The following is a 461,373-nucleotide window of genomic DNA, read 5'->3' as shown; positions in this document are numbered from 1 at the left end:
TGATTAACATTTACGGTTTTACATTTGTTCATACCGAACCCGGTAATCCGGCAGACCGATTCAGCCGCGATATCACTGTAAGGGAATACTTTTTCTATTACCAAAATCCAAAAATGGATTATGCCATCGACTATCTCAATACCACCGATATTTTGACATTTATTTCCCTGAGAAAAAAGGTAGCGCTGCCATTGACCGATCTTTTCAAGGACTGTCCTCAGATGACCGCTGAAATCGAAAAAGCAACAGCCGATGGTACCACTTCCAGACAGGAAAGAAAACAGGCGTGGAAAGAAAGCGAGGCAAAACAGGCCGAGCTTGACTCCGAATTCTCAAAATTGACCGAGGGACAGAAAATTTCAGACCTCGACACCTATCACAAGTACGACCGTGATTTTATGGAGCAGTTTATCGTCAAATACGGGGAATTCTGTCCTGAGACAAAGTAGTCCAAGATCAGAAACTTACCCTGAAAAACACGTTTGGCGTAATACCCAGCGAATAATAATCATTGCGCTTGTAACGTTCGTTCGCGAGATCGGCGGCGGTCACAAACTGTCGTTCATACTCCCGGCTGATCAGGCTTTTGCGGTTGTACAGATTGTACACTGAAAAGCCTGTCCTGAAATTAATTTTCCCGAATAAAAATGCATACTCGCACGACACATCCATTCGATGGTATACAGGCAGGTTATCGGCGTTAAACGATTCGGTGGTGCCGAGGTCACTGATGCTGCTGTATGGTTTTCCGGTATGCCAAAACCACCCCAACGCCGCAGAAAAGCGGTTCCACTTTTTATTTACGTTAAGGTTTAGCGCGTGTTTGATGTTGCTGTTTGACTGAAAATAACGGTTGTTGTTGAGCCCGTCAAATTTGTTCTGCGAATCCTGAAAGGAATAAGTGATGGCGCTGCGCCAATTGTCTGCCTTTTTCTGGATAAATACCTCAACACCTTTCGTAAATCCGTTCCCTTTCAACGTTTGCTGTTCATTCTGGCTGAAAAACCCGAAGTTCAGCCCCGTGATTCCCGAAACCGTCTTATAATACGCATCAAAGTCTACAAGCCAATTGTCCTCCCTGAAAATAAATCCGGCCGAAAATTGGTCCGCCTTCTGGATCGGGTATTTCTTATTATCGGACAGCACCCAGACATAATTCTCGAGACTCAGGTCGTTGATGCTGTTCTCGCGCGCCTGGCTCATGAACTGGTTCTTCCGTTCAAATGACAGCTGCAGCGCGAAAGCCCCGGTCAGTTTATTCTGCACAAAAATCCTTGGCTCGAGCGTGCTCGCAGCGATATTGCTGAAATAATTGTACCTAAGTCCGGATTGGAAGCGCCAGTTTGCCAAATCATAATTGTGGCTCAGGAAGAGCGCGTGCGCTACGGAGAAAAGCCGGCGCTGGTTCAGGTCAATCCCCACTTCCTGATTGTAGGTATTAAACAAATGCGAGACATCATTTCCCGAAAGCTGATAGCCGAAATCGAGCTGCATTTTCGGGTTTACCAGCGTATGGAAGCTCAGCTCCGCACCTGAATTTACAATCCTGTTGAGCTTTTTAAACACCTCGTAATTTTTTGTAATGTCATGCGCTTTGGTTTTCGAATAATCAAAATCGTACACTGAATAATACGCCGAAGCCTTATAGGAAAACCGATCAGACGGCTTGTGATGCCAATTGATGCTGTACCCGTCATCCAATATCTTCATTTGCTGACTCGAGGTGCTGTCGGCGGCAATCTTGTACCGGTAATCGAGGTTGTTACTGATTGAAAGTCCCGTGACGGTTAGCAGAATTTTCTGCGTAGGCCTGAAGATCATTTTTGCCGAATAATCATAAAACCGGAACGCGTTGCTATTGTCGAACGACTTGAAATCAGTATTTTGAAATACCTTATTGGCAAGCTGGTTGAAGGTCGTGCTGCGCCACACTTCCGTAAACGACTTGCGCCCGGAGAGCTGTATATCCAGTTTATTCCGCACCACGGGGAGCTGGACAAACACGTCTGCGTTCAGGGCGTTGACACCGGCATTGACCCGCACATCCTCCTCGACTTTTTCCGAGGTCGTGATATCGATCACACTCGAAGCGCGTTCGCCGTAATTCGCGGGCGTCGCCTTGTTATAAAAACCAACGCTTTTCACAATATTCGGATTGATCCCCGAAATCATACCAAACAAATGCCCCGGGTGGTACAGCCTTATGCCGTCAAGCAGGATCAGGTTCTGGTCCTGGGTACCGCCGCGCACGTACAGTCCCGTTACGGTCTCATTCGGACTTTTCACACCCGGCAGCTGCTGCAGCGACAGCAGCACATCCGAATCGGTGACGCCGGCAAGCACATCCGATTTTTGCGGCGACAGCACGAAACGCTGGTTGTATTTGCTGACCCCATTGATCAGGAACGCGCCCACTACGACTTCATTGAGTGCCACAAGTGAGGGCGGTTCCTCCACGGGTATTAAGGCATAATAGCGTTCGCTGATTTGTTGTGCGCGGAGTCTTACCTGGATTTCCAATTCCGCATTGATGTCATCAATGCGGTAGTCTTTCCTCAGGAGCGTTAATTCTTTGCCGGACACCAGGCTGTCAGCATAAGAGTATTTGATGTCAAATTCGTTTTCAATCTTGAGAATGGCTTTCGCCAGAGGCATTGCCGTGCATCCGAGTACCTTGGATTGGGAAAAAACCGCACCCGAAAAGAGGAAGAAACACGCAAATAAAATCCTATTCATCCGTCACTTCGATTTTATTTCGGCCGGACAGCGTGTACGTCAAGCCCAGCGGCAGGCAGACTGACTGCATCGCCTTATTCAGGTCGGTATGTGAAACCGCACCCGTAAATCCCTTGCTCCTTACTGCGTCAGGATAGGTTATGCTCACACCAAACTGGTTTTCAATTTTCTGAAACACCACCTCAGCGGGTGTGCTGTAAAAGGCGCTTTCGGTTTGCGATTGGTGGCTGTGCGGGCGTATTTCCTGCTGCCATTCCCTGATGCCGTTTTCATAAAAACTGACGCTTTTGCCCGGGGTCAGGATGACGGTACCCGCTTTTGAAGCCACTCGCACCCGGCCCTCATCGCAATGTACCTCAAAGTAACGACCGGAAGCGACAACATTAAACTTGGTACCTAAGACGGTCACAGTCCCTTGCGGTGTATTGACCGTGAATTTGCTGCCTTTGGCCACTTCAAAATACGCTTCGCCCTGTAAGCTCAGGTTACGGCTGAATTTAAAGATATTGGCATAAACCAGTGACGATTTCGCAGCGAGATGCACTTCAGAATGGTCAGCAAGGGTGATGCGCTGCTGTTGGCCAAAACCAGTCACCACCGTGTTGTTACGGAAAGCATATAAACCAATGCACACGAAAAGGAGTACCGAGGCTGCTGCAGCAAAATAATGCCGCAACTTCATGACGCGCGGCCTCGCAACAGGCTGCGCTGCAAGCCGATCTTTAATGCGCTCAAAATGCCCTTCGGTGCCAGGTGTCTGCAATTCCATTCCGGACAGGGTGTTTTTTATCTTCAGGTAATGTGCAAAAGCTTCCGCGGAAATCAACTCCTGCAATTCCCCATCAGTCATCTTCCCTTCAAACCATGCTGCTAAATAGGTGTCGTGGTTTTCCATCATTTTAAATATTAGTGGTTGTTTTCCGTAAGGTGAGCAACGCCTGATGCATCCGTTTTTCAACAGCTTTTACCGATAAATCCAAAGCGGCGGCAATCTCTGCATAGGATTGGTTTTCAAACCGGTTCATCATGAACACCTCGCGCTGCTTATCGGGCAGGCTGCTGATGGCGTTTTCAAGCCGCTGCCTGAATTCGGTTTCTTCCATCAGGAATTGCGGCGATTCGGTGTCGGTTGTTTTTGGCACAAAAGCCACCTGGAAATTACTGACGACTTTCCGGTGCTTGATGTGGTTCAGCGTCAGCCTGGTGGCGGTGGTAAACAAAAAGCTTTTCGCCTGTTCTTTTTTCAATATGCTGCAATTTTCCCATAGTTTTACGAAGGCATGCTGCGCCACGTCGTCAGCGAGGTCCGCATCCCTGTACCTGAATATCAGGAAATTCCTCAGGATTTTATAATGCGCGTCGAACGTCAGCCGGAAAGCTGCCGGTTCGCATAACCCGTAATGATCTGTGTTTTTCTCCATCGGTTTAAAAAGACATCACCACATGCTTGGGAAAAACATGTGGCAATGCCTACCGGAATCGGTTTAAAAATTAATTACAGTGCGTATTGATGAACTGTGAAAACTGCGCTGCACCGGCAATCGATATCGAACTTACCGGCGTATCAATGACCTGTACCGGATAGTGGAAATCAGGCAATTCCTGCACGCTCGCATCGTAGTACTGGAGCAATTCACCATCATTATTTACGGTAACGAGAGCACCCTGATAGGCGACTTGTAACGGATAACTCATCTGGAAGCAGGTTCCGAGCAGCGCGCCAAAATTCTCGGGCGAAACAATGCCGCAATCCATGAAGTCCGCTTCCGTGTAGCCGGCACATTCCGCCAGACATTGGTTCCCGAACGTAATTATGCCGCCCTCTCCGTCCGAAACACATACCGGATCAAAGTTCGCCGGACAGATACAGCTGGTATCGCCTTCACAGTCTTCGAACAAGTCGAACAGCTCGTAGAGATTATTGACCTGGTAGGTTTGCCCGTTTCCGGTGAGTGAAATCGGATAAACGAAGTCAACGATGTAGTCGTCACCGTTCGTGGACGGGTTTGCAAACAGGCTGTACAATTCGCTTTCGTTGTTGATTACGATCACTTGCTGGTCCTGGTTGATTACTGAGAAAGGGTAAACGATGTCATAACAGTCGAATACATAAATTTCCTCGTCGATCGTATCGAAACCGCAGGATTGTACCAATGCCATGAATTCGTCCTCGTTGTTGATTGTCGTAATCGTCATTTCCTCCTGGACCTGGAACGGAAACTGGATGCCTTCGAGGTAAAAATTTTCGGTCTCCGCTTCAAGCAGTGCAATCAGCCCGTCGTAAGAGTTGACTTCAATCACCGTACCATTGTTGTAGGACAATGTAATCGGATAAACGAAATTAAAGCATGTCGCCTGGTCGCCGCTGCCATCCCTTCCGGCAGTACCGATGGTTTTCTTGATTTGCCTGAGGGTCGTCCGCAACGATATACTCGCGTCGGTGTTGGCGGTGTTGTTCACCGGATTTTCGTCTGCACAGGAAGACAAGGTCAGTGCTGCCATGCTGAGGAACAGGAATAATAGCTTGATTTTTTTCATAATAATTATTTTTAAGTGTTTACGTCTTAGACAACCCAAAAATGCAACACCCTACTTTTTTTTACGTTTTTTTTTCAGCGGTGCCCCGAAGCACGGAAGCCATGCCGGTCTCAGCGTTTACGAACTCAGGGACTCCCCTACTCTCAAAGCACATTTTTCGCCGTCGATTGCCGCCGAGATGATCCCGCCTGCATAGCCGGCGCCTTCACCGCAGGGATACAATCCTTTGACCTGCAAATGTTCGAGTGTTTCCGGATCGCGCGGAATCCTGACGGGTGATGACGTACGCGATTCTGGTGCGTGCAATATGGCATCGTTTGTAAAGTAGCCTTTCATGGATTTACCGAATTCAGTGAAGCCTTCACGTAAAATCTGTGTCAGGAATCCCGGGAAAACGTCGCCGAGTTCCGTTGAAGTGGTTCCGGGAACATAAGAAGTTTTCGGGATATCCGAAGACATTTTGCGCTGTGAAAAATCGACCATGCGCTGTGCAGGCACTTTCTGTGTTTGCCCGGCCAGATGCCACGCCCGTTGCTCAATGCTTTTCTGAAATTCCATTCCGGCCAGTGCACCAAATTTGGCAAATGGCTTGAAATCCTCCAGTTTCAATTCGACGACGATGCCTGAATTCGCTGTAGCCTGATCCCTTTTAGATGGGGACCAGCCGTTCGTGACCACTTCTCCGGGGCTGGTGGCGCAGGGTGCAATGACACCACCCGGGCACATGCAGAAAGAATACATGCCACGTCCGCTCACCTGTTTTACAATTGAATAGGGCGCCGGCGGCAGGAATTCTCCGCGGTAATCGCAACTGTACTGGATTTTATCGATAAGCTCCTGCGGATGTTCTGCTCTTACACCCAGTGCAAATGGTTTTGCTTCAATGAGGATTTTTTTCCTGTCAAGCAATTCGAAAATATCACGGGCGGAGTGGCCGGTAGCCAGGATAATTTTGTCAGCAGTAATTTTGTCGCCCTTTTGCGTAATGATTCCCTGGACTTCGTTGTTTTTCACAATGATATCGGTCAGCCTGGTTTCAAAAAGGACTGTCCCTCCGCATTCTATGATTTTGTCACGGATGTCGCTGATAATTTGTGGTAATTTATTGGTCCCGATATGCGGGTGCGCTTCCACGAGGATGTCGGGAGTGGCGCCAAAAGCGACGAGCAGCTTCAGTATCCGGTCGATATCGCCGCGCTTTTTGGAGCGGGTGTATAATTTCCCATCAGAATACGTCCCCGCACCGCCTTCGCCAAAACAATAATTGCTGTCTTCATGGACGATGTGATCGCGGTTGATGGCCTTGAGGTCACGGCGGCGGCCGCGTACGTCTTTACCACGCTCAATGACTATAGGTTTCAAGCCAAGCTCAATCAGTTGCAAAGCCGCGAATAACCCGGCAGGGCCTGCGCCCACTACGATTACTTCCTTTGCATTGGATACATTAGGATAATCAGGCATCTGAGGCATTTCTTCCGCAAAATCCTCACCCTTGAAAAAAATATTGATTTTAAGATTGATCTTGATGGCTTTCTGGCGTGCATCAATTGAGCGTTTCGATATCGAAATATGCTGGATTTCCGAAACCGATGTACGGATGAGTTTCGCCACATGGTCAAGCAATAACAGTTGATTCGCAGCAGTGTCAGGGGAAACCTGTATGAGGAGTTCTTTTGGCATGGCGCAAATTTAGGGAAATTCCCGGGAGTTTGCATGGGCAGCCGCAGCGTGGAATGGGTTGACAAAATTCTCATCCCTAGACGCAACAAATCACGTGATTTTTAGTGTGCAAATTTAGATTTTACATTTGAAAGGAATTTGCTTTTGTTGGAGCCTCCTACTTCAAAAACATTTGAAACCAGCATTTACCCTTTCTCCTCAAACGCATGCAGCGCAAAAGTTGCCAGCCAATGTTCGCCTTCATAATTGCCGTCGACAACCGAAGGCAGTGAGAACTGAAAATGCTTGTCCGCCAACGCTTTGAGATGCGAAAACTGTTTCGGGTACTGGTGGAGCAAATGATAGAGGTTCCACGCGCGGCTGAAGTTGAGCCCGTCGAGGTGTACCAGATGTCCGTCGGTTCGATCCGAAACCTTAGCGAGTTCCCAATCGAATTTCCTGTTGAAAAGCTGCGGCGCAAATTTCTTCAGCCATACCAGAAAATCCTTTTCCGGCATCACGCGCTGCATAATGGCCATTTCTTCGAGGCAGGGCGAAAGGAAGTCTGTACCGCTCGGTTCCCAATTAAACGGGCAGCCGGAGTCATTTTGAAATAACCGGATCGCATTTTCGCGAATGCTTTTTTTAAACGCTTCATTGTTGGTATGATCGGCATAATCCCATGCGAATGTGAGTCCGAAGCCAGTATTAGGGTGCATGCCCATCCGGATAGGGTACAACAGTTTCGGCAGGAATTCGATGTATCTTTCGACAATCAGATTGGACAACGGCTTTAAGTTTGCCGCCATTTCTTTTGCAAAAGGCGCGTTGAATGTATCGAGTTCGAGTTGTAGTTTCAGCACCCAATTCCACCCATAAGTGCGTTCGAAGGATTTCTCATGGTTTTTGGAAAGGTATGCCACTTCCTGCTGGACATTTTCTTTGGAAAGGTTGCTTTGCAGTTTTCGGATGATTTCCTCCCTCTTGTCCAAAGTAGGGAATTTTTTCAGAAGGTATACCAGACTCCAGTGTCCATGCACCGAGGAATGCCAGTCAAAACAGCCGTAAAACGCAGGGTGCAGTTGTTTAGGCGATCGGATTTCTGTGGAATCGGCCAGCATTTGTCCGAGTTTGTTGGGGTACTCCTGCTGCAGGCATTTTATTGGCAAAGTCGCGAGGTGGTTTGCTTGCTCTAAAGTAAGTTCCTGAGAAATCAGGTATGGAGAAATCAGCAGCAATACCAATGGAAAGAGATTTTTCATCTTTGAAGTTTTATCAAAAATAACGATTTACGAACAAACTGCCTACCTTTGCATACCGCGCCAGGCCCCGGGCACTTCAGCACTAAGGTACTCACGCGCTCAAAAAATGTCACGACAAATCAAACTCATCTGGGATTTCCGCGGACCGGCATCGGCGAAAACTGCGGAGCATCACGAAATTCATTTAAAGGAGTACATCGCGGCTGAAAAACTGCCGCTTGAGATTACCGGCTTTGAAATTTTTGGCGAAATGCATGCCATTGCCTTTATGGTGGTCACCGATGACAATATGATTGCGGTAAGGGATGCGCTGAAGCCGCATCGCGGGGAAATATATGGCGGGCAGTAATCAATTGGCCACCTCGCTGATAAACTTGATCCGCATCAGGCGCAGTTCGTCAATGTCATAATCGCCGTCAAATTCCTTCAGGGCGTCTTCAATCCTGTCGGTCTCCGATTCCATAAAATAATCGTGTATCTCTTCCTGCTGCTCGTCATCGAGCATTTCATCCACCCAATACCGGATATTGAGCTTGGTGCCTGAATACACGATTTGTTCCATCTCCTTGAGCAATGCATCCATCGTGAGGCCTTTTGAGGCGGCGATATCATCAAGTGGCAGTTTGCGGTCAATATTCTGGATGATGTATAATTTATTGGCGGAATTCGCGCCAGTCGACTTCACCACGAGGTCATCGGGCCGAATGATGTCGTTATCCTCCACATACCGGCTGATCAGCGCGACGAAATCCTTCCCGTATTTTTTGGCTTTGCCCTCACCGACGCCGTGTACATTGCCAAGTTCTTCCAACGAAATAGGGTATTTTAACGCCATGTCCTCGAGTGAGGGATCCTGGAATACGACAAATGGGGGGACGCCGAGTTTTTTGGCCACATTCTTGCGGAGATCGCGGAGCATGCCCATCAATACTTCGTCAGCGGTGCCTGACGACTTGGCGGCCGTAACGATTGCGTCGTCTTCCGCTTCGCTATACTCGTGGTCTTCCGACATCATAAATGATACCGGGTGATCCAGGAAATCGAAACCTTTTTCCGTGATTTTTAGGATGCCGTAGGTCTCGATGTCTTTTGACAGCAGGCCTTCGACCAAAACCTGGCGGATCAGGGCCATCCAATACCGTTCATCAAAGGTCTGTCCCGAACCGAAAAAGCTCTGTGTATCGGTCTTGTGTGCCTTGATTACCGCGTTGATCTTCCCGATCAGCGTAAAAATGACTTCTTTTGATTTGTATAAATGTTTGGTATCCCGAACGACTTTGAGCAGTTGGATGACCTGTTCTTTGGCTTCCACTTTCGTTTTAGGGTTGCGGACATTGTCATCCATATCCGCACCTTCGCCGGTTTCACCGTCAAAATCCTCGCCGAAATAATGCAGCAGGAACTTGCGGCGCGACATCGATGTCTCTGCGTAAGCGACGACTTCCTGCAATAAGGCAAAGCCGATTTCCTGCTCGGCGACCGGTTTGCCGGACATGAATTTCTCGAGTTTCTCAACGTCTTTATACGAATAATAAGCAATGCAATGCCCTTCGCCACCATCACGGCCGGCGCGCCCGGTTTCCTGATAGTAGCTCTCCAGCGATTTGGGAATGTCATGATGGATCACGAAACGCACGTCAGGCTTGTCAATGCCCATCCCGAAAGCGATGGTGGCCACCACCACGTCCACGTCTTCCATCAGGAACATATCCTGGTGACGCGCCCGGGTTTTGGCATCAAGCCCGGCGTGGTAAGGCACTGCGCTGATCCCGTTCACCTTAAGCACATCGGCAATGGCTTCCACTTTTTTACGGCTTAAACAGTATATGATACCCGATTTGCCTTTGTTCTGTTTGATAAAACGGATGATGTCGGCCTCGACATTTTTGGTTTTCGGCCGCACTTCGTAGAACAGATTCGGCCGGTTAAACGATGCCTTAAACGTATTGGCATTGGTCATGTCAAGGTTTTTAAGGATGTCCTCCTGCACCTTGGGGGTAGCGGTCGCGGTCAGGCCGATGATCGGTACATCGCCCAACTGCCTGATAATATGGCGTAAATTACGGTATTCGGGTCGGAAATCATGACCCCATTCTGAGATGCAGTGCGCTTCGTCAATGGCTACAAATGAGATAGGAACGCTTTTAAGGAAAGCCACGTACTCCTCTTTTGTAAGCGATTCAGGCGCGACATAAAGCAATTTGGTCAGGCCCGAAGAGATGTCTTTCTTGACCTGGTTGATTTCGGTTTTTGTAAGCGACGAATTCAGGACATGCGCAATGCCGTTCTCGGATGAAAGGCTGCGGATGGCATCGACCTGGTTTTTCATCAGCGCAATAAGTGGGGAAACTACAATGGCCGTACCTTCCTTTATGAGGGCCGGAAGCTGGTAGCAAAGCGACTTGCCGCCACCGGTAGGCATGATGACAAAGGTGTTGGAACCTGCAATGATACTGCTGATGACTTTTTCCTGCAAGCCTTTAAACTGGCTGAAACCAAAATACTTTTTTAATTCTTTGTAGATATCGATTTCGTCTGAATTCATTCTTTACTTAAGGGAATTTACGTAAATTTGCAAATCTAAAGATAGCAACTTTCTTTAAATCTTACAAACTTTATACTATTTCTGTTTTGACAAAAAACCACGATATACTTACTGTTGCGCGCCGTACGATTCTTTCTGAAAGCCAGGCAATAGCACAACTCGCAGGTTTGCTTACAGACGACTTTCCAAAAGCTGTTGATTTGATTTTGCGCGCCGAAGGCCGGCTCATTGTGACCGGAATCGGCAAGAGCGCCATCATAGCCCAAAAAATCGTCGCCACGATGAACTCTACAGGCACACCGTCCATGTTCCTGCACGCCTCGGAAGCCATCCATGGCGACCTGGGTATGGTACAGCCCGGAGACGTCGTCATCTGCATCTCAAAAAGCGGCAACAGCCCTGAAATCAAGGTCCTGACACCCATACTGAAACGTTTTGGCAACACCCTGATTGCGATGACGGGAAATATCAATTCCTTTTTGGCAAAAGGCGCTGATTTTGTGCTCGATACCACCGTGGAAGCCGAAGCCTGCCCGCTGAATCTTGCCCCGACGAGCAGCACCACCGCACAGCTGGTCATGGGCGACGCGCTCGCTGTGAGCCTGATGGAGCTGCGGGGTTTCAAAAGCGAGGACTTTGCGAAATACCATCCTGGGGGCGCCTTAGGCAAAAAACTGTTGCTGCGGGTTAAAGACATGCTCGAAGACAGCCACAAACCGATGGTTTCGCCAGATGCGCCGGTTAAGAAAGTTATTTTCGAGATTTCCGAAAAGAGGCTGGGTGTGACTGCCGTAATCGACGACAATAAAGTCATCGGCATCATTACTGACGGGGACATCCGCCGCATGCTCAACAACACCGATACCATCGCAGGGCTTACCGCGAAAGATATTATGACCAAAAACCCGAAGATGATCAAGCCATCGGACATGGCAATGGATGCACTCAATATTATGGAAGATTTTTCAATCACACAGCTTGTGGTAAGCGATCAGGATGACTACAAAGGGATCATCCACCTGCACGACATCTTAAAAGAAGGCATCGTATAATGGCAAAGAAAAGTAAAGACCAGATGTCCTTCATGGACCACCTTGAAGATTTAAGATGGATGTTAATCCGCAGTACGGTGGCAATCCTGATCATGTCCACCGCCTCTTATTTTTTCATCGATTTTATATTCAACACGATTATTTTCGGGCCATCAAAACCCGATTTTATTGTGTACCAATGGTATTGCCATTTGATCCAGAACCTTGGCCTCGACTCGACCACGGCCTGCTCCACGACATTCGCCTTTTCGATCCAGAATACCGAGGTGGGCGGGCAATTCTCGATCTTCCTATGGACCTGCATCAGTGCGGGATTCGTTTTGGCCATTCCTTACATTTTGTGGGAATTGTGGAAATTCATCAGCCCCGCGCTGTACGAAAAAGAGCGTAAGAACGCCGCAATGTTTGTCATCATTACGTCATTATTGTTCTTCATCGGTGCACTGTTCGGGTACTTTATCATCATTCCGCTGTCGGTGAACTTCTTTGGTACTTTTATTGCCACCGACCTGATTAAGAATGATTTCAATGTCGACTCTTACATTTCAATGATCAAGATGTCAATTATTGCATCAGGCATTGTATTTGAAATCCCGATTATAATCTATTTCCTGGCTAAATTTGGCCTGGTGACAGGCGACTTCCTCAGGAAGTACCGTAAAATAGCCATCGTGATCATCCTGATTATTGCAGCGATCGTAACCCCTCCGGACATCCCAAGCCAGGTTATCGTTTCCATACCGATATTGCTGCTGTATGAGATCAGTATTTTCATCGCTGACCGCATAACCAAAAACAGACTGAAAAATGAGCAATCTGGTAAATGAATTCAATGATTACCGTTCGAAAATGAACGAAAAGCTGTTGGCCGATAATAATTTGGTCATCAAGCGGATTTTCAACCTCGACACCAATGCTTATGCCGCGGGTGCACTGGACGTGAAAACCAAGGAATTGCTTGGATTGGTTGCCTCTGCGGTACTTCGCTGCGATGATTGCGTCAAATACCACCTTGAGACAAGCCACAAAGAAGGGGTCACCAGGGAAGAGATGATGGAAGCCATGGGCATTGCCACGTTGGTAGGCGGCACGATTGTGATTCCGCACCTGAGGAGGGCTTACGAATTTTGGGAGGCTTTGGAGGAAGCCAAGTAGGATACAGCGCTCATTCGAAAATAAAAATTATCAAAGTGGTGTTAATTTGTCCTTCCATTTTTCCGATTATGCTTTAATTTGTCCACGTACATCTTAAACGAACACCGATTTTCTCATATCCAATTTATAAAATGAAGCTAAGAGCCGAGAATTTAGTCAAGACCTATAAGAAACGAAGTGTCGTAAAAGGCATTTCGGTCGAAGTAAACCAGGGAGAGATCGTCGGTTTGCTCGGTCCGAACGGTGCCGGAAAAACGACCTCGTTTTATATGATTGTAGGGCTCGTAAAACCAAACAGTGGTAACATTTACCTCGACGACACCAATATTACCAATTTCCCGATGTACAAACGGGCGCAGAACGGCATTGGCTATCTCGCACAGGAAGCGTCGGTTTTTCGCAAACTCAGCATAGAGGACAACATCCTGAGCGTGTTGCAGCTTACCAATCTTTCCAAAGCCGAACAGGAAGCCAAAATGGAATCGCTGATTGATGAATTCAGCCTGCAGCACATCCGCACGAACCGTGGCGACTTACTTTCGGGAGGCGAAAGGCGACGTACGGAAATCGCCAGGGCGCTCGCAACCGATCCGAAATTCATTCTGCTTGACGAACCTTTCGCAGGAGTTGACCCCGTAGCCGTTGAAGACATTCAGCGTATCGTAGCCAAATTGAAAAACAAAAATATAGGCATCCTGATTACTGACCACAACGTGCAGGAAACGCTTGCTATTACCGATAAAACCTATCTGATGTTCGAGGGCGGCATCTTGAAAGCCGGGGTCCCTGAGGAACTGGTACAGGATGAAATCGTACGCCGTGTGTACCTGGGCCAGAATTTCGAACTCCGAAAAAAGAAGCTCGAATTTTAGTCCCTTTTATTTGCTGTTCCCCCAACGCTTTTCAATAGGTTCCGGTGCATTTTCCGGTCATCGACAGGCGGAAAAATGCGGGACCGCAGATTGGGCACTTACTGCCCGACCCTGAGCCACTCCAGCTGCAATCTGTTTCCGTTGAATACATTCACATCCACAGGACCGTCTATACCCGTTGCCGAAGCTTTCTCCGTAAACTGCCAGAACAGCCAGTCCTTCCTGATTTTTTCCTCAAAAAAATTGTAGTTCGCAATCCAGAATTTGTAGCCACGGAAGGCTTCTTTGAGAAAGTCGTTGTAATATTTCTCACCGGAATAAATGATAGGCTTCACCCCATAGTGCGCTTCCACCTGAATCAGCCAACGTCTCAAACCCATTTTCAGGCTGTCTATGGGCTGGCCTTTCGGCAGCTTTTCGATGTCAAGGACCGGAGGCAGGTCGCCGCGCCGGAGCTGTACGGTTTTGATGAACAATTTGGCCTGTTCAAGTGAGTTTTCGTCGGGACGGTAATAATGGTAAGCCCCGCGGATGAAATGATGCGCTTTTGCGTTCTTCCAGTTGTCCGAAAACATATTGTCGGGACGGTCGTTGCCTGCCGTAGCACGGATCAATACGAACCCTATGGGAAAGTTATTTTCAATCTTGCCCACCTGCTCCCAGTCAATCCTGCCCTGGTATTCCGACACATCGACACCGAGCACATTTCCGCTGTGGCGGCTCATGATTTCCACGTTGCGGATCATTGAAACGCGACGGGCTTCTTTCTCTTCCTTGTCGTTTACATGCGATTTGAAACTGAAATAGTAAGCCAGTCCTTCGCGGTAGTGGTATGCCGCGGCAAAAACCAGCAACATCGAAAACAGCGCCCACAGCCACGGCTTCCAATTCGGGGATTTGCGCTTCCTGGAAGTCCTGCTTCGGGAATTGGTCTTTCTCATGAGGAAAAAACTATACTTTCCTGAGTTTATTATTGAGGATCGACAGGAAAATATAGCTCAGGATAATCAGCGGAACAGCCAGGTAAACGTAAAAAACCAGCAGCAATACCGACAGCAGCAGAAAAGAGATTTGCAGCAGGTTATCCCTGACGGTCATCTTTTTAAACTTCAGCGAAAACAGCGGGATTTCTGCATTCATGATGAAAGTGCTGAACACGGTAATGACCAGCAGCACCCATTGGTTTGTCAGCAATTCGAGCCCTTCCATCGAGCCGCCCATCTTAACCAGGGGAAGGCTCAGGATAAAAAGCGCGTTTCCCGGGGTGGGCATCCCGATGAACGAATCGGTCTGGCGCGTATCGATATTAAAATTTGCAAGGCGGTAACAGGATCCAAGCGTTATGAGGAACCCAAGGTACGGGATCCAGGAGCCTTCAGGCATCCCGGAGGCATTGCGCAGCAGGAAGAACATGGTGACGCCCGGGGTCACGCCGCTCGTAACCATATCGGCCAGCGAATCGAGCTGCAAACCCAGTGGACTGGACACCTTGAAAAGCCTGGCGAAAAAACCATCAAAAAAATCGAGGAAAATACCAAGCCCTACAAACAGGAAAGCCATTTCAAAATGATCCGGATGTGTAGCCGTATCCTCAAAAGCGTAAACGACGGCGATGCAGCCGCAGAAGAGATTGCCTAATGTGATCGTATTGGGGACATGGGATTTGATGTTCATCTTCAAAATTTTGGAAACAAATTTAGCACAATAACTTTTCCTGCCGCGCGTTTTTGAATAGACTTTTGCGGAATGGGTCGCGCAGCCCTGATATTTAGCCTGCTTCTTCCCGATGCTCCGCAAAAAATTTATATTTTTGGAAAAAAATTTCAGGCGCCGCCTGTTAAAAAAATCGCTTTGAAAAAATTCCTTGTTGCCCTTTTACTGCTCACATTTTATTTCACCAGCGCGCAGGCAGTCAGGAAATATTCCAATGAATTTATGAATATCGGTGTGGATGCCGCAGCCCTGGGGATGTCAAACGCCGTCGTGGCGCATTCAGGCGATGTGAATTCCGGCTACTGGAATCCCGCGGGGCTTATTTCGGTTGAAGGACAACAGGCGGCGCTGATGCATGCCAGTTATTTTGCCAACATCGCCCAATACGATTATGCCGCCTACGCCAAAAATATCGACGACCGCAGCGCGTGGGGCATTTCGCTGATCCGTTTCGGGGTGGACGACATCCTCAATACCACGCAACTTATAGACAGTGAAGGAAATATTGACTACAACCGCATCAGCCTCTTTTCGGCAGCGGATTATGGCCTGACCCTTTCCTATGCCAGAAAACTCAAGGTACCTGGATTCCAATACGGCGTGAATGCCAAAGTGATCCGCCGCGTGATCGGCAAATTTGCGAATTCATGGGGTTTTGGTTTTGACCTCGGACTACAGTTTGAGCGCAACGACTGGAAATTCGGTTTCATGGTACGCGACATCACGACCACGTATAACGTCTGGGCAATTGACGAAGACGAGTTTGCCAAAATTTCGGGCGCTATTCCCGGGCAGAACCAGGAATTGCCGGAGAATACGGAAATTACCCTTCCGAAAGCACAATTGGGTATGTCCAAAAAATTCGAATTCCATAACGATACCAGTCTGCTGGCGTCCGCAAACCTCAATATGCGTTTTGAACAGACCAACGATATTATCTCCACACAGGGCCTCAGCGTCGATCCCGCACTTGGATTTGAATACGGGTATACGGATTTGGTTTTCCTGCGCGCGGGTGTCGGGAATTTCCAGAATATTGAACAGATTGACGGTTCGAAAAAGGTGGGTTTCCAACCCAACATCGGACTTGGATTTAAATACCGTGGCATCCAGGTGGATTATGCGCTGACGGATCTGGGTGACCAAAGCGCCGCCCTGTATTCGAATGTGTTTTCGTTGAAAGTCGATTTATCCATCTTCAGCCGATAAACAAAACAGCGACTTATGTCCAGGAACCTTACCATCTACTTTTTTTTATTGCTGACGTTTCTGCCATCGGGCGTTTTCGCACAGGGCGGGGCACTTTCTGACCAGGCAAAAATCAGCGTGCTCACCTGTGACACCGGGAACGAACTGTACTCGCTCTTCGGGCATACCGCCATCCGGATTGACGACCCGGTCAATCAGGTCGATGTGGTGTTCAATTACGGCGCATTCGATTTCGGCACGCCCAACTTTTACCTGAAATTTACCAAAGGAGACCTGCAGTATTTCATCACCACAAGCACTTTTGAAGATTTCTGTCAGCAGTACATTTACGAAAACCGGGGCGTGTATGAACAGGTACTAAACCTGGCACCTCCACAGAAACAGCGCATATTCGATGAGCTCGTGGCCTCTTTGTCTTCAGCGGACAAATATTATACGTATAAATTTATCGACCGCAACTGTACGACAAAAGTGGCAGACCGCATCAACGCCAATATAGACGGGAAATTATCATTGGATGTAAAGGGTGCGAAAGACAGTAACCGCCGGATCATCTACGGTTATGTGGCCAACCATTTTTACGAGAATTTTGGCATAAACATCATGTTCGGCGCACGCACGGATGAGAATTTTTACAAAATTTTCCTTCCGTTGCAATTGCTCGAAAGTGTCAGTAAGACCAAAAACGGCGCCAAGCCATTAACCGATGGCGTACGTACGATCAACAAACCCGTGGCCACGACACCTTCGTTCTCATTTTTCAACAGCATCTGGAGCCTGGTATGCGTGCTGTTGGTGATCGTTTTGGCAAACCGCAGGATTATTTCACTGACTTTTCTCACTGTACAGGCGTTGTTGGGCCTCTTCCTCATTTCAGCGGGCATGTATTCGCTGCACCAGGAGGTAATGTGGAATTACAACATTTTACTTTTTAATCCGCTTTTCTTACTCGTGGTAGGTTTTGTGCTCAGGAGAAAGACGAAGTGGGCCATCCGATCCATTTTTGTATGTTATGTCATGCTGGGCGTATATTTCGGTTTCCTGCTGAATAAGGTCCAATTGTGGATGTTCCTGCCGATAATCCTTACTAACGCCATTTTGCTGCTTCGGCTGCTCACACAGCAGAAAAGTTACTGCCCGCGGTAAAATAGCACGGTGCTGAAGGTCTTGATCAGGATATTGAGATCGAGGAAAACGCTTCGGTGCTTGATGTAATAGAGGTCATACTGCAGTTTGATCAGGCTGTCTGCCATCGTTTCGCCATAAGTATAATTCACCTGTGCCCAACCCGTCAAGCCGGGCTTGATGACGTGGCGTGTGTCGTAAAAGGGCATGACTTCTGACAGTTCCTGCACAAAAACCGGTCGTTCCGGCCGCGGGCCGATGAATCCCATGTCGCCTTTGAGGATGTTGATGAATTGTGGAATCTCGTCGATCCTGGCCTTGCGCAGGAACTTCCCGAAGGGTGTCACCCGGTGGTCATTGTTGGTCGCAAAAACGGCGCCGTCTTTCTCAGCATTCTTGACCATCGTACGCAGTTTGTAAATAACGAATGGCAGGCCGTTTTTACCCACGCGTGTCTGCAGGTAAAACAGTTTGCCGCGATTTCCCGCAAAGTTCCCGATGACGATAAACGGTAGCAGCAACAGGCCAATGCCGATACCTGCCAACGACAGGATCACTTCCAAAACCCTGACCATCAAGAGATAAAGCTTATTTTGATTGCTTCGGCTGAACGGGAAATAGCGATAAAAATCCTTATCGAAGTGCTGTATTGGGATGCGTTGTGTAATGTTTTCGTACACCTGGGTGTATTCGCGTATGGTAAATCCCGTCTCAAGCAGGTGAAGCAGTTTGTTGTACAATGGAACCGTCATACCGTCTGTTTTTTGAGAGGCAATGACGATTTCGGATACTGAATTTTGCTTTATAAAATCGTCAATTTCCTCAATGGAAAGATTGGTAACATAGTCGTACCGGAAGGTTTCATGTTCATAAAAATCAGAATTCAGGTAGCCGATGATCCTGTAATGCGGATCAATATTTTCCAGTCCGGTGACCAGTTCCTGTACCTGCTCGCGATCACAGATCAGGATGACTTTTTTCTCAAAACGATAAGACGCCAGGAATGCCTGATAAAATATGCGCCAGCATAGCAATCCGCCAAAAACGGCCAGGAAGAAATAAAGGATCTGGAGCCTGTTTAAAGGAAGGAAGGGCGTAAAGACCGGTGTGAGCAGGTAAAACAGTGCCGTGACCGACGAAGTGAGGACGATGCTGCGGATGACCTGGAACTGATTGCTGGCAACCTGAAGATTGTACATCTCAAAAACCGTCCCGAAGATATTCACATAAATCCCCAGCACGACCACCCAGTAGAAATTCTGCGTCGAAAAATTGAAGTAATTGAAGTTGAACAGGTAATCGACCAGATACAGTGAAAGAATCACCGAAAGCACGTCAAAAAGGCGCAAAAGGATTTTCCTTTCTGAAATTTCAAAATGTATTTCTTTGCCGGGACGCATTGTTAAAATTTGAAAAGGCAATTTAAGATATTTCACCAAAAAACATGGGCGACGATATATAAAACTTCGGGAGTTTACTAACAGGTTATGAACGGTGCAGCGCAGGGCGCTTCTGCCATATTTTTTTGGATTTCGGTTGCAGTCCCATGTCCACCTTCAGAAGGCAGAGCGAATAGATGAATGCAGGGGCAGCGATACGCATGGCCGCGTGGTTAATTGTAAGCAGCCAGAAAAATAAGATGGGAAACATAAAGAAATTTTCCTTGTTCCCCAAATGAAGAAAAATTGGCGTGATAAATAATATGAGCAACATCAATATTCCCAATGAGCCGTGCTCGGCAAGCAATCTCGTGATCTCGTTATGGGAAGCAGCATTGATACCTGTTTCGGCCTCGCGGATCTCGATGGATTTTCCTACGCCTACACCCAGTATCGGATTCTCGTAAAATGCTTTTAATTCTGACTCCGCAAGTTGCTCCCGACCCGTAAATTTACTTTCTTTTACCCTCCCGGCCGCATCCTGATTGGCGTACCTGTTCCCAATCAGGCCGTTAGTCTGTGCAAGGCTGTAAGACCAAACCATTGCGGCGCAAATCAACGAGCCTATTATAAAGTAATGCATTTTGATTTTGGCTTTCCCATTTGATCGGAAGTAGATGCCTATCATCAACAGGCAAATCATCGTGATCGCTGTAAAAATGCCACCTCGTGAAAAGGTAACAATACCCCGGAAACTGATAATGATCGCAATGACAATATTCAGCGCCATTGTACGGTAACCTTTTGACCTTAATATGGCACGTGCGACGAAGACGAATATCCCTATCCCCAACGCGGTTGAAACCTGGTTTGGTCCAAATCCGCCCGAGGTCATCCCATTCGAATCTGTTCCTGTAACCACATCTTTTACACTTGGATTAAACAAAATAAGATAGGTTGTCAGGCTGACGATTGGCAGAGCCAGTGCAAGTAGTATCGTATGAATCTGTTCATAAGTAACCTTACGTTGATAGGTATATAATGAACAGATCCCAAGGCAAAGTGGTCCGGAAATCACGAACGAGATGATCTTCCTATCCTCTATCGAAGAATTCAATACGAACGTAGCGATGATGACACTCGGGATCAGTAAGATCAGGTAAATCCAATAAGGCACCGCATTCTTCGAAAAACCACTAAAAAACATTCCGACACATATCATCAATGTCACCCCATACTTCGCAAACTCATACACGGGGAGTCCATCGGTTGCCCGCAGCAACACTTCCATTCCGGTGATATAAGCGGCAACGTATAACACTTCGTTATTGCGGTTCCGTTTTTTGACAACATACACTATGCCATAAAACAAGATGCCGATACATACGATTTTTGCGAAGAACGGAACCAAAAATATGATCACGGCGGCCAGGATGTGCAGTAAAATCAATAATGAATATTTAGAACTTTTGACTTCCATATTTCAGTTTATGATATTTTGACAATAATAAGCCGATTACCTGTTCCTCACTGTAATTGCTTTTAACCTTTTCATGTAATGCATGGCCGCAATCTCTCTGAAGACCGCAGTCAACAACCATGCGTTTCAGCGCGTCCTCCAACGTTTTTTGATCGTTCGGATCGAATAATAGGCCCGAGACCCCATCATCGATAATTTCCGCGCAAAATCCTGCATTCGTAGATATGACCGGAAGCGCAGCCTGACCGTATTCTAAAATAACCAACGGAAAACCTTCCGCAGTCGACGTCAGCAGGCCAATAGTGCCCTGAGAAAGAATAAAAGGAATGTCGGGCCTTGACCCGTGGAGCCAAACGGAAGATGCTAATTGGTGTTCTTCAATAAATCTTGCGATCTCTCCGAAGTAAGCATCACCGTAATTTTCACCGATAAAATGCAGACTCCATCCCTCATCACATAATTTAAGGCTTTCGAAAGCCCTGAGTGCCGCGATGTGGTTTTTGGGCTGCTTGAGGTTTGCGACCAGCAGGATTCTTTTACCAGGCACTCCGTTTAGGATTGTGACTTGGCGTATTGCCGGAGTTGCGGAGATAAAATTCGGTACACAGGACACATTCCGGGATAACAAATTCCGATTCATCCAAGATTCCAACTGACGGTTTACCACAAAAACAGCGCTGAAAAACAAGGAACAAAAATATAATATCATATTCGCCGACCGGGTTTGTCCAGCCCTTGCACCATAATGTTCGTGCCATACTATTCTTATTCCCGGGTGCAGGCACTTCACCAGTATTGCCATAAAGAACGATGGCCCGTGAGCATGGATAATATCAATCTTGTTGCACAGAATCCATTTTTTCAGGGTCAAAACCGCCCTTATATCCAATGTTTTTTTTCGGTTCAGGAACAGGTACCCCACTTCAGGGTGCACTGCCGCTTTCAATTCACCTTCTTTACGGGTCGCAACAATGCCTGAGAATTCGACCTTGTGGGCCAGGCCGTTGGCATAGTTTACGGCTATGCGTTCTGCGCCGCCGGCATTCAGCGAATCGATGAGTTGCACTATCCTCATTGTCGGACAAGTTTACTGATTTCTTCTGCGAAAAGCTCCGTTGTAAAATGCTGCGACCAGTTTGCCGCTTCACTGCTTTTTACGAGCCACCCCCGATAGTCGTTGATAAGCGCCTCTATGTTTGCTGTATCGGTATGGGGCTGCATCTTAAGCAATAGGCCACGTTTTCCGGAATCAAGCATGTCAGGTACGCAGGATACAGGCGTCGCGATAGGCACACACCCCCAAAACATCCCTTCTGCGATCACTTTCGGCCACCCTTCGCTTGCTGACGGGAGTATGACAAAGTGGCTCCGCTGATAGGCGTCGATTAATACCCTGTCATTTTGATTCCCGAAAACATGCATAAATTCCTGTAATTCATGCTCCGCAATGTACTTTTCCACAGCAGCGCGTTCCACGCCTTCGCCGTACAATTCTAAGGAGATATTGTGTCCCCGCTGACGCAACGCATGCACAATTTTCAGTGCGTAAATCACTCCCTTTCCGGGCGTAAGCATTCCTGCAAATACAAATCGGACCGGCCCTTCGAAATCTTCCTTTGTAAACGATGTTATTTGCTTTTTGGAATAGCTGGCGGTAAAAAAAGGTTTGATGTTTTTACCGGCACCGGCCCAGTTACCGTACACCAGCACGGCCATGTTTCGGGTTAAAAACGTGTTTGCCAGGAGGTGCTGCTGTAATCTGTAACTCAGGGGCTTTGGAACCGATGTATCCCAATTGCCGGCATATTTGGCGGTCTTTTTTTTGCCGGGAAAAAAAATCTGGATGAGTGCACCAATCAGACCTGCATTGCCTGGACATCTCAGATGAATGTGGTTTGCCCAGCACATCGCCCGAAACAGTATGATGACGTTATATGGAACCTGAAACAGTGCATAGCATATTGCCTTGGGTGTCTTGAAATTGAAGTCTTTTAAGCGGAAATGCCGGAACGGAAAAGGCACTTCAGTAACCAACAGCCCGTTTGCGGCTGGCCATACCGGACAACAGAAAGCTGTTTCCGTTACATTTTCGTGCCAAATAGCCATTTCCTTAATATACGGGGCATAAGCCTTGGCAATCCCGTTTTCATATACGAGTGGCGCGTTTGAAACAATTAAAAACCTCATCAGATATATCCATTAGATCCGCGATTTGAAAGCACCGCCGCAGGCACACCCTGGACCACAGCGTTTTCAGCGACAGATTTGTTCACCAGTGAGCAGGCGCCCACCAGGACATCGTTTCCGACAGTAATGGGACCGGCAATCACGCTATTGGCCCCTAAAAACACACGATCGCCAATGACCGGCACGCCCCTCCTCCCTTCCACACCGGACACGCCGATGGTCACGCCCTGGGCGATATTGCAATTGTTGCCAATCACCACATCAGGATGGATAATAATGGTGCCGAAATGACCTATATAAAATCCGTGACCTATCCTGGCGGCTGCAGGAATTGATATCCCGGTAAGGATTTCAACTGACTTCTGCCAGAAAAGCATCCAAAGGCGGAGTACAATCCTGAAGGGCTGCAAAGTCACCCTGGTGTGAATGTAATGGGCAATCCTGTATTGTGTACTTGCCCAGAAGCCCTGAGTAAAAAATACGATTCCGACAACATGGCCTCCGTAACTACGGTATCTCATAAAATCTGATCGTATGAGTCTGAATAAGCTCATCGTGATTGCTTTTGCATCCACATCGTCAGGTGCATGCAACGAAACATGTCTTTATCTGAGATGGCTGATTTCTTCCAATCCTGCTGGTGCCAGTTTCTACCGGTCCTGTTTTTAAAAGGTTGGGAAAGTGGCAGCATATTGAGCAGGACAATCCATTTTGATTTTCCGAGAAGCCCGTGCCGTTCGATCACACGGAAGGAAGCGGCAAACTTCCTGTAGGTTCGCCTGGTAAATGGCCATTCCCAGGCGGCATCTGACTGGAATGGGCGGTACAAGGTCCGCAATATCCAGATCGGTGTACTGGTTTGCAACGGATCATAGCTGATAATAGCGCCGTTTGGCGACAATTTTTCATTAAGCCTCTCGATGAGGACATCGACATTCGGGAAGTGGTGCAATACGCCATAAGCGTAAATCAGGTCGAAGTCAGCTTCCGAAAATTCATCGGAGAGAAAATCAACCGCCCGGGCTTCAGCGTTGGGGTATTTTTTAATTTTTTCTTTTAGGTGGCTGATGGCTTTATCGCTCAAATCAATTCCGAGGTAGGATTTGGAGTGCTCGGCCAGATAAAAGGACAGGTTATTGCCTGAAAAACAGCCGAGATCGAGTACCTTTTTATCTGACAGGTCTCCAAACCAGACCTTGTGCAGGTCATAAACCTGATCGTGGATGCCAATATTTTTCCGAACCCGGTTTAGCACGCCGTTGCGGATTTTTGCCCAAATCCGTGTCATGCGGTTTTGCCGGATGTGGTTGTAAAATTCCTTCTGCTTTTTATTGATTTCTAAAATTTCGGATGTCGTTTTCATTTGTAACAAACCGTGCTTAATGCTGAGACAATTCAGCTGATTTATAGCCGTAAATATATCCTTAATTTTACATTTGGCAATGTCGGCAGCCGATAGATTTAAGGCCGCGCGTTGCACACAACGTCATACCCCCCTTAGTAAAGCGAGGAAGATGAACAATGTGCCTGTCAAAAAGCTTCCGTCCAGAATAAGCAACCGTGTTTTCTGCGGAACCATCCTGATCAGGTGCATTGCATAAAAAACAAAAACGGCCAGCAAAATGTGCATCCATCTGAATTCCATCATCTTCACGCTAAAAAACATAAACAGGAACAGGGTGATCACATAGAAGGCAGCGATGAAGCCTGCGATCCTGCGTTGGTCACCGGGCCTGCGTTTCAGGAACGGAAAAACGAGCAGGAATGGAAATAATAAATACAAGTACCTGAATGAGGTGTAAATCGATATGACGCCCATCCTGACCATCTGCCGGATATAAAGACCCGGCTCCCTCGCCAAAAGGTCAAATTGGTTTCTCGGAAATACAAAATCCGGATGCTCCTTCTTGAATGCCATCACATCGGTATCCGAAAGCCACTGGGTGCGTGGCAATGCTCCCGAATCCCATTTTTTTGCCATTAAGTAATTCATTTCAAACCAACTGGTACCGATGCTTTCCGGAATTTCTTTGGTGTCGATTGTAATCGTCCCTTTTTCCATCAAAGGGTATAGGTTGATCAAGGCGGTAAACAGCATAAAAAACAGCCCGGTAACAATTAACGGCTTACCCCACAAGGTCTTTCGGTAAAAGAACAGGAGCGCAATCAGAAAAGCAAGCATCACGACTAAAAATGTAGGCCGCGCAGTAAAAGAAAGGGCAAAAAGTAATCCGACAACCCACAGTTTCCTAGCAGCTGCCTGTTTGGTAATAACCTCCGTAAGCATAATGAATCCGGGCACAGCAAAGCAGGTAGAGGTCATGTCGGAAGTGCCCACCAGATGACTGCGGACAATAGTAATGACGGCAATCAATATGTTTAACAAGGCCACGTTATCCCAGAATGGATTGCCCTCTGTGAACACCGCAGATTTGCGTTTTTTGAAAAAAAAGAATAAGTAGGCGATTAGGCAAATGCCCATGATGAGGCTGACCAACCTGTTACACAGCATGGGATCAGCAATTGCCAAATGGAGCAGGCTACTCAGGAAAGTATAGGGTTGGCTGAACGATCCCGAAATAAATGACCATGAAAAATGACCCCCTGAAAGTTGGGACAGGTAGCCTCTCTCATCGCCGTTGAGCCCTTCATTAAGGAAAAATGTATTGAAAAAAACTGCCTGAAATACCAGATTGGCGAGTAAAAAGGCAATGTTTAGGACCGGATAGGCTTTTTGTAAAAATCTAGTCATTTCGTTGTGGTCGATTATAGGTTAGTTGTATCCATGCTGCAAATCGCCCGGCGGACTCCTTAAGCGCAGCTTCTCTTTCGGGACCTGACAGCACGTTACTAAGCCTGATGGCAGCGAGCAGCAGCGTAATCAGGTGCCACTTGATACGGGCTTTAAATGACGGCTTTGGGTTCCTGACACGCCAAACGTAGTAACCATTTCGCACCACCATCCTGCCATACCGATAGTGGTTTGGCCTGCCGGACGGATGATGAAAATGCCGGAGTTGTAATCTGGTATCGATTACATTACGCCCAAACCGTAAGGCCCTGATACTGAAATCGGCATCTTCATACAGTCCATAGCCTTCAAAGTAAGGCGAAAACCGTATTGCCCTGACGACTTCGCTTCGGAAAGCAAACGACATTCCAATAAGCAAGTCGGCATCATATACCCGCCCGGTTATTGGAAAACCGCAAGTGCGGCCGTGTGAAAACAATGGCATTTTTCCCGGTCCGAGATTGGAGGCGAGTCCGAGGTAATTCCGAACAACATTCCGTTGCGACTCCTTATACACATGTCCGTCAAAACAGTAAAATTTTTTGCTGTTGTAGATTTTTCCTTCGGGCGCTTCCTCCCAGGCATTTTCATTGAGCGCAATGCCTCCTACACCGCTAACATCCGGATGCATTTCGAAAGTGCGGTTCATCTGCTCAAAATAATCCGGCATCAGGACCGTATCGTCATCAAGAAATGCAACGATCTGAGCTTTTGCGCTGATGTTGTCAATTCCGAAATTGCGCTGCCTCGTAAGGCCACGCAGGTGCGGAGGAACCGAAAAATAAGTGAGGTTTTTAAAATCATTCGCCCGGATCATTTTTTCGGTTTCGTCATCGGGAGACCCGTCGACAACAAGGATCTCATCCGGATAAAGCGTCTGCTGCGCTATCGAATGCAAAAGGTTGGACAACGACCCGGCGCGCTTGAATGTACAGATGATCAGGGTGCAATACATCATTACTTTGTTCTGACTCCTAATTTAATGAGTTTTTTTGCATAATATACCGACTTATGAAACTGGATGTTTTTGTATGGGATTCTGAGCAGCCTGTACACAAACGAATATTTAGGTCCGCTGAAAAGGTAATAACTGAAATGTTTGTGCTTATATTCCACCAGCTGCTGCGGCGTAAATTGTTTGATGATACCATACATCACGGTAGGACTGGGGACAGGCCGCACCAAACCTACCGGCGTATCAAGCTCCCATGGCTGCGTTTTCCTCTTCTTCCCGAGAATTTTCGCCTGTGCACCCCACCAGCGATAACCTCCGCTCGGTGGTTTCAGGTGCAGGTTTGTTGAAAATGGGTTGAACATCACGACGAGTCCGAGTTTGGCGAGAGACAGTCCGAAATCACCATCTTCTCCATAACCGCCATCAAAATTAATATCATTTCCAACCAATGCGTGTACATATTTCGTCCTGACGCATGAATTGGCATTACTGAAATTTGTTGTCACCCCGGCCCGCCAGCGTAAAGGACCAAAAACAGACAGTTTACGCCTGAGATCTTCAAGGCCCTGCTGATGGTGGTCGGCCCGAATGTCGAGTCCGTTGCAGGCGTCAGCGCCATACGTTTGAAGAAAACGCAGGTGATTTTCAATAAAATCCGCAGGAACCCTGATGTCGTCGTCGCCAAACACGATATAGTCCCCGGAACAAAGCAAGATTGCCTCATTGCGGGCACGACAGCTTCCCTTGGACTGTTGCCATACCACTTCAAGCCGGAACGGATAGTGCTTCTGTGCATATAACGATTCGTCCCTTTCGGATTCGGGGGTCGCATCCACGACAATCACCTGAGCCGGCGGATGGCTTTGCGCAGCGAGATCATCGAGCAGTTGCAGCGTAAAGTCCTGCCTGAACATGGTGGGTATGATATAACTCACTGTCGGCGTCCCTGAAACTTCTTTCAGTAGTCTGGGAGGAATAATTGTGTCGTAATTTCTTTGGCTGTAATTCCTTTTCGCGGATAAAAAAGCATGCCACTCGCGCGGATTCAGGATTCCCATCCTGTAAATCATGAAAATCGCGTGGTCAGTCTTAAAGTTTTTCCTGAAGAACACGTGCCTGTCTGTTCTGGACAGGGTTGCGCTCTCCCGGACTTGCTCACTGAACAGCCCCTTTACATACAGCGGGACACCGCCGTAGAATCGAATGGCCCTGAAGCCGAAATCAAGCGCGCCGGCCTGAACGCTTTCAAAATCAGGATCGAACCCGCCAAGGATTTCCCAAACTGACTGCCGTACTGCGAATGCGTTCGGATTCACGCGCCAACTTACACATTCGTCCAAACCATCAAAATCATTGATATACCAGAAAAAAATTGCTGTTTGGTAAACCAATTCCGGGAAAGCATTTTTGTAGCCCTGCTCAAATGAACTGTGCCAGATGTCTCCGGGCCCATCAGCCAGAATTTCCAGTTGCGCAAGATCCGGGGTTCCGTTGTACAACAGCACCTCTCCTTTTTTTGTAATGTATTGCTTCAGATTACTCATTTTTTGTCTATGATGCTGCTGTAAAAATCCAGCGATTTTATGGCAGTTACTTTTGTCGAGAATTTTTCAATAACGGTCTCCCTTGCCTTAGTTCCCATGTTTTCCCGTGAATCCGGATTGTCGAGCAGCAGGGCGATTTTCTGGGCAAAAATATCATGATTCGCAGGATCAGATTTGAAGCCGTTCTCACCGTCCTCTATAATTTCATTGCTCCAACCGATATTTGATGCCACCACAGCTTTCTCCATAGACATGGCTTCGAGCCAGGAAACAGGCAACGCCTCCGCATATGAGGGAAAGATGCATACTGCCGAATCCTGTATATAGCTCCCGATTTCGTGATAGGGGATGCTGCCGGTAAAATGCACCCTGTTGGAAATGTGTTCATCAAACAACTTGAGCATCATTTCCTTGGTAGAACGGTTTCCCGTCAGTTTATCGGGCATATCAAAGCCCGCCACCACAAGCCTGGCATCAGGATGGGTGGCCGCTATTTTATTGAAATAATGTGGGATTTCGAGCACCCCTTTTTTCCTGATAATGCCCCCAAAATACAGCACGGTGCGCGACTCCTTTTTCTTTTCATGGGCAACAAACCGCGTGGCGTCTATCCCGTTAGGGATTACGGTGAAGTCGCGCCTACAGTTAAAAACAGCGTTGGTCACCTCACCGGTAAACCGGCTGACCGAAATAATGCCGTCGGCGCGTTTAAAAGCACGGCGCTCGTGAAATTTGTTAATCCATTTGACAGGTCGCTTCTCCAGATGGCAAAAATAGGTATCTGAGCCGTTCAGTCTCAAAATCATCGGACAGGGCGTCGTAATAAACGACGTGATGCCCTCCCAGTCGGGCGCCTCGATGACATCAAACGCCCGGGAGCGCGCCGTCATTTTGATCACACGTTGTATTTTCCTGCGCGTAAGCCACCACGACAATCCCTTAAATTTCACATTGCGGATTGTGACAAACCGTATCCCGTCGATCTCCATGCGATCGTCTCTTTCCTGTCCGTAGACCAAAACGGTTACCTCGTGGCCAAGGCGGGCCAGCTCTGCAGCCAGGTTCCTGATGCTTGTTCCAATACCGCCGACGCTTTTGACATCGGGAAATGGATAGTGTGAAGTGATAAATCCTATATGCATCTTACTTTTTACGGTAGCGTATCAGCCATTTGACAAACTGCTTGAGCACGAACAGCGCTTTCTTTTTTTGCTTCGCAAGATAATATATACATTCGGGGAAACCTTTGATTTTTCCCGCATATGTATAGAATATTTTGTAATGTTGACTCCCAGATTTTCCTATTGCCGCAAACGACCAATTACGAACATCTTCATCATATCCCGGAACACAGGAAAAAATAATCTGCGGTTCCGTCGATTCAACATCACGCAGCTGGGATGAAAAGATACCGAAATCATGTTGTTTCACCAAAACGCAGGCGTCGAGTGATCGGGATATGTTGAGCAGTGCCCCTTTCTGCAGGAAAATTGATCCCGCGTCCTGATCATCGACGGCGGTATAAACAGCCAATGGCGGCGGCACAGCATCGTTGATGAATATCCATTTCCCACCATGCACCAATGGTTTTGCCGGAAATTCATAAATGTGTTGTGTACCGATCTCGAAATTCGCGAGCAAATAGTCCCGCAAAAGCGGATCTCTTTTTTCAAGGCAGATTACAGCGTTCCGCAAAGACATTTTCCTTCCGGTATGATCGAACGGTACCCACCTTTGGGGGAAATAATCACGGTCGTCATCAATGGCACGTTTCGCCGGTGTGAAATAATGCAGGGGCCTGATGATTTTCGAATGCTCTTTTTCGCCGAGCCACGCACACCACCACGAAAACGTAGAATTGCTGATGATAAAATGATCGCATAGAGCCGCAACGCCCAGCTGCTCGACGGCAGAGAAACCTGCAGTAAAATATACATTGGAGAGGAAACCAAAATGAAATTTACAGTATTCCGGATCATCACTCATTATAATAAGGCTGTATTGGCGCCAATCCGGAAAATGTTCGTTCAACGCATTGAGGTAATACCCTGACGGCAATTGGAAATAATCAGGATGGTCTACAAAGTCACCCCGTCGTATGGAAATCAATATGGTTTGACTGCTGAGCGCAGACTGCATTTTTTGTTTCAGCCCTTCAACGAAATCCTCCTTGAACGAAAAATACCTGCGTGTGGCTGCGATGTCGAAATAGCGTTCAGACTGGAACCAGCCATCAAGGTCATAATTGCCACCGTCAAACTTTAACTCTCTGAATTCGAAGCATGGCTCTTTAAAGTAGTTGAAAGTATCTTCTTTGTTGACCGGGAGTTGCTTTTGGAAATATTTGCCATAACTCCATTTCGGAAAAGAAAATTCCTGTCCATTGTTTTTCGCAATGCCCATCACTGAGGCAATCTGGAAGAGTTGATTGCCCAGATTCCCTTTCTTTTCAAGCCTGGAAAACGTAATCATGGTTTGGGCTTAATGAGTTGAAAATGATTTTCGACCATCTGCCTGATGGAAAATGACAGTTCAATATCGTGGCGCATTTCCTGATTTTGAGGCCTCTGCCCCTTCAGAATCTGCGCTAAAAGCGTCCTTAAGCGGCCGACGTCCGCTGCGGGAAAAATAAAGCCGTTGACGCCATCCACGATTACCTCTTCATTTCCGCCTACATTGGTGGTGATGACCGGGACATTTGCCGCGAGACTTTCCAAAATGGCGAGGCTGAAACACTCCATATGCGTAGGCTGTATCATGAAGTCATAGTTGCAGAAAACCTTATTCAGGTCAGCACGGCTTCCCATAAACACAAATTGATTTTCGACACCGCGATTCCTGATATTTTCCAGAAGGGTTTCTTTGTACGGTCCGTCGCCGTAGACATCAACTTTCACAAGATCCCTGGCCGTTGCGGGCAGTCCGGCTACGGCTTCGATGAGATCCTGTATGCCTTTTGAGAACCGTAAATGCGACGCGGTCATGAATTTCGGAACGATATGTTGCGTTTGCCTAATGTCGATATCGTCAATAATCACGCCGTTGTAGATGACTGCTGTCTTTCTTTTAAGCGACCTCCCGAAATCTTTCAGTATCTGGTTTTCAGTATATTGTGACACCCCGATAAATTTATCGATGTACCTTGAAAAAAGGATCCCCTTGATCCGCTTTTCTATTCGTTTCCTAACCGGGTAACCGTGCAAAGGGCGGGGATTATGATCTACGGTGATTACTGTCGCATCGGTAAGCTTCCTGAGTTTACTGAAAAAAGGGGTGCATAATTCAACGAAATGGGTAATGATGTAAGCGTACCCGGTGTCAGCCCCGATGAGATGCTGCAGGAAAAAAGCCTCCACACTTACATTTCCAAACGGAATGATATGGAGTGATGTGTAGGTTCCGTGGGCAGCTGTATTTGGAAAAAACCAATCGATCTCAATAGCGTGATCACGGCAAATGCGATCGAACTCCCAAAAAAAATGGTCCATGCCCCCCACCCTTTCCGGAAGCAGCTGATAATTGCATAGCACTGCGATTCTTGTCGTTCTCATCCTACGCCGCCTTTCCTTACAGTTCCCTGATGCTGCGCGGCCCTGCACTGACCGAAGGGAAAATGGTTGCAATCGTACCGGGGCAATGCCTGGGGTCTTTGCAGAATATCATCACGGGTAATGTCCCTGTGCTCTACATTAAACGAATACTGAACCTTCTGATCGGTCAAGATGCGCTCTGTCTCGTCGGTGAACGAATGAAATCCGCCGTAAGGATAACAGAATGTGCGGTGATCGGACTTCCCTATAATCCGCTCAAGGCAGCCAAAAGACTTTTCAATCTCTTCGCGTTGCTGCAGTGCGTTGAGCTTTGACATCAGCGGATGGCTGTGTGTATGGCTCCCGATGATCATGCCTTCACGGGCCAGTTCAGCTGTCTCGTCCGACGTGAGATAGAATCCATGTACATCGTTAATGTCGTCTGGGACGAAGTAAGCCATCAATTGGTCTATGACACTCTCGCGAAACTCATAACTGATGTAATAGTTGAGTATTTGCTTAACGCGTTTCGTATGGTCGTCATCCTCCTGTAGGTGGTATGGCCATTCCCGAAAATCAGATACCAGGGTTCCGGGCAGCATATCGTCAGAAACCATCGCAATCAGTTTACGGTACACCGCTGTTGCCGGCGCGATACCGAGAATCAGGTGAATGCGGTGCACATCGAGAATCTTAGTGTGGGTATAGGGCGCGGTCGGGATATAAAATATGCCCCACAGTTTTCGCTTGATAAGTTCCGGTAACACGTATTGATAATGCGATTTAAGTCCGTCATCAAAGGTCAGTATAATGCCTTCCGGCAGTTTTCCCGTATGAAATGCATCCAGGAAGTCCTGCTTTCTTACAAATCCGAATTCCCTTTCAAAATAATCAAGCTGGGTGCAGAAATCTTCGATATGCAAATTCTTGAAAAATGGCAGTCTTTCATTGAAAGGCTGCACATAATGGTACATGGAAGCCTTAAGCATGAGTCGCATTTTTAGATTTACGGAACGAGGCGTTGGAAAGGCCGGCCAGGTTTTCAGCAATCCTTTTGCTGGTTCCTTCCAATGGCTTACCAATTTGCAGCCCGACAAACGCAGCCCGCTGTGTGCGCCTCGCGTCGTTACCCTGGAGCAATGCGTTCAGGCTGTCAAGATATTCTGTTTCGTTTTTTACGATTTCGGTGGACTGTGATTTAACCAGTGCCTCAAGGTGCCAATAACTGAAAAATTTCTGGTCGTCGAACAGGCCGTTTTCCGGATTGCCAAATACCGGATTGATTACAGGCTTGTCAAATAAAAAGGCGTCAATCGTAATCGTCGACAGTACATTAATATTGATGTCTGAAAACCGCAGCAGCGATTTCAGGTCGTTCACATCATTCTGAGAAGGCACGCGCTGTGACCATGCTTCCTGATGCGCCGCCCTCTTGATTTCCCAATCCGGGTGATTCCAAATAATAAACGGATATTTTTCCGCAATGTCCTTAAACCGGACCGGATCTTCGGCCGGAGACGTACGAACGATAAGATTCACCTGACGTGAAAGCTGTCCTTTTGAGATAAAGTGTGCAAGCAGATCGAGATAAATCGGATCGTTTTTGCTGCTCGAATCGTTGCAGGTGAACAAGATGATGGGATTGGCATTGTCGATATGGAAACGACGGCGGAACGCCGCTTCGGTATGACCGTAGCGCTCCATTATATATGGCTCAAACTGCGGCGTCCCGACCACTGTCGCCTGTGATTCGGTTATACGTCGGTAAAAGGCAAGCAAATCGCGTTTCATGAGATCGCTCCATACCAGGTAGAAATCGAAATTCCCTGCCATCCTGCCTTTGGAAGCCAAATTATCCCAGCTGAAGATAAACGCAGCGGTCCTGATCCCACCCTTTTCAGCCGCATAAATCATAGGCGCAATAAATGAAGGACGCTGGTGTGTAAAAAAAAGCAAATCCACCGCATGGGATTCGAGTAACCTCTCATAATCTTTCGTCACGCGGTGGTTTCGCAACGAGCGTTGCTGTAGTTTTTGATACATTGAAATCCACCTTTCGGAATGGCATACGCGGGTCAGCCCGAAAATAAACCGTGTGGCCAACCCGCGCAAGGTCATGGCAGCGTTCCTGTTGGTATTGAAATTATCCTGGATTCCGAAATTGCCTTTTCGATTCAACTGGAGGTGCGCAATTTCCTTCGCCTTCCTGAAAAACCAGGTTGCGGTGGATTCCTGAAATACTTCGAGCTCTACAATACTGCAGGGCAATGCGTATTGATCATAAACCTGATGCGGAAGGCATGAAAACAGCACGACCTCATCAAACACTTTCGAGGCTTCAGGGATAAAATCGGTAAGCACGAAATTCCTGAATCCGACACCGTCAGTAATGACCACTCCTAATGTTTTCATTTTTCTCATTTTAAGCTGCCGACCCTCCCATGGTCGGAATAAGAGCGATGCACGACAAACTTTTTATCAAGTGGTTCTTCGGAAAGAAAAGTAATGTCACAAAAATAATTAAATTCGACCGGGTTCAGCCGCCATGGGATAACAGACAGACGGTCAGGCATCCAATGCTGCGCCTCGAGATATTTTAGCTTCATATCGTTCCACGACGTAATATAGTCGACCCAATGGTATCCTTTTTCCCAAGCGAGGGATTCCATGGTGCTGGCGTCGTCAAAATCACAAATCCGCAATCCGCCTACAGCGTCCTGGCTTACAGCCCGCGTTCCGTCATCGAACAAAACACCCTTAATTCCGGGTTGGCGGAAATAATGGGTATCGGTTGCAACCAGATCATCGACGGCCACAGCGGCCGGGCTACAAATCAACTCCGCCGACGCGTTTTGCATGTTGGGATTGATTTTCACCAGACGTATTAAATCATGATAGCGGATCCAGCCCATGTTGCGGTACAAACCCAAACCGGCAGCATTCGCCGCCGTCGCAGCAAGGGGATGGTATTGCCTTGCAAGACCGTACAGTTCACGCAAAACACCTTTCCCGCGGCATGATTCCAGTAGGTATACATTAATGATCCATGCGACCCCGCCGGCAAAACTGGCGCCGACGTGCCCGGTGATATCGCCATTTTCATCAAGACTGATGAACGACCGTCCATATGCTTTATCTCCGTACTGCCAGTTCCAGAACATACGTTGCTGCAGCGGATGGTTCGCCGGGTAAACCGAGCGGAAAAAGGCGATCAACCGATCCCAATCCTCTAAAGTAGCTTCCCTTGTAATCATTGTTCGTCAGTTAGCGGTTAATGCCGGGAATTTCATCGGTTGTCTTGAACGGCGACGGCATTTATCCATTGCCAAATATAAAAACTATTATCCTGATTTCCCTCACAATATGCGGCCCAAATCCTTTTCACGGCGTTTGGATCAACACCCTCCGTTTTTGAAAATGCGTCGATCCGCTCATCAAAATAGGATTTCAGTTCGTTCGAAATCCACTCTCTCTGTGGCGTTTGCACGGCCCTTTTTGGTGCCAGCGCAATGGAATCACCAAGATGTTTTCTGGCGATGTCACGGAGCAGCCATTTGGTTTGCCCATTTTGCAGTTTCATCGCATCGGTTTGCGCGAACGCCGTTTCAACAAGCCTGTAATCCAGGAAAGGCTCCCTTAGTTCGATGCCATACTTCATGCTAATCCGATCGTTGAACCGGAGCGCCCGAGGCATTTTCGTGAAAAATAAATCCCGGAACTGCAGGTTTTGCAGACGGCTGTCAAACGGCTCCGGGTAGAATTCCTTTTCCGCAAAGGCAGCGAAATCAGGGGTCATGATTTCCGGCCTTACCGGACTCGAAGTCACACCCTGTATGACACTGTCTGAGCGGTTGTGATAATAATCGTAGCCTGCCCACGCCTCGTCCATGCCCTGACCGTCGAGGATTACCGGTATTTTTCTGGCCCGTGCTTCCTTGAAAAGCAGGCTGTAAGCCAAAGTGGGGAACCCGCCGAAAGGTTCGTCTTCACAGTAGCTTATTTCGGAAATCATCTTGGGGATGTCCTGCCATTGCAGCAGTACTTTGTTGAGCGGATAAGGCGTTTGTTCCATCAATGTGCTTACCCATGGCAATTCGTCGTAGCGCGCATCACCGGAATAAAAAGTGAAAGCTTCAATGTTTTTATCCGAGGACAGGTTCTGGTGTACCATTGAAATAAGCAATGACGAGTCAAGGCCGCCGCTCACATTCATGCCTAGCGGGACATCTGCGCGAAACCTCAGCGAAATCGCATCGTGCAGCATCGCTTCATATCGTTCCTTGAAATCGTTGCCGGGACTGTCGCTGACAGCGCTGATCCTCGTGGCAAAATCATACCATTTTACAGGTTTTGCCTGCTCCAAAGTAAGCATATCCGTGGCAATAAAATGTCCTGCGGGCAGTTGCCGGATTCCTTCCCAAAAAGTTTCGTCAGGCAGACCGTAAGTCCCGAAGGCAAAATAGTTGGCCCAGACCTTATAGCTCTTGCGCTTGGCAATGCCGCCTGCAAACAGCGTCTTGACTTCACTGGAAAAGTAAAACCGGCCATCTTTAAACGCGTAATAAAAAGGTTTTACACCGAAACGGTCGCGTGCAGCAAAAAGTTTTTTATCCGTTTTGTCCCAAATGACAAAGCTGAACATACCATTGAGTTTGTCCAATACGCTGCTTCCCCACCTTTTATATGCTTCGAGCAACACCTCCGTATCGGAATCTGTCCTGAAACCGCTTTCCGGGAGTTGGCGGCGAAGTTCTATATAATTGTAAATTTCCCCGTTAAATACGATGACGTATCGGCCGCAGGCACTGTGCATGGGTTGGTTGGCAGCCTCCGAAAGATCAATAATACTCAATCGATTGTGTCCCAAAACCAAAGAGTCCCCGATCCAAGACGCCGTGGCATCGGGACCGCGATGCTTTTGGATTTCGAGCATCGACCGCAGGTTTTGTAAGTTGTCCGGGTGGTGGCCTACGATGCCCGCTATCCCGCACATTATATCAGTGACATTATGGTTGGTAATTTCATTTCTGCTGCTTTCCAGTCGTCCGGACTGTCTATATTTACATACAATTCCGGGTTACTTTGCGTAAAAGCAAGTTTTTCGCCGTAAAATGTCCCTTCCTTGATACACTCGGTTTTTGTCAGATAGATTGAGCCATCCCTGAAAAAAGCAGGCGGTAGTTCCTGTCTTCTCCCGATAATTTTTGCCTCACCGGTCGCAATACTCAGGAATCCATTTCGATCAGGCTCAAAAACCCAATGGGGATTGAATTCATGTGGTACGGGAAGCACGCTGACCAGTGCATCAGCCTCTGACTCGATAAATCTGGCAATTGCCTTATCGATAGATCCCTTTTCTCTAAACGGGGAGGTCGCCTGCAATAGGCAGACCGCATCAAAATATTCGTTTTCCGATTCGAGAAATGCCACCGCATGCTGAACCACAGCGATGCTTGCAGCTTTGTCGTCAGCGAGGAAGTCAGGCCTTACAAACGGAACCTCAGCGCCGTAAGCCAGAGCGCAGTTGATGATATCGGAGTCATCGCTTGACACGATTACCCTGGTTAACAACCGGCTTTGCAGGCTTTGCAGGATGGTGTATGCCAGCAAGGGCTGACCGCCCAATTCCTTTATGTTTTTTCCGGGAACCCCTTTCGAGCCGCCGCGCGCCGGTATGATTCCAAGAATCCTCATTAGTAGGTGATGGTTTTATGAAATCTTAAATCGGTTTGCGACAATATGGCCGCGATAGCTTTTCCTGCGGTGCCGCCACCGTAAACCCCTGACCGCTGTGGCCTTGGATTGCTGATGATGGTTTGCACTGCCTCGAGAATGGCTTCCTTATCATAACCGACGTCGGTGACATTGTATCCCCGGTCCCGCTTATGCTGTCGTGAACCGATGTTTACTACAGGCACACCTAAAAAGGCACATTCCCGGATGCCGACACTGGAATTTCCTATGAGTCCGATTGCATTATTGAGCAATATCAGGAAATCCCCGCCTTCCATATTTTTAAAGAAATGGACGTGGCCGAGCCGGTTGGATTCCCGGAAACTCCTGATACCTGTTGACGTCCCGTCGGCGCCGGCATCAACATTCGGCCAAAACCAAAGGACCGGTATATTGAGGGCTGCAACCGCGGTCAGGGTCTCTTCGATATGCTTTCTTGAATCTTTGTATTCCGTCGTCACCGGATGCTGCATGACCACGAGATAGCCGTTGGAAAGATCGGGTTTTGCCCCTACACCGCCATATTTTTCATACGGATCGAAAGGCAGCGGCGATATATCGGCAATGTCAGACGCGATGTCTATCGACGGACAACCGGTATTGAAGACAAAGTCAGGATTTTCACCCAGCCTGATGACACGCTGCTTCGCATTTTCGGAGGCAGTGAAGTGGTAATCGGCCAATTTGGTAATGGCGTGACGCACTTTTTCGTCTATGTTCCCTGTGACTTCGCCGCCCTGTATGTGGGCCAGTGGGATATTCATGTACGAAGCTGAAACCGCCGTAGCCATTGTCTCAAAACGGTCTGCAACCGTGACGACGATATCGGGCACAAGGTTGTCGAAAACCGTTGACAACTCAAGAATTCCGATTCCGGTGGTCTTTGCGGCCGCAGTAAGGTTCTCCCCTTCGAGCACGTTGAATACTTTGGCGGCAATTTGAAAACCGTCCTGTTCTATATAATTGACCGCTGAGCCATACCGTTCCAAAAGCGCCGACGCTGCAACAATCAGTTGAAGCTCGAGCTGCGGATGGTCCTGAATGGCTTTCAGCACCGTCTTGACCCTGCTGTAAGACGGGCGCGCGGTGATGACGACAGCGATTTTTCGTTTATTCATACAAATCTTCGTAGTTTAAAAAATCCCATTGCTGCCTGTCGGCAGTTAATTTTTTTCCGACAATCCCCATAAAATCCGATGCATCGATACCATGGCCTTTCGGCTTTTTGGCCTCGAGATCGTCAAATGTAATGATGTCTCCTTTTTTCATAGGTTTGTTGACCGCCAGCGACTTTTCGAAAATCTGCTTGAGCGCCGAAAACTTGCTGTTATCTTCTTTGTCTGCAGGAAACCGCATCGCTGATGCAATGTTCCGAACTGCTCGGACCAGTTGTGTAATTTCCGCAATTGTCAATGATGATTGTGCATCAGGCCCAAACTGCGCGCGGTCAAACACGGCATGGAATTCAAGGATTTCAGCGCCCATTGCCACTGCGGCGATCCCGGTTTCTATTTTTGCCGAATGATCCGAATAACCCACCTTCACCTGATACCTTTGCTTCAATTCAGATATGACGTTGAGTCCGTATTGCTCGGGCATCGTCGGATAGGATGTTGTGCACTGTAGAATTGAAAAATCGACGTTGCGTTCTCTCAGGAAACGCACAGCCGCATCCAGTTCGGAATAATTGCTCATTCCTGACGAAAGGATAACCGGCCGTCCCGTTTTAGCGATCTTTTCAAGAAGCAGGAAATTCGCCACTTCGCCGGAACCGACCTTATATCTTTTGATTCCAATCTCTTCCAGCCACTCCACTGCCAGGTTACTGAACGGAGAACAAAGGAACTCCAGGCCTACCTCATCACAATGCTTTTTGAGGCCCTTCCATTGTTCCTGCGTGAACGACGTGCGCTTCCAATAATCAAATCTTGTTTCGTCTTCGAATGAAAATTTTACCCTGAAAGGCTCAAACGCGCTGCTTTCGGCCTCTGCAATGTGCAGTTGGAATTTTACGGCATCAATCCCCGTCTGTGCCAAGGCATCAATGTAGGCGTGGGCGGCACCAAGACTGCCGTCATGGGCCTGTGCGATTTCGGCTATAAGATAGGGGAACGGGCTTTCCAAATTTTTGCTTTTAATAGTTTCAAAAATACTGATTTTAGCGCTTCGGCTGCATTTATTTTTCGGGCTGCCAATATATTTTCGTGGCAGGTAATTGCTGGTATTGTTGAAATTCCTGCTTTGTAAACCGACGGCTCTCCCTGGCAATTTTCGGCAAGGAGATAAGCAAATCGATTCCCGCCAGGCACAGCGCCTTTAACGCTTTTACATCGCCTTTAAAGACTTTCAGCTTCAACTGCATCCAGACTGAATAAGCCATAATCCGCGGAATTTGGGATAAGGGGTAAAATAACAAAAACAGGTACCACCCCGCCCTTAAAGAGCGACGCAGGCGTATGCCGTAGTCTTTGTCCTTTCTGCGATCTGCGACGTTTACCCGGTGCTGGACCAATACCTCCGGGAGGTAATGTACCTCGATGTTTTTTTTGAACATCTGGTATGAGGCAAAATCTTCTTCTCCGTAAAACCCGAACCATTCCGGGTAATCCGGGATTTTCCGCCAGCTTTCCATACACCAGGCATGGGCACAACCAACGAAACCCCTTACACGCCCCGAATCTTCCCGGCTGTCGAGTGAGGCGGGCGCATTAGTCCCCCAGAAGATACGCATCGCTATGAGTCCGCACTGCGGATGTTTCGCGAAATAAGCAGCAATCGCATCAAATGGCTTTGTTGTCAGGAAATGGGCATCGTCATCAAGCGATATAGCGAACCTGGCTTTGGTTTCATTGAGCATTTTATTCCGGCAGTACATGTAGCCCCTCGATGTTTCATTGCGCTGAAGCGTTACCCACGGGAAATGAAATCTGACGTGGTCGAAAGTGCCGTCAGTCGAACCGTCATCAAACACCAGCACCTCTACGTTGCCGTCCTGACAATCCAAAAGCCGGCGCAGCGTAAAGTCCAATGCTTCACGGCGGTTTCTCGTGGAAATCAGGATTGAAAATTGCGTCGCCGGTACCATTGATTATAACTTTTCTATTGCCGATTTGAGATAGGAGGCAGAAAGGTAGTCCCTGATGTCCTCTCGGTGCATCGCCAGATTTTCAGGATTTTCCTTCCAGACTTCGTAGAGCCTTTCGAAAAGGCCGGCAATGCGTGGCACATCGTCAGTCTCTGACCAAAACTGGTAATCCTGTCCCAGCAGCCTCCTGGCCTCGCTGTAGTATGGTGCCAAAAGCAGTATGGGTTTGTTGGCCGAAATACAGTGTGGGAATTTAGCCGGAAGAAACGGACTGATCTCGGATTTCGACTCGAGGATGACGTTCACGCAGGACTGCATCTGCAAGTGATATATGCGGTCAAATGATATACTTGACGGCACGATATGAACCTGAGGACTGAACTGGCTGTACCCCGCGAGCCATTCCCGGTGGTAGTCCGCCGGACCGATCAGCAGCAACCTGGCATCGGCTGCGGCATCCGGGTTTCGTCTCAGAAACTCCAAAAACCCGTCAAGGAGTCCTTTGGGAGACCGCTGCTTCATGAGGTTGCCCGCGTGCAACACGTTGAATTTTGACGGATCAAAATAGTCGGGAAAGGACGGATCATGAATCTTGTAATCGGCTAATTGATGCGGTATGATAATACCGGTTTGCAGAAAGTCTTCGAAATAACTGCCCATCCACTCCATAAGCAGTTGTGAGGGAAAACCACTGTACCTCGCCTTCTGCGACACTTTCCTGAAAAAGCGTTCCTTCTGTAGGTGGCTCACTTCAACCCAATTATAAGGCCTTGGATAGTAGTGAAACGGAAACGGGTCATGCACATAGGCCAGCCATTTTTGATGCAGCTGCGGCAATTGCAGCACAGCATAATGTGGGCGGAAACTACCACCTTTACTTAATGTAAGCACCAGATCGTATTCCTTCTTAATACCGATGATTGCTTTCCTGATGCTCCTGGTATCATTAAAGAATGTAAATGAAAACCCGAAAATGCGTTCGAGGTTACGAGCCAGTTCAATACCGAATTTTCGGCTCAATACCCGTTGGGAGCGGCTCAGGAAGTACTGGAGACTGAATTTAATTTCCGGTATGGCAAAAGTTTTCACGCCTTCGAGTGTGATATCCCGCAAGGTATAATGATACACGTCCACGTTAAATCCGGCGGCTGCAAGATTGCTGATCAATGCCACATTGGCTTTTGACCCGCTGCTGTCGTCAACATTGATGGAATCTGTTATGACCAATATATTACTTACTGTACTCAATGGCAATGCGCTTTAATGAAGTCGGAAATCCGCTGCGAGGCCTGTCCGTCTCCGTATGGATTCGCATTTCTATTTTCAAAAGGTGTATCAAGGAATTGCGCGGCCATGCTGACGATGCGTTCTGCGTTGGTTCCAACAAGCGTTGCGTAACCGCTGTCTACGCCTTCCGGCCGCTCTGACACATCCCGGGTGACCAGAATAGGCTTCATGAAGGCGGGGGCTTCTTCCTGTATGCCCCCTGAATCAGAGATAATCAGGCTGCAGTTTTCGAGCAGCCATATCATCACCGGATACTCCACAGGTTCCATTAGATGAATATTCCCAACGCCCGCAAGCAGGTCATCTACCGGCTTCCTGACCATGGGATTGAGGTGCACCGGAAATACGATCAGCACGTCCTTCCGTTGGGCAATGTTTTTAAGCGCAGCGCACACCGCGGCGAAGCCGTCACCGAAATTCTCACGCCGGTGTCCGGTAACCAAAACTATTTTCTTGCCTGCAAAGGCCTGTAATGCACGGATGACCGGGTGATTATAGCCTGCCTGTATTTTTTGCTTTGCCCAATGCAGTGCATCGACCACCGTATTCCCGGTGACGACGATTCGGTCTGCGGGCACGTGCTCGCCCAAAAGATTATGCTTTGCCAGTAAGGTGGGGGCAAAATGAAAGTCTGCTATCCGGCCGGTAAGCTGTCTGTTTATTTCTTCAGGGAATGGTGCCGTTTTATCATAGGTGCGTAAACCGGCCTCTACATGTCCGACCCTGACACCAACATGGAATGCCGACAATGCGGCCATGGATGACGTGGTGGTATCGCCATGAACAAGCACCAAATCGGGATTTTCCTTTTTGAGTACGGCATCAAATCTTGTGATGATAAGTGCGCTCAAGTCGTTCAGTGTTTGACCATCCTGCATTAGATTAAGATCATGATGCGGCGTGATTTCGAAAAATTCCAGCACCTGGTCCAGCATGTGGCGATGCTGACCTGTGACACATACTATTACCTCGAAATGATTTTTAAGCGTATGGTACAATGGTGCCATTTTTATGGCTTCAGGTCGGGTCCCGAAGCAAAAAAGGATCTTTATTTTTCGATGGCTCATGCGGCAAATATATTATAATTTTGGCCAATGCATGGCGCTGCTATTTTAATAACTCGCGATACAGGCGCCCCAGTACCTTTGCTTCGGAAAAGCATTCTTCAACCGCCAGGGCACATTGATGGGCATACAGGCTGTAATTTGACTTTAACTCCATAAAAGCCTCGTACAACTCCCCAACATCATTCGACGAGACGATCACACCAGCCTTAAACTCTTTGAGCAGGTCGCCTACGGTGGAATCTGCCGGACCATGATATACAAAGGGTATTCCCGCTCCAATGTAAGTGATAACTTTTGTAGGAAGGCTCAATTGTGCGAACGCTATTTTATCCGGTGACAGGTCGTCGCAGGCATACCCCAGATGAACGGTCTGCAGCAGCGCATTAAATTGCATTTCATCCATGAGGTCAAACACTTTAACACGGTCACTTTCCCATGGCCTGAGCTTGGGATCGAACAGCATCAGGGTTGTCCCGCATACGGTATTGAGTTGTGCCACGGCATCGATTAATGGCTGTGGCCAAGGAGCCGAAGCATTGCCGTAGCCACCCATGAGAATATTGAGGCAGTGATCGGGCGCCTGCACATTTCCGGGAAAATTATCGGGCACCGTCCTGGTAATCACCGTACTGTCAACGCCATACTGTTGCTTATAGCGGCGTTGCATACGCGCGGAGATAACATCAATCGAATGGGATTTATCGAGGATTCCCCTAAACAAACGGTCCACAAGTTTATGTCTTTTTTCATTCTCAAGCACCGGGTCATCGTGTACCGAAACATGAATCCTGATATTGGCACCACGGCATAGTACTGACAGCCTGTAGATATCCTGAAAAGCAGTGGGCATTACAATCCAAAGCGTGTCAACGGCATTTTGTTTCAGGAATTTCCTGAACCGCAGTGAGAAAAGTATAGATTCCAGATGCAATATCGCTGTCGAAAAACCGCGACCGCGAAAAAAACCGGCACGGAAACCAAGTAACCGCATACTGCCAAACCATGGCGATGGTAACGCGGCCGATGTAGGGACCGTCCAAAGGAAACTCACATTTTCGGGAGGGTTTTGCGTCAGGCTGCGCATAATCACACCACCGCCCCATCCACCGGAAGGTAAGTAATTGGCCAAAATCAGGATTTTCTTCATGGTACGGATATTAGGTATTCTGATTTAAAAAGTGCTGATCTGATCGGATTGCAGCCCTTTATATTTCAGAAAATGCCTGTAGAAAATCGGCTTAAATATAATTTTCTGGACAAAATATTTTTTGAAGGTACCGAAAAAACGGACGAATAGCCCTTGTTTCAATTTTGGATGATTTCGGGGAGCGGATACAGTACGCGCTATAGCCTGTCCTGAAACACCGGACATCCAGCTTTCATAGGCATTTCCCATGTGATACGCGTAATTATCATAGGTTGTAAAGCGGTAGTACCCCGAATGCAACGGCGGCAGATCGAGAAAGAGCTTGTCGCTTTCTGGACTAAGCAAATCCCTGGTGTAACTCTTTTGAAAAGTGTCGAAGATATCACGCCGGTAGGTTGCTACAACATGGCCTGACCCCACTACGGCAATCTCTCCATTTGGTGAAGACAACGTGAGGATCTCTTTGAGCCTGTGCTGGTTGTAATTTCTGTCGGTCCAGATGCTGTCGTAAAACCGCTGTAAGGCTTCGGGATTTTTGACAGGCCTGAACTTTAACCTGTCAGACAGCAGGAAATCAAACAGTAAATGATCGGAATAGGTCTTGAAAGTGTTGAACATCGGAATGATGCCCACCACGCCTGCTTTTGGAAAATCGTCGAACACCGCAAAGCTGGCTTGCTGCCAATGCTCCAGAAAAAGGATATCCTGATCGCAAACCGTAAAAAAAACGGAATTTATTCCCGCCAATCCTTTCATGACCGCATTGATTTTGCCAATGTTGATCGTGTGGATTATCTCATTGATGTGTCCCTCATGAAAAAGTTGGTCCAGGTAGCCTGAAACCTCTGCGGCACTTCCGTTATCAACAACTGTGATATAAGTTCCCGGAGCCACCGTGCGGATCAACGACTCCAATGACAGCCTGAGTATTTTAAAAGAGTCCCGGAAATACCCTTCCGCGTGCGGTATATAGACCGGCATAATGACGTGATGCCATACGGTCGCGACTTTGGCCTCGGTACTTTTATTTGGATTGTCTCCGGATCTCATTGCATTGGTTTATGATTCTTCAATCTTACTTGGCATTCGGCTCCATTCGTTTATACCAGTTTTCCGTGATCTCCTCGAAGACCGTGTGCAGGTTCCTGGTAATATTCCATTCGGGAAAATGCTGTTTGATTTTTGACAGATCTGAGTAATAGCATATGTGGTCTCCGGAACGATGCTGGTCGATATATTCGTACTTCATTTCCTTTCCTGATATGGATGAAATCAGGTCGAAAGCTTCGAGTATTGAAATGGAGTTTTCCTTTCCGCCACCGATGTTGTACACTTCCCCCGACCTCGGATTTTTTATAAAATGGTCAATGAACGTCGCCACGTCATAAGAATGGATGTTATCGCGCACCTGCTTTCCCTTGTAACCGAAAACTTTGTAGGTCTTTCCCTCAAGATTGGTCCGGATCAGGTAACTCAGGAAACCGTGAAGCTCAACCCCTGAATGGTTTGGCCCGGTGAGGCAGCCGCCGCGAAGGCAGGCGGTATACATGCCAAAGTACCGGCCGTATTCCTGTACCATAATGTCGCCGGAAACTTTGGAAGCACCGAACAGCGAATGCTTGCTTTGATCAATCGTGAAATTCTCGCTGATACCGTCCTTGTACATCGGGTCATCATAATCCCAACGCGATTCTAGCTCGCGAAGCTTTATGTTATTGGGTGCATCGCCATAAACCTTGTTGGTAGAAAGGTGTATAAAAGGTGATTCCGGGGTAAACCTGCGGCAGGCCTCGAGCAGGTTCAGGGTGCCGAGGGCGTTGACATCAAAATCGTCGAACGGCCTGGAAGCAGCCAGGTCATGGCTTGGCTGTGCGGCGGTATGCACGATTACTTCGGGCTTGTGCTTTTCAATGAACTGCAGGACGCTGTCGCGGTTCCTGATGTCAATCTCAAAATGGGAAAAATTTCCGAATTGTTTCAGTAATCTTTGCTGGTTCCAGCGGGTATCGCCACCCGGTCCGAAAAAATCAGCGCGCATGTTGTTGTCAATACCCATCAGGGTATGATCCAACGCTGCGAAATAGCTGACAACTTCGCTTCCTATCAATCCGCTTGAGCCGGTGACCAGTATCTTCATTTTTTCTTTATTTAATTGATAACCCCAATTTAATATTCCGTTACTTCAGATCAGCTTGACTTGTACTGTGATGACAATAAGCTACGGTAAACATTTTTATACTTTTCAGATGGACCGTGGCTGCTAAAACAATCATACGCTGCCTGCCTGATATGATCCCGGTTGTAAAGGTGTTTGCTCGTGATTGCTGTTTGCAACGCCTTCCCGAGGGATGGGCCGGTAATTTCCTCAGCCATTTCCCCGTTAAAGCCATTTGTAATATACTGCTCCATACCACCGACTTTAAATGAGACTACCGGTGTTCCGCAACTCAGTGATTCTAAAAGTACGTTCGGAAGATTTTCGTCCCGGCTTGGCAAGATGACAATATCTGCTAAATTATAAATATTCGCCATTTCTGCATCATTCTCTACATAACCAAAATCAATGCAGTTATAATTGGCGAAAAGAGATCGGTCGCCATTTCCTACAATAAGCAGCCGCAGGTGTTCATTTTTCACAAACCGGACAGCCTCAATCAGCAAATCGATGCCTTTATTTTTGTCCCGGAAATCTGAAATAGCGAAAAGCAGCTTGCTTTCTGAATTCTTAATACCGTACTGTCTCATCAGGGTATTTACAGCAAACTTGGTGAAATACATTTCTGGAACGGCATTTGGGATTTCATAGTAAGCTACATTGCAGAACACGTCACGCGTTATGGCTTCCCGGTAAAGCCAATTGGACGGCGCAACGACTGCACCGTGTTTTATAAGTTTGTAAGCTAATGATTTAAATTTTAATACCTGCTCATTTAAGACGCCCGCCTTTTCGCGATTCAAAACTTCGTCATTGCGGAGATGAAAAATACCGGAAACGGGATTGATATCGTGTAATGTCCAAACTAAGGGTTTGTTCAATTTGCTGAAAAACCGTTTGTAATCTAATATTCCGTGGACGGCGTGGAGATGGACAATATCAGATTGTGCAATTTCAGGAATCCCGAAAAGATCATATTCACTTAACGGCAATGATACCATATTATACTCCAATTCGCTTTGTATGGCTTTAAGCTTCTTTTCGAAGTATGGAAACAATTGCAGCTTCTTCCGAACCTTTGAAATGACCTTGGTCAGAAACGTTGCATTTGGCGATATTAACGTGGTCGGCTTGTTGCAAACATCCAGTAACGGAACGTCGCCAAAAGACACAAAATACGATTCAACTCCTGACTCCAAAAGTGCATTATGAAGCCTGAACGCTGCTTTTCCGGCTCCTCCCCTGTAATTTGTACAGATGTGCACAACTTTCATGTTGTCACTTTTGAGATTAAGAATTTACCATGCATTTTCAGGATCCGTATCACGTCGTTGAGCGGTAAATACATGAGGAGAGGGATTGTCGACAATTGAAACAGATGATTCGTGAAAAAGCCCAGTGCGGCGTTAGTCATCCAATGATTGATCTGGTCATCGAATGCCACTTCCGGAAAAAGCCCTGAATTTTTGTTGACTTTTTTTAAGTCTGAAAACCATTTTGACGCTTTTATAAAATCCTGACTGTTACTGATTTCAGGAATCAGGGATTTTCTTGTCAACAGGTCATCATACTTTTCCTTACTGTAAGGAAGCCTGCGGAGGAGTTCGTGCCTTGAGTCAAAAAAACTTTTATACTGCACTTCCTTCTTCGTACTTGAGATTTGAGAGTCGTGTAACCTGTACTGTATAAGCGCTTTTTGAATATTATAAAACTGGCCTTCTGATATTAATGTTGTCCACAAGTGATAATCTTCTGCGGGCTCTTTTTCAGGGACGTAATTGAATTTTTTAAGGCTGGAGCTTCTGATCATCACTGATGGATGGGCCACTGGATTTGACGACAATAGCGCTATTGAAATCTCCGTATGGGTTTCGGGAAACATTATCGGCCCGTTTGTTCCTATTACAGTCATACATGATCCACAGACAATTACTTCAGGACGTGAGGTGAATAGATTTAGCTGTTCTGCAAACCGCTCCGGCAGGCTGACATCGTCGCCATCCATTCTTGCAATAAACTGCCCCCGAGCCATGCTGACACCCATATTTAAGCTTTTCGTATATCCCGTATTGGCTTCCTTAACAACCAAGGTGATCCTTGGATCGGAATATTGTCTTATGATCTCAACTGTAGAATCTGTGGATGCATCGTCGATGATTATGAACTCAAAGTCAATAACCGTTTGGTTTAAGATACTATCAACAGCTTCTGCGACGTATTGCCCGCAGTTGTACACCGGCATCAATACTGATATAAGTGGCGGTTTCAAATCACTGTGGTTCTTGATTGGCAAAGTACCTGAGGTCGGCGCTCACCATTTCTGATATGATATCTTTCAATTCGTATCTGGGAGACCATCCTAAAAGCGATTTAGCCTTCGATGCGTCACCCAGCAGTAAATCCACTTCAGTAGGTCGGAAATAATTGCTGTCAACTTTGATTACGACTTTCCCAATGGGCAATTGATAATCCGGATGCGCACATTCTGCAATTGTCCCTATTTCATTCTCATGTGATCCTGTAAAATCCAGCGTTATGCCACATTCGGCAAACGACATTTTCACGAAATCCCTTACTTTGGTTGTCTTTCCGGTAGCGATGACAAAATCTTCGGGCTTCTCCTGTTGCAGCATAAGCCACATCGCTTCAACGTAGTCTTTCGCGTGTCCCCAATCTCTTTGGGAGTCCAGGTTTCCGATATACAGCACATCCTGCATCCCTAGCGCGATCTTGGCGGTAGCCATTGTAATTTTCCGGGTTACGAAGGTTTCGCCTCGCAATGGGGATTCGTGATTGAACAATATACCGTTACAGGCGAACATATTGTACGCTTCCCTGTAGTTAATTGTGATCCAATAGGCATACAATTTGGCTGCACCGTAAGGTGACCTGGGATAGAATGGCGTTTTTTCGTTTTGTGGTACCTCCTGCGCCAAGCCGTACAACTCTGATGTTGAGGCCTGATAGATTTTGGTTTTCTCGGTTAATCCCAAAATCCGTACCGCCTCAAGCAGGCGAAGCGCCCCCATCCCATCTACATTCGCCACATACTCGGGCGTTTCAAAACTGACCTTTACATGCGACATCGCGCCCAGATTGTATATCTCGTCGGGCTGCACTTCCTGAACAATACGGATTAGATTTGTGGCGTCTGACAAATCTCCGTAATGTAAGATAAATCTTAAGTTAGTTTCGTGAAGATCCTGGAACAAGTGGTCAATTCTCTGGGTATTGAAAGAAGACGCACGTCTTTTTATCCCATGAACCTCATAGCCCTTTTCCAAAAGCAATTCAGCTAGATAAGCGCCATCCTGTCCTGTAACTCCTGTAATTAGTGCTTTTTTCATATTTAAAATCTGATCCAGTTTTCCGGAATTAAGTCACTGGTATTGATACTTTTGTCATTAAACCACTGTTGAGGTGCAACGACAAGTTTCCCGGGATTATCGTTTAACCATGCTCCCCACCAGCTAAAACTGCTGTTTGCAATAATATTGTGCTTGCAGCACGACATCAGTTTAATATCCTCAAAATTACTCAATGCATCGTTAAAATCAATAAAAATGACTTCGTGTTTTGATTTGAAATTTTGCTTCGCCCACAGCGTGTCATCTGAAAACACAAATAATTTCGGATTCTCAATCTTTGTTTCGATAAAACCCAAAGCCTTCCTGTAGAACAATTCATTATCGGTACCGTGCAATGGATTGCCAACATAATCACCTCTCCGGATGTGTAGTGAAACCGAGTTTGTATTGCGTATTTCCTCCAATACTTTTAACGTTTGCGGTTTCAAACTGGAAATAATTTCAAATTCCCTCCTGATCGTGCTGCTGTGTTTTAGAAAATACTTTTCTGATTGGAAATATCCATCCAAATAAAGATCATCCGCTTTTAAATCAAAAATCCGTGCATTGAAACCGAAATCACGTTCTTTATAATGCAATATTTTGATAAACAAGGACCTTACCTTATCCCAAAGTATGTGTCGCGGGCGAAATACCTTCGCAGAGAAATTAAAATGATGCAATGCGAACTGGTGCAGTTTGTAATGATCAAACGCACTGACGTCAAGTTCAAGTGGCTGATTGCGTTCTATCGCAATTGCTTTCGCCGCCGCGTACTGAAACATCTGATTCCCCAATCCTCCTATCAGCTTTACGACAATCATGTTATCTTAAGCAGGTTTTCTATCAACTGTAAATCGTCTTCGGTAAGTTCAGGATAATTTCCACAGTAGAAGCCGTTTTCATGCATTATATCGGCGCCTGGTAACGGAAATAACTGATTGACATATTTTTTATAGAATGGTTGTTTTTGCATGTTTCCGGCAATCATCGGTCTGATTTCAACTCCGGCTCGGGTAAACCGTTCCAGGTAACTATTTCTTAGTGCTGCTGTTTTACACACAAAAGGAAATGCGAAAGTGGAAAGCCTGCTGATATGATCATGATTGAGCATCAGAAAATCGGGATTTCTTTGTACCGATTGCTCAATACGAAGATAATTCGTTTCCCGCTTTTGAATGTTCTCATCAAGGAACTGCATTTGATATTGTCCAAGAAAACCGGTAATTTCTGTGGGCCGGAGGTTGTACCCGAGGTCATAAAAGGTGTACTTGGCCTGAAATTCAGAGCCGATGTCAAATTTTTCACGCCATCTCTGCTGCTGTTCTGCCGATAAATTTCTATCCCATCCGTTAGCCCTCACAATCCGTAACATTTCAGACAGCGCATCATCTGAGGTACAAACCATGCCTCCTTCAATAGTTGACATGTGATGGGCAACGAAAAAGGAAAACGTGCTGGCTATCCCAAAATTACCCGCCTTGATTCCGTTCATTTCACTTCCTAAAGATTCACAATTGTCTTCAATCAGGATAATATCCTTTTCCATGCAAATGGCCTGTATTACATCCATATCGCCGGTGAAACCAAGTATATTGGTCGCGAAGAAGGCGGCAATGTCGTCTGTTTCGAGCCGTTCTAAAAGATGCTCAGACATCGTGTTCAGCGTCGCAGGGTTGCAATCTAATGCGACAGGTACTAGTCCGAGCTGGATGATCGGCATGGTGTTGGTAGACCATGTCAGCGCCGAAAAAGCCACGCGATCGCCATCTTTAAGCCTGCCAAGATTTTTCAATGCCTGCAATAAGGCAAGGTTCGCACTTCCTCCGCTATTAAAAAGAACAGCGTTTTTTGCCTGCTGGTAGGCTGCGAATTTCGTTTCGAAACCAAGGCACTCTACGTCCATGCTGAGTCGTTCCGCATTGAGAATAAAATGTGCCAGCGCCTTCTTGGTTTCGGCTTCATTGATGAATGCATTTCGCATTAGTGGAATCTTCATCCCTGTGACTTTTTATAGTTCATAATTACTTGTTCAATTCCATCTGTGAGGTCAATTTTCGGCGAAAAACCTTGGCCTTCCATTTTTGAAATGTCCATGCATTTCCGCAACATTCCATCAGGCTTGGAAGAATCCCACTTGATGCTTCCTGTAAAATCAGTTTTCTGTGCAATAACAGCAGCAAGTTCCTTTACACTGATATCTGTTCCAGTTCCAACGTTCATATAATCGTACGGGATATCCCTTTCAAAAAAATACAAAATCGCAGCTGCGAAATCATCAACATGCAGGAATTCTCTTTTGGCAACACCAGTACCCCACAAGGTTACCGAATTCAATCCTTGTTTTTTGGCATCACAAAATCTTTTTACCAACGAAGACAACACATGTGAATGGGCAAGGTCGAAACTGTCATTGGGTCCGTAAAGATTGCTCGGAATAAGGCTGACTCCGTTAAATCCATATTGCTTCCTGTACGTTTCCAACATTTTTACCCCGGTGATTTTCGCAATCGCGTACCCCTCATTAGTGGGCTCCGGCTTGCCGTCAAGAAGATATTCCTCTTTCATTGGCTGTGGCGAATCCCTTGGATAAATGCAGGAACTTGCAATAAATATAAATTTTTTCACATCATTTCGGCGTGAAGCGTCGATAACGTTCGCCTGCATCATCAGGTTGTCATAAAGAAACGAAGCCGGAGCATTGATGTTTGCGTTTATCCCGCCCACCTTCGCTGCAATGTGAATAACGTAAAGCGGCTTGTTTTTTGCAAAAAATCGGTTTACCGACTGCTGGTCCGTAAGGTCTAGTTCGGTATGTGTGGCAGTAATGAGTGATGTGTATCCATCATTTTTGAGAACACTCAGCAGCCTTGACCCTAACATCCCCGTATGTCCTGTAATAAATATTTTAGCTGACTTATCAATCATCTGTTTCAAATAACCCTGTTTTTTCTAAGGCACTGATGGCGGTTTTTGCTCCATCCGGATTTTGCTCCCACCATTTCGATCGTGAGACTATGGCTATCTGTTCCTCAGAAAAACGCATACGTATCGTCTTTGCAGGAACGCCGCCAACAATTTCATAAGGCCTTACGTTTTTATTTACGAATGAATTTGCGCCAACAATAGCCCCATCGCCGATTATTACACCACGCCTGACCACGACATTCGAACCCAGCCAGACATCGTTGCCGATAACACAATTTCCTTCTGTGAGCGTTTCGAACGGATTGGAATAAAACAAAGAAGAGGTTGAGACCCGATTGATCCTGTGCTCTCCCACACCAACGCTCACGTTATTGGCAATAGAACAATAACGCCCGATTTTTGCATTTGTCACGATGCAGTTAAAACCAATATAGGTGTACTCACCAATGTCATTGACGCCGCTTACAATCGTGTTCTTCATCAGATTTACATTGGGAAACAGCTGACCGACAGCCGTTGCTTCCTGACGGATATGGCGCTTGCCCCATATTTTTTTGAGGATGTATCTGAATTTCATAACGCAATTTTCTTCCATTCGGGATTGAGAAAAAACAATCCAAAGGATTTAGGGAGATTCCTTACTGTATAGTTTCCGCCATCCACGACCTCAAAAGAGACAACATTTTCAATAAAGTCATGAATCTCGTGCCCGGTAGTATTGGCGCTTGTAATACTAATTGTGTAAACACCCGGAAATAAGCGTAAATCATTGATTACAATGGCGTATTCTTCGTTGACTTGGGTGTGATTCAATTCGTAGTTAGAATCACGGGCCATGATATGAAATATTGGCACATCATCAGCAGTTTTTACCTGAATTCCTACTTCCGATTTCACTTCGGCGGAAAAATTCCTGATCCCGAAAGTCAGGACCAGATCATCACCTATTGAAAATTCCCTTGTGCCCAAGCCCTCAATATTGGTTATCTTAAAAAAAGTAAATCGTATTTTTCCACTTCCCTGCCGTACGAGGTTGTTATCAAAAACCAATTCACTCTCTCTTCCATATGAATTTTCAGCATAGAGTTGAAGTGCTGATTCGATGTTTCCATCATACTTAATTTTACCGTGCTCCATCACGATTGCACGGGTGCAGAGTGTTTTGACCGCTGCCATGTTATGACTTACAAACAACACAGTCCTTCCGGCTCCTTGCGAAATATCCTGCATTTTCCCTAATGCTTTCTTTTGAAATTCCGCATCGCCTACCGCAAGTACTTCGTCTACAATCAGTATTTCCGGTTCGAGAAAAGCCGCCACAGCAAATGCAAGCCTTACGGTCATTCCGCTGCTGTATCGCTTGACCGGAGTGTCCACATACCGCTGACATCCTGAAAATTCGATGATTTCGCTTAGCTTCGACGCAATTTCTTTTTTTGTCATACCCAGGATGGCTCCATTCAGGAAAATATTCTCCCGTCCTGTCAGTTCAGGATGAAAACCGGTTCCTACTTCGAGTAGTGACGCTATCCTTCCGTTCGATTTCACGCTACCGGTGGTGGGGGCGGTAACTTTGGATAAGATTTTTAACAAGGTTGACTTGCCAGCGCCGTTTTTTCCGATTATCCCAACAACTTCCCCTGTCTTAACTTCGAAACCAATATCTTTCAGTGCCCAGACATACTCTGTCAAACCTCTTTTGCTTCGGTCATTGCTTTCTCCAATTCTTAAAAAGGGATCTTCTTTACCTCTGATTTTATGCCACCATCTATTCAAGTCGTGGCTGATTGTGCCAGTACCTACTTCTCCGAGCCTGTATTGCTTGGACAAATTCTTCACTTCTAAGATTGTTTTACTTTCAGATTGCATTTAAAAGATGGATTATACAGTATCAATGAAACTTTTCTCCGCTTTATTGAAAATTAGTAAACCAACGAAAAAGGTACTAATGCTGAAGATTGTAGTATAGATAATTCCATTTACCGAAAAACTTCCTGTACTTAATAACATCCATCTGGTCGTTTCAATAATATACGCCATAGGATTCCACTCGACAATCCAGGAAAAAGCGGGCATTTTAGCTTTTATCAGTGCAATGGGGTAATTTACAGCAGAGACATACATCATTAATTGGATGCCGAAGGTGACTAAAAAAGTAAGGTCACGATATTTTGTGACCATAGATGAGATTATCATACCGAAACCCAGGCCAAGAAGGCCCATTAGTAAGATGATTATCGGAAAAAAAACGACAGTCGGGTTTGGTTGGATGTGATAGCCATCGATAACGTAGTATACATAAAAAGCAATTAAGATAATTAACTGTAGGGAAAACTTCAAAAGATTTGACATCACGATTGATAGCGGCATGATAATACGGGGAAAATATACTTTGCCAAAAAGTGAGGCGTTCGTTTTAAAGGTATCTGATGTTGCCTGCAAACAAGACGAAAAATAATTCCACGCTGTAATACTGGCAAGATTAAATAAAAACGGGGGGACGGTACCGGTTTTAATCCCAGCCACATTATTAAATACTATTGTGAATATTACGGAAGTAAAAAGTGGCTGAATTAAATACCATAGCGGTCCCAAAATGGTTTGTTTGTAAAGTGTGACAATATCACGCTTGACAAAAAGCATTAGCAGGTCCCGGTATTGCCAGACTTCTTTTAAATGCAGCTTGAAAAAATTATTTTTAGGTGTAATTTCAAAAAGCCAGTCATCACTTTTCTTTTGCTCCATTCCGATTATTTTTTCGAAAATTCAAATATAGTCATTTACTGACAACCGAAGTAACAAGCAATTCATTATAAAAACAAAAAACCTCCTGATTGCTCAGGAGGTTTCTTTTATTTAATATTCAGTGAAACTTAGTAAGCCACCTTTTTGGTAACTACCTCATTGTCTACGGAAGTGATCTGAACAAGCAGTACCTGCTCTTCTGCCCTAAGGTCGTTCAATACGGTCTCAGAGGCATTGATGGCACCGCGCTCATAGATCAGCCTGCCGCGGACGTCGAAGATTTTCACCCCTGACATCACGATCTTACCTGAATTGATGTGAAGCATGCCCTGGTTTTTGTAAACCACCACGCTGTTCGCATCGAATGTTGGCGTGTCAACCCCAAGCGGTGAAGACTGGTACACCACCTCAAACCTGTTGGCAAATGTGCCTTCGGCAGAAGCGAAGCTGTAAGCCCCCTGCTTGATGTTGTGTGTCACCCCAAGAAGGTTGTCCTTCAGGTAGATGTTCTGGTCGCCCGAGAACAATCCGTCTACGTGATCCAGCTCAATGATGTAGGTTCCGGCCGTAGCGGCTGTGAAGCCCATCGGTACCACGTCAGTATCCACGAATGGAAGCGAACGTGCCTGGATAACATAATTGTCACTGCCGATCAAGGTAGAGATCGATGAACCGCCTTCGATAGACTTACCGTCCATTGCGATATCCTCACCCATGGTAGCGCCTTCAGCGTAACCTACAAGGATTTGGTTCATCGCATGTCCAGGTGTGTTCAAGTTGAACCACATACGGTGTTTCTCAGCCGTCTGTGCATTTCGGTAGAAGGCACCGCCTTCAGCCGTCCTCATCGCGTTGGTGAACCTGGCCGTACTTGCTGATGATTTCAGCAGGATGAAGCCCTGGCCTCCGCGGATGGCACCTGTTGGTGCAGAACCTCCTGATTGCGCAGCGGTTCCCCCGAAGGTGTTGTAGCTCGCATAGTTCGCCCCTGAGGCAGCAGCCTGGCTGATGTGCGTCCAGAAGTAAAGCGTACCTGCGTTTCCTGGCTCAGCAAGGAACAGGTCGGCATCAACGGTAGATGGGTAAGGGTTACCGATCATGTTGTAGCCCTGTCCGTTCACTGTTACAGGGATGGTGTACTCTCCGTTGCGTGGGGTTCCTGTAAAGGTTCCTGTCCATGGGGTAAGCACCGCAGGGTGGTTGTTGGCAGCACGGATCATATAACCTTTAGCCGCATCGAACGAAGTCGTTGACGGTGAGGCGATCTGTGAGAAGCCGTTTGAAGACTCATCAAGAGTATAGAAACGCGTGTTTAGCGTGTTCGGTGAGAACGGCTGTAACAGTTGTCCCGATACCGGTGAAGACCAGTAAACGTAATCCTGACGGATCAGGTTCGCTGTCCTCTTATACTTGATGTTACCTGTGTTGGCATCATTGCGTGTCTGAACAAGGTCAGATCCATCCTCGAAGGTAATGGTACCTCCGTTGACGCTGACTTTTCCGCTTACGTAAGCATCGAATCCACCAGGGAACGAAACTGTTCCGCTCTGGATCGTCAACGAACAGGCGTTAAGGTCAGCCACTGCAGTGAAGTTACCGTTGATGGTAGCAGCACTTGTAGAGGTTGGCGCACCGTTGCTCCATCCGCCGGCTACAGTCCATGTGGTCTGGTTACCCGGAGTGATCGTAGCCACGGCAGAGTTGGTCGTGCCACAGCTTCCGCTTTGGACAACCGCCCTCACGTAAGTGGTAGCGGTGATGTTGCCCACCTGAGCTCCCGTCAATGTAGTGGTTGTGTTGGCGATATCCTGGGGGCTTGTGAAAGCCAGGTCAGATGATTTCTGCCATTTCACTACACTTCCAACACTTCCTGCAAGCAGGATGTCGTCAGGAGTGGAGTTGTAACAAGCCGTTTGGTTCGATAGTGTTCCTCCGGCTGGAGCAGGAGTAACTGTTACATTCTGTGTAACAACTTTTTGACAACCTGTAGCTACATTGGTTACTGTTAAAGTGTATGTTCCTGCATTTGCAGCAGATGCTGTCGCAGTAACAGTTGGATTCTGTTGGTTAGAGCTGAATCCGTTAGGACCAGTCCAGCTGTAAGAAGCACTGTTCGGAGTAAACGTAATACTTTGGCCATTTGTAAGGCTTGCGGTATTATTAGAGAACTGAACCGCGCTTGAGCTGCTCATCTGGATACCTATTGTTGCAGATGCACCAGCATTCTGACCTGTAGCACCTGTTCCAAAACTAACATCTTGATAGACATAAGTAATAGCACCTGAGGTCAGGTTCAATTGTACCTGGAAAGTAATACCGTCTCCCAAACCTACATCATTGTGATCTGCTGATGTATATTGGATAATAAAGATGTTACCAACAGTCTGTGTCTTAATCGTAGGAGCACTTTGTATGTCAAGGTCATCCCAGAAAGGAGCCAAGAATACGTTACCGGCTGTATGAGCAGTACTTGGAAGCGCCGCATTAGAGAAAGAAACTTCTCCTGTAGTTGCACCCAGTACAATCGCACCATTCATACCTACCCTTGCAGTAGTAAATGCTGTCCCGTTGAAAGTGAAAGCAGGCATAGTAATGTTATGCTCACTATCATCGCCTAATGCTCCAGTCACTGACGTACCAGTAGCGCTGATATCAATAAAACTTACACCGCTGTTTCCATTCATGGTATACCCAGGAATTGTCACTGTTGAAGAAGTAAGCGTTAAAGGGCTACCCTCACAAACAGGAGCCGTTGGCCCTGTTGTAGGTGATCCAGGTAATCCATTCACATTGATTGTAAACGTAGTGTTTGGACCGGTACAGCCGCTCGCAATCGGAGTGATTGTAATAGTTGCAGTACCCGCAATCGGTGTAAATGATGGGATTGAAGTCACACCAGTCTGATTAGCCAAACCAATAGCCGCGCCACCACTAATATTAAAAGTAGTACCGGTGCCTGTTAAAGGAATAGCTGAAGTGGCAACACCTGCACAGAAATTCTGAGTTCCAGGAGAAGTAGCACTTGGCGTGAAGATGATCATTTGCGCAGCAGTAGAATTTGCATCAGCACAAAGTGGAGCATCGTAGAACAATCTGTAGTAGTGACCTGTTGTAGGTGTAGCAGCAGTTGTTGTAACATTTAATGTTCCCGTAGTGTTACCAGTATAAGTAGCACCGGCAGGAGTACCGTTTACAACGCTTGCCCATCCACTCACTCCATTGGTAGAATACTGCCATTGACGTGAAGATATCAAACCTGTCGCCGTAGAACTGAAACTTGCAGAACCTCCTGTGAAACAAACGTTTGCATTCGAAGGATTAGTTTGTACAGTAATCGATTGGTTGATCGTAAGCGTTGCGGGATTAGAATTGGCAGAAGTAACCGCTCCTGTAACAACAGCCCTGTACTTGTTAGTACTTTGAGCCACTGTCAAACCGGAAAGCGATAGCGTAGGCGTAGTAGCCCCTGAGTAAATACCACCATTAGTAATATTCGTCCATGGCCCTGTACCACCTACCTGCTCTTGCCATTGGTAACCACCTGAATCATCACCTGAAGCAACAACCGAGAATGAAGCTACCGTGGTAGTCTCACAAATTGTCACATCGGTTGGATGTGTAGTAATACCCGTATCACCCACTGTTAACGGAGAGTCCGGGTTAGAAGTCTTAGGAGCACAAACTCCGAGACCTGAAACAACCACATGGTATAAATTACCATTAAATGAAGCCGGAACGGCCGTAAGGTTAAGTGTAGCTGTTTGAGCGCCGCTGTAAATAGCGTCATCGACAACATTCACAAAACCTGTGAAGCCTGGAGCCTCATTAACTTGCCACTGATAAGTCAATCCAGTACCGGTAGCATTCACGTTAAACGAAGTGTTTCCTAACGTAACAACAGTCTGAGAAGCAGTGAAAGATACAATTTGTACCTGATCATTGATTACAACAGTCTGAGGGTTCGGGGCTACAGTTGTACATCCTGCGTTGGTGATTGTAGCGCCAATGATAGTAGTACCTGCAGTTAAAGCAGTTACAACTCCACTAGCATCAACAGTTGCTACTGCAGGGTTGGACGAAGTCCATGTAACACCCGGAGTCGCAGTATCAAAGTCAAGCGCTGGAGAACCGATACAATAATCATTAGCACCACCAGTGATGGCTGCAATATTGATAGAGTTATTGGTAACCGTAACATTCTGAGTTGTCGTACAGTTCGCAGGCGCAGGTCCTGTTGCAGTTGCCGTGTAAGTTGTCGTTACAGCAGGCTTAGAATAAACTACTGCCAAATTCTGACCGGCGTAAGGAATTGTCGCTCCTGCATCAGTATACAGGTCTGTCGATGGAGACCACGTAACTGTAGAAGCCTCCTGAAGATAAGTATACATTCTTCCGCTTGCAGGGACACCTGTATTGTTATTATTGGCCGTAGTCTTGCTTTCAGTGTTACTTGTAAAAGTAATGTTACTAAAAGTTGTACCATTTACAGTATATCCTGCAGTAGCAGAACCTGTAGTGGTAGACATTGTTCCATAACGATATTCAATTTTGTTGCTGGTTTCATACAACCAAGCCTGGAACTTTGCATTAGCAGCGCCCCCTAGGCTACGTGGTACGGTCGTATTCCACTCCACGATGAAAATCCTGTTTGGTGCCGAACCGGTTACTAGGGTTTTGACGTTACCGTCAGTACCTGTTGCCATATCATCCCAGTATGGATAAAGTTTCGGAATATTTGCCGTGCTTGTAGCAGAGTTTGAAAACTCATCAACAGCTGAACCAGCGCCCAACAAGATCCATCCATCCGGAGAAACGGAGTAATCACTGTAGTCAACACCGTTGAAGTTAAATGTAAATCCAATTGCGGCCGGAGCAGCTGTTGGAGTATCATCGTTATCAGTAGTCAAAACATCTGTCGCACCTACCATAGGATCTAAAGCAGCACCCGTTGAAGTAGAGAACGTAATACGGCTAGGGTGAGCAGCAGTCAGTGTACTGATACCATTGTTACATACCGCAGCAGGTACAGCGCCTGCTGTGAGTACAGGGTTTGCTGTTGCGGTGATGGTAAACGTGGTAAATGTAGAACATGGTCCGTCAACTGCATTTACAGTATAAGTATATGTACCAGATAAAGTAGGAGTTATACTGTTGCTTGCACCCGAAAGCGAACCTGTAATACCACTACCTGTTGAAGGCAAAGCCGTCCACGTATAAGTATAGTTAGAATTCGTACTGGTTACATTCACAGAAACACTGCCCCCCGGACATACAGTCGAAGAAGAAGGTGACGCCATAATAGCGTCAGCATTGCTTACGGTAATGGTTACAGGAGTCCTGCTACTTTCACAACCAGTGCCTGGATTTACTACAGATACATAGAATGTTGTTGTAGCATTGATTGCGGTGGTGTAAGTTGTAGAAGTACTGCTTTGCAAAGCTGTAGTCGTTACGTTATCAGCATACCATTTGAATGTTGGTGTGGTGAACGCATTGTTATCCGATACCGAAGCTGTTGGCACTTGATTTCCACACTGTGAAGAATCTACGCCTGTAGGAGCAATCGGGATAGGATTAACATTGATTAATATACTGTCAGTGTTAGAACAGCCCGTAAGTGGGTTAGTTGCTGTTACAGTATATGTAGTAGTCGAAGTTGGATTAACGATAATATTCTGAGTTGTAGCACCACCAGGTGACCAGCTATAATCCAGGCCTGTTTTTTCAACCGCTCCGATCACATTAATGGTGTAGTCTTGTGATGTACCGCTAAAGAAGGCACTACAATCGTCTGAAGCGCCATTCGGATTACCTGATCCACGGCTACGAAGCCTCATTTTCGTGTAACCACCAACTGCATTGGAAGGAACTAAAATAGGCAAAGTACCTGAAGAAGCACTCGTCCAGACTTGTTGCCATTCAGAATCCTCCAAATCGCCGTTCCTGTTCCAGTCAATCCATACAGATAAAATACTGGTAGCAGCACTTACTGTAAGGTTGTACGTTTGACCCGCAGTTACTGTGGTTGTCGTAGTTCCTGTAGCAGGATAAGTGTCGAAAAACGGTGTTGTTTGCACAATACCAGTATTTGATAAAGTATTGAATACCACAGAAGTGATCGGGTTCGAACCGCCACCACCGCTGCTGTCAGGAGAACAATATCCGGTCGGCAGTACAGCCGGGCCAGATGAAAGGACAATTGTAGAGGCGGACAATGCAACAGGAAATCCAGCACAAACTGTAGTCAAATCCGCTGTAGCATCAACAGGAAGCGCATCAACGTTAGCCGTAAAAGTGGCTTGGTTAGTACAACCTCCTGGTTCAGTAGCCGTAAGCGTATATACAGTTGTAACAGAAGGACTGAATGTCCATCCTGTTATTTCACTGCCGGAAACTCCTGTAGAAGGATTCCATACGTAGCTATTATAATCGGCTACATTAGAAGTGATTGTAACAGTGCTGCTTGTCTGGCCTACGCAAAGATCAGCAGATGAACTGCTCAAAGTCAAAGCAGGCGCCGGGTTAACAACAGCTGATACAGCAACCCTAGGGCTTGTACAGCCTGGAGTTTCAGCAGCTACGTAATAAGTAACTGTGCTTGATAGTGACGGTGTATACGGAGAGCCTGTAAATAAAGGTGTTCCACCAGATGAAGCAGCATACCAATTGATACTGGCTCCCGGCGTACCTGAAGCAGTAAGGCTTACGGTGCCCACACCGCAGCGTGTAGCGCCGCTTGTTGAAGAAATACTGTTCGTTAGATTAACCGTAACCGGATTGGTATACCCTACTGTTCCGCCACAAGATGAGATGCCAAGCCTGAAATCAGTTGGCGCATTGATTGGGCTGGAAATCATGGTATCAGCTACAGCACCAGGAACATCTGTCCAGGTACCCGCGCCAGCAGGTGAAGATTGCCATTGATAGGTAAGACCCGCTGTAGAACCAGCATAATCTGTACTTAACGTCGCTGTAAATCCAGCACAAACTGTCGGCGAACTTGACAATGTATTGACACCTGTCGGTGGCGTATTACCCAGTACTGACATTACTACCTGTGCAGAACCTGGAGAATTAGTACATAATGTAGTCTGGTTCGTATAAGTAATAGAATAAGTAGTGGTCACTGAAGGTGACACAACCTGGCTGAAAAGGTTTGTACCAGTTACAAATTGAACGCCATTGGCAAACCATGTTGTAGTATAGTTTGATGGTGGCGAAAATCTCCATGCCTGTGGTGAAGCTGCACTAATTGTAGCAGTCGTACCAGACCAGAAATTTACGGCGTTGGTTGTACAATTTGGTGCAGCCGCACCGATCGTACCGGTAGGACTGTTAACACCAATTGATTTGCTGTTGGTCGACAGAACCTCTTTTGCGATGATGTCAACCGTACCCAACGTTTCATAAACAATTACCTGAACATTGTGCCTATTGGTTGATGTTAACCCGGAAGTCCATTGAAAAACATTGTATTCAATAACGAACCTTCTGTTTGGGGCATACCCCTCTGTCCAATAGCGTACATAGGTAGCTGGACCGGCTCCGCCTGTCTGATCTACACGTAAGTCATTTGACCCTGCAAATATTGCTCCAAGAGGATCTACAGTATTAGGTAAGGCACCGATTGTAAAATCGCCAAGTGCCGTAGCATTGTAAGTTCCAAATTGAAGTACCGCATTAGTACCTACGTTTACATTCGTGTAATTTGTTCCAAAGAAGTTAAATGAGAATCCTAAAGGAATGTTACCCCATCCACCGTCATCGGCTGTACCTGAAGTAAGTGCAGTTGTTAAAACGCCGTTATTAGCAAGGTAATTAACAGTTCCGGGGGCAGTTTTTGGAGCAGGAGTGATACATGCGGCGGTAAAGTTACCGGCGCTCAATCCTGAATTGATGGTAGCACTTGTTCCAGGACAAACGCCCGTTGCTGAAGTAGTTACTGTAGCAGTAGGCAAAGGATATACTCCTACGGAATAGAATGCATCAACACTACAGCCACCTAATGTAGTTGTAGCTGTAACTTTAAATTCCGAAGTTTCTGAAACTGTAGCATCAACACTGTTTCCTGTAGTTGCGCTTAGTGACGCGGAAGTCGTCAGTGCAGTCCAGGTGTAGGTTATTGAAGGATCTGTCGGAGTGACGCTCAATGTAGTCGTGGCGCCCGTTCCGCAGAAAGTGGAAGTTGTAGCGCTCACTACGATAGGCTGAACAGTTACAGTTACTGACGCTCTGGCTCCTTCACAGGAACCATTGTCTTCAGCAACATATAATGTTCTGGTTGTACAGATATTTGTGTTATAGGTATCACCTGTAAACAGCAATGTACCTCCGGTAGCCGCATCGTACCACTTCATAGTACCTCCAGTTCCGGTAGCTGTAAATGAAACAGCACCTCCGGTGATAATACTGGCTGAAGTCGGAGACACGCCAGGAGCGGTCGGAGAACCGGTAACTGTAACCGTTTGTACTCCGGAAATCGTGGCACCGTTTTTAGTTACGGATGCAACACCGGTTGTACCGGTCCCTGCAGTACCGGTAATTGTGGTAGCATTCACGATTGTAAATGACGAAACAGGAGTGCCGCCGATAGAAACTGCAGTTACACCTGTAAAGTTAGTTCCTGTAATGGTAAATGTTCCCGAACTGGCACAAACGGTCAAAGGAGAAAAATCTGTGATCGTTGCTGCCGGTGTCGCCCAGGCATAATAGTTATCACCAGTATGTACGATCGGACCCGGCGCTGAAGTAGCCGTCGTCTTGGTGCTTGCAGTCGGCAACGCGCCTGAAGCTCCAAAAGCTGTACTTCTGATAGTCCATGGACCATTCAATGAAGTCGCATCAGCAAGGAAAGTCTGATCCTGAGTCGTTGTCAGTGCATCGGTTCCATTAAAGCTGACCAAAATCGTTGGGTTTGTACCTGTAGTAGCCGCAGCCCCTAACGTAGTTGCTGTCTGAACCCTGTATGCACGTGTACCCATTGCAAGTCCTGTGCCGCCTGTAACGGCGTTCGTCGGAGCAGCCGTATCAGATACTTTTGCGGTCAATACATTGGATCCTGTTGCAAGCGTACCGCTGCCGGCAGACCACGTAACAGTTCCTCCGAACGGAAAGTTAAATACACTTGCACCACCACGACCGGTAAGTACAAAAGAACCGTTCTTCACGAACGAGTTTGTAGCACCTACAGTGCCTGAAAGACCGGCAAAACCGTTGGTCGTACAAGTCACTGTATTGCCACCCATATTAAGGATGTTACCAGGAGTATTTCCACTAGCCACAAGCGCTAAAGGTGTCGTACCATACAAAACCAGATTGCTCGTGATATTCAAACCGTTACCATTACCATTTAAAGACAAGGTATTAATTTTACGGTTTGTCGGTATTGCAGCATCGTCACCGTTAACAACGGCAGATGTCGCCGGAGCGAAAAAGTTAAGTGTCAGGTTATACAAAGCAACTCTTGCAACCGGCGCTGTAGCAACTGTAGTGAAAGTACCACCGTTGGCTGTACCAGACGCAGTACCCACACCTACGGTAGGAGCCGCAGCATAACCGTACCCTGAATTGGTCACTGTAAAACTGGTCAACTGTCCGTTGGCTCCTATATTAGCCGTCGCAGCAGGCCATGAGCCTGAAGGAAATGCTAACGTAGCACCTGAACCTCCGCCACCTGTAAAGGAAAGTGTCGGCGGGGTTGAATAGGTAGCGGTAGTACCTGTATTAAGGTATACAGAGGCCACGTTACCGTTATTCACAGTAATTGTAAAGTTTGCACTTGTCAACGCAGTACCTGTTACCAAATTCCCACCTGTAACCGTAATTGTTGGTGCGGCGGTGTATCCTGTACCCGCGTTGGTTACAAGGTTAACCTGGGTTGGTCCTGCAAAACCTACAACCGGAGCAACAGTATAATTGTTTCCACCATTTGTAGTAGACAACGTTGCTACCCCTGAAGAGGCCTGAACATCTGAAGTAAGCAAACCTGCACCGGCATCACTGTTGATAGTCAAACCACCAGAGACAGTAGCTCCGCCACCACTCTTTTGAAATGAACTGGCAGTCGGTCCGTTTTGCGTATACAATACAACCGCAGTAGCGGCTGCACCGGTTCCTGCAGCATTTGCAACAATAGAAATCGCAGGTCCTGTAGAAGAAGAATATCCACTACCCGCATTTACAAGATTCAAACTCCTAAGCGTAGAAGTAGTTGCATCCCAGTTTGCGGAAACCATTGCAGGCGTACCTACATAACGAAGGCTGCCTACAGTTCCAGTGGTATGAACAGGGGCTCCGGCAACTCCCATCGCGGTAGTCGCAACGGCAGTATACAGGTTCCCTCCGTAAAAATATTGTGTACCTACAACCAAAGCTGCAGGAGTGTAAGGCGTTCCGATTGTTCCCGCCGGACCTACCCAAAGGAATTCAGCAGTACCGCCAGTAGCGGCCGCAGCCCCTGAAGTATGTACAGGAGCAGATGTTCCTGAAGTACCCGCAACACTGACTACATAGATATCGGTAGTAGTAACCCTAACGTTACCAACCGACAATGTAGCAGCGGCTGTCCACAGAGCTGCACCTGAACACGACGGTATCGGAGCTGACGTATAACCTGAACCCATATTGGTTACAGCAACGTTAGCGACCTGAATATTAGCAGCCTGCCCATAGTACTGAGCAGTATTGTCGACCGCAAGTTTACCATTGGTGTTCAGGCTACTTGTACCTGTATGACCTAAATTATAAACGGTAAGGTTTTGCGTAGTATTAATCGTATTCGATCCATTGTTCTGGAAGAACAGCTGACGGATGATACCGCGTGTCCCGTCCCCCGCAAAAGTACCGGTCCCTCCAAGCGTTGAACCGCTGCCGTTGAACGTAAGCGTAGCCAGGGTCCCGGTTCCCACCGCGTGATTGGCATAACCATTATTGGTGTAATTCCCCCCAATAGTCATCGTAATACCGACAGGCGTTGTCGCAGCCGTATAAGCCAGCAACTTACCTCCGGAATTGATAAGAACGTTTCCTCCTATAGTAACCGAGTTACTCGAACTTCCCCATTGTAAAGTACCATTTATGGTAAGGTCACTATAGTTTAAAGCTTGGTCAACAGTAATGGTTGCCCCCGCAGGAATCGTTATACTGTTACCTGGAGCAGGTACTGTTCCGCCCCATGTTGCAGGAGAAGAAAAAAGTCCGCTTTGTACCGCAGTAAAGTTTGCAGGAGCTGCCGTAACGAAATTCACCCTGTCAAAAGACATAGGCGTAGTCAGGTTACCGACAGATCCGTCACATCTCCAACCGATCCAGATCCTTTTTGTTGATGAGGACAATGAGTTGCCCATAGCAACACCGCTTAAAGTGAAAGTACGAGTGGTTGCCACGGCATAGTTACCGTCTTCTATAAAAGTGTTCGATGTTGCTACTGTGGCGATTGTCATACCCGGTATAGCGGTTCCCGACATGCTACCAGTAGCCCCAACTGTGTTTGAGGCCGTAAAGGTCTGATCGGAAATACCAACCACGATACCGTCAAAACCAGTATCTCCGGGGTTCCCAAACATATCCATCGTAAATGTCGGTATTGTCTCACCGGCAGCGAGCGTAACGTCCTTGTAAATCCAAGCCCATGAAGACGCATGCGCGTACCCCCTTGAAGTTCCATTGTTGGTTACAAAAACACCCTTGGTTCCGTGAGTTGGCGTGAAGCCGATTGTCGCCGCATTACCGAGAGCAAGGTTATTTCCTCCCGGAGTTGCCAACTGGACAGTTGTCCATCCATCCGCAGCAAAATTCGCACCCTCGAAGCTTCCACTTCCTGAAGGACTAATAACCGTTGTCTGAGCCTGCACAGCTGATCCTCCTAAAAACAGGAAGGACAGCATGAAAAATGCAGTCATCAAAAAACGAAATACCAACCTTTTTGACGTCGTGGGCGGCGAACCGAGCGGGTCGCCAACGTCATTTTTGAGCCAGGTATCCCTACCAGATCTCAAAGAATCGTAATTTTTATACATAGTTTATAATTAATTAATAACGTCTAAAGTTATAAAATAAAGTTAACTATATCATAATAATTACCATAAATTGATTCTAAATATAAAAAAAACAGTTAAAAAGCCTGTTTTAACCGACCAATTGCCTGTGTTTTTACTTTATAAGGTTATAAATAAATTACAATTTTTTAATAACCATAACGTATTTTCGGCAACGTATTTCGTAAAAACTGCGAGCGGGAAAGGCGATACATTTTGACTGTTGCGATGCTTTAACTTGACCAGAAGGCAGCTGAAAGTTTAAAATTTTATACCTTAATATATATCCAAATACAAACTTGGGCCAACAGCGACATACAACAATTGAAAATCAAGGGTTTGAACCAATTGCAGAGCGCATCGTCATGGGCCCGATAATCAGAACTCTTTTCAACACGGCAAGTAAATTTAACCTTAGACATATTTATAGGATAAACAATCCTAATGGTGCGTCAACTTTCACAGTGTAATTAACGTGTACAATAGAGATGCGTATCGATTCTATTTCAATAAGATTGCATCAGTTAAGGTTACCGCACCGCTTCCGCAAAAAAAACCTCCCGGATAACCGGGAGGCTCTTATAATATGTTCAAACAAGACTTAGTTAGCCACTTTCCTGGTTACCGTCACGTTGTCGGTAGAAGTGATCCGAACGAGCAACACTTGTTCTTCAGCACGAAGGTTTTCCAACAACGTATCATTGGCATTTATACCATCCTTCCTGTAGATCAGCCTGCCCCGGATGTCGAAGACCTTCACTCCTGACATCTCAACTTGGCCTGAATTGATGTGGATTATGCCCTGGTCTTTGTAAACTACAATGCTTTTTGAATCAAAAACAGGGTCTTCTACTGCAAGCGGCGAAGCTTGGTAAACCACTTCAAACCTGTCGGCAAATGCGCCTGGGGCTGAAGTGAAAGTGTAACCGCCCTGCTTGATATCGTGCACTGTAGCGGTAAAGTTGTCCTTCAGGTAAATGTTCTGATTGCCTTCAAACAGGCCGTCAACGTGATCAAGTGATATAGTGTAAACACCAGCCGTATCGGCATTGAAGTTAAGCGGCACGACGTCGGTATCAACAAATGGAAGTGACCGTCCCTGAATCAGATAGTTCGTATCGCCAATGATGCTCGAGATTGATGCGCCTCCCTCAATAAGCTTACCATCGTACTGGCTATCCACTCCCATAGTAGCGCCGTCGATATAACCTATAAGGATTTGGTTCATTGCATGTGACGGTGTACTCAGGTTGAACCACATACGGTGCTTTTCAACGGTATTACTGCTCCTATAAAATGATCCGCCGTCAGCAGTCCTCATCGCGTTGGTGAAAGTAGCGTTACCTGCCGAAGTTTTCAACTGCACAAACCCCTGGCCTCCACGTATAACGCCCGTAGGGACATCGCCCCCTGCCTGTGCAGCTGTTCCTCCGGAAAGATTATAGCTTGCATAGTTCGCTCCTGAGGCGGCCGCCTGGCTGATGTGCGTCCAGAAGTACAGTGTGCCCGCGTTACCTGGCTCGGCAAGGTACAGGTCCGCATCTATCGTAGACGGATAAGGGTTTCCGATCATGTTGTATCCCTGCCCGGTAACAGTCACAGGGATGGTCTGCAGACCATTGTTGGGCACACCTGTGAATGTTCCCGTCCACGGCGTAAGTACCGCCGGATGGTTGTTCGCAGCACGGATCATATAACCTCGGGCAGCCTCAAATGCCGTTGTAGACGGCGACGCGATCTGCGCGAAGCTGTTTGAAGGCTCGTTGAGGTTATAGAAACGTGTATTCAACGTGTTCGGAGAAAATGCCTGAAGCAACTGTCCTGATACCGGTGATGACCAGTAAACATAATCCTGACGGATCAGGTTGGCAGTACGCTTGTACTTAATATTACCTGTGTTGGCTATCTCATTCGTCTGCACAAGGTCAGAACCATCCTCAAAAGTTAATGTTCCGCTGGTTACAGTAACCTTACCGTTTACGTAAGCATCGAATCCTCCGGCAAACGAAACCGTTCCACTTTGGATTGTCAAGGTACAGGCATAAAGGTCTGCAGCAGCAGTAAAATTACCATTAATGACAGCCGCACTGGTTGAATTAGGCACTCCATTACTCCATGATCCGGATGACCAGGTCGTACTACTTCCGCCAACCGTAACGATTGTCTCAGACGAAGTAGCCTCTGAACATGAACCACTCTGGACAACGGCACGGAAATGCGTTTCTACAGTAATTGCACCGGAAACATAAGTAGTGTTGGTGTTGGCTATAGGAGTCCATGTTGTAAAAGGACTAACTGAACTTTCCCATCTTACCACAGATCCCGTATGACCCGATAATGTAAGTATGCCGCTGTTCGACCCTGAACATACAGATGAACCACCATTTACAGCGCCTCCAACTGATATCGGACTGACAGTAACTGTAGTAGCAGAAGAATTTGCTTCTCCACAAACACCATTTTGAACCATTGCCCTAAACGCAGTATCCTGCGTAAGAACTCCTGAGGTATATGTATTTGCAGTATTAACTATTGGAGACCAGGTTGTGAAAGGACTAACTGAACTTTCCCATCTAACTACCGCACCTGTTTCTCCTGCCAAAGTTAAAAGTCCACTTGTAGCACCGGAACATACTGATGTTCCTCCTGTAACACTGCCTCCTACTGAAGGCGCATCAACAGTTACTGTGGTATAGTTTGAATTAACCGGAGTACAGGCACCATTTTGTAAAACGGCCCTGAATCTCATTGTTTGCGTGAGCGCTCCTGAAGTATAAGTATGTGTAGTATTGGCTATTGGTGACCATGTTATAAATGGGCTAACTGAACTTTCCCATCTTACTATAGTACCGGTATCACCACTTAACGTCAAAATCCCACTTGTAGAACCTGAACAGATTGTAGTTCCTCCAGTAACACTTCCTCCCACGGCAGCAGGCGTAACTGCCACAACCGTGCTAGCTGTTGAGAAACAACCTGTATTAGGGTTGGTTGCCGTTACGACATAAGTACCTGACGCAGCAGTAGTCACATTTGATATAGACGGATTCTGCAATGACGAAGAGAATGAATTTGGACCTGTCCATGAATAATTCACAGTATTCGGTGTAAAAGTTACACTCTGTCCGTCTACAATACTGGCTGTATTAAACGAATACTGTAATGCTGATGAAGCACTGTAATTTAATCCGATAGTAGCACTGGCCGCAGCATCAAACGCAGGCACGCCATAAGTAAGATCCGGATAAACAAGATGTATCTGTCCTGTGGTAGTATCCAATTGTATCTGGAAAGTAATCGTTCCGGAACCCGCAGCGTTAAAATTATCTTCATTAGACCATTGAATAATATACAAATTTCCAACAGTCTGCGTTTTGATCGTACTGCTTGCATCCAATGGCTGCATATCGTCCCAGTTTGCTACAATTGCAGCCAGTGAATTACCTGTACCGGTAATAAGTCCGCTTGTAGCAGTTGTACTGGCAGCAATACCCTGGGGCAACGCAGAATTATTAAAGATAATATCTCCCGTTGTTGTACCGAATACCAAAACTCCGTTATTACCTACCCTGGCTGTCGTATAAGCCACACCATTGAAAGTAAATGACGGGATGGTGAGATTATGCTCAGAATCATCTGCAATAGTTCCTGCTGAAGTTCCTGTACCACTGATATCTATGAAACTTACGCCACTATTTCCGTTCATTGTATAACCCGGCAACGTTACTATCGAAGAGGTTAAATTTAAAGTACCTCCTTCACAAACCGGGGTGTTTGACCCTGCAACAGGGGTTAGAGGAACAGGATTTACCGTGACAGTTACATTTACAGGTGCAGAAGCGCATCCATTGGTCGTACCAATAACCGTATAGGTGGTAGTAACTGTTGGATTTGCATTGACTGACGCCCCTGTTGTGGCATCAAGTCCTGTACCCGGAGACCAGCTGTATGTTGTTGCTCCGTTGGCCACAAGGTTTACCGTTCCGCCTGAACAAATTGTTGCTGATGGCGGGGTTACGTTCACCACAGGCACCGTGTTGACCGTTACCGTAACAACATTTGAAATGTTGGTTACAGGCACTGCTGTACATTCAACAACCAAACGATAATATGTCGTTGAAGTGATGGTACCCGTATTCAAACTGCTGTAATTGGCAGAGGCAACTCCTATATCGACAGGAGTCGTAAATGCAGCATCTACGGATGATTGCCACAAGTATGTTGTATTCAATCCTGTTGAATATCCGGCTGATGAAATGGTCGTTGAACCGGAACCACAAATAATGGACAGGGCTGCGGACGCGGTACCTGCATTGGCACCGGAGCAGACATCTACAGAAAATTCCTTAAATCCTAAGCTTGGGGTGGTACTCCTGGCAGCGCAATCGATATCTGAGGGCACAACCGCACTTAGATCCGCACCGGCATTGGTTAGCGGTACATTGGTCAGATTTGCAGCAGGCCTCAGATCATTCGAGGAAGTAAACACCGCATTAATATTTAATGACGCCGCGTCTTTTCCGGTGGCTGCCTGCAAATTGGCCAAACTTGTCCGGTCCGTACCTGTGTTTAATGCAGAAGTTACAGCGAAATTAGCATTTGCTCCCGATGTAAAGAAATTGTTATTGTTCGAGGTAAGATTAGCAAACGTCGAATATCCAAAACCGATAGCATAGGATTTTCCAGCGGCTACAGTTGTCTGCTTATTCACAAAAATATTGTTTCTGATATCAATCGCCGTATCTGCACCTCCAACGGCTAAGGCCAGACTTGAACCGGTAGTTCCGGTACCTCTGTCTCCCGTCATGGAAACGGTATTGTGATATACCTGAAGGGAAGAACCAGTGGCCGGGATCACAAAAATACCCGTAGTGATGTCGCCAACAGTGGCATTTCCGATAACGCCGTAGACCTCATTATTTATAATCCGGTTTGTTCCCGATGCCGCAGGGCCTACAAGAATACCGGCAGAACTATTGGTTCCCGTATTTTGAACGGTCCCGATAATATTATTACTGATAGTCGTGTTTACCACTTCGCTTCCCGTAGTGGTAGTAGCAAGCCACGAATTCAACCCGAGGGAAATTCCAAACGCGTCTGTAGCGGAATTAATTCCTGAAACCGTATTGCCTGAAATCGTGTCACCGGTTTCAAATCCTACAAAGATACCGCCAATCTGAACATTGTTTGGTGATGCAGTCGCAATAACATTCTGGTTTATTGTAGTCCCTGAATTTTTGGCTACAGCACTCAAACCCTGTACAGAAATACCAAATAGTGATTTGGATAGATTATTATTGATAAAGGAGTTGTTATTATTCCCTCCGGTAGCCCCAGTATTAACCGATCCGATACCGGTACGGGTAGTCGTGTTGGAATTCCCAACAATATTACAGTTCTTAATCGTGTTATTTGAGGCGCCATTGGTTCCGTTGTTTGTTATTCCGATAACCCCTGATGTAGTGCTTGAGTTCGTATTCGTAATGGTAAGATCTCTCGTAGCCGAACTTGCAGGGCATATGGTGTTGGCTGTGCTTCCAAGCGAGCCGTCAATGATCACATTGTCGGCGCCAAATAACATAATCAATGTCGTCGAAGAGGTTCCGGAAATAGCACGGGCGCTTCCGACGGGTTTGATTGTGACGCTATAAGGGGCAGCAAATTCATTTAAGGTAACCGCGCCCGTTTCCGCAGTAAGGTCACCTGCAATCTGTAACGTGACATTTCCGGTAACGATACTGCTATTGACAGCCGAAAAGGCACCGCCTGCTACAGTCAGCGTTGGATAATCACACCCGGAAGGACAAACCGTCTTTATCCCACTGAGCGCAGTCAATACGCTATAAGAATTGATTGTACCGGTAATCGGGAACTGTCCCGAAGCAAGCGCAACACTCGTGGCCGGGGTATTGAATGTGCCTGAGTTGATACCGACATTCGGTCCCGCCGTGTCCTGGGCCACCACGAAATACTGAATTACATCATTGACGGAAACCGAACCTGCATTCAGTAATGAATAATCGATTGTAAAATCAAATGGAGAGGTCGTCCCATTGGCTTCCACAAATTTCCACCCTGTAAGGTCATTCGCATCGGCTGACTTTTTGTAATACAAACGCGGCTTAGTGCCCGGGGTTACATTAACACCGGTTACATCGGTAATGGTAACATTTGTGAATGCCCTGGTAGTATTTACTACATCGTTGCTAAGAGTTGTATAGCTTATGACCGGAGCGGCAAGATCCAATCCTGTAAAGTTGCCGGCGTCGGCACCAATATCGGTTGGTGTCAGGCCGGAGCGTGTTTGTCCGTCAAAATCATCCGTAACAGACGCAATAAGGAACCCGTTTGCTTCAGCAGCGGATGCAACCGCCGGGTTGATATGCAGATTAGGTATTGCGTTCGCAGGCGCTACAAACTTCGGATCGGTGTCGAAGCTGTCGGCATCCTGCCCTACTGCTGTTCTCCACGCGGGCAGCGAAATCACGTCCAGCGCATTGAACAATCCAAACACCGCACCGGTGCCCGTAGCATTATAAATGTTATTATTGATTGTTAATCCTGCTGGGTTTGCAGCGGTGCCTCCTACCCTTACGATGTAGTTCTTCCCGGTCGCTCCGTTGTTTGACCGGTTGTTTACAAAAATGTTATCCCTGAACGACCTGGTATTTGTGGTAACCGAACTGTTGAACGCAAATGAGTTTGCAGTTCCGGCAGTTGGGGCGCCCCCGATATAAACACTGTTATTAAAGAAACTATCGGTTCCTGCAGGCTCATTAATCCCGTTAACCTGGATCGCATTGGCAATCCCATCCCCGATGGCAATCATGTTATTCTTATAAACGCTGGTACCGCTTCCTACCCGGATTCCGTTGATTTCCGCAGTAGCCGCATTTGTGGCGGCAGTAAGACCATAAATCAAATTCCTCTCAATTATTCCGGTTGTGGTCCCTCCATATTGTATACCTGTCACCGTGGACGCTGCGCTGGCATTGGTGTTTGTGAGGTTGAAAATGCTATTCTGTGAAAGTGTGCCGCTGGCACTGCTCGCTGTAGTAAGAATTCCAATCACCGAAGCAGCCGTCCCTGTACCCGTACCAATATTACTGGTAAGGTTCCTGATAGTATTGCCAGTGAGCAATGAAGGCGCGTTACTCGTAAACATCCCTACTACCTGAGATGAAGCTCCTGTAGCATTCAGCTGTATTGAATTGGCTACCGTTCCACCAATGTTATTGCCCGCGGCAGTCCACAATACCGTAGTTCCAGTAAAGGCCCTGATACCGTAAACTATAAAAGTTCCCGAAGCACCAAGGTTGGTTACAGAAATACCCCCGATATTATTATTGCTTGAAGTCCATGTATTTGACGTAAAGTTAAAAATACCGTATGCATCGGTCGCACCGGTTGTAGTAGTAGAGAACACCAGTGATCCTGTGGCCGACTGACTTCCTATAGTATTACCATTCGTTAACCCGTTACCTTCCTGGAAAAAAATTCCCATGAACGGGCTGCTGGTACCTGAGCCTGAAGATGTAACCCCGGTCATGCTTACAGCAGCAACAGTGTTGTTTGAAATCGTAGTTGCAGCACCTGTTGAAATTCCGTTGAAATGGATACCCCAAAAACGCGCACTGCTACCGGCACCTGTTAAAGTGTAAGTACCTGTTTGCGTATTTGACGCATATCCAATGATGTTTCCTGTAATGGTAAAGGTCTGGGCACCGCTTGTGGCCGTCGTTGCCGATATCCAGATCGGGGAATGCTGCGCGCCGGCGGTCCAGGTGCGGGTGCCGGTCTGGTAAAACCTGTTATTGGTAATACTCCAGGTATTACACCCTCCCGAAACGTTAATACCTGCACTCGTAACAGCGGGAGCAAAGAAGTCAAAAATATTGTTGTTGGTGATTACGATACCACTGTTCCCAATTGCCGTGGTGGTCGTTGAACCGTTTCCGTATATTGCTTTAGAAGGCAGGTTACCTCCCGCAGGCCCGATATTACAATTTGAAATGGTGTTGTTGTCGTTTCCGTTTGCCGTGATACCATCGGTACTGAAAAAGATCGTCCCACCGTTTGTAACAACCGACATCGTGGCTGAACCCAATACATTACAATTTGTAATGGTATTCGAAGTGGCACCACCAATAAATTTCAGGGTACTGGTCCCCGAAGTAGCCGCGATACTGGTGTTTGAAATCGTAAGTGAGTTACCCCCGGTATTCAAACCATCAACCGTTACATTATCGGCACCATTGAACAAAATCAGTTCAGTAGCCATAGAGCCCGTAATGGTACGTGCGCCGCCTCCCACAGGAACAATACTCATTGACGTATAAGAGGCGGAACCTGAACCGCTGGCATTTAATGACGCAATCGCTGCCTCGGTTGTATTCCCTCCTATATATATGGAAATAACTCCTGTGTGTGTTCCTGCATTCACCGCATCAAAAGCGGCCTTTAATGTAGCATAACCTGTCAAAGTAGTGAGTCCGGTAGTTGAAGAGACCAATACCGGTAAAGCGGGATCAGCCTGTACTGTAAAGGTGGCCTTATAATTATTACCGCCGTTACTTGAAAAAACGGTTCCCGGTACGCCATCTGCATCAGAATAAACTTCCAAAGTATAATTACCGGGAACTCTTCCTGCAATGATGTTTGTTGTACCGCCGGTACCTTCCCATGTCTGGTTTCCCCCACAACCACCGCCATCATTGGATACGAATCCGTAATTCTCTGTATTGAATGTACCCGAAGCGCCTGCACTGGTCAACCAGACGCGCCACCTCAGGTGACCGTTGGTAATGTCGCCCCCACTGCATTTGAAAGTCTTATTCTGACCTCCTTTCACCACCAGGGAATTCGTGCCAAGTGTAAATGTTCCGAGGTTTGCCCCTTGAAAATCAGGATTAGCGGTTGCCGCATTCATATCATAGTAGGCATTGGCACCACCGTTGATACTTAGGATCGCATAACTTTCATAAATACCGTTTGACTGCGCAGTCACGAAATTCGCGACACACAGCAGCAACACGGCCAGCAATAATTTTATCCTTTTAGGATAAGTACTGCCATTTTCGAATAGTAGTAAAATTCGTTGCATAACTTTTGATTTAGATTTTAGATTTTTCAAGACTACAAATATAAAAAAATAACATCCCTTAATATTTTTAACCAGTAATATTGGTAAATAGTAATAGTTTTCGTTTATATATTAGAAGACATTCATATAATCTGCTAAATCTACTGAATTTTGAAACAATTTGACAGACTAACTACAGTAATTTGTTAAACTACAACGTTTTCGTGTTGAAAAAAGTTACAAAAACTTGGTTTAGCGTTAAATTTTTTCAAAATAACACAAACTAATGCGGCAGGGGCGCTTCGCGTTCGCATCAGGAATGCGGCGCAGGCTGGTCGATAAGCATTGCAAAAAGTGAGGGCTATGGAAAAATCCAAAAGCCTCTTTCCGCCAGGTCATCATTGACTGGTGTGACGATAAATTGAATTTACTGGAAGAAATTCCATACCAATCCGAACCGCACCACGAAGTCGCGGTAAGGATAATTTGGGGCCGAGTAAAAATTATTACCCGTCATTGCCGAGTTGAAGTGTTCGGCTTTAAGATAAATACGGGTTTGGCGCACGCGCGCGTTCACAAAGAAGTCCACTACAGGAAAGTTCCCAATCTCTTTTTGTTGCTGTACATAAAATTCGCCCAACACCGGATTGTAGTCGTTAGCAAAATATTTGGTGAAGTAACTGAATGTAACACCCGTTTGCACGAACATCGCCTTTTTAAAAAAGTAGTCGCTATAATATAAGGTGTTGCGCGTCACGAATTGCGGGACATTCAGGACATCGTCATCCTGGGCTGTTTTCTGGTACAGCAGGGTGTTATCCAAAGCCAGTTTCCCGTATTTGACTTCTTTCGATACCTTCAGCGACAGGTAGTTGATCGTACCGCTGTATTGTTTCGGCGTCACAAGCAGCACTTCCGGATCGGCACTGTCATTGCTGTAAAACAGTTGATCCTTGAAGACTGACAGCTGCAATTCGGCAGCCGCCCACTGCGTATCAGCCTTTACAATGAGATTGTTGATTTTTTCGGTCTTGAAATCGTTACTCCAGTTGTAGGCAATATAGCTGCTCTGGTACAGATTATAATTGAGATCCGGCAGCTTGTTCATTTTCTGGACCTGGAATGAAATCACATTATAATCATCGGGCTTCCAGCTTAGCGAAATATCGATGTTCGAAAGACCCTGGCTCGTAATCGAATTGGAATACAGCGCCTTTCCATTCCAGCTTTTCGTGCGGTAAGCATACTGTGCCCCAAACGTGTTAATGCCATCTTTCAACCGCGACGGCACCACGCCTGAACTGTTTACGATAATTGTATTGTAATGATAATTGTAATTGAAATCATCTACATAAAAACCGATCTGGCCCAACGTCTTGTTTTCGTAAATTGCGCCTACCTTATTATACATACGGTCATAACTGGTCTTATCGTTGATATTGCCGGCAACATACGATTGACCGAAACGACCACTCAGCGTCAACTCCCTGAATTCAAAAATCTTATTCTCAAAATTGAACTGATGGGTCAGGTACAGGTTGTTTTGATTGTCATTGGCATTGACCCTGAACGCATGGTCCACGAAATAACGGTTGCCTTTAAGGAACGATTCAGCATCCTGAAGGTATACCTCGAGCCTGGCGCGGTCCTTGAAGTCGTCATTGCCGCTTTCAAAGTCCCCGGTGTCGGTAATGCCGCCATTTTCCTGGTTCAGCAAGTCCTGTCCCGTGAAATGGGCATTCAGGCGGTACCGTCCGCTTTTGGTGATATAATTGGTCGTAAACCTGAAATTCCCTGTACTAGCCAGTTGATTTACGTATTTGCCCAAAGACCGCAATCCCTTATATGCGATAGAGAAATTAAGCCGCTCATGGGTATTGAGCGTAATGAAGGCGTCGAGCGACTGCCCCTGCTCCTGGACTGTTTTGAAGTACAGTTCGGTCAGCGGTGTCGGCACCGAAAAATAACGCATATCCCCTACTTCCAGATAATTGAAGTGCTTTGCCCGGAAGCCAAATTCCGGATAAGGAGAAAAAGTCCTCAGGCTGTACTGCAGTGTGTTGTAGGTCTGCCCGTCGTTCGCAAACGGCAGCAACCCGAAATTGTCCTTCCTGAGATAATTGAAAATATAATCTTTGTAGATGGTCAGCGACGTATCGATATAAGTGGTATCGCGATCCGCCGTAATAACCTTATACATATCAATGGTGGCTTTCGGCGCATTGTCGGCGGTGCTTTGGGTGTTCCCCGGAGTCCGGGTGACTGTATTTCCGGCAGGAAGCTGCTGCAAATCCTTTGTCCTGAGCGGTGTTTTCTGCGCAAATACAGACCCACACATCATAAAAATAAAAAACACAAAAAGTTTCTTTGTCATTGCAGTTGCCGGATATGGCGCAAAGGTAGTATTTTTAAAGAGAAAAAAAACTTAAAATAGCCGGGCTTCGATATGGCTGCAGGCGTTATATAACACAAATTCATTATCTTCATGAAAATTTAATAGGGTTGGAAATCCCTGCTTCCGGACCCCAGATGCTTTACTTTTCAAAACCCAAAAACATGAAAAAACTACTTTTCGTACTGCTTTTCATATGTCCGTCGGCGGTTTTTCCGCAGCATTTCGACAGGGCTTGGGAAAAGATCGTCAGGCTCGAGGAACAGGACAGGATCAGGTCGGCTTCAGAGGCGGTCGACCGAATTTCCGTCAAAGCGACTTCTCAGAAAAATGAGGCTCAAATCATCAAATGCTTCTTTTACCAGTCAAAATACATGCTCAGGCTGGACGAAAACGCGCAATCAAAAATCATCACTTCACTCCACACGCACATCGCCCGGCTCTCCCCTCCCTCAAAAGCGCTGCTCCAGATGGTGTACGCAAAATGCCTCGACAAGTACCTGAGGAGAAACAACTACAGGATTTACGGGCGCGACGCTGTCAGCGGGGAACCGGATTTCCTGACCTGGAGCACTGCAGATTTCACAAGGGAAATCAAACAGGCTTTTGAAAAATCAATTGCAGACAAAACGGTTTTAAATGCGACGCCGTTGCTGGCATATGAGGCTGTTTTCGACTTCATTTCGGTTGAACAGTCCAGGCGCGAAACACTGTATGACTACCTGCTGAAAGAATACATTGAATTCCTCTCGGCTGGCGTATTTATCGCTTCCACAGATACGCAGACAGGCCGCCTGCTTTTTACGGATACCGCCGGATTTCTGGCCGCTGATTTTTCAAAGGTGACCACGACAGACGCGCTAACCCTATTAGATCAAATGAAGGCGCTTGAAGATCATGGCGCTTCCGCAGAAAAACAACTGTACCGCATTACGCTCCTGGGCATGCACAGTCCGCGCGACAATGACTACCTCAGGGCTTTGGAACGTCTTGAAAAAATAAGCACTGACACGTCACTGACCCAACAGATCCAACTTTTAAAGGCCTATTATTTCCAAGAGAAAGCATCGAAACAGACCGCAGCGGATTACCTCATCAAATCTGCCAAAACCTGCGACAGCATCCTGGCAGTCAAAAACAGGTCGAACGCCTGGCGGTCTGCGCTGGCGTTACAATCCTCAATCCGGTCGCGGATGCTGACCGTAACACTTGAAAAATTCATTTACCCTGACCAGAACGCGCGCGCATTTGTCAATTTCAAAAACGTCAGCCACATCTCGGTGTCCTACCACAAAATCGACCACACCACCGCAAAAAAATTATCATCTGCAAAAAACCGGGACAGCCTTATTGCGAGAATCAGGAAGACCGCGCCCATTGCCGCGCGCGATTATGCCCTGCCCGACAAACACGATCATTTCGACTACACCACGGAACTGCTGCTGCCAAAAATCAGCAAAGGCATCTATCTCGCCTACTTTGAAAGTGACGGCAATAGCGATAACAATAAAGCTTTCGATGCGGATGTTGTCGTGGCTACCGACCTCAGCGCGGGCTATTCCACACATCAAAAAACGACCTTGTACCAGATAAAAAACCGACGAACCGGACAGCCGGTAGAAGGCGCCGTCGTAAATCATGATGGCGTTTCGGTAAAAACCGACAGGAACGGTTATGCTGCTGTAGGAACATCGGATACCTACCAGCCCAGCGTTCAATTTTCAATACAGGGCGATACCCTCCCGATTTACCGCTATCCTTATACGGGTTATGACACCTACGAGGCCTACACCGGCGTTGCTGCCGAAGATGAGGAATATGAATTTGAGACACAGCTAAACATTTACACTGACAGGGCCATATACCGCCCCGGACAGACCGTTTTCTATAAAGCGATTGCCATTACCCAACTGGACCAACGGACCAGCGCCGTCGGCTTTACCAGTTTTAGTGTTACCATAACTGACCCGCAAGGCGATGTCCTAAAGCAATTCGATGTGCGTACCAATGGATTCGGATCTCTTTCAGGTGAATTTACTATCCCTGAAAACACGCTTACCGGCGCATTTGCGATTGTCATCGGTCCGCCTCGAAACGCTGCTGATGATCCCGGTTACAACAAAAATAAAGGCGGACACCCCTTTTGGGATCACACTGATTTTGATGGCGAGCGTGTCAGTTTCCAGGTTGAGGAATACAGGAGGCCTCATTTTGAAGTGTCTTTCGAGCGCATCTCTGAAAACATCGGACTGGAACAGGAGGTGATTGTTCGAGGCGTATGCCATGCCTTTGACGGAAGTGCCATGACCAATTCACAGGTGAAATACACCATAGATTGCGCAAATTGTGGCATTGAAAATTCCCTTAATCATGCCGAAGGCCGGACAACCACTGATCAGGACGGTAAATTCAAAATTGATTTTACTACGCTGCCCGAGGCTAAAGCAAATGGTCAGGAAATCTTGTCTTATCAGATTCATGCCGAAATCACCGACCTGAACGGGGAGACGCAGGCGGCCAGCATGATCGTCCGGGCAGGGAAAAAATCGCTGAGAATCAACATGAAGGTCCCTGCGATGGTGGTCATGGGTGAAAAAAGCGCAATTGCCATAAACGCGACCAACCTGAATAACTATACGATCCCGGTCGATGGTACAATACAGGTGTTTTTTATAAAACCGGACAGCGACAAGTTCAAAAACAGGCTATTTCCCGTTCCGGAAATACAAGGGTTCAGCGAATCGGAATTCGGGAGGCTTTTCCCGTATGAACCATATGTCTCCGACGACAAACCGATAGGTGACGAGGCGGGAACGTTGGTGTTCTCAAAAAAAATGAATACCGCGGCGCAGCCTTTGATTGCGACCGACTTCCTGTCGGGATTCACGCCGGGCCATTACCGGCTCGTATTTTCGGCAGAAGACGCAAACCACAACACCGCCGGCAACAGCGCTTCTTTCGTTTTGAAGCAAAATGATTTGCCCATCGATCCGTCCCGGCTTCTTTCAATAGCCCAAATCAATAAGGATCCGAAAAAGGATGGATTTGTCCTGTTTCGCCTTTCCTCTCCGGTGTCCGAACTGTTTGTCAACATCGGGGGATTTTATGACAGTCAAAAATATTTTGACAATGATGTCGCGTTGCAGCAGCATCAAACCCAGGTCAAAATCCCCGTCAATACAGCGTTCAGGGACAATGTGATCATACTGTTTGAATGTGTTTTTGACAATCTGCCATACCATTTTGAGAAGAAGGTGGATCTGCCCGCAACAAGTCCTAAGATGGTCTTTACGGTAGACAGCTTTAGATCCAAAATACAACCCGGAATGACGGAGAACTGGACTTTCACGATCAAAGCCGGTGATGATCCCGGTCAGTCGGAAATCCTGGCGACCATGTTTGACCGTTCGCTTGATGCCTTCCGCCGCAGCGACTGGAATTCTTTTGACTTTGGTGAAGACCAGAATGAAGCCTCGGAAATGTTCCAGCTTGGATTTGCAACCGAGTTTTTCAGTTTGAGGAATCTCAACGATTACATGCCACGGTTCGGCAACAAGCCGGAAAAAACTGACCTGATTTGGTTTGGGTTCGATATCAACAATGACAAACCCGACCCGTCGCTATACCGTGCTCAAATCACAAAAAAAGCCAAAAAGCCTAAAGGAGTTACGTGGATACGCGGCACAGTAACAGACCAGAATTATCCTTTGCCGGGGGTAAAAGTTACTGTAAAAGGCACTATCCGCAGCACGCAAACTGATCTGGAGGGCTACTATGAAATAGAAGCTGCGCCCGGGGAATCACTCGAATTTGATCTTGCCGGCTTTACACCGCAGGCCGTCGTGGCCGAAGCTCCCGAAATCAATATAACACTGCATACTACGGAACTTGATACCGTTGAAATCAACACCGGTTACCGCGCCATTACCAAACGAGGCAATGCGTCAGCGATTGCAGTATTGGAGGAACGAGCCAATGCATCGGTGCTGCAGCATCTGCAGGGGCGTGTATCGGGTCTCAACGTGACCTCCGGAAGCGGACAGCCTGGGTCTGACACAGAGATTATCCTGCGTGGCACAGGCTCGATTGACGGATCGGAACCTTTGTTTATAGTTGATGGTGTTGCCATTGATGAAAAGGGTTTCCGGAGTCTGAACCAGAACGACATTGATTCCATCACGGTACTTAAGGATGCCGCCGCGACTGCCCTCTACGGAAACCGGGGAAGCCGCGGCGTGATCGTCATTACGACTAAAAATAATATTGCCGTCGTAAAACAGGTTACTGCGCGCAAAAACCTGAAAGAAACGGCTTTCTTCTTCCCCCACCTGACTACTGGCCCTGATGGAAAACTAACCCTCCGTTTCACGGCCCCCGAAGCGCTTACGGAATGGCGGTTCAGGATGCTGGCGCACAACAGGGACGGCGTCACAGGGCAGTTTGAGGAGAACATCACCACCCAGAAAGAGCTGATGATTACACCCAACTTTCCGAGATTTTTCAGGGAGAAAGACACCGTGGAAGTCGTTGCGAGGATTACCAATCTCAGCAACACACCCAAATCCGGACTTGCGATACTAATGCTGTATGATGCGTCAACGATGAAATCCATTGATGCGATAGCCGAGAATACGGAAAGCGGCCGGAATTTCACCGTGACCCCGATGGCCGACACAGCCGTGAGGTGGAAGATAACGGTGCCTTCAGGGATCCAGTCCTTGCAATATAAGGTGGTCGCAAAAGCCGGCGATTTTTCTGACGGCGAAGAGAATGCGATTGCGGTGCTGCCCAACGCGATTCTCGTAACCGAATCGTTGCCGCTGTGGGTCAGGGAAAACTCGGCCAGAACCTATACGCTCGGAAATCTCAAAAACTACTTTTCCGGTGCGGCGCGTCAGCACAGCCTTACGGTGGAATACACTTCCAATCCGGCGTGGCTGGCCATACAATCGCTGCCGTACCTGATGGAATACGAACACGATTGTGCAGAGCAGGCCTTTTCGAGATATTATGCCAATGCCATCGCAGCGAAAATCATTTCGGATAATCCGAAGATTGCGGCCGTATTTGAAAGCTGGAAAGCCACGGCAAAAACCACTCCGATGCCCGGGAAAAATGACGCACTGAAGTCCATCGCATTGTCCGAAACTCCGTGGGGAGCCGACGGGATATCAGAAACCGACCGCAATAGACGACCCTCCGCCCTTTTTGACTTACGGAGGCTCCAGAGCGCGCTGTCCGAAACCGTACGTACACTTTCGGAAAAGCAGAAACCGTCGGGTGGATTCGGGTGGTTTGACGGCAGTCCGGAAGACGATTACATCACACGCCACATCCTGAGCGGATTGGGCCATTTGCGAAAGCTGGGCGTTCAAAATCCCGAAACAGAAGCGATTATTGATAAGGCCATTAAGTATTCGGACGCCGCTTTCCTGAAAAATCCTGCTTATGCCGAATCCGGAATCGGTTTCAGGCAGCACGCCTGTCATGACGGGCTGCATTACCTGTACATGCGCAGTTTTTTCCTCAAAGACCATCCGTTGCCGGGCGAATACAGGAAGCGAATCGCTTTACATCTTAAAAGCGTCGCCGGCAGCTGGCAGGAATACTCCATATACGAAAAAGGGCTCGCCGCCCTGGTGTTGTTTCGTTTTGAGGAAAAAGCCGATGCCCTGCGGATTCTCGCTTCGTTAAAAGAAACGGCTTCCAACAATACGGATTGGGGCATGTACTGGATTGAAAACAAACCCGGATGGAACTGGTACCAGTCTCCGGTTGAAACACAGGCGCTGCTGATCGAAGCCTTCACTGAAATCAGCGACGACACCAAATCTGCGGATGCGATGAAAGTATGGCTGCTCAAAAACAAACAGCGCAGCAATTGGCCATCAACCAAATCAACTACCGAAGCCATTTACGCGCTTTTAATGCATGGCAGTGACTGGACGGACATTAAAGATAATACCGTGTTTACCATCGGGGATGAAAAAATCGCCAGTGAAGAACTTTCGGAAAATGAAAAAGAAGCCGAAACCGGTTACATAAAAAGGACCTGGAAACCCGAGGAAATCAGTAAGAATATGGCCACATTGGCTGTAGAAAATAACTCGAAAGTTCCGGGTTTCGGCGGTTTTTACCGGCAGTATCTGGAAGATATTGACCAAATCAAGGCCAGTGATTCGCCACTTTCCGTGATCAAAACCATGTACCTGAACCAAAGCGGGAAAGACCTGCAAAAAATAACCTCGCAAAATCCGCTTAAGGTGGGCGAATTAGTGACCATACGCCTGGTAGTAACCGCAAATGAAGATGTCGAATACATTCATCTGAAGGACCTGCGTGCGTCCTGTTTCGAACCCGTAGATGTGCTTTCGGGATACGAATGGAAAGACGGCGTCGGTTTTTACAAAAGCACCAAAGATACCGCTACGCATTTCTTCTTTGCCAAAATGCTGAAAGGTACTTATGTATTCCAATATGATGTCAGGGTAAATAATGCCGGTGACTTTGCTACCGGCATCGCTACCGTTGAGAGTTTGTACGCCCCTGAATTTTCGTCTCATTCCACCGGGATCCGGATTGGCATCCTGCGTGAAAATTAAGATGCGAAAATTCTTCCTGTCAACACCATATCCATATATTTGCCAAAAAAAATAAGACATGGCAAAAAAATACTTACGCGGCATTGCGCTGTTTGCAGGCAGCATGGCGTTTGCGCAAAACGCCCCCCAGGTCCATTTAAACCTCGATGCGCCTGCCAGCGTATGCACTCCGGAAACCTGCGTCACGCTTTCTGCGTCGCTGCTGAATCTGAAACAAACGACTGGTTATGATGTGGCGCAGATTGCTGCGCAGAGCCCATACCCATTTACCGGCGGCACGGTAATTGACGCATTGAACGATGACGTCTACAGTCCCGCTTTCCCTTTGGGATTCAACTTTTGCTTTTACAACGACAGTTACAGTACCGTTTATGTCGGTACAAATGGCGTTATTAGCTTTAACCCTCCAGTTCAGGGGAATTTTTGTGAATGGAATTTCAACAGCCCGATTCCCAGCACCTCTTTCCCAATAAAAAACGCGATTTACGGTGTGTATCAGGATACTGACATACGTACAACAGGAAATGATGCCGGTACGGTAGTCGATCCTGACGTCCAGAATGTCAATTATTATACCGGCGGTGAAGCCCCGAACCGGTACCTCGTAGTCAACTTTAATGAGTTGCCACAATTCCAATGTGGTGCGGCGGACTTGCAGACAAGCCAGGTAATACTGTATGAATCATCAAACATCATCGACGTATACGTCAAGAAAAGAACTGCCTGCGACTCATGGAACGGCGGCCGCGGCCTGATCGGGTTACAGAATATGGACGGCACGCTCGCGGCTTTCCCTCCGAACAGGAATACCGGGCCATGGGAGACAGCAAATGAGGCGTGGCGTTTCAGCCCCAACGGAATTGAGGTCGACACACCGGTTTATGAGTGGAAAAAGAATGGTGTGCTCATTGCCGATGCAAACCAGAACACACTCACCGTCTGTGAAGACAGTCCCGGGATTTATGAGGTCTCAACGGTGATCAGTGCATGCGGAAGCCTGCCTGCGACCATCTCCGCGACTGCGACCATTGCCAGTGGCATGATGCCGGTAGGCGTTCCGTCCGACTTGTTTGCTTGTTCAGACAATGGTTTTGCCTTGTTTAACCTGACGTCAAACACAGCACAGGTGCTCAATGGGATGGATCCTTTGAATTACGAAGTGCTTTTCTATCATTCTTATTCCGATGCGATGAACTATACCGGAGGCTTTATTCCCGAGGCCATGCTGAGCGCTTACATGGGGTTCGACCACGAAGTGATCTTCATGCGTGTCACGGATCTGGCATCCGGCAATGACTGTCCGGGGATTGAATCTTTTACATTGGAAATCGAACCATTTACCGTAACGCCTCAAGGCGACACAGCACAGGATTTCGAACCAGGAGATACACTGGCAGAGCTTGAAGTCGAAGGAGAAAACATTAGCTGGTGGGATGCGCCAACTGAAGGAAATGAATTGCCTGATACTACCCCGCTTGTTAATGGACTCACCTACTACGCGCAGTCAGAAAACGTAAATGGCTGCCCGAATACGGAAAACAGGATGGCCGCACAACGACTTGCTGTAACTGTAACACAGGTGGCACTGGGTACGGCGGAATTTGACAACAGCACATTCACCGTAGCACCAAACCCCGTTAAAGACATTTTACGCGTCAATTTCAGCCAAAACATAAATTCCCTTGAAGTTTACAACTTAATCGGACAGCGGGTCTTGCATGCCGCTCCGGGGACACCTCACGCACAAATCAATCTGTCCGGACTGCCGGCAGGCGGTTACCTGATGCAGATTAACGCCGGTGACAACGTAAAAACGGTTAAGCTGGTGAAGCAATAATAGGCAGTAAAGCTTAATACAATCAAGCCGTCCCATTTGGGGCGGCTTTTGTTTTTTTAATGATTTCCCGCCCTTACCATTCCCTACGCGGTCCGTTTCGGTATGCCGGATTTGGAAGTGATATTGCGACAGGGTTTGAAGGCATCGTATTGCTGCATTATTCAGACGGCAAACGATTGTTTCGCCTCTTCGCTGCGCGGGTTTCAGCGGATGGCCCCGCTTTTGGCACCATAAAAAAAACCGCTCCATTGCTGAAGCGGTTTATATCTGGCTGTGCCATTAGTTATTTCACGATCGTCATCTCATCCACAATGTGCTTGGCACCGGCGTATTTGTCGATAATCCAAAGTACATAGCGAATATCTACGTTGATAGTCCTTTGCAATTTTGGGTCGAAGATGACATCGCCGGCCATCGCTTCGATGTTTCCGTCGAATGCAATCCCGATCAATTCGCCTTTGCCGTTTAACACTGGTGAACCTGAGTTACCTCCTGTAATATCATTGTCCGTAAGGAAGTTTACCGGCATATAACCGGCCTTGTCAGCATACTGACCGAAATCTTTCTTCTTGTTTAACTCCATGAGTCGTGCCGGAAGGTCAAATTCCTCATCCCCTGCCTTGTACTTTTTGATCATACCTTCCATGGTGGTATAATTGTTGATTTTCGCGTCGTTGCGCTTGTCAGCAGGAAGGGCACGCACTTTACCGTAAGTCAGCCTCAGCGTTGAGTTGGCATCCGGATACTTGATTGGCGCCATTTTAGACACCCGCAATCCATCCACGAGGTTGCGGAACGCCGCACCGTAATCATTCTGTGCTTTGGCGATATCATCCGATTTTGCGGCAAGGTGCGTAAGCAAATCATTTGACAGCACATACAGCGGATCACCGGTTACCATCGCAGCGTTGGGCACCTCAAGAAATGCCTTCATGCGTTCTTTGGAAGAAAACATGCTAAGTTCAAAAGCGCTTGTAACGTACGTTTTAAAATCATTGTTGTTTGCCGCGCCGAGTGTATCGACCATCGGAGCGATTTTGTACCCCGCTGATTTGGTCGCATACAAATGCAATTGGGCAGCAAGTATGTCTTTTTCAGCAGGAATATACACTTCTTTGAAGAATTCGTCGATCATCAGGACCATATCGGGCTTCATCTCCGCGCGGTCCTTGGCATCGGCTTTGGCGTAAGCCTCAAACTGTTTTCCGATCCCTCTGGCAATCGTGCCGTAAGAGCTCGTACGAAGTAATTGCTGCAGGTAGTTGTCATGGCGTGCCTTTTCATTGGTCATGCCGTAATATTTATTGATGTTTGCGATGACATTGCCGTATTTTGCCTTGTTTTCAGCTTTGTTCGCCCACTTGTCGAATTTGGCTTCCTGTGCTGCCTTGGTTTTTGCCGTACCAAATTTCGAGAGCGCATCAATCATACCCTGGCGGTTCTTCCAGTAGTTTGCCGTCGAGGCGTATTTGGAAGCATACATCAACCGGATTGAGGCATCCTGATCCATGTATTTCTTCATTTGGTCCATACCGGTTTTCGCACCTTCTACCCAGGCAGGGTAAGCAAATTTTACGTTTTGCTCGATACCGCCCGCCGGCATCCAGCGGTTCGTACGTCCCGGATAACCGAGGATCATCGCGAAATCATTTTCCTGAACGCCTTTTAAGCTCACAGGCAGGTAGTGCTTTGGCTGCAGTGGTACATTTTTATCGGAGTAGTCAGCTGGATTCCCATCTTTATCAGCATATACGCGGAACATAGAGAAATCCCCTGTGTGGCGCGGCCATTCCCAGTTGTCCGTATCGCCTCCGAATTTACCCACGCTTTCCGGCGGGGTGCCTACCAGACGAACGTCTTTATAATCCTGGTATACGAAGTAATAAAACTCATTTCCCTGGAAGAAAGAACGTACCGAAACCGTGTATTTTCCGCCTTCGTTATTTTCTTTTTCGATCAGGGCGATTTCAGCGGCGATGGCTTTGTCGCGTTCTGCCTCAGTCATTTTGTCGTTCAGTTTGGACAGAATCCTTTTGGATACATCGTCCATACGCACGAAGAAACGCACAAACAGTGAGCTCGGTTTCATTTCGTCCTTGCGGGTCTTTGCCCAGAACCCATTCTTAAGGTAATTCTGCTCTGCCGTAGAAAGCTCTGCAATCGCATCGTATCCACAGTGGTGGTTTGTCAGGACCAGCCCGTCTTTTGACACAATCTCCGCGGTGCAGCCGCCATTAAATTGCACGATGGCATCTTTAAGGCTGTGGTGGTTGATGCTGTAAATCTCATCAGCGGTGAGTTGGAGTCCCATTTTCTCCATGTCGCGGTGGTTCAGTCGCTCAATGAACATCAGGAACCACATTCCTTCGTCGGCGCGCATCGGGAACGCCGACAGCGCAAGCAGAAAGAACAAAATAATTTTTTTCATTTTGGTAAATTTTGAAAAGTTAGTGACTAATAGTCTTTGTCCGGCTGTATTTGTTACAACGACCGCGAAGATACGATAAAGTTTGGGTTGGCAAATGACAATCTGATTTGTGCCCGGAGTGATTCGGGCAAACGGCCGGGCTGTGCGCTGAAGCAGTTGACGCTTCGATCCCTGTCACCGTTCGGTACACCCTGTTTTTGCGCTGTCAGAACAAGAGGATTTTGAATATGCGGTTACTTATTCAACGATTTTCCGAGCAGATACGATCCGCTTGAAATGCCCATCAGGATGTACGCATTAGCCTGGAAATCCGGATAGGCCTTCATCGCCCCGCCAAAAAAAGTCGTGAGATACACAGTCGCGTAAATCATCGTAAAAACCAGTTGCTGCAGGCGTGCCAGCGACAGTTGCCCGTTGTCATCCATGATGATGTCTACCCAGAAACGCCTGCTCGGCAATTTGGCTTTGAACGCGCTTACCGGCGTTGTCACGGTTGTCGTAGTAGCAGCGACGGATGTGGGTGCGGAAGTCACCGTACCATCATCAGCCGCAATGCTGGTTGCAGGTGACTGCTGTACAACAGTAGTGGTGGTTGCAGGTGCCGGAGCCTGCGTGCTTTGCTGCGCGCCGCTGATGGCCGAAGCAGTCACCATAACCGTGGCGGATATCCCGAGCAGGATCAGTCCCGTGTCGTTGAGCGTGACTTCGCCGGTCACTCCCCAATGCAAAGCGAAAACCGGCGCGATGATCAGGGTCCAAAGGAACAACTGCAGCCGCGAAAGACTGTATGGCGGTGCCCCCGGGTTATCCGGATGCGGGGTCTCTTTGAGAATATCAGTCATCATCCCGATCAGTGCAATGAGTACGAATGCTGCAATAGCGAGGATTACAGCGATGGTTTCGGTAGTTTGGTCAGCTTGCATAGGAAATGGTTTTGTATTGGTATCGGGATAAAACTAAAAACAAAACTTTGGCTATGTACACGTATAATTACCTGTTTTTTAACCCGATAACCATTCGAAATTTAGTACCCGGAAGTAAAATCAGGTAAATGTACGCATTGCGGAAGTGGATGGGAATCGTAAGTTTGGAATGCGATTTAATGCTGACAAAACCTTAAAACAACGTACTATGGTTAACCTTGACGTCACTGTAAAAAACGGCTTGCCACCGCTGCGACTCAGCGTCGATATCACCTGCCTGGACAATCCGGAAAACAACAGGAATTATCAAAGCGACCTGGGATTTAACACCGATTTTGATCTTGCCCCCGGGCGTTACACCTTACTGTTGCATGGCAGCAACCCTCCGGGAGGCACTACCGACGTGTCCCTGACAGGCGTCTTCATCACGGGCCCACTGCCGGGCAGCAGTTACACATCGGGCATTGCCACTTACGATGCGATATTTTATTTCGTTATTTAAAAGCCATCACCATGAAACAATATTATTTTTCCCTTTTGGTGCTCATGGGATGGTGCAGTTGCTGCGCGCAGGCACCCCTTCCTGCCGTAAATGCCAAAATCGAACACATTGCGAACACATCGGGCACGCTGCTCAAAGACCTGGACCATCTCAAAACCGGCAACTACCTCGATGCGCTGAGCAGTTTCTTCCAGATGACCACCAAGAACCTGACAGGCGCGCAAAAAAGCATCGCTTTCAACGGGACGCTTTTCGCAATCAAGGCCGAGGCCGATCCCAGCCTGCTGATCGACAGGAACTTTGCCTCGGAAACCTTTTCCCGCAATTTCCAGTTCAATTTTAACCTGAACCTCGACGAAAATTACAAATACACGGGCTTCACAGGAGGCTTTACGTATGCGGTGATCAACAAGCGCGATACGAAGATTGCGCAATTCTACAAAAGCGGCAAATACAAACAGTTGACCGACGCATACACCGCCCTCAACAACGACATCACCGCCGCGACAAACCGTTACATCGATTCTATTACGAAAATTCCGGGTATTCCTCCGACACAGATCGCTGCGCAGATTATGCAGGTCCAGCAGGGACTAGACACTTTACATCAGTATAAAAAAGCCAACAAATTCCCGCCGGGTTTCCTGCCAAAACTGAACAACACCCTTGATTCGGCCATGGTGAAAACCAGCAGGCTGCTGGCTGACGCTTATGATGACATCAGTAAAGCGGCATTGCTCACGCTTTCGGCAAAAGGGGTCGCGGATGACAAGGGGAAAATCAACAGCGGTCGGTTGGGATTGGTATTCTTACAAGGGAATCTCTTCGGCAAGCGCGCTCCGGCCGAACTCGACATCAGGACGACATTTTCTTACGGCGACACGCTGGCGGTGACCCCAATGCAACGCACCACGCTTAGAAGCACATTGGGCTTCAATTTCGTTTTACTGAAGTCAAAAACCGTCAATAAGAGCCTGTTTGAATGGAAGGTGTATGCCGAACTGGATAACGTTTTTAAAAACCTGCTTCCTGACGAGCAGAAAAATACGATATTGGCCAACAGCGACCTGCGCCTGCGCATTACTGACAACCTCTGGCTGCCGCTGACAATCAAATACGATGTGGAGAAATCGAATTTCCTGGGGTTCCTGAATATTTCCTATAATTTCGATTCGGTGTCGGGAAACAGTTCCGGGCCATAGTAGTCCCGAAAAGCTAGCGAACCGGCTGTTCATCGGTGTCAGGCGTTTCTTTATTTTCCTTACCGGCGAATTTATTTTTCCGGAGATTCATACCATAGGTATAATTGGTCGAAAGGATGACGTCGTTGCAGTCAAAATGCTTGATTACCCCATCTTTTTGCAAGGCCACAACCCAGCAGGTATTCTGGTGCATGCCGTAATCGATCAAAAAAATCGCTTGTCCGGTTCCCAGTGGGGTTTCGACGAGAATGCTTGGTTTGAGTTGATGTATCATGGTTTTTTTTTGTAAAAATACCGATGACCTCACCCTCGCTCTTTATACTATAACACGATTAGGTTACAAATTATATCCCTCATGCCCGATAGTCTGGCAATCAGGCATTCAGCATTTGCCATAGCTTGTCCTTCAATTCTGTCAGTCCCTGCTGTGCCACAGACGAAATCAGCATATACGGAATGTCGCCGAAATCCTGATCCAATTGCGTTTTCAGTTCTGACTTGAGTTCGTCATCCAGCATATCGCATTTGGAAATTACGACAATGCGTTCCTTGTCAAGCATTTCGGGGTTGTATTTGGTCAATTCGTTAACGAGGATGTCATACTCCGCCTTGATGTCGGGCGTATCCACAGGCACCAGGAAAAGCAGTGTCGAATTGCGTTCGATGTGCCTCAGGAAATAATGTCCCAGTCCTTTACCTTCGGCAGCCCCTTCAATAATCCCCGGAATATCGGCAATCACAAACGATTGGTAATCACGGTATGCCACAATCCCAAGGTTGGGTTTGAGTGTCGTAAACGGATAATCTGCAATTTTTGGCTTTGCTGAGGTCAGCACGGATAACAGTGTCGACTTTCCCGCATTCGGGAATCCAACCAAACCTACGTCGGCGAGCACCTTAAGCTCAAGCACGATGTCGGCTTCTACGGACGGCAATCCCGGTTGGGCATACCTTGGCGTCTGGTTCGTCGAGCTGCGGAAATGCCAGTTGCCCAAACCGCCTTTTCCACCCTGTACGACAATTCTTTTCTCGCCGTCCTCAGTGATTTCAAACAGGATTTCGTTTGTATCCTTATCCCGCACGACGGTACCCAGCGGCACCTCGATATATTTGTCTTCCCCATCGGCGCCCGTACTGCGGTCACTGCCGCCATCACCACCATGCCCCGCCTTGATGTGCCTCGCAAATTTTAGGTGAAACAGCGTCCAAAGCCCTTTATTACCAATGATGTAGACGTGTCCGCCACGCCCGCCATCACCGCCGTCAGGTCCGCCTTTCTCGATGAATTTCTCCCGATGCAGGTGTGTTGAGCCGCGTCCGCCCTTTCCTGAGGAGACATATATTTTTACGTAATCTACGAAATTTCCTTCTGTCATTTTTTAGTTTGGGTTTTCAGTATCCGATGGGCAGCAATTAGTCACTTTACGCTGCATGCCGTTCATCGCACACTATTTTTCTTTCCGCTCCTTCACCAGCACCTTGTCAATCTTAACGCCGTCCATATCGACCACCTCAAGCTCATAGTGGTGCCAAAACAGTCTTTCCCCTTCTTTCGGGATGTACGACAGCTCGGTCATGATTAATCCGCTGACGGTGTTCACTTCATAGTCGGTGATGAGTTCGTCCAACTCAAAGTACGTCAGGAAATCATGCAGCGGATACAAACCGTCGACCATCCATGAGCCGTCTTCCCTGGCCACCAGCTTGAAATCGTCTTTGTAAAAGTCCGAAGCATCGCCTACAAGCGCTTCAAGGATGTCGTTCAATGTGATAATGCCCTGAAACACGCCATATTCATCAGAAACGAATGCATAATGCACACCGCTTTTCTTGAAATTTTCCAACGCCTTGTAAGCCGTCGTCTGCTCCATGATGTAGGGCGGATCGGTCATGATGCGCTCGAGGTTGAAATTGTCCTCCTCAAAATGCGCGAAAATATTCTTCAGATCAGCCACCCCGACAATGTCGTCATGATTGTCACCATATACGGGATAAATTGAATGCAGCTCTTTCAGCATCAACTCCTTGACTTTCTGCTTGTCCGAATTTAACGGGAGGAACACAACCGACTTGCGGTGGGTCATCAGCGAATTCACCTTTCGGTCACCGATGTGAAACACCCGCTCCATAATATCGTGCTCGATCTCCTGCACTTCGCCGCCTTCGGTTCCCTCCTTGATGATGGCCTTGATTTCCTCCTCAGTGACTTTACCGTCAGTGGATGGCTTGATCATCAAAACCTTCAGCAGGGCCTCCGTAGAGATCGTCAGCAGCCAGATGAACGGCGCGGTAACCACCGAAATGTATTTCATGGGTATCGCAACCGATTTCGCAATTTTCTCGGGATAATTCAATCCGATGCGCTTCGGAAGCAATTCCCCGAGCACCAACGAAAAAAATGTCAGTATCACGACCACCACGCCCACGGCAATGGATTGCGCGTAAGGCTTCAGTGCAGGAAAACCGGCTACAAACGACTGCATATCGGTCGTGATCTTGTCCCCGGAAAAAATACCCGTTAAGATCCCGATCAATGTGATCCCGATTTGTACCGTCGAAAGGAATTTGTTGGGGGAATTGGCCAGGTCTAACGCGGCTTTTGCACTGTTGTTCCCTTTCTTCGCTGCGCTTTCCAGACGGCTTTTTCGTGCCGAAATCAATGCGATTTCAGACATGGAGAACACGCCGTTGAGGATAATCAGGAAGAGGATAATCAGTATTTCCATAGTGTGTTACGGCGCTGCCGTGTGTTTTTATAAACTGTCAATCACCGCGCTTAACCTTGCGGTAATCTCTGCAATTGATCCAATCCCGTCCACCGGATGGAATTTTCCTTTTGCTTTGTAGTAGTCGATCAAAGGTGCGGTTTCGTTGCCATACACCTCATACCGGTTCCGGATTGCCTTTTCATCCATATCATCGGCCCGGCCCGATGTTTTCCCACGCTCCAAAATACGCTGTACCAGCACCTCATCATCGGCTTCGAGCGCAACCGTAGCGGTAGTGGACCATCCTTTTGACTCAAGGAATTTTTCCAAAGCGTCTGCCTGCGGGATGTTCCTTGGAAATCCGTCAAACAAAAATCCGCTGGTATCGGGATGTTTTCCCACTTCATCCTCGAGCATCTTAATTGTCACCTGATCAGGCACGAGGGCGCCGCGATCGATGTAAGACTTGGCTTCAATGCCAAGCGCCGTATGGTTTTTGATGTTGTAGCGGAACAAATCGCCTGTGGAAATATGTGTTAAACGGTATTTTTCTTTAAGGAATTCAGCCTGTGTGCCCTTTCCGGCACCCGGTTTTCCGAATAAGATGATGTTGATCATTGCAGATGTAATATTGGGTTGTAAGATTTCAGTAATTAAGATTAATCCTTGAGCTGGTAGACTTCCGGAAGATTCCGTCCGAGGCCGTCATAATCGAGGCCGTAGCCGACGATAAATTTATTGGGTATACGCATGCCCACATAATCGATCTTGACGTCCTGTTTGTAAGCATCGGGCTTGAAGAACAGCGTGGCAATCTTGAAATGCGCCACGTTTTGCTTTTTAAAAAGGGCTTTCAGCTCGACCAATGTATTTCCGGTATCGACGATGTCCTCAATCACGATCACGGTTTTCCCCGTAAGGTCGCGGTTGATACCGATAAGCTGCTTTACTTCATTAGTCGATTCCATACCTTCATAGGAAGCCATCTTGATAAAATTCACTTCGCATGGCGATTTATAATGTTTCATAAAATCGGAAACGACCATAAACGCACCGTTGAGCACGCCGAAAAATATCGGCGTTTCCTCTGCAAAATCAGCTTCTACCTGCGCGGCCATCGAAGCTATTGCAAAATCGATCTCTTCTGCTGAAATGAATGGCTCGAATGTTTTATCGTGGAGTTGTAACACTTTTTTTGGTTTTGAATAAGTTGCAAATATACTCAATTCCGCTGGAAGCCAAAAAATTGGTTTGATAATACTTTTTGGGTTCGGCCTCCGGTTCGGGATCTTTGGCGCGCCTTTCTCCGGACGTCAAATCTCACCGCAATCAGCACCTGTTAAATTACCCTTAATATTTGCCACGCCGTTCCGGCAAACGAGACGATTCTTTTTAACTTGTATGCTGTAAACTAAAAATTCGTGCTATGAAAATGCGATACTTGTGCGCTGTATTTGCGTTAATGGTCCTGTCTTGCAACGGCCAGGTCAGAAAATCGGAAAAAGAGGCGCTTGCAAAAACACCGGACCACGTTGTCAAAACTGCAATAGGCGACCTTGTGCTGCCACCGCCCTATGCCACCGAATCGAAAGCCGTACGCAGTAAAATGGTCGACTGGCCCCAGGGACAAACGCCCGTTGCGCCGGAAGGATTTACGGTGACGCGTTTTGCAGACCAACTTAAAAATCCAAGAAATACTTATATAGGGCCCAATAACGACGTATTTGTAGCCGAAAGCGGTACCATGAGCAGTGCTGACCGCATCACCGTATTTCGCGACAAGGATCAAGATGGTAAATTTGAAACCCGCGAAGTGTTCATTGAAGGCCTCAACCGGCCTTACGGCATGCTGATCCTGGGCAGCTATTTCTACATCGCCAACACGGACGGGCTGTATAGGTATCCGTATACAGCAGGTGAGCTGAAACTAGCGTCCAAAGCCGAAAAAATTGTCAGCCTGCCCGCAGGTGGTTACAACAACCACTGGACAAGGAACCTCATCGCAAAGGCTGACGGGAGCAAGATTTACATCTCCGTAGGGTCGGGCAGCAATGTGGCCGAGCATGGCATCGAACACGAAACGCGACGCGCCAACATCCTCGAAGTCAATCCGGACGGCAGTGGCGAAAAAGTCTACGCGTCAGGGTTGCGTAACCCTGTCGGCATGGACTGGAATCCTGTAAACGGGCAACTCTGGACTGCAGTGAATGAGCGCGATGAGTTGGGTGACGACCTTGTTCCGGACTACGTCACCAGCGTGACCGAGAACGGTTTTTACGGCTGGCCCTACACCTATTTCGGTGACATCCCCGACCCCCGTATGAAGGGCGCTACGGCAGGACGCAACGAACGTACGCTGGTTCCTGATGTGGCCGTAGGCGCACACACCGCCACGCTGGGCATGGCATTTTATAACAAGGCCGCGTATCCCCCAAAATACCGTAACGGCATTTTTGCAGGGCAGCACGGCTCCTGGAATCGTTCGAAAATTACGGGCTACAAAGTGATATTCATCCCGTTTGAGAATGGCAGGCCCTCCGGACCGCCAAAGGATTTCCTGACCGGCTTCGTCGCCAATGCTTCTGAAGCTGAAGTATACGGTCGCCCGGTCGATGTTACGGTGATGAAAGATGGCTCCCTACTGGTCAACGACGATTCCGGGAATGTAATTTGGCGTGTCAGCGCAAACCATTAACTCCGGATAAATCAAGGCAGTTTATAAGTTCGGATTTTTCTTTCAAAAGTGTTTTTTAGCATAGTTTTAGAGAAATATATGCGTTTTGTACGCCATAAAATCCATAACTTTGAGATCGCCTTTTAAATTAAGAACAATTATGAGCAGCGCATTGACGATATTTTATACTGATGATGACCAGGACGATTTGGAGCTGTTCAGGGATGTCGTGAAGACACTTGGCCGCCCGATTGACGTGGTCATGCAGAGTAAACCGGAAGAGTTGCTCAGGGACCTTGAAAACCCGCCGCCATCACCACAGATTATTTTCCTGGATTTGAATATGCCCGGGAAAAATGGGTTTGAGGTGCTTAAAGAGCTTAAAAATCACAACCATTATAAAAATATCCCGATTGTGATTTTTTCCACTTCAAATGATGACAAGAACGTAGCCCGCAGCCACGAACTCGGGGCTAATTTCTACCTGCCCAAACTAAGTTCTTACGATGACTTCCGGAAGTCAATCGATTTTACACTGCAAATAAACTGGAATACCTTCAATCCCACACTTTCCGGTTTTAAATATCAAAATTAATCCGTACAGATGGCCAATGATCATGCGAGTGTGCAGGAAATGACCCGCGCCGACATTTTTATACAGCAGTTGCGAACACACACTGCCGATTCCCATAACCGCCTTGAGGCACTTCCCGTATCGAAGTCGGTGACCTCTCCCAACATCACCAAAGCATCCTACACACGTTACCTGCAACTGATGGGTGCCGTGATCCAACAAACCGAGTCGACGCTTTTCCCAATGTTGGCAGAGGTTATTCCTGATATTGCTGAACGACAAAAGATCCCCTGGATTGCCGCTGATCTGGACTTTCTGGGCGCTGCCCAGCAAGCGTATCCATCGCCTTTCTCCCTAGAGATTGATTCTGTCGCTTTCGCTTTTGGGATGATGTATGTTGTCGAAGGTTCTGTACTCGGCGGTCGTTACATCCTCAAAAATATCCAGCAGAACCTGGGCTATCAGGAAGAAGGCGTACGGTATTTCTCGGGTTACGGAAATAAAACCGGTGGTTTATGGAAGCAATTCCTCAACGCCCTCACCGCCTTTGAAGCGCAGCATGGTCACGGGGATGAAATTATCAGCGGTGCCGATTATGCATTCACTGCGATTTATGATCACCTGAAAAAACATTCCGGCGATGAAGATTAAGGATATTGTTAACCACGACATCGTCAACCTGACCAATTGCGAGCACGAGCCGATACACATTCCGGGCAGCATCCAGCCGCACGGCTTCATGATTGCCTTCGGAACCGACGATTTAAAAATCAATTTTTGCAGTGCCAACGTCAACGAATTCATTGGGATTTCGCATGAGCAATTGCTCGGCAAGGTGTTCCTTGATGTTTTCGGAGCGCAGGCCGATACACAGTTGAAGCGGTACCTTGGGAATTTTGCAGCTACAAAGACCTCCATTTTAAAAATTACGCTTTGCCAACGGGACTTTCAATGCACCTTGCACATCAGCGGCGAGAATTACGTGCTGGAAGCCGAACCGGATACCCACACCCTCAACGATGTTTCTGACGTGTACAACCAGACCGCGTTGTTCTTGTCGTACATGAACAATACGTCCACACTTCGGGAGCTCTGTCAGCTGATTGCACAGGGCACACGCGACATCACAGGTTATGACCGCGTCATGGTGTACCGATTTGATAAGGAATACAACGGCGAAGTTTTCGCAGAGGCCTGCGCTGACAATATCGAACCTTTCCTCGGACTGCATTATCCACACACAGACATCCCGGTGCAGGCGCGCGAACTTTACCTCAAAAACCTGCTGCGGCTCATCGTCGATATCAATTATACGCCGGTACCCATTTTTACCATTGATGAAGGAACAGACAAAAATCTAGACCTGAGCCTGTCGATTTTGCGAAGCACCTCACCGATACATGTGGAATACCTTCAGAATATGGGTGTGGGCGCTACGATGACCATTTCGCTGATTCACCGTGGAAGGCTCTGGGGATTGATCGCTTGCCACCACTATTCACCAAAAAACCTCACGCCTGAAATACGCCTTGCGGCTCAGTTGCAGGGACAATTCATTACGTCACAGATCGATGTACGCCAATCGAACGAAGAATACGACCTGGCACGCCGCACCAATATCGCGCTTGAAAAGCTCAATGCCAGCGAACTGCCGCCATTGATGGAATCTTTTAAGATCATCAGCGTAAATCCGGAATTGCTCCGGCTTTGCAACGCGGCCGGCGTGTCGCTGCTGATCAGCGGGCAGGTTTTCAAGAACGGACTGGCACCTTCGGACGAAAATGTCGTTGTGCTTTCTGAAAAGCTGCGAGCATATAGTAATGATACGACTTTTTACACCGATAAGCTGATAAACTTCGTAGGCGATTCAAAGGAGCTTTGCGAGGACATTTCAGGGGTTATCTACCATTCCTTGGGAAACAACAACAGCATTATCTGGTACCGCCCGGAAACGCTATCTGAAGTGCATTGGGCCGGAAACCCGGACAAGGCCATCATCAAGGACAGCCGTGGGCTGCATCCGCGGAATTCCTTCAACCTCTGGAAGCAAATCATCAAGTGCCGCAGTAATGAATGGCTGCAGCCGGAGTTGAATGCGGCAGCCAACTACGCACACGCACTGCAAAAGCAGATCAGTATGCTGTTGCTGAGCCGCGAGGAAGAAAAATACAGGACGCTTAATGAAACGCTAAAGGAGGCCAATGCCGAACTGGAAAACATCAACTGGATCAGCACACACGATTTGCAGGAACCTTTACGCAAAATCCAGCTGATTTCGTCCAAACTCATGTACGGGGAGCAGGAAGAAATCATTCCGCAGTATGTGATGGATTCGCTACAGCGCATGAATGTCTCTGCAGACCGCATGCAGACGCTGCTGATAGACATCCTGAAATACACCAGGATCAAAAATTCCGCGGACGGTTTTGAGTTGGTCGACCTTAACGAGATCGTCAGTGAGATTGCAGATGAGACGCGTGAGGTTTTCCATGAAAAAAACGGGAAAATTTCCGCCTCGCACCTTCCGTCAATCCATGGGGTGCCGTTCCTGATCAAACAGCTTTTTTCAAATATCATCCTCAATTCGCTGAAATATTCTGACCCGGCACGAAATCCGGAAATCATCATTTCATCTTCGCCAAATCCCGTTAAAAGCGCGGCTTCGAAAAACAAACTGTCATATGCAGTCAGTTTTAAAGATAACGGCATCGGATTTGAACAGCAGTACGCCGAGTCGATATTCAATATCTTCACAAGGCTGCATGGTGTTTCAGAGTACAAAGGCTCGGGAGTCGGTCTCGCATTATGCAGGAAAATCATGCAGACGCATGGCGGAAACATTGTGGCCACGGGAACCCCGGGTGAAGGCAGCACCTTTACGCTGTATTTTCCGGTGGATTAAATGGACGGCTTCTACGAACGCATAGCCCAAAGTACGGCGCACCGCGCAAGCCGGGAAGAAAACGCACGAATTGTCGGAATCCATCCGCCATTGTTACCTGAGCTGTTTGCCATGGCCTACAGCGTCAGCGATAAAAATCACCACAAGGCCTGCTGGGTACTGGAACTGTTCCTGGAAAATGACATACAGTTGATCAGGCCAGAGCTTGATAGTTTTTGCAGGCAACTTTCGAAGTGGAAAGCCGACGGTGCGGTGCGCTCTGTCTCGAAAATAGTGCTGATGGCGGCACAGGATCATAACCGTGAGGCGAATGATGGGCGGGGATTCCTTTCTGAACAACACATCGGCGCCTTTACTGAAAATTGTTTTGACTGGCTTATCGGTGAGGCAAAAGTCGCCTCGAAGGCTTATGCGATGCGCGCTTTACTGGCGTTAGGCAAATCTGAATCCTGGATTTACCATGATTTGAAAAGGATTCTCAGCGACGACTTCCATAAGCATTCCGCGGGCTATCAAAGCGCTGCAAGAGCTGTTTTAAAAAAGATCCGATAAAAGATTAAAATGGTACTTTAGCATAAAGCCCACGGTATGCGAGCCAAAACATCCCTTTTTCCATCGGTCATTTTCAAAAACCTTACGTTCTGGGTACTCATAGCAATTGTGGGCGGGGTACTGCTGGGGCACCTCGCACCTGAAACTGCCCGGGAAATGAAAATCGTTGGAGACACATTCATCAGTATTGTAAAAGTTTTTATCGCGCCGATTATTTTCCTGACCATCGTGCTGGGCATCGCCGGTATGGGTGATTTGCGCAAGGTGGGCCGCATTGGTTTTAAGGCGTTGCTTTATTTTGAAGTCGTGACCACGTTTGCGATCGGCATCGGTGTGGCAGCGGCACTGCTCATCAGGCCGGGGCACATCAGCCGCTCAGGGCTTGCCACCGGCGACGCTTCCGATTATACGTTAAAGGCACAACAGGCCTTCGACTGGTGGGAATTCTTTAAGACCAACCTTACATTACAGGCACTGGCGCTGGCAATCGTTGTGGGTATCGCGCTGAATTATTTCCGCCAAAGGGAGCGCGTCGTAGCGCAACTTTACAAGCTTTCCGGTTTTGTCTTCAAATTACTGAAGGTCGTCATGTGGCTCGCCCCGGCAGGTGCATTCGGCGGAATGGCTTATACGGTAGGGAAATTTGGCCTGCAGTCATTATTACCGTTGGGCAAATTGATGCTGACCATGTACCTGACCATGGCCATCTTTGTTTTTGCGATTTTAGGCAGCATTTTGCGATGCTACAAAATCCGCATTACGGACCTGATACGTTACCTGAAACCGGAGCTGCTGATCGTCCTTGGGACTTCTTCATCCGAACCCGCATTACCCAACCTGATGACCAAGCTCGAACGCCTGGGATGCAGCAAACCCGTGGTGGGACTTGTGGTCCCGACGGGCTATTCATTCAATCTCGACGGCACCTCGATATACCTTGCCATGAGTGTTATTTTCCTGGCGCAGCTGTATGACGTTCACCTTTCATTTACGCAAATACTTACGATCGTCGGACTGCTGATGGTCACCTCAAAAGGCGCAGCGGGTGTTACCGGCAGCGGATTCGTCATACTGGCGTCGACGATGACGGCAATACACAGCATCCCTCTGGAAGGACTGGGGTTTATCATCGGTATTGACAAATTCATGAGTGAGGCGCGTGCGTTGACAAACTTTGTCGGGAACGCCGTGGCTACGATTGTGATTTCGAAAAATGAAGGCGATCTTGTTAACCTCACACTACGTGACACTGAGGGTGAAATTTTCTAAAAATTGACATAATGATACTTTTATAGGGTATTGTGTAATTTTTATGCGAACTATACGCAGAACTTTACCATACCTTAAATCTATTATTATGACAATCAAAAGTACCTTGCTTTGGATCATGGCCATGGCCTGCACGATCGGATCTGCGCAGATTGGTATCGGGACGACAACGCCAGACGCTTCTTCAATTCTCGACATCCAATCTACCACGCAGGGCATGCTGCCGCCGAGAATGACCACGGCGCAACGGACCGCCATTCCGTCACCTGCAAACGCGCTCGTCGTTTTTGATACCACCGTTGGTTCGCTTTACTACTACGACTTGCCCACCACCTCCTGGATCCGGATCAATGGAGAGAAAGAAGGCCGGCTCAAATACAAGCTCATCAAATCGACCGATGTACTGTCTACGGTACTTGCCGCTGAAAAAACCGCAGGCAGCAACACGAAGTACCTGATGGATGTCAATACGCTGTATGAAATCAACGGGACAATCGTTGTAGACCTGCCCATAGAACTCAACAATTGCTACATCATCGGGCAGGATGCCGGCGAAGACAAACTTCTCAGGGCCAGTGGCGATTTATTCACGGGCGCGACAGGAGGCTCGGTAAAAATACTTACGCTCACCGCCACTACCGGAAATGTGTTTAACGTCACGGGCACAGGGTCAATCGGCTCAGGCACCCAAACGCAGAGTTTTATCGTTCGGGATTGCATTATCAATGCGTCGGCTAATGTCGGTAAACTTGAGAATTTTGCACTGGTTTTTGTCAGCATCGTACAATACATTGGCAATACAACCGGGATTGTTTACAAAGACGTAAACAAGTTGCTGCTGAGTAATGCTGCCTGGTTCGGGAACAATTCGGGCACCTATGAAACGTTGCAGGGGACATTCGGGCTCGTTCAGAAGCAAGGCGGATTCAGTGAAGTTATCGGGACCAAAATTGGACTCGATGTGTCCGCGAATCCTGTTATCAATAGTGATGCCGTGATGGATGGCGTCGTGTTTACGGGAACCCTGACCACCGGAAAATACGTTAACGGTTACAATCCGGCTGTCTATACAGGATTTAATTTCAACAACAACTGGTATGTGAACTCACCCGGGATCCCTACCGAAGGTGACGCCCAGGCGACGGGAACGGTGTACCTGAACCAGGCCGGGACGGCACAGGTTGCCACACCGCTTGGCACACAGGGGGTCAATACGAAACTCAATATTACTGCAGGACTTACCGCAAACCTTTTCCGGACGACGGCCACAACCAACAACAGGATTACTTATGTTGGAAAAAAAGGAAGGATTTTTCAGGTAAACTGTGCTGTGGCATTTGATTATGTATCCGGGACGGGAAATACCGAATATGCTTTTTTCGTGATGCGGATTCCGGCAGCGGGCGGAACAGATCCTCAGGTGGCCAGCGAAACGATTATCGACACCAATGCGGGCTACATACAGGCGTTTCCCATACAGGGTGCGGTATACCTGAATTCTGGCGATTCGGTTGAAATCTGGATCAGGCGCGTCAATGCGAACAGTCAGACATTTAAGGTGCGTACGTTCAGTATGACGATGAAATAATACATTATGAAACAATTTACCTCAATCATCCTCCTGCTGGTTTCGATCACCGCATCCGCACAACTGTATGTGGCACCAAATTATTATCTGTACGTCAGGAATGAAGTGCTTTTCGTAAAGCAGGACATCAGCCTGCAGTCAAATGGCAATGTGTTCCTGCGCAACGAAGCCCAACTGCTGCAAGGCACCGCCGGATCGTCTACGAATAAGGGAACCGGCAAATTGTCCGTGTATCAGGAAGGGACGTCGGACAATTTCGAATACAATTACTGGTGCTCACCGGTAGGCATTGCCACCAATACGGCAGGAAATGAAAACTTCGGGATTACAATGCTTGGTCGTCCCGTGACGGCCATTTCAAGCACGCCTGCGGTGATGATCAGCAACGACTCTGACGGCGTCGCCAATCCGCTTGCCATTTCAACGTATTGGATTTACAAATACCTGCCTGCGGTGTCGTCGGCATGGATTCCGGTCGGAAGCGCAACATCAATCGGGCCGGGCGAAGGCTTTACCATGAAAGGGACGGCGGGGACAGACAATAATGTTGTGGAAGGCAACGGCATTCCGAACAATCCCGGCGGGCTGGGCGCCCAACGCTATGATTTTTCGGGCAAGCCCAATGACGGAAATATTACAGTAACAGTGACCAACGGCAAATTCACGCTCACGGGAAATCCTTACCCCTCTGCCTTGCACGTCAACGCCTTCCTGCTCGACGCGGGCAATTCAGCGTGTACAGGCATCGCCTACTATTGGGAGCAGGACAAAACCCTCAACACGCACAATGTTGGTCAATATCGCGGCGGGTATGGCACTTATGCGCCCGTTTCACTGGCTTCTTCTGGGATTTATGTCCCCGCCACTTTCAACACCTATAATGCCGACGGAACCCTAAACACGACGGGTACTTCGTCAGGGCAAACCTATCCGAGGAAATACGCTCCGATCGGGCAGGGATTCCTGGTACAGGGTAACAGCAACGCCACCGTTACATTAAAAAATACGCAGCGTGTGTATTATAAGGAAAGCGGAAGCCTGTCAGATTTTGAAAGAATGGCGGTTTCCGATAGCTTGGCAGGCCAACCTGTTTCCCACCTTAAGCTGAACGCAATGCTCGACAACGGCTTTTCAAGGCAACTCGCGCTGGCCTTTCCACCGGATGCCACCGATGGCGCGGATCGCGGAATCGACGCCCCTTTAGCCGCTGCGCTTCCCGATGATGCGTACTTCCTGATTGACAACAATCCATATGCTATTGATGGCGTTGCTTTCGATGTCAATAAAAGGATCAACATAGGCGTGACCTCGACACACGATGGCACGGTAACATTTTATATCCCGGAAACAGTGGACTTCCCGGACGGGCAGCCTGTCTACATCTATGACGCGTTGGACGATTCGTATCACGACATTCTTAGTGATTTTTACGAAGCAAGCCTCAGTTCAGGAGATTATCATAACCGGTTCCAGGTTACATTCGCTGCCGATAACTTAGGCACTGCCGGCAATGTTCCCGATAAGGCGCTGCTTGTAAGACAGGACAATCAGGCCAGGGTGTTGCGTATCCTGAATCCGAACCGGGTGGCATTTGATGCCGTGACTGTTTTCGATATGAGTGGCCGGGCCGTCAGCAGCGCGCAAGCGTCACAAACAACCATGACTGAAATCCCGACAACTACCTTGAGCAGCGGAGTTTACATCGTCAGGATTACAGAGGCCGGCCAATGGGTTAAAACACAAAAAGTGCTGATTTCCAATTAGCCTATTTGAAATCTTGCAACTATCAGGCCTAAAGCTATAACGTAGACGACTTAAAAAAATCGGAATTTTACCGGACTAAAACCAAAATATTATGAACGTTAAAAGACTCTTCGGCACCATCCTGACGATTCTCGGAATCATCGGACTTATTTACGCGGCAGTCGTTTTTGCCAACACGGGAGGTGGCGTCCGCGACATCAAAGCCCTGACAATTTACGGCATTCTCGGCATAGTGTTTTTCATCGCCGGCATCGGCCTTGTCAAAACCACGAAAGACGAATCCTAAACCAGGACAGCTTAAAATCACAACAAACCATCATGCGGCGCAGGCCAATTGATGGTTTTTAGATTTAAATATTACCGGCACACTTGCAGGCTTTTGGATAATCGGTATCTTTACAGCCGTTTTTTGGCTTATCGCCAAATATAAATCCGAAGAAACAACCGATAATTATGAATTACGCAGAAAATATCCTTGGAACCATTGGAAATACCCCGCTGGTTAAGCTCAATAAGATAACCGCAGAAGTCGACGCACTGGTCCTGGCCAAAGTGGAGACATTCAATCCCGGAAATTCGGTGAAAGACCGTATGGCTGTAAAAATGGTCGAAGATGCCGAAGCGGACGGACGGCTGAAGCCGGGCGGCACCATCATCGAGGGCACCTCGGGGAATACCGGAATGGGACTCGCATTGGCGGCCATCGTCAAAGGATATAAATTAATCTGCGTGATCACCGATAAGCAATCAAAGGAAAAAATGGACATACTCCGTGCCGTGGGTGCCAAGGTCATCGTCTGCCCAACAGATGTGGAACCCTCCGATCCGCGGTCTTATTATTCTGTTTCCAAAAGACTCGGTGAGGAAACCCCGAATTCCTGGTACGTGAACCAATACGACAACCTTTCGAATTCACTCGCGCATTACGAATCTACCGGACCCGAAATCTGGGAGCAAACCGGCGGGAAGATCACGCATTTCGTAGTGGGCGTCGGGACCGGCGGGACCATATCCGGAGTCGCGAAATACCTCAAGGAGAAAAATCCGAATATCAAATGCTGGGGAATCGATACGTACGGCTCAGTATTCAAAAAATATCATGAAACCGGGATTTTTGACGAAAACGAAGTGTACTCGTATATCACAGAAGGCATTGGCGAGGATATCCTGCCAAAGAACGTCGACTTTTCGCTGATCGATGGTTTTACGAAGGTTACCGACAAGGACGCCGCGGTATACCAGCGAAAACTGGCGCTTGAGGAAGGCATCTTCGTGGGCAACTCGGCCGGTTCAGCCGTCAAAGGACTGTTGCAGCTTAAAGAGCATTTTACCCCGGAGGATGTCGTTGTCGTGCTTTTCCACGATTCGGGAAGCCGCTATGTGGGCAAAATGTTCAACGACGACTGGATGCGCGAACGCGGTTTCCTCGATGAGGAAATCACGAAGGCCGAAGATGTGATTAAGGACCATATTGACAAACCGCTCGTGATTGTGCGTACAGAGGAATTGGTGTCGCACGCCATTGAACGGATGCGCAAGTACAAGATTTCGCAGATTCCGGTAATCGACATCAATGGATTCGTGGGTTCTGTCGATGAGACGGATTTGTTCCAAAGCTACATCGCCGACAAGCATGTTGCCGAAAAACCCATCAGGGAAGTGATGGGAAAACCATATCCTATCGTCAAAGCCGGCACGTTGATCGAGGAGGTTTCGAGACTCATCAATAAGGAGAATCAGGCCGTTCTGGTGGAACTGGGCAACGGAAAGCACCACATCATCACCAAATACGATATCATCGGGGCGATAAAATAAAGGGGTATTAACGGACAATGGGCAACCGGTTTTGGGGATGCGAATTGTCCGTTGCCATTTCCTTTTTATTTGTACATTAGCGTAACAGACGCCAAGTACAAATTTATACGCCATCCAAATGAAAGAAGATTTCCTGCACTACGTGTGGAGATATAAAAAATTCCCATTAACGGGCCTAGCCACGACTTCGGGCGAAACCCTTGAAATTTTTAACACCGGTCAATACCTCCGGCGCTCAGGACCGGATTTTTTTAATGCGCAGATCATTATTGGCACCCAGAGATGGGCCGGCAATATTGAAATCCACCTCAAATCCAGCGATTGGTACCTGCACCATCACCATCATGACGCCGCTTACGATGGTGTCATTTTGCACGTTGTATGGCAACACGATGCCGCCATTTTCCGAAAAGACAACACCGAAATCCCCACCCTGGAACTCCGCCATCACATTGCACCCACACTGCTCCGGAATTATGAGTCGCTCATTCACCCTAAATCGTGGATTTATTGCGAAAAAGAGCTGACTTCCATCGATCCGTTTATCTTAGGCAACTGGATGGAACGGCTATTTCTCGAGCGGCTGGAACGAAAATCCGGGGCCATACTGCAATTGCTTGACCGCTACACCGGCGATTGGGAGGCAGTGCTTTTCTGCCTGCTGGCCAAAAACTTCGGACTGAATACGAACGGCGCCGCATTTTTAGAAATGGCAGAATCGATTCCGTTTCCGGTCATAAGGAAGGAACGGTTTGAAATTACCGCACTTGAAGCACTCTTTTTCGGCCGCTGCAACCTGTTGGCCGGCAAAAAACAAGATCAGTATTTTGGCGAATTGCAATCGGTTTTTGACTACCTCTGCGACAAGCACCGATTGGTACCCATTGCCGTCGAGCCGCTCCAGTTCTTCCGTCTGCGACCTGACAATTTTCCGACCATCCGCCTGGCGCAGCTTGCGATGCTTTACCATAAGAAGCCACATCTTTTCACCGATTTGGTGCACGCTGCAGACAGTTCGGCCATATATGATTTGCTTCAAGTCCAGGTGTCCCCGTACTGGCAGGAACATTATCAGTTTGACCGCGAAAGCCCGTTTAAGCGGCGCTACCTATCGCGCTCGTTCATGGATCTGATAATCATAAACACGGTCATCCCTTTCCGATTCGCTTATGCAAAGAAACAGGGAGCAGATGCGCTGGAAATCCTTATGGCACTTTTACAGTCGATGGCACCCGAAAGCAACAGCATCCTGGACCACTTCTCGACCTTCGGCATCAAACCAAAAAATGCTTTTGAATCGCAATCGTTACTGGAACTCAAGCAGGCGTTTTGCGACAAAAGCCGTTGCCTCGAATGTGCCATTGGAACGGCACTGCTGAAATCATAGCTATCATGGGTTCGGATATACCGCAATCTTGTGCGTCCGCAGCAGGTATTTGGAAAATTCAGAATTTTTGTATTGCTGGAAAATAATCGCGCGCGAAGCCTGTTTCGGCATGTGGCATTCGACACAATTGCCTGCGAGACGCTTCAGAGACATGATTTTAGTAGTCTCCGAATTATGCGATGGCGATGTATGGCAACCCACGCACACCGGCGTAAAGTAATCCGGACCCTGTTTCTTCCCATCATGCGGATCATGGCAGGTCGTACAATTCAGGTTGTTGCTGGCTGTAAAGCACTTGCTTTGTGAGAGCAATCCATATTGGTTGCCATGAACCTCCGGATTGTCGGACTGCGGCTTGAGCCAGTAATCTGCAAAGGCATCTCCGAACCTGAAACTGAAAATCGACTTGATTTTCACGCCGCTGACGCCCGAATGGCATATAGCGCAGGCATCAAGCTTCTGCCGGTTCGTTAACGCGCTGTATTTTGTAATGGCGAAGGGTTGTTTCTCGCCCGGAAACTTAAGGTGGTGGGTGACATGCTTTTTCGCCGGACCGTGGCATCTTTCGCAATCAATCCCGAACACGATGGTCTTTGGGTCAATGACGTCTTCTATGTCGCCTGTCATGAAATTGGTCTTTTCAGACGGGCCGCGCCTCACGCTGCTGCTTGCATTCGAGCTGTGACACGCATAACAATCCTTGACGACCTTACGGTCTAATTGCGGCCGCACCGACGAAAATCCCGGGCTGGTTCCCCAATTTTGCACTGACGTATAGTAAGAGACCGGCAATTCGTAGGTGTTTCGGTTTTCCCAATACACCGAGGTCTGTGCATGCCTCGAACCGAATACAATCCCGACAGGAAACACTTTCTGTTCCTTTCCGTTCTCGTACAACACATGGCAGATGCTGTCGCCACGGCGTTCCATGGCTATTTTCGTTCCTCCGTCATACACGAAAGCGTTATGTCCTTCGCTGAAATTCCCCAGCACATTTTCGGGTGTTCCGGGCGCCGTGGCATTATAATGGGCATGGGTCAACTCAGCTTCATGAGTCGGCTTATGACATTGGATACAGCTTTGCGATCCGGCATAATCGGTGCCACGCGGATCGAAATACTCGGCGTCCTTATCGGTGCAGTTGAATAACAGCAGCGAAAAAATATAAAGCAGGAAAAACTTTTTCATCGTCGTAAATGTAAGTTTTTTTTGATACTCAGCGTCACCGGGTTTGTTTATACAACGCGTGTGAAAAATTCCGATAAAAATCTTATTTTTGTTTCAAACCACAGCACATGTCAATCGTCATCAGGCTTAAATATTTCTTCGAAAGGCACGGTTTCAATGCCGCATCACGGCTTGCTGACAAACTGGGTATGCGCGCAAGCAGCGTCCGCCTGTTCTTCATTTACATTTCGTTTGTGACGGCCGGACTCTGGTTCGGCGTCTACCTGACACTCGCATTCTGGATCCGGCTTAAGGATTTGATCCGGGCCAAGCGGACATCTGTTTTCGATCTCTGAAACTTTAAACGCCAAATATCATGTTATCCACGCCATTCAAAAACTTCTTCCACTTCACCGCCGCACAACGTTTTTCACTGATATTCCTGCTTTCGCTGGCCACTGCATTGCAATTGTTCTATGTGCTCGCTGATTTTACGCCGAATGAGACTCCGTCCGCAGACAAGACCAGATGGCTGGCCCTGCAACAGCGTGTCGACTCGCTCAAGGCCATTTCCAAAAATGTGAAACCGGTGATGTATCCTTTCAACCCGAACTTCATCACTGATTTTAAAGGTTACAAACTGGGCATGTCGGTAGCGGAAATTGACCGCTTGCTGGCGTTCAGAAAGAAAAACCTGTATGTGAATTCAGCCGAGGAATTTCAGCAGGTTACCAAAGTGTCCGATGCACTGCTTGCGAAGATAGCCCCTTATTTCAAATTTCCGGATTGGGTTCGAAATAAGAAAAACCTCCCGGATCACCGTCCTTTCAATCCTTCCGAAGCGCACAAGAAGCCGCTCACGATGAAGGACATCAACGAGGCAACGCAGCAGGATTTGATGGAAGTGTATGGCATCGGGCCGGCGCTTTCGGAGCGGATCCTGAAAGAAAAGGAAAAGCTGGGCGGATTCCTCACCATGCAGCAACTCGATTTTATCTGGGGCCTGTCACCGGAAGTGATCGCGCGTGTAAAAACTTCATTCCGGATCGGCACGATGCCCGCGGTGGTTAAAGTTCCCATTAACACGGCTACGATTAAAGAGCTGTCGAAAGTCCCTTATATGAATTACTACACCGCCAGGTCGGTTGTGACCTTCCGCAGCATGAATGGCGAAATCCGCGGCGCTGAGGATTTGGCAAAAATCAAAGATTTTCCTGTTGAAAAATTAGAGATAATTGCCTTATATTTGGAATTCTAAAAAAATCACTACAAAAACCAGTATTTATAATATGAATTCGACATACTTTTCAGAGGAGCATGACCTGTTTAGAAAAAGTTTACAGGACTTTTTGCAAAAGGAAGTGGTTCCACATATTGAAAAATGGGAAGCTACGGGAACTATCGAACGCTTTATCTGGAAGAAATTCGGGGAAATGGGCTTTTTCGGCATCAATTATCCTGAGGCTTACGGCGGCATGAACCTCGACCTGTTCTATACGGTAATTTTTCTCGAAGAACTTCAGAAAATAAGGTCTTCGGGCTTTGCGGCAGCCATGTGGGCGCACGCTTACCTTGCGATGACACACCTGAATGCGGAGGGTGATGAGCGCATCAAACAGCAATACCTCGCACCGAGCATTTCAGGCGATAAGATTGGGGCACTGTGCATCTCGGAACCCTTTGGCGGCAGCGATGTCGCCGGAATGAAGACCACAGCGACAAAAAAAGGCGACACCTATATTATTAACGGTTCGAAAACTTTCATCACCAACGGCGTCTACGCGGATTATTACGTGGTCGCCGCCAAAACAAGCCCTGAACTGGGTAATAAAGGCATCAGTATTTTTGTGATGGACACGAATCTCAAAGGGATTTCGGCAACCAAGCTTGATAAGCTGGGCTGGAGGGCTTCCGATACCGCCGAAATTGCTTTCGACAATGTGGAAATCCCGGCGGAAAACCTGATGGGCGAAGAAGGAAAAGGCTTCCCTTACATGATGCAGCATTTTGCACTCGAACGCCTGATTATGGCAATCAATGCACACGCCCGTGCAGAATATGCGATTGATTATACGATAGGCTATATGTCAGAACGTGAAGCGTTTGGAACGACAATCGACAAATTCCAGGCCTTGAGGCATACCATGGTGGACCACGCGACGGAAGTGGCGCATTGCAAGCTGTTTAACTACGCAACCGTAGCTAGGCTTGACAAAAAAGAATATGTTGTTATGGAAGCCAGTATGGCGAAACTGAAATCCACGAAAGTTGCCGACGACACCATTTACGGTTGCCTGCAGATGCTTGGCGGCTATGGGTATATGGAAGAATATCCGCTGGCACGCCTGTTACGCGACAGCCGATTGGGGCCTATCGGCGGGGGCACGTCTGAAATCATGAGGGAGATTTTGGCGAAAATGATTTTTGACAAGCGACAGTACGAGCCGGCGGTAAAGTAAAACCCGTCATCTGAGGCCGATAATAAAGATTGTCCGAAAAAAGTTATTTTTTGGATTGCGAGTTACAAATTTATGTATACCTTTGCGGCCTTAACGAGAGGAGGTGTCTATATTATGTTGATTATACCAATTAAAGACGGAGAAAATATTGATCGCGCACTGAAGCGCTACAAAAGGAAGTTTGACAAGACCGGAACTGTTCGTCAGTTGCGCGCAAGACAAGCATTCATCAAGCCATCTGTAACGCACAGGATGAAAATCCAGAAAGCAGCTTACATCCAGAACATGAAAGACAGCCTGGAAAGCTAACATTTCGTTTCTGAAAATTATAGTACCGTTAGTCATCAAAGTTTAATACTTTTGGGGCTAACGGTTTTTTTTATGTTGGAAATCAGGAAATCATTTGGCGATTATCTTTCGAAGGAACGCAATTATTCCCCGCACACGTTACTGGCATATGACCGTGATGTGGAAGCTTTTGGCGAATTCCTGCTTGCCAATTTCGGACAGGACAACCTGATAGACGTCAACTACAGCCAGGTGCGCAGCTGGATTGTTTCCCTGGTCGAAGGCGGCATCTCCAACAATTCGGTGAACCGGAAAATTTCCTCGCTCAAGGCTTTTTATAAATTCCTGTTGAAAACGCGGCAGATCGACACGAGTCCGCTACTCAAGCACAAGGCCCTTAAAACCCCGAAAAAGATCCAGATCCCTTTTTCTGAAAAAGAACTGGACGCTGTACTGCACCAGATTCAATATCCTGAAGGATACGAAGGCCTGCGTGACCGGCTGATTATCGACCTTTTCTACACAACCGGAATCCGCCGCACCGAATTGATTACCCTAAAACTCCAGCACCTCGACTTCGCCAACGGCACGCTTAAGGTTTTAGGAAAAAGGAACAAGGAGCGCATCATTCCGGTTTTGCCAATTATTTCCCACCAACTCCACACCTATATAAAGGAACGCGCTAACCTACAGGAAATTAAAGATCCCGAATTTGTTTTCCTGACGTTAAAAGGGGTTAAATTAAGCGATTCACTTGTGTATCGGCTAATAAATGATTACTTTAGTAATGTCTCCGAAAAGGTAAAAAAGAGTCCGCACATCCTTCGACACACGTTTGCGACGCATTTACTGAACAACGGGGCGGATTTAAATTCGGTCAAGGAATTGCTCGGACATTCCAGCCTTGCGTCGACGCAGGTGTACACCCACAACAGTTTGGCAGAACTGAAAAAGGTATACGGGGAAGCCCATCCGAGGAACCGGCGGCAATCCTGACAATGTTTAACAATTAAAATTTAGATTATGAAGGTAAATGTTCATGCAGTTAACTTTACTGTTGACAGAAAGCTGGTGGATTTCATTCAGGAAAGAATGGACAAATTGGAAAAGTATTATGACAAGGTGGTCTCATCCGATGTTTTCCTCAAAGTGGAAAAGACAAGCGACAAGGAAAATAAGATAGCGGAAATTAAGATCCATGTCCCCGGGGATGAATTCCTGGTAAAGAAACAGTGTAAGACATTTGAAGAAGCGGTCGACCTTTCGATAGAGGCTGCGGAGCGGCTACTGGTAAAACGGAAGGAGAAAATCCGAAGCTATAGCTAATCAGAATTTTTTTTTAAAAATGTTTTGATTAACAAACAAAAACATATACATTTGCAGTCCGTTAGAAATAGCGGACTTTTTTTATTGTCAATGCCGGTGTAGCTCAGTTGGCTAGAGCAGCTGATTTGTAATCAGCAGGTCGTGGGTTCGAGTCCCTCTATCGGCTCATAAAAGTTATTTTAAAAGTGGATTCCGTTTGGAGAAACTGAAAATTTAAAATAGCCCAAGTTCTTAAAATATTGGTTAAAAACGGGGAGATACTCAAGCGGCCAACGAGGGCAGACTGTAAATCTGCTGTGAGAACTTCGCAGGTTCGAATCCTGCTCTCCCCACATAATTTTTGTCTTAGATGCCTTTTCGAATCTCAAGTTTCAAAAAACAGCTAATCAAAAATTCGGCGCAGGTTCATCAGCATGGATACCCAACGGAAGTGACGTATACTCCAGATGAATCGACAGCCATATAAAAGGTTTACAAAAAAGTGGGGCGTCAAGCCCGGACTTACGATAAACGGAATCTTCAAAAGCGACTGTTACAAGCCGCCCGCGAAGGTCTCGGAACCTCAAATTTCAAATTCAGGGCAGCTTCCACTGGTCACGGGTTTGAAATTGGGGTTTAACCTTGCCGGTGTAGCTCAGGGGTAGAGTGCTTCCTTGGTAAGGAAGAGGTCACGGGTTCAAATCCCGTCATTGGCTCAATTTAGTACAATTGAACACTAATATTATTATATAACTAAGATTAAAAATTAAGTAAAATGGCAAAAGAGAATTTTAATCGTTCCAAACCGCACTTGAATATCGGTACTATTGGACACGTGGATCACGGAAAAACTACTTTGACCGCTGCTATCACTAAAGTAATGGCTGAAGCTGGTTTCTCTAAAACTGCTGCTAAATCTTTCGACCAGATTGATAACGCACCTGAAGAAAAAGAAAGGGGTATTACCATCAATACTTCACACGTAGAATACGAAACAGCTAACCGTCACTACGCTCACGTTGACTGTCCAGGTCACGCGGATTACGTAAAGAACATGGTTACCGGTGCTGCGCAGATGGACGGTGCTATTCTTGTAGTTGCCGCTACTGACGGACCAATGCCACAAACCCGCGAGCACATCCTTTTAGGACGTCAGGTTGGTATTCCAAGGATCGTTGTATTCATGAACAAAGTGGATATGGTTGACGATGCTGAGCTTTTGGAGCTTGTTGAAATGGAAATCCGTGACCTTTTGTCTTTCTACGAATATGATGGCGACAACGGACCAGTTATCCAGGGATCTGCTTTGGGTGGATTGAACGGAGATGCTACCTGGGTTCCAAAAATCATGGAATTGATGGAAGCGGTTGACAGCTGGATCGAAGAGCCGGTACGTGACGTAGCGAAGCCATTCCTTATGCCTGTTGAAGACGTATTCACCATCACAGGACGTGGAACTGTTGCTACAGGCCGTATCGAAACTGGTGTTGCCAACACAGGTGATGCTGTTGAAATCATCGGTATGGGTGCAGACAAACTGACTTCTACAATCACTGGAGTTGAGATGTTCCGTAAAATCCTTGACCGTGGAGAAGCTGGCGATAACGTAGGTCTTCTTTTGAGGGGTATCGACAAGTCTGATATCAAAAGGGGTATGGTTATCATTAAGCCAGGATCTGTAAAGCCACACGCTAAATTCAAGGCTGAGGTTTACATCCTGAAAAAAGAAGAAGGTGGACGTCACACACCATTCCATAACAACTACCGTCCACAGTTCTATGTACGTACAACTGACGTGACAGGTATCATTTCTTTGCCAGCAGGTGTAGAGATGGTTATGCCAGGTGACAACTTGACAATCGATGTATCTTTGTTGAGCCCAATCGCGATGAGCGTAGGTTTACGTTTCGCTATCCGTGAGGGTGGTAGAACAGTAGGTGCAGGTCAGGTAACTGAAATCGTAGAATAATTTTATTCACAATACCAGGAAAACCAGCAGTGTCCCTTGATGCTGCTGGTTTTTAATACGGGCGTAGTTCAAGGGTAGAATAGCGGTCTCCAAAACCGTTGATGGGGGTTCGAATCCCTCCGCCCGTGCCATTAAAAAACAAATGATAATGAAAGTAGTTAATTATATATCAGAGGCGTTCGAAGAGTTGAAAACCAACGTGACCTGGCCGGAGTGGGCAGAAGTACAACGCCTTACTATTGTAGTTGCTGTTTTTTCAGTGTTGTGTTCACTCGCCACATGGGGCGTGGATCAGGGCTTCACAAAATTACTGAGTGCGTTTTTCAGCGCCGTTAAATAATAAATACTTTGGCGATGTCAGAAAATAATGTGAAAAAATGGTACGTTGTCAGGGCGGTAAGCGGCCAGGAGAATAAAGTAAAGAACTATATCGAGACTGAGATCAACAGGCTGGGTATGGGTGATTACATCTCCCAGGTGTTGGTGCCTACCGAAAAAATAGTACAGGTTAGGGATGGCAAGAAAATCACCAAGGATAAAGTATATTTTCCCGGATACGTGATGATCGAGGCAAACCTTACCGGTGAAATTCCGCACATTATCAAGTCTATAACGAGTGTTATCGGTTTTTTAGGCGAAGTTAAAAACGGCGATCCGGTGCCTTTGAGGATGTCAGAGGTGAACCGCATGCTCGGAAAAGTTGACGAACTGGCTGTTAAGACCGATTCTCACGCGATTCCTTTCAATATGGGTGAAACTGTAAAAGTGATCGATGGCCCATTCAATGGTTTCAATGGAACAGTTGAAAAAATCAACGATGAAAAGCGTAAACTCGAAGTGATGGTGAAAATTTTCGGAAGAAAGACACCTTTGGAACTGAGCTTTATGCAGGTTGAAAAAGTATAATTTGTTACACTATTATAATAACCGCAGGAATCTGCTTCCACAGACAACTGCACATTTTTTAAACAATGGCTAAAGAGATTAGTAAAGTAGTTAAACTACAAGTTAAGGGAGGCGCCGCGAATCCATCGCCGCCGGTTGGACCTGCTCTTGGAGCTGCTGGTGTAAACATCATGGAATTCTGTAAGCAGTTTAATGCGAGGACCCAGGATAAAGCCGGCAAAGTGTGCCCAGTACAAATTACTGTGTACAAGGACAAATCGTTCGATTTCGTCGTAAAGACTCCACCAGCTGCCGTCCAGTTAATGGAAGCTGCAAAGCTTAAGGGAGGTTCGGGAGAACCAAACCGTAAAAAAGTCGCCAGCGTTACCTGGGATCAGATCAAAGCGATCGCAGAGGACAAAATGGCTGATTTGAATGCATTCACTATGGAGTCTGCTATGAGCATGATTGCTGGTACAGCAAGATCAATGGGTATAACTGTATCGGGAGAATCTCCTCTAAACAAAGCTTAAGACATGGCAAAATTGACAAAAAAGCAAAAAGAGGCTGCTTCAAAGATTGAGAAGAACAAAATGTATTCTTTAAAAGATGCTTCTGCATTGGTTAAAGTAATCGCTTCTGCAAAATTTGACGAGTCTGTGGATATCGCCGTAAAATTAGGCGTTGACCCAAGAAAAGCAAACCAAATGGTAAGGGGTGTCGTAACACTTCCGCACGGAACCGGTAAGGACGTAAGGGTTTTGGCCCTTGTAACTCCGGATAAGGAAGCTGAAGCTAAAGCGGCCGGTGCTGACCACGTAGGTTTAGATGACTACCTCCAGAAAATCAAAGACGGCTGGACGGATATCGATGTAATCATCACGATGCCTGCCGTAATGGGTAAATTAGGTCCTTTAGGACGCGTATTGGGTCCACGTGGCCTGATGCCAAACCCAAAAACCGGAACAGTAACCATGGACGTAGCGAAAGCTGTAGCTGAGGTAAAAGCCGGTAAGATTGATTTCAAGGTAGATAAGACTGGTATCGTACACGCCGGTATCGGAAGGGTTTCTTTCGGAGCGGACCAGATCGTGGACAATGCCCATGAAATTATTCAAACATTAATTAAACTGAAGCCAACTGCGGCAAAAGGCCAATACATCAAAAGCATTCACTTGTCAAGCACAATGAGTCCTGCGATTGCCCTGGATCCTAAAGCCGTCTAAGCAGTAAAAGATTTTTAATATGACTAGAGAAGAAAAATCAATCGCAATTGAAAATTTAACTGCACAGTTAGCCGGTAGCAATACCGTGTATATGGCAGATATTTCAGGACTTGACGCTGAAACGACTTCAAATCTGAGAAGGGCTTGCTTTAAAGCAGGCATCAAATTGGAAGTGGTAAAAAACACCTTGCTTGAAAAAGCAATGGAAGCGTCAGACAATAACTATGAGGATTTGTCAACGATTTTAAAAGGAAACACCGCGATCCTGCTTTCAGAGACTGCTAACGCACCTGCAAAGATCATCAAGGAATTCCGTAAAAAATCGGACAAGCCTATCCTTAAGGGAGCTTACATCAATTCCGAAATCTACATCGGTGACAACTTACTCGATTCATTGGCTTCATTGAAATCGAAAGAAGAAGTGATCGGCGAAATCATCGGATTGCTTCAATCGCCTGCCCAAAGAGTTATTTCAGCTCTTAAGAACCAGTTCAAGGACGAAGAGGCAGCTTAATTGGTAAGCACATTCACAAGCGCACAATAATAAATTATATTTTACAAATCATTTTAAACGATAGAAAAAATGGCAGATTTGAAACAATTCGCAGAACAATTAGTTAACCTTACAGTTAAAGAAGTTAACGACTTAGCTACAATATTAAAAGACGAGTACGGAATTGAGCCTGCTGCAGCTGCAGTAGTAATGTCAGCTGGTGGCGGTGATGCCGGTGCTGCTGAAGAAGCTCAGACTGAATTCAACGTAATCCTTAAAGATGCAGGTGCTTCTAAACTGGCTGTTGTGAAATTGGTAAAAGAACTTACCGGTTTAGGTCTTAAAGAAGCTAAAGAAGTAGTGGACAGCGCTCCAAGTTCAGTGAAAGAAGGTGTTTCTAAAGAAGAGGCTGAAGGCCTGAAAAAAGCTTTAGAAGAGGCCGGAGCTGTTGTTGAGCTTAAATAGTACAACTCGGTTTTGAAAACTAGGTTTAGGTCTTGGACACGCTTCCAAAGGCCTAAACCATTTTTCGTATAATAAAATTATATCCTGGATTTTATTATAAATACCACCTCAGGACACCCAAACAACTTTAGCCCATACGAAGAAAGAAGTTTACTAACAGATACTATAGTTTACTTTTAAGAGGTATGGATTATCAAAAAGAAAGTATCAATCAAAACAGTGTTTTTACACAAAAACTACTTTTTTTTAATCAAAATTTTGTCCATTGATGATAACAAATCAGACTGAAAGATTGAATTTTGCCTCGACCAGGAATATCCCCGACTATCCGGATTTCCTAGATATTCAGGTCAAATCCTTCAAGGATTTCTTCCAACTGGAAACCAAATCCGACGAAAGAGGCAACGAAGGGCTCTATAACACCTTCATGGAAAACTTTCCAATCACTGACACCAGAAACCAATTCGTACTGGAGTTCCTTGATTATTTTGTTGATCCGCCACGTTATACCATTCAGGAATGTATTGAGCGAGGATTGACATACAGTGTGCCTTTAAAAGCCAGGCTAAAACTGTATTGTACCGATCCGGAGCATGAGGATTTTGAAACTATTGTACAGGATGTGTACCTCGGTACGATCCCTTATATGACGCCAAGCGGTACGTTTGTCATCAACGGCGCCGAGCGTGTGGTTGTATCTCAATTACACCGTTCACCGGGCGTGTTCTTTGGACAGTCGTTCCACGCCAACGGAACCAAATTATATTCTGCCCGTGTCATTCCGTTCAAAGGATCATGGATTGAATTTGCAACCGATATCAACAGCGTCATGTACGCCTATATCGACCGTAAGAAAAAATTACCTGTAACCACCCTATTCCGCGCCATCGGTTTTGAAAGAGACAAGGATATCCTTGAAATCTTCGACCTTGCTGAGGAAATCAAAGTGTCTAAAACAGGACTGAAGAAATACATCGGACGCAAATTAGCGGCGCGTGTATTGAATACCTGGCACGAGGATTTCGTGGACGAGGATACCGGCGAGGTAGTGTCTATCGAGCGTAACGAGATCATCCTTGACCGTGATACGATTATCGACAAGGATAACGTAGAGGAAATCATCGATGCCAACGTAAAATCGATTCTTTTGCACAAAGAAGATGCAAATCAGGCTGATTATGCCATCATCCACAACACTTTGCAAAAAGACCCGACCAACTCTGAAAAAGAAGCCGTCGAGCACATCTACCGTCAGCTGCGTAATGCAGAACCACCTGATGAGGAAACCGCTCGTGGCATCATCGATAAATTGTTCTTCTCTGACCAGCGCTACAACTTAGGTGAAGTAGGCCGTTACAGGATGAACAAAAAACTGAACCTTGATATCCCAATGGAAAAGCAGGTGCTTACCAAGGAAGATATCATCACTATCGTAAAATACCTGATCGAACTGATCAACTCTAAGGCAGAGATTGATGATATCGATCACTTGTCAAACCGTCGTGTACGTACTGTTGGGGAACAACTTTCTGCACAGTTCGGCGTCGGATTGGCGCGTATGGCACGTACGATCCGTGAAAGGATGAACGTTCGTGATAATGAAGTATTTACACCGATCGATTTGATCAACGCTAAAACTTTATCATCGGTAATCAACTCTTTCTTCGGGACAAACCAGTTGTCTCAGTTTATGGACCAAACCAATCCATTGGCTGAGATCACGCACAAAAGAAGGTTGTCTGCCCTTGGACCTGGTGGTCTTTCGCGTGAAAGGGCCGGATTTGAGGTACGTGACGTTCACTATACACACTACGGCCGTTTATGCCCGATTGAAACACCGGAAGGACCAAACATCGGTTTGATTTCCTCACTTGGAGTTTATGCGAAAGTAAACGGGATGGGCTTCATCGAAACCCCTTACCGTAAAGTGACTGACGGTAAAATCGACATCAATGCCGAACCGGTTTACCTGAGTGCAGAAGAAGAAGAAGGCAAATTGATTTCGCAGGCCAACATCGAAGTGGGCGCTGACGGAACCATCCTTGCCGATAAGGTAATTGCCCGTGAGGAAGGTGACTTTCCGGTTGTCGATCCGCACAGGATTGATTATGCCGATGTGGCGCCAAACCAGATCGCTTCGATCTCGGCTTCCCTGATTCCGTTTTTGGAGCATGATGATGCGAACCGTGCGTTGATGGGATCAAACATGATGCGTCAGGCCGTACCATTGCTGCGTCCTGAAGCCCCGATTGTAGGAACAGGCCTTGAAAGACAGGTGGCTTCTGATTCCCGTGTATTGATTAATGCAGAAGGCCACGGAACCGTAGAATATGTCGATGCCAACATCATCACCATTAAATACGACCGTACGGAAGAAGAAAGAATGGTCAGTTTTGACACGGACGAGAAGACCTACAACCTCATCAAATTCCGTAAAACGAACCAAAGTACTTCGATCAACCTGAAGCCGATTGTAAGAAAAGGCGACAGGGTAATTCCCGGACAAGTACTTTCTGAAGGTTATGCTACCCAAAACGGAGAGCTTGCCTTAGGAAGAAACCTGAAAGTGGCGTTCATGCCATGGAAAGGGTACAACTTCGAGGATGCGATCGTGATTTCTGAGAAAGTAGTTCGCGACGACATCTTTACTTCTATCCACATCGATGATTATTCATTGGATGTTCGTGATACGAAATTGGGTAATGAAGAATTGACCAACGACATCCCGAACGTTTCTGAAGAGGCAACCAAAGACCTTGACGAAAACGGTATGATCCGTATCGGTGCTGAAGTGAAACCCGGTGATATCCTTATCGGAAAGATTACCCCAAAAGGAGAATCAGATCCGACTCCGGAAGAAAAACTGCTTCGTGCGATCTTCGGTGACAAAGCCGGTGACGTGAAAGATGCATCATTGAAAGCTTCTCCTTCTTTACATGGCGTTGTATTAGACAAAAAACTGTTCGCAAGAGCGGTAAAAGATAAAAGAAAACGTACCAAAGACAAGGACGATTTGGGTTCCCTGGAAATGGAATTCGAAACCAAATTTGTTGAACTGAAAGACAAACTGGTTGACAAATTATTCCTTATTGTTAATGGTAAAACCTCTCAGGGTGTAATGAACGATCTGGGTGAGGAAGTACTGCCAAAAGGCAAGAAATATACCCAGAAAATGCTGAACGCTGTAGAAGACTTCGCTCACTTAAGCAAAGGACAATGGGTTGCAGATGAGGAAACCAATAAAATGGTGAACGACCTGATCCACAACTACAAAATCAAACTGAATGACCTTCAGGGTGCTTTGAGGAGAGAGAAATTCACGATTACCGTAGGAGACGAATTGCCTGCAGGAATCCTGAAACTGGCTAAAGTATACATCGCTAAGAAACGTAAACTGAAAGTGGGTGATAAAATGGCGGGACGTCACGGTAACAAAGGTATTGTGGCCCGTATCGTACGTCACGAAGACATGCCGTTCCTCGAAGACGGAACGCCGGTCGATATCGTATTGAACCCGCTGGGTGTACCTTCGCGTATGAACATCGGTCAGATTTACGAAACGGTATTGGGTTGGGCCGGTATGAACCTTGGCAAGAAATTTGCAACACCGATTTTCGATGGCGCAACGCTTGACCAGATCAACGAACTCACAGACGAAGCCGGAATTCCACGTTTCGGGCATACTTACCTGTATGACGGAGGAACCGGAGAGCGTTTCCACCAACCTGCAACCGTCGGTGTGATCTACATGCTGAAACTGGGGCACATGGTTGATGATAAGATGCACGCCCGTTCAATCGGACCGTACTCACTTATCACGCAGCAGCCTCTTGGAGGTAAGGCACAGTTCGGTGGACAGCGTTTCGGAGAGATGGAGGTTTGGGCACTCGAGGCTTATGGTGCGTCAAGCACGCTTCGTGAAATCCTGACCGTAAAATCAGATGACGTGATCGGAAGGGCAAAAACTTATGAATCGATCGTGAAAGGCGAAACCATGCCGGAACCGGGACTTCCTGAGTCATTTAACGTATTGATGCACGAATTGAAGGGTCTTGGACTTGACATTCGTTTGGAGGAATAAATAAGTTATCAGTTGACGGTTTACAGTCTGCAGACTGTACACTGTGAACCGTAAGCTGTAAACTAAAAATCGTTTTCAATTATCAAAAATATCAATAGTAGAAACTATGATGAATAATAGAAATAATAAAGATAAAAATCAAGTAAAAAGGTTTGACAAGATTTCTATCGGCCTTGCTTCTCCGGAATCCATCCTGGCAGAATCAAGGGGGGAAGTCCTGAAGCCTGAAACCATCAACTACAGGACGCACAAGCCGGAACGCGACGGTCTTTTCTGTGAAAGGATTTTCGGTCCCGTTAAGGATTTCGAATGTGCCTGTGGTAAATATAAAAGGATCCGCTACAAAGGGATCGTATGCGACCGCTGTGGTGTAGAAGTCACTGAGAAAAAAGTACGACGTGACCGTGTCGGACACATCAACCTGGTGGTGCCTATCGCGCACATCTGGTATTTCCGTTCGCTTCCCAACAAAATCGGATACATTCTTGGATTGCCGTCCAAGAAACTGGACATGATCATTTATTATGAAAGGTACGTGGTAATCCAGCCGGGTATTGCAAAAAATGCCGAAGGTGACAACATCCAGAGATTGGACTTCCTGACCGAAGAAGAATACCTGAATATCCTTGACAGCCTGCCGCAGGACAACCAATATCTTGATGACAATGACCCGAATAAATTCATTGCCAAAATGGGTGCTGAATGTATTATGGATCTGTTGGCAAGGATCGACCTTGATGCGCTTTCATATGAATTGCGCCACTCGGCAAATAACGAAACGTCGAAACAACGTAAAACAGAGGCTTTAAAAAGGCTTCAGGTCGTGGAATCTTTCCGCGAATCCAACGAGAACCGCGAAAATCGTCCCGAGTGGATGATCATGAAAGTGGTTCCTGTAATCCCGCCGGAATTGCGCCCATTGGTGCCGCTTGATGGTGGCCGTTTTGCTACGTCGGATTTGAATGACCTTTACCGTCGTGTAATCATCCGCAACAACCGTTTGAAGCGTCTGATGGAGATTAAAGCGCCTGAAGTGATCCTTCGTAACGAAAAACGTATGCTGCAGGAATCTGTAGACTCGTTGTTTGATAACACCAGAAAAGCTTCTGCCGTTAAGACCGAATCAAACCGTCCGCTGAAATCGCTTTCTGATTCCTTAAAAGGAAAACAAGGGCGTTTCCGTCAGAACTTACTTGGAAAACGTGTCGACTATTCTGCACGTTCGGTTATCGTCGTTGGACCGGAATTGAAATTATACGAATGCGGTTTGCCAAAAGACATGGCTGCTGAATTGTACAAACCGTTCGTTATCAGGAAACTGATTGAGCGCGGTATTGTAAAAACAGTGAAATCCGCCAAAAAGATTATAGATAAAAAAGAGCCTGTGGTATGGGATATCCTTGAAAATGTCATCAAGGGACACCCGGTATTGCTGAACCGTGCCCCTACCCTTCACCGTTTGGGTATCCAGGCATTCCAGCCAAAACTGATTGAAGGTAAAGCGATACAGCTGCACCCACTGGTGTGTACGGCGTTCAACGCGGATTTCGATGGTGACCAGATGGCGGTACACCTGCCGCTTGGGCCGGAAGCAATCCTGGAAGCGCAGCTTTTGATGCTGGCGTCACACAACATCCTGAACCCTGCCAATGGCGCACCAATCACGGTACCATCCCAGGACATGGTTTTGGGTCTGTACTACATGACCAAGGAAAGATTATCAACGCCGGAGCATAAGATTTTGGGCGAAGGCCTGACTTTCTATTCTGCGGAAGAAGTAAATATCGCGTTAAACGAAGGCCGTCTGGAACTTAACGCCAGGGTCAAGATCCGTGCAAAGGATTTCAACGAAAACGGTGAATTGGTTTGGAAAATCATCCAGACCACTGCCGGGCGTGTATTGTTTAACGAAGTGGTTCCTGAAGCCGCCGGATACATCAACGACGTCCTGACCAAGAAAAACCTGCGTGACATCATCGGACATATCTTAAGTGTGACTGATGTGCCTACGACCGCAGCATTCCTTGATGAAATGAAGGATATGGGTTACAAGTTCGCTTTCAAAGGCGGACTGTCATTCAGCCTTGGTGATATCAAGATTCCTGAGCAAAAGCAGGACCTGATTACCGACGCCAATGAACAGGTTGATGGCATCCTCATGAACTATAACATGGGTCTTATCACCAACAACGAGCGTTACAACCAGGTTATTGACGTATGGACGTCCACGAACGCGTTACTGACCGAATTGGCCATGAAGAATATCCGCGAAGACCAGCAAGGATTCAACTCGGTATACATGATGCTTGATTCCGGAGCGAGGGGTTCCAAAGAGCAGATCCGTCAGCTTACAGGTATGCGTGGTTTGATGGCCAAGCCAAAAAAATCGACTGCCGGTGGTGGTGAGATTATTGAAAACCCGATCCTTTCCAACTTTAAGGAAGGACTTTCAATCCTTGAATACTTCATCTCTACTCACGGTGCCCGTAAAGGTCTTGCCGATACCGCATTGAAGACTGCGGATGCCGGTTACCTTACCAGGAGGCTTCATGACGTTTCCCAGGATGTAATCGTAAATCTTGATGATTGCGGTACGTTGAGGGGCGTAGAAGTATCCGCTTTGAAAAAGAATGAGGAAGTGGTGGAATCGCTGGGTGAAAGAATCCTTGGCCGTGTGGCTTTGCAGGATGTGATCAATCCGTTGACAAACGACATCCTGGTTCATGCCGGCAAGCAAATCACCGAAAGTGAAATGCGTGCCATCGAGGCGTCGCCAATCGAAAGGGTTGAAGTACGTTCCCCATTGACCTGTGAAGCCATTAAAGGAATCTGTGCGAAATGTTACGGACGAAATCTCGCGACAGGCAAAATGACCCAAAGAGGTGAGGCTGTCGGTGTGATCGCAGCACAGTCCATCGGTGAGCCTGGAACACAGCTGACACTCCGTACCTTCCACGTAGGTGGTGTGGCCGGAGGGATCTCTGAAGAGTCCAGCATCGTGGTACGTTTCAACGGCCGTCTTGAGATCGAAGACCTAAAAACGGTTAAAGGTGAAGACAATGAAGGAAATACAGTTGATATTGTAGTGTCACGTTCTACGGAATTGAAACTGATTGACGAGAAAACCGGCATTGTATTAAATACACACAACATTCCTTACGGATCAAGCATTTTCGTGAAAGACGGACAGTCAGTAGTAAAAGGCGATGTAATCTGTAAATGGGATCCATATAACGGGGTAATCATTTCTGAATTTACCGGAAAAATCGCTTATGAAGACTTAGAGCAGGGACAATCGTTCGTGGTTGAAATCGATGAGCAGACCGGATTCCAGGAAAAGGTAATCTCGGAAGGAAGGAACAAGAAACTGATCCCTACCTTATTAATCTACGGAAAAGACAACGAATTGATCCGTTCTTATAACTTACCGGTGGGTGCCCACCTTATGGTTGAAGATGGCGAGAAAATCAAAGCAGGGAAAATCCTTGTGAAGATTCCGCGCCGTTCGTCAAAAGCAGGCGATATCACCGGAGGTCTGCCAAGGATTACCGAGCTTCTTGAAGCGCGTAACCCTTCAAACCCGGCGGTCGTTTCGGAAATTGACGGTGTCGTTACTTTCGGAAAAATCAAGCGTGGTAACCGTGAGATCATCATCGAATCCAAATTCGGTGAAATCAAGAAATACCTTGTCAAATTGTCAAGCCAGATCCTGGTGCAGGAAAATGACTTCATCCGTGCGGGTGTGCCATTGTCTGACGGAGCCATCACTCCTGAAGATATCCTGAGAATCCAGGGACCAGCTGCGGTACAGCAATATCTTGTGAATGAAATCCAGGAAGTGTACCGTCTGCAAGGGGTAAAAATCAATGACAAGCACTTTGAGGTGGTAATCCGCCAGATGATGCGTAAAGTACAGGTTCAGGATCCGGGAGACACGCTGTTCCTTGAAGACCAATTAATCCACACCAAAGATTTTATCGTTGAAAATGATAAATTGTACGGTATGAAGGTGGTCGAGGATGCCGGCGATTCTGATACGCTGAAACCGGGACAGATTGTGTCACCACGTCAATTGCGGGATGAAAACTCTATACTGAAACGTATGGACAAAAACCTGGTCTCTGCACGTGATGTCATCACTGCAACCGCCACACCTGTACTTCAGGGTATCACAAGGGCATCGCTTCAGACGAAATCATTCATCTCGGCTGCGTCGTTCCAGGAAACCACTAAAGTATTGAACGAAGCTGCCGTAGCCGGAAAAGTAGACTTGCTTGAAGGCCTGAAAGAAAACGTCATCGTGGGCCACAGGATCCCTGCCGGAACCGGTATGAGGGAATACGACCACACGATCGTAGGATCGAAGGAGGACTTCAACGAAATCATGGCCGCGAAAGAAGAATACAATTATTAAGATATGAGCGATAACAATCAACAACCAGGACAGATTAACATCGAACTGGACGAAAAGACTGCAGAAGGAACGTATTCGAACCTGGCAATCATCAATCACTCGGCATCTGAATTTGTACTCGATTTCGTTTGCATCATGCCCGGAACGCCGAAGGCAAAAGTGAAGTCAAGAATCGTTTTGACACCGCAACATGCCAAAAGGCTGCTGAAAGCGATGGGAGAGAACATCCACAGATTTGAATCCGCCCACGGCGAAATCAAGGATACGGAGCAACCGCCCATTCCATTGAACTTTGGCCCGACAGGGCAAGCATAATTCAAAAACCTCCCAATCGGGAGGTTTTTTTGTTTCATTTATATATGAACACATTTATTTCTTCATTTTAACTGAGAAGCCGCACGCAGCAACAGGGCTTTAGTGGCTAAAATCCCGTCAATCTCCCCAAGTCGGCTGCCTTCATATTCCACGCCGATAAATCCCTTACAGCCGGCGGATTTGACAATCTGCAGCATTTTGACATAATCAATGGTGGTTTCATTGCCGTCGGTATCGAAGTCGTAGGATTTGGCACTGACGCCTTTCGCAAACGGCATCAATTCTGAAACGCCTTTGTACTTATCATAGATTTCAATACAAGGGGAAGCCCAACGGTCACCGTCGCGCCTTTTAACGCAGAAGTTTCCGAAATCAGGCAGCGCGCCGCAGTTCTTTAAACCAATTGCTTCGAAGACTTCCGTCAGCTTTGAGATGTCAGAGGAAAGTCCGCCGTGGTTCTCAACGATGACATTGATTTCGGATTGCGCGGCAAAGGCTGCCAACCTCCCTAAACCGTCAATCGAAGTTTCTTTCCAGACTTTAAAATCCTTCTCCGCTCCAGCGCCAAAAAGGTTCACGCGGATCGAGTGGCACCGCATTTCGGCCGCGGCATCAACCCATTTCTTATGATTGTCAATTGCTGTATCTCTTTCTTTTTTATCCAATGCAGCGAGTTCGCCTTCACCATCGACCATAATCAAAACATTGGTCATGTCATTGTCGACGCTGCGCTGCCTGAGTTCCTTCGCCAGTTTGGCAGCGCCCTGAATTTGATTCCCCTGTTCCAAAGTGTAGAGCGCACTCACATATTCCAATCCTTCAAAGCCGAGGGATTTCGCTGTAGAGGCAAAATCAATTGGGTTCAGTGTTTTGGTTTCCATCATTGCCCGATGCAACGACCATTGCGCCAAAGACAATCTGAAAAAAGGCTGCGGGTCTGCCTGCAGGAAATCAATAACCTCACTGTAAATCAGGTTGGCGGCAGAAAGCGCGACGACAAATTGTGCTGAGTTCTTAAGGAAATGACGGCGGTTCATCTGGGATATTTTCCTTAAAGATAGTATTTTTCATTTACGGGATGCGCTAGCCCCGATCGAAGCGGCATCCTTTTACGGCGAAGCCTGCGGAGCCGGAAAAGATACAGCGGAGAGCGGGAAACAGCTCCTGAAAACGATACAGGATGCGAGGTTCAGGTAAATTACTAACGTATCCATCTGCCTTAGATTTACTGCTTGATTACCACAAAAAAGAAGGGGAAGCCTAAGCTGTCCCCTCCTAACCTAACCAATAACCGAATCATCATGAAAATCTTATCACGCGTGATAAAATTTACTTAATTCAGTAAGTGTAAGTTTCTATATCAAAGATACTCCGGCAATCCATGTTTTTGATTACACTATTTCAAACAGTTTTTACAGGATTTACATATTGAAAAAAGGCAGCCTTAAAAAAGACTGCCTTTTGTTGTGCCTCAGACTGGACTCGAACCAGCACACCCGGGGGCGCTGCGACCTGAACACAGTGCGTCTACCAATTTCGCCACTGAGGCATTCAGGGACAGCAAAAGTAACATGTTTTTTCAAATCCGCAAATGTAATGCGCAAATATTTGGTAAAACTTACACTGCATGTGCCAGTTCGCTGATCCGTTGCAAAGCCACTTCCCATGCAGCCGACATGGTATCATAATCACTTTCAGGCATATCGCAGGTAACCGACAACCAGGTATTGCCGTTTTCTTCAGACAGTGAATAAGTTTCCTCACTGCCGTTGAGGGCCTTGGCCATATCACTTTCCCTGTCTTCCACATTATTTTTTACGACACCATCAAACCGGAACGACAATTTCTCATAAGGCTTTTTCTCGGCTATGATACCTGTAATGCCATTGTTTGACCCATCAGTAAAGGTCACGCGGTGTCCTTCAATCCAGTCGGTTTCCGCGGTAATACCCTGACCGAATGACTTGTACCAGTCTTTAATATAAGTTTCCTCCATTAATACCGCCCAGACTTTGTCTTTGGGCGCGGTAATTTCAATTGATTTATGCATTGTCTTCATGGCTGTAATTTTTCAGATAAAGGATAAAATTACAAAATATCGGACTTTGCAAAACTGCCCGAACCGCCGTCAGCCTTCATACCTATCTCTCGGTGGAAGATCACTTCAACGCAAAACCCATCCAAACCGCTGCCGATAAAGGATTTGGGATTAAGAAGACCGTTAAGGCACGCAGATCAAAATGGTAACTTTATAAATATCATCGGAAATATTGAAATCGGAAATACGCCCCGATCAGGAATTTTCGGCAATTCTTAACTATCTTTGCCAAACCTTTTCACAGCCACAACACAACAACATGAACTACTTTTCTTCGGGCTTTAAGTTGGGTATCCTTGGCGGCGGCCAATTGGGCAAGATGCTTTTGGCTGAAACCCGCAAATTTGATATCCAGACGTATGTCCTCGATCCTTCTGCGGAAGCGCCCGGAAGGTTTGCCTGTAATGTATTCCAGCAGGGCAACCTGATGGATTTTGATACCGTTTACCAATTTGGGAAGCAGGTCGACGTGCTGACCTTTGAGATCGAGCTCGTCAATATTCAGGCGCTCGAGAAACTAGAATCAGAAGGGACTACGGTATTCCCATCGCCTAAAACCCTCAAGCGCATCCAGAACAAAGGTATCCAGAAAGATTTCTATGTGGCCCATGGCATCCCTTCAGCAGCGTATTCCCATTTTGACAATGTGACGGCGTTGAAGGAGGCGCTTTCGAAAAATCAGCTGACATTGCCGTTTGTATGGAAGTGCACCGAATTCGGATACGATGGCAATGGCGTGAAAGTGATACGCCGGGCGGCGGATTGTGACGGACTGCCCGATGTGGAATGCATTGCGGAAGACATGATCCCGTTTAAGAACGAACTTGCCGTGATCGTCGCACGCAGCGCAGCCGGCGAAATAAAAACCTATCCTGTTGTAGAGATGGAATTTCACCCCGAAGCCAATCAGGTGGAATACGTTATTTGTCCGGCGCGGATTGATGCGCAGATCGCCCAGAAAGCCAGAGATCTCGCATTGCAGGTTTCCGAAGCCTATGCGCACGTCGGACTGCTCGCTGTTGAAATGTTTCAAACCCATACCGATGAAATCCTTGTGAATGAAGTCGCCCCAAGGCCGCATAACTCAGGCCATTATTCGATTGAAGGCAGCTACACCTCACAATTTGAAAATCATCTGCGCGCGGTTCTCGGCCTGCCTTTAGGAAGTACCGACAGCAAAGTGGCGGGAATCATGGTCAATCTCGTGGGCGAGGAAGGCTTTTCGGGGCCGGTGTTGTATGAGAATATCGAAACGATCCTGGAATGGAGCGGCGTGACGCCACACATTTACGGAAAAACGGAGACACGCCCTTTCCGCAAGATGGGACACGTCACCATCACGAATGAGAACATTTCGGAAGCAAGGAAAATCGCGGAAAAAGTAAAAAATACAATCAGGGTAATCAGTAATAATGTCAATTAGAAATCGCGCCACCAGGAAGTGCTACGTCGAGCGAGTCGCAAAAAAGCTTCCTGACCGGCTGATTTTCTGATTTTCTAAAGTAATCCAATATGAAAATAGCCATCATCATGGGCAGCATTTCGGACCTGCCGGTCATGCAGGACGCAATCGACATCCTGAAGTCATTTGGGATTGAAACCATCACCGACATCGTCTCAGCACACCGCACGCCTGAAAAATTATTTGATTTCAGTAAAAATGCACACTTGAGAGGCATTTCGGTAATCATTGCCGGAGCCGGCGGAGCCGCCCATTTGCCGGGTATGGTCGCCTCAATGTCTCCGCTGCCGGTCATCGGCGTGCCGGTAAAGTCAAGCAACTCCATTGACGGTTGGGACAGCATCCTCTCCATTTTGCAGATGCCGGGCGGCGTTCCGGTGGCAACCGTAGCATTAAATGGCGCCAAAAATGCCGGAATCCTTGCCGCACAAATTGTCGGCGCGCATGACCCTTCGGTATTGGAAAGGATTATCTCGTATAAGGAAAGCCTTAAGGAAGCGGTCAGTAAATCCGCTCTGGGACTGCAATAAAAAAACAGGAAGCCCTCCTCAGGGCTTCCTTAAATTTAAAATCTGAATTACGAAATCTTTTGTAGGTCTTTCTTGATTTGGGGCAAAAAAGGGAAAATTCAGTAATTCGTTTCTGAAAAAAAATAAAATCTACTCGACAAATATACACAAAAATCCGTTGAAATGCATCTTTTTGCATTTTTTAACAAAAAACGCCTGAATTGTTATAAATTAAAATTCTCGCAGCAACAACCAAAAAGCCAAAATGAATAACATACCTTACCCATTTAATACGCCTCACGGAACGGCTCCCTTTTCAACAATTGCTCCTGAACACTTTAAACCAGCCTTTGAAGAAGCCATTACTTTGGCCAAAGCTGAAATAGAGGCCATCGTCAGCAATACCGAGTCACCCACTTTCGCCAACACCATAGAGGCATTGGACTTCTCGGGCGAAGCGCTCGACCGAATCTCCAATATCTTTTTCAACCTGAATTCCGCCGAAACGAACGAACAGATACAGCAAATCGCTCAGGAAATATCCCCAATCCTGACCGCCTTCAGCAACGACATCACGCTGAACGAAACGCTCTTTGCCAAAATCAAGGCCCTGCACGACCGGCGTGACCAACTGAACCTGAGCACCGAACAACTCACGCTCCTCGATAAAAAATTCAAGGGCTTCTCGCGCAATGGTGCCCTGCTGCCGGATGAAAAAAAGAAAAGGCTCCGCGAGATCGACACGGAACTGGCTTCGCTGAAACTTACATTTGGGGAGAATGTGCTCGCTGAAACACAAGACTATGCGCTGCACATTACCAATCCGGCCGAACTCAAAGGATTGCCCGAAGGCGCCATAGAAGCGGCTGCACAACTGGCAGCATCCCGAGGCCATGACGGTTGGATTTTTACTTTGGATGCCCCAAGTTACCTGCCATTCATCACCTATGCCGAGAACAGGCCACTGCGAAAACAACTCGCTATCGCTGCCGGGCAAAAAGCGTTTCGTGACAATGATTTCAACAATACCGGCAACACGCTGAAGATTGCGGCATTACGCCACGAGCGCGCCAAACTATTGGGCTATGAGACGCATGCCCACTTTGTGCTCGAGGAACGGATGGCGCAACAGCCCGAAAAAGTGACGGCATTCCTGAACGAACTTTTAGCCAAAGCCAAACCTGCGGCAGCGCGGGAATTCGCCCAGCTCTCCGCATTCGCGAAAGAACTTGACGGTATCGAAACGCTTGAAAAATGGGACGGATCTTACTATTCCGAAAAACTCAAACAACAACTGTTCAGCCTCGATGACGAAATGCTCAAGCCATATTTTAAACTCGAGAACGTCCTGCACGGCGCCTTCGAAGTGGCTGACAGGTTATTCGGATTGAAATTCAGCGAAGTGTCGCACATCGATAAATACCACGACGACGTACAGACTTTCGAGGTCCACGGTGAAAATGGTGAGTTTATTGCAGTCTTCTACGCCGATTTCTTCCCAAGGAAAGGCAAACGCAATGGCGCGTGGATGACCTCATACAAATCCCAATACGTCAAAAACGGCAACAATGAACGCCCGCACGTATCCATCGTATGCAACTTTACAAAGCCCACGGCGACCAAACCATCGCTGCTGACCTTTAACGAAGTCACAACGCTTTTCCACGAATTCGGCCACGCGCTGCACGGCATGTTAGCCGATACGGTGTATCCAAGCCTATCCGGCACATCCGTTTATTGGGACTTTGTCGAATTGCCAAGCCAGATTATGGAGAACTGGTGCTACGAGCCGCAAGCGCTCGCGCTGTTTGCCAGACATTATGAAACCGGGGAAGTCATCCCACAGCCCTACGTCGACAAAATCCGGGAAAGCGCCAGCTTCCTGGAAGGCATGGCTACGTTACGCCAAATCAGTTTCGGGCTGCTCGACATGGCTTTTCACGGCGCTGACCCCGCGGCAATCAGCGACATAAAATCGTTTGAGAAATCCGTTTTCGACAACACCGCACTGTTTCCGGATGTCGCAGAAAACTGCATGAGCGTGTCGTTCTCGCACATTTTCAATGGCGGCTACTCTTCGGGATATTACAGCTATAAATGGGCAGAAGTCCTCGATGCCGACGCTTTTGCGTATTTCAGCCAGAACGGCATCTTCAACCGCGATATCGCGGCAAAATTCAGGGAACATGTGCTGAGCAAAGGCGGCACCGAGCACCCAATGACCCTGTACAAGCGTTTCCGCGGCCAGGAGCCTACCCCCGACGCGTTGCTCAAACGGGCGGGGCTATTATAAGAAACAATCCGGAGTGCCAGCTTCGGATTTTTTTATGGCGCTGCCTCCGGCCCGGGCTGTACGCTGTATCTTTGCTTCGTGGCACTCCGCAAAGGATGCCGCTGCCATCCCTAGCGCACCGCCGGCCGGACGAACATTAACAGTTGTAACTTTCATTTTTTATTGAAAGTTTAAAAACGTTTGCTACCTTTACGGCATGGAATTCAGGAAAGCTAAAAATAAATTCATCCAAACCTGGGGCGCCCTAGGCTCACAATGGGGCATCAATAAAACCATGGCACAGATCCATGCGCTGCTGATGGTCTCCCCTGAACCGATTTCAATGGAAGAAATTATGGGAGAGTTGCAGATTTCCAGAGGCAACGCGAGCATGAACATCCGCGCGCTCATGGATTGGGGCATCGTTTTCAAAGAATACAGGCAAGGCGAGCGACGCGAGTATTATGTCGCCGAAAAAGACCTCGACGAACTGGCCGTAAAGATTGCACGCGAACGGAGCAAGCGCGAAATCAAGCCCGCGCTTAAAGTCCTCAAGGAAGTTTCTTCACACGAACCCGATTATTCCGCGGCAGAAAAACATTTTGTCGAGCAAACCGGGAAATTGTATGATTTCGTTCTCAAAGCAGACAACATGCTCGATAAGGTCACCGAAATAAAAGACAACTGGCTTGGCCGGCTTGTGTTGAAGTTGATGAAATAACTTTTTTTAATAAGTTTCAACTTTGTTGAAGTTGATGACGCGCTGTCTTGAAATGGTTTGGTTTGTACCTCCCGCGCTGACAGACCGGCGGTCGATCGACTCAGCCGCCCAGCAAGACCGTCAGTCCCCACCATAAGATCGGAATGGATTCCACCCAAAACGCACTGTAATACCTGGACTTGCTTTTGTTGGCGAACACCAGGAACAGCAGCAATACCATTACCATCACCAGATTGACCCAAAGCCTGGCCGCATCGACGCGCTGCTGTAAAAGTTCTAGCAGATAAAACGGGACGAGCAATAGAACCCCAAGTATCTTCGTCCTATTCACCCCAATTTGCTGGGGGACAGTCTGCAGGTGCGGATCGTCTTTGGCCAGGTCAATGATTTCGAAAATCAGAACCAACACAAAGACCAGTACAAAACGCTGTATGAATTTAAGGTATACGTCCCATTCCGCAAAATGATGCGATAATCCGTCGGCGTCCATCACCGGCAAAAGTACGGTCACGCCGGCCCAGCACAGCGAAACGATGTAAATCTTGACGCCCGCCCAGTTTCGGGCATTCTTACGGTTTGGAAAAAATGGCAGGGTATATAAAACCGTTAAGGCCGCAAAAACGAGGCACGCCAGTTGCGTGTCCCTTTCCAACTGCAGGAAAAAATAGCCGGATGCACACAGAGAAGCGGCACTGAGCCCCGCAATGACCTTCACCCGGCGTGTCGGCCTCCGGGCCGCCGTTCTCGCCAAAGCATCGTACTTTACAAAATTGTAACCTGCCACTGTGCCGAAGAAAACAAAATGTGGAATGAATGAACGGCCATCGAGTCCGAACATCTGACGCGTCACGAGGACGAGTGACGTACAGGAAAGGGCCACGTGAAAACTCGCCTGAAGGTAAAAGTCCAAAATTTTCCGAAGAAAGCCCATAAAAACAAATTTAATCAATGTGTTAATAAGAATTGGTTTTGGTTGAAAATTTACCAAAAAGCAGCCTTTGGAATCCCCGTTTATTATATTTAATTTTACCGGCTAAATTACACAACGTAAACAGAAATAATGAGAACAGACGCATTTGCTTTAAGACACATCGGGCCAAGGGAATCACAGCTCCCTGAGATGCTTAAAACCATCAACGCATCCGATTTAGACCAGTTGGTTTATGAGACAATCCCCGATGATATCCGCCTTAAGGCTCCGCTGGATCTCGATCCGGCCATGACCGAATTTGAATTCGCGAACCACATTGCCAAATTGGGCGCGAAAAATAAGGTATACAGCAATTACATCGGTTTGGGTTACCACCCTGCCATCGTCCCCGCAGTAATCCAGCGAAATATTCTCGAGAATCCGGGTTGGTACACCGCATACACCCCTTACCAGGCAGAAATCGCCCAGGGCAGGCTTGAAGCGATCCTGAATTTCCAGACTGTGGTGATCGAGCTTACCGGCATGGAGATTTCGAATGCCTCGCTGCTCGACGAAGGAACTGCCGCCGCAGAAGCCATGGCGCTGCTGTTCGACGTGCGCACGCGCGAGCAGAAAAAAAACAATGCGAATAAATTCTTTGTTTCTGAAGAAATCCTGCCACAAACCTTGTCTGTGCTGCAAACACGTTCCATACCCATCGGCATTGAATTGGTTGTAGGCAACCATGAAACATTTGACTACGCACCGGAATTTTTCGGGGCAATCCTGCAATATCCTGGCAAGCACGGGCAAGTTCATGACTATGCGGGCTTTATCGCCAACGCCAAGGCGAACGACATCAAGACAGTCGTCGCGGCAGACATCCTGAGCCTCGTAAAATTGGTTTCTCCCGGAGAAATGGGTGCCGACGTCGTTGTCGGGACGACACAGCGTTTCGGTATTCCGCTCGGATACGGCGGACCGCACGCGGCTTTTTTCGCGACCAAAGAAGAATACAAACGCAGCATGCCGGGAAGGATTATCGGGGTGACGCAGGATATGAACGGGAATCGCGCGCTGCGTATGGCATTACAGACCAGGGAACAGCACATCAAGCGCGACAAAGCCACATCAAACATCTGTACCGCCCAGGTTTTACTTGCTGTGATGGCCGGAATGTACGCGGTATACCATGGCCCGAAAGGCTTACAGTACATCGCTGAAAAAGTACACGCTTCAGCAGTTACCGTAACGGAAGCCCTGAATAAATTGGGCGTTTATCAATCCAATACCTCATATTTTGATACAATCCTGCTGAAAGCTGACGCCCAAAAAGTGAAAGCCATCGCAGAAAAAAATGAAGTCAATTTCTACTATCCGGATGCCGATTCGGTTCAGGTTGCGTTCAATGAAACCACGTCTACTGATGACATCAACAGGATTATCGCCATTTTTGCAGAGGCGGTCGGGAAAGATGCCACTACGATCGTTGAACTTGATCCGACGAAAAACTACGGCGAGGGCATGGAAAGGGAGTCTCATTTCCTGCAACACGACGTTTTCAACAGCTACCATTCGGAGTCAGCCCTGATGCGTTACATCAAGAAACTCGAACGGAAGGACCTCTCACTGAATCACTCGATGATTTCGCTTGGCTCCTGCACTATGAAACTTAACGCTGCCGCAGAAATGCTGCCGTTAAGTATGCCAAACTGGAACAACATCCATCCATTTGCCCCGCTCGACCAGGTGGAAGGCTATCAGACCATGCTGAAAAAACTGGAAGAACAGCTTAATGTGGTGACCGGTTTTGCAGGCACAACACTGCAACCCAATTCGGGGGCACAAGGCGAATACGCCGGTTTGATGGTGATACGCGCCTACCACCTCTCAAGGGGTGACCACCACAGGAATGTTTGTCTGATTCCGTCGTCAGCGCACGGCACCAATCCGGCCTCGGCGGCCATGGCGGGGATGAAGATCGTTGTGACCAAGACGCTTGAAAACGGCAATATGGATGTAGAGGACCTGCGGGCCAAAGCCATCGAACACAAAGATGATTTATCCTGCCTCATGGTGACATATCCATCCACGCATGGTGTTTACGAAAGCGCCATCCGTGAAATCACGCAGATTATCCACGACAATGGCGGGCAGGTATACATGGACGGGGCTAACATGAATGCACAGGTAGGGCTCACAAATCCCGCTACCATCGGTGCTGATGTGTGCCACCTGAACCTGCACAAGACATTTGCCATCCCGCACGGTGGCGGCGGACCCGGCGTGGGGCCGATTTGTGTAGCCAAACACTTAGTTCCTTTCCTGCCTACGAACCCTGTGATCCCGACCGGTGGCGACACCGCAATCACTGCTATTTCCGCAGCGCCGTGGGGATCTGCATTGGTTTGCCTGATCTCATACGGATACATTTCTATGCTGGGCGCCGAAGGATTGACAAATGCCACGAAATACGCCATACTGAATGCCAACTATATCAAAACAAGGCTCGAAAGCCACTACCCTATCCTGTATACCGGCGAACGCAACAGGGTCGCGCACGAAATGATCCTCGACTGCCGCGCATTCAAACAAAATGGGATTGAGGTAAGCGATATCGCAAAACGTCTAATGGATTACGGGTTCCATGCGCCTACGGTGTCATTCCCTGTTGCCGGGACTTTAATGGTAGAGCCCACCGAAAGTGAGGATTTGTCGGAACTCGACCGTTTTTGCGACGCGATGATATCCATCAGGAAAGAAATTGAGGCCAGCAATGCTGAAGACGGGAACAACGTACTCAAAAATGCACCGCATACCTTGGCGATGTTGACGGCCGACAGTTGGACCATGCCTTACACCCGCGAGCAGGCCGCTTTCCCGCTGGACTATATATCAGACAATAAATTCTGGCCAAGCGTGCGGCGCGTTGACGACGCTTACGGAGACAGGAACCTGATTTGTTCCTGTGCGCCCATCGAAGCTTACATGGAAAATTAAATTTAAGTCCCGTGTCATACGGGACTTTTTTTTATGAGAGATATCGAAACCCGCGCTGACATCGAACAACTGATGGGCCTGTTTTATCAGGCATTGCTGGAAGATCCGGCCATCAGTTACATTTTTACGGAAGTAGCCCGGGTCAACCTGGAAAGACACCTTCCTGTCATTGTCGATTTTTGGCAACAAATACTGGTTCAAACACGCCATTATCAAAACAATGTCTTTGAAATCCATAAGATGCTGCATGGCAAATCGGCTTTGACAAAAGTACATTTTGCAATTTGGCTCAGCCATTTAAATTACGTTGTCGACAGACATTTCCTTGGCCCAAACGCTGAAAAAATAAAAACATCAGCGCTGTCAATAGCCACAATAATGCAATTAAAACTGCTATAAGGAAATATCCGCCAACGAAAACGCGGAAACAATTCATTTTCCATAATATGGAATCGCTGCTTTTTAATCAATACGTTAATTTGCTAAATTAGGAGTGAAAAATCTCAGAACCTGAAAATACATAACAACGATGGCAATACAAATCACGGGTGTCGGGAGCTTCATCCCACAAAACGAAATCACAAACGAAGATTTTGCAAAACGCCAATTCCTGGATGAGGACGGCAGCGCACTACCGCAAGCTAACGACGTCGTGATCGGGAAATTCAGGGACATCACCGGTATTTCGGCAAGGAAATATGCCGACGACAATACGCTGAGTTCTGATATGGCCTTTTTGGCCTCACAAAAAGCCATCGCCAATGCCGGCATCGACACCGAAACTATTGATTATATCATATTGGCGCACAACTTCGGCGACGTAAAAAAAGGCGCCATCCAGTCTGACATCCTACCCAGCCTCGCAAGCCGCGTCAAACACAAACTGGGCATCAGGAACCCCAGATGCGTAGCTTACGATATCCTCTTTGGCTGCCCCGGCTGGGTAGAAGGCGTCATCCAGGCCTATGCTTTCATTAAAGCGGGTATGGCCCAGAAGTGCCTCGTGATAGGAACCGAAACGCTGTCGCGCGTGGTAGACGTGCATGACCGTGACTCGATGATTTATTCCGACGGCGCGGGCGCTACGGTCATTGCCCTGACGAGCGATGAGAACGCAGGAATCCTTGCCCATGACAGCGCCACCTTTGCGTATGAGGAGTCTGCCTACCTGTTCTTCGGAAATTCCTACAATAAAGACCTCGACCCCAACGTGCGATACATCAAGATGTTCGGGCGCAAAATATATGAGTTTGCGCTCAGCCAGGTTCCTAAAGCGATGAAGGAATGCGTTGACAAAAGCGGCATAGCTATTGACGACATCAAAAAAGTGCTGATTCATCAGGCCAATGAGAAAATGGACGAAGCCATCGTACAGCGTTTTTATAAGCTCTACGGCAAAGTCCCGCCCGAAGGCATCATGCCGATGAGCATCCACAAACTCGGGAACAGCAGTGTGGCCACCGTGCCCACGCTTTTTGACCTGCTCACATCAGGCCGCCTTCCGGGACAGCAGCTGCACAAGGGCGACGTGATCATATTCGCCTCGGTTGGCGCAGGAATGAACGTCAATGCGATCGTATACCGCTATTGATTTCAGTTTTTTCAGGAGCTGGTCCGGCTCTGCGCTGTATCTTTTTATTTTTTTCTAAGAAAAATAAAAAGGATGCCGCTGCGATCCGGGCTAAAAATCCGGCGACAAAACAACAATCTTGCTATATTTGCAGCGGCTAATCAGCAAACCTATGTACGAAGCAGTTTTCCCCAACAAACGATTCAAGCACACTTTGGAATTCCTTAGGAAACACATCGACACGTCTGAAACTATTTTGGATCTGGGTGTGGAAAATCCGTTTTCAGACATTATGAAAAAAGAGGGGTTTTCTGTGACCAATACTTCGGGAGAAGACCTGGATCTGAATCAGCAGGCATTACTTCACTCTCAAGCTACAGTTGTTACCGCGTTTGAAATTTTCGAGCATTTACTGAACCCGTTTACCATCCTGAATGCCGTAAAAGCTGATAAGATATTCATCTCCATTCCGATGCGCCTCTGGTTTTCACCCGCCTATCGCAGTAAAACCGATATGTGGGACCGTCATTACCATGAGTTCGAGGATTGGCAGCTGGACTGGCTTTTGGAGAAAACCGGGTGGAAGATTGTGGCCAGGGAAAAATGGACAAATCCGGTGAAGAAATTCGGGATCAGGCCGTTGCTGAGGCGATTTACCGACCGGTACTATATCGTGTACGCCGAAAAGATAAAATAATGGTTTACTACATTGTCATCCCTGCGCACAATGAATCCGCATTCATCAGCCTGACGCTTGATTCCCTGATTACACAAACGATGCTCCCTTCGCGGATTGTTGTGGTGGATGACAATTCTACAGATAACACTGCTGAAATCGTTAAGGGTTATAGTCAAAAATATCCATTTATTACTTTGGTGAATTCCTTGTCAGATCCTGTTCATTTACCGGGCAGCAAAGTCATCCGCGCGTTCGAAAAAGGTTATGCAACGCTTGACGAAGATTATGATGTGATTGTAAAACTGGACGCCGACCTGATCTTGCCCGAAAACTATTTTGAAAAAATTCTTGCTGCTTTTGAGATCGATGCAAAAATCGGGATGGCGGGCGGATTTGCCTATATCGAAAAAAATGGGGAATGGATACTGGAAAACCTCACCGACAAAGATCATATCCGCGGTGCGTTTAAAGCCTACCGCAAGGAATGTTTCCTGCAAATCGGGAAACTGAAGCCTGCGATGGGCTGGGATACGGTGGACGAACTGCTATCAAAATTCTACGGATGGAAAGTCGTCACTGATGAATCACTTAAAGTAAAACACCTGAAACCTACCGGTGCCAATTACAATAAAGCTGCCAGGTATAAACAGGGGGAAGCCTTTTACAGCCTCGGATACGGCTTCATAATTACAGCAATTGCTTCTGCAAAACTGGCGGTGATGAAGAAAAAACCTTCGCTTTTTATTGATTATATGATGGGATTCCTGAAGGCTAAATCGGCACGGAAACCGTTATTGGTGACTAAAGAACAAGCGAAGTTTATCCGCGGATACCGACTGGCGAAGATGAAGGGGAAGTTGTCGGGAAAAGTAAAAATTTGAATTTACAGGATCCCGCGCGAGGGATAGAGGCGGTAGCCCGGAGCGCAGCGAGGACTAAAGCCGAAAGCCCGGACCAGCAGGGGCGCGCCAAAATTTTACAACTAAAAACCGCAAACCGCAAACAGTAACTGGAAACTAATCCTTATTTTCGCATATATTTAAAAATATGATGCTCGTCCGTTATTTATCGCAAATGGGAAGGTATTTCCTGATGATCAAGGAAATCTTCAACAAGCCGACCAAATGGTCTGTTATGAAGGGACTGATCCTTAAGGAAATAGACGACCTGATCATCGGCTCATTGGGCATTGTGATGTTCATATCATTTTTCGTCGGTGGCGTCGTCGCGATACAGACCGCGCTCAACCTGACCAACCCATTGATCCCGAAATACCTGATCGGGTTTGCAACGCGGCAATCAATCATATTGGAATTTGCGCCGACATTCATTTCAATCATCATGGCCGGAAAAGTGGGGTCGTTTATTACTTCGAGCATCGGGACGATGCGCGTGACCGAGCAGATTGATGCGTTGGAAGTGATGGGTGTGAATTCGCTCAACTACCTGGTTTTCCCTAAACTGATTGCGTTGCTGCTTTATCCGTTCGCGATAGGGATAGCCATGTTCCTGGGGATTCTTGGCGGTTTTATCGCCAGCGTCTACGGAGGTTTTGGGAACAGCACCGATTTTGTATCGGGAATCCAGATGGAGTTTATCCCATTCCATATTACCTATGCGTTCATCAAGACGTTTATTTTCGCTTTGCTGCTGGCCACAATCCCGTCCTTTCACGGCTATTACATGAAAGGTGGCGCGCTTGAAGTGGGCAAGGCCAGTACGGTGTCATTCGTATGGACTTCGGTTACGATCATCCTTGTGAACTATATTCTAACCCAATTACTGCTGACCTGATGATTGAAGTAAAAGATGTGAAGAAGTCATTTGGCGAAACCCAGGTTCTTAAAGGGATTTCCACCGTTTTTGAAACCGGGAAGACCAACCTGATTATCGGGCAGAGTGGTTCCGGGAAGACAGTATTGCTAAAATCACTGCTGGGCATCTTTACGCCGGATTCCGGAACGATCTCGTTTGACGGCAGGGTGTATGGCGAACTGACCAAGGATGAGAAAAGGGAATTGCGGACTGAAATCGGGATGGTATTTCAGGGCAGCGCACTTTTCGACTCGATGACGGTGGCTGAAAATGTAGCGTTCCCGCTCCGGATGTTTACAAGAAACTCGCGTGCAAAGATAAAGGAACGCGTCGACTTTGTGCTCGAGCGCGTAAACCTCGTTGATGCGCACAGAAAACTGCCTTCGGAGATTTCGGGCGGGATGCAGAAAAGGGTGGCAATCGCCCGTGCGATCGTGAACAACCCGAAATATTTGTTTTGTGACGAACCGAACTCTGGACTTGACCCCAACACGGCGATCCTGATTGACAACCTGATCCAGGAAATTACAAAAGAATACAATATCACTACCGTAATCAATACCCACGATATGAACTCGGTAATGGAAATTGGCGAAAACATCGTTTTCCTGAAGCATGGACTTAAAGCCTGGCAAGGCACCAAGGAAGAGATTTTCCGCACAGATAATGAGGCCGTGACGGATTTCGTGTATTCGTCAAACCTCTTCAAGAAAGTGCGGGAAGCGTACCTGAAAGGATAAAAAAAACCGATCCCACTTTGCGACGCAGAATGGCATCGGGTTGTATTCAGTTCCGCCCGTTTACTCAGATTTGATGCGGCCCACGATGGCCTTAATATCCTGTTCTTTCCCTTTCGGATAAATCAGCAGGACGTCTTTTCTGTCAACGATGATATAATCATCAAGTCCGTCAATCACAATCAGTTTCTGCGCATCGCTGCGGATGATGTTATTCGAGGCATTTTCCAAAACGACCCTCGCATTGACCACCGCATTATTGAAATCATCTTTCGGCAGTTTTTCGTGCAGCGAACCCCAGGTGCCGAGATCATTCCAATCAAAAGAAGCGGGCAGGACAAAGACATTCTCTGCGTGTTCCATCAGTGCATAATCAATCGAAATGTTTTCTGCGGAAGCGTAATTGTCATTGATAAAATCGACTTCCTTAACCGTATTGTAATCTTCATAACCCTGCATAAACAAGGCGTTCATTGCGGGCTGGAACGCATGGAAGGCTGTCATTACCGACTTGATGCTCCAGATGAAAATGCCACCATTCCAAAGAAAGTTGCCGCTTTCCAAAAAGGATTTTGCTGTTTCATAGTCTGGCTTTTCCCGGAACTGGCTGACCTTTTTTATGGGGTTTATATCCGATTTGTCGTATTCAATATAGCCGTAGCCGGTATTCGGGAAGGTCGGTTTGATACCCAAAGTCATCAGCGCATCGGTGGAATCGCAAAAGTTAAAGCAGGTTTTAAGGTCGTCGATGAAAGCATTTTCATCTTCAATCCAGTGGTCGCTGGGTGCCACCACCACCAGTGCGTCGGGATTTTGCTTACGGATCTTCAGCGACGCATACAGGATGCAGGGCGCTGTGTTGCGCATCGCGGGCTCGAGCAGTACATTTTCCGGCTTCACCATCGGAAGCTGGTCGAGCACGATCTGGTTGTATTTTTCGTTGGTCAGGATCAGGATGTTCTCCGCAGGGATCAATTTGGCAAGACGGCTGAAGGTTTTCTGGATCAGGGTTTCGCCAGATCCGAGCATATCGTGGAATTGCTTAGGGAATTCTGTCGTGCTGACCGGCCAAAAGCGCGAACCCACTCCGCCGGCCATCAATATGGCATAGTAATTTGTATTCATCTTTATGGTAAAATGCTAAGGTAGTAAGAATTTGAAAATGCCTGTTTAGAAAATTTCACTGGTTTATTGTAATTTAACTCAACCGGGCAGCAATTCCACTTCGGCATTCGGGTTGAACAGGTATGTTTTGCCGCTACTGATTTCCAGGCATTCATAGCGCTTGACCCGCAGCGCAATCTTCCTGAAGATTTTGCCGTTGTCGATGCGGAAGAGGCTGCCGTAAGGGATTTCAAACACATAATTTTTATCGTTCTGCGGGTCGAATTGCTTGAGGGCCAATGCCAGGGTCGCATCGGTATCGCTGCTCGCTGAAGGATTTCTGAAATGGCGTGCCAGCAACGGCAGCAATGGCGTGGGGAACACTTCCGGCCGGATAAATGGGACCATCAGCCGCTGGAAAGTAAGCTTCCACTCGGTACCATGCGGTTTTATATGCCTCCCGAATTTTTCGAACGCGACGAGGTGTGCGATTTCGTGTACCAGCGTAATAAGGAATTTATATTTGTTGAGGCTGGCGTTCACGGTAATCTCGTGCTTGCCATTCGGACCTTTGCGGTAATCACCGTGCCGCGTCCGGCGTTCATTAACGATTTTAAGGTGTACCTGGTGAGCGACGACCAGATCGAAAACCGGCCTGACCGCGGCCTCAGGGAGGTATCTGGCTAAAACGTCACTCATGTTAAGGGGTTGTGGAAGAAACCTGCAACACTTTCCCGTTATAGTATTTGTTGCCGTTGAGCGTAAAGTCGTAAATGTAATCAGCCATTTCAGGTGCCGATAGCGGCGCCTTATAGCCAGGGAAAGCTTCCGCGAGCATTTCAGTCTGTACTGAACCAATAGCAAGGGTGTTGAACGAAATCCCGCGTTCTTTAAACTCTTCCGCCAATACCTCGGACAACGTAATCACTGCGCCTTTGCTCGAACTGTAGGCAGAAAGTCCCGGAAATTTTGAACTGCCCTGTATGCCGCCCATGGAACTGATGGTCACCACGTGGCTCCCGCGGTTGAGGAATGGCAACACGTTCTGAGTCAGCATAGCCACCGCGAAAACGTTGATTTTATAAACCTGTTCGAAATCCGCAAGGGTTAAATCCGCGAATGGTTTTGAAACCAAAGCACCTGCATTGTGTACCAACGCATCGACCTGCTTCCATGAGGATGTAAGGAACTCCGAAACCTTTTCAAGTTCTTCCGCTACCGAGAGGTCGGTCTCAAGACAAGTAATTTTCGGGTTGCCAAGCAGCGCCGGGGAAATTTTCCGCGAAAGCGCCAGGACGTTATGCCCGTTAGCGGCAAATTTAAGTGCAAGCTCAAGGCCGATGCCTCGCGAAGTACCTGTAACAATGATATTTTTCAAGAGATGATTTTTGGTAAAAATAAGAAATAAAAATGCATCCCGAAAAACGCCCGTACCTAAATTCAATTTGGGAAGTAGAATCAAAATTTAACAATGGCTGTGGATTTTCCTCAATGAAGTAATCGTCCGTTTTCGTAGGGATACATCCACCCCTTCCCTGAAGGTAAAATACCATTTTTGCGTAACACCGAATTGCGCAAAAACCGCACCAAATGTTAATTGTGAAAAAATGCGGCAAACCTACAAATGGGGCAAAAACAAAAAATCCCGCACTCGGCGGGATTTTGATATTTCTCATTATATCGATTAAGCCAACATGGTTACCGGATTTTCAAGATATTGCCTCAACGTTTGCAGGAACTGTGCGCCGGTAGCGCCATCCACTGTCCTATGGTCACACGCCAAAGTGACCTTCATCGTATTACCGACTACAATCTGGCCGCCTCTTACCACCGGTTTTTCTATAATCGCTCCTACAGACAGGATTGCCGAGTTGGGCTGGTTTATAATTGAGGTAAATTCGGTAATTCCAAACATCCCCAGATTCGAAACAGTAAATGTGCTTCCTTCCATTTCAGCAGGTTGAATCTTCTTATTTTTGGCTTTTCCGGCCAAATCCCTGACGCTTGCCCCAATCTGCGACAGGCTCATCTGGTCTGCAAATTTTAGGACGGGAACCAACAGCCCGTCTTCAACCGCTACCGCCACGCCAACATTGATGTGGTGGTGTATAATAGTCGCCTCTTCCTTCCATTGCGAGTTCACTTTCGGATGCTTCCTGAGTGCCATTGCGCAGGCCTTGATGACCATGTCATTGAAGGACACTTTGGTCTCCGGCAAGCTATTGATCACGCCACGGGATTTCATCGCCTCATCCATCGCCACTTCAATGGTCAGGTAAAATACCGGCGCTGCATGTGCCGACTCTGACAGACGTTTTGCGATGACCTTGCGCATCTGGGAATTCTTAATTTCCTCAGAGGAAGTTTCTCCCGCGGGTACAAAAGGCCGTACAACTGTAGCGCCCTCTTTGGCAGACTCGGACACTGTTGATGGCGCAGCCGATGGTGTAAAATTCTCGACGTCGCTTTTAACAATGCGTCCGTTTTCCCCCGTACCTTTAATTTGCGAAATGTTGATGCCTTTTTCTTCAGCTATTTTTTTGGCCAACGGTGAAATGAAAATCCGCCTGCCGTCTGATACGGTTTCTACTGTTTCTTTGGTTTCGTCAGCCGTTGCGGTGTCCTGTTTTTCAGCTGTGCCGCTGTTCGTATCTGCCTTCGCTTCCGCAGAGGACGCTCCGGCAGCCGCATCAGGAGCCGCACCACCTTTTTTATAATTTTCCGCGATTCCCGAAATGTCAGTCCCTTCCGGACCGATGATTGCCAGAACACTGTCCACCGGAGCCGATTCTCCCTCATTTACACCGATGTACAATAAGGTGCCGGCGCTGAAGGATTCGAATTCCATCGTCGCCTTATCGGTTTCGATTTCTGCCAAGATGTCTCCCTCAGAGACTTTGTCGCCCACTTTCTTAATCCATGTAGCGACGGTTCCGTCAGTCATGGTGTCGCTAAGGCGGGGCATGGTCACCACGACAACGCCTTTCGGCAGTGATGACGAAGCGGCTTTAACGGGCGTTTCATCCGGTTTGCCTTGCTCTTGCTTTTCGGCAGCAGCCGGCTTGTCATCAGACTGGGCTTCTTCCGGTTTTGGGGCAGCTTTCCCCTCCAAAAGGTCAGAGATATCCTCGCCTTCCTTCCCGATAATTGCCAAAAGTGAATCCACCGAAGCCGATTCGCCTTCCTGTATACCAATATGAAGTAAGGTTCCGGAATTGAAGGATTCAAATTCCATGGTGGCCTTGTCCGTTTCAATTTCAGCCAGGATATCGCCTTCATTGATCTTATCGCCTACCTTTTTCAGCCACTTGGCTACGGTTCCTTCGGTCATCGTGTCGCTCAAACGCGGCATTGTGATTACTGTTGCCATACTTCAGTTATAGTTTGTGAGGTAAAAAAGGATAGTTTTCCTGTTCGTAAACGACATCATACAATTGCTGTGGTTGCGGGAATTCTGATTCTTCCGCGAAAGTGGCGCATTCCTCCACCAGATTTTTTACTCTTTCGTCGATGGCCTCAATCTCTGCTTCGGTAGCGTAGTTGTTTTCCTTAATCACATCGAGCACCTGTGTAATCGGGTCGATTTTTTTATATTCTTCCACTTCTTCCTTGCTTCGGTACAACTGCGCATCCGACATGGAGTGCCCTCTGTAACGATACGTTTTCAATTCGAGGAATGTAGGGCCATCCCCACGGCGTGCGCGATCAATCGCTTCATGCATCGCCTCGGCAACCTTAACCGGATTCATGCCGTCTACGGGGCCACATGGCATTTCATAACCGAGCCCCAGTTTCCAGATGTCGGTATGGTTTGCGGTCCTTTCTACGGATGTGCCCATCGCGTAGCCATTATTTTCAACGATAAACACCACAGGAAGTTTCCAAAGCATAGCCATGTTGAAGGCTTCATGCAAAGAACCCTGACGTGCCGCACCATCACCAAAATACGTTAAAGTCACGCCATCACGCCCGAAATATTTATCTGCGAACGCGATACCGGCACCCACCGGGATCTGCGCCCCGACAATACCGTGCCCGCCATAAAAACCGTGCTCTTTTGAGAAAATGTGCATGGAACCGCCCATCCCTTTTGACGTACCGGTGACTTTACCCAGCAATTCCGCCATGACTTTCCTTGGATCCACGCCCATACCGATCGGCTGTACGTGATTCCGGTAGGCCGTGATCATTTTGTCCTTGGACAGATCCATGGCATGCAGTGCGCCGGCCAAAACCGCTTCCTGGCCGTTATACAGGTGAAGAAACCCTCTTACTTTTTGTTGGATATAAAGCGCAGCAAGTTTGTCCTCGAATTTCCTCCAGAACTGCATGTCCTCATACCATTTCAGATAAACGTCTTTTGTAACTTCTTTCATGAGTCTTTTAATTTAATTCTCCGCTTCAGGCGAAACGGATGGGCTAAAGTTATTTGAATAAAGGTTTATGACGCAAAAACAGTTTCCTCACACATCAATTTGCGCTCCGGGCAGCCGGAACGCAAAAATAAGATATTCCGCGTAACGAGAGAAATTTAAAAACGGGATTTTTGCTTTTTTAAAGGAAGTTCTTATCGAACATAAAAGGCAGTAAATTTTTGAGTGAATCGGATTTATAGACGGCCCCGGTCTCGCCCATAAAGTAGATTTCTATCGGTGTTTCCTGGCGAAACTCGTATTCTGCAATCGACTGCCTGCACGCACCGCATGGTGGGATGGGCGCTGTGGTCGGATTGGTATCCGAGGCGGCAGAGATGGCCATTTTTAGGATTTTTGCCCCTGGGTACACTGCGCCGGCCTGGAAAACCGCAACCCTCTCAGCACAAAGCCCTGACGGATACGCCGCATTCTCCTGATTCGAACCGAGCACCGTTTCGCCGTTATCGAGCCAAAGCGCTGCACCGACGCGGAACTGAGAATAAGGCGCGTAGGCATTCTTTCGGGTTTCCACTGCCTTTTGCATCAGCGACTGTATATCGGCCGGCAATTCAGACGCACTTTCGTAAACGGTAAAACGGGTTGTAAAATCGATTTGTTTCATTTGTTTATGAGGGAAAAAAAATCCAAATCTCATTTTACTGAAATTTGGATTCTTAATTAATTTTTACTGATACTAATATTCATCATAGTTGTCCCCAAAATTAAACGTCAGGGAGAACCTTAACGTATTTTCGAGCGGATTCTTCACTTTTGACGCCGAGAACAGATAAGAGACATCCACTTTCACGACATTGTATTTGAAGCCGGCGCCAAGTGAGAAAAACTTTCTCGACCCTTTCTCCGGACTTTCATTGAAATACCCCAGGCGCATTGCAAAAGAGTCCTGGTAAAGGTACTCCGCCCCGACCGAATAGGTAAATTCCTTCAGCTCTTCGCTAAAACCATCAGGCGCATCGCCAAACGACTTAAACATGCCTTCTACCCATCCCGTGGAACGGTATTCGTCAAGATTGGCCGTCCGTTCGTCCTGGCTGATTGTGCCATCGCCATTGATATCTTTAGGATCCTGCGGCGTCGGCACGAGGAGTTTCCCGAATTCAACGCCTACACCTACTTTATTATAATCGTCGAAAATGAAGTCGAACCCGGCACCGAGCCTCATATTGGCAGGAAGGAAATTCGTGCTCACGTCATCGGAGTCGTAACTGATTTTCGGACCCATGTTCTGGAAATTGAAACCCGCGCGCCACCTTCCGTTGAAATCGCTGAAGGCCTGCTCCTCGGATTGGTAGTAACCTGCCACATCCACTGCAAACGAGCTCGCTGCCGAAGCATCAGTCGTCCCGTCGGGAATCCTTAAAGAGGAACGGATGTATCTTCCGCCTACCGCCATGGAGAAACGTTCACTGAGTTTAAGTGAGTACGAGCCATCCAAAGCAAATTCATTCGGGGAAACAATCACCGGGGTCGCCTCAAAACTGTCCCTGAGTTCGATGTCTCCCAAACCGAAATAACGCAGGCTTCCCGCGAATGCGCTACGCTCGCTGATCCTGTTGAAATACGTCACCTGCCCGAGCGAAATGTCATTGACCAGGTCTGTGAGATATGGTGTATAACTGACCGAAAAACCTTGTTTCTCTATGGAAAAAGCATATTTGGCAGGGTTGTATTGCTGAGAATATGCATCAGGCGATGTGGCTACTCCCTGGTCTGCCATCCCCGCTGCCCTTGCATCGGCTGTAACCAGCAGGAAAGGAACGCCGGTTGTGATCACCCTGTTGCCGTCCTGGGCTTTGGTAAACTGAGCCGCAACGAGGCAAATCAGCAGTAACGAGACTTTTTTCATTCTTTCTTTTTCAAAAATTTTATTAAACAGACAAATATAGCACTTTCTTATAGGATTACAAGTTTTTCAAACTTTTCGGTCTTGTTGTTGCTGAGTGTGGATTTCACGGTCAGTTTATACACATAGACTCCTTTTCCTATTTTATCCCCGAAGTCGTCCCTGCCGTCCCACTTTATTTCCCGGGAGAGGAACCCATCGGTGGTAATGGTCTGGTTTTTGGTCCAGACAACTTTTCCCGTAATGGTCATGACCTGCACCTGGACGTCAAGCGGCTCAAACGGACGGTTGTGTTTAAACCAGAACTCCGTGTAGTTTACAAACGGATTCGGATAATTCAGCACGTTTGTCAATGTCAGTGTCTCATCGCCCACGACGATAAACTGAATCTCTGCAGTAATCGGATTGTTGTAAACGTCCCAGGCCGTAAACGTGATGGTATGCAACCCTTTCTCCAGATTTCGGAACGGAAAGCGCAGTTTACCCTTCGTATGATCGTCCGCGACAGCTTCATAATAGTCATTTAGAGTATACGGTTTGCTTTCGTCGCCATCCAGCACGGCAATGATGTCGTGGCCGATGCCGCTTGCCGTGTTGATTCCGTTCTCATCCTCAAGAAATGCAAGCAGTATCGGAGATTCATTCGTAATGCCGCCCGACACGAAACTTTCGTCATTCATATACAATTTTACCCGCGGTGCAATGTTATCTGCGACGGGATTCGGGTTAATCCCGCCCACCTTTATGGTTGTGTCATACCCGGTCTGGTCTACAAGCTGCCCGGTTTTTTTAGCGTAAAAACTAATGCGCCCATTGCCCAGCGGCACACGGATGTCGCGCGGGACGACAAAGTTGAAATCGAAACTGCCGTTGGTCACGGAGGCATTTCCGCGGAAAATGGTCTCGCCGAGGTTGGTAAAATTCATTATGATCAGCTGGCCGTTGCTGTAACGCGTGCCGTCGTTGCCCAGCGTGGACCTTTCAATCGGCTTGTCAAAAACATTGACTGCCAGTTCGCCATTGTAATCCGAAAGGATGTTCGTACCGGTTTCGTCGCGCACCTCACCCGAAACCTTGATGGCACTCAGCGCCTTGAAATCATCGACCGGTCCGGTAATGGGCATGTCATTGACTTTAGTCAGTACGATTTTAGGTTTGGGTATGGCCAGCGTCACAGCGGGGTCACCGATGTAGAAAACCATCTGGGGATTGTATCCAAAATTGGTTTTGGAACGGCGGAGCGCTTCAGCAATGGGGACCAATGTATTGGAATTGAAACCATAAAGGTATCCGGAAAATGCATTATTGATGGCCTGCCCTGTACCGATGGTGATCTGACGGGTTGTGGTCACAAGCGAAATCGCGCCGCCCGCCGGATTCAGGAACATAAACTCGCCCGCGGTCGGCCGGAACGGATTGTCAAACCTTGTAAACTCGCAGGTGATGGTGACAAAGAGCGGATATTTGTACCGGTTTCCGAAATTCTGCACGTCGATTTTCTCGAGGATACGCTCATGCGCGAGACCATCCTCTCCCCCATGCCCGAAATAATTAAAAACCAAAGCACCCTGTTCAAAAGCGCTGATAAAGTCCTCACGTACCTTCGGATACCGGTTCCCACCCGCAGATGCTTCCTGCTCATAAGAATCGGAATGGATTTTCTTCACATTAATAAACGGTTTCTGCGCGAAAATCTGGTCTCCGAGGTCGTCGAGCTCAAACTCCAGGCTCTGCTCCCCTGATTTGTCGACGTCGTCGGAGATCAGGACAAAATTATTCCGCCAGCGCCCAAATGATTTGACATCGTGGTATTCAAGCACCTTATTGACCATCTGGTCGGCTTCGGCAATATTTTTTACCGGCATGCGGCCCACGGCGATGTCCAGCCCGCGCGCCGAAGTGGATTCCATATCCCCCTCATTATCGTCCATTAGCACAAAGAAATCATCCGAAATGTAGGAGGAAGACAACGAAAAACTGGAAAGCGCATGGTAAATCGGGACCAGGTTGGTGTTATTCGAAATACGGTTTTTAAAATCAAATGATGCATCTCCGAAAAGGTTAAGGTATTTTACCCTTTTCGCTGCTGAAGAGGCGTTGTTGTAAACATACTTCACAAAGTTCCTGATGGCGCCAATATCCTGCTTACCCGAAGAAAACTCAGGATAGATCGCTTCGAGGTTCACCACTTTTACGTTCATGCCCTGAAACGAACGGTGAAAACCGGCGAGCTTTTCTGCCGCACTGCTCAGCGATGCGGGCGTAATGATCAGGTAATCTATGTCCTGGAACTGGCCTTGCGCATTGTTGAAAATGGTACCTTTAAGATCCTGGTTTGCCACTTTGGACTTCGAGTCTTTTTTCGGTGCGTAATAATCCTGTCTGTCGACAGCGATATATTTGCGTACCTCACCCAAATCGGCCTGGAATGAAAAATTGGACTGGTTGTCATTCACCACAGCAGTGGCGTTGTAGATATCGGTAATATCCCAAACCTGAGCAATCGTTCCTGAATTGGTAAATCGGAATTCCCCCGAACCGTTCATCACCGCCGCATCATCAACCTGAAAACGGAATTGCTTCCCGTAACCTGCAAGATTTCGTTTGGCTTTTATATTTACGTAATCCAGGAACGCCCTGGCTGTAGGCACCCCATTATTATTATAGGTAAACTTTACACTCACATCCTCTGCAGCGGCGGCAGTGGCTGTAAGCCCCTCGTCATCCCCCAGGTTATCGAGCACCACAATGGAAGTAAAAGGGATTGTTCCTACTGTGGCCCCATTCACGTCGACCTGCATGCTCGTAGCGGTATTGGCGACCGCTGCCGCAGAAACAGAGACCGTCATCGTCGAGCCGGCAACGACATTTGGGAACTTGAAATCGAAACTGTATTCGTTGTTTACGCTGAAATCCTCACCGAACCATTTGCGACCCAGTCTCGCAATGTTGGTTTCATCAATTTCATGAAACTGGAAATCGTCAAAAGCGGTAATGGGCGTAATAGCGCCGGTTGCAGCGGGCATGGGCGAGATCCTCTTTCCGTCACTGCCCTTCACGGTTACATAGTAATAGGACTTATCCTCGTAAAGATTGTTATTGGTCTGGTTTTCAGGACTCCAGTTGTCCACCCCTTCCGCATAAAACAAAATGTAATCCTGGTTATCGAATACGCCATCGGCCTCGCCATCGAAATAAAGCGCATTCTCGGCAAGGTCGGCGGGATAATCCACCGAATTTTTCATTGGTACCATACGTCCCCCGTTGCCGTAAATCGCAATTTTCCTGGGATCAACGTTACCGAGCTTCATACCGAGGCTTTGCAGGAAGGATTTGGAAATACGATACACGCCGGATTTCTCTACATAAAACCGATACCAGTCGCCCGTAGAAAGTACCGAATGTGAGATATTGTCAAACCCATCGCGCGCAACCGGATTCCGATTGGCACTCCGGCTTATATTATAGGTGAAAGATTTTAATCGTTTGAGCGTACCTTTTTCGTTGATAATCGGAGATAAAACCAATGAAACGCTGCGCTCTTCACGCGCAATCACATTGGTTACCGAAACATTCCACGATGACGGCAGGTTTTTTTGCGACAGCGCACCCAACTGCGAAGCGGTGATGGTCTCATAAACGGTATTGGAAATACTGACGCTGTTTTCATCTACGGCAGTATTGGACGGGATATTAAGAGCAAGCAATACAGTCTTGTTAACGTCGTTAAACTGAAAATTCTCGAGTTGGAATTGCGGCATGATGTAGTTTGACAAATCGGTCGAAACGTTTACATTGTCTTTCCAGTCTAATGTAAATGAACCGGTTAGCTGCGCGTAGAACGCCAAGGGAAAACATAAAAGAAACGTCAGTACTGCTTTTTTCATCCAATGATAAACGTTTGTGAACTACAATTATTACGAGTGGTAAAAATATTTATTTTAGGCGGTAACGGGAATAATAATCAGACTTAATTTGCGTTCTTTTCCTGAATCCGGCGCGACAAACCGGATTTTTGTGAATATTTAAAAAAAGTTGTTGCAATCTAATGGTTAATTATTATATTGCGCCACGAAATTTTTACCTACTTAAAGTATGAAAGTAAACAAAATTATTGCAATTAAACTGATGCTGTCATTGGCATTGGTATTTGGATTTGCCAGTTGCAGCAAGAGCTCAAGCTCTAAAGGCGGTTCTGCAGCAACCGGATGGAAAATCAACGACAAAAAAGGTGGTTTCCAATTGAATACCAAATACAAAAAACAGGCACCAGCCCCGGGACTTGTTTTGGTTGAAGGTGGTACCTTTACTATGGGTAAAGTACAGGATGATGTAATGCATGATTGGAACAACTCGCCAAACCAACAGCACGTTCAGTCCTTTTACATGGATGAAACTGAGGTGACGAATGCCATGTATGCTGAATACCTTTATTGGATAAAAACAGTTTTCCCACCGACAGAGGAAAACTACAAAAACATTTACGAAGGCGCGCTGCTTGATACTTTGGTTTGGAGGAATAGGTTGGGTTACAATGAGACCATGACCAACAACTACCTGAGGCATCCGGCTTATGCAAACTACCCTGTTGTAGGTGTGAACTGGATCCAGGCTACGGAATTTGCGAAATGGAGGACGGACCGTGTAAACGAGGCCATCCTCGAAAAGCAGGGTTACCTTAAAAAAGACGCTAAAATCAATGACGTAAGCGCAGAATCTACTTTCAGCACAGAGACGTACCTTAATGCGCCTACCCAGACTTTCGGCGGAAACGAAGACATCGTTTTGAAAGGAAAGAACGGTAAAGCAAAACCAATCAAGACCAAAGGCTCGAAAGGACAGCCTGGTACTACCAAAGAGCCGACCAACATCTATGCCCAAAGAAGCTCCGGGCTTATCAGTCCTGAGTACAGGCTTCCAACCGAAGCGGAGTGGGAATATGCTGCAGCGTCTGACGTGGGCAACAGGGAATACAACAACTACAAAGGACAGAAAAAATATCCTTGGAAAGGTCAATATACACGCTCCGGTAAAAGACAGGTCAGGGGTGATCAATTGGCTAACTTCAAACAAGGAAAAGGAGATTACGGCGGAATTGCAGGCTGGTCTGACGACGGTGCTGATATCACGAATGCTGTAAAATCTTATCCTCCAAACGATTTCGGTTTGTATGATATGGCCGGAAACGTAGCAGAATGGGTTGCTGACGTATACCGTCCGATCGTGGATGATGAAGCCAATGACTTCAACTACTACAGGGGTAACGTGTACACCAAAAACAAGATTGGTGAAGACGGAAAAATCGAATTGGTAAAAAGCGACAACATCAAGTATGATACCGTAAGCAACGGAAGGATCATGGCAAGGAACTTCCCGGGCCAGATTGCACAGGTGCCGGTGGATGAAAAAGAAACGTATCTGAGACAAAACTTCTCTACAAGCGACAACAGGAACTACCGTGATGGTGACAAACAATCTACAAGGTATTTTGACTTTGGTGCTGAAGAGGATGAAACTGCTGCCAAGAAAGCGGATGACGGCAAGAGGATGTATGACTCTCCTAAAAACAATGTGAGTACTGACAGTTTAGGAACGATGGTCCGTAAATTTGACAAGTCGAACAAAAGGACTACGTTGGTAAACGACGACGCGAGGGTTTACAAGGGAGGTTCCTGGAGAGACAGGGCCTACTGGCTTGATCCTGCACAAAGAAGGTACTATCCACAGGATTTGGCTACGGATTACATCGGTTTCAGGTGTGCCATGTCAAGAGTCGGTCCTAAATCTGACAAAAAGAAAAGAGCGAGGAATTAAATGCCCGCCACAAAAATCTGAAAGCCCTTTTTTAAGGGCTTTTTTTTTAAATTTACGTTATGGACATCCAGGACATTCACCAACTCTTTTTGCAATGCAATTCGCTTTCGATAGACACTAGGAAAATCGGACACAATTGTTTTTTCGTCGCCCTGAAAGGAGACCGTTTTGACGCCAACACATTTAGCGCCGAAGCCCTTGAAAAAGGCGCGCTGTATGTATTGATTGACAACAAGGATTACTACGTAAATGACCGGACCATCCTTGTAAATGACACGTTGTCCGTACTTCAGGAACTCGCCAGGTTCCACAGGAAGTTCCTGGGCATCCCAATCGTTGCGCTAACAGGAAGCAACGGCAAGACCACAACCAAGGAACTCATCAATGCGGTGCTTTTAAAGCGCTTCAATACGAAAGCGACTGCAGGCAACCTGAACAACCACATCGGCGTTCCGCTCACGTTGCTCTCCTTCGACGAAAATACCGAAATGGGCATTGTTGAAATGGGCGCCAACCACCAGAAAGAAATTGCTTTCCTGTGTTCCATCGCCACACCTGATTATGGATACATTACCAATTTCGGAAAGGCTCACCTCGACGGCTTCGGCGGTTTTGAAGGCGTTATCAAAGGTAAAAGCGAGATGTATGACTATTTGGTTGAAAATAAAAAAACGGCCTTCATCAATCTTGACGATCCGCTGCAGCTTAAGCGAAGTGCAGGAGCCACGGCAATTACATTTGGGGTGAACCATCCCGAAGCGTTTCTGAATATCGCGAAAGTCACGGCCAACCCGCTGGTCAGCATTCAATATGATGCCACAGAAATCCAATCCCACCTGATTGGACTCTACAATGCAAATAACCTGTATGCGGCTATTGCCATCGGGAAATATTTTGGCGTCAGCGATTCAGAAATACGCGAAGCGATTGAAAATTACATTCCGCAGAACAACCGATCCCAGATCATCATCAAAGGGTCCAACGAGATCATTCTCGATGCCTACAATGCCAATCCGAGCAGCATGAAGGTCGCTATCGAAAATTTCGTACAGCTGGATAAAACCCAAAAAATCATGTTCCTTGGCGACATGTTTGAACTTGGCGCTGAAAGCCCCGCAGAACACCAGGCCATCGTTTCCATGCTTGAGGGACAGGCAGACGCAGAATGTTACTTTATCGGGAAAGAATTCTACATGCATAAGACGGAGTCGCCGAATTTTCATTTTTTCGAGACCTTTGATGCCTTATCTACGCGCAGAAACCTTCGTAAAATTCACGATAGCCTGATCCTCATTAAAGGATCACGAGGGATGGCATTAGAACGTGTGCTTGAGCTGCTGCCCAATTAAATGCTCATCAGGAAGCCAATAAGATTTTCCTTTTTGTTGAGACCTAACTTTTTACGGAGGCGGTAACGGGCAAGCTCTACACCACCGCCTGAAATGTTCATGATCTCCGCAATCTCCTTGGTAGACATGTTCATAAGCAAGTAGGTGGAAAGGTCCATTTCACGCGGAGAAATCGTCGGGTATTTTTCCTTAAGCCGCTTGAGGAAGTCAAAATGAACGTTTTTGATGTGTTTTTCAAGGTCCTTCCAACTCTTGTCGGTATTAACCTCCTTGATGATGCTCTTGTTGAGCTTGTTAAACTGGAACTTGACGGAATCGTCTAAGGTCTCCGCATCAATGTCCTTGAGCTTGTTGATGATGCCGTTGAGTATCTTGTTCTTCTTGACGACCTGAAGTGAATTGTTGACCAGTTCCTTATCTTTAGCCAGAATCTTGATTTGCAATTTGTCATTTTTGAGTTTCTCAATCTCCTTCTCCAGTTCATATTGCTCCTGGCGTATCTTGGCCTCACGCTCCAGGTAAAGCCTCCGCTGTTCGATGGTTTCGTAATATTTGTTCTTGCGGATTTTCATTCTAATGCGTTGCCTGATCAGGTACACCGTAACGGCAATCAGTAACACATAGAAAATGTACGCCGCAGGATGCCTGTACCACGGTGGCGACACGGTAAAAGCAAATACTGCCGCCTCAGACTCCACGCCATAACTGTTCCTGACTTTTACCTTCATAAGATAATCATCTTCATGCAGGTTCGTATATTCCTTCATTGAAACCGTCGACCATGGGCTCCAGCCCTCATCAAACCCTTCAAGCTGGTAGCTGTACTCTACATGCTCCAGATTTTCATACGTGGGCGATGAGAAGCTGAATTTCACGTTATTGGCACTGTACTGTACATTACAACTGTGGCGGCGTGCGATTCCATTTCCGATGAAAAGCGTGTCGCCTGGAAAAGAAAAACTCCTGATAAATGCTTTGGGTTTCGAACTGAAGTCGGTTTTCATGCTCAGGTCGTAATGGGCAAGCCCGTCTGTCAGTCCGATGAAGATGTTGTTTGGATTGACCGTGTTTACCGATGGAAAATCATTGACCAGATTCCCTGTCAGATTCGAAAACGGTGCGATGGTGTTCGTGAACCTGCCGTCGGGCTGCTTCATCAACGCCCCGATGGATTCATTAAAGGTGTACCAAAGATTCCCGCGACTGTCTTCGATGAGGTAGCGGAATTTCGGGACGTGGGCAAAAGTCCGGCTCATTGCCAGATCCTCGTAAAAAAGAGATTGGTCGTACGAATATCTGAAAAAGCGGTTCTGTGTCTGGAAATACACTTTGCCCTGAATGGACTGTATGCTGCCAATGCCTTTAAGTGATGGCTTCAGGCTATTGTACTTCTTTACGCTGCCGAATTTTTGCAGGTCAGCCGACAACGTCAATTGGTACACATCATTGTCCTTCTTCAGCCAAACGGTGCGGTCATCGACCTGAAATGTACTTGAAGAGGTCTCAATTCCCGACAGGACATTCCTGAATATCCAGCCTGAAGCGCGTTTTTCGAAAACACCAAATCCATTGTAATTCGACCCAATGAGAAAATTCGGTTTCCCCGGAATCTTCCGGAAGCCCCAATATCCATCCGAATGCAGGATACGGGACAACTTTCCATTATTGATGAGCATGGCGCCACGGTTATGCCCGCAGAACAGCTGGCCATCAATCACCTGGATATTCCAAGCCTGGCCTGTAGTACCTTCCACCAACGTAAACGTATCCTCCCTGAAAGCGCCGCCCAAAGCATGATAAAACAGGCCGCGGTTGGTCGCGACATAAAGGTAACCCCCGTAAAAAACGGAAGCGTAGACCGTACTCAGCTCATAACTGAAGCCGAAGTACGTAAAGGGGGCGTTCTCGTTCACAAATGTTATACCATTATCCAGCCCAAGCCACGCGTTGCTTTTACTGTCAATAAATGAGGACAGCACCGTATTGTTCTGCATGCCTTTTTTTCGGTTCAGGTGCTGTACGATATTTCCCGATTTGTCACAAATGATGATGCCGTCCAGTACAGAGTTAATTAGGATAAATCTGTCCTGAATCAACGTACAACCCAGCGAACTGTTCTTAAGCACAAAATTATTGGCCTGATTCTGCCACGGCCTTACCGTTCCATTTGCGTAAAGAAAAAGCCCCTTGTCGAGAGTAGCGATAAGAAGATTTCCATTCGCCATCGACACCATACCCCAAATCTCTGTATCGTTAAAAGTTGATGTGTCAGGCAACGCGATGAGCTGCCCTTCGCGGTACATCATGAGGCCATTGGCCCGATCCTGTAAATAAAGGACATTGTCAACCGTGAATGAAAATTGAAAACGCGAAGGCGCCTCTATGACCCTGAGTTTGCCGGTGTGGTACACATACAGCCTACCAAAAGACTGGAAAAAAACCTCGTCGTTGATGACATGCAATTTCCAGATGAAATCAATCAGCGGGATTTTTTTGCGATCAACGAGACGTGAAACGGAATGGTACGTCAATTTTCCGGTTTCATTTGGCATAAAATACCCGAACTCGTTGTACCCCCCGACATACACCTTGCCATCACTCGCAATCTTAATCGTCCGGATGAGTGACTGATTAGGCATTGTGAATTTCCGCCATGTTGTCCCGTCAAACTGGAGCAACCCATTATTGTTCGCAAAGTACAGGTTGCCATTCCGGTCCTCATCTATCGCCCAGTTCTGCGTTCCACCTTTATACTCACCTTTTTTGAAGTTACGCAATTCCGGAAGTCCGACGCTCTTCACCTGAGCAGAAGAGATATTAAAATGAATTGCCATAAACAAAAGTGACAAACAACGAAAAACCCGCATACATTTTAGAATTTATGATTTGACTGTAGTAATGATGAGTGATAAAAATTGGAGAAACGTTGCAAAAATACCACACGTCATAAATGTAGTGTTTGTTTTTTAAAGTTAACGTTTTCGTAACAGTTAAAATAAATTTCTAAAAACTTGTTTAATAAATGATTAAAAATAATTTGATGGGTTTTTGTCTAATAATTATTTCAGCAATGATGGGTTTTTGTAATGACATAAAATTACTGATACTTTAAAAATAGATTTAATATTGTCTCGAATCAATAATTAACTAACCAAAATTTTCACAAGTATGAAATTTACAAAACTACGATTCCTCTGTTTTTTGTCAATTCTATTCTCGATGGCCCTTCACGCTCAGGAGGTGACCATTTCGGGAAAAGTGTATGATGAAAGTGGCCTGCCAATGCCGGGCGTCACCGTCTTAGATCAACAAAGCTCACGCACAGTCGCGACTGACATGGATGGTAAATACCAGATCAAAGCCGATTCCCGCGGTACATTGGTCTTTACATTTATAAGTTATCGCACCGTTACCGAATCCATCACCGGTCGCAGCACGGTTGATGTAAAAATGGAACCCGAAGCGCAAAGTTTAAACGAAGTTGTTGTGGTGGGTTACGGCACTCAGAAAAAGAGTGTTGTCACTGGTGCGATCTCGAGTGTCAAAGCAAAAGACATCGAAAATCTTCCTATCACGCGCGTGGAGCAATCGTTACAAGGACGCGTAGCGGGAGTAAATATCGCGATGAACGGAGGTCAACCCGGAACGGCTTCAACTGTACGAATTCGTGGGATCACTACGCTAAACGGCGGTAACGAGCCTTTATATGTTGTCGACGGCGTCGTACTCGGCCCAGCGGCTATTGGTTATCTTAACCAGTCAGATATCGAGTCTATTGAAGTGTTGAAAGATGCTGCATCGGCTGCAATTTACGGAACGAGGGGCGCGTCAGGCGTGATTCTGATAACCACGAAGAAAGGAAAGGAAGGTAAACTTACTGTGCGCTATAATGGCTACACAGGCACATCAAAGCCAGAAAGAAAACTGGACTTATTGAATGCAACACAATATGCTACATTAATAAACGAAGCGCAGGTTGCCGGAAATAATCCGGTAAGGTATCCGGATCCGGCAGCTTTAGGAAATGGCACCGACTGGCAAAGCGTTATTTTTAATGACAATGCGCAAAAATCAGCTCACGAACTCAGCCTGAGCGGCGGCAACGACAAATCGAATTTTTATTTTTCATTTGGCTTACGCGATGAGCAAGGTATTGTTATGAGTGACATTTCAAATTATAATCGAAAAAATTTAAGATTAAACTCAACCCACAAATTTGCAAAGTGGTTCACTTTAGGTGAAAATATTGGTGTGTCTCATGAGAAATCAGTAGGATTGGGCAACCAGAACAGTGAATTTGGAGGCCCTCTCGCGTCTGCAATAAACCTTGACCCTGTAACACCTGTGATTGAAACTGATCCGGGCAAAATAGCGTTCTATGATAATTCCACTTATACGGAAGTAAAAGACGCTAACGGCAATTATTACGGGATTTCTGACTATGTTGGAAATGAAATCACAAACCCTTTAGCGTACGCACAAACCCGAATGGGTAACTACAGCTGGGCGGATAATGTAGTTGGAAATATCTTTGTGGAAGTTGAACCAATTTCCGGATTAAAATTTAAAACCAATTATACTTACAAGAAGGCATACTATGGTGATTATAGTTTTACACCAAAATTCTATTTAAGTGCAGTGCAGCTGACTACCAGAAACAGTTTGTTTAAATCCACTAACATTACAGAAGACTGGCAGATTGAAAATACCGTGTCATATTCAAATAATCTTAAAGGACACAATTTTACTGTCTTACTTGGGCAGGGTGCTTATGAATATGGCAAAGGTGGTGGACAGGGAATCACTTACTACAATCAACCTGTAACGCGTTGGCAGGATGCGTCATTTGGATGGGACACAGCTCCAGCTGACAAAATCGGCTATGCGTACACCAACACAACACATAACATCGCTTCCCTTTTCGCAAGAGCGAATTACGACTACAATGAGAAATATTTGTTCACCGCATTAATTAGACGAGACGGGTCAAGCAGATTTGGCGCAAACAACAAATACGGCAACTTCCCATCTGCCTCAGTGGGATGGGTTCCAACGAAAGAGTCTTTCTGGAAGGAGAACAAAGTAATCAGCCAATTAAAGTTACGCGCAAGCTGGGGTATTACCGGAACAGATGAACTTCCAGACTTTCGCTATCTGCCTCTGGTATCAGGAGGTTATAATTATTATTTAGGTACGCCGCTTGATGCTGCATTGGGAAGTGCCCCAAATACCTTGGCCAATCCTGACCTTCAATGGGAACAAACAACGCAAACTGATATCGGGTTGGATCTGACACTCTTTAAAAATTTTAATCTGACTTTTGACTATTTCTATAAAAAAACCACAGATATTCTGAGAGATATCCTTATCCCTGGATATGTGGGTGTTAGCGTAAATCCATCAGGCAACGTCGGTGCGATGAAAAATAGCGGAATCGAGCTTGAGATGTCATGGCGGAAGCAAATGGGAGACTTTAATATTAACGTAAGCGGAAACGTGGCAACAGTCAAGAATGAAGTGACGGCCATCAGTCCGGGTATCGATTTTTACACAGGACCTTCTATTCAGTCCTCTGAATTCCCGATTACGAGGACGGAAGTAGGACACCCTTATATGTCATTTTATGGTTTCAAGACAAACGGTGTTTTCCAAAACCAGGCAGAAATTGACAATTACGTAAACTCAGCAGGTGATGTAATTCAACCCAATGCAGTACCCGGTGACTTCAAATGGAAAGATCTCAACGATGACGGTCAGATCAATTCAGACGACAGGACATTCATTGGCAGTGCGCTCCCAAAAGTCACTTATGGGATTTCGTTAAACCTGTCCTACAAGAATTTTGACCTTATGATGATGGGACAGGGTGTTGGAGGAAACCAGATCTATCAAGGTCTACGCAGGCTGGACTTGGGTGTAGCGCCTAACTTTCAGACAGAAGCGCTTGGAAGATGGACAGGCGAAGGCAGTACAAACTCTTACCCAAGACTGACGAGCAACGACAGTAATAAGAATTTTAGCTATCCTTCCGATTTTTACATTAAGGATGCCGATTATTTCAGGCTTAAGGTTTTACAAATTGGCTATTCGCTACCTGTCGGCGTAAGTGGTAAAGCCGGATTGCAAAAAGTAAGATTTTACGTAACAGGCGAAAATCTCTTCACATTCACCAAATATCCTGGCTACGACCCCGAAATTGGTGGTGGCGACAATTCAGGCATCGACCGTGGATACTATCCTCAGGCAAAATCATATATGTTCGGAATTAACTTACAATTCTAATAAATTAATTTATAATGAAAACGAAGAAAATCAAATACGCACTAGCATTCTCTGCGTTGATAGGTATTGCCCTATCGTGTAACGATGACTTTATCGACCTCGACCCTAAAGGCACTAACCTCGAAGGAAATTATTACAAAGATGAAGCACAGGCCTTTTCAGGATTGGTTGCCGTTTATGACGTCATGAAAAAGCACACCGGCGGTTTCGAAAACATGGTTACCTTCCTCAATGCGGGATCCGATGATTTTTACGCAGGCGGCGGAGGCGCAGCCGACGGAGCAGGTATCCAATCATTCTCAAACTACAGCCTTTCAGAGTCAACTATGCCGGCAAGTTACTGGAATGATCATTTTCAGGGAATTTTCAGGGCAAATCTGTTGCTGTCGAAATTACCTAACGTGCCCATGGACGCTGCGAAAAAAGCCCGGTTTGAAGCAGAAGCCAAAGCGCTCAGGGCATATTACTATTTCGAGTTGGTGAGAACTTTCAGGAACGTCCCGTTGTTCACCGGCCTCTTGGCTACCAGTGAGATCTATAACGTGACTCAGGCAACTCCCGAAGAAGTATACGCACAGATAGAAACCGATCTTACAGAAGCCTTAGCAGTTTTACCCCCTACTGTCGACAGAGCAACCGAGGCAGGGCGTTTCAGTAAAGGCGCTGTTCAGGCGTTGCTTGGGAAAGTATATTTGTATGAAGGCAAAAACGCTCTGGCCGCAGAACAGTTTGCGGTAGTAAACGGCAACCCCGGCGGTACCAGTGTATACGGATACCGCCTCCTTGACAACTATGCTGACCTATGGATTCCTGCGAACAAATACAACTCTGAATCAATTCTCGAATCCTCGCATAACAGCACAAGCCTGGCAAGCTGGAACAACTGGGGTTCGGGTTCAGATGAAGGAAACTCAATGTCACAAATGATCGGACCACGTGGATACCAAAGAGTTAATAACTCGGCACCTGATTTGGCAGGAGGATGGAGTTTCAACACGGTTACGCCTAGTCTACATGACGCTATGGTGGGTGATCCAAGATTCAATTCAACTATACTGGATATGGCTACATTGCAAGCCAATGGGTCTGCAAATTATTCTCCGGGATACATGGATACCGGATGGTTCCTTAAAAAATACCTTCCTTTAACTTCCGACCGTACAACATCTGGCGGCGTAATCGAGTTGAATTACGGCATCAACTCATATGTTATACGGCTTGCGGACACGTATCTGATGGAAGCCGAGGCGCTCGGTGCTTCCGGACCACGCGCACAGGCTTTGCTAGATGCGGTGAGGGCCAGAGTAGGCTTGCCGTCAGTTCCAGTATCAATGGCTTCTATTATGAATGAAAGAAGGCTGGAATTAGCGGGTGAGGGACATCGTTGGTTTGACCTTGTAAGGACTGGTCAGGCTGCCACAGTACTTGCCCCAAAAGGTTTCACACCAAACAAAAATGAAATATGGCCAATTCCTCTCAATGAACTTGGCAATACCAAAATCGTTCAAAACCCAAACTATTAATCGTTAATAATATTTTATTATGAAGATCAATTTTGTAAAAACATCATACGTGCTACTGGCATCCGTAGTGATCGGATCTTTCTCAGCCTGTTCCCCTGATGAAACGGGTGGCAACGGAAACGGATTAGCTGATCCGAATGCAGATGCAACATTTACAGTTACACCTGAAAACGGCTCCGCCAACAGGATGGTTTTAAAGGCAAATGGTGTTAACGTTACGGGACATCGTTGGGAAATTGGCGACGGTTCTCCTGAGTTTTCCGGAGCAGACCAGGAATTCATTTTCCTTCCTGATGCTGACACATATACCATTACCCACAAGGCAATAGGGCGTGGAGGTCTGGTCACAACCAGTACAAAAACCATCACAATTGCCACGTCAGATCTCGCCGCTGGAAACCTCATCAAAGGAGGTAAATTAAAAAATGCAGATGACATCGCGCAGTGGACGGTACTTAACATTAGTGCTTCCGGAGCTAGTGTAACGCTTACTCCCGGGACTGATGGAGGCTCTGGGAAAGCAACTTTCGTTGGTAGCGGGTATCAGCAAAAAGGCATTTACCAGAAAGTTACCCTGGAGGCTGATAAGGAATACAAATTGGACATGGTCGTAAGCAGCACCGCAGGTATTAACGAAACCTGGTTTGAAATATACTTATTGAATGCGCAACCTGTCGATGGTAATGATTACGGTGGGGATAAGATTCTGCGACTTAACAGCTGGGATTGTGGAAGCAATGTACCTTTCAGTGGTCTTCTGTCTGATTTGAATTGCGATACGGCTACTGGAACAGCGACAAAGAAAGGAATTGTTAAGGTAGATACTGCCGGAGATTACTACTTGCTTATCAAATCAGGTGGCAATCAAAACTCGGTTATCTCTGCCACAAATTTCAGTTTGCGCGGTAGTGCAAACTAGTTAAAATTAAGTTTGAGTTAGTTTAAAATAGCCTGTAACCTTTCCGGGTTACGGGCTGTTTTTAAAAATGACCCGCAATAAGGTCAACAACACATGCATCAATCATCTTCTAAAGAATATCATCAACAAAAACGAATGAGAAAAGACCATATCAAAATATTCTGCCTTCTATTTTCGGCAATGGTTTTTGCCCAGCCAAAGAAAAACGACCCCAATACACTATCTGAAGCCGGCAAGAGCATCAACGTATACACCACCGCCGAAAAATCGGATTTAAAACTTTCAAAAACCCAAACGCTGGAATTTACAAAAGCCGGACAGCCCGTGGAAAAAGACATTTCCGTTTTTGTGGAGCCGAAAAAGCAGTTTCAGACATTTATGGGAATTGGCGGCGCCATCACCGACGCCAGTGCGGAAGTTTTCGCCAAACTATCCAAAGAAAAGCAGCAGGAATTCCTCAATGCCTACTATTCCAAGGACAAAGGCATCGGCTACTCACTGATGCGCACCACCATCCACAGCTCTGATTTCAGCAGCGGGAGTTACACTTATGTAAAGGAAGGTGACAAGGATTTAAAAACTTTTAATATCGATCACGACAGACAGTTCCGCATACCCCTGATCAAAAGGGCCACAGAGACTGCCGGCGGAAAATTATTGCTTTATGCGAGTCCGTGGAGTCCACCCGCGTTCATGAAAAGCAACAACAGCATGCTGCATGGCGGCACCTTGCTGCCGGAATACGGACAGGCCTGGGCCAACTATTTCATTAAATTCATCAAGGCCTATGAAAAAGAAGGCATGCCGGTCTGGGGCATCTCAGTGCAAAACGAGCCCATGGCGACCCAAATCTGGGAATCCTGCATCTTTACGGCTGAGGGCGAACGTGATTTCCTGAAAAATTATCTCGGACCCACGATGGCAAAAGCGGGATTTGGCGACAAAAAAATCATTGTTTGGGACCATAACCGTGACCTGATGAACCAGCGTGCCAATGTAATCTTCTCTGATCCCGAAGCATCCAAGTACGCGTGGGGCATGGGATTCCACTGGTACGAAACCTGGGCAGGCGGCGAACCCATGTATGACAACGTCGGTAAAGTACAGGAGGCCTATCCTGACAAAAACCTGATTTTCACTGAAGGCTGCGTTGAAAAGTTCGATGTCTCAAAATACCAGATCTGGGCAAATGGCGAACGCTATGGCGCCTCGATAATCCATGATTTTAACAACGGAACGGTCGGATGGACGGATTGGAATATATTGCTCGACCAGACCGGCGGGCCAAATCACGTCGGGAACTTCTGCCTCGCCCCTATCCACGCCGATACGACGACGGGCGAACTGATTTACACACCTTCGTATTATTACATCGGACATTTCTCGAAATTCATCAGGCCTGACGCCAGAAGGGTCAGCACCGTGCCCAGCCGCAGCCAGCTCCTGAGCACCTCGTTCCTGAACACCGACGGAAAAATGGTTACCGTAGTCATGAACCAAAGCGGCGCTGAAGTGACTTACAACCTGATGGTCGACAACCAGACCGCAGCGGTGACAATCCCGGCGCACGCCATCCAGACCTTGGTATACCAGCTACTCTAAACCACTTTTATGAAAAAGCTATTTGCATTAATTTTTATTTCGATTACGTCGCTGTCCTTTGGGCAATTCCTGCACCGCGACGGGCAGAATATCGTCAACGGAAACGGACAGAACGTCATCCTGCGCGGCCTCGGACTGGGCGGCTGGATGGTCCAGGAGGGGTACATGCTGCAAACCGATGCCTTTGCCGGATCACAGCATAAGATAAAGCAGAAAATCACGGACCTCATCGGGGCGACCAACACCGAAGAATTTTATCAGGCCTACCGCGCCAACGGCATTACCAGACGCGACATTGACTCGCTGGCGGCCTGGGGCTTCAACTCCATCCGCCTGCCGATGCATTACAACCTCTATACCCTGCCGATCGAACAGGAACCCGTAGCAGGCCAGAATACCTGGCTCGACGAAGGATTCACGATGACAGACAACCTGCTGCAATGGTGTGCCGCCAATAATATGTACCTGATCCTCGATATGCACGCCGCACCCGGCGGACAGGGCCACGACGCCAATATTTCTGATTATGATGACACTAAGCCTTCGCTGTGGGAAAGCCAGGCCAACCGTGACAAAATGGTTGCCTTGTGGCAAAAACTGGCATTGCGTTATAAGGACAATCCGTGGATTGGGGCGTACGATATCATCAATGAACCAAACTGGAATTTTGAAGGAAGTAACCCCAACGGCTGTTCGGAAAACAATAACATCCCGCTCAAGAATCTTATGGTCGCCATCACACAGGCCATCCGTCAGGTTGATACAAACCACCTGATTTTCATCGAGGGCAATTGTTGGGGAAACAACTACAACGGCATCCTCAGCAGCGGGTTATGGGACAGCAACATGGCCCTGAGCTTTCACAAATACTGGAGCTACAACACCCAGGCATCAATTCAGGGTATGCTCAACTACAGGACGCAGCTCAACGTCCCGATATGGCTTGGCGAAAGCGGCGAAAACTCAAATGTCTGGTTTAAGGACGCGATTGCACTGATGGAAGCCAACAACATCGGTTGGGCCTGGTGGCCGATGAAAAAAATCGACAACATTGCAGGCCCGGCGTCGGTTACAAAAACGCCGGAATACAGTGTGTTGCTGAATTACTGGCAGAACGGCGGCACAGCACCAACGGTCACCTATGCCAAAAACGCATTGATGCAGATGGCAGAAAACTACAAGATGCAGAACGTAACGCTGCGCCGCGACGTTATCGATGCGATGTTCCGCCAGGTACAAACCACCGCCACAAAAAAATACCGCAACCATCCGATTCCCGGAAAGGTCTTTGCCACGGAATTTGACATGGGTCACAACGGTGTCGCTTATTTCGACAAGGATGTGGCCAATTACCGAACCGATACCGGCACCTTCACCGCCTGGAACCAGGGCTGGAGCATGCGCAACGATGCGGTCGACATCCAGCCGTGCACTGACAGCCCCACCAACGGCTACCAGATTGGATTCACCGAAGCTGATGAATGGGTATTGTATACACTGGATGCTCCGGCCGATACCGCATACGATATCGACATCAGGTACGCCTCTGTGGCCAGCGGAAAAATCTATCTGGAGGATGCGGCAGGACGTATTTCTGAAACCATTACCCTTACCGGGACCGGCAGTTATACAAACTGGAATACGGTAACGCTTGCTGATGTAATCCTTAAAGCAGGAGCCAATAAAGTCAAAGTCTATTTTGAAGCCGGGAATTTTAACCTGAATTACCTTGAATTTAAGAATCCGCGCAGTCCTTCGACTATTGCGATGAAAGCCATCAGTGCCGCTACAACTATTTTAGGAGACAAAATCAATGTCGTTTTTAACAAAAGCCTGGTTTCCGGGATTGATTTCTCCCAGAGCAACTTCCAATTGAAAGTAAATGGTAACAATGTCTCGCTGACATCCATCAGCCTTGAACCGGGCAGCACCAATGCCATTGGCATGAAACCTGCCGCGGCCGTCAATGCATCCGATGCCATCACACTGTCATACAACGGCGTCAACATCCTGGCCACTGATGGGTCGGTACAGGCCACCTTTACAAACAAAACCGTGAAGAATAATGTGGGCAACATCATCGGTATTTCAGGAAAAATCGAAGCGGAGAATTTTTTTTCAAACAGCGGCCTCACCATTGAAACCACTACAGATACGGGCGGCGGTTCGGATATGGGATACACCGATAGCGGCGACTACCTCGAATACCTCGTGAATATCGGCGAAGCGGGCAACTATAAAATCGAATACCGCACCTCAGGCGAGTCCGCTACGGGAAAAATAAAACTGCAGCTGATCAACGGCACTACGACAGACATACAGACGGTTTCCCTCCCTCCGACCGGCGGATGGCAAACCTGGAACACGGTGAACTCTCAGGCCGCATTGCCCGCCGGGCGCTACTTTGCGCGTTTTACGGTGGTCGACCCGGGATTCAATTTCAACTGGGTTAACCTGACGCTGATCCCGGCCGATGATGATAACGACAATGTGTCCAACAGCAACGACAACTGCCCCGGCACGCCAGCCGGCGACGTAGTGGATTTCAACGGCTGTACGATTTTCAGCCTGCCGTTTGATAATTTTATGATAAGGAGCACCGCTGAAACCTGCCGCAGTGCAAACAACGGAAGCATCGACATTACGTCAGCAGCAAATCAGGCATTTCTGGCCACACTCAGCGGACCGGTAAACAGTACGATGAATTTCACCTCAGCCACCGCATTTGAAAATCTGGCATCGGGAACCTATACACTCTGCATCACCATACCGTCCATCCCGACGTTTAAAAGATGCTACGCTGTTGCCGTTCAGGAACCTACGGATTTAGCCGTGCTTTCGAGACCTTCGGCAGATCGGTACCAGGAAACGCTGGACCTGTCCGGGGGCACATCCTACCGCATCAACCTCAACGGTACAGTGCATACCACTAACCAAGGCACCATTACACTAGAGCTTAAACCCGGGAGAAACACTTTGGAAGTGAAAACCGACAGGGATTGCCAGGGTGTTTACCGCAAGGAATGGCTTGTTGACGACAGCCTTTTGGTATACCCGAATCCGGCGAAAGACGGTACATTGTACTTCTCCGTTCCTCCGCAGCAAAATACGGAAGTCTCGCTGCACGTGTATTCAATGATCGGGAAATGTGTCATCGACAGCACGTTTCCATCCGGCGACACGCAGTATGCTGCAAACATCTCAGCGTTGGCCGCAGGGACCTACATGATAAAAGTGATTTCCGGCAATTCGATTTACAATTCAAAATTCATCAGGCAATGAAAATAATATCAAAATACATACTTGCAGCCATTTGTTTTTTAATGCTAAGTTGCGGCGGTGGCGGTGAAAGCACTTCCGAAAACCCTTCGGCTGCAGTACTGATTGCCCCGGTTAACAATTCGGAATGTCTTTCAGGACAGGACGTGTCTGAAACGCAAAGTAAGGTGACCTTTGAATGGAACCCTGCTGATTTTACCGATGCGTATACGGTGTACATCAAAAACCTCAATACGCAGATCACCACGCAATATGAAGCGGGAGCGGCTACTTCGCTCGAAGTTACGTTGGCCAAAAGTACGCCCTTCTCATGGTGGGTGATTTCAAAGGCCAGCGGCAGTACACAAACCGCCACCAGCGAAAAACGGAAATTTTACAACGCGGGCAATGGCGTGGTCAACTACGCGCCTTTTCCCGCCGAAGCCATTGCGCCGGGAAACAGCAGTTCCGTACCCGGTCCTACAGTGAATTTCAGCTGGAGCGGGAGCGATGTCGACAACGATATTGTACAATACGAACTGTACATGGATACCAACAGCAATCCTTCCACATTGAAAGGTTCGACGCCATCTGAAAACCTGAACGGGATTCCGGTGTCGGCAAATACAACGTATTACTGGAAAGTGGTCAGTAAGGACCAGTCAGGCAACACCTCTGATTCCCCTATATACCAGTTTAAGAGTTTATAATTCAGATTTTATTTTTTTGTTTTGGAGCCCTGTGAAAGCGGGGCTTTTTTTATCGGATGGCATCGGAATCGGGCATAAAGCTACACAAATTGCTGCCGATACCATTGATGTTCCTACTTCACGGCTTCTTTGTATCTTTACGATATGACTAACGACCATTTCTATTCTGCGCTGCCACTGCATCAGGGTTCTGTATCTGAATTATTGGGAAAGGAACACTGTTTCGCTAAGGTCCCCGACGACTGGCATGTGGTCATTACCGACATCAGGGGCAGCACGGCGGCTGTCCTGGAGGGCCGCCACGAACAGGTCAACTTCGTCGCTACAGGGAGCATCGTTGCAGTACTCAATATTGCATTCAGCCTGAATATTACCGTCCCGTTTTTCTTCGGGGGCGACGGCGCCACCTTCATCATCCCGAATACCTTGCTGGAGCGGGTGATGAATGCGTTGACGTCCTATAAAGCCCGTACGCTCGAAAACTTCAACCTGGAATTGCGGGCCTGCAGTGTTCCGGTGCGCAAACTGCACGGCGATGGACAGGAGATCCGGATTGCCCGGTTCAGCAGTTCGGCAAATTTTATAATCCCAGTTGTTTTGGGCAACGGACTCGATCATGCGGAACAGCTTATCAAAGGAGAACTTCACGTCCCGGCTGATACCGCAACCGAAACTGAGGCACCCGACCTGGCCGGCATGCAATGCCGATGGGACAAAATTCCGGCGCCTATAGACAAGGAGGAAATTGTGACGCTGCTGGTTATCGCCCGCGACGTCGCATCCCAGGGTAGCGCTTTCAGGAAAATCCTCGGTAAAATAGACACGCTTTATGGTGCCCCGGAAAAAAGGCAGCCCATCTCCATAGCACGTCTCAGGCTGAAGACCACTTTCAATCGGCTGGGCGTCGAAATGAAACTCAGGCTGGGCCACGTTAAATTCATTGAACTGATCCGGAAATGGCTTTTCACAAGCTTCATCTATCTTTATTTTAAAACCCGAAATGGCAAGAAATATTTGGAAAACCTCGTAGCAATGTCTGACACGCTCGTGCTCGACGGCAAGATCAACACGGTAATTTCAGGAACTGTCCGGCAAAGGCAGGCACTCCTTGAACTGTTGGACCGGATGGAAGCCGATGCTGAAATCGTGTACGGCATGCACCTCAGCAATGCCTCGATTATGTCATGCTATGTACGTGACGTTAAGGATGATCACATCCATTTCGTTGACGGATCGGACGGCGGCTACACCCAGGCAGCCGGCATGTTGAAAAGAAAACTCAGGACGTATGCAACGCGCGACAATTGAAAAGAGTGTAATGCGCGACTGAAAAGTCTCCATCCGTTTTCCGCTGTCTTATAGTCCGCCTGATTCCAGACGTCAAAAAAAAGCCCCGTCTTTCAACGGGGCCAAACCAAAAACACAAATCACAATCATTGCCAGCCGCCGCCAAGGGCGCGGTAAAGCCCCACATTGGCCGACAATCTTTCTTTGCGGATCATGGCCAGTTCAAGCTCTGCCTGCAGCAGGTTGTTTTGTGCCAGGATCACTTCCAGGTAGTTCGCCATCCCATTCTTAAAAAGCAGGTTGGCATTGGTGATTGCTTTTTTGAGTGTTGCCACACGTTCAGTGGCGATGGCATATTCTTTGGCAAGTTGGTCGATCCCCGCCAGCGCATCTGATACTTCACCGACAGCTACGATGACCGCCTGCCTGAATTGCAGGACCGCCTGTTCGCGTTCGGCTTTGGCCACTTGGTATTGCGTCCGTAACTTCTTACCGTTGAGTAGTGGTGCGGTGAGGCCGCCCGCAACGGTACCAAACAATGAGGCCGGGATGTTAAACCAGTTGTTGATTTCGAATGAATTTACACCTGCTGCAGCGGTGATGTTGAGGGAAGGAAACAGGCTGGCTTTCGCTGCCCCGACCCTTGCATTGGCGATATCCAGCGCAAGTTCAGCACTTTTTACGTCGGGTCGTTTGCTGAGCAGCTGCGCAGGGATGCCCGCAGACAGGTTTTCAGGGATCCCAACACTGTTAAGCAGGCTGCTGCGCTGCTGCGCCTCAGGGAAATTGCCCGTGAGCACGCTGAGCGCATTTTCCTGAAGCTGTATCTGCTGCTCGATTTGCGGGATGAGCTGCGCCGCTACAAGGCGCTGGGCTTCCGTCTGTTGTTTGGCCAGAAGCGTGGCCTGTCCTGCATCGTATTGCAGGTTGACAACAAAGACGGTGCTGTCGCTGAGGACAAGCGTTTTCTTCGCAATCTCGAGTTGTGCATCAAGCATCAGCAGGTCATAGAAACCGTTTGACACGTTGGCTACGACTGCGGTTTGCAGTGCCTTTTTCGCTTCCTTGGTCTGCAGGTAAGCCGCCAGTGCCGCTTTTTTACGGTTCCTGATTTTACCCCATATATCCGCTTCCCACGACAAATTTAATCCGGCATTGTAATCTTCGATATGTTTTCTGCCAAGTAAAAGGTTCGCGCTACGGCCATTGAGGCTGTTGTCTGAAAGACGGTTTGACGAGGCAGTCACGGCCGCATTGATTTGTGGCACGTTACCCAGTTTCGCCTGGCTGTAATACAGATTGGCGATCTCGATGTTCTTCTCCGCAAGCAACAGGTCGTTATTGCGGACCAGCGCGACATCAATCAGGCTTGTCAGGTCATTTTCCGGGAAAAAGTCCTTCCATTTGATGTCGGCAATGTTTGTCGTATCTGCGGAAGCGTAATTCCTGAAAGCATCCGGGACGGCAACCGTATTGTCTTGTCCGTGGGCATTTCCGGCGCCAATCAGCAGCAACAGGAAAGCGGCCCTTTTGATATAATTATTGAAATTCAGGTCCATGTTTTTGGTTTAATTTGGTGATTGTTTTTCATTGTTTAATACAGCCAACGGCACGCCGGTCACTTTTTCCTGCAAATACTGGAATATGATGAACAATACCGGGATGATGAATATACCCAGGACTACGCCCGAAACCATGCCGCCTGCCGCGCCGATACTGATGGAATGGTTCCCCAGTGCCGATGGTCCGGTGGCGCGCATCATCGGAGTAAGCCCGACAACAAACGCGAAGGAAGTCATGATGATCGGGCGAAGACGGAGTTTGGCCGCTTCGAGTGCAGCCGCGAGCAGCGACTTGCCAGCCTTCCTGCGTTGTACGGCGTATTCGACAATCAGGATGGCATTTTTTGCCAGCAATCCGATGAGCATGATCAAGGCCACCTGGACATATATATTATTTTCGATGCCGGTCAGCCCTATGGCTGCAAACACACCAAAGATGCCTGTCGGGATTGACAGCAGTACCGCCAGCGGCAGGATGTAGCTTTCATACTGCGCGGCCAACAGGAAGAATACGAACAGCAGACTTAGCCCGAAAATGACGGCCGACTGTCCTGAAGAGGTGATTTCCTCATTGGTCAAACCTGAAAATTCAATGGTGTAGCCTTTCGGCAATTTGGTTTCGGCCACTTCCTGGACGGCCTTGATTGCGGCACCGGAACTGTATCCCGGTTTGGCAATGGCATTAATCCCGATGGAATTGAACAGGTTGTATCGTGAAGCCGTCTCCGGCCCGTTGACATGTTTTAGTGTAACCAACGTGCTCACAGGCACCATCTCGCCCTGCCTGTTCTTGACGAAGATGTGGTTTATCGACTCGGGCGTGGTTCTCGCACCTGCATCAGCCTGTACCATCACCCGGTAATATTTCCCGAAACGGTTGAAATCCGATGCCTGGGCGCTACCATAATAGGTTTGCATGGTTTGCAGGATGTCCCGCACGCTGACGCCGAGCTGCTGCGCCTTCACGTCATCCACCTCCATTTCCAGTTGAGGGAAATCAGCCTTGAAACTGGTAAAGGCCACTGCAATTTCAGGACGCTTGAACAATTCCCCGATAAATGCATTACTGACGCCGCTGAATTTACTGATACTGCCTCCGGTTTTGTCCTTCAGCACGATATCAAGCGCATCGACATTGCTGAAACCCGGGACGGTTGGAAAAGTAAATACGAAGAAATTCGCGCCTTTTACTCCGGCCAGCCTGCCGCGCACGTCGTTCATGATGTCGTTGATGTCCTGGTGTTCGCCACGCTCTTTGGCCGGTTTCAGCAGGATAAATGCGACGCCGGCTGAGGCGCTGGTCGACTGTGTGAGCATGTTGAATCCTGAGATGATGTTGAGCACCTTTTTCGACGGCAGGTCGCCCAACGTACCTTCCACCTCTTTCATCACGTTTTTCGTGCGTTCCAGTGAGGCACCGGCAGGCATCGACATCGATATGGCAATGAACCCCTGGTCTTCTGATGGTATAAATCCGGTCGGCGTGGTCTTGACCATATAAACTGTGGCGGCAATCACGACGGCAAGTCCACCGAGACTGATCCAGCGGTTTTTAATCAGGAAACGCAGGCTGTTGATGTATTTGTTGGTGAGCTTGGTAAAACCGCTGTTAAACCCGGCGAAGAATTTTTCCTTAAACGTTTTAGGCTGCGACGGCATTTCATGATGTTCGTCGTGCGGCACGTCTTTTAGGAAGAGTGCGGCCAGCGCCGGACTTAGTGTCAACGCGTTTACGGCGGAAATCACAATCGCAATCGCCAATGTAAATGCGAACTGGCGGTAAAATACACCCGTGGAGCCTTCCATAAAACCAACGGGAAGAAACACCGCCGACATGACCAGCGTAATCGAAATGATTGCACCGGTAATTTCGCTCATGGCAGAAGTGGTCGCCGCTTTTGCAGACAGTTTCCTGCTGTGCATTTTCTCATGTACCGCCTCGACGACCACGATCGCATCGTCGACCACAATACCGATAGCCAATACGAGGGCGAAAAGCGTGAGGAGGTTCACAGAAAACCCGAAAACCTGCATGAAGAAAAACGTACCCAGGATAGAAACCGGAACTGCAATGGCCGGAATCAGCGTGGCCCTGAAATCCTGCAGGAATAGGAATACGACAAGGAACACGAGGATAAAAGCCTCAATTAACGTAGACTTGACCTGTGCGATAGACATATCCAGCGAATCCTTTGTATTGTAAAGAATCAGGTGTTTGACGTCTTTCGGGAAATCTTTTGACGCTTTCTCCATCATCTCCCTGATTGCAATCTGTACGTCGCTTGAATTGGAGCCGGGCAGCTGGAAAATTCCGATGTTGAGTCCCTGCTTGCCGTCTATGCGTGTACCGCTGCCGTAAGAATAAGAGCCGAATTCGATCCGAGCCACATCTTTAAGCCGCAACACCGAGCCGTCCGCATCGGAACGGATGACGATATTTTCATATTCACCCGGATTGTTCAGCTTCCCTTTGTATTTAATCACATATTCGAATGCCTGGCTGCTGCTTTCGCCAAAACGACCCGGTGCCGCTTCCAGGTTCTTGTCCTGGATGGCTGCAAGGACTTCCTGTGCGCTCAGCCTGTAATTCGCCATTTTGGACGGATTAAGCCAAACACGCATCGAATAATCCTTATTACCCCCGAAAATCACTGCCTGCCCCACACCAGGAATCCTCTTAATGTCCGGAATGATGTTGATCTGCGCATAATTGTTCAGGAAAGTCTGGTCGTATTGCGCCTCATTATCCGAGTATAAATCGACGACCATCAAGAGACTGTTTTGTTTTTTGGTTGTCTGGATACCCGCCTGCACCACTTCCGCGGGCAACTGGCTCGTGGCCTGTGACACGCGGTTTTGCACGTTTACCGCAGCCTGGTCGGGATCGGTGCCCAGTTTAAAGTTGACCGTGATGACCAATGAGCCGTCATTGCTCGCGGTCGAATTCATGTAGGTCATATTCTCAACCCCGTTGATGGCTTCTTCCAGCGAAGGCGCTACGGCACGCAATACCGTCTCGGCATTGGCTCCCGGATACAAGGCCACCACCTGCACTGCCGGCGGCGCAATGTCTGGGAATTGTTGCAGGGGGAGCGTGGTGAGCCCTATGGTTCCCAGGATCACTATAAGAATAGCGATGACTGTCGACAGTACGGGCCTGTCAATAAATTTTTGTAACATGTGTATGGTTTTTAGGAGGTTAGCTTATATTTTGGATGCTACTTTTTTCGGACTTTCCGGATTGATGACGGCGCCGTCAGGCAGGTTTTCGAAACCTTTGAGCACAATCCTGTCGCCGGTCTTGATGCCATCTTTTACAAGGTAATTGGTGCCGCTTTTCCCTGAAATGCTGATGGGCTGCCGCGCCACCGCATTCTTCTTATCGACGACGAATACGTAGAGCTTGTCCTGGATCTCCACCGTAGCATCCTGAGGAATTACGATTGAGCTGTCATGTGCCAGGCTGATCCTCACCTTACCGGTGTTTCCGGACCGCAGCAGCCCGCCGGCATTGGGAAATTTGGCCCGCAAAGTAATGGCACCGGTAGTCTTATCAAACTGTCCGTCGACCATGTCTATTTTTCCAGTCTGCGGATACACCGACTCATCGGACAGCACCAGCGAGACCGGCGGCAGGCTTTTCAATTTTTCATTAAGGGTCGCCCCCCCATAGGTGGATTTAAAATTGATAAACTCATTTTCACCCAACGAGAAATACGCATACACTTCTTTTGTATCCGAAAGCCTTGTCAGCGCCTCAGGATCGGCGGTACTGATCAGGCTTCCCTGTTTCTTGGGCAACCGCCCGATGTATCCGCTCACCGGTGCCTTGACCAGCGTATAATCGAGATTGATCTGCGCTGCGGCGACGGCGGCCCTTCCTGCGGCCACGTTGGCTTTGGCAATGCCTACATTGGCTTTGGCCGTTTTAAGCTGGTACTCAGACACTACCTTGTTTTGCGTGAGCGGCGTGAGCTTTTCCACTTCAAGCTGGGCATTGACCAAGGCGGCTTCGGCAGCATTCAGTCCTGCGACCGCGTTGTTGAGTTGCTGGCGGTAGGTGTTGTCGTTGATTTTGAACAGCGCGGCACCCTGGTTCACGTAAGCGCCTTCATCTACGTAAATCCTGTCGAGCGTGCCGTTGACCTGCGGACGGATTTCGACATCGTTCTTGCCCTGTATGGCTACAGGAAACTCCGTTTCAGTCGAAGCCGACTGGTAGGCTACGTCCATCACGGGCAGGTTCGCCGGAGGGGCGGTTGGGGCGCCTTCGTTTTTATTGGCACACCCCATCAGGATTAAAGCCATCAGGCTAAAAGAAATCACTACTTTCATATGGTTATTGATTTTTGGTTTAAAATTATTATTCTGGAATGATTGTTTCAAAATTGTAGCTGATTCTCAGCAGTTTATCCTTAATCCATAGCCTTAATTTTGAAACGAATGTTCCAAAAAAACTGCCGTTTTTATCTTGATCCCCCTGATGATTTTCTGAAATAAACGTTCCAGAAAATTGGCAAAAAAAATTTATTTCGTAATGCTTTTTATCAGGAACTCCGACATCTTCCTGATGGCAATCGGGTTGCGATGCAGTATGTATGCCTGCTTCCATCCGGTAAAAGTCGTCAGGATGTATTCCGCCACGATGGCCGCATCTTCAGACCGGTCGAGCTCCCCGTCATCAATCGCCCTTTGCACGAGTTCGGTCAGGAACTCAAGATACATCTCGTTATTCTTATTCAACAGGTTACGCACCTGCGCATCTTCGGGCGCTATCTCGAAAATCGTCTTGACACCCAGACAGCCTTTCTCACAATCGACCACCCAGGCAGCCTTATCGCGGATGATGTTGATCAGGGCCTGAAGTGCCGAGGTCTCACGCGCCACTTTCGCTTTCACTTCCGCCATGCCCGCCTCAGCATACGTACTGATGCATTTCAGGAACAGGCAATGCTTGTCACCAATTGTGTTGTACAAACTGCTGCGATTGATCTGCATCGCCTCCACCAGATCCTGCATCGACGTGCCATGATAGCCTTTCTCCCAGAAGACGTTCATCGCCTTCTCGATCGTTTCAGCTTCATTAAATTCTACACTGCGTGCCATGTTGTGGAAATTTCTTGGGCAAAGATAAAAACTATTTTGGAACAAGCATTCCAAAATTAAAAATATTTTTATTTTTTTTGTATTGGCGTGTCGGCAGCGGGGTTTCATCTGTACAGATATCACGCACTCAGGGCCGCTGCCGCCGGGCTATCCGCTGCAAGTCCTCACTCGTTCCTCGCTGTGGGCTTTCCGCTGCTATCCCTCACGCGGCGCAAATTGACAGTATCGCAGATCCGCGATAATCGTGGCGCAGCCGGACTTTGGATGAACGAATATGATTACAATAAATTAACGCTGCGCAACCATAAAATCATTAAATTTACAAGTCAGCCGATCCTTCAAAACACAACTGTCGGCTGCTCATTTGATACACCACTCAAGTAATTATGGAAACAAAAAACACAAAAGCCTTTGGCACTGACGCACCCGACGCCGATTTAAAACCGTTAACCATCCAACGACGCGTGCCAACACCGACTGACGTCGAGATCGAAATCCTCTACTGCGGGGTCTGCCACTCTGATTTGCACACCGCCCGCAACGATTGGGGCTGGACAACCTATCCTGTGGTTCCCGGTCATGAGATCGTGGGACGCGTAACGAGTGTCGGCGGTGAAGTCACAAAATTTAAAGTCGGCGACCTCGCCGGCGTAGGCTGCCTCGTCGACTCTTGCCGCACCTGTAGCAGCTGCCGTCAGGATCTAGAACAATATTGCCAGAACGGTTGGGTAGGCACCTATGGCGGGAATGATAAATACCTGGACCAGCCTACGCACGGTGGATATTCGGAAAGCATTACCGTCACTGAGGAATTCGTACTGAAAATTCCCGAAAACCTCAACCTCGCGGCCGTGGCGCCGTTGCTTTGCGCAGGCATTACCACCTGGTCTCCATTGCGTCACTGGAATGTGGGCAAAGGCAGTAAAGTCGCTGTCGTCGGATTGGGCGGCTTAGGGCATATGGCAATCAAGCTGGCCAAAGGCCTCGGCGCATCAGTTACACTGTTTTCCAGGACTCCGGGCAAGATAGACGAAGCCAGGTCTTTGGGCGCAGATGAAATCATCATCTCAACGGACGATGCGCAGATGGAATCGGTGGCAGGTAAATTCGACGTAATCATCGACACCGTGCCGTATGTGCATGACGTAAACCCTTATGTAGCCACGCTGAACATCAACGGAACATTGGTACTGGTAGGTTACCTGGGCGGACTGGAACCCATCCTGAATTCGGTGCCGATGATCCTTGGAAGAAAATCGGTAGCGGGCTCGTTGATTGGCGGCATCAAGGAAACACAGGAAATGCTCGACTTCTGCGGCGAGCACAACATCGTCTCTGAAATTGAGATGATCAACATGCAGGATATCAACCACGCGTACGAGCGCCTGCTAAAAGCCGATGTAAAGTATCGATTTGTGATTGACATGGCTTCGTTGAAAAGCTAGCCGTTTACTCCAAAAGCTATGTTAGACCTCGTCATTGAATCCCGTACCGCAGCCATCAGCGAGTCCATGAAAGTGCAGCGCATCCTGCCGTTTCGCCAACGGAGGATGGTTGGGCCTTTCATCTTCATGGACCACGCAGGGCCGGTTACAAATCTGCCAGCTAATCCGCAGTCACTCGACGTATTGCCGCACCCGCATATCGGGTTATCAACCGTGAGTTACCTTTTTGGCGGACAGGTAACCCATCGCGACAGCCTTGGCGTACAGCAAATCATCAGGCCCGGCGAAGTCAACTGGATGACCGCCGGCAGCGGCATTTCGCACTCAGAACGCTTTGAAGATCCCGCAGCCCTGACAGGCGGACTGGAAATGATACAAACCTGGGTAGCATTGCCTGAAAAAGACGAAGAATCGAGTCCGGAATTCGACAACTACAGCGCAGACCGGCTTCCGGTTTTTACGGACAAGGGAATCTGGATGCGCCTCATTGCCGGCGAGGCGTATGGATTGCGCAATGACGTAAAAACAAAGTCACCGCTGTTTTACCTTCACGTCCTGCTGGAGCAAGGCGCGCGGTTCGGGCTGCCAAAAGAACATTCCGAAAGGGCTTTCTATATTGTGAATGGCAGTGTCGAAGTGTCGGGCGTAAAATACAGTAAAGGGCAGATGCTGGTTTTTACCAAGGGCGTCGACCCGTTGATCACCGCGCTCGAGACTTCCACGCTGATGCTTTTGGGTGGTGAACCCCTGGGAGACCGTTACATCTGGTGGAACTTTGTATCGTCAAGGAAGGAACGCATCGAACAGGCCAAAGAAGACTGGAAACAGGGGCGTATCATACTGCCCCCGAATGACAATCATGAATTCGTACCTTTACCCGACGACAGTTCGAAACCGGCCGGGGGTCCGCCGCGACCCGAGCCGCTTTCGTAACTACTCAGTTTAATTAAACACAATCCCAAAAGCAGCATCTTTTGGGATTTTTTATTGAGTTTGGAATGCGGCCAGGACTGAAGCCCTACAGTGTGGTGTTTTTGATGAAGCATCGTGATGCTCACTCATTGGTTATTTTTTTTCTGTGCTCAATTCCCCATGCCGTCAGGTTCCTAATGATCGTCTGCAATGTTTTCCCATGGTCGGTAAGTTCGTATTGTACCGTTATCGGTTGGGTCTCGAGGACTGTTCTCTTGATCAGTTTATTAATTTCCAACTCTTTCAATTCCTTACTCAACATCTTGTTCGAAATGCCGGGAATGTCGTTAAGTACGTCTGAGAAGCGTCTCCTGCTGTAATAACAAATGGATGAGATAATAGAAATTTTCCATTTTCCGCTTAAGACGTCCATGGAGTCCTGAACCGCCATCATTTCTTTCTTATGCTGGTCTGTAGTGAATTCACTGCATTTCATGTTAAATCTTGTTACGTTAAGGTTACCGGGTTACTTCGATGATATTGTAACTTTTGGTAACAAAGTTACTAAAATAAATAAGCGTGTTTTAATTTTGCTTCATAATTTAAAAAATATAATATGAGCAAATTAAAAAATAAGGTGGCAATTGTTACCGGCGCTTCAAAAGGAATAGGTGCTTCAATAGCAAAACATTTTGCCGCAGAAGGGGCAAAAGTGGTTGTAAACTATTCTTCCAATAAACAAGATGCTGAAAAAGTGGTGCAATCGATTATTGAAAAGGGAGGTAATGCCGTTGCCGTTCAAGGCGATATATCAAAATCATCTGATATAACCAGACTTTTCGAAGAAACCAAAAATACTTTTGGCACACTAGACATTTTAGTAAACAATGCCGGTATTTATCCTGCGGCATTTATTGAAGATGTTACTGAGGATTCTTTCCACAAGCTTTTTGATGTAAACGTTTTGGGTCCTTTGCTGACCATCAAAGAAGCTGTAAAACTATTTAGTACCGGCGGCGTAATTATCAATATCAGCTCAGGAGTAAGTACTACGCCTCTGGCCATGATGGCTGAATATTCGGCGACAAAAGCGGCATTAGATGCGATTACCGTTGCCCTTTCAAAAGAGTTTAGCGGCAGGAATATCCGAATCAATTCTATCCTTCCCGGAGGTGTTGAAACCGAAGGTACACGGACAGCAGGAATCACTGGTAGTGAACTGGAAAAGACCATCATTGAAAAGACGCCTCTTGGTCGTATAGGCCATCCTGACGACATTGCGAAAGTGGCCGTTTTTTTAGCCTCTAACGATTCAGGTTGGATTACCGGTGAGAAAATAACCGTTGCCGGCGGACTTTACGGATTGTAAAACCATTAAGAGGACCATTAAATGAAAAGCCAAGTCGTGAGACCTGGCTTTTCATTATTATAATGCCAACCCACGATAAGACTATGGTATTTACTTCAGAGGTTACTTTTTTAGGATTAAGATGTTTGGAATACAATCAATCTACAAATTAAGGCTACAACTTTCTATAATTTGACTACAGCGTATACCTTACAACTACGGAACTTTGTACCCTAATTTTTAAATAATGAAATGATGTCAACAAAAGGTAAAATAGCATTAGTGACAGGCGGAAGCCGTGGATTAGGCAGGGATATGGTCCTTAATTTGGCTAAAAACGGAAACAACATCGTATTCACGTATAACACTAATACGGTTGAAGCAGATAAGGTGGTAGCGGAAGTATCTGCAATGGGGCAGAAAGCGGTAGCTTATTCATTAGATGTGGGCAATGTTAAATCTTTCGACGAATTTGTGAATCAGTTAAGTCAGCACTTACAGGAACACGAGGGTTCACCTCATTTTGATTTTTTAATCAATAATGCCGGAGCCGGTGTATATGGCTCCGTAAATGAGACCACAGAGGAGGCATTTGACCTGATGATGAATGTCCATTTCAAAGGCGTTTATTTCTTGACTCAAAAACTGCTGCCGCTACTAAATGACGGCGGAAGGATTGTGAATATCTCTTCAGGGCTAACGAGGATCTCCTTTCCTAATGTGTCTGCCTATGCCAGTATGAAAGGCGCTGTCGAAACCTACACCAAATGCCTGGCCAAAGAATTGGGCGGTAGGCAAATTACAGCCAACGTCATTGCACCAGGAGCAATTGCCACTGATTTTGGCGGTGGTTCAAACAAATCCGATGAAAATAAGCGCAATGCCATAGCATCAATTACAGCGTTGGGACGTGTTGGCGAACCTGGAGACATTGGCGGTGTTGTCGCTTTTTTATGTACACCGGCAGCAGCTTGGATGAATGGACAACGGATTGAATTGTCCGGGGGAATGATGGTATGACAACTAATTTGTAATTTTGAAGTATGAATCAAAATCAGGTACATAGGGTAAAATCCATTGCCGAGTTTCACAAAATGAAAGGATTGCCTTCACCGCAACATCCATTGATCAGCCTATTTGATTATGGCGCCTTTGAATGTTCAAAAGAAATTCATCATAAGAATTTTGTATTTGACTTTTATCATATATCCATCAAACGAAGCATTGGGGCAAAATTTAAATACGGTCAAAATCATTATGATTTCGATGATGGTGTCATGTTCTTTATTGCCCCGAATCAGGTTTTCGGTATCGAGACCATTGCAGAAATGGCCACGCCCAAAAGTGGCTGGGTATTGATGATACATCCTGACTTTTTATGGAATACCCCCTTGGCAACAAGCATAAAACAATATGAATTCTTTGATTATGCCGTAAACGAAGCGTTGTTTCTTTCTGAAAAGGAGGAAGCAACGCTTAATGCCATTGTAAAAAATGTCGAACAGGAGTATACCGGTACTATGGACCAGTTCAGCCAAAGTATCATTATTTCCCAAATTGAAACGTTACTTAATTACTCCGACCGTTTTTACCAACGGCAATTTTTAACCCGTAAGGTTGCTAATCACAAGATTTTGCAAAAGGTAGAACGGATTATTGATGACTATTTCAATGATGGCAGCACAACAGGACTGCCCACCGTGCAGCATGTTGCCCAATCACTGAACCTGTCTCCAATGTATTTGAGTAGCTTGCTAAAATCAATAACAGGACAAACCACGCAACAGCATATTCACGAAAAATTAATAGCGAAGGCCAAAGAAAAACTGTCCACCTCCGAACTGACAGTTTCAGAAATAGCCTTTGATTTAGGTTTCGAGCATAGTCAGAGTTTTTCTAAATTGTTCAAGGTTAAAACGAATTTGTCTCCATTGGAATTTCGAAGTTCTTTCAATTGATCAAGGTCAAAACTGATAGAACTATTGCAAAATTATTTAGAATGATTTGGAGGGTGTATAAAGCAACGCGGAATTGCTATTTTTGAATTTTAATTCCAGCTGATCATGAATCCATTCATTCTGGGCCTACAGGCACGTAACCTTACGGTTGAAATTCATCATCATGCTGCCTATCAGATTGTAGTTTCTAATGACACACCGTTCAACTCAACCATTAATGGCGAAATGCACGAACGCATTCACGGCTTTCTTATTAAACCCCACGTCAGGCATTTATGTATGGCTGAAAAAGGGACATTGAATGTGCTGAATATAGAGCCCTATTCTACTATTGGATTGGAATTGTCGGCCCGATTTAAGGAAAATGAAGATTGTGTTGTATTTGGGTCACCCTCTGAAACCAATGCGTTTTTTCAAACGGCTAAAGAAAGTATGAACGCCCCTGACCTGATTGACGCGCTGCTGTCTAAAACACCGGCAGTCAATTACGATGAAAGGGTTACCAAAATCGTGGAGTACATTAGGGAAAACTATTTTCGATCAGATATTACCCCGCAAACCTTTGCAGATAGGGTGTACTTGTCACCATCGCGCTTGGCGTCATTATTCAAACAACAAACGGGAAGCAGTTTGTCAAAATACCTACTTTGGACACGTTTGCGGCAGGCCATCTACATCACATTAACCGACAAAGAAAGAAGCCTTACCGATATCGCTTACGACACTGGTTTTTATGACCTGCCCCAGCTCAATAAATATATGTATGAAATGTTCGGGATGCCACCAAAGGCATTGAAATACAGCAGCGACTTAATACAGATTTACTGAAAATTTGTCGTTACTCTCCTTCTAAAAGGGTATCAGCTTTTAAAGTTGGTAGCCTTTTCTTTTTACAATTACCCATGATGCACTTCAAGCTACTATAGTGATTTGATACAAGTTTACCAGGCAGGTTATCTGCAATTTTGCCATATCAGATAATCACGTTTAAAATTCACAATTATGAAAGCAATAGCCTATAAAAAGTTTGGAAACACAGAAGTTTTGCAAACTATTGAACAACCAATGCCAACCATTAGGCCTGACCAGGTATTGGTAAAAGTAAAAGCCTTTTCCGTAAATCCGATGGATTGGAAAATCAGAAACGGAGCAATGAAATTAATGTCAGGGTCCAAATTCCCAAAGCATACAGGCGTAGATTTTTCGGGCATTGTTTCCGATGCAGGATCTGCTGTAAGCGGCTTCAAAATTGGTGACGAGGTGTTTGGAGTGGTTAACAACATGATGAAGGAAGGTGCATCGGCAGAATATGTTGCGGTACCGGCAGCATTGGTATGGAAAAAACCCGACAACATCAGTTATGCGCAGGCAGCCGCTATCCCGGTGGTGGGCACGGCAGCTGTAACCGCAATAGGGAAAATGGGTAAGATTAATTCAAAAACGCGCATCTTGGTAAATGGTGCTACCGGTGGTTTCGGTATGGTTTTGCTGCAACTGTTAAAACAACATGGGGCCCATATAACAGCCGTTACCAGTAGTAAAGGGGTTGCCTACGCTAAAAAATGGGGTGCCGATACAGTCATTGATTACACCAGTCAAAATGTGCTATCCCAAAAAGCGATGTGTGATGTTGTTATCGATTTATCGGGCAAAATGGGTTACAAAAATGCAAGAGCAATCATGTTGCCAAAATCCATTTTTCTTAATGTAACGCCGCAGCCCATTGAAATTCTTTTTTCAATGGTAAACAACCTGTTTACAGCAAAGAAACATGTCGTTGTCCTTTCCAATCCGGGAATCAAATACACCAATATCCTCTTAGGTGCATTAATGAACGGATTGGAAATTGAAATCAACAAAACTTTTCCATTTGAGCAGACAAAAGAAGCCTATCAATATGCTGAAAAAGGCGGATTTACCGGCAAAGTCGTTGTGGAGGTAAACTAATTGAATGGTAAGGTCATGATAACTAAAATTGACAATACCATCAAGTATGGTAAACAGCATGGCGGTTTTGGAATACAGATATTATATCCCGGACTAATCCGGCCTCAACTGCATGACACTGGTTTTTCTACGATTGGCAGGATTGACCACGCGTACATCACCCCCGGAACAGTCATTCCGATGCATCCGCATAAAGAGGATGAAATACTGACCTATCTCAGAAGCGGTAAGGTAAACCACCTCGATTCTGAAGGACATACAGCCATATTATCCAATCAAAAACTGATGATGATGAACGCGGGTTCAAAATTCAGTCATGAAGAGCGGGTTTTAGAAGAAGGTGGCATTTTACAAGGAATGCAAATATTTATCCGTCCGGAAGTAAGCAACCTTCCGCCACAAGTTCAGTTTTACGATTTACCGGAAATATACAGCGTTAATCAATGGCGTAAAATCGCTGGTAGCGGAGCAGATTACCCACTACAAATAAGAAGCAGTACCTGGTTGCTGGATTTGCGGTTGGAAGCGGGCAAAGAAATTCATCTTCCGCAGTCACCATGTGAAAATGTGGTATTCCTTTTCTACGTATTCGATGGAAAAGTAACCATTGAAGACCATCTCATACTGAACTCAGGAGAAAGCGCACTGATTGAAGAGGACAGTCCAACATTTCGGGCAACTGAAACCACTGACATCGTTTTGTTTAGCACCAAAACCGATGCGCTTCATTTTGACGGCGGTATGTATATTGGTAATCTACAATAACGAAACCCATCCAGAACAGTGATTTGATACAAGTTTTGTACGCGCAATCACAACATCTTTGTACTGTAATTAAACATTAAAATTTAAACGAAAATGAAAAGAAAAATAGTAATACTCGGAGCAACAGGAACTGTTGGAAGCAAAATTTCTGAGAATCTTTTAAACGATGGCCATCAGGTAACCTTGATAGCAAGACACACAGAAAAACTAGAAAAATTTCGCGGTTCGGGTGCAGAAATCATCGCAGCTGATATAACTGATGTTGAAGTCTTAACCAAAGCCTTCAAAAATGCCGACAGCGCATTTGTATTATTGCCTGACAATGTAAAAGCAGAAAACACAAGGCTTTATCAAAGAAATGTAACAGGAAGAATTATTGAAGCTATCGACAAATCAGGCATCAAGTACATTGTAAATATGAGCAGTGTTGGTTCTCACATGCACGAAGGTAACGGAATGATGGCAGGAACTGCCGAGCAGGAAGTAAGATTAAATCAGTTGCAGGATGTAAATGTATTGCATATCCGCTCTGCCTATTTCATGGAGAACTTTCTAAGAACAATTCATGTGGTTAAAAGAATGGGATTCAACAGTACAACTGCAGACGGTGACACATCAATCCCAATGGTTGCCACTAAGGATGTTGCCAAAATAGCCGCCGGCCATTTAGCAAATCTTGATTTCACAGGTAAAACTATTCAGGCTGTGATGGGACCCAAAAATTACACTATGAGTGAGTTTACTGCCATCATTGGGCAAGCAATTGGAAATCCTGATTTAGCATTCGTCCAATTACCGGTCAACCAGGCAAAGCAAGCATTTTTGGGTAATGGCTTTTCCGAAGATTTTGTTGACAACCTTTTAGAAATGGGAACGGCAATCAAAACCGGCTTCATGAACTTCCAAAAGAGAGATGCGTCAACTACTACCCCAACAACTGCTGAAGAATTTGCAGCTGAAATCTACGCACCACTTTACGCTAATTAACAATTTAAAAAAATCAAAATGAAACTACTTCAGAAAACAACGTTAGGAAAGCTAACCTTGAAAAACAAAATGGTAATGTCGGCCATGACAAGAAGCCGTGCCGATAGCAACGGCATCGTTGGTGAATCAACAGTAAAATACTATACACAAAGAGTAAGCGCCGGGCTCCTATTTACTGAAGCCATCAGAATCAGTGAAGAAGCGACCGGCAGCCCATTTACACCGGGAATCTTTACACAGGAACAAATTGAAGCCTGGAAAAAAGTAACCCAAGCAGTGCACGACAATGGCGGCATCATCATAGCCCAATTATGGCACACCGGCCGCGCCGGGCACTCTACCGATAGAAATGGCAAAAAACCACTAGCTCCTTCACCACTTCCTATTCAGGGAATGCAACATTTCACTTCGCAGGGAATGAAGGATTACGAAATTCCACAGGAAATGACCGTTGCAGAAATTAAACAAACCGTACAGGATTTCGGCCAGGCCGCTAAAAATGCTATTGAGGCGGGCTTTGATGGCGTGGAACTTCACGCGGCAAATGGCTACCTGCCCAATCAGTTTTTGGCAGAAAGTGCCAACCAGAGAACAGATGAATATGGTGGCAGCATTCCAAACAAGGCGCGCTTTGTATTGGAGGTGATGCAGGAATTGATCCATGCAGTGGGTGGTGATAAAGTAGGTATCAAACTGTCACCGTTTCATCCCTATGGCGATATGGTTTTGGATAACCCGGTTGCTACCTATAATTACCTGATAGAAAAACTAAACCAATTAGATTTCACTTATGTAGAACTGATGAGGCGTAGTCCATATTTCCCGCCCGCATCGCATTATCCGGCTGATGACGAAATTGAGCTGTTCGGAAAGATGATTAATAAAGTGGTAATAGCCAACACCGCTTATGACAAGCATTCAGCCGAAGCGGAAATTGACAAAGGGATTGCCAAACTGGTTTCATTCGGTACACTGTTCTTAGCCAACCCCGACTTACCCACCCGATTTGAATTGGATGCACCACTTAACGAGCCTGATCGCGCAACAATGTTTGGCGGCGGCGACCAGGGTTACATAGATTATCCATTCTTAAACGCATAAAATAACAACACAAATAAAAATCACTTAAAAATTAGAAAAAATGAAAAACACATTCAAAATCGTACTTATGTTGATGTTATTTCAACTAACTACGACAAGTTCAAATGCACAAACTATCGCAGATAGCACTATGCAGAAAATCAAACGGTTCAGAGGATTCTATGAATCATTGGGAAAAACCTACCCACCCGACAACAGTGTTAGCGTTAGCGAAGAAACATTAGCTGGTGTAAAAACGTTTTGGTTTAATAAAAACCTGTTACCACAAAAGCAAATTATTATGTACCTGCACGGTGGACTGTATACTTATGGAAGTATAAACGCTTATCGGGCTATGCTGACCCATGTGGCTGCAACTTTAAATGCTCCAGTACTTTACATTGAATATTCGTTATCTCCTGAGCATCCGTACCCTACGGCAAACAATGAAGTCTTCGGCGTTTATAAAGAACTTGTCAAAAAATATCCGGGCTACAAAGTTTCAGTGATGGGAGACAGCGCCGGCGGGGGAATGGCAATATACTTGGTGAATGATGCGCAAAAAGCCCATCTTCCGCTGCCGTCCTCATTGGCTTTACTTTCCCCATGGATTGATTTAAAGTGCAACAATAAATCTTATACAACCAAACAGGCAGTTGACCCCATTTTAAAGAAAGATTTTTTATACAGCCACGCACAAATGTACGCAGGGGGTAAAAAGGAAGCCGATCCGAGTGAAATCAAATTCAAAAAATTCCCTCCTGTATTCTTATTAGTTGGTACGGATGAAGTGCTGAACGACGATGCTAAGAACTTCTATTCTTATATTAAACCAGTACAGAACCAATCAGAAATCAAGGAGTTTGAAGGGCAAAAGCATGTCTGGCTGTTTTCGCACATCGATTCAGAAGCATCTGTTGAAGCCATACGTAATATCAAGGATTTTTTGGCAACCCACTAAATATTTTCGAAACCAATCTGGCCGTGTAAAAATGCCAAGAACAGCTGTACTCAAATGCCTAAAAGCAAAAATCCGATACATCATATGACGTATCGGATTTTGAAACCATTTGTTTTTAAACTTGTGGGCGATGAGGGATTCGAACCCCCGACCCTCTGGGTGTAAACCAGATGCTCTGAACCAACTGAGCTAATCGCCCCGTTACGACACGTATTCCTGATTGTAGCGGAGTCCGTGAACGCTTTTGCGAGTGCAAATATAGGCTGTTTTTCCATACCTGCAAATAAATATGGCTTTTTTTACAAAATTTCCGCCACAACAAAAGTGCTGCCTCCTACATAGATAAAATCTTCGGGTGCGGCGCTGTGTCGAGCAGCTCCGTAAGCCGCTTGTACAGAATCGTATACATTGCCCGTAAGGCCAAATTGCGCTGCGGCGGCCTGAAGATTGGCTGCCGGGAGCCCGCGCGGGATATCGGGTTTTGCAAAATAGTATATTGCCTTTTTAGGAAATAAAGGCAGTACGGCATCCAAATCTTTGTCATTGACGACGCCCATCACTATGTGCAATCGCTGGTATTGTTGTTTCATGATTTGCGGCATGACGGCTTCCAATCCGTGGGGATTGTGCGCAGTATCGGCAATGATAAGCGGCCTGTGCCCAAGTTGCTGCCACCGGCCCTGCAATCCGGTATTGGCTACCACATTCAGGAATCCCTTTCGGATATCCTGATCTGAAATCCGGAAAACGCCTTGGCTGTTAATCACTTCCAATGCCTGCAGCACCGTTTTTTTATTGTGCCTCTGGTAGTCGCCAATCAGCGCCGAGGGATAATCCTCGTTTTCCAAATCAGCAGCAAAATAAATATCCGAACGCATTTCTTTGGCTTTGTCCAGAAAAACCGGGTAGCTTTCTCGGGTATGTTCACCAATGACCACCGGGATGATCTCCTTGATGATCCCTGCTTTTTCCGAAGCAATTTCAGGAATCGTGTCGCCTAAGAATTGGGTGTGGTCCAGGCCGATGTTGGTAATGACCGAAACCAAAGGTGTGATGATATTTGTCGCATCCAGCCTGCCGCCCATTCCGACTTCAATAATCGCGACGTCGGTTTGTTCGCTCCTGAAGTAATCCAACGCGAGACCCACCGTCATTTCGAAGAAACTCAGCGCATGCGATTCAAAAAAAGATTTGTTTTCGCTGATGAATTTGACAACGAAAGCCTCCGGAATTTCGGCGCCATTTACTTTTATCCGCTCACGGAAATCCTTTAAGTGTGGCGAAGTATACAACCCGGTCCGGTAGCCCGCTTCCTGGAACACGGAGGCCAGCAAATGCGATGTGGATCCTTTGCCATTGGTACCGGCGACATGAATGCATTTCAGGCCCTTTTCAGGAAAACCGAGGTGCTCTGAGAGCAGTAAGATATTGGTGAGATCGGCTTTGTAAGCTGACGCGCCCTGATGCTGGTACATCGGGAGCTGATTAAACATCCAGCCGACCGTTTGACGGTAATCCATTAACTTTGTTTGAAGTTGACGACGATGGTCCCCACCTGTTTGTCAGGCGCGTCTTCTTTCGGAAGCCATTTATAGGTACGCGCGGTTTTGTATGCGGGCTGTATCAGGCACGGATCCGTGTTGGTCGTCCCTTTGATGTATTTACAGCCTATTACGTTGCCTTGTTTGTTGACCGTAACTTCCACGACCACTGTGCCGTATTCATTGCAATCCTGAGTAATTTTTCCGCTGCTGCTGAGTTTGCGGCCGGCGAGTTTCCAGCTTCCGTTCCCGTTTCCGACACCACTGCCGACACCGCCGCCTGAGCCTGAACCTGAACCCGGACCGTATCCTGAGCCGTTGCCTATGCCCTCTCCACTGCCGTTACCACCGCCGGTTCCTGTACCACTACCACCTGAGCCGCTATAGCCACGTGAATCGGTTGTACCGTTACTGCTGCCTTTATTTCCACCCGATTTGTCATCGCCGTCGCCTCCTTTGCTGTTTCCGTTCAACAAGTTCGACAACGCGTCGTTTGTCGCTTTGGATGGTTTTGGCTTGGGCGTTTCAACGGGTTTGGAATCCGGCTTTTTGGGTTCGTCTTTTGGCTTTTTTACGGTGACTACGGCAGGAACATCGTTTTGTGTATCATCAGTGATGATTTCCTCCTGCGTAGCTACCTCAGACTTGACAGGTTTCGAAGCAGGCAAATCGAGATCCTTCGATTCGAAATTGTCACCTGCGCCCACATCGCTGTTCCCGAAATTGACGGCCACTTCACCGCCACCACCGCCACCGCCGCCTTCCAGCTGCTGCATTTCAGTAGCGGTCATATGCAGAAAAAAAAGCAGCAGGAATAACGCAGCAAACAGCATCCCGGTCAGGATTAAGGATTTCTTCTTTTCCGACTGATTGGAATCCAACGTCATATGGGTTGGGGCTGCGCCGCTGCGTGTCATGTTCATCTGAAGCCTGTTTTTAATTCACTAAAACGCTTAAAGGTATAAAAAATTGTCGTTTTTAAAGCAACTGCGACAATGCAATCTCGTAAGCTGCCGCACTGATATTGGTTTTATACGGGTTTTTCGCATGGACATCAGCGATGGCTTTCCTGATTGTTTCAGCCGTATCACTGAAAATGGCTTCATCAGTCATCTGGACTTTCTTCTCCATAAAATATGCGAATACCCTCGCCATTCCGCAATTGGAAATAAAATCAGGGATCAGGCTCACCTTGCTGTCAACGTGTTGCATAATCGGTCCGAAGAAAATCTCCTTGTCTGCAAACGGCACATTGGCGCCACAGGAAATGACTTCGAGTGCCGAAGCCGTCATTTGATCAACCTGATCCTGCGTCACAAGCCTTGAAGCCGCACAGGGCGCAAAAATCTCCGCTCCCACCTTCCATATCTGTGTATTGATTTCTTCCGGTGAAATCATATTGCCGGCCACCAGTTTATTCCCGTCCTTATTCAGGAACATCGTCCTGATTTCTTCAAACGAAAAGCCATCATGGTTGATGATGCCGCCGTCGCGGTCGATGATCCCGACAATCTTTACGTTCATCGCAGCCAGATAGAATGCTGCTGCGGAACCTACGTTTCCAAAGCCCTGGATAATGGCTTTTTTCCCTTCAATATTGCCCCCGAAAATCTCGTAATAATGACGTACCGCCTGCGCAACACCATAACCGGTAATCATGTCGGCAACCGTGTATTTTCGCGCTACATCCGGCGAGAAGGCAGGATTTTCAATGACCTTCACGACACCCTGACGCAATTGTCCGATGCGGTTGATCTTATCGGCTTCCGTTGGTTTGAAGTGGCCATTAAACACCCCTTCCTGCGGGTGCCACACCCCACATTCTTCGGTCATCGGGATCACTTCGTGGATTTCATCGACATTCAAATCACCGCCCGTCCCATAATAGCTTTTCAGCAACGGGGAAACGGCTTTGTACCAGCGTTGCAACACACCCTCTTTCCGCGGGTCGTTCGGATCAAAATTGATGCCGCTTTTCGCCCCGCCGATGGCAGGCCCTGAGACCGAAAATTTGATCTCCATCGTTTTGGCCAGCGATAAAACCTCATTCATATCGAGGCCTTTGCGCATTCTTGTCCCGCCGCCGGCTGCCCCGCCGCGCAGCGAGTTAATCACTGTCCAGCCTTCAGCTTCTGTTTCAGGATCTTTCCAGTTGAACACGATTTCAGGCGATTTATCTTCAAATTTCTTTATTAAGTCTGTCATGTCGAAAATTTAGTTTGTGGCGCAAAGATAAATCCATTATAGCAAAATTCAGCAGCTCGCGTGAAATTCTGAATCCGGCTGCGTTACCCCTTTGAGAGCGGGCACCGTTACGAGGCTGCAAACAGTAAAGATCAGCCGTAAACCATCCCGGCACTGTGGTCCTTCGGCGCCCCGGTGACACTGGAAAGCACGTTGGTTTCCCCGCGCAACTTGAGCACGCCGAGCAACGCAAAAATCAATGCTTCTTTAAATTCGAGTGTTTTCCTGTCGGGGATGATGACCTGCATGTCGGGCAGGAATTCCCGGATGCGGTGCATAAGGAACGTATTGTAAGCACCACCTCCGGTAACCAGCATTTTTCCGCGTTTTTGCGGAAGCGCCAATGCGATCTGTACTGCAATGTGCTCTGTGAACGTCCGCATCTTATTGGCATCGGGGATGGCAAAACGCTCCATTAAAGGCACTACGGTTTGCCTGACATACTCAAATCCGAGCGACTTCGGGTAAGGTTCTTTGTAAAACCCGAGGCTGTCCAAAGTCTGGAGTAATGCCTGATCAACAACACCCGAGGCCGCAATGTGGCCCTGGTCGTCATAAGCTTTCCCGAAACGGTCCGCGTAAAAATTCAGGACGGTATTTACCGGGGAAATATCAAATGCAATCCGCTTGCCGTTTTCCTCAAACGACACATTGGAAAATCCGCCGAGGTTCAGGCAATAGTCGTTTTCAGCAAATAATATGCGGTCACCTATTGGCACCAATGGCGCGCCCTGGCCGCCCATGGCAACATCCTGTACGCGGAAATCACAAACCACTTTTTGATTGCAGATTTGCGCTATCTGAGACAGGTTCCCAATCTGAAGCGTGATGCCTTGGCGGGGCTGGTGCAGGATGGTATGCCCATGCGAGCACACCGCGTCTGGCGTGAGTTTGTGCTTGGTGATGAACGCGGAGATGGTCTTTCCGAGCAGGTCGGTGTAATCCGCGTTGAGCTCTTCCAATTCAGGTGCGGTGAAATCAACGGCTGACCTGAGCCTGGAAACCCAAGCGTCGGCGTATGGGATGGTCTCGCATTCCAGAATTTGAAAACGCCATTTTCCACTTTCGGTTTCAAAAAATACATGGGCCAGATCGATGCCATCCAATGACGTTCCTGACATCACTCCGATAACGTTATAGTTTTCTTTTTCCATTAGGCCAAAAATACGGTTTTGGTGTTAAAGATTTCCTAAGAAATGGTTACATTTGGGCGCTGACAGAACAAAAAAGACAACATTATTTACAAACGATATGGATTTTAATCTTACAGAAGAGCATTTGATGATACAGCAGGCGGCCAGGGATTTTGCGCAAAACGAACTCCTTCCCGGCGTCATTGAAAGAGACGAGCATTCTAAATTTCCGACGGAACAAATCAAGATGATGGCCGAACTCGGATTTATGGGCATGATGGTGGATCCGAAATATGGCGGTTCAGGCCTTGACAGTGTATCGTATGTATTGGCGATGACCGAAATCGCAAAGGTCGACGCCTCGGCTGCGGTCGTGATGTCGGTGAACAATTCGCTGGTTTGTGCAGGCATGGAAAAATATTGCAACGAAGAGCAAAAGATGAAATACCTGGTACCCTTGGCTAAAGGCGAGGTTATCGGCGCGTTTTGCCTTTCGGAGCCTGAGGCCGGGTCCGATGCCACGTCCCAGAAAACGACAGCCATCGACAAAGGCGACCATTATTTGCTGAACGGTACCAAGAACTGGATTACAAACGGCGCCACGGCGTCAACCTATCTTGTAATGGCGCAAACCGATATCGAAAAAGGACACAAAGGCATCAACGCCTTTATCGTTGAAAAAGGCTGGCCGGGATTCGATATTGGTCCGAAGGAAAAGAAAATGGGTATCCGAGGATCAGACACCCACTCGCTGATGTTTACAGACGTGAAAATCCCAAAGGAAAACCGTATTGGTGCAGAGGGATTCGGGTTCAATTTCGCCATGTCGGTGTTAAACGGCGGTCGTATCGGGATTGCATCACAGGCGCTGGGCATCGCGACGGGTGCCTATGAGCTGGCTTTAAAATATTCGAAGGAACGCAAGGCCTTCGGAAAGGAAATCTCGAAGCATCAGGCCATCGCGTTCAAACTGGCAGATATGCACGTGAACATCATGGCATCCAGGTTATTGTGCCTTAAGGCGGCATCGGAAAAAGACCAGGGAATGGACATCTCCGAGTCAGGCGCCATGGCAAAATTATACGCCTCGCAAGTGGCGATGGATACGACAATCGAGGCAGTCCAGATCCACGGTGGAAACGGCTATGTAGCGGAATACCACGTAGAGCGCATGATGCGCGATGCGAAAATCACCCAAATCTATGAAGGCACCTCCGAAATCCAGAAAATTGTGATTTCGCGCAGCATCCTCAAGGATTAAGGCAGCGTAAGATGATAACATAAGATTTTCAGGCCCGGTACATTTCCGGGCTTTTTTTATTACATTTATTCCGCTTAAGCCATTGCTTTTTTTGCCAATGGCCGGACTTGCAGCCATAAAATTTTTCAGCCTAAACGCAGCCCATGTACGACGACCTTAAATACTGGTATTTACGCGATCACAAATTGTTCCGGATCCTGAGTTTCAGCCAGATCCGGCAGCTGTGCATCATCACCGGGTTTAAAAAAGCAGCCAAAGGCGACATCATTTACTTTTCGTCCTCCGATGTGCCGCGGATTTTCCTGCTTAAACGAGGCGCCATCAAGATTGTTTCGATTGATGAGAATGGCGACGAAACCATCAAAGACATCATCCAGAAAGGTGACCTTTTCGGGGAGCTCACGCTGGAAACCGACAAACAGCTCAACGAATATGCAAAAGTGCTTTCTGACGAAGTCTCAATCTGCAGTTTCCTGATGTCTGATTTTGAGAACCTGCTGCTAAAGAACCCCGGACTGGCGTTGTCCTACACCAAATTCGTCGGGCTCAAAATGAAACGGATCCGTAACAATTACAGCAACCTAATTTCCAAAGATGCCAAAACGAGGTTGTACCAGTTCTTAAAAGACTGGGCGGAGCGCGAAGGTGTCGCTGACGGCCTGAAAGTCAGCATTGAAAACTACCTGACCCAACACGATATCGGGCAGATTATCTGCACCTCAAGGCAGACGGCCACGCAGTTACTGAATGAAATGGAAGCGGACGGGAAAATCATCTACGGGCGAAAGGAAATCATTATCCCGGACGTTACAGCGCTTTCGGTATCTAATTAACACCGAGTGTCGGGCATCCGACAAAGTGGACGTTCCGGTCGATTTACATTTGCTGCATCAATTTAAATATAAAATTATGACAACAATGATTTTCAGACAAAGGAAACCCGCTACGTTAAAAAACCGTATCTTGATGATAGCGTTGCTGCTGCTCAGCGGTTTTGGTTTTGCGCAAAGCGAAAGTAAAAGATCGGTACACTTTAACCTCGAGCAAAAGCTTGCCATCCAGGGTTATGATCCGGTAGCGTATTTTAAACAGAACAAGGCGCTCAAAGGCAAAAAAGAGTTGTCCGTTTCGCACCAGGGTGTGGTGTACAATTTTTCATCGGCGGCCAATAAGGAGGCATTCCTCAAGTCACCCGCCGCGTATGAACCGCAGTACGGCGGATGGTGTGCTTTTGCGATGGGCGATTACGGAAAGAAGGTGGAGATTGATCCGGAAACATTTAAGATTGTTGACGGCAAATTGTATCTTTTTTATAACGCCTATTTCAACAATACGCTGAAAAGCTGGAACAAGGACGAAGACCGCCTCAAGAAAAAGGCGGATGCAAACTGGAACAAAATTATAAATTAGTGATCATGGGAAAGACGATTTTCAGCTGGACACTCAGGATCATAACGGCAGCCATACTGCTGCAGACATTGTTTTTTAAATTTACCGCTGCCGATGAAAGTGTGTACATATTCACCAGGCTGGGCATGGAGCCCTACGGAAGGATCGGTTCAGGGATCGCAGAACTTTTCGCGGCAATCCTGATTTTGATCCCTTCGACATCACTCATTGGCGCATTGCTTTCCGCAGCGGTGATTGCGGGAGCACTGCTTTCACACCTGTTTATTTTGGGAATCGAGGTGAAAAATGATGGCGGGGAACTTTTTATTCTGGCAGTAATAACCTTTATTTGCAGTACGATATTAATTTATTTGGACCGGCAGAAAATTCCCGGACTATTACGATTTAAAACATAAACATGCTCATACCGTCAATACATCATAGCCTTAATGAAATGATTGGATTGCTGCGGCAGCTTTCCGACAGGGATTACACGAACCAATGCAAAGCGCTGAGTCATGCCACCATCGGGGAGCACACCAGGCACATCATTGAAATGTTCCAATGCCTCGAAAATAATTATGAGTCAGGGCTGGTGAATTATGACAAAAGAGCAAGAAATATCCTGATCCAGACCAGCACCGCCTTTGCGATTGAATCATTGCTCGCCATCCGGAAAAATCTCGATAAAGAGAACAAACCCTTGCGCCTGCAACAAATTGTCGACGGTGAAGAAATCCTTATCGACAGCAATTACTTCCGTGAATTGCTGTACAATCTGGAACATTGCATCCACCACCAGGCACTGATCAAGGTCGCGATACACGATTGTGAAACGGTGACTATTGACGCCAATTTCGGGGTAGCGCGCTCGACTATTGAATACCGCAATCAATGTGCACAGTAAGTTTTGTCAATGCCAACGGCCGGATCATCATCACTTCAAACCGTGACGAGCAGGTTGTAAGGCCGGCTATTCCACCCGCAGCATATTCCGTCAACGGCCATGATCTCGTGTTTCCAAAGGACCCTAAGGCGGGCGGAACGTGGTTTGCGACAGATCAAAATGCAAACGTCCTCGTGCTGCTGAACGGTGCCGTGGAAAAACACCAATACCTGCCACCCTACCGCCGGAGCCGCGGTTTGATTGTACTTGACATCTTAGGTAGTGGTTCACCCCTGAAAAGCTGGGAGTCCATCGATTTGGATCGGGTCGAGCCATTTACACTTGTGCTTTTTTACCACTCGGAATTGCATCAACTGCGTTGGGATGGTGTGAGAAAGGATTCGCTCCACCTGGACAGTTCTAAAAATCACATCTGGTCATCTTCAACGCTTTATCCTAAGGAAATCCGGGAAACCAGGGCTGCCTGGTTTTATAATTTTCTTAATATAACGCCTGAAATCACCGCTTCAGATATGTTGCATTTCCATCGGTATACAGAGCGTGGCAATGCGGAGCACGGGCTCGTAATCAATCGCGAGGGCAAACTTAAGACGTTGAGCATTACGCAGGCCGTAGTGGAGAACCAACAATTGTCGCTGACATACACCGACCTGATTGACGAAAGTACGTTTGACAGGCTCATCACCCGCTAAATCCTGACTATTGAGGCTGTTATTGCACAAAATACTGCACTGGGAATATTGGCCGTTTTATATCGTCTACATTCCGATTTACTTTTTATGGGCCTATTATGCGCTGCGCCAACGCAGCATTTTTTTCTTCAACGCGGCAAATCCCACAATTACTAACGGTGGGTTTATGATGGAATCCAAAAAAGAAATTTATGACCTGATTCCGCAGCAATACTATCCAAAGACCATTCTGGCCAAAGCCGGGATGCCGCTGGCCGACACCATCATGCAAACTGAAAAGCACGGCATTCAGTATCCGCTGATCATAAAGCCCGACATCGGTTTGCGCGGATCAGCTGTAAAGAAGATTGACAATCCGGGCGAACTCGAATCATATCTTCACAAAGCCGATTTTGACTGTATCGTACAGGACCTGATTCCGTATGAAAATGAAATCGGAATCTTTTATGTTCGTTATCCGCATGAAAAAAAAGGCAGGATTACCGGTATTGTCGCGAAGGAATTCCTCATTGTAACTGGCGATGGAAGATCGACGCTGGAAGAATTGGTTAAGCAGAATCCACGCTATGAACTCCAGTTGAAATCGCTTCGCAGGGAATACGGCGGCAAGCTTGATGAGGTTCCGCCGGCCGGCGAAAAAGTGAATCTCGTACCTTACGGAAACCACGCGCGAGGCGCCAAATTTATTGACCGGACGATCTGGGCGACACCTGCATTGAATCAGGTCATGAACGAGATTTGCCTGCAGATTAACGGATTTTACTTTGGGCGTATCGACCTGATGTATGACTCCCTCGAAGCATTGGAGCGAGGCGAGAAATTTTCAATTGTCGAATTGAACGGCGCCGCAAGCGAACCCACCCATATCTATGATCCCGGGCATTCGCTGTTCTTCGCCTGGAAAGAACTCAGCAGGCACATCCGGTATATGTATGAAATCAGCGTTGAAAACCACCGCAAAGGCGTACCGTATCTGACCCACAAGAAAGGCATGGCCGAGTACCGCCTGCATAACCTGCATAGTAAAAAAATCGTCAATTTCTAACCGATGAAAGCGCTGAAAAACATCATTGCCGGTTTTTTAGTGAGCTTCATCGGATCGATTCCATTGGGTTATCTCAATGTCATTGGTTACGATGTACATCAAAAATCAGGCATTGAAAGCGTCTGCGTTTACCTGCTTGGTGTTATCATTATCGAAGCCGTCGTGATTTATGCCACTTTGGTTTTCGCAGACAGGCTGATGCACAATAAAAAACTGATTAAGTACATTGAACTGTTTTCAATATTTTTCATGTTCCTGCTGGCGTGGTCGTTTTATGCCGCGCACAAGGACAGCGGCGCTTCAGCAGCTGTGTTCCGGCTCGCCGATGATTATTCCCCGTTCTGGACCGGCGTCAAATACAGCAGCCTCAATTTTATCCAGATACCGTTTTGGACCGCGTGGAACCTGTACCTGATCAATGCCCGATACATCTCTGTACAACAGTCGGGCCGATATGTTTACCTCACCGGTACACTGGCTGGCACTTTTTCAGGGATGCTTACGCTGATACTCTGCCTGGACTGGCTGACTAAAAAAAATGATTTTGTTTCCGACTACCTGATGTCTGGCGTGATCCCATTGCTGTTCCTTGGCATGGGCCTGCTGCAGGCGTATAAGTTCTGGAAAAAATACCTCCGGAAAAAGCCGTTACGCGATTAACGCTTCATAGAGAAATGCCCGCGATGGACTTTACCGTCAAGCCGCTCCACCATAAACCAATAGTCGGTTGACGGCAACGGACGGCCATTATACGTACCATCCCACCCGGGGCTGTCATATTCCAACCCGGTGATGAGTTTACCGTATCGGTCAAAGATGTAGGTCTTCATTCCGGGTTCAAACACGGAATTTTTAATCTTCCAGGTATCATTATGGCCATCGCCATTTGGCGTGAAGAATTTTGGGTAATTCAGGATCAGCACGTCCTTGCGCACACCCGGACAGCCGTGAAGGTCTTTCACGTCAACCGTGTAAACGCCGGGCTCAAGTCCGGTGAACGTGGGATCGGCCTGATAATTTCGCCCGTCAATCGAGTACACATAATCGCCGTCACCACTCACATGCATCGTAAAGCCGTTATCCTCATCGGTCCAGTCCCGGATGTCGATAGCATCAATATGGGCACTTTCGGTATTGGAAACCGTAATGTTCTGCGTGGCTGAACATACCGAACTGCCGTAAACGTTCTTTACGGTTACGGTGTAAGTTCCTGGCGTATCGACGTCGAGGTAGCGTGTCGTGGCGCCGGTTGACCATTCATAGGCGTCGTAACCGTCATCGGCGAAAACCCGTTGTTCGTCACCTTCACAAAGGTAAATGTCAGGGAGGATCGTAAGGATGGGCTGTGTACCCACGACCAGCCTGAACGAGGTGTAGTCATAGCAGAGCGAAATGTTATTCTGTACTACACGAGCCCAGATCGTCTGCGGATTTGAGGTGTTTTCATACTGGGTTGGATCAGTAGTAATGCGGTTATCGCCGCTACGCGCATCGGCTTCAGATACGTGGTAGGTAATCGTGTACAAATCTGCGGGCTGGTTCCCGAGGATTTCCGTATTAAACGCGGTCAGGTCAAAGATGTGCTTGGTCTCATTGGTGTCGCTACAATATGACAGCTCACCGGGTCCACCATTGGTTCCGGGGGGCGTAGCGTGAACCAGCGGCTGCAGGGTGGCAACGTTGATTGTCGTAGTTTCAAGGCGCCCGCATGAATCTTCTACTTCGAATTTATACAATGCAGGCTCCAATCCCTGGAAAATGGCGTCCGTGCCATTCTCAAGAACGAACGCCTGCCCGTTTTTTTCCTTTATCCTGTAGATGTATGGCGGCACCCCAACCACATCGATGAATACGCTTCCGGGTCCGTTGCCGTCTTCACAATCCAGCGAATACGATTCCAAAATTTCGAGTTCACCGGAAAACACAAAATCGGGGTAATAATCAAAGCAGACGACACTGCCGTTTGCACCGAAAGACTGATATACTTTTGCAATACGGAAAGTCCCTGTATTGTCGATGTCGAACATGGTGGTATTATTGTTCAGCTGAATCGAATTGTCAGCGGTTGGCACCGTCAAATCGGGATAAACGACGCCGGTAACAGGGTGCTCGTACAGTCCGGTCGTCGGATTCTTTTTCTGGAGAAAATAGCTGCCGGTTATGTTGCTATTGTCGTGAAGGCTGAGGCTGAATGTGCCGCAATTTGGGTCTACGGTAAAGTTATCGGTTCCGGAATCGTAACCTTCAACCTGCACCGGATTGGCCAGCGTGAGGGTAGCCCCGCAGGCATCCACCCCTACAAAATCGTATTCCCCTGCGGGAATCGATGGGTTGAAATAAACTCCTGTCGGTGATAGGAAACCCGTGAGGTCAAACGGCATGGCCTGGCCAAATGCATCAGGGGCGGAAATCATGGTCAACGTCACTAAGCCCCCACCGTTTGGCGAGCGTACCCGCAATGATCCTCCGGCATCGCAGCTGGGGCGAGGGTTGACCAGCAGGCGGGCGTCGCCTCCCGTAAACGAATTGACATCTGCGGAAGCGGTATATGGAAAGTCACATACGTCGACCAGACTAAATTCGTAATGGCCGGGTGAAGCGTTAAACACAAATGTGTTTTCCTGAGGCACCGCCGGCGAGACGTTAAAAGGCAGCGGATGCGTCGCGACATAGTCAGGGGGTGCGACGGTGACTGAGGCTGTCTTGATTTTTCGTCCCGGCTCTATGCGCAGTTCGATTTTCGCGGGTGTGTTGCAGGTTGCATCCACAACATTAGCCACCGCCTGATATTCATCTTTCTTCACTTCCTTGCCGAACTCGCCCGTCCTGCCACAAGCGTCTGAAATAGTCACATGGTAATTTCCAAAAGGCACTGGATTGGTGTCACTGCCAAATGTCAATGACAGTGTATTGCCATCTAAAGGACTGAGGTAGGCAGGATTTAATGCCCCCGCATCAAAACCGGTGGGGAAGACATCAAAATTCATGGTGTAAGGAGGCATCACATTGGAAACAGCCACGGTAATGTATTTTTCACCACATTCATTTGGCGTTTCATTGATGGTAACGTTTGGGTTTGGGTTGATTTCATTGCCCGGACTTGAAAATACATGCCCGCAGTCATCCGAAATTACCAAATCATAGGTATAGGGAATGTTTCCCACAGGCACGGTTAGCGTCAACGGCAGCGAATCCGGGGCTCCCGTCGGAAACACTTGTTCGACCACCTGCGTCCCTGATGGGTAGTATACGGTGTACGTCGCTTTCACAGGATAGTAAATGTCGCCCGAAGAAGGCGTCACTTCGTTATTGATCACCATAGTGGTGCAGGATGTGGCAATCGGAGGGACCACCGTACTGCCGATGGACAGGTCATTTGACGTTAAGATTATTGTGATGGTTTTTACTTTGCCGTTTCCGCATACATCGATAACGCGTATGTTATGCTCACCTGCGGGCAGTTGGAGCAGGTTGGAGGTTTGGGGTGTGCTTGGTACGCCATTGGTGATGGCCTGGTAAAAAAAAGGGCCTGACCCCTGCGATACGGTAACTTCTGCGGTTCCAAACGCATCACAGGCCCCGACAGGCAATTGACTGACACTGATTACGGTTTCTTCAAAAACATTGCTGATCGCAAAGGGTATTTCAATTATGGGCGACACATCGGTGCCTAAAACCTGCTGTGCCTTCACTTTGTAATTCCCGACGCCCAGACCAATATAATTGTTGTTGTTGAACGTCGCGACAGGCGTGTTCTCGTTGGGTAACAGGTAGATGTTGTAAGTCAATATTGCCAGCGGAGTGAGGTTGCCCGGGGTCAGGTTTACCCCGCCATTGTTGTCACAGGTCATGTTGACAGGTTCAACCTGCAAAGTAAACGCAGGCAATTGTGCGTAACCTGCCATTGCCATGAAGAAGACAATATAGAGTATCCTGAATTTCATATGTAGGTCCTTGGGGATGGCTTTAATCTCTGGGGAATAGAGGCTAAAACCATTAAGCTATCAGGCAAATATACTATTTTAAATTATTCAGCGCGATAAATTGCTGGCAATCAAAATAGTTTCTCCGACAAGCTCATGTATTTTTATTGATAATTGCTTTTATTCTTTTCCTCAATCCAGCGTGACAGGTATTTAGTGGCCAAAAAGGCGTTATATGATAACACCGATCCGATAAAATTATTGCGCCGATGCTTTTTTATACCGCTGATTACAAGCGATATATGATTTATAAAGCGACTTTCATACAGTGCCCTATCAAACTTTGCTGCCAGGATGAACGCTCCCTGACTTTGTGCTGCGGTCCATAGCAGGGTATCGTTGTAAAGCTGTACGGCGGCATTGGCGATTTGTTCGGGATTGTCATCCGCAACCAGGCCATTCCACAGGCATTCATGCTGCATTCCTTCAGCTCCGACGCTTGTTGTTACCGTCGGCGTACCATAAAGCATCGCCTCAAGCAACTTCCCTTTCAATCCTGCGCCGAAACGCAGTGGGGCCAGCATTACCTTCGCCGACTTTATTGCTGCTTCTGCCGAGGCGACCCGACCCATGATAAGAAATCCCGAGTCAGGCTGGTGCATCTGTTGTATCATTGCAGGCACGTATGCACCATATATCGATATAACAGCTTCCGGCATTTTTACCCTAATTTGTGGCCAAACCTGTTCTTTGAGATACCTGACTGCATCTTTGTTCGGCTCATGGTAAAAATTCCCTATAAACATAAATCCCGATCGCTGCTCATAGGCAGGCCACGTTTTAAATAGATCGCCCTTTCGCAGATCCTGCAGGAAAGGCAGATAAAACAACAGTGCGGGATCAATTTTGAAAACCTCCGTTAAGATTTTCATTTCATATTCCGAAATGATCAGCGACAAATCACAACGCAAAATTGCAGAGATTTCCCTTTTTGCCGTGTCCGAAAACAAATCGTCTTCGGTGAACATGCGTTGCTGTTTTACGGCATGCTGCCTTGCCAGCCGAAGGCAATGCAAATCTTCGGTATCTAACACGCGTAAGGCATCCGGACACTGCGCTGCGACACGCCAGCCGAATTGCTCTTCGCTCACGAATCGGTCGAACAAAACCATATCCGGGTTATATGCGGTGACGAAGTCATCAAAACTACTGTCGTTGAGCTGCAACTGGCGCGTAGTCAGGCCGGGCAGTTCGAGCCAATCGGAAAATTCACCCTGCTGAGCCGCACTTCCAAAAACGATTTGCATGCCATGGTCCAGGAACAGCCGAACCAGTTGCATCATTCGGCTTCCGGCTGCAGACGAATTGGATTCAGGCCATACCAGACCGATGATGAGCAATTTTTTCGGCATTGTATCCATCAGCGTTTACTGTATCTCGGATTCATCCAAAACCACTTCGGCGACGGTGTGGCCTGCATTGGCATATTTAAACCTGATCCTCCTGATGCCATAGCCTTTGCCCATCTGCAGGAAACCCCTGAGTTGCGGATTGCGGCCGATCTCTTTTTTCATCACGGCCAGCGCGCCAGGATCTTTTAAGGCCAGTCTCAATTCGTTATCGATGTCTACGAAATAAACGAGTTCCTGCCCTACGATATCTATTTTTGTTACCGTGGTTCCGGCTTTCTCATCCCGGATGGGTAATGTCTTGTTGACTAACGCCAGCATTTCCTGTGCCTCGCGGTTTGTGGTGCCGTAACCGCCCGTCGACGCCTTTTCGCTTTTAGCTTTTATGTTCTGAACCGAAGCTGAATCCAGTACCGTAGCCGCCAGCACTGAATTGTCGTTAGCACGGTATTCTACTTTAAATGTAACACCTTCCGCTATCAACTCATTAAACGTACTGATCCTGCCAAGGACTTCCGTCATGATTGCAGGCATAGCCTGTTGCATGGTAGCCCTCGCATCTTCGTTTTGGGCCATATCCGACACCATGACGATGCGTATACTATTGTCAGGACGCAACTCGGCTATTGTCGATTGCAGGTTCTGCGTCGCCATTTTCGGCGCCAAAGCGTTGTAATCGTCTACAAAATCCCTGGCCTTATCATGCGTGTCCTGGCAGCCTGTGAACAGCAGAAGAAAAAATGACAGTCTCAGGAACAGCAGGTTTATGCTAATTTTGTGCATCATGTTCATAAAAGATTTTGCGGGCAATATAGAGAAATTTTGCCTGCAGGCAAGCACAAGATCTAAGTTTAAGAAAGGCATTTTTTATGGCGTGCCGCCGCCTGTGTGGCTGGCGTTTGTTGCGGTTCTGTGAGCGCGGCGTCGGGCTCCCGGCACTCGCTGTTTGCTGCGCAGGCTGCGCAAACGAGCTCAGGCAAAGCCGGGATCCCTCACGCGGCGCCGTATCCGCGGATGTTTCGGCCTAAAAGGGCGGGAAGTTATTTTGGGAGTGGCTAAGGCCGTCCGGTGCAGGCGGGATTCCGGCTAAACCAAAAAAAAAGCCCATCGGTAATGACTGGATTTCTGGATATTAGTAAAAAAAATATGGGTCTCAAGCTGGGGTCTCAAAAAACCCGAGGCTTTAGCCGAACCGGGCGAAGCTAAAGGCGACGACGCGGGGCTTTGCCCGAACTGCGTCGCATCCCTAAAAAAAAGAACCCCAACCTGTATAGGTTGGGGTTCCATAAATAAAGGCGACGACATACTCTCCCACAAAACTGCAGTACCATCTGCGCAGGCGGGCTTAACTTCGCTGTTCGGATAATATTTACCGTCATTTTTTTAAAAATGGCATAAAACAAAAAACCCCTCATCGAATGATGAGGGGTTTTTAAAAGAAAGGCGACGACATACTCTCCCACAAAACTGCAGTACCATCTGCGCAGGCGGGCTTAACTTCTCTGTTCGGGATGGGAAGAGGTGAGCCCCGCCGCAATAACCACCTTAAGTCGTTACGCGATCGGTGTTCCGATCACATTATATTATTAACACATTGGGACAAAAATTTACATGCAAAAAGTGTCCCGGGCCCGAAGGCCCGGAAGGCGTACATAAGCTTACGGGTTATTAGTACTACTCGGCTATGACATTACTGCCTTTACACCTGTAGCCTATCGACGTAGTCATCTCCTACGACCCTTAAAAGAAATCTCATCTTGTGGTGGGTTTCGCGCTTATATGCTTTCAGCGCTTATCCCTTCCCGACGTAGCTACTCTGCGGTGCCCCTGGCGGGACAACAGATACACCAGCGGTCGGTCCAATTCGGTCCTCTCGTACTAGAATCAGATCCACTCAAATTTCTAACGCCCGCAGTAGATAGAGACCGAACTGTCTCACGACGTTCTGAACCCAGCTCGCGTGCCACTTTAATGGGCGAACAGCCCAACCCTTGGGACCTTCTCCAGCCCCAGGATGTGACGAGCCGACATCGAGGTGCCAAACCCCCCCGTCGATATGAGCTCTTGGGGGAGATCAGCCTGTTATCCCCGGCGTACCTTTTATCCTTTGAGCGATGGCCCTTCCATGCGGAACCACCGGATCACTATGCTCTACTTTCGTACCTGATCGACCTGTATGTCTCTCAGTCAAGCTCCCTTATGCCATTGCACTCTACGCACGGTTACCAAGCGTGCTGAGGGAACCTTTAGAAGCCTCCGTTACTCTTTTGGAGGCGACCACCCCAGTCAAACTACCCACCAAGCACTGTCCCCCACATTATGGGGTTAGGCTTCAGATAAGCAAAGGGTGGTATTTCAACAATGACTAACCTACGCCTGGCGACGCAGGATCGAAGTCTCCCACCTATCCTACACATCACTTATCCAAAGTCAATACTAAGCTATAGTAAAGGTGCACAGGGTCTTTTCGTCCCACTGCGGGTAAACGGCATCTTCACCGTTACTACAATTTCACCGAGCTCATGGCTGAGACAGTGTCCAGATCGTTACACCATTCGTGCAGGTCGGAACTTACCCGACAAGGAATTTCGCTACCTTAGGACCGTTATAGTTACGGCCGCCGTTTACTGGGGCTTCAATTCAATGCTTCTCCGAAGATAACATCTCCTCTTAACCTTCCAGCACCGGGCAGGTGTCAGGCCCTATACTTCATCTTACGATTTTGCAGAGCCCTGTGTTTTTGATAAACAGTCGCCTGGACCTCTTCACTGCGGCCAGCATTGCTGCTGGCGACCCTTCTCCCGAAGTTACGGGTCTATTTTGCCTAATTCCTTAGCCATGAATCTCTCGAGCACCTTAGGATTCTCTCCTCGACTACCTGTGTCGGTTTACGGTACGGGTTGTATCAATCTGAAGTTTAGAGGTTTTTCTTGGAAGCCCTTAGGTACACTATCTCTTTGTCCGAAGACTCCGAGTACTATCGCATTTCCCCATCGTCTACGCATTTAACTATAAACGATATAGGTAGGTGCTTCAACGCACTATTCCGTCAGTGCGCGGTACTTTCATCACTCCGTCACCCCATCACAATCAATACAAGTACGGGAATATTAACCCGTTGGCCATCGACTGTCCCTTTCGGGTTCGCCTTAGGACCCGACTAACCCTCAGCTGATTAGCATAGCTGAGGAAACCTTAGTCTTTCGGTGTGCGGGTTTCTCGCCCGCATTATCGTTACTTATGCCTACATTTTCTTTTCCAGAAGGTCCAGCATGCCTCACGACACACCTTCAGCCCCGCTGGAATGCTCCCCTACCACTTACAGTAAACTGTAAATCCATAGCTTCGGTACTACACTTATGCCCGATTATTATCCATGCTCGTCCGCTCGACTAGTGAGCTGTTACGCACTCTTTAAATGAATGGCTGCTTCCAAGCCAACATCCTAGCTGTCTGGGCAGACAAACCTCGTTCTTTCAACTTAGTGTAGATTTTGGGACCTTAGCTGATGGTCTGGGTTCTTTCCCTCTCGGACTTGGACCTTAGCACCCAAGCCCTCACTGCTGGTAAACATTATATAGCATTCGGAGTTTGTCAGGAATTGGTAGGCGGTGAAGCCCCCGCATCCAATCAGTAGCTCTACCTCTATATAACTATATCCAGCGCTGCACCTAAATGCATTTCGGGGAGTACGAGCTATTTCCGAGTTTGATTGGCCTTTCACCCCTACCCACAGGTCATCCGAAGTCTTTTCAACGACAACCGGTTCGGACCTCCACTGTGTGTTACCACAGCTTCATCCTGCCCATGGGTAGATCACACGGTTTCGCGTCTAACACTACCGACTAAAGCGCCCTATTCAGACTCGCTTTCGCTACGGATCCACATCTTAAATGCTTATCCTTGCCGGCAACGTTAACTCGTAGGCTCATTATGCAAAAGGCACGCCGTCACCCAACTTGTGGGCTCCGACCGCTTGTAGGCGTATGGTTTCAGGATCTGTTTCACTCCGTTATTCACGGTTCTTTTCACCTTTCCCTCACGGTACTGGTTCACTATCGGTCTCTCAGGAGTATTTAGCCTTAGCGGATGGTCCCGCCAGATTCAGACAGGGTTTCACGTGCCCCGCCCTACTCAGGATACCACTATCCATTACATCCCTTACCCATACGGGGCTATCACCCTCTATGGCAGACCTTTCCAGGTCCTTCCGGTTCAGTTTGCATGAAATGCCGTGGTCCTACAACCCCAGTATTGCCGTAACAACACTGGTTTGGGCTAATCCGCGTTCGCTCGCCACTACTTACGGAATCACTTTTGTTTTCTTCTCCTCCGCCTACTTAGATGTTTCAGTTCAGCGGGTTTGCCCTCCTATCGGAGTAATACATCTTCAATGTATTGGGTTGCCCCATTCAGGTATCGCCGGATCAATTCGTGTGTGCCGATCCCCGGCGCTTTTCGCAGCTTATCACGCCTTTCTTCGCCTCTGAGAGCCTAGGCATCCCCCATACGCCCTTATTTTGCTTATTGTACTTTTGAGTTTACGGTTGACAGTTAACAGTTAACAGTTTGCACTGTAAACCGTAAGCTGTACACTGTAAACTTTGTGTTCTTTCTACTTTTTGTATTTTCTTATCCCAATATGTCAATGAACTTTTTCAATCCGATGGATTGATCGTGGAGAATATCGGAGTCGAACCGATGACCTCCTGCGTGCAAGGCAGGCGCTCTAGCCAGCTGAGCTAATCCCCCGTTTTTAGTGTACGGTCAACCTTTACAGTTAACAGTTGCTTGAACGGTTCACCAGTAAGTGTAACTCAACTTCTAAAATTTCCTTTACCCAAACAAAAAACAAAGTAGTAGTCCCGGGCAGACTCGAACTGCCGACCCCTACATTATCAGTGTAGTACTCTAACCAGCTGAGCTACGAGACTCTGTTTGTTTTTCTTGGATTGTTTTTTTGAACCAACAGCGAGAGTAATGAAAACCATCAGAGATCCTAATGGTAATATGCTAAAATGTCGCCTTTCTCTAGAAAGGAGGTGTTCCAGCCGCACCTTCCGGTACGGCTACCTTGTTACGACTTAGCCCTAGTTACCGGTTTTACCCTAGGCAGCTCCTTGCGGTCACCGACTTCAGGCACCCCCAGCTTCCATGGCTTGACGGGCGGTGTGTACAAGGCCCGGGAACGTATTCACCGGATCATGGCTGATATCCGATTACTAGCGATTCCAGCTTCACGGAGTCGAGTTGCAGACTCCGATCCGAACTGTGACCGGCTTTATAGATTCGCTCCCACTCGCGTGGTGGCTGCTCTCTGTACCGGCCATTGTAGCACGTGTGTAGCCCAAGGCGTAAGGGCCGTGATGATTTGACGTCATCCCCACCTTCCTCACAGTTTGCACTGGCAGTCTTGCTAGAGTTCCCGACTTGACTCGCTGGCAACTAACAACAGGGGTTGCGCTCGTTATAGGACTTAACCTGACACCTCACGGCACGAGCTGACGACAACCATGCAGCACCTTGTAAATTGTCCGAAGAAAAGTCTGTTTCCAAACCTGTCAATCTACATTTAAGCCTTGGTAAGGTTCCTCGCGTATCATCGAATTAAACCACATGCTCCACCGCTTGTGCGGGCCCCCGTCAATTCCTTTGAGTTTCAGGCTTGCGCCCGTACTCCCCAGGTGGGATACTTATCACTTTCGCTTAGCCACTGAAGTTGCCCCCAACAGCTAGTATCCATCGTTTACGGCGTGGACTACCAGGGTATCTAATCCTGTTCGCTACCCACGCTTTCGTCCATCAGCGTCAATCCACCGGTAGTAACCTGCCTTCGCAATCGGTATTCCATGTAATATCTAAGCATTTCACCGCTACACTACATATTCTAGTTACTTCCCGATAATTCAAGGCCTGCAGTATCAATGGCCGTTCCATCGTTAAGCGATGGGCTTTCACCACTGACTTACAGGCCCGCCTACGGACCCTTTAAACCCAATGATTCCGGATAACGCTTGGATCCTCCGTATTACCGCGGCTGCTGGCACGGAGTTAGCCGATCCTTATTCCTACGGTACCGTCAATCTGCCACACGTGGCAGGGTTTCTTCCCGTATAAAAGCAGTTTACACACCATAGATGCTTCATCCTGCACGCGGCATGGCTGGTTCAGGCTTGCGCCCATTGACCAATATTCCTCACTGCTGCCTCCCGTAGGAGTCTGGTCCGTGTCTCAGTACCAGTGTGGGGGATCTCCCTCTCAGGACCCCTACCCATCGTGGCCATGGTAAGCCGTTACCTTACCATCTAGCTAATGGGACGCATGCCCATCTTGAACCGTTGTGACTTTAATAATAAGATGATGCCATCTCAATATACCATGGGGTATTAATCCAAATTTCTCTGGGCTATCCCCCTGTTCAAGGTAGGTTGCATACGCGTTACGCACCCGTGCGCCGGTCTCAAGAATGCAAGCACTCTCTACCCCTCGACTTGCATGTGTTAAGCCTGCCGCTAGCGTTCATCCTGAGCCAGGATCAAACTCTTCATCGTATATTGTTTGCCAATCGCTTGGCGTATTTTTCAGACGAATTTCTAACGTATTTTTATTCTCTCGAAAATCTTCCGATTTCCCTTACTCTCTGCTTACTTCCGAATCACTCCGGAAGTGCTGTCAATCCAATATATCAATGAACGTGTCAATCTTTCTTATATCGCTTGTGTCTCAAAGCGGGTGCAAAAGTACAACCCTTTTTTACTTTTCCAAGGGTTTTGGTGAAAAAAATTTGTTAATTTATCTTACCCCTTGAAAATCAGCGATTCTTATTTTTTGCAGCCTTTTTTTCAAAAGTCGGACAGCAAAGATATAATCTTTTGGCCACCCTGCAAAATTTTTTGAAACCGCCCCAGTATTTTTATGAACTTCCTTATTGCGGGTGCAAAAGTAAGCCCCTTTTTGGGTTTCGCAAACTTTTTGACGTCTTTTTTTGAGGATTTTTAATCCCATCACCCTAATGCGCTGGGAACGGGAAGGTTGGGCCTGAAAAAAATTTCACCCATGACAGCCCCGCCAACCACGCACAGACCGCGTGAGGGACCGCAGCGGAAAGCCCGCAGCGTAGCGAGGACTTGAAGCGCAGTGCCCGACGGCGGAGCTTGCGGAGCCGGCACGCCAAAATTATTCTGTTACTGGCTTGAAAGGTATTAATCGAAACGGATGGCTTTTACCGGAGAAATCCTCGTAATAATATAGGACGGAATTAAAAGCACTACCAGACAAATCAGTATAGTGCCCAGGTTGAGCAGCACAATGTAATCCCAATTCAGGTAGACCGGCGCCTGCGTAACATAGTAACTGGCGGGGTCGAGTTCAATAATCCCAAAATGCTGCTGCACGAGGATCATCCCGATACCAATAACATTGCCCCAGAACAGGCCTCGAAGGATCAGGTAAAAAGCATTGTACAAAAAGATTTTGCGTACAGACCAATTGGCGGCGCCCAGGGCTTTCAAAATGCCGATCATCTGGGTGCGCTCCAGGATGAGAACCAGCAGCGCCACAACCATATTGATTGTGGACACAACAATCATTACCATAAGTATGACGAAAATATTAAAATCGAACAGCTTGAGCCATTCGAATATGTAATAATATTTCTGCACAATCGTTTTGGTATTCAAAGTGGAAGGCGTCTGCTTGTAGACCTCGTCGCCCTTGGTTTCAATCTGGCTAAAGTCGGCCAGGAAGACCTCAAACTGACCGATTTCGTCGGGACGCCACTTGTTGAGCCGTTGAATATGGCGTATGTCACCAATAATATAGCTGGAATCAAATTCCTGAAAGCCCGAATTGTACACACCGGAAATATGGAATACACGCAGGTTGGGCAGGCCATTGCCGCCATCCTTCATGAAATAAGTACTGAATGTGTCGCCGGTTTTCAGGTTGAGGCGTTTGGCAAGGTATTCGGAGATAAGAATGTCATTGTTAAGGGCGCCGGAAAAATCAGGCAGTTTGCCTGAAATGAGGTACTCTTTAAGATTGCTCCAGTCATAATCCTTGCCCACACCTTTCAGGATCACGAAGTCGTACGCGGTGTCGGTCCGGATGATGCCGGCTTTTGAAGCGACGGCCTGGACATGGCGGATGCCGCTGACGTTTTTAAATTTCGGATAGAATTCCTGATTAATCGAAATCGGCTTTACACTGACATCGGAAGTGTTTTCATCATAATTTGAAATAATGATATGCCCGTTGAACGCTGAGACTTTCTCCCGGATTTTTTGCTGCAGTCCCAAACCGGTTGCCACTGAAACAATCATCATAACCATCCCGATGGCGATAGCGGCGATGGCGATTTTTATAATTGGTGCAGATATATTACTTTTACGGCCATCGGCAGTAATCAGCCTTCGGGCGATGAAATATTCGAGGTTCAAAATGGGTCGCAATTTGAGTATGAGCTCCCAAAAGTACTGTTTTTACCAATGAATTTCAGCGATTTTGCCTAATTAATTATCGAGACAGCAGCATTATGGATTACGGCATTTGTTCAAAAAGAGGCGGCTTTTCCCCAGCGGTCCGCAGGCATTCCAGATATTTCATTCCAATATTGTTTTGCGTTTTCCTGTTTTCGTGCAAACCGGCACAGGCGGTTACGCGGCCGTTACCGGTTACGGCCCATCCGATGGAAGGAAAAAAAGCTGCTGCCGGCAAATCGACTGTGATCATGACGCCGAACGCGACATCTTTTTCGACCGGTTCGGGCCTGTTCGGCAGCTATGCGCCTTTGATTACCAATAAACGCGTCGGCATAGTCACCAATCAGAGCGGATTGCTGGGTGACAGTAGCCACGTGGTGGATTTCCTGCTTTCGGAAAAAATGGATGTGGTGAAAATCTTCGCGCCCGAACATGGCTTCCGTGGCACAGCTGATGCAGGCGAAACCATAATTGACGGAAAGGACATCACGACCGGACTGCCCATTGTATCCATCTATGGCGACAACAAAAAACCAACTCCGGCGCAGCTCGAGGGTGTCGACGTCATGCTTTTTGATTTACAGGACGTCGGTGCACGATTTTTTACCTATATCTCCACACTGCATTACGTGATGGAGGCCTGTGCAGAGAACAACATCCAGGTAGTCGTTCTTGACCGCCCGAACCCAAATGGCGGCATCGTCGACGGTCCGGTCCTGGAACCGGAATTTTCCAGTTTTGTCGGAATGCACCCGATTCCGGTCCTGCACGGCATGACCATCGGCGAATACGCGCAGATGATTAATGGTGAAGGATGGCTTAAAAACGGCATACAATGCGACATAAAAATTATTGCGTGCTCAATGTATACGCGCGATATGCCGTACAGTATATCCGTAAAGCCATCACCGAACCTGCCCAACGACATGGCCATTAACCTCTACGCAAGCCTTTGCTTTTTTGAAGGCACAAACGTCAGCGTGGGCCGGGGTACCGATAAACAATTCCAGATATTTGGCTCGCCTTACCTGCCGAATGTTGATTTCTGTTTTGTGCCGCAACCGAATGTCGGCGCCAAAGATCCTTTGTATAACGGCCGCCCTTGCTTTGGTGAAGACCTTTCCGGCATTCCTAAAATCGAACGCCTCGAACTCAAATGGCTGATTAAGGCTTACAATGAAACCCAGGACAAGACGAAGTTCTTCAACTCTTATTTCACGAAACTGGCGGGTACGAAAAAACTGCGCGAACAGATTGAATCCGGAATGACTGCGGCGGAAATCCGTGCAAGCTGGGAAACCGGCCTGATTGAGTTCCGCGAGATGCGCCGGAAATATCTCATTTATCCCGAATAAACCCACACTACAGTTTTTGATTACAAAAAAATAAGAAAAATTTATAACTCGGTTTCCGGCCATATTGCATAGTATTGCGTAAATTAGTGTCAGCAATTTTTCGGCGCAAATCATTAAAACAATTACTATGGAAAGAGCACAGATTTTATTGACAGTGATGGACAGGCTTCAGAAGTTCATGCAGGTCATCAACGAATATATTGAACAAGGGATTGAGATTTTCCTCAAAGTCAGGGATTGGTTCACCAAGATCATAGGTTACATCGAAAAGGGAATTGACAGGCTGATCAGCGCGGTCGGCGGCAGCAAGGAAGATTTTCTGCTGTTTCATGAAGACGACCTTTTCGTTTAAAAATTAAAGCCTCCGCAAAAGGGGGCTTTTTTGATTATAGCGGCATCCGCTTTTTCATTTCCTCCACAATACGATATGCCGCAGGGCAAATGGGAATATTCCTGAGCGTGATATCAGTAATCTGCTGAAACTTCTTGCGGTCGGTGTGCGGGAACTCGCGGCACGCTTTCGGACGCACCTGATAAATCATACAATAATTTTCTGCATCTAAAAAAGTACACGGCAGCTGCTGCAGCACGTAGTCATTGTCTTCGTCGATGCGCAGGTATTTTTCAATAAATTGCTGCGGTTTCTGCCTGAGGTGTTTTGCGATCCGTTCAACGTCCGCGGTGGTAAAAAGCGGCCCGGTCGTTTTACAGCAGTTGGCGCACTGCAGGCAATCGGTACGTTTAAACTCGTTGTCATGCAACTCCTGCATCATGTAATCGAGATTCTTCGGCGGCTTCTTTTTGAGCTTGTCGAAATACTTTTTGTTTTCGATATGCTTATCTTTGGCCAGTAATTTCAGTTCTGATAGTTTCAAAGTCGCAAAGTTTCAAGTTGCAAAGTTACGCAACTTTAGAAACTTTGATGCTTTGCAGCTTTGGCACTTTGCAACTAAAAATACATGAAAGACCTTTTCGGAAAAGCCATCCTCGATTACCAAACCGGCAATGACCCGCAAAACCTGGTGACGGAAACTACGATTTCAGAAGAAGATGAAATGTCAGTCGCTTATCTTTTCCGCTCGTATCGCCAGATGCCGGAAATAGAGCAGCGTGCGCTGCAAATGGCCAACGGAAAAATCCTCGACATAGGCTGCGGAGCGGGCAGCCATAGTTTATACCTTAGCCAAGAGCGGAATTTGGACGTGCATCCGGTGGACATTTCGGAAAATGCCATCAAGGCCTGCCTGCTGCGCGGATTGGACAATGCGCGCGCCGTGGACGTGATGGCTTTGGACAATGAAAAATACGATACGATCCTACTGCTCATGAACGGCGCCGGAATGTGTGGCCGATTGAAACGGATCGCGGCCTTTCTCCAGAAACTGAAATCACTGCTACTTCCAGGGGGGCAGATTCTGCTTGACAGTTCGGACATTATTTACATGTTTGACGAAGACGAGGATGGAGGCAAATGGATCCCGACGGGGATGGAATATTATGGCGAAGTGGTTTTCAGCATCAGATATAAAGGCGAAAAAGAACGTCCGTTCGACTGGATGTACATCGATTACAACACGTTACAAAATGCCGCCGAAGCCAATGGCCTGCGCTGCGAGATGGTCATGGAAGGCAAGCACTATGACTACCTGGCCCGGCTGACTATAAAAGATTAGGTAAATTTTGCAAACGGCAGTACTGCTGCTTTTTGTAATTTTAGGAAAAATCTTAAGATGAAAAAAGTAAAATTACTTTCCATGTTCTTACTGCTCCTGCTTTGGAGCTGCTCCAATGAAGACAACAACTCAGAAGTTGAAAACGGTACGAACCCGGCCCCAAACCTGAAATCGGTCGGCAAGAGTGCCAACGACTTCCTTTCGGATGACAAGTACCAGTCACTGGCCGTCGAGGTTTTCTACGTGGGAAACCTGCAACCCAACGCGCAGACGCTGCAAAATCTTAAGTCATTTATGGAAGCGCGCCTGCACAAGCCGGGCGGGATAACCATAGCCGTGAAGCAGATTGCGAGTCCTGCGGGCACACCGTACACCATCAACGAGGTTGCGGATATTGAAAGTGATATCCGTACAAACTATAACAGAGAGGATACTTTGTCGCTGTTCATCCTGTTTCTGGACGGGAACTTTTCCAGCGATACCGGTACCACGCTTACCCTGGGCGCAGCATACCGAAATACATCCTGTGTACTGTTTGAGAATTCGATCCAGGCACTCAGCAACTCACCGACGGAACCCAGCCGCACCGACCTCGAAACAATTGTCATCGAACATGAATTATGTCACATGCTGGGGCTGGTTGATTTGGGATCGCCAATGCAGACAAACCACCTCGACAGCGCCCATGGCAAACACTGCATCAATCCGGACTGCCTGATGTATTACCAGACCGAAAGCAACATCCAGAACATGATGAATTCCGGAATGCCCACACTTGATGCCAATTGCCTCGCTGACCTACAGGCGAACGGCGGAAAATAACTACTGTAATAAATCGGTTTGGGATAAAATTTCCTGAAGCGCAGCAGCCAACTTATCCAGGTCGGCCTCAGTATTGTATGCATTCAGGGAAATCCTCAGGTAGAAATTTCCATTAAGTTTCATTACCGGAATTTCGATATGGTACCTGTTGTAAAGTAATTCCTTGAGTTCCGTCGGTTGGCCTGTCCTGATCGGGATGCTGCACATCTGTCCCAGAAACTCTGGCGTTACCGGGCAAATTGGCTCGGTTTGGAGCAGATGGCAAAACGCCTTGTAATGCGTCAAAATCAGTCGCTTACTTTGGGCTGCTTTCTCCCGCCAATGGTGCTCAGACAGAAAGCGGATTGCCGCACCCGTAGATAAAAAAGCCGCCATGTCGCGTGTGCCCTGAAATTCGTGGTAATCTAAGAAGCGGCTTTCGCCGGGCATGTCACTTTGGTAACCCCAGCTCACCACCAACGGATCGATCTGGTCCTGGAAATCCTTTTTCACATATAAAAAAGAGGAGCCTTTGGGAGCAAGCATCCACTTGTGAAGGGTTCCGGTATAAAAATCGGGATTCAGCTGCGAAATATCCAGGTCGATGTGACCCGGCACATGAGCACCATCGACAATGGTAACCAATCCAAGCTCCCTGGCCCTGTCACAAATTTCCTTGACCGGAAAAATCAGAGCCGTGGCGCTCGACAACTGGTTCAAAAAAATGACTTTGGTGTTTGCATTGTAGCCCTTCCAGAATTCAGCAATCATTTGCTCTTTTGACACTACGGGCATGGAAATAGGCTGGCGAATGTACCTGGCGCCTGACTTTTTACAAAAGAAATCCCAGGTCCTGTCCATCGCCCCATATTCATTGTCCGATGCCAGGATTTCATCGCCGGGATTCAGGTTTAGGCTACGCATAATCGTGTTGATAGCGGTGGTGGGATTGGGAAGGAAATAAACATCCTGCGGATCGCAATGGACAAATGCTGCCAGTGCTTTCCGGGACTCGCGCATCAGTACCGGCAGTTTTTTAGTAATAAACTGGACCGGCTCTTTTTCGAGTTCCCGTTGCCAATGTTGGTATTCCTCAAAAATCGGTTTGGGACAGGCGCCAAACGAACCATGATTTAGGTAAGTGATTTCAGGGTCGAGCAGGAATAGTTCTTTCATGGTTTTGGTTTGTTTCAAAAAATAATCCCGCAATAGTTACGGGATATTAAGGTATTTGTGGGTTTGTAAAGAAACGCGCCATTTAGGATTCTTCATTACATAGTCTACGATCAGCGGCGTCATTTCTTCCTTCTTACTCCATTCAGGCTGCAGAAACAGGATCGCCTGGTCATTCACCTTCTCTGCCTGTTCTTCCGCAAAAATAAAATCATGCCTGTTATGGATGATCATTTTAAGTTCGTGCGCGTGGTCATAGACCTGCTGAACGGGCAATTTGGTTTTTTTCGGTGACAGGCAAATCCAGTCCCAGATACCCGAGAGTGGATAGGCGCCCGAGGTCTCAATATGAATTTTACGATGGGCCGCTTTCAGCCTGGTCGTCAGTGCTGTCATGTCCCAGGTCAGCGGTTCGCCGCCGGTGACTACGACAGTTTCCGAAAAAAGGCTTGCATGTGCTACAATTTCGTCTACATGTGTTGGCGGATGCAGATCCGCGTTCCAGCTTTCTTTCACATCACACCAATGGCAGCCCACATCACAACCGCCTACACGTATAAAATAGGCCGCTGTTCCTGTGTGATACCCTTCTCCCTGAATGGTGTAAAACTCTTCCATGAGCGGAAGCATTATCCCCTTCTCCACCTCCGATTGTATTTCTTTAGAAAGCATGCTGATTAAATAAGGTGCAAAGATAGTGATTTGGAACCGAGATTAAAACGACGGCAATGGAAAGAAAAAAACCGGCAACTTTGGGTTACCGGTTTTTATATTATCCTTTGATGAGCTTTTGCGTGCTCAGCGCTGTCTCATCCGCGGGCTCTATTGCAAGTGCTTTTTCTACGTTTTCCTTGGCTTTGATCTTATCGCCAAGTTTCGCATAATGGATGGCGATGTTATTGTAAGCCTCGACAAACTTGGTCTTATTTGCAGGTTTTGACAATTCCGATTCGCCTTTTTCCGTTACCACCCGGATGTATTCTTCATAGTATTTCGCCATTTCAGCCCTTGCGGTCATGTCATCCATTAGCAGGCTGTTCAAACGTGCTTTGTAAATGTAAGCGTCCTGGGTCGTCGGCGACGCCTTGATTACCGCGTCAAATGCCGCGTTTGCTTTCTGAACATCGGCTACATTCGGCTTTTCCGCTTTGGCATTATCGAAATACAGGGCGTAACCAAGATAGAAGTTATCATACAGGAAGTTCCTGGAGTTAGGATTTGTGACCGCGATTTCATAAATGGCCGATGCCTGCTTGTATAGTTTCAGGTCGAAAAATTTCTTACCGAAATCATTAAGTTCATTAGCCATGCCGGGATCCAGTTCAACGCCTTTCCTGATATCAGCAATACCACTGTCGAATAAAGTGCTGTCTACCGTGCCTGTTGGCTTTCCTTCTGCGTCGGCACCCATCGTCAGTGCCTTTTGGGTTTTAGCCAATCCCAAATAGAGGTAATCGCGCCCAATGAGATTCACATTCGGTTTTGCAATAAATTCATTCAACGCATTGATGGCAGCATCCGAATTACCGTTCTGGTAAGCCGAATATCCGAGGTATCGCAGAATCCTTGGGTTCACCTTATCGAGTTTCTGCATGGCGGTAGCCTCTGCTTCAAGCGCCTTGTAGTCCTTTGTCAACACGAGGAAGTCAGCGTGCCGCATACGTGAATCCAATGAATAATCCGTCATAGCCATGTATTTCTCATAATACTGGATAGCAGTGTTATTGTATTCAGTGTATTTTGCCTTGTCATTCAGGCCCCATACGTAATAGGTTTCAGCGAGTTCCCTGTACGCCGGGCCGTAATTGGGATTCGCGGCCAGGATTTTGTCAAAAATGGCTTTGGCTTCCGTGAATGCTTTGGCACTTTTGGTAATGGCACCCTGCTGCAGCGATGCGCGAAGGAGGTTTTTATCCGCGTCGGCGGCATTCCTGTAGGCGGAGTACGCTTCATTAACATTTTTGTCTCCGTAGTAGGCATCACCCAGATACAGTGAAATTTCAGCATTCGCCGGCTGTATGGCTTTGGCTCTATTCAAATAGTCAAGTGCTTTTTTGTAATCAGGTTTGGCAGGGTTCAGATAAGCTTTACCGATGTACATCAGTTCTTCAAAATCCTTTTTCTTGACATTTGCTAACGCCTTGTCAAAATTTGAAGCCGCACTGGCCGCATTGCCGTTTTCGAGGTCAATCTGGCCAAGTCCGATATAATTGAAATTCGCCTCAGTTTTTGCGGCCGTTCCTTTTTGGTAAGTTACTGCTGCCGAATCCTTGAGTTTTTGGGTGAGATACAAATTCCCTAAGAAAAAATAGTTTTTTCCGCTTTCAGGTTTTGTGGCTACAAGTCCTTTTAAAATTTTCTTAGCCTTTTCGTATTGTTCTGCATCAATAGCCTTTTTAGCCTGATCGAGATCCTGCGCATATGTGGCAGTCCCAAAAACAAATAAGGCAATACTGAAGATTTTTAGCTTTTTCATAAATGTTTATTTAGTATTTATATCCTTACGGATGGTAATATTTCTCGACGGAATCCGCACTGGAAGTAACCCTGACTTTAGGATAATCCGCTGACCCCTTTCACCGGCGATAAAAGAAGCAAATCCCATGCCTAAGCCTGCTGCGCCCTGAAAATTTAACATCTGCAGGTCGCGCCGCAGCGGATACAATCCCAACGCCAGGTTAGATTGATTGGGCTTATAATGATTAAGGTCGTTCTTCGCATTTTTAACATTCCTGACAGCCATCACTTTCACACTGCCAACCAACTCCTGCCATTGTGATTCCGGCTCCAGCAGTATATTCAAACCCACAACGCCCACCGCATCCGGATTTTTAGCAACGTAATCTATTACCTCGAGCGCCGAGTGCATGGAGTAAATGCCGTCATGTTTTGTCTTGTTGTCCGTTTTAGCTAAAGCATTCATCGTGTTCACCGTTCCTGAGTTCGGATTTTCAAAAACAAGTTGCTTAATCTTTGACGCTTTGCCCTGCATCAGATTCACCGCCTCCTGCAAATCGAGTAACGTATCTTTCGATTTTGTATTGGTAATGAAGGCGACCGCGTCCACGGCAAACGGAGTGATTTTGGGCGTTATTTGCCTTTTGGCGAGAGTTTGCTTTTCCGATACTGAAAGACTTCTTGACAATATCACCACTGCTGTTTTATCACTTAAAAGTGCGTTGACCACTTCAGACTCGGGTTTCGCAACAAGGTTTATCCTGCCCCTGTAATCTGACTGGAACACGGCCAGCTCATCCTCGATAATTGGCAAAATGGACTCGTCAACATAGAAAGTGGCTTTCCCTTCCAAAATAGTTTCTGCGTCCTCGCCTGACTTTTTACAACATATCAAGACCGTAACAATAATCAGAAAAACGCCGGCAACCTTGAGCAATCTGTAATTTGATAATTTTTTCATTTTCTCTGTAATAGTCTGATGAAACGCAGGAACGCATATACAATCAATATAATACCCAGAAACAGTCGGTAGTTATCAGGTAAATTGAAAGGAAGCCGCTTCTCAAAGATAATGAGAAGGCCCAAAATCAGGTATGCAAGGAAAAACAGTATTCCTATAAAGAGCAGAAATCGCCCTTTAAGCGATTTCTGTATTCTTTGGTTGGTATCGTGCTTCCGCATTAATCTCCTGATGAAACAATTTTAATCGGGAGCGAAAACCTCGCCCTCACCGAACGCCCGTTCTGTACGCCGGCCTTCCACCTTGGAGATGCCTTCAGCAGCCTCTCCGCTTCTTTTCCGGTTCCGTATCCAAGGTCACGACCAACTTTAATGTCGGTCAGTGATCCGTCTTTTTCCACTACGAACGTCACGTAAATATTTCCGTTGAGTGCTTCTCCTTCCGGTACGCGGAATTTATCCTGTACGTATTTGTAAAAAGCCTTCATACCGCCGGGGAATTCCGGCTGCACCTCTACGCTGTTGTAGATTTGGTTGTCCTCGATAATTTTGGTTTCAGGTGGCCCGTCGCCTGATGGTTCATCGACCACAATTTTCCCGTCTTCCTGCCCTTTGATATCTTTGGCGCCGACATTCTTGTCTTTAAGCTCTTCGATCGTCTTGATTTCCTCGACTACCTCTTCCTTTTTTACCACCTTAGGAGGAACGAACTTTACCTCGTCAATCTTTGGAGCCGGTGGCGGCGGTGGCGGTGGCGGGATTAGAGGCTTATCCGGTGGTGGTGGTGTTAGGATCTTTGCCATATCGACCATCTTCACCTTTTCCTGATCGTCGTCTTTACCTTTACCCCAATCGATTAGCGGAAGCGCTAGAAGACTGCTGAAGATAAAAGCACCGATAATCAGCGCAATCAGCGTGGTTTTAGGATTTTTTTTACGCAATTCGTAGGCTCCGTAACTTTTGTTACGGCCTTCGAAGACCATATCAATCCATTTCTGTTTAAATAAATCCAGTTTCATATGTTGTATGTTGTTATTGTTTTAAAGCAACAATTACTTTTCAAACAGATTTTCTTCTTCTTTGGTAATATCCACAATGGCGTAAGTAGGTACTTTACATATAGCCACTTCATCTAAAATATCCACCAAATTTTTATAGGTCGATTTCTTGCTTGCTTTGATCAGCATGATCAACCCCTTTTTGGGATCCTGCATCACCTGAGGCACAGATACTTTTTTCTCCAGGATTTTTTTCCTGATGCCTTTGCCTCCGTACACCATATCAGTCGGACCTTCCAGCGGACTGGCAAATTGGCCCATGTAATATTTCAGTTTATTGTCAGGTCCGATAAGCACGGTAAGTGTCCTGGCATCCGCAATGAGGATGGGCGGAATCTCGGTATCCTTATCAGGCATCGGCAAGTCCATCGATTGTGGCTTTGACAATGAGGTTGTAAGCATAAAGAAGGTAATGAGGAGGAACGCGAGATCCACCATAGCCGTAAGATCGACTTTTGCATTCGCCTTCTTACTTCTTACCTTGCCGCCTTTACCACCGCCACTGTCGCCGGTATTTAATTCTGCCATTTCAGTATGTTTTTAAAATTTATCGCTTCTGAGTCCTGTGACCAGAAAGAATTTATTTACTTTTTGTTTTTGCAGGATATCCATCACTTTCTTGATTTGCGGATACTGCTCTTTCGCATCGCCTTTGATAGCGAAGTTAAGCTGCTCATTGTTCACAAACGCGTTGGCATTTCTTGCCTGCAGCACCCATTCCGACAACTCATTATTGATGGAGTCATGCGGGATACCGATTTGTTGCCCTTTTACATTACGTTGTGTCGATGTCATGCTGATTAATGCCTTGACTTGCGCAAATGGCACCCCAAATTCATCGATAAGCCCGAATTTAGTGATTTCGTCATCAGTGAAGTTGATTTTCTTTTCGGTGGCCATATACTGCAGCGTCTGCTTCCTCACTGGAATTTCCTTAATCCCCAAAAACACTTTTCCGCTGTCGCCGATGGTAATAATAGCGAGGTTTTTTTCAGGAAGCTTGTCCTGTACAGTTGAGTTAGGCGTATCCACAGGCAACGGCTCGGGTTGCTTCGCTGTTGCCGTCAATATGAAGAAAGTCAGCAGCAGGAACGCAACATCACACATCGCCGTCATGTCGATGGACGTGGCCTTTTTAGACATTTTTACTTTTGCCATTTTATATTTTTTTACGGAATCGCTCCCGATGAATTATTATCCTCTCAAGCTACCCCTTAAACGTCTGTAAGTACCAACAATGGTAGACCCGGCCTCATCGATAGAATAAGTAAGTGTATCGATTTTAGAAGTAAAGTAGTTGTACATGATAATGGCCAGCGCAGAAGTAGAGATACCTGTTGCGGTATTGATAAGCGCCTCAGAGATACCGTTTGCAAGTGCAGCCTGATCAGGAGTTCCTGAAGTCGCCAATGCACCGAACGCTGTAATCATACCGGTTACTGTTCCCAAAAGACCTGCAAGTGTACCCAAAGAAACCAAAGTCGATATGATGGTAAGGTTCTTCTCAAGCATTGGCATTTCAAGTGAAGTCGCTTCTTCGATTTCCTTTTGGATCGTATCGGCAGCCGCTTCGCTGTCAAACCCTTCTTTTTTCACTTCCTTATATTTCACAAGTGCCGCTTTGATCGCGTTGGCTACTGAACCTTCTTGCTTATCACAGTCAGCGATCGCAGCATCGATGTTATCCGACTTGATGTTTGCCTGTACGTTTTTCATGAATTTATCCAAGCTTCCTTTTCCGGCAGCTTTAGAGATCACGAAGAAGCGCTCGATTGAAAACACAACCACCATCAGCAACAATCCCATAAGCACAGGAACGATTTTTCCTCCTTTGTACACCATCGCCAGATAGTTTCCTGGTTTAGGATGTCCTGCCTCAGCACCTGAACTGATCATTTCCTTTTCATTTTCGAAATTCCCCGGGGCACCCATCACGAATTTCCAGATTATTATACCGATAACGATACAAGCTACAATTACGATTCCGGTAAATAAGTTTCCGCCGTTTGATCCGGTTTCTTTCTTAGCTGCTACATTTGGTGTTGCCATTTTTTAAAATTTTAGTTTTTGAAAATTTAATAGATTTAATACTTAATAGATCTGAATCTGTTTTTATAAGAACGACAAATTTATATTTTTAGTGGAGAAAAAAAAATATATTTTAACTTTTTGTCCTTTATTAACAGTAATTTTTGTTGGTGTTAAATCCCAGTAAAATAAGGCAAAACCAGCGTTTTTTTGTAAATATACCCTTCATAAAGACAAATTGCCGAATTATCGGTAATGCATTTTTAAATATTGAGATTTTTATTGCTAATATGATAACGCAAGCCTCCTGTGGATTTCACCAATGCTTTCCTGTTAATTTTTCTGCGGCTTAACCTTAACTTTACATTGGCGGCAGGAGGGTTGGCTTCGATTTTTTATTTTTACAGGAAAAACACATGCAAATGAAGAGTTATCTCACAATCGGATTGTTGGTGCTGTCCAATATTTTTATGACATTGGCCTGGTATGGCCATTTGAAGTTTAAAGAGCTGCGGTGGTTTGAAAACGCTGGACTCATCTCCATCGTTTTAATCAGCTGGGGGTTGGCTTTTTTTGAATATTGCTTCCAGGTACCCGCAAATAAGATCGGGTTTGAAGGCAATGGTGGCCCGTTTTCCCTACTACAGCTCAAGGTGATCCAGGAAGTTATTACGCTGGTAGTCTTCGTCATTTTTTCGATGCTGTTTTTTAAGACCGAGAGCTTTCGGTGGAATCATGCCATCGGCTTCCTGTTCCTGATACTTTCCGTATATTTCATTTTCAAAAAATAAGTCCATGAAAAAATATTTTGTCCAGAAATCCCCGTTTGTTGTCCCTACTGATGACGGCAAACTAATTGAGGAGCACCACGGCATGGCTTCCACGCAGAATGCCAATGTTTCCATTGCTCATATGATTGCGCCGCCGCACTGGAGCGAACCGTTCCAAACGCCTGAATTCGATGAGTACACCTACATTATAAAGGGAAAAAAGCAATTCATTATTGAAGGGGAAGCAATCATCCTTGAAAGCGGGCAGTCGATACACATCCTGAAAAACACAAGGGTGCAGTATTCCAATCCTTTTGAAGAACCCTGCGAATACCTGGCTGTATGCCTTCCTGCATTCGACTTTAACAAGGTGCATCGCGAGGCGTAATCAGGATTTTAAAAGCGATAGGATTTCGTTTTCAACAGTTGCTGAATCCCAGATGCGTTCGATGTCCGGAAGCTGCATGACTTTATCCATGATGGCTTTCTGCCGGTCTCCAAGTGCCAGCGCTTCAGTGTAGGGCCTGTGACTGAAGGTCACGCGACTGTACAACGGCAGCCATTTGTCCGGGTATTTTTCTGAGAAGCGTTTTTCGATTTTTTTCTGAAGCAGAAAACGCTCGTCAGCGGTTTTGGAACTCATTTCCATAAAATTGCGGTACGACAACTCCGCTATCGCATCGGCATTTGGTTTGCGCGATTTCTGGTATTCTGCAAATACCTTTTTCCAGTCATCGCCGTATGCCTGCATCATTTCATACAACACCGAAATATCTTCAAAACCCGCATTCATGCCCTGCCCATAAAACGGCACAATCGCGTGGCACGCATCTCCGACGAGCGCAATCTTGTCGTCATACGTCCAGGGATAACACTTCATTGTTACCAGGGTACTCGTGGGGTTTTTGAAAAAGTCTTCAGCAAGTTCAGGAATCACGTCAATCGAATCCGGGAAGTTTTTCTCGAAGAATGCAACGACCTCAGCATGGGAAGTCAGCTTTTCAAAGGAGTTTTCACCTTCAAACGGCATGAACAGCGTGCAGGTAAAGCTGCCGTCGAGGTTAGGCAACGCGATGAGCATGTACTCGCCCCTTGGCCAGATGTGAAAAGAATTTTTATCAAGTTTATGGGAGCCATCGGCGTTCGCCGGAATATTGAGCTCCTTATAACCGGTATTGAGGAATTCCTGCGAGTAGTTGAACATGCTCTGGCGCTGCATCCTATGGCGTATCCTTGAAAAAGCACCGTCGGCACCGAAAACCATGTCGTATTTCAGGTCCTTCCATTCGCCCCGTTCCGTCTCTCCAATGTGCAGCGTGGCGTCAGACAAAGTGACATCCCAGATGCGCTGCTCAAAGAAAAATTCGGCTCCGGCACGTTCGGCAAGGTCAATCATTTTCCTGTTCAGCGTTCCCCGGGAAATAGAATAGATGCTTTCTCCTTCTCGTCCGTAATTTTGGAAGCTGATCCTGTCCTTGACGTGTATGGCGCGCTTGTCCATAGGAATTGAAATCTGCCGGACTTCGTCACCAATACCCACAGTATCCAGTGCCTTCCATCCGCGGTGTGACATGGCCAGGTTAATTGACCGACCTGAAAACTGGATTTTCCGGATGTCCGGGCTGCGGTCAAAAACATGCACGGTATGCCCCTCCTTCCTGAGATAAATTGCCAAAAGCGACCCCACGAGTCCGGAGCCTACAACAGCAATTTTAAGGGGATTCTGCATCAGGAATTGGTAAAATACATTACAAAATTACATAATAATGACCACAAACAGCGTGAAAAATCTTTCAATTATTACTGCTCAGTTAGTTTAGCATGAAAGCCATTTACCTACAATGGTGAAATTTCGCTACCTAGCTGACACTGAAAACAGCAATTTTGTTAAATCTGTAATCTTTTTCCGCTTATTTATTAAAAAAATCCAGATTTTAAAATTGTATTATAAAATGGATTATTTTTAAAAGCGAAAGAATGTAACCAACCTAAATGATTCAAAATGAAAAAACAATTACTCTTTTTACTATTGATTCCGTTATCCGGCCTGTATGCCCAGGATTACACCCCGTTGCAGGTAAGTTCGGGATTTACTGCCGATGTCATCGCTGATGGACTGAACCCGTCGGCAGTGTCAACCAGCATCGCCGTGGATGCAGCCGATTTTAATTTTATGAGTGCCGATTTTCAGGCCAACGACGGCGACACGCCCCCGGCATACGCCTTGCCGGTTTCGGGACTCATCGAAAGCACTACGATATCCGGATTGACATACCAACTTGCGCCTTACTATGAAAACAACTCCTTAAGGATTGAGAGCCAGGATGAAGTCGGTTCGCTGACGTTTTCGAATCCCGTGATGGCGACCACACTCTATATTATGGCCTGTACCGGCAGCGGACAGGGAACCATTATCGGGAACATCTACTTCTCTGACGGAACCTCCCAGGAAATCACGCCTGTAGTCGTCCCTGACTGGTTTTACAGCAATGCATTGCCCGTCATCACATCCGGATTTGGCCGTGTGAACCGTGTTAACGATGTTATAGAAAACCCTGCGGGAAACCCAAGACTGTATCAGGTCGAGGTTGCCATATTGCCCGAAAACCAAGGCAAACTGATAAGCAGCATGGATTTTACCAAAACCTCATCAGCACAGGGGATCGTAAACATTTTTGCTGTGAGCGCCCATGTGCTCGGCAGCTGCCCCAGCCCGACCGAGTTTTTTGTTTCGAGCACCGCTGACGGCGCAGGCATTTCGTGGACGCCGTCTCCAATCGCGCCGGCATCCGGATATGATTATTATTATTCAACTGACCCTACTGAGCCTTCCGACATGCAGAACCCCAGCGGCAACGTAAATGCATCGACGACCTACGTATCCTTATCGGGGCTTGGCATCGGGCAGCATTATTATTTCTGGGTCCGTGCCAATTGCAGCGCTTCAGATAAAGGAACATGGCAATTGGTTGAGTTTACTACGGGACAACAGGAAACCACCAATCCTAATGGCGATATCAACACATCGTACATCGATGCGGCCAGTATCACGACCGAATCTGAAAATACCTGCCCCGGTCTATTGTCTGTAGAGGTGCCTGCCGGTTACAAAATTACGTCAACCGCGGTGGCCTACGATATGGAAACGGCCAGCAACGGATGGAAATCAGAGCAGCGTTCTATACTGGTCTGCAACACCAGCGGCCTGAAGGAAGACAGTATTTCGCAAGGAACCGGCAGTTCCGGCGGAATCCAGGAGTATTTCAGGGATGGACTCAGCATCGCCAATGACCTGACCGGGACAGTCGAATTCGAATTGCGTGCCTGGAGAACCTATGGCGGGACCGACTGCAACCCAACGTGGAACCGCGTTGTTGGCGACACTTTTAAAGTGACCATCACGTACGAGCCGCTTCTGAATACTGAGACCGCGGATGTTGATGTATTTTCCGCGTACCCTAATCCTGTGCAAAATGTATTGACCGTTTCCGCTAAAGAAGCCTTATCCGAAGTAATGCTGTATAACATGCTCGGTCAGGAAATCAAGCATAAGCCCGGAACAGGGGCCAAAGAAATAACATTGGACACTTCAAATCTTGCCAAAGGCACCTACATTGTCAAAGCTCAAACCGCATCCGGCGTGAAGTCATTGAATGTAATCAAGAACTAACACAACCGCGTTAAAAATGAAAAGCCTGAATTACTTCAGGCTTTTTTATTTTCAAATAGATTATCCGAGAATCCCTTTCTTCAGTATCTGGCCAAAATCGTACATGTCTTCGTAGGAACAATACAAAGGCACTGGTGCCAGGCGAATGACGTTCGGCTCGCGCCAATCCGTAATCACACCGTTTTTCATCAGGTAATCGAATAACGGGCGACCCTCGCCGTGAAGGAATACCGAAAGCTGGGATGCCCTTTCGGAAGGATTTGATGGCGTAATGATCTCAAAAGTGCTTTCCACTTCTTTGTCGATTTCTGACAGGATAAACTCAAGGTAGCCCGTGATGTTATCGCGTTTTCCTATAAGTGCTTCCATCCCAACTTCTGCAAACATCTCAACTGATGCAAGGTACGGCGCCAGTGACAATATCGGAAGGTTGCTCACCTGCCAGCCGTCAGCACCCTGTACCGGATCGAAATCAGGCTCCATCTTAAAACGCCTTTCCTTATTGTGTCCCCACCAGCCTGCAAAACGATTCAGCTTTTTGTCGGAATGGTGCTTTTCATGGATGAAACAGCCGGATGCATTTCCAGGCCCGGAATTCATATACTTGTAACTGCACCATGCGGCAAAATCGACATTCCAGTCGTGCAATTCAAGTTTGATGTTGCCGGCGGCATGCGCGAGGTCCCAACCCACAACCGCTCCGGCGCGGTGTCCCGCTTCAGTGATTTTTTTGATATCGAAAACCTGTCCGGTGTAATAGTTTACACCACCAATCAGCACGAGCGCCAGTTCATCACCGACTTCTTCGATTTTTGAAAGGATGTCCTCAAGGCGGATGTTGTGTTCGCCTTCGCGGCGGTGGATTTCTACAATGGCATCATTTGGATCATAACCATGGAACTTCACCTGGCTCTGGATCATGTACTGGTCGCTCGGAAAAGCCTTGGCTTCACAGAGTATCTTGCACCTTTTAACTTCAGGCTTATAGAACGAAACCATCAGCAGGTGCAGGTTGACCGTCAGCGTATTCATGACCGTGACTTCAGTTGGCTTGGCGCCGACAATCTTACCCAACGGCCCGGCAAAACGTTCGTGGTAATCCCACCATGGCTTTTCGGCATAAAAATGACCTTCAACGGCAAGGTTTGCCCAATCGTTCATGACTTCGTCCACGTATGCCTTTGTCCGTTTCGGCTGCAGTCCGAGGGAGTTCCCGGTAAAATAAATGACCTGTCTGCCATTAACTTTCGGGAAGATAAACTCGTCACGGTATTTTGCTAAAGGATCATCGGCATCGAGCTGCCGTGCGAATTCGCGGGTGTTCTGGAAGGTCATGGTGTTTTTGTTTGAGGCGTAAATTTAATCGATAATTGATAATTGGCAAGGGATAATTTCCGATTGTCGCAGAAATTAATCAGTAACCCGGATCACATAAAGATCCAAACCGGCATCGTTAGTCTTGCGTCAATCCATGTCCGGACCTCAGGCAGCTGTCCTGAAAACAGCACGGCAAAAAAAATCCCGATCTTTCGAACGGGATATTTTCTTCTTCACTTTTATGTTACAGGATCAGCATCGCATCACCGTAAGAGTAAAATTTATATTCCTCCTTTATCGCCTCTTCATACGCTTTTTTCATCAGGTCGTGACCTGTAAATGCGGAAATCATCATTAGTAAGGTAGATTTTGGCGTATGGAAATTGGTCACCATGCAATCGGCAATACTGAAATCGTGCGGCGGGAAAATGAACTTATTGGTCCACCCGTCGTAAGGATTCAACATTTTCGCTGACGAAACCGAACTTTCAATGGCACGCATTGAAGTGGTTCCGATGGCGCACACGCGCTTCCTGTTGGCTTTCGCCTCGTTGACGATATCACAGGCTTCCTGCGTGATTTTCAACTCTTCGGAGTCCATTTTGTGTTTTGACAGGTCCTCTACTTCCACGGGGTTAAATGTGCCAAGGCCCACGTGAAGCGTCACTTCGGCAAAATTAACGCCTTTAATTTCAAGCCTTTTCAGCAGATGCTTAGAAAAATGCAGGCCGGCTGTAGGCGCTGCCACGGCACCTTCTTCCTTGGCGTAAATGGTCTGGTAGCGCTCCGCATCTTCCGGAACAACCTCTCGGTTGATGTATTTCGGGATTGGGGTTTCGCCAAGTTCGGTCAGCTTGTTGCGGAATTCCTCATAAGAGCCGTCATAAAGGAAACGCAGGGTACGGCCTCTCGACGTGGTATTGTCAATAACCTCAGCCACGAGAGAATCATCGTCACCGAAATATAACTTATTCCCGATACGGATTTTTCTTGCAGGGTCCACCAGCACGTCCCACAGACGCTGCTCGGCATTGAGTTCGCGCAGCAAAAATACCTCGATGCGCGCACCGGTTTTCTCCTTATTGCCATAAAGGCGGGCCGGAAAAACTTTGGTATTGTTCAGGATCATCACATCCCCTTCATCAAAGTAATCGATGATGTCCTTAAACATCTTATGCTCAATGGTCTTATCTTTACGGTTCACCACCATCAGGCGGGATTCGTCACGGTTTTCGGCTGGAAATTCTGCTAATAGCTCTTTGGGTAAGTTGAAGTTGAAGTGCGATAATTTCATTCGGGCTTTTTATTTAGTCCGCAAATATACGATTGCCGGACAGGCGTTGTCAAGTCTTTTGGCGTTTATTTGGCTGCAAAGTGGTAAACCGCAAACCGTATGAAGCCGGAACGCCCGTGAACATTGCATTTTACAATCGGGCGACATGAAAACCCAGCCGCTCCAGATCGTCCCAAAACCCCGGATACGACTTGGAAACCACCCCAGCATCTTGAATAGTGATCGGAACTTTTACCGCCAGTGGCGCAAAGGCCATCGCCATACGGTGGTCGCTGTAGGTGTTGATTATCACATTGTCCCGTAGGATTTCGGCGGCTTTCAAACTCAGGCTGTCACTGGTGACGGAAACGGCTGCGCCCAATTTGCCGAGTTCATTTTCCAGTGCCTGCAACCGGTCCGTTTCTTTTATCTTAAGGGTATGCAGCCCGGTGAGTTCACAAGGGATTCTGAGGCCGAAACAGCTGACGGCAATCGTCTGGGCAAGGTCTGGCGTATCGGCGAGATTCAGGCGCAACAGTGTCAAATCCGATTGCCTTTTTTGCAGCGTGATGGTGTTACCCGAATATATGGTGTCGACACCCAACAGGCTGTAAATTGCTGCGAGCGCCGCGTCGCCCTGCAGGCTGTTTTGCCTGTAGGCAGACAGCGATACCGAAGTCCCGGCCGATGCCAGCGCGATGATTGAATAAAAATAGGAAGCAGAAGACCAGTCCGATTCGACGGCAAGGGTTCCCGCAATAGACTCTCCCGCATGCGGAAATACTTGGATAACATGACCTGTAAATGAGGTTTTCACCCCGATACGCTCCAATAAGGCAAGTGTCATTTTAATATAAGGCATTGAAGTGATCTCGCCGTGCAATTTGATCGTGATACCCTGTTCCAGTTTCGGGGCAATGAGCAGTAAGGCCGAAATATACTGGCTGCTTACATTTCCATGCATAGATACCGCACCGCCGCTGAGTGTCTTCCCTTTGATCAGCAACGGCGGAAAGCCTTCGTTTGATTGGTAAGTGATGTCAGCGCCAATTGACCTGAGTGCTTCGACCAGGATGCTGATCGGGCGTTCCTGCATACGTGAAGATCCTGTAACGGTAACTGTCGCGCCTTCTTTGGCAGCAAAAAAAGCCGTAAGGAAACGCATTGCGGTGCCGGCATGATGCACGTCGATTGTGGATGCCGTTTGCGAAAGTGCTTTGATCATTACCGCCGAATCATCGGAATCTGAGGCATTGTCAAGTTGGATGCCCGGAAACAGCGCCTGCAACAGCAGCAACCGATTCGTCTCCGATTTGCTGCCCGTGAGCTTAAAGTGCAATCCGTCGAAAATAACCTGCGGGCGAAGCGCGATGTCCATATCTTACCGCCCTGACGGGCATTATTTCAGTTTATCGTTATTGTGATGGCGGTCATGGTCGCGGCGCGACTTGAGGTCCATTTTCTTATCGAAAGCTGCCTGAAGGTCAATACCGGTTTGATTTGCCAGACACAAAACTACGAAAACCACGTCAGCCAGTTCTTCACCCAGGTCTTTATTTTTATCACTTTCCTTCTCAGATTGTTCTCCGTAGCGTCGGGCGATGATGCGGGCCACCTCGCCCACTTCTTCAGTCAGCTGGGCCATATTGGTCAATTCGTTAAAATAACGGACACCGTGTTCCTTAATCCAGTTGTCGACGTCGAGTTGGGCATTCTTGAGATTCATATTACAGCTTTTTTAAAACCAATTTTTCGTTGCGTTTGTCGGTCAGCTTTTGGAAAAAATCCTTCAGCACCGGATAAAAATCCTGGGAGACCAGCATCTTATTGACTTCGCTGCTGATGGAAACCTGGATTTTATTCCCCAATGATTTGACTTCGTAACGGAAGGCGGCTACATTTTCAGGCGTTGCCACAGACATCGGCAAAGGTATCGATTCTACACTATATCCTTTGGGAATTTCTAAGGTGACTACAATTTTAGATTGTTTCGGGTAGCCAAAAAACACGGGCAGCTGACGCTCATCGCCGGTAAAGATATTTTTGGGTTGCTGTAAAAATAAGGAAGGGCTCAGGTACATCCGATCCCCGATGATTTCCGCCAGGCCGTCTGAGGTAAAATCGAAAGCTTCCTTAATAGGCTCCGTGAGGTCTTCCGTATTTTCAACCGAATAGTGGCTTATAGCAATCTTGTTCAGGTCATTTTCAAGACGTTCCAGATACTGGTCCTGGTTCATTCCGCCAAATTGCTGTCGGTAACCAAATGCTTCGTAATCGGTTTTGTACACACGGACCTGCCCTTTGAGGTGGCCGGTGTCATCCAGTGTCGCCACAATCGAAGTATTGTTTTTCGAAGAGGCCTGCGGCTGCATATTTATTTCCTCCGAATTCCCATCCCTGGCGATAAGCCTCCCGTTCCAGTTCAAGGCATACAGCGGCAGGATTCCCGGTGGCGCTTTCCTTGTACAGGCGTCCAGCAGCGTTTGCTTTCCATTAAAATTGCAGGCCGTCAAAACATAATTGAATCCTGTCTGGTTCGGGTACACCGGAATGCCATGCCCCACGGTGCTGACCAAAACCGGATAGGCGGTGACCCCGGCGGCATTGAGCATCGCGGTGAGGATAAAGTTCAATTCCGCACTGTTGCCCGTCCTGTCAACCCATGCTTTCTGTACGCCTTTATCAGTCAGATAACCAAATTCCCCGTTCCAGTTCATTTTCGCCTTCACATAGCCGAAAATGGCCTTGACGCGTTCATCGTTGCCTTCCACTCCGTTGAGCAATTGCCGCAATTCTCCGTCGAAATAGTCGTTGCGTTCCAACTGTTTCCCAAACTCCGCCCTTTTGTAAATCTTGCGCGCGACGCCCTCCCAGGTCTTCGAAAAATCCTGGTTGTTGCGTTCATCACGCTCACGGATGACCTCGAGCTCATGGTCGATGGCGCTGCGATAATTTTCGACATTGTCCACCAACGGCTCTGGCCTGAGGGCCGCGATGCTCTTGCCGATGTAGGTTGTCGTGACCTGGTTGAATTCGAGATAGTCCGTTCGTGTCGTGGTCGCGTTGCGGAAACCGATGGAATTTGACTCAACAGCGCTCTTATATTCGATGCCTTTAAAAAGTCCTTTAATGACCGGTTTGTACCCGTACGTTACCGGGATCTCCGTCCGGTATTCTACATAATCGACGGGAATATCCCGTTGAAACACGAATGTCGGGAAACTCATCAAGTCTTCACTCTTGAGGGTGTAGCGGAATTCGATAATCGATCCGACTTTCACATTTGGCAACGTAATGGTCACCGTTTTCCAGTTCTTATTGACTTTCTCAGTGAATTTTCCTTCGCTGCCGATTTTTGTTTTTTCGACCTTGCCGTTTACGATATTATAGGTCACGGCATCGGTCACATTGAGCACATCCGGATTGAGGTTTTCGTAACCGATATAATACGGCACTTCATAATTGGCGTATTGAAGGCCTTCCTTCTTATAAATCTTGATGCGCATTTCGAAAATGTGTTCCGCCGTAAATCCTTTTTCCGCGCTGTAATTGAATTTGGTAACGCCTTTGTTGTAAAGTACTGCCGCCGCCGCGGTACTGTCTGCCGGATGCCGCCTCATCTCGAGGTCTTTGATGGTGACCTTCGCCGATTCCGATTTCTGGCCGTTGCATAAGGCCACCAACAATAACAAAAACGGCACTAGTCCTGAACGCATGTCTTAGATTTTTTTAAACACTATTTTTTCATTCTGCTTGTCAATCACTTTCTGGAAAAAATCCCTGAGTACGGGATACTCGTCCGAGGCGACAATTGAGGCAAGGACATCAAGGGTGATGACGGCCTGGACCTTATTTCCCGATTGGGCTATAAGGTATTTGAAAGAACCAAACTTGCTTTCAGTGGCGAAGTTTACATTCTGGGGCAGGGATTCCACGGTGTAGCCTTCCGGAACATCAATGGTGACACTGTATTTCTTTTCAAACGGAAAAGTAAAATCGACCGGGTATTCGCGCGTTTCCTGACGGAATGGATTTAACTTGACGTTCATAAAAAGCAATGGGGTGATGTAGATCCTGTCGCCGATGATTTCAGTGTCATTGCTGTCGCTGACTGAATACGTTTCAGTCAATGGCTTCGAAAGCTCATATTCATTCTCTCTTTTATACTCCGATACGGCTATGTTATTGTTGTTGTTCTCAAGCCGCTCGAGATAGTCGTCCTCTTTCATCCCGGCGTATCTCTGACGGAATGACAAGGCATTGTAATCTGTCATGACGTTTCGCACCTTTCCGGTGATCGTGCCCGTCGCATCCATACCCGCGATGATGCTGACCGTTTCCTTCGACAAGATTGACGGCATCAGGTCGATTTCCGTAGATGTCCCATCCTTCCGGATAAGCCGCCCGAGCCAGTTCAGGTCGCGCGTGGGTAAAAGTCCGGGTAGTGCAAATTTCTCGGTCGCATCAAGCAAAATTGTCTTCCCATTGTACTCAATGGCGGCAATCACATAATTGAAAGCGGCCCTGGACGGGAAAAACGATATGCCATGGGACCGCGTGCTGACCAGGACGGGATTGGCATTGAAGCCGGCCTCACGCAGCATGGCGGTGAGCATCAGGTTGATTTCGGCTACATTTCCGGTTTTATCCTTAAATGCCTGACGAACACCGTCATTACAGGAATATCCGTAAAAGCCATTCCATTTTACATGCTGCTTTACGTAATTATAAATTGCGCCAATTTTCTCCTCGATCACAGTCGTGCCGGCGGTGAGTGCCTTGAGATCATCTTCGAAGTAACCGGATTTGTTCAGCTCCGCGCCGAAATCGTCATTTTCATAAATATTCTTGGCCACAGAAACCCAATCGGTTGAAAGAAATTTCATCGGACTGTTCGGATACTTGATCACCGACAATTCATGGGAAACACCGGCGGTATAATTGTGGATGTTGTTTACAAAATCTTCATCCTTAAGGGCCTTGAGATTCTCAGCAATGTAGGTGGTTTTGGTCGCTTCGTAATCGATCTTATCCTGAGTGAAAGTGGTTTTAACGGTAGAGAAACCTTCACCACCGGTTCGTTCTTTTCCGGTGATTAAGAAAGATTTCATCGCTTTGTCGGTGGTGACTTTCGGAAAAACAAATCCCCTTTGGTTGGTCTTGTACACAAAATATTCCGGAAACTCGGTCTTGTACTCCGAGTAGTTCACCGGAATCGAAGTCTGGAAATCCCAATCGTCGAGTTTGGTCAGATTCGGCGAAGTGACGCTGTATTCGTATTCTATCACTGATCCTTCACGGACATTCGGCATCGTTATTTTCTTCCTGCCCCAGAATTTGTTAACCTGTTCATCAAATTCACCATCACTTTTAAGTTTTGACTTAACGATCTTGCCATTCTCGAGGTTGTAGGTAACAGCATCTGAGAACGACACCCGCTCACGCGAGTTGTTATTTTCTTTATAATAATCCTGGGCGAAATTAGCCCAGTCATAACCTTCTTTCTTGTAAATCTTGATTCGGGTCCTGACCTTCGTGGTCATTAAAAATCCCTGTTCGGGGCTGTAGTCGAACGTCGTTTCTCCTTTTTTGAATAGGATGGCCGCTTCCGCAGAAGAATCTGCGGGGTGTGATCGCTGCTGAAGCTCTTCCACAGACACTTTCCCCATTTCAAATTTTTGCGCCACAGCCGAAGAAACGGCGAACAGGCAAAGCATCAGGAATTTGAAATTTCGGCTCATATTTATTGTTTTTTGGTTAATACAATTTTTGAATTGTCATATTTCGACATCTGCTCACGGAACAGCCGGTATGGCTCGTAATCCGCCTTATCATACTGCCCCTTGTTGATGACTACGGATCGGGTGTACCTTATACTGCCATCTTTTTCCTTAGTTACGTTGGCCTGGTACTCCCCGAACTTGCTCTTCAAAACCGCATCCTCAGGCAGGAATTCCACTTCAAAACCTTCGGGTATTGCAATCGTAACCTCATCGTAGTCGTAATATCCCCTTAGCACCTCAAAGGGATTCTCGCGGTTTCGATAGCGCTTCGGCGTATTCGGATTTACATTGAAGACGTTTGGGGCAAAGATCATCTTCCCGCTTGAAACACTCGTGTATCCCTTCGCCGAAAGTTGCAAGTCCTGACTGAAAGCGATGGCTTTCCGGTCATTCTTAAAACTCGCTTTCTCCAGTTTGAGGTTATTGAGCGTAAAAAAATAGTCTTTGTAAAATTTATCCAGGTCCGTCGCCGATAGCGCCTCATGCTGATACACATTGTCGTATTGTGTACCTTTGGAAATGATCTCGACGTTTGCCCTGAGATCGCCTTCTGCGGAAATGCTGTAAGCGCCTTTGCTGATCTGGCTGTTGTCTCTGGCAGCTGTCGCCGGGGTCGTGACGATACGGCCACCCTCGGGCGTTACGACGAGCGCCTCCCGGCCATCGGTAAAAGTACCCTGATATCCAAAGGGTGCGGTCTGGCTTGTACACTCAAGCCATATGAAACGATCGCCATCGGGAATGCATAAAATCATGTGGTTGCCTTGCAGTGCTGGAAAATCAGGCTGGAAACTACGCACACTCCGATCGCCATAAATCAATACATTATATGCCGGGACACCGACGGCACTTAGCAGCGACCGGGTGTAATTGGACAATGCCTTGCAATCGCCATAGCCCAGCTTGTCAACATCGTACGCGGGCATGGGCTTGTAACCGCCTATACCTACCTGTATGCTAACATAGCGTGTCTTGTTCTGCACATAGTTGTACACGATCCGTGCGATTTCAAGCGGGTCCTTTTCATTCCCTACGAGCTGCTTGATTTTAGTGCGTGTGGCCTCGGGCAGCGCGTCGGTTCCGGTCAGGAGGCTGTCATAATACCATCGCCCGTAGTCATCCCAGGTTTTTGCCGAACCATCAACGCCTTCCAGATTGAATTTTTCAACTTTCATGTACACTACCGGAACGATGTCAGTGAATTTTGGGCTGGCGTCTTCGCCTTTGAGCGCGTGCAGGTTCTCTGCGACATAGATAACATCTCCGGGGTTGTCAGTACGTTTTACTGAAAATTTCGGGGAAAAATTGGTTTCCTTATATTTAAAGCCCAACGCTTCCGGATAGGTTACATGCATCACCGACTTCTCGGTGCTGATGTAATAGCCCTCAAGCGGCGCCCACGAAGGCACGAAGGCTGTGTTTGACGTTTCCACTTCACTCTCGAACACAAACGTAAACGGGTATTGCACAGGCGTATAGTCGAGATGGAGCAGCCTGTTGTCCTGAAATACTGAGAAGCCGTCCGCAGCGCTGAAATCCTTAAAATCCTTGCGCTTGTACGCTTTCATTTCCTTTCCGGAGGCGTCGTATACGGTCGCCTGGATTTTTGTAATTTTTCTTCGGGAATCGTAATATTCGGTTGCATTGATGTCGTCGAGCCCCGACTCGTTCAATACGGTTACCGCCCTTTTTTCAGACACTGTCATGCTGCGCTGCGAATTGATTGCGACCTCTGTCAGCGCACTCCGGACGACGGCATTCGCATTTTCCCTTAATCCTTCAGGAATCAGCGAAACGGCATAATTTTCTTTTTGGCAATGGCCGGAGAATGACAGGAGTAACAAAAAAGCGCACGAGAAATACACTTTCATTTTGGTTACATTTTCTCCAAATGTAAACTTTTTTTAAGAAATCTTTAACTTTATTCTTTATTTTTTGAATCGATGATGATCGTCACCGGGCCGTCGTTAACTAAGGCCACCTTCATATCGGCAGCAAAAACACCGGTACGTATCTTACCGGGAAGCATCGACCCTAACGCTGCCACGAACGCCTCGTACAATGGCACTGACGTTTCAGGCCTTGCTGCCTTTATATAAGAGGGGCGGTTGCCTTTTTTGGTCATGGCATGCAGGGTAAACTGGCTCACGATAAGTACTTCGCCACCTACATCCTTTACCGAAAGGTTCATCACGCCAGAATCATCCGCGAAAATCCGGAGGTTGGCAATCTTGCCCACAAGCCATTCAATATCCTCAGCAGTGTCCGATTCTTCGATACCTACGAGTACGAGCAACCCCTGTCCTATCGCCGCGGCAACCTGTCCGCCAATGGTTACTGATGCCGACAGCGTCCTCTGTATCACCACCCTCATGACTTGCGTGTTTCATCACTCGCCATACGGTCGTCGTTGTAAATATCGGTGCGGTAATGTTCGTCATCCCCTTCAAGGATCTGCAGGTAGCTTTTGTAGCGTGACCAGGCGATGCGATCGTCTTCCAATGCGGCCTTTATCGCACAATGCGGCTCATCCTTATGCAGGCAGTTGTTGAATTTACACTGGTCCTTGAGCTTAAAGAATTCCGGAAAATAATCGCTGATCTCGTCCTTTTCCATGTCAACGATGCCGAAGCCTTTGATGCCCGGCGTGTCAATAATTTTGGCATTAAATGTCAGATCATACATTTCTGCAAAAGTCGTTGTATGCTGACCTTGTTTGCTTTGCTCCGAAATCTCAGTGGTCTTAAGCCTCAGTTTCGGCTCGATGGCGTTGACCAAAGTCGACTTGCCCACGCCCGAGTGGCCGGAAAACATGCTTACCTTGCCCAACATCATATCGCGTACTTTTTCAATCCCTTTCTTTTCGGTTGATGAAATACGAAGGCAGCGGTAGCCGATGTCCTGATAAATATGCTGTAGGTACAGTTGCTCGTCGAGCGTCTGCTCATTAAGCGTATCGATCTTATTGAATACCAGCACCGCTTCAATATCGTACGCCTCAGCAGTCACGAGGAAGCGGTCGATAAATGTGGTCGTGGTAGGCGGGTTATCGATCGTGATGAGCAGGAACACCTGATCGATATTGGCCGCGATGATATGCACCTGTTTAGACAGGTTGACAGATTTGCGGATGATGTAATTCTTACGGTCATGGATGTAATGAATGACTCCCGTCGTCTTGTCCGATTTCTCATCGAGTTCAAAATCGACGGTATCGCCCACCGCAATAGGATTGGTGCTTTTGATTCCCTGCATCCGGAATTTTCCTTTCATCCTGCATTCGACAAAATCCCCTGCTTCAGACTTTACCGTATACCAGCTCCCTGTCGATTTATAAACCGTTCCTGTCATGCGGCAAAGATAGGAATTTCAGTCGGCAGTTTTCAATTGTGACGGCGCAGTTTTCTGCGCATCCGACGTGCAATACTGTCACTAACTGCAATAAAAAAACCAGCCTAATGTCAGGCTGGCACTTTATGAGAGCGATCTGCTGTCAAATTTTAGTATTTGTAAGCAACACCTTTTTTTATGTTTTGCGAACCGCCCAATCCGTTAGACGTTGCGCCTACTGTAGACTTATCAGCAGTCAGCAAGACAAACGGACAGCCTAACTTGGCAGCATCCATCTTCAGTTTCTTCTCAGCTTTCTTGTCTCCGGTATTGCCGGTTTGGAAGTTAACCAATCCGGTTTTTCCCCTTACTTCGTCCACTTTCTTAAGGCCTGCGATGTATGCCTTGTCTTCGAGGATGACGACTTTTTCCCAGTCTTTCTCGGACGTCACTTCGATTTTGTCAGTGACATTTTCGACGCGGCCGCTTTTACCGTATACGATTTTCTCAATCGCATACTTGCTGATGGTGTTTTCGGCATCCTCACCTTCGTAGAGATAAATAACGGTGTACTCTTCGAGTTTCACCACCTTTCCCTTAATGGTTTCTCCATTGTGTTTTGTAATGACATCGGCCTGCGCATACGACATACCTGCGAACGCGAAGCACGTAAGCAGTACTAAAAATTTTTTCATTTTACTTGTTTTTTATGTTTTGTGTGCGCCAAAAGTAATATTTTTTTTGCTAAAATCAACTGTTGATGATTTTCTCCTGATGGGTGATGCTTTCCTGATGGATCGCCCTGAATATCCGCAGTATAAATTCCTCGCTGAGGCCCTTTTGCCCACCCTCAAGGATCATTTTTTGTTGTATCTCTTTCCAGCGCTGGCTTTGCAATACCGATACATTTTTAGTCTTTTTAAGCGCCCCGATCTGTTCGGAAATCTTCATCCGGTTGCCCAGTATTTCAATGATTTTACTGTCGGCCACATCGATTTGGGCGCGCAGTTTGATCATTTCGGCATTGAAATCATCTTCTTCGGAAGACGCCTTCCTGACCTTGAGCTCCTTGAAAATTTCCTTCAATACTGCCGGCGTCACCTGTTGGGCGGCGTCGCTCCAGGCGTGGTCAGGATCGTCATGCGTCTCGATCATCAGCCCGTCATAATTGAGGTCCAATGCCTGCTGCGACACCTCAGCGATCATGTCACGCCGGCCGGTAATGTGGGAGGGATCACAAATCAATGGCAGGTCCGGAAAACGGTTCTGCAGTTCGATGGCAATCTGCCATTCCGGGATGTTGCGGTATTTGGTCTTTTCATAGGTCGAAAACCCACGGTGGATTACCCCAAGCTTTTGAATACCGGCATTGTAAAGCCGCTCGACGCCGCCAATCCATAATGCAAGGTCAGGATTGACCGGATTTTTGACCAGTACAATTTTGTCAGTTCCTGCGAGGGTCTCCGCAATTTCCTGCACTGCAAAAGGATTGACCGTCGTCCGGGCGCCAATCCAGAACACATCGATACCGTGCTCCAGTGCCAGTTTGACGTGTGTGGCATTCGCCACTTCGACGGCCATGAGCAGGCCCGTTTCCGCTTTGGCGCGCTGAAGCCACTCGAGCCCTATTGCGCCCACACCTTCAAAACCGCCCGGACGTGTCCTGGGTTTCCAGATCCCGGCCCTGAAAATACTGACATCCGAGTCCTTCAAATCATGCGCGATCCGCAGCACCTGTGACTGGGTTTCGGCACTGCATGGACCCGCGATGACCAGTGGATGATCGAGTTTAAATTCGTCAAGCCACTTCCTCATATCCTTGTTGTTCTTCATAACTTTGGCGTGGGTAAAATTCTTTGCAAAGATAAGGCCTTCAATGCCCTTTTGATAAATTGAGAGCACAAAAAAATCCCGGTTCGCTCCGGGATTTATATTAGTCTTGAATTAATAATTTTCAAATAACCGTACAGCAATCTTTCATTGTGACAAACAGATTGGTGTAAAAAGCCCTTAGCAAACAGGGCTTTCTGTTATCAGGGCTAAAATAGAAAATTTTGTTTTCGTTTCAACAAATGAATGCTTTTTTTTGAAAAAATTAACGCGGCATTTATTTACTTTTGCCGAAATACATTTTGTCATGTCAATATCGGTCAGCAATATTTCGAAGCATTACGGAACCCAGAAAGCCCTGGACAATGTAACCTTTACGGTCGACAAGGGAGAAATCGTAGGTTTTTTAGGTCCGAACGGCGCCGGTAAATCCACGCTGATGAAAATCCTGACCACCTACCTCAGCGCTGACGAAGGCACTGCGTCAGTAAACGGGCACGATGTCCGGACAGACCAGAAAGCCGTGCAGCAGTCGGTTGGCTACCTGCCGGAACACAATCCGCTGTACCTCGACCTGTATGTACGCGAATACCTAGCCTTCAATGCCGACGTGTACAAAGTACAAAAGCAAAGGGTTGAGGAAGTCATCACCCTGACCGGCCTGTCACCGGAAAGCCACAAGAAAATCGGGCAACTTTCGAAAGGATACCGCCAGCGCGTAGGATTGGCCAATGCCCTGCTGCACAACCCTGACGTGTTGATTCTCGACGAGCCCACCACCGGACTCGACCCGAACCAATTGGTCGAAATCCGCAACGTCATCCGCAATGTTGGCAAAGACAAAACCGTGTTTCTCTCTACGCACATCATGCAGGAAGTGGAAGCCATCTGCGACCGCGTGATCATCATCAATAAGGGAAAAATCGTCACTGACAAGAAGCTGACCAACCTCAAGGAAAGGGCCGAGCAGATCATTGAGGTCGAATTCGACTTCAAGGTCGAGGAACAGCTCATCGCTGCCATCCCGGAACTGGTCGCCTACAAAAATGTACATGACATGACGTGGGAACTCACATTCCGTTCCGAAGCAGACATGCGTCCGGCAGTTTTTGATTTTGCCAGCGCTAATGGTTTGCGTACGCTTCAGTTGAACCAAAAGAATAAAAACCTAGAGGCGATTTTCAGGGATGTGACTGCAAAGCGCTAATGATCGGAAAAATAAATCCCTAAAAAACCTCTTTGGCAATAGCTCGGATATTCTCGGCTTTTCCCATCGAGTAATAATGCAGCACAGGGATTCCGGCGCTCACCAATTCCTTACTTTGCTCGATACACCATTCAATCCCGATTTGCCTGACCGTATCGTTATCCTTTGCTTTTACGACCGACATGATCAGCTCGTCGGGCAAATCGACCTTAAATCGGTGCGGTATCATATTGAGCTGCTTTTTCGTTGCGATCGGTTTAAGTCCCGGGATAATTGGTACGGTAATGCCTTCAACGCGGCATTTGGCTACAAAATCAAAATACTTCTTGTTGTCGAAAAACATCTGCGTGATGATGTACTGCGCACCATTCTTGATTTTCTGCTTCAGGAAATAAATGTCGCTGTCCGGACTGGGTGCTTCCATATGCTTTTCCGGGTAGCCCGCCACACCGATACAGAAATCCGTCCGTGCTGAATTCTGCAATTCCGGATCCAGGTAAATGCCCTTATTGAGGTTGTCAATCTGCGTCACCAGCTCTGATGCATAATGGTGCCCTTCTTTTTCCGGCCGAAAATAAATCTCGCTCTTGATGGCATCGCCGCGCAGCGCCACAACATTCTGGATCCCCAGGAAATCAATATCAATAAGGAAATTCTCGGTATCTTCCCTGGTAAAACCGCCGCATAAGATGTGCGGAATCGCATCCACCTGGTATTTGTTCTGTATGGCCGCGCAGATGCCTACGGTTCCCGGCCGCTTCTTCACGATCTTTTTTTCGAGCAGCCCGTTGTCGAGCTCCCTGAATTCGAATTCCTCGCGGTGGTAGGTCACATCGATAAACGGCGGATTGAATTCCATGAGCGGATCGATGCTGTCAAAAATAGAGCGGATGTTCTGGCCTTTCAGCGGCGGCAGGATCTCGAAAGAAAAAAGGGTTTTTCCCTGCGCGTTGTCTATATGCTGTGTTACTTTCATAATCAATTTTAAAAATCGGTTAAAACAATTTGCCGGCGTTGCCTGCGGCCCGGGCTTTCGGCTGTAGTCCTCGCCCCGTAAAAAACGGGACTGCGGGCTGCCGCCTCTATCCCTAACGCGGTCGGCGCGTTCAGTCCACGATGTTCGGACTCAGCCATTTCCTTGCTTCATCCACTGCAATCCCGCGACGCTTTGCGTAATCCTGTACCTGGTCGTCAGTAATTTTCCCGAGTCCGAAATACTTGCTTTGCGGATGGGCAAAATAATACCCTGACACCGAAGCGGCGGGCCACATGGCCATACTTTCCGTGAGCGTCACCCCAATATTCTTTTCGACATCGAGCAACTTCCAGATTGTCGGCTTTTCCAGGTGGTCCGGGCACGCGGGATAACCGGGCGCCGGGCGGATGCCCCTGTACTCTTCCTCGATTAATGCCTCTTTGCTAAGGCTTTCACCTGCAGCGTAGCCCCACCATTCGGTCCTGACCTGCTCGTGCAGGTATTCAGCGAAAGCTTCCGCAAGCCGGTCGGCCAGGGCTTTCACCATGATGGCGTTGTAATCGTCGAGATCTCTCTCAAATTCGGCCGCCCATTCGTCGACCCCAAATCCCGTCGTTACGCAAAACGCCCCGATGTAGTCCTTCTTCCCTGAGGCTTTCGGTGCAATGAAATCGGCCAGCGCCAGGTTTGTGGCGCCCTTGGTTTTCTGGGATTGCTGGCGTAAGGTTATAAACCGCTCCAGCACATTTCCGTGTTCGTCACAGACCTGGATGTCGTCATCGTCCACCTGGTTCGCTTCAAAAATACCGAACACCGCTTTGGCCGTAAACCGCTTCTCTTGCAAAATCCGGTGCAGCAGGGTTTTGGCATCCTCAAACAATGCAGTGGCCTGTTCGCCGACGACTGCATCCTCCAGTATCGCGGGGTATTTCCCGAAAAGTTCCCAGGTACGGAAAAAAGGCGTCCAGTCGATGTAGGGCACCAATACCGCGGGATCGACCTCCACGGTTTTTACGCCTGTGACATTCGGGGTGGCAGGATTGAAATTTTCCCAGTCCAATGACCATTTATTCTTTCTGGCATCGCCGATGGTCAGGTATTGCTTGTCCCTGGCACGATTCAGGTAGCCCTCCCTCAAACTGTCATATTCCGAACGCAGCAGCCGCGCGTAGGCGTCCTTTCCGGACGCATTGATCAGATCCCCGGCGACCGTTACCGCGCGCGAAGCGTCGTTCACATGGACCACAGTATGGCTGTATTCCGGGGCAATCTTCACGGCCGTATGGGCGCGCGATGTCGTGGCCCCACCAATCATGACCGGGATTTTGATGTTCCGGCTTTCAAGTTCCTTTGCGAGATAGACCATCTCATCGAGGGACGGCGTAATCAGTCCGCTGAGCCCGATGATGTCGACATTCTCCTTTACTGCGGCTTCGATAATCTTTTCCGGCGGCACCATCACGCCAAGGTCGATGATGTCATAATTGTTGCACGCCAGGACTACCGACACAATGTTTTTCCCAATGTCGTGCACGTCACCCTTAACGGTAGCCATCAGGATTTTGGCATTTGCGCTGCTGGCATTGGCTTTGCCTGCTTCTATAAACGGCAGCAGGTAGGCCACTGCCTTTTTCATTACGCGGGCCGACTTGACTACTTGTGGCAGGAACATCTTCCCGCTTCCGAACAAATCCCCGACGACATTCATCCCGGCCATGAGGTTGACCTCAATCACATGGATGGGTCTTGCAGCCAGAAGACGGGCTTCTTCAACATCTGCCTCGATAAACTCGTCAATACCTTTAACCAGCGCATGGGTAATTCGGTCCTGCAGCGTTCCGGAGCGCCATTCCTGCACCGCCTTTTCCGCTACTTTGCTATCTCCTTTGATGTTTTCGGCGAAATCAAGCAACCGTTCCGTAGCGTCGTCACGCCGGTTCAGTAATACATCTTCTACCCGTTCGAGCAGGTCTTTCGGAATGTCATCGTATATTTCGAGCATCTCAGGATTGACAATGCCCATGGTCATGCCGTGCCGTATGGCGTGGTACAGGAAAGCGGAGTGCATGGCCTCACGGACTTTATCATTACCGCGGAACGAAAATGACACATTGCTCACGCCGCCACTGACATGCGCATAGGGCAGGTTTTGCCTGATCCATTTGGTCGCCTTGAAGAAGTCCAGAGCATTTAACCTGTGCTCCTCCATCCCGGTAGCGACAGGAAAAATATTCGGATCAAAAATGATGTCTTCGGCGGGAAAGTGCACCTGGTTTACCAACAGCTCATATGATCTTTTGCAGATTTCAATGCGTCGCGCATAGGTATCAGCCTGTCCGGTTTCGTCAAAAGCCATAACAATCACTGCGGCGCCATAACGTTTGATCAGTTTGGCCTGGCTGATGAAGCGGTCTTCGCCTTCCTTCAGTGAAATGGAATTGACAATGCTTTTCCCCTGTGTGACCTTGAGGCCTGCTTCGATGATTTCCCACTTTGAGCTGTCGATCATTACCGGCACGCGGGCAATGTCGGGCTCGGAAGCAATGAGATTCAGGAAAACCGTCATCGCATGAACGCCGTCGAGCATGCCTTCATCCATATTTACATCGATGATCTGCGCGCCGCCATCAACCTGTGCACGCGCGATGTCGAGTGCCTCTTCGTAACGTTCCTCCTTGATAAGGCGGAGAAATTTCCGGGAGCCTGTGACGTTGGTACGTTCTCCGATATTGACGAAATTGGTTTCCGGTGTAATGATCAACGGCTCGAGGCCGGACAGTCTTAAATATTTATTTTGAGGCATCAGGCGTTTTCTAAAATAGGTCTTGGCTTACAGGTTGCGGCTGCTTCCGCAATGAGTTTGATATGCGCAGGGGTGGTGCCGCAGCATCCTCCGATAATATTGACCAGATTGTCATTGAGGTATTCCCTGATCAGTGTCTGCATTTCCTCAGGCGTCTGGTCGTATCGTCCGAAGGCGTTTGGCAGCCCCGCGTTAGGATGTGCTGAAATATTCAGGCTTGTATTGCGCGAAAGCCGCTTCAGGTAAGGCTTTAGCTGATCGGCGCCCAGAGCGCAGTTGAACCCTACACTCAACAAAGGGAGGTGTTCAATCGAAATCAGGAAAGCCTCGACGGTTTGTCCTGACAAGGTCCTGCCGGAGGCGTCGGTGATGGTCCCTGACACCATAACCGGAACATCTGAATGACGGGCTTCCTTCACTTCTTCTATGGCGAATAAGGCTGCTTTGGCATTCAGCGTGTCAAAAACGGTTTCCACCAGGATCAGGTCACATCCTCCATCAAGGAGCGCTTCAGCTTGCTGCTTGTAAGCTACTTTGAGTTCGTCGAATGTAATGGCGCGAAAACCGGGATCATTGACATCCGGGGACATGCTGGCGGTCCTGTTGGTCGGGCCGATTGATCCGGCAACAAACCGCGGCTTATCCGGGTTTGATGCCGTAAATTCGTCAGCGACTTCACGGGCGATCCGGGCCGATTCGAAATTAAGTTCATACACGAATTCCTCGAGGTGGTAATCGGCCATACCGATAGCTGTCGACGAAAAAGTATTGGTTTCAATGATATCTGCCCCTGCCTCGAGATACAAACGGTGTACTTCCCTGATCGCCTGTGGCTGCGTTAAGGACAGCAGGTCATTATTTCCTTTCAACGGATATGGAAAATCCCTGAATCGGGTCCCGCGGAAATCCTCTTCTGAGAAATCGTAGCGCTGCAGCATGGTACCCATGGCGCCGTCGAGCACGAGAATCCTTTCACGAATGGTATTCTGGATTGTTTTTGACATACTATAAATTTGCATTTATTGAATGTCATCAGGAAGGTAGTGGATAGAAAAAAATATCTATGTCGTTATCTATCCGGGAACCGGTAGAATGTAGCACCTTCTTTAAGGGTAAAGGGTTGCTAAGGCTTCAACGGGTCTAATCCCTCTGCCTTTCGTGATAACTTTCAATAAGATAATGAACACCGCAAAGTAAACGATTAGAAACTGCATTTGCAAAAAATCGTGAGACTTATTGCGAAAACGTTTTAGTGTAGTCAAATAAAAAAGCCCGCTGTGAAGCGGGCTTTGATATGATGATAAAGAAAATTATTTCTTAATAATTTTCTTTACTACAGTTCCTTTGTCAGAAGTAATGTTCAGCATGTAAACACCTGAAGACAAATCTGAAGTACTGATCTGGATGTTTGAAGCAGCAGCAACGTTGTTGCTTTTCACTGTACGGCCTTTCAGGTCCGTAATAGTCACTTTAGTGATCATCGCATCTAAAGTATTGCTGATGTTCACAACATTAGACGTTGGATTAGGATATACTGAGAACTGCGACGCAAGCACATCTTCAGTACCCAAAACCTGACTAACGCTTACATTGTCAAGGAAAGTCGCCTGGGCCGTTGTGTTAGCTGCGTTTGTAGAATGGAAACCTAAATAGTAAGTTCCGGTTGTAGCAGGAGTAAATGTATAAGTTTTTTGAACATAAGTAACGTCCGATACAGTCTCGGCAGCAACTGGAATTGTCATTCCGGCGATATCCTGGGTCATACCGGCTTTCAGTTCATATGTTGAAGAACCTGTTGCACCTGTACCCAAATAATTTCTGATGTAGTAAGAAACAGTAACAGGAGCATTCGCTGTCAAATCCACCCCTCTTGAAAGCAACCACACGTCGTTATTGCCCTGAGCAACGGTTCCTGCGAAAATCAAAGCCATATTGGCTCCATCCTGAACTAAAGTACTTCCAACGCCTGCAGGATACACACTCCATGTTTCTCCGGCGTAGTTGTCCGGAGCATCCTGAGTCCATCCGATAAATCCGAAATTGGTTTCTTCGAAGCTTGTGTTGTAAGGAGTCGGTGCAGAAGTAAATACGGTAGCAAAAGAAATAGGACCAGCCCAAACGCTGTAATCGCCAAATCCACAATTAGACCTGATGTAGAAATCGTAGATAGAGTTCGGACTCAATGTAGTTAACGCGATGCTTGTATCAGCAGTTGACAACATCGTCCCTGTACCTTGGGTAAATCCTTTAGGACCATACTCAAAATCGTATCCGGAAGGGAACCCCTGTGCAGGTTCTGTCCATCCTAAAGAAACTGAAGTAGTGGTTGGAGGAGCAGTGTAGGTAAAACCTGTTGGCTGGAAACAAGTTTGAGGTGTAAAGGTTACCTCAAATGAAAATCCAGTAGCAGACCACCTGTTATCCCATACGATGTAGTAAGTCGTGTTTGCAGTTACAGTGATATTGTTAAGCACCGAACGATAATCGCCACCGGCTTCATTAATGTCATCGTTGTAATCTACGCAAGTGTAAGCAGCACAAGTACCGCTGTAAATGCTCAAACGCGTGTCTGTCGATGCAACAGGGTTAGCGGCAATTACACTTGTAACTGACAATAATCCGCTCGCAGAAGGCGTAAATTTATACCAAATAGCTTTTGGCGTAGCTGTTCCTGCTATGCACAACCCCGTTCCTGACGGATAGGTACCCGTAATAGCCGGACAAACAAATGTGCCTGAACCACTGATGTTCGTTGCAGTAGCGCACGTAAGCTGGGCATACATGCTCAGGGAGCCCAAAAGGAGACCCGTAAATAGTAATAGTTTTTTCATAATTTTTAATTAATTGATTTAATGAACGGTAAAAGTAATCCTTTTTTGAAATAAAAAAAACTTATTTTCAAATCCATATAAATTTTAAGAAACGGTTTCATACATTTGCGTGCGAAAAATTAAAAAGAGGAGAAATTTGACTGATTGCAACCTCATTAAAAAATGCTAAAGCAAGTTCCCTTCTTTAGTCCCTGCAATCCTTTTTTTTCCGATAACTTTATTAAATCATATTTTATGGCTTATTTGTTTACTTCTGAATCTGTAAGTGAAGGGCATCCGGACAAAGTTGCCGATCAGATATCCGACGCCTTAATCGATAATTTCCTGGCTTTTGATACCGACTCAAAAGTGGCCTGCGAAACGCTCGTAACCACCGGACAGGTCATTCTCGCAGGAGAAGTGAAATCGAAAACCTATCTTGACGTACAGCAAATTGCCAGGGATGTCATCAAAAAAATAGGATACACAAAAAGCGAATACATGTTTGAAGCCAATTCCTGCGGTGTGCTGTCTGCGATTCACGAACAGTCGCAGGACATTAACCAGGGTGTCGATCGTGCCAATAAGGAAGAGCAGGGCGCCGGTGACCAGGGGATGATGTTCGGTTATGCCACCAATGAAACCGCCGATTATATGCCTCTGGCCCTTGACCTGTCGCACAAACTGCTTCAGGAACTTGCGGAAATGCGCCGTGAAAGCACCCAGATTACCTACCTGCGTCCTGATGCAAAGTCTCAGGTCACATTGGAATACGACAACAATAACAAACCGTCCCGTATCGATGCCATCGTAATATCGACACAGCATGATGACTTCGATGAGGAAGCTGCGATGCTCTCCAAAATCAAGAATGACATTATCGAATTGCTGATTCCAAGGATTATTTCCAAATATCCGCAATACGCACACCTTTTCAACGACAAGATTGAATACCATATCAATCCTACAGGCAAGTTTGTGATCGGCGGACCGCATGGCGACACCGGATTGACAGGCCGCAAAATCATTGTAGACACGTACGGCGGAAAAGGCGCCCATGGCGGAGGTGCATTTTCGGGAAAAGACCCAAGTAAAGTAGACCGAAGTGCTGCGTACGCTACAAGGCATATCGCAAAAAACCTTGTTGCCGCAGGCATCGCTGATGAAATACTGGTTCAGGTCTCCTACGCTATCGGCGTGGCCAAGCCAATGGGAATTTACATCAATACATACGGAACGTCGAAAGTAAGCCTGACGGATGGGGAAATCGCTAAAAAGGTGGAAGCCATATTTGACATGCGCCCCTATTTTATCGAACAAAGACTGAAACTGAGAAACCCGATTTACAGTGAAACGGCGGCTTACGGCCACATGGGACGCAAACCGGAAACCGTCACCAAAACTTTCAAAAGCCCTACCGGAGAAACAAAAACTGTAACCGTTGAGTTGTTCACCTGGGAAAAACTCGATTATGTTGACAAGGTAAAGACAGCCTTCGGACTGTAATCATACGCACAATAAACCAGAAGCCCGGCAACAGTCGGGCTTTTTTTTATTAATTTGCAGCATACAAACCGGGTAATGTTCGATAAATTCATACGTCCTTTTCAGTCCAAAACCGCCGCGGGTTTGATTTCGCATCCGGGCTACCTGATGCTACTCGCCTTCTTCAACGGCGCACTGTTGATGAATTTTCACTCGATGTACAGGAAAGATCTTGTCTTTTCACTGGTACTTATTTTCTTTGGAACGGTGTCGATGATACACATCCGGCACTGGTGGGCGGCAGTTGCCAATTGTCTGCTGACGCTGACGTATTTCTGGGGCAAATTCCCACGCATGGCCAACCATTCCAACCTTGAATTTTTCATCGAGATCGTGATCCTGGGATTGCTGTTGGCAAAAGTTTCAAACCGGAATTTTAGAATTCCGGACGGCCTCATCTCAAGGATTTTCAGGTTTTCTCTCGTTACGGTGTATTTTTATACAGGATTTCATAAGCTTAACACCGACTTTTTTAACAGCAGCGTCAGTTGTGTAAACGACATCAACGCCTATGCTTTTTCAATCTTTACAGCAAAACCGGTGACGCTTTCGCCACAACTCTCCTCATTTTTTCAATACGCCACTATTTTTATAGAAATGGTGCTGCCATTTGGGCTGCTCTGGAATAAGACAAGGAAATACAGCGCCATGTTATTGCTATTGTTTCACCTGTATTTGGGCCTGACGGTTTTCGGCGATTTCTCCGCACTTGCGTGTTTCCTGATTTTAGGCTGCCTGATCGATTTCGAAAGACGCTCAATCGATTCCGGTTTGATAAGGCACATACGGGTTTACTTGGCCTTTATCGTCACAGCGAGCATAGCAAAGCCTTTCCTCGACAAATACATTATTGCACAGGAGGTGCCTCACCTGCACGGGGCGCTTTTCAATTTTGGGGCGCTGTGGTTTTTTGCGTACTACCTCAGGCATTACCGCGCTGCAGATACCGGGCCTCGGTTTAGGCAGTATTTGATTCCCGCATGTTGCTGCGTTCTCATCAGCCTGTGGTCGATGAAAACGTACATCGGCCTGGGGAATTCCGCCAATCTGACCATGTTCAGCAATCTGGTGACCGAAAAAAGCAGGAGCAATCATCTGTTGATAGACACCCGGAAAACCAAGATTTTCAAATTTGAAGAAGACAACATCCTCGTCCTTAAACTGGACGAAAGGCTGCAAAAGGAGAAAGCGGAAGGATTTATCTTTCCCGTAACCGAATTCCGTTACCGCGCTTCCAACTGGGTGAAGGCCCACCCCGACTGGGCGATTCATTGTACAATCGTCCATAAAAGTGATACCACTGTCGTGACTGACCTAAGAAAAACCGGTCTGATCCGCACCGAATGGTGGTACCGTTACCTGAACTTCAGGAAAATCCAACCGGACGGCCCTTGTCAATGCCTTTGGTAATCAGTAAGTACCTTTTTTCATTTTCTCAAGAATCTCTTCGTATTGCAGCTTGACGGCCGGGTCATCGAGTCCGGCAGCGGCCGACGCGGCGCGTTCTTCGGTTGCAATTGCCTTCTGCTTCTGCCCGTTGAGATAATACAACTGCGCGAGGGTGTCGAGGAAATAGGCGTTTTTGCTGTCAATCCGATGACTCACCTCTGACCACCTGATTGCCTTTTCAAGATCAGGTTTGCCAAGCTTATGCTCTACGACATACCAGGCCACAGTATTGGCGGAATTGGAAAACTCATACTTAAATCCCTGCCAGTCGGTATGGTCCGAAAACGATTCGCCGAATGCACGGTCGAGGTTTTCAATCACTCCCGACTCAGGCTTGATGACTGAATTGAAAAAATCAGCATACGAATCGAGGTACTCGCGCTCAGTTTTCGGCGACAGCCCGTTCTGTACGAAATAGAAATACGCCTGTAGCAACGCAGGATTTCCACCGGATAACGCAATGTACTTCTTGTAATATGCGCTAATCTTATCCTGCTGCGACTGATCCGCCGTATAAGCATGGTCCCCAAAGAAGGAACCAAGCACGCTGTCAATGTCATTGCGTTCCGCATCTTCGGATTGGTGAGGCGCGGCTTCGGCCTTTTTGATTTCGGGCATCTGTAAAAAAACATAATCCAGAAAATCGAACGTCGCAGCATCGGGTTCTGCGTTATCATTGAAGAGCCTTGAGTTGAATCCGTCACCCAGCAGTTCGCTGAGCCCGGTGTCGATATAATCCTGATTGTACGCGTTTGATTTTTTGTAGAACTGTACGATCTGCAGCCACTTCGCCCGTACTTCCGACGGAGTGGCCTTTAATTTATACAGATGATCACGGTCACGGATCACTGCCGCGCGCGCGTAATCACTGTATGCCGCAGCCACCGTATCAACAGCCGGCACAACTTCCAATTCGGTCTCATAGTCTACGGTAGTGCTGTCTGCAACTGTTGTTTCATATTGGATCCTTTCTGTTTTTGAGATGGCATTAAACGCTTTGACCAGCTCCGGCGCAGCGGCCTTCTTGTTTGAGAGGGTGCGGTCAAATTTCAGGTGCTCATCGGCCTGCTTTAAATCGGCATAAGCAGAATTATAACTCCGGAAATACATAGACTTCTTCAACGTCTCCGACGTATGGTAAATCAAATCGCCGGCAGCGTTGTACACCAGGATTTGCGGCTTTTTTGCATCAAGCCTGTTTTTAGCCAACAAGGCTTTGTCTTTATCTGATGCAAGATAGAAATTGAAATGATCCACAGATTCGACGTATGCCTCTCCCATAGCGTATCCAAGGTCTGTTTCGGCAAGCTTGATGAACGCATCAAAATCCGCCCGACTGCGTTTGTTTTCATAGTCGAAATACACGACGAGGAATTTGTCTTTTGATTTGGCCGTGGTTTTCTGCGCCGCGGCGAATGATTGTTCAATCGCATATTTAAATGCGTATGACGGGGCAGCGTCTTCGATAACGCCTTCAAGAAGCTCGTCCCTGTCAGCAACAATGCCCGCATTTTTGGCAAAATCGGTATCTTCGATAAGTTGTGGCTGCAGTTTGGCGACCGTCGTCCCGTTGCGATCTCCACCTTTAAAAACGAAGGTCAGCGGCGATTTGCCTTCGGTCATCACGAGTTGGCCCTCTTTATCCTGATAAATCCGGAATTTCATGTCCGACATGCGATTGAAATCGAAATCCACGTCCACTTCCGAAACGTCATCAGGGATTTCAAATTTGGAAATTATCGTCGGTTTTGCACTGTTATCTTCGGTGAAATAGTTTTTGTAATTCAACAGGTAGAGGAATTTTGTCTTGTCAATCTTCACCGACACCGGTGTGCTGGCCGTAAACTCATCATCCCTCTCATCGGTACCCTTTATGTAATCGCGTGCGCTTTTGTATTCCGGCGGACGCGAGTCGCTGTGCTGTGTGCCGATGTATACGCTATTGAGAAAATACCTTGAAGTCATGCCCCGGAAAGTAACAGTAAGAGCATTCGCATTTTTGTCGCGTGCTATAGGGGTTACCACAAAATCACCATGGGCCGCTTTGTTTGTGTTGAGATGGAGCGTATCGCCCTGCTTTTCAAAATCACCACGAAGGAAAACCAGTTCGTAAGTCTGGTTGTCGTGGATGCGCAATAAGAAATCAGCGCCCATACTGTGGGATTCGTACTCCCCGGGCCTGATGTCGGAATGCTGGGCAAAGGCACCGCAAAACGGCAGGACTAACAGCAACAGCTTTTTCATATCTTGTCTTTTTTGAAGCAGAAAGATATTGCTTTTTTCATTTGCGAGACATCCTGAGATAAAAAAAATCCGCCTGGCGACGGATTTACTGATCGGGCTACAAATCATACTTTATTCCAAGCAGCAGGTACCTGGGCTGCACGAAATACTGCGACGTCCTGGTCGAAAACTGCGTGAAGCCGTCGTCGTTGAGCGAGGTCGTGTTCAGCAGGTTTGTCCCGGAAAGACGGAATTCCCATTTGCTGTTTTCCTTCTGATAGCTCAGGCTGGCCGTCAGGAAATCGTACTCATTACTGACGGTGTTGTCGTCATTGCGGTAGTGGTAAAACTCATACTCTGCAGTGAATGAAAAACGCTTCAGGAAAAAGTAATCCAGGTTTACAAAAGGCCTGTCAGTGATGAAAGTCGAATTGTTGTAATCGTTGATGCTGATGTTGTAGCCCACCTCAATATTGGGCAGGTTCTTGTAAATCGTGGCCGCCTTCAGGGTGTAACTGTGGGTGACACTTTCCGTTTCGCGGAACACACCGTTCTGGATGTTGTTGAACTTCGACCAATTGAAGCTCGCATTCACCGACGCCTTGTAATTCCTGAGGAATGAACGGCCGTAATTCCCGAAAGCTGAAAAATTCTCGTCGGCAAAGTTTGAATTGTACGGGCTTGAAAATTGGTTGATGCCGTCAAAAACCGCATTGGTCTTCACCGCATCGACCTTCCTGGAGTATTGCAGGTAGCCCGTGATATTCTCAAAATTGAACATATTGTATTTGAAATACCGCAGCGAGTGTACCTGCGAGGTCGCATTTTCCAAGGTCCTGTTTCCGCGGAATAAATTGCTGTAAGATGAAAACACATTGCCTTCGATGAGCTGGCTGATGTCGGTAAAATCATTTGAAATAGCGAAATTATATGTAAGTGTCTCAGCTTTCTTAATCTGATACAGTGCAAAGAAATCAGGCAGGATCCTGAAAAAATCCTGCTTGTATTCGGTGCCCTGCTGCACGTTTACCATATCGTAGGAATGGACGCTGAAACCCGGTGTCAATGTGAATTTACCGCTCAATATTTTGTAATGAAACCCGAGGAACGCATCGTTGAATGTGTAGCGTACCCCATTGTTGTTCTCGGGTGCATTGAGGTCATTCCTGTTATTGCCATCGAGGATCTGGAAAATATGGGAATTAAAATTCTGGTGCGAATAGGTATTCCCGAAGGTCAGGTTGATGTTGCTTTTCGGCGTCAGCATGTAATAGTAGTCCAGTTTGGCGTCAATTTTATTGGTCCGGACGAACCGTTGCTGGTTGATGTCGTTGCGCAACTGACCGCGAATGTAGCCGTTTAGCATGAACGGCTGCGTTTGCAGGTTGGCGTTGTAAAACGGATCTTCGTCCTGATACAGGTGCTGTACTTCAAGCGCAAAAACGTTCTTGTCACTTTGGGTATAATACATGCTCAGGTTCTGGTTCACCGAAGTCGGGCTCTGGGCCTTATTCGTAAAAATATCCTCAGAAGTTACTGTGTTGTCTACAATGGCCTGGCGGAAAAGATTATCGGCTTCGCGCTGATCCGACAGTTTCGAAAGCACATCGTAATCCCACTGGAATTTTTCATTAGGCTTGTAACTGGAGCTGAACTTAAATAGTCCCAGCTCGCTTTTTTGCAGGGATTTGTCATCGCTTTTTTGCTGATCGTCTGTCTCAAGTATGACGGTCTGCGAGCGGGTTTCAGTCTCTGTGGTGGAGGACGAAAGGATGACGAAACCGCTGAGCGTCCAGCTTTTGGTGGCGTTATAGGAGAAATTAGTGGCACCGAATCGCGTTTCGATTTCCTTGGCGCGGTTGTTGCGCAGCAGCGAAATCCCAAGATCGTTTGAGGACACGTTGAAACTGCTGCCGCCTTTCTTCATCATGTTGCGGAAACCACCGGAAAATTTAAAATAATCCTGCATCGTGAGCGGCAGCTCGCCAACATTATTGAAATTTGTGATCAGGTTGACGCTGTATTTCGGATTGTAGTAAAAGAGTTTGGGATTCACCAGATAACGCTTATCCGGCCCAGCCGCAGCCGTGAAATCGCCGAACCAGAAATTCTTCTTGCCATCTTTGAGCTTGATGTTCATCGCGACGCTTTCCTCGTTATTTTCAAGACCTTTGAGCGCACCGATTTCATTGTAGTTGCGCAGGACCTGGACCTTGTCGATTGCATCAGCCGGGATATTCTTGACACCGAGTTTCGTATCGCCGTCAAAAAAATCCTTCCCTTCCACCATCAGCTTCTGGACTTTCTTGCCTTCGACTTCCACCTCGCCATCCGCATTCACTTCGACGCCGGGTAATTTTTTCAGCACATCTTCGAGCTTGCGCTCTGTACCGCTGGTAAAGGAATCGGCGTTATAAACAATCGTATCGCCCTTGATTGACACCGGCATCTCATGAACGATTTCCACCTCATCGAGCACCGCGCCTTCCTCAAGCGTAATGTTTTTCACTATGTTTTCAGTAGTTGTATTGATGGCCAGCTCGACGGCCTTAAACCCGATGTAACTGATTTTGATAGTATACGCCGAATTCGGCTTGAGCGCAAGCTGGAATCGTCCCTTGTCATTGGTAATCGAATACGAGTCCATCGCTTTGGTGTCGAGGTTTACCGCCATCACATTGGCCATTTCCATCGGGACAGCGGCGCCGTCGGTGACGAAACCTTCCATTTTTACAGTTTGTGCGTGCGCGCTGAATGAAACCAGCACAAGCAGCAGCAGGAATTTTCTCATGTATTTTGTTTTTGGAGGGAAAGCAATCAATCGCGCATCCTGAATTGCATGCGGTTGCCCGGCCCACCCATGTCTTTGAATTCTTCCATTTTTTTCAGGACGGTTTCGTCATACTCCTTTTGCGAAACTTCCTTGCCGTTCTTCGGTGCCTTTATATCCGCCTTTTCTTTAGGGTTGATGACGATTTTCGAGCAAAGGATAGTCGTTTTACCATCATTGACTTCGAGGATCAGGCCGGGCAATCCCCAGTAATTGTCAGGACCCTGGCTCACCGGGATTTCGGGTGCGTACCAGGCGGTAATCAGGATTTCGGCAGGAATCTCGACATCATCCATGAAATTGGTTTTTTTAGGGGTTTCGGCTTTTTTCGCATCATCTGCGTTTTGATTTTCGTCTTTTTTCTTTAGCCTGTAATTCTTGAAATCGGTTTTGCTGACTGGCATGACGGCCGTAGCCTTGTAACAATTGTAACCGCCGATTTGACGCGTCTCGCTTTCCATCTTCCAGTTCAGTCGTGGCAGGGAATCTTTAACCAGGAATTCCTTGCCCATAAATTCCTTGTCGACCGTATAGGTTTTTTCCCTGATATTTTTGTAATACGTTCCGCCGCCACCCATCATCGAATTCATCATGCGCATACCACCATTCTGGCCCGGCGCGTCAAGTTTTTCCTCTTCTTTGTAAATAGAGGCATTCTTATCGAAATTGAGGATGAAGGTTTTCTCAAACATCGTTTTCATGCGCTCTTCAATCATTTTCTGCATTTCGGGTGTAATGTCCTTGTTTCCACTGATGCGCGATTTAAAGTCGGCCGTACTGGTCTTGGACTCGTATACGGCAATGCCCTGGAAATCTTTTTGGGCAAAAATCGGGCTGCACATAAGGAACATGATGAACGCGAAAACTGGATTCCGTTGATCTATTTTCATGGGGTGAGGGTTTTTCGAATGACTGCAAATATGGCGAATGCAATGGGGATTCGTTACAAATTTTTTGTTAAATAACAGATTATGATTGATTTACTTTTTCGTAATTTGCCACACTATGAACCGACTGTATTTGTGGATGACATTGTTGCTTTTTTGCGTTGCCGGCGCACAGGACAGGTTGGTGGCGCTCCGGCTGGCCAACACGCCGATAGAAGCCGAAAGTGTTGCTGGCTATGACCATCTCGGTGCGGTTTACTACACCCGCGATAACGTGTTTCATAAGGACTTCAGCGGCCAATCGCTGGAATATAAAAATCTTTCGCTGGGCAAAATCAGGCGTATCGACCTGCAAAATCCGTTAAAGATTATGCTTTTTTACGAAGATTTCAATACGGTTATTACGCTCGACAACCAACTTAACGAGACGCTCAAAATCAGTTTTTCAAACATCGCCGAACCGCTCGTGGTGTCAGCTGCAGGTATGGCCTCACAAAACCGTTTCTGGATTTATGACAGCGTCAGGCAGCAGCTTGGGCTGTTCGATTACCTGAAAAACGATGCGGTGTTTATCGCGCCGCCGCTGGCAGGGACAATCAGGGCATACGACACCGGCTTCAACTTTTTTCAATGGATTGACGACCAGGGCAATTGGTACACCTGCGACGTGTATGGCAAGGTGCAGCACCTTGGAAAAGTCCCGGAATCAGACCAGTTTTCATTTGCAGGCCCGCAAACGATCGTCTATGCTGATGGCGGCAGGCTGTACCTGTATGACGCGGGTAAAAGCAAAAAATACCTTATTGAAAATATTGATAAAAGCAGCCAAAGTTTTTTCCTGAAAGACCAAATTTTATCTATTTTTACAGGCTCCGAAATAATCAATTACAAAATCAGTTTACCGTAATGCATATAGCAGTAGCAGGAAATATCGGTGCCGGAAAAACCACGCTTACGCGTTTGCTGGCCAAGCATTTTAAATGGGAACCCCATTATGAGGACGTGGTCGACAATCCGTATCTCGACGATTTTTACCACCAGATGGAGCGTTGGTCTTTCAACCTCCAGATTTATTTCCTGAACAGCCGTTTCCGCCAGATCCTGCAAATACGCGAGAGCGGTAAAAAGATCATACAGGACCGGACGATTTATGAAGATGCGCATATTTTTGCGCCGAACCTGCATGCAATGGGCCTGATGACCAATCGTGATTTCCAGAACTATACGTCGCTTTTTGAGCTGATGGAAAGTTTGGTCAAAGCGCCCGATTTGCTGATTTATTTAAGAAGCTCGATCCCGAACCTTGTCGGGCAGATTCACAAACGCGGCCGCGATTATGAAAATTCGATTTCGATTGACTACCTCAGCAGGCTTAACGAACGTTACGAGGCCTGGATCCAGACGTACAACAAAGGGAAACTGCTCATTATCGATGTCGATAACATTGACTTTGTAAACAATCCTGAAGACCTCGGAAGTATTCTGGATCGAATCAATGCTGAAATCAACGGCTTGTTCTAGTTCGTAAAAGGCAATTTGCAGTAATGGACTCCCCACGTATCGAGCCGCTTTCGGTGTAAAGAAAGCCTTTTGGTAAAATCATTAAACTTTGCCGGATCGGCTGTTCCCCAGAGCACTTCAGCCAGTGCGGTAATGCGCGGAAAAACCATGTATTCGACATGATCTTCATTTAATATATATTCTGTCCAGACATTCGCCTGTGCGCCTAATATATATTTCGATTCCGCTTCAGAGAGCGCCTCGGGGATCGGGTTAAATGAATACACTTTCTCAAGCGTAATGAGTCCGCCTATAGCAATCGGTTGGGTTTGGCTTGCCGGATCTGCCTGATATTGGTCGAAATAGCAGTGAGAACCCGGCGACATCACCACGTTATGGTGTAATTTAGCTGCAGCGGTGCCACCCTCAGTGCCGCGCCAGCTCATCACGGCGGCGTTTGGAGCCAGGCCGCCTTCGAGGATCTCATCCCAGCCTATGATCTTACGCCCTTTGGCATTTACGTATTTTTCAATCCTTGTGATGAAATAACTCTGCAGTTCATGTTCGTCACTGAGACCAAGCTGCCGAATCAGTCCCTGACAGTGTGCACAGCTTTTCCAACGCGTTTTTGGACACTCATCACCGCCTATGTGAATGTATTCGGACGGAAACAATTCGATCACTTCCGATAGCACATTTTCAAGAAACGTAAAGGTCTCTTCTTTAGGGCAAAACACGTCTTCAAATACGCCCCAGCCTTTGGCCGCCTCAAAAGGGCCATCGGTACACGCCAACTCCGGATACGCTGACAGCGCGGCAAGTGCATGACCCGGCATTTCAATTTCAGGGACGACCGTAATGTGCCGTTCCCGCGCGTAAGCAACGACTTCTTTTATTTGTTGCTGTGTGTAAAATCCGCCGTATTTTATAGTATCGTAACGTTGTTCGTTATAATGCCCGACCATCGTGCCGTTGCGCCATGCCCCTACCTGCGTCAGTTTTGGATATTTTTTAATTTCAATACGCCAACCCTGATCGTCGGTGAGGTGCCAGTGAAACGTGTTCATTTTATATGAAGCAAGGTAATCGATGTATCGTTTGACAAAATCGACAGGAAAAAAATGCCTGCTGACATCGAGGTGCATGCCACGCCATTTGAATTTGGGCCGATCAGTGATGCGCAGGCAGGGAATTCTAACCGATTTTGTTTTGTCCGTTGGGAGCAGCTGGATTACGGTTTGTACCGCATAAAACTGTCCCTGGCTTGCCGCAGCAGCAATATTGATCCGCTCCGCCGAAATATCGAGGACATATTGTTCGCTGTCGAAAGCCGTGGTATCGGGAATCTGAAGCTGGAATGCAATGACATGTACGCCTTTTGCAGCCGGGACAGATGTGATCTTTAATCTGAGTCCAAACGTGCTTTCAACATAATCCCGTAGGAATTTTGCTTCGAAAGACCCGCTTTCGGCAACGATCACCGTCTTGCTGTCGAGCGTAAAATTTCCGTTCCCAGGAGTGACTTTTTCGGGTAACGGAATCAGCGGCAATACGGACTGGGCAGCCATTTGCTGTACCAATAAACAAACGAAGAATATCTTTTTGAGCATGATCTTAAGATTTGGCACTAAGGTAAAAAAACATATCCCGATTATTTCATCACGAATGAAATGAATCGGGATAATTTTCCAAATCTAAAGCCCCCTAAGCTCAAGAAAAGTGCAGGACCCATAACCGGCCATCTCAACCAGTTGCACGTAGTTTATCTAATCGTCCCCAAAAAAATAAACTACACGGGAGGTGACGCGGTCACAGCCATTATAGTGGTTTGAACAGTACAAAGATGACGAAGGTATACGATAAAAAAAATACCCACTAGTGGGTATTTTTAAGGCAGTTTTCGGTAAAACTGTAGGTTTTATCTTATATTTTGATTGAGAATCAAATCGAGGAAGAGATTGATCTTGTTTTTCAATTCTTTACGGGGTGTGATAAAATCCAGGAAACCATGCTCGAGGACGAACTCGGCGGTCTGGAAACCTTCAGGCAATTCTTTGCCCGTTGTATCTTTTACCACACGTGGCCCGGCAAACCCGATCAAAGCACCCGGCTCGGAAATGTTGACATCGCCCAACATGGCGTAGGACGCGGTTGTGCCTCCCGTCGTAGGATCGGTGCAAAGTGAAATGTATGGAATTTTAGCGTCCGCCAGTTGCGCCAGCTTTGCCGAAGTCTTGGCGAGCTGCATCAGCGAATAGGCCGCCTCCATCATCCTGGCTCCACCAGATTTGGAAATCATTACGAACGGGACTTTATTTTTAATCGAGTAGTCAATACCGCGTGCGATTTTCTCCCCGACAACGGCACCCATAGAACCGCCAATGAACGCGAAATCCATGCAGCACACAACGAGGTCGCGCCCTTTCGATTTTCCAACTCCGGTACGTACTGCGTCCTTCAGCTTGGTCTTGTCCATGGCATCTTTAAGACGATCGGAATACTTCTTGGTATCCACGAAATGCAAGGGGTCTTTCGACGTCATTTTGGCATCGAGCTCCTTAAATTCGTTATTGTCGAAGATGATCTCAAAATATTCCTTACTGCCGATCCTAACGTGGAAACCGTCCTCGGGTGATACGTAAAGGTTTCGTGCCAATTCATCGGCGTCGATGATCTTACCGGTGGGTGATTTGTACCAGAGTCCCTTAGGCACATCCTTTTTATCTTCCGTAGCGGTTGTAATTCCTTTTTCTGTTCTTTTAAACCAAGCCATATTTAAGTCTATTTGTCTATGATTTTGTTGCCTGCGGTGGGTTTCTAAGGTAAGAAACGATAAACTACAAACGAACAAACTTAATTCAGTTCTACAAAGTATTTACGTTGTTCAAATCGGCAAAAGCCTGTTCCAGCCTCGCGTTGAAAGTCACTTCACCTTCGCGCACCCATTTCCTCGGGTCGTAATGTTTCTTGTTGGGGGCGTCCGATCCTTCTGGATTGCCTATCTGTGTTTTCAGGTAATCGATTTTTCCGGTCATGTAATCGCGTATGCCCTCTGTAAAAGCAAACTGCAGGTCGGTATCAATATTCATCTTGATCACGCCATAACTGATTGCTTCCCTGATTTCTTCCACCGTCGATCCGGAACCGCCGTGGAATACGAAATCAACCGGATTTTTTCCGGTATTGTGCTTCTTTTGGATATACTCCTGCGAATCCCTTAAGATGGTTGGCGTAAGCTTCACATTGCCTGGCTTGTAAACGCCGTGTACATTACCGAAAGCTGCGGCAATGGTGAAACGCGGACTAACCTTCAGCAGTTCTGAATACGCGTAATCCACGTCTTCGGGCGTCGAATACAGCTCGGAATGGTCGACACCAGAATTGTCGACTCCATCTTCCTCTCCACCGGTAATACCAAGCTCGATTTCAAGGGTCATCCCCATTTTGCTCATCCTCTCGAGATATTGCTTACAGATTTCGATATTTTCATGCATCGGCTCCTCAGACAGGTCAAGCATGTGCGAACTGTAAAGCGGCTTGCCTGTTTCGGCAAAGTGTTTTTCGCTGGCTTCAATCAGGCCGTCAACCCATGGGAGCAGTTTTTTTGCACAATGGTCTGTATGCAAAATGACCGTCGCGCCATATGCTTCTGCCAAAGTATGGATGTGTTTCGCTCCGGCAATCGCGCCTAAAATCGCCGATTGCTCAGCGGCGTTTGAAAGCCCCTTGCCTGCATTGAATTGGGCACCACCATTAGAAAACTGGATGATCACGGGCGCTTTCAGCTTTGCAGCGGTCTCCAGGACACCGTTGATGGTACTGGACCCGGTCACATTGACTGCCGGAAGGGCAAAGCCTTTCTCTTTGGCATACCTGAAAATTTCCTGTACCTGATCGCCTGTCGCAACCCCCGGTTTTATATTGTGGCCCATAGTTTGTGTCTGTTTAAAGTTAAGTTTACAAAAATAACAATTCTTATTTTAGAACGGATAATTAATGCCAATATTTAGAACCGAGTTCCCAAAGTTGTACTCGCGGAACCATTTTTTACCCGACGTATCCGCGGGGTTGTATGTCTTGAATCCCATGTCGACGCGGACCACGAAAAAGCTCAGGTCATACCGCAGTCCGAATCCTGAACCTACGGCCACATCCTTCAGCGACCTGATGCCTTCGAAGTTTCCGCCTTCGGCTTCATAGGGCCCGTCGTCGAAGACATTCCAGATGTTCCCGGCATCAACAAATACGGCACCTTTGAAACTGTTGAAAATCTTGAAACGCATTTCCGCGCTCGTCGTCAGCTTGAGGTTGGCCTCGTTAAAGTCGTTGATCGCACCGCTTCGGCCCGGGCCCAGACTGTAGGGCTGCCACGCCCGGATGTCATTGGATCCACCCGCGAAATAACTCCTTGAAAATGGTACGCTCGTCGAATTGCCATACGGAATCGCAATACCAAAAAAACCGCGTATCGCCAGCACTTTTTCCCGATTGAAATCCCAATGCCTGATGTACTCAAGCTCTGTTTTGAAGTACTGGGAATATTCAATACCGAAAACACGCTTCTTCGAAATCCCATTGTCAATGGTTTTGGTGGCGGTGGCGAAAAGCGATAGTACGTTCCCGGCCGATTCTAACTTGGTCCTGAAAATGTAAAAATCATTGTCGGTCAGCGAACTTTTGGTTGTTTTCGAAAAACTGTAGCTCGTTGCGAGGATCAGGTTGTTTTCGGTCAGCCTTTTGCGTCGCTCTTCGATGCTCTTTATCGTCCTGAAATCATCCGAACCCTGCTGCGGCCCGAAGCCGTTCTTAATCACATCATCGGTAAAACCTGTTGTCCCCTCCGGAATCGAAAGTTCGCGTTTGTCCGGATCGACCGTATTGTCCCTGAAATACGCCGGGTTGGCATTGTATGTTTTGGCCAGGTCATTCAGTGCGGTAAATGATGAGCGGTACACTTCAAAATAGTTGCCGATGTTCAGGTTATTGACATACTGGATGTTGAACAGATCAAAACGCGCGCTGTGGTTCCGCTTCGGTGTCCAGTTGTAGGTCATCGATCCCGTGAAATTTTCCTTGTCAAGCCCGATGTTGCGTTGCTTGGCAAATCCAAAATTCAGCGAAGTGGAAGGAATCATTTTTTTCGGGATGATATGCTCTGTATTGAACGGAAGCAGTACGCGTGGAAAATTCAGTTTGGCATCCAGTCCGTATTCGGAAATATTGAAAAAGGTGTTGTCCGGATTTGCCAGGTCTTTGGAAGAACCGATATTGCCCCTGGCGGCAATTTCAAGCGTTTCAGCCCGGTTAAAGACGTTCCGGATCGTCAGCGAGGTGGTGGCCGCAATCCCGAAATCCTGGATGTTTGAATGCGTAAAATCGAGCGACGCCCCGAAACTGTATTTCGGTCGGGGAGTCAGGATGATTGTCGCCACGAGCGCGTTGTCATCGTTTTCATCGACCTTGTACTGCACCAGCGGGTAATTAAAAATTTTCAGGTTGCCCAGGTACCGCACGGTAAGGTTTGTCCGAAAATCGGAATACAGCGTCCCCGGCGCAATAAACACGGCATCGGTAATCGCCTTTGGACGGTATTTGAGTTTTTTGTAACTGTAGAGGTTAAAATTATTGTAGGTGACGCTGTCTGCAATCCTGGTTTTGTCCACGTCGTTGGCATTGTCGGTGATGATGTTCACCTTGCTGATCTTATACAACCTGAATGGTTTGGTATAGCTCGAATCGCCGGCACGCACGCTCTGGTCACTGATCACCATTTCCACATTGGTCTTGCTGGTCGACTTGATCGTATCCAGGTTAAACGTGATGTTGCCCTGCTGGAAATAAAACGCACCGTTGTTCCTGAAATAGGTGTTGAGCCGGTTGCGCTCGGCATCAAAATTTTCGGTCTTGAATTCATCGCCTTTCCTGAGCTGCGACAATTGCTTGGTCGTTTGGTAAAGTGAATCCAGTGCCGGTGTCTGTATTTTTGTCCGGATCGAATCAAGCTTTGACACTTTGCCTTTCGTGAACGCATAATTCACCTTACCTTTTTTGCCTGCAAGGGTATCGATCGTGTAGGTGCCTTCCGCATCATAGTAGCCGTTGTTGAAATAATAGGCCTTCACCCGCGCGATGGATTTCTTGATCTTGGTTTCGTCAATGATCACGGGCGCCTCACCGATCTTCTTGAGGAAATTATGTACACCGAAATACCAGAAAGACTGTCCCTTACGCGCCACCTGCTTGGCTGAAAGCAGCTTCACCTGCCGCGCGTATTTCTTCGGGTGGTTTAAAAATTTCGCCTTGTAGGAGGAATCGGGATTTTTCTTGGCCAGGTTGTATAGGTTCAGGCGAAACCGGTATCCCAGTATCGAACTGTTGGGCTTTTGGTACAGCAGGTCATTCACCACGCCCGATTTGTATTTTTCGCCGTTGACGGTGATGTTGTTGTCAATCAGCAGGCTTTTACCCTTGGGCACCCTTTTGACGGCATCACATCCGGAATAAATCATCCCGAGTATAATAATTAAAGCTATTTTTGCAAATGCGTGTCTCAAGTGGTCGCAGAAATTTATCCAAAAGTACATTTTTTCCATGGTTAGTAAAAACCAAATAAAGTTAATCTCGTCGCTGCACCAAAAAAAGTTCCGCACCGCCCACGGCTTGTTTATAGCCGAAGGCGTCAAGGTGATCGGCGAACTGCTGGCATCCCATTTTGAACTGGAACACCTGTACACCACTGAGAATCTCTTTGCTGAAATCGCGCTTTCAAAAAAAACGATGGTAGGGGAAACGGACCTTAGAAAAATGAGCGCGCTCACAACGGCGAACAATGCGCTGGCGGTTTTCAGGATTCCCGCTTCCGCAGAAATTACGCAGTCGGGCCTCATTGTCGCACTGGACGACATCCGCGATCCGGGAAACCTCGGGACCATCATCCGGCTCTGCGACTGGTTTGGTGTCGGGCAGATCGCCTGCTCGCAGGAAACGGCAGACCTTTACAACCCGAAAGTTGTGCAGTCGACGATGGGTTCGATTGCGCGCGTGAACGTGAGTTATGTCAATCTCGAAGATTTTCTGGTGAACACCAAAATGCCGGTTTTCGGGACCTTCATGGACGGCGAAAACATCTACACAACCCAACTGCCAGCCGAAGGCATTATCATCATGGGCAACGAGGCCAATGGCATTTCCAAAGCGGTTGAAAAGTACGCTACAAAACGGATCGCGATACCGCGGTTCGGGAAACTGCAGCAAACCGAAAGCCTGAACGTAGCCACGGCCACAGCAATCATACTCAGCGAATTCAGGAGAAAGTAACAGGCACGTCTTGCCTGCGGCGTAGCGCTTAGTGAAAAGTGAAATTCACAAATACCGCCCTGGTCGTCATCTTCTCGATGTTGGATGTCCACGGGCTGTTCGGGTCGTTGTCGCGCACCAGCTCATCGTTTAAGCTGAACACGCCACGTATGGATGGCGAGAACTTAAAGTATTCGAAGTAAATATCAATCCCCACGCCCACTTCATAAAAGTTTGTCCATTTGATCATCCTGAAACGGTTGTTGGCGTTGTCATCCTTGGCGGTGGCATTGCTTGAAAGGTTCAGCGCGCTGCCGACGCCCCCAACGACATAGGGTTTGATATTCCCGGTCCGTACTGAAGATATCTTCAGTAAAAGCGGAAAGTGGATGTACGTCGATTTGACTTCGCGCAACCCGTCGAAGGTGTTCGTAAAACCCGGGAAGGTCAGGTTTCGTTGGTTGAAATACAGTCCGGGTTCAAAACGAAGGTCGAAATAGTCATTGAAACGAAGGTTTCCGACCAGTCCCACATTAAAACCGATAGAAGATTCGACCAGGACATCCACGTCCGGTGTGGTCTTATAATCAAATTTGAAATCGTAGGAATTGAATCCGAGAAAATATCCCCAATGCACGCGTTGCTTGTCAAAATTCTCCAGGTTGATGATTGGGTTCTTTGCGAAAAGGCTCCCAAACTGCGCCTGGGCCACCGTGCCGACAAATACCATTATGGAGAAAAAAACCTTTTTCATATTATTTTTTCGATGCTGAATAAATCGTAGCCACGCCGAATGTCTGCGGAAGCGACTGGACTTCTATAAACCCCGTTTTCCGTAAAATATTGTTCAGCGCCTCGCCATAAGGAAAAACCGAAGCGGAATCGGATAAATATTTGTACGCGGCATTGTCTTTTGAGAACATCCTGCCGATCAGCGGCAATATGTTTTTAGAGTAAAAACGGTAAAATTGCTTGTATGGCGACTTTTGGGGCTGCGAGGTCTCAAGAATCACGAAGAGGCCGCCCGGCTTGAGCACACGAAGGATTTCGGCCAGGCCTTTCTCAAGGTTTTCGAAATTACGGACGCCAAAAGCGACGGTAATGGCATCGAACGTATTGTCTGCAAAATCCATTTTCTCCGAATCGCCAATCACCATCTGGATCTTATCGGAAAGTTTCCTGTCGGCAATCTTCATCTTCCCGACCTCGAGCATGCCTGCTGAAATGTCAAGCCCGATAATCTGCCTGGCAGTCGTTGCAGCCATTAAGATTGCAAGGTCGCCGGTGCCGGTAGCAATGTCGAGGATGGTATCCGGACGGGTTGCGGCAACCATATTGAGCACTTTTTTGCGCCATTTGATGTCAATTCCAAATGAGATGACCCGATTCAGTCCGTCATAACTGCCTGATATGGTATCAAACATTTGTGTGACCTGGGCTTTTTTGCCCAATTGCGAATCTTTATACGGTGTGATATGTTCCGGCACGAATTATTTTTTTGCAAAGATAAGTGAGATTTGGGGAAAACCGGCTTTATTTTCTGACGAAAGCCTGAAAACTGAAATCGTAGGAATGTCTGTCATCTTTCGGATGGAACTCATTGGCGGTCATTTTCCATAAATGCGGATTGATCTGCGGAAAAAACGCATCGGCTTCAAAACGTGCGTGTACACGTGTAATATCGAGTTTGTCGGCAAAGGCCATGCCCAATTCATAAATCTGTCCGCCTCCAATAATATATGCGTCTTCGTTGGCCGGAACCCTGGACAGTGCCTCTTCCATACTGCCCACAACGATACAGCCCTCCGGACGATACTCCTTCTGCTTCGTAATGACAATATGGACGCGGTCAGGCAGCGGTTTCGGGAAGCTTTCAAAAGTTTTGCGTCCCATGATGATGTGGTGCCCTGAAGTGTGTTGTTTGAACCTTTTGAAATCGTCGGGCAGGTGCCACAATAAGTCGTTGTCTTTTCCGAGCGCATCGTTTTCTGCGGCAGCGGCAATCATTATAACCATGTGAGTTTCTTAATTTTTTTCGGAATCGATTTTGGCTTCAAGCTGGCGCAGGCGGTTTTGCTGTTTTGCCATCAGGCGGTCGATCTGTTCCCGCTCCCACTGCTTGTTCATGAAGCGGTCGATAACATAGACCTTGATGAAATGCAGGATGATGATGAAAAACCAGACCGTTGATGCCCAAATGTCCCACGCTTCAGGCTCGCCGTATTTCAGCAATTCATTGGCAACAAACATAAACAGGCTGCCAATCAGGAACAACACAAAATGATAGAAAAGGTACTTTTTCTGGCGTAAGCGGTTGCGCGCATATTCGTACTGTTCGTGTGTTTCCTTGTCCATCATCGGGGTTATTTGGCATTTAAAGGTAAAATTATTTTTGAAAAGTAACAATCGGAGGCTGACAATAATTTACCGTGCAAAGGCTTTCGTTTTTAACATATGAAATTTAAACTGCTAAAAATTAAGAATATACCGTATTTATAACATACTTTTTGCCAATGCGACAAATCGTCAGGACTGCTATTGCGCTTTGATCTGAATTCATTTTCTTTGCGCTATAATTCTAAAATAGAATAAGTTATGGGAATCAAGAAACAAGTTATAAAAACAAAACCGGTTGTAAAAGTTACTTTTTCAGTCGAAGCTAAGGAAGCAAATACCGCTGCAGTAATCGGTGATTTCAACAATTGGAATCCTGCTGAAGGTGGGTTAAGCAAGATGAAAAACGGTACGTTCAAAGGTACTTTCGATTTAGGGAAAGACGCGTCTTACGAATTCCGTTACCTTGTTGATGGCACGTTCATCAACGAGACTGAAGCCGATTCTTTTCAGTGGAATGACTTCGCCAATGCTGAAAACAGCGTGTTGGCTTTGTAATCAACAGATTTGAAAAAAACTAAATCCGCCTCAGAGCGGATTTTTTTATGCCGTTATACTGCCACCGCACCTTTAATGTGTGGATGCGGATCGTAATTTTCCAATGTAAAATCCTCAAAAGTAAAATCGAAGATGTTTTTCACTTCCGGATTCAGTTTCATTGTTGGCAAGGGTCTTGGTTCGCGGCTTAACTGCAATTCGAGCTGTTCGATATGATTGTTATAAATATGTGCATCACCAAAAGTGTGGATGAAATCACCCGGTTTCAAATCGCAAACCTGCGCAATCATCATCGTTAAAAGAGCGTAGGAAGCGATATTAAAAGGAACACCTAAAAAGATATCCGCACTCCTCTGATATAATTGACACGAAAGCTTTCCATCAGCTACATAAAACTGAAAAAATGCATGACAGGGCGGTAGAGCCACTTTTCCATTGGCTACATTTTCGGCAAAAGACTTTGAAGTATCCGGCAGCACCGAAGGATTCCAGGCCGAAATCAACATACGGCGGCTGTTTGGGTTGGTTTTGAGCGTGTCGATCAACTCAGAAATCTGATCGATTTCTTCACTGTTCCAATTGCGCCATTGGTGTCCGTAAACCGGTCCGAGGTTACCGTCTTCGTCAGCCCATTCATCCCAGATCTTCACGCCATTTTCATTGAGGTAAGCAATGTTGGTTTCGCCTTTCAAAAACCACAGCAGCTCGTATATGATTGACTTCAAATGGAGTTTCTTCGTCGTTACCATCGGAAAACCCTCTTCAAGGTCAAAGCGCATCTGATACCCGAAAACGCTTTTTGTCCCGGTTCCGGTACGGTCGCCTTTTTGCGTGCCGTTATCCATGACGTGCTTCACCAAATCCAAATACTGCTTCATGTTTCTGTTTAATTTGTTAGTCCGACAATGCCCGTTTGGCGCTTAACTCTCCCGCTTCGAGATTTCGTCGCGTATTTTGGCCGCCTTCTCATAGTCCTCATCGCGCACTGCACCGTCAAGCATGTCATGCAGTTCAGAAAGGCTGTGCTTGGTATACTGCCCTGATTGCTGGGTTTCGCCAAGCCCAAAAGTTTCCGGGGTCGTGAGTACATCGTCCATGTCATGGGACGTCTTTTCATTCTCAAGCGGATTCACCTTAAGGTAAATCCCAGCCTTGTCAAGGATGTTCTTATAGGTAAATATCGGCGCATTGAAACGCAATGCCAATGCGATCGCATCCGAAGTACGTGCATCGATAATCTCCTCAATCTTATCCCTTTCGCAGATGATGCTTGAATAAAAAACGCCGTCGACGAGCTTGTGGATAATAACCTGTTTGACCACGATGTCAAAACGATCGGCAAAATTGCGGAACAGGTCATGGGTCAGCGGACGCGGCGGCTTAATCTCCTTTTCAAGCGCGATGGCAATAGATTGTGCCTCAAATGCACCAATTACAATCGGCAATTTCCTGTCGCCGTCCACCTCATTCAGGATCAACGCATACGCGCCGTTTTGTGTCTGGCTGTATGAAATGCCCTTTATGGTTAATTTTACTAAGCTCATAACTGCAAAAATACAATCTATATGATATAATTTAAAAAAAATAAAGGTATTGTCGGAAAATAGTTTTTCCCGGTGGCACGGAATGCACACCACTGCCGCTTGCCCGATGTAAAGTACAAAAGGTCAGTATTTTGTGGAAACAAACGCCCGTTTGTTGTGCATCCAAACAAAAAAGGCTGCCAGAACAGACAGCCTAAATGGATATGTTTTTGCTTACGAATGCTGTGCCTTGAACGCCTTCAGCTTTTCAGTAAGCTTTGGTACTATTTCGAACGCGTCACCCACCACACCGTAATCGGCTACCTTAAAAAACGGTGCATCGGCATCGCTGTTGATGACGAGCTTCACTTTGGAAGAATTGATCCCCGCTATATGCTGGATCGCGCCCGAAATCCCCACTGCAATATAGAGGTTCGTCGCAACCGGCTTTCCGGTCTGACCCACGTGCTCACTGTGTGGCCTCCAGCCCAAATCCGACACCGGTTTTGAGCAAGCTGTTGCAGCGCCCAGGACGGATGCCATGTCCTCCAGCATACCCCAGTTTTCAGGTCCTTTAAGTCCACGCCCTCCTGAAACCACGATTTCGGCATCGGCGATGGTTACTTTTCCTGATGACTTCTCGGCTGATTCGACCTTGATGCTGAAATCGGCATCATTTAATGTCGGATTGAAATCCTCTTCTGCCAAAGACGACGCATTTTCGTATATGCCATAGGAGTTTTTCGCAAGTCCCAGCACCTTGACGTCTGTCGAGATTTCTGTGATGTTGAAAGCCTTGTTCGAGAAAGCGTTCCTTTTCACCTGGAATGGCGAAGTGGATACCGGCAAGCCAACCACATTCGACGCATAACCCGCTTTTAAGGCTACCGCCACCAGGGGCGCCATATATAAACTGTCAGTGGTTGATGACAACAGCACGAGTTTTACATTTTCTTTGTCTGCTGCCTGCTTCACGACGTCGGCGTAAGCCTTTGCATTGAACGCGGACAATGCAGCGTTATTTACTTTGAGGACTTTGTCGACGCCGTATTTCGATAATTCCGATACATCTCCTGCGTTTACGGTGACTGCCGTGACGGTGGTACCCAAATCCCCGGCTACTTTTTTCGCGTATGACGCCAGCTCAAAAGCTACTTTCTTGAATTTACCCTCGCTGGATTCCGCGTATATTAATATTGACATCTTTTGTTATTTTAAATGATGAATTTTTACATTTTATGTTCGTTCTGAAGCCTTAACGTGATGAAGTCGGTTTTGACTTGCCACACTTTCCTTTCGGCTTAAATAACTTTTGCCTCGTTGTGCAGGGCGTTTACCAGCTCATCCAATTGATCGACGGTATACATTTTCACCGCAGATTTCGGCGCCGGTTTTTCAAACTTCACTGCTTTTGTCTCGCTAGGGGCCGCCACGGGCTCGAGGATGGTCAACGCTTTGGTGCGTGCGGTCATGATGCCACGCATGTTCGGGATGCGCAGGTCTTTCTCTTCCACGAGACCTTTTTGCCCTCCTATAATTAAAGGTAAGGAAGTCGAAACGGTTTCTTTTCCACCGTCAATCTCGCGTGACGCTTTCACGGTGTTGCCGTCAACGGTAATCCCGATGCAGGAATTCAGGAAATTGTAGCCCAGCAGTCCGGCAATCATTCCCGGAACCATCCCGCCATTGTAATCCAAAGACTCTTTTCCTGCGATCACTAAGTCATATCCGCCGTTTTTGATTACTTCGGCCAACTGTGTCGCTACATAAAAACCATCGGTTGGATTGGCGTTCACCCGGATTGCTTCATTCGCACCGATGGCCAGCGCTTTCCTTAAAGTCGGCTCAGTATCAGCACCGCCCACATTCACTACGGTCACATTCGCACCCTGCTGTTCCTGGAACCAGATGGCACGCGTCAACCCGAACTCATCATTGGGATTGATGACAAACTGCACCCCGTTCGTGTCAAATTCAGCATCTCCGTTCGTGAAATTGATTTTCGAAGTAGTATCAGGCACATGGCTGATGCAAACTAATATTTTCATTTTATAAGATTTATTGAATATTTCGAACCGCGAAAATACTAATTTATTTTATAAAATAAACTATGCGCGCATAATAGATTACAGCATTATAACGATTTCGTACGACGTTTTAAGTCGCGGTTGTTTATCAACGGCAAGATACAGGCGACAACGGAATTGGCTCCAACAGAATTAAAGCCCAAATAATGCCTTGAGCGGATAAAAAATTTTTATTTTTGCGTTTCATTTAACAGAAGAAAACAATCCATAACACATGAAAACGATACAATTCAGAGAGGCCATTGCCGAAGCGATGAGCGAAGAAATGCGCCGTGACGAGTCGGTTTACCTGATGGGCGAAGAAGTTGCGGAATACAACGGAGCGTACAAGGCGTCAAAAGGCATGCTCGACGAATTCGGGCCCAAACGCGTCATTGACACGCCGATCGCCGAGCTTGGTTTTGCCGGGATTGCGGTAGGATCTGCGATGAACGGCTGCCGTCCGATTGTAGAGTATATGACTTTCAACTTTTCACTGGTCGGTATCGACCAGATCATCAACAATGCCGCAAAAATGCGCCAGATGTCAGCAGGACAATTCCCCATGCCTATGGTATTCCGCGGGCCTACAGCTTCTGCAGGACAGTTGGGTGCCACGCATTCGCAGGCTTTTGAAAACTGGTTCGCCAATACCCCGGGATTGAAAGTCGTAGTCCCATCGACACCATATGATGCAAAAGGACTTCTAAAATCGGCCATCCGTGACAACGATCCGGTGATTTTCATGGAATCGGAACAAATGTATGGCGATAAGGGCGAAGTGCCGGAAGGCGAATACACCATTCCGTTGGGCGTGGCAGAGGTGAAGCGCGAAGGAAAAGACGTCACCATTGTGTCGTTCGGGAAAATCATCAAGGAAGCATTTGCTGCTGCCGAAACCCTAGAGAAAGACGGCATTTCGTGCGAAATCATCGATTTGCGCACTGTGCGTCCGATGGATCATGAAACCATCTTAAAATCGGTCAGGAAAACCAACCGACTGGTGGTCCTCGAAGAAGCGTGGCCTTTTGCAAGTGTCGCTTCTGAAATCACTTACATCGTGCAGGAAAGGGCGTTTGATTACCTTGATGCGCCCATCCAGAGGATCACTACCGCCGATGCGCCGGCACCGTACTCCCCGACGCTGCTCAAAGAGTGGCTTCCGAATGCCGATGATGTAGTGAAAGCGGTGAAAAAGGTGATGTACAAGAAGTAATCACTTTAGCCATTTGGAAAACAGCTTTTATCCACACAAATATAAAATGAAAGACCTCCTTTGTTGGGAGGTTTTTTTTTCGGCAATCATTCCATAATCAGCAACATGGAACTTGATTTCCACGGCAGGGAAATACGCACTTTGGCTGTGGTGTGCAATTGCTAATTTTTTAAATTTCCAATAACCCAATTATCTAATTAACTATATTTGACCCTCCGTCGCAAACACGGTGACGTTTTTTATGCCCATGAAAAAGAATTTCCTTTCCATTATATTCCTGCTTTTTACGGTTTTATCACTCGCGCAGACCAAAGTCAGCGGCATCGTGCTTGACGAAGACAACAAACCTGTGCCTTATGCCAATGTTGGTTTTCCGGGTACTTCCGAAGGCATCATCACCAACGAAGACGGACGCTTTTATCTGGAATCCAATGAAACCCGTACCTCGCTGCAGATTTCATTTGTTGGATACGACACCGTCAAAATCACGCTGGATAAAGCCGTGACCTACAACATGAAAGTCGTCCTGAAATCAGGGAGGCAGCTTGAGGAAGTCAAGATTTATTCTGGGAAAACTTCGAAGAAGAACAATCCCGCAATTGATATCCTAAGGAAAATCTGGGCGCGGAAACGCAAGAACGGACTCCGCATGTTCAAGCAATACCAGATGGAAAAGTACGAGAAGGTAGAATTTGACATGAACACCATCGACAGTGCCTTCATGAAAAGCCGCATTTTTAAAGGCATGGAGTTTATCTTTAATTCCGTCGACACTTCTGATGTGACCGGAAAAACCTACCTGCCGATTTTCATTAACGAAGCACTTTCGGACGTTTACGGCGACAATGTCAAAAATAAGGTCAAGGAAATACTGAAGGCCAACAAGAACTCCGGCTTCAGCAACAACCAGCAGCTCATTTCATTCATCAAGGATTTGTATGCCGATTACGACATCTATGACAATTACCTGAAGTTTTTTGACAAGGCCTTCACGAGTCCGCTTTCGAGGACAGGTATCGACGTTTACAATTATGTACTGGCTGACAGCGCCTTCATCGATAAAAAATGGTGCTATAATATAGTGTATTATCCGCGGCGTAAAAATGAACTGACCTTCAAGGGGGATTTTTGGGTGAACGACACGACCTGGGCCATCAAGGACATCAATATGGCCGTGACCAAAAGCGCGAACATCAACTGGGTCAAGGAAATTTACATCGCGCAGCAATTTGACGTGCTGAACGATTCGGTTTTCCTGCTCAAGCGCGACTACATGATGACTGATTTTGCGCTCAACAAGAAGGAGAAATCACGCGGTGTCTATGGAAAGCGCACGACATTATACCGTAACCACCAGTTTGATATTGAAAAACCGGACAATTTTTACAAGGAAGACGTCAACCAATTTGACGAGTCGGTGTATACCAAGCCCGATGAATTCTGGGAGGAAAATCGCTTCGAAAACCTGAACAAGGATGAAGTGGGCGTATACAAAATGCTGGATACGCTCAAGACAAACAAAAAATTCCGGCAACTGTACAGCCTCGTCGAAATCATCGGAAGCGGCTATATCCAAAAAGGACATTTCGATTATGGCCCGATTTTTTCCACCTTCGGATACAATGAAGTAGAGGGTTTAAGGATACGCACCGGCGGACGGACCTATTTCGGACAGAATGACCCGTGGCGCATCCAGGGATATGTGGCCTACGGCTTCAAGGATGACAAATTTAAGTACGGACTGACCGGCATGTGGCTGCTGAATCGCAAGAACAGGCTGATCTTATCGGGCGGAAACCGACGGGACATCGAGCAGATCGGCGCGAGTTTAACCACCACCAACGATATTTTAGGGCGCAGTTTTGCCTCGTCGGCTTTGTTTACAAGCGGTAGCAATGGCAAGCTGACGAACATAAACCTCAGTTCCGTCGCTTTGGAAATAGAACCCGTGAAGAACCTGACGTTCCAGGCTGGATTTTCATACCGTACTTTGGCGTCAGCATCGCCCACTTTCAGCCTGGCTTACTATACGGATCTGACACAACAGCACATCAAATCTGACATCACCCAATCAGAACTGAACCTTCAGATTGATTATACGCCACGCAGGAAAACTTCAGGTTATGGTGTGGAAAGGCATACGGTTGACAGTCCTTTCCCACGCGTTTTCCTCAATTACAGCCAGGGACTCAAAGGCGTCCTGAACAGCGATTTCGACTATGAAAGGTTTCAATTGTACTACAAGCAGCCGATGAATATTGGCGGTTTGGGAAGGCTGGACGTTATTACTGAACTCGGTAAGACCTACAGCTACATCCCGCTCGGATTGATGAGCATCGTGCCGGGAAACCAGACCTACTTTTCGATAGAAAACACATTCAACCTTCTGGATTTTTATGAATTTGAAGCCGATACGTACGCGACGATACAGCTGCAGCACAACTTTGGGGGCAGGATTTTCTCGAGGATTCCGTTCTTAAGGAAACTGAACTGGCGCGAAACCATCGGATTCAAAGGGGTTTACGGAACCATCAGCGACAAGAATCGCCTGGTCAACATCCCTTCAGGGCTGACCTATCAGGCGCCCGAGGATTTCTATTGGGAATACAATGCCGGTATCGGGAATATTTTTAAGGTATTCCGGATTGAATTTGCGTGGCGCGGCAGTTACATCGGACCCAATACGAACAATTTTGGGGTAAAAGGGTCTTTCGGATTTTACTTCTGATGCAGGAAGGGTTTGATTTTCTTAGGGAGACAGATGCTGTCTTTGCCAATATCATCGACACCTACGGCCTTCCCGAAATCCCAAAACGTCCGCCAGGATTTGAGACGCTCTCGTTGTTGATTTTAGAGCAGCAGGTTTCTATTGATTCTGCGCGTGCTGTTTTTGGAAAACTTAGAGCCAAAGTCGATACTTTTGAACCAAAATTCCTCGCTGAACTTCCTGACGAAACATATCGCGAAGCTGGGGTAAGCCGACAAAAAACGAATTACATCAAAGGACTGTCGTTAGCGGTTTTAAATAAAGAAATTGATTTAGACAGCCTGCCTTTCAAACCCGCTGATGACATTCGTGCAGAGCTCATCCGTCTTAAAGGCATCGGAAACTGGACCATCGATGTGTATTTACTGTTCTGCCTGGGCGCAGCTGATGTCATCCCGCTTGGGGACATAGCCATTGTCAATACGATCAAAGAACTACATGGCACACATACAAAAGCTGAAATGGAAATCCTGAGCAGCAGCTGGAGCCCGTACAGGTCGGCCGCCACTTTCTTGCTGTGGCATCACTATCTGCGGAAGCGAAACCGCGTATCAGGATATTAAAACCGAAATTCCGTAACGCCCGAAAATGCCTAAGGCGGGCATTGCAGATTCCGTCAAAAGCACGGAAATGCGCTCGATGGCGTCGCGAGTGAACTCCCGCCCGAAACAATCTTCCCCGACCACTTGTTTTTTGTTAATGTTTTGTTACTTTTGCAGGCGATTAAATTAAGAACAAAATTTTTATTTATGGATTCAATGATGATCTATTTGCCAATAGTAATGGCAGTTATTGGTTTACTGTTTATGTGGGCCAAAAGGGCCTGGGTTTTGAAACAGGACGCCGGAGATGGTAAAATGAAAGAAATTTCAGAATACATTTATGAAGGCGCACTCGCTTTCCTGAAAGCTGAATACCGACTCCTTGCCGTTTTCGTGGTGATTGCAAGTGCCGCTCTGGCCGGAATCACTTTCATTGACGGTGTAAAAACACACTTGCTAATCGTTATTGCATTCATTTTCGGTGCCATTTTCTCTGCCCTGGCCGGGAATATGGGTATGAAAATCGCGACCAAAACCAATGTAAGGACCACACAGGCTGCCCGTACAAGCCTTCCACAGGCATTGAAAGTATCTTTCGGCGGCGGAACGGTTATGGGTCTTGGCGTTGCAGGACTTGCTGTTTTGGGACTGACCGGGTTCTTCATCATATTCTACCACCTTTTTATGGGTGGTGTCTGGACTGATACAGAGGGCATGACCGTGGTTTTGGAAACGCTGGCGGGCTTCTCTTTAGGAGCTGAATCCATCGCGTTGTTTGCGCGTGTGGGCGGTGGTATCTATACCAAAGCGGCTGACGTAGGCGCTGACCTTGTCGGAAAAGTAGAAGCCGGAATCCCTGAGGATGATCCGCGTAACCCTGCAACAATTGCAGATAACGTAGGTGATAACGTAGGTGACGTTGCGGGTATGGGTGCCGATTTGTTCGGTTCGTATGTCGCGACAGTTTTGGCTGCGATGGTGCTTGGAAACTATGTAATTAAGGACATGGGCGGAAGCATTACCGATGCATTCGGTGGAATAGGCCCGATCTTGCTGCCTATGGCAATCGCAGGTTTCGGAATCCTTTTCTCTATCGTCGGAACGATGCTCGTAAAAATCAGCAGCAATGACGCAAAAGAAAAACAGGTACAGGGTGCTTTGAACGTCGGAAACTGGGTTTCCATCATTTTGACAGCAGTTTCCTGTTTCTTCCTGGTTAAATATATGCTGCCTGAAACGATGAAAATGACTTTCTTCGGCGAAGGGCTTCAGGATGTTTCCTCGATGAGGGTATTTTACGCGACTATTGTAGGACTGATTGTCGGAGGCACGATCTCTTCCGTAACTGAATATTACACAGGACTGGGTACAAAACCGGTTTTGGCTATTGTACAAAAATCATCAACCGGTGCCGGAACCAACGTAATTGCCGGTTTGGCAACGGGGATGATTTCCACTTTTCCAACGGTACTTTTATTTGCAGGTGCAATCTGGGGATCATATGCTTTGGCAGGTTTCTATGGTGTGGCTTTGGCTGCTTCTGCGATGATGGCGACTACTGCGATGCAGTTGGCTATCGACGCTTTCGGACCAATCTCGGATAACGCGGGTGGTATCGCTGAAATGAGTGAATTGCCGAAAGAAGTACGTACCAGAACAGACATTCTGGATTCGGTTGGAAATACAACTGCAGCGACAGGTAAAGGTTTTGCCATCGCTTCGGCGGCATTGACTTCTTTGGCACTGTTTGCCGCTTACGTAACTTTCACCGGCATTGATGGCATCAACATCTTTAAAGCGCCGGTATTGGCAATGCTTTTCGTGGGAGGTATGATTCCTGTGGTATTCTCTGCCCTGGCAATGAATTCTGTTGGAAAAGCTGCGATGGACATGGTGTATGAAGTACGTCGCCAATTCAAGGAAATCCCTGGTATCATGGCCGGAACCGGAAAACCGGAATACGGCAAATGTGTTGAGATTTCTACCAAAGCGGCACTTCGCGAAATGATGCTGCCTGGTATCCTGACTATTGGTTTCCCGATTGCCATCGTATTGATCGGTAAACTGGTGTACCCTGAGAACAACCAACTGATTGCTGAAATGCTGGGTGGTTATATGGCCGGTGTCACCGTTTCAGGTGTACTTTGGGCTGTATTCCAAAACAATGCGGGTGGTGCATGGGATAACGCTAAGAAATCTTTCGAAGCGGGTGTCATGATCAACGGAGAGATGACTTACAAAGGTTCTGATGCGCACAAAGCGGCCGTTACCGGAGACACTGTCGGCGATCCTTTTAAAGATACTTCTGGTCCTTCGATGAACATCCTGATCAAACTAACCTGTCTTATCGGTTTGGTGATTGCCCCAATCCTGGGTGCCGGAAGCCATACAGCAACGGCAAAAGCCGCATCGTGTTGCGAAGCGTCTTCAGGCAAATGCTTGTCAATGTCTAAAGAAGAATGTATTGCCAAAGGCTGTACGAATCCAAACTGCGAACACATGGCAGCTGCTGCGGCAACCACTGAAATCAAGCATGATGTGAAAAAACAGATTTCAGTCGACAAAAACGCAACCGATGGCGTCGTGAAAGCAACGGTAAGCGTAACGACTGTTACCGATGGCGGTGCTCCGGTTGAGGAGAAAAAAGAATTTAAGGGCACTATGGAAGAGGTCGACGCACAGATCGCCGAATTCAGGAAAGCCAATGAATAAACGAATATTGTATGATAAAAATGCTCCTCAAAAGGGAGCATTTTTTATTTCAGCCGTATAGAGCCATGTTGCGCATCGCAACGTTTGGGAGTTTCCAAAGCAAGTTGGGCGGGCCCGAAACTAGGCGACCTTTAACTGCCGCAATGGCTTTCAGTGACTGGCGGTAACTGGGTTACATCCCGCTCCTGATTGCCTCGACGGGATCCAGGCGCGATGCCGAGATGGCCGGCAACAAACCCGAAATCAATCCGATCCCCACTGCGAGGCTGGTACCGAGCATCACATTTCCAAGTCCGAGCACAAACTCAAAATCCAGCACCCTGGTCAGTATGAGCATGACCACAAATACGAGGCACATCCCGATGATACCGCCAATGACACACAGGATTACGGCTTCGAATAAGAACTGGAACAGGATAAATTTGTTTTTCGCCCCCAAGGATTTCTGGATACCAATGAGATTGGTGCGCTCCTTGACCGAAACAAACATGATGTTCGCTACCCCGAAACCGCCGACCAGCAGCGAAAAGATACTGATGATCCAGCCCGCGATATTCATCTGCCTGATGATGTTGTCGATGAAATTCGTCAGGCCTGAAAAGACATTAATAAAGAAATTGTCCTCATCACCCGCTTTCATTCCGCGGAAATTGCGCAGTTTCTGTGCCAGTTCGGCTTTAAAAGCATCCATGTCGACGCCTTTTACGGGCTTGATCACTACGACGTTCGTGAGCATACGGTTGTTTTCACTATAAATCCGGCGTAAAAAATTCACCGGTATAAATGCCGATATGTCGTTGCTTGGACCCATGCTTTCGCCGGAACCCTGTTTTTTCAACACCCCGATGACCGTGAATCGCTGACCGTACATCCGGATGCCTTTCCCAATGGGGTCAGCATTCCCGAAAAATGTCTGCGCGACCTCATCACCGATCACCACCACGCGCGCACCTGATGTCGACTCAGCCTCGGTGTAGAAACGGCCGCTCTGGAACTCGAGCCCCTGTATGTCGATGAACTCGTATGACACGGGCACAATGTTGATGCCGGACATGGTTTTGGATTCGTATTTAAGCGTCTCGGGTTTTGTGAAAATCTGGTATGCCATCTGGTCCAGCTGCCCCATCGCGCCTTTCAGGTACACGTATTCCTCATAGGTCATGTTCGGGAACTGGTTGCGTTTCCACTGCGGTACATCGGTGGGCGCAAACGAATCGTTGAACAGGTAAATCGTGTTCTTATCCAGGCTGCTTAAATCCTTGGTAATCTTCCGGTCCAGTGAATCTACGGCTGCAAGTACCGCGATAATCGAAAAAATACCGATTGTCACGCCCAGCAGCGAAAGGAAAGTACGGAGCTTGTTATTGCGCAATGCATTCATCGCAAAACTGAAACTCTCACTGAGCAGGCGTAAATAAACAATCATCGGATGTTATTTGAAGTCCTGTAAAAATCTGATTTTTTTCGGCAAAAACCTAATGGTATTTTACCTGATCCGATGACCCGGCCCAACGGCCAAACCGATCCGGAATCATCTTTTGATACAGTCCCCCGCGCAAAAGGATGCCGCCGCCATCCCTCTTGTAGCGCACTCCTGAAAAATCCTGTTTCAACCCCAAATTATCTCATTTCCGGATTAGTAAGTTTTCCCATTTAAAACTACTTTTGCACCTTTAAACACAACTACAGCATGAACAACACAAAAACCATCAAATCGGCACTGATTTCGGTATTTTCCAAAGAAGGCCTCGAAACGGTCGTCAGGAAACTCCACGAACAACACGTCACCATCTACTCTACCGGAGGGACTGAGGATTTCATCAAAAACCTGGGCATCCCGGTTGTGCCCGTTGAAGAAGTGACCTCATATCCTTCAATCCTGGGCGGACGCGTCAAAACACTGCACCCGAAAGTTTTCGGCGGGATCTTAAACCGGCAGGATCATGAGGGTGACGTGCAGCAAATGGCGGAGTACGACATTCCGCAAATCGACCTGGTGATTGTCGATTTATACCCGTTCGAGAAAACAGTAGCGTCAGGTGCGACAGAGGCCGATATAATTGAGAAAATTGACATCGGCGGGATTTCCTTGATCCGCGCTGCGGCGAAAAATTTCAACGATACCGTCATCATAGCTTCGGTGGAGGATTATTCAAAACTGTTGGAACTGATTACGGCGCAGCATGGCGCCACAACTTTGGAAGACCGGAAACTACTGGCTGCAAAGGCATTCCACGTTTCCTCGCATTACGATTCTGCCATCTTCAACTATTTCAACACCGACGAAACGATATTAAAACAAAGCGTTTCAGGCGGTCAGGTACTGCGCTATGGCGAGAACCCACACCAGAAAGGCTGGTTCTTTGGCGATTTTGACGCGATGTTCAAAAAACTGCACGGCAAGGAACTGTCATATAATAACCTGCTCGATGTGGATGCTGCCGTCAACCTGATCCTCGAATTCAAAGACGACGCCCCGACCTTTGCTATCCTGAAGCACAACAACGCGTGCGGACTCGCCTCAAGGGCTACAATCAAAGACGCGTATCTTGCGGCGCTGGCCGGCGACCCGACCTCCGCATTCGGCGGTGTGCTGATTGCCAATACCAATATTGACGTGGAAACCGCATCGGAAATCAATCAGCTGTTTTGCGAAGTGGTCATCGCACCTTCGTATGACGGGGACGCCGTTTCCATTTTATCAGAAAAGAAAAACCGCATCATCTTAATCCAAAATGACGTGACATTGCCGCAACGGCAGGTGCGCACGGCCCTGAACGGATTTCTGGTGCAGGACCGCAATAATATCACTGACAATAAAAACACACTGAGAACCGTTACGTCAACAGCACCGACGGCCCGGCAAACCGAGGATTTGATTTTTGCATCGAAAATCTGTAAAAATACCAAATCGAATACCATTGTCCTTGCAAAAGACAACACTTTGCTCGCGTCAGGGACCGGCCAAACCTCGCGCGTTGATGCGTTGCGGCAGGCGATAGACAAGGCAAATTCATTTGGTTTTGACCTGAACAATTCAGTGATGGCAAGCGACGCATTTTTCCCGTTCCCCGATTGTGTCGAGATGGCACACCATGCCGGTATAACCGCTGTGATTCAGCCCGGTGGCTCTATAAAAGACGAACTCAGTATCAATTACTGCAATGAAAATAAAGTTGCAATGGTATTTACCGGCACCCGTCATTTCAAACATTAATTTATGTAACTTTGTCCTCTCAAAATTATAACCTTTTTTAATTCATAAAAGACCTATGGGATTTTTTGATTTCATGACCGAGGATATCGCAATAGATCTCGGAACAGCCAATACGCTGATCATCCACAACGACAAGGTGGTGATTGACAGTCCATCCATCGTAGCCCGTGACAGGGTTTCCGGAAAAATCACGCATGTCGGCAAGGAAGCCAACCTCATGCAGGGGAAGACTCATGAAAACATCAAAACCATCAGGCCGCTCAAAGACGGTGTAATTGCTGATTTCGAAGCTTCGGAACAGATGATCAAAATGTTCATCAACAGCATTCCCGCATTGAAAAAGAGGATGTTCACCCCTGCCCTTCGCATGGTCGTATGCATTCCGTCCGGAATCACCGAAGTGGAAATGCGCGCCGTAAAGGAATCCTGCGAAAGGGTAAACGGAAAAGAGGTATACCTGATCCACGAACCGATGGCTGCTGCGATTGGTATCGGGGTTGATATCATGCAGCCGAAGGGAAACATGATTGTTGATATCGGTGGCGGAACTACGGAAATTGCCGTAATCGCATTGGCTGGTATCGTATGTGACAAATCGGTAAAGATTGCCGGTGACGTTTTCACGAACGACATCATTTACTACATGCGAACGCAACACAATTTATTTGTGGGTGAAAGTACTGCCGAGAAAATCAAGATTGAAATCGGTGCCGCCATCGAAGATCTTGAATCCCCACCGGATGACATGTCGGTTCAGGGAAGGGATCTTTTGACCGGAAAACCAAAACAGGTGGAAGTGTCTTACCGCGAAATTGCGAAGGCGCTTGACAAATCGATACAGCGTATCGAGGATGCTGTGATGGAAACCCTGTCACAGACACCTCCGGAATTGGCCGCAGATATTTACAACACCGGAATTTACCTGGCCGGCGGAGGCTCGATGCTTAGGGGCCTTGACAAAAGGATTTCTCAAAAAACCGACCTTCCTGTTTACATTGCGGAAGACCCGTTAAGAGCCGTGGTGCGTGGCACAGGCATTGCTTTGAAAAACATCACCAAGTTCCGGAGCATCTTAATTAAATAGTTAATAAACAAATCCCAAACCCCAGGATATAAAGCTAATTTTTATTAGATTTATTGGGGTTTGGGATTTTTTTCAACCAGTGTATTTTAACTGATTACCAATGCAGCAAATATTTAATTTTATATTTAAAAACAGCTACAAATTGCTGTTTTTGCTGCTTTTGGGAATTTCGTTTTCACTGACGGTGCAGTCGCATTCATACCATAAGAGTAAAGTGATCTCCTCTGCTAATTTCCTGACCGGCGGCGTGTATGAACGCATGAATGCCATCAGCGAATATTTTAACCTGAAAACCCGCAACGAAGAACTGGCTATCGAAAACGCAAGGTTGAAAAGCCTGCTGTTCAATAAGGCGGACACGACCAAGCCCGCACTGCCTGATACCCTACGCGGCGTGAATAAAGTCAATATCGTGACTGTCTCGAAAGTCATACACAATTCATTTACCATGCCCGAAAATTACCTGACACTGAATTCGGGAAGCCAGGATGGCGTGAATGTGGATATGGGCGTAATCAACGATTTAGGGATTGTGGGATTGGTGGAAAAAACGTCAGCCCATTATGCCACGGTGCAGAGCATCCTGAACCTGAATTCAAAAATCAGTGCCAAGATTAAAAAATCCAATCATTTCGGCACGTTGTCATGGAATGGCAAAAGCACAGGATATGTCCAGTTGACGGATGTGCCGCGCCTTGCCGCAATCCGTAAAGGCGATACCATCGTAACCAATTCCGATTCTACGATTTTCCCGGAAAATATCGGCATCGGGACGATTTATAAGATATACACCGATGATGAAACGAATTACTACACGCTGGACGTGAAATTGTTCAATGATATGACCAATCTCGGCCACGTCTACATCATCGACATGAAAGACAAAAAAGAAATACAGACACTGCAGTCCCAAACCCAACCGACAAAATGAACGCAACGGTCCTGCTGAATATCGCCCGTTTCGTATTGCTGCTCGCGGCCCAGGTGCTTATTTTCAACAATATGCAGTTTCTCGGTTACATCAATCCTTACCCGTATGTGCTGTTCCTGATCCTGTATCCGGTAAATGGCAACCGTTACGGACTGCTGTTATCGGCATTCGCTTTGGGCATATTGCTGGACAGCTTCCTCAATTCAGGCGGTGTGCATACGACCGCTTGCATCACCCTGGCGTACTTCAGGCCGGCTTTCTTTAAATTTTCATTCGGTGTCAGCTATGAATACCAGACCATAAAAATTAATGACCGGCTCACACCGGAACGGTTTTCGTTCATTGCGATTTCAGTACTGCTGCACCATGTGATCTTATTCATTCTTGAGACATTCCGTTTCAGCTTCTTTTTCGAGATCCTGTTCCGTACAATTTTCAGCAGTATTTTTACAATCCTGCTGTGCATCATCATTATTTACATTTTTAAACCGACGAAGCGATGAGGAAAGTACTGCTGCCGACTGTCATCATTATCGCCGGAATTATGATCCTTGCGAGGCTGTTCTACCTGCAATTGATTGATGAAAGCCTGAAACTCAAATCGGAAAACATTTCGATAAAGAAAAAATTCGATTATCCCGAACGCGGCTACATTTATGACCGAAACGGAAAACTGCTTGTGGCCAACCAGCCGTCATATGACATCATGGTAACGCCGAGGAACGTCAGGGACATCGATACTACCGAATTCTGCAGTTTGCTCAATATCACCAGGGAAGATTTCATCAGGATATTGACGAAAGCCAAAAATTACAGCCCCATGCTGCCGTCGGTTTTCCTGCCTCAGCTTAACAAGAAAGAATATGCGGCCTTCCAGGAAAAGCAGCGCAAGTTTCCGGGTTTTGACATTGTAAAACGGTCACTACGCGATTATCAGGTGCATGTGGGTGCGAATGTCTTCGGATCGATTGCACAGGTGAACCAGAAGATCATCGACAACAATCCATATTATAATTCCGGTGATTTGATCGGGATCCAAGGCGTTGAGGAAAGTTACGAAAAGATACTCCGCGGCGTAAAAGGCGTGAAATACCGCCAGATGAACAAATTCAACAAAGACATCGGGCCTTATAAGGAAGGCCGTTTTGACACGATTGCTGTGCGTGGCGAAGACATTACGCTGAGCATAGATGCCGTCCTGCAGCAATATGGCGAAGAATTGATGATTAACAAACGAGGCGGGATTGTTGCCATTGAACCAAAGACCGGCGAAATCCTTGCACTGGTCACAGCCCCTTCGTATGACCCGTCATTGTTGGTAGGAAGGCAGCGTTCGAGGAATTACACGATGCTTTGGCGGGATTCGATAGCCAAACCTTTGTTTGACCGTGGGTTGCTGGCCCAATACGCACCCGGATCACCGTTTAAGATCATGACGGGACTTGTCGGCTTGCAGGAAGGGGTTATTGACGAGCAGACGACGTTTATGTGCCATCACGGATTCAGTTATGCGCGAGGGCGTTTTATGAAATGCCACGGTTTTGGGCCGCACCAGCTGCACAACGGAATTTACAACTCGTGTAACGCTTATTTCGGGAATGTCTATCTGCGGACGATCAACAAATATGTAAAACCCGCAGCCGCAGTCGATGTCTGGAGCAAACACGTGCGCAGTTTCGGATTGGGGGATTTTATGGGCTATGACCTTCCTACGGGAAAACGCGGCCGGGTCCCGACATCAAAAACCTATAAGAAAATGTATCCGAACGGCGGCTGGCGTGCCACAGCGATTGTATCCAATGCCATCGGGCAGGGTGAAGTGGAAGCCACGCCCATCCAGTTGGCCAATATGATAGCGGCCGTAGCCAACCAGGGGTATTATTATACGCCCCACATCATCAAGAAAATCAAAGGTGAAAAAATCGATCCGAAATTTACCAAAAAGCACGTATCGACAATAGACAGGAAATATTTCGCACCGATGATTTCCGGACTTTTCGATGTATACAATTTCGGTACGGCGAGTGCGCTTAAGGTCGAAGGAATCAACATTTGCGGAAAGACGGGAACAGCGGAAAACTTCACCCGGATCGGCGGAAAAAAAATACAACTGAAAGACCATTCCATCTTTGTAGCTTTTGCACCGATGGAAAACCCGAAAATCGCCATAGCCGTGTTTGTAGAAAATGGCGGTTTTGGAGCAACCATCGCCGGTCCGATTGCGAGCCTGATGATCGAAAAATACCTGCGGGGCAAAATTACGCGTACGGATTTGGAGAAGCGTATACTCGAAAAGAGCTTAAAAAGCGAATATGAGCGATTTACAAAGAAAAATTCCGATACGCTTACGAATATTAAACCGGAACCCATCGATTCGACACAAGTCGAAAATTAACCGAGCATGAGAAATCAAAGCATCAGGAGCAATCTGGACTGGATCACGGTGATGATTTATATCGTATTGGTCATCATGGGATGGCTCAATATTTACTCGTCGTCATTGCCGGAAGAAGGGGCTGAACTGTTTGACCTTTCGCAGTTCTATGGCAAGCAGTTGCTGAACATCATCCTGGCCGTCCCGCTTATCATTGTGATCCTGTCTGTTGACGGAAAGTTTTATGAAAAATTTGCCGGCTTAATCTACGCTGGTACCGTCGTGCTGGTTGCCGGTTTATTCGTTCTGGGTAAGGAAGTAAATGGGCAGACGAACTGGTACTCCTTTGGCAGCTTCAGTCTGCAACCCGCTGAATTCGCAAAAATCGGCGCGTCACTCGCACTGGCAAAATATCTCAGTGACGTGCAGGTCAACCTGAAGGATGTCAACCGTCAGATGCAGGCGTTGGCCATTATATTCCTTCCGGTATTGCTCATTGCGCCGCATGACCCCGGAAGCGCATTGATTTTCATGGTGTTCTTTTTCGTACTGTATCGCGAAGGGTTGCCGTCGTGGTACCTTTGGACCGGGTTCATCGCCGCCATCCTTTTCGTACTGAGCCTCGTGATGACGACCTGGGCCATCATCCTGATTGCCGCCGCAGTCATTGCGGTCATTTATTTACGGACACGGATCGTAAACAGGAATATCATCCTGAGCACAATGATGCTGGTATTGGTTTCGGGATTCACGGTATCCACGAGCTATGTTTTCGACCACGTTTTCCAACAGCACCACCGCGACCGGTTCAACATCCTTTTGGGGAAGAAAGTCGATGACAAGGGAATCGGGTACAACCTCAACCAATCTAAAATTGCTATCGGGTCCGGCGGACTTTTGGGCAAGGGCTATCTCGAAGGCACCCAGACCAAGGGCGGTTTCGTGCCTGAGCAGCACACGGATTATATCTTTACTACCGTTGGTGAGGAATGGGGATTTGTGGGATCGATGACCGTCGTGCTGCTTTTCATCGGCCTGATTGTGCGAATCATTTATATGGCCGAAAGACAGAAAACCAAGTTCAGTCGCGTGTATGGGTACTGCGTCGCGTCGATTTTGTTCATTCACTTCTTTGTAAACATTACCATGGTGATGGGTCTATTCCCGACCATTGGCGTACCACTGCCGATGTTTTCGTATGGCGGCTCCGGACTATGGGGCTTCACGGTGCTGATTTTCATTTTCGTTAAAATGGATGCCAACAAGGTCAACGAGTGGTAATTGCGCAGCAGCGTTAAGGTTTCGACGCTAGAGGTTTTTGATGACAAATTCACTTCGCCTGTTCAGTTCATGTTGCTCTTCGGTACAGGAATGGTCAGGGATGCAAGGGATAATCGGTACCGTTTCCCCATAGCCTTTTGCAGAAATCCTTCCGGCCGGTACCCCCATTTTCAGGAAATAATCCCGCGTCGACTCGGCCCTTTTTGACGACAGTTCCAGGTTGTAGGCATTGTTTCCGCGTACATCGGTATGCGACCCGATTTCGACGACCATGTCAGGATATTTCTTCATCAGTTCAATGACCCGATTCAGTATCGGCTTGGACTCCTTGCGAATGTACCACAGGTCATAATCAAAATAAATCGGTTCGGTCCGGATCAGCAGCCTGCCGTTATCGCGTACCACATCTTTTTCTTTGCTGATAATCGCTTCCTCCTTCTCCTTCTTCCTGGTCTCGGCCAGCTGTTTGTCCTGTTCGCGCTGCTGCTCTTGCTTTTCGGCCAGTTCCGCTTTTTCCTTATCGGCGGCAACCTGCTGCTCCTTTTTCACCGCGGCATCCGACTTGAGCGCCATCGAAGCATCATTCACCTTATCCCGCGTCTTGTCGAGCGACAGCTTCCGGGAATCGCTGCTGTACATGGTTTTCGACGCCAAAACGACATACCCGCTTCCACATAGGGCTTCAAACGAAAACTTTCCGTCCGGCTGCGTCGTGGTACGCAGGATCTCCTTCCTGTTTTCATCCTGCAGCACGACAATCGCATTTTCTAACGGCAGTGCGGTATCGACATCGGATATGATTCCGGCAATCCACTGCATACAATCGCGAACGATCAGCGGTTTGGTCTCTAACAGGCTGTACATATCATCACCGCCCTTTCCGCCGGGCCGGTCAGAAGCAAAAAAACCCTCTTTGGTAACCGGATCGATATTGAACGCAAAGTCGTCGTAGCCAGAATTCACTGGAAGGCCCACGTTCAGAGGTCGGCTGAAGCTGCCGTCGTGTATCTCCGACACAAACACGTCCATCAGGCCATAGCCGAAATGCCCGTTTGAGGAGAAGTATAACTTATCATCTTTCGAAACAAATGGGAACTGTTCCTTACGTGGCGTATTGATCCTGTCGCCTAAATTTACCAGGGCGCCGTAATCGTTCCCGTTGATGCTGACGCTGAAGATGTCAAACGAACCCAGTGTTCCCGGCATGTCGGAGGCGAAATACAATGTCCGCCCATCGTCGGCCAGCGCCGGATGTTCTACAGAATAATCTTCGCTGTTGAAAGGGAGCGCGGTGATATTCGCCCACTGCCCTGCGACGCGCTCAGCTCGGAACAACTGCATGACCGATACTTTCTGCGCATTTTTGGCGCGTTTCCCATTCTTATAATTGTTCCTCGTAAAGTACATGGTGTTGCCGTCTTTAGTGATTACCGCACCGGCTTCATGCATCATGGTATTGACCGCTGCCGGAAAAGGTCGGGCCGTCGTTGCTTCTGCGGAAGCGATTGAAAACAAGTCGAGATAACGCTCGTCGTTCCATTTGTACCTTTTTGAAACCGGGTCGTTGGCGGTTGCTGCAAAGACAATGCTGTCGCCTGCCATTATTGCCCCGAAGTCTGCATCCTTCGTGTTTACAGCCAGGTTGTGAATCTCAAACCGGTTCCCAATCCCCGATATGTTGTCGAGCTCATGCACGCTTTTTTCAAACGCATCCAGCGCCGCGCCATTCAACGATTTACGCAGCAGCCCGTTGGCCAGTTCCGTATTGCCCGTAGCCCGCAGGCATTGGTTGTACCGGAAACGATACTCGTCATCCACATTAGGGAAGGTACTTAGCAACAAGCGGTAATACTGCAGGGCATTACCTATATCGTTCGTATAATAATAGCAGTCTGAAAGATTGCGCAACACTTCGAGCGAGCGGTTGTCCTTTACGAGTTCCTCATACAACGGAAGCGCATCACTGTAAAAGGTACGCTCAAAGAGTCGCTTGGCACGTTGCGCGTCAAACTCCTGTGCGCGGGCACCGAAACATAAAAGCAGCAGGAACAGGAGCAGTATTTTTTTCATATCAGAAGAATCTCGGGGATTTATCATAACCCTTGCCCAGCAGGTCAAGGTCGAACAAAATAAAGAGTTCGTGTGTGCCGGAATTAAACTGGCCCAGGTTAGACAATGTATAATCGTAAGCGTAGCCTACGCGGATGCCGGGAGTCACCCCGATGGACATCAAACCACTGATGGCATCGCCCAAACGGTAAGCAGCACCCAGCTCAAAACGGTGCCTGAACAAAAAATTGGCGGAGATGTCTGTCGAAACAGGCATGCCGTCGACATATCGCGCCATAAAAGCGGGCTTGAACTTCAGGTCGGAGCCCAGCGCGAATACGTAGCCTCCGGTCAGGAACGTGTGTATTTTTTCAGAACCAATCGCGTGGATGCCATTGCGTTCCTCGATGTGGTCGGTGGAAAGCAGGTTCGGGACAGATAAGCCTAAGTAGTAATTATTGGCAAAATAATACACTCCTGTACCGATATTGGGTTTGAAGAAATTGATATCCTGAGCAAATGCCAGATCGGTTGACGGATTGCCACTTTCAAGCCGGAAACCGTTGAAGTTCGTCTGGAATGAAGTAAATCCGGCTTTCACACCGAAGGCCAGCTTTCTTCTCCCCTTCAGTGAAATGACATAAGCGAAATCAGCATAAAAGTTATTTTCCTTTTTCGCGCCGTCGCCGATGTCGTCTGAAATCAATGACAGGCCGAGCTCTATACGGCGGTTTACGGGAATATGGCTGAAGAATGTAACGGTCTTCGGCGCACCGACAGCACCAACCCATTGTGTGCGGTACAGCGATCCGACATTCAGCACCGCCTCGGTCCCGGTAGCGTACGCGGGATTGACGACGTTCATGTTATACATATAATGGGTGTATTCCGGATCCTGTTGTGCCAAAAGCGGCATGGCTGATAACAGAAAAACGATGCGTTGTAATGCTTTCCTCATTTCTGTTATCGGTTAAGGTACAGCCTTCCCTGCTTAGCGGAAACGCCTGGTTTGTTGAAATTAACGATATAAAAATACACGCCGTTCGGGGCAATTTTTTCTGTCCCCGACTCCGTATCGGTGCCGTCCCATTCGGGTTTGTTGATATTCCCTTTGAATAGAATACTGCCATAGCGGTTGTAAATCTCGAACGAATAATCCGGATACAGGAACTCGATGTCCGGAATCCGGAACGTATCGTTCACCGAGTCGCCGTTGGGCGAAAATCCGTCCGGGATGAAAAAATCATATTGCGACGGATTGCCATCACAATTGGTGAGCGAGACCACCACTGTAAGGATTTGCTGCGAAGTGCATCCGAGCACCGGCGAAACCTGCACGCCGTAATAGGTAGCCCCTTCGCGCAGCAACGTGTCATTGGCAAGCAGGCTTCCATCCTGAGGGGCGTCATACCAGAGTACTGTGCCTTCTGCAGACACGTTTGCCGTGAGGTCTGACAAGGTCGGGTTGTCCGCGCCACAAAAAAGCGCGCCATCTGGACTTAATTCCAGAGGCGGTTCCTCGGTAATGGTCACGGTGATGGGCGTACGCGACGAAAAGCAGCCGGCATTGCTGGATTCGGATATGAAATAATTGCCGCTGGTTAATACCGTGTCAGGGTTTAAGGGCTGGGTCGCTTCTGCGGAAGCGTACCAGGCATATTGATCCCCTGAAGGAAGCAGATCCGAGACGGTCGCGTTCTGTTCGGCACAAAAATTCATATTATTGGCTGCGGGAGCCGCTGGAATACCGTTAATATTGAAATTGCCGGTTATAGCGGTGGCTGATTCGCAGCTGGTTTGCGGATTGGAAATTTTCAAAATCGTCATTGTGGTAAGCCCCGCATTGGGCAGCAAGCCTGACGGAATGACGAATGTGGCGTTTCCGGTGGCCGGGTTTACGGTAACCGTTTGCATCGCCGTGACATTCGCGCCCGAAAGTTCGTACGAAACCGACAACGGATTGCTTCCCGGTACACCTGAAATGGTCGCTGTAACAGCGCTTCCAAGGCATACATCTGCTGCCTGCAATGACAGCGCTGAGACGTCTGGTAAAGGATTGATTGTAAAAGTCCTCACAAGATTCGCGATGGTGCCGCAGCCCGTAGCAGGATAATCAACATGGGTAATGGTGAATGTAGTTGTGCCGCTGTTTGGCAGGAGCGCAGCCGGAATGGAGAGCACCGCGCTACCGCTCGCGATTGTGATGCCTGTAGTTTGCGGCGCAGCGGTGTTGGCGCCGGACAGCGTGTAAGTGATGTTCATATCCGTAATGTTGCCAAAGCCGGAAAGCAATGCAAACACCGGCTGACCAATACACACGTTTTGGATTGTGCCGAAAAAAGTTCCTGCAGGCGGAATCGGATTGACGTTAAAACCGACCGGGGTGTTTACAGTGGCAACACAACCGGTAATCGTATTGGTTACATTGACGATTTGCAACGTTGTCAAACCAGGATTCTGAAGCAGCACAGAAGGAATCGTAAAAATGGTCGTGCCGTTGTCGGCGAGCTGGACAGTCTGGACGGGTGCGGTATTCGCGCCGGACAAGGTATAACGCAGTACCAGGCTGGTTTGCGTGCCAAGTCCTGAAATTGTTGCGGACACCGGAGCACCCTGGCATACGTCGGTTACCGATGCAGTCAGTGTGGTGACATCGGGAAGGATGTTCATCAGGAACTCGTCGGAGATGTTCGTCGGACTCGAACAACCCGTTACCAAATCCTGTACAATCGTTACCGTCACGGTCGTCATACCGGAATTCGGCAGTAAGCCCGGCGGAATCGTAAAAGTGCCGTTGCCAAGGACTGCCGTAAATGTGGCTTCCTGAGCGACCGCTACATTGGCGCCTGAAAGGTCATAAGTGACTTTAACGCTCGTCATCGGCCCCAGATCGGTCACCAACACGTTCGTACCCAAGGTAAGGCAGCCGCTGTTTGCCGACAGTGTGATATTATCGACAAAAGGCAGGTCGTAAATGACGAAGGTCTGAAATCTATTTACATCCGCTTCGCAGCCGGTCTTGATACTGACAATGTGGGTGATGTAAAAAGTGGAACTGCCCGTGTTTGGGATGACGGCTGCCGGAATATTGATTTGCGCCGCGCCCCCAACGACATGGATGGTGGCGTGTTGGTTGAGCGCCTTATTACTCGCGAAGATGTTGTAGGTAATGTCATAAGGCCCATCCGCGATATCCATGCCGCTGAGCTGCACGATGCCGTCAGACCCTTTGCACACCGTCGGAATATTGATTTGCGCGTCGTCAATCAATGGCAGTGGATAAATATTCAGTATACCGGGCAGGTCAGCGATGTTGTCACACGATTGATGGCTTGCCAGGTCACGGATGTCGGTGATGGTGATCACGTAGTTTCCGATTTGCCCAATTCCGGCGGGAATAATATCAAAGTGGGAAACACCCGCTATGAACTCGATGAGCTGTGTACGCGTCTCTGAAATTCCGGGTCCTTCCACCTGATAATCTATCTCGTATTGGTCACCATTCGCAATCGGGTCCGGCCCTTGGGTCAATGTCGCATGGAATGGCCCACCACCTGCCTCACCACAGAACTCGTCAAACAAGAGCGTTGCGCCGGTGAGGTCAATCCTGTCTTCGATGACAATGCGGATGTCTGCCGTACTTTTGTCGCACACCGGATGCTGCGGAAAAACCGTGTAGGAAAAGGTATAGATGCCGCTACCGTGTGTCTGGTAAAGGTGCTCCAGGTCGATAATGGGGTCGAACGGGTCCGACAATTCGGATGTGCCGGACTCTGACCACAATCCGTTCCCGTCTTCGCCCTGCAGGACCGTAGTAAGGTCAAGGTTGTTGTACTGTGTAAGGTCGTCGGCTTCACAAACGACAAAGTCCGGTGCCGACCCTGCATTTGGCGCCGCATACACCGTAACATAAATGGTGGAAGAACGTTCAGGACAGGAGCCGATGGCTTCCGCGGTGTAAGTAAACGTGAAAGTGCCCGGTCCTGTAGCGGCGGCACTGAAATATTTGTCTTCAAAAACAGTGACATTCGGAGACGTCCACAAACCATTGTGCTGTGGATAGGGATCCATCCCGATAAAATACTCAAACAGGTTCACGCGGTCGTTACTGCTGCACGCTGTGCCGTCAGGGCTTGGCACGCCGGTATATCCCCCGACCGTAATTGTGACCGTTGCATTATTATCACTGCACCCCGGAATGTTATTCCTCACGTAAATAAAATTGAACGTTCCTGTAAAATGAAAATTCCACAAGTTCAACTCGCCGGTCAGTACATTCAATGCGCCGGACTGCAGCGGGTCAATCCAGAATCCGCCGGGAACTGCATCAGGACCAAGTAACGCGAAAAGGTCAATGTTTTGGTAAATAGGATTGTCGTAGTCACAAATTTCAATGGCGGCGTCGGTACCTGCACACTGGGACTGCATTTTCCCTGTAAAAAGAAAAAAAAACAGCACAACCGGCAAAAGGATGCGGAGGTTATTGGATTTAAATGACATTCGTGTCTTTGGTTATAGCCAATATAACACTTAATCCCAAGAAAACCCTAAAAGATTATGAAGATTTTACATCCAGCGCGTCGCGCAGTGCGTTTCCAGTCATCATAAAGGCCAGTGTGACCAGCATGATGGCGATTCCGGGCACCATCGCCAGATAAGGCTTGCCCAGGATAATGTAACTGTAGTGGTCCTTGATCATGCTCCCCCAGCTGGGCACCGGCGGTTGTGCGCCCAGTCCGAGGAAACTCAGCCCGCTCTCAACCAAAATCGCCGACGCAAAATTGGCCGCAGAAATTACGATGACCGGCGCCATGATATTTGGCAGGATGTGATTGAAAATAATCCTGAAATTGCCGTAGCCCAACGCGCGCGATGCGGTAACATATTGCATTTCCCTGATGCTGATGACCTGTCCACGGACCACACGTGCGACTTCAACCCACATTGTGAGCCCTACAGCAATGAATACCTGCCAAAAACCTTTTCCCAAAGCGAGCGTGATGGCAATGACCAGCAGCAATGTCGGGATTGACCAGATGATGTTTACGAGCCACATTACGAAAGCATCGGCTTTGCCACCGAAATACCCCCCGATTGCCCCGAAGAATATGCCTATAACAAGAGAAATGAACACCGCCACAAACCCAATTGACAGTGAAACCCGCGACCCTACCAGCAGTCTGCTCAGGACATCCCTTCCGTATTTGTCGGTGCCTAAAATAAAGCTTTGCTTCCGGATGACATCCTTCGCGGCAGTGTATATGTCAGGGTATCCTCCGAGTTGGCTCAGCGGAACCGATTTCACGATTTTTACTGAGGGATCCTCGTTGTATTCCTCGTAGACGATCTCATTGTTTTTGAGTTCATAGCGACGGATGGGAATCTCATTGGCCATACTTGGGAAACCGGAAACATAACCCGAAATCGCACTTTCGGCCTTTTCTCCCGACGGAATCGACAACATCGTCACCGAGAAGCCGGGCTTCCGGGAATGAATTGACAGATGCATCTGATTGGCGTTCTGCGAATTGTCAGGAGCCAGCACATACGCGAAAATGGCAAGCAGCATCACCAGGACGATAAATGCAAAACTGAAAACGCCCCAGAAATTCTTCCTGAATTTCCGGAGCGCTATACTGGTTAATGACTGGTTCCCGCTCATGCAACAATGTTATGACTTCACCAGCTTTTCCCTTTTCTTGAGATTGACTGTCGGTTTGCTGCCACTGTCCTGCAGGTCAGACAGCACGTTGAGCGCTTCTTCTACATAGGCATCCTTGGCCAGGCTTTCGTGCCATCTTTTCCGCTTCTCTTTCAGCACCTCATCTTTTTCCATCTGTGCCGTTTCGTACGGAAGCGAGGTGAATTCCAGGTTGGTTTTGTACTCCCCGATCGCCTTGTATTTTTTATTTTCTGCTTTGATATTTTCCTGCTCTTTCCTGAACTTGTCAATGTTCAGGCTGTAATCGTTCTCATCTTTACGCTTTCCGAGCCATTGCGCGTTCTCGTCAATCAGCCTGAATTGCTGGCTTTGCGCCACCCGTTTCTTGCTGTTTGCAATCGCCTTTTCAAAATTCGGCTGCCTGTCCCAGACATTGTAATTCGCCGGATCAATCTTATCCCATGGCATCGCGTTTTCAGAGTCGCGCTCACCTACTTCGATGTAAGTGTACTTGTCCGGCATTTCCACGTCACTGGCCACGCCTTTAAGCTGCGTAGAACCACCGTTAATCCTGTAAAATTTCTGCGTGGTGGTTTTCAGTGCGCCCAGGTCGCCGGTGGCACTGTTGCGCACAAACTGGTTCAGGTCGATGACGTTCTGCACGGTTCCTTTCCCATAAGACTGTTTGCTGCCGATGATGACGCCGCGTTTGTAGTCCTGGATCGCCGCAGCCAGGATTTCAGATGCTGAAGCGGAGAAATTATTTACCATCACCACCAATGGCCCGTCCCATTGTACTTTGCTGTCATTATCAGGAAGCACTTCCTTATTCTTGCCGGTTGATTTTACCTGTACGATCGGGCCCTGATCAATGAACAGCCCGGCAATGTCCACCACGGTGCGCAGTGAGCCGCCGCCATTGTCACGCACGTCGAACACCAGTCCCTGGATGCCCTGCTTCTTGAGGCGGTCAATTTCCAGCGCAACGTCTTTAGCCGCATCCCGACTGTCCTTATTTTCAAAATCGATATAAAACTTAGGCAGGTAAATCACGCCGTATAACTTGCCGTCTTTTTTGACGATACTGGATTTGGCATACGTCTCCTCGATCTCTACCACGTCACGGATAATGGAAATGACTTTCATCGAACCGTCAACTTTTTTAACGGTGAGACGCACCTCAGTACCTTTTGGGCCTTTGATTTTCTTGACCACATCGTCAATACGCATCCCGACAACATCCACGGGCTCTTCCTTGCCCTGTCCGACTTTCAGCACAACATCACCCGGTTCGAGTTCTTTTCCCCTCCATGCCGGTCCGCCGGAAATCAGTTCGGTGATTTCGGTAAAGTCGTTTTTCTTTTGCAGCCTGGCACCGATCCCGTCAAATTTTCCGGAGATACTCATATCGAATTTGTCCTTGTCTTCAGGAGCGAAATAAGACGTGTGCGGATCAAAAGTTTCGGCGATGGTATTCACGAAGACTGAAAAATAATCTTCACGGTTCAGGTCTTTGATAAACCCAAAATACTCGTTGAGCGACTTCAGCGAATTCTCACGGGTCTCTTTCTCGAGCTGCTCGAAGGTTTTGGGGGCCTCGTCTGCAGCCGTGGTTTTAGGCGCAGGCTCCGTATCGTCCGATTCCTCATCGGCGACAGGTTCTTCCTTGATGCCTTTGGCCTTGTCTTCCTGCAATTTAAGCCTGTCAGACAACGAGGATAGTGTGGAAAGCTTAATCTGCTTGCGCCATTTTTCCTTGAGCTCAGCGGTTGATTTGGCGTAAGGCATCTTATCGTAATCGATATTGAAACTTTCATCGACATTGTAATCGAAAGGCTTGGCAAGGATGTCCTTGTAGTATGCCTTGCTTTCCTCCATACGCTGCATCAAACGGTTGTAAGTGAGGTCAAAAAATGTGAGGTCCTTGTTCCTGATCGCATCATCAACCAATGTCTCATATTTTGAAAACTCGTCGATGTCCGACTGCAGGAAAAACCTTTTGGAAGGATCGAGCGCAGTAAGGTAGTCCTTATACACAATTTTGGAAAAGTTATCGTCGATGTCCTTGGGCGCATAATGCCCTTTATTGATGACGAAAGCCAACAGTTCCAACAGCAGCTTATCCTTCTCAGGGTCGTTCTTATTCCCTCTCGGGATAAAACTCCATAATGCCACAGACAACGCTGCGACAACCAGCAATACCTTATAATTTCTTCTCATAAAATTCATAATTGCATTCATCAATTTCGTGCCTAAATTACATAAAAACCATACCAATGATTTGGCGTGTCACATAATTTTTTGTTAAACATGCTAAAATAGGAAGTTCCGCTCAAAAATGCTTATTTTAGCGACGATTTATCTCGTCAAGAGGACAAAAAATTTTAACCGTAGCAGGAGCTGCAGCCCCGATAGAGCCGGTATCCTTTGCGAAGCATGAGCAAAGATAAAGGCGAAAGCGGGAAATGGCTGCCCAAAATATCATGACAGCAAAACCCCTGATTTTAGTAACCAATGATGATGGCATTTTCGCGCCGGGTATCCGGATGTTGATTGACATCATGAAGGAACTTGGCGACGTGGTCGTCGTTGCGCCGGACAAGCCCCAAAGCGCCATGGGCCATGCCATTACGATCAATAGTACACTGTACCTGAACCGCGTGTCAGGCGAAAATGACAACGAGTACAGCTGCTCGGGCACGCCGGTGGATTGTGTGAAACTGGCCGTGAATGAAATCCTGCATCAGAAGCCTGATTTGTGCGTTTCGGGGATCAATCACGGATCGAATTCATCAATCAACGTCATTTATTCCGGGACGATGAGTGCCGCGGTAGAAGCCGGCATCGAAGGCATACCCGCGATAGGATTTTCACTTGCGGATTTCGACTGGAATGCAGATTTCAGCCAATCGCGGAAATTTATCCGCAACATCGCAGCGCATGTGCTGGAACGCAGCCTGTCAAACGGCACCATCTTAAACGTAAACATACCGAAATTACCGGAAGCGGATATCAAAGGCATCAAAATCTGCCGCCAGGCAAAAGCCATGTGGATGGAGAAATTCGACAAACGCACCAATCCGAACGGCAAGGACTACTACTGGCTTACCGGCGAGTTCGTGAACCAGGACGAAGGGGAAGACACTGATGAATGGGCACTCGCCAACGGCTACATCTCAGTTGTACCCGTACATTATGATATGACCGCGCACCATGCGATACAGGAACTTAACTCATGGAAAATCAATGAATAAACTGCATGTATTCTTAGGAATTGTTATCGGACTGGCCACGGCATTGCTCGGAAGCTGCCTGTTTATTGTGGGCTTTACGGAATATGGGATCAGTGACGGGATCGCCGCGACGAAAGCCACCGGCCAACTGGGTAAGATCATTACGATCGGGGCAGTGCCAAACATCGGGGTGTTTTTTTTATTGTTGAAAAGCAAAAAGGATATGGCCTGGGGCGTCATTATGGCCACCATGATCCTGGCCATTGCTACAATATTTTTATAGATGAAATATTACATCATTGCCGGCGAAGCTTCAGGAGACCTCCACGGATCCAACCTGATGAAGGCACTTTACAGGGAAGATCCCGGCGCCGACATCCGTTTCTGGGGCGGCGACCTGATGCAGGCTGTTGGCGGGACATTGGTCAAACATTACCGGGAGCTCGCTTTTATGGGCTTTGCCGAAGTCGTGGCCAACCTGCGCACTATTTTTGAAAACATCAGGCGCTGCAAGGAAGACATTTCTGCGTTCCGGCCTGACGTGATTATTTTTATCGATTATCCGGGATTCAACATGAGGATTGCCAAATGGGCAAAACCACTCGGATTCAGGACCTTTTATTATATCTCGCCGCAAATATGGGCCTGGAAGGAAAACCGCATCAGGGACATCCGTCGCGATGTGGATAAGCTTTTTGTAATCCTGCCTTTCGAAAAAGATTTCTACGAGCAGAAGCATCATTTCCCTGTCGAATTTGTAGGGCATCCGCTGATTGATGCCATACACAACCGCAAAAAAATAAGTTACGCCGATTTTATTTCTGAAAACCAACTTGACGATGCGCCGATTGTTGCGGTACTCCCTGGGAGCAGGAAGCAGGAAATTACCAAAATGCTGTCAGTGATGCTGAGCATTGCCAATGACTTTCCGGACTATCAGTTTGTGATTGCAGGTGCACCAAGCCAGGATTTTTCGTTTTACGAACCGTTCCTGCAGCACGCAAACGTCAGGTTCGTTTCGAATAAAACCTACGATTTGCTGACACATGCGCACGCCGCCCTGGTAACTTCCGGCACGGCTACGCTGGAGACCGCGCTGTTTAAGGTCCCTGAGGTGGTGTGTTATAAAGGGGGATGGATTTCCTATCAGATTGCCAAAAGGATCATCACGCTCAAATACATTTCGCTCGTCAACCTGATCATGGACAAGGAAGTGGTCACCGAGCTGATCCAGGACCGGTTGAATCGGAAAAACCTCAAAAAGGAGCTGCAGAAACTCCTTACGCCGTCGCACCGCACCGCCCTGCTGGAACAATACGATCTTCTCGAAAAACGTCTTGGAGGCGAAGGCGCAAGCGGGAAAACCGCGAAGCTGATTGTTAATTACCTCAAAAACTGATCCGGAAAACTGCCTTGAAATAACCGTTTCATTTTCAATCCACTATCATCCTGACGCGCCGGAAAAATCACCCTGGCGGAAAGTTTTACACAAATTTAAAGTGTTAAAACACAACTTTTCTACGAAATTTTGATATATTTGTCGCGGGCATCATACTAAAGCTTTAGCCCAGGGCGTTATCCTTTTCCGGATTCGCCGGATTTCACAAAATTCACACCCGAATTTTATTTATAAATCTAAATCGTGAAAGCGGTATTGCTTTTATAATGAAAAATAAAAAATAAAATATGTCCTTAACAAAGAAGACTTTATCCATCCTGACGCTTTTATTGCTGTTTTCAACGGGCCACGCCCAGATTATCACTTCGAAGAAAGAAGCCTTAAAAAAAGGGGTTTACCAGAAGCCTTCAGACAGAAAAATAGTTGCCGCTCCTGAAAAACCAAAACTCATAGCGTATACCGATGCGAAAGCGCGGGACACCAAAGAGTCCAGAACGGTTTCGAAATCTAAAAAGGCAGCGCTTATCAATGATACCAATGACAATGACATCATCATCGAGTCGTATGATAATTATCTGGGCACACAGATGGTTTACAATGCGATGACTTTTATGGGTGTCCGTTACCATGGAGGCGGGACAACAACTGCAGGAATGGATTGTTCGGGGATGGTGACAGCGGTGTTTAACATCTTTGACATCAAGTTGCCCAGGAGCTCCAACGACATGTCTAAAGTCGGCCAGAAACTCGACCGCAAGGACATCAGGGTTGGCGATCTCATTTTCTTCAGGACCAATGGAAGAAGCGTGATCAACCATGTAGGCATGGTGACTGAGGTCAACGATGATGAAATCAAATTCATACACTCTTCCACGCAAAGCGGCGTAATCATTTCTTCTACCAAAGAGCCTTATTATCAAAGGACTTTCGCTCAGGCCAATCGCGTGACTGGAACGCTGTAGGCTTCGCGTTTCTTAAACTTTAACATTTATTACGGATTTTCCACACTTCTGCAGTTGCCGATGTGGCTAGTTTTACACCATGAAACCATAAGGCCGGTGTAAATTTTACTATATGCCACGTAGTCAACAATTAATTATTACCTCCAAGGAACCGGCCTTATTCTTAGGTTTTATATTATCCTGGTCAAGCGGAAGGAGTTTAGGGGCTCCTTCCCTTACCAATAATATAATCACATGAAAGCGCTGCAATTCCCGTTGGCGCGGATTACCGTTTTCTTTGTCTCCGGTATTATTTTCGGGCATCGCTTTAGTCCTCCCCTTAAAGATGTAGCCTTTATCCTGTTGCTGTGTTTCGTGTTGTGCGCACTCGCATTTGTGTATTCAGTGAAACATGCCGCGCAAAGGGTGATTTTCGGTATCTGCATCTATTGCTTCTCGTTTTTGTCCGGCCTATTTGCCTATACTGCGCAGCACTACGCAACGGAAAACCACTACAGCAGGCAACTTTCAGCGAATGACGCCCGCCATAGCTGCAAGCTGACAATAAAAGAGGTGCTGAAGAGCAATAGTATCAATGACCGATACGTGGCGACGGTCGAACACATCGATACCAAACCCTGCACCGGCCTGATCCTGCTGAATCTCAAAAGGGCCAAAAATGCCGGGCGTATCATTACCGGCGCGACGCTTTTGGTATCCGGACAAATCCAAAGACACAGGCCGCCTCAGAATCCGGAGCAGTTCGACTACGGCAAATATCTTTCACAGAAGTCCATTTTTGCGCAGATGTATGCCGACAGCGCAAACGTGACTGCGGTGGACACGCTCAAGAACTTGTCCTATTACGCAGCCGCATTCCGGAACAGGATCATCAGCAATCTGGAAAAAAGGCATTTCAATAAAGACAACCTCGCTGTGATTACCGCATTAATACTGGGCCAGCAGCAGGACATTTCCAAAGAAACGATTCAGGATTACCAGTACGCCGGCGCCATCCACATCCTTTCCGTGTCCGGTTTGCATGTGGGCTACATCATGCTTTTCGTGAATTTCATGTTGTTGCGTGTGCCTAAAAGCAAATCCGGAAATATCATCCGGCTGTTCGCCGTGCTGGTTTCGCTCTGGGGCTTTTCATTCATTGCAGGACTGGCACCTTCAATTGTGCGATCGGCGACGATGTTTTCGTTTGTCGCCGTGGGTCTGTACCTGAAACGCGAAACTTACATATTCCACACCGTCCTGGTCTCACTATTGCTGATCCTTATGGTCTCGCCATCATTCTTATTTGACGTCGGATTCCAGCTCAGTTACGTCTCGTTATTCTTCATCCTGTGGCTGCAGCCTTTTTTATCGCGGTTCTGGACGCCGAAGACCAAAGCAGCGAAATACTTCTGGGACATCATCACCGTTTCGGCCGCCGCACAAATCGGTGCGTTCCCGTTAAGCGTCTACTATTTCCACCAGTTCCCCGGATTGTTTTTCGTAACCAACCTGGTTATTTTGCCTGCTTTGGGAATCATTATGGCCTACGGCGTGTTGGTGATGGCACTAGCGTTTTTCGATGCGGTTCCTGGCTTTTTGTCTACTTCGCTGGATGTTCTGATTGGATGGCTCAACTTAACAATCAGGAAAATAGCATCGTTTGACCAATTCGTCGTGAGGGATATCCCGTTGAACGCCGCCATGCTCATTGTACTTTATGTAACGGTGATTGTACTGTTCCTTTGGCTGATGAAACCCACTTACAGGAAGATCGTATGGGCAATCTGCTGTCTCCTGTTTTTCCAGGGCACATTGATTTACAATCGTTGGAAAAACGACACTGCCGAAACCTTCGTTGTGTTCCGGATGAAGAACAGCAGCCTGATTACCGAAAAGCACGGCCATGGCATCAGGGTGTATTGCGAAGACGGTGTGCGCACAAAAGTACTTCAGGATCCAAATCTCACCGCTTACCGCGTGGCAAATTTCAGCAAGATTGTTGCAGTAAAACAGATGCGCAACGTGATGTATTTTAAACGCAGATCTATTTTTATTGCCGACAGTTGCGGTATTTATCCGAAAGGCATCAGGCCTGACATTGTGCTGGTAACACAATCACCGAAAATCAACTTCGAGAGAATGCTCAATGAGATGAAGCCGCGGCAGGTGGTTGCAGACGCGTCTAATTTCAAATTCTATACAGAACACTGGAAAGCAAGTTGCCAAAAGCAAAAAATCCCTTTCCATGCGATTGCTGAAAAGGGATATTATCAGTTGCAATAACCTTACTTTTTCAGGATGTTGTTGGCTTCCTGAATCCACGCCTTTGGACCACCGGCAACGTACCCTGTACTTCCGAGTCTCTCAAATGAAATCTGGTCATTAGGCTTGGTTGGAGTGACCATCCAAACGGTAGGATAGCCACGGATTGCGAACATCTGTGCCAGCTCGTTATTCTGCTTGGTCAGGTCGGCGGAAAGCTGCTTCCTTTTCGGGAAATCCAGTTCAACCAGGACTACATTGTCATTCGCCCATTTGGTAAAATCTGCCGTCTGGAATACTTCCTTCTGCAGCCGCATACACCATCCGCACCAGTCACTTCCGGTGAAGAAAAACATCAGTGGCTTTTTGCTCTTCATCGACACTTCGGAAGCTTCCTTAACGTCGGTGTACCATTTCAAATCCTGTGCTTTTGCAGTGACGGTAAATAAAACCAGCATTGCGAGAATCGCCATTTTTTTCATATTCAGTTTTTTAATCTTGTTATACATTATATCTTATCTGAAGGGCTGTATTATCATGCCGTTTTCAAAGTACCCAAAAATAATCTTTTCCTTCCAGCTTACTTAACACCCTGCATTAATTTTTTGACTAAAGGCGAAATGGCAATCATCACCACTCCGGCAATAAGGGCATAGAGCGCGAGTTGCTGATAACCATCTGCATATACGATAAGTTTCTGTGCATTGGATGCATCTTCAGAAGCTTCGGCAATATTTGCACCTAGTAACCCGGCAAAATACTGACCATAAGCGCTGGCCAGAAACCACATACCCATCATAACCGCCTGCAACTTCTGTGGAGACAGCTTAGTCATAATCGACATCCCGATTGGCGAAAGACAAAGTTCCCCGAACGTGATTACAAACCAGCCGAAGGTAAATAAATCAAGTGAAGTCATGCCATTTGCATCGGCAAAGAATTTGGTGTAATAAAAAATCCAGAATCCCGCCGCAAGAAACAGGAAGCCCAGGCCAAATTTCACTACAGTATTAGGCTCGATTTTTCGCTTGGCCATCCACAACCACACAATGCCCACCAACGCTGCGAAAATGATTACGAAAAATGAGTTTGCGGCATTATTGACACCATTTGGATCAAGCTTTAAGCCCAACACGGTATTGTCCAGATTATTTGCTGCAAACAGGCTTAACGAACCGCCACTTTGCTCAAAAAAGGCCCAGAAGAAAATTGAAAACACGATAAAAATCAGCGCAGCGCAAAGTTTCTTGTTTTCCTTTACCGAAAAGTGACGCATCTCGTATAAGAGGTACAGGATGGTACATGGTCCGATAATGAACATGAAGTAATCAGTATACTCGGTCTTAGACACCATCATCATGATAATCGGGATTATGATCAGTGATCCTGCATAAGTCAGCACTTCGTATACCCTTTTCTTTGATTTTGGTAGATGTAATATCGGTGAAATCCCTATACTGCCCAGACTTTTCTGAGTTTGTGTAAATGTCAGTAAACTAATGACCATGACAATTGCTGCAAGTCCGAAAGCCACATTCCAGGTTAGGTTCGCCGGAACAACGCTGCTCATCATTTCACCTTTCCCGATTGCAATACACAAATATCCTCCAATCAGCGCACCTACGTTGATTCCCGCATAAAATAACGAAAAACCGGCATCTGTCCTCGGGTCGCCTTCTTTATAAAGTGACCCGACCATTGTGGAGATATTCGGTTTAAAAAATCCGGTACCAATGATGGTAAAACTGATTCCTAAAAAAAAGAAATTTTTAGGATCCGCAGCCAGGATCAGGCTTCCTACAATCATCAGCAATCCGCCCCAGAACAACGATTTGCGATAACCCAGGATCTTATCGGCGAACAATCCCCCTATAAATGTAAAAGCGTAAACAAATGCTTGGGTAGCGCCGTACTGCAGGTTAGCAACCCGCTCGTTCATAAAAAGTTGATCGACCATGAAAAACGTAAGCATCCCCCGCATACCATAGAAGCAAAAGCGCTCCCACATTTCACTGAAGAACAAATACCACAGTTGTTTCGGGTATTTGCCTTTAAAATTCTGGATTTGTTCTAAATCTGATACGGGTACCTGTTCCATTATTTAATTCCTTTTTCGGTCATTACTTTATTTAATTGCTTTAAAAGCACAAACATCAACAGCGTGGCGAACATCAGCAGCGCAAAGTTCACCCAGAAGAAGTGGCTTTTGTCTTCGTAGCTGTCCCACATACTAGCCAATACGCCGCTTAGTTTGTTTCCTATCGAAGTGGATAAGAACCAGCCGCCCATCATGAGCGAGGTGATATTTGTCGGACTCAGTTTCGAAACGATGGAAAGCCCCATCGGACTCAGGAACAACTCTCCGATCGTGATGATGCCGTAATTCGCAACGAGCCACCAGACGCTGACTTTCTCAGCGCCGTTGTTCCCGGCCTTGACCGCAGCCACCATGACCAAGACCGACAAGGCCGAAATCAGCAGTCCGAATGCGATTTTAGTCGGGGTAGAAGGCTCTCTTTTCCGATTCCGCAGAAAGGTGAAAAATGCGACTACCAACGGCGTGAGCATGATGACCCATCCCGGATTGATCGACTGGCTCAGGTTTGCCGACCATGTGAACACCTTGCTGCCTTCTTCGGGCATTTTGTCTTTATGGACGTTGCGGAAATACAGCGGGTAATCAACTGTTTTGATGACGTTCCCATCCTTTTTCTGGATCCGGAAAACCTCGTCGTACAGCGGGACAGAGTCTTTTTTATAAATCAGCGTATCGGTAAGGACAAGCCGCGACGCCACCTGCTGCGCACTTCCTGTCATTTCCCTGTCGGTATATTTGTCGCCCCAGTTGTTGAGGGCAGAACCATTCAATTTAAAGACCGCCCAGAACAAAATCACGACACCGAAGATGGCCAGCAATGCGCCGATAGGTCGCTTGTCTTCTGACTTTGCCTTAAAATACAAACTCGCATAAAACAAGACGACGGGGATACAGGCGAAAATAAAAGCATCGGTGCTGTCTGAACCAAACCACGAGGAATCAGGATTGGCTTCTGATTGCACGCCCTTGAGCAACCATCCGATGATACCGAAAACAACCGATGGCAACAGGATAAAAAGCACGATCTTGTAAAAAGGCATGTCGCCTTGCTGCACACCTTTCTTTTCAGTCTTGTCGCCATAATGACGGCTTCCGAGCAGGAAAACCACAACACCGATAAACATCCCGACGCCGGCCGCCATGAAAGCGTACTGCCATCCGAAAAGGATTTTAAGCGCGGCGCCAAAGAAGTTGCAGATGAAAGCCCCGACATTGATTCCCATGTAGAAAATGTTGTAGCCTTCGTCTTTTTTATCCTTATACTTTTCTTCGTTGTAGAAATTACCGAGTAATGTGGAGATATTAGGCTTGAAAAAACCGTTCCCGACAATCACCAGCGTCATGGCCACGTAAAGCATCTCCAGTGAGTGGATACCCATCATAAAATACCCAGCACCCATCATGAGCCCACCGATGACAATCGATTTCTTGTAACCCAGGTAACGGTCGGCCACCAACCCGCCTATAAATGGCGTCAGGAACACCAAAGCGATGAAAGTCCCATACAAATCGGACGCCTCTTTTTCAGTCATCGAAAAGCCCGCCTCTACATCTTTAAGATACAGCGTGAATATCCCGATCATTAAATAATATCCGAAACGTTCCCACATTTCGGATAAAAATAAGTACGGTAAGGCTTTAGGATGGCTTTTCCACATAGACATTCGGTTAACGTACGCCGTGCATCATCTTTTTGAGAAATGGGGTAAGCAAAAATAAAATCACCGCGGCCAGACCGGTCAAGGCTACAAATACCATAAAAAACTCAAAGAGGTTGTGAATTTCAAAACCTGCAAAAACAGGATTGTGGTCGCTGATCTGGTTGTCAGCCAGGAGTTTTGCCTGTTCCGGAGTCAGCGTGATTTTCTTGTCGAGCACATCCTGCAGGTTGATTCCGAGTTCCTTAGCTTTGTTGAACTTATCGCCTGTAGACGGTAAGATTGATCCTAAAGTACCTGCGAGGGCATATCCTGACGCATTGGATAGAAAGAATACACCGTAGAGCAGTGACGAAAATCTCTTTGGCGACAATTTTCCGACCAGTGACAAACCAATAGGTGAAAGGCAAAGCTCGGCGCAGGTCTGGATGAGATATAAAAGGATCAGCCATTTAATCGCAAGAAGGCCGTCGTTGCCCAAATCTTTTACGTTGTGTGCGATGATAAAATAACTCACGGCAATCAACGCTAGTCCGAAAGACTGTTTCATAGGAGAGATAGGTTCCCTTCCCTTACTTCTGAGATAATCCCATAACATACTGAAAGGGACAGCGAAAGCAACGACAAAAAGCCCGTTGAAGATCTGGACCATCGAAGGCGGCATATTCCAGCCGAAGAAATTCCGGTCAGTCTGATTGTCTGCAATAAAAGTCAGGGACGACCCGGCCTGTTCGAAAGCAGCCCAAAAGAATATCACGAAAAAAGCCACGATGTAGATAACAAAAATACGGTCTCTTTCAACTTTGGTCAACGAAGTGTCTGAGATGATCAATCCCGCCAGGGTCAATCCACTCGAATAAATAAGCGTGTAAATCAGGTTTTGGTCGAAGACAAAGTGAATCAGCGCACCAAGGCCCAAAAACGCTAACATGGCGACAACCAGGGCCGTTGTAGAAAATACCGCTTTTTGAGATTCCCCTTCTTCAAAATCTGATGCTTCATTCTTCGAAGGCAAACCTCCGAGCGGCCTGCCTTCGGGAGTGACCACATATTTGTTTTTCAGCATGTAAAAAACGGCCGTTCCGATCAGCATCGCAATTGAGGCCGCTAAAAATCCCCATTTGAAAGCATGGATGTCGCGAATGCCGTTGACATCTTTCACGTCCCCGATGATAGGGCAAATCAATTGTCCCAGAAATGCCCCGAGATTGATTCCCATATAAAATATGGTGAATGCAGTATCTAATTTGCTTTTCTCCTGCTTTGGATACAGGCTGCCTACCATACTCGAAATGTTCGGCTTAAAGAAACCGTTTCCGAAAATGATGATTCCCAGTGCAACCCACATCAACGTATTGGCCAATCCGATATTGCTCCCGAAAACGCTCGCACTTCCGAAAAGCAGCAATTGTCCGATTGCCATCATCAATCCACCAAGAAGAATACAATTCCTGTTGCCGAAGAACCGGTCCGCAATAAATCCACCGAGCATCGGCGTGAGGTAGCAAAGCCCTAAAAATCCGCCATAAATCAGGGAAGCATCCTCCTCTTTCATCATCAGCGAATTTACAAGGAACAAGGTCAGGATGGCCCGCATCCCATAAAAGTTGAACCTTTCCCACATCTCTGTGCCGAACAATACCCAAAGTCCCTTTGGATGGCCTGTCTTTACTGCTGTTTCACTCATATTCTCTATTTATTTTGGTGGTTAAATTATAAATTTTCCTTGATAAAATTCGTCATCTTATTGTACAACTGGATGCGGGTATAACCGCCGTAAATTCCGTGGTTCTTATCGGGATAAATTGCCCAGTCAAACTGTTTGTTGGCATTGACAAGCGCGTCAATCATGCGCATGGAGTTCTGCACATGCACGTTGTCGTCGCCTGAGCCGTGGATCAGCAGGAATTTGCCTTTGAGTTTTTTGGCAAACGTCAGCGGGGAATTGTCATCATAACCTGCGGCGTTTTCCTGAGGTGTCTGCATGTACCGTTCTGTGTAGATACTGTCATAGAATCTCCAGCTCGTTACCGGTGCGACAGCGATCGCCATCTTGAACACGTCACTGCCTTTCAGGATGCAGTTTGACGACATGAATCCGCCATACGACCAGCCGAAAATCCCAATCCTGTCTTTATCCACATAGGCATAGTTACCGATGACTTTCGCGGCGTCAATCTGGTCTTCTACCTCATACTTCCCGAGTTGCTTTTGTGTAACTTTCTTAAAATCAGCCCCACGGAAACCCGTACCACGCCCATCAACACAGGCCACCACATACCCCATCTGCGTAAGCATCATGAACCAGTAATCGTCATTGGCGTGCCACTCATTGTTAACCTGCTGCGAACCCGGTCCTGAATATTGGTACATGAAAACGGGATATTTCTTAGTCGCATCAAAGTCTTTTGGCTTTATGATCCAGGCATTGAGTTCATTGCCCTTCGCTGTCTTCAGCATGAAGAATTCCTTTAATGGCAGGTCATACTTTTTCAGTTTGTCTGACAGGCTTTCGTTGCTGACAATTGTTTTGATCGATGCGCCGGTTTTTGAATCATTCAGCGTATAGGTTGGCGGCACAGTGGCGCTGGAAAATGAATTGATGAAAAACCGGAAATTCGGACTGAAAGTAGCGGCATTGGTACCCGTCATTGACGACAACCGTTTTTTGTTTTTACCATCAAGCCCGATCCTGTACACATCGCGGTTGATTGAGCCGTTCTCGGTAGACTGGAAGAATACGGTTTTTGTTTTTTCGTCCAGGCCGTAATAGGCAGTAACTTCCCAGTTGCCTTTGGTGAGCTGGTTGATGAGTTTCCCGCTTTTGCTATACAGGTAAATGTGGTTAAAACCGTCCTTCTCACTTGTCCAGATGAAGCTGTTGTCCTTGAGGAAAGTCAGGTTGTCCGTAATGTCGATATACGCTTTATCCTTTTCGTTGAGTATCACGGTTGGTTTGCCTGTGGTGCCATCCACGAAAATCAGGTCGAGATTGTCCTGGTGGCGGTTGATGACCTGCACGCTGAGCAGGTTTGCCTCATTGGTCCATTTGATCCTCGGGATATAAAAATCCGAGTAATTGCCAAGTTTCACTTCGCTGTCCGCGGATGTTTTTAAATCAATCAAATGCAGCGACACGTCAGAATTCTTTTCGCCCGCTTTCGGATATTTGAAAGTTTCAACAGTAGGGTACAATTCCTGTCCGTAGCGATTCATCGAGAATTCCGGCACCTGGCTTTCATCAAATCGGATGTAAGCGATTTTGCTGCCATCGGCACTCCAGTCAAAGGCGCGTACGAACGCAAATTCCTCTTCGTAAACCCAGTCCGTAATGCCATTGATGATGGCGTTTTTCCTGCCATCGAAAGTCAGTTGCGTAGTCTTGGCCGAAGCCAGGTCGTACTGATACAGGTTGTTTTCTTTTGCAAAAGCGACTTTCTTGCCATCTGGCGAAAATACAGGCTCCTGCACCTGCTCGGCCATTTTCGTGAGTTTTTTGGAGGCTATGTCGTAGATGAAAAAATCTGCGGTGAAGGAATGCCTGAAAATCGGGTTGGAACGGTTTGCGATGAGGAGCATTTTCTCATCATTGCTAAAGGTGTAGCTGTCTATCCCGTCGGCAAGTTCCTCAAAGTCCCTGCTGTCGACCAGGGTGCTGACTTTTTCGAGTGTGGCAAAATCGTACAAATCGACCTGCATGCTACGCGTAGCACGGGACGCATTCAAGACAGTATATTGGTTGGTGTTCTTAAGGGATTGCAGTTCGTCCATCCCTTTGGGCCTGAACGCGCCCATGTAAATTTCATCAATGGTGATTTTCTGCTGGGCTGAAACCGAAATGGCTGTGAAAACCAGCAACACGATAATCCTGTATATTTTCATTGGCTTAACTGAATATAAAAACCGTCAATTTTAGTGAAAAATTTACAATAAACGGCATTTTTTTCTGTTAAATGCAATTTCCGGAAAAATCCAAATCGTCGTATTGCTAAAACAGGCTGAGCTGCCCGCCTTTATATTGCTCATACAAAGCCGTGTTGAGTTCAGGAAACTGTTTCCCGGCAAAGAACCTGCGACGTGCCATAGCCATCTGCGAGCGCATCATTTCGGCGAATTCACCCTCACCACGCATGCGTTCACCCCAACGGCTGTCGTGTAAAGCCCCGTTATGACAGGCCCTGATCTGGTTAAGCACTTTCTCGGCGCGGTCAGGCATCGCCTTCTGGATCCAATCGGTAAAGATTTCTCCGATGGCACCATTGAGCCTGACGACGGTATGCGCAATCGACAGCGCACCGGCATCAGCGGCAGCCTTTGCCAAAGGCAGGATCTCGTGGCTGTTGATCCCCGGGATAATCGGTGCGAGCATCACATTTACCGGAACGCCATGTTCCGCAAGCCTTTTTACGGTCTCTAACCGCTTTGCGATTGTCGCCGTGCGCGGTTCCAGCAATTGTCTTGTCTTTTCGTTCATCGAAGTGATGGACACATTTACTCCGATAAGATTTTCCTTCGCCAATGCCGACACGATATCCATATCACGTGAAATCAGCGCGTTTTTGGTGATGATCGCTACCGGATGCCTGTATTTTAAGAACACTTCCAGGCACTGCCGTGTGATCTGGAAACGCTTTTCTGCAGGCTGGTAGCAATCGGTATTGCCGGACATGACGATGGGGTGCGCTTTCCAGTTTTTGCTCCGGAGCTTCTCCTCCAGCAATAAGGGCGCATTCTTTTTTACGAGAATCTTCCGCTCAAAGTCCAGTCCGGCGCTATAGCCCCAATACTCATGACTGTTGCGCGCATAACAATAAATGCAGCCGTGTTCGCAACCCTGATACGCATTCATTGAGAATTCCATGCCTACATCGCGGCTTTCGACCTTGTTTACAATCGTTTTCGGGAATACTTCAAGGTAATGGGTGCGGTTGTCGTCGGCCCTGTCGCCTTCTGCCTCACAGTAATTCAGGAAATCGTCGCGCATCTCATAAGATGCCGCAAAAAAACGGTTGTCCACATTTTTTTGTGCACCTCTTCCCTTAATATACCCGTTTTCCTCGTGCATGGCTTTTTTACTAAAAGTACACGGAAGGAACGTGGCACAAAAATCCGGGATGTTAAAAATACCGCGTTGTTGATAAAATTGGTGTGGCGGTTTTCGGTCAGTTTTAAGCCGATATTTGGGATAAGCAAGAATAGCCTTCCATTTTTCTGTGTGAAAACTTATCTTTGCCTCCAATTCAATTCGATTCCGATGAACGAGGCCATTTCAGGATTTTCCAAATTATCCAAAGCAGAAAAAATCAGGCTGATTGCCAGAAATTATTTTAAAGATGCTGATGCGGCAGAAGCCTTGGTGAAATCCTACTGGAACTCCGACGAAAAACTCCAACAGCTTCACGATGAATTCATTGAAAACACGATTTCGAACTTCTACCTCCCACTCGGCATCGCGCCGAATTTCCTGATCAATGGCCGATACCACACCGTCCCCATGGCGACTGAGGAGAGCTCGGTTGTCGCAGCAGCGGCCAAGGCGGCCAAATTCTGGGCGTCGCGTGGTGGTTTCAGGACGACGGTCATCGGTACAGAGAAAATCGGGCAGGTTCATTTTTTATATACGGGCGACAAGGATAAGCTTCAGGCTTTTTTCGACAAAGTGAAACCTGATTTTTTTACCGAAACGCAAAGCATCACCAAAAACATGCAGCAGCGCGGCGGCGGCATACTCGACATTGAACTTCGCGACAAGACCCAGCTGATGCCCGATTACTACCAGCTGCATGCGACATTTGAGACTAAAGATTCGATGGGTGCCAACTTTATCAACTCCTGCCTGGAACAGTTTGCATTAACGCTAAAGACAAATGCCCTTCAATACGATGGCTTTTCGGAAACGGAAAAAGAGCTGAAGGTCGTGATGAGCATCCTGTCCAATTATGTGCCCCATTGTATTGTCAGGGCCGAAGTGTCCTGCGCGGTGGCCGACCTGCGCGAAAAAAATATTGAAAACCCCGAACTATTTGCGGAAAATTTCGTGCAGGCTGTCCGCATTGCGGCAGTCGAACCTTTCCGCGCGGTGACGCACAATAAGGGCATCATGAACGGGGTAGATTCGGTCGTGGTCGCCACCGGAAACGATTTCCGCGCCATCGAAGCGGGTGTCCATGCTTATGCCGCAAGAAAGGGAAGTTACACCAGCCTTTCCGAGGCACGTATCGAAGACGGGATTTTTTACTTTTCGCTTGAATTGCCTTTGGCACTGGGAACCGTGGGGGGACTGACCACCCTGCACCCATTGGTGAAATTCTGCCACGGACTGCTTGGGAACCCCTCAGCACAGGAGCTGATGCAGATTACGGCGGCGGTGGGCCTCGCACAGAACTTTGCGGCGCTGCGTTCGCTGACCACCACAGGAATCCAGCAGGGACACATGAAAATGCACCTGAATAATATCATCAACCAGTTTGAGGTTTCGGCCGAAGAAAGGGAACTGATCGCTACGCATTTTCAGCAGCATGCCGTGTCGCATTCCGCGGTAGTCGATTTCATCAACCATCTAAAGTCGAATTAGTTGCAGCGTTTTTACAGCAACGGGAAGTTGATGCTCACAGGCGAATACCTCGTGCTTGACGGCGCGCGGGCTTTGGCGTTGCCTACAAAATTCGGACAGGATCTCGTTGTCAACCCAGCATCGGATAAAAAAATACATTGGAAAAGTTACGACGCTGACCATTCGGTCTGGTTCGAGGACACGATTGATTTCAGCGATATTCGCGATGAAAATGACAGAGAAAAACAGGATTCCGTCAGGCATACCCTCGTTACGATGCTGCGTGAAGCTTATCTCCTGAACCGGTCTTTGATTGACAATTCGGACGGCTACAGCGTCACGACACACCTGACGTTCCCAAAACACTGGGGATTGGGCACTTCCTCGACACTGATCAACAACATCGCCCAATGGCTGGACATCGATGCTTACACGCTGCTCAAAAACAGTTTTGGCGGCAGTGGTTATGACATCGCCTGCGCGCAAAACGATTTCCCATTGCTGTATCGACTTGAAAATGGGGACCCCGTTGTGGAGACAGCCGCATTCCGGCCGGCATTCGCATCGCAACTGTATTTCGTTTACCTTAATAAAAAGCAGAACAGCAGGACTGCCATTGCTTCGTATTACAAGCACCGTGAGGGTATTGACAGGCAGGTTTCGGTTATTGATGGTATTACCGAGGCAATACTGCACGCCAATACTTTGTCAGACTTCGCGGAATTACTCGAGAAACACGAAGCGACGATGGGTGATGTGCTTGATATGACACCCGTAAAGCATCTCTTATTCCCGGATTTTAATGGCACTGTGAAAAGCCTCGGGGCCTGGGGTGGAGATTTTGTCCTCGCGATCTCATCGGAGGATCCCAAAACGTATTTTGCAGGAAAAGGCTACACCACGGTTATTCCGTACCTGGATATGGTGCTCTAAGCCATAGCGAAAACCACCCGAATCGTCACTACCATCCGAAATAGCTTTTACGACTTCTATGGATTTTCCGTATTGGAAAAACGGCCGGTTTTGCACAAACAAAGGACGACCAATTCCCTCAAGGTGTTGCGTGTTTTTTAAGGAAAAATATTGTCATTGAAATTCATCCTTTTTTAAATCACGTCGCCGGCAAAGCAAAAAAGCGAACCTGTTTCCAATAAAAAAGCCGGCATAAAACCGGCTTTCATATCTATTGCTTTTCGCTTAGTAAAATAAGCTCCTGTTGTCGTCAATCTCGGCGTCTTTTTTCAATGAAGCGGAAATGCGTTGCATCGTATTTCCATTATTCATTTTCAGTTTCGCTACGTAGTCCTTGTAAGATGGAAGCGCTGGTGCCTTAGTGTAGGCGGTTGTTTTCACGACATACACGCCTGACATGCCTTCAATCGGGGCAGACATTTTGCTTGCCGGTGTCACCATCGCTGTAGCTACGACCCTTTGCTCTAACCCTACGCCTTCAAGACTTGCGGTTTCAAGTGTACGGTCAGCAACAGTCTGTACTTTAGTCGCATTTGCGGCTGCAATCGCTTCAAGTGACCCACCTTTCATTTTCGACTTGATTAAGGCTATTTTCTTTTGGTTCTTCAATTTCAACTCAATCATCGGCCTGGCCTCATCCAAAGGAAGCAAGCCTTCTTCGTTAATTTTCTTCAGCCTGACGATAACGTGTCCGGTATTGGCTACTTCGAAACGTTCAACGCTGCCGACCTTGGTGTCCTTATTGAAGGCCCATTTCACAATCTGCCTTTGGTTTGTAATAGTGCCAAGATTCTCGTCCATAGCCCTGACTTTCACTGATGGGTTGATCGTCAGCTTAGCGGCTTTGGCCACCTGATCAAACGACTTGTCTTTGGCATCCATCTGGAATTTCACTGCTTTATTGTAAACCGAATTCACGGTTTCAGCTGACGGTTCGATCTTTTTGGAAATGGTCGCCAGACGTACACCGTCCTGCTTGTCAGTTACTTTAATGATATGGTATCCGAACTCTGTCTCTACCAAACCTACTTTACCGATAGGGTTCGTAAAAATATAATCGGCGAATTTCTTTGTCAGGCTGTTGGCTCCCTTCGAGAAATAACCCAAATCACCTCCCTGTTGTTTTGAGGAATCATCTGAATTCTGCATCGCCAGCATGAAAAACATTTCAGGCTTTGCATTGGCTTCAGCTAATATTTCATTGGCTTTCGCCAAAGCTTCTTCTTTAGACCTTGTTACCGTCGGAGCTGCACGCATTGCGCCTTTGTAAGCCAAAAGGATGTGGCTTGCCTTTACGTTTGCGCCCGCTTCACGACCCATAGACTTTGACAGCCAGTAGCCGTTGTTGTAGATGTACGGACCGAAAACCTTTCCTACCGGAAGATTGTACAATTGCTCGGCAAATTGCGCAGGCAGATCCTTTTTAGCTACATAAGAAGAGTCGTACGGCGTATCCGAATTTGAATTTACGTATTCAGTGATATCCGTAGCGTTGGCAAAACTAGGAATGGTATCGTTCTTTCCGTTGACGTATTCCACCCTCGGTGCCATAAACGCATCCATTTTCGACTTGATCGCATCTTCATCAGCTTTGGAGGCTTTGTCTTCAAAAATCACGTAGTCGAGTTCACGGTTCTCTTCCGACTTGTATCGCTTTTCATCTTTCCTCATGTAGGCGATAATCTCATCATCGGATACTTTTACGTCGCTGTCCTTAATCGTTGAGAACAATACCGACACATAATCAAAGCTCACCTTGTCGGCCTCCATCTTGTATTTCATCTTGCCTTCAAGTGCGGTAGTGTAAGCGCCGGCCCTTAGCAAAGTGTTGTAAATTTGTTTTTTGGCATTTTCGGCAGCGTCCTTTTTAGATTCTGCAACGAAATTTTTAGCCTCAGGTCCGTTGGCCGCAACAGCGTCGAACTTAGCAATATCAAAAGTACCTGAAGGCCCCATAAACATTGGATTTTGTCCAATTTGCGGATTCTGTTTCAGGATGTCAATGATCTGGTCATCACCCACCTGCAGACCGAGCTTTTCAAATTCGGCATCAAGTAAAGCGTTGTTCACTTCATATTCCCAAACGTAATTTACCGCCTGGGCCTGTGTAGCGCCCTGTGAACTTTTGGTGACATTTTCAACCTTGGTCTTAAATTCATCCATAGGGAGGTCATGTCCGTTTACGCTACCAATGTTGTTGGCGCTCCTTGAAAACAGGTTGCTTTGTACAAGATCCCCGATTATAAATGCAAAGAGGCAAAAGCCGATCACTGCGATCAACAATATCGAACGTTGCCTGATTTTTGATAAAACTGCCATTTCTGTTCTGTTATTTTTTTAATTCAGTTTGCGAAAATACAATTATCTGTCAAATAATCGTACTTCGCCAAAATATTTTCGCTAAAAAAGCGGATTTTTTTTTCGGCTTACTCCCTGACAGTCATTTTTACAAGCTCGATTTTTTTATCCGTGGCGGCCTCGATGACGAAATGGAATCGGTCTATATGGATGCTTTCACCCTGTTGGGGAATTTCTTTGGTATGGTTTACAATGAACCCGCCGAGGGTACTGTACGAATCGCTTTCGGGAATGTCCAGTTTATAAGACTGGTTGATGTACTCCACATCAAACCGTGTCGAGAACAGGAATACGCCGGGCTCGAGCTCCTGCTCAATGAGGCTGTCATCGGCATCGTGCTCGTCCTCGATCTCACCGAACAGCTCCTCGACAATATCTTCAATCGTCAGCATACCGGACGTACCTCCGTATTCATCAAGCACTACGGCGACATTCTTCCTTTTTTTCGTCAGCAGCGCCATCACATCCTTGATCAGCATGGTTTCCGGCACAAACTCAACCGCAATCATTACTGACTTGATGCTTTTGGGTTTCTTAAACAATTCAAAGGAATGGATGTAACCGATGATATCGTCAAGCGAGTGCTGGTACACAAGTATTTTGGAATAGCCGGTTTCGATAAACAGTTCCCGGAGGTCGACGACGGAATCGTGCACTTCGACCGCGGCGATTTCAGTACGCGGATTCATGATTTCGCGCGCTTTCACACCGGAAAACTCCAGGGCGTTACGGAAAATCTGGATTTCCGAATCGACTTCAGCATCGTCCTCGACGGCACTCATCTGCTCGGAAATATAGTTCCCCAGCTCCACCTTGCTGAACAGCAGCTGCTCCTCGTCGCCGCCCGAATTGAAAACTTTGCGCAACACCATGTCTGAAATCCACATGATGAACGCCGAAATGAAATAAAAAATCCGGTAAAAAAAATAGGCCGGTACCGCAAAGAACTTGATCAGGCTGTTGGCATACACCTGAAAAAAAACCTTGGGCAGGAACTCTGATGTAATCAGGATAATAAAGGTGGAAATGACCGTTTGCAGCAGCAGCCCGGAAAACCCCTCGGACAGTCCGCCATAGCCTGAGAGCCATTGCATCACGACACTCCCCATGTAAAAACCGTATATGACGAGCGCTATGTTGTTGCCGATAAGCATTGACGCGATAAACATGGAAGGTTTTTCAGTAAGTCTGGAAAGGGTCCTGGATACAAACGTATCCTGCATCTTCTCGATGCCCAGATACACCTTATTGGAAGAGATAAAGGCAATTTCCATGCCCGAAAAAAAAGCCGAGAGCACTAAGCACAATGCAATGATAATGCCCGCTTCCATGGTTTACGGTTTGCGGTTGCGTGCGTCCATCCGTTTGATAAACCACAACCGGAAGCCGAACATAAAAAGGCATAACACCGTGATTCCGAGAAACAGGTAAGCCTGATCGGGCTCTGCACTCCAGACCGCAATGCTTTTGTACGCGGCAACCAGCGCCACTATGAGGTACAGGTAAGGCGTATATTTGAAATAATTGTTCATAATTATAATTTTGTGTTGGCCGATTCGTTGATAAGTCCGTTGACTTTCTGGAAATTGACCCTTGTGAAGTCCTTATTGAAATCAATGCCTTCACCGTTCGTCGATCCGCTTTTCGGGTCTGTAAATTTAAAGTTTTTTTCGGTGAAAAACCATTCGTTCTTCTGGTCGAAATACAGCTGTTCGGTTGTAAGCTGCTGCCCGGCTTCAGACGTGATGCGTACATTCCCGCGCAGGTCAATCATATCCGTGCCCTTAAAACTCACGGCGTAATCGGATTTGATGAAGGTCTTTCTGGCATTCTTATCGTACAGCGTCAGGTCAATCCCCTTCGGAAATTCGGTAAACGGAAACTTTACCGTACTGTAATCGAGCATGCGCCGACTGGCAAGCACTGCGGTGATTTTTCCTGAATCGGTATATTTCAGATTGATGGAATCCGCTTCACCGGTAGGCATAAATTCCGAAAAATAAAATTTCTGTACATCCTTGAAATTGCTTTCACAGCTCCATAAAAAAGGGATTGCAAAAAAGGACAGCAGCAGCGATTGTATTTTCAGTTTACGGGTCATCGTCAAAACCGGGCGCGGCCGGAGGTTAATCGTATTTCCTTTTCACGAACCATCTGTCGTTCAGCGAAAGGCTCAGGGTAAAGTTAGCATAATTTTCCCTAACAAGTCCGGCTGCTTTCGTGCCTTTACGACCAAATTCGGCGCCAAGGTTGATATTGGAAAAAGTGCCGGTTCCCAAAGGCAGGCCAAAACCGGCGGTCACTGCCATATCCTCGATGGATTTTCCGGCAATCACCAGTCCCGTTTTCTCATACCGAAGTCCGCCACGGTATGTTACCCTTTTGAAGTAGCCGTTGTAAGCGTTATAGTTCGGGATGAAATAGCCACCCACGGCATACTTTTGTGAGTTTTCGTAACCTACGTTATTGATGTCGGCGAACCGGCTGCCCAGGTTTCCAGACTTTCGGAACGTGATCTCCGTACCGATCAGCCATTTCCTGACCACTCCGAAGCCGCCACCGAAGGAAAACTTAGTGGGAAGGTTTACGGTCGTATCGGGCACGTCGACCTTGATTTCGTCAGTTCCTGATGAGTTAACGCTGGTTACCGTTGCGATTGTGCGTTCATTCTGGAGCGTCAGCTTAGTTTCCGGGGTGAAGGTGAAGCTCCCGAAAACGTCAAACTTATTATTGACGCGCGACTGGAACATCAAGCCGGTATTGAACGTCACCCCGCTGATGTTCGAGAGGTTTTTCTCACGCGACCCGAGCTGGATTTGCGGGAGGAACTCGTAACTGGAGGTTGAGATCTCACCAAAATTGTATTCTATGTTGGCACCGATATTCCAGCGGTTGTTGAGCCGGTATGCAGTACCTATCGAGGCCTTGTTTAGTCCGCCGCTGCCTTCAAACCTGCTGCTGGTCTCGTTTACATTCTGGGCAAGCGACTGCGTGCGGTAACCCACGGATGAGTATGGCAACAACGATGCGGAAACCGCCCATTTCCCGATAGGAAGCGCCAGGGCCAGGTAGTCAATCGACGTTCTGGACGCCTTGCCTTCCTGAGTGTTGGTTACCAGTTTATTGCGGCTGTTCGTACCACCGACTGTGAACGTGGTAAGCCTCAGTCCCGCTATCGATGCGGGGTTTTGCAGGTTCAGGTGAATACTGTCTGAAAACACGGCAACGCCTCCCATGAACCTGTTTTCGGCAGCCCCCTTAAAAGTGACATCGCCGATGCCGTAAAAAGAATAAGGGGAAGAAGTTCCTGATTGGGCAGTAATTGCAAGGGAAAAAAGCAACACGATGCCAGCTAAAAATTTTTTAATCATTCTTGATTGTGTATTGAAAAATGTGGTTCAGACTTTCAAGCAGAAAATTTGAATTGGCAAATATGGTATTTTTTAATTGTTTAGCCAAAAAAACTGCGTCACCGCCCGTTAAAATTATCGTAAAGTTTGGGTAGTCATGCTCATAGCTACGTACGAATCCGTCGATTTCATGTACTACCCCATTTACTACGCCCGAGTGTATGGATTGCTGCGTGGATCTGCCAATGAAATCGAGAGGCGTGTCCCGTTCCAACAGCGGGAGTTTTGCGGTATATTGGTGCAGTGCCGCATAACGGAGCCTGATACCCGGTGAAATCGCACCACCCAGGTACTGGTCGTCGCTGTTAATGAAGTCGTAGGTAATGCAGGTGCCCGCGTCAATCACCAGCCGGTGTTGTTTTGGAAAGGCCAATACCGCCCCGGCCGAAAGCACCATGCGGTCAATGCCCAGTGTCAGCGGCGTCTCGTAATGATTGGAAAAGGGGAAGGTATCCGAGTGGGAGATAATCCTTACCTGAACCCGGTCCTGAAACGATAGAAGGTCTTCCTGAGACAAGTTACGTACGGATGCCACGACCATATCGGTGATACTTTTATACGCATCGAGCAGTTTCCACACCTCCGATTTCAAATCTCCGGCATTGAAAAAAACAGCCGTAATCATGGTATCTTCTTCAAATACAGCGCCTTTAATCCTGGTATTTCCTGCATCGATTGCTAAAACCATCACTATCCTTTTGTGGACGCGAAGTTACGAATAGATTTTTTTTAATATTTGTTTTGGATAAATTAAAAATCATCCTATATTTGCACCCGCTAACGCAAGGTACCTTAGCTCAGATGGTAGAGCAACGGACTGAAAATCCGTGTGTCCCTGGTTCGATCCCTGGAGGTACCACTTAAACCCTGACATTTGTCGGGGTTTTTTGTTTTCAAACGGTTTTTGTTTTCAAATTCGATGGGTTGTTTTTTGTTATCAGACAGTTTCCATACTTATTCCAAAAAACTTCCGTTATTCTTTGGAGCTGATGGCCTGAAAAATTAAAATTTAATTATTTTTGTCAGGAGCCGCTTTTTGAGGCTTCATTAATATCACTTAAACAAACCTTTATGATGTTCCTTAATTTCCTGCTCCAGGATAATCCCGTAACCGATTCGATCGCAAACACAGCCGCCGACGCTGCCAATACAACCGCTACGGTAACAGAACAGGTGTCTTACCTTGACTTCGTCCTGAAAGGCGGAATCATGATTTATCCATTGATCTTGCTGTTGTTCTTTTGCATTTACGTGATTATCGAACGCTATTTATCAATTAAAAAACAAACCGCGCAGGACGTTATGATGCTCAACGACATCAGGATGAACCTGAAAGTCGGCAAGATTGACAACGCGCTGATGGTCTGCACCAGGACCCCCTCGGCATCCGGAAATATATTAAGGAGCGGCATCGCGATCATCGGTCGGCCGATCAGCGAAATCGAATCAGTGATGGACAAAACCGCCGAGGTTGAGATCGCGCAAATGGAAAAAGGGCTGGGTTACCTCGGGTTGATTTCAGGTATCGCCCCAATCCTTGGGTTTATTGGGACGATTTCAGGGGTTATTAAAATTTTCCACACCATATCGGCGACAGGAAACCTGAACATACAAACCATTTCGGGCGGACTGTACGAAAAGATGATCAGTTCAGGCGCGGGGCTTGTCGTGGGTGTCATCGCCTATGCCGGCTACCACCTGTTTAATATGATGATCGATAATTTTACGCTTAAGGTGCAGAAACAGACACTGGAGGTAATCAACATAATACACGAGCCACAAAATGGGAATTAAGAGAAAAAGGCGCTTTCATCCGGAAATCCCGACATCGTCGATGAGCGACATCATGTTTTTCCTGTTCCTGTTTTTCCTGATTATTTCGACCCTGGCCAACCCTAACGTCATTAAACTGACCCTGCCCAAGGCGAAATCAAACGAAACCACGAACAAGGACCACATTACGCTTTCGGTCACTGAAGACAAACAATATTTCCTGAACCAGGAAGCCGTGCCTTTTGAGACACTCGAAACGGCTTTGGCCGAAAAAACCAGTGCGGCCAATGACAAGACGGTGGTCGTGCGGGTTCCAGCCGACAACAAGGTGCAGGACCTGGTCGATATTATGCAAATCGGCGTCAAGCTCAAACTCAATTTCGTAATTGCCACCGCAAAATAAGCAAGAGTTCAAAACCGGGAAATCCCCGGTTTTTTTGCCCAAATTTTGTAAGAATCAACACCTAAAGTCATAAGGGTACGCGCGCTAAATCCTGTAATTTAGCGTCATGCGTACATTTAAGAAAATCCTGATCGGTGTTGCGGTGCTCATCGTCGTCTTGTTGTTGGTCAATAAAGGGGTCAACATCTGGGTCAACAAAAAGTTGCCCGAATTGCTCTCCGATAAAAACAAGACACCCTACCACATTACGTATGACAGCCTGAAGATCGACGTCTGGGATGGCAATATCAGCATCAGGGGGATACGGATTTCGCCGAAAAACGCGCTGCGCGATACGGTAAGCAAAGCGGGCATTTACGCCCGGATTGAATCGGTGGAGGTAAAGGATTTCAGCAGCATGGCGGTCCTGTTCTCCAATAAGATCAAGGCCAAAAGCATCACAGTAAACAGTCCGCGAATCACCTTCTTCAAAAAGACAGACAATGCGCTGAACAACAGCAAAAGCATCGGGTCTGAAGTAGTGAAGCCGTTTGAATCCATTGTCAAGGTTTCGGACCTATACCTCAACCACGGCGACGTCAAGATCGTGTATGTCAAAAACAATAAGCCGGTGCTCAATGCGGCAAATATCAACATTAAGCTCGAAGGTATTACCGTAAATGACGACATCCTGAAACGCAAAATCCCTTTCGATTATAAAACCTATTCATTCAGCTGCGACAGCCTCTACTTCAAGAATAACGCAGTCTACCACATCAAGGCCAAAAATATCCGGACCGAAACGAACGGGCTTAGTGTAAAGGATTTCGAAATGGTACCCGAAATGACCCGCAGGCAGTTTGTTGCGTTTACCCCGATTGAAAAAGACTTGTACACCCTGAAAGCCGCCTCGCTCGACATCCGTAAAATGGCCTGGGGGTTTAAGGATGACCGATTGTACTTCAGTGCCGATGCCGTGGAGCTGGACAAAGTCGACGCCAATGTCTACCGCAGTAAAGAACCCGTTGACCGTCCTGAGAAGACCCATTTATACAACCGCATGCTGCGTGATGTCAAGTTTCCGTTGCGCGTCGACACGCTCAAAATCACCGATTCGGATATTGTGTATGAGGAAGAAATCAATTTTGAAAAAGGCCCGGGAAAAATCAGCTTTAATAAATTCAATCTTACGGCACTCAACATCAAGAGCGACGAAGGACATGAAAAAATGAAGGATGTAAAAATCAATATCAGCTGCCTTTTCATGAATGCCTCGCCGATGAAGCTGGATTGGAAATTCAACGTGCTCGATAAGACAGACGGCTTTAATATTAAGGGCAGCATCCTTAATTTTAATACCAAAAACCTGGTTTCCTTCACGAAAAATTACAGCAACATGAAGCAGGAAGGCATTTTTGACGGTGTGTATTTCAATATCAATGGAAACGACGACAGTTCTAACGGTGAATTTGCGATGAAATACCATGACCTTAAAGTTACGCTTTACAGGAAAAAGGATCCGAAGAAGAAGGCCGGACTCAAAACCGCCATTGCAAACCTGGTCGTAAAAAACGATTCGGATGACCAGGTTAAAAAAGTCGGGGTTTCGGTGAGGCGCAACCCGAAAACGTCATTCTACAACTTCTTCTGGCGCAACATCGAAGAAGGATTGAAAAAAATCCTGATCTGACATCGCTGTAAAAGCAAAAGACCTTCCTGTGAAAGAAGGCCTTAAGCGGAAAAACTAACTCAATTTTATTGTTTTACGAGCTTCATCGTAGTTTCGCGTTGGTTAGCGTCAAACGACTTTACAATATAGACTCCGGCAGTAAGATCCCCTACCTCGAAAACAGAGGATGCCGTATAATGGTCACGATAGGATTTTACCAGCTGGCCGGTGATCGAATACACTTCCACTGCCTCAGTCTCAGCGTCCAGCGTAAAGTAGCCGGATGCGGGATTCGGTGACAGGCGGATGTGTGCCTGCTCGACGATGTCAGTGTTGAGTAGCGCCTGCTTGTTGCCGTAAATACGGAAACCTCCTGCGGCGATATTGAGCGTCATGGCCGTATTGATTACATTAACCGAACTGTTGTCCATCAGGTTGTACCATGTCCCAGCGTACGGGAAATTGGCCGTCACGCTCTGGCTGATTGAATTGAAATTCGTCAGGATCACAACATTCTTCAGGGCTGTAGCCGGCAGTGCATTATCGAAAACGTAAATCCGCTGCTTGAGGTTGTTGCCGCCGTCCGGACTGATGGTGTAGGATCCCTCAAACACAGGTTCGTTGATTTTCAGCGAGATCATCCTTGCGTAATTATTGTAGAGTTGCGCCCTTTCAGTGACACCGAGCCAGTTGCCTGTCCATTGCTCCTGGGGTTTGGTGGACAGCTTGCAGTCTCCCGTAGTGGCATCAGTTTCTGTATTCACCGTGCCGTTGTCACAGGTATAGATTGAATCGTCGTAGCCCAGATCGGCAAAATGCCAGATCATCTTCGGTCCCGGCACCAGCAATGAGATGGCTGCAATAGATGACATACGTGCCAGGGAATTGTTCAGGTTATTGAATACCGGGGAAGTCCCGGTGTTGAGGCCATATTTCATCGCGCTGTACATCAGGCGTTCCTTGTCATGACTTTCGGGATAGCCCATGACGCGTTTGCCGGTAAATCCGTGGGCGGTGTTGCCTATCCGGCTGATATCGGCACCTGTAGCATAGCCTTCGATGAGCTGGGTGTAGGGATAAGTCAATTCGCCCCACATCATCACTCCTTTACTCGGTGTTTCATTCAGGCGGTAGTTCGCCCATTGCTGTTCTTCGTTATCGGCGCCCAAATGCTCAAAGATAGCGTAGTGATAAGGATCGCCATTCCATGCATTGGGGTTAGCCGAATTGTCTCCGAACCAGGAATAATCAGCGTATTCCTTAAGTACGGCAACGCGGTCAGCCTGATAGGTGTTGGTACAACTGTCGTCGCCTCCCGAGCAGGCCTGCGTGAAGCCCTTGGTGAGATCCCATCGGAAACCATCGATCTTGTAATCCTTGATCCAGTGCTTGATGACCCTTTTTACATAAGCCCTGGTGTACGGAGAGGCGTGATTGAAATCGTTCCCAACGCTGTAACTGTGCTTCGCAAACTCATTGAAGTATGGGTTTTCGCTGCTCGCGTCACCCCAGCCGTCACCGTCAGGATCTTTCATCCACATGCGCACCATCGGGTTGCGACCGAAAGCGTGGTTCAGCGCCACGTCAAGGATAACCGCAATGCCGTTCTGATGACAAAGGTCAATCAACTCCTTAAACTTATCGGAAGTACCGTAAAACTTATCCAGCGCCATGTGAAAAGACGTGTTATATCCCCACGACTCATTGCCTTCAAACTCCATCACCGGCATCAGCTCGATAGCATTAATCTTTAAATTTTTAAAATAGTCGATGCGGTCAATGAGCGACTGAAAATTTCGGTTGGCATCAAAATCCCTTATCAAGACCTCATACACAACCAAATCCTCTTTTTTAGGTTTGGTAAAATTCGTGACCTGCCAGTTATAAGGCGCCTGTCCCGTCTGCAAAACGGTCACATCGCGGTTTTGGCCTGCCGGGTAGGCAGGAATATTTGGATAAGTAGCCGCGGGAATGAACGGATCATCATAGGTGTTGACGACCAAGGTTGAAAACGGGTCCGCAGTTTTAACCAGCGCGGGGGAATTCGCGAAGGGTGTCGTATCAACAACCCAGTATTGGTAGGTGTAATTGACGTTTGGTGTGAGTCCGCTGATTTCGAGCCAGAACTTGCCGTTATTGGCAAAATCCGGGTCTTTTTTCATGGCATAAGATGCGTCGGGCTCCCAGTTGTTGAAGCTGCCCGCAATGTAAACAAAATCTTTGCCAGGTGCACTAAGCACCAAAGTGGCGCGCGTAGCGTCACCAGGATTGTAGTTGATTCCGTCCTCCATACCTGCGGGTACGGATGCTGTTACGGTGCCCGGATTGACAATGGCCGAGAATTTTTTGGAAATCGTCACGGCGCCCTGTGTCACCTGCAGTTCATAATTCTGGTTTGCAGTGATGCCCGCGTGATTGAAGCTGTAACTTGTCGTTGAAGGATTCGTGTTGAGCACTACCCCATTGGATAACAGCACATAACTGGCATTGCCATTCGTATTGGATGCCGTAACCTGCAAACTGCTGCCCGGAGCGAGAATCGTATTGCTGTTTTGGGTGGGTGTTGACAAAGTCACGCCAAAAGCGCCCACCTCAGCGAAAATATCCTGCGATTTTTTGTCGCCTGTACCGTTTTTGGCCTTGACCAGAAAACCGATCTTGCCAATGCCCGCCCGATTGTAAAAGGTGGTCGGGACAAAGGTGATGCTGTAGGAATCCGTTCCCGCATTGTAGGTGAGCCTGTTGGATTCACTCGAAGAGGTCCAGGAGCCGTTGGTGGGACAGTCCTGGCTGTTGGCATCATTGACATCGAAACACCATGACCACAGGTAAAGTGCGTGATCAGAGGCGATTCCCCAACTGGTTTCGTTGAGGCTGCTTCCGTTGACCGTAATCGTAATTGAAGTAGTCTCTTCGAACGCCGGCGGAGCGATGCTGTACGTTACCGTCTGAACCTGGGCAAACGCAACGGAAACCGCAAAAAGCGCGAAACAGGATAAAATCTTTTTCATAGGAATGGTTTTAAGATAAAAAGGGCCATCCGAAGACGGCCCTTGGCTATTAGAAGCTCAAATTATTGTTGCGCTGGCAGGAAAGCATATCTGCCATCGAGGTCATTGAAGTATACATCATAAGTACCGTTCACGTCGACCGCTTTGAAGTCGCCGCCATCAATAGACGTTTTCCCGAACAACTCAAAAGTTCCCGCGCCCCAGTTTCCGGGAAGCGCCCATTGGTCGTTCGCCCTGAACTTAACGTTCTCTGCAGTCAGCTCAAGACCCCTGGCTTTCCAAAGGTGTGGATTCTGAGGCGTGGCAGTCAGGTTCTGGTCGCTGGTCCAGTCATCACTTGTACCGGTACCGATGATTCCTACCGAATCAAAACTTGCAGCCCCTGATGCATCATAAGGAACGATAGAATAAGTGAGCGCTTGGGTATCTACAGTGACAGTATAATAACCTGCAGTTGCAATGTCAATAGGAGATGGATCAGGATCGGATTCCGTTGGCCTGAACACCAAAAATCCGCCACCGCCACCGTATTGCGGGGCCCATTGGCCGTATTTGGCAAGGAATTTCAATTGGCCCGCGTTAAAGTAGGCAGTCAGGATAAAAAGCTTGTCGTTGTTAGCGTCCCTGAACATCGGCTGGTTGTCGGCACCGTTGGCCCATCCGGCTTCTGAAGCAGGACCTACCAGATAAAGCTGTGGATAATCAATCAGAGGCGGGTTTGTAGGGATAAAAGAAGTTACCACTATGGTAGTCACTTCTGAATATTTTTCTTCTGAAGCCGTAGTTCCGATCGATGACTTGATCCTCACATCGATGGCGATAGGTGATCCGTCGTATGGTATTTCCGGCGTCGTGACCAGCGCTTTGGCTTTGGCATCTAAATCGGCAAAAGTCATGGCGTAACGCGTATCCGGAACAGTGGTAATGACTGTCGGATTGGCGAAATCCGTTCCGTTTAACGCGAACTCAACGGTGTAATTCACTAAGGTAGGGGTACCGTAGGTGACGTCTTCCCAGGTCAGGGTCAGGGCGGTGTTTGCTGTAGGTGTGGCTTCCGTGATTGTAACGGCAGTACCGGTGTCCGGGGTAAGGATGGCGAAAGCATTGGCCTGCGGTTCGGCAATCATGAAATTATCTTCGCTTTCGCAGGACCATAATCCTGAGATCATGATGAATGCAGCTAAAATTTTAAATGTATTTTTCATTTTTATATGATTTTTATTTGAAGTTTAGTAACCTGTATTTTGAGTTAAATTAGGATTGGTACGCAATGACGCGGTAGGAATAGGGAATACATTCAGGTTTGGGGAAATGGCAATACCGTTGGCGGCGTTTCCTTTCCAGGCCCAGTTGTAGCTGCCGCCCGAAAATTTACCGAAACGGATCAGATCCTGTCTCCTGTGCGACTCCCAGTGCAATTCGCGAGCCCTTTCGTCAAGGATGAAATCCAGTGTAAGCTGGCCCGAAGTGATATTTCCTACATCAGAACCACCGTTTGCCCTTTCCCTCAACGCATTCACGTAACCAAGCGCCAGTCCGGCGTCTCCGTTTCCACCCCTTAAGGTGGCTTCAGCGTACATCAGGTAAACGTCGGCAAGCCTGAATAAGGGAAAGTCCGTATCAACGAAAGTGGTGCTTACGCCAGCTTGTCCTGAAGCGGTCTTATTTGACCATTTGTTAAGGATGTAGCCTTGCGTCCGCACTGAGATATCGCTGATATCGATACTTCTTTGCTTATTAGGATTGTCAGCCACACCGGTTCCAAAGGTTTTCCTGGCGTCGAAATCAAATTCACCGCCATCAAACTTCTGAACAAGTTGTTTCCTCACGCGCAGGGCGCCTCCCCAGCCTCCAACACCGAACTCGGATCCATTGCCTTCCCATTCTCCTATCTGACCATTGATAAGCATTGTGGTCGCACCGTAATTTTGCGTTGCGGCACCGTCTGACTGGAGTGTAAAGATCATCTCCTCTGAAGTATTGTTATCTGCTTTGAAATTATCGAGGTAATTTGGTTTCAGTGAATACCCTCCTGCTATAATCTCATTGCATTTTGTAATACAGTCATTGTATCTGTTCTGCTGGATGTAAACTTCCGCATTCAGGTACATCTTAGCCAGGATCATTTGCGCGAAAGCCTTGTCAACCCTGCCATACTCATTGGATCTGGCAGGTTTCAGCTCAGGCAGTACTTCATTGAGCTCGCTTTCGATAAAGGTAAAGAGTTGTTGCCTGTTGTATTCCGGCCCTTTGGTATTAAGTGGGTCATTTTCGGTCACGAAGGCCGCTTTGCCAAATAAATCCATCATTTCATAATAAGCATATGCCCTGAGTACCCTCGCCTCATTGCGGTAATCCTTCACATTGGCTAAAAACGCCGGATCTGTATTGCCTCTTTGTGCAATTTTCTCGTCGCTCGTCTGCCTTAAGAAGTCGTTTGCAAATGATACTTCGAGCATCACGCGGCTGAACATCCCAATGATAATCGCATTGCTTGGCGTCCAGATTGTTCTCTGAAGCTCTGCTGTCCCGGCATCGTTTTCATAACTCCAGATTACCTCATCTGTCGTCATGTCCTGCAAATACCACAGACATCTGCCATAGTTACTCGTACCGGCATCAATACCCTGAAGGTTTGACGATCCGGAGTCACCCGTACCCGTAATGGCAAGGTTACCGTACACTCCCGCCAATGCCTGCCTGTAGCCCTCAGGCGTACTGTACAGGATTTCAGGCGACAATATATCGTCGTCCTCAGACACTACATTCATTTCATTCGCGCACGAAAACAGCACCAATGAGAGGGAAAGGATGTAGAAAAAGTTAAAATTAATTTTTTTCATAGTCTTTTAATTAAAATTTTACATTAGCTCCAAACAAGAGCGTTCTCTGCCTTGGATAAATTGTTTTGTCGAGCCCATTGTTGGTAATCTCAGGATCCAATCCGCTGTATTTTGTCAATACAAATGCGTTTTGAACACCAGCAGACAGCCTTAATGAAGCTTTTCCGTCAAGCCATTTTGGGAACGTGTACCCCAAAGTAATATTGTCCATCCTCAGGAAAGAGGCATTTTCCACAAAAATATCGGACTTCAACACATTCGAAGTGGTGTTAAAATCAGTATCAAGTACTGAACTCGGAAGGTTGTTCAGCGCGGCGCCATTTTGCAACAGCGCATATTGCGCCTGGCTTGCGTTCACCCCGTTAAAAACGTGGTTTCCGATACTGGCCCTCAAATTGAATGAGAAATCAAGATTGCCAATGTTCATCGTTGAAGCAAAGCCCATTGTTACATCAGGATCCTGGTTCTTATAAACGTAACGGTCAGATTCATTGATGACGTTGTCGTTATTTAAGTCTGCGTAAGCGCCTTCGATCGGATTGTTGTCCGTATCGTACAATTGTTTGAAAACGTAGTAAGAAAATGGGGAAAAACCTTCCTTGAAAAGTAATACCGGAGATCCGGTGCCCGCCACGTTTTCACCGGTCAATACATCCTGGTGGTTTGCCAGTTCAGTTACTTTTCGCTGGAAAGTCGAGGCATTGAAATTGACATTCCAGTTAAAATCAGCCGTCTTTACAACATTGGCGTTGATACTAAATTCAAGTCCTTTGGTCGTAAAGCTTCCAATATTCTGGATCGCATAATTCGAATTGTTACCGCCGTCGGCAATAGGCGCATCCTGGATCAGGTCATTGGTTTCACGGTAAAACGCATCAATACTTCCGGTAATCCTGTTTTCGGCAAACCCGAAATCAAGGCCGGCATTATAGGTGGTCGCTTCTTCCCATTTCAGGTCAGGGCTGATCCTGTCAGGCTGTGCGATCGGTACCGGCCCCGCACCGAAATAATACTGTGCCGTACCGCTTCCGGTAATGAATTTTTGAAGGTAAGCATTGGCAAAATCGAAGTTCTGCGTTCCGGTGATCCCGTATCCAAGCCTCAATTTAAGGTCAGATACTGAGGCACTGTTCTTAAACAACGCATCTTTCAGTTTCCATGCAAAAGCTGCCGCGGGGAAGTTACCCCACCTGTTGTCGCTACTAAACCTCGAGGTACCATCCCTACGATAAGAGAGGGTAAGTAAAAAGTCGTTCAGTGTCAGGTTGGTTCTTGCGAAATAGGCCTCCAGGACGTTTGGCGTCCTTCTGTCTGTTTCAGGAAACTGACTGTTCCCCAAAACCAGCAGGTCGCGACGGTTCCCGGTGGTGAATTTTTCTGATTCGAATTTCTGGTAAGAATGCCCTGCCGTCAACTCAAAACTGAAATCATTAATCGTCTTACTGTAAACAAAATATGCGTCAAGCAGTTTATTCCTCCTGTTTTCCAACTCCAATTCATCTTTTCCGAAAGGCTGGTTGGCATTGCTTGGCGCAGATCCTGCATCGCGACCCATAAGCCTGGTGCGCACACCGTGTGCCTCGTCGAATCCACCATTGACAACCACGCGCAGATCAGGGAAGAAGTGCAGTTTGTAGTCCATTTCGATGTTTCCGAAAGTCCTGTTGTTCCTTCCGTTGTCATAAGTCTGTAACAGCTGAGCCACAGGGTTTCTTGTCACGTTTGGCGACAAGGTTGATCCTGAAAGCGTACCATCGCCGGTATAGTATTGGAAGAAACCTCCATAGGGAGAATTGGCATCATATATAGGTTGTGTCGGATCGAATGCGATGGCAGAGCCCTCAACACCGTCGGCGAACCTGTTGGTTTCATTGGAATAATTGGCATTAATCCTCATCCTTAAATGATTGTCGAACAATACCGGGCTCATGGCGAGGCCAACGGTGTTCCTTGTAAATTCATTGGTGAGCCTTAATCCTTCCTGATAAGTCCTTCCTACCGTAAGTCTGGCCGGGATGGTCTTAAAAAGGTTGCCCCTCAAAGTAGCGCTTTGGTCCACCAGGTCGGTTTTCCTGTAAATGGCATCCTGCCAGTTTGTGTTAGCGGTGCCTAGTGAGGTGACTTTACCCGGAAGTTTGTCTGCAATCAGGGCACGGTATTCATCGCCGCTGAAGACATCAATAGTTTTCACAAGCTTCCCTAATCCATATTGGAAATTATATTCAAAAGACAAGTCTTTACCTCCGCGTTTTGTGGTAATAATAATCACACCATTGGATGCACGTGAACCATAAATAGCAGTCGCCGACGCATCTTTCAACACACTGATGGATTCCACTGTATTGGGATTTAATGTCGCAAGAAACGAGGTAGAACCGGTGTTAGTCGTGTTTTCAATAGGCAAACCATCAACTACGATCAGCGGCTCATTACTGGCCAAAAGCGATCCGCCGCCACGGATCCTGATCTGGGAACCGGATCCCGGTGCGCCACTCGTGTTGATTACAAGACCTGCAACCCTACCATTAAGCAGGTTTTCGGTGGTAACATTGGCACCGCGGTTGAAATCCTTTTCGCTCACTGTGGTTACGGATCCGGTCGCGTCTTTTTTCTTCACGCTACCGTAACCCACCTGAACCACAACTTCCTGCAGTTCACTTGATTGCTCTTCCATAACGACAGATACGGATTTTTGTCCGTCATAGTTTTGGACGACTTCCTTATACCCGATAAATGAGAAAACGAGCTTGTCGCCGCGCTTCACATTAGATAGGGAGAAGTTTCCATCCATGTCTGTCGAAGTACCATTCTGGGTACTCTGGATGATGATGCTGACCCCCGGCAACGGTTGTCCTGACGCCTGGTCAGTGACTTTACCGTTCAAAGTACCCTGAGCAAAGGCACTTAGCGGAAGCAGCAGTACTAAAATTAACAACTTAGTGTAAATTGTTTTCATACATTTTGTTTAAGTTAAAATTGAGTTTTTGCTTGGATTTTATTGCTTCGAATGTTAAAAATATGTAAAAAAGCCGTTAAAAAAACTTCACCGGTTTTTATTGCCTGCCGAAAACGTTTTCGTGTTGAAAACTTTCGGGAATACCCAAATTTTTAAGGTAGAAATTGACAGAAGTGAAAATTAAATTTATCTTTATTCACAAAACAATATTTATCCCGAAAACATGAAAAGGAAGGTCACGCTCAAACAAATTGCAAAAGAACTCGACGTCTCGATTTCGACGGTCTCGAAATCGTTGCGCGACAGCCCGGAAATCAGCGAGGACACACGCCAGAAAGTGCAGGCTTTCGCCAAATTATACAACTACAAGCCCAACAATATCGCATTAAGCCTCAAAAACCGGAAAACCAAGACGATAGGCATCATCATTCCGGAAATCGTACACCATTTTTTCGCCACCGTCATCAGCGGGATTGAGCAGGTGGCGAACGAGCATGGCTACAGCGTGGTGGTTTGTCTCTCCAACGAGTCGTTCGACAAGGAAGTCATCAACATGGAAATGCTCGCTAACGGCAGCATCGACGGCTTTGTGATGTCACTCTCTAAAGAGACACAATATAAAGGTGACTTCCACCACATCACCGAGGTCATCAACCAGGGCATGCCGGTTGTGATGTTTGACCGCGTGACCAATGAGGTGCTTTGCGACAAAGTGATTATCGACGACAAGATGGCCGCGTACGAAGCCGTACAGCACCTGGTGAACATGGGTAAAAATAAAATCGCATTGGTGACAACCGTTGATTATGTAAGCGTCGGGAAGCTCCGTACCGACGGCTATACTAAGGCCATCCTGGACAACGAGCTTCCATTCAATGAAAAGCTTATCATCAAGATTGAAGACATCGAGAATTTTGAGGCCCAAATCGCTGACTTTATGGAAAACCGTGCCATCGACGCCGTGCTCGCCGTCAACGAGTTGTTTGCAGTAACGATTATCAAGCTGGCGCGTAAGATGGGGTTGCACGTCCCCGAAGACCTGTCCGTGATTGCGTTTACCGACGGCATAATTTCGCAATACTCCACCCCGACGATCAGCACCGTGAGCCAGAACGGAATCAAAATGGGGCAAAAAGCAGCCAAGATGCTTATTGACAGGCTCGAAGCAGAGGAGGACGACGAGGCAGAGGAACTCTACCGTACCGAAGTGATTGAAACCAGCCTGATCGAACGGGAATCGACGAAGTAACCGGCTGTCGACTGTAACATGGCTTGAGAAATGCCGTCATTAAACCGGCAGCGTTGAGGATAATGTTATAAACACTATTACGTTATAGTTTGGATCTGTTCCCGGAAATCAGGAAACTAAAAACCGAAATATAAAAACTTTCATATATTTACCACTGATTTATCAAGGCTTGCGATTTTTTGCTTCGAAAACAAAAATTAAGTTTTGATAAGCCCAGCGCTTATCGTATCATCTTTAAATTACGATAATGGAAAAGCGTAAATTAGGTTTCTGGGAAATCTGGAACATGAGTTTCGGGTTCCTTGGGATACAATTTGGTTTTGCACTGCAGAACGCAAATACTTCAAGGATTTTTGATACTCTGGGCGCCGATGTCGATAAAATCGGCCTTTACTGGCTCGCGGCACCACTCACCGGATTGATTATCCAGCCCATCGTAGGCTATTTCTCAGACAGGACCTGGACACGACTGGGCAGACGGCGGCCTTATTTCCTCGCAGGCGCCATCTTATCTTCACTGGCGTTGTTCATGATGCCCAACTCCCCTACTTTATGGATTGCCATCGGCACCCTTTGGATTATGGACTCTTCGATAAACATTTCCATGGAACCTTTCCGTGCGTTTGTAGGCGACAACCTTCCTGAAAACCAAAGGACGCTCGGTTTTGCAATGCAGAGCTTTTTTATCGGATTAGGTGCTGTGGTCGGATCGGCGCTGCCCTACGTTTTTACCAATTGGATCGGCATTGAAAACACAGCCCCTAAAGGCATTATCCCGCCTTCGGTAAAATGGTCATTTTATGTCGGCGGCGTAACGTTCCTGCTCGCCGTGCTCTGGACAGTTCTCAAATCTAAAGAATATTCGCCTGAAGAACTCGAAGCTTTTGAAGAGAGCAAACGGGAACATGCAACGAAGAACCACCATGAACGGATGGCTACACAAAGCGGTGTAACGGTCAGGCGACAGCTGTCTATCGGTTTGTTACTCCTGATTATTGGTGCGGTAGCTACTTTTTATGTCCACCACATCAACCAACAATTAAATGAAAATGGCGAGAACAACCAGCATAAGGAACTGTACATCCTGTCTATCGGGCTTTTGGTGGTCGGTTTCCTGTTTTCTATGGTTTCGCAACTTCGGAAACGAGACGTACGCAATGGTTTCACCATCATTGTAACCGATTTACTGAACATGCCCAAAACCATGAAACAACTGGCGTGGGTGCAGTTTTTCTCGTGGTTTGCCCTTTTTGCGATGTGGATATACACTACCAAAGCGGTGACCGGGCATGTATTTGGCACGAGTGATTCGACGTCAAAAGTGTACAACGACGCTGCCGACTGGGTATCCGTCATGTTTACCGTTTACAATGGTGTAGCGGCTGCAGTAGCATTCCTGCTGCCGGTGCTGGCCCGCCGCACGAGCAACAAGTTCACCCATATGCTCGCGCTGATCGCCGGAGGGTTGGGACTGATTTCCGTTTACTTCCTTTCTGACAAAGTTGGGCTCTTGCTGGCGATGGTTGGCGTGGGAATCGCCTGGGCGAGTATTCTCTCCATTCCGTACGCCATGCTATCGGGCGCGCTGCCATCAGCAAAAATGGGATACTATATGGGCGTCTTTAACTTCTTTGTCGTAATCCCACAGATTGTTGCGGGCACCATCTTAGGCTTCCTGCTTAAAGAATTTTTCAACAGCGAGCCGGTGTACGCGCTGATTATCGGCGGCTGTTCAATGATCCTCGCTGGCTTGCTGACGCTGGCCGTTTCCACAAATAAAAAGATTGATATTAATGAATAAGAAAGCATTTATTTTTGACCTGGACGGCGTCATCGTCGACACGGCAAAATACCATTACCTCGCCTGGCAGAAGATTGCGGGCGAACTCGGGATTGAATTCACGCCCGAACACAATGAAGAATTAAAAGGCGTGAGCCGCGTACGCTCTTTAGACATTATTTTAAACTTAGGCAAAATCGACGCATCCCAGCAGGACAAGGACCGCTGGCTCCTGCAGAAAAATGAGGATTACCTGGGCTACCTCGTGCACATGGACGAAAGCGAAATCCTGCCCGGCGTTTTACCGGTACTGCAATATTTAAAGGAACAGGACCAAGGGATCGCTTTAGGATCTGCGAGTAAAAATGCCCGCCCTATACTCGAAAAAGTAAACATCATCTCCTACTTCGATGCAATCGTCGACGGAAACGATGTGACACTTGCCAAGCCTGACCCCGAAGTTTTCATAAAGGCAGCATCGCTGCTGGGCATTGCGGCCGAGAAAGCCATCGTGTTTGAGGACTCCGTGGCGGGGATCCAGGCTGCCAACATAGCGGGGATGACCAGCATCGGAATTGGGGAAGAAGCCATTTTACACGAAGCACAGTACCACTTTCCGGACTTCACGCCTATCGAAAGCGGTTTCATCGATATGCTCATCAGGAAATAAATAACGAAACGGATAAAACCGGCGACAGCGGTTTTTATATGACTATAAAAATACAGAGAAATGAATCAGGATTATATCAAACCGGACAATTGGTCCATCATAGAGGAAGGATTTGATGCGGAAAGGGTCAAATCATCCGAAAGCCTTTTCAGCATCGGCAACGGCGCGATGGGACAGCGTGCTAATTTTGAAGAAACTTACACCAATGAGACCTTTCAGGGCAGTTACATTGCCGGAGTGTATTACCCGGATAAAACCAAAGTCGGCTGGTGGAAAAACGGTTATCCCGAATATTTTGCCAAGGTACTTAACGCCCCGAACTGGATTGGCATCAATATCGAGGTAAACGGTGAAAACCTCGACCTGAACCGTTGTGCGAAAGTCAGCCATTTCCGCCGTGAACTCAACATGAAAGAAGGCTGGTACCAGCGCACTTTTGAAGCTACGCTGCAGAACGGCACGGAAATATCGGTCAGCGCAAAGCGTTTTCTTTCGCTCGACGACGATCAGGCGGGATTCATCCATTATGAGATCACACCGCTGAACCGCAATGCCGAAATCGCATTCAAACCGTACCTTGATGCCGGTGTGCACAACGAAGACGCAAACTGGGAAGAAAAGTTCTGGGAACCGCTCGGAGTACAGGCACAGGGTAATGAGGCTTTTGTGACCGCGCGCACCTTCAAGACGCATTTTACCGCGACGACGTTCATGCACAACAGCATTTTGATAGACGGCAATAATCAAAATCTAACACCTGAAAATACTGTTAAAAGTGACGATAAGATCGAATTTACCTACACCGTCAATGCAGCCCGGCATCAAAAAGCGGTCATACGGAAAATAGGCGGTTATACCGTTTCGACGAATCATACCGATACCGTTTCCGCTGCCGCAGAAGTGATCCGGGCGGTTTCTTCGAAAGGCTACGACCAGATGCTCAGCGCACAAGCCGATGCCTGGGCCAAGATATGGGAAATGTCTGACATTACGATTGAAGGCGACGTAAAGGCCCAGCAGGGTATCCGTTTCAATATTTTCCAATTGAATCAGACCTATTCCGGTAAGGATTCCAGGCTGAACATAGGCCCGAAAGGATTTACCGGCGAAAAATACGGCGGCTCGACCTATTGGGACACTGAAGCGTACTGCATCCCATTTTATATGGCAACCAAAGACCAGCAGGTGGCCAGAAACCTGTTGACCTACCGGTACAATCAGTTGGACAAGGCCATTGAAAATGCTGAGAAACTAGGATTTAAGAACGGTGCCGCACTGTATCCCATGGTCACGATGAACGGGGAGGAATGCCACAACGAGTGGGAAATTACCTTTGAGGAAATCCACCGCAACGGGGCGATAGCGTTCGCAATTTACAATTACCACCGTTTCACGGGCGACTACTCCTACATTCCTGAGAAAGGGCTTGAAGTGCTGATTGCCATCGCACGGTTCTGGCACCAGCGCGCTACTTACTCGAGCCACCGCGAAGCTTATGTGATTCTGGGCGTGACCGGGCCGAATGAATACGAAAACAACGTCAATAACAACTGGTACACGAATTATCTGGCCAAATGGTGTATCGACTATGCCGCGGAGCAGATTGAAAAAACACAAACGGATTATCCTGCCGATTACAGCCGCATCATGTCTAAAGTACGGCTTGAAGCCGCTGAAATCAAGCAATGGAAAGCCGTTTCCGGAAACATGTATTTCCCTTATTCACAGAAACACAGTGTCTATCTGCAGCAGGATGGCTTCCTTGACAAGGAGTTGGTGAAAGTATCGGACCTGGATAAATCGCAGCGCCCCATCAACCAGAAATGGTCCTGGGACCGCATCCTGCGCTCACCGTACATCAAGCAGGCTGATGTGCTTCAGGGATTTTATTTCTTTGAAGATGATTTTTCCAAGGCGGAACTCGAGCGCCATTTCGACTTTTACGAACCGTTTACCGTGCATGAAAGTTCCCTCTCCCCGTGTGTGCATTCCATCCAGGCCGCCGTGTTGGGAAAAATGGACATGGCCTACACATTTTACCTCAGGACGTCACGCCTTGACCTTGACGACTACAATAAGGAAGTGGAAGAAGGCTGCCACATCACGTCGATGGCAGGAACCTGGATGAGTATCGTGGAAGGTTTCGGAGGCATGCGCGTGCGCAAAGACCACTTGCATTTCGAACCTAAAATACCGCAGGGCTGGCAAGGCTACTCGTTTAAGATCAACTTCCGTGGGCAGGTTTTGAAAGTGTCTGTGCACCCGAATGAAACACGTTTCTCCCTCGAAGGAGGCCGTCCGCTTCACGTTAACGTCAACGGCAGGGAAGTGCTTGTAGAGCCAAACAGCCTGGTTACAGTATAAATCATCATAAAGGACTGGGGATTTCCGGTCCTTATTTATGCGCGAAAACATGAAAAAACTACTTCTCCTACTGATTTGTTGCCAGGCGTTGGCCCAGGTGCAGAAAACCGAGCCGCCATTCTGGTATGCCGGCATGAAAAACCCCAGGCTCCAGCTAATGTTCTACGGCGAAAGTATCGGACAGTACGTGGTGGCGGTTTCCGATCATGTCCCCATCACCGATGTGACGAGAACCGGCAACCCCAATTACCTTTTCGTCACGATCGACACCAAAAACATTTCAAAGGCCACCACGCTTACGTTTTCATTTTCCGAAAAGAAAAAGACCGTTTTTACAGTGAAGTATGAACTGCGTGCGCGGGAAAAAAATGCGGCTTTGCGAAAAGGTTTCGATGCCTCAGACGTGGTATACTTAATCATGCCCGATCGTTTTGCCAATGGCAATCCCGCAAACGACAATACCCCGGCCACGATCGAAAAAGCGGACCGCAGCAATCCCTCCGGGCGTCACGGCGGCGACATCAAAGGCATCATCGACCATCTCGATTACATCCAGTCGACAGGCGCCACGACGGTGTGGAATACACCGCTTTGTGAAGACAACGATCCAAGGGGATCGTATCATGGCTACGCCCAATCGGATGTGTACAACATCGATCCGCGTTACGGAACCAATGCCGATTACCTGCAGTTGTCGTCGGAACTGCACAAACGCAATATGAAACTCGTCCTGGATTATGTTACAAACCATTGGGGTTCTGAGCATTGGATGATCAAGGATTTGCCGACCTACGACTGGATCCACCAATTCCCGGGCTATGGCCAAAGCAACTACCGCATGACCACGCAATTTGACCCGAACCATTCAGAAAACGATAAGAAGTTTTGCGTTGACGGCTGGTTTGTCAAAACCATGCCCGACCTGAACCAGTCGAACCCGCTCGTGCTCAATTACCTCATCCAAAACGCCATCTGGTGGATCGAATACGCGAACCTCGACGGTTTCCGTGTCGACACGTATTCGTACTGCGATAAGGAAGGTATTTCAAAATGGACCAAGGCCATCACCGACGAATATCCCTATTTCAATATTGTCGGTGAAGTATGGATGCACGATCAGGCACAAATGGCGTATTGGCAGAAAGACAGTAAAATCGGCGCGATTCAAAACTATAATTCCTACCTGCCTTCCGTCATGGATTTCACTTTGCATGACGCCATCAGCAGTGTTTTTAATGAAGACAAACCGTCGTGGGATAAGGGGATTATTAAAGTATACGAAAATTTCGTCAACGACTTCCTCTACCCAAATCCAAATTCGATTCTTGTTTTCGCTGAAAACCACGATACCCAGCGCATCAGCCATTGGTATCCTGATTTGAATAAATACAAACTGGCAATGACATTAATTGCAACCATTCGCGGCATTCCTCAGCTCTATTATGGCTCTGAAATTGGAATGGAAGGCAACAAAGATAAAGGCGACGGCGACATCCGCCACGATTTCCCCGGGGGCTGGACCGGCGATGAAAACAATGCATTTTCCGCAACGGGCCGTACGGAAACCCAAAAACAATATTTCGATTTTACTTCAAAATTATTTAACTGGCGTAAAAATAAAACTGTGATCCACAACGGGAAAACGATGCAGTTCCTTCCCGAGGACAATGTCTACGTGTATTTCCGGTACAATGACGCCGAATCGGTGATGGTCGTGATCAACAACAGCGACGCCCAAAAAACCTTCGGCACCGCGCGGTTCAACGAGGCCATCAGGAATTTCAAAACCGGCAAAGACGTCCTGACCGATGCAGATTTTGATCTGGGTCAGCCGATGACGGTCGATGCGAAAACCGCGCTGATCCTGGAATTGAAATAAACCGTGCCTAGGATACGAAGCTGATCCCGCTGTCCGCTGTATCTTTTCCCGGCTAAAGAAGCCGGAAAAAGGATGCCGCTGCCATCGGGGGCTAAAAAACCCACACATGAAAAAAAACCTACTGCTCATTTCCTTTTTTGTTTCCCTGGCGGTTTCAGCACAGCCGGCAAGGGCGTTCCGGTCTTTCAAAAAAACGGACGCTGCTTTTATCGTAACCGTCTCTGACGGGGAATACAGGTTCCGTTTCTACAATACGTCCGTGGTGGAAACGACTTTCCTGCCCATCGGCGAAACCTTCAACCCTGAATCCCATGCGGTGGTACTTTCCGCGCAGAAAAATATCGGGAAGGCATCGGAGAACGGCAACCGCATCAACCTTGTTTCAGCAGGCATTTCGGTATCGATACAGAAATCCCCTTTCCGGATTGCTTATTCCTACAAGGGGAAATCCCTGCTTTCCGAGAAAAACGGCTACGCCAAAAAATCCGAAACCGGAAGCGATGGAAAAACACAACAATTGGAAATGCTCGATTTCAACCTCGACCAGGACGAAGCGCTGTACGGCGGTGGCGCACGCGTACTCGGGATGAACCGACGTGGCAACCGCCTGCAACTCTACAATAGGGCGTCATACGGTTATGGCGCACGCGCCGAATTGATGAATTTTACCATGCCGTTGGTATTTTCCTCAAAAATCTACGCGGTGCATTTCGACAATGCCGCCATCGGTTACCTGGACCTCGACAGCCAGAAAAACAACACGCTGGCTTATGAAACCATTTCAGGACGAAAAACCTATCAGGTCGTCGCCGCTGACAATTGGGCTACACTCATTGAAAGTTATACGGCATTAACGGGAAGGCAGCCTATGCCGCCCCGTTGGGCACTCGGCAATTTCTCAAGCCGTTTTGGGTACCGCGACCAGGAAATGGCCGAAAAGACGGCGCAGCATTTCCGTGACGACAACATTCCTGTCGACGCGATGATTTTTGATTTGTATTGGTTCGGCAAGACAATCAAAGGCACGATGGGCAACCTGGAATTCGACCGCGAGGTGTTCCCCTACCCCGAAAATATGATTGAGCACCTGAACCAGTCCAACATCAAGACCATCCTGATTACCGAGCCATTCATCCTGACCTCATCCAAAAAATGGCAGGAGGCTGTCGATAAGAAAGTACTCGCGACCGATGCGTCCGGAAAACCATTTACTTATGATTTTTACTTTGGACACACCGGACTGATTGACGTCTTTAAACCTGAGGCACGTGAATGGTTCTGGGACATTTACAAAGGGCTGGCCAAAAAAGGTGTCGCAGGAGTATGGGGAGATTTGGGCGAACCTGAGGTTTTCCCGTCCGAAGCCTTTACCGTAAAAGGAAAAGCCGACGAAGTCCACAATATTTACGGGCATAACTGGGCTAAAATGGTTTTCGAAGGCTATAAAAAGGACTTTCCCGGAGTGCGCCCGTTCATCCTGATGCGTTCCGGATACTCCGGTTCTCAGCGTTATGGCATGATTCCGTGGAGCGGCGACGTAAGCCGCAGTTGGGACGGACTCTCGGGCCAGATGGAAATTGCGCTCGAAATGGGCATGCAGGGTATGGGGTACATGCACTCTGATCTTGGCGGATTTGCCGGCGAATACAACGACAACGACCTGTACATCCGCTGGCTGCAATATGGGGTGTTCCAGCCCATCTTCCGTCCGCACGCGCAGGAGCTTGTCGCTTCGGAACCCGTCTACAAGGATTTGTTGACCAAAGCGCAGGCCAAACAGGCAATCGAAATGCGTTACCGCCTGTTGCCATACAACTACACCCTTTCATTTGAGAACCATCGTAAAGGCACGCCGTTAATGCGCCCACTGTTTTTCGACGAACCCGGCAATCAGGAATTGTTGAAACTAAGCACCAATTACCTTTGGGGTCGTGATTTCCTCGTTGCACCCGTGATACAGCGCAACGCGCCATCGGTAAAAGTATATTTCCCAAAAGGGAGCAACTGGATTGATCTTGACGACAGTTTCAGGACGATCGAGACACAAGGCGGCTACTTCGAAGGCGGCCAATCGATAGACATTCCCGTAACCATGGATCACATCCCGGTATTTGTGCGGGGTGGCGCATTTGTTCCGATGAGTCGGGTGGTCCAACACACCGAGGCTTATGATCAGGACAAGCTGCAACTCCATTATTTCTTTGACCCGACCGTGGCTTCGAGCGATGGATTGTTATATCTGGACGATGGGAAAACCGCGGATGCCTTTGAAAAGGGGCAGTACGAGCTTATGAAGTTCCATGCGGCGTACGACGGTAAAACAGTAACCATAACCATCACGGAAGAGTTCGGAAAAACATACAATAAAACTGCCAAGAGCTATGAGGTGTACTTCCACAACCCATCGCGCAACATCAATATGCCTGTCCAGACTTTTTCGAACGGGCAGCCCGTACCTGACAGCGGTTCAGGCAACTACCGCATCGTACCTGTCACCATCACCGCGGGACAACCCGCAATCGTAAAATTCGAAATGCCATGAAAATGATTTTTGCCATGACCCTGGTCCTCGCCGTGAGCGTCGCGACCGCACAGAAAAGAAATACCGTAAATCAACCAAAAAACAGCGCGCCTTTTGTATGGGAAGGCGCCAACCTCTATTTCCTGATGACAGACCGCTTCTGCGATGGAAACCCGGCAAAGGATGTCTACTTTAATAGAAATAAGAAAACCGGGAAACTGCGCGGTTTTGAAGGCGGCGACCTGCGCGGCATCATACAGAAAATCGATGAAGGCTACTTTGATAAACTCGGTATCAACGCAATCTGGTTTACGCCAATTGTAGAGCAAATACACGACGGCGTCGATGAAGGGACAGGGCTGAGCTATGGTTTTCATGGCTATTGGACGCGCGACTGGACCGCGCTCGACCCCAATTTCGGGACTAAAAAAGATTTGGCTGAACTTGTCGGGAAAGCGCATGCGCACGGCATCCGTATTTTGCTTGACGCGGTGATCAACCACACCGGGCCGGTCACTGATATCGATACCGTGTGGCCTGAAGGCTGGGTGCGTACCGGACCCCAATGCGATTATAAAACCTTTGCAGGCACCACCGAATGTACATTGGTCAAAAACCTTCCCGATGTGAAAACAGAAAGCACGGAAGAAGTCACCATCCCGGATTTCCTGGCTGAAAAGTGGAAAGATGAAGGGCGTTATGAAAGCGAAATGCAATCGCTCGACGCGTTTTTCAAAAGGACTGGTTACAAACGCACACCAAGAAATTATATCATCAAGTGGCTGACGGATTATGTGGCGGAGTTCGGGATTGACGGCTACCGCGCGGACACAGTAAAACACACCGATGAAGCAGTCTGGACCGATTTCAAAATACAATGCGAGTACGCTTTTGCGCTCTGGAAAAAGAACAACCCCGGAAAGGTGCTTGATGACAATAAGTTCTACACCATTGCCGAAGTGTACAATTACGGCATCAGCGGTGGCAAATGGTTTGATTTTGGCGACAGGAAGGTGAACTATTTTGAGCACGGTTTCAACAACATGATCAATTTTGAATTCAAGTGGAACGCCGCACAATTGGACTATGAAGCGCTTTTCTCAAAATATTCAGAGAAACTGAATGGTGAGCTCAAAGGCTTGAGCGTACTGAACTACATTTCCTCACATGATGATGGCGCACCCTTTGATGCCAAACGTGAAAAAACATACGACAGTGCAGTCAGGTTACTGCTTTCGCTAGGGATCTCGCAAACGTATTACGGTGATGAAACCGGGCGTTCGCTGGTCGTTGAGGGGACTCAGGGCGATGCTACACTACGCTCTTTCATGAACTGGGATGACATCAAGACCAATCCTGACACACAGAAATTACTGGCGCATTGGCAGAAAATCGGGCGATTCAGGAAAAACCATCCCGCTGTCGGAGCGGGGACGCACGCGAAAATTTCATCGGCACCGTATGTCTTCAGCAGGCTTTATTCGAACGGACAATTCCACGATGCGGTGGTCATCGGCTTGAGCCTCAAGACAGGGAAAAAGCAAATTCCTGTTGGTAAGATTTTTAAGGATGGTACTCCGGTACGCGACGCTTACTCCGGCAAGAAAGCCACCGTGTCGAAAGGCAAAGTAATAATTGACAGTCAATCCGGTATTGTTTTGCTCGAAAAGATTTAATTTCGCGCAAATACCATTCCTTAGTGAGCAAAATCCTCAAAATCGGACATCGCGGCGCCAAAGGCTTCCTGCCTGAGAACACGATCGCGTCTTTTGAGAAAGCGATTGCCCTGGGCTGTGACGGCGTGGAGCTTGACGTGCACCTTTCGGCTGACGGTGAAATCGTCGTGATTCACGATCACACGACAGACCGCGTTACGGGGCAACATGGTATTGTCGCGGAAATGACCTCATCGCAATTGAAAAAAATGAGGATTGAAGGTGGGCACCAGGTTCCATTGCTTTCAGAAGTAGTGGATTTGGTCAATGATCCCAGCCTCGTAAACATTGAATTGAAAACGGGCGAAGCGGCTGAACCTGTATTACGCTTGATTGAAAAATATGTCGCCGAAGGCCGGTCCTTCTCCCAATTCCTGATTTCGTCATTTGACTGGCCGGCGTTGCAAAAGGTGCGGACACTGCACCCGGAAATCCCTCTAGGCGTTCTGACCGAGACCGATCTGGCATTGGCTGCGGCTTTCGCCAAAACCATCCGTGCGGAAATGATTCACCCACATTTCCACCTGCTCGACCATGACAATACCAAAATGCTGCAGCAGGATTTCAGGGTTTTTGCATGGACGGTCAACGAACCGCAGGACATTGAAAAAATGAAGTCATTCGGCGTCGACGCCATCATCACCGATTTTCCCGACCGCATATGAACCAGGAATTCGACATCATCATTGTAGGGGGCGGCGCCGGAGGATTTTTCACCGCCATCAATATTGCGGAAAAGAATCCGCTGCTGAAGGTGGCCATACTCGAGCGCGGTCAGGAAGTGCTTACTAAGGTCCGTATCTCGGGCGGTGGTCGCTGCAATGTCACCCATGCCTGCTTTGATCCCAGGGAACTCGTTAAATTTTATCCGCGCGGTGAAAAGGAACTGCGGGGACCGTTCCACCAGTTTGCGTCCGGCGATACGGTAGCCTGGTTTGAGTCGCATGGTGTCACCCTGAAGACCGAAGAGGACGGGCGCATGTTTCCCGTGACCGATTCATCGCAGACGATTATCGACTGTTTCCTTAAAACAGCCGCCGCGCTGGGCATAAAGGTGCTTACAGGCGAAAGTGTAAGCCACATCATGAAAAGTGGTGACTACTGGAAAATCGAAACCAGGCAACAGCATTTCCTGTGTGAAAAACTCGTCATGGCTTCAGGAAGCAACCCGAAAATTTGGGAAATGCTTGAAGGGATCGGGCATTCGGTGGTGAGTCCGGTGCCTTCACTGTTTACATTCAACATCAAAGACGAACGGATTTCAAAACTACCCGGCGTCTCGGCCATGGCTTCGGTTAAGGTAAAAGACACCAAACTCGATTCGTCCGGACCGGTACTGATTACCCATTGGGGTTTGAGTGGCCCGGCAATCCTCAAACTTTCGGCCTGGGGCGCCAGAATCCTTGCCGAAAAAAATTACCGTTTCACGATTGAAGTGAACTGGCTCAACGACGTCAGCCTGGCTGAAGCGGATACGCAGCTTCGCGGACTCAAACAGGAACATGCGAGAAAATCGGTCTCTAAAAAATCGCCTTTTGATTTCCCGAACCGCCTGTGGGAAAGCCTGGTGCTGGCAGCAGGAGTCGGCACCGAAACCAAATGGGCCGACCTGTCCAAAACCCAACTTCAGGACCTGGCTGCATTGCTTACACAAAGTGCGTTTAGGGTCGACGGCAAAAGCACGTTCAAGGAGGAGTTCGTAACAGCAGGAGGGGTTGACCTGCGCGAGATCAATTTCAGGACGATGGAAAGCAAACTGCACCAGAACCTTTTTTTTGCCGGTGAGATCGTAAATATAGACGCCATCACCGGAGGCTTTAATTTCCAGAACGCCTGGACCGCCGGCGCTATTGTGGCCAACAGCATCTGATTTTATTGCATGAACCAGTGTTTTCGAGGGGGCAAAAGACTTATATTTGCCTGAAATCCAAAAACATGAAAACACAACTACACCTCAGCGTTTGTGCCTTTTTGATTTTTATCGCAAACGCATTTTCCCAAACCGGAAACACCTGTGACAACCCCATCGCCATTCCTTCGTTGCCTTATCAGGTAAGCGGGTACACCGGCAATTACGGCGACGACTTCGATTTGCCCCAGGGGACATCCTGTGGTGCGCTGCCCGCTACGACGAATTATCTCGCCGGCAGTGAGGTTTTTTACAGCTATACGTCAGTGGTCGATGGAGATCTTACCCTCTCTTTGACCGCTTCCAGCCTCAACTCCGGCATCTTTGTTTATACAAATTGTGCGTCAGTGGGTACGGCTTGTGTGGCCGGCTTAGCCAACAGCAGCTCCTCGACGCGTTCACTTACACTGAATGCCATCGCGGGGCAAACCTACATTATCGTGATTTCGTCGAGTGGGGTGACACCGGAAATCAACTACACGCTGATCGTGCAGCAGCGTATGTGTGGCCCACGTCCGTTTGCATTATCGGCTTCGGAAATTACGGGAACACAGGCCACACTTTCATGGAGCAATGCGTTTTTTCCGTCTTACCAAATTGCCGTACAGCCGTTGGGAAGCAGTATTCCTACAGGGCCGGGGCAATATACCAGCAATACGGACTCGGTGACGGTTTCAGGACTTGAGCCTGTTACACCCTATCAATTCTGGGTACGGTCAGAATGTGCAGAGAATTCCGGAATCTTTACCGATTGGGCCGGACCTTTCGCCTTCAACACCCAGATGTGCGACGCAACAAATACGTGCAATTATACTTTCCGGCTGAAGACCACGGCCAGCGGCTGGGGATCGACACGCATGCAGGTGCGGCAGAATGGTATTGTACTGGCCACACTGGGTTCAACCTTTGTCACAGGACAGGGTCCTGTGGATGTAACTGTTCCTCTTTGTAACGGTGTTCCTTTTGACCTGTTCTGGAGCGTTGCCAATACGACACCCGGAAACAAGATGATTGACATCCTGAATTCTTTCGGGCAAAAGATTTTTTCGAAACCAGCCGGGGTCGGCTCCGTAAACACCATCTTATATTCAGGTGTGGTCGACTGCAGCGCGCCGCAATGCGATTTAGCGCCTGAATCTGTTTCCGTAAACGGGCTCACCACCAACAGTGCCAACGTCGCCTGGGTTTCGCCTGCCATAACTTCCTGGGATATTTACCTCGCTGCACCCGGAGATCCCATACCGACCGTGGATACCGTCCCGACATATGCAAATGTGACGACAAATTCCTACACTTTAAGCGATCTGGACGATGATACCGCATATACGGTATTTATCCGGTCGAATTGTACGCCTTTAAGTTCCGGCTGGTCAGCGGCAAGCTTCAACACCTTGCCGATATGTATTAAGCCGCTGTCCTTATCAGTGTCGTCGATTACCACCAGCAACGCAACACTTTCGTGGCAAAAGGGCACGCCTGCCGATACGGCATGGGAAGTGCTGCTTTTACCGAGCCTTTCCGGACAGGTTCCGGCGACGCCCCCGGCGGCCAATCCTGATTTATCGGGCGGCGGACTGCTCATCCCTACGACGATTTATTCGCCACTGACACTGGACACGGGGACACTGTCTGTAGCAACGATTTATTTGTACTACATCAGGACCGTTTGTTCCGCCGACCTAAAAAGCAAATGGGCCGGACCATACGTTTTCAATACCGTGACCTGTGACCCGGCAGACAAATGCAACTATGTGTTCACAATGACCGATACCGGTGCAAACGGTTGGAATGATGGCAGAATGCAGATAAGGCAGAATGGCATCGTCATCAAGACGATCGGGAATTCAATTAATGGCGCCTCGACTTCGGTAGCGGCCGCGCTGTGCAACGGCGTCCCTTTTGATTTGTATTGGAGCGAGGGCGGGACTGCTCCGTCGGAAATCGGGGTATCCATACAAAATCCTTATGACGATACCATCTTTACGAAATTACCCGGCCAGGGCAATCCGTTGGATGTATTGTACAGCAGCATTGCCAATTGCAACCCGGCCGCTTGCCCGAAACCATCGGCACTGACCGTAAACAGTGATGCCATGACGCAGACTTCAGCAATGTTGGCATGGACTGAGAATGGAACGGCGACACAGTGGGAAGTGTACGTGGTCCCTGAAGGCGGACCTGCACCGGTAAATGACAATCCCGTCACGGGAACAGGCGCTTATCATATCGCCGACAGCAATCCGTACCTACTGACCGGGCTGGAGCCGCAAACCAAATACATCTATTACGTAAGGGCAATTTGCTCAGAAACTGAAATCAGCACGTGGCCCCTTACCGCGCCCAAGGCTTTCACCACCAAACCCTTGAATGATGAATGTAGCAATGCCACCATAGTTCCGGTCAACCCAGGCATTGACGGCATGTTGTTTGCCGAGGGCAATACCAAAGGAGGTACCGCTTCGCTTCCATATCCTTCGATGGTGTGCGGGAATTTTGATGACGACATCTGGTTTAGTTTTCAGGCCACTGCCACCACGCACCTCATCATGATGGATGATTTCTTACTGGATTCGCCTGTGGGACAGGATCTCTCCCATTCGCTTTACAGCGGCGACGATTGCGGGTCGCTGACGCAACTGTATTGCAGCACGCTGAATGCCAGTGTCGCCAACAATCTTACCATCGGGAATTATTACAAAATCAGCGTATTCACCAATTGGCCGGATGCGCAGTCCGGGCCATTCAAAATCAGGATTACAACGCCCGAACCGGTAACCAATGACGAGTGCAATACCGCTATACTGGTACCTACCGGTGACAGTACCTGTTCAAACGCAACCCACGGCTCGATAGCCGGCGCTTCGGCTTCGGCGCAGTCGACTACCTGTGTTGGCACTCCCGATGATGATATTTGGTTTAAGTTCGTGGCAGTCGATACCAACATGGCCATTTCGATTGATAATATAGCGGGGTACAGCGACCTGGTGCATTCCTTGTATAACGGGGATTGCGACAACCTGACGCCGTTGTATTGCAGCAGGCCCCATGCGAGCATCGCTGAAAACCTGATCGTGGGACAAACGTACTATGTCAGGATATGGAGCTATTCCGATGTGCCTGTGAACGCGACTTTCGACCTCTGCATCAGGAAAACGACCGTCCCTATTACGGTGACGACTGCACAATACACGAATGAGCAGCTGGTATCCAACGTTTTGATTAACAACCCCTGCGTCGACATCAGCAATGTCTCGTCGTCGAGCGGAAATAATTTTGGATCGGTCAATGGCATTGGCTATTTCACGAATTTCGAAAGCAATAATTTCTTTCCTTTCACGAACGGAGTGGTCCTGAGTACCGGTGATGCCGTTCATGCGGGAGGCCACAACCTTACAACACTCAGCGATGGCAGCACTTCATGGGCCGGTGATTTCCAATTGGAAACAGCAGTCAATATGGATGTCGGGTCACGGAATGCGTCGGTACTCGAGTTCGATTTCACGACACCCACGGCATACATGAGTTTCAATTTCCTTTTTGCTTCAGAAGAATATGGAACCTATCAATGTAATTTCTCCGACTCTTTCGCGTTCCTCCTGACCGATTTGGTCACCGGTACCACCAAGAACCTGGCGGTCCTACCCGATGGCAGTACGCCGATTTCGGTCATCACGATTCGGGACAATGCCTACAACCTCCAGTGCAGTTCAGTAAACCCGGAGTTTTTTGATCACCTGTTCTCTGCAGATCTGGGCAACGAGCTATTCTCAGCCATTAATTTCAACGGGCAGACCCACGTGATGACAGCCGCATCAGCTATTGAGCCGAACCATCCGTACCATATCAAGCTCGTTATCGCTGACAGGGGCGATTCGCAATTCGATTCAGCCGTATTCATTCAGGCCGGAAGTTTTGCATCGGGCCCACCCGAATGTCATGACAAGCTAAGACTTACGGCATTTATCGACGCCAATAATAATGGAATCAAGGACGACACCGAAATTCCATTCACACACGGCTCGTTTTCTTCCCAACTCAACAATGCCGGTGAGGTCAGTCACATTTCAACGCCGGTTGGCGTGTACACGGTCTACAACCCGAATCCGGCAGACACTTACGATTTCAGTTATACGGTAGATCCGGAGTATCAAACATATTTTACTGCCGGTACAACCGCATTCAACGATGTCAACATCCCCGTGGGAAGTGGCACGACCGAATTGTTTTTCCCAATCAGTATCCTGCAACCGTACACCAACGCATCGGTATCAATAGTTCCTGTGAACAGCCCGCGCCCGGGGTTTGACTATGTGAACAAGGTCGTTTACACCAACCTGGGTATGACTGCCTGCTCCGGGACGATAACCTTTAACCGCGCAGCCCCAACAAGTATCGTGGCTGTAAGTCAGTCCGGAACGACGGCTACTGATGACGGCTTCGACTATAGCTTCAGCAACCTGCTGCCTCAGGAAACACGTACGTTTGACGTGACGCTGCATGTGCCGAACATCCCGGCGGTGCACCTTGGCGACCTGTTGACTACGTCAGCGGTAATTACGGCCCAGGCGGGCGACATCAACAGCAATGACAACCTCTTCACCAACACCCAGGTTGTCGTGGGATCATACGACCCGAACGACAAGCAGGAAGCACATGGCGGCAAAGTCAATATCAACCAATTTACGGCTGACGATTACCTCTACTATACCATAAGGTTCCAAAACACGGGCACTTACAACGCGCTTAACATACGGATCGAGGATTTATTGGATCCGCAGCTGGATCCTGCGAGCATCCGGATGGTAGATGCGAGCCATAATTATGTGATGCAACGCGTCGACAATAAGTTGGTTTGGTATTTTGATTATATTCAATTGCCGTCTGTTTTCCAGAATGAGGAGCTGAGTCATGGATACGTTATTTTCAGGGTTAAGCCGCTGCCTGGATTCGAGGCGGGCGATGCAATCCCGAATGTTGCGGAGATTCATTTTGACACCAATCCGCCGATTGTGACCAACATTGCCAACACCATTTTTGAAATACCGCTGGGCATCGGGCAAATTTCTGAGTCGGATGTGTTGCTATTTCCAAATCCGGCCGATCAGTACGTCCGGATAATCCTTGCCAATACGTCGGAAAATATTGCTGCTGTCAGTATCTTTGATATGTTGGGCAAATCGATTTTCAGGCAGGTCACGGTTAATTCACGGGAAGCGGAACTCGATATTTCGCAGTTGGCCAAGGGCGTTTACATGGTCGAAATTGTCACTGAAAACCATCTGAAACAGGTAAAAAAATTAGTCATCCGATAGTTCATTAAAACCAAGCCGGCCGTTTACTCGAGCCGGCTTTTTTATAAAAGTCCGACTGAAACATCACTGACCCGATATATGTGCCATTCATCAAAAAAATTAGTGCCTTACTCAAAAAAGAAATAACTTTAACAGCTGATTTCAAAGCCAAAATCCAAACAAAAACTGTTTTTTATTCCCAAAATTGACAGCAATGAAAAAAAATTACTGCCTGCTCTTAATCTTATTGTGTATCGCGTTTTCAGGCTACAGCCAAAATTTTGAATGCTTCGCCAGCGGGATAAGGATCAACAATACGATCTACAACATCTCCGGATCCCAGCCCATCCAGCTCATTAACCCGGACCCCGGCGCTTCATTCTTTGATGGCGTTGCGCTGGGCGTATTCAGCCAGAATTCGGGCTGCGCAGCCATTACCGCGGGCGAAGTAAAAACCTGGAAAACCGCCTCCTCTAATGTGTGTTCCGTAACCCTCCAGTGGCGTGTTTATCCTGCGGGATTGCCGTCAGGCACTTTTAATACGATTCCGTTAGCACAGGTTTTTGAATGCAACACCGTGACGAGCATCTTCAATGACGGCCTGGGTCCGTGCGCTGCAAACGACCAGAAATGGAAAGATTACGGCCTGAATGTCAATTTCCTTACCGGCCTTACACCGGGGAATTATACGCTGGAGGTGTTTTACAGTTTTGATGGCTCAGATGTAACCGCGTCCGGTTGTGAAACCACGCGATTTATCAGCAATTCAGGTCAGAATTTCAGGGCATCGTTCACCGTTTCCAATCCGACGGCAAGTCCGTCCGTATCGGCCACGACAATTTGCGAAAACAGCAGCCTTCAATTAACCGCGAATCCCTCAGGCGGAACGCCGCCCTACACGTACAACTGGACCGGCCCCAACGGTTATACCTCAGCCCAGCAGAATCCGGTGATATTGGCCCAACTGAGCCATTCCGGGGTATATTCGCTTACCATCACCGACAGTTGCGGCGTCACTTCCGCCGCGCAGCAGACACCGGTTGTTGCCGTCGAGGACCAGGTCGTACCGTCTTTTGACGCCATCGTCCCTGCCATCTGCCGCAACGGCATTGCCCCTATTTTATCCACCTCGTCCACAAACGGCATCACAGGTACGTGGAGTCCTGCAACGGTAAGCAACACAGCCACAGGAACATACACCTTTACACCGAATGCGGGACAGTGCGCAGAAACGTTAAGCCTTACGATTTTTGTGGTGAATAATGTGACGCCCACTTTTTCAGTCCCTTCCGTAATTTGTTATAATGAACCTGCGCCGGCCCTGCCCGCGTTGTCTAATAATGGCATCGTTGGGACATGGAATCCTCCGGTTATCAACAACCAGGTGGGAGGCAATTATACCTTTACCCCTAACGCAGGACAGTGCGCCGTACCGTTAGTCCGCACGATCACCGTAACGACAATCAATCCAACTTTTGACCCGCTGCCCCCGGTCTGCGAAGGATTGCCAAGCCCGGCGCTTCCGGCAGCTTCAACCAATGGCATCACAGGCACGTGGAGTCCTGCCGTAATTAACAACATGGTTTCAGGCTCGTATGTGTTTACGCCGAACCCCGGGCAGTGCGCACCGCCATTTACACTACCCGTGACCATAACCCCTAATACCGTCCCGACATTCAATCCTATTCCGCCCATCTGCGAGAACGCGGCACCACCGGCACTACCTTCCACTTCGCTGAACGGCCTCACAGGAACCTGGAGTCCGGCCGTCGTGAACAATACCGTCACGACCACCTATACGTTCACTCCGAACCCCGGACAATGCGGCACAGTGGAGACATTACAAATCCAAGTTATCCCGAACGAGACGCCGCTTTTTGATCCTGTTGACCCGATTTGCGCAGGCGATGCCGCGCCGGTTCTACCCGCCACTTCAAACAACGGCATCAACGGTACCTGGAATCCTGCTGTGGTTGACAACATGGCTACGGGCACTTACACGTTTACGCCTGACGTTGCCGGACCCTGCGCCGAACCGGTAACTGTTACAGTGACGGTCAATCCGATATTGACACCTGCGTTCGACCCGATACCACCGATTTGTTCGGGCGGGCTGGTTCCGTTGCTCCCTGCCGTGTCCAATAATGGCGTTTCCGGATCTTGGAACCCCGCCACGATTAGCAATACGGCAACTGGAACGTACACTTTTACACCGGATTCCGGTGAATGTGCGCTTCAGGCTACGCTGACCGTTACGGTTCAGGACAATCTGATTCCCGCTTTTGTACCGCCTGCCCCAATCTGTGAAGGCGATATAGCACCCGTCTTACCAACGACCTCGACGAACGGCATCACAGGAACCTGGAACCCGGCCGTCGTAAGCAACACGGCAACGGCCACTTATACTTTTACACCGGACGCGGGACAATGCGCCTTGACAGCGCAGATTACCGTTACGGTGCAAGACAACATCGATCCAACATTTACGATTGATACGCAAATCTGTGCAGGAGATATCGCGCCACTTTTGCCAAACGTATCCAACAACCTGATCACGGGTACATGGAATCCTGCAGTTGTTGACAACATGGCTACCGGTACTTATGTGTTTACTCCCGATGCAGGGCAATGTGCAACCGTCACGACGATAACTATCGAAGTGAATCCGATTTTGGTGCCGTCGTTCAATCCTGTGGCTGATTTGTGCGCAGGTGATGCGGCACCGGTATTGCCTTCGGTTTCCAACAATAACATTTCAGGAACATGGAATCCGGCTGTGATAGACAACACGGTTTCCGGCACCTACACTTTTACTCCGAATCCCGGGGAATGCGCCACGCCAACTACCTTAAGCATCACGGTACATCCGGTCATCACGCCGTTGTTCGACCCAATTGCCCCGATTTGCGAGAACGCCATTGCGCCCGTTTTACCGCTTGTTTCAAACAACGGCATCACAGGAACCTGGAATCCCGGCGTCGTAAACAACACGGCAACGGCCACTTATACTTTTACACCGGACGCGGGAAATATTTGTACGTTAACTGCGCAACTGACCGTCGTGGTTAATGAAAATACTACGCCTACATTTGCCATCGACACCCAAATTTGTGTCGGTCAAACGCCTCCGTCGCTGTCCAATATTTCAGATGAGGGAATTACCGGAAGCTGGGCCCCTGCGACGGTTGACAACACGACCAGCGGCACTTATGTATTTACGCCCGATCCCGGACAGTGTGCTTTGGTTACCTCGGTATTTATTGAGGTTAGTCCGATAATGACGCCGGATTTTGACCCGATCGGGCCGTTGTGCTCGGGTAACGTTGTACCTGCCCTGCCGTTGGTTTCCAACAATGGTATTTCAGGTACGTGGAGTCCCGCAGTTGTCGATGCTGACAGTTCGGCGACCTATACTTTTACACCTAGCCCAGGAGAGTGTGCTGTACCAACGACGTTGGACATTATCGTCAATCCGACAATTGTTCCCCAGTTTGATCCGATTCCGGCAATCTGCGCGGGAGATACCGCGCCGGTTCTTCCACTGACATCGAATAATGGAGTAAATGGGACATGGAGCCCCGCCACCGTGAACAACACGTCCACCACGACGTACACTTTTACGCCAGACCCCGGAAATGTATGTACTTTGGATAGACAACTTACGATTGTAGTGACCCCTATCATCACCCCGTCGTTTAGCGTCGATACCCAGATTTGCGTCGGCGAAAGTGCGCCAATGCTTCCTGGCGTCTCAAATGAGGGCATCACGGGATCCTGGAATCCCGCAACGGTTGACAATACTACTGACGGCACGTATGTATTTACTCCCGATTCGGGCCAATGCGCGACGCCGCTCAGCGTTCAGATTAATGTGAGTCCGATACTGACACCTGATTTCAATGCCATCGCGCCGGTTTGTTTCGGATCACCCGCACCTTCTTTGCCTTTGGTTTCAAATAACGGCATCTCAGGCACGTGGTCGCCTGCAACGGTCAGCAATACGGTTTCAGGAACCTACACTTTCACCCCGAATCCAGGCGAATGTGCCGTCCCCATCACCATAGACATTTCCGTCAACCCGGTAATCACCCCATTATTTGACCCAATCGCACCAATTTGCGAAGGGCAGCCCGCGCCCCTGCTTCCTTTAGTTTCCACGAACGGCATTACCGGAACATGGAGTCCTGCGGTGGTTGATAACATGGTGTCAGGATCGTATACTTTTACCCCCGATGCCGGCATCTGCGCTGAGATGGTGCAAATAACCGTCGATGTGAATCCGCTAAGCACGACCACATTCGCGCTCAACAACACCCTATGTCTCGGAGACACACCTCCTGTCCTTCCAACGACGTCGCTTGAAGGATATACCGGAACCTGGAACCCGGCGGTGGTCGACAATACAACAACCAATACGTATGTATTTACTCCGGATCCGGGACAGTGTGGACTGGTAGTTACGCTGCAGATTACACTGCTTCCCTACCTGACACCAACGTTCAATCCGATCGCACCAATTTGTGTGGGTGATACCGCTCCGGTCCTGCCGTCGGATTCCAACGAGGGTGTAGCGGGGATTTGGAGTCCTGCAGCTGTCGACAATACCGCATCCGGAACTTATACGTTTACACCATATCCGGGACAATGTGCCAATGTGGCCACTTTAGACGTTGTTGTGAACACACCGGTTACGCCAATTTTCAATAGCTTGTCCCCCATTTGTCCCAATCAGGCCGTTACTCTGCTCCCGGCGGTGTCTGAGAACGGAATAACCGGATCGTGGAATCCGGCTGTCATCGACAATACCACCTCGGCCACCTACACATTTACGCCCGACGTGGGCCAGTGCGCTACTACAACGACTTTAACACAAACAGTGAATACTTCGGTTGATGCGGTGTTCAGCTTTCCGACTGCGTTGTGTACCGGAAGTGTTGCGCCGCTTTTGCCGGGTGTATCGGATAACGGCATTACGGGCAGTTGGACTCCGTCTGTCATTGACACCAATGCCAATGGCAGCTACATATTTACACCGGATTCCGGCCAATGTGATTCCGGGCCGGTCACGATTGCTGTTACGGTAGGAAATTCGGTGCCGTCACTATTCGATCCGATCGTTACAATATGTTCGGGTTCAGTCCCTCCCGCGCTCCCGTCAATCTCTAACAACGGCATCACCGGAACATGGACTCCGGCCGTAATTGACAACCTGAATGATGGCGTGTACACCTTCACACCGGATGCCGGCCAATGCGGTTTACCCGTTACGATTACTGTAACCGTAGCGCCATCTGTAGTTCCTGAATTTGATGCGATACCGGCATTTTGCTCAGGCGCTACGGCACCGGTGCTGCCTGCTGTGTCGAATAACGGCATTTCAGGCGACTGGAATCCCGCTGTCGTGAGCAACACCTCGTCGGGGACTTATACCTTTACGCCAAACGGCAATGCGTGTTACGCAACCGTGTCTATCACTATCAACGTCAATCCTGTGACTGTGCCTGCGTTTGATCCTATTGCTCCTTTTTGCGCGGGTACTCCGGCTCCAGCGCTGCCGACTGTCTCTAACAACGGAATTTCCGGATCCTGGATGCCGTCGGTGATCAGCAATACGACAAGCGGAAATTATACATTTACGCCGTTTGACAATGGCGGTTTATGCTCAGTGCCGGTAACGATTGCAGTAACGGTAACGCCGGGAACCGCAGTATTCAGTTTCCCTACGACGATATGCGCCGGAGGTACAGCGCCTGTTTTACCAAGTCTTTCCGACAACGGTGTCAATGGAACATGGAGCCCTTCAACCGTGGACAACCAGCTTTCCGGCACGTATGTCTTTACGCCGAATGCCGGGGAATGCGCCTCACCGGTAACGACCGCAATAACGGTAAATCCGGCCCTCACGACAACATTCACGCAAATTCCGCCGGTATGTGTAGGCACTACGCCACCTGTTTTGCCGACGGTTTCCACAAACGGAATCTCGGGTACGTGGAACCCGCCCGCAATCAATATCCTGAATACCGGCCCGGCGGCTTACGTATTTACACCCGACCCCGGACAATGCGGTACGGGCTTCACCATGACTATTTCGGTGTTGCCCCTTACGCTGCCTGTGTTTGATCCTTTAGCGCCAATCTGTGAAGGCGATGCGGCACCGGTACTTCCTACCGTATCGCTGAACGGAATTGTTGGCGCATGGTTTCCGCAGACCGTCAACAACATGCTGAGTGCGATTTACGTATTTGTGCCCGATGCAGGCCAATGTGCCGATATCACAGCCGTTGAACTGACGGTCAATCCGAAAACCTTACCTTATTTCGACCCTATTCCCGCGGTTTGTATAGGGAGTACGCCGCCCGCATTGCCATTGACTTCTCCAGGCGGTATCACGGGCACCTGGAGTCCGCCCGTAATCAATACGGCACAGACGACATTGTACACCTTTACACCCGATCCCGGCCAGTGCGCGTTGGGCACGACAATGTTTGTCAACGTAGTGCCTACTGAGGCGGCGGTATTTGCACCGATGGGTCCTTACTGTTCGGGCTTTATCCCCGAACTGCCGCCCACATCGGACAATGGCATTGAAGGCACGTGGAATCCCGCTTCGATTAGTGGCAGTGGAACGTACACCTTTACGCCGCAAAACAACTGCGGCCCGAGTATCGCGATGGACATTACAATCAACCCCTCACCAGAGGACATGGATATTACAATCATCAATCCACAGGGCGATTCGGCCACCGGAAGCGTACGCATAGAAGGCGTGACCAACGGAACAGGGCCTTATCAATATGCGGTTGACGGCGGCGCCTATGGATCAGACAACACAATCCGTAATATCCTCGCCGGTGAACACACGGTGAGTGTGCGCGATGCCAACGGCTGTGAATTTACGAAAACGGTCACACTCGTTGGGGGCTGTCTGCTTCCTAAAGGTTTCTCCCCGAATAATGACGGCAGGAACGATACTTTCAAGGTCGTGGGTTGTGATATCCTGAAACTCGAACTTTTTAACCGTTGGGGTACCAAGGTGAATTCATTCAACCACTACAACAACACCTGGAACGGCGACGACGACCGTGGAGAACAGCTCCCTGATGGTACGTATTTCTATGTTGCTGAAATGGTGGATGGAACTACAAAAAGCGGGTGGGTTTATCTTAACAGGTAATGATTACAAACCACAGAAAATCCCAGATTCCACACCAATTGGAATTTGGGAATTTTTTTTAGCCTGTACAGAAAATTTCGGGGATGACGGCGCGCAACAAAAAAATAAGCCAAAAGACATGTAGAAAAACACAGCACTCGATTCCCTGATAGAGAGGTTGATATTAGATGACATTGAGGTCGACGACAAGTATAAACATCTTACCGTGCGTTATTACGCGATACGTAACCTGCTATTTTCTTTTTATCAGGACAAAAGTTACTGTTAAGAAAGTCTTTGGCGGCCTTGAGGACCAAGCGATAAATCACCTTTAAGACTGCCGAAACCGGGATAAGGCAAAAGGATTTAAAATTTGTCCTGTACGAAGCCGTCCGACACTGTAACAATTACCAACAAAAAACCCGCCAAAATCTGACGGGTTACATTGTATTTTTTTTATCGCTACGCAAGCAAATCAAGCACCACGGACGGAAACAGCCCCATTGCAATATTCAGTGACAAAGATATAATTGCCGTAGCGTAAAGCAGCACCGGTGTCCCGGGACGCTCTTCGTTCGCTTCTTTGGTGTACATGGCAAGAATCAGCTTAAAGTAATATCCGACGCTGATAATGGAGTTTACGACGGCTACGATCACTAACGCGATATGCCCGGCGCTGATGACCTGTCCGAAAAGCATTAGCTTTGCAAAAAACCCGGCGAATACCGGAATCCCGGCCATTGACAGCAGCGCTCCGGTCAGGATAGCAGCCAATAACGGATTTGATTTCCCTAATCCGTTGAAGTTGACGATATCCTCGTTTTCACGGTTTTTGCAAACGTACAGGATCACACTGAATGCCGCGATCCCGGCCAATGCATAGGCGGCAGAATAATACAACAAGGTCGCAGGAGGGTTTTCGTTTCCTAGAAGGGTCATCAGCAGGAATCCCGCATGGGAAACGCCGGAGAAAGCGAGCATACGCTTTACGTTGGCCTGCCTTAATGCCATTATATTACCCACAGTCATTGACAGCATCGAAACCACCACAATGACGCTCTGCGCTTCAGGAAGATTTACGTTCATTACAGTAGCCAGCTTAAAAAATGCGGCCATGGCGGTGACTTTACCGATGGTACTCATCGTCGCTGTAGTCAGTGCCGGTGCACCCTGGTACACATCCGGCGCCCAGAAGTGGAATGGCACCGCTGCAATCTTAAACAACAACCCGATACTTACAAGTATAATCCCGATGTAAAACCATTCTTCCACGGCGGCCGACATTCCGGCTTCCTGGATTGTTGCCATGTCAAACGAGCCGATTGCCCCATAAATCAGGCAAATCCCGAACAGCAATATGCCGGAAGCAAAAGATCCCATGAGGAAATATTTCATCCCTGCTTCATTACTTTTTAAATTCAGCCTGTTGCTCGCTGCAAGAATGTAGAGCGAAATCGACAATACCTCTATTCCAAGAAAAAACATGGCAAGGTTCTGGAATGACACCAGTGCCACACAACCCGCGAGCATAAAAACCTTTATCGCGATGTAGTCGGAAATCTTGGTTTGGTGGTTCTCATAAAAATTATGGCTTAAGGCCACGAGGAAAATAGTGAGGATGATGAACAGCCCTGAAAATGCCACCGAAAAATTATTTACGGTAACCATGTTGTTGTTTGACGTGATGATGGCATCGTATTCGGAAATGTCCAACGCCAAGGCACCCAGCAGCCCGAGAATGACCAACGGCACGAGCGCTTTCCTCAGGTTGAAGATTTCAAACATCAGGCATAAGACACCTAATCCCGTTATAGCTATTAATAAGTTCATTGTTATCTGACTGTTATCTGTTGATTTGTGATACGATGTTCTCGATGCTTGGCGCAATCAGGTCGGTGATCGGTTTGGGATACATCCCGAAAAAGAAAAGGACACCGATAATGGCTACCATAGTGATGGCCTCATTGAGCGTCACATCGGTAAAGGGAGTTCGCTTGGCTTTTACATCACCCAGCATAACATTCTGGAACATTTTGAGCATGTAATACGCCCCGAGGATGATCGTGGTTCCGCCCAGCACCGCGTAAATGACGTTGACATGGGACAAACTGTACAAGACCGTAAACTCGCCCACAAAGTTAAATGTTGACGGCAATGCCACCGAAGCAAGTACAAGTATCATGAACATCGACGCGAATTTCGGCGCCTGCAGCCTGATACCGCCCATATCAGCGATGGTCCGCGTTTCGAATCTCCTGTGAATAATCTCCGCAGCGAAGAACAAACCGACCACCACGAAACCGTGTGCGATCATTTGCAGTACCGCACCGCTCAATCCGTCAAAGTTCAAGGCGTAGGCACCCGCAGCGATCAACCCTACGTGGGCCAGTGAAGAATAGGCCAAAAGTTTCTTAAGGTCTTTCTGCTTCAAAGCGACGACTGAGCCGTAAATGACACCGGCAATGCCAAGTCCGATAAGGACCTCCTTGTATTCTCTGGCAGCAAAAGGCGCAATCGGCAACTGCCAGCGGATGACGCTGTACAGACCCATTTTGAGCATAATTCCGGAAAGCAACATCGTGCCCACCGTAGGCGCTTTTTGGTAGACCGTCGCCTGCCAGGTGTGAAAGGGGACGATTGGAATCTTAATCGCATAAGCCAGGAAGAACGCAGCGAAAATCCACAACTGTTCGTCGGCTGTCAGGTCGAGCTGATACAGGTCGGCAATCAGCAGACTTCCCGCTTTCTGGTACAGATATACAAACGCTGTCAACATGAATAAGGACCCTGCAAAAGTGTAAATGAAGAATTTTACAACGGCTTTCTTACGCGCCTCGGCATCGCCGTTGCCCCAGATCAGCGCGATGAAATAAATCGGGATTAAGGCCAATTCCCAGAAGATGTAATACAGTAATCCGTCCGCAGCAAGGAAAGTGCCTGCCATCGCAAACGCCATGAATAATATTAAGGCATACATCGATTTGCCGCTTTTGAACTGATTGCCAAAACCTGAAAAGATGATGACAGGCGTCAACGCCGTGGTCAGGAGGATCATGGCCAGCGACAGGCCGTCGGCATGCAGTGCAAACGAAATGTTTGGTTTAGAAATCCACTGACAGCTGAAATTGATGTCCTGTCCGGCATTGTGCAAATCCAGCAGGCCGATGGACACCCCAAGCGAAGCCAGTCCGAACAAGAGCGCCACTTTCGGTGCCGCCTTATCCCCTGAAAAATAAGTTACAAATGCTCCTGCCAGCAGCAGTATTAATAGGTACGTTACATCCATTATGTAAAAATTATTGAGCTGAAAATGAATAAAAATATCGCGCAAAGTCCGAGTACAAACGCAAACAAATACAGGCCGATGCTCCCGTTATGAAGTTTTCTTCCATAATAACCGAGCTCTCCGGTAGCCTTCCCGAGCCCGAAGATGGTAGCGGATAAGGCGGTTTCGATGTAATCGCGGAAGAAACGGGAGAGTCCGACGATCGGTTTTACGAATACGAAATCGTAGATTTCATCAACATAATATTTGTTGTACACCACTTTCGTGATACCGGTAATTTCCGCATCCACAGGAGGGACCTGTTTCTGCTTGATATATTTCATATAAGCCAATACGATTCCGAGGACAGCGCCCGCTGTGGCAATCGCCATCAATACGTATGCTTCATCAGTCAGCCCGTGATGTGCCGATTTCTTACTACCTTCGAAAAGGGGTTCAAGATAATGATTGAGCCAGCTTCCGGTAGGCAAACTGATCAAACCCCCGATTGTGGCCAGGATTCCCAGTACAATCAAAGGGAAAGTGATGAGTCCCGGACTTTCGTGCAAATGATGTTTCTGTTCCTCGGTGCCGCGGAACTCCCTGAAGAATGTAAGGTACATGAGTCGGAACATATAAAATGCCGTCATAATCGATGCAATCGAACCGACAACATACAACACCATATTGTGCTCATGGGCCACCATCAATATTTCGTCTTTGGACCAGAAACCGGCAAACGGGAATATCCCCGAAATGGCCAGCGTAGACACCATCATCGTCCAGAACGTAATCGGCATGTACTTTTTCAAACCGCCCATATTGCGCATGTCCTGTTCGCCATGAAGTGCGTGGATTACTGAACCGGAACCAAGGAACAAACACGCCTTGAAGAATGCATGTGTAATTACATGAAAAATCGCCACTTCATAAGCCCCAAGCCCTAAAGCCAGGAACATCAGTCCCAATTGGGATACTGTAGAATAAGCCAGTACTTTCTTGATATCATTTTGAGCCAGACCGATTGTTGCAGCCACCAATGCCGTGATAGCACCGACAACCGCAATAATGTTTTGTACATCCGGTACCAGATCAAAAAGGAAATTCAATCTCGTCACCATAAAGATTCCTGCGGTGACCATCGTGGCTGCGTGGATCAATGCCGAAACCGGTGTAGGTCCCGCCATCGCATCCGGAAGCCAGGTGTACAATGGGATTTGTGCTGATTTACCACAGGCACCGATAAACAATGCCAGTGCAGCAACCCCAATCCAGAAATCACGGTAGTCAACACCGGCGACAATCTGGGTTTTTAACACGTCAAAATCCAGAGTAGAGAATGAACCTGCCAATATGAAAATACCGATCAGCAAACCGAGATCCCCGATACGGTTCATGATGAATGCCTTCTTCGCCGCATCATTATAATCCTGGTTTTTGTACCAGAAACCAATCAGCAGATAAGAACACAATCCAACTCCTTCCCAACCGATGAACATCACCAGAAGGTTACTTCCCATCACGAGCGTAATCATAAAAAATACGAACAGGTTCAGGTAAGCGAAAAATTTATGCATATTTTCATCATCGTGCATATAACTGATGGAATACAGATGGATCAACGATCCTATTCCCGTGACAAACATCAGCCACAACAACGAAAGCTGGTCTAAAAGAAATCCGAAACCAATCTTGACATTGGCCACTTCCATCCAGTCAAATACGGTAATCTTAACCGGAGCATGCCCATTGTTGATGTCCATGAAAAATACCAGCGTAATAATAAAAGATACCACTACTGAGGCCGTCCCAATCATACCGGAAACCGATTTGCCGAGGCTTTTACCAAAGAAAACATTGATAAGAAAACCTATAAAAGGCGCTAATAACAACACTAAAGCTACATTGGTATCCATTAATTATCCTTTTAATTTTTTAAGGTAAGCCACATCGATCGAGCCTACATTTCTGAAAATAGACACCACGATGGCCAATCCTACGGCGACTTCCGCAGCGGCAACAGCCATCGAGAAAAACACAAAAACCTGTCCCTGGGCGTCCTGATGATACGTTGAAAAAGCAACGAACAACAAATTCACCGCGTTCAGCATGATTTCAATCGACATGAAAACGATAATCGCATTCCGGCGGTACAACACCCCGAAAACACCCAGGCAGAATAAGATTGCCGAAAGGAAAATATAATTCTGTATGCCTATCTGTTCTAATATATTCTGCATCTTATTTTTTTTCGGTTATTTCTTTTTTAGACAACAATACCGTTCCGATCATCGCAACCAGCAACAATACCGAAGCGAATTCAAACGGCACCATATAGCCCTCTTTTCCGTCAAGCAGCACACGGCCCAACACCTTAATCGATTGATAGTCGGTGTTTTCCTGAATGTAGATATCGGAAACAGGCTTCGAATTCATAAACAGCGCAATCAATATCACACACATGATCCCGAAAAGCGTAATGGCCACAAAACGCGCCATCCGTGGCTTATGCACTTCATCTTCCTTGTTCAGGTTCATCAGCATCACCGTAAACAGGAACAGGATCATAATCGCCCCGGAATACACGATGACATGCACAATCGCCAGGAACTGCGCATTAAGCAACAGATAATGGCCAGCAATCGAGAAAAAACAGATGACGAGGTAAATCGCACTGTGAATTGGGTTTCTGGAATAAATCGTCAAAAATGCGCTGGCCAGCGTGACGGCAGAAAGGATGTAAAATATCAGTAAAGCTGTCGCCATCAGTTCGCGTTTTTAAGTTGGGCATTCTGCATCGCCTGCGTGAGCGGCATCACCAGTTTGTGTTTCCCGAAGATAAAATCCTCACGCTGATATTGCGATGGCACGAGCACCTTTGATTCGGTCAGGTAAATCGCATCTTTCGGACAGGCTTCTTCACACAGTCCGCAGAAAATGCAACGCAGCATATTGATTTCATATACTGACGCATATTTTTCTTCGCGGTACAGGTGCTTTTCTTCCGGTTTGCGCTCTGCAGCGGTCATCGTGATGGCTTCGGCCGGGCATGACAAAGCACAAAGCCCACAGGCCGTGCAATTTTCCCTTCCCTGTTCGTCGCGTTTCAGCAAATGCTGCCCACGGTAGACTTTACTTCTCTCGCGTACCTGCTCCGGATATTTTACGGTCACTTTCCTTGTAAAAAGGTGCCTGATCGTGATGAACAGCCCCTTTACAATCGCTACCAGGTACAGGCTCTCCCAAAAAGTCATCTTTTTGTCGGAAACCTCTTTTTTCCTGCCCGATAATGAAATCGTTTCTATTGACATTTTATATTTTTTTTATTTGAAGCTATTCCCGCTATCCGCTGCAATCTTTTTGCCACTCCGTTGCACTGCGTGGAAGATTTCCCTCCGCTGCGCTCCGGGTAATCCAAAAAGGATTTCCGCTGCTATCGGGGCTAGGCGCTTGTACTCAAATTTACATTCCCAGTGCCGACATGATTTCCGGCCACAACATCACGATGCCCGTGATGAAAATATTCACGATCGCAATCGGGATCAGTCCCTGCCATCCCAGACGCATCAACTGGTCATAACGGAACCTCGGAATCGTCCACCTTACCCACATGTAAAAGAAAATGAAGAAACAGATCTTTGCAAACAATACGCCGAACCCGATAAGGTTGGCCGCATTGACGCCCCAGTTCTCCAACGCCCAGGACATGCCCGGATAGTTATACGCCCCGAAATACAGCACTGCTAAAATCGTCGAAGAGATAAACATACTTGCGTATTCTGCAAACAAATAGAATCCCATACGCATCGACGAATATTCCGTATGATACCCACCGATAAGTTCAGCCTCACATTCCGCAAGGTCAAACGGAGTACGGTTGGTTTCCGCAAACGAACACACCAAAAAGATAATAAAGCCGACCGGCTGGTAAAACACGTTCCAGTTCATGCCTTGCTGCCCTGCGGCAATTTCGCGGAGGCTCAGCGTTCCGGTCATCATCAACAAGGCGATAATCGACAATCCCATCGCGACTTCGTAAGAGATCATCTGCGATGCGGCACGCATGGCACTCATCAGCGAGAACTTATTATTTGATGCCCAGCCGCCAATCATAATGCCGTAAACACCCACCGAAAGCACACCGAAAATGTACAACAGGGCCACATCGATATCTGTAGCCTGCAACACCACCGTCCTTCCGAACATTTCGAGCTTATCGCCCCACGGGATTACCGCGCTGGTCATCAATGCCACACTCATCGAGATGGCCGGCCCTGCGACGAACAGGAATTTATTGGGTGTATCCGGTAAAAACTCTTCTTTCGAAAATAATTTCAACCCGTCCGCCAATGGCTGGAGTAGTCCCCACGGTCCCGCACGGTTTGGCCCGATACGGTCCTGAAGCCAGGCCGCTACTTTACGCTCCGCCCAGGTAGAATACATCGCCATCAGCATCGTCAGTCCGAAGATGACGAAGATGAAAATACTTTTCTCTATGATTATGCTGCTCTCCATCCGTTAAATATTGCCATGTTTAAATGCATCCTGCTCTTCCGGTTTCAGCGGTACAGACGGCATACTGATTTTCTTTCGGTCCTGGTCACGGCCCTTAAGGATATTTTTCTCAGTGTCGATTACCACCGTATCCAAATCCCTGGTATAGTTATTCTGGTTGATTACCGAATCTTTTTCGAATTTCCGTGGCCCTTCAATCACCCAGTCTTTCGGGTCTTTGTGGTCAAAACGGCATTCGTTGCAGATGAATTCTTCTACTTCGTGGAATTCATCTTTCCTTCCGGTGACCCTTTGGATTTCATTCCCAAACATCCAGACTGTGGTTTTCCCGCAACACTTCGTACAATTCCTGTGCGCATTGTATGGTTTATTGAACCAAACCCGCGATTTAAAACGGAAAGTTTTATCGGTTAAAGCACCGACAGGACACACGTCGATCATGTTTCCTGAAAACTCGTTGTCAATGGCTTTTGAAATACAGGTCGAAATATTGGAATGATCCCCACGATCCATGACGCCATGCACGCGGTTGTCTGTCAATTGATCGGCAACCATCACACAGCGGTAGCAAAGGATGCAACGGTTCATATGCAGCTGGATGTTCGGGCCGATATTTTCGGGCTCGAATGTCCTTTTCTCTTCGATAAAACGCGTTTTTGATTTTCCGTGCTTGAAGCTTAGGTTCTGCAGGTCGCATTCCCCGGCCTGGTCACACACAGGGCAATCCAGCGGGTGATTGATCAACAGGAATTCCGTTACCGATTTTCTTGCTTCTTCCACCCTTGGCGACGATTTGCTGTTCACTTCCATACCGTCCATACAGCCGGTAACGCAGGAAGCCATCAATTTCGGCATCGGACGTGGGTCGGCTTCGCTTCCTTTGGAAACCTCGACAAGGCAGCAACGGCATTTTCCGCCGCTTCCTTTTAACTTCGAATAGTAGCACATGGCCGGCGGGACAGATTCCCCACCGATCATACGCGCAGCCTGCAGGATGGTTGTCCCTGGTTCTACTTCAATGGCTTGACCGTCTATGGTTACTTTCATTTTTATATCTTATTGTCCTCTAACCTAAATCAGATTCAATTAATAAAATTCTTATTTATAAATAATGCATCTGTTCGTGATGCCAATCCTTCTCCGGTGTATTCAAATGCGTAAAATCTCACAAAATTAAATCCTTTTCCCGATAAATAATTATACACGTCTCCAAACGACGACTGGCCTATATAATTTTCGTAGAAGAAGACTTCAACATACACAAATTGAATCCTATTTTCATCCATCATTTGGCTGGCTCCCTTCAACACCTGTAGCTCATAGCCTTCCGTATCTGTTTTTAATAAATCTATTTTAAATATGCTGTTGCTTTTGCAATACTCATCAATCGTTATGACATCTACCTTATAGCTGTCAATCAGCTCCGATTTTGTAAAAGATCTTTTGAGCAAAGAATTTAAACTACTCCACGAATACTCATTAAAATCTAATGACCCTTTTTCAGAACCAACAGCCACATTATTTAAGACCAAATTATGTGTGCTCTTATGGCTATCCTTTAAAACATCAAAACATACCTTACTCGGTTCGAAACTATGGATTTCTGACGTTGGAAAAACGACTTTGAACTTACTTACCGTTTGCCCCACATTAGCCCCAACATCAAACAAAACCGGATTCTTCCTTATGTAGCCTGACACTGCCTTTAAATAATCCTCATGAAGCAAAGCCAACGTACTGACCTTATTGATTTTGTATCCTCTTCTATATAAAAAATCCTTAATAAATCGTATCAAGTGGCTCTGAATTAATGTACTATTCTTAAATTAATTCTTTGGAAACCAAATGCTTCACCTGTTCAAACGGTTCGGTGACAAAATGGTCCCTGTTCTTAATCTTCTCCGGGAAACGGACATGGTATTCGAATTCCTCCCTGAAATGGCGTATCGCAGCTGCCACCGGCCATGCCGCAGCATCACCCAACGGGCAAATCGTATTCCCTTCAATTTTGCTTTGGATGTCCCACAGCAAATCAATATCTTCTTCCCTTCCTGTTCCTGTTTCGATACGGTGTAATACTTTTTCAAGCCAGCCTGTTCCTTCACGGCATGGTGAACATTGCCCACAACTTTCGTGATGATAAAATCTCGAGAAATTCCATGTGTTTCTTACAATACATGAGGTGTCATTGTACACAATAAACCCACCTGAGCCCAGCATCGAACCTGTGGCAAAACCACCATCGCTTAAACTTTCATAAGTCATCAGACGGTCTTCTCCATTCGCGGTTTTATAAATCAGATTGGCAGGTAATACAGGTACAGAACTTCCACCAGGCACAAATGCCTTCAACGGACGGTCAGAACTCATTCCGCCCAGATATTCATCAGAATTCATGAATTCGTAGACGCTTAAGCCCAACTCAATTTCATAAACCCCCGGATTTTTGATATGCCCTGAAGCAGAAATCAACTTGGTTCCTGTCGATCTCCCAATACCGATTTTTGCATATTCTGCTCCGGAATTGTTCACGATCCACGGCACTGCCGCAATGGTTTCCACATTATTTACCACGGTTGGATTGGCCCAAAGTCCCGAAACAGCAGGAAATGGCGGCTTGATCCTTGGATTGCCGCGTTTTCCTTCCAACGATTCAATCAAAGCGGTCTCTTCGCCACAGATGTAAGCGCCGGCACCGCAATGCACATATAAATCAAGGTCATATCCTGAACCCTGGATGTTTTTACCCAGCCATCCGGCATTTTTGGCTTCGGCAATCGCCCTTTCGAGGATTTTGTAAACCCACATGTATTCGCCACGGATGTAGATGTATGATAAATTCGCACCAAGCGCATAACTCGACGTAATCATCCCCTCAATCAAAAGGTGCGGAATGTACTCCATCAGGAAGCGGTCCTTAAAGGTGCCCGGCTCTGATTCATCGGCGTTACAAACCAAGTGCCTTGGCTTTCCTGATTTCTTATCGATAAAACTCCATTTCATGCCGGCAGGGAAGCCCGCACCGCCGCGACCGCGAAGTCCGGAAGTTTTGACTTCTTCCACGACCTCATCCGGAGTCATTTTCAGTGCTTTTTCCACAGAAGCATAACCACCCTCACGGCGATACACTTCATAGGTTTTTATACCCGGAACGTTAATCTTGTCTAATAATATTTTTTGTGACATATTATTTATCGTGTAACGTGATTTTATTATCGCGGCAATCAACAATCAGCTGATCGATTTTTTCTTCATTCAGATGCTCAAGATAAAAATCCCCCAGTTGCATCATCGGGGCGTAACCACAGGCACCGAGGCATTCCACGCCCCGCACCTCAAACATACCGTCCGCAGTCGGTTCACCCACCTTTACGCCCAGTTTACTGCACGTATAATCCATGAGGTTCTCCACGCCGTTTAAGCAGCATGGAGAGGTCTGGCAAAATTCAAACATGAATTTACCGATAGGCCGCTGGTTATACATCGTATAAAACGAAACCACCTCATAAACCTCAACCGGCTTAATGCCAATGATCTCAGCGACTTTGTCCTGCAATTCAATACTGAGCCAGTTGTCGTGGGCGTCCTGGACTTCGTGCAATACAGGCAACAATGCCGACTTCCTCTTATCAGCAGGATAATGACTGCACAGCTCTTCGATACGGGACGAAAGCTCGGGAGTAATATTGATATCCTGTTTGTAATGTGTTCTCTCCATAATTTAAGCGTCTAATTCTCCGGCAATCACGTTCAGGCTCGACAAAGTGGCAATCGCATCCGACAGCATCTGTCCCTGTACCATATCGTTAAAAGCCTGATAGTATATGAAACACGGCCTGCGGAAATGCAGCCTGTAGGCTGTACGGCTTCCGTCGGTGACCAGATAAAAACCAAGTTCCCCGTTTCCGCCTTCCACCGGATGGTACACTTCGGTAACCGGAACGGATATTTCACCCATCACAATCTTGAAATGGTATATCAGGGCTTCCATATTATTGTATACCTCATCTTTCGGAGGCAGGTAATAATCTGGCACGTCCGCGTGGTAAGGGCCCTCGGGCAGTTTTGCCAGGGCCTGTTTGATAATGCTCAGACTTTCCCAGACTTCCGCATTCCTTACGCAAAAGCGGTCATACGTATCGCCTGATTTTCCGACCGGGATATTGAATTCAAAATCTTCGTACGAAGAATACGGCTGCATCACGCGGATGTCATAATCTACTCCGGCTGCGCGTAAATTCGGGCCCGTAAAACCGTAATTGATTGCCTTTTCAGCAGAAATCGGACCGACGTTGATGGTACGGTCCATAAAAATCCTGTTCCGGGTGAGCAGGTTTTCGAATTCCCTCCAGATGGGTGGAAATTCTTCAAGTAAAGTATTTAATTTTTCGAAAGCCAGCGGACTCCAGTCTCTTTCGAAACCGCCTATCCTTCCCATATTCGTGGTCAGGCGGGCGCCGCAGATTTCTTCATAAATTTCGTAAATCTTTTCCCTGTATTGGAATACATAGAGGAAGCCTGTCAAAGCCCCGGTGTCAACACCCAGGACGGAATTACAGATGATGTGGTCAGCGATACGCGCCAGTTCCATCACGATGACACGCAGGTACTGTGCTCTCTTCGGCACTTCAATCCCCAGTGCTTTTTCCAAAGTCATCCACCAACCCATATTGTTGATCGGCGAAGAACAATAGTTCATCCTGTCGGTCAGCGGCGTGATCTGGTAAAACGGGCGGTTCTCGGCAATTTTTTCGAAAGCGCGGTGGATGTATCCCACGGTCCCTTCCCCATCGATGATTCTTTCGCCATCCATCAAAAGGATGTTCTGGAAAATACCATGAGTAGCCGGGTGTGTAGGTCCTAAGTTAAGGATGGAAAGCTCACTCCCGTCTTCGTTCTTGCGCTGCTCGATGATTCCTGCGTACCTTAATTCCGGCGGTAATAATAAGTCTGACATATATTATTTCAATGACATTATTAACAATTATCTGTTGTCCTTCCAAAGAAACGGTCGTCTTTGTCGGTCCTGCCGCCGTCTTCGAGCGGGAATTCCTTGCGCATCGGGAATGACTGCATTTCGTCCATATTCAAAATACGCTTCAGCTGCGGATGCCCTTTAAAGATAATCCCGAAGAAATCATAGGTTTCCCGTTCCTGCCAATTGGCGCTTCGGAACAACCCCGTGACCGAATCGATTTCAGGTTTGTCAGCCGGCATAAAACACTTAATGCGCACCCTGACGTTGTCCATCCAGTTGTGCATGTGGTAGACCATCCCGAATTGCCTTCCTGCTTCCGCGTCCGGAAAATGCATCCCGCACAACGTCGTCAGGAAATTAAACCGCATGGTTTTATCATCTTTTAAGAATCCCATCACTTCCGTGATATTTTCGGTCTGCACCTCAAAAGTCAGGATATCGTGAATTTGCTGGAAGTGGCGTACTTTGTCACCGAACTGGTCGGTTAGGGTATTTTGTATGACAGCAGTTTCTAAAGCCATTATTATTTGATGTTATAAGAAGCCAGCAACTCGGTGTATTCCGGAGAACTCCTTCTTCTTACTGATTCAGATCGCACAAGGTCCTGCAGGCGCATGATGCCGTCAAGGATTTGTTCCGGCCTGGGCGGACAGCCGGGCACGTATACGTCAACCGGGATCACCTTGTCGATACCCTGCAACACGGAGTACGTATCAAAAATTCCGCCAGAACAGGCACAGGCACCCACCGAGATAACCCAGCGCGGTTCGGCCATCTGCTCGTAGACCTGACGTAAGATTGGCGCCATTTTTTTCGCAATGGTTCCCATCACCAGCAACATATCGGCCTGCCGCGGCGAGAAACTCATACGCTCTGAGCCGAAACGCGCCACGTCATAATGTGATGCCATCGTAGCCATAAACTCAATCCCGCAGCAGGAAGTCGCAAACGGCAATGGCCAAAGTGAATTGGCACGCGCCATCCCGACAACAGAATCCAGCCTCGTTGCAAAAAAACCTTCTCCTGAATAACCTTCAGGAGCCGGCGCATTGGTTATTATTTTTGAATCGCTCATTTTAAAAATTTTTGAATTGAGAATCAAGAGTCAGCAACCTGAAAATCGGATCTGACATCCCAGTTCTAAAATCGGTTAGTCCCACTCGAGGCCCTTCTTCTTCATTACATAAAAAAATCCGACCAGCAACAGGATCATAAATACACCCATTTTCAGCAGTCCGTCGATGCCCATGTCCTTAAAGTTGACAGCCCATGGATACAGGAAAATCACCTCGACATCAAACAACACGAACAGGATCGCGACGAGGAAATATTTTACCGAAAACGGCACGCGTGCGTTTCCGATGGATTCGATCCCGCATTCGAAAGACTTGTCTTTATTTTTGGAATGCCTTTTCGGGCCCAGGAAACTGGAACCGATAATCGTCAGCACTACAAATCCGACCGCCAGAAGCATCTGGATTAAAATCGGGAGGTAATCCGTTTGGGTTGAATGCATAATCAGCTGTAAAAAAATTTGGGAACAAAGATAACTTGCGGGTATTGAAATCACAACCCAAAAGCCAAATTTCGTACCTACTATATCGTTATAAAATCGTAATTTTTATTGATTATAAATAACGCTTTGTACCGATGTTTAGCGGTTCAGCCACCAAAGGCTGCCGTTGAGCACCAACGCAAACGAAACCCAAAGCAGGTAAGGGACAAAAAGCCAGCCCGAAACGGCATTAATCCTTCGGAACTTGTACCAGGTTTCATAAATCATGAGCCACAGAACAATCATTTCGATAAACGCGAGCAACGGATTCTTAAGCATGAAAAAGAGGAACGACCAGGCCGCATTGAGTGCGAGCTGGATCCAGAAAAAACGCAACGCCGATGCAACCTCCTCACGCCTCGATTCGATTTCAGCCCAGACCAGTCCCGCAGCCACGCCCATAAAAACGTAAAGTGTGGTCCAGACGGGCATGAAGACTTCCTTAGGGGGATTGAATACCGGTTTTTTAAGCGTTGGGAACCAATCGTTCCCCCCGGATTGGGTCGCAATCCCTGAGCAATAGCCGATACCGAGGCAGGTGGCGACGAAAATCAAAATCCTGAAATACTTATTCATGTTTTTTTCTTAAAAGTAGTAAAAACCTGTCGGAACAAAAAAAGTATCTTTGCAGCAAATACATTTTATGGATCCCGAGACGCAATTCCTCCCGAAAAAATACACGAATGATCTTACCCAGGGCAGCGTGAGCGTGTCTGCGCCCAGCAACATTGCACTGGTGAAATACTGGGGAAAGAAAGAAAACCAGATTCCTGCAAATCCGTCGGTGAGCTTCACGCTGAGTCATTGCAAAACCATTACTACGCTGGCCTTCGCCGAAAAAAATAACGACGGCTCGTTTTCATTCGAACTGCTTTTCGATGGCAGGCCGAAGGACGATTTCAAGCCCAAAATCGAAAAATTCTTCGAAAGGATCCAGGCCTACGTGCCGTTCCTGAAAAAATATCATTTCACAATCGACACCAGAAACACTTTCCCGCACAGTTCCGGAATCGCCTCTTCGGCGTCGGGAATGGCGGCGCTGGCTGTGGCATTGATGCAGGTTGAAAGGCAGCTTTCACCTGAAATCAACGACGATTATTTCTACCGGAAAGCCTCCTTCCTGGCACGACTCGGATCCGGAAGCGCCTGCCGCAGCGTCAGGGGCGATGTCGTAATCTGGGGCGCGCACGCTGATTTCCCAGAAAGTTCCGATAGTTATGGCCTTGCATTCCCGCATCCGATCCACGACAATTTCAGGCAATATCAGGACACTATCCTGCTGGTTGACAAAGGCAAAAAGGAAGTGTCAAGCACCGTCGGGCACGATTTGATGCACGGGCACCCGTTCGCGGCACAGCGGTTTTCGCAGGCCCACCACAATTTAAGCAGGCTCAGCGTCGTTTTGCAAAACGGGAATCTCGAAGATTTCGTAAGTATCTTGGAAAGTGAGGCGCTGACGTTGCACGCCATGATGATGACCTCGATGCCATATTACATCCTGATGAAGCCGCATACGCTGGAGATCATCAACCGCATCTGGGCATTCAGGAAACACACCGGAATTCCTGTTTGTTTCACGCTCGATGCCGGTGCGAATGTACATGTGCTTTATCCCGAAAACGTTAGCGTGGAAGTTTTGGACTTTATTAAGACGGAATTAGTTGGCTATTGCGAAAATGGTCAGTATATTTGTGACACGATTGGCCATGGGGCTGAATTAATTTGACATAAAAATATGAAAGGACCTTTATTCTACTCCAAAATACTGCTATTCGGCGAATACGGTATTATCAAGGATTCCAAAGGATTGTCAATTCCTTACAATTTTTACAATGGCGCCCTCAAATCAGACGGAAATCCTGCAGCTGAGGCAATCAAATCCAACGCCAACCTCAAAAGATTTATATCGCATCTTGAAACGCTTCAGGCAGAGCAGCCGGAGTTGGTGCAGTTTGACTTAGGCGCCCTTAAGAAAGACGTTGAAGCGGGCATGTATTTCGATTCCAGCATCCCGCAGGGTTATGGCGTGGGCAGCAGCGGCGCATTGGTGGCTGCGATTTACGACAAATACGCGAAAAATAAGATCACCGTTTTGGAAAACCTGACGCGTGAGAAGCTTCTGACACTCAAGAATATCTTCGGGCAGATGGAATCGTTTTTCCACGGGAAAAGTTCGGGCCTCGATCCTTTAAACAGCTATTTGAGCATCCCGATCTTAATCAATTCCAGGGACAATATCGAAGCCACCGGCATCCCCACCCAAAGTACTTCCGGGAAAGGCGCCGTGTTTTTGCTGGACTCAGGAATTGTCGGTGAAACCGCACCGATGGTGAATATCTTCATGGAAAACCTGAAAGACAAGGGCTTCCGTACGATGTTGAAAAACCAGTTCGTGAAATACACCGATCTTTGTGTTGAGAATTTCCTCGGCGGCGACCGCAAATCGCTGTTTTCAAATACCAAGAAACTGTCAAGGGTCGTCTTGGACAATTTCAAGCCGATGATCCCCGAGCAATTCCACGGTATCTGGCAAAAGGGCATTGACACGAACGACTATTACCTCAAGCTTTGCGGCTCAGGCGGCGGCGGCTACATCCTCGGATTCACCGAGGACCTGGAAAAAGCCCAGGCTTCCCTGAAAGACTACAAACTGGAAGTCGTATACCAATTTTAAAAACGCTCAGGTGCAAGTTACAAGGTACACCTATCCTGCATTACCGACCAGTCTGCAACCTGTAGCCTCTGCGCGCTTTCAATCATGCTAAGCAGGAAGAACCGCCTGCTGTTGATGAAGATCGTGAGTTTGTTCTCCGTAGTGCGCGGCTACAATATCCCCGTCATCATCCTGGCACAATACCTCTCAGCGATTTTCATACTGGCACCCGGAAACTCCCGTGCGCTCGACGTTCTCCTGGACTGGCGCTTGTTTGTCCTGGTGACTGTCTCGTCCTGTTGTATCGCGGCGGGCTACATCATCAACAATTTTTACGACGCCAAAAAAGACCTGATCAACCGGCCGCAGAAGTCGATGCTCGACCGGCTGGTCAGCCAGAAAACCAAACTATCGGTGTATTTTGGCCTCAATTTCCTGGCTGTGGCTTTGGGGTTACTGATCTCCTGGCGGGTAAGTCTGTTCTTCTCCGTATATATTTTCCTGATTTGGTTTTACTCACACAAGCTCAAGAAATATGCGATTATCGGCAATGTTACGGCAGCGTTCCTGGCGGTATTTCCCTTTTTCGGACTCCTGATTTATTTTTTCAAGACCCAGTTCGAGGACTACGACCTGCAAAAAGCAGGCATCATTTTCAGCCATGCGAGTTTCCTGTTCCTGCTGCTGCTGATACGTGAAATCGTCAAGGATCTCGAGAACCTTGCGGGCGACCTGGCCAACGGCTACAGCACCATACCGATTGAATATGGTGAGAAAGCGGCCAAAAAAGCCATTTCCTTCCTCGCTTTTTCCACACTTTTTCCGGTATACCTGCTTATCGAAGACTATGACGTGGGCTACATGGACCTGTATTTCTACACCTGCCTGGTTGCTTTGGTTTTCTTCAACATCTACCTCTGGAAGTCGGACAACAAGGCCCAATACCTGCGCCTGCACCTCACCTTAAAGACGCTCATCGTCGCGGGTATTTTCTGCATCGTGCTGATCGATCCTTCGGTATTATGGCACGGACGCAATTTGTTGTAATTTTTCTGAGAAGCTGATCCCGTTATCGGCCATATCTTTGTGCTGCTAAAGAAGCAGCAGCAAAGGATATATGCCTCTACCGGGGCTAGGCGTTCCGTGTCATAATAAACCCTATCTTTGCAAAAAATTTCAGAATACCATGACGAACAGGGAAGGAAGTAACAAACGCGGAGGTTCGAGACCTGGCAGCGGCAGGCCATCAACAAACAAGCCGAAGCCGCCTATGCCAAAACGCGCACAGGGAAAGAAAGCGGCACCGGAGACGGCTGCAGGAAAACCTGCGGGAAAATTCGCCAAGCCGGCTACAAAAACCCCGAAACCGAAAACCCCTAAGAACCCGGACGAGATCCGACTGAACAAATACATTGCCAATTCCGGGATGTGTTCGCGTCGCGATGCAGACATCTACATCCAGTCGGGTAACGTGAAAGTCAACGGAATCCCGGTCACTGAAATGGGCTACAAGGTAAAAAAAGGCGATGTGGTCAACTTCGACGGCAACCTCGTTACACCGGAAAAGAAAGAGTACATCCTACTGAATAAGCCCAAGAACTTCACTACTTCTTCTGATGAAACCGGAGAAATGCGCAACGTGCTCGATCTGGTGCGTGGTGCCACCACCTCTAAAATAAGCCCGGTAGGCCGTATGGATAAGAATACGACCGGTTTGCTGCTGCTCACCAATGACAATGACATCATCACTAAATTCACGCAGACCAGCCAGCGCTCGTCTAAAATTTATCAGGTTTCGCTTGACAAAAATCTAAAATATGAAGACCTTGAGAAAATCGCAAAAGGCCCGATGATAGAAGAGCACAAGGTGTATGTGGAAGAAGTGAGTTACATCGAAGACCAGCCGAAAAATGAAGTGGGCCTAAAGTTGAAAACCTCGAATGTCAAGATTGTCCGCACCATTTTTGAGCATTTCGGATATGACGTTTTGCGTATCGACAGGGTGGCTTTTGCCGGACTTACAAAAAAGAACCTGCCACGCGGCAATTGGCGATTCCTTACCGAACAGGAAATCATCAACCTCAAAAACAGTTGAGTTTGGAAAACCAGAATGAAAATATAGCACGGCAGTGGTTCGACGCCTTTAACAACCACGACCTGGAGAGACTGCTTTCGCTTTACGATGACAACGCGATACATTTCAGCCCGAAATTAAGGCTGCGTAAACCGGAATCAGATGGTTTTGTAAAAGGAAAAGCGGCTTTACATGATTGGTGGGAAGATGCGTTCACGCGCTTGCCTCAACTTCATTACCGCGTCACATCGCTTACCGCCAACGGGCAACGCGTGTTTATGGAGTACGTGCGTTCGGTGCCGGGCGAAGCCGATATGGCCGTCGCAGAAGTATTGGAAATCAAAAACGGTAAAATTACCGCCTCACGTGTGTACCACGGCTAAAATATTGGCGCCTACAATTTTAACATAGATTAACGCGTTGGATTTGGGTACCGACCCCAAAATACATATTTTTACAGCCTTTTAAAAACCACCTTAATATATAAAAATTGAAAATGAGAAAATTAATGGCCGTTATGGCCGCTACCACTTTAGCAGTTTCAGGTGTTTCAGCACAAAACATGAGACTGAGCGGAAAAATCAATACTACAAACGGCGGCAGTTCGGAACTGGCTGAAAAAATCGGCAAGAAAGAATCTGCAGCAGCTACCGGTACACCATATGTCTTGCCTAATTTCGTACTGGCCCAAATCAGCAACGTCAAGGAAACAATCCTGGTGAAATACAACGCTTACAGTGACGAAATGGAAATCGACAATGGTGACGGGAAAATTTTCCTGCTCCCTAAACAGGATGATTTCAACACGGTAACGCTCAAAACCGGGACTGTTTACAGGCTGGTGGATTATAAGAACAGTGAGAACGTGAGTGCAAAAGGCTATATGGTCGAAAAGACGACGGTAAACGGTGTCACACTGCTGAAAAAGGAAAAAGTTACGCTCATACCTGAAAAACAGCCGATGAACGGTTACGGAAGTTACACGCCACCGCGCTACGACAAGCAATCGGAGGAGTATTACCTGATGCTGAAAAACAACAGCGTCGTGTCATTTCCGAAAAACAAAAAGAAACTTCAGGAACTGTTCCCTGAGCAGGCTGAGAAAATCAATACGTACCTGAAAGAAAACGACTTGTCATTCAAAAAGGAAAACGATATGGTCAAACTTACCGAGTTCCTGTCAACATTATCTTAAGTCAAGATTTGGAAGGAAAGAAAAAATCCTTTAAATAATAGGGTTCAAAATAAGCGACATCTACAGTGTCGCTTTTTTTATGGCTTTCATACGATAACCCACACATATCGATCGCCGATGGGAATACGACATCCTCAACAAAAATAATTGCATCCGAAGCGAGCACCGGCTTGCATTTCTCCGCGCAATCACCTACGACGTAAATCGGGCCGCCCCATTCCTGAAAGCTTTCAGGTGTGATCACTTCAGCACGGACCTCGCGGATTTTCTCAAATTCTGCATTGAAAACCGCGCTGTAGACTTCCATCCGCCGCGCATCGATCATCGGGATGATGCGTGCATTTCCAGGCAGTGAAAGATTTCGTAAACCCAAAGCCAGCACCTGCAAGGTATCGACTGCCATCAACGGGATGTCCAATGCATAACACAGGCCTTTGGCTGCGGAAACGCCGATGCGCAAACCCGTATAGGAGCCCGGCCCCTGACTTACGGCAATTGCATCGAGCGCCGCGTAGGCGATTCCGGCTTCACGAAGCAACTCATCGATAAACAAATGAAGTTTTTCAGCGTGGGAATAATCCTGGTCAGCGACTTCGCGGTGCAGGACCAGGATACCGTCCTTAGCTAAGGCAACCGAACAGTTTTTTGTTGCCGTCTCAATATTCAGTATATAAGCCATTATTTTTTGGACAGGTTACTTGCTTCATTTTCGTTGACGACCACGTCGCCCGAGTTGAGCTCTTTGGTAATCAGGTTATAGGGACCACTGATGATTACCTCACCGGCCTTGAGCCCTGAAAGGATTTCGATATTCGTGTCGTCCTGGATTCCGGTTTTTACAATACGGATTCTCGCCTTGTTACCCGATTTCACAAACACACATTCCAGTTTTTTGTCTGATTTTGTCGCCTGAGGCTTGGCGTCACCTTCCGGCCCCTCGACTTTTTTGACCGGAAGTGTGTCGGCTTTTACCACCACAGCACTGATCGGGATCGCCAGTACACTCGACTTGCGTTTGGTTTCAATGTCGACAGTAGCGGTCATACCCGGACGGAACGGTGAGTAACTCTCGGGCTTTCCTTCGAGCAAATCGGCATAAGACTCCTTCAGGATCCGGATCTTTACCTTAAAATTGGTAACCTGATCGGCCGTTTGTGTCGTGCTGGCCGAATTGGAAATGCTCGTCACAATGCCCTTAAATTTCTTTTTTAGGTAAGCATCCACCTCTACCCTTGCCGAGTCGCCGATGCTGATTTTTACAATGTCATTTTCATTCACATCCACTTCCACTTCCATGTTGTTCAGGTTGGCTACCCGCATCATTTCAGTTCCTGTCATTTGCTGCTGGCCTAAAACCCTTTCGCCGAGCTCTACCGCCAAACTGGAAATGGTACCATCAGCGGGTGCGTAGATTGTCGTCCGTCCGAGGTTGTCCTGTGCTTCATTGACACTCGCCGAAGCACTTTGTACGGTATAATACGCGGATTGTTTATTGGCTTTGGCCACTTCAAATGCAGAAATGGCCTTGTCCCAGTCTGATTTCGAAATAATGCCTTTATCAAAAAGTGATTTATTGCGGTCATAATTGGCCTTGGCTTCGTTAAACTGTGCATCCGCCTGGCTGAGTCCCGCTTTGGTCTGCGACAGGCCTGCGACCGTCCGGTTCAGTCCGGAAGTGTATAAATCAGGGTTGATCTTCACGAGCAAATCGCCCTTTTTCACCACCTGACCTTCTTTTACGGGCAGCGCAATGATCTCACCCGACACTTCAGGCATGATCTTGATTTCGGTTTCCGGCTGTATTTTTCCGGTGGCCGAGACGGTTTCGATAATTGTCATTTCCCTGACCGATGCCGTTTCGATGTGTTTGCTGTTGTCTTCCTTACTGAAGAACGCTTTGTAAAGCACGAATAAGGCGAGTAAAACCCCGAGCGTGATGAAGATTGATTTTTTTGACATGGTGCTTATTTTTTTGTTATCGGGATGCCGAAATAAAATTCAACGACTTTAACCCTGAAAATATAATCGTATTTGGCCCGGAGCACTTCTGACTGTGCATTGGCAAACAATGTCTGTGCCTGATTCAGGTCGAAGGCATTCATCAGTCCGACATTGAACTTTTCCTTGGCATAATTGAACGCTTCAGTCCTTGCCTCTAAGGCCGACACGGCCGCTTCATAAGAATTCAACGCGCCCTTGGCATCGGTAAAAGCAGTGTAAACATTGCGCTGCAGGTCTAACTCCTGCTGGCTGTAAGCAATTTTGTAACGCTCCAGGCTGATTTTAGAACGCGCTACGCTGTTCCTTACCGTGAAACCGTTCAGTATTGGTACGTTAAGCTGGAGGCCGAAAGAATGTCCCTTATTATCACTAAACTGGTCGAAAAGTGGCTGAGGCCCCGTCACAATTGGATTTCCATTACCATCTACGCCAATGATACGGTCGGAGTAAGAGGCCCTGGTGCTGAAGCTGTAGTAGCCGGTAAGGCTTGGCTGGAATCCCGCCCTCGCGATTTTCACGTCCTTTTCCGCAATCTCCAGATTGGTTTTGGCAATCTTAATTTCGGCCCGCTCCTCCTTGGCTTTTTCATAAATCGCATGAGGCGTTTGCATCATCGTCGGACTGTCCTGCACATCAAAATTTTCGTCGGCGATATCAAAGTTCTCATAGTCTTCGAGCTGGAGCAGCTGCGCGAGGCTCAATTTTGAAATCAAAAGCGTATTTTCTGCAAGCACCACGGCTTGTTTGCTGCCCGCGACTGTGGCCTGCGTATCGAGCAGGTCTCCGCGCGGTACAGAACCCGCGTTTACCAATTCCCGCGTGCGTGTTTGCTGTTTCTCATTATTCTGCAACAGCTCTTTCTGCACTTTGAGGTTCTCTTTGTTGAAAAGGATCTGCAGAAAAGCGTTTGCCACATTGAGCGACACGTCATCGCGCATCTTTTTAAGCTGGTACTGCGATGCGATCAGGCTGAGGCGTGCACGGCTCAGGCGGTTCTGGTTCTGCATCCCTCTGTAAATATCTATCCCCATATTCAGGCCTGCAGAGGTAAACTGCGTGGTCTGGTTTTCGAGTAAGCCCGTAGTGATGTTCTGATTTAGACCGATATTCCACGAATGCGACGCATTGGCATTGACTGACGGAAGGAAATTCCCGATGGCGTCTTTGCCGTCAATTTTAGCCGCCATGGTGTCGAGCTCGGTCTGACGGATTGAAATGTTATGCTGCAACGCATATTCCACACATTCCAGGATGGTCCATTTTTTATTTTGTGCCTGCACGGAAACACTGAAAACCAATAAAAATAATCCGATGTAATTTTTTATTTTCCTCATGTTGATGAACCACAGCGTGGTGTGCAAATTTAATTCAATTTTGGTTACGGTGGGAGAAGTTGCCCCGACGTATTGCCCTTTGCGTCATCTTTTTTTTTGCGGTCGTGGCAACACTTCGGGCGAATGTATGGGTGCGCTCGCGTTATCCTGGTGGGCAACCTGACGATTTTGTACAGAAGATGTGCGCGACTGCAAGAACTTTAGCGCTTTGTAACTATTTTTACGCAAAATTATTCAAATGAAACGCAGTACATTTTTTCATATCGCCTTACTGGTTATTTTAGTAAGCGGATGCGCATCAACTAAAAAAATTGAAACGCTGAAACCTGAACCTGACGATGCCACGCCGCTGATTTATGACAATGAGTCCTCATTCATCGATCTGCCGGTCACCATCAAGCTGAAAGATATTGAAAACCAAATCAACAAAACCCTAACCGGATTGATTTATGAAGACAATACGATCGACGACGACGATTATACCGTAAAAATCTGGAAAACAGGAAACATAACGCTGCGCAATGTTAGTGGCCGTATTGAAACCGTGCTGCCGCTGAAAGCGATTGTAAACTACCGCTACGGCCTGGGTAAGATACTTTCAGATACCCGCGAGATCACCATGAATGGCGTGGTAACGGTGTCAAGCAGCATCAAGATGTCAAACTGGAAAGTGAATTCGGTTACAGAGCTTAAATCCCTTGACTGGACCGACAGTCCCACGGTGTCTGTGGCCGGCAAGAACCTTCCGATCACTTACCTGATCAATCCGGCAATCAAGCTTTTCCGCTCCAAAATTGAAAAAAGCATTGACGGTGCCATTGACAAGTCGATGGATTTCAAGTCGAATGTACTCGATGCACTGGAAAAAATCTGTACGCCATCTGAAATGAGTGCCGAATATGAAAGCTGGCTCCGCATCGTGCCTGTCGAATTGTACGCGACCGACGCGGTGCTACAGAAAGATGCCGTAAATATGGAGATGGGGCTGAAATGTTATATTGAAACTTTGGTGGGTAAAAAACCCGAAGCCAAATTCGACCGCAACAAAATCGCGTTGAAAGCGGTTTCAAAAATGCCGGATAAGATCACCGCCAATATCGTTGCCGTATCGACCTTTAAGGATGCTTCAAAAATCATGACGAAAAATTTCCAGGGACAGGAGTTTGGTTCAGGCAATAAAAAGGTGACGGTCCAGCAGGTAAACCTTTGGCATAAGGATGGAAAAATGGTGATTGCCCTGGATTTGCTCGGCAGTGTTACCGGGACGGTTTACCTCGCGGGATTCCCACAGTACAATGATGCGACCAAGGAAATTTTCTTTGACCAGCTGGACTACGCGATCGATACGAAAAGCAAACTGCTGCGTGCTGCCAATTGGCTCGCATCGGGATATATTCTGAAGAAAATCCAGGAAACCTGTCGTTATTCCATAAAGCCCAATCTTGAGGAAGGAAAGCAGAATATCCTGAAATATATGAAAAACTATTCGCCTATGCCGGGTGTTTTTGTAAACGGAAGCGTGAGCGAAATCCAGTTTAAGAAGATGCAACTGACAAACAAAGCCATCATCGCCTTTTTAGCGCTGGACGGTAAGGTGGATATTAAGGTCGATGGATTGAAGTAGCAGCGCGAACCTGCCCGGGTTATCGACGTCCCTAAGATGCCTTTGGCTTCTTGTTAAACATGCGGTAAATCACATAACCAAGAGCGCCTACCAAAAGGTATGGAAATACCATGAGGTACACGATGCCATCGTTAACGGCTTCCCCTTTCTGACCCCCGTCCTCGGATTCAAGTACCGCGCGGCACATGGCGCACTGCGCGGCCATGGGTAATGAATTCAGAAGAAAAACGGCGGCAATCAGGACACGAACCATCCGACTCGCCCTGAAGTATTTATTAACCTGCATAATAAGGAGCAATCATAAGATATACCACCACACCGGTAATTGCAACGTAAAGCCAGATTGGGAACGTAATTTTCGAGATTTTCCTGTGCCTGTCGAAACGCTGTGCCAAGGCCCTCACGTAAGACACCAACACCATTGGGATCACGGCGATAGACAGCGTAATGTGCGTCAGCAATATGAAGTAGTACAGGTAACGAATCGGCCCCACAGCCAGTTTTTCAGCGTCATCAAGGATGTTATTATGGTCTGTATCGCCAAATTTTGTGTCGCCCGCAGTCATGTGATACGCGACGTACATGGCCAGAAACGCGACCGAACACCCAATGGCAATTTTCATCAGCCTTTCGTGCTGCACGCGATTTCCGCTTTTGATTGCCCTGACGGCAAAAATCAACAGCAGTGCTGTAACGCCGTTTATTGACGCATAAATGGGCGGAAGGAAATTCAATGGCTGTACATCAAAACCGATGTCCCTTAATTTTACAGTGAAAAGCAAGGCCACCACCAATGGAATGGCTACCGATAAAAGGACAATCCATTTGCTGTATTTTTGTTCGATTGTTGTGGTATTCTCCATTATTCTTCGAGTAAAATTTTGATATCTTCTTTTAACTGGGCAATCCCCTGCGGACTGAGTCCGTCATAGTAAACAATCGGGTTGCCGCTGTCATCGCGTCTTGATCGGATGTAGCCGTTTTTGTCAATCAGTGCAAAAAGGCCGGAATGCTCAAACCCGCCATTGCTGTTATCGGGAAGGGTGCCCGCAAAAACATTGAACCCTTTGTTCGCCAAATCGAAAATGTAGTCGCGCTTACCCGTCATCATATGCCAGTTCGCCGACGTCACACCGATCAGGTCGGCATGTTCCTTCAACACCTTCGGGGTGTCGTTGTCGGGGTTAATCGTAATCGACGCCAGTCCGAAATTCTTATTGCCCGCAAACGCGTCCTGCAGTTTCAGCATATTCGCATTCATCTTGGGGCAGATGGTTGGGCAGGTCGTGAAGAAAAACTCGAGCGCATACACTTTCCCCTTGTAATCATTGTTGGTGATCGTTTGCCCGTTTTGGTCGGTGAGTATGAAGTCGGGGGCCTTGCCTTTGGTAAACAAACCGGAGGCTTTCCCGCCAGAGCCTTCCACCATGTTTAGACGGTCGGCTTTCACGATATCACCATTCTTTACCCGTTCCACAATCTTCGGGATCACCAGAATGCCGAAAACCAATATGATGAACGAAATCCCGATATACGACTTGTTACTTGCCATGTTCCGGAGCGTTTTTAAGTTCGAGGTTGTTCTTTTTCAAGGCAGCTTTGTATTCATACAGGATGATCTTAAAATCATCAAGCATTTCGTTGCTCAGTTCTGACGGGTGAAACATGCTGTAGCCCTCCTTATATTCCTTTGGGTCTTTTCGGCCGCGCAGGTTCCGTTCCTTATCAAGGATATAAACATTCTCGGTACCGTAATCGATGTTGAGTTTGCCTTTGAGCCTAAGGGAATCAAACCACGAACTGATTTCCTTTTCATTTCCGAAAATAAAATGCCATTGCGCTATGTCGGTCGTTGCCGCCATGGCCTTGAGGATCCGCTGTACATCATGCTGCATCCCTTCCGGACAGACCACCACAAACTGAAGGTCCTTGAACGCATGGTAACGCTCATAAATTTTCTGGTTCAGATTGAAGAAATTACCGCGGTTCTTCAGGATGTCCTTACCGCCGAAACCCAACACCGTAATTTTACCGGTCAATGTGGCCTCCTGTCCTTCCATGGTTTTCCATGAAGAGGGAAAATCAGGCACTTTAGGCGTCACGGTTGGCAATTTTGAAAAACTGTTGATGCCCGAAGCGAAGAAGAGGTAGGCCACAATCGGGAGCACGAACAGCACAAAAAGGACCAGGTTTTTCTTCATCGGGAAAGGGAAATAAATGTGTTGCAAAAATAAAAAAAGGTACGCAATGCGTACCCTTTTTTCTGAATTAATATGTTGTTAAAAATTCCATTTTATCGTAGAATTCTTAAACACCTCAAATATATAATCGGCTTCGGTCAAAAGTATAAAAAGCAGATACAATACCAGGAAAATCACCGGAAGGACTACGGCCCAACGCAGGCTTGCCTTTTCGCCCTCCATGTGCATGAATGCCCATACGATATAATAGGCCTTGAAAATGGTCAGGGCGTAGAAAACCCAGTTTAAAAGGTTCATCCCAAGTAAGTGCCTCGCATGAAGTATTTCAGGTTTGTAAATACCCAATGCCACTTCAATAATGGTTACTACTGACAACAGGATGAAAACTTTCCAGATCCTGCTTGTATTTGAAGCATGCGCGCCGTGTGCCATGATAATAAATTTTAAATTTTAAACCAGATAGAAAACTGTAAATACGAATACCCAAACCAAATCCACGAAGTGCCAGTACAAACCGACTTTCTCGATCATTTCGTAGCTTCTCCTCTTCTCATAGGTACCTAACAGCACATTGAAGAAAATAATGATGTTGATGATCACACCTGAAAATACGTGGAATCCGTGGAATCCTGTAATGAAGAAGAAGAAATCGGCAAATAACTTACTGCCATATTCGTTGCGTTTCAGGTTAGCCCCTTCAACGACCAGATGCGCGTTCTCCATCCTTTTCAATGAAGCGTCACGGGTCAGGATCGCCTTGTGCTTGTGTTCTGTTGTTTTCATCAGGCCATGATCAACTGTAGCGTCGTTCATCAGGTCCTTGTTGTCCGTACGGTAGTTTACCTCGGTACGTACCCGCAACTCCGGATGTGCGATAAAAGCCGCCTGTACTTCAGACACCGAATAGGTTGACAGCGTTGGCTCGTCCATAAACCATTTTGCCCTACTCCTGGTCAACTGCTCCCTTTCCTCAGGCAACTGTACGACGAATTCCTCGAGTTTAACCCGTTCGCCCTTGTCGTTTACGAATTGCAGCAGACTGCCTCCCTTGGTTTCAATCGCCCCATATTCTCCTTTGATAAAGTTGCTCCATTCCCAGGCTTGTGAGCCCACGAAAATCAAACCACCGATAATGGTCAGGAACATGTAGAACGTAACTTTTTTCTTATTCAGCTGGTGCCCCGCATCTACGGCCAATACCATTGTCACCGAAGAAAAAATCAGGATAAACGTCATCAACGCCACATAATACATTGGTGCGGAAACGCCGTGCATGAACGGGAAGTGCGTAAACACTTCATCAGGCGTAGGCCAGGTTTCTATAAATTTGAATCTTGAAAAACCATATGCAGCAAGGAATCCTGAGAACGTCAGGGCATCTGATACGATGAAAAACCACATCATCAGTTTCCCGTAACTTGCACCTAACGGCTCATTGCCGCCGCCCCAGGTTTTCACGTTATTGTTTGCAGTAGTAGCTGTCGCTTCCATAAAAGTTATTCGTTAAAAAGTTCCCAAATTTACGTTTTTTTCTTATTTAAAGAAATATAAAAATAAAAACAGGTATAGCCACAGAAAATCGAGAAAGTGCCAGAACATCGCACCTAGCTCTAATCCAAGGGTTTGCCCCGAATTGTATTTTTGTTTAAAATGATTATAAATTACGACCAAAAGCGAAATCAATCCGCCTGCAAGGTGCGCCAAATGCACAACGACGAAAACATAGAGGAATGAAACGGTGATTTTACTCGAGCTTCCCGACGGGAAAAGCTGCCGTTCATACAGCTCATGAAATCCCGCAAACTGGAAATAAACAAAAAGTCCGCCCAGCACCAATGTAGCCAAAAGAAAAAGGCTGGTAGCACTGCGTTTGTCCTTTTGTATCGATGTTTTGGCGAGGTGAAATGTGATGCTGCTGATCAATATCAGGATGGTACTGATCGTAAAAGCCATCGGAAGATCGAAAGCCACCCAATCCTCACGTTTTTTGCTCACGATATAACCGCTTGTCAATCCCGCGAAAACCATAATCATACTGATCATAGCGAACCACAGCAGCATTTTTTTGGAACGCACGTGCTTTTGACGTTCTTCTTCTGTAAGAGTCATCTGTATCATTATCTTAAAAATTTATCTGCAATGTATATTATCTGCAATAGCGTGATGTATGCCACACTAGCCAGCATCAGCGACTTTGCGGCTTTTGCCGTGCGCAGCCTGTACAGCCGGATGCCATGGCTAAGCAGCCACAATCCCAAAATCAGGACCAGTAGGGCGGCCACCACAGAAAGCGACAATTTCGTCAGCACAAAATACGGCAGCACAAAAGGAAGCAGCGAGGCTCCAATCAGCCAGGAGGTGTACAGTATAACCTGCAATGCCGTCGTATTGTCCCGCTTTCCGGAAGGCAGCATGAAAAATCCGGCCTTCTCATAATCCTCATACAGAAACCAGCCAATTGCCCAAAAGTGCGGAAACTGCCAGAAAAACTGAATCAGGAACAAGGTACCGGCCTCAATCCCGAAATCGCCCGTCGCGGCTACCCACCCCAGCATGAACGGAATCGCGCCGGGAAACGCTCCCACGAACACCGACAATGGCGTCACCGTCTTCAATGGCGTATAAACACTCGTATACAGGAAAATAGACACGGCGCCAAACATGGCCGTTTTCGGGTTGATCAGGTACAGGAGCACCAGTCCGACGATTGTCAGCAGGCTTGCAACGAACAGTGCCATATTCGGAGACATCCTCCCGGACGGCACAGGCCTGTTTTTTGTGCGGTCCATCAGCGCATCGAGATCTTTCTCGATGACTTGGTTGTACGCATTCGACGCGCCCACCATACAGTAACCACCGACAATCAGCATGGCCAAAACACGCCAGCTAAACGGGTGCGCGTCGTCAAAACCGAGCAGATAACCCGCAATCGACGAAAACAAAACACTGATCGCCAATCCCGCCTTGGTGATTTCCTTAAAATCAAGAAAGATGGATTTGATGGAAAAAGTGTTTGCGGTCGCGCTCAAAACGTTTTTAATTAGTGGCGCAAAGGTACTTTACAGAAATCGATTCAGCAAAAATACCGGGGACAAATATTGTTGTTTTTTAAGGAGCTTTTCCGGCTGTCCGCTGTATCTTTTATTCCGTTACACTTCATAAAAGGATGCCGCTGCCATCCGGGCTATGCGATCCGTTTTCCGCTAATTTCCGGCGCATGGAGGCACTGCCGTTAATAATCGAAATACCAGTTGAACAGATCCGCACGCACGCCCACTGAAAACCAGGTGGTGTTGTCCTTAAAAGTAGTGGCAGTTTCGGTTTCGGGATCAAAGCTCCTGTAAATCAGGCTCGCAAATAATTTGAGGTTGGTCACGGGATTTATAATGTAGCCCGCTTGCAGGTCGGCGATCACGATATTGGTCTTATTGCCCTGCCCGATGGCCACTCCGGTATCAAACGGCCGTCCTTCATTGTAATTCTTGTAAATGTTCCCTCCATAATTGAATGCATCGGCAGCCGAATCAAAATCGAAGCCGCGGATGCCGTAAGTCAGCTTCGCGTCGGCAAAATACCGGCCTTTATTATATCTCGCAATCGCAATGAGTTCCCGCGCGTTACCGCCCCAGGGATGGCCCATGCTTTGGTTGTTGTGCCCGTAATTCGTGAGCGGGTCGCTGTGCGAATACACGTAGGGGCGGATCGCGTTGTATTCAAATTGAAGCAGCAGGTTGTCGATTGAAAAGGCGTTGAAGTATTTTGCACCCAGCTGTATCCCCGATTTGTTCAGCCAGCTTTTGTTCTGCTCCTTTACGGCACCCAGTGAAAATTCGTCGAGGATGAATTGCCCGTAAAAATTGATGCTGTTGCTCCATTTATATTTTCCGGTCAGTCCAAGTACAGCATTTCCGCTGCGCGCTGACGAGGTAAACTCGACCGTGCGGTAAAAAATTATCGGGTTGACGAAATTCATATCGAAGCCCCGCCCGTTGCTGTTTGTCCAAACCACCGACTCGAAAAAACCCAGGTTAATCCGTTTGTTGATGTTCCAGCTCAGGTAGTGGTTTGCCATGAATTTCGTGGCGTAAGTGCGGTCTTCCAGCACATCCTGGCGCACATCCTTGAGCCACAGATAGGTATTCGTGTACTTGATTTTCCAGAATTTTGTATTGATCTTTATGTAAGGATACGGACTTGCCGCATCCCCCAACAGTAACGACCGGTATCCATCACCGATGAAGTTCCGCCCATACCCCAGTTGGAGGTCAATGAATTTGGATGGCGTGTAGGTAATGTTGGCTTCCGCAGACGGAAAGTCGTACGCATCTGCCTTGAACCTTTTTGCAATCCCAACACCCGGAATGATCGCGGGATCACCGCCGGAGGGCTTAATCGACTCGGCATACTGGTTGAAATAACCCGCAAACCGGCCCTGGCTTTCGTAAATCGTCGAAGTGAAAACCAAATCGGTACCCAGTCCCACCTGCAGCTGCACGCCGCGGGTGTTCTGGAAAGTTGACACCGACTGCTCCCCTTTGCTCTTCCCAAGCCGCAGATCGACAATCGGATTCAGTGTCAGCCAATAGCCCTCGCCCTGGAACTGCACGAAATTCTCATCCCAGATTTTCCGGCCCCACCAACCGGTCTTGCCTTTAAGCAGCTTCTTTTCTGCGGCAGCGAGATCATAATACGCAGTAACTTCTTCGTAGGTAAACGGTTTTGAACCGGTATGATTGTTAGCCCCCACCTGATTCATTGCCGCGTCAAACCGCGCGTAATTGCTGTGGGTGAAAGGCACAAACAACCGGCTTTTCAGCAGTGGATTGTCGAATTTCCTGTACGGCAGGCTGTCGATTTCCGTGAGTTCCTTCTGCTTTGATGTTTGGGCTTGCTGTTCGGTCCGCTGCTGCGCATCCTGTGTGGCGGCTACGTTGCGCAGCGGGATGGCAATCCGGTAGGTAAACTTGCTGTACACCGGTTTGCCGTTGAAAGTCGCCGGTTTAATTTTGGGCAGCGCGGCGAAAATCCTCTTGGATTCCTTGATCAGTTCGGGGTAAATCGCATCGACGTATTGTACTTTGAATGTCCCGGTGGAATCGACTTCAAACAGTACATTGACGTTCCCTTTGTAATCATTTTGGGTCAGGTTTTCGGGCACCTTGAAATTGTTGAATACGAAATCCTGGAGTTGGGCGTAAAAACAGTCCTCCAATTCCTTGGGATTCCTGTTTTCGCAATTGGGGAACACAGGCAGCTGTTCGCTTGATTTCTGGCCGGACGCCACTCCGAAAAGCATCAGGAAAAACAAAGAAAGTAATGTATATTTCATTTTTTTAAATCGTTCAGGTTAATAGCTGCTTCCCGACACTTTTCCTTCAGCAATTGCTTTCGCGGACGATGTCCCGATGCGCTTTACCCCAAGCCGGATCATGCTGAGCGCTTCCTCTGACGTGCGCACGCCGCCGGCCGCTTTTACGGAAAGGGGCGACGCATTCTCGATCATCATCGTGATTGCAGGAATTGTTGCACCGTTGGGCAGGTTATTTTCAGTCGGATAAAATCCCGTTGATGATTTCACAAATACCGACGCGTAAAGATCTTCCTTGAAGTGGGTCAGCACGACGTTCTTGATTAGTGCCGAAAGTTTCACCACCTGCTGGTTGTCGAGCGCAGCCACTTCGATGATCCATTTTACGGTTTTCCCTGACGCGAGGCCGAGTGCCGTACATTTCAGCACTTCATCGCGTACCAGGCTACTTTCGCCGCTTTTGAACGCTTCGTAATTGCAGACAAAATCGAGATCGTCGGCGCCGTCCTCAATCGCCTTTTCGGCTTCGGCCATTTTCATTTCCACCGGGGATTTTCCCAATGGGAAATCAATAACGGTCCCGATCAATAGCTTTGAAGCCGCGTCATCGACCATTTTCCTTGCCAACGACACCATTTCAGGACGAATCATGACGAGTTTAAAACGCTCGTGTATGGCCTCCCGAATGCATTGGGTCACGACTTCCAGATTCTCAGCTTCAGTAAGTCCGGCCTGTTGCGCGGTCTTAAGGTACGTGGAATCCAGGTATTGCCTGATATCAGTCATATGCAAAAAATATATCGGTGATAAAAATAAAAAAATCCCGCCGAAGCGGGACAACTTTTTGATATTATTCTGTCTGAGTTTTCATAGGTTTCGCCAGGACGGAACATGCCAGCACGGCAATCAGCCCACCGACAGTATTGGCCGCCACATCGGCGATATCCCCGCTGCGGGTATCGGTAAAATTGGCCTGGACGATTTCGAGCAACACGCCGTACACGAATGAAAACCCGAAAGAAATGAGTAATGCCTTTCTGTTTTCGTTGCGCTTTTGGAACCGGAAATACAGGAACCATAACGCGGTGAGTCCGAAGTGAAACGTGAGGTGGCCGATCTTATCGAAATTCTTGGCGCTGACAGTCGGCAGGTCATTGAAATTGACAAGGCAAAAGTAAGTCACCAAAGCGGTCCAGCACAAAGCGGCCCAAAGAAATTTCCGTTTATGCGCCAATGAGTTCCTTATATTGGTCGGCGGTCAACAGGCTGTCGTAATCTGCTGCGTCGTCCACTTTGATTTTTATCATCCAGCCCGCTTCGTACGGGTCTTTATTGACGACTTCCGGACTTGTAGTCAATGAGTCATTGAATTCGATGATTTCGCCTGCCATCGGCAAAAACAGGTCTGATACCGTTTTTACCGCTTCCACCGTTCCGAAAACCGCATCCTTGTCTAGATGCTGATCCACGGTTTCTACTTCAACATACACGATATCGCCCAGCTCTTTCTGTGCAAAATGTGTGATGCCAACGGTTACGATATCTCCTTCAATCTTTGCCCATTCGTGGTCCTTGGTGTATCTCAGGCTGCTTGGAATACTCATTTTTGTAATTTTAGTTTATGGTTAATGCTTTTTGCAAATGTATCGTTTACGCAATTAATTCTGAAATTTTCTGCCGTTTAGTTTCCGAAATTGTACCGTAGCGTAAAACCGGCCCTGATGTTTGTTATCGGGAATGCCGTCGAAATCACCGCCTTCGAAAACGAATGGTCGTAGAAGAAAATCGCTGTCAGGTTTTTACTGAATGAATAATCAGCGGTCAGTTTCAGGTTCCAGTTATTTTGCCCCCCAGCAAGCTGGTTGTTGTCGTAGTCCAGGTGGCGTACGATGGTCTTGCTGTCACGCAATGACAAGTCGGCCTTGATATTGATGTCGCTCTTGATGACGCCCTGCGGATTATCTGCCAACGTAGAGTTGAACACCACATCCTTGATCCGGTAGCCGAGCCCAATCACGTAATCCATACCCTGTACTTCAGTGAGCAGGTTGTTGTCGAAACTCAAGGACAGTGCGCGGTCTTTCTTGACTTCAGCAGTAATTTTAACGGAGTTCTTCATTTCCATATCCACTTTCACCAACGGACTGAATGCTTCGACGAGGTTCACGTTTGACATGAGCAGCTTCGTATTAAAATTCTGACCCGGCTCCGGCGACGGCTGGTTTGGCGCATCGTCATATTCAAAATTCGAGCGGAACGAATTGATTGTGTAGGAAGCCCTGTAACCATGCTGAAGCGAAAACCGCTTGAACCGGTCCTTAAAGAACTTGTAGCGCATCAACCCGGTGTATTTCACGGTCCAGTTGGGCAGCGGAATATTACGGAACGCCTTCATTGAAACACCGCCCGCTCCTGAGCCGGTGTAAGCGGCAAGGAACGCCGGAAGCAAAACTTCCTGATTGTCTTTTTTGTAACCGATCGGGAAGCCCTGATTCGCCACATAAGTTCCGTACAACGGATCGTCGGTATTCGTCGGTATCGGGTTGGCGGCATCACCGTAACGTGGGATGCTTGCGCCATATTTCCCTGCAGCCAGGCGGTCTGCGATAATGAGCCTGTTGTCCCTGAAATCATCAAAAGCTGCCGACCCGTTTTCATCACTGCGGCTGAACGCAGTCTTAATCAACACTGTAGATATCGAATAGTTTCCGGTTGTATAAGGTGCCCTGGAATTATAGTGACCGTCATCGCCGACATCATATTGTTCAGAGTAATTTTCAGTATAGCTGCGGTTCGCAGTCCAGTCAATCTTGAAATCCGGAAACAGGTCCATCGAGGCGGTCATGTCAAGTTCCCTGTTCAGCACTTCAGTATAATTCTGGTTGAAATCCTGATAATCGGTGAGCCATCCACGCGCTGCAGAAAACTGCCGCACATCGTCGTGCAGACCGAAAACAAACCCTAAAGTAGGTTTCGAGGTTCCGAAGAACCCGACTCCAGGCAGATAACCCGGCAGCACCGTACCTGCACTTTCGGTGTAATTCACCTGCACATTCTTAAGGCTTGTGAGCACACCAATAAGCCCATCCACCAGCACATTCGGCTCCTTCTGCGGTGCGGCCTGCGTATTGGTCACTTTCTGGCCCGGCTTTGGCGCCGCCACTTTACCGGGACCTTTTGCAGGCGCTTTGGTTTTGGTCAATCCGAGGTATTTGTATAGCAGATCCAGATTCAGGGTCGTATTCAAACGGTGTGCCCCATTATTCTGGATGGTATTTCCAAGGTTGTAAAAATTACCCAGGCGGTCTTCAAAATTAGACGTTGCTTCAGACGCGCGCTGCCAGCTGTAGTCACCGGTATACGTGTAGGTGGCCTTCAGGAAGCTCAGGAACGGCAGTTTGCTCAATGGCAGCTCATAATTCAGCACAAACTGTTGCGTGTGCTGGTTCGGGTCACCGATATTCCAGTAATCGTCGTAAATGGTGTCGATGAGCAGCCCCTGGTCGTCATACGCCTTGACAATATTATTGGATGCCCCGGTGTAGTTGACCTTGAGGCTCTTGGTCAGGTTGTAGTTGAAACCGTACTGGTAGTTGAACATGAAATTCCTCCTGAACAACGGTTGCAGCGCAATGCCCTCGATGCCTTCCACCTGCCTGAACTGCTGGCGGTTGTACTGCCTGATGATCGATGAACTGAAAGTCAGGCTCGATGGCAGGTAGTTGAAATTAAAATCGCTGAGCAATTTCCAATAGCTGCTTTTCGACATGAATTTCGTTTTCTTAAATGGCTCGACAGGTTTCGGCTGGAAGTTAAAACTGTAATCCACCGTACTACGCACCTGCTGGTCTACATATTCCTCAATCTCAAAATCGTGCTTGAGGGTTTCGTTGAACGAATGCGAGAGCGTGATATTCTCCGGATCGTAGATGTGCGATTTCTGGTCGGCACTCCGTTCCTTTTTCACCCCAATAAAATTGATGCTGGTGGTTTTGGTGTACTCTATGGCACGATCCTCGATATTGGCGCGCTGGCCGACATTCGGGGTTTCATTTAGCAAAAGCGCGAGCTGGATATCCCGGTTGTACGGGTCATATTCCGGCTTGACGATTTCCTCACCGATACCGTAATTGAAAGGCAAAACAATGCCCCACTTTTTCGGAAGCAGTTTACCCAGGCTCATATTGGTTACGATACTGTATTGCTTGGCATCCTCGCGGCTCCTTTCGTTAGGGCCGTCCTCAAGTGCGCCGAAACCGATGGTGCTCATTTTACCCGTAGCCGACAAGGTCATGAAATCGGCCAGGTTCGTGTCAAGGCTTGCTACGGCAGCCATACCGCCTTTGTTGTCCATTTCGGAAAGCCGCAGTTCATTGAACCAGACCTCACCGGCAATGTTCCTTGGCGAAAGCGCCGTGCCATCAGGTTTGGTGCCGGTGTCGGTGTTGTTTTTGACGCCCACCATAATGGTCCTGACCTGCCCGAAGTTCGGATTCCCCTTAATACTCAGCGTCAGCTTATTGGGCTTGTCCGCCGCAGACGGATCCAGCTCTTCCTCAGATTTTGTCAGCACGCCATTGGCATCAAACTCATCCGGGTGGTTCATCGCATAAATCTTCAACTTGGTCAGCAGGTCCAGCTTGATGTCGATCTGGCTCTCTTCGGGCCACATTTCTTCCGCAGGCACTTCGATTGCGCTGTCATCCGGCGGGACAAGTCCTTCACGGGTCACTTTCAGCGGCAGGGCTACCTGGTAATAGTTCTCTTTCAGGTCTGTCCCGAAACGAAGCAGTCCGGAAAGTTCGTTGTCAAAAATGGGAGGGTGTTTGGCAAGCAGCTCAGCATGCATGAACATCTTGAGTTTCTTAAACTGGCGCATGTCCACATCGACATTCTTAAACACACCGCGCGCATCACCTGGCGTAAGCTCGTTTACCCGCAACGACAGCGATTGCTCGTTCTGGTTGATTACGGTATTGTTGTTGTACAATTGCTCCCGCACCACGTTCGGCGGCGTAACGTAATGGTAGGGCTGCCTGGAACCATTCTCCTGAATGTTTACGGCACTGATATCAAAAGTCGTGGCATCATCATCAGGATCGTCATTATTGGCCTCAAGCGAATTCAAATACTGCCTCCATTCCCCGCGCACGAGATCCAAGGTACCAAAACGTACCGTAATCGGTTGGGTAAACCCGGTCATGTATATCCTCATAAAGCGGATGGAGCGCAAATCTTCAATAGTTCCAACCTGCTCGCCGTTGGCGATCGGGATCTTGAACTGGATCCATTTTGTCGCTGACGTACGGTTGCCCGGCCCGCTGACACGGCTCGATGCCGGAATGACGCTGGTAACGAAATTTTCGCCCGGAATCATATTCGGCTTGATGTCGATATGGTACTGGAAGTACGCATTGAGCGTATTCATGGTATTGTCACGATTCACATCCTCGGCATCCGGCAAAGTCGAATTTCCGCGGTTGGTGTCTGACACGCCCACAGGGGAGTTCTTCTCCATCCCGTTGTAATTCTTATAGCGCTCAAGCACATCGCCGTCCGCAGTGAGGTAAAACTGGTAATCGTCAGCAGAAGGATCTTTAATCGCTCCGAAGTCCGGAAAAAATGAAGCCTCCGCAATATCATCAAGACCGTCAAGACCGACATCCTGCACGGCGCGGTTTGCGTCACTGGTATCAAAAGCGTAAATAAGGGACTGTGAAGCGGGAATCCTTCCCCATTCAGACGGAATGGTGGCCTGCTGTGAATCGGCTTCGGGAAGACCGTTTTCGTATTGTTTTTTACCGTCCCTGAGAATGTCTTCCGAAATCTCACCAAGGTTGAAGTAAATCTTACCGGTATTGCCCGGGTTGACTATCGTCGACCCGTCCTCGGCGATGTACGGGTCCATCATCCAGAACTGGATGTACTCGACATTGCTCTGCTCAAAATTGGTGGAGCTCAGCGAGCGCATAATCCCTCCGAAATTCTCTTCCGGATTGGGCAGTGTCCCGCTTACCGCAGCCGGATTGTAGTTATATGGCCCTCTTTCCTGAGGATAATAGGTCAAATCCAATGTGTTGAGGACATTCTGCTGCCCGTCGGCAATATCCTGATTGAAAAGCTCCTGGATGTACACACGCCTGGTCTTATTCAGCGCCATATCGTCATCTGAAATGCCGCCCGGCCTGTCGCTGGTGTAAAACACCGGGTCGATGGTGTACCAGGACAATTTCGCCCGTTTGTATCCGTATGAGAGGACGTCGCCAGGCGTGCCGTCGAAAACGGGATTGCTGGCCTGATTCTCTTTCACGGGAACCGAAGAAAGCGACCATGCCAGCGGTGATTTCACGTCGATGGCTGTCTGCGATCCTTCAAAATCATCGACATAAATGGTTGATTCCCCTTCAAATCGGTCGGCCTTTGGCGCATTGGGTTTGAGCCACGCCACTTCCCCGCGGAAGGAGATGTTCGAAGGCACATCGGTATCAATATTGGGTAATTTATTCACGAGCCTTGTCAGGAACGGCACTTCCGTGGAGAAATTTCCATTCAGGCCAAAAATTGTGTTGTTTACCGATTCCTGCCCGTAATTGGATTTGGTCGTAAACGGCCTTTCAGTCATTTTCAGGTAAGTGGCACCCAATACAAACTTGTCTGAAAACTTATGCTCCACGTTAATCCCGACAAACCGGCGGGTCTGCTGGCCAAAAACAGAATTGTTTTCTACCGAAATATTGATCGGTACATTCGAACTGGCCAGGGAAGGGTCGAGAATAATCACACGGCCCAGCTGGTAATTCACAGAATAATCCAATCCTTCCTGCAGCACCCTTCCACCAGCGGTGACGACTACAGAGCCTCGTGGCACATTGTACGCACCGATGGCGATACCATCACCCGCCGTGGATTTGTATTTACCGCGGAGTTCAAATTTGTTCTTTTCGCTTTCCTGTAACGCTTTGGCCTGCGTGCTGCGATACATCGTCTTGAACACGTATTTGGCCTGGTTCGCGTTGTATTCGGTAATGATGTTCGGATCCCCGTTATAATCTTCTGTAGGGCTTGTGCGGAGTTTATTAAAGAGGTATTCCCCAAAAGGCTCTACGGTGGTAAAGACGATGCGTCCGTTCTGGGAATCGACTGTAATTCCCGGGATAAAATCGAAGAAACCGTCACCAAAAGTACCGTCAGTGTTGCGCTGTGGATCGTTGGTGGCATTCAGCCTGTCTACACGGAACACCTTCAGAAGCGGAGTATTGGCCACATCAGCAGGTAAGGTGGTCGTGCCTGCGGGCGTAATGTAATTCAGTGGCGAAGGATCAGTATATAAAATGTTGAACCTGAAATCTTCCTGTTCGAGTTGCCCTCCTGGTGCCACCTGGTAAATGTTTTTCATCATCAGGTTCCAGATTGGGGTACTGAACCTCACCGGGCCCGAGGGTGTGGCCACTTCCCTTTCCACCGTTGTCAGGTTGCTTTTCAGCAGTTTCAGGATGAGGCTTTGTGTGATGATGGTCTGGTTCTGGGGAAGCGTTCCGTTTACGATGGTCGATTCCACCCCACCGTTACCGAATTCTCCGACCTGGTATACTTCATCCCCGATGGTATACTGGTAAGCCACCGCCAGAACTTCGTCATTCGCGAGGCGCTGCTGAAGCGAAATATAACCCAGCTGCGGGTGGAAGGTGAATTCTGTCGCTGTCAGCTTCCGTGCGTTTTCAAGTTTCACATAGTCCTGCCCTTCTGACACGTCAATACCGGATCCTGTCGGAAACGTGAAAGCGCCGTCATTGGTGGTTGAGATTTCCCTTATGTTGCCGTTCAGGTAGCCGTTCGTCGTGCCGATGGCTTCCGGGTCGAATTTATTGTTGGCGTTGTTCGTAGGCGTATTGGCCGGCACGTTGAAAAAGCCTGTGGGGTTGTTCAGGTTTACGATTTCGGCGTCGAGCTTATTGGGAATCTGCGATTCACCCAAATCCTGAAGCGCCACAATATTCCGAAGGTTGTTGTCCTGCGTCGTGATCCTGTTCTGCTTGTTAGTTACCCATACCTCTATCCGTGTAATCTGCACCCGGCTGTCGATATTCGGGTATGTCCTGAGGGCAGCATCATATTCATTCCTGAAAAACTGTGACAGGAAAAAGTGTCGGTCCGAGTCATAGTCGAGCGCGAACAGATCGAAATCCTGTATTGTCCCACCGCCTTGCGCGACAACGGCCTTGGTTTGTGATTTCTGTTCTGAATAGACTCCTGTAATCGTCGTTTTCCCAAATTGGAACTGTGCTTTGACCCCGAAAAGGCTCTGCGCTCCCTTAATCAAGGTGCTGTTTAAAGGCATGCTGACGTTACCAACCTCAATCTTCTGTAAAATGTCGTCTTCGGTTGGGGCGTATTCGAGCTTGATCAGGTTTTGAAACGCAAAAGTGGATTGCGTATCGTAATTCGCGTTTACATTCAACCTTGTCCCGACTTTTCCCTGCAGCGCCATGCTGATCCTCTGGTCAAAATCAAACGTGATCGACGAGCGGTTTCGGGGTGAAAATGCCGGATTGTCCTGTTTGGTATACCTGACGCCCAAATCCATCTCCACAGAACCGGTGGGTTTTACGTCGATTGTATTGCCTCCGAAAATGGTTTCGAAAAAACTGTTGTTGACGTAATATTTGGGCAGCAGGTCTTTTTTGGCCTCTTCGCTCCCCGGCTTTTTACCGTCGATGGCCTCTGCTTTTTCCTTAAAATATTTGTGCATTGCTTCCTTCATCACCAGGGCTTCATACTCTTTTGGTGTGAGGATAATCGGGTAGGTTACATTAAAAGTACCGACATTATTGGTGTAAATATAGCGGTCGGTGACTGGGTCATAAGTGTAAGATGACACCACGCTCGGCGGATTGTCCAGCTCAATCCTTCCCGGATTGTACCCTACAGTATCTTTCGGCTGTTCATTGTCCTCGTCGTCCACCTGTGCCTGAAGTCCCGGTGCTGCCAATAAAACCAGCAGGAAAATACTGATTTTCAACAGGGCATCAGTGCCTTTAATGTATAATGTTCTCAAGTACTTATAAATTTTTTAAAGCTTGTTTTATAATCGATTCCGAAGTGGCCTCAGGCTGTTCGCGAACGATTTTCTCAACGGCTTTTTCAGCCAATTTTTTGTTAAATCCTAAAACTTCCAAAGCAGATAACGCCTCTTCTTTATTTGTATTGCTTTGCGAAATCGAAACTTCCTCCAAATCGTACAACTTTAACACCTTGTCTTTCAGGTCAAGGATGGCGCGCTGCGCGGTCTTGGTACCGATGCCCTTAACGGCCTGTATCGTCGCCACATCTCCGGAAGCGATGGCCTGAACGATCTGCTTTGGCTCGAGCGACGACAACATGGTCCTCGCGATGCCTGCGCCAATACCTGAGACAGACAGGAGCATCCGGAATATCTCGCGCTCAGATTTCTGCACAAACCCAAACAGCGTATGCGCATCCTCCTTAATCTGGAGATGCGTATAAAGCCTTATGTTTTCAGTTTGGGGCAGCAGCGAATAGGTGTGCAGGGAAATGTTGACATGGTAGCCTACGCCGCCACAGTCAATGACCACCTCGGTTGGCGTTTTCTCTATCAATTTCCCTTGTAAGTGTGCGATCATTTGGCTAAGTAATGCCCAAAAGTAACAAAAATCTTTTACTAAGCGGAAACAGAATGTTTTTCCCGTATCATTTCGGTTTTAAAATCTACATTTTCGTTATTTTATGCCGCTTCTCCTTCTCCTGTGCGTCGACAACGGCAACAGCAGCCATATTAACCATTTCCTCGACGCTGGCGCTGATCTGGAAGATGTGCACGGGCTTGTCCATTCCGAGCATAATGGGTCCAACGGAATCGACATTATAAAGTTCCTTGAGCAACTTGTAGGTGATGTTTGCCGATTCAAGATTAGGGAATATCAGGGTGTTGACTTTTTTTCCCGCCAGTTTTGAAAAAGGGAATTTCTTGCGCAGCATTTCGTCGTTGAGCGCAAAATCAGTCTGGATTTCGCCGTCCACGATCAGGTCCGGATAATACTTATGCAGGTACGATACCGCTTCGTTCACCTTGGCTGCACTGGGCGTCGCCGATGATCCGAAGTTAGAATACGAAATCATCGCTATGACGGGTTCCATGCCAAACATACGTACCGTTTTGGCCGTCATCAGCGCAATCTTGGCCAGATCATCCGCTGATGGATCGGTGTTGATTGCCGTATCCGACAGGAACATCGGGCCACGGTTGGTCATCATCATATTGGTTGTGGCAAAAAGCGAAATACCGGGTGCCTTATCGATGAGCTGCATCATGGGTTTGATTACTGACGGATAACTGCGTGAATAACCCGTCACGAGCGCGTCGGCATCGCCTTCATTAACCATCATTGCGGCAAAATAATTGCGCTCGCGCATCCATTTCTGGGCGTCGAGCAGCTGTATACCGCGGCGTTGGCGCGACTTCCAGAAGATTTCCGCGTAACGCAGTCTGCGCTCGTCTTCTTTCTTAGTTTTAGGGTCGTAAATCGGTACATCGGCATCAAAGCCCAACTCCTCTTTGAGGCTAAGGATTACGTCCTTGTTACCGAGGAGTATCGGGTAACCGATGCGTTCTTCCATCACAATCTGTGCTGCCTTGAGCACGTCAAGGTGGTCCGCTTCGGCAAACACGATGCGTTTGGGATCCATCCTGGCGCGGTTGATGAGCAGGCGCACCATCTTATTGTCAGAACCCAATCGGGCCAGCAGCTCATCTTCGTATTCTGCCCAATCGTCTATCGGGTGTAAAGCCACTCCGGAATCCATCGCAGCGCGGGCCACGGCAGGCGCCACCTTGGCAATCAGCCTGGGGTCGAAAGGTTTCGGAATGATATAATCCCGGCCAAAATTCAGCTTGGTCTCACCATAAGCGATGTTCACCTGTTCGGGCACCGGCTCTTTTGCCAATGCCGCTAACGCGCGTACGGCGGCCATTTTCATTTCCTCATTGATCTTCGTAGCACGCACGTCGAGCGCGCCCCGGAAAATGTATGGAAAGCCCAGCACGTTATTGACCTGGTTCGGATGATCAGATCGTCCTGTGGCCATGATGATGTCTTTACGTGTGGCGATTGCCAGGTCGTAGTCGATTTCAGGTATCGGGTTGGCCATCGCAAAGACAATAGGATTTTTGGCCATGCCCATCAGCATGTCAGGCGAAAGGATGTTCCCGGCTGAAAGTCCGAGGAACACGTCGGCACCCTTCAATGCCGATTTGAGGTCTGTTCCGGGTTTGCCCTTAGCATATCTTTGCTGTAATGGTGACAAATCCGTGCGTTCCGAGGATAATACCCCATTGACATCAAACATAATGATGTTGTCAGGCCTGACACCCAACAACACATATAAATTAGCGCAGGCCAGCGCCGCAGATCCTGCACCTGACACCACGATTTTTATTTTGTCGACCTTCTTTTTGGCGAGTTCCAGCGCATTGAGCAGTGCCGCCGACGAGATAATCGCCGTGCCGTGCTGGTCGTCGTGCATGACTGGAATCTGCAGTTCTTCCACAAGCCGCCTTTCGATTTCGAACGACTCCGGTGCCTTGATATCCTCAAGGTTAATTCCCCCGAAGGTCGGAGCGATGTTCTTGACGGTTTCAATAAACGCATCGATGTCTTTCGTGCCCACTTCAATATCAAACACATCGATATCGGCAAAAATCTTAAACAGCAGCGCTTTACCTTCCATAACCGGCTTGGACGCCTCAGGCCCGATATCGCCCAGCCCAAGCACCGCCGTACCATTGGAAATTACCGCAACAAGGTTGCCTTTCGCAGTGTATTTGTACACATTGTTGACATCTTTGGCAATCTCAAGGCATGGCTCTGCAACGCCCGGCGAATAGGCCAGAGAGAGGTCGCGCTGCGTGGCATATTTTTTAGTGGGAACCACCTGGATTTTTCCCGGCTTGGGTTTCGCGTGGTATAACAGGGCTTCGCGGCGTTTGCTGTATTTGTTCATTGGGTATGATTTTTTTCCGACTCACAAAGGTAGGCTTTAGGGTCGGAATATGGAAAGTTTTTTTACCGATGCGCCTCGCGACACATTGACCGGTTGGTTGCACATTTCCTGACACGCTTTCACAATCATAATATTTTGTGAACCTGACTTTTTTTAACGGACGGCTGAGTAACTTTGGAAAAAAGGAAACCATGAAAAGCCGATACCTGTTGCTCCTGCTCCTTGGTTGCTTTGCATTTGGGCAGGTGGGCATTCCGACAAAGACGCTTTGGCAGAAAGACCTTCCAAAAGGTTTTCATTTCTCAGGACAATTCTTTAAGGGCCTGCAATGGACGGATGCCCATGGGGACAACGCGCTGTTCCTCACTGAAACGGGGATTTACGAATCGGGAGCGCACAAAAATGCCGAACTGTTCGCGTACCATTTTATCAACGGTGCTATGCAGCCTGACTGGACGGTTTATGACGGCGAAAAAGATTGTCCGGTCGACGTCGAGGCCTCGTTTACGGGCAGCGCCATAGCCATCACCGACCTTGACGCTGATGGCGTCAGTGAAGTATGGCTGGTTTATAAAATGGCCTGCCGCGGTGATGTGAGTCCGCGTGCCATGAAAATCATCATGTATGAATGCACACAGAAATATGCGATGCGGGGGGAGGAAAAACTGATTATGGGCGAACAGGTGACAGGCGGCGAATACGAATTGGATGCCGCTTTTAAAACTGCCCCGCGGACGATACGGGACTACGCGGTAAAACAGTGGAAGCGCTATGCAAAATGGCGGCTTTGATTCGCACTGCGGTGCAGCACGTCCGGACTATCTAAGATACTTATTCCGGTTGCAGGAAATCGATATTGCGTTTCAAGCCTTCAAACTTTGTGCGATTTACAGCCGAATCCTTGAATACTTTCCGGAAAGTGTCCTCGGTGATTTCCTGCCAATCTTTTTTCGACATCGACAACAGGTCGGGGTGCGGATTGAACAAAGGCTCCTGATGCGCCTTCGAGAACCGGTTCCAGGGGCACACATCCTGGCATACATCACACCCGAAGGCCCAATCGTCAAACCGTCCCTTCATTTCGGCGGGAAGGTTGTCTTTGAGTTCAATCGTAAAATAGGAGATGCATTTGCTGCCATCGACCACGTAGGGCGCTACGATGGCATCCGTTGGGCAGGCGTCGATGCATGCGGTACAGGAGCCACAATGGTCGGTAACGGCGTGATCGTACTCGAGCTCTAAGTCAAGGATCAGTTCCGCGATGAAGTAGAACGAGCCGGTCTGCCTGGTCAGCAAATTGGCGTTTTTGCCGATCCATCCCAGCCCGCTTTTAGCGGCCCAGGCTTTGTCAAGCACGGGTGCTGAATCGACGAATGCCCGTCCGCCGACTTCCCCGATTTCAGTCTGGATCGCATGAAGCAACTCCTTAAGCTTTTCTTTGATTACAAAATGATAATCCTGACCATAGGCGTATTTTGAAATCTTATAGGAATCGGCTGCCTGGCTTTCTGACGGATAATAATTCAACAGCAGTGAGACAACACTTTTAGACCCTTCGACGAGCCTGGTCGGGTCAAGGCGTTTATCGAAATGGTTTTCCATATACGCCATCCGTCCATGGTGTTGGTTGTTGAGCCACGTCTCGAGCCTTGGCGCTTCCTGCTCTAAAAAACCCGCCTTGGAAATGCCGCAGGACAGGAAGCCAAGGCGCCTGGCTTCGGACTTGATAAACTCGGCATATCTGGATTTATTTTCAATCATGCTGCCGCAAAGATACGGAAAGCTTCCATTGGACCGGGATTTGCGTTAGGGATGGCAGCGGCATCCTTTTTCGAACCCGCAGGGTGAGGAAAAGATACAGCGGACAGCCCGGCCGGAGGCAACGCCCTAAAACAAACCGCCCTGTATGCCGGTTTTTACCTTCCCCAAATGTTTATAAGCCTTCTCGGTCACTTCGCGCCCGCGGGGTGTGCGCATGATAAAACCTTCCTGGATCAGGAATGGCTCATAGACCTCTTCGATGGTCTCACTGCTTTCGGAAACTGCTGTGGCGAGTGTCGAAAGGCCGACCGGCCCGCCCTTGAACTTGTCAATGATGGTATTGAGGATCTTATTGTCCATTTCATCGAGGCCGTGCGCATCGACGTGTAAGGCCTTAAGCGAATAGCGCGCGATCTCAATGTCTATTTTCCCGTTGCCTTTGATCTGGGCAAAATCACGGACGCGACGCAGCAACGCATTGGCGATACGTGGCGTACCGCGGCTTCGTCCCGCAATCTCGATGGCGGCTTCCATTGTTATCGGCATTTTGAGAATCGCCGAGCTGCGCTGGACAATAGTCGTAAGTAATTCTGTGGTGTAGTACTGCAGGCGGCTTTGGATCCCGAAACGCGCACGCATCGGCGCAGTCAACAAACCGGAACGTGTCGTCGCACCGACGAGTGTAAATGGATTCAGCCCGATTTGTACGCTTCTGGCATTCGGGCCGGATTCGATCATGATATCGATCTTGAAATCTTCCATGGCCGAGTACAGGTATTCTTCGACTATCGGGCTCAGGCGGTGTATCTCGTCTATGAACAGCACATCACGTTCTTCAAGGTTGGTCAGCAAACCGGCCAGATCACCGGGTTTGTCCAGCACCGGCCCCGAAGTAATCTTAATCGCGACCCCCAATTCGTTGGCCAGGATGTTTGCCAAAGTGGTTTTTCCCAATCCGGGCGGGCCGTGGAATAACGTATGGTCGAGGGCTTCGGAACGCAGGTTGGCCGCTTCCACAAAAACCTTGAGATTGTCGAGCACCTGATCCTGGCCGGCGAAATCGTCAAAGGCCAGTGGGCGCAACTTCTTTTCAAGATCGAGCTCGTCGTTATTGAAGTGCTTATTGGTCGGATTCAGGTTCTCGTTCATGCCGCAAATATAGTTATTAACCGAAACGGTGATGGATTTAAATCAGACGTTGTAACCCGGCGCCAATATGGACTTCCAGTCTGTATGTCGGGTCAGGTATTTTGCGACGAACGGACACAGCGGCGCGAGCTTGTAATTGTGGTCGGCGAGGTGTTGCAATGCTTTTTCGACGATGCGACTGCCGACGCCCTTGCCCTCGAGTGCAGACGGGACTTCCGTGTGCGTGAGGAACATGGTATTGTCATTGGTCAGAATGAATTCGATAAATGCGATGTGCCCGTCTACTTTGAGTTCGAATCGCTTTTTGTCTTCGTTGATGCTAAAGTCATCCATTGGTTTGGGGTTTTTCGTTGTGGGTGTAGTAGGATAATGCCTTTGAAGGGCAGAGGTCAATGCGAGCCATAATTTCCTGTGATGAGGCACCATGCTGATCAATCCATGGCTTTTCCCTGGGTTTGAAGACATTTGGCAATCCGCGCGCGCAAATACCCGAATGGATACAGATTCCGGGTTTCCAGACGATGGTCAATTCCGCATTAGAATATTCCTTGCTATTTTCCATGACAACATATTTTGGATAAATATAAGAAATTAAAAAGCCGCAATACAAAAAAAGCCTTCCGTTAGGGAAGGCTTTATAATCAGTATTAATGGTGAAGTTCTTCTTCTCCGGGCATCATCGGCACGGTTTGAGGAATGAAGTCTTCATCATGTCCCGGCTTGCTGTAGTCATACGGCCACCTGTGAACTTCAGGTATAGGTCCGTCCCAGTTCCCGTGAAGGTGTTCGATTGGTGCTGTCCACTCCAGGGTATTTGACCTCCATGGATTCTGAACTGTCTTCTTACCGTAGAAAATACTGTAGAAGAAATTGAAAAGGAACACCAATTGAAATGCGCCTCCAACAAGTGCAAATGTCGTAATCAACACGTTTACGTCCTGAAGGTCATCGAAAAGCGGGAAGTTTGTATTGGTATAATAACGCCTTGGCAATCCGGCCATCCCGATGAAGTGCATCGGGAAGAAAACGCCATACGCACAAACCGCGGTCACCCAGAAGTGGATGTAACCTAAATTCTTATTCAGCATACGCTTGAACATTTTCGGATACCAGTGGTAGATTCCCGCAAACATTCCGTAAAGCGCCGAGATACCCATTACAAGGTGGAAGTGGGCCACAACGAAATACGTATCGTGTACGTTGATGTCCAGCGTACTGTCACCAAGGATGATTCCTGTAAGACCTCCGGTAATGAACGTCGACACCAATCCGATAGAGAAAAGCATTGCAGGGTTGAGCTGCAGGTTTCCTTTCCAGAGCGTCGTAATATAGTTGAATGCCTTAACCGCAGATGGGATGGCGATCAATAAAGTCGTAAATGTAAATACGGAACCAAGGAATGGGTTCATTCCGGAAAGGAACATGTGGTGACCCCATACGATTGTGGACAAGAATGCAATGGCAAGGATGGAAGCGATCATCGCGCGGTATCCGAAGATAGGCTTGCGCGAATTGGTTGCTATAATCTCAGAAGTGATCCCCAATGCAGGGAGTAATACGATATATACTTCCGGGTGACCAAGGAACCAGAAAAGGTGCTCGAACAATACCGGAGAACCGCCCTGATAGTGTAACACTTCTCCAGCGATGTAAATATCAGAAAGGAAGAATGATGTTCCGAAGCTTCTATCCATAATCAGCAGCAATGCCGCAGACAAAAGCACAGGGAATGATACGATACCGATAACAGCGGTGATGAAGAATGCCCAGATGGTGAGCGGCAATCTTGTCATGCTCATTCCTTTAGTCCTGAGGTTAATTACAGTGACCACATAGTTCAGGGAACCCATCAATGAGGATGCGATGAAAATGGCCATAGAAACCAACCACAATGTCATTCCCGTTCCTGATCCCGGAATCGCCTGTGGCAGTGCGCTCAGGGGTGGATAAATGGTCCATCCCGCAGATGCCGGCCCGGATTCCACGAACAAAGAACAGATCATTACAACGCTCGAAAGGAAAAACAGCCAGTATGATATCATATTCATAAAACCGGAAGCCATATCACGTGCGCCGCACTGCAATGGAATCAATAGGTTACTGAAAGTACCACTAAGCGCTGCAGTCAGTACAAAGAACACCATGATGGTACCGTGTATGGTTACGAGCGCCAGGTAGATATCGTTGCGCATTACTCCGTTTGGAGCAAACTTATCTCCCAAAAGAAAATTAAAAATCCTGAATGATTCTTCTGGCCACGCCAACTGCATCCTGAAAAGCATTGACATCCCCACTCCGATAACACCCATCACAATACCGGTAAGCAGGTATTGCTTGGCGATCATTTTATGATCAATGCTAAAGATATATTTGGTAATAAACGTATCCTTATGGTGGTGCTCTTCATGAGCGTGGTTATCGTGTCCGTGATCGTGAGCTATTGCTGACATATGTACTTTTATTTTTATTTTAAGAGACTATTTTTTAATCAATTGCGCCATGGTCTTTGTAGAATCTGCAGCGGCCGGAGTGGCCGTTGGCGCTTCCTGGGCCGGTGCTTCTTTTGAAGCCTTGTCCTCTTTTACCGCCTGGGCCAAAGTTTTTTGCCCATCTATCCACTTCTTAAAATCCTGTGGTTCGTCGATGACGACCTTCATTTGCATGTTGTAGTGCGAAGGACCGCAGATTTTATTACACAGCAGTAAGTAATCAAATACGTAAGGGTCTAAAGCCGTTTTACCTTCAGCCACCAATTTCTTACTTTTCTCTGACCTGATCCTGTTGATGTTTTCCACCTTCTTAATCATGTCTTCATTAGCACGCATCTCTTGTGTGGTAATAGTAGGAGTGAATGCAAATTGCGTTACCATCCCCGGAACGCAGTTCATCTGCGCGCGGAAGTGTGGGAAATAAGCTGAGTGCAATACATCCTGGGAACGGAATTTAAACAACACCTTTACACCTTTAGGCAAGTGCAGTTCAGTGGCCGTCTTATCATCCTGCGCGTTCGGGTCGCTCATGTCGACACCCAAAGTATTTACGCCTTCAATATACCTTACATTCGCCTTACCGAGTACATTATCCGTACCTGAATACCTCGCTTCCCACTGGAATTGCTTGGCATACACTTCGACAACCATAACCTTTTCGGTTTTTTCATTCACGAACATGATATTTGTCCAAGCGTACAAACCGTATAAAATAAGACCCGCAAGTACTACGGCCGGAATAACGCTCCAGATGACTTCAAGCCTGCTGTTATCAGCAAAGTAAAGCGCCTTCTGTTCTTTTTTACCCCTGTATTTGAAAGCGAAATAGTGTAGTAAAACCTGTGTTACCGCCTGGACGATAAAAATTAGGACCCAGGTGATGTTCATCAGCCTGTCGATTTCCTTTCCGTGCTCAGAAGCAGGATTACTCAATACAAAGTGACCCCATTTCAACAACCCGTAAATCGTAAAAATATAAATGAATGCCAAAAAGCCAAACATTAAGTAGCCCTGAACGTTGTTATCCTTATCATCGGCAACCTCGGTTCTATTGGCCTGCCCTCCGACCTGAGTCAAATCAAATATTTTAGTCAGTTGCCAAACGGCAATCGATAATAGAACTAAAACAATAATTACCAACCAACTTGTCATCTGTTTGTGCTTTAAATATTAATAATGAAAATGTTTGCTTTCTTCAATGAAAGGATTGCGTTTCGGTAATAACGGTGCTTTGGTCAGCGCGGTAAATACTACCAAAAGGAATAATCCGATGAAGAAACACAATGATCCGATTTCAGGAATACCTATAAACCAGCGATCTCCTACTGTTCCCGGCATAATCATGTTGAAGAAATCCACATAGTGACCGAACAGGATTACGATACCAGCCATTACAACCACCCAGGTGAGTCGCTTGAAATCTGAGTTGATCAGGATAAGGATCGGGAAAACGAAGTTCATCACAACAGCGCCGAAGAAAGGCAGGTTGTACAGTTCGATCCTCGTCCAGAAATAGGTAACCTCTTCCGGAATGTCCGCGTACCAGATCAGCATGAATTGTGAGAACCATAAATAAGTCCAGAACACACTGATACCAAACATGAATTTTGCTAGGTCATGGATGTGGCTGTTGTTCACGTGTTCCAGATACCCTTTTGACTTCAGGTACAGTGTAACCATAGCGATAGTCGTGATACCGCTTACAAAGAAACTGGCGAACACATACCAGCCGAATAATGTACTGAACCAGTGCGGGTCAACCGACATGATCCAATCCCAGGACATAATCGACTCGGTCACGATGAAGAAAACAAGAAACGTCGCCGACATCTTAAAATTCTTTTTGTAGAACGAATTATCTGAAGCTTCGTCCTGTGCCAGACAGTTCCTTCTGGAGAAATAACGGTATAAATTCCAACCGATCAGGAATACAGCGGCGCGGATAATCCAGAATGGAAAGTTCAGGTAGCCTGATTTGGCCGCAACCAGCTTGTCGTAATTCTCGTGTCCTTTTTCAGTGATGCCGTCCGCCATCCAAACGAATAAATGATTGTAGTGCAATCCGGCCAAAACCAGCAATATGAAAAATATAACAGATCCAACCGGAAGATAGGCCGTGATTCCCTGCATCACACGGAAAAGTACCGGTGACCAGCCCGCCTGGGCAACTTGTTGAATCGCGTAGAATGCCAAAGCACCCAAAGAAATCAGCATTACAAAAATACAGGCAACATATAACGCAGACCAAGGCTTGTTCTGCAATTGGTGAAACACGTGATTCACATGCTCTTCGTGGTGTGCCTTCTCTTCAGCCGCAGTCAGGTGATGTTCTTCAACATGCCCAGCTTTCGTCTCGGCGTGATGCCCTTCGTCCGTTACTGGCGCTACAGCCACTTTCGCCGAATCTACGGCGATGGTATCCAACAATTTCACCGATGTACTATCAGCACTCGTTACAGCAACCGCAGGGGCCGCAGCTTCATGATGGGCTTCTTCAGCATGACCTTCTTCAGCCGGAAGCACCTTTGGCATTTCATGTGCCGGAGCAGCCGCTGCCTCGTGGTGACCGCCTCCATGGTGCGCTTCTTCCTCTTTCAGGATTTTCTCGACGTCAGCCGTATTTTTTGGTGCACTTAAAAAACCGTATCCTATTCCGAGGATTCCAAGAATCATCAGGACTATCGAAAGTGTTTTTAACTTGCTTGAAAATGTGTACATATCTAGTAAATCAGTGTGTTATACAATTTTAAAGTTCGCTTTTCAGCTTCATTACATAAGCAGCAACCATCCAGCGTTCGTGTGTATCAAGCTGGTTGGCATAAGATCCCATTGAGTTCAGTCCGAAAGTTTCCACATGGAAAACACTGCCTTCAGTGATTACCCTGTCTTTATAACTTGGGACACCAAGAAACTTCTCCCGTTTGGAAAGATTGCCTTTCCCATCACCTTTTTCACCGTGGCAAATCGCACAGTAAATGTTGAAAAGCTGCCCGGCTTTGTCCATGTCGACGGCTGTTGAATCCAAAGGGGATTTCAGGTTGGCCTTCGCGGCGTTGTAGCCATCGGTGGTATTCGGATACTCATAAGGGACATAGCCTCTCTTGATCGTGCCGTCCGGTGGCAGTTGCCCTTCTTTGCCATTGCGGAAGGCTTTGGACTCTGAATAGGTTTCATAACCCACGGACTGGTACATATTCGGCATGTATTGGTAATTCGGATTTTCCTTATTATGACAGGAAACCGCAATGGCTGACAATGCTAATAAAAACACTAATTTGTTTACCGTTTTCATATCTGTGATTAATGTTTCTCAATTACTTTAACTTCGACTGCTCCGGTATTCTGGAAGAAAGCAACCATATCGTCTTCATTTCCTTTTACGGAAACTTCCATCAGGAAATGGTCATCTGTTGTCCTTACATCCGGGTTCTCAGCCTGCTTGAACGGCCACAGCCTGCTTCTCATATAGAAAGTGATTACCATAAGGTGGGCTGCGAAAAATACGGTCATCTCGAACATCACAGGCACAAAAGCCGGCATGTTCTGTATGTAGCTGAAGCTCGGCTTACCTCCGATATCCTGAGGCCAGTCTGAAATCATTATATTATTCATCATCCAGGTAGCGAATGAGAGTCCGCACAAACCGTAAATGAACGCGCAAATGGCCAGCCTTGTGGGCGCAAGCCCCATTGCCTTGTCCAATCCGTGCACAGGAAACGGCGTGAAAACTTCTTCAATGTGATGGTGGGCTGCGCGCGTTTTCTTTACGGCATCCATCAGCACGTCATCATCATTGTAAATAGCGTAAATAACTTTATTACTACTCATGGTGTGAATCTTTATTTGCTTCTCTTAATCTTTTATAATTGTCTCCCGATGATTTCAGGATTGTCTTCACCTCCGCCTGTGCGATTACAGGGAACGCCCTTGCATACAACAGGAACAACACGAAGAAGAATCCGATGGTTCCTATGAATATTCCGATGTCGACGAATGTAGGCTGGAACATCGTCCATGAAGATGGCAGGTAGTCCCTGTGCAGTGACGTCACGATGATCACAAACCTTTCAAACCACATCCCGATATTTACTACGATGGAAATGATGAACGAAAACATGATGCTCGTACGCAGCTTCTTGAACCACATGAACTGTGGGGAGAATACGTTGCAGGTCATCATCGACCAGTATGCCCACCAGTAAGGTCCGGTCGCACGGTTAAGGAACGCGTACTGTTCGTATTCTACTCCTGAATACCAGGCAACGAAGAGCTCAGTGATGTAAGCGACACCTACGATAGATCCCGTAATCATAATGATGATGTTCATCAGTTCGATATGCTGGATGGTGATGTAGGCTTCAAGATGAGACACTTTCCTCATGATGATAAGAAGCGTGTTTACCATCGCAAAACCAGAGAATACCGCCCCGGCAACGAAATATGGAGGGAAAATAGTGGTATGCCATCCGGGAATTACTGACGTAGCAAAGTCAAAGGATACGATGGTGTGCACCGAAAGTACAAGTGGCGTTGCCAAACCGGCAAGTACCAGCGAAACTTCCTCAAAACGCTGCCAGTCCTTTGCACGACCGCTCCATCCGAAACTGATGATAGAATAAATCTTTTTTGTAAACGGCGTTACCGCCCTGTCCCTGATCATTGCGAAATCCGGTAACAAACCTGTCCACCAGAATACCAATGATACAGATAGATACGTGGAGATTGCAAATACGTCCCAAAGCAGCGGCGAGTTGAAGTTCACCCAAAGTGATCCGAACTGGTTTGGGATCGGAAGTACCCAGTATGCCAACCATGGACGTCCCATGTGGATGATTGGGAACAAACCGGCCTGAACTACCGAGAAGATGGTCATGGCTTCCGCAGAACGGTTGATGGCCATTCTCCATTTCTGGCGGAACAGCAACAGTACGGCAGAGATCAGCGTTCCTGCGTGCCCGATACCTACCCACCAAACGAAGTTGGTAATATCCCAAGCCCAGTTGACCGTTCTGTTTAATCCCCAAACCCCGATACCTGTCGAGATGGTGTAAGTGATGCAGCCTATTCCCCAAAGGAAAGCGGCCAATGCGATGGAAAAAACCACCCACCATTGTTTATTTGCCTTACCTTCAACCGGCGCAGCGACATCAACTGTTACATCGTGATAAGTTTTATCACCTATGACTAAAGGTTTCCTAATGGGTGCTTCGTAGTGAGACGACATAATCCTTTATATTGTTTCTGATTAATTATTCTAGTTAGGTATTTCTGACTTTAACATGGTAGAACACATTCGGTTTTGTCCCTACGTGCTCTAGCAAATGATACATCCTGTCATCCTGTGCCAATTCGGCTACCTTGCTTTCTTTATTGTTTACGTCTCCGAAAACCATTGCCCCTGATGAACAGGCGGCCGAACAGGCGGTCTCGAATTCGTCTTTTTTCACTTCCCTTCCTTCGCGTTTTGCCGTAAGGATAGTCAGTTGTGTTTTCTGGATACACATAGAGCATTTCTCCATGACCCCACGCGAACGTACATTTACGTCCGGATTCAGAACCATGCGGCCCATATCGTTATTCATATGGTAATCGAACTCATCATTGTTCGCATATAAGAACCAGTTGAAACGACGCACTTTATACGGACAGTTGTTCGCGCAGTATCTGGTCCCAACACAACGGTTGTAAGCCATATGGTTTTGCCCCTGACGCGAGTGCGAAGTGGCAGCTACCGGACAAACCGTTTCACAAGGAGCATGGTTACAGTGCTGGCACATTACCGGCTGGAAGGCGACCTGAGGGTTCTCAGCATAGGCATTTTCCATTTCTCCGAAACCGCCCAAAGAACCTTTTTCACCAAACAATCCGTCAAACTCCTCTTTCTTGATATCGTCTTTGGCAAAAGTCTCCTCTGAAGAATAATACCTATCGATGCGCAACCAGTGCATATCGCGGCTTCTCCTCATCTCAGACTTTCCTACTACCGGAACGTTATTCTCAGCGTGGCAGGCGATAACGCAGGCGCCGCATCCCGTACAGGCATTCAAGTCAATCGAAAGGTTAAAGTGATGGCCCACAGAGTGATCGAAAGGCTCCCATAAATCAACCGAAGTAGCAGGAACTTCCTTGTGATCCAAAGACACTACAGGTTGCTCATTCCATTTTTCAGCATCCTCGGAGCTAAAGATTTTCAACGTGGTCTCTTTGATGATGTCTCCGCGGCCCATTAAGGTCTTGTGCAGCTGGATACACGCAAATTCGTGGACGCCGGATGACTTGGATACCTTAACCGACTGGACATCATTAAAGTTATTATAGAGTGTGTAAGCGTTAACGCCCACTTGCATTTCTTCTTTCAGGGCAGCGGTTTTTCCGTAACCCAGTGCTACACCTACTGTTCCCATAGCCTGTCCGGGCTGTATAATTACAGGGACATTTTCAAGTTTCACACCGTTTACTTCGAGCGTCACATAACTTCCGTTAAGTCCACCATTGGCAACATTGTAATTCTCGAGCTTCCATTCTTTGGCATCCTTAGCTGAAACAGTTACATAATTGTCCCATGAAACCCTTGTGATAGGATCAGGGAATTCCTGCAACCATGGGTTGTGTGCCTGCTGGCCATCGCCCATTCCTGTTTTGGTATACAGTACCAACTCAGTCCCGGAGTGTTTAGCCTGTGCAAGTGCAGCAGCCGCACCCGACCCATCAGCCGACCCGCCGATTTGTGCCATCGGAGTTCCGAAAACACCATCGTGCAATACCTGATTCCATGTAGAACCCGCAATATACGAAGCCGAATTGGCCTTAACATAATCATAAAACGTACCGGTTTTTCCGGTCCAAGCCAACAATGCTTCCTGAAATTGCTTTGTCTGCGGGAACAATGGGCGGATTGTTGGCTGCGTTAAGGCATATGTCCCTTTCAGCAAACTTAAATCGTTCCATGATTCCAGATAATGCGTAGTACCGACGGCCACTTTAGACATCATCGCTGTTTCGTCTTCCCTCAAAGAGAATGCAACGGAAAGCGGCATTTTCTTAATCGCTTCACCAAAGGCCTTACCATTCGGCAGAGAGTACACAGGATTGATACCACTCATGATCAGCGCCTGAACTTTCCCGCCAATGACATCATTAACGAGTTGGGCCACTTTTTCGTTGGATCCTTTTCGGATTTGTCTCAGCCCTGCAGTCAGGAACGCCTCGCTGGCCAGCCTGTTGTTGATTGCCAAGACAAGCAATTGTGCGTTCTTATCCTGGATCCCGGAAACCAAAAGTCCTTTTGATCCGGATGATTTTAACTGTTGTGCCGCTTTTTCAACACCGGCCTTTACTTTTGCATCGAGGTTAACTGAAGCACCGCCACCAACGATTACATTATATATGTGCGCCAACGCATGTTTTTGTTGCGCAGTCGTCATCGGGATCCTATTATCTGCAGCAGCACCTGACAAAGTCATATTGGACTCCATCTGGAAATGCTTGGACATGCGGTTATTTGCGGGAACCCTGCCTTTGGCATAACCTGCATCATAACCGCCACCCTGCCAGTCTCCGAGAAAATCTGCACCTACTGAAACAATGGTGTCTGCTTTTGAAAAATCGTAATTAACCAAAGCGCGCTCCCCGTAAACCATTTCATAAGCATCCAGCGCCGCGGATGATGACACCGCATCATACACTACGTGCTTTGCATTCGGATTTTGGGCAATAAATTCTGAAATCAGCTTCTCTGTTGAAGGACTCGCCAAAGTTCCGGTAAGCAATACCACCTGCCCACCGTTAGCCTTGGCAGCAGCCAGACCTTTTCTTATTTCTGCATCAGCCTCTGTCCATGAAGCATCTTTGCCGTTAACCTTCGGTTGCTTCAAACGCATGTTGTCGTACAACGACAAAATAGAAGCATGCACCCTGGCATTGGCAGAGAATGACGCACCCGCAATCGTATTGTTTTCAATCTTAATCGGACGGCCTTCTCTTGTTTTTACAAGGATGTTGGCGAAATCAAATCCGTCGAATACCGAAGTCGCGTAGAAGTTCGAAACACCCGGAATGATTTGCTCGGGTTGTACTACATAAGGAATTGATTTAACTACAGGACCTTCACAAGCGGCGAGAGATGCTGCTGCGGTTGAAAATCCAACGTACTTTAAGAAATCACGACGCGTTGTTGACGAAGAAGACAGCGCTTCCTTATCCCCAAGAAACTCATCGGTTGGGATGGCTTCGACAAACTCGTTATTCCTTAACGCCTCAACAATAGAACTATTTTCGTTTAGTTCTTCAACACTTTTCCAGTATTTTTTGTTTGATGACATCTTATATAAATATTAGCTTCTTAATAATTTTTGTTTTACTGTCCGATCCGGATGTTAGTAGTGGCATTTTCCGCACTCAAGACCACCCATTTGCGCAGCAGTCAGCTTGTCAACGCCATATCTTTTAGACAGTTCTTCATGGATTTTCTTGTAGTAATCGTTACCTTCCATTTTCACTTCAGTTTCGCGGTGGCAGTTGATACACCATCCCATGGTCAATGGCGCAAATTGTTTCTGCACTTCGTACGTTTGCACCGGACCGTGACACTTCTGGCATTCAACACCGGCAACCGTTACGTGCTGTGAGTGATTGAAGTATGCGAAATCAGGAAGATTGTGGATGCGTGTCCATTTTACAGGATGGGATTTCCCAGTGTATTTCTGGGCAGTCTTATCCCAGCCCACGGCATCATATAATTTCTGGATTTCTCCTGTATAGAACTCTTTGGAATAATCATAGATCGAATCCTTGTCGCCCTGGAACTCAGAAATGTTCTTATGGCAGTTCATACAAACATTCAAAGAAGGGATGCCTGCATTCTTACTGACCCTTGCCGAAGAGTGGCAATATTTACAGTCGATGCCGTTATCTCCCGCGTGGATTTTATGTGAATAATGGATTGGCTGTACCGGCTGGTAGTCCTGGTCAACACCCACCTGCATCAGGAATCCGTACACGTAGTATCCGCTCGCTAGAAGAAGGAATATCGCTGTCACCAGAACGAGGAATTGGTTTTTGGCGTAGGCCTTCCAGATTGAGATACGAGGTTCCTTTTCGGCATAAACAACGCCATTGGCAGCAGCAATCCTTTTGAGTGTGCGGCCCACAAGCACCAACATCACAATAAGCACCGCCAAAACAATCACCAGGATTCCAAGGATCAGATTGTTTGACATACCCCCTTCAGCAGCAGTTCCCGGAGGCCCGGCCGAAGTAGTTTTCTCAGCAACCGGAGCCGGCTCAGAGGTGTATGCAATAATGTTATCAATATCAGTAGTTGACAATTGCGGGAAAGCCGTCATGACCGATTTGTTATTTTCCTCAAATAATTTCACAGCCGCAGCGTCCCCGGACTTGATCATCTCAGAGCTGTTATGGATCCACTTATAAAGCCACTCCTTATCATGCTTTTCCGCAACATTCCTCAAAGCAGGACCGGTCATTTTAGTGTCAAGCTTGTGACAGGCAGCACAGTTGGCATTAAACAAGGCCTTTCCCGCCGCAGGATCACCCGCAGCCGCAGGAGCCGCAGTCGTTGCCGGAGCAGCCATCGCGGTAGCCACCGGAGCAGCAGGATCTTGAGCAAATGAAGTGAAGGAAAAAGCCAGCAGAATCGCCAAACTGTAAAATAAATTTCTCGAAATCGAATTATGGTTACCCACCTTTTTCATATTTTAAATGATTATCGACTAATGTAGGCGCAGTCTTTCTCCCTGATTGTCAGTGAAAAAGCACAATACACCCTTTTTAAACCTGCACAAAAATACGACTTAAGAACCATTCTCAAAACCTTAAATATATCTTAATATCCAATTTATACCAATTCTAAATAATTTGCGGAGCCTTAGTATTGCAGGAAATATTACATTTGTTTAAAAAACATATACTTATGAAAAAATGGAACGGGAAGACGGCTTTGTGGACCATTGGCATTTTAATTTTGTCCGCCGTCCCGATGTTTTCGCAGGAGTCGAAAACGATCATCACGCAGGATCCGAAGTTCGAAAACCTATTGAAGGAAAAGCGCAGGATTAATTCCTCGATTACCGTGAATGACCGCTACAAAATCCAGATTTATACCGGAGACAGCGAAACATCCAAAAAAGCGCTGGCCGATTTCAGGAAAAAGTTCAAAAATTATGACGGGACGATCATCTTCAATACACCTTTCTACAAAGTGTGGGTAGGAAACCTGAAAACCCGCATCGAAGCGGAACGCAGCCTCAGTGAAATCAAGGGAGAGTACCCCAATGCGCTGCTGATCAGGCCTAATAAGTAACCGATTTTCTCCTCACCGTCGAGACATCAGTTTTGACCTATATCACATTACAAAAAAAGCGCCCCAAAAGGGCGCTTTTTTAATATCTATCGCGAAATTCAGACTTTGTTCAGCCAGTCCGCAGGTTATTTCAACTTTTTCTTTACCGCCACTTCCTGGAAGGCTTCGATCAGATCCAGTTGCTCGATGTCGTTATACCCCTTAATCTGGATTCCGCAGTCGTATCCTTTCGATACTTCCTTGACGTCGTCCTTGAAACGCTTCAGTGTTGCCAGTTCTCCGGTATGCACCACAACGCCTTCACGGATGATCCGTATTTTAGAATTCCTGAATATTTTCCCGTCGGTTACCATACAGCCCGCAATCGATCCCACTTTAGAAATCTTGAATACTTCCCTGATTTCGGCAGTTCCGGTAATCTCCTCCTTCATCTCAGGAGAGAGCATGCCTTCCATCGCATCTTTCAGGTCGTCGATCGCATCGTAAATGATGGAATAGTTTCGGATGTCAATTTCCTCCTTATCGGCCAATGCCCTCGCATTTCCTGCAGGACGCACGTTGAATCCGATAATGATCGCGTCAGAAGCTGAAGCCAGCATGACATCGGTCTCGGTAATGGCCCCTACGCCTTTGTGGATGATGTTGATCTGGATTTCCTCAGTAGACAATTTCGAAAACGAGTCCGAAAGCGCTTCTACTGACCCGTCAACGTCTCCCTTAAGGATGATGTTGAGTTCCTTAAACTGGCCCAGTGCAATACGCCTGCCGATCTCTGCAAGCGTGATATGCCTTTGCGTACGTACGGATTGCTCGCGCATCAGTTGGGTACGTTTTGCCGCAATGGCCTTGGCTTCCCTTTCGTCTTCAAAGACATTGAACTTGTCACCGGCTGTCGCAGCCCCATCCAATCCAAGTACCGATACCGGCGTGGATGGCCCGGCTTCTTTTACGACATGCCCGCGCTCGTCGTGCATGGCCTTAATTTTACCATGGTGTTTTCCGGCAAGCATATAATCGCCTACCTTGAGCGTTCCTTCCTGAACCAGGATGGTCGATACATATCCTTTGCCTTTGTCAAGAAAGGCTTCTACCACAGTTCCTGAGGCAGGCTTGTTCGGATTGGCCTTCAAATCGAGGATTTCGGCTTCGAGCAGTACTTTTTCCAAAAGATCCTTTACGCCTGTTCCGACCTTGGCCGAAATATCGTGCGATTGGATTTTTCCACCCCAGTCTTCCACAAGAAGGTTCATACCAGCCAGCCTTTCCTTGATTTTCTCTGGATTGGCATTGGGCTTATCGACCTTGTTGATGGCGAAGATGATCGGCACATTCGCCGCCTGGGCGTGGCTGATCGCTTCCTTAGTCTGCGGCATGATGTCATCGTCCGCTGCCACTACGATAATGGCAATATCGGTCACCTGGGCACCACGCGCACGCATGGCGGTAAATGCCTCGTGACCCGGAGTATCGAGGAATGCAATTTTTTGTCCGTTGTCCAAAGTTACCCCATAAGCACCAATGTGCTGGGTAATGCCTCCGGATTCTCCGGCGATTACGTTTTCCTTTCGGATATAATCGAGCAGCGATGTCTTTCCGTGATCGACGTGACCCATTACCGTGACAATCGGGGCGCGCGTGACAAGGTCTTCTTCGCGGTCCTCGACCACCTTAATGTTTTCTTCAATATCAGAGGTAATAAACTCTACATCGAAACCAAATTCGTCTGCAACAATCGTAAGCGTTTCGGCATCCAGACGCTGGTTCATGGTTACCATAATCCCAAGCGACATGCAGGTACCGATGACTTTGGTAATCGGCACGTCCATCATCGTGGCGATTTCGCCGACGGTTACGAATTCGGTAACCTTGATGGTTTTGCTGCCTTCCTCGAGCGAACGCTGTTCGTCCTCGGATTTCTGGCGGTGCGTTTCCCTCTTGTCTCTTCGGTACTTGGCTGCCTTCGACTTGCCGCCTTTACCCTGAAGTTTTTCAAGCGTTTCCCGGATCTGGTTTTTCACTTCCTCTTCGGTCGGCTCTACTTTGGCTACAATAGCCGGACGGCTGCCCGGTTTATTGAATCCAGGCTTTCCGCCGGGACCCCTATTCGCATTGTTTCCGGCACTGTTGCCCTGACCTGCGCCGGTAGCACCCGGTTTTGGCATGATGCGCTTGCGCTTATTCTTATTCTGCCCAGCGGCACCCGCAGCGTTTGCGCCGGGGTTATTGGGTGTAATCTTGAGATCTTCTCTTTTCTTTTTGGGCTTGTCAAACTGCGACAAATCAATAGTCTGCCCCGTAAAAGTCGCCCCCGAGAGCTGCACATACTGTGTCGTAATGGCCTCATCCTGAGCGGGCGCAGCAGCCGGCGTGGGCGCGGCCTTCTCGGTCGTGCTTGCTGAAGGAGCGGCAGCAACAGGCGTTTCCGCTTTTGGCGCTTCCGGTTTTGCAGGTTCCGGCTTAACGGGTTCCGCGGCTTTCTGTTCAGCAACTACAGGCTTTTTCGGGTTCAGGTCGATACTTCCGACGGTTTTCGGGCCGGTCACCACTGCCTTAGCCTTAATGACTTCCTGCTGGCTCCGAAGACGCTCCTCGTCCTGCCTGCGTTTTTCTTCGATTTCACGCTCGCGCTCGATGCGAAGCGCTTCTTTTTCTTTCCTTTTTTCCTCGCCTACTTCCTTGGAAGCTTCCTTGTTTCCCCTGTCGCCTGCAAATTGGTCCTGCAGGATGCCGAATTCTCTCTCGGAAATTTTCGCGTTCGGATTCGCTTCAATCGCAATCCCTTTATCTTTCAGATAATCAACGGCCCTTTCCAAGGAAATATTCAGTTCCCTTAAAACCCTGTTAATTCTTATTACTCTCTCTTCAGACATAAATAGTTTTTATAATTACCTTTAGTTGTGTGTTGTTTAAAAGGATTTTTAGTTGTTGAATTCTTCTTTGAGGATACGCATCACGTCCAAGATGGTTTCTTCCTCAAGATCAGTTCTCCTGACAAGGTCATTTACGTCCTGCTTAAGGATGCTTCTTGCGGTATCGAGTCCGATTTTTGAAAATTCCTCGATCACCCAGGCCTCGATTTCATCAGAGAACTCAGTCAATTCTACGTCATCTTCTTCATCTGCAATATTTCCTTCACGGATGACATCCAGTTCATACCCTGTCAATAATCCTGCCAGTTTGATATTGTGACCCCCGCGACCGATGGCCTTGGACACTTCTTCCAGTTTCAGGAACACTTCCGCCCTTTTGTGCTCTTCATTGATCTTGATTGAGGACACTTTGGCAGGGCTTAACGCTCTTGTGATGTACAATTGCTGGTTTGTCGTGTAATTGATCACGTCGATGTTCTCATTACCCAATTCACGCACGATACCATGGATCCTCGATCCTTTCATCCCGACGCAAGCACCTACAGGATCGATCCTGTCGTCATACGAATCTACAGCTACTTTCGCTTTCTCGCCAGGAATACGCACAACATTCTTCACCATAATCAGTCCGTCGAAAACTTCCGGAATTTCCTGCTCGAATAATTTCTCGAGGAATTTCTCTGAAGTACGTGACATGATGATTTGCGGCTTATTGCCTTTGAGCTCCACGTTTTCAATGATTCCACGGACGTTATCGCCCTTACGGAAAAAGTCGGACGGAATCTGCTTTTCCTTTGGCAACACGATCTCGTTGCCTTCATCATCAACCAAAATTACGACTCTTGGGCGAACATGGTGCACTTCAGCCGTATAAATTTCACCGATCAGGTCCTTAAACTGCTTATAAAGATTGGTATTGTCGTGTTCGTGGATTTTGGAAATCAGGTTCTGACGCAATGCCAGGATGGCCCTTCTTCCCAAATCGATCAATTTTACTTCCTCGGAAACTTCCTCTCCGATTTCAAAGTCAGGCTCGATTTTTCTGGCTTCGGTCAATGTGATTTCCTCATTCTCCAGATCCAGGTCGTCATCAGCAACAATGACCCTTCTTCTCCAGATTTCCATATCCCCTTTGTCCGGGTTGATGATGATATCAAAATTATCGTCAGATCCGAATTTCTTTTTCAATGCATTGCGGAACACATCTTCCAAAATCGCCATAAGCGTTACACGATCAATGAGCTTATCATCTTTAAACTCTGAAAATGAATCGATTAATGCTAAATTTTCCATGCCAACTCTTTTAATTAAATGTTATTGTAACCATTGCTTCTTTTATGTCCGAATAAGGAACCTGCTGCGTTTTCTGCACGGTTTCCTTTCCTTTCCCGATTTTTTTTGGCTCCCTGGCTTCCCATGCTAAGGTAATGAATTCCTCATTGACGTCAACAAGCTCAGCCTCAATAGTTTCCGAAGTCGTCTTTACCTGCAGCGTCCTGCCAAGGTTCTTCCTGTACTGCCTGACGATTTTCAGTGGTGATGAAACGCCTGCCGAAGCCACTTCCAGCGAAAAATCCTGTTCTTCCCTGTCCAGGTTGTGCTCGATGGCGCGACTGACATCAATGCAGTCCTGCAGAGTCACTCCGTGGTCGCCGTCAAGGGTTACGGTAATCTTAAATCCGTCTGAAATATTGAAATCAATTAAGAAAATATCGGGTTTTTCACTCAATCCCTGTTCTAATAATGCTGCGACTTTTTCCCTGAATGTCATAATTTTATAAAAAGAGGGGAGCGATGCTCCCCTCATTATTTAAGTTGTAATAAATAACGGTGCAAATATAGCGATTTTTTTGTAAATCAAAATCTTTGCCTTGTCTAAAAATATTTCTTACCTTTATTTTGTTAAAACAATTGATTTTTTAATAATCTTCTTACACTTTTATCATGAAAAGAATCCTCGTCCCAACCGATTTTTCTGAACACGCCAACTACGCCATGAACGTGGCGGCCCAAATTGCAAAAAAAACCAACAGCGACCTGTACCTTCTCAACCTGCTCGACCTGCCGACACACATGAACGATGCCGTGAGCAGCGGCGTAAATATCCCTGAAGTCATGCTTTTCCTCAAAAAAACCCAGGAAAAACTGGACCTGCTTAAGGAAAACGGTGAACTAAACGGCATACACGTCGTTACCGAAGCCCGCAGTGAAAAGGCGTTTGAAGGTATTGCAACGTACAGCCGGGAACACAATATAGACCTTATTGTTATGGGATCGCACGGGGCATCAGGATATGACAACAACACGATTGGCTCGATTACTGAAAAAACCGTGCGCACGTCAGAGGTTCCGGTTTTGGTTGTAAAGAACAACATTGCCAATTTCAAGGCCGACAATTTCGTATTCGCCTCAGATTTTTCTGCGGAAATCAAAAAACCGTTCCAAAAACTGGTTGCCTTCGCCAATATTTTTGATGCCGACCTGAATCTGGTCATGATCAATACCCCGAATAGTTTCCGTTCCACGACGGAAGCGGAAAAAGTAATGAACGACTTCATTAAGGACTTCAGCATCAGCAGGCATTCCCTTCATATTTACAATGACTACAATGTTGAAAAAGGCATCCTGAATTACGCCAATAAGGTCGATGCGGATGTGATTGGGGTCTGCACGCACGGACGTACCGGTTTTTCCCATTTCTTCAACGGCAGTATCAGCGAGGATCTCGTCAACCATGCCGTCAGGCCCGTGGTAACCTTTAAAATTTAAAATTGGAATAAGACGGCAGTAAGCGACCACCGGCAGAAAACGAAGCGATATTTTCCTTCACCCAAAATAAAAAAGCCTCTCGATTGAGAGGCTTTTTCTGTTGGCCCACTAGGACTCGAACCTAGAAAGACGGCACCAAAAACCGTAGTGTTACCATTACACCATAGGCCAGCATTGCATATTGCGAGTGCAAATTTAGTACAAAAAACAAACCTTCCAAATTTTTGAAGAAAAAAAATGCAAATATTTTAGTCGCGAACCCATCGCCACAGCCGCTTCCACACCATTGAAAACGCGCTTTCACCAAATAATCAACCTATTAATGAAAAAATTGTTAATGCCCGTTACATTCCGTAAAAAAACATTTTCTTTGTATCACAAAAATCAAAACTGAAACCTACCCGAGTTATGGCGGCATTCAACTTCAAAAAATGGAACACAATTACTGGTTGGTGCGTGTTCACCATCGCTTTAATCACCTACACCATGACGGTCGAACCGACCATGAGTTTCTGGGATTGCGGGGAATACATCCCAACGGCCGCAAAGCTTGAAGTAGGCCACCCGCCGGGAGCACCGCTTTTTCAAATGCTGGGGGCATTCTTCGCGATGTTCGCGTTCGGGAACGAGAAGCTCATCGCATTGATGGTGAATATGATGTCCGTCTTTTCGAGCGCCTTTACGATACTCTTCATGTTTTGGTCGTCGTCGATGATCCTCAAGAAAGTCGTTGCCGGATATTCTGAATTGAGCAAAAACAACCTCATCATGATTCTCGGAAGTTCTGCTGTGGGCGCACTGGCCTACACTTTTTCCGATAGTTTTTGGTTTAACGCCGTCGAAGCCGAGGTTTACGCGATGGCGATGTTACTTATTTCGTTGCTGTTATGGCTCGGCCTGCGATGGGAACAGGACATGCATACGCCCCGGGGCAATCGCTGGCTGCTGATTATTTCGTTGATCGTAGGTTTGTCGTTTGGTGTGCATTTTATGGCGTTGCTTACGATTCCTGCCATCGGTTTCCTATATTATTTTAAGAATTATGAGAAGATAACCGTAAAGAATTTCATCATCGCCAATATTGTGGTGGTGGCCATACTGTTGTTCATTTTCAAGCTGCTGCTGCCTTTGACAATGTCATTTTTCGCGAACACGGAAGTGTTTATGGTCAACGAACTCAACCTGCCTTTCAATTCCGGAACCGTTTTCGTCGCCCTGCTGTTTGCCGCTTTCTTCTATTTCGGGCTAAAATATACACGCCAGAAAGGCCATGTTCACCTCAATACAGGCATTCTTTGTATCCTGTTCATCCTGATCGGTTTCTCGACCTGGATGATGTTGCCAATCCGTGCTAATGCCAACACGGTGATCAACGAAAACAAGCCGTCAGATGCAAGGGAAGTCCTCGCCTATTACAACAGGGAGCAATATGGGGTAAACCCATTGTTTTACGGACCCCAATTTTCAGATATGTATGCCGGCCTCGACAAGGACGAACCTTATATCGACAAGGAACCGAATTACGAAAGGGATTATAAAACGGGCAAGTACGTTATTACGAACAATTACAAAAACGCCGAACAGAATACATCCAACGCCCACAAAGCCATCCTGCCCAGGATGTGGAGTACTGAACATGCCGAAAATTATATGCGTTTCAGTCACCCGCTGGAATTCAGGATGGATCCCAATTATGATTATACCGAAGATCTTGCCCAATACGGAATCGATGTTGAAACAGCTGATCCTGAACAGGTGCAGGCTGCGGCGGCACAGCTTCGTTCTGAAGTGGAAAAAACGGTAAACGAATTTCGGGTCGCATTCCAAAAAAAGGAAATCGACATTGAAGGCTATTCGAAATTCCTTAAGAGCTATGGCGATTACCTGATTATCGAAAAACCGTCGACAATCGACAACCTGAGCTTTATGTTGGAATACCAATTCGGCTACATGTACTGGCGTTACCTGATGTGGAATTTTTCCGGAAGGCAAAACGATGTACAGGGAAAATACGACAACATGGATGGCAACTGGATGACAGGGATTACCCCATTTGACGAACTGCGCTTGGGTTCACAGGAAAACCTGCCTTCTGATGTCTTAAACAACAAGGGCCGAAACCTCTACTTTGCGCTGCCTTTTATCTTAGGGCTGATCGGTTTTATTTACCATGCCGGCAAAGACCTTAAAAGCTTTTATGTATTGTTGATCCTGTTCCTTTTTACAGGATTGGCACTCAAAATTTACCTTAATGAGCGCCCGTTTGAGCCGCGTGAGCGGGATTACGCGCTTGTGGGATCGTTTTATGTATTCGCGATATGGCTTGGCTTCGGGGTGTATTCATTGTACGATTCTGCTAAAAAATGGTTGTCTCCGAAAATATTGGTGCCACTGACTTTAGGCGTCACGCTACTCGCCGGGCCGGTATTGATGGCCAGCCAGAATTGGGATGACCACGACCGTTCGGGGAAATATACTGCGGTTTCGATGGCCAAGGCGTATCTGACATCCTGTGAGCCGAATGCCATCCTGTTTACCATTGGTGACAACGATACCTTCCCGCTTTGGTATGCCCAGGAAATCGAGAAAGTACGCACGGACGTGCGCATTGTCAACACCAGCCTGCTGATGACCGATTGGTACATTGACCAGATGAAATCCAAAGCGTATGAGTCTGAGCCCATGCCGATTTCATTTACGCATGACCAATACGTGGGGGACAAACTCGATTATATCGCGTATACCGGGCAATCCGACGTGCGTCCTGACATCAATTCCTTTATCAACTTCATTGCCACCGATGATCCTACCGGCAGGAACATCATCGAACTGAAAAACGGCCAGAAAATCCATTTTTATCCCACCAACAAAATCAGGATTCCTGTGGATAAAAACAGCGTGATTGCCAATAAAGTGGTCAACCCGAAGTACAACGATTCCATCGTACCTTATATAGATATCACCATCAAAGGCCAGGCGATTTACAAAAACAGGCTAATGATGCTGGACATCATAAAAAACAATAATTGGAAGCGACCTGTGTACTTTACCGGCGGCAGTTTCGGCGATGACGATTACATCTGGATGAAAGATTACCTGCAACTCGACGGTATGGTCTATAAATTGGTTCCGGTCAGGACCCCGTTCAATAAAGACTCCAGCCAGTTGGATATGGGCCAGATTGATTCAGAAAAAATGTACGATATCGTCATGAAATGGGATTGGGGCAACGGCGAAAGTCCGCACATCTACCACGATCCGGAAACTAGGAAAAACAGCATCTCTTTCCGTACCAACCTGGCCAGGCTCATGGATCAGTTAATCCTTGAGGGCAAAACCGATAAAGCCCGTAAAGTGATTGAACTGGCCATGCAGAAAATGCCGTTTGAATACTATGGCTATTATGTCATGCTCGATTCGTTCGTAAACGGTTATTATAAAATAGGTGATGCCGCGAACGCACGCAAGCTTTCGGCAAAAATCATCAGGAAATACCAGGAAAACCTGAACTACTACAGCAAACTGGAGATAAGTGAGCAAAATGACATCCACATGGACATCTTCAATGACATCTACAAATACAAGAGCCAGCTTGACATCATGAAGGAGAATAAGGACATGACGGTGTACGGACCGGCGCACGAGACTTTCCTGGGCTATACCAAAAGGTTTGCTAAACTTTACGACATACACCATTTCGAGAAAGAAGAATAACCAAGACAATCTAAACAGCAATCTCCGGGTTGCTGTTTTTTTTATATTATGAAATTCTATTGGGTAAAGACAAACCGGCTTATTAAGAGGATTTTTGCGCGTTATGTATGGGAGGTCGATGATAGCAACCGAACCGTATACCTGACGTTCGATGACGGACCCACACCGGACGTTACGGACTGGGTACTGGATGTCTTAGGCACGCACCAGATCAAGGCCACATTTTTCTGTATTGGAAATAATATAACCGATAACCCCGACCTGTTCCGGCGGATTGTCCGGGAAGGACATGCGATAGGGAATCATACGTACAACCACCTGAACGGATGGAAAACTGCCAACGATACGTACATGGAAAACATCAGCAGGTGTCAAAAGATATTGGAAGAAAACAGCCCGCTTCCAGGCAGATTGTTCCGTCCGCCCTACGGTAAGATTAAGCGGGCCCAAGCCACCGAAGTCCTCAAGCGTGGCTACAAAATCATCATGTGGGATGTGCTCACTGTCGATTACGACAAAGAGGTGTCGCCTAAAAAATGTGTTGAAAATGCCACCAGACGGACCACATCGGGTAGCATACTGATATTTCACGACAGCCTGAAGGCGCGCGTAAACCTTCAAATTGCGCTGCCTGAAACGATTAGGATTTTAAAGGAAAAGGGATTCCGGTTTGGCATCCTGTCTTAAAGCTGCTCTTGGACGATGCCGATGATGGTGTTCGCATCAAGCTCTCCGGATTGCCTCCAGATCATCTCGCCGTCCTTATAAATCATCAGCGTTGGCAAACCTTTTATCCTCAAGGCGTCGGCCAGTTCCTGATTCTTATCGACATCGATCTTAATGACTTTAGCCTTATCACCCAACGCCGCCGCCACATCCCTGATTACGGGATGCATGGAGACAGACTGTTCGTTCCACTCTGTGTAAAAGTCAATCAGTACCGGAACCTGGGCATTTATAAGCTCACCAAATTTTGACATAAAAAAATTTTTTGAGTCAATGAATATACAAATGTAATATTTTTAACGAATTACGCCACTTTATTGCCTTTTTTTAGTTGTAAAACGGTAATTTCGGGCCAGATGCCTACCCTCCCGGGATAAGCGTGGTATCCCAAACCGCGGTTTACATAGACGTATCGGCCATGGTTTTCATACAATCCTGCCCATTGCGGATATTTGAACTGTATCGGGCTCCATTTGATAAAACCGGGGATTTCAATACCAAACTGCATGCCATGCGTGTGTCCCGCCAGCGTCAGCTGAAAATGCTTCGGATGATTTTTGACCTCAATGTCCCAGTGTGATGGATCGTGCGACATCAGGATCTTAAAGTCCTTATCGGTAAGTCCGTCTGAAGCAAGGGCCAGATCGCCGGCTTTCTTAAATCCTTCACCCCAGTTCTCCACCCCGACCAACGCGATCCGCTCACCGTCTTTTTCGATAAACGTGTGACGGTTCAACATCAGGTCGAAACCGATTTGTCCGTAAAGGGCCTTGATATCCCTAAAATTTTCGTCCTTCGCCTGTTGTGACGGCCATTCCAGATATTCGCCGTAATCATGGTTTCCCAATACCGAATATTTCCCGTACTTAAAACTTTTGATCTTGTTGAATGTGCCTATCCAGGGGTGCATCTCTTTTGCGAAAGTGTTTACGATATCACCCGTAAACAGGATCATATCCGCTTCCTGCTGGTTAATCAGGTCAATCGCGTATTCAATTTTTTCCGGGTTATCAAAACTGCCGCTGTGTACATCAGAAATCTGGACGATGCGGAAACCGTCAAATGCGTCCGGCAGGTCCGGGAAAAACACCTGCTGCCTGAGTACCTTGAAATTGTATTTGCCTTCGAAGATGCCATAAATCAGTGAGGCAAACGGAATTGCTGCCAACGCCAGCCCCAACTGACTGACGAATTTTCGCCTTGACGGGATGTACGCGCTGTCGGGGTCATTGTTTACGAAATAATTGATCCCGCCCGCTGCGAGCCTGAAGAGGTCTTCACCAAACAAGATGAAGGTCAGCAGGATTTTTGGGATATACACAACAAGGAAGAGTCCTATCGTAAAAAGTGTCTGCTTGTTCTGCCCGACCGAACGGTCAAACTGAGAAAACGAATACAGGATGAAAATCAAAACCAACAGGCTCACTATGGCATAACCGCATAATATCCAACGGATTTTAGTAAGAGTGCGAATGGCCTGGAACGCATAAATTTCTATAGCAAGGAAAATAACTATAGCGATAATCCATCGAATCATTTTTAAAAATTTTTACAAATTAACAAAGAATGTCCGTCAGAAATTTTTTATTACAAATTTTTTAACGCACAAAAAAACCGGCAGGATAATCCCGCCGGTTTCCAACATAAAACACTATCACCTTAATCAAAAAACCTTTTTATAATGTAGCACTCATTATGGTTTTTATTTCGTTACGGTGGTTTTTACCGCTTTTACTTCTTTCTTCGCAGGCGTGGTCGCTTTTACGGTTGCTGTGGTTTTTTTGGCTTCAGCCTTTACCTCTGCCTTGGCTTCTTTCGCTTCTGCTTTTTTTGCATGTTTTTCGGATTTTACTTCTTTGGCAGGAGCTGCTTTCGGTTGGCCGGTTTGTGCAAAAGTCATCGTGCCTGTGCCTAAAACGACTAATGCGGCCATCAATAGATTTTTCATAATGTTATCATTTAATTATTCAACGAGTCAAAGCTACGTTTGTAAAATGAAGACAAAATGAAGATTCCGGCGACGCAGGAAATTTAACTTTTATTTACACTTTTGGAAATTGCAGTGTGAAGGTGCTGCCGCGCCCGACCTTGGAGTCAACGCTAATGATGACGCGGTGAAAACGTGCAATACTGCTTGCAATGGCAAGTCCGAGACCTTGTCCTTCCTGCAGCTGGTCGATGCGGGTGAACCGGTCGAAAATTGTCACAACTTCGCTATCGGGAATTCCCTGTCCGGAATCAGTGATGGAAATTTCAAAAGAACCGGCGGTTTCACGTGTACTGATCAGCAACAAACCGCGCGTTGCGTTGTATTTCACCGCGTTGGAAATGATATTGTGGAAAAGGATGTACAGCAGCGTCCTATTCCCTTCAAAAACGACATCATCCGGAAAATCGATTGTGAGTTCCAATGACTTCTCGGCAATGCGGTCTTCCATTTCTTCCATAACGTTGCGAACGAGATTTTTCAGGCTCACCGCCTCGGTTTCCCTGAACTGGTTATTCTCTATTTTGGAAATCAGCAGCAGGTTGTTGATGATCTTCCTGAGCATGTCGAGTGTCCGCAGTGAAGCGACAATCTTATCGGCTACCGCGTCATCTAGCTGCGGGTGCTGCAACAGGTTTTCAAAACGGTTCTTCAACAACGAAATGGGGGTGAGCAGTTCGTGGGACACATTGGCGATAAATTGCTTCTCCTGCTTGAAATGATTGTCGATGCGCCGCATCATCTGGTTCAGCACCTCATCAAGCTCCCTGAAATCAGTCGAATGACTTGGGATATCGGTGAAATTGAACGATTCCGGATCATTGACACGCCTGATTTTGGTATCGATGATCTTATAAAACGGCTTGAGCAGGTAATCGATAAAAAGCGCATCCATCAGGAACGTGACCAACACAATCACCAGCAGCAGGACCAGTGTAAAGATGCGGATCATGAAGGTAAGTTCCGTGATTTCGGCAATACTGCTGCCGATTTCAAGCGCATAGGCGTTGCCTTCATAATTAAAAGCGTATTGCAAAATCCGGTAGTCGTCCTGCTGCCCTTCAATAATCCGGGGCTCGTCGATGTACACCGAGGTCAGCTGCTGCGGTTTGTCACCGACTTTGGAAAGCAGGATAAATTCGTCATGCAACACTGAAAAGCTGGCATACGTATCGGATTTAATGCTTTCATTCAGGAACTCATTGATTTCAGCCTGCCCCAGATTATGGATGAATTTCTGCTTCTTCTCAAGCAGCGTCTTGTCGATGTGCTTGTAAACGACGTGCTCGATGAGCATCGGTAGCGCAAACACCAGGATGGCTATCAAAAGCAGTCTTGTAATGACATTGAAAATGGAAATCTGGCTCCTGAGTTTCATCGGTTATTCATTTATCCGGTAACCCACATTGCGGACGGTTTCAAACCAGTCGATTGCGGTGTGCCTGTCAAGTTTATTGCGCAGGTTCCGTACATGCACGTCAATAAAATTCGAATCTGAATTGATTTCCAAAACATCACCCCAAATGTGTTCTGTCAGTTGAAGCCGGGTAATCACACGGTTCTTGTTCAATATCAGGTATCTGAAAATCTGGAATTCCTTTTTAGTCAGGGCCACGCCAATCCCATCATAACTTACCTTAAAGTCCTCGAGTTGTACGGTAAATCCGTGCAGCCTGACTTCGTTTGCTGCAAAGCCATGCATCCGGCGCACAATCGCGCTGAGCCTGGCGCCAAGCTCGGGCAAGGCAAAAGGTTTGGTAAGGTAGTCGTCGGCACCGAGCTGCAGCCCGCGCACACGGTCGTCGAGCGCTCCCCGCGCCGTTAAGATGATGACTGCCATCTTCGATGCGGTTTTTCTGACGTCGCGCAACGCATCCAATCCGTCGCCGTCGGGCAGTCCTAAATCAAGCAGCATGACGTCATAGTCAGTCACAGCCACCTCATCGCGTGCGGCGGCGCAGCTGTTTACATGCTTGGTCACATAGCCCAGCCTGCTCAGGTAATCCGTGAGTTCCTGTGCGAGTTCGGCGTGGTCTTCGACAATCAGTATGTTCATCTGGGTTAAACAATTTTTACCGCGCCAAAGTAAACAATTAAGCATTCCGATGTGTTTTCACTTGAAATAAAATTTAACACCGACGCCCGCCGCATTTTTCATCGGCTAATGCGCGAAGGATGTCATTTGCTAACCATCTAATTACTATTTTTACATCCTTATTACAATATTATGTCACAAAAACGCCTTTTCCTGCTCGATGCGTACGCGCTGATTTTCCGCGGCTACTATGCGCTGATCAAAAATCCCCGAATCAATTCAAAGGGAATGGATACCTCAGCCATACTCGGATTTATGAATTCCCTGCTCGATGTCATCAAACGGGAAAAACCGGACCATCTTGCCGTTGCATTTGACAAGGAAGGCAGCCAGGTGCGTACCGAAATGTATTCCGCATATAAGGCCAATCGCGACGAAACCCCTGAAGCCATCCGCATCGCCATCCCGTATATCCAGGACCTGCTGCGCGCCATGCACATCCCAATCCTTGAGCTTGCGGGATGCGAAGCCGACGACCTGATCGGCACCATTGCGAAGCAGGCCGCAAACCAGAACTACCAGGTTTTTATGGTAACGCCCGATAAGGATTTTGCCCAGTTGGTCTCTGAGAATATTTTTATGTATAAACCCGCACGTCTGGGCAACGGCATTGAAATCTGGGGCATTCCCGAAGTGCTCGACCGATTTGAGATTGAGCGCCCGGAACAGGTAATCGATTTTCTTGGGATGATGGGAGATGCCGTCGACAACATCCCGGGACTTCCCGGCGTGGGCGAAGTCACCGCGAAAAAGTTCCTTAAGGAATTTGGGTCAATGGAAAACTTACTCGAAAACACCGACAAGCTCAAAGGCAAGATGAAGGAAAATATCGAAGCCAATAAAGCACTCGGACTATTATCGAAGCAACTCGCCACCATTTTATGCGATTGCGACGTGACCTTCAATGAGGACGACTATGAACTGTCAAAGCCGGATGCGGAAAAGGTGGGGGAAATCTTCCGCGAACTCGAATTCCGAAGGCTGTCAGAACAGTTCAACAGCCTGTTCTTTTCGGGCCAGAAAAATTATGCCAGTATTGAGACGCAGGGACTGCCGCCAACCAAAACGATTGTAAAAACCGACCAGTTCGACCTGTTTTCGATCCAGGAGCAGGCTGACGAGGCTTCAGGCCAGATCAACAGTTTCTATAAGACACTGGAAAATACCGACCACCATTACCAATTGGCGGAAACCGAAATGGCCGTAAAATTCCTGATCCAGAATTTACTCAGGCAGACTGCAGTAAGCTTCGACACTGAAACCACCGGTATCGACGCGCTGAACGCTGAGCTCGTGGGTTTGTCTTTCTCGTGGGAAAAAGGGAAGGGATTTTATGTGCCCGTCCCTGAAAACCGGGAAGCAGCGCAGGCGTTGGTCGATAAATTCGCGCCTTTCTGGGAATCGGAGACCATTGAAAAAATCGGGCAGAACCTGAAGTACGACTTGAAAGTGCTGTCCAATTACGGCGTGACCGTTAAGGGAAAATTATTTGACACGATGATTGCGCATTACCTGATCAATCCGGACATGCGCCACAATATGGATGTATTGTCTGAAACATACCTGCAATACACCCCAAAGCCAATTGAGGACCTGATTGGGAAAAAAGGCAAAAACCAAAAGTCGATGCGTGATGTCGCTGTAGAAGATGTCAAGGAGTACGCCGCCGAGGATGCCGATGTGACTTTACAATTGAAGGAACATTTTGCGCCAATCCTGGACCAAACCGGCACCCGCAAACTTTTCGACGAGCTCGAAATCCCACTCGTCCCTGTGCTGGCTGCGATGGAAACCGAAGGCGTGCGCCTCGACACCGGATTCCTGAAAGCCATGTCCGCAGAAATGGATCATGATATTAAGGTTTTCGAAAACCGTATTTATGAAACCGCCGGTGAAAAATTCAACCTGGCTTCCCCGAAACAGCTCGGCGAAATTCTGTTTGACAAAATGAAAATCGGTGAAGGCAAACAGAAAAAGACGAAGACCGGGCAATATGCTACGGGAGAAGAGGTCCTGTCCTACCTGGCTTTGTCCAGTCCGTTCGTACAGGATATCCTCGACTGGCGGCAACTCGTAAAACTGCAAAGCACTTACGTAACGGCATTACCGACCCAGGTGTGCAGTAAAACCGGCCGTGTCCATACCGATTATATGCAGGCCGTCGCAGCCACCGGACGGCTGAGTTCCAACAACCCCAACCTGCAGAATATCCCTATACGGACAGAACGCGGTCGGCAGATCCGTAAGGCTTTTGTACCACGAGATGAAAACCACACGTTGGTTTCCGCGGATTACTCGCAAATTGAATTGCGCATCATTGCCGCACTCAGCGGGGAGGAAAATATGATACGGTCATTCCGGAACGGGGAGGACATCCATGCCGCTACAGCAGCAAAGGTGTTCAATGTGCTGCTGGATGACGTGACGCGCGAGCAGCGAAGCCATGCCAAGACCGTGAATTTCGGGATCATCTATGGCGTCTCCGCGTTCGGGCTCAGCAACCAGACGTCGCTGACACGCAGCGAATCCAAAGACCTTATTGACGCGTATTATCAAACGTACCCAAGACTGCGGAGCTACATCGGTGAGCAGATCGACACGGCGCGCGAACAGGGATTCGTGCAGACCATCCTGGGCCGCCGCCGCTACCTTAAAGACATCAACTCGGCCAACGCGGTGGTTCGCGGTGCCGCGGAAAGGAACGCCGTCAATGCGCCAATCCAGGGCAGCGCAGCCGACATTATCAAGATTGCCATGATCAACATCCATAAAAAACTGACGTCAGAAAACTGGAAAAGCAAAATGCTGCTGCAGGTACATGATGAATTGGTATTCGACGTACACAATTCGGAACTCGAAAAAATCCAGCCGATGATCAAATATGAAATGGAAAACGCCTACAAACTCGATGTGCCTTTAGAAGTAGATCTGGGAATGGGTCAGAACTGGCTAGAAGCGCATTAAAACAACCCTTTGCAGCGCGACCCGCTCGGCACCTTGGCTGCGACTTTCGTTGTTTCAAAAAAAAATAACCAAAACGAACAGGATCATGAAAAAAACACTCTTATTATTATGGCTCTGCCTTTCGGCAAAAAACATCACGGCCCAGGGAACAGAAAAATTCAGCAGGCTCGACAGTGCGCTGACATATCTCGCCTCCAACAACCGATTTATGGGATCTATCTGTCTTCGGGACAAGGACCAGATTGTCTTCAGTAAGGCGTACGGGTTTGCAGATGTGGAAAATAACACCAAAGCCACGCCGAAAACAAAATACAAAATCGGGTCGATCACCAAGATGTTCACTTCTGCCATCATTTTCCAACTTGTGGAAGAAAAGAAACTGGCGCTGGACACCAAACTGTCAAAGTTTTTCCCACAGGTAAAAAACGCCGATAAGATTACCATCACCAACCTGCTCAACCACAGCAGCGGGATTTACAATTTTACCAACGACAGTACTTTTATAGATTTTTCACGGATCCCGCAGACACAGGAATCCATGCTGAAACGGATTGCAGCCTATGCGCCGGACTTTGCGCCCGGAACCAAATCGGACTACAGCAACTCGAATTACCTGATACTTGGCTACATCATCGAAAAAATCACAAAGAAAAGCTATCCTGATAATGTCGCCGGCCGCATCATCAAGAAAGCGGGACTGACGGACACGAAATATTACGGGCCGATCATGCCTGCGAATAACGAGGCCTTTTCCTATAATATGGAGGGCGCGAAATGGAGCAGGCAGGAGGAATGGCAGGAATCCGTAGCTTATGCCGCAGGTGCGCTGCAATCGACACCGGATGACCTGACCCGATTCATCAGGGCCCTGTTTGAAGGCAAAATCATCACCAAAAATTCACTGGATCAGATGACTGCGATTGAGAATGGTTTCGGTAAAGGTATTTTCGCATTTCCGTTCAACGACAAGAAATTTTTCGGACACACCGGAGGCATCGAAGGTTTTTCGTCTTCGCTGGGTTACAACAAGGAGGATGGCGCAGCATTCGCCATGACCGTCAATGCGGCAAATTACGACACGAATAAAATCGCCATAATGGCCCTGAGCGCATTTTATGGGAAGGCTTTTGAGTTTCCCGAAGTTAAAAACATCAGTATCGATGAGAAAATCCTCAGAAATTACGTGGGAACCTATGCCACACCAACAGTTCCGCTGAAACTCACCATTGCCTACGAGGACGGCACACTGACCGCACAGGCTACCGGACAGGGTGCGTTTCCGCTGGAAGCGCGCAGTGAAACCGAATTCATTTTTGACCAGGCAGGCATCAAGATCACTTTCGGCGAAAACACCATGGTGTTGGATCAGGGCGGGATGAAATTTGATTTTAAAAAAGAAACGCCATAAACTGATTTCTAATAGCAAAAGCATTATTTTTAACGCAACCTTAACTAAAACAGCGCATCCGGTTTATAACCCAAAACGCCCGTCGTGGAATCATTAAAAACCATACTGTATTTTTCGCTCTTCCACTATCCGCTGCGGCTGGACGAAATATGCAGTTTTTCGATCTCGAAGGACTGCCCTAAGATCGAAGCCGAACTTACCGAACTGGTTGCGAAAAAAATCATTTTCAGGATTGAAGATTATTACTATCCTGTTTACGACCCCGGCTGCCTTGAAAAAAGGAAAAATGGCAATAAGATGGCAGTCGATGCGCTGGTAAAAGCCAAAGAACGTGCAACGCTCATTTCGAAGTTCCCATTCGTAGAAGCCGTCGGCGTGTCCGGTTCGCTGTCCAAAGGCTATTATGACAAGGACAGTGATATTGATTTCTTTGTCATTACAAGACCCGGGAAGCTTTGGATTTCGCGCACGTTGCTCATGCTGTATAAAAAGTTGTTCCTTCTGAATTCGAGAAAATATTTCTGCATTAACTATTTTATGTCCTCGTCAAGCCTCGAAGTCGAGGAGAAAAACAGGTTCACCGCTACGGAAATCAAGACGCTGATCCCGTTCGAAGGCAGGCTGGTATTCGAGGAATTTTATAAAAAAAATGACTGGGTTTCGGGCCTGCTCGGCACGTATGACCCGAAACTCGAAAGCGTGGGCATCATCAGCAAGCCCGGAGGCGTGAAAATTATCGAGAAGTTACTGGATACCAAAGCGGGCGAGCAGCTCGATTCGCTGTTCAAAAAAACGACGGTCACTTTCTGGAAATTGAAATTCCGGCAGATGCGTTCCGAGGATTTCAAGGTCGCACTGAAATCCACCAAAGACATCTCGAAGCACCATCCGCTGAATTTCCAGAAAAAGGTCATCAATGCGCTGAATGATAAATACGACGAAATCCGCATCAACCACAATATAGAATTACAAAGGGAATATGTCTGAAGTGCTGTTTACCCATTCCTATTTCTACCGAAGGGACCCAAAACAGTGGAAGAACAAAACGCCTTTCCCGCCGTTAGGGACCTTATACGCCGCGTCGTTGCTGCGTGAAAACGGCTATACCGTGTCGCTTTTTGACACCTGCCTCATTGAAAACCCGATGGAAATCAAGCCTGTAATCGAAGCGCTCCGGCCGCGATACCTCGTGATTTTTGACGACGGGTTCAATTACCTGACCAAGATGTGCCTCACGACGATGCGGGAAGCGGCTTTTGACATGATTCGCCTGGCCAAAAAAAACGGCGTGACGGTGGTCGTAAACAGCTCCGATTCGACCGACCATTACGGGCTCTATCTCGAACAGGGTGCCGATTATATCATACAGGGCGAAGGCGAATTTACCTTACTTGAGCTCCTCAACAAATTGCAGCAAGGCGACGCGCCGGATGATGTGCAGGGCCTTGCGTTTAAAAATGGCCACCACACCCAGTTAAACCCCAAAAGGCCGGTACTGCAAAATCTCGACGCACTCCCGATGCCTGCCTGGGACCTGATCGAGATGAACGATTACAAGATTATCTGGAACCAGGGCGGACAGGAATTTACGTTGAATATCGCCACCACGCGCGGTTGTCCCTACAAATGCAATTGGTGCGCAAAGCCTATTTACGGCAACCGCTACAACTCACACTCACCTGAATACATTGTCGACCATATTGAATTCCTGCGTCAGTCTTTTGGGGTGAAACGCTTCTGGATGTGTGATGACATCTTCGGCCTGAAACCCAATTGGGTACAACACTTCAATGCCGGGCTGAAAAGCAGGAAACTACAGATACGCTATTACATCCAAAGCCGGGTCGACCTGTTGCTGAAAGCGGACACCATCGATGCGCTGGCGGAATCCGGCCTCGAGGAAGTCTGGGTAGGCGCAGAAAGCGCAAGCCAGAAAATCCTCGATGCGATGGATAAGGGCACAAAGGTGGAGCAGATCTACGAAGCCACACGCCTGCTGAAAAGCAGGAAGGTCCGGGTCGCATTTTTCCTGCAGTTCGGGTATCCCGGCGAAACCCGTGAAGATATTGCGCAGACCATTGCCATGGTCAGGGAACTCATGCCGGATAATATCGGGATTTCGGTTTCCTATCCCCTGCCCGGCACCCCGTTTTATGACAGGGTCAGGTCGGAGCTTTCCGGAAAGGCCAACTGGTCAGACTCGGACGACCTCGAAATGATGTTCAAAGGCACATTCAACACCACCTACTATAAAAAATTACAGCGGTTCGTGCATAAGGAATTCCGAAAATCGCAAGGGATGCAAAACCTGAAAACGATTGCCGGCAATCCGCTGCAACTATCCCTGCGCAAGATCATTTCTGTGCTAAAACTGGGTTATTATGTGCCGGGGGCCTTTGCGAGCGGACTGCGTCTTAAAAAACTTCAAAAGTGAGCGCCGGCTTCGATCGTGCGGCCGGTTCTTACGATACGGATTTTACGAATTCGGCAATCGGGAAACACCAGCGTTACGCCGTGTACAAAGTGCTGCAGGACATACTGGACCGAACTAAACCGGAAACCATACTTGAAATTAACTGTGGAACGGGCACCGACGCACTCTGGATGGCAGATCAGGGTTTTAACATCACGGCGACCGATATTTCTGGGCAGATGATCGCTGTGGCAAAAACCAAAAGCCATAAAACCATGCCGGTTTTTGAAACTGTCGGCATTTCCGAACTCGGAACCTATTTTTCGGGCCGGGCATTTGACCTCATATTTTCCAATTTCGGTGGGCTGAATTGCCTTTCGAAAAGAGCATTGACAGCCTTTTTCGAGGATGCGTACAATCTGCTGTCACCTGAGGGCAGGCTTTTTTTGGTGATTATGCCCAAGAAGACACTTTGGGAGAAAATATACTTTGTTTCAAAAGGCGCGTTCCGCAGCAGCTCGCGCAGGAAAAATGAATTGGTAATCGCGGACGTCAGCGGTGAAAAAATTCCGACTTTTTACTATAATCCCCAGGAAACCGTAACTTTAGCAGCAGCGGGCTTTGAGGTGGAACGCATCGCCCCAATCGGGTTTTTCATACCGCCCTCCTATTTGCAGCCGTATTTCAACAGGCATCCACGCCTGCTCCGATTTTTGGCCGGACTCGAAAAATCCATCCGGAATGCGACCTGGCTCTCGGCTTACTCGGATCATTATTGCATCGTACTGAAGAAAAAATGAGCGTACTACTCACACATGGCTATTATTTGTCAGCCGACCCCAAAGAGCAGCGGATCATGAAACCGTATCCGCCGCTGGGATTGCTGTATATCTCGGCATACCTGCACAGCAAGGGCATCGATAACGATGTGTATGATACGACCTTTTATTCGAAAGCAGAGCAGTTGGAATATATCCTGGAAACAAAGCCGAAAATCGTCGCCATTTATACCAACCTGATGACCAAGATCGAGGTCATCAGCCTGATGAAAATCCTGAAACTGCCAGAGTATGGCTTTCCGAAAATCATCCTTGGCGGACCTGACGTAAGTTACAATATTGAAAATTACCTCAAAGCCGGCGCTGATTTTCTCGTCATCGGCGAAGGCGAGGAAACCATGTTTGAATTGTGTACGGCGCTTTTACAAAATACCGCTTACACAGAGATTGCCGGTATCGCCTACTCAGAAAACGGCACCGTAATCAAAACGGCTGCACGGACCAATTTCCGCGACCTCGACACCCTGCCGTGGCCAAACCGGGATGCGATTCCTAATGAAAAGTACCTGGAGACCTGGAAGAAAAATCACGGCGAAAGCGCCATGACCATATCGACCCAACGCGGCTGCCCGTATACCTGTAAATGGTGCAGCACGGCAGTGTACGGCCAAAGCTACCGACGCCGGCCCGCTGATCAGGTGGCTGCAGAAATGAAAATGCTCAAAGAAAAATACAATCCCGATGCCATCTGGTTTGTCGACGATGTGTTTACGATAAGCCACAAATGGCTTACGGCATTTCATCAGGAAGTGATGAAGCAGGGCGCCCAGATCCGGTTTGAATGCATCACGAGAGCGGAACGGCTCAACGCTGAAATCCTGCAATTGCTTAAGGAAGCAGGCTGTTTCCGCATTTGGATCGGGGCAGAAAGCGGATCGCAGCGCATCATTGATGCGATGGACCGCCGCGTCGACGTCATCCATGTAAAGAAAATGATCCAGGACACCAACGCTTTGGGCATAGAAACCGGCACTTTTATCATGGTCGGTTATCCCGGTGAGACGGAAGCGGATATTTCGGAAACCATCCAGTACCTCAAAGAGGCTAACCCGACGCATTACACCATTACGATTGCCTATCCGATTAAAGGCACACCGCTTTTCGACGAAATCGAAAAGGACATCACCATGGCGCCGGATTGGGAAACCTCAACCGACAGGCAGATTGATTTTAAAAGAGAATATCCGCGCAAATACTACGATTATGCCGTATCGAAAGTGGCGAACGAAGTAGCATTTCACAGGGAATATGCCCAAAACCGAATGACCTGGAAAGCATTAAAACTAAAGACCAAAGCCGCGGCTGCTACGGTGATGATGGCAATCCGGAAAGGATAATAACCGCTTCCGTGCCGAGAAAAGCAATCGATACCAGAAACCCTATGCAAACGAACCAATTGTTACTGATGCGCATCAAATACCGCCTCAAGCTGCTGCTCAGGTCATTGGGGTTTCGCATCGGGTTGGGCAAAAGGTGGCTTGAAAATCGGTACGGGGAAAGAATCCTGGTGTTTCACGGCATCGATACCGTTGGGGAAACGCGTTTCAACAGCCGTTACCTGTCACAGGATTACTTTGAAGAACTGCTGTGTTATTTCAGCAGGCATTTCAACATCCTGTCACTGGAGGATTTCTATGCAGGTAAATTCAGGGAAGGCGTGCTGAACATCGCATTGACGTTTGATGACGGATTGCAGAACAATTTTCAACTTGCTATCCCGCTGCTTAAAAAATACCGTATTCCGGCTACCTTTTTTATCACCGTACCAACGGAACAGGACTTTATATGGCCCGATTTCCTGGACCTTGTAAGTTTTTACACGGACAAGAAAGAAGTAAGATTTCGGGACAAGATCTGGAGACTAAACCGCAAAAGGGAATTCGTATCGGGTGGGATCACCCTCAAAAATTATTGCCGAACCCTCGAACACGAAGCCATCAAGCCTTTATATGGCATTTTCTCCGAAGAATGGAAACAAATTTCACCCGGGCATACCCTGTATTGGAAGCTCCTGTCGGCAGACCAGATCAGGGACATCAGCAATAACGATTTATTTACGATCGGGGGACATGGCGTGAACCATTCCAGCCTGATTCACGTGAGTCCAGTGAGTGTGGCCAACGAAATCGTCACAGGAAAAGCTACCCTGGAGCAGATTACAGGAAAACCCGTTGATGACTTTGCGTTCCCGTTTGGGGATTATAACGACGAGGCCGCAGGTATCGCAATAAGCGCGGGTTACAGCAGGCTGCTTCTGGTAGACAAATTAAAAAACCAGTCGGCACACGGGGCCATGCGGGAGCGGTTCGTGGTAAATCCGTACATTTCAAAAAAACATTTTATCGCCTGCCTGCTCAAAGGGTCATACAGATGAAAACCAGCACTATAAAATCATTTTCGGAAGCCCACCTCAGCGATTTTGCACGGCTGTACCACGCGGTTTACCGTAAAAACATCGCGCCGTCATTTATAAGGGCGAAATTTACCCGGCCTGACTTGGGCGATCGGTTTTTTGGTTTTATTGCTTATGACGGCACTGTACCGGTGTCGTTTTTTGGGGCCGTCCCTGTGCTGATTGGTCACGGAACACAAACCGAGCGGGCGGCTCAGGCCGTCGATGCCATGACCCATCCCCAATATCGTGGCAGGGGGTTGCTTGCCGAACTTGCGAGACTGACGCATGAGGTGTTGGAAAAAAACGGTTTCACGATGATTTTCGGCTTTCCAAACCAAAATTCAGAACACCTCCTGCTCGACACGCTTCATTGGCAATTCAGCCAACGCATGTCGGGATATTATTTCAGGACCGGGAGCGGATTATTCTCCCGAATAATAAACGAGATTCCGATACTCAAAAATGCGTTACGGCGTAAATCCGCAGCACAATTATTGCAATATGTTACAACGGCGCTTATGCCGACAGGTAACGATCGGAGTGCCGTAACGACCGTCCGTGATGCCGTTCATTTTGACTATAAGCGTTTCTCGGGTAATTTTGTAATACAGGCCGGCGGTTGCATCTTCTGGATCAAGAACGGAAAAAAACTGGTGGTTGGTGATTTCGAAGCCGATACTTCCGCAGCATTCCAGCGCGGATTGTCTGCCTTGAAAACCATTTGTAAGAAAGGCGGCGTATCGGAAATCCATTTCCAGGTGACTGCAGGCAGCCGGAAAGATCTCCTGTTGAAATCATTTCCCGGAGCCATGCAATTTGATTCGTGGATCATAGGATACAAGAACTTTAACTCGTCGTTTCCATTGGAAAAACTTGAATTTACGCTGGCCGACGTTGATATATTTTAAAAGACATGTTCCGACTAATCCGATTTTTCGCCAAAAAACAGCCCGAATACGTTCAGGTCGCACTCGATACGGTTCCCGGGAACGAAGCGATTGTAACGATTGACGCAACAGATTACGAGGTGATTTTTTTTAATGTGCTGTACGAGCCGCAGCTGATAGGAATTGTATTTCCCGAATTTGAAGTCACCCCTGAAAGTATGGCCGGCGTCTCGTGTTTGAATATCAAAAATGGCACCATTCGTTTCGACCTTACGTATAACGCAAACATCCGGACTTCGTCAGGGAATATCTTTTTATGCACTGTAAATGACGCCGCGATCCGTACGGGATTATTCGGAAAACGGTACCTGCAGCGGTTCTATGAGAGGGCGCTGGTCAAAAAAAAATACGTCATCGGGACACTCGATATCAGCGTTTACCGAAAGCTGATTGCGTTTTTTTACTATCCGAAACCGGTATTCCTTGTGTGTACCGCCACAACGGAAAATACGAACGCCTTCCCCGTCGATACCTGCCGTAAGGTTTGGGATCATTATATATTCGGGGCACGGAGGTCAAATAACATCATCGGCGGCTGCGCTGTCGGCGATGTGATCATCATCGGTGATGCCGATTTCAGCAAACGGGACATGATATACCAGCTGGGGAAATTCCGCGTGGCGCAGGACGAAATCAAATTCCGCACAGACACAGGTACGGGTATTCCTGTGCCCGAGACCGTTTCGGGTTACGAGGCCGCGCGCATCGTCCAAATTATGGAATACGCTACGCAAAATGTGTATATCGCGGAGGTCGTGTCCGAAAGAACCGTTGTGAATGACGCGCCCGCATTGGCACACATTCACAAATTCTGGTTGACGTCGGAGAAAATGAGGCGGCGATACTCCGTCGTGTAGTCGGTAAAAATGTATCTTTAAAAAATTTATGCCTTGAGGATTATTACAGCATTCAGCGACATCATTTCCGTTATCCCGAAGAACCGCCGCGGGTCTTTTCGGAAATTCGTCTACGCCTCAATAGTGTTCAGTTTTCTTGACCTGCTCTCAGTGGCTTACCTTATCCCTGCCATGCTTTTGCTGCTGGACCGGCAAAAACTGGCCAGCGCCTTTGAGCGGTATGGTATTGATATCAATGTGTTCAGTCCGCAAACGATTGCTGTCACCGTGACGCTGCTCATTGCCATTTACGTGGTCAAAAACATCTTCCAATCCCGCTTTAACACTGCGCAATATCATTTCCTTTACCAGTTGTCGCGCGAACTTTCCGTAGACGCCATAACGCATCATCTTGGCGCCCATTACCCCGAACACCAGCAACAGGGTAAGGGTATTTTCATGCAGCGCATCACAACGGCATGTCGGGACTTTTCCACCAGTTTACTGGCTTCGGTCATGCTCCTGATATCAGAAACATTGACTTTTATTGTAATCCTCTCGGTCATGCTATGCTTTTACCTCGAACTAACCATTTTTACGCTTTTGGGTATCGGCCTCTTCGCCTGGATCATCTACAGTATAAAAAAGAAAGAGATCATAATGATCAATACGCAATACAAGGAGGCTGCTGCCAAAGCCAACGCGGAACTGGTTAATATCATGGACGGCTATGTTGATATACGGATCTCGGGGCAGTCGGCGCAATTTATCGGGCGCTATGCAAACGAACAGCGGCCCCTAGATCAGGCCAGTGCGCTGCTTACTGCCACGTCAGCAAATTATTCGAAATATCTGGAAATTTTCCTGATTGCCGGTACTGCCGCATTGATACTGTACAGCCTGATGATGCCCGAAGGCAAAGATGCATTCGTATTGATTTCGGTGCTGGCAGCGCTCAGCATTAAAATTATCCCATCAATAAATAAGATTTTGAATGCCGTTACGATGGTGAACTCGCACTATTATACTATCAGCCTGCTCAGGCGAAACCAGACTGCCCTAACTGATGCCACCCGTTACGACGGTTTTGATAAAACGATCTCGTTTAAAAACATTGATTTCAGGTACCCGCAGGGAGAGCCCATCCTGAGCAACCTGAATTTCAGCATCAGCAAGGGACAAATTATCGGCATCAATGGGGTAACCGGCTCGGGTAAGACCACCTTCCTTCACCTCGCAGCCGGACTGATCATTCCGGACAGCGGAAGCCTATACCTTGATGACGGCCCGGTCTCCGGCAACCCTTTCTTTTCTTTTACGGGCTACGTCCCGCAACAGCCATTTATTTTCTATGGTACGGTGCTGGAAAATATTACGATGCGGCAGGATGCAGCGCGCATTGATTACGACTACATCGAAATCCTCCTGAAAAACCTGTCTATGGAAATGCTTCATGCGCTTCCCCAGGGGCTGGACACTGTATTACAGCATAATACCGGCAGGCTGTCCGGAGGGCAAAAACAACGTTTGGCATTGATGCGCGCATTGTACGGCAGGCCGCAGTTTCTGATCCTTGATGAGGCGACAAACCAACAGCATGAAGCCATGGAACGCCGCATTTACGAATTCATCCGGCACGTAAGTTCCGCTCAGGACATGGCTGTGCTTACCGTAACGCACAATCCTGATATCGCAGGCTTTTGTGACCGCGTTTACCGTATGGAAAACCAAACGCTAGTACCCTGCTGATACCGTGAAAAAGCTCCTCATCCTTTCTCCCGCATTCCCCAAAGACGACTCTGAAAGTCATGTGATCCCATTCCTTCGGCATGTGTTTCTTGAATTCAGGACGCAATACCCGGATGTTGACATCACGGTGGTCGCCATTCACAAACCGATTTCAGCACCCTACATCTGGCACGGCATAAAAGTGATTCCGTTATTGGGCAATGATGTGAAATATCCCGGAAAAGCCCTGTTTCTGCTAAAAGCCTTTCTTAAGATCAGGCGGTTGCATAAAACCAACAATTATGATGGCATCCTGAACTTATGGTATCATGAATTCAGTGTCCTCACCTCATGGATACATCCACGAACTTTCACCTGGATGTTGGGGCAGGATGTGATGGACAGCAACCTGACACTGCGTTTGTTTACACCCAATCCGGACAAAATAGCCGCATTATCCCACTACAATAACGAAGTTCTGGGGAAAACCACCGGGATAAAAGCGCACAAAATCATTCCGATGGCGATCAATGAAAGTTTATTTCCGGAATTAAATACCAGGGTAAGGACAATTGATATTTTTGGCGCAGGATGGCTCACACCGCTTAAAAATTACCGGCTGTTTGCGGAGGTAATCCTTGAGCTGAAGAAGACCTTGCCGGACATTCGGGCGGAGATTGCCGGAGCGGGTCCTGAGGAAGGCCTGCTCACAGAATTCATCAGGCACCACAATCTTGGGCAAAACCTGAAGCTTACGGGACTACTGACCCACAGTCAGACGCTGGAAAAAATGAATAATGCGACGGTTTTTTTCCATCCGTCTACTTTTGAGGGCGGTTCCACCGTATACTTTGAATCGCTGTTTTCCGGCTGTCAACTCGTAGGCACGCTCCCCATGACGGACAAACCCGTTGAAAATTTTCACTGCATCCAGTCCAAAGACGACATTGTAATCCGTATTAAAAGCTTACTCGAAAACCCGGCTCCTGCAAAACGCGTCACCTATTACCGCATGGCTGAGGTGTGTCGCGACATTTACAATCTTTATTTTTGAGACAAACCGGCAATTGCCATGGCGGTGTCGCGGGCGATGGCCTCAAAGGAGAGGCTGTCCACAAAAGCCTGACGCGTTTCGGCGCGTCGTTGCTCGATACCCGAAGTATCCAATGCCATGAGTTTTTCGAAAAGATCATCCGGATTCCCTGTTTCAAAAATCACGCCTGTCTTTCCGCCGGTCATCCGGATAAAGGCCGGAATGTCGCTCACTATCGGAACGCATCCACACGCCATAGCTTCGGCCATGGCCACGCCACTCCCTTCAGAGTGGGAGCATGAAATAAAGAAATCCGCTGCATTAAACCAGTCTTCAAGCACCGCATTGGGGACTTTCCCTTTGAGGTGCACCTGCGTTCCGAGATCATTTGCATCGATGAATGAAACAACCGTTTGCAGCAGGAGGTCATTCACAAAAAACATGTACAATTCAAACACATATCCGGCCTGCCTGTAGTGCGCCAAAGCCCTGAGCATGCACAATGGATCTTTATTGCTGTCGAGGTTCCCTACCCAAAGGAATGTGAGTTGCTGTTCGTCGATGGCGAGCTGCACACGCGAAGCTGTTTTGTCTTTCATGACAAACGCGGTGGAACATTCCATGACTTCGATTACGCGGTCGGCGCTACTGACGAGGCCCGCTGCTATAAATGATTCCGCCTGCTGCCTGCTCACAAAAAAATAACGATCTGCCAAGGCATAGCATTTTCTCTGGATAAAACGCTTCAGCCTGTTTTCAGAAGGCTCTCCGGCGTGATGCTGTACAATCCATTGGACCTTTCTGCCAAAAACAGCACGCATCAGGTAAAACCGAAACGGGAATGAAAACCCGTGAAACAGGGCCACGGCGTTTTTTTTCGACTTAATGAGGCGATACAGGCGCAACAAATCGGAAAAACGGTATCTGTATAAAAAATAAGGCGGCTTTTCTTCGGCACAGGCACCGAAACGGATTACGGCATAATCAATATTCTTGTCGAGGTAGTCCAGGTATCCCAGGGAGTGTGGCGTAAAATCGATCTCTTCCTGAACTGACTTTATATCCCTGTTGTACACCGATATATCCAGGAAACTATGGTAGTTTTGTGCCATTGGCCAAAATTATGAAAATTATTTAAAATCGTTACATTTGTCAAACCCGACACATTCCCACAATGATTGAAAGAGCACTTCGGTATGCCAATAAGAAACTGCTGCCTGACGACTATCGGTTTGCACCGCAATGGATTGTGCTCGGCGTAAACAATACCTGTAACCTGCACTGCAAGATGTGCGATGTAGGGACACTGAGCCTCGAAACCAATTTTGCGAAAAACCTTGTGGGGACAACCCCGCTGAACATGCCACTGGAACTTTTCGAGAAAATTGCCGACCAGACGCGCCAGTATTTTCCAAAATCGAAACTTGGCTTTTTATTCACTGAGCCGCTTGCCTACCCCCATATTGTCAAAGCCGTGCAATACGCGACCAATCACAATTTGTATACGGCCATCACGACCAATGCGCTGCTGCTGCCCAATAAAGCCGAAGCGCTTGTGAAAGCGGGCCTTCAGGAGATATTCGTCTCGCTTGACGGTTTGCAGGAAACACACAACATGATTCGCGGAAACGACAAGTCGTTCCAGAAAGCGCTCGAAGGGATCCGGAGATTGTTCGATTTTGAGAATCCGCCGAAAGTGTCCATCGTGAGCGCGGTCACCGAGTGGAATTCAGGCAGCCTCAGGGCTTTCGCAGATTATTTCAAGGACCTTCCCTTGCATGAAATCGGCTTCATGCACACACAGTTCGGCGAGCCGTCAATTGCTGCATTGCATAATGAGATTTGGGGACAGCGCTATCCGGCAACCGAATCCAACCTGGACGAAGTCAATCTCGATAACATGGATTTGCCTGCGCTGCTCGAACAGGTTCGTGCGGTCAAGGCGGGAAATTACCCGTTCAGGATTTACTTTTCGCCGGAACTGAACGACACGGACAGCATGGAAACCTATTACCACCGATCGGACGTGATCCTGGGCAAAAGGTGTGAAGCGGTTTACAGCAGCATCATGATCAAATCCGACGGATCAGCCATTCCGGCGCACGGCCGCTGCTACAACCTTCAGGTCGGTAACATCTATAACGATTCGCTCAAAGATTTGTGGAATTCGCCCGTTTTTGGAAAATTCCGCAAAGACCTCAGGGATGCGGGTGGGTTCCTGCCCGCTTGCTCCCGCTGCTGCAGCGCTTTTTAGCCATGAGAAACAAAGTCATCATATTCAACCCCCGGAGTGCCAACGGAAAGCACCGCATCCCGAATTCGATTTTGCAGGTTGGTGCCTCTATTCATGGCAAACACCAGTATGTTTTTGTCGATGGCAATCTCGAGAAAGACCCGTGGCAAACTATAGAGGACTACCTCAAAACCGGTGAATTCAGGTATTTCGGTTCCACGGTGATGCCGGGCCCGCAATTGCGGCAGGCGATTCCGTTTACGAAGAAAATCCGCGAAGCCTATCCTGATGTCATCACGGTGTGGGGCGGCTATTTCGCATCCAACCAATATAAGGTGGCACTCGAATCAGGCGTGGTCGATTATGTAATCAACGGGCCGGGCGACAATACCTTTCCGCAACTGATCTCTGCGATCGAATCGGGCGACACGGACACCATTTTCCTGATCAGGAACCTGATCTATAAAAACGAAAAGGGCGACATTGTTAAAACCGCCGTGGAAGCGTTATTGGATCAGGATACCCTGCCGAAACTTCCCTACGACTACCTGAATTCGTTTTATCCCGTACGCAATTATCTTGCGAAAACCTTCATGGGCCGTAAAACCCTGTCCTATCATTCGAGTATGGGCTGCCCGTTTTCGTGTTCATTCTGTGCGGTTGTGCCGATATTTAATGCGAAATGGAAAGGCATGTCAGCCGCGCGGATCTATGAGGATGTCAAATATTTTAAGGAAAAATACAATATCGACGCCGTCGAATTCCACGACAATAATTTTTTTACGTCGAAAAAGCGTGTGCTTGAGTTTTCCGAACTGATCATGGACGACAACATCAGTTATTGGGGCGAGGGAAGGATTGATACCATTAATATGTATTCCGACGACGACCTGAAACTGATGCGCAGGGCCGGATGCCGGATGATTTTCCTTGGCGCCGAAACCGGCAATGACGCCGTACTCAAACAAATGAATAAAGGCGGTACGCAGACCGGCAGGATGATCAGGGATTTTGTACTGCGCATGAAAAACGCCGACATCATCCCTGAGTTGTCATTTGTCTTGGGCATGCCTGCCGATACCGAAAAGGAAGTGTACGATCAGATCTTATGGGACATCAATTTCATCAAGGAAATCAAGCGCATCAACCCCGATGCTGAAATCATTATCTACCTTTTCAGCCCCGTACCCACGGAAGGTTCTGCACTGTACCGCCAGATTACCGATGCCGGATTTTCATTCCCTGAAACGCTCGAAGAATGGATTTCGCCGAGCTGGGAAAACTTCGATTTGCGCAAAAATCCGCTTACGCCCTGGCTCAAGCCTTACATGATTGATACGATCCGGAATTTTGAAACTGTGCTGAACGGCTATTATCCGACGGTGTCTGATTTTCGGATTAAGGGCTACAAAAGGCATTTGCTGCGCGCAGTCTCAGGCATCCGATATAAAACAGGATGGTATCACTTTCCATACGAAATCAAGGCATTGCAAAAAATCTGGAAGTACCGCCAGCCTGAAATCGAAGGATTTTACTCAGAATGATGCGACAGATTCTAAAGAAAATCCTGAGCCCATTCCTCAAGAAGGCGAGCGCGGTGTACCTCAAAAAGCGCCGAAAATACACTTACAAGGACATTTCCGTTTGGGTAGAGCCCACGGTTTTTCCGCCTTTTCTCACCATCAGCACGCGCATCCTGCTGGATTTCATCGATGGGCTTCCGCAGAAAGACCTGCGCTTTCTCGAACTCGGCTGCGGCTGCGGCATCATTTCTATACTGGCGGCGAAAAAAGGCGCGCGGGTGACCGCGACCGACATCAATGAAATTGCCTTGACGGCTTTGGCACAAAATGCTGCGGAGAACAGTGTAGACGTCGAGGCTGTGTTTTCAGACTTATTTGAAAACCTCAGCGGAAGAGAATTTGACTGCATTATCATCAACCCTCCATATTATCCGAAAGAACCGCAGTCTGTAGCTGAACGAGCCTGGTTCTGCGGAAGCGACTTCAATTATTTTGAAGCACTGTTTGCGCAGCTGCCGGTTTTCTCGACGGCAGAAAACAATATATATTTGATCCTTTCAGAAGACTGCGACCTTCCGACGATCCAATCCATAGCCTTCAAAAACCGGATGGGTTTCGATACTATTAAGGAGAAAAAGGTCGCTGGGGAGAAAAACTACATTTTCAGGATCACGCGCTTATAATTTCCTGGTAGAATCCCGTTGGCGCAGTTCAGTCCTAATGATATTGGTTACGGGCTTGACCTCTTCCTTACTTTCGAGCCTCTCAATCAGCAACCTCGCGGCAGCCTCGCCTATTTCGGGTCCGTGCTGGCTGATGGTCGACAGGCTTGGGGTCATGCGCCTGGACCAGATTCCGTCGGCAAACCCGATTACTGAGAGATCATCCGGAATCCTGATGCCGCGTTTTATTGCCGCTTTCATCGCCATGGTCGACGCATGCTCGTCTAAGGCAAACACGCCGTCGGGTTGCTCACGGTCAAGTAACGTCTCAATCCGCTGATTGAAATCCTCTTCGGTATCCGTACGGATAATCAGGGTATCGCTGGCGTGGGAACCGTTTTTTTCGAGCGCTTCATAATACCCTTTGGCACGCAACTTCCCTACGCTGAGGTTATCGATCGCCGAAAGCAGTGCAATTTTTTTACAGCCGAGTTTCAGCAGATGCTGTGTGGCATGCACCGCAGAATCGAAATCATCTACGACGACCTTGTCGCAATCTACCTTTTCAGCGATGCGGTCAAACATCACAATGGGTGTACCGTCGTTAATGACGTCGACAAAATGCTGGTATTCGTTGAGCTTCTGTGCCTCTTCCGAAACGGAGAGGATAAAACCGTCAATGGTACCGTTGCTGAGCATGTCGAGCGTGTGGATTTCCTTTTCGAGCGACTCGTTTGAAATGCAGGTGATTACGTTATAGCCTTTGGCTTCGGCAACCTTCTCTATGCCGCTGAAGACCTTGGCAAAGAACGCGTTCATGATGTTCGGGATAATCACGCCGATGGTTTTGGTCTTCCGGTTCTTCAGGTTCAGGCCAATGATGTTGGGCTTGTAGTTTTTGAGTTTGGCAAATTCCTGTATCTTGATTTTGGTGGGTTCCGAGATTTCAGGACTGTCATTGAGCGCCTTTGAAACCGTGGAGACGGAGACGTGCAGTTCTTTCGCGATTTGCTTTAAGGTGGCTTTTTCTTTCATCAGTATACGATTATTGGCAGTTCACACAAATATAATGTGAATTATGTAAGGTTTTAAAGTTATTGTGAAACATTCATGCACAATTAATAAACAACTTTACATTACCAAAAAATAACAAAGATTCCAGTAAACAGACGGCAAATTAAATTTCCGGAAAAGTACCGCAAGTGGGGCGGCGGGACCAATTTCGGGTAAAATGATTATTAACCACTATTAAATGTTCATTATGAAAAACACAGTGAAAATCCAGGAAGTAAATCCTTCTTTTACAAACAGGAGGAGTTTCCTGAAGCTGAGTGGGCTTACCGTGATCGGTACAGGCTTGCTGCTCGCCGGGTGTAACGACACCGACGATGACAATGGCAATGGAAATCAAAACCAGTTGCCGGGTTTACGGAACAATGTATTTGATTTGGGAGGCGGCGATTTCGGCGTGCTGACTTATGCCTATGCGCTCGAACAACTTGAAGCAGACTTCTATACAAAGGTAGTCAATGCTTCAGGTTTCAACAGTTTTCCGGATGAAGACCGTCAGGTGCTGACTGATCTTTACCACCACGAGGTGATCCACCGGGAATTCTTTAAGGCTGCCCTGACAGGAAGCTTGCCTGATCCGTCAACGCAATTACTGCCTACGCTGGCCTTTGATTACAGCGGACTGAACTTCAATGACCGTAATGCGGTATTGGCGACAGCAAAAGCGCTTGAAGATACAGGGGTAGCTGCCTACAATGGCGCTGCTAAACAAATCACGGATGTCAATTACCTGTTACTGGCCGGTAAGATTGTTTCTGTAGAGGCAAGGCATGCTTCGGCGATCCGAAGCCTGATCAACCCGAATTCCAATTCGTTTGCC

At 47.5% G+C, this 461,373-nt stretch carries 348 protein-coding genes, 10 tRNA genes, 3 rRNA genes and 1 riboswitch (2 of these 362 running past the window's edge); of the genes, 155 read left to right on the top strand and 206 right to left on the bottom strand.

Features of this window, described 5'->3' with window-relative positions; translation table 11 throughout:
• On the top strand, positions 1 to 449 hold the 3' portion of the coding sequence (locus HYN48_RS06815) for a hypothetical protein (RefSeq protein ID WP_108370394.1). It extends 373 nt beyond the left edge of the window; the window shows 449 of its 822 coding nt (coding positions 374–822); the start codon falls outside the window, past its left edge; its stop codon occupies positions 447 to 449.
• A gap of 7 nt (positions 450 to 456) precedes the next feature.
• On the opposite strand, the gene HYN48_RS06810 is transcribed toward HYN48_RS06815, so the two are convergent.
• The 6 genes from HYN48_RS06810 to HYN48_RS06785 all read right to left on the bottom strand — a co-directional run bounded on the left by HYN48_RS06810 (position 457) and on the right by HYN48_RS06785 (position 8,195).
• On the bottom strand, positions 457 to 2,736 hold the full coding sequence (locus HYN48_RS06810) for a TonB-dependent receptor plug domain-containing protein (RefSeq protein WP_108370393.1): 2,280 nt from the start codon (positions 2,734 to 2,736) through the stop codon (positions 457 to 459).
• Positions 2,729 to 3,634 (bottom strand): FecR family protein, encoded by a 906-nt coding sequence (locus HYN48_RS06805; RefSeq protein ID WP_108370392.1) that lies wholly within the window; start codon positions 3,632 to 3,634, stop codon positions 2,729 to 2,731. The genes HYN48_RS06810 and HYN48_RS06805 overlap by 8 nt, the downstream gene beginning before the upstream one ends.
• 1 nt (position 3,635) lies before the next feature.
• On the bottom strand, positions 3,636 to 4,157 hold the full coding sequence (locus tag HYN48_RS06800; RefSeq protein ID WP_108370391.1) for an RNA polymerase sigma factor: 522 nt from the start codon (positions 4,155 to 4,157) through the stop codon (positions 3,636 to 3,638).
• 70 nt (positions 4,158 to 4,227) lie between these two features.
• Positions 4,228 to 5,274 carry a Kazal-type serine protease inhibitor family protein gene (locus tag HYN48_RS06795; RefSeq protein ID WP_108370390.1) on the bottom strand — a complete coding sequence of 349 codons (1,047 nt, stop codon included), beginning with the start codon at positions 5,272 to 5,274 and terminating at the stop codon, positions 4,228 to 4,230.
• A gap of 117 nt (positions 5,275 to 5,391) precedes the next feature.
• The gene (locus tag HYN48_RS06790) at positions 5,392 to 6,954 is read right to left on the bottom strand and encodes an NAD(P)/FAD-dependent oxidoreductase (RefSeq protein ID WP_108370389.1); all 1,563 of its coding nucleotides are present in this window, start codon (positions 6,952 to 6,954) and stop codon (positions 5,392 to 5,394) included.
• A gap of 185 nt (positions 6,955 to 7,139) precedes the next feature.
• Positions 7,140 to 8,195 (bottom strand): DUF2891 domain-containing protein, encoded by a 1,056-nt coding sequence (locus HYN48_RS06785; RefSeq protein WP_108370388.1) that lies wholly within the window; start codon positions 8,193 to 8,195, stop codon positions 7,140 to 7,142.
• 106 nt (positions 8,196 to 8,301) lie between these two features.
• On the opposite strand from HYN48_RS06785, the gene HYN48_RS06780 reads away from it, so the two are divergent.
• On the top strand, positions 8,302 to 8,544 hold the full coding sequence (locus HYN48_RS06780) for a hypothetical protein (protein WP_108370387.1): 243 nt from the start codon (positions 8,302 to 8,304) through the stop codon (positions 8,542 to 8,544).
• Here HYN48_RS06780 and HYN48_RS06775 read toward each other — a convergent pair whose 3' ends face one another.
• Positions 8,545 to 10,740, bottom strand: a complete 2,196-nt coding sequence (locus HYN48_RS06775) for a RecQ family ATP-dependent DNA helicase (protein WP_108370386.1) — start codon at positions 10,738 to 10,740, stop codon at positions 8,545 to 8,547.
• A gap of 86 nt (positions 10,741 to 10,826) precedes the next feature.
• On the opposite strand from HYN48_RS06775, the gene HYN48_RS06770 reads away from it, so the two are divergent.
• The 4 genes from HYN48_RS06770 (at position 10,827) to lptB (ending at position 13,819) form a co-directional block, all read left to right on the top strand.
• Entirely contained in the window at positions 10,827 to 11,792 is a 966-nt protein-coding gene (locus HYN48_RS06770; protein WP_245946003.1) for a KpsF/GutQ family sugar-phosphate isomerase, read from the top strand.
• Positions 11,792 to 12,619, top strand: a complete 828-nt coding sequence (tatC, locus tag HYN48_RS06765) for a twin-arginine translocase subunit TatC (protein WP_108370385.1) — start codon at positions 11,792 to 11,794, stop codon at positions 12,617 to 12,619. The genes HYN48_RS06770 and tatC overlap by 1 nt, the downstream gene beginning before the upstream one ends.
• Positions 12,600 to 12,947, top strand: a complete 348-nt coding sequence (locus HYN48_RS06760) for a carboxymuconolactone decarboxylase family protein (protein WP_108370384.1) — start codon at positions 12,600 to 12,602, stop codon at positions 12,945 to 12,947. Before tatC ends, HYN48_RS06760 begins: the two co-directional genes overlap by 20 nt.
• 131 nt (positions 12,948 to 13,078) lie before the next feature.
• Positions 13,079 to 13,819 carry an LPS export ABC transporter ATP-binding protein gene (lptB, locus tag HYN48_RS06755; protein WP_108370383.1) on the top strand — a complete coding sequence of 247 codons (741 nt, stop codon included), beginning with the start codon at positions 13,079 to 13,081 and terminating at the stop codon, positions 13,817 to 13,819.
• Positions 13,820 to 13,917: 98 nt separating this feature from the next.
• On the opposite strand, the gene HYN48_RS06750 is transcribed toward lptB, so the two are convergent.
• Both HYN48_RS06750 and HYN48_RS06745 read right to left on the bottom strand, forming a co-directional pair.
• Positions 13,918 to 14,760: a glycoside hydrolase family 25 protein gene (locus HYN48_RS06750; protein ID WP_108370382.1), complete on the bottom strand. Its 843-nt coding sequence runs from the start codon at positions 14,758 to 14,760 to the stop codon at positions 13,918 to 13,920.
• 10 nt (positions 14,761 to 14,770) lie between these two features.
• A complete protein-coding gene (locus HYN48_RS06745; protein WP_108373448.1) occupies positions 14,771 to 15,493 on the bottom strand; it encodes a CDP-alcohol phosphatidyltransferase family protein in 723 nt (240 codons plus the stop codon).
• A gap of 177 nt (positions 15,494 to 15,670) precedes the next feature.
• Between HYN48_RS06745 and HYN48_RS06740 the strand changes: the two genes are divergently transcribed.
• A complete protein-coding gene (locus HYN48_RS06740; protein WP_108373446.1) occupies positions 15,671 to 16,741 on the top strand; it encodes a putative type IX sorting system protein PorV2 in 1,071 nt (356 codons plus the stop codon).
• A gap of 15 nt (positions 16,742 to 16,756) precedes the next feature.
• Positions 16,757 to 17,887 carry an Lnb N-terminal periplasmic domain-containing protein gene (locus HYN48_RS06735; RefSeq protein WP_108370381.1) on the top strand — a complete coding sequence of 377 codons (1,131 nt, stop codon included), beginning with the start codon at positions 16,757 to 16,759 and terminating at the stop codon, positions 17,885 to 17,887.
• On the opposite strand, the gene HYN48_RS06730 is transcribed toward HYN48_RS06735, so the two are convergent.
• From HYN48_RS06730 to HYN48_RS06550, 37 genes are all read right to left on the bottom strand, one after another.
• Complete coding sequence (locus HYN48_RS06730) at positions 17,872 to 19,266, bottom strand: sugar transferase (RefSeq protein ID WP_108370380.1); 1,395 nt, start codon at positions 19,264 to 19,266, stop codon at positions 17,872 to 17,874. The genes HYN48_RS06735 and HYN48_RS06730 overlap by 16 nt on opposite strands.
• Positions 19,267 to 19,351: 85 nt before the next feature.
• Positions 19,352 to 20,725, bottom strand: coding sequence for an O-antigen ligase family protein (locus tag HYN48_RS06725; protein ID WP_108370379.1), 1,374 nt, complete (start codon positions 20,723 to 20,725; stop codon positions 19,352 to 19,354).
• Positions 20,706 to 21,800 carry a glycosyltransferase gene (locus HYN48_RS06720; protein ID WP_108370378.1) on the bottom strand — a complete coding sequence of 365 codons (1,095 nt, stop codon included), beginning with the start codon at positions 21,798 to 21,800 and terminating at the stop codon, positions 20,706 to 20,708. The genes HYN48_RS06725 and HYN48_RS06720 overlap by 20 nt, the downstream gene beginning before the upstream one ends.
• Positions 21,797 to 22,912, bottom strand: coding sequence for a glycosyltransferase family 4 protein (locus HYN48_RS06715; RefSeq protein ID WP_108370377.1), 1,116 nt, complete (start codon positions 22,910 to 22,912; stop codon positions 21,797 to 21,799). Before HYN48_RS06715 ends, HYN48_RS06720 begins: the two co-directional genes overlap by 4 nt.
• Positions 22,912 to 23,433: a serine O-acetyltransferase gene (locus tag HYN48_RS06710; RefSeq protein ID WP_245946002.1), complete on the bottom strand. Its 522-nt coding sequence runs from the start codon at positions 23,431 to 23,433 to the stop codon at positions 22,912 to 22,914. The genes HYN48_RS06715 and HYN48_RS06710 overlap by 1 nt, the downstream gene beginning before the upstream one ends.
• A 29-nt stretch (positions 23,434 to 23,462) precedes the next feature.
• Entirely contained in the window at positions 23,463 to 24,275 is an 813-nt protein-coding gene (locus HYN48_RS06705) for a class I SAM-dependent methyltransferase (protein ID WP_108370375.1), read from the bottom strand.
• Between the two features lie 123 nt (positions 24,276 to 24,398).
• Positions 24,399 to 25,664, bottom strand: a complete 1,266-nt coding sequence (locus tag HYN48_RS06700; protein ID WP_108370374.1) for a hypothetical protein — start codon at positions 25,662 to 25,664, stop codon at positions 24,399 to 24,401.
• Positions 25,657 to 26,661, bottom strand: a complete 1,005-nt coding sequence (locus HYN48_RS06695; protein WP_245946001.1) for a glycosyltransferase family 2 protein — start codon at positions 26,659 to 26,661, stop codon at positions 25,657 to 25,659. The genes HYN48_RS06700 and HYN48_RS06695 overlap by 8 nt, the downstream gene beginning before the upstream one ends.
• Positions 26,661 to 28,202 carry a glycosyltransferase family 2 protein gene (locus HYN48_RS06690; RefSeq protein WP_108370372.1) on the bottom strand — a complete coding sequence of 514 codons (1,542 nt, stop codon included), beginning with the start codon at positions 28,200 to 28,202 and terminating at the stop codon, positions 26,661 to 26,663. The genes HYN48_RS06695 and HYN48_RS06690 overlap by 1 nt, the downstream gene beginning before the upstream one ends.
• Positions 28,199 to 29,344, bottom strand: a complete 1,146-nt coding sequence (locus tag HYN48_RS06685) for a glycosyltransferase family 4 protein (RefSeq protein ID WP_108370371.1) — start codon at positions 29,342 to 29,344, stop codon at positions 28,199 to 28,201. The genes HYN48_RS06690 and HYN48_RS06685 overlap by 4 nt, the downstream gene beginning before the upstream one ends.
• Position 29,345: 1 nt before the next feature.
• A complete protein-coding gene (locus HYN48_RS06680) occupies positions 29,346 to 30,674 on the bottom strand; it encodes an alpha-1,2-fucosyltransferase (protein ID WP_108370370.1) in 1,329 nt (442 codons plus the stop codon).
• On the bottom strand, positions 30,671 to 31,753 hold the full coding sequence (locus HYN48_RS06675; RefSeq protein ID WP_245946000.1) for a glycosyltransferase family 4 protein: 1,083 nt from the start codon (positions 31,751 to 31,753) through the stop codon (positions 30,671 to 30,673). The genes HYN48_RS06680 and HYN48_RS06675 overlap by 4 nt, the downstream gene beginning before the upstream one ends.
• On the bottom strand, positions 31,750 to 32,721 hold the full coding sequence (locus tag HYN48_RS06670; RefSeq protein WP_181248542.1) for a polysaccharide deacetylase family protein: 972 nt from the start codon (positions 32,719 to 32,721) through the stop codon (positions 31,750 to 31,752). The genes HYN48_RS06675 and HYN48_RS06670 overlap by 4 nt, the downstream gene beginning before the upstream one ends.
• Positions 32,714 to 34,144: a hypothetical protein gene (locus HYN48_RS06665; protein WP_108373444.1), complete on the bottom strand. Its 1,431-nt coding sequence runs from the start codon at positions 34,142 to 34,144 to the stop codon at positions 32,714 to 32,716. The genes HYN48_RS06670 and HYN48_RS06665 overlap by 8 nt, the downstream gene beginning before the upstream one ends.
• Before the next feature lie 5 nt (positions 34,145 to 34,149).
• A complete protein-coding gene (locus tag HYN48_RS06660) occupies positions 34,150 to 34,986 on the bottom strand; it encodes a GNAT family N-acetyltransferase (RefSeq protein ID WP_146171737.1) in 837 nt (278 codons plus the stop codon).
• Between the two features lie 32 nt (positions 34,987 to 35,018).
• Complete coding sequence (gene asnB, locus HYN48_RS06655; RefSeq protein WP_108370366.1) at positions 35,019 to 36,725, bottom strand: asparagine synthase (glutamine-hydrolyzing); 1,707 nt, start codon at positions 36,723 to 36,725, stop codon at positions 35,019 to 35,021.
• Positions 36,725 to 37,426 carry an acylneuraminate cytidylyltransferase family protein gene (locus tag HYN48_RS06650; RefSeq protein ID WP_108370365.1) on the bottom strand — a complete coding sequence of 234 codons (702 nt, stop codon included), beginning with the start codon at positions 37,424 to 37,426 and terminating at the stop codon, positions 36,725 to 36,727. The genes asnB and HYN48_RS06650 overlap by 1 nt, the downstream gene beginning before the upstream one ends.
• Positions 37,426 to 38,583 (bottom strand): UDP-N-acetylglucosamine 2-epimerase, encoded by a 1,158-nt coding sequence (gene neuC / locus HYN48_RS06645; RefSeq protein ID WP_108370364.1) that lies wholly within the window; start codon positions 38,581 to 38,583, stop codon positions 37,426 to 37,428. Before neuC ends, HYN48_RS06650 begins: the two co-directional genes overlap by 1 nt.
• Positions 38,576 to 39,589 (bottom strand): N-acetylneuraminate synthase family protein, encoded by a 1,014-nt coding sequence (locus HYN48_RS06640; protein ID WP_108370363.1) that lies wholly within the window; start codon positions 39,587 to 39,589, stop codon positions 38,576 to 38,578. Before HYN48_RS06640 ends, neuC begins: the two co-directional genes overlap by 8 nt.
• 52 nt (positions 39,590 to 39,641) lie before the next feature.
• Positions 39,642 to 40,550 (bottom strand): glycosyltransferase family 2 protein, encoded by a 909-nt coding sequence (locus HYN48_RS06635; protein WP_108370362.1) that lies wholly within the window; start codon positions 40,548 to 40,550, stop codon positions 39,642 to 39,644.
• 3 nt (positions 40,551 to 40,553) lie between these two features.
• Positions 40,554 to 41,798 carry a glycosyltransferase family protein gene (locus HYN48_RS06630; protein WP_146171736.1) on the bottom strand — a complete coding sequence of 415 codons (1,245 nt, stop codon included), beginning with the start codon at positions 41,796 to 41,798 and terminating at the stop codon, positions 40,554 to 40,556.
• Entirely contained in the window at positions 41,795 to 42,904 is a 1,110-nt protein-coding gene (gene wecB, locus HYN48_RS06625) for a non-hydrolyzing UDP-N-acetylglucosamine 2-epimerase (RefSeq protein WP_146171735.1), read from the bottom strand. Before wecB ends, HYN48_RS06630 begins: the two co-directional genes overlap by 4 nt.
• 40 nt (positions 42,905 to 42,944) lie before the next feature.
• Entirely contained in the window at positions 42,945 to 44,051 is a 1,107-nt protein-coding gene (locus HYN48_RS06620; protein ID WP_108370360.1) for a glycosyltransferase family protein, read from the bottom strand.
• Positions 44,052 to 44,075: 24 nt separating this feature from the next.
• Complete coding sequence (locus HYN48_RS06615) at positions 44,076 to 45,101, bottom strand: glycosyltransferase (protein WP_108370359.1); 1,026 nt, start codon at positions 45,099 to 45,101, stop codon at positions 44,076 to 44,078.
• Between the two features lie 25 nt (positions 45,102 to 45,126).
• Positions 45,127 to 46,188, bottom strand: a complete 1,062-nt coding sequence (locus HYN48_RS06610; RefSeq protein ID WP_108370358.1) for an NAD-dependent epimerase/dehydratase family protein — start codon at positions 46,186 to 46,188, stop codon at positions 45,127 to 45,129.
• A gap of 50 nt (positions 46,189 to 46,238) precedes the next feature.
• The gene (locus tag HYN48_RS06605; RefSeq protein WP_219909604.1) at positions 46,239 to 47,378 is read right to left on the bottom strand and encodes a glycosyltransferase; all 1,140 of its coding nucleotides are present in this window, start codon (positions 47,376 to 47,378) and stop codon (positions 46,239 to 46,241) included.
• Positions 47,379 to 47,476: 98 nt separating this feature from the next.
• Entirely contained in the window at positions 47,477 to 48,475 is a 999-nt protein-coding gene (locus HYN48_RS06600; RefSeq protein WP_108370356.1) for a glycosyltransferase family 2 protein, read from the bottom strand.
• A 1-nt stretch (position 48,476) separates the two neighbouring features.
• Complete coding sequence (gmd, locus tag HYN48_RS06595; protein WP_108370355.1) at positions 48,477 to 49,553, bottom strand: GDP-mannose 4,6-dehydratase; 1,077 nt, start codon at positions 49,551 to 49,553, stop codon at positions 48,477 to 48,479.
• Positions 49,554 to 49,555: 2 nt separating this feature from the next.
• Positions 49,556 to 50,377 carry an alpha-1,2-fucosyltransferase gene (locus HYN48_RS06590; RefSeq protein WP_108370354.1) on the bottom strand — a complete coding sequence of 274 codons (822 nt, stop codon included), beginning with the start codon at positions 50,375 to 50,377 and terminating at the stop codon, positions 49,556 to 49,558.
• Positions 50,374 to 51,552, bottom strand: a complete 1,179-nt coding sequence (locus tag HYN48_RS06585) for a DegT/DnrJ/EryC1/StrS family aminotransferase (RefSeq protein WP_245945999.1) — start codon at positions 51,550 to 51,552, stop codon at positions 50,374 to 50,376. The genes HYN48_RS06590 and HYN48_RS06585 overlap by 4 nt, the downstream gene beginning before the upstream one ends.
• Positions 51,549 to 52,481 (bottom strand): GDP-L-fucose synthase family protein, encoded by a 933-nt coding sequence (locus HYN48_RS06580; protein ID WP_108370353.1) that lies wholly within the window; start codon positions 52,479 to 52,481, stop codon positions 51,549 to 51,551. Before HYN48_RS06580 ends, HYN48_RS06585 begins: the two co-directional genes overlap by 4 nt.
• The gene (locus tag HYN48_RS06575) at positions 52,474 to 53,058 is read right to left on the bottom strand and encodes a CatB-related O-acetyltransferase (protein WP_245945998.1); all 585 of its coding nucleotides are present in this window, start codon (positions 53,056 to 53,058) and stop codon (positions 52,474 to 52,476) included. The genes HYN48_RS06580 and HYN48_RS06575 overlap by 8 nt, the downstream gene beginning before the upstream one ends.
• Positions 53,055 to 54,350, bottom strand: coding sequence for an ABC transporter ATP-binding protein (locus HYN48_RS06570; protein WP_108370351.1), 1,296 nt, complete (start codon positions 54,348 to 54,350; stop codon positions 53,055 to 53,057). The genes HYN48_RS06575 and HYN48_RS06570 overlap by 4 nt, the downstream gene beginning before the upstream one ends.
• Positions 54,351 to 54,362: 12 nt before the next feature.
• Positions 54,363 to 55,226, bottom strand: a complete 864-nt coding sequence (locus HYN48_RS06565; RefSeq protein WP_108370350.1) for an ABC transporter permease — start codon at positions 55,224 to 55,226, stop codon at positions 54,363 to 54,365.
• 128 nt (positions 55,227 to 55,354) lie between these two features.
• Complete coding sequence (locus HYN48_RS06560) at positions 55,355 to 67,222, bottom strand: Ig-like domain-containing protein (protein WP_181248541.1); 11,868 nt, start codon at positions 67,220 to 67,222, stop codon at positions 55,355 to 55,357.
• Between the two features lie 640 nt (positions 67,223 to 67,862).
• Entirely contained in the window at positions 67,863 to 76,364 is an 8,502-nt protein-coding gene (locus HYN48_RS06555; RefSeq protein WP_108370348.1) for a T9SS sorting signal type C domain-containing protein, read from the bottom strand.
• Between the two features lie 406 nt (positions 76,365 to 76,770).
• Entirely contained in the window at positions 76,771 to 78,717 is a 1,947-nt protein-coding gene (locus tag HYN48_RS06550) for a putative porin (RefSeq protein ID WP_108370347.1), read from the bottom strand.
• A 182-nt stretch (positions 78,718 to 78,899) separates the two neighbouring features.
• Between HYN48_RS06550 and HYN48_RS06545 the strand changes: the two genes are divergently transcribed.
• Both HYN48_RS06545 and HYN48_RS06540 read left to right on the top strand, forming a co-directional pair.
• On the top strand, positions 78,900 to 85,337 hold the full coding sequence (locus HYN48_RS06545) for an alpha-2-macroglobulin family protein (protein ID WP_181248540.1): 6,438 nt from the start codon (positions 78,900 to 78,902) through the stop codon (positions 85,335 to 85,337).
• A 58-nt stretch (positions 85,338 to 85,395) separates the two neighbouring features.
• Positions 85,396 to 87,174, top strand: a complete 1,779-nt coding sequence (locus tag HYN48_RS06540) for a T9SS type A sorting domain-containing protein (protein WP_108370345.1) — start codon at positions 85,396 to 85,398, stop codon at positions 87,172 to 87,174.
• Between the two features lie 283 nt (positions 87,175 to 87,457).
• On the opposite strand, the gene HYN48_RS06535 is transcribed toward HYN48_RS06540, so the two are convergent.
• Both HYN48_RS06535 and HYN48_RS06530 read right to left on the bottom strand, forming a co-directional pair.
• A complete protein-coding gene (locus HYN48_RS06535; protein WP_108370344.1) occupies positions 87,458 to 89,602 on the bottom strand; it encodes a S46 family peptidase in 2,145 nt (714 codons plus the stop codon).
• A gap of 233 nt (positions 89,603 to 89,835) precedes the next feature.
• Positions 89,836 to 90,525: a hypothetical protein gene (locus tag HYN48_RS06530; protein ID WP_108370343.1), complete on the bottom strand. Its 690-nt coding sequence runs from the start codon at positions 90,523 to 90,525 to the stop codon at positions 89,836 to 89,838.
• A gap of 208 nt (positions 90,526 to 90,733) precedes the next feature.
• On the opposite strand from HYN48_RS06530, the gene HYN48_RS06525 reads away from it, so the two are divergent.
• Positions 90,734 to 91,027, top strand: a complete 294-nt coding sequence (locus HYN48_RS06525; RefSeq protein WP_146171733.1) for a hypothetical protein — start codon at positions 90,734 to 90,736, stop codon at positions 91,025 to 91,027.
• An 11-nt stretch (positions 91,028 to 91,038) separates the two neighbouring features.
• Positions 91,039 to 92,229, top strand: a complete 1,191-nt coding sequence (locus HYN48_RS06520; RefSeq protein WP_108370341.1) for a hypothetical protein — start codon at positions 91,039 to 91,041, stop codon at positions 92,227 to 92,229.
• Between the two features lie 13 nt (positions 92,230 to 92,242).
• Here the strand turns inward: HYN48_RS06520 and HYN48_RS06515 are convergent, their stop codons facing one another.
• The 5 genes from HYN48_RS06515 to hpt form a co-directional block, all read right to left on the bottom strand.
• Positions 92,243 to 92,503, bottom strand: a complete 261-nt coding sequence (locus HYN48_RS06515; protein WP_108373438.1) for a hypothetical protein — start codon at positions 92,501 to 92,503, stop codon at positions 92,243 to 92,245.
• A gap of 100 nt (positions 92,504 to 92,603) precedes the next feature.
• Entirely contained in the window at positions 92,604 to 93,605 is a 1,002-nt protein-coding gene (gene obgE, locus HYN48_RS06510; protein ID WP_108370340.1) for a GTPase ObgE, read from the bottom strand.
• A gap of 72 nt (positions 93,606 to 93,677) precedes the next feature.
• Positions 93,678 to 94,955 (bottom strand): hemolysin family protein, encoded by a 1,278-nt coding sequence (locus HYN48_RS06505; protein WP_108370339.1) that lies wholly within the window; start codon positions 94,953 to 94,955, stop codon positions 93,678 to 93,680.
• A gap of 27 nt (positions 94,956 to 94,982) precedes the next feature.
• Positions 94,983 to 95,555, bottom strand: coding sequence for an adenylate kinase (locus HYN48_RS06500; RefSeq protein WP_108370338.1), 573 nt, complete (start codon positions 95,553 to 95,555; stop codon positions 94,983 to 94,985).
• Positions 95,556 to 95,596: 41 nt separating this feature from the next.
• On the bottom strand, positions 95,597 to 96,127 hold the full coding sequence (gene hpt, locus HYN48_RS06495; protein ID WP_108373436.1) for a hypoxanthine phosphoribosyltransferase: 531 nt from the start codon (positions 96,125 to 96,127) through the stop codon (positions 95,597 to 95,599).
• A gap of 236 nt (positions 96,128 to 96,363) precedes the next feature.
• Here hpt and HYN48_RS06490 point away from each other — a divergent pair, with 236 nt between their 5' ends.
• The 11 genes from HYN48_RS06490 (at position 96,364) to HYN48_RS06440 (ending at position 109,462) form a co-directional block, all read left to right on the top strand.
• Positions 96,364 to 97,632, top strand: coding sequence for a PQQ-dependent sugar dehydrogenase (locus HYN48_RS06490; protein WP_108370337.1), 1,269 nt, complete (start codon positions 96,364 to 96,366; stop codon positions 97,630 to 97,632).
• A gap of 139 nt (positions 97,633 to 97,771) precedes the next feature.
• Positions 97,772 to 98,206 (top strand): response regulator, encoded by a 435-nt coding sequence (locus tag HYN48_RS06485; RefSeq protein ID WP_108370336.1) that lies wholly within the window; start codon positions 97,772 to 97,774, stop codon positions 98,204 to 98,206.
• Positions 98,207 to 98,215: 9 nt separating this feature from the next.
• Positions 98,216 to 98,836 (top strand): biliverdin-producing heme oxygenase, encoded by a 621-nt coding sequence (locus tag HYN48_RS06480; protein ID WP_108370335.1) that lies wholly within the window; start codon positions 98,216 to 98,218, stop codon positions 98,834 to 98,836.
• Positions 98,826 to 101,087, top strand: a complete 2,262-nt coding sequence (locus HYN48_RS06475) for an ATP-binding protein (RefSeq protein ID WP_108370334.1) — start codon at positions 98,826 to 98,828, stop codon at positions 101,085 to 101,087. Before HYN48_RS06480 ends, HYN48_RS06475 begins: the two co-directional genes overlap by 11 nt.
• Positions 101,088 to 101,639, top strand: coding sequence for a hypothetical protein (locus tag HYN48_RS06470; RefSeq protein ID WP_108370333.1), 552 nt, complete (start codon positions 101,088 to 101,090; stop codon positions 101,637 to 101,639).
• 36 nt (positions 101,640 to 101,675) lie between these two features.
• On the top strand, positions 101,676 to 102,908 hold the full coding sequence (locus HYN48_RS06465) for a cation:dicarboxylate symporter family transporter (RefSeq protein ID WP_108370332.1): 1,233 nt from the start codon (positions 101,676 to 101,678) through the stop codon (positions 102,906 to 102,908).
• An 88-nt stretch (positions 102,909 to 102,996) separates the two neighbouring features.
• Positions 102,997 to 104,496 (top strand): hypothetical protein, encoded by a 1,500-nt coding sequence (locus tag HYN48_RS06460; RefSeq protein ID WP_108370331.1) that lies wholly within the window; start codon positions 102,997 to 102,999, stop codon positions 104,494 to 104,496.
• A 6-nt stretch (positions 104,497 to 104,502) separates the two neighbouring features.
• The gene (locus tag HYN48_RS06455; protein ID WP_108370330.1) at positions 104,503 to 106,260 is read left to right on the top strand and encodes a T9SS type A sorting domain-containing protein; all 1,758 of its coding nucleotides are present in this window, start codon (positions 104,503 to 104,505) and stop codon (positions 106,258 to 106,260) included.
• Between the two features lie 91 nt (positions 106,261 to 106,351).
• Positions 106,352 to 106,546 (top strand): hypothetical protein, encoded by a 195-nt coding sequence (locus HYN48_RS06450; protein ID WP_108370329.1) that lies wholly within the window; start codon positions 106,352 to 106,354, stop codon positions 106,544 to 106,546.
• 167 nt (positions 106,547 to 106,713) lie between these two features.
• A complete protein-coding gene (locus HYN48_RS06445; RefSeq protein WP_108370328.1) occupies positions 106,714 to 108,075 on the top strand; it encodes a pyridoxal-phosphate dependent enzyme in 1,362 nt (453 codons plus the stop codon).
• A 118-nt stretch (positions 108,076 to 108,193) separates the two neighbouring features.
• On the top strand, positions 108,194 to 109,462 hold the full coding sequence (locus HYN48_RS06440) for a DUF2851 family protein (protein WP_108370327.1): 1,269 nt from the start codon (positions 108,194 to 108,196) through the stop codon (positions 109,460 to 109,462).
• Between the two features lie 3 nt (positions 109,463 to 109,465).
• Here HYN48_RS06440 and HYN48_RS06435 read toward each other — a convergent pair whose 3' ends face one another.
• Entirely contained in the window at positions 109,466 to 110,650 is a 1,185-nt protein-coding gene (locus tag HYN48_RS06435) for a multiheme c-type cytochrome (protein ID WP_108370326.1), read from the bottom strand.
• Positions 110,651 to 110,757: 107 nt separating this feature from the next.
• Here HYN48_RS06435 and HYN48_RS06430 point away from each other — a divergent pair, with 107 nt between their 5' ends.
• The 20 genes from HYN48_RS06430 (at position 110,758) to HYN48_RS06335 (ending at position 128,529) form a co-directional block, all read left to right on the top strand.
• Positions 110,758 to 110,985: a PspC family transcriptional regulator gene (locus tag HYN48_RS06430; protein WP_108370325.1), complete on the top strand. Its 228-nt coding sequence runs from the start codon at positions 110,758 to 110,760 to the stop codon at positions 110,983 to 110,985.
• Between the two features lie 20 nt (positions 110,986 to 111,005).
• Positions 111,006 to 111,887, top strand: coding sequence for a helix-hairpin-helix domain-containing protein (locus HYN48_RS06425; RefSeq protein ID WP_108370324.1), 882 nt, complete (start codon positions 111,006 to 111,008; stop codon positions 111,885 to 111,887).
• A 31-nt stretch (positions 111,888 to 111,918) separates the two neighbouring features.
• Positions 111,919 to 113,088, top strand: coding sequence for an acyl-CoA dehydrogenase family protein (locus HYN48_RS06420; protein WP_108373434.1), 1,170 nt, complete (start codon positions 111,919 to 111,921; stop codon positions 113,086 to 113,088).
• Between the two features lie 114 nt (positions 113,089 to 113,202).
• Entirely contained in the window at positions 113,203 to 113,397 is a 195-nt protein-coding gene (gene rpsU / locus HYN48_RS06415) for a 30S ribosomal protein S21 (protein ID WP_108370323.1), read from the top strand.
• Between the two features lie 72 nt (positions 113,398 to 113,469).
• On the top strand, positions 113,470 to 114,372 hold the full coding sequence (locus HYN48_RS06410) for a tyrosine-type recombinase/integrase (protein ID WP_108370322.1): 903 nt from the start codon (positions 113,470 to 113,472) through the stop codon (positions 114,370 to 114,372).
• 27 nt (positions 114,373 to 114,399) lie between these two features.
• Positions 114,400 to 114,702: a ribosome hibernation-promoting factor, HPF/YfiA family gene (hpf, locus tag HYN48_RS06405; RefSeq protein ID WP_108370321.1), complete on the top strand. Its 303-nt coding sequence runs from the start codon at positions 114,400 to 114,402 to the stop codon at positions 114,700 to 114,702.
• A 92-nt stretch (positions 114,703 to 114,794) separates the two neighbouring features.
• Positions 114,795 to 114,868: transfer RNA gene (locus tag HYN48_RS06400), tRNA-Thr, on the top strand.
• Between the two features lie 85 nt (positions 114,869 to 114,953).
• A tRNA-Tyr gene (locus tag HYN48_RS06395) sits at positions 114,954 to 115,034 on the top strand.
• Between the two features lie 291 nt (positions 115,035 to 115,325).
• A tRNA-Thr gene (locus HYN48_RS06390) sits at positions 115,326 to 115,397 on the top strand.
• Positions 115,398 to 115,456: 59 nt separating this feature from the next.
• Entirely contained in the window at positions 115,457 to 116,650 is a 1,194-nt protein-coding gene (gene tuf, locus HYN48_RS06385; RefSeq protein ID WP_108370320.1) for an elongation factor Tu, read from the top strand.
• Between the two features lie 57 nt (positions 116,651 to 116,707).
• Positions 116,708 to 116,781: transfer RNA gene (locus tag HYN48_RS06380), tRNA-Trp, on the top strand.
• 14 nt (positions 116,782 to 116,795) lie between these two features.
• Entirely contained in the window at positions 116,796 to 116,990 is a 195-nt protein-coding gene (gene secE, locus HYN48_RS06375; protein ID WP_108373432.1) for a preprotein translocase subunit SecE, read from the top strand.
• Positions 116,991 to 117,004: 14 nt separating this feature from the next.
• Positions 117,005 to 117,556, top strand: a complete 552-nt coding sequence (nusG, locus tag HYN48_RS06370) for a transcription termination/antitermination protein NusG (protein ID WP_108370319.1) — start codon at positions 117,005 to 117,007, stop codon at positions 117,554 to 117,556.
• 65 nt (positions 117,557 to 117,621) lie between these two features.
• Complete coding sequence (gene rplK / locus HYN48_RS06365; protein ID WP_108370318.1) at positions 117,622 to 118,068, top strand: 50S ribosomal protein L11; 447 nt, start codon at positions 117,622 to 117,624, stop codon at positions 118,066 to 118,068.
• Positions 118,069 to 118,071: 3 nt separating this feature from the next.
• Positions 118,072 to 118,761 (top strand): 50S ribosomal protein L1, encoded by a 690-nt coding sequence (gene rplA / locus HYN48_RS06360; protein WP_108370317.1) that lies wholly within the window; start codon positions 118,072 to 118,074, stop codon positions 118,759 to 118,761.
• 19 nt (positions 118,762 to 118,780) lie between these two features.
• Positions 118,781 to 119,275: a 50S ribosomal protein L10 gene (gene rplJ, locus HYN48_RS06355; protein ID WP_108370316.1), complete on the top strand. Its 495-nt coding sequence runs from the start codon at positions 118,781 to 118,783 to the stop codon at positions 119,273 to 119,275.
• Between the two features lie 69 nt (positions 119,276 to 119,344).
• Entirely contained in the window at positions 119,345 to 119,719 is a 375-nt protein-coding gene (rplL, locus tag HYN48_RS06350) for a 50S ribosomal protein L7/L12 (protein ID WP_108370315.1), read from the top strand.
• A 268-nt stretch (positions 119,720 to 119,987) separates the two neighbouring features.
• Complete coding sequence (rpoB, locus tag HYN48_RS06345; RefSeq protein ID WP_108370314.1) at positions 119,988 to 123,800, top strand: DNA-directed RNA polymerase subunit beta; 3,813 nt, start codon at positions 119,988 to 119,990, stop codon at positions 123,798 to 123,800.
• A gap of 106 nt (positions 123,801 to 123,906) precedes the next feature.
• A complete protein-coding gene (rpoC, locus tag HYN48_RS06340; RefSeq protein ID WP_108370313.1) occupies positions 123,907 to 128,214 on the top strand; it encodes a DNA-directed RNA polymerase subunit beta' in 4,308 nt (1,435 codons plus the stop codon).
• 3 nt (positions 128,215 to 128,217) lie between these two features.
• Complete coding sequence (locus tag HYN48_RS06335; RefSeq protein ID WP_108370312.1) at positions 128,218 to 128,529, top strand: DUF3467 domain-containing protein; 312 nt, start codon at positions 128,218 to 128,220, stop codon at positions 128,527 to 128,529.
• A gap of 62 nt (positions 128,530 to 128,591) precedes the next feature.
• On the opposite strand, the gene HYN48_RS06330 is transcribed toward HYN48_RS06335, so the two are convergent.
• The 3 genes from HYN48_RS06330 to HYN48_RS06320 all read right to left on the bottom strand — a co-directional run bounded on the left by HYN48_RS06330 (position 128,592) and on the right by HYN48_RS06320 (position 130,588).
• A complete protein-coding gene (locus HYN48_RS06330) occupies positions 128,592 to 129,566 on the bottom strand; it encodes a sugar phosphate isomerase/epimerase family protein (protein WP_108370311.1) in 975 nt (324 codons plus the stop codon).
• 430 nt (positions 129,567 to 129,996) lie between these two features.
• A tRNA-Leu gene (locus tag HYN48_RS06325) sits at positions 129,997 to 130,078 on the bottom strand.
• 69 nt (positions 130,079 to 130,147) lie between these two features.
• Positions 130,148 to 130,588 carry an SRPBCC family protein gene (locus HYN48_RS06320; protein ID WP_108370310.1) on the bottom strand — a complete coding sequence of 147 codons (441 nt, stop codon included), beginning with the start codon at positions 130,586 to 130,588 and terminating at the stop codon, positions 130,148 to 130,150.
• 298 nt (positions 130,589 to 130,886) lie between these two features.
• Here HYN48_RS06320 and HYN48_RS06315 point away from each other — a divergent pair, with 298 nt between their 5' ends.
• From HYN48_RS06315 to HYN48_RS06300, 4 genes are all read left to right on the top strand, one after another.
• Entirely contained in the window at positions 130,887 to 132,050 is a 1,164-nt protein-coding gene (locus HYN48_RS06315; RefSeq protein WP_108370309.1) for a 5-(carboxyamino)imidazole ribonucleotide synthase, read from the top strand.
• A gap of 89 nt (positions 132,051 to 132,139) precedes the next feature.
• Positions 132,140 to 132,619, top strand: a complete 480-nt coding sequence (gene purE, locus HYN48_RS06310; protein WP_108370308.1) for a 5-(carboxyamino)imidazole ribonucleotide mutase — start codon at positions 132,140 to 132,142, stop codon at positions 132,617 to 132,619.
• A gap of 244 nt (positions 132,620 to 132,863) precedes the next feature.
• Positions 132,864 to 134,891, top strand: a complete 2,028-nt coding sequence (locus HYN48_RS06305; protein WP_108370307.1) for a M3 family metallopeptidase — start codon at positions 132,864 to 132,866, stop codon at positions 134,889 to 134,891.
• Positions 134,892 to 135,087: 196 nt separating this feature from the next.
• Complete coding sequence (locus tag HYN48_RS06300) at positions 135,088 to 135,591, top strand: GbsR/MarR family transcriptional regulator (RefSeq protein ID WP_108370306.1); 504 nt, start codon at positions 135,088 to 135,090, stop codon at positions 135,589 to 135,591.
• 100 nt (positions 135,592 to 135,691) lie between these two features.
• Here HYN48_RS06300 and HYN48_RS06295 read toward each other — a convergent pair whose 3' ends face one another.
• On the bottom strand, positions 135,692 to 136,501 hold the full coding sequence (locus HYN48_RS06295; RefSeq protein WP_342747888.1) for a UbiA prenyltransferase family protein: 810 nt from the start codon (positions 136,499 to 136,501) through the stop codon (positions 135,692 to 135,694).
• A gap of 150 nt (positions 136,502 to 136,651) precedes the next feature.
• Here HYN48_RS06295 and gcvP point away from each other — a divergent pair, with 150 nt between their 5' ends.
• The 7 genes from gcvP (at position 136,652) to HYN48_RS06260 (ending at position 144,305) form a co-directional block, all read left to right on the top strand.
• A complete protein-coding gene (gene gcvP, locus HYN48_RS06290) occupies positions 136,652 to 139,501 on the top strand; it encodes an aminomethyl-transferring glycine dehydrogenase (RefSeq protein ID WP_108370305.1) in 2,850 nt (949 codons plus the stop codon).
• Positions 139,502 to 139,534: 33 nt separating this feature from the next.
• Positions 139,535 to 139,900 carry a group III truncated hemoglobin gene (locus tag HYN48_RS06285; RefSeq protein ID WP_108370304.1) on the top strand — a complete coding sequence of 122 codons (366 nt, stop codon included), beginning with the start codon at positions 139,535 to 139,537 and terminating at the stop codon, positions 139,898 to 139,900.
• A 130-nt stretch (positions 139,901 to 140,030) separates the two neighbouring features.
• On the top strand, positions 140,031 to 141,092 hold the full coding sequence (locus HYN48_RS06280; protein WP_108370303.1) for a 3-oxoacyl-ACP synthase III family protein: 1,062 nt from the start codon (positions 140,031 to 140,033) through the stop codon (positions 141,090 to 141,092).
• A gap of 151 nt (positions 141,093 to 141,243) precedes the next feature.
• Positions 141,244 to 141,768, top strand: coding sequence for a class I SAM-dependent methyltransferase (locus HYN48_RS06275; protein WP_108370302.1), 525 nt, complete (start codon positions 141,244 to 141,246; stop codon positions 141,766 to 141,768).
• Positions 141,768 to 142,631: a glycosyltransferase family 2 protein gene (locus HYN48_RS06270; protein ID WP_108370301.1), complete on the top strand. Its 864-nt coding sequence runs from the start codon at positions 141,768 to 141,770 to the stop codon at positions 142,629 to 142,631. The genes HYN48_RS06275 and HYN48_RS06270 overlap by 1 nt, the downstream gene beginning before the upstream one ends.
• Positions 142,632 to 142,797: 166 nt before the next feature.
• On the top strand, positions 142,798 to 143,544 hold the full coding sequence (locus tag HYN48_RS06265; protein ID WP_108370300.1) for an MlaE family ABC transporter permease: 747 nt from the start codon (positions 142,798 to 142,800) through the stop codon (positions 143,542 to 143,544).
• Positions 143,544 to 144,305 carry an ABC transporter ATP-binding protein gene (locus tag HYN48_RS06260; RefSeq protein WP_108370299.1) on the top strand — a complete coding sequence of 254 codons (762 nt, stop codon included), beginning with the start codon at positions 143,544 to 143,546 and terminating at the stop codon, positions 144,303 to 144,305. Before HYN48_RS06265 ends, HYN48_RS06260 begins: the two co-directional genes overlap by 1 nt.
• Positions 144,306 to 144,365: 60 nt before the next feature.
• On the opposite strand, the gene HYN48_RS06255 is transcribed toward HYN48_RS06260, so the two are convergent.
• The 8 genes from HYN48_RS06255 to porU all read right to left on the bottom strand — a co-directional run bounded on the left by HYN48_RS06255 (position 144,366) and on the right by porU (position 155,572).
• The gene (locus HYN48_RS06255) at positions 144,366 to 145,427 is read right to left on the bottom strand and encodes a mannose-1-phosphate guanylyltransferase (RefSeq protein ID WP_108370298.1); all 1,062 of its coding nucleotides are present in this window, start codon (positions 145,425 to 145,427) and stop codon (positions 144,366 to 144,368) included.
• Positions 145,428 to 145,505: 78 nt separating this feature from the next.
• Entirely contained in the window at positions 145,506 to 146,105 is a 600-nt protein-coding gene (locus HYN48_RS06250; RefSeq protein WP_108370297.1) for a SprT-like domain-containing protein, read from the bottom strand.
• Position 146,106: 1 nt separating this feature from the next.
• Positions 146,107 to 146,784 (bottom strand): SDR family NAD(P)-dependent oxidoreductase, encoded by a 678-nt coding sequence (locus HYN48_RS06245; protein ID WP_108373428.1) that lies wholly within the window; start codon positions 146,782 to 146,784, stop codon positions 146,107 to 146,109.
• A 306-nt stretch (positions 146,785 to 147,090) separates the two neighbouring features.
• The gene (locus HYN48_RS06240; protein ID WP_108370296.1) at positions 147,091 to 148,776 is read right to left on the bottom strand and encodes a pyruvate dehydrogenase complex dihydrolipoamide acetyltransferase; all 1,686 of its coding nucleotides are present in this window, start codon (positions 148,774 to 148,776) and stop codon (positions 147,091 to 147,093) included.
• A gap of 7 nt (positions 148,777 to 148,783) precedes the next feature.
• Complete coding sequence (pdhA, locus tag HYN48_RS06235; RefSeq protein ID WP_108370295.1) at positions 148,784 to 149,782, bottom strand: pyruvate dehydrogenase (acetyl-transferring) E1 component subunit alpha; 999 nt, start codon at positions 149,780 to 149,782, stop codon at positions 148,784 to 148,786.
• Positions 149,783 to 149,960: 178 nt separating this feature from the next.
• Entirely contained in the window at positions 149,961 to 150,443 is a 483-nt protein-coding gene (gene cdd / locus HYN48_RS06230) for a cytidine deaminase (protein WP_108370294.1), read from the bottom strand.
• 72 nt (positions 150,444 to 150,515) lie between these two features.
• Entirely contained in the window at positions 150,516 to 151,688 is a 1,173-nt protein-coding gene (gene porV, locus HYN48_RS06225; protein WP_108370293.1) for a type IX secretion system outer membrane channel protein PorV, read from the bottom strand.
• Between the two features lie 47 nt (positions 151,689 to 151,735).
• Entirely contained in the window at positions 151,736 to 155,572 is a 3,837-nt protein-coding gene (gene porU / locus HYN48_RS06220; RefSeq protein ID WP_108370292.1) for a type IX secretion system sortase PorU, read from the bottom strand.
• A gap of 208 nt (positions 155,573 to 155,780) precedes the next feature.
• Between porU and gldJ the strand changes: the two genes are divergently transcribed.
• Together gldJ and HYN48_RS06210 are read left to right on the top strand one after the other, a co-directional pair.
• Entirely contained in the window at positions 155,781 to 157,499 is a 1,719-nt protein-coding gene (gldJ, locus tag HYN48_RS06215) for a gliding motility lipoprotein GldJ (protein ID WP_108370291.1), read from the top strand.
• A 59-nt stretch (positions 157,500 to 157,558) separates the two neighbouring features.
• Complete coding sequence (locus HYN48_RS06210; RefSeq protein WP_108370290.1) at positions 157,559 to 158,848, top strand: UDP-N-acetylmuramoyl-tripeptide--D-alanyl-D-alanine ligase; 1,290 nt, start codon at positions 157,559 to 157,561, stop codon at positions 158,846 to 158,848.
• Here HYN48_RS06210 and HYN48_RS06205 read toward each other — a convergent pair.
• The gene (locus HYN48_RS06205; protein WP_245945997.1) at positions 158,845 to 161,682 is read right to left on the bottom strand and encodes a helix-turn-helix and ligand-binding sensor domain-containing protein; all 2,838 of its coding nucleotides are present in this window, start codon (positions 161,680 to 161,682) and stop codon (positions 158,845 to 158,847) included. The genes HYN48_RS06210 and HYN48_RS06205 overlap by 4 nt on opposite strands.
• A gap of 334 nt (positions 161,683 to 162,016) precedes the next feature.
• Here HYN48_RS06205 and HYN48_RS06200 point away from each other — a divergent pair, with 334 nt between their 5' ends.
• The 7 genes from HYN48_RS06200 to HYN48_RS06170 all read left to right on the top strand — a co-directional run bounded on the left by HYN48_RS06200 (position 162,017) and on the right by HYN48_RS06170 (position 174,450).
• On the top strand, positions 162,017 to 165,130 hold the full coding sequence (locus tag HYN48_RS06200) for a SusC/RagA family TonB-linked outer membrane protein (RefSeq protein WP_108370288.1): 3,114 nt from the start codon (positions 162,017 to 162,019) through the stop codon (positions 165,128 to 165,130).
• Between the two features lie 14 nt (positions 165,131 to 165,144).
• Positions 165,145 to 166,653 (top strand): RagB/SusD family nutrient uptake outer membrane protein, encoded by a 1,509-nt coding sequence (locus tag HYN48_RS06195; protein ID WP_108370287.1) that lies wholly within the window; start codon positions 165,145 to 165,147, stop codon positions 166,651 to 166,653.
• 19 nt (positions 166,654 to 166,672) lie between these two features.
• Positions 166,673 to 167,572 carry a hypothetical protein gene (locus HYN48_RS06190; RefSeq protein ID WP_108370286.1) on the top strand — a complete coding sequence of 300 codons (900 nt, stop codon included), beginning with the start codon at positions 166,673 to 166,675 and terminating at the stop codon, positions 167,570 to 167,572.
• A gap of 135 nt (positions 167,573 to 167,707) precedes the next feature.
• Complete coding sequence (locus tag HYN48_RS06185; RefSeq protein WP_108370285.1) at positions 167,708 to 169,174, top strand: glycoside hydrolase family 30 protein; 1,467 nt, start codon at positions 167,708 to 167,710, stop codon at positions 169,172 to 169,174.
• A gap of 9 nt (positions 169,175 to 169,183) precedes the next feature.
• Positions 169,184 to 172,456 (top strand): carbohydrate-binding protein, encoded by a 3,273-nt coding sequence (locus tag HYN48_RS06180; protein WP_108370284.1) that lies wholly within the window; start codon positions 169,184 to 169,186, stop codon positions 172,454 to 172,456.
• Positions 172,453 to 173,142 carry a hypothetical protein gene (locus HYN48_RS06175; protein ID WP_108370283.1) on the top strand — a complete coding sequence of 230 codons (690 nt, stop codon included), beginning with the start codon at positions 172,453 to 172,455 and terminating at the stop codon, positions 173,140 to 173,142. Before HYN48_RS06180 ends, HYN48_RS06175 begins: the two co-directional genes overlap by 4 nt.
• A gap of 144 nt (positions 173,143 to 173,286) precedes the next feature.
• Entirely contained in the window at positions 173,287 to 174,450 is a 1,164-nt protein-coding gene (locus tag HYN48_RS06170; protein WP_108370282.1) for a DUF3095 domain-containing protein, read from the top strand.
• 125 nt (positions 174,451 to 174,575) lie between these two features.
• Here HYN48_RS06170 and HYN48_RS06165 read toward each other — a convergent pair whose 3' ends face one another.
• The 4 genes from HYN48_RS06165 to HYN48_RS06150 all read right to left on the bottom strand — a co-directional run bounded on the left by HYN48_RS06165 (position 174,576) and on the right by HYN48_RS06150 (position 181,097).
• Entirely contained in the window at positions 174,576 to 175,988 is a 1,413-nt protein-coding gene (locus HYN48_RS06165) for a TolC family protein (RefSeq protein ID WP_108370281.1), read from the bottom strand.
• 9 nt (positions 175,989 to 175,997) lie between these two features.
• Entirely contained in the window at positions 175,998 to 179,171 is a 3,174-nt protein-coding gene (locus HYN48_RS06160; protein WP_108370280.1) for an efflux RND transporter permease subunit, read from the bottom strand.
• A 24-nt stretch (positions 179,172 to 179,195) separates the two neighbouring features.
• Entirely contained in the window at positions 179,196 to 180,326 is a 1,131-nt protein-coding gene (locus HYN48_RS06155; protein WP_108370279.1) for an efflux RND transporter periplasmic adaptor subunit, read from the bottom strand.
• 192 nt (positions 180,327 to 180,518) lie between these two features.
• A complete protein-coding gene (locus HYN48_RS06150) occupies positions 180,519 to 181,097 on the bottom strand; it encodes a TetR/AcrR family transcriptional regulator (protein WP_181248539.1) in 579 nt (192 codons plus the stop codon).
• Between the two features lie 386 nt (positions 181,098 to 181,483).
• Between HYN48_RS06150 and HYN48_RS06145 the strand changes: the two genes are divergently transcribed.
• Both HYN48_RS06145 and HYN48_RS06140 read left to right on the top strand, forming a co-directional pair.
• On the top strand, positions 181,484 to 182,542 hold the full coding sequence (locus tag HYN48_RS06145; RefSeq protein ID WP_108370277.1) for an NAD(P)-dependent alcohol dehydrogenase: 1,059 nt from the start codon (positions 181,484 to 181,486) through the stop codon (positions 182,540 to 182,542).
• An 18-nt stretch (positions 182,543 to 182,560) separates the two neighbouring features.
• Positions 182,561 to 183,475 (top strand): pirin family protein, encoded by a 915-nt coding sequence (locus tag HYN48_RS06140; RefSeq protein WP_108370276.1) that lies wholly within the window; start codon positions 182,561 to 182,563, stop codon positions 183,473 to 183,475.
• Between the two features lie 121 nt (positions 183,476 to 183,596).
• On the opposite strand, the gene HYN48_RS06135 is transcribed toward HYN48_RS06140, so the two are convergent.
• Entirely contained in the window at positions 183,597 to 183,950 is a 354-nt protein-coding gene (locus HYN48_RS06135; RefSeq protein ID WP_245945996.1) for a winged helix-turn-helix transcriptional regulator, read from the bottom strand.
• A 120-nt stretch (positions 183,951 to 184,070) separates the two neighbouring features.
• On the opposite strand from HYN48_RS06135, the gene HYN48_RS06130 reads away from it, so the two are divergent.
• The 9 genes from HYN48_RS06130 (at position 184,071) to HYN48_RS06090 (ending at position 192,500) form a co-directional block, all read left to right on the top strand.
• Positions 184,071 to 184,823, top strand: a complete 753-nt coding sequence (locus HYN48_RS06130) for an SDR family NAD(P)-dependent oxidoreductase (protein WP_108370275.1) — start codon at positions 184,071 to 184,073, stop codon at positions 184,821 to 184,823.
• A gap of 234 nt (positions 184,824 to 185,057) precedes the next feature.
• Entirely contained in the window at positions 185,058 to 185,822 is a 765-nt protein-coding gene (locus HYN48_RS06125) for an SDR family NAD(P)-dependent oxidoreductase (RefSeq protein WP_108370274.1), read from the top strand.
• A 23-nt stretch (positions 185,823 to 185,845) separates the two neighbouring features.
• Positions 185,846 to 186,760 (top strand): helix-turn-helix domain-containing protein, encoded by a 915-nt coding sequence (locus tag HYN48_RS06120; RefSeq protein WP_108370273.1) that lies wholly within the window; start codon positions 185,846 to 185,848, stop codon positions 186,758 to 186,760.
• Positions 186,761 to 186,865: 105 nt separating this feature from the next.
• A complete protein-coding gene (locus HYN48_RS06115; RefSeq protein WP_108370272.1) occupies positions 186,866 to 187,588 on the top strand; it encodes a helix-turn-helix domain-containing protein in 723 nt (240 codons plus the stop codon).
• A 174-nt stretch (positions 187,589 to 187,762) separates the two neighbouring features.
• Positions 187,763 to 188,707, top strand: coding sequence for an NAD(P)-dependent alcohol dehydrogenase (locus HYN48_RS06110; protein ID WP_108370271.1), 945 nt, complete (start codon positions 187,763 to 187,765; stop codon positions 188,705 to 188,707).
• A gap of 15 nt (positions 188,708 to 188,722) precedes the next feature.
• Entirely contained in the window at positions 188,723 to 189,472 is a 750-nt protein-coding gene (locus HYN48_RS06105) for a pirin family protein (RefSeq protein ID WP_108373423.1), read from the top strand.
• 93 nt (positions 189,473 to 189,565) lie between these two features.
• Positions 189,566 to 190,459, top strand: coding sequence for an NmrA family NAD(P)-binding protein (locus tag HYN48_RS06100; RefSeq protein WP_108370270.1), 894 nt, complete (start codon positions 189,566 to 189,568; stop codon positions 190,457 to 190,459).
• A gap of 18 nt (positions 190,460 to 190,477) precedes the next feature.
• On the top strand, positions 190,478 to 191,560 hold the full coding sequence (locus HYN48_RS06095; RefSeq protein WP_108370269.1) for an alkene reductase: 1,083 nt from the start codon (positions 190,478 to 190,480) through the stop codon (positions 191,558 to 191,560).
• 40 nt (positions 191,561 to 191,600) lie between these two features.
• On the top strand, positions 191,601 to 192,500 hold the full coding sequence (locus tag HYN48_RS06090; RefSeq protein WP_108370268.1) for an alpha/beta hydrolase fold domain-containing protein: 900 nt from the start codon (positions 191,601 to 191,603) through the stop codon (positions 192,498 to 192,500).
• A 124-nt stretch (positions 192,501 to 192,624) separates the two neighbouring features.
• Here HYN48_RS06090 and HYN48_RS06085 read toward each other — a convergent pair.
• From HYN48_RS06085 to HYN48_RS06065, 5 genes are all read right to left on the bottom strand, one after another.
• A tRNA-Val gene (locus HYN48_RS06085) sits at positions 192,625 to 192,699 on the bottom strand.
• A gap of 100 nt (positions 192,700 to 192,799) precedes the next feature.
• On the bottom strand, positions 192,800 to 194,020 hold the full coding sequence (locus HYN48_RS06080) for a bifunctional folylpolyglutamate synthase/dihydrofolate synthase (protein WP_108370267.1): 1,221 nt from the start codon (positions 194,018 to 194,020) through the stop codon (positions 192,800 to 192,802).
• Positions 194,020 to 194,964 carry an energy transducer TonB family protein gene (locus HYN48_RS06075; RefSeq protein WP_245945995.1) on the bottom strand — a complete coding sequence of 315 codons (945 nt, stop codon included), beginning with the start codon at positions 194,962 to 194,964 and terminating at the stop codon, positions 194,020 to 194,022. Before HYN48_RS06075 ends, HYN48_RS06080 begins: the two co-directional genes overlap by 1 nt.
• 55 nt (positions 194,965 to 195,019) lie before the next feature.
• Entirely contained in the window at positions 195,020 to 196,246 is a 1,227-nt protein-coding gene (locus HYN48_RS06070) for a Glu/Leu/Phe/Val dehydrogenase dimerization domain-containing protein (RefSeq protein WP_108370266.1), read from the bottom strand.
• A gap of 131 nt (positions 196,247 to 196,377) precedes the next feature.
• Positions 196,378 to 197,439: an anhydro-N-acetylmuramic acid kinase gene (locus tag HYN48_RS06065; protein WP_108370265.1), complete on the bottom strand. Its 1,062-nt coding sequence runs from the start codon at positions 197,437 to 197,439 to the stop codon at positions 196,378 to 196,380.
• A gap of 97 nt (positions 197,440 to 197,536) precedes the next feature.
• Here HYN48_RS06065 and HYN48_RS06060 point away from each other — a divergent pair, with 97 nt between their 5' ends.
• From HYN48_RS06060 to HYN48_RS06025, 8 genes are all read left to right on the top strand, one after another.
• The gene (locus tag HYN48_RS06060; RefSeq protein WP_108370264.1) at positions 197,537 to 198,679 is read left to right on the top strand and encodes an acyl-CoA dehydrogenase; all 1,143 of its coding nucleotides are present in this window, start codon (positions 197,537 to 197,539) and stop codon (positions 198,677 to 198,679) included.
• 143 nt (positions 198,680 to 198,822) lie between these two features.
• Positions 198,823 to 199,512 (top strand): Crp/Fnr family transcriptional regulator, encoded by a 690-nt coding sequence (locus HYN48_RS06055; RefSeq protein WP_108370263.1) that lies wholly within the window; start codon positions 198,823 to 198,825, stop codon positions 199,510 to 199,512.
• 76 nt (positions 199,513 to 199,588) lie between these two features.
• Positions 199,589 to 200,089, top strand: coding sequence for a YHS domain-containing (seleno)protein (locus tag HYN48_RS06050; protein WP_245945994.1), 501 nt, complete (start codon positions 199,589 to 199,591; stop codon positions 200,087 to 200,089).
• Between the two features lie 5 nt (positions 200,090 to 200,094).
• Positions 200,095 to 200,484 (top strand): DoxX family protein, encoded by a 390-nt coding sequence (locus HYN48_RS06045; RefSeq protein WP_108370261.1) that lies wholly within the window; start codon positions 200,095 to 200,097, stop codon positions 200,482 to 200,484.
• A gap of 2 nt (positions 200,485 to 200,486) precedes the next feature.
• Positions 200,487 to 200,975: a hypothetical protein gene (locus HYN48_RS06040; protein ID WP_108370260.1), complete on the top strand. Its 489-nt coding sequence runs from the start codon at positions 200,487 to 200,489 to the stop codon at positions 200,973 to 200,975.
• On the top strand, positions 200,963 to 201,667 hold the full coding sequence (locus HYN48_RS06035; protein WP_108370259.1) for an NRDE family protein: 705 nt from the start codon (positions 200,963 to 200,965) through the stop codon (positions 201,665 to 201,667). The genes HYN48_RS06040 and HYN48_RS06035 overlap by 13 nt, the downstream gene beginning before the upstream one ends.
• Positions 201,668 to 201,677: 10 nt before the next feature.
• Complete coding sequence (locus HYN48_RS06030) at positions 201,678 to 202,712, top strand: ATP-grasp domain-containing protein (protein WP_108370258.1); 1,035 nt, start codon at positions 201,678 to 201,680, stop codon at positions 202,710 to 202,712.
• Positions 202,713 to 202,715: 3 nt separating this feature from the next.
• The gene (locus HYN48_RS06025) at positions 202,716 to 203,372 is read left to right on the top strand and encodes a hypothetical protein (RefSeq protein ID WP_108370257.1); all 657 of its coding nucleotides are present in this window, start codon (positions 202,716 to 202,718) and stop codon (positions 203,370 to 203,372) included.
• Here the strand turns inward: HYN48_RS06025 and HYN48_RS06020 are convergent.
• The 10 genes from HYN48_RS06020 to HYN48_RS05970 all read right to left on the bottom strand — a co-directional run bounded on the left by HYN48_RS06020 (position 203,369) and on the right by HYN48_RS05970 (position 216,482).
• The gene (locus tag HYN48_RS06020) at positions 203,369 to 206,656 is read right to left on the bottom strand and encodes a T9SS type B sorting domain-containing protein (protein WP_108370256.1); all 3,288 of its coding nucleotides are present in this window, start codon (positions 206,654 to 206,656) and stop codon (positions 203,369 to 203,371) included. The two genes, HYN48_RS06025 and HYN48_RS06020, sit on opposite strands and share 4 nt — an antisense overlap.
• Before the next feature lie 143 nt (positions 206,657 to 206,799).
• Positions 206,800 to 208,056 (bottom strand): glycosyltransferase, encoded by a 1,257-nt coding sequence (locus HYN48_RS06015; RefSeq protein WP_108370255.1) that lies wholly within the window; start codon positions 208,054 to 208,056, stop codon positions 206,800 to 206,802.
• 6 nt (positions 208,057 to 208,062) lie between these two features.
• Entirely contained in the window at positions 208,063 to 208,830 is a 768-nt protein-coding gene (locus HYN48_RS06010) for a hypothetical protein (protein WP_146171732.1), read from the bottom strand.
• A 652-nt stretch (positions 208,831 to 209,482) separates the two neighbouring features.
• Positions 209,483 to 209,592 (bottom strand): 5S ribosomal RNA (gene rrf, locus HYN48_RS06000).
• 100 nt (positions 209,593 to 209,692) lie between these two features.
• Positions 209,693 to 212,574 (bottom strand): 23S ribosomal RNA (locus HYN48_RS05995).
• A 148-nt stretch (positions 212,575 to 212,722) separates the two neighbouring features.
• Positions 212,723 to 212,796 (bottom strand) — tRNA-Ala (locus tag HYN48_RS05990).
• Between the two features lie 108 nt (positions 212,797 to 212,904).
• A tRNA-Ile gene (locus HYN48_RS05985) sits at positions 212,905 to 212,978 on the bottom strand.
• Between the two features lie 101 nt (positions 212,979 to 213,079).
• Positions 213,080 to 214,595 (bottom strand): 16S ribosomal RNA (locus HYN48_RS05980).
• Together the 16S, 23S and 5S rRNA genes with 2 tRNA genes alongside form the textbook arrangement of a ribosomal RNA operon.
• Positions 214,596 to 214,836: 241 nt before the next feature.
• Positions 214,837 to 215,049 (bottom strand): hypothetical protein, encoded by a 213-nt coding sequence (locus HYN48_RS15335; RefSeq protein WP_108370252.1) that lies wholly within the window; start codon positions 215,047 to 215,049, stop codon positions 214,837 to 214,839.
• Between the two features lie 197 nt (positions 215,050 to 215,246).
• Positions 215,247 to 216,482, bottom strand: a complete 1,236-nt coding sequence (locus tag HYN48_RS05970; RefSeq protein ID WP_108370251.1) for an ABC transporter permease — start codon at positions 216,480 to 216,482, stop codon at positions 215,247 to 215,249.
• A 248-nt stretch (positions 216,483 to 216,730) separates the two neighbouring features.
• Here HYN48_RS05970 and HYN48_RS05965 point away from each other — a divergent pair, with 248 nt between their 5' ends.
• Complete coding sequence (locus HYN48_RS05965; protein WP_108373419.1) at positions 216,731 to 217,879, top strand: exo-beta-N-acetylmuramidase NamZ family protein; 1,149 nt, start codon at positions 216,731 to 216,733, stop codon at positions 217,877 to 217,879.
• 127 nt (positions 217,880 to 218,006) lie between these two features.
• Complete coding sequence (locus HYN48_RS05960; RefSeq protein WP_108370250.1) at positions 218,007 to 218,231, top strand: hypothetical protein; 225 nt, start codon at positions 218,007 to 218,009, stop codon at positions 218,229 to 218,231.
• Positions 218,232 to 218,265: 34 nt separating this feature from the next.
• On the opposite strand, the gene HYN48_RS05955 is transcribed toward HYN48_RS05960, so the two are convergent.
• Positions 218,266 to 218,754, bottom strand: coding sequence for a YkgJ family cysteine cluster protein (locus HYN48_RS05955; protein ID WP_108370249.1), 489 nt, complete (start codon positions 218,752 to 218,754; stop codon positions 218,266 to 218,268).
• Positions 218,755 to 218,838: 84 nt separating this feature from the next.
• Here HYN48_RS05955 and HYN48_RS05950 point away from each other — a divergent pair, with 84 nt between their 5' ends.
• Together HYN48_RS05950 and HYN48_RS05945 are read left to right on the top strand one after the other, a co-directional pair.
• A complete protein-coding gene (locus HYN48_RS05950) occupies positions 218,839 to 219,552 on the top strand; it encodes a class I SAM-dependent methyltransferase (protein WP_108370248.1) in 714 nt (237 codons plus the stop codon).
• Between the two features lie 57 nt (positions 219,553 to 219,609).
• Positions 219,610 to 220,374, top strand: coding sequence for a membrane metalloprotease (locus HYN48_RS05945; RefSeq protein WP_108370247.1), 765 nt, complete (start codon positions 219,610 to 219,612; stop codon positions 220,372 to 220,374).
• Here the strand turns inward: HYN48_RS05945 and HYN48_RS05940 are convergent, their stop codons facing one another.
• The 8 genes from HYN48_RS05940 to HYN48_RS05900 all read right to left on the bottom strand — a co-directional run bounded on the left by HYN48_RS05940 (position 220,375) and on the right by HYN48_RS05900 (position 228,050).
• Positions 220,375 to 221,529, bottom strand: coding sequence for an aminotransferase class V-fold PLP-dependent enzyme (locus HYN48_RS05940; RefSeq protein WP_108373417.1), 1,155 nt, complete (start codon positions 221,527 to 221,529; stop codon positions 220,375 to 220,377). It lies immediately after the preceding gene.
• Positions 221,530 to 221,565: 36 nt separating this feature from the next.
• The gene (locus HYN48_RS05935) at positions 221,566 to 222,198 is read right to left on the bottom strand and encodes a 7-carboxy-7-deazaguanine synthase QueE (RefSeq protein WP_108370246.1); all 633 of its coding nucleotides are present in this window, start codon (positions 222,196 to 222,198) and stop codon (positions 221,566 to 221,568) included.
• Between the two features lie 100 nt (positions 222,199 to 222,298).
• The gene (locus HYN48_RS05930) at positions 222,299 to 224,002 is read right to left on the bottom strand and encodes a tetratricopeptide repeat protein (RefSeq protein WP_108370245.1); all 1,704 of its coding nucleotides are present in this window, start codon (positions 224,000 to 224,002) and stop codon (positions 222,299 to 222,301) included.
• A 6-nt stretch (positions 224,003 to 224,008) separates the two neighbouring features.
• Entirely contained in the window at positions 224,009 to 224,944 is a 936-nt protein-coding gene (locus HYN48_RS05925; RefSeq protein ID WP_108370244.1) for a PstS family phosphate ABC transporter substrate-binding protein, read from the bottom strand.
• A 220-nt stretch (positions 224,945 to 225,164) separates the two neighbouring features.
• A complete protein-coding gene (locus HYN48_RS05915) occupies positions 225,165 to 225,962 on the bottom strand; it encodes an energy transducer TonB (protein ID WP_108370242.1) in 798 nt (265 codons plus the stop codon).
• A gap of 33 nt (positions 225,963 to 225,995) precedes the next feature.
• A complete protein-coding gene (locus HYN48_RS05910; RefSeq protein ID WP_108370241.1) occupies positions 225,996 to 226,529 on the bottom strand; it encodes an ExbD/TolR family protein in 534 nt (177 codons plus the stop codon).
• A gap of 12 nt (positions 226,530 to 226,541) precedes the next feature.
• Entirely contained in the window at positions 226,542 to 227,159 is a 618-nt protein-coding gene (locus HYN48_RS05905; RefSeq protein ID WP_108370240.1) for an ExbD/TolR family protein, read from the bottom strand.
• 36 nt (positions 227,160 to 227,195) lie between these two features.
• Positions 227,196 to 228,050 (bottom strand): MotA/TolQ/ExbB proton channel family protein, encoded by an 855-nt coding sequence (locus HYN48_RS05900; protein WP_108370239.1) that lies wholly within the window; start codon positions 228,048 to 228,050, stop codon positions 227,196 to 227,198.
• Positions 228,051 to 228,451: 401 nt separating this feature from the next.
• Here HYN48_RS05900 and HYN48_RS05895 point away from each other — a divergent pair, with 401 nt between their 5' ends.
• Both HYN48_RS05895 and HYN48_RS05890 read left to right on the top strand, forming a co-directional pair.
• Positions 228,452 to 228,820 (top strand): DMT family protein, encoded by a 369-nt coding sequence (locus tag HYN48_RS05895; protein ID WP_108370238.1) that lies wholly within the window; start codon positions 228,452 to 228,454, stop codon positions 228,818 to 228,820.
• A 4-nt stretch (positions 228,821 to 228,824) separates the two neighbouring features.
• Positions 228,825 to 229,187 (top strand): cupin domain-containing protein, encoded by a 363-nt coding sequence (locus HYN48_RS05890; RefSeq protein ID WP_108370237.1) that lies wholly within the window; start codon positions 228,825 to 228,827, stop codon positions 229,185 to 229,187.
• On the opposite strand, the gene HYN48_RS05885 is transcribed toward HYN48_RS05890, so the two are convergent.
• Positions 229,188 to 230,528 carry an FAD-dependent oxidoreductase gene (locus HYN48_RS05885; RefSeq protein ID WP_108370236.1) on the bottom strand — a complete coding sequence of 447 codons (1,341 nt, stop codon included), beginning with the start codon at positions 230,526 to 230,528 and terminating at the stop codon, positions 229,188 to 229,190.
• A 273-nt stretch (positions 230,529 to 230,801) separates the two neighbouring features.
• Between HYN48_RS05885 and HYN48_RS05880 the strand changes: the two genes are divergently transcribed.
• Positions 230,802 to 232,469, top strand: a complete 1,668-nt coding sequence (locus HYN48_RS05880) for a T9SS type A sorting domain-containing protein (protein ID WP_108370235.1) — start codon at positions 230,802 to 230,804, stop codon at positions 232,467 to 232,469.
• Between the two features lie 60 nt (positions 232,470 to 232,529).
• On the opposite strand, the gene kynU is transcribed toward HYN48_RS05880, so the two are convergent.
• The 11 genes from kynU to HYN48_RS05825 all read right to left on the bottom strand — a co-directional run bounded on the left by kynU (position 232,530) and on the right by HYN48_RS05825 (position 246,005).
• Positions 232,530 to 233,804, bottom strand: coding sequence for a kynureninase (kynU, locus tag HYN48_RS05875; protein WP_108370234.1), 1,275 nt, complete (start codon positions 233,802 to 233,804; stop codon positions 232,530 to 232,532).
• Positions 233,805 to 234,030: 226 nt separating this feature from the next.
• Entirely contained in the window at positions 234,031 to 235,080 is a 1,050-nt protein-coding gene (gene queA, locus HYN48_RS05870) for a tRNA preQ1(34) S-adenosylmethionine ribosyltransferase-isomerase QueA (RefSeq protein WP_108370233.1), read from the bottom strand.
• A gap of 130 nt (positions 235,081 to 235,210) precedes the next feature.
• Positions 235,211 to 236,437: a 3-phosphoshikimate 1-carboxyvinyltransferase gene (locus HYN48_RS05865; RefSeq protein WP_108370232.1), complete on the bottom strand. Its 1,227-nt coding sequence runs from the start codon at positions 236,435 to 236,437 to the stop codon at positions 235,211 to 235,213.
• Positions 236,438 to 236,458: 21 nt separating this feature from the next.
• Entirely contained in the window at positions 236,459 to 236,785 is a 327-nt protein-coding gene (locus HYN48_RS05860) for a nucleotide pyrophosphohydrolase (RefSeq protein WP_108370231.1), read from the bottom strand.
• Between the two features lies 1 nt (position 236,786).
• Positions 236,787 to 238,775 carry a DUF3857 domain-containing protein gene (locus HYN48_RS05855; RefSeq protein WP_108370230.1) on the bottom strand — a complete coding sequence of 663 codons (1,989 nt, stop codon included), beginning with the start codon at positions 238,773 to 238,775 and terminating at the stop codon, positions 236,787 to 236,789.
• 3 nt (positions 238,776 to 238,778) lie between these two features.
• On the bottom strand, positions 238,779 to 240,800 hold the full coding sequence (locus HYN48_RS05850; RefSeq protein ID WP_108370229.1) for a DUF3857 domain-containing protein: 2,022 nt from the start codon (positions 240,798 to 240,800) through the stop codon (positions 238,779 to 238,781).
• Positions 240,801 to 240,802: 2 nt separating this feature from the next.
• Complete coding sequence (locus tag HYN48_RS05845; protein ID WP_108370228.1) at positions 240,803 to 242,713, bottom strand: DUF3857 domain-containing protein; 1,911 nt, start codon at positions 242,711 to 242,713, stop codon at positions 240,803 to 240,805.
• A gap of 50 nt (positions 242,714 to 242,763) precedes the next feature.
• Positions 242,764 to 243,216 (bottom strand): D-aminoacyl-tRNA deacylase, encoded by a 453-nt coding sequence (dtd, locus tag HYN48_RS05840; protein WP_108370227.1) that lies wholly within the window; start codon positions 243,214 to 243,216, stop codon positions 242,764 to 242,766.
• Complete coding sequence (gene rsgA, locus HYN48_RS05835; protein ID WP_108370226.1) at positions 243,213 to 244,193, bottom strand: ribosome small subunit-dependent GTPase A; 981 nt, start codon at positions 244,191 to 244,193, stop codon at positions 243,213 to 243,215. Before rsgA ends, dtd begins: the two co-directional genes overlap by 4 nt.
• Positions 244,194 to 244,342: 149 nt before the next feature.
• The gene (locus HYN48_RS05830; RefSeq protein WP_108370225.1) at positions 244,343 to 244,867 is read right to left on the bottom strand and encodes a hypothetical protein; all 525 of its coding nucleotides are present in this window, start codon (positions 244,865 to 244,867) and stop codon (positions 244,343 to 244,345) included.
• A gap of 55 nt (positions 244,868 to 244,922) precedes the next feature.
• A complete protein-coding gene (locus HYN48_RS05825) occupies positions 244,923 to 246,005 on the bottom strand; it encodes a bifunctional 3-deoxy-7-phosphoheptulonate synthase/chorismate mutase type II (RefSeq protein WP_108370224.1) in 1,083 nt (360 codons plus the stop codon).
• 304 nt (positions 246,006 to 246,309) lie between these two features.
• Here HYN48_RS05825 and gldA point away from each other — a divergent pair, with 304 nt between their 5' ends.
• Complete coding sequence (gene gldA, locus HYN48_RS05820) at positions 246,310 to 247,209, top strand: gliding motility-associated ABC transporter ATP-binding subunit GldA (RefSeq protein WP_108370223.1); 900 nt, start codon at positions 246,310 to 246,312, stop codon at positions 247,207 to 247,209.
• A 19-nt stretch (positions 247,210 to 247,228) separates the two neighbouring features.
• Here gldA and metF read toward each other — a convergent pair whose 3' ends face one another.
• The 4 genes from metF to HYN48_RS05800 all read right to left on the bottom strand — a co-directional run bounded on the left by metF (position 247,229) and on the right by HYN48_RS05800 (position 253,819).
• A complete protein-coding gene (metF, locus tag HYN48_RS05815; RefSeq protein ID WP_108370222.1) occupies positions 247,229 to 248,185 on the bottom strand; it encodes a methylenetetrahydrofolate reductase [NAD(P)H] in 957 nt (318 codons plus the stop codon).
• A 130-nt stretch (positions 248,186 to 248,315) separates the two neighbouring features.
• Positions 248,316 to 250,988, bottom strand: coding sequence for a methionine synthase (metH, locus tag HYN48_RS05810; protein ID WP_108370221.1), 2,673 nt, complete (start codon positions 250,986 to 250,988; stop codon positions 248,316 to 248,318).
• A complete protein-coding gene (locus HYN48_RS05805; RefSeq protein WP_108370220.1) occupies positions 250,988 to 251,992 on the bottom strand; it encodes a homocysteine S-methyltransferase family protein in 1,005 nt (334 codons plus the stop codon). Before HYN48_RS05805 ends, metH begins: the two co-directional genes overlap by 1 nt.
• Before the next feature lie 62 nt (positions 251,993 to 252,054).
• A riboswitch (SAM riboswitch) is annotated at positions 252,055 to 252,156 on the bottom strand.
• 142 nt (positions 252,157 to 252,298) lie between these two features.
• Positions 252,299 to 253,819: a T9SS type A sorting domain-containing protein gene (locus tag HYN48_RS05800; RefSeq protein ID WP_108370219.1), complete on the bottom strand. Its 1,521-nt coding sequence runs from the start codon at positions 253,817 to 253,819 to the stop codon at positions 252,299 to 252,301.
• Between the two features lie 234 nt (positions 253,820 to 254,053).
• Between HYN48_RS05800 and metK the strand changes: the two genes are divergently transcribed.
• Together metK and HYN48_RS05790 are read left to right on the top strand one after the other, a co-directional pair.
• Positions 254,054 to 255,304 (top strand): methionine adenosyltransferase, encoded by a 1,251-nt coding sequence (gene metK, locus HYN48_RS05795; protein ID WP_108370218.1) that lies wholly within the window; start codon positions 254,054 to 254,056, stop codon positions 255,302 to 255,304.
• Between the two features lie 75 nt (positions 255,305 to 255,379).
• On the top strand, positions 255,380 to 256,753 hold the full coding sequence (locus HYN48_RS05790; protein WP_108370217.1) for an HTTM domain-containing protein: 1,374 nt from the start codon (positions 255,380 to 255,382) through the stop codon (positions 256,751 to 256,753).
• Here the strand turns inward: HYN48_RS05790 and HYN48_RS05785 are convergent, their stop codons facing one another.
• The 3 genes from HYN48_RS05785 to HYN48_RS05775 form a co-directional block, all read right to left on the bottom strand.
• Entirely contained in the window at positions 256,754 to 259,036 is a 2,283-nt protein-coding gene (locus HYN48_RS05785; RefSeq protein ID WP_146171731.1) for a hypothetical protein, read from the bottom strand.
• Positions 259,037 to 259,133: 97 nt separating this feature from the next.
• Positions 259,134 to 261,806, bottom strand: coding sequence for a TonB-dependent receptor (locus HYN48_RS05780; protein WP_108370215.1), 2,673 nt, complete (start codon positions 261,804 to 261,806; stop codon positions 259,134 to 259,136).
• Between the two features lie 26 nt (positions 261,807 to 261,832).
• Positions 261,833 to 262,735, bottom strand: a complete 903-nt coding sequence (locus HYN48_RS05775; RefSeq protein ID WP_181248538.1) for a GLPGLI family protein — start codon at positions 262,733 to 262,735, stop codon at positions 261,833 to 261,835.
• A 115-nt stretch (positions 262,736 to 262,850) separates the two neighbouring features.
• Between HYN48_RS05775 and HYN48_RS05770 the strand changes: the two genes are divergently transcribed.
• Both HYN48_RS05770 and HYN48_RS05765 read left to right on the top strand, forming a co-directional pair.
• Complete coding sequence (locus tag HYN48_RS05770; RefSeq protein ID WP_146171730.1) at positions 262,851 to 263,639, top strand: hypothetical protein; 789 nt, start codon at positions 262,851 to 262,853, stop codon at positions 263,637 to 263,639.
• The gene (locus HYN48_RS05765) at positions 263,639 to 264,253 is read left to right on the top strand and encodes a deoxynucleoside kinase (RefSeq protein ID WP_108370213.1); all 615 of its coding nucleotides are present in this window, start codon (positions 263,639 to 263,641) and stop codon (positions 264,251 to 264,253) included. The genes HYN48_RS05770 and HYN48_RS05765 overlap by 1 nt, the downstream gene beginning before the upstream one ends.
• Here HYN48_RS05765 and HYN48_RS05760 read toward each other — a convergent pair.
• From HYN48_RS05760 to tamL, 4 genes are all read right to left on the bottom strand, one after another.
• Positions 264,250 to 265,842 (bottom strand): beta-N-acetylhexosaminidase, encoded by a 1,593-nt coding sequence (locus HYN48_RS05760; protein ID WP_108370212.1) that lies wholly within the window; start codon positions 265,840 to 265,842, stop codon positions 264,250 to 264,252. The two genes, HYN48_RS05765 and HYN48_RS05760, sit on opposite strands and share 4 nt — an antisense overlap.
• A 308-nt stretch (positions 265,843 to 266,150) precedes the next feature.
• On the bottom strand, positions 266,151 to 267,005 hold the full coding sequence (gene accD / locus HYN48_RS05755; RefSeq protein WP_108370211.1) for an acetyl-CoA carboxylase, carboxyltransferase subunit beta: 855 nt from the start codon (positions 267,003 to 267,005) through the stop codon (positions 266,151 to 266,153).
• A 91-nt stretch (positions 267,006 to 267,096) separates the two neighbouring features.
• Entirely contained in the window at positions 267,097 to 268,164 is a 1,068-nt protein-coding gene (gene fbaA / locus HYN48_RS05750) for a class II fructose-bisphosphate aldolase (protein ID WP_108370210.1), read from the bottom strand.
• Positions 268,165 to 268,212: 48 nt separating this feature from the next.
• Positions 268,213 to 270,816 (bottom strand): translocation and assembly module lipoprotein TamL, encoded by a 2,604-nt coding sequence (gene tamL, locus HYN48_RS05745; RefSeq protein ID WP_108373413.1) that lies wholly within the window; start codon positions 270,814 to 270,816, stop codon positions 268,213 to 268,215.
• A gap of 7 nt (positions 270,817 to 270,823) precedes the next feature.
• Here tamL and HYN48_RS05740 point away from each other — a divergent pair, with 7 nt between their 5' ends.
• Positions 270,824 to 271,549: a TrmH family RNA methyltransferase gene (locus HYN48_RS05740; protein WP_108370209.1), complete on the top strand. Its 726-nt coding sequence runs from the start codon at positions 270,824 to 270,826 to the stop codon at positions 271,547 to 271,549.
• 28 nt (positions 271,550 to 271,577) lie between these two features.
• Here the strand turns inward: HYN48_RS05740 and porT are convergent, their stop codons facing one another.
• The 4 genes from porT to HYN48_RS05720 are packed head-to-tail and all read right to left on the bottom strand — an operon-like array spanning position 271,578 to position 273,886.
• Positions 271,578 to 272,282, bottom strand: a complete 705-nt coding sequence (gene porT, locus HYN48_RS05735) for a type IX secretion/gliding motility protein PorT/SprT (protein ID WP_108370208.1) — start codon at positions 272,280 to 272,282, stop codon at positions 271,578 to 271,580.
• 1 nt (position 272,283) lies between these two features.
• Positions 272,284 to 273,015, bottom strand: a complete 732-nt coding sequence (ubiE, locus tag HYN48_RS05730) for a bifunctional demethylmenaquinone methyltransferase/2-methoxy-6-polyprenyl-1,4-benzoquinol methylase UbiE (protein ID WP_108370207.1) — start codon at positions 273,013 to 273,015, stop codon at positions 272,284 to 272,286.
• Positions 273,016 to 273,061: 46 nt separating this feature from the next.
• Positions 273,062 to 273,544 carry a dihydrofolate reductase gene (locus HYN48_RS05725; protein WP_108370206.1) on the bottom strand — a complete coding sequence of 161 codons (483 nt, stop codon included), beginning with the start codon at positions 273,542 to 273,544 and terminating at the stop codon, positions 273,062 to 273,064.
• Between the two features lie 9 nt (positions 273,545 to 273,553).
• Entirely contained in the window at positions 273,554 to 273,886 is a 333-nt protein-coding gene (locus HYN48_RS05720; RefSeq protein ID WP_245945993.1) for a 2TM domain-containing protein, read from the bottom strand.
• Between the two features lie 237 nt (positions 273,887 to 274,123).
• On the opposite strand from HYN48_RS05720, the gene HYN48_RS05715 reads away from it, so the two are divergent.
• Positions 274,124 to 274,420, top strand: coding sequence for an isoamylase early set domain-containing protein (locus tag HYN48_RS05715; RefSeq protein WP_108370205.1), 297 nt, complete (start codon positions 274,124 to 274,126; stop codon positions 274,418 to 274,420).
• A gap of 53 nt (positions 274,421 to 274,473) precedes the next feature.
• Here the strand turns inward: HYN48_RS05715 and HYN48_RS05710 are convergent, their stop codons facing one another.
• The 4 genes from HYN48_RS05710 to HYN48_RS05695 form a co-directional block, all read right to left on the bottom strand.
• Positions 274,474 to 275,298: a thymidylate synthase gene (locus tag HYN48_RS05710; RefSeq protein WP_108370204.1), complete on the bottom strand. Its 825-nt coding sequence runs from the start codon at positions 275,296 to 275,298 to the stop codon at positions 274,474 to 274,476.
• A gap of 42 nt (positions 275,299 to 275,340) precedes the next feature.
• Positions 275,341 to 275,964, bottom strand: coding sequence for a bifunctional nuclease family protein (locus HYN48_RS05705; RefSeq protein ID WP_108370203.1), 624 nt, complete (start codon positions 275,962 to 275,964; stop codon positions 275,341 to 275,343).
• A gap of 213 nt (positions 275,965 to 276,177) precedes the next feature.
• Positions 276,178 to 277,146 (bottom strand): electron transfer flavoprotein subunit alpha/FixB family protein, encoded by a 969-nt coding sequence (locus tag HYN48_RS05700; protein WP_108370202.1) that lies wholly within the window; start codon positions 277,144 to 277,146, stop codon positions 276,178 to 276,180.
• A 98-nt stretch (positions 277,147 to 277,244) separates the two neighbouring features.
• Entirely contained in the window at positions 277,245 to 277,991 is a 747-nt protein-coding gene (locus HYN48_RS05695) for an electron transfer flavoprotein subunit beta/FixA family protein (protein ID WP_108370201.1), read from the bottom strand.
• 253 nt (positions 277,992 to 278,244) lie between these two features.
• Here HYN48_RS05695 and HYN48_RS05690 point away from each other — a divergent pair, with 253 nt between their 5' ends.
• The 4 genes from HYN48_RS05690 (at position 278,245) to HYN48_RS05675 (ending at position 285,246) form a co-directional block, all read left to right on the top strand.
• Complete coding sequence (locus HYN48_RS05690; protein ID WP_108370200.1) at positions 278,245 to 279,225, top strand: pyruvate dehydrogenase complex E1 component subunit beta; 981 nt, start codon at positions 278,245 to 278,247, stop codon at positions 279,223 to 279,225.
• Between the two features lie 247 nt (positions 279,226 to 279,472).
• Entirely contained in the window at positions 279,473 to 281,953 is a 2,481-nt protein-coding gene (locus HYN48_RS05685; RefSeq protein WP_108370199.1) for a DUF5686 and carboxypeptidase-like regulatory domain-containing protein, read from the top strand.
• Positions 281,953 to 282,555: a DNA-3-methyladenine glycosylase family protein gene (locus HYN48_RS05680; protein WP_108370198.1), complete on the top strand. Its 603-nt coding sequence runs from the start codon at positions 281,953 to 281,955 to the stop codon at positions 282,553 to 282,555. The genes HYN48_RS05685 and HYN48_RS05680 overlap by 1 nt, the downstream gene beginning before the upstream one ends.
• Before the next feature lie 186 nt (positions 282,556 to 282,741).
• The gene (locus HYN48_RS05675; RefSeq protein ID WP_108370197.1) at positions 282,742 to 285,246 is read left to right on the top strand and encodes a sodium-translocating pyrophosphatase; all 2,505 of its coding nucleotides are present in this window, start codon (positions 282,742 to 282,744) and stop codon (positions 285,244 to 285,246) included.
• Positions 285,247 to 285,418: 172 nt separating this feature from the next.
• On the opposite strand, the gene HYN48_RS05670 is transcribed toward HYN48_RS05675, so the two are convergent.
• Positions 285,419 to 286,672, bottom strand: coding sequence for an ABC transporter permease (locus HYN48_RS05670; protein ID WP_108370196.1), 1,254 nt, complete (start codon positions 286,670 to 286,672; stop codon positions 285,419 to 285,421).
• A gap of 264 nt (positions 286,673 to 286,936) precedes the next feature.
• Between HYN48_RS05670 and purH the strand changes: the two genes are divergently transcribed.
• From purH to rodA, 6 genes are all read left to right on the top strand, one after another.
• A complete protein-coding gene (gene purH, locus HYN48_RS05665) occupies positions 286,937 to 288,463 on the top strand; it encodes a bifunctional phosphoribosylaminoimidazolecarboxamide formyltransferase/IMP cyclohydrolase (protein ID WP_108370195.1) in 1,527 nt (508 codons plus the stop codon).
• A 55-nt stretch (positions 288,464 to 288,518) separates the two neighbouring features.
• Positions 288,519 to 289,547: a rod shape-determining protein gene (locus HYN48_RS05660; protein WP_108370194.1), complete on the top strand. Its 1,029-nt coding sequence runs from the start codon at positions 288,519 to 288,521 to the stop codon at positions 289,545 to 289,547.
• Between the two features lie 100 nt (positions 289,548 to 289,647).
• Positions 289,648 to 290,478: a rod shape-determining protein MreC gene (gene mreC / locus HYN48_RS05655; protein ID WP_108370193.1), complete on the top strand. Its 831-nt coding sequence runs from the start codon at positions 289,648 to 289,650 to the stop codon at positions 290,476 to 290,478.
• Positions 290,475 to 290,981 (top strand): rod shape-determining protein MreD, encoded by a 507-nt coding sequence (locus HYN48_RS05650; RefSeq protein WP_108370192.1) that lies wholly within the window; start codon positions 290,475 to 290,477, stop codon positions 290,979 to 290,981. The genes mreC and HYN48_RS05650 overlap by 4 nt, the downstream gene beginning before the upstream one ends.
• Positions 290,978 to 292,873, top strand: a complete 1,896-nt coding sequence (locus tag HYN48_RS05645) for a peptidoglycan D,D-transpeptidase FtsI family protein (RefSeq protein WP_108370191.1) — start codon at positions 290,978 to 290,980, stop codon at positions 292,871 to 292,873. Before HYN48_RS05650 ends, HYN48_RS05645 begins: the two co-directional genes overlap by 4 nt.
• A 6-nt stretch (positions 292,874 to 292,879) precedes the next feature.
• Positions 292,880 to 294,133 carry a rod shape-determining protein RodA gene (gene rodA, locus HYN48_RS05640; protein WP_108370190.1) on the top strand — a complete coding sequence of 418 codons (1,254 nt, stop codon included), beginning with the start codon at positions 292,880 to 292,882 and terminating at the stop codon, positions 294,131 to 294,133.
• Between the two features lie 27 nt (positions 294,134 to 294,160).
• Here the strand turns inward: rodA and HYN48_RS05635 are convergent, their stop codons facing one another.
• From HYN48_RS05635 to HYN48_RS05615, 5 genes are read right to left on the bottom strand one after another with little or no spacing between them, the layout of a single operon-like run.
• Positions 294,161 to 296,203: an OmpA family protein gene (locus HYN48_RS05635; RefSeq protein ID WP_108370189.1), complete on the bottom strand. Its 2,043-nt coding sequence runs from the start codon at positions 296,201 to 296,203 to the stop codon at positions 294,161 to 294,163.
• A gap of 1 nt (position 296,204) precedes the next feature.
• Positions 296,205 to 297,140 carry a PorP/SprF family type IX secretion system membrane protein gene (locus HYN48_RS05630; RefSeq protein WP_108370188.1) on the bottom strand — a complete coding sequence of 312 codons (936 nt, stop codon included), beginning with the start codon at positions 297,138 to 297,140 and terminating at the stop codon, positions 296,205 to 296,207.
• Between the two features lie 5 nt (positions 297,141 to 297,145).
• The gene (locus HYN48_RS05625; protein WP_108370187.1) at positions 297,146 to 300,682 is read right to left on the bottom strand and encodes a T9SS type B sorting domain-containing protein; all 3,537 of its coding nucleotides are present in this window, start codon (positions 300,680 to 300,682) and stop codon (positions 297,146 to 297,148) included.
• A gap of 55 nt (positions 300,683 to 300,737) precedes the next feature.
• Positions 300,738 to 301,844 carry an ABC transporter permease gene (locus HYN48_RS05620; protein WP_108370186.1) on the bottom strand — a complete coding sequence of 369 codons (1,107 nt, stop codon included), beginning with the start codon at positions 301,842 to 301,844 and terminating at the stop codon, positions 300,738 to 300,740.
• Positions 301,845 to 301,853: 9 nt separating this feature from the next.
• Entirely contained in the window at positions 301,854 to 304,085 is a 2,232-nt protein-coding gene (locus HYN48_RS05615; protein ID WP_108370185.1) for a carboxy terminal-processing peptidase, read from the bottom strand.
• Positions 304,086 to 304,327: 242 nt separating this feature from the next.
• Between HYN48_RS05615 and surE the strand changes: the two genes are divergently transcribed.
• From surE to HYN48_RS05590, 5 genes are all read left to right on the top strand, one after another.
• Positions 304,328 to 305,098, top strand: coding sequence for a 5'/3'-nucleotidase SurE (gene surE / locus HYN48_RS05610; RefSeq protein WP_108373409.1), 771 nt, complete (start codon positions 304,328 to 304,330; stop codon positions 305,096 to 305,098).
• The gene (locus tag HYN48_RS05605; protein WP_108370184.1) at positions 305,091 to 305,360 is read left to right on the top strand and encodes a hypothetical protein; all 270 of its coding nucleotides are present in this window, start codon (positions 305,091 to 305,093) and stop codon (positions 305,358 to 305,360) included. Before surE ends, HYN48_RS05605 begins: the two co-directional genes overlap by 8 nt.
• Positions 305,361 to 306,476, top strand: coding sequence for a lipid-A-disaccharide synthase (gene lpxB, locus HYN48_RS05600; protein WP_108370183.1), 1,116 nt, complete (start codon positions 305,361 to 305,363; stop codon positions 306,474 to 306,476).
• 287 nt (positions 306,477 to 306,763) lie between these two features.
• Complete coding sequence (locus tag HYN48_RS15275; RefSeq protein ID WP_181248537.1) at positions 306,764 to 307,438, top strand: C40 family peptidase; 675 nt, start codon at positions 306,764 to 306,766, stop codon at positions 307,436 to 307,438.
• A gap of 234 nt (positions 307,439 to 307,672) precedes the next feature.
• Complete coding sequence (locus HYN48_RS05590) at positions 307,673 to 309,703, top strand: ComEC/Rec2 family competence protein (RefSeq protein WP_108370182.1); 2,031 nt, start codon at positions 307,673 to 307,675, stop codon at positions 309,701 to 309,703.
• A gap of 2 nt (positions 309,704 to 309,705) precedes the next feature.
• On the opposite strand, the gene HYN48_RS05585 is transcribed toward HYN48_RS05590, so the two are convergent.
• The 6 genes from HYN48_RS05585 to HYN48_RS05560 form a co-directional block, all read right to left on the bottom strand.
• Positions 309,706 to 310,164 (bottom strand): thioredoxin family protein, encoded by a 459-nt coding sequence (locus HYN48_RS05585; protein WP_108373404.1) that lies wholly within the window; start codon positions 310,162 to 310,164, stop codon positions 309,706 to 309,708.
• 98 nt (positions 310,165 to 310,262) lie between these two features.
• Positions 310,263 to 311,780: a peptide MFS transporter gene (locus tag HYN48_RS05580; protein WP_108370181.1), complete on the bottom strand. Its 1,518-nt coding sequence runs from the start codon at positions 311,778 to 311,780 to the stop codon at positions 310,263 to 310,265.
• Positions 311,780 to 313,438 (bottom strand): peptide MFS transporter, encoded by a 1,659-nt coding sequence (locus HYN48_RS05575; RefSeq protein ID WP_108373402.1) that lies wholly within the window; start codon positions 313,436 to 313,438, stop codon positions 311,780 to 311,782. Before HYN48_RS05575 ends, HYN48_RS05580 begins: the two co-directional genes overlap by 1 nt.
• A 10-nt stretch (positions 313,439 to 313,448) precedes the next feature.
• Entirely contained in the window at positions 313,449 to 315,125 is a 1,677-nt protein-coding gene (locus HYN48_RS05570) for a peptide MFS transporter (RefSeq protein ID WP_108370180.1), read from the bottom strand.
• Between the two features lie 26 nt (positions 315,126 to 315,151).
• Entirely contained in the window at positions 315,152 to 317,320 is a 2,169-nt protein-coding gene (locus HYN48_RS05565; protein WP_108370179.1) for a S9 family peptidase, read from the bottom strand.
• 106 nt (positions 317,321 to 317,426) lie between these two features.
• Positions 317,427 to 318,503, bottom strand: coding sequence for a PA0069 family radical SAM protein (locus HYN48_RS05560; protein WP_108370178.1), 1,077 nt, complete (start codon positions 318,501 to 318,503; stop codon positions 317,427 to 317,429).
• Positions 318,504 to 318,692: 189 nt separating this feature from the next.
• Here HYN48_RS05560 and HYN48_RS05555 point away from each other — a divergent pair, with 189 nt between their 5' ends.
• Both HYN48_RS05555 and HYN48_RS05550 read left to right on the top strand, forming a co-directional pair.
• A complete protein-coding gene (locus HYN48_RS05555; protein WP_108373400.1) occupies positions 318,693 to 320,012 on the top strand; it encodes a hydroxymethylglutaryl-CoA reductase, degradative in 1,320 nt (439 codons plus the stop codon).
• Entirely contained in the window at positions 320,013 to 320,924 is a 912-nt protein-coding gene (locus HYN48_RS05550; protein WP_245945992.1) for a GYDIA family GHMP kinase, read from the top strand.
• Between the two features lie 264 nt (positions 320,925 to 321,188).
• Here the strand turns inward: HYN48_RS05550 and HYN48_RS05545 are convergent, their stop codons facing one another.
• The 6 genes from HYN48_RS05545 to HYN48_RS05520 form a co-directional block, all read right to left on the bottom strand.
• On the bottom strand, positions 321,189 to 323,282 hold the full coding sequence (locus tag HYN48_RS05545; protein ID WP_108370177.1) for a peptidylprolyl isomerase: 2,094 nt from the start codon (positions 323,280 to 323,282) through the stop codon (positions 321,189 to 321,191).
• Between the two features lie 107 nt (positions 323,283 to 323,389).
• Entirely contained in the window at positions 323,390 to 324,652 is a 1,263-nt protein-coding gene (locus HYN48_RS05540) for a hemolysin family protein (protein ID WP_108370176.1), read from the bottom strand.
• Between the two features lie 3 nt (positions 324,653 to 324,655).
• A complete protein-coding gene (locus tag HYN48_RS05535; RefSeq protein WP_108370175.1) occupies positions 324,656 to 324,853 on the bottom strand; it encodes a hypothetical protein in 198 nt (65 codons plus the stop codon).
• A 2-nt stretch (positions 324,854 to 324,855) separates the two neighbouring features.
• Complete coding sequence (gene lptC / locus HYN48_RS05530; RefSeq protein WP_108370174.1) at positions 324,856 to 325,422, bottom strand: LPS export ABC transporter periplasmic protein LptC; 567 nt, start codon at positions 325,420 to 325,422, stop codon at positions 324,856 to 324,858.
• A gap of 25 nt (positions 325,423 to 325,447) precedes the next feature.
• The gene (gene bamG, locus HYN48_RS05525) at positions 325,448 to 326,692 is read right to left on the bottom strand and encodes a BamG family beta-barrel-assembly machinery protein (protein WP_108370173.1); all 1,245 of its coding nucleotides are present in this window, start codon (positions 326,690 to 326,692) and stop codon (positions 325,448 to 325,450) included.
• A complete protein-coding gene (locus HYN48_RS05520) occupies positions 326,685 to 327,419 on the bottom strand; it encodes a type III pantothenate kinase (RefSeq protein ID WP_108370172.1) in 735 nt (244 codons plus the stop codon). Before HYN48_RS05520 ends, bamG begins: the two co-directional genes overlap by 8 nt.
• Before the next feature lie 98 nt (positions 327,420 to 327,517).
• On the opposite strand from HYN48_RS05520, the gene HYN48_RS05515 reads away from it, so the two are divergent.
• From HYN48_RS05515 to HYN48_RS05500, 4 genes are all read left to right on the top strand, one after another.
• A tRNA-Phe gene (locus tag HYN48_RS05515) sits at positions 327,518 to 327,590 on the top strand.
• A 212-nt stretch (positions 327,591 to 327,802) separates the two neighbouring features.
• Positions 327,803 to 328,525: a MotA/TolQ/ExbB proton channel family protein gene (locus tag HYN48_RS05510; RefSeq protein WP_245945991.1), complete on the top strand. Its 723-nt coding sequence runs from the start codon at positions 327,803 to 327,805 to the stop codon at positions 328,523 to 328,525.
• On the top strand, positions 328,515 to 328,907 hold the full coding sequence (locus HYN48_RS05505) for an ExbD/TolR family protein (RefSeq protein ID WP_108370171.1): 393 nt from the start codon (positions 328,515 to 328,517) through the stop codon (positions 328,905 to 328,907). Before HYN48_RS05510 ends, HYN48_RS05505 begins: the two co-directional genes overlap by 11 nt.
• Before the next feature lie 106 nt (positions 328,908 to 329,013).
• The gene (locus tag HYN48_RS05500) at positions 329,014 to 330,576 is read left to right on the top strand and encodes a hypothetical protein (protein ID WP_108370170.1); all 1,563 of its coding nucleotides are present in this window, start codon (positions 329,014 to 329,016) and stop codon (positions 330,574 to 330,576) included.
• Between the two features lie 65 nt (positions 330,577 to 330,641).
• On the opposite strand, the gene HYN48_RS05495 is transcribed toward HYN48_RS05500, so the two are convergent.
• From HYN48_RS05495 to HYN48_RS05480, 4 genes are all read right to left on the bottom strand, one after another.
• Positions 330,642 to 333,566, bottom strand: coding sequence for an alpha-amylase family glycosyl hydrolase (locus HYN48_RS05495; protein ID WP_108370169.1), 2,925 nt, complete (start codon positions 333,564 to 333,566; stop codon positions 330,642 to 330,644).
• Positions 333,567 to 333,628: 62 nt separating this feature from the next.
• A complete protein-coding gene (locus HYN48_RS05490) occupies positions 333,629 to 334,771 on the bottom strand; it encodes a SusE domain-containing protein (protein WP_108370168.1) in 1,143 nt (380 codons plus the stop codon).
• Between the two features lie 24 nt (positions 334,772 to 334,795).
• Positions 334,796 to 336,409 (bottom strand): RagB/SusD family nutrient uptake outer membrane protein, encoded by a 1,614-nt coding sequence (locus tag HYN48_RS05485; protein WP_108370167.1) that lies wholly within the window; start codon positions 336,407 to 336,409, stop codon positions 334,796 to 334,798.
• Between the two features lie 10 nt (positions 336,410 to 336,419).
• The gene (locus tag HYN48_RS05480) at positions 336,420 to 339,365 is read right to left on the bottom strand and encodes a SusC/RagA family TonB-linked outer membrane protein (RefSeq protein ID WP_108370166.1); all 2,946 of its coding nucleotides are present in this window, start codon (positions 339,363 to 339,365) and stop codon (positions 336,420 to 336,422) included.
• A 223-nt stretch (positions 339,366 to 339,588) separates the two neighbouring features.
• Here HYN48_RS05480 and HYN48_RS05475 point away from each other — a divergent pair, with 223 nt between their 5' ends.
• The 11 genes from HYN48_RS05475 (at position 339,589) to HYN48_RS05425 (ending at position 365,920) form a co-directional block, all read left to right on the top strand.
• Positions 339,589 to 340,614 carry a LacI family DNA-binding transcriptional regulator gene (locus HYN48_RS05475; protein WP_108370165.1) on the top strand — a complete coding sequence of 342 codons (1,026 nt, stop codon included), beginning with the start codon at positions 339,589 to 339,591 and terminating at the stop codon, positions 340,612 to 340,614.
• A gap of 247 nt (positions 340,615 to 340,861) precedes the next feature.
• Positions 340,862 to 342,415, top strand: coding sequence for an MFS transporter (locus tag HYN48_RS05470; RefSeq protein WP_108370164.1), 1,554 nt, complete (start codon positions 340,862 to 340,864; stop codon positions 342,413 to 342,415).
• Positions 342,408 to 343,064 carry a beta-phosphoglucomutase gene (pgmB, locus tag HYN48_RS05465; protein WP_108370163.1) on the top strand — a complete coding sequence of 219 codons (657 nt, stop codon included), beginning with the start codon at positions 342,408 to 342,410 and terminating at the stop codon, positions 343,062 to 343,064. The genes HYN48_RS05470 and pgmB overlap by 8 nt, the downstream gene beginning before the upstream one ends.
• A 60-nt stretch (positions 343,065 to 343,124) precedes the next feature.
• Complete coding sequence (locus tag HYN48_RS05460; protein ID WP_108370162.1) at positions 343,125 to 345,428, top strand: glycoside hydrolase family 65 protein; 2,304 nt, start codon at positions 343,125 to 343,127, stop codon at positions 345,426 to 345,428.
• A gap of 49 nt (positions 345,429 to 345,477) precedes the next feature.
• Positions 345,478 to 347,307, top strand: coding sequence for a glycoside hydrolase family 13 protein (locus HYN48_RS05455; RefSeq protein WP_108373393.1), 1,830 nt, complete (start codon positions 345,478 to 345,480; stop codon positions 347,305 to 347,307).
• A 106-nt stretch (positions 347,308 to 347,413) separates the two neighbouring features.
• The gene (locus tag HYN48_RS05450) at positions 347,414 to 349,849 is read left to right on the top strand and encodes a glycoside hydrolase family 31 protein (RefSeq protein WP_108370161.1); all 2,436 of its coding nucleotides are present in this window, start codon (positions 347,414 to 347,416) and stop codon (positions 349,847 to 349,849) included.
• Positions 349,846 to 351,504 carry an alpha-amylase family glycosyl hydrolase gene (locus HYN48_RS05445; RefSeq protein ID WP_108370160.1) on the top strand — a complete coding sequence of 553 codons (1,659 nt, stop codon included), beginning with the start codon at positions 349,846 to 349,848 and terminating at the stop codon, positions 351,502 to 351,504. The genes HYN48_RS05450 and HYN48_RS05445 overlap by 4 nt, the downstream gene beginning before the upstream one ends.
• Before the next feature lie 23 nt (positions 351,505 to 351,527).
• Positions 351,528 to 352,208: a glycerophosphodiester phosphodiesterase gene (locus HYN48_RS05440; protein ID WP_245945990.1), complete on the top strand. Its 681-nt coding sequence runs from the start codon at positions 351,528 to 351,530 to the stop codon at positions 352,206 to 352,208.
• Positions 352,205 to 353,413, top strand: a complete 1,209-nt coding sequence (locus tag HYN48_RS05435) for a BaiN/RdsA family NAD(P)/FAD-dependent oxidoreductase (protein WP_108370159.1) — start codon at positions 352,205 to 352,207, stop codon at positions 353,411 to 353,413. Before HYN48_RS05440 ends, HYN48_RS05435 begins: the two co-directional genes overlap by 4 nt.
• Positions 353,414 to 353,478: 65 nt before the next feature.
• Complete coding sequence (locus tag HYN48_RS05430) at positions 353,479 to 358,764, top strand: DUF7619 domain-containing protein (protein WP_108370158.1); 5,286 nt, start codon at positions 353,479 to 353,481, stop codon at positions 358,762 to 358,764.
• A gap of 193 nt (positions 358,765 to 358,957) precedes the next feature.
• Positions 358,958 to 365,920, top strand: coding sequence for a T9SS type B sorting domain-containing protein (locus tag HYN48_RS05425; protein WP_108370157.1), 6,963 nt, complete (start codon positions 358,958 to 358,960; stop codon positions 365,918 to 365,920).
• Positions 365,921 to 366,361: 441 nt separating this feature from the next.
• On the opposite strand, the gene HYN48_RS05420 is transcribed toward HYN48_RS05425, so the two are convergent.
• The 16 genes from HYN48_RS05420 to HYN48_RS05345 form a co-directional block, all read right to left on the bottom strand.
• Positions 366,362 to 367,729, bottom strand: a complete 1,368-nt coding sequence (locus tag HYN48_RS05420) for an NADH-quinone oxidoreductase subunit N (protein WP_108370156.1) — start codon at positions 367,727 to 367,729, stop codon at positions 366,362 to 366,364.
• Between the two features lie 13 nt (positions 367,730 to 367,742).
• On the bottom strand, positions 367,743 to 369,185 hold the full coding sequence (locus tag HYN48_RS05415) for a complex I subunit 4 family protein (protein WP_108370155.1): 1,443 nt from the start codon (positions 369,183 to 369,185) through the stop codon (positions 367,743 to 367,745).
• Positions 369,185 to 371,080 carry an NADH-quinone oxidoreductase subunit L gene (gene nuoL / locus HYN48_RS05410; RefSeq protein WP_108370154.1) on the bottom strand — a complete coding sequence of 632 codons (1,896 nt, stop codon included), beginning with the start codon at positions 371,078 to 371,080 and terminating at the stop codon, positions 369,185 to 369,187. The genes HYN48_RS05415 and nuoL overlap by 1 nt, the downstream gene beginning before the upstream one ends.
• A 3-nt stretch (positions 371,081 to 371,083) precedes the next feature.
• Positions 371,084 to 371,404, bottom strand: a complete 321-nt coding sequence (gene nuoK / locus HYN48_RS05405; RefSeq protein ID WP_108370153.1) for an NADH-quinone oxidoreductase subunit NuoK — start codon at positions 371,402 to 371,404, stop codon at positions 371,084 to 371,086.
• 1 nt (position 371,405) lies between these two features.
• Positions 371,406 to 371,930, bottom strand: a complete 525-nt coding sequence (locus HYN48_RS05400) for an NADH-quinone oxidoreductase subunit J family protein (protein ID WP_108370152.1) — start codon at positions 371,928 to 371,930, stop codon at positions 371,406 to 371,408.
• The gene (locus HYN48_RS05395; protein WP_108370151.1) at positions 371,930 to 372,475 is read right to left on the bottom strand and encodes a NuoI/complex I 23 kDa subunit family protein; all 546 of its coding nucleotides are present in this window, start codon (positions 372,473 to 372,475) and stop codon (positions 371,930 to 371,932) included. Before HYN48_RS05395 ends, HYN48_RS05400 begins: the two co-directional genes overlap by 1 nt.
• 151 nt (positions 372,476 to 372,626) lie before the next feature.
• Entirely contained in the window at positions 372,627 to 373,679 is a 1,053-nt protein-coding gene (nuoH, locus tag HYN48_RS05390; RefSeq protein WP_108370150.1) for an NADH-quinone oxidoreductase subunit NuoH, read from the bottom strand.
• Positions 373,680 to 373,682: 3 nt separating this feature from the next.
• Positions 373,683 to 374,726, bottom strand: a complete 1,044-nt coding sequence (locus HYN48_RS05385) for an NADH-quinone oxidoreductase subunit G (protein ID WP_108370149.1) — start codon at positions 374,724 to 374,726, stop codon at positions 373,683 to 373,685.
• Between the two features lie 35 nt (positions 374,727 to 374,761).
• A complete protein-coding gene (locus HYN48_RS05380; RefSeq protein WP_181248536.1) occupies positions 374,762 to 375,475 on the bottom strand; it encodes an FkbM family methyltransferase in 714 nt (237 codons plus the stop codon).
• A 25-nt stretch (positions 375,476 to 375,500) separates the two neighbouring features.
• On the bottom strand, positions 375,501 to 376,865 hold the full coding sequence (gene nuoF / locus HYN48_RS05375) for an NADH-quinone oxidoreductase subunit NuoF (protein WP_108370147.1): 1,365 nt from the start codon (positions 376,863 to 376,865) through the stop codon (positions 375,501 to 375,503).
• 1 nt (position 376,866) lies between these two features.
• Positions 376,867 to 377,397 carry a complex I 24 kDa subunit family protein gene (locus tag HYN48_RS05370; protein WP_108370146.1) on the bottom strand — a complete coding sequence of 177 codons (531 nt, stop codon included), beginning with the start codon at positions 377,395 to 377,397 and terminating at the stop codon, positions 376,867 to 376,869.
• Between the two features lie 3 nt (positions 377,398 to 377,400).
• On the bottom strand, positions 377,401 to 378,636 hold the full coding sequence (locus tag HYN48_RS05365) for an NADH-quinone oxidoreductase subunit D (RefSeq protein WP_108370145.1): 1,236 nt from the start codon (positions 378,634 to 378,636) through the stop codon (positions 377,401 to 377,403).
• Between the two features lie 20 nt (positions 378,637 to 378,656).
• Complete coding sequence (locus HYN48_RS05360) at positions 378,657 to 379,178, bottom strand: NADH-quinone oxidoreductase subunit C (protein ID WP_108370144.1); 522 nt, start codon at positions 379,176 to 379,178, stop codon at positions 378,657 to 378,659.
• Positions 379,179 to 379,180: 2 nt separating this feature from the next.
• Positions 379,181 to 379,732, bottom strand: coding sequence for an NADH-quinone oxidoreductase subunit B (locus tag HYN48_RS05355; protein WP_108373389.1), 552 nt, complete (start codon positions 379,730 to 379,732; stop codon positions 379,181 to 379,183).
• A 75-nt stretch (positions 379,733 to 379,807) separates the two neighbouring features.
• Positions 379,808 to 380,173, bottom strand: a complete 366-nt coding sequence (locus tag HYN48_RS05350; RefSeq protein WP_108370143.1) for an NADH-quinone oxidoreductase subunit A — start codon at positions 380,171 to 380,173, stop codon at positions 379,808 to 379,810.
• Between the two features lie 138 nt (positions 380,174 to 380,311).
• Positions 380,312 to 380,788: a TspO/MBR family protein gene (locus tag HYN48_RS05345; protein ID WP_108370142.1), complete on the bottom strand. Its 477-nt coding sequence runs from the start codon at positions 380,786 to 380,788 to the stop codon at positions 380,312 to 380,314.
• A 67-nt stretch (positions 380,789 to 380,855) separates the two neighbouring features.
• Between HYN48_RS05345 and HYN48_RS05340 the strand changes: the two genes are divergently transcribed.
• From HYN48_RS05340 to HYN48_RS05315, 6 genes are all read left to right on the top strand, one after another.
• Positions 380,856 to 381,938, top strand: a complete 1,083-nt coding sequence (locus tag HYN48_RS05340) for a diphosphomevalonate decarboxylase (protein ID WP_108370141.1) — start codon at positions 380,856 to 380,858, stop codon at positions 381,936 to 381,938.
• 9 nt (positions 381,939 to 381,947) lie between these two features.
• The gene (locus tag HYN48_RS05335; protein ID WP_108370140.1) at positions 381,948 to 382,886 is read left to right on the top strand and encodes a mevalonate kinase family protein; all 939 of its coding nucleotides are present in this window, start codon (positions 381,948 to 381,950) and stop codon (positions 382,884 to 382,886) included.
• An 84-nt stretch (positions 382,887 to 382,970) separates the two neighbouring features.
• Positions 382,971 to 383,912, top strand: a complete 942-nt coding sequence (locus tag HYN48_RS05330; RefSeq protein ID WP_108370139.1) for a geranylgeranylglycerol-phosphate geranylgeranyltransferase — start codon at positions 382,971 to 382,973, stop codon at positions 383,910 to 383,912.
• Between the two features lie 139 nt (positions 383,913 to 384,051).
• The gene (locus HYN48_RS05325; RefSeq protein ID WP_108370138.1) at positions 384,052 to 384,960 is read left to right on the top strand and encodes a pseudouridine synthase; all 909 of its coding nucleotides are present in this window, start codon (positions 384,052 to 384,054) and stop codon (positions 384,958 to 384,960) included.
• Between the two features lie 2 nt (positions 384,961 to 384,962).
• Entirely contained in the window at positions 384,963 to 385,322 is a 360-nt protein-coding gene (locus tag HYN48_RS05320; RefSeq protein WP_108370137.1) for a nuclear transport factor 2 family protein, read from the top strand.
• 113 nt (positions 385,323 to 385,435) lie between these two features.
• Positions 385,436 to 386,134, top strand: a complete 699-nt coding sequence (locus HYN48_RS05315) for a hypothetical protein (RefSeq protein WP_146171729.1) — start codon at positions 385,436 to 385,438, stop codon at positions 386,132 to 386,134.
• A gap of 1 nt (position 386,135) precedes the next feature.
• Here the strand turns inward: HYN48_RS05315 and tsaB are convergent, their stop codons facing one another.
• Genes tsaB through HYN48_RS05300 form a run of 3 tightly spaced genes read right to left on the bottom strand, consistent with a single transcriptional unit; the run spans position 386,136 to position 389,469 of the window.
• Positions 386,136 to 386,813 carry a tRNA (adenosine(37)-N6)-threonylcarbamoyltransferase complex dimerization subunit type 1 TsaB gene (tsaB, locus tag HYN48_RS05310; RefSeq protein WP_108370135.1) on the bottom strand — a complete coding sequence of 226 codons (678 nt, stop codon included), beginning with the start codon at positions 386,811 to 386,813 and terminating at the stop codon, positions 386,136 to 386,138.
• Positions 386,813 to 388,093, bottom strand: coding sequence for an efflux RND transporter periplasmic adaptor subunit (locus HYN48_RS05305; RefSeq protein ID WP_108370134.1), 1,281 nt, complete (start codon positions 388,091 to 388,093; stop codon positions 386,813 to 386,815). Before HYN48_RS05305 ends, tsaB begins: the two co-directional genes overlap by 1 nt.
• Positions 388,094 to 388,098: 5 nt before the next feature.
• Positions 388,099 to 389,469 (bottom strand): TolC family protein, encoded by a 1,371-nt coding sequence (locus HYN48_RS05300; protein ID WP_108370133.1) that lies wholly within the window; start codon positions 389,467 to 389,469, stop codon positions 388,099 to 388,101.
• A 238-nt stretch (positions 389,470 to 389,707) separates the two neighbouring features.
• On the opposite strand from HYN48_RS05300, the gene HYN48_RS05295 reads away from it, so the two are divergent.
• The gene (locus tag HYN48_RS05295; protein WP_108370132.1) at positions 389,708 to 391,093 is read left to right on the top strand and encodes a DUF4403 family protein; all 1,386 of its coding nucleotides are present in this window, start codon (positions 389,708 to 389,710) and stop codon (positions 391,091 to 391,093) included.
• Between the two features lie 31 nt (positions 391,094 to 391,124).
• Here the strand turns inward: HYN48_RS05295 and HYN48_RS05290 are convergent, their stop codons facing one another.
• The 15 genes from HYN48_RS05290 to HYN48_RS05220 form a co-directional block, all read right to left on the bottom strand.
• Positions 391,125 to 391,379 (bottom strand): hypothetical protein, encoded by a 255-nt coding sequence (locus HYN48_RS05290; protein ID WP_425433116.1) that lies wholly within the window; start codon positions 391,377 to 391,379, stop codon positions 391,125 to 391,127.
• Positions 391,369 to 391,956 carry a DUF420 domain-containing protein gene (locus HYN48_RS05285; protein WP_108370131.1) on the bottom strand — a complete coding sequence of 196 codons (588 nt, stop codon included), beginning with the start codon at positions 391,954 to 391,956 and terminating at the stop codon, positions 391,369 to 391,371. The genes HYN48_RS05290 and HYN48_RS05285 overlap by 11 nt, the downstream gene beginning before the upstream one ends.
• On the bottom strand, positions 391,956 to 392,645 hold the full coding sequence (locus HYN48_RS05280) for an SCO family protein (protein ID WP_108370130.1): 690 nt from the start codon (positions 392,643 to 392,645) through the stop codon (positions 391,956 to 391,958). The genes HYN48_RS05285 and HYN48_RS05280 overlap by 1 nt, the downstream gene beginning before the upstream one ends.
• On the bottom strand, positions 392,635 to 393,294 hold the full coding sequence (locus tag HYN48_RS05275) for a hypothetical protein (protein WP_108370129.1): 660 nt from the start codon (positions 393,292 to 393,294) through the stop codon (positions 392,635 to 392,637). The genes HYN48_RS05280 and HYN48_RS05275 overlap by 11 nt, the downstream gene beginning before the upstream one ends.
• A 78-nt stretch (positions 393,295 to 393,372) precedes the next feature.
• Positions 393,373 to 393,726, bottom strand: coding sequence for a cytochrome C oxidase subunit IV family protein (locus HYN48_RS05270; protein ID WP_108370128.1), 354 nt, complete (start codon positions 393,724 to 393,726; stop codon positions 393,373 to 393,375).
• Between the two features lie 18 nt (positions 393,727 to 393,744).
• Positions 393,745 to 394,785 (bottom strand): cytochrome c oxidase subunit 3, encoded by a 1,041-nt coding sequence (locus tag HYN48_RS05265; protein WP_108370127.1) that lies wholly within the window; start codon positions 394,783 to 394,785, stop codon positions 393,745 to 393,747.
• Positions 394,786 to 394,827: 42 nt separating this feature from the next.
• Entirely contained in the window at positions 394,828 to 395,412 is a 585-nt protein-coding gene (locus HYN48_RS05260; RefSeq protein ID WP_108370126.1) for a cytochrome c oxidase subunit 3, read from the bottom strand.
• Entirely contained in the window at positions 395,412 to 396,323 is a 912-nt protein-coding gene (cyoE, locus tag HYN48_RS05255) for a heme o synthase (protein ID WP_181248535.1), read from the bottom strand. Before cyoE ends, HYN48_RS05260 begins: the two co-directional genes overlap by 1 nt.
• Before the next feature lie 203 nt (positions 396,324 to 396,526).
• A complete protein-coding gene (locus HYN48_RS05250; RefSeq protein WP_108370124.1) occupies positions 396,527 to 398,623 on the bottom strand; it encodes a gliding motility protein RemB in 2,097 nt (698 codons plus the stop codon).
• Positions 398,624 to 398,641: 18 nt separating this feature from the next.
• Complete coding sequence (deoC, locus tag HYN48_RS05245) at positions 398,642 to 399,388, bottom strand: deoxyribose-phosphate aldolase (RefSeq protein ID WP_108370123.1); 747 nt, start codon at positions 399,386 to 399,388, stop codon at positions 398,642 to 398,644.
• 64 nt (positions 399,389 to 399,452) lie between these two features.
• Positions 399,453 to 399,803, bottom strand: coding sequence for a VanZ family protein (locus HYN48_RS05240; RefSeq protein ID WP_181248534.1), 351 nt, complete (start codon positions 399,801 to 399,803; stop codon positions 399,453 to 399,455).
• Between the two features lie 22 nt (positions 399,804 to 399,825).
• Positions 399,826 to 400,206, bottom strand: a complete 381-nt coding sequence (gcvH, locus tag HYN48_RS05235; RefSeq protein ID WP_108370121.1) for a glycine cleavage system protein GcvH — start codon at positions 400,204 to 400,206, stop codon at positions 399,826 to 399,828.
• Positions 400,207 to 400,283: 77 nt separating this feature from the next.
• A complete protein-coding gene (gene sov, locus HYN48_RS05230) occupies positions 400,284 to 407,624 on the bottom strand; it encodes a T9SS outer membrane translocon Sov/SprA (RefSeq protein WP_108373384.1) in 7,341 nt (2,446 codons plus the stop codon).
• 37 nt (positions 407,625 to 407,661) lie between these two features.
• Positions 407,662 to 408,243 carry a Holliday junction branch migration protein RuvA gene (gene ruvA, locus HYN48_RS05225; RefSeq protein WP_108370120.1) on the bottom strand — a complete coding sequence of 194 codons (582 nt, stop codon included), beginning with the start codon at positions 408,241 to 408,243 and terminating at the stop codon, positions 407,662 to 407,664.
• An 85-nt stretch (positions 408,244 to 408,328) separates the two neighbouring features.
• Positions 408,329 to 410,620, bottom strand: a complete 2,292-nt coding sequence (locus HYN48_RS05220; protein WP_108370119.1) for an NADP-dependent malic enzyme — start codon at positions 410,618 to 410,620, stop codon at positions 408,329 to 408,331.
• A gap of 191 nt (positions 410,621 to 410,811) precedes the next feature.
• On the opposite strand from HYN48_RS05220, the gene HYN48_RS05215 reads away from it, so the two are divergent.
• Positions 410,812 to 411,411, top strand: a complete 600-nt coding sequence (locus HYN48_RS05215; RefSeq protein WP_146171728.1) for a M949_RS01915 family surface polysaccharide biosynthesis protein — start codon at positions 410,812 to 410,814, stop codon at positions 411,409 to 411,411.
• Between the two features lie 40 nt (positions 411,412 to 411,451).
• Here the strand turns inward: HYN48_RS05215 and queG are convergent, their stop codons facing one another.
• From queG to HYN48_RS05150, 12 genes are all read right to left on the bottom strand, one after another.
• The gene (queG, locus tag HYN48_RS05210; protein ID WP_108370117.1) at positions 411,452 to 412,381 is read right to left on the bottom strand and encodes a tRNA epoxyqueuosine(34) reductase QueG; all 930 of its coding nucleotides are present in this window, start codon (positions 412,379 to 412,381) and stop codon (positions 411,452 to 411,454) included.
• Between the two features lie 126 nt (positions 412,382 to 412,507).
• Positions 412,508 to 413,530 carry a Holliday junction branch migration DNA helicase RuvB gene (gene ruvB, locus HYN48_RS05205; protein WP_108370116.1) on the bottom strand — a complete coding sequence of 341 codons (1,023 nt, stop codon included), beginning with the start codon at positions 413,528 to 413,530 and terminating at the stop codon, positions 412,508 to 412,510.
• A 42-nt stretch (positions 413,531 to 413,572) separates the two neighbouring features.
• A complete protein-coding gene (locus tag HYN48_RS05200) occupies positions 413,573 to 413,863 on the bottom strand; it encodes a GNAT family N-acetyltransferase (RefSeq protein ID WP_108370115.1) in 291 nt (96 codons plus the stop codon).
• Entirely contained in the window at positions 413,856 to 414,092 is a 237-nt protein-coding gene (locus HYN48_RS05195) for a (4Fe-4S)-binding protein (RefSeq protein WP_108370114.1), read from the bottom strand. The genes HYN48_RS05200 and HYN48_RS05195 overlap by 8 nt, the downstream gene beginning before the upstream one ends.
• An 85-nt stretch (positions 414,093 to 414,177) precedes the next feature.
• Positions 414,178 to 415,980, bottom strand: a complete 1,803-nt coding sequence (locus tag HYN48_RS05190) for a cytochrome c oxidase subunit I (RefSeq protein WP_108370113.1) — start codon at positions 415,978 to 415,980, stop codon at positions 414,178 to 414,180.
• Positions 415,981 to 416,007: 27 nt separating this feature from the next.
• Positions 416,008 to 417,171, bottom strand: a complete 1,164-nt coding sequence (locus tag HYN48_RS05185; protein ID WP_108370112.1) for a cytochrome c oxidase subunit II — start codon at positions 417,169 to 417,171, stop codon at positions 416,008 to 416,010.
• An 18-nt stretch (positions 417,172 to 417,189) separates the two neighbouring features.
• On the bottom strand, positions 417,190 to 418,737 hold the full coding sequence (locus tag HYN48_RS05180; protein WP_181248533.1) for a cation-translocating P-type ATPase: 1,548 nt from the start codon (positions 418,735 to 418,737) through the stop codon (positions 417,190 to 417,192).
• A gap of 28 nt (positions 418,738 to 418,765) precedes the next feature.
• Complete coding sequence (locus tag HYN48_RS05170) at positions 418,766 to 419,311, bottom strand: c-type cytochrome (protein ID WP_108370111.1); 546 nt, start codon at positions 419,309 to 419,311, stop codon at positions 418,766 to 418,768.
• A gap of 8 nt (positions 419,312 to 419,319) precedes the next feature.
• A complete protein-coding gene (locus HYN48_RS05165) occupies positions 419,320 to 419,847 on the bottom strand; it encodes a DUF3341 domain-containing protein (RefSeq protein ID WP_108370110.1) in 528 nt (175 codons plus the stop codon).
• The gene (gene nrfD, locus HYN48_RS05160; protein WP_108370109.1) at positions 419,840 to 421,243 is read right to left on the bottom strand and encodes an NrfD/PsrC family molybdoenzyme membrane anchor subunit; all 1,404 of its coding nucleotides are present in this window, start codon (positions 421,241 to 421,243) and stop codon (positions 419,840 to 419,842) included. Before nrfD ends, HYN48_RS05165 begins: the two co-directional genes overlap by 8 nt.
• A gap of 34 nt (positions 421,244 to 421,277) precedes the next feature.
• Positions 421,278 to 424,340: a TAT-variant-translocated molybdopterin oxidoreductase gene (locus HYN48_RS05155; protein WP_108370108.1), complete on the bottom strand. Its 3,063-nt coding sequence runs from the start codon at positions 424,338 to 424,340 to the stop codon at positions 421,278 to 421,280.
• Positions 424,341 to 424,394: 54 nt separating this feature from the next.
• Entirely contained in the window at positions 424,395 to 425,732 is a 1,338-nt protein-coding gene (locus HYN48_RS05150; protein WP_108370107.1) for a c-type cytochrome, read from the bottom strand.
• A 218-nt stretch (positions 425,733 to 425,950) separates the two neighbouring features.
• On the opposite strand from HYN48_RS05150, the gene HYN48_RS05145 reads away from it, so the two are divergent.
• Complete coding sequence (locus tag HYN48_RS05145) at positions 425,951 to 426,340, top strand: SPOR domain-containing protein (protein WP_108370106.1); 390 nt, start codon at positions 425,951 to 425,953, stop codon at positions 426,338 to 426,340.
• A gap of 125 nt (positions 426,341 to 426,465) precedes the next feature.
• On the opposite strand, the gene infB is transcribed toward HYN48_RS05145, so the two are convergent.
• From infB to rimP, 3 genes are read right to left on the bottom strand one after another with little or no spacing between them, the layout of a single operon-like run.
• Entirely contained in the window at positions 426,466 to 429,210 is a 2,745-nt protein-coding gene (infB, locus tag HYN48_RS05140) for a translation initiation factor IF-2 (protein WP_108370105.1), read from the bottom strand.
• Positions 429,211 to 429,258: 48 nt separating this feature from the next.
• The gene (gene nusA / locus HYN48_RS05135; RefSeq protein WP_108370104.1) at positions 429,259 to 430,503 is read right to left on the bottom strand and encodes a transcription termination factor NusA; all 1,245 of its coding nucleotides are present in this window, start codon (positions 430,501 to 430,503) and stop codon (positions 429,259 to 429,261) included.
• Between the two features lie 10 nt (positions 430,504 to 430,513).
• Positions 430,514 to 430,981, bottom strand: coding sequence for a ribosome assembly cofactor RimP (gene rimP, locus HYN48_RS05130; protein ID WP_108373382.1), 468 nt, complete (start codon positions 430,979 to 430,981; stop codon positions 430,514 to 430,516).
• A gap of 173 nt (positions 430,982 to 431,154) precedes the next feature.
• Between rimP and HYN48_RS05125 the strand changes: the two genes are divergently transcribed.
• Positions 431,155 to 431,979, top strand: a complete 825-nt coding sequence (locus HYN48_RS05125) for a universal stress protein (RefSeq protein WP_108370103.1) — start codon at positions 431,155 to 431,157, stop codon at positions 431,977 to 431,979.
• 100 nt (positions 431,980 to 432,079) lie between these two features.
• Here HYN48_RS05125 and HYN48_RS05120 read toward each other — a convergent pair.
• Positions 432,080 to 432,150: transfer RNA gene (locus tag HYN48_RS05120), tRNA-Gln, on the bottom strand.
• 237 nt (positions 432,151 to 432,387) lie between these two features.
• On the opposite strand from HYN48_RS05120, the gene HYN48_RS05115 reads away from it, so the two are divergent.
• The gene (locus tag HYN48_RS05115) at positions 432,388 to 435,693 is read left to right on the top strand and encodes a glycosyltransferase family 117 protein (RefSeq protein WP_108370102.1); all 3,306 of its coding nucleotides are present in this window, start codon (positions 432,388 to 432,390) and stop codon (positions 435,691 to 435,693) included.
• Positions 435,694 to 435,741: 48 nt separating this feature from the next.
• Positions 435,742 to 436,380: a polysaccharide deacetylase family protein gene (locus HYN48_RS05110; protein WP_108370101.1), complete on the top strand. Its 639-nt coding sequence runs from the start codon at positions 435,742 to 435,744 to the stop codon at positions 436,378 to 436,380.
• Here HYN48_RS05110 and HYN48_RS05105 read toward each other — a convergent pair.
• The 5 genes from HYN48_RS05105 to HYN48_RS05085 all read right to left on the bottom strand — a co-directional run bounded on the left by HYN48_RS05105 (position 436,377) and on the right by HYN48_RS05085 (position 440,462).
• On the bottom strand, positions 436,377 to 436,673 hold the full coding sequence (locus tag HYN48_RS05105) for a thioredoxin family protein (protein ID WP_108370100.1): 297 nt from the start codon (positions 436,671 to 436,673) through the stop codon (positions 436,377 to 436,379). The genes HYN48_RS05110 and HYN48_RS05105 overlap by 4 nt on opposite strands.
• A 50-nt stretch (positions 436,674 to 436,723) precedes the next feature.
• Entirely contained in the window at positions 436,724 to 437,956 is a 1,233-nt protein-coding gene (locus HYN48_RS05100) for a metallophosphoesterase (RefSeq protein ID WP_108370099.1), read from the bottom strand.
• A 165-nt stretch (positions 437,957 to 438,121) separates the two neighbouring features.
• Positions 438,122 to 438,367: a hypothetical protein gene (locus HYN48_RS05095; protein WP_108370098.1), complete on the bottom strand. Its 246-nt coding sequence runs from the start codon at positions 438,365 to 438,367 to the stop codon at positions 438,122 to 438,124.
• Between the two features lie 94 nt (positions 438,368 to 438,461).
• Positions 438,462 to 439,784, bottom strand: a complete 1,323-nt coding sequence (locus HYN48_RS05090; RefSeq protein WP_108370097.1) for a sensor histidine kinase — start codon at positions 439,782 to 439,784, stop codon at positions 438,462 to 438,464.
• A 3-nt stretch (positions 439,785 to 439,787) separates the two neighbouring features.
• The gene (locus HYN48_RS05085; protein WP_108370096.1) at positions 439,788 to 440,462 is read right to left on the bottom strand and encodes a response regulator transcription factor; all 675 of its coding nucleotides are present in this window, start codon (positions 440,460 to 440,462) and stop codon (positions 439,788 to 439,790) included.
• A gap of 168 nt (positions 440,463 to 440,630) precedes the next feature.
• Between HYN48_RS05085 and polA the strand changes: the two genes are divergently transcribed.
• The 11 genes from polA (at position 440,631) to HYN48_RS05030 (ending at position 455,085) form a co-directional block, all read left to right on the top strand.
• Positions 440,631 to 443,465 (top strand): DNA polymerase I, encoded by a 2,835-nt coding sequence (gene polA, locus HYN48_RS05080; RefSeq protein ID WP_181248545.1) that lies wholly within the window; start codon positions 440,631 to 440,633, stop codon positions 443,463 to 443,465.
• 85 nt (positions 443,466 to 443,550) lie between these two features.
• Entirely contained in the window at positions 443,551 to 444,873 is a 1,323-nt protein-coding gene (locus tag HYN48_RS05075; RefSeq protein WP_108370094.1) for a serine hydrolase domain-containing protein, read from the top strand.
• Positions 444,874 to 444,957: 84 nt separating this feature from the next.
• Complete coding sequence (locus tag HYN48_RS05070; protein WP_108370093.1) at positions 444,958 to 445,860, top strand: nucleotidyltransferase domain-containing protein; 903 nt, start codon at positions 444,958 to 444,960, stop codon at positions 445,858 to 445,860.
• Positions 445,853 to 447,307, top strand: coding sequence for a B12-binding domain-containing radical SAM protein (locus HYN48_RS05065; RefSeq protein WP_108370092.1), 1,455 nt, complete (start codon positions 445,853 to 445,855; stop codon positions 447,305 to 447,307). Before HYN48_RS05070 ends, HYN48_RS05065 begins: the two co-directional genes overlap by 8 nt.
• On the top strand, positions 447,304 to 448,086 hold the full coding sequence (locus HYN48_RS05060; protein WP_108370091.1) for a class I SAM-dependent methyltransferase: 783 nt from the start codon (positions 447,304 to 447,306) through the stop codon (positions 448,084 to 448,086). Before HYN48_RS05065 ends, HYN48_RS05060 begins: the two co-directional genes overlap by 4 nt.
• The gene (locus HYN48_RS05055) at positions 448,083 to 449,462 is read left to right on the top strand and encodes a B12-binding domain-containing radical SAM protein (RefSeq protein ID WP_108370090.1); all 1,380 of its coding nucleotides are present in this window, start codon (positions 448,083 to 448,085) and stop codon (positions 449,460 to 449,462) included. Before HYN48_RS05060 ends, HYN48_RS05055 begins: the two co-directional genes overlap by 4 nt.
• Before the next feature lie 44 nt (positions 449,463 to 449,506).
• Positions 449,507 to 450,499 carry a polysaccharide deacetylase family protein gene (locus HYN48_RS05050; protein ID WP_108370089.1) on the top strand — a complete coding sequence of 331 codons (993 nt, stop codon included), beginning with the start codon at positions 449,507 to 449,509 and terminating at the stop codon, positions 450,497 to 450,499.
• A complete protein-coding gene (locus HYN48_RS05045) occupies positions 450,496 to 451,428 on the top strand; it encodes a GNAT family N-acetyltransferase (protein WP_108370088.1) in 933 nt (310 codons plus the stop codon). The genes HYN48_RS05050 and HYN48_RS05045 overlap by 4 nt, the downstream gene beginning before the upstream one ends.
• A 5-nt stretch (positions 451,429 to 451,433) precedes the next feature.
• Positions 451,434 to 452,324 (top strand): hypothetical protein, encoded by an 891-nt coding sequence (locus HYN48_RS05040; protein ID WP_108370087.1) that lies wholly within the window; start codon positions 451,434 to 451,436, stop codon positions 452,322 to 452,324.
• A gap of 33 nt (positions 452,325 to 452,357) precedes the next feature.
• Entirely contained in the window at positions 452,358 to 454,052 is a 1,695-nt protein-coding gene (locus HYN48_RS05035) for an ATP-binding cassette domain-containing protein (protein WP_108370086.1), read from the top strand.
• 4 nt (positions 454,053 to 454,056) lie between these two features.
• Positions 454,057 to 455,085: a glycosyltransferase gene (locus HYN48_RS05030; protein WP_146171726.1), complete on the top strand. Its 1,029-nt coding sequence runs from the start codon at positions 454,057 to 454,059 to the stop codon at positions 455,083 to 455,085.
• On the opposite strand, the gene HYN48_RS05025 is transcribed toward HYN48_RS05030, so the two are convergent.
• Positions 455,076 to 456,176: a glycosyltransferase family 4 protein gene (locus HYN48_RS05025; protein WP_108370084.1), complete on the bottom strand. Its 1,101-nt coding sequence runs from the start codon at positions 456,174 to 456,176 to the stop codon at positions 455,076 to 455,078. The genes HYN48_RS05030 and HYN48_RS05025 overlap by 10 nt on opposite strands.
• Positions 456,177 to 456,238: 62 nt before the next feature.
• Between HYN48_RS05025 and HYN48_RS05020 the strand changes: the two genes are divergently transcribed.
• The 3 genes from HYN48_RS05020 to HYN48_RS05010 are packed head-to-tail and all read left to right on the top strand — an operon-like array spanning position 456,239 to position 459,503.
• A complete protein-coding gene (locus tag HYN48_RS05020; protein WP_108370083.1) occupies positions 456,239 to 457,318 on the top strand; it encodes a radical SAM protein in 1,080 nt (359 codons plus the stop codon).
• A 2-nt stretch (positions 457,319 to 457,320) separates the two neighbouring features.
• Positions 457,321 to 458,841, top strand: a complete 1,521-nt coding sequence (locus HYN48_RS05015) for a B12-binding domain-containing radical SAM protein (RefSeq protein WP_108370082.1) — start codon at positions 457,321 to 457,323, stop codon at positions 458,839 to 458,841.
• Positions 458,838 to 459,503 (top strand): methyltransferase, encoded by a 666-nt coding sequence (locus HYN48_RS05010; RefSeq protein ID WP_245945989.1) that lies wholly within the window; start codon positions 458,838 to 458,840, stop codon positions 459,501 to 459,503. The genes HYN48_RS05015 and HYN48_RS05010 overlap by 4 nt, the downstream gene beginning before the upstream one ends.
• On the opposite strand, the gene HYN48_RS05005 is transcribed toward HYN48_RS05010, so the two are convergent.
• The gene (locus tag HYN48_RS05005; RefSeq protein WP_108370081.1) at positions 459,498 to 460,517 is read right to left on the bottom strand and encodes a LacI family DNA-binding transcriptional regulator; all 1,020 of its coding nucleotides are present in this window, start codon (positions 460,515 to 460,517) and stop codon (positions 459,498 to 459,500) included. The genes HYN48_RS05010 and HYN48_RS05005 overlap by 6 nt on opposite strands.
• 226 nt (positions 460,518 to 460,743) lie before the next feature.
• Here HYN48_RS05005 and HYN48_RS05000 point away from each other — a divergent pair, with 226 nt between their 5' ends.
• Positions 460,744 to 461,373, top strand: the 5' portion of a protein-coding gene (locus HYN48_RS05000; protein WP_108373378.1) for a ferritin-like domain-containing protein. 114 nt of this gene lie beyond the right edge of the window; only the first 630 of its 744 coding nucleotides appear in the window; it begins with the start codon at positions 460,744 to 460,746; the stop codon falls past the right edge of the window.

The sequence above is a fragment of the Flavobacterium magnum genome (genome assembly GCF_003055625.1).
Taxonomy (GTDB): Bacteria; Bacteroidota; Bacteroidia; order Flavobacteriales; family Flavobacteriaceae; genus Flavobacterium; species Flavobacterium magnum.
The sequence above is the reverse complement of the archived record's forward strand: the minus strand, read 5'-3'. Positions and strand labels throughout refer to the sequence as shown.

Excerpts from the sequence above, each read along its gene's own strand:
- HYN48_RS05545 (WP_108370177.1), bottom strand. The coding sequence starts at position 323,282 with ATGGCAGTTTTATCAAAAATCAGGCAACGTTCGATATTGTTGATCGCA.
- HYN48_RS05425 (WP_108370157.1), top strand. The coding sequence starts at position 358,958 with ATGAAAAAAAATTACTGCCTGCTCTTAATCTTATTGTGTATCGCGTTT.
- HYN48_RS05180 (WP_181248533.1), bottom strand. The coding sequence starts at position 418,737 with ATGTACACATTTTCAAGCAAGTTAAAAACACTTTCGATAGTCCTGATG.
- HYN48_RS06185 (WP_108370285.1), top strand. The coding sequence starts at position 167,708 with ATGAGAAAAGACCATATCAAAATATTCTGCCTTCTATTTTCGGCAATG.
- HYN48_RS15275 (WP_181248537.1), top strand. The coding sequence starts at position 306,764 with ATGTCCTTAACAAAGAAGACTTTATCCATCCTGACGCTTTTATTGCTG.
- HYN48_RS05565 (WP_108370179.1), bottom strand. The coding sequence starts at position 317,320 with ATGAAAATATACAGGATTATCGTGTTGCTGGTTTTCACAGCCATTTCG.
- HYN48_RS06735 (WP_108370381.1), top strand. The coding sequence starts at position 16,757 with ATGTCCAGGAACCTTACCATCTACTTTTTTTTATTGCTGACGTTTCTG.
- HYN48_RS05805 (WP_108370220.1), bottom strand. The coding sequence starts at position 251,992 with ATGTCAAAAACAATCCAGAATACCATTCGTGAAAGGATTCTCGTGCTC.
- HYN48_RS05715 (WP_108370205.1), top strand. The coding sequence starts at position 274,124 with ATGGGAATCAAGAAACAAGTTATAAAAACAAAACCGGTTGTAAAAGTT.
- obgE (WP_108370340.1), bottom strand. The coding sequence starts at position 93,605 with ATGACAGAAGGAAATTTCGTAGATTACGTAAAAATATATGTCTCCTCA.
- HYN48_RS06615 (WP_108370359.1), bottom strand. The coding sequence starts at position 45,101 with ATGAGATCCGGAGACAATCCAAATAAAAGTACCGAGGCCAAAGTCGCG.
- HYN48_RS05780 (WP_108370215.1), bottom strand. The coding sequence starts at position 261,806 with ATGAGAAAATTCCTGCTGCTGCTTGTGCTGGTTTCATTCAGCGCGCAC.
- kynU (WP_108370234.1), bottom strand. The coding sequence starts at position 233,804 with ATGACCTTCCAGAACACCCGCGAATTCGCACGGCAGCTCGATGCCGAT.
- HYN48_RS06530 (WP_108370343.1), bottom strand. The coding sequence starts at position 90,525 with ATGCAAGCTGACCAAACTACCGAAACCATCGCTGTAATCCTCGCTATT.
- HYN48_RS06150 (WP_181248539.1), bottom strand. The coding sequence starts at position 181,097 with ATGGCACGCAGTGTAGAATTTAATGAAGCTGAAACGATCGAGAAGGCG.
- tatC (WP_108370385.1), top strand. The coding sequence starts at position 11,792 with ATGGCAAAGAAAAGTAAAGACCAGATGTCCTTCATGGACCACCTTGAA.
- HYN48_RS05280 (WP_108370130.1), bottom strand. The coding sequence starts at position 392,645 with ATGGCAAGTAACAAGTCGTATATCGGGATTTCGTTCATCATATTGGTT.
- HYN48_RS05645 (WP_108370191.1), top strand. The coding sequence starts at position 290,978 with ATGAGGAAAGTACTGCTGCCGACTGTCATCATTATCGCCGGAATTATG.
- ruvB (WP_108370116.1), bottom strand. The coding sequence starts at position 413,530 with ATGAACGAGAACCTGAATCCGACCAATAAGCACTTCAATAACGACGAG.
- rpoB (WP_108370314.1), top strand. The coding sequence starts at position 119,988 with ATGATAACAAATCAGACTGAAAGATTGAATTTTGCCTCGACCAGGAAT.
- HYN48_RS05880 (WP_108370235.1), top strand. The coding sequence starts at position 230,802 with ATGAAAAAACAATTACTCTTTTTACTATTGATTCCGTTATCCGGCCTG.
- HYN48_RS05495 (WP_108370169.1), bottom strand. The coding sequence starts at position 333,566 with ATGAAAAAGATTTTATCCTGTTTCGCGCTTTTTGCGGTTTCCGTTGCG.
- nuoK (WP_108370153.1), bottom strand. The coding sequence starts at position 371,404 with ATGCAGAATATATTAGAACAGATAGGCATACAGAATTATATTTTCCTT.
- HYN48_RS06540 (WP_108370345.1), top strand. The coding sequence starts at position 85,396 with ATGGCAAAAAAATACTTACGCGGCATTGCGCTGTTTGCAGGCAGCATG.
- rpoC (WP_108370313.1), top strand. The coding sequence starts at position 123,907 with ATGATGAATAATAGAAATAATAAAGATAAAAATCAAGTAAAAAGGTTT.
- HYN48_RS05040 (WP_108370087.1), top strand. The coding sequence starts at position 451,434 with ATGTTCCGACTAATCCGATTTTTCGCCAAAAAACAGCCCGAATACGTT.
- rplK (WP_108370318.1), top strand. The coding sequence starts at position 117,622 with ATGGCTAAAGAGATTAGTAAAGTAGTTAAACTACAAGTTAAGGGAGGC.
- HYN48_RS06525 (WP_146171733.1), top strand. The coding sequence starts at position 90,734 with ATGGTTAACCTTGACGTCACTGTAAAAAACGGCTTGCCACCGCTGCGA.
- HYN48_RS06255 (WP_108370298.1), bottom strand. The coding sequence starts at position 145,427 with ATGAATACAAATTACTATGCCATATTGATGGCCGGCGGAGTGGGTTCG.
- gcvH (WP_108370121.1), bottom strand. The coding sequence starts at position 400,206 with ATGAGTATTCCAAGCAGCCTGAGATACACCAAGGACCACGAATGGGCA.
- HYN48_RS06730 (WP_108370380.1), bottom strand. The coding sequence starts at position 19,266 with ATGCGTCCCGGCAAAGAAATACATTTTGAAATTTCAGAAAGGAAAATC.
- HYN48_RS05605 (WP_108370184.1), top strand. The coding sequence starts at position 305,091 with ATGAATAAACTGCATGTATTCTTAGGAATTGTTATCGGACTGGCCACG.
- metF (WP_108370222.1), bottom strand. The coding sequence starts at position 248,185 with ATGAAAGTAACACAGCATATAGACAACGCGCAGGGAAAAACCCTTTTT.
- HYN48_RS05455 (WP_108373393.1), top strand. The coding sequence starts at position 345,478 with ATGAAAAAACTACTTCTCCTACTGATTTGTTGCCAGGCGTTGGCCCAG.
- HYN48_RS05860 (WP_108370231.1), bottom strand. The coding sequence starts at position 236,785 with ATGAATCTCAAGAATGCCCAACTCGACGTCGACAACTGGATTAAGGAA.
- HYN48_RS06555 (WP_108370348.1), bottom strand. The coding sequence starts at position 76,364 with ATGCAACGAATTTTACTACTATTCGAAAATGGCAGTACTTATCCTAAA.
- HYN48_RS06090 (WP_108370268.1), top strand. The coding sequence starts at position 191,601 with ATGAAAAACACATTCAAAATCGTACTTATGTTGATGTTATTTCAACTA.
- HYN48_RS05325 (WP_108370138.1), top strand. The coding sequence starts at position 384,052 with ATGACGAACAGGGAAGGAAGTAACAAACGCGGAGGTTCGAGACCTGGC.
- HYN48_RS05800 (WP_108370219.1), bottom strand. The coding sequence starts at position 253,819 with ATGAAAAAACTATTACTATTTACGGGTCTCCTTTTGGGCTCCCTGAGC.
- HYN48_RS05740 (WP_108370209.1), top strand. The coding sequence starts at position 270,824 with ATGGTTAGTAAAAACCAAATAAAGTTAATCTCGTCGCTGCACCAAAAA.
- HYN48_RS05170 (WP_108370111.1), bottom strand. The coding sequence starts at position 419,311 with ATGAAAACGGTAAACAAATTAGTGTTTTTATTAGCATTGTCAGCCATT.
- HYN48_RS06320 (WP_108370310.1), bottom strand. The coding sequence starts at position 130,588 with ATGAAGACAATGCATAAATCAATTGAAATTACCGCGCCCAAAGACAAA.
- HYN48_RS06275 (WP_108370302.1), top strand. The coding sequence starts at position 141,244 with ATGTACGAAGCAGTTTTCCCCAACAAACGATTCAAGCACACTTTGGAA.
- HYN48_RS06685 (WP_108370371.1), bottom strand. The coding sequence starts at position 29,344 with ATGCATATAGGATTTATCACTTCACACTATCCATTTCCCGATGTCAAA.
- HYN48_RS05025 (WP_108370084.1), bottom strand. The coding sequence starts at position 456,176 with ATGGCACAAAACTACCATAGTTTCCTGGATATATCGGTGTACAACAGG.
- queG (WP_108370117.1), bottom strand. The coding sequence starts at position 412,381 with ATGATTGAAAATAAATCCAGATATGCCGAGTTTATCAAGTCCGAAGCC.
- HYN48_RS06055 (WP_108370263.1), top strand. The coding sequence starts at position 198,823 with ATGTACGACGACCTTAAATACTGGTATTTACGCGATCACAAATTGTTC.
- HYN48_RS05100 (WP_108370099.1), bottom strand. The coding sequence starts at position 437,956 with ATGATTCGATGGATTATCGCTATAGTTATTTTCCTTGCTATAGAAATT.
- HYN48_RS06810 (WP_108370393.1), bottom strand. The coding sequence starts at position 2,736 with ATGAATAGGATTTTATTTGCGTGTTTCTTCCTCTTTTCGGGTGCGGTT.
- HYN48_RS06635 (WP_108370362.1), bottom strand. The coding sequence starts at position 40,550 with ATGGTACCGGCGACGCAATTTTCAATCCTGATTTCCACGAGAAACCGC.
- HYN48_RS05680 (WP_108370198.1), top strand. The coding sequence starts at position 281,953 with ATGCAGGAAGGGTTTGATTTTCTTAGGGAGACAGATGCTGTCTTTGCC.
- HYN48_RS06590 (WP_108370354.1), bottom strand. The coding sequence starts at position 50,377 with ATGATTGTCGTAAAGCTGATAGGAGGATTGGGGAATCAGATGTTTCAG.
- HYN48_RS06445 (WP_108370328.1), top strand. The coding sequence starts at position 106,714 with ATGAATTACGCAGAAAATATCCTTGGAACCATTGGAAATACCCCGCTG.
- HYN48_RS05065 (WP_108370092.1), top strand. The coding sequence starts at position 445,853 with ATGTCTGAAGTGCTGTTTACCCATTCCTATTTCTACCGAAGGGACCCA.
- HYN48_RS06040 (WP_108370260.1), top strand. The coding sequence starts at position 200,487 with ATGCTCATACCGTCAATACATCATAGCCTTAATGAAATGATTGGATTG.
- HYN48_RS06080 (WP_108370267.1), bottom strand. The coding sequence starts at position 194,020 with ATGGATTACCGTCAAACGGTCGGCTGGATGTTTAATCAGCTCCCGATG.
- HYN48_RS06720 (WP_108370378.1), bottom strand. The coding sequence starts at position 21,800 with ATGAGGATAGTGCAACTCATCGATTCGCTGAATGCCGGCGGCGCAGAA.
- HYN48_RS05670 (WP_108370196.1), bottom strand. The coding sequence starts at position 286,672 with ATGATTGTTTATTTACGCCTGCTCAGTGAGAGTTTCAGTTTTGCGATG.
- HYN48_RS05490 (WP_108370168.1), bottom strand. The coding sequence starts at position 334,771 with ATGAAAAATACATTTAAAATTTTAGCTGCATTCATCATGATCTCAGGA.
- nrfD (WP_108370109.1), bottom strand. The coding sequence starts at position 421,243 with ATGTCGTCTCACTACGAAGCACCCATTAGGAAACCTTTAGTCATAGGT.
- HYN48_RS06050 (WP_245945994.1), top strand. The coding sequence starts at position 199,589 with ATGACAACAATGATTTTCAGACAAAGGAAACCCGCTACGTTAAAAAAC.
- HYN48_RS06285 (WP_108370304.1), top strand. The coding sequence starts at position 139,535 with ATGAGAGATATCGAAACCCGCGCTGACATCGAACAACTGATGGGCCTG.
- HYN48_RS05935 (WP_108370246.1), bottom strand. The coding sequence starts at position 222,198 with ATGCTTTCTAAAGAAATACAATCGGAGGTGGAGAAGGGGATAATGCTT.
- HYN48_RS05625 (WP_108370187.1), bottom strand. The coding sequence starts at position 300,682 with ATGTCATTTAAATCCAATAACCTCCGCATCCTTTTGCCGGTTGTGCTG.
- HYN48_RS05010 (WP_245945989.1), top strand. The coding sequence starts at position 458,838 with ATGATGCGACAGATTCTAAAGAAAATCCTGAGCCCATTCCTCAAGAAG.
- HYN48_RS06545 (WP_181248540.1), top strand. The coding sequence starts at position 78,900 with ATGAAAAAACTACTTTTCGTACTGCTTTTCATATGTCCGTCGGCGGTT.
- HYN48_RS05220 (WP_108370119.1), bottom strand. The coding sequence starts at position 410,620 with ATGAACAAATACAGCAAACGCCGCGAAGCCCTGTTATACCACGCGAAA.
- HYN48_RS05270 (WP_108370128.1), bottom strand. The coding sequence starts at position 393,726 with ATGGCACACGGCGCGCATGCTTCAAATACAAGCAGGATCTGGAAAGTT.
- HYN48_RS05385 (WP_108370149.1), bottom strand. The coding sequence starts at position 374,726 with ATGAAAGTAACCATAGACGGTCAAGCCATTGAAGTAGAACCAGGGACA.
- HYN48_RS06140 (WP_108370276.1), top strand. The coding sequence starts at position 182,561 with ATGTTAGACCTCGTCATTGAATCCCGTACCGCAGCCATCAGCGAGTCC.
- HYN48_RS05520 (WP_108370172.1), bottom strand. The coding sequence starts at position 327,419 with ATGGTTTTAGCAATCGATGCAGGAAATACCAGGATTAAAGGCGCTGTA.
- HYN48_RS05855 (WP_108370230.1), bottom strand. The coding sequence starts at position 238,775 with ATGCGTTCAGGACTAGTGCCGTTTTTGTTATTGTTGGTGGCCTTATGC.
- HYN48_RS05765 (WP_108370213.1), top strand. The coding sequence starts at position 263,639 with ATGCATATAGCAGTAGCAGGAAATATCGGTGCCGGAAAAACCACGCTT.
- HYN48_RS05925 (WP_108370244.1), bottom strand. The coding sequence starts at position 224,944 with ATGAAAAAATTATCAAATTACAGATTGCTCAAGGTTGCCGGCGTTTTT.
- HYN48_RS05710 (WP_108370204.1), bottom strand. The coding sequence starts at position 275,298 with ATGAAGCAGTATTTGGATTTGGTGAAGCACGTCATGGATAACGGCACG.
- infB (WP_108370105.1), bottom strand. The coding sequence starts at position 429,210 with ATGTCTGAAGAGAGAGTAATAAGAATTAACAGGGTTTTAAGGGAACTG.
- HYN48_RS05050 (WP_108370089.1), top strand. The coding sequence starts at position 449,507 with ATGCAAACGAACCAATTGTTACTGATGCGCATCAAATACCGCCTCAAG.
- ruvA (WP_108370120.1), bottom strand. The coding sequence starts at position 408,243 with ATGATCGCACACTTACAAGGGAAATTGATAGAGAAAACGCCAACCGAG.
- nuoF (WP_108370147.1), bottom strand. The coding sequence starts at position 376,865 with ATGTCACAAAAAATATTATTAGACAAGATTAACGTTCCGGGTATAAAA.
- HYN48_RS06690 (WP_108370372.1), bottom strand. The coding sequence starts at position 28,202 with ATGAGTAATCTGAAGCAATACATTACAAAAAAAGGAGAGGTGCTGTTG.
- HYN48_RS06175 (WP_108370283.1), top strand. The coding sequence starts at position 172,453 with ATGAAAATAATATCAAAATACATACTTGCAGCCATTTGTTTTTTAATG.
- HYN48_RS05695 (WP_108370201.1), bottom strand. The coding sequence starts at position 277,991 with ATGAAAATATTAGTTTGCATCAGCCATGTGCCTGATACTACTTCGAAA.
- HYN48_RS05705 (WP_108370203.1), bottom strand. The coding sequence starts at position 275,964 with ATGAGCTTAGTAAAATTAACCATAAAGGGCATTTCATACAGCCAGACA.
- deoC (WP_108370123.1), bottom strand. The coding sequence starts at position 399,388 with ATGACTGATATCAGGCAATACCTGGATTCCACGTACCTTAAGACCGCG.
- HYN48_RS05110 (WP_108370101.1), top strand. The coding sequence starts at position 435,742 with ATGAAATTCTATTGGGTAAAGACAAACCGGCTTATTAAGAGGATTTTT.
- HYN48_RS06795 (WP_108370390.1), bottom strand. The coding sequence starts at position 5,274 with ATGAAAAAAATCAAGCTATTATTCCTGTTCCTCAGCATGGCAGCACTG.
- rplJ (WP_108370316.1), top strand. The coding sequence starts at position 118,781 with ATGACTAGAGAAGAAAAATCAATCGCAATTGAAAATTTAACTGCACAG.
- rsgA (WP_108370226.1), bottom strand. The coding sequence starts at position 244,193 with ATGACAGGAACGGTTTATAAATCGACAGGGAGCTGGTATACGGTAAAG.
- pdhA (WP_108370295.1), bottom strand. The coding sequence starts at position 149,782 with ATGAAAGAAGTTACAAAAGACGTTTATCTGAAATGGTATGAGGACATG.
- HYN48_RS06410 (WP_108370322.1), top strand. The coding sequence starts at position 113,470 with ATGTTGGAAATCAGGAAATCATTTGGCGATTATCTTTCGAAGGAACGC.
- HYN48_RS05450 (WP_108370161.1), top strand. The coding sequence starts at position 347,414 with ATGAAAAAAAACCTACTGCTCATTTCCTTTTTTGTTTCCCTGGCGGTT.
- HYN48_RS05930 (WP_108370245.1), bottom strand. The coding sequence starts at position 224,002 with ATGAAAAAGCTAAAAATCTTCAGTATTGCCTTATTTGTTTTTGGGACT.
- HYN48_RS06485 (WP_108370336.1), top strand. The coding sequence starts at position 97,772 with ATGAGCAGCGCATTGACGATATTTTATACTGATGATGACCAGGACGAT.
- HYN48_RS06500 (WP_108370338.1), bottom strand. The coding sequence starts at position 95,555 with ATGATCAACATCATCTTATTCGGAAAACCGGGTGCCGGAAAGGGCACA.
- HYN48_RS06440 (WP_108370327.1), top strand. The coding sequence starts at position 108,194 with ATGAAAGAAGATTTCCTGCACTACGTGTGGAGATATAAAAAATTCCCA.
- HYN48_RS06620 (WP_108370360.1), bottom strand. The coding sequence starts at position 44,051 with ATGAAGAAAATCCTGATTTTGGCCAATTACTTACCTTCCGGTGGATGG.
- rodA (WP_108370190.1), top strand. The coding sequence starts at position 292,880 with ATGAGAAATCAAAGCATCAGGAGCAATCTGGACTGGATCACGGTGATG.
- HYN48_RS05760 (WP_108370212.1), bottom strand. The coding sequence starts at position 265,842 with ATGCTCAAAAAGATATTCTTCGTTTGTTTATTGGTACAGCAAATGGCT.
- HYN48_RS05505 (WP_108370171.1), top strand. The coding sequence starts at position 328,515 with ATGGGAATTAAGAGAAAAAGGCGCTTTCATCCGGAAATCCCGACATCG.
- HYN48_RS05965 (WP_108373419.1), top strand. The coding sequence starts at position 216,731 with ATGGAAGGAAAAAAAGCTGCTGCCGGCAAATCGACTGTGATCATGACG.
- tamL (WP_108373413.1), bottom strand. The coding sequence starts at position 270,816 with ATGTACTTTTGGATAAATTTCTGCGACCACTTGAGACACGCATTTGCA.
- HYN48_RS05330 (WP_108370139.1), top strand. The coding sequence starts at position 382,971 with ATGCTAAGCAGGAAGAACCGCCTGCTGTTGATGAAGATCGTGAGTTTG.
- HYN48_RS05445 (WP_108370160.1), top strand. The coding sequence starts at position 349,846 with ATGAAAATGATTTTTGCCATGACCCTGGTCCTCGCCGTGAGCGTCGCG.
- mreC (WP_108370193.1), top strand. The coding sequence starts at position 289,648 with ATGCAGCAAATATTTAATTTTATATTTAAAAACAGCTACAAATTGCTG.
- HYN48_RS06025 (WP_108370257.1), top strand. The coding sequence starts at position 202,716 with ATGAAAGCGCTGAAAAACATCATTGCCGGTTTTTTAGTGAGCTTCATC.
- HYN48_RS06420 (WP_108373434.1), top strand. The coding sequence starts at position 111,919 with ATGAATTCGACATACTTTTCAGAGGAGCATGACCTGTTTAGAAAAAGT.
- HYN48_RS05905 (WP_108370240.1), bottom strand. The coding sequence starts at position 227,159 with ATGGCAAAAGTAAAAATGTCTAAAAAGGCCACGTCCATCGACATGACG.
- HYN48_RS06520 (WP_108370341.1), top strand. The coding sequence starts at position 91,039 with ATGAAACAATATTATTTTTCCCTTTTGGTGCTCATGGGATGGTGCAGT.
- HYN48_RS05685 (WP_108370199.1), top strand. The coding sequence starts at position 279,473 with ATGAAAAAGAATTTCCTTTCCATTATATTCCTGCTTTTTACGGTTTTA.
- HYN48_RS05300 (WP_108370133.1), bottom strand. The coding sequence starts at position 389,469 with ATGAGGAAAATAAAAAATTACATCGGATTATTTTTATTGGTTTTCAGT.
- rplL (WP_108370315.1), top strand. The coding sequence starts at position 119,345 with ATGGCAGATTTGAAACAATTCGCAGAACAATTAGTTAACCTTACAGTT.
- HYN48_RS06505 (WP_108370339.1), bottom strand. The coding sequence starts at position 94,955 with ATGGAAATACTGATTATCCTCTTCCTGATTATCCTCAACGGCGTGTTC.
- HYN48_RS05940 (WP_108373417.1), bottom strand. The coding sequence starts at position 221,529 with ATGAAAGAACTATTCCTGCTCGACCCTGAAATCACTTACCTAAATCAT.
- HYN48_RS06335 (WP_108370312.1), top strand. The coding sequence starts at position 128,218 with ATGAGCGATAACAATCAACAACCAGGACAGATTAACATCGAACTGGAC.
- HYN48_RS05340 (WP_108370141.1), top strand. The coding sequence starts at position 380,856 with ATGGATCCCGAGACGCAATTCCTCCCGAAAAAATACACGAATGATCTT.
- nuoH (WP_108370150.1), bottom strand. The coding sequence starts at position 373,679 with ATGGAGAGCAGCATAATCATAGAGAAAAGTATTTTCATCTTCGTCATC.
- HYN48_RS05535 (WP_108370175.1), bottom strand. The coding sequence starts at position 324,853 with ATGAACAATTATTTCAAATATACGCCTTACCTGTACCTCATAGTGGCG.
- queA (WP_108370233.1), bottom strand. The coding sequence starts at position 235,080 with ATGAAATTATCGCACTTCAACTTCAACTTACCCAAAGAGCTATTAGCA.
- HYN48_RS05785 (WP_146171731.1), bottom strand. The coding sequence starts at position 259,036 with ATGAAAAAGCTGTTGCTGTTAGTCCTGCCGTTTTGCGGTGCCTTTGCC.
- HYN48_RS05335 (WP_108370140.1), top strand. The coding sequence starts at position 381,948 with ATGAAAGGACCTTTATTCTACTCCAAAATACTGCTATTCGGCGAATAC.
- wecB (WP_146171735.1), bottom strand. The coding sequence starts at position 42,904 with ATGAGCCATCGAAAAATAAAGATCCTTTTTTGCTTCGGGACCCGACCT.
- HYN48_RS05720 (WP_245945993.1), bottom strand. The coding sequence starts at position 273,886 with ATGATGGACAAGGAAACACACGAACAGTACGAATATGCGCGCAACCGC.
- HYN48_RS06680 (WP_108370370.1), bottom strand. The coding sequence starts at position 30,674 with ATGATTACGTTTTCCAGGCTTGAAAAGAAAGGGAATCTGGGCAATCAA.
- HYN48_RS05570 (WP_108370180.1), bottom strand. The coding sequence starts at position 315,125 with ATGAGTGAAACAGCAGTAAAGACAGGCCATCCAAAGGGACTTTGGGTA.
- HYN48_RS06270 (WP_108370301.1), top strand. The coding sequence starts at position 141,768 with ATGGTTTACTACATTGTCATCCCTGCGCACAATGAATCCGCATTCATC.
- HYN48_RS06065 (WP_108370265.1), bottom strand. The coding sequence starts at position 197,439 with ATGGAAAAAGAAAACTATAACGTTATCGGAGTGATGTCAGGAACGTCA.
- porU (WP_108370292.1), bottom strand. The coding sequence starts at position 155,572 with ATGAAAAAAGCAGTACTGACGTTTCTTTTATGTTTTCCCTTGGCGTTC.
- HYN48_RS06450 (WP_108370329.1), top strand. The coding sequence starts at position 106,352 with ATGAACGTTAAAAGACTCTTCGGCACCATCCTGACGATTCTCGGAATC.
- HYN48_RS05020 (WP_108370083.1), top strand. The coding sequence starts at position 456,239 with ATGATTGAAAGAGCACTTCGGTATGCCAATAAGAAACTGCTGCCTGAC.
- HYN48_RS05485 (WP_108370167.1), bottom strand. The coding sequence starts at position 336,409 with ATGAAAAAAATTAATTTTAACTTTTTCTACATCCTTTCCCTCTCATTG.
- HYN48_RS05590 (WP_108370182.1), top strand. The coding sequence starts at position 307,673 with ATGAAAGCGCTGCAATTCCCGTTGGCGCGGATTACCGTTTTCTTTGTC.
- gcvP (WP_108370305.1), top strand. The coding sequence starts at position 136,652 with ATGAGAACAGACGCATTTGCTTTAAGACACATCGGGCCAAGGGAATCA.
- HYN48_RS05725 (WP_108370206.1), bottom strand. The coding sequence starts at position 273,544 with ATGGTTATAATGATTGCCGCTGCCGCAGAAAACGATGCGCTCGGAAAA.
- HYN48_RS05005 (WP_108370081.1), bottom strand. The coding sequence starts at position 460,517 with ATGAAAGAAAAAGCCACCTTAAAGCAAATCGCGAAAGAACTGCACGTC.
- HYN48_RS06425 (WP_108370324.1), top strand. The coding sequence starts at position 111,006 with ATGTTATCCACGCCATTCAAAAACTTCTTCCACTTCACCGCCGCACAA.
- nusG (WP_108370319.1), top strand. The coding sequence starts at position 117,005 with ATGTCAGAAAATAATGTGAAAAAATGGTACGTTGTCAGGGCGGTAAGC.
- HYN48_RS05085 (WP_108370096.1), bottom strand. The coding sequence starts at position 440,462 with ATGAACATACTGATTGTCGAAGACCACGCCGAACTCGCACAGGAACTC.
- HYN48_RS06750 (WP_108370382.1), bottom strand. The coding sequence starts at position 14,760 with ATGAGAAAGACCAATTCCCGAAGCAGGACTTCCAGGAAGCGCAAATCC.
- HYN48_RS05045 (WP_108370088.1), top strand. The coding sequence starts at position 450,496 with ATGAAAACCAGCACTATAAAATCATTTTCGGAAGCCCACCTCAGCGAT.
- HYN48_RS15335 (WP_108370252.1), bottom strand. The coding sequence starts at position 215,049 with ATGGGATTAAAAATCCTCAAAAAAAGACGTCAAAAAGTTTGCGAAACC.
- HYN48_RS06430 (WP_108370325.1), top strand. The coding sequence starts at position 110,758 with ATGTCAATCGTCATCAGGCTTAAATATTTCTTCGAAAGGCACGGTTTC.
- HYN48_RS05635 (WP_108370189.1), bottom strand. The coding sequence starts at position 296,203 with ATGAAAAAAATACTGCTCCTGTTCCTGCTGCTTTTATGTTTCGGTGCC.
- HYN48_RS05190 (WP_108370113.1), bottom strand. The coding sequence starts at position 415,980 with ATGTCAGCAATAGCTCACGATCACGGACACGATAACCACGCTCATGAA.
- HYN48_RS06535 (WP_108370344.1), bottom strand. The coding sequence starts at position 89,602 with ATGAAAAAAATTATTTTGTTCTTTCTGCTTGCGCTGTCGGCGTTCCCG.
- HYN48_RS05885 (WP_108370236.1), bottom strand. The coding sequence starts at position 230,528 with ATGCAGAATCCCCTTAAAATTGCTGTTGTAGGCTCCGGACTCGTGGGG.
- HYN48_RS05260 (WP_108370126.1), bottom strand. The coding sequence starts at position 395,412 with ATGATACAGATGACTCTTACAGAAGAAGAACGTCAAAAGCACGTGCGT.
- HYN48_RS06580 (WP_108370353.1), bottom strand. The coding sequence starts at position 52,481 with ATGATTGATAAGTCAGCTAAAATATTTATTACAGGACATACGGGGATG.
- HYN48_RS05305 (WP_108370134.1), bottom strand. The coding sequence starts at position 388,093 with ATGTCAAAAAAATCAATCTTCATCACGCTCGGGGTTTTACTCGCCTTA.
- HYN48_RS06180 (WP_108370284.1), top strand. The coding sequence starts at position 169,184 with ATGAAAAAGCTATTTGCATTAATTTTTATTTCGATTACGTCGCTGTCC.
- HYN48_RS06790 (WP_108370389.1), bottom strand. The coding sequence starts at position 6,954 with ATGCCAAAAGAACTCCTCATACAGGTTTCCCCTGACACTGCTGCGAAT.
- HYN48_RS06780 (WP_108370387.1), top strand. The coding sequence starts at position 8,302 with ATGTCACGACAAATCAAACTCATCTGGGATTTCCGCGGACCGGCATCG.
- HYN48_RS06705 (WP_108370375.1), bottom strand. The coding sequence starts at position 24,275 with ATGAAAACGACATCCGAAATTTTAGAAATCAATAAAAAGCAGAAGGAA.
- HYN48_RS06570 (WP_108370351.1), bottom strand. The coding sequence starts at position 54,350 with ATGCAATCTGAAAGTAAAACAATCTTAGAAGTGAAGAATTTGTCCAAG.
- HYN48_RS05825 (WP_108370224.1), bottom strand. The coding sequence starts at position 246,005 with ATGAAGAACAACAAGGATATGAGGAAGTGGCTTGACGAATTTAAACTC.
- HYN48_RS06305 (WP_108370307.1), top strand. The coding sequence starts at position 132,864 with ATGAATAACATACCTTACCCATTTAATACGCCTCACGGAACGGCTCCC.
- HYN48_RS05075 (WP_108370094.1), top strand. The coding sequence starts at position 443,551 with ATGAAAAAAACACTCTTATTATTATGGCTCTGCCTTTCGGCAAAAAAC.
- HYN48_RS06465 (WP_108370332.1), top strand. The coding sequence starts at position 101,676 with ATGCGAGCCAAAACATCCCTTTTTCCATCGGTCATTTTCAAAAACCTT.
- HYN48_RS05265 (WP_108370127.1), bottom strand. The coding sequence starts at position 394,785 with ATGGAAGCGACAGCTACTACTGCAAACAATAACGTGAAAACCTGGGGC.
- HYN48_RS06490 (WP_108370337.1), top strand. The coding sequence starts at position 96,364 with ATGAAAATGCGATACTTGTGCGCTGTATTTGCGTTAATGGTCCTGTCT.
- porT (WP_108370208.1), bottom strand. The coding sequence starts at position 272,282 with ATGAAAAAGGTTTTTTTCTCCATAATGGTATTTGTCGGCACGGTGGCC.
- HYN48_RS05365 (WP_108370145.1), bottom strand. The coding sequence starts at position 378,636 with ATGTCAGACTTATTATTACCGCCGGAATTAAGGTACGCAGGAATCATC.
- HYN48_RS05400 (WP_108370152.1), bottom strand. The coding sequence starts at position 371,930 with ATGGCGACAGCTTTACTGATATTTTACATCCTTTCTGCCGTCACGCTG.
- HYN48_RS05575 (WP_108373402.1), bottom strand. The coding sequence starts at position 313,438 with ATGTGGAAAAGCCATCCTAAAGCCTTACCGTACTTATTTTTATCCGAA.
- HYN48_RS06190 (WP_108370286.1), top strand. The coding sequence starts at position 166,673 with ATGAAGATCAATTTTGTAAAAACATCATACGTGCTACTGGCATCCGTA.
- HYN48_RS05460 (WP_108370162.1), top strand. The coding sequence starts at position 343,125 with ATGAATCAGGATTATATCAAACCGGACAATTGGTCCATCATAGAGGAA.
- HYN48_RS06070 (WP_108370266.1), bottom strand. The coding sequence starts at position 196,246 with ATGACAGACTTAATAAAGAAATTTGAAGATAAATCGCCTGAAATCGTG.
- HYN48_RS06205 (WP_245945997.1), bottom strand. The coding sequence starts at position 161,682 with ATGGCAATTCATTTTAATATCTCTTCTGCTCAGGTGAAGAGCGTCGGA.
- HYN48_RS05775 (WP_181248538.1), bottom strand. The coding sequence starts at position 262,735 with ATGAAAATAGATCAACGGAATCCAGTTTTCGCGTTCATCATGTTCCTT.
- HYN48_RS06565 (WP_108370350.1), bottom strand. The coding sequence starts at position 55,226 with ATGGAGCAAAAGAAAAGTGATGACTGGCTTTTTGAAATTACACCTAAA.
- rplA (WP_108370317.1), top strand. The coding sequence starts at position 118,072 with ATGGCAAAATTGACAAAAAAGCAAAAAGAGGCTGCTTCAAAGATTGAG.
- HYN48_RS06785 (WP_108370388.1), bottom strand. The coding sequence starts at position 8,195 with ATGAAAAATCTCTTTCCATTGGTATTGCTGCTGATTTCTCCATACCTG.
- HYN48_RS06695 (WP_245946001.1), bottom strand. The coding sequence starts at position 26,661 with ATGATGTATTGCACCCTGATCATCTGTACATTCAAGCGCGCCGGGTCG.
- HYN48_RS06675 (WP_245946000.1), bottom strand. The coding sequence starts at position 31,753 with ATGAGAACGACAAGAATCGCAGTGCTATGCAATTATCAGCTGCTTCCG.
- HYN48_RS05620 (WP_108370186.1), bottom strand. The coding sequence starts at position 301,844 with ATGAGCGGGAACCAGTCATTAACCAGTATAGCGCTCCGGAAATTCAGG.
- HYN48_RS05630 (WP_108370188.1), bottom strand. The coding sequence starts at position 297,140 with ATGAGGAAAGCATTACAACGCATCGTTTTTCTGTTATCAGCCATGCCG.
- HYN48_RS05185 (WP_108370112.1), bottom strand. The coding sequence starts at position 417,171 with ATGACAAGTTGGTTGGTAATTATTGTTTTAGTTCTATTATCGATTGCC.
- cdd (WP_108370294.1), bottom strand. The coding sequence starts at position 150,443 with ATGAAACAAATCGATTTTACAACCCGTTTTACCGTTTACGAAAGTGCG.
- HYN48_RS06265 (WP_108370300.1), top strand. The coding sequence starts at position 142,798 with ATGATGCTCGTCCGTTATTTATCGCAAATGGGAAGGTATTTCCTGATG.
- HYN48_RS05960 (WP_108370250.1), top strand. The coding sequence starts at position 218,007 with ATGGAAAGAGCACAGATTTTATTGACAGTGATGGACAGGCTTCAGAAG.
- HYN48_RS05435 (WP_108370159.1), top strand. The coding sequence starts at position 352,205 with ATGAACCAGGAATTCGACATCATCATTGTAGGGGGCGGCGCCGGAGGA.
- HYN48_RS05395 (WP_108370151.1), bottom strand. The coding sequence starts at position 372,475 with ATGTCAATAGAAACGATTTCATTATCGGGCAGGAAAAAAGAGGTTTCC.
- HYN48_RS05500 (WP_108370170.1), top strand. The coding sequence starts at position 329,014 with ATGCGTACATTTAAGAAAATCCTGATCGGTGTTGCGGTGCTCATCGTC.
- HYN48_RS06745 (WP_108373448.1), bottom strand. The coding sequence starts at position 15,493 with ATGAACATCAAATCCCATGTCCCCAATACGATCACATTAGGCAATCTC.
- HYN48_RS06670 (WP_181248542.1), bottom strand. The coding sequence starts at position 32,721 with ATGCTTAAGGCTTCCATGTACCATTATGTGCAGCCTTTCAATGAAAGA.
- HYN48_RS05345 (WP_108370142.1), bottom strand. The coding sequence starts at position 380,788 with ATGAATAAGTATTTCAGGATTTTGATTTTCGTCGCCACCTGCCTCGGT.
- HYN48_RS06315 (WP_108370309.1), top strand. The coding sequence starts at position 130,887 with ATGAACTACTTTTCTTCGGGCTTTAAGTTGGGTATCCTTGGCGGCGGC.
- rpsU (WP_108370323.1), top strand. The coding sequence starts at position 113,203 with ATGTTGATTATACCAATTAAAGACGGAGAAAATATTGATCGCGCACTG.
- lptB (WP_108370383.1), top strand. The coding sequence starts at position 13,079 with ATGAAGCTAAGAGCCGAGAATTTAGTCAAGACCTATAAGAAACGAAGT.
- HYN48_RS06135 (WP_245945996.1), bottom strand. The coding sequence starts at position 183,950 with ATGAAATGCAGTGAATTCACTACAGACCAGCATAAGAAAGAAATGATG.
- asnB (WP_108370366.1), bottom strand. The coding sequence starts at position 36,725 with ATGTGCGGGATAGCGGGCATCGTAGGCCACCACCCGGACAACTTACAA.
- HYN48_RS06115 (WP_108370272.1), top strand. The coding sequence starts at position 186,866 with ATGAATCCATTCATTCTGGGCCTACAGGCACGTAACCTTACGGTTGAA.
- HYN48_RS05195 (WP_108370114.1), bottom strand. The coding sequence starts at position 414,092 with ATGGAAAATAGCAAGGAATATTCTAATGCGGAATTGACCATCGTCTGG.
- dtd (WP_108370227.1), bottom strand. The coding sequence starts at position 243,216 with ATGAGGGTGGTGATACAGAGGACGCTGTCGGCATCAGTAACCATTGGC.
- HYN48_RS06330 (WP_108370311.1), bottom strand. The coding sequence starts at position 129,566 with ATGAACCGCCGTCATTTCCTTAAGAACTCAGCACAATTTGTCGTCGCG.
- HYN48_RS05865 (WP_108370232.1), bottom strand. The coding sequence starts at position 236,437 with ATGGACATCGCGCTTCGCCCGCAGGTTATTTTCGACGGATTGCACTTT.
- HYN48_RS06715 (WP_108370377.1), bottom strand. The coding sequence starts at position 22,912 with ATGAGGTTTTTAATTGTTTCAAACGCGCCACTCGTATATGAAAACGGG.
- HYN48_RS05155 (WP_108370108.1), bottom strand. The coding sequence starts at position 424,340 with ATGTCATCAAACAAAAAATACTGGAAAAGTGTTGAAGAACTAAACGAA.
- HYN48_RS06210 (WP_108370290.1), top strand. The coding sequence starts at position 157,559 with ATGGACATCCAGGACATTCACCAACTCTTTTTGCAATGCAATTCGCTT.
- HYN48_RS06125 (WP_108370274.1), top strand. The coding sequence starts at position 185,058 with ATGTCAACAAAAGGTAAAATAGCATTAGTGACAGGCGGAAGCCGTGGA.
- tuf (WP_108370320.1), top strand. The coding sequence starts at position 115,457 with ATGGCAAAAGAGAATTTTAATCGTTCCAAACCGCACTTGAATATCGGT.
- HYN48_RS05350 (WP_108370143.1), bottom strand. The coding sequence starts at position 380,173 with ATGCATTCAACCCAAACGGATTACCTCCCGATTTTAATCCAGATGCTT.
- HYN48_RS05090 (WP_108370097.1), bottom strand. The coding sequence starts at position 439,784 with ATGAAACTCAGGAGCCAGATTTCCATTTTCAATGTCATTACAAGACTG.
- HYN48_RS06610 (WP_108370358.1), bottom strand. The coding sequence starts at position 46,188 with ATGAAGATACTGGTCACCGGCTCAAGCGGATTGATAGGAAGCGAAGTT.
- metH (WP_108370221.1), bottom strand. The coding sequence starts at position 250,988 with ATGCCTCAAAATAAATATTTAAGACTGTCCGGCCTCGAGCCGTTGATC.
- gldJ (WP_108370291.1), top strand. The coding sequence starts at position 155,781 with ATGAAAGTAAACAAAATTATTGCAATTAAACTGATGCTGTCATTGGCA.
- HYN48_RS05275 (WP_108370129.1), bottom strand. The coding sequence starts at position 393,294 with ATGAAGAAAAACCTGGTCCTTTTTGTGCTGTTCGTGCTCCCGATTGTG.
- HYN48_RS06020 (WP_108370256.1), bottom strand. The coding sequence starts at position 206,656 with ATGAAATTCAGGATACTCTATATTGTCTTCTTCATGGCAATGGCAGGT.
- nuoL (WP_108370154.1), bottom strand. The coding sequence starts at position 371,080 with ATGGATACCAATGTAGCTTTAGTGTTGTTATTAGCGCCTTTTATAGGT.
- porV (WP_108370293.1), bottom strand. The coding sequence starts at position 151,688 with ATGAAAAAAGTCTCGTTACTGCTGATTTGCCTCGTTGCGGCTCAGTTT.
- HYN48_RS05615 (WP_108370185.1), bottom strand. The coding sequence starts at position 304,085 with ATGAATGCAATTATGAATTTTATGAGAAGAAATTATAAGGTATTGCTG.
- HYN48_RS05420 (WP_108370156.1), bottom strand. The coding sequence starts at position 367,729 with ATGAACTTATTAATAGCTATAACGGGATTAGGTGTCTTATGCCTGATG.
- HYN48_RS06075 (WP_245945995.1), bottom strand. The coding sequence starts at position 194,964 with ATGAACATGACACGCAGCGGCGCAGCCCCAACCCATATGACGTTGGAT.
- HYN48_RS05850 (WP_108370229.1), bottom strand. The coding sequence starts at position 240,800 with ATGAGCCGAAATTTCAAATTCCTGATGCTTTGCCTGTTCGCCGTTTCT.
- HYN48_RS05690 (WP_108370200.1), top strand. The coding sequence starts at position 278,245 with ATGAAAACGATACAATTCAGAGAGGCCATTGCCGAAGCGATGAGCGAA.
- surE (WP_108373409.1), top strand. The coding sequence starts at position 304,328 with ATGACAGCAAAACCCCTGATTTTAGTAACCAATGATGATGGCATTTTC.
- HYN48_RS06300 (WP_108370306.1), top strand. The coding sequence starts at position 135,088 with ATGGAATTCAGGAAAGCTAAAAATAAATTCATCCAAACCTGGGGCGCC.
- HYN48_RS06260 (WP_108370299.1), top strand. The coding sequence starts at position 143,544 with ATGATTGAAGTAAAAGATGTGAAGAAGTCATTTGGCGAAACCCAGGTT.
- HYN48_RS05285 (WP_108370131.1), bottom strand. The coding sequence starts at position 391,956 with ATGGAGAATACCACAACAATCGAACAAAAATACAGCAAATGGATTGTC.
- HYN48_RS06435 (WP_108370326.1), bottom strand. The coding sequence starts at position 110,650 with ATGAAAAAGTTTTTCCTGCTTTATATTTTTTCGCTGCTGTTATTCAAC.
- HYN48_RS05470 (WP_108370164.1), top strand. The coding sequence starts at position 340,862 with ATGGAAAAGCGTAAATTAGGTTTCTGGGAAATCTGGAACATGAGTTTC.
- HYN48_RS06240 (WP_108370296.1), bottom strand. The coding sequence starts at position 148,776 with ATGGCAACAGTAATCACAATGCCGCGTTTGAGCGACACGATGACCGAA.
- HYN48_RS05950 (WP_108370248.1), top strand. The coding sequence starts at position 218,839 with ATGAAAGACCTTTTCGGAAAAGCCATCCTCGATTACCAAACCGGCAAT.
- HYN48_RS05145 (WP_108370106.1), top strand. The coding sequence starts at position 425,951 with ATGAAAAAATGGAACGGGAAGACGGCTTTGTGGACCATTGGCATTTTA.
- HYN48_RS05055 (WP_108370090.1), top strand. The coding sequence starts at position 448,083 with ATGAGCGTACTACTCACACATGGCTATTATTTGTCAGCCGACCCCAAA.
- HYN48_RS06160 (WP_108370280.1), bottom strand. The coding sequence starts at position 179,171 with ATGTTACAAAAATTTATTGACAGGCCCGTACTGTCGACAGTCATCGCT.
- HYN48_RS06130 (WP_108370275.1), top strand. The coding sequence starts at position 184,071 with ATGAGCAAATTAAAAAATAAGGTGGCAATTGTTACCGGCGCTTCAAAA.
- HYN48_RS06805 (WP_108370392.1), bottom strand. The coding sequence starts at position 3,634 with ATGATGGAAAACCACGACACCTATTTAGCAGCATGGTTTGAAGGGAAG.
- HYN48_RS05845 (WP_108370228.1), bottom strand. The coding sequence starts at position 242,713 with ATGAAAGTGTATTTCTCGTGCGCTTTTTTGTTACTCCTGTCATTCTCC.
- HYN48_RS05700 (WP_108370202.1), bottom strand. The coding sequence starts at position 277,146 with ATGTCAATATTAATATACGCGGAATCCAGCGAGGGTAAATTCAAGAAA.
- HYN48_RS06455 (WP_108370330.1), top strand. The coding sequence starts at position 104,503 with ATGAAACAATTTACCTCAATCATCCTCCTGCTGGTTTCGATCACCGCA.
- HYN48_RS05475 (WP_108370165.1), top strand. The coding sequence starts at position 339,589 with ATGAAAAGGAAGGTCACGCTCAAACAAATTGCAAAAGAACTCGACGTC.
- HYN48_RS05290 (WP_425433116.1), bottom strand. The coding sequence starts at position 391,379 with ATGCAGGTTAATAAATACTTCAGGGCGAGTCGGATGGTTCGTGTCCTG.
- HYN48_RS06800 (WP_108370391.1), bottom strand. The coding sequence starts at position 4,157 with ATGGAGAAAAACACAGATCATTACGGGTTATGCGAACCGGCAGCTTTC.
- HYN48_RS05895 (WP_108370238.1), top strand. The coding sequence starts at position 228,452 with ATGAAGAGTTATCTCACAATCGGATTGTTGGTGCTGTCCAATATTTTT.
- HYN48_RS05295 (WP_108370132.1), top strand. The coding sequence starts at position 389,708 with ATGAAACGCAGTACATTTTTTCATATCGCCTTACTGGTTATTTTAGTA.
- HYN48_RS05830 (WP_108370225.1), bottom strand. The coding sequence starts at position 244,867 with ATGAAAAAATTTTTAGTACTGCTTACGTGCTTCGCGTTCGCAGGTATG.
- HYN48_RS05910 (WP_108370241.1), bottom strand. The coding sequence starts at position 226,529 with ATGGCAGAATTAAATACCGGCGACAGTGGCGGTGGTAAAGGCGGCAAG.
- HYN48_RS06470 (WP_108370333.1), top strand. The coding sequence starts at position 101,088 with ATGGACGGCTTCTACGAACGCATAGCCCAAAGTACGGCGCACCGCGCA.
- purH (WP_108370195.1), top strand. The coding sequence starts at position 286,937 with ATGAACAACACAAAAACCATCAAATCGGCACTGATTTCGGTATTTTCC.
- HYN48_RS06700 (WP_108370374.1), bottom strand. The coding sequence starts at position 25,664 with ATGACTAGATTTTTACAAAAAGCCTATCCGGTCCTAAACATTGCCTTT.
- HYN48_RS05150 (WP_108370107.1), bottom strand. The coding sequence starts at position 425,732 with ATGAAAAAGGTGGGTAACCATAATTCGATTTCGAGAAATTTATTTTAC.
- nusA (WP_108370104.1), bottom strand. The coding sequence starts at position 430,503 with ATGGAAAATTTAGCATTAATCGATTCATTTTCAGAGTTTAAAGATGAT.
- hpf (WP_108370321.1), top strand. The coding sequence starts at position 114,400 with ATGAAGGTAAATGTTCATGCAGTTAACTTTACTGTTGACAGAAAGCTG.
- accD (WP_108370211.1), bottom strand. The coding sequence starts at position 267,005 with ATGGCTTGGTTTAAAAGAACAGAAAAAGGAATTACAACCGCTACGGAA.
- fbaA (WP_108370210.1), bottom strand. The coding sequence starts at position 268,164 with ATGGGCCACAATATAAAACCGGGGGTTGCGACAGGCGATCAGGTACAG.
- HYN48_RS06725 (WP_108370379.1), bottom strand. The coding sequence starts at position 20,725 with ATGGAAGTCAAAAGTTCTAAATATTCATTATTGATTTTACTGCACATC.
- HYN48_RS06120 (WP_108370273.1), top strand. The coding sequence starts at position 185,846 with ATGAATCAAAATCAGGTACATAGGGTAAAATCCATTGCCGAGTTTCAC.
- HYN48_RS05095 (WP_108370098.1), bottom strand. The coding sequence starts at position 438,367 with ATGAAAAATCTATTGATGGCCGCATTAGTCGTTTTAGGCACAGGCACG.
- HYN48_RS06710 (WP_245946002.1), bottom strand. The coding sequence starts at position 23,433 with ATGAGATACCGTAGTTACGGAGGCCATGTTGTCGGAATCGTATTTTTT.
- HYN48_RS06515 (WP_108373438.1), bottom strand. The coding sequence starts at position 92,503 with ATGATACATCAACTCAAACCAAGCATTCTCGTCGAAACCCCACTGGGA.
- HYN48_RS05480 (WP_108370166.1), bottom strand. The coding sequence starts at position 339,365 with ATGAAAACAATTTACACTAAGTTGTTAATTTTAGTACTGCTGCTTCCG.
- HYN48_RS06200 (WP_108370288.1), top strand. The coding sequence starts at position 162,017 with ATGAAATTTACAAAACTACGATTCCTCTGTTTTTTGTCAATTCTATTC.
- HYN48_RS06035 (WP_108370259.1), top strand. The coding sequence starts at position 200,963 with ATGTGCACAGTAAGTTTTGTCAATGCCAACGGCCGGATCATCATCACT.
- HYN48_RS05890 (WP_108370237.1), top strand. The coding sequence starts at position 228,825 with ATGAAAAAATATTTTGTCCAGAAATCCCCGTTTGTTGTCCCTACTGAT.
- HYN48_RS06760 (WP_108370384.1), top strand. The coding sequence starts at position 12,600 with ATGAGCAATCTGGTAAATGAATTCAATGATTACCGTTCGAAAATGAAC.
- HYN48_RS05250 (WP_108370124.1), bottom strand. The coding sequence starts at position 398,623 with ATGAAATATACATTACTTTCTTTGTTTTTCCTGATGCTTTTCGGAGTG.
- HYN48_RS06095 (WP_108370269.1), top strand. The coding sequence starts at position 190,478 with ATGAAACTACTTCAGAAAACAACGTTAGGAAAGCTAACCTTGAAAAAC.
- HYN48_RS06550 (WP_108370347.1), bottom strand. The coding sequence starts at position 78,717 with ATGACAAAGAAACTTTTTGTGTTTTTTATTTTTATGATGTGTGGGTCT.
- HYN48_RS05580 (WP_108370181.1), bottom strand. The coding sequence starts at position 311,780 with ATGGAACAGGTACCCGTATCAGATTTAGAACAAATCCAGAATTTTAAA.
- HYN48_RS06110 (WP_108370271.1), top strand. The coding sequence starts at position 187,763 with ATGAAAGCAATAGCCTATAAAAAGTTTGGAAACACAGAAGTTTTGCAA.
- HYN48_RS05560 (WP_108370178.1), bottom strand. The coding sequence starts at position 318,503 with ATGCACGAGGAAAACGGGTATATTAAGGGAAGAGGTGCACAAAAAAAT.
- HYN48_RS05540 (WP_108370176.1), bottom strand. The coding sequence starts at position 324,652 with ATGGAAGCGGGCATTATCATTGCATTGTGCTTAGTGCTCTCGGCTTTT.
- HYN48_RS06775 (WP_108370386.1), bottom strand. The coding sequence starts at position 10,740 with ATGAATTCAGACGAAATCGATATCTACAAAGAATTAAAAAAGTATTTT.
- HYN48_RS05165 (WP_108370110.1), bottom strand. The coding sequence starts at position 419,847 with ATGAGTAGTAATAAAGTTATTTACGCTATTTACAATGATGATGACGTG.
- HYN48_RS05115 (WP_108370102.1), top strand. The coding sequence starts at position 432,388 with ATGGCGGCATTCAACTTCAAAAAATGGAACACAATTACTGGTTGGTGC.
- bamG (WP_108370173.1), bottom strand. The coding sequence starts at position 326,692 with ATGATTAAAAAATTTTTAGCTGGCATCGTGTTGCTTTTTTCCCTTGCA.
- HYN48_RS06195 (WP_108370287.1), top strand. The coding sequence starts at position 165,145 with ATGAAAACGAAGAAAATCAAATACGCACTAGCATTCTCTGCGTTGATA.
- HYN48_RS06155 (WP_108370279.1), bottom strand. The coding sequence starts at position 180,326 with ATGAAAGTAGTGATTTCTTTTAGCCTGATGGCTTTAATCCTGATGGGG.
- HYN48_RS05200 (WP_108370115.1), bottom strand. The coding sequence starts at position 413,863 with ATGGATGACTTTAGCATCAACGAAGACAAAAAGCGATTCGAACTCAAA.
- HYN48_RS05430 (WP_108370158.1), top strand. The coding sequence starts at position 353,479 with ATGAAAACACAACTACACCTCAGCGTTTGTGCCTTTTTGATTTTTATC.
- HYN48_RS05675 (WP_108370197.1), top strand. The coding sequence starts at position 282,742 with ATGGATTCAATGATGATCTATTTGCCAATAGTAATGGCAGTTATTGGT.
- HYN48_RS06145 (WP_108370277.1), top strand. The coding sequence starts at position 181,484 with ATGGAAACAAAAAACACAAAAGCCTTTGGCACTGACGCACCCGACGCC.
- HYN48_RS05215 (WP_146171728.1), top strand. The coding sequence starts at position 410,812 with ATGAAAAGCCGATACCTGTTGCTCCTGCTCCTTGGTTGCTTTGCATTT.
- HYN48_RS06105 (WP_108373423.1), top strand. The coding sequence starts at position 188,723 with ATGATAACTAAAATTGACAATACCATCAAGTATGGTAAACAGCATGGC.
- HYN48_RS06280 (WP_108370303.1), top strand. The coding sequence starts at position 140,031 with ATGGCAATACAAATCACGGGTGTCGGGAGCTTCATCCCACAAAACGAA.
- HYN48_RS06665 (WP_108373444.1), bottom strand. The coding sequence starts at position 34,144 with ATGAAAACATTAGGAGTGGTCATTACTGACGGTGTCGGATTCAGGAAT.
- HYN48_RS05650 (WP_108370192.1), top strand. The coding sequence starts at position 290,475 with ATGAACGCAACGGTCCTGCTGAATATCGCCCGTTTCGTATTGCTGCTC.
- purE (WP_108370308.1), top strand. The coding sequence starts at position 132,140 with ATGAAAATAGCCATCATCATGGGCAGCATTTCGGACCTGCCGGTCATG.
- HYN48_RS05360 (WP_108370144.1), bottom strand. The coding sequence starts at position 379,178 with ATGGCTTTAGAAACTGCTGTCATACAAAATACCCTAACCGACCAGTTC.
- HYN48_RS06460 (WP_108370331.1), top strand. The coding sequence starts at position 102,997 with ATGACAATCAAAAGTACCTTGCTTTGGATCATGGCCATGGCCTGCACG.
- lpxB (WP_108370183.1), top strand. The coding sequence starts at position 305,361 with ATGAAATATTACATCATTGCCGGCGAAGCTTCAGGAGACCTCCACGGA.
- HYN48_RS05370 (WP_108370146.1), bottom strand. The coding sequence starts at position 377,397 with ATGGAGAGAACACATTACAAACAGGATATCAATATTACTCCCGAGCTT.
- HYN48_RS05105 (WP_108370100.1), bottom strand. The coding sequence starts at position 436,673 with ATGTCAAAATTTGGTGAGCTTATAAATGCCCAGGTTCCGGTACTGATT.
- HYN48_RS06650 (WP_108370365.1), bottom strand. The coding sequence starts at position 37,426 with ATGAGGATTCTTGGAATCATACCGGCGCGCGGCGGCTCGAAAGGGGTT.
- HYN48_RS05945 (WP_108370247.1), top strand. The coding sequence starts at position 219,610 with ATGAAAAAAGTAAAATTACTTTCCATGTTCTTACTGCTCCTGCTTTGG.
- HYN48_RS05790 (WP_108370217.1), top strand. The coding sequence starts at position 255,380 with ATGTTCGATAAATTCATACGTCCTTTTCAGTCCAAAACCGCCGCGGGT.
- HYN48_RS05660 (WP_108370194.1), top strand. The coding sequence starts at position 288,519 with ATGGGATTTTTTGATTTCATGACCGAGGATATCGCAATAGATCTCGGA.
- HYN48_RS05510 (WP_245945991.1), top strand. The coding sequence starts at position 327,803 with ATGATGTTCCTTAATTTCCTGCTCCAGGATAATCCCGTAACCGATTCG.
- HYN48_RS06170 (WP_108370282.1), top strand. The coding sequence starts at position 173,287 with ATGACTAACGACCATTTCTATTCTGCGCTGCCACTGCATCAGGGTTCT.
- rimP (WP_108373382.1), bottom strand. The coding sequence starts at position 430,981 with ATGACATTCAGGGAAAAAGTCGCAGCATTATTAGAACAGGGATTGAGT.
- HYN48_RS05125 (WP_108370103.1), top strand. The coding sequence starts at position 431,155 with ATGAAAAGAATCCTCGTCCCAACCGATTTTTCTGAACACGCCAACTAC.
- HYN48_RS05415 (WP_108370155.1), bottom strand. The coding sequence starts at position 369,185 with ATGGATGTAACGTACCTATTAATACTGCTGCTGGCAGGAGCATTTGTA.
- HYN48_RS06060 (WP_108370264.1), top strand. The coding sequence starts at position 197,537 with ATGGATTTTAATCTTACAGAAGAGCATTTGATGATACAGCAGGCGGCC.
- HYN48_RS05555 (WP_108373400.1), top strand. The coding sequence starts at position 318,693 with ATGAACGAGGCCATTTCAGGATTTTCCAAATTATCCAAAGCAGAAAAA.
- HYN48_RS06250 (WP_108370297.1), bottom strand. The coding sequence starts at position 146,105 with ATGAGTGACGTTTTAGCCAGATACCTCCCTGAGGCCGCGGTCAGGCCG.
- HYN48_RS06010 (WP_146171732.1), bottom strand. The coding sequence starts at position 208,830 with ATGATGCACAAAATTAGCATAAACCTGCTGTTCCTGAGACTGTCATTT.
- HYN48_RS06100 (WP_108370270.1), top strand. The coding sequence starts at position 189,566 with ATGAAAAGAAAAATAGTAATACTCGGAGCAACAGGAACTGTTGGAAGC.
- HYN48_RS06660 (WP_146171737.1), bottom strand. The coding sequence starts at position 34,986 with ATGATTACAAGGGAAGCTACTTTAGAGGATTGGGATCGGTTGATCGCC.
- HYN48_RS06575 (WP_245945998.1), bottom strand. The coding sequence starts at position 53,058 with ATGAAATTCAGATACATCCTCAAAAAAATATGGGGCAAGCGCCATATC.
- gmd (WP_108370355.1), bottom strand. The coding sequence starts at position 49,553 with ATGAAAAAAGCACTAATTACAGGAGTTACAGGACAGGATGGCGCTTAT.
- tsaB (WP_108370135.1), bottom strand. The coding sequence starts at position 386,813 with ATGGCTTATATACTGAATATTGAGACGGCAACAAAAAACTGTTCGGTT.
- HYN48_RS05770 (WP_146171730.1), top strand. The coding sequence starts at position 262,851 with ATGAACCGACTGTATTTGTGGATGACATTGTTGCTTTTTTGCGTTGCC.
- metK (WP_108370218.1), top strand. The coding sequence starts at position 254,054 with ATGGCTTATTTGTTTACTTCTGAATCTGTAAGTGAAGGGCATCCGGAC.
- gldA (WP_108370223.1), top strand. The coding sequence starts at position 246,310 with ATGTCAATATCGGTCAGCAATATTTCGAAGCATTACGGAACCCAGAAA.
- HYN48_RS06480 (WP_108370335.1), top strand. The coding sequence starts at position 98,216 with ATGGCCAATGATCATGCGAGTGTGCAGGAAATGACCCGCGCCGACATT.
- HYN48_RS06475 (WP_108370334.1), top strand. The coding sequence starts at position 98,826 with ATGAAGATTAAGGATATTGTTAACCACGACATCGTCAACCTGACCAAT.
- HYN48_RS05900 (WP_108370239.1), bottom strand. The coding sequence starts at position 228,050 with ATGGCAACACCAAATGTAGCAGCTAAGAAAGAAACCGGATCAAACGGC.
- HYN48_RS05355 (WP_108373389.1), bottom strand. The coding sequence starts at position 379,732 with ATGAGCGATTCAAAAATAATAACCAATGCGCCGGCTCCTGAAGGTTAT.
- HYN48_RS05315 (WP_146171729.1), top strand. The coding sequence starts at position 385,436 with ATGAGAAAATTAATGGCCGTTATGGCCGCTACCACTTTAGCAGTTTCA.
- pgmB (WP_108370163.1), top strand. The coding sequence starts at position 342,408 with ATGAATAAGAAAGCATTTATTTTTGACCTGGACGGCGTCATCGTCGAC.
- HYN48_RS05585 (WP_108373404.1), bottom strand. The coding sequence starts at position 310,164 with ATGAAAAAAATGGCGATTCTCGCAATGCTGGTTTTATTTACCGTCACT.
- HYN48_RS05915 (WP_108370242.1), bottom strand. The coding sequence starts at position 225,962 with ATGAAACTGGATTTATTTAAACAGAAATGGATTGATATGGTCTTCGAA.
- HYN48_RS06165 (WP_108370281.1), bottom strand. The coding sequence starts at position 175,988 with ATGGACCTGAATTTCAATAATTATATCAAAAGGGCCGCTTTCCTGTTG.
- HYN48_RS06045 (WP_108370261.1), top strand. The coding sequence starts at position 200,095 with ATGGGAAAGACGATTTTCAGCTGGACACTCAGGATCATAACGGCAGCC.
- HYN48_RS06015 (WP_108370255.1), bottom strand. The coding sequence starts at position 208,056 with ATGGATACAATGCCGAAAAAATTGCTCATCATCGGTCTGGTATGGCCT.
- neuC (WP_108370364.1), bottom strand. The coding sequence starts at position 38,583 with ATGAATAAACGAAAAATCGCTGTCGTCATCACCGCGCGCCCGTCTTAC.
- lptC (WP_108370174.1), bottom strand. The coding sequence starts at position 325,422 with ATGACCCGTAAACTGAAAATACAATCGCTGCTGCTGTCCTTTTTTGCA.
- HYN48_RS05015 (WP_108370082.1), top strand. The coding sequence starts at position 457,321 with ATGAGAAACAAAGTCATCATATTCAACCCCCGGAGTGCCAACGGAAAG.
- HYN48_RS06585 (WP_245945999.1), bottom strand. The coding sequence starts at position 51,552 with ATGAAGATTCCACTAATGCGAAATGCATTCATCAATGAAGCCGAAACC.